Raw genomic sequence first — 378,142 nt, 5'->3', positions numbered from 1 at the left:
CGCGCACGGCGGCTGCGTAGGTCAACCCCCGCTGCTGGCACTCGCGGGTGTCGAACGGCGGCTTGGCGATGTTGAACTCGAGGAACTTCATCTCGACGAAACCGTTGTGCGAAACAATCGGGAACGCCGACAGGAAGGCCGCCTGCAAGCCCTCGGGCTTGCGCTTGGCGGGGGGCACGTCCTTCTGCAGGAAGGCCACGTAGCTGTCCTTCTGCATCGTCAGCAGATAGGGGACGTTGAGAACGCTCTCGCGCTTGCCGAAGCTCTTGCGGATCCGCTTGCGCTCGGTGTAGCTGTAGGGGGTTGCTTGCGCCATAAACACTCCGTGTCGAGTGCGCCCCCGGCCGTGGGACGCACCGCGTCGGCGACTGGCTGGCTCACGCACCCGGGACGGGCGGCTGCCTAGCTTGGTGGTTGGCCACTACCAACCGCTGGCGGACAACCCTGGCCTTGCACCAGAGTCCGACCAAACTGGTTCTCTGCAGTCGGATCAGAGAACACGTGAAAGAACCGCGCATCATACCGCGCACGGTTCTTTCAGCTGTTCTCCACGGGATAAACCCGCAAAGACGAAAAAGGGGAAGCCCGAGGGCTACCCCTTTGATGAACCTCGACCGAAGTACGAGATTCGGTCGGCGAGCGGCGTCGCGAGCGGGTCGAGGTCGGGTCTGAGACGCGGAACCGCACTTCCGTGCGGTGAGCATCGAAGGCCCGAGATCGGCCCGCGCAGTCGCCGAGCGCCGATCGAATTACTTGAGCTCGGCCTTGGCGCCGGCTTCGACCAGCTTCTTGACGGCGGCTTCGGCGTCGGCCTTGGAGATGCCTTCCTTGACGTTCTTCGGCGCGCCGTCGACCAGGTCCTTGGCTTCCTTCAGGCCCAGGCCCGTGATTTCGCGGACGGCCTTGATGACGCCGACCTTCTGGGCGCCGGCGTCGGTCAGGACGACGTTGAACTCGGTCTTCTCTTCAGCAGCAGCAGCGCCGCCGCCAGCAGCGCCACCCGCGGCCGGGGCTGCCATCGAAGCGGCGGACACGCCGAACTTCTCTTCGATCGCCTTGACCAGGTCGTTCAGTTCCAGGACGGTCATGCTGTCCAGGGCGGTCAGGAAAGCGTCTTTATCGAATGCCATGATGTGTTCCTAAATAACAGATGGTTTGCGTGTGAACGCGAGATTTGTCGTCGATCAGGCCGCAGCCGGGGCTTCGGCAGCGCTTTCCGCGCCACCACCACGTTGCTGAGCCAGGGCTGCCAGCACGGCCGCGGTGCGTTGCACCGGCGACAGCAGCAGGCCGGCGATTTGCGACAGCAGCACTTCCTTGCTCGGGACGGCCGCCAGCGCCTTCACGCCGTTGACGTCCAGAGCCTTGCCGCCGTAGGCACCGCCCTTGATGACGAGCTTGTCGTTGGTCTTGGCAAAGTCGGCGATGACTTTGGCAGCCGCGACAGCATCTTCCGAAAAGCCGTAGATCAGCGGGCCGACCATGCTCTCCGCAGCCGCCTCGAACGGCGTGCCGGCGACGGCGCGACGGGCCAGGGTGTTCTTCAGCACGTGAAGATAGACACCCTTGGCACGCGCGTCGACGCGCAGCTTGTTCAAGGCTTCCACGGTGAGGCCACGGTACTCGGCCAGCGCCAGCGTCTGCGACTTGGCGGCTTGCGCCGCCACGTCCGACACAACGGCTGCCTTCTCGTTGCGATTGAGACTCAAGGTCTACTCCTCACATTTGCTCCCTCGGCCTTGCGGCCTCGAGAGCGCCAGGGATTCAGCGACCATCTGATAAGAAACACGTCAGGAACGGACTTCTTTCAGCGGGACCGCCATCTGCGTTGGTTCCCGGCTTGCGCCGCGATTTAAGGGGCCTCCACCAACGGTCTTGGATGACGCGCCGCACCGGCGAACCGGCACGGCGCCCCACCAATCTTGTCGCCCGGGGCCAGACTCGCCCCGGGCAGATTCATGACCCACCAGGCCGTGACGGCCTGGCCGCCGGTCAGGCGGTGGCGGGCTGGGCGTTGATCGACGCGATTTCGACGCGGGCGCCGACGCCCATCGTCGAGGACACGGCCACCTTGCGCAGGTAGACGCCCTTGCTCGACGCCGGCTTGGCCTTGTTCAGGGCCTCGATCAGCGCGCGCAGATTGCCTTCCAGCTTGTCGGTGTCGAACGAGCGACGGCCAAGCGTGCCGTGGATGATGCCGGCCTTGTCCACGCGGAACTGGACCTGGCCCGCCTTGGCGTTCTTGACGGCGGTGGCGACGTCGGGCGTGACGGTGCCGACCTTCGGGTTCGGCATCAGGCCGCGCGGGCCCAGGATCTGGCCCAGCGTACCGACGACGCGCATCGTGTCGGGCGAGGCGATGACCACGTCGAAGGGCATGTCGCCCGCCTTCACGCGCTCGGCCAGGTCTTCCATGCCGACCACGTCGGCGCCGGCGGCCTTGGCTTCCTCGGCCTTCGCGCCCTGGGCGAACACGGCGACGCGCTTGGTCTTGCCGGTGCCATTGGGCATCACGACGGCGCCGCGGACGACCTGGTCCGACTTCTTCGCGTCGATGCCGAGCTGCACGGCCACGTCGATGGACTCATCGAACTTGGCCGAGGCCAGGCTCTTCACCAGGTCCAGGGCCTCGGTCAGCGCGTACAGCTTGGTCGTTTCGACCTTGCCGGCCAGCGCCTTCTGCTTCTTGGTGAGCTTGGCCATGTCAGACACCCTCCACGATGATGCCCATCGAGCGGGCGGAGCCGGCGATGGTCTTGACGGCGGCGTCCATGCCGGCGGCCGTCAGGTCCTTGGTCTTGATCTGGGCGATTTCTTCCAGCTGGGCGCGGGTCAGCTTGCCGACCTTGTCCAGGTGCGGACGCGGCGAGCCCTTCTCGATCTTGGCGGCCTTCTTCAGCAGCACGGTCGCCGGGGGCGACTTGATGACGAAGGTGAAGCTCTTGTCCGCGAAGGCGGTGATGACCACCGGCAGCTTCATGCCCGGCTCGAAGCCGGCGCCGGACGTCTGGGCGTTGAACGCCTTGCAGAACTCCATGATGTTCAGGCCGCGCTGACCCAGCGCGGGACCCACCGGCGGCGAAGGATTTGCCTTGCCGGCCGGAATTTGCAGCTTGATGAAGCCGACAATTTTCTTGGCCATGTTTTCTCCAATCCAGCGAACCCGCGGCCTGCGGAATCGCCTGAGTGCTAGCGCATCGGACTCGGGCCTCTTTCGGGAAGAAGCCCTTACCTTTGCTCCTCTTGTCCGCCTCTCGTTGCAGACTGGTCACGGGCCGGCGTCAGGGTCGCCGGCCGAACCCGCGATTCTAGCGCGTCAGACCTTCTCGACCTGCGCGAAGTCCAGCTCGACCGGCGTGGCGCGGCCGAAGATCGTGACCGACACCCGCACCTTGGACTTGTCGTAGTTGACTTCCTCGACCGAGCCGTTGAAGTCGGTGAACGGGCCTTCCTTGACGCGCACCACCTCGCCGACCATCCACTCGACCTTGGGCCGCGGCTTCTCGATGCCTTCCTGCATCTGGTTGACGATCTTGTCGACCTCGGCCTGCGAGATCGGCGCGGGGCGGTTGCGCGCGCCGCCGATGAAGCCCGTCACCTTGGACGTGTGCTTCACCAGGTGCCAGGACTCGTCGTCCATGACCATCTCGACCAGCACATAGCCCGGGTAGATGCGGCGCTCGGTGACGGTCTTCTTGCCATTCTTCAGCTCGACCACTTCTTCGGTCGGCACCAGGATGCGGCCGAACTTGTCCTGCATGCCGGCGCGGTCGATGCGCTCGCGCAGGTTGCGCTCGACGGCCTTCTCCATGCCCGAATAGGCATGGACGATGTACCAGCGCTTGGGCAGGCCGGCCGGCGCCTCGGTCGTGACGACTTGTTCTTCAGACATTGGGATTCCTTGCCTTCTCGGTCAGCGCTTCCAGCCCAGGATCAGGTCGTACAGCACCCATTCCAGCGTCTTGTCGGTCAGCCACAGGAACAGCGCCATGACGACGACGAAGGCGAACACATAGCCCGTCATCTGGATCGCTTCCTTGCGGGTCGGCCAGACGACCTTCTTCACCTCGCGCACCGAATCGCGGCCGTAGGCGATCAGCGACTTGCCGTGCTCGGACGTGAAGAACGCCGCCGCGCCGGCGGCCAGCAGCACGATGAGCGAGGCCCACTGCACCAGCGCGCCCTGTTTGGACAAGCCGTAGTAAGCCACCAGCGCGCCGACCAGCAGCAGCACCGCAGCGACCAGCTTGGCCTTGTCGGCGCTGCTGGTCACGGTTTCGACTTGGGGAGGATTCGCCATCAGTACTTGTCTTTCACGCACCGCGCAGGCCCGAAACCTTGCGATGCTTCAACGCCGCCACGGCTCGTAGCCATCAGCAGCAAGGCCCGCCGAGATCACTCTCGCGGGCCGATGCTTGTTGAGCCGGGAAACCAACCGCCGTGATCAGTGGCGGGTGGCAGGGGCAGAGGGTCTCGAACCCCCAACCTTCGGTTTTGGAGACCGACGCTCTGCCAATTGAGCTATGCCCCTGCGGCCTAAAACTTATTCCAGGATCGTGGCGACGACGCCGGAGCCGACGGTGCGGCCGCCTTCACGGATGGCGAAGCGCAGGCCTTGCTCCATCGCGATCGGCGCGATCAGCTTCACGGTGATGCCGACGTTGTCGCCGGGCATGACCATTTCCTTGTCCTTGGGCAGCTCCACCGCGCCGGTCACGTCCGTCGTGCGGAAGTAGAACTGCGGACGGTAGTTGTTGAAGAACGGCGTGTGGCGGCCGCCTTCTTCCTTGCTCAGCACGTAGATTTCGGCCGTGAAGTGCGTGTGCGGCTTGATCGTGCCCGGCTTGGCCAGCACTTGGCCGCGTTCCACGTCTTCGCGCTTGGTGCCGCGCAGCAGGATGCCGACGTTGTCGCCCGCCTGGCCTTGGTCCAGCAGCTTGCGGAACATTTCCACGCCCGTGACCGTGGTCTTCTGCACTTCGCGGATGCCGACGATTTCGATTTCTTCGCCGACCTTGATGATGCCGCGCTCGACGCGGCCGGTCACCACGGTGCCGCGGCCGGAGATGGAGAACACGTCTTCCACCGGCAGCAGGAAGGCGCCGTCAACGGCACGGTCCGGCGTCGGGATGTAGGTGTCCAGCGCTTCGGCCAGGCGCATGATGGCTTGTTCGCCCAGGTCGCCGGCGTCGCCTTCCAGGGCCAGCTTGGCCGAGCCCTTGATGATCGGGGTGTCGTCGCCGGGGAAGTCGTACTTGCTCAGCAGTTCGCGCACTTCCATTTCGACGAGCTCCAGCAGCTCGGCGTCGTCCACCATGTCGCACTTGTTCAGGAAGACGATGATGTACTTCACGCCGACCTGGCGGGCCAGCAGGATGTGTTCGCGGGTCTGGGGCATCGGGCCGTCAGCGGCCGAGCACACCAGGATGGCGCCGTCCATCTGGGCGGCACCGGTGATCATGTTCTTCACGTAGTCGGCGTGGCCCGGGCAGTCCACGTGCGCGTAGTGGCGGTTGGCCGTTTCGTACTCGACGTGCGCGGTGTTGATCGTGATGCCGCGTGCCTTTTCTTCCGGCGCCGCGTCGATCTGGTCGTAGGCCTTGGCCTCCCCGCCGAACTTCTTCGACAGCACCGTCGCAATCGCCGCCGTCAGCGTCGTCTTCCCGTGGTCCACGTGACCAATCGTGCCCACGTTCACGTGCGGCTTGGTCCGTTCAAACTTGCCTTTTGCCATCTTGCGCTCCTGAGGCGAACCCGTTGAGAACGAGTAGAAGAAAAAGAAAGGGTGGTGCCCATGACGCGGATCGAACGCGTGACCTCTCCCTTACCAAGGGAGTGCTCTACCACTGAGCCACATGGGCATCGGCACGGGTTTGGCGCCAGGGACGCTGGCCGGCAAACCGGTGTCGACGCTGGCCGACCAAGCCGCTCGCAGGTGGAGCGGGAAACGGGAATCGAACCCGTGTCATTAGCTTGGAAGGCTAAGGTTCTACCATTGAACTACTCCCGCCCTGGGAGCCCTTGCCATCAGGGACATCCTCGGCACGCGCCGGCAGGCACATGCTTTGGTGGAGGAGGCTGGATTCGAACCAGCGTACGCAATGCGGGCAGATTTACAGTCTGCTGCCTTTAACCACTCGGCCACCCCTCCTGAGGCAAGCCCGCAACTATAGCACAGGGTTGACGAGGTGCAACAGGAGCCTTGCAAGATCGCGTGCGCAGCCGGCGATGCCGGACGACGGCCAGGCACCACCCCCTCCCGCGCACCAACATCAGGCCGCCGCATCGCCAGCCGCAACGCGACGGCGACGCCCATGGCGATACGCACCGCCAACCCCCACCCGACATCCAGCCGGCCGGCAAGAACATCCACCACGCCAGCCAGCCCGTAGCTGGTGCGCAACATGCATTCAATACCAATTTAATACCACAAATCCACCCCATCACCGCCGACCCCGACGCGCCCCCAGAGGGAAGGCCGCCACAACCGTGCATCCTCCGCGCGCCCCTCGGGTAAGTCCCCGGTTCAGACTGGTAGCAAAGTGGCGTTATCCATTGCTACATTGGCGTCACACTGGTTGCACTGGTCTCGATGCCGACAGGCGGAGGGCCAACCGGACTCAAGGTGGTATGCAACCGGAAAAAGCCGCCACCGTCCGCCCGATTTCATTGGCCACAACGAGGAAACAGTTCATGAAGGTCAAGCAGACCCCTATCGCGACCGCTGCGTCGCTGGCATTGCTGGGCATGTCGTTCGCCGCCCAGGCGCAGCAGGCCGAGGCGCCTGCCGCCGCAGCTTCGGCCCCGGCACAGCTGGAGCAGGTCGTCATCACCGGCATCCGCGCCTCGCTGCAATCCGCTGCGACGATCAAGAAGAATGCCACCGCCGTGGTGGATGCCGTGTCCGCCGAGGACGTGGGCAAACTGCCCGACTCCGACGTCGGCCAGGCGCTGGGCCGCATTCCCGGCGTGTCCGTCGGCCGCGCATTCGGCCAGGGCTCGTCCGTCTCCATCCGCGGCTCCGACCCGCAGATGACCTACACCACGCTGAACGGCCAGACCGTCGCGTCCACCGGCTGGTACGACCAGATGGACATCGACCGTTCGTTCAACTACTCGCTGTTGCCGCCCGAGCTGATCGGCGGCATGGAGGTCTACAAATCCTCGCAGGCCAATCTGACCGAGGGCGGCATCGGCGGCACCGTGATCGTCAAGACCCGCAAGCCGCTGGATCTGGACCCCAACACCGTCTTCCTGAGCACGCACTACAGCCACAGCACCATCAGCGACCCCGAGAAGGAAGTGTCCGGCCTCTACAGCTGGCGCACCGCCAATCGCCGCTTCGGCGTGCTGGTGGCCGCCGGCCTGTCCAAGGGCAGCTACATCCGGAACGGCGTGGAAGCCGACAGCCGCTGGAACAGCGATGTGGCCCCCACCGCCTTCGTACAGGATCGCAAGCGCACCTCCTTCAACGTCGCGCTCCAAGCCCGCCCTGTCGACGGTCTGGAATTGGGCCTGAACGTGCTGAGCATGAAGCTTGATGCCGACAGCTCCAACGCCAGCGACTATCTGATGCACGACCAGAACTGCGACAAGCGCAATCCGGAAGTGAAGTCGGACTCGTTCAACCCCAACGGCATGTGCCTGCACAGCACCACGACGGCCACCAACCCGCTGGCCCACAAGTTCTTCCAAGTCTGGGCGCGCGGCGCCAGCATGGACTCGAACAGCGTGGTGGCTGACGCCCACTACCGCATCGGCGATGCCAAGTTCGACCTCGTGCTCGGCGCTACCGCAGCCGAAGGCGGCACGTCGATCACGGCCAACTATCAGACCGCCGCATTCGACGGCGCAACGGGTCCATTCAAGCGTCCGAACTGGCAAGGCACGATCGATGCCACCGGCAAACAGATCGGCATCAACCCAACCTCCGACCAGTCCTGGGGACTGAGCGCCCTGCCGACACAGATGTCTCCCGAGACCTGGGCCACTTCGGCTGGCCCGAACAAGGACAAGGAGAAGTTCGGCCAGTTCGACGCGACCTTCAATCTGGACTGGGGCGTCATCAACGCCTTCAAGACCGGCATCCGCCTGGCCGACCACACATTCGAGAAGCGCAGCTTCCGCCCGATCTGGAACAGCACCATCGCTGCGACCGACACCGCCTCGCTGTTCGACGGCTCGGTGGACGTGGCCGGTTGGTCCGTTCCGCGCGCCAACATCGGCGCCATGCTGGCAGGCACCCACAAGAACATCTCCGGCTGGGTCGAGGACCGATCCGGCTACAGCGAGCTGAACGAGAAAAACCGCTCGGTCTACGGCATGTTCGAGTTCGATGCAGAGGGCGTGCGCGGCAACTTCGGCCTGCGCTACATCTCGACCCGAGTCAGCAGCACGGGCTACAAGTTCGACGGCACGACACCGGCCGACCAGTACAGCGGCAACCAGAATTGGGCCAAAACCACGGCAACCACCGACGCGAAGTACAACGACGTTCTGCCCAGCCTGAACATCGCCTTCGACCTGCGCCGTGACCTCGTACTGCGCGCCACGGCGTCCCAGGCCATCACGCGGCCGAACTTCGCCAACATGTTCGGCGTGACGGTGTCCGGCTACAACGACGACCGGCCGAACAACGAAACCTGGACCATCGGCAACGTCGCCCTCAAGCCCATGAAGTCCAGCCAAGCCGACATCGGCCTGGAGTACTACTACGGCAAGGGCAACCTGCTGTCGGCCACCTACTTCGTGAAGGACATCTCGAACTTCATCGTCTCCAACGTTCTGCAGAACCAGAAGGTCGGCCTGATCGATCCGGTCACCCAAGTGGACAACTGGACGGTGGAGAGCTTCCAAAACGCCGGCGGCGGCCGTATCCGAGGCCTGGAACTGCAAGCCAACCACTCGTTCAACAACGGTTTCGGTGCCATCGGCAACTACACCTACACCGAAGGCACGGCGCCGGGCACCAGCTATCTGGATAGCCTGAACGTCTTCACCCAGGCGTCCAAGCACAACCTGAACCTGGTGGGCTACTACGAAACCGAGAACTACTTCGGCCGCCTGGCCTACAACTGGCGCTCCAAGTACATGATCCGCGAAGGCGCCAAGTGGTATGGCAACCGCATGCACGATGCCTACGGCACGCTGGACCTGAGCCTGGGCTGGAACATCAACAAGTGGCTGAAGCTGAGCCTGGACGCGGTCAACCTGACCAAGGAAGACGACGTCCAGTACGGTGCCGCAGCCGCAAACAACGCCGCTGTCAAGGATCCGCTGCGCGCCGGCTTCCCGGCCTGGTCTTTCAAGGGCGAAACGACCTACAAGCTGGGCCTGACGGCCAAGTTCTGATCGGCGACCGCCCCGCCGCCCCGCCCCGGGGCGGCTCGCTCCCCGCACACCCCGGCAGCTTCGGTTGCCGGGGTGTTTTTCATGCGGCGCGCCCATGTCTGGAATGCGCCAAACTTCGCGCATCGCTTGACGACACGGAAGCCGCCATGCTCACACTCACCTGCAGCGACGCACGTGCCCGCCTTGCCGAACTCATGCGACTGGTGAACGACGGCCACGCGCCCGTACGGATCACGCCCCGGCGCGGCAAGCCGGTGGTCATGCTCTCGCTGGATGAGTTCAACGCCTTGCAAGAAACCAGCTACCTGATGCGCAGCCCCGCGAACGCAGCACGCCTCGCGGAATCGGTGCGCCAGCTCCGCAGTGGCGGCGACTAGAAATCGTAGAAGGTATTGACCGTCAGCCGCCCCCGTCCGGGGTCAGCACTCAATCCGTGCTGCGGGTTGACGATGGCCGAATGCAGCAGGCTGCCGCGATAGGCCACGAGGCGGTTGAAGCGCGCCGGCATCATGCCGAGGAACTCGAAATGCTCGTCCGAGTCGCCGAAATAGCGCGGCGGCGCCGGGCGGCGCTCGACCTCGCCGTAGATCAGCTCGCCATAGCGCTCGCGGTTCTCGGCCGTGATCTGCTGCAGGCCGCTGGCCCGGTGGCGGTAGAAGGCCGTGCCGCCATGCCGCTCGTCGCAGAGATAGAGCAGCACCGCCATGTAGTGCGGCGTGCTGGCGTCGAAATGCGGCACGCGCTGCAGGGGCCCCAGTTCGTGCGGCGCCACCGTCGTCAGAGAGAAGGCGCAGGGCGTCTTCTTCACCGGCAGATGCTCGGGCACGCCGAAGTTGAGCTTGATGAGCGGGTCCAGCAGTTCCGTCAGGCGCTCCGAATAGGCCCGCGGTGCCGGTGCGCGCACGCCGGGGTAGCCCCGGCGCTCGTCCGCGCCGGGGCAGGGCTCGAAGCGGGCCTGGCGCGCCGCTTCGACCAGGGCCTGCGGGTCTTCCAGGAAATCGTCGATGAAGACGACCGGGTGCTCGCCCACCCGCACGGAGCGGATGTCCGGCGGCATGCGGATCGAGAACGGCTCGCTCACGGCTGTGTCCCCATCACGCGGCGCCCACGCTCTCAGATCTTCCAGTACAGCCCGCGCCGGTCCAGCGCCCAGACGATGGCGGCCCAGGCCGCCACGAAGGCGAGCGCGAAGGCGAGCGACTGCGCATGCGGCCCGAGCGCCGCGCCCACCGGGCCGAACATGGTGGCGTAGAGCGGCGCCATCCAGCCGCTGGCCGCCAGCAGGACCGCGCACAGCCAGGCCCCGGCATAGGCGCCGATCGCGTTCAGCCCGAAGGCCCGCCCCCAGGGGCGGTGGCCGCGCACATCCACCCAGACGCGCGCGGCGGCCAGCGCCACGGCGGCCAGGCCGCCGGTCCACAGCACGAAGCTGGGCGTCCACAGCTGCTTGTTCCACGGCAGCCAGGTGGACCACCAGGCGCCCACCAGCGCCGCCGCGATGCCGGTCAGCAGTACGGCGCGCGGCGCCTCGCGCCGCAGCAGGCCGCCGCACAGCAGGCCGAACACCGTGGTCGCCAGCGCGCCCAGCGTGGACAGCAGGCCCTCGGGGTCGAAGGCGATGCCGGTCTGCGCGTTCCACTCGTAGGCGAAGCGGCCCAGCAGCGCCGTGTCCAGGCGCTGCTGCAGGCTACCCAGCTTCTCCAGCGGCGCCCCGCTGCCCTGCAGCAGCGCGCCGTAGCCGGCCAGCAGCACGACCAGCAGCAGCCACTGCCCGCGCGCGCGCCACTGCACGGCCACCAGCCCGGCGGCGATGAAGCACAGCCCGATGCGCTGCAGCACGCCGGGCATGCGGAACTCGGGCTTGTCCAGCAGCCACCAGGCCAGCGCATGCAGCAGCAGGCCCAGCGCCAGGATGCGCAGGCCGCGCCGCACGACGGCGGCGCGCAGCGGCCCCGGCGCGGCGCCGGCCTGCACGCGCGGCCCGATGGCCAGCGCCGTGGACACACCGACGATGAACAGGAAGAACGGGAAGATCAGGTCCGTCGGCGTGCAGCCGTGCCAGGCGGCATGCTGCAGCGGCGCGTAGACATGGCCCCAGTCGCCGGGGTTGTTGACCAGCAGCATGGCCGCCACGGCCAGGCCGCGCAGCGCGTCCACGGAGGCGATGCGGCGGGTCGTGTTCACGGGGTGGTGTTCATGGCGTCCAGGATCTCGCCATTGTCCTGGCCCAGCTCCCAGGCGAACACCCCGGCCAGCCCCTGGCGCCGGGCGAAGGCGACCTTGGCGCGCACCGCGCGCGGGTCGTCGTAGCCGACGAACACGCCGCCGCCCACCAGCGCCCAGGACTGCGTGGCCCGGTCGAACCTGGGCTTCAGGCCGCGCGCCTTCAGAGCGGCCAGGTCCTTGAACGCGACGGAGCCGTCGGCATTCGGCCACGGGCCGGCAAAGCTGCCGTCCGCCTTGACGCCGCTGAAGCCCCGGCCGTACATCGCCACGCCGGCCACCATCTTGGCCGCCGGCACGCCCTCGGCCTTCAGGGTGGCCACGGCCCGCTCCAGGCTCTCGCCGCCGGCCCGGGCGCTGCGCAGCGCGGTGTGGTGCGCGGCCCGGGTGCTCCAGGGGCCGGCGAAGTCGTAGGTCATCATGAACACCAGGTCCAGCGAGCGGGCCGCGCGGCCCATGGGCATGCGCGCGAGCTGCTCCCGGGTGGTGTTGATGGCCACGGTCAGCGCGTAGCGCCGGCCGGTCTCGCGGCCCAGCGCGTCCAGGCCGGTGCGCAGGTCCTGCAGCAGCTGCGCGAAGTGCTCGCCGTCGGCCGGGCCGCCCAGCTGCACGCCGTTGACGGCGCCGTTGTTGCCGGGGTGCTCCCAGTCGATGTCCAGGCCGTCGAAGCCGGGGTGGGCGCGCAGCCAGTCCAGCGCCGACTGCACGAACGCGGTGCGCCCCTCGGGCGTCGCGGCGAGGTGGAAGAACGGGTCCGAGCCACCCCAGCCGCCCACCGAGGCGAGCACCTGCACCCGCGGGTCGCGCTGCTTCAGGCGCTGGAAGGCGGCCGAGAAGACGGCCTGGTCCGCATGCGGCGCGATGCCGAAGGCGGGCTGGCCGGCGCAGGCCTCGGCCTCCTGCGGGCGCTGGCCTTCGCCGCAGACCAACAGGAAGGCGTACAGGATGTGCGACACGCGGCCCGGCGGGAGCTGCTCGACGGCCTGCACGCCGCGCTCGGCCAGCACGTAGGTGCCGACGACGGGGGTGCGGGCCTGCGCCAGCGAGGCCGCCAGCGCCAGCGCGAGGAACAGGAAGCGCCAGGTCATAGGTTGCAGTCGCTGGTCAGGCCGGCGTCGGGCACGGTGTCGCGGCGGGCCACGCCCTGGCGCTGCAGTTCGGCGGCGCGCGCCTGCATGGCCGCCGGGCTGAGCACCTGGCCCTGGGCGTGCAGCACCCAGTCGACCTCGAACTCGTGCGCGCGCGCCGCGCCGGGCGTCGCGCCGCCGGACAACCAGTGGCTGAAGCTGATCGCCATGGGCTTCACCGGCACGTTGCGGCCGGCGGCCTCGTTGAGCAGCTTGTCGTTGGCGTAGTGGCGCACGCGGCCGGCCTCGACCTGCACGGTCAGGAGTTGCCAGCCGTCATGCGAGCCCTTGTGCTGGCCCGAGCTGTTGAACGGCAGAAAGGGATTCACGCGCACGGTGTGCCAGGCCACGCCGTACAGCCGCGTGTCCGGCGCGCCCCAGCCGCCGTGCGGGAGGTATTCGAAATCGACCTCGCTGAACTCGGGGTCGAAGTCGTAGCGCAGCGGGCCGGCGAGGTAGAAGGCCTGCACGACGGTGTCGCGCGTGGCGGTGTCGCGCAGCCGCACGCGCGCCGTCGTCGTGCCCCACAGGAACTTGCGCGCCGCGCACAGCTGCGGCTGCGCGGTGCCGGCGGCGGTGCCATCCGTGTCCAGCCGCAGCTTCAGCTGGCCGTCGGCGACGGACACCTGGCCGGGCGCGAAGCGCGTGCCCGGCAGGCCGGGGTGGCCGCCGCCGTCGCGCAGCACCCAGCCGCTGGCGCGCAGCGCGGCGGTGTCGGGCTGGGAGAAGTCGTCGAAGAACTCGCCGGCCGCGGCGTTGGCCGCGAGGGCGGGCGCCGCGGCCAGGGCCAGGGCTGGCAGGGAGAAGAAGGCGTGCTTCATGCGGGGAGGGGCTCCGGCGTCGGGTTGGGGCGCGGCATGGGCACCCACAGCAGCAGCAGCAGCGCGGGCACGCCGCAGACCAGCGTCCACAGGAAGAAGTGCTGGTAGCCCATGGCCACCTGGATGTCGCCGCTGAGGGTCTTGCTGAGGATGAAGCCCAGCTGCATGACGCCCGAGCCGAGCGCGTAGTGGGCCGTCTGGTAGCGGCCCGGGGCCACCACCTGCATGATGTACAGGATCATGCCGACGAAGCCGAAGCCGTAGCCGAACATCTCCACGCCCACGGCCGCGCCGATGGTCCAGATGGATGTGGGCATCGCCAGGCTCAGGCCCCAGAACACCGCGTTGGGCACGGCCATCATCAGCACCAGCACCGGCATCGCGCGCTTCAGGCCCAGCCAGGAGGTGAAGTAGCCGCCCAGGATGGAGCCGACCAGGAAGGCCGCCGTGCCCACCGTGCCGTACACGCCGCCCACCTGCTCGCTGGTCAGGCCCAGGCCGCCGGCGCCGCGCGGCTCGATCAGGAACAGCGGGCCGATGGTCTGCACCTGGCCCTCGGCGAGGCGGAAGATGACGATGAACAGCACCATCTTCCAGATGCCGGGCTTCTTCAGGAAGTCGGCGACGATCTCGCCCAGCTTCACCGGCTCGCCGGACAGGCGCTGCGGGTTGGGCAGCGCCCGGGCATTCCACGCGGCCAGCAGCGCCAGCAGGCCGGCCAGCAGCGCGAAGATCAGGCTCCAGGCGTTGAACACGCCCATGCGCGTCTCCAGCCGCCCGGCCAGCACCATCAGGCCGCCCAGCGTCAGGAACTTGGACGCATTGAAGAACGCGCCCTGCCAGCCCGCGTAGGCGGCCTGGCGCTTGGCGTCCAGCGAGCCCATGTAGAGGCCGTCGCAGGCGATGTCGTGCGTGGCCGAGGCATAGGCCAGGAAGAACAGCACCGCGATGCTGAGCGCGAAGAAGTTGCTGGCCTGCAGCGCCAGCGCCAGCAGGCCGAGGCCCACGGCGCCGCTGAACTGCATCGCGACGACGACCCGCTTCTTGCTGCGCGCCAGCTCCACCAGCGGGCTCCACAGCGGCTTGAAGGCCCAGGCCAGGCCGATCAGGCCGGTCCAGCGCGCGATCTGGTCGTTGGCCACGCCCATCTGCTTGAACATCAGCCCGGCGATCAGCATGACGACGAAGAACTGCAGCCCCTGCACGAAGTAGAGGCTGGGGATCCAGCGCATCGGGCTGGCGGCGGCCGGCTTGGCGGCGGCGTCCATCAGCGCAGCCCCTCGGGCGCGCGGCCGGCCGCCGGCACGCGGCCTTCCAGCCAGGCCTTGACGCCCGCCAGCGCGCCGGGCGCGAAGCCCCAGCTCAGCAGCGTCGGGCCGGCCACGTCCAGTGCCTGGTAGGGGTTCCACAGCGACAGGTGCAGGTCCGGCCGCCAGCCGGCGGCGGCCTGACCGTAGCGGGCGCGGCGGGTGGAGACCAGCACGTTGGCGCGGCCGTCGCGGGGCAGCGCGGCCCAGTCCAGCTGGGCGATGTCGTCCACCATCTGGATCTGCGCGTCGGTGAAGGCCTCGAACAGCGCCACCGCCTGGCGGCCGGTGGGGCCGGCCTCGGAGACCATGTCGGTCGGCACGTCGCCCTGCACGATGACGCGGATCGGCGCGCCCAGCGCGGGCGGCCGTGCGCCGCGCAGCGCGGTCAGACCGGCGGCCCAGGCCTCGGCCATCAGCGCATGGTCGGCCGCGCGGGCGGCGGCATCGTCCACGGCGCGGGCCGGGTAAGCGGCGGCGAGCCGGTCCAGGCGCGCGTTCGCCACCTCGCCCTGCGCCGGCGCCAGCCGGCCGCTGGCGAAGGCCTCGCGCAGCGCGTTGATGGCGACCAGCTGCTCGGCCTGGGAGCCCTGGGCCAGCACCATGTCGGCGCCGGCCTCGATGGCCATCACGGCGGAGCGCGCGTAGCCGAAGCGCTCGGCCACGGCCTTCATCATCAGCGCGTCGGTGATGACGACGCCGTCATAGCCCCAGTCCTGGCGCAGGATGCCGCCGATGAGCTGCGGCGACAGCGTGGCCGGGCGGTCGGGGTCGATCTGCGGGTAGACGATGTGGGCCGTCATCATGGCCGGCGCCTGGGCCGCCAGCGCCTTGAACGGCGCCAGCTCCAGCGCGTCCAGCTCGGCGCGGCTCTTGTCGACGGTGGGCAGCGCGTGGTGCGAGTCCACGTGCGTGTCGCCGTGGCCGGGGAAGTGCTTCACGCAGCAGGCCACGCCCTCGCGCAGCGAGCCGCGCATCCACGCGGCGGCGAGGCGGGCCACCTCGGCCGGGTCGTTCGAGAAGCTGCGCTCGCCGATGACCGGGTTGGCCGGGTTGTTGTTGACGTCCAGCACCGGCGCGAAGTTCCAGTTGATGCCCAGCGAGCGCAGCCCGCGCGCGACGGCCGCGCCGACGGCCTCGGCGCGCGCCGCGTCGCCGCTGGCACCCAGCGCCATCGCCGACGGCGGCTGCGGCAGGAAGGTGGCGCGCACGACGGCGCCGCCCTCCTGGTCGATGCCGATCAGCGCCTCGGGGCCGAGCACGTCGATCAGGTCGCGCATCAGCGCGCGCACCTCGTCCTCGCTGCCGAGGTTCTTGCGGAACAGGCAGACCGAGCGGATCTTGTGCTCGCGCAGGAAGGCGGCGGTCTCGGCGTCGAGCGACCGGCCCGGAATGTCGACCATCACGAGACGGCCTGGATCGAAGGTGCTCATGGCGGTCCTCTAGTGGGTCTTGGTGACCTTGGCCAGGTTGGGCGGGACGTCGGGGTCGAAGCCGCGCGCCCGCGCCAGCGCCTCCACCATCGGGTAGAAGCTCTGCACCAGCGCGATGGGATCCAGGTCCTCGCTGCCCGTGGTGGCCAGCGGCAGCAGCTCGATGCCCGCCGCCACCCGGGTGCCGATCGGCGCGGCCAGCAGCACGCGGCCGCCGCGGCCGGCCATCTCCTCGGCGATGGCCAGCAGGCCGGCCTGGGCCGGGCCGCGCGGCGCGAAGACGAGCAGCGGGTAGCCGTCGCGCACCAGCGCCATCGGGCCGTGCTTGACCTCGGCGCCCGAGAACGCCTCGGCCTGGATGCCGCAGGTTTCCTTGAGCTTGAGCGCGGCCTCCATCGCCACGGCCAGGCCGGTGCCGCGGCCCAGCACGAACAGCCGGTCCGCGCCCTGCAGCGCCGGCAGCGCGGCACTCCAGTCCAGCCGGGCGGCCTGCGCCAGCGCCGCGGGCAGCAGGTCCAGCGCGGCGCGCAGCGCGTCGTCCTGCTGCCAGGCGGCCACCACGCGGGCGCCGGCCACCAGCTGGGCGATGTAGCTCTTGGTGGCGGCCACGCTCTTCTCGGGGCCGGCGTGCAGCTCGAACACATGCTCGGCCGCGGCCGCCAGCGGCGAGCCGGCGGCGTTGACGAAGGCCACCGTGCGGGCGCCGCCCGCGCGGAAGAAGGCCGTCGGCGCGATCAGGTCGGGGCTCTGGCCCGACTGCGAGAACGCCAGCGACAGCAGGCCCTCGCAGTGCAGCCGGCTCTGGTACAGCGTCACCAGCGACATCGGCAGCGACGTGACCAGCCGGCCCAGCCGCGCCATGACGAGGTAGGCCAGGTAGTGGGCCGCGTGGTCGGAGCTGCCGCGCGCGATGGTCAGCACGCCGCTGGGCGGCTGCGCCTGCAGCGCCTGGCCCAGCCGGGCGTAACTGAGCGGGTCGGCCGCCAGCTGGCGGGCCACCACGTCCGGCGCGCTCAGCGCCTCCTCAAGCATCAGCGAGGTCATCGATCTCTTCACCTTCCACAAACACGCGCTGCACGCTCAGCGCCGCATCCATCACCACCACATCGGCCCAGGCGCCGGGCGCCAGGCGGCCGCGGTCCGGCAGGCCGAGGTAGTCCGCCGCCGTCGTCGCCACGCGCCGCACGGCGTCCTCCAGCGGCAGCGCCAGTCGCTGCACCAAGTTGCGCAGCGCCTGGTCCATCGTCAGCGCGCTGCCGGCCAGCGTGCCGTCGGCCAGGCGCACGCCGCCCAGGCATTTCTGCACCGTGTGCTCGCCGAGGCGGTACTCGCCATCGGGCATGCCGGCGGCGGCGGTCGAATCGGTCACGCAGAACAGGCCCGGGATGCAGCGCAGCGCGGCGCGGATGGCGCCGGGGTGGACGTGCAGCAGGTCGGGGATCAGCTCGGCGTGCTCGCCGTGCGCCAGCGCCGCGCCGACCATGCCGGGCTCGCGGTGGTGCAGGCCGCTCATGGCGTTGAAGAGATGGGTGAAGCCGGCCGCGCCGGCATTCAGCGCGGCCAGGCCGTCCTCGTAGCTGCCGCTGCTGTGGCCGATCTGCACGCGGATGCCGGCGTCGCGCAGCGGGCCGATCAGCGCCAGGTGGCCGGCCATCTCGGGCGCGATCGTCAGCACGCGGATCGGCGCGATGGCGTTCAGGCGCTGCACCTCGGCCAGCGTCGCGGGGATCGCGTGCGCGGGCTGCGCGCCCAGGCGGCCGGGGCTGATGTAGGGGCCTTCCAGGTGCACGCCCAGCACGCGGGCCGACTGCGGCGCGCGCTCGCGGCAGACCGGCCCCAGCGCCCGCAGCGCGGCCTCGATGTCGGCGATGGGCGCCGTCATCGTCGTGGCCAGCATGCCGGTCGTGCCGTGGCGGGCGTGGCGGCGCGCGATGGTGGCGATGGCATCGCCGCCCTCCATCGTGTCGCGGCCGCCGCCGCCGTGGACGTGGGTGTCGATGAAGCCGGGCAGCAGCACCGGCCGGCCGCCCTCGCCCGCGCGCGCCGCGTCGACGGGCGCGCCGGCCACGGCCGCGATGCGGCCCTGCGCCAGGTCCAGGTGGCCGCGCAGCACGCCCTGCGGCGTGACGATGTCGCCTTCGATCCGCATCAGTCGCGCCTCATTTCGGCGACGAAGTCGTAGTAGTCGCTGCGGCAGTAGGAGTGCGTCAGCTCCACCGCCTGCCCCGAGGCGAGGTAGCCCACCCGGGTGATGAACAGCACGGCCGCGCCCAGCGGCACTTCCAGCAGGCCGGCGAGCTTGGCGTCGGCGTTCAGCGCGCGGATGTGCTGCAGCGCGCGCACCGGCGCGCGGTCGCCGAGGTGGGTGTACAGCGACGCCTCGACCTTCTGCGGGTCCGGCAGCACGCTCTGCGGCAGCACGCTGACCTCGTAGGCCATCACCACCGCGTCCGCCATCCGCAGCCGCTCCAGCCGCGCGACGCGCTCGCCGCTCTTGAGCTCCAGCGACAGCTGCTCGTCCGGCGCCGCGGGCGTGAAGCCGCGCACCAGCCAGCGCGAGCTGGGGATGAAGCCACGCTGGTGCAGCTCCTCGGAGAAGCTGGTCAGGCGCGTCAGCGGCTGCTCCAGCTTGGGCGCGATGTAGTTGCCCGAGCCGCGCTTGCGGATGATCAGGCCCTGCTCCACCAGCCGGTCGATGGCCTTGCGCGCGGTCACGCGCGACAGCGCCAGTTGCTCGGCCAGCACGCGCTCGCTGGGCAGCGCCTCGTCGGCGTGGAACACACCGTCGCGGATCGCCTGCGCCAGGCTCTGCGCCAGCTGCATGTACAGCGGCGACGCGGCGTTGGGGTCGGGCCTGAAGTCGAAAACGGCGCTCATGCGGGCCTCGCCTGCTGCTGGATCAGCCACAGCGCGCCGGACGCGGCGTCGCCCCGGGGCTCGACGCGGCGGGCCTGCAGCGCCGGGCCGAAGCGCGGCGCCAGGCGCAGCGCGACGCTGCCGGCCAGCGCCAGCGGCAGGCTCGGGTGGACGGCCGCGGCCAGCGCCTCCAGCGCGCGCGCGGCCTCGCCCAGCAGCGCGGCGGCGGCGGGGTCGGCGGCCTCGTGCTCGAACACCAGCGGCGCCAGGCCGGCATAGCCGCCCTGCCCCGCCGCCGCGCAAAAGCCCAGCATCGCCTCGCGCGACGCGCCGGCCTTCGCCCACACGGCCTGCACCAGCGGGCCGGCGGCGGCGCGGCCGTCGTAGGCCGCCTGCGCCAGCTTCATCGCCTGCTGGCCCAGCCAGGCGCCGCTGCCCTCGTCGCCGATCTGCCAGCCCCAGCCGCCCACCATGCGCCGGCTGCCGTCCGGCAGCAGCGCCTCGGCGACCGAGCCGGTGCCGGAGATCATCAGCGCGCCCGGCTCGCCGGCATGGGCGCCGAGCAGCGCGGCCATGCCGTCCGTCACCAGCGTGAAGCGCGCGACGCCCGGGTCGGCCGCGACGAAGGCCTGCAGCTGCGCCGGCACGCCGGTGCCCGACAGGCCCAGGCCCAGCGCGCAATCCGCCAGCGCCAGCCCGTCCACGCCGGCCCGCGCGACGGCCTCGGCCACATGCCGCCAGGCCTGCGCCGCGCCCTGCCCCAGCGCCGACGCGCCGGCCTCGCCCCGGCCCAGCACGCGACCCTGCCCATCGGCCACGACGGCGCGCGTGCCGGTGCCGCCGCCGTCGATGCCCACCCACCAACGCGCGGGTCGGCCGGAGTCACGGGAGGTCAGCAGGTCGGGAGCGAGGGAGAGCGGCATGATCGACGGCAGGAAGTCGATACCACTCTAATACCAACAAGGTGGACCGTCAATTGGTTTTAAACTGGTCTATGGCCGCTCCCGCGGACCGCGGGCGGCGCTGCCGCCAGGGGCGTCGCCGGCGTGAAATCTGCAGCGCGGCGCAGCGCCGGGTTCGACAAGAATACCAGTGAGAAACCAACCCGTTCCCGCCGTGCCCACGCCCCCTCCAGCCGCCTGCGCGGCACTGCCCGGCCTGCTCGCCCGCATGGCCCGCGTCGCGCACCGCCACCCGCTGCACGCCGACCGGCTGCTGGCCACGCTGAGCGCCAACGCCTTCGCGGCCGGCGACACCGCGGCCGGCGTGGACGCGCTGTACGCCCGCTTCGGCCTGCTGGAGCCGCGCGGCCGCGCGCTGGAGCTGCTGCCGGCGCTGGAGCAGGCCGGCGCGCTCGCGGCGGCCGGCCACTTTCCCGCCGAGGCCGCGCGGGTCTGCGAGGCGCTGGGCCGCATCGCCTACCAGCAGGGCGAGTACCAGCTCGCCAGCGAGCAGTGGAGCCGCGCGCTGGACCTCGCGGAAGTCAGCGGCCACCTGCCCACCGGCGTGGCCGCGCGCATCGGCCTGGGCCAGCTCCACTACGCGCAGGCCGACTGGGCGCGCGGCCTGCGCCAGATGCGCAACGCCGCCGAGCACCTCGGCGGCCTGGACGACAGCCACCTGGCCGCCAAGCTGGCGCTGAACATCGGCGTCGGCAGCTTCGAGACCGGCGACCTGCCCGCCGCCGAGCGCCACTTCAGCCACGGCCTGGCCGCCGCGCGGCGCGGCGGGCACCGCGTGTTCGAGGCCGAGGCGCACTGGCACCTGGCGCGCGCCGCGCTGGCCCGCCAGCGCATGGACTGGGCCGTGGCCGACTGCCGCCTGGCGCTCGACATCGCCGCCCGCCACGGCTACCCCTGGCTGGAGGCCGCCGCCAGCCGCACCTGGACCGAGATCGCGCTGGCCCGCGGCGACAACGCCGCCGCCGTGCGCTCCACCCGCCACGCGCTGGCGCTGGCCCAGCGCATCCAGACCCGCGCCCAGGCGCGCCAGGCGCACCTGCAGCTGGCGCAGCTGCTGCAGGCCGGGGGCGACGCCGCCGGCGCGCTGGAGCACCTGTGGCAGCACCTGGCGCTGCAGTCCGAGATCGAGCGGCTGTCCCTGCCCGCCCGCGCGACGCTGGGGGCGCCGTCCGCCGACGAAGCCGGCGCGCCGGTGACGCCCGAGGAGCTGCTGCTGCACCTGTGCGGCCAGCGCCGCCGCCTGGCCGCCGCGCCGCCGGCCGACGCGCGGGCCGAGCTGGACGCGGCCAGCGCGCGCATCCTGGGCCTGGCCAGCGTCATCCGCTGGCCGCTCGGCCCCGACGGCCTGGACGCGCAGGCACAGCCCCGCTACCTCGACCTGCTGACCCGCCACGCCGCGCCGCTGGCCCTGCCCGACGCCGCGCTGCACCCCTGCCACGCCGAACTGGCCGGCCTGCGCGGCGCGGCGCAGGCGCGCATCGAGGTGCCGCTGTACCACGGCACCGAGCTGGCCGGCGCGCTGTGGCTGGTGGACGCCCGCGCGACGCGCGCCTGGACCCGACAGGAGCTGCTGCTGGCCAGCCAGCTGGGGCTGCTGTTCGAGGCGCAGCGCTAGCCGCGCAGGCGGCGGCGCGGCGTGAAGTTTGGCCGCCCGCCGCGGTGGCGCACCGCCTAGACTCGCCAGCCATGTCCAACCCCGACCTGCAGCGCCTGTCCGCCGCGCTCGAATACGTCGACCTCGCCGCCGGCCTGTACCTGGCGGGCGGCGCCGACCAGGCGGCCCGGCTGCTCGCGGCCGCCGCCGAGCAGCAGCTCGGCGACCTGGTGCGGCTGATCGACGCCCCCAGCGCCACCGTGGACGCGCGCGAGCTGCTGGCCCGCGTGGCGCGGGCGCACCGGCCCGCCGTCGTCGCGCCGCGCGAGGCGCCCGGGCCGGACTGGCGCGAGCCCGCCCAGGCCGACGCCACGCGCGAGGAAACCGTCGCCTACCTGCGCGCCGCCTGGTTCATGCTGGAGGCCATGGGCCTGGCCTCGCTGGCGCCCGAGCGGCTGCAGCAGGCGGTGGAGCACAGCACCGTGTTCGGCGACGCCCTGGAGCCCTTCCTCTAGCCCCTTCGAGTCCCTTCGAGCCCCGCACCGGGAGAACGACATCCACACCGAACGCCGCCAATTCGCCCGCGTCGCCTTCGCCGCCGGCGCCGAGCTGGTCACGACGCAGGCGCACCTGCACTGCCAGGTCATCGACATCTCGCTGAAGGGCGTGCTGCTGCAGCTGCCCGAGGGCGCCGCGCCGCAGCCGGGCATGCCCTGCCTGGTCAAGCTGCCACTGGGCGGCGCCGCGAGCGGCGGCGGCGGCGAGCCCGCCATCGCCATGGCCGGCGAGCTGGCCCATGTGGCGGGCCGCCATGCCGGCGTGCAGTGCCGCAGCATCGACATCGAGTCCATCACCCACCTGCGCCGCCTCATCGAGGTCAACCTCGGCGACGCGGCCGCTGCCCAGCGCGAGCTCCAGGCGCTGATCGCCGCCAGCGCCGCGCCGTAGCGGGCCCCGCCGCAGGGGGCGCCTGTGTCGGCCGCGACACAAACTGCCCATCGCGCCGATACATCCCGCCGTTGCAATGCCGCCATCCGCCACCCCAAGGAGCCGCACATGCAACACGACGACCCCCACGACCACGGACTGGCCCACGACCTGGGCCGCCTGCGGCAGCAGACCCTCGAACGCCGCGGCGCGCTGCGCTGGCTGCTGGGCGCCGGCGCCGGCATGGTGGCCGGCGGCAGCGCGCTGACGCTGATGGGCTGCGGCGGGGGCGGCAGCGACGGCAGCAGCACCGCCGCCGCTTCCACCACCGGCACGACGGGCAGCACGGGCAGCAGCACGTCCGGCTGCTCCGTCATCCCCAACGAGACCGAAGGCCCCTACCCCGGCGACGGCTCCAACAGCGCCAACGGCAGCATCGCCAACGCGCTGGCGCTGACCGGCATCGTGCGCAGCGACATCCGCGCCAGCATCGCCGGCGCCAGCGGCGTGGCCACGGGCGTGCCGCTGCAGGTCATCATCGAGCTCGTGAACACCAACGCCTCCTGCGCCGACCTGTCCGGCTACGCCATCTACCTGTGGCACTGCGACGCGCTGGGCCGCTACTCCATGTACTCCAGCGGCGTGACCGCCGAGAACTACCTGCGCGGCGTGCAGGCCACCGGCAGCGACGGCCTGGCCAGCTTCCAGACCATCTACCCCGGCTGCTACGCCGGCCGCGTGCCGCACCTGCACTTCGAGATCTACCGCAGCACCACCACGGCCACCAACTGGAACAACAAGCTGCGCACCTCGCAGCTGTGCTTCCCGGCGGAGGTCAACACGGCCGTCTACGCCACCAGCGGCTACGGCCAGAGCGCGGCCAACAACGCCGCCATCAGCCTGAGCCGCGACGGCATCTTCAGCGACGGCTACGCCACGCAGATGGCCACCGTCACCGGCTCGGCCAGCGCCGGCTACGTGGCCACCTTGCGGGTGGGCATCTCCGCATGACGGGCCGCTGCCTGGTCGTCGACGACGACGCCGAGATCCGCGCCAGCCTGACGGCCTATCTGGAAGGCTTCGGCTGGCGGGTCGACGCGGCGGCGGACGGCCCGGCGATGCGCCGGCACCTGGCCGCCGCGCGGCCCGACGCGATCGTGCTGGACCTGATGCTGCCCGGCGAGGACGGCCTGGCGCTGCTGCGCTGGCTGGGCACGCAGGCCGACGCGCCGCCCGTGCTGATGCTGACCGCGCGCGGCGACACCATGAGCCGCATCGTCGGCCTGGAGCTGGGCGCCGACGACTACCTCGCCAAGCCCTTCGAGCCGCGCGAGCTGGTGGCGCGGCTGCAGGCGCTGGTGCGCCGCGCGCAACGCGGCCAGGCCGCGGCGCTGGACGACGACGCGCGGCTGCTGCGCTTCGGCCGCTGGCGCTTCGACCGCATGGCGCGCCAGCTGCTGAACGCCGACGACGTGGGCATCGCGCTGTCCAGCGCCGAGTTCCGGCTGCTGGCCGCCTTCGTGCAGCGCCCCGGGCGGGTGCTGACGCGCGAGCAGCTCATCGAGCTGACCCGCGCGCCCGGCGTGGAGGTGAACGACCGCAGCATCGACCTGGCCGTCTCGCGCCTGCGCGCCAAGCTGGGCGACACCGCGCGCGAGCCCGCGCTGATCCGCACCGTGCGCGGCGAGGGCTATCTGTTCGACGCGGAGGTGAGCCCGTGCTGAGCCGCATCAAATCGTGGGACAGCCTGGGGCTGCGCCTGTTCCTGCTGATGTGGGCCGCGCTGGCGCTGAGCCACCTCGCCGCGTGGGGCCTGGTGTCGCAGACCCTGCGCGCCGCCGACGCCCTCCATGCCGCCCCGCCCGGCCCGCCGCCACCGCAGGCCGGGGGGCCGCGCCCGCCGGGCGACCCAGGCGACCCGGACCGCCCGCCACCACCGCCACGCGAGGCCGCCGGCCCCCCGGGCGGCGGCGCGGCGCCCAGCCTCGTGCCCACCTTCCCGTCGCTGCCGCCCGACCTGCCGCTGGGCCCCAGCCTGGTGGACTACGGCGTGCGCCTGATCGTCATCGCACTGGCCGCATGGTGGGGCTCGCGCTGGCTGGCGCGGCCGGTGCGCCGGCTCGTGCGCGCCGCGCAGCAGCTCACGCCCGCGCTCGCGCAGGGCCGGCCCGCGCCCGCGCTGCACGAGGACGACGGCACCCGCGAGGTGCGCGACGCCGCCGCCGTGTTCAACCGCATGGCCGCCGAGCTGAGCGGCCAGTTCGAGGAGCGCGGGCTGATGATGGCCGCCCTCTCGCACGACCTGCGCACGCCGCTGACGCGCATGCGGCTGCGGCTGGAAACCGGCGAGGTGGAAGCCCGGGTGCGCGAGCGCTGCATCGACGACCTGCGCGAGATGGACCGGCTGGTCGGCAGCGTCATCGACGTCTTCCGCCCCGCCGACGCGGCCACCCGGCAGCGGGTGGACCTGGCGGCGCTGGCGCAGTCCGCCGTGGACGACCTCGCCGAGGCCGGCGCCGACGTCCGCTTCGACGGCGCGCCGGCCGTCGTCGACGCCGACCCGCTGGCGCTGCGCCGCGTCATCGACAACCTCGTCGGCAACGCGCTGCGCTACGCCGGCAGCGCGCGCGTGAGCGTCGGGCACGCGGCCGACGCGGCGCGGCTGGTGGTGGACGACGACGGCCCCGGCATCCCCGAGGCCGAGCTGGCACGCGTGCGCCAGCCCTTCCGCCGCGTCGAGGGCTCGCGCAACCGCGCGACCGGCGGCACCGGCCTGGGCCTGTACATCGCGCAGCAACTCGCGCAGCGCCAGGGTGCCGAGCTGCGGCTGGGCAACCGCCCCGAGGGCGGGCTGCGCGCCGAGATCGTGTTCTGACTGCGCCGGACGCGCCGGCCCCGCCGCCCATGGCCGCGCAAACACCCAGGCGGGCCGCCGGAGGGCGCTGGTAGGCTCGCGCATCCCCCACGCCCCGGCCTTCCATGAGCTTCCTGGCTATCGACATCGGCAACACCCGGCTGAAATGGGCCACCTACCCGGAAGGCGCCGCGCCCGGCTGCGAGCCGCTGCAGCATGGCGCCGTGTTCCTGGAGAACATCGACCGCCTGGCCGACGAGGACTGGCAGGGCCTGCCCGCGCCCACGCGCATCCTGGGCAGCAACGTGGCGGGCGACGCGGTGCGCCGCCGCGTCGAGGAGCAGATGGAGCAGTGGGACCTGGAGCCGCGCTGGGTGGTGCCGTCGGCCGAGGCGGCCGGCGTGAAGAACGGCTACGACCACCCCAGCCGCCTGGGCGCCGACCGCTGGGTGGCCGTGATCGGCGCGCGGGCGCACGCGCTGCGGCGCGGCTTCGCCGGCCCGCTGCTGACGGTGATGGTGGGCACGGCCGTCACGGTGGACGCACTGGCCAGCGACGGCCACTTCCTCGGCGGCCTCATCCTGCCGGGCCACGGCATCATGCTGCGCGCGCTGGAAGGCGGCACCGCCGGCCTGCGCGTGCCCACCGGCGAGGTGCGCGACTTCCCCACCAACACCAGCGACGCGCTGACCACCGGCGGCACCTTCGCCATCACCGGCGCCATCGAGCACATGCACCGCCTGCTGCACGCCCGCGAAGGCCGCGAGCCGCTGGTGCTGATGACCGGCGGCGCCGGCTGGAAGGTCGCCCCGGCGCTGGACGCGCCGCATGAGCTGGTGGAGGGCTTGATTTTTGATGGGTTGCTGGCGCTGCGCGCCAGCCGCTGAGTGCCCTCGGCGCCATTGAGGATGCCGGCCCGGCGGGCGGCCGCCATCGACGCGGCCGCACCGCGCTGGACCCGCCCGTCACCCGGACCGCTGCACCGGGCTGGGGCGTGACGCCGCACTGCCACGGGCTATCTCGCGCAGAAACAAAAAGCTACATTCGCCGCAGCGACCGTCCCATGGACGGACCGGCCGCGTCCGCTCCGTTCCGGCACACATGACAGAACAGGGAGTCGTCATGCCCAAGGACCTCGACTGGTTGCAGAAGCTCTTCTCCGCAAAGAGCGCAACGCCGGTGATACGCGGCCTCAACCTGGCCCTGAAGCTGGCCGATCCGGCCAAGCTGCCGTTGATGCTGTGGGACGTCGTCGCCGCCCAGCCCAAGATCGACCTGGCGATGCGGGAGTTGTCCTTCCTGCACTTCGCGCGCTTCGTGCCGTCGTGGGACGGCACGGCGTTGATGGTGATCACGGAGTTCGACGGCCCGCTGGAAGACTACGTGCTGGACTTCGCCATCGCCATCGGCGACGTGTTCGACACCTTGCTGCGCTATGTGGAAAACCCGCCGCCGCTGCCGGTTCGCGAGCATCCCAGCGACTTCCTGAAGTTCGTGCGGCTTTGGAACCGCGTGCCCTACGGCCCGCGCCGCTCCAACGGCAGTCCGTCGCTGCTGCCCGGGCAGTTCGACTTCCCCATTTACCAGGCCTATCCGGACAAGACCGTCCTCGACATCCACCCGCACCACGACCCCGACCGGCTGCTGCCGCCGGTGGTGGACGGGCCGGCCGCCGTCGTGGACCTGGCCGACGTGCAGGGCAACATCCTCAAGGGCTATGGCGCCCCGCATGCACGGCATTTCTTCCTGCGCGTGCGCGACGGTGCGGCGGCACGGCCCTGGCTGGCGCACGAGTTCGCCGCGCCAGACAGCGGCTATCCGTGGAACGGCTTGAGCAGCGCCGCGCCCTGGCCGTACAAGCCGACGTCCGCGGGCTCCCGGGAGGTGGAGGTGCTCAAGCCCTTGCTGGCCGCCAACATCGGCTTCACCTGGCTGGGTTTGCAGGCACTGATGCCCTGGCGCCAGGATGACCTGGACAAGTTCCCGACCGCCTTCCGACAGGGGGCCGCGCTGCGCGCCGCGGACAACGGGGACCAGGGCGACAGTGCCCCCAAGCACTGGCGCTTCGGCAACGACAAGGTGGTGGAGCAGCAGGTCCACATGGTCATTTCGCTGTACGGTTTTGCCGGCCAGGACCATGTCCTGGACCAGGCCTGCCTGCGGCTGCGCAACGACTGCGAGAGCAACGGCCTGGAGGTGCTGCACGAAGAGGCCGCCAACCAGCCTCCCGACAACGCCAACCGGGAGCCGTTCGGCTACCGGGACTCGATCACCCAGCCCCGCGTCAGCGGCCTGGCCGCCATGAACGACAAGCCCGACATGCAGCCCTCGGCCAGTCCCGGCGAGTTCCTGCTGGGCAAGGACTACGCCAGTATCTATGGCGGCTCGTCGCTGCGTGGCCTGGCCGAAGACCTGGCCCAGAACGGCAGCTTCGGCGTGCTGCGGCTCATCGAGCAGCATGTGGACGCGTTCCAGCAAACCATTGCCTGGACCGCCGCAGCCACTGGCCAAAAACCCGACCTCATCATGGCCAAGCTGATGGGGAGGTGGCCGAACGGCCGGCCGCTGGCGCTGGACGACGATGTCCCCGAAGCACTGAAGGACATCGAGGACGACACCAACGCCTTCGACTACGCCCCGAGTTGGGAGCACCCGCCCCCCAACCCCGCAGCGCCTGACGACAGCAGCGGCAAGCGCTGCCCGCTGGGGGCCCACATCCGGCGCGTGAACCCGCGTTCGTCGCGCGTCGCCGGGCTGCGGCATTCCCGCCGCCTGCTGCGGCGCGGCATGCGGGCCGAATGGGACGAGAAACGCGACGACGAGGCGGATGGGGAGCCCCGCCACAAGCAAGGCCTGATGGGGCTGTTTTTCTGCGCCAACCTGGAGCGGCAGTTCGAGTTCATCCAACGCCACTGGATCCAGGGCAGCGCAGACAACCGGCTGCGCGGCACGCAAGACCCGATCGCGGGCATACGGTCAACGCCCACGCGCTTCGATCTCGGCCCCGGCGTGAACAACGTCCGTATCGACGTGCCGCCCCTGGTGACGACACGCGGCTGCCTTTACCTGTTCTACCCGGGACTGCGCATGCTGGGCAGCCTGGTTCCCGGCCCCGCCAAGGCCAGGCCGTCCCAGCGCCACGAGGCCCGCCGGCCGCTGCGCGACAAGCTGGCGCGCACGCCGCAGAAGCTGCTGCTGGTGGCACTGAACAAGCTGGTCGACGCGGCCGGCGACAACGGCCTGATGGACAAATGGCGTCCCAAGCTGGAAGAGTGGGTGCCGCAGCTGCTGCCCAGGCGCTTCGAAGGCCCCGTCAAGTACGCTGCCGGGATGCGCGCCGGCCAGTCGCCAAAGGAAGACTGGCCCACCAAGGCCGGCAGTTCCCGCTTCATCGCCGAACCGCAGAAGTGGCTGCGGCCGTCGGCCGGCAAGCCGCTGCCGAAGCTCCTCTGGGTGTCGGGGCATCGCGCCTACTGGGCCATCGACCGCGGTCTGGTCCGCGCGATCCTGGCGTGCCCGCAGGACTACCGCCAGGCACCGTCCACGGCGCTGCTGCGCGGCATCATCCGGCAGGATGGCGATCGCCACGGGCGGGTGCGCCGCGTCGTCGGCGACGCCTTCGAGATCGCGACCGCGCCCCTGGCCACCTACCTCGACGACGCGATCGCCGACGTGCTGCCACGGTTGTGGCAACTGGACCAGTTCGACTTCGTGCGCGAGGTGGCACAGCCTGTGCCAAGGCGCGTGTTCTGGCGCTTCTTCGGCCTGCCGGCCGACGAAGTGGCGACCTGCGACGCGCTGGCGCAGACCATGATGCGCTACTACAACCTGCCCGGAGACGCCTGGGACGCCGGGCGCAAGACTTATGCCGACGCGACAGTGCGGCTGGCCGGCCACCTGGGCCGCGCATTGGCCCGGGCCTGGATCGCGGAACTGACGCCCGGCGACTGTTCGCCCCATGCCGGCACGCTGATCGGTGAGCTTGCGCGCCAGACCCAGGTCGACCTCAGCGAGCTGCCGGTCGGCAACCTCGTGCCGCCGCCGCTGTACCGCATGCACTTCCCCCGCCACGAGGAACGGCCGCTGGCGGCCATGGAAACCGTGGCCATCCTGGTGCAGATGGTGCTGGCGGGCTACATGTCCACGCAGTTCCTGCTGGGCTCGGCCATGCTCAACTTCCTGCGTCCCGACGAACGGTCCGGGACGGGCGCGACGCCCTGGGTGCAGTTGGCTGCGCTGCCTGGCGGGGAACGCGGCGCCGCGCTGGCGCTGGCGCTGGACGAGGCGCGCCGTTTCGACCCGCCGGTGGCCATCGTCGAGCGCTACACCGCGCACCGGATGCCGAACCTCGAAGGCTTCGACCTGCCCAGGGACGCGCCCATCCACGCCGTCATCGCGGCCGCCAACCGGCAGGGCAAGACGCTGGACCGGTTCCTCTGGGATCGCCCGGAGACCCGTAACTTCTCACTGGGCCACGGGCTGCACGAATGCATCGGCGGGGCGCTGCAGCAACAGATCGCGCACCGGGTGTTCGATCAGCTGCTGGACGAGTTCCCGGCGCTGGCGCTGTGCCGGCCAGACGCGGTGCCGGCATGGATACAGAACATCTACTTCCGCGGCCTGACCACGCTGCCGGTCACGCGCGACTGGACATGAGCGCCGCGCCGGGCCGCCCCAAGCAAGCCCGCCCCCGCGGGGCGAGACAGGCCGCAGGCCGAAGGGCGCCCCCGTGAGCGCAACCCCGTTGCAGCTTCCCGCCGTGGCGGCCTTGAGCTTCGGTCATTTCGAGGTGCGGCCCGCGCTGCGGCAACTCTGGGTCAATGGCACCGCGGCGAACGTGGGCGGCCGCGCCTTCGACCTGCTGATGCTGCTGCTGGAACACCGCGACCGCGTGCTCAGCAAGGAAGAAATCCTGGACCGCGTCTGGCCCGGGCTGGTGGTCGAGGAGAACAACCTCAGCGTGCAGATCTCGACGCTGCGCCGCCTGCTGGGCGCCGACACCATCGCCACCGTGACCGGGCGGGGCTACCAGTTCACCGCCGCGCCCCAGGCCGGGAGCCCCAGCTCGCCGCCCCGGCCGCACGCGGGCAACCTGCCGGTACGCCTGCCGCCGCTGCTGGGCCGCGATGCCGACCTGGCCGAATTGCTGGCGGCCTACGACGACGCTGCCTGCGTGACGGTCTGCGGGCTGGCCGGGGTCGGCAAGACGGCGCTGGCCGATACGGCCGCGCTGCGATTGGCCGCCATGGGGCGCTACGCGCAAGGCGCCTGGCGCATCGACCTGACCGACGTGCGTGACCCGGCCTTGCTGCCGCAGGCCGTCTGCCAGGCGCTGGGCCTGGAACCGGGCGCCGGCAGCCCCAGCATGCCGGCCTGCATCGCCGCGCTGCAGCACCGGGAGCTGCTGCTGGTGCTGGACAACTGCGAACACATCATCGACGCAGCGGCCGATCTCGTCGAAGGCCTGCTGGGCAAGGCCCCGCAACTGCACGTGCTGGCCACCAGCCAGGAGCCGCTGCGCGTGGCTGGCGAGCGGGTGCTGCGGCTGAACCCGCTCGCCGTTCCCGTCTCGGCCGATGCCGACGGCGCCACCGGCTACGGCGCCGTCCGCCTGCTGCTGGAGCGGGTGCGCGGCGCGATGGGCGGCCGCTTCGAGCCCACGGCCGAGGAATTCACCGACCTGATCGAGATCTGCCGCCAACTGGACGGCATCCCGCTGGCGCTGGAGTTCGCCGCCACGCGCGTGCCGCTGCTGGGTACGACCGGCGTGCGCAGCCGCCTGAACGACCGGCTGCGCCTGCTGGCCGGTGGCCAGCGCAGCGCGCCGCCACGCCACCGCAGCCTGCAGGCCGCACTGGAATGGAGCCATCAGCTGCTGAGCCCGCGCACGCGGGAGGTCTTGCACCAACTGGCCGTGTTTCCCAGCGGCTTCAGCCTGGCGGGCGCCCGGCTGCTGCTCGGGGACGGCACCGAATCCGACCTCATCGAGCACCTCGACATCCTCGTGGACCGCTCACTGGTCGGCCTGCAGCCCGGCAGGCGGCCGCGCTACCGCATGCTCGAAACGACGCGCGCCTTCGCGCTGGACTGCTTGAAGCAGTCCGGCGCCGACCTCGATGCCCACGAGCGGCTGGTCCGCGCGATGAGCTGCGTCTGCCTGCTCGCCGCGAAAGGACGCGACAACGACTGGCTGCGGCAGGAGATGCCCAACGCGCGCGCGGCGCTGGCGTGGGCGCTGCCTCGCCCGACGCTGGCCGAGGAGGCCGTCGTGATCTCGACCTACACCTCGGTGGCGCTGGGCGCAACCGGCGCCATCGGCGAGGCGCTGGACAACCTGCTCCGCGTGCAGGGCCTGGTGACCGATGCCCGCCCCGGGCCGCTGCGGGCGCGCTACTGGCATTGGCTGGGCCGGCTGGGCGTGGAAGGGCGGCTGCCGGGTGCGCAATGCATCGCCGCGCTGGAGCGCGCCGACGCGCTGTTCGAGACATCGGAGGAGCCCCGCCATCGCCACGGGTGCCAGCGCCACCTCGCCGAAGCGCATCTGCGTGCCGGCCGGCTCGAACAGGCCGAACGCCACCTGCAAGCCGCGCGCGAGTTCGAGGCGCACGAGCAGCGCCCCGCGGACCGCGTGCGCCGGCTGCGCGTGGAGGTGTTGCTGGCGGACGCCAGAAACGAGCACGCCACCGCGCTGCGCCACGCGCAATCGGCGCTGACGCTGGCCGAAGCCCACGGCATCGACCGCTACCGCCTGCTGCTGCTGGCCGACATGGCCTGGACCCATCTGCAGATGGGCCACGCCGATGCCGCTGCGGCTGCCTTCCAGGACTTGCTGGCGCACCTGGGCCAGCACCTGCGGCATGGCCAGGCACGCGCCCGCGCGATGTCGGGGCTGACGGCAGCGCTGGTGGCCGCCGGCCGCATCGACGAAGCCATGCGGGGCGCGATGCGCACCGCGCACGCCTTGCAGCTGGAGAACCTGCTGCGCTCGCGCTGCGAGATCTTCGCCTGGCTGGCCGCGGCGGCCGGCGCCGCCACCGCCGCCGCCCAGTTGCTGGGCGCCAGCGACGACTTCACGCGGCGCACCGGCATCGAGCCCGACCCCATCTCCCAGCTGGCCCGTGCGCAAGCCGGAGGCTTGATCGACAGCACACTGTCTGAAGAAGACCGCAACTACTGGCAGGCCCAGGGCGGCAGCGCCGATTCCACCGAATTGATGCACCTGCTCGAACGGACCTTCGCCGCCCGGCCCACCGCCCCCACACCGGAGTCCGACGCATGAGGCCCACCCTGTTCAGCCTGGCCACCCAGGCGCTGCTGAAGCCGGCGTCCGCCATCTCCCGGGACGCCGCCGCCCAACTGGGGCGCCTGCTGCCACGCCTGGCCGTGTCGCTGGAGCCGGCCAAGGGCGACCACACCAAATCGCCCGACCACCTGGAGTTGCCCACCGAACTGCTGCAGGCGCTGGCCCACGAATACGGCCAGGAGGGCGCAGCCGCGCTGCTGGCCAGGCTGGGCCTGACCGAGGCCCGCAAACTGGATTGGCAACAGGTGCTGCGGCGCGAACTGCGCGCGCCCGACGGCAGCCTCGGCAAGCTCTGGAAGCGGCTGGGCGGCGTCCATCCGCAGGACAAGGAAGACGATGCATCGCAGCAATGGCATCTGGACATGTGCCATGCGCGCTGCAGCACCCCACCGGGTCAGGCCGACTGGCGCGAACGGGGAATCAGGCTGGGCCTGATCGACACCGGCTACACCGAACACCCCGCGCTGGGCCTGCCCGGCGACGACAGTTGGGTGGACGTCCACGCCGCGCGCAGCTTCGATGGGCTGTCCAGCCAGCCCGGCCGCGACCGCATGCGCGGCGCCTACGCCGGCCACGGCACGTCCAGCGCCAGCGTCATCGCCGGCTGCGACCCCGCCGCAAAGTTCTACGGCGTGGCCCCTTGGGTGCCGCTGGTGCCGGTTCGCGTGGGCCAAGGCATCCTGCTGGACCAGCGGAGCTATGAGTTCGAGGCGGCGACGCGCTACCTGGTCGACACAGCCAAGGTGCAGGTCATCAACGTCAGCCTGGGCACCTTCCTGGCGCAGAGCGCGCCAGAGCCGATCTGGCGCGCGGTCAACCACTGCTACGAGCACGGCGTGATCCTCATCGCCGCAGCCGGCAACGTGCCGGCGCGCGGCTGGCCGGCCTACCCGGCCGCGCTACCGCGCGCCATCGCGGTGGCGGGCGTCGAACGCTCGGGGCGCCCCTGGATCATGAGCTCGTCCGGCGAATGGGTGGACTTCAGCGCACCGGCCGCCGGTGTCCGGCGCGCGTTCGCCACGCCATCGCCGCGCCCGGCCTACACGGCGGCTTTCGGCGGCACCACCTGCGCGGCCGCCATGACCTCGGGCGCTGCGGCACGCTGGCTGTACCGCCACCACGAGGCGCTGAAAAAGTACCGCGCCCCCTGGCAGCGCATCGAGGGCTTTCGCGAGGCCGCGCGACAGTCGGCCGCGCTCAACCGGCCCGACAACTGGAATCCCGACCTCGGCTATGGCGTCGGCATCCTGGACGTCGAGGGCCTGCTGGACACCCCGCCCCCTGCTGCATCGACGCTACAGCCTGGCTGAACGTGAAATTCATCAGGTTTTAGGAGGCTAAAGGACGTTTGCGCCGCCCCTCGGAACACTGGGCCGACCAGAACAGGGGATAGCGATGAATGCATTTGCCGAAGCCTTTGCCACCGAACGCGCGGCCAGCCTGCCGGCCTCCTGGGGCGACACCCAACACAACCGCTGGTTCATCGTGGACCAGCTGCCCCAGGCCATCATGCTGGTGCATGAGGACCGCAGCATGCTGAGCGCCAACCCGATGGCGCGCCGCCTCATCGACGGTGGCGCCATCCGCATCAACGACGGCCGCCTGACCGCGCTGGGCCAGTTGGGTTCGCTGCCGCTGGCCCGCCTGCTGGCCCAGGCGGCCGCAGGCGCAGCGCTGGACTGTGCGGTCTGGTTCGAGCGCTGCCTGTCGACCGGCCTGCTGCACCTGTCGCGCTCGCGGCACAGCCAGGCGGGCCTGTCGCTGCCGCCACCCGGCAGCCCGGTCCTGCTGGTCGTGCAGATCGACCAGCCCGCACTGGCCCAAAGCGCCCGCATCGACGCCATCGCACAGAAATACCAGCTCAGCGCCACCGAGCGGCACGTCTTGATGCTGTTGGCCGACGGCATGACCGTGGAGGGCAGTGCCAGGCACCTGGCGGTGCAACTGAGCACCGTGCGCAGCCACGTCCGCGCGCTGCTCGGCAAGACGCAGGCGCCGTCCCTGATGCAGTTGCTGCGCTGGACCGGCAGCGCGCAGGCGCTGCCGCACTGATCAGCGCGTCACAGGATGAAGCGGCTCAGATCCTCGTTCGCCGCCAGCGCCGCCAGCTTGGCGTCCACCGCCGCCGCGTCCAGCGACAGCGTCTGGCCACTGCGGTTGGGCGCGTCGAAGCTGATCTCGTCCAGCAACCGCTCCATCACCGTGGCCAGGCGGCGGGCGCCGATGTTCTCGGTGCGCTCGTTCACCTCGTAGGCGATCTGCGCCAGGCGGCGGATGGCCTCGGGCTGCAGATCCAGCGCGACGCCTTCGGTCGCCAGCAGCGCCTGGTATTGCTTGACGAGGCTGGCGTGCGTGCTGGTCAGGATGGCCTCGAAGTCGGCCACCGACAGCGAGTCCAGCTCGACGCGGATCGGCAGGCGGCCCTGCAGCTCCGGGATCAGGTCGCTGGGCTTGCTGAGGTGGAAGGCGCCGCTGGCGATGAAGAGGATGTGGTCGGTCTTCACAAGGCCGTACTTGGTCGACACCGTCGTGCCTTCCACGAGCGGCAGCAGGTCGCGCTGCACGCCCTGGCGGGACACCTCGGCGCCGCCCTGCTCCTGGCGCGAGGCGACCTTGTCGATCTCGTCGATGAAGACGATGCCCATCTCCTGCGCGGCGGTGAGCGCGGTGGCGCGGATTTCCTCTTCGTTGACGAGCTTGGCCGCCTCCTCGTCCACGAGCAGCCTGAAGGCCTCGCCGATCTTGAGCTTGCGGGTCTTCTTCTGGCCGCCGCCGAACTGGCTGAACATGCCCTTGAGCTGCTCGGCCATGTCCTCCATGCCGGGCTGGTTGCCGAAGGGCGTCAGCACCTCCAGGCTGGGCCGGGGGGCGGCAAGGTCGAGCTCGATGTCCTTGGTCGCAAGCTGGCCCTCGCGCAGCTTCTTGCGGAAGCTCTGGCGCGTCGCGTTGTCGGGCTCGCTGCCGGGCAGCAGCGCGTCCAGGATGCGCTCCTCGGCGGCGTCTTCCGCGCGCGTCTGGCAGCGCTTCATCGCGGCCTCGCGCTCCTGCTTGACGGCCACTTCGACGAGGTCGCGGATGATGGAGTCCACGTCCTTGCCGACGTAGCCGACCTCGGTGAACTTGGTCGCCTCGACCTTGATGAAGGGCGCGCCGGCCAGCCGGGCGAGCCGCCGCGCGATCTCGGTCTTGCCGACGCCGGTGGGGCCGATCATCAGGATGTTCTTGGGCGTGATCTCGGCGCGCAGCTTCTCGTCCACCTGCTGGCGGCGCCAGCGGTTGCGCATCGCGATCGCGACGGCGCGCTTCGCGGCCTGCTGGCCGACGATGTGGCGGTCCAGCTCGGAGACGATTTCCTGGGGCGTCATCGAGCTCATTCAAGGACCTCCAAGCTGTGGTTCTGGTTGGTGTAGATGCAGATCTCGCCGGCGATCTCCAGCGAGCGCTTGACGATGTCGGCGGCGGGGAGGTCCGTGTGGTTCAGCAACGCCTTGGCCGCGGCCTGCGCGTAGGCGCCGCCGGAGCCGATGGCGACGATGCCCTGCTCGGGCTCCAGCACGTCGCCGTTGCCGGTGATGATGAGCGAGGCGCTGCGGTCGGCCACGGCGAGCATGGCTTCGAGGCGGCGCAGCACGCGGTCGGTGCGCCAGTCGCGCGTCAGCTCCACCGCGGCGCGCACCAGGTGGCCCTGGTGCTTCTCGAGCTTGGCTTCGAAGCGCTCGAACAGCGTGAAGGCGTCGGCCGTGGCGCCCGCGAAGCCGGCGAGCACCTGGTCGCGGTAGAGCTTGCGCACCTTGCGCGCGCTGGCCTTGACGACGGTGTGGCCCAGCGTGACCTGGCCGTCGCCGCCGATGGCGACCTGGACGCCCGCGGGCGTCTGGCGGCGCACCGAGACGATGGTGGTGCCGTGGTAGACGGCGGAAGGGGAATCAGAAGACATAGCCGTTCCAGGTGGGGGTTCGCCCCCGGTTCGCAAGTGGGCGAGCGTACGCGCAGGACCGGCGACGCCCCGGCCAGGGGCGGGTCAGTTGATCCTGACCTTCACCTTCGCGTGTTCGTTGATGCCCATCGCACCGAAGAACAGCGCGACGAGGCGGTGGGCGTCGATGAAGACCACCGTGCGGTTCTCGCTGCGGCGCTGCAGCACCCAGTTCAGCAGGTCGCCGGCGGCCATGAAGTCCAGCCGGATCAGCTTGGCGCAGGAGATGTGGATGAGGCTGGCCTCGCCCACCTCGCCGCCCATCGCGCGCAGGGTGTCGGAGATGTCGCCGCTGAGCTGGCCCATCAGCTCCAGCTGGGCCGCGACGCTGGCGGCGTCGCCGACGACGGCGCTGTCGAGGAAGGAAGACTGGGCCTCGCCCGGCTGCGTGCTGGTGGACGGGTTGGTGGTGGCGCCGTCGCCGCCGATGCGCACCCGGCACTTGGCGCGCTCCCACGAGGGCGGCGAGACCTCGTAGGTGACGCAGTAGTCGATGGCGGCCTCGTCGAACTGGTCCGGCCGGTTGGCCAGGCGCAGCGCCTCCAGGCGCAGCATCCACAGCGCCGGGTCGGTGTCGCGCACGCCGACGGGCGCCAGCTCCTTCAGCCGGCCGATCAGGCGGTCGCCGCCCAGCCAGCGCTGGTCCACCTGCTGCTGCGCCCACTGGCGCATCAGCTGGCGCAGCTGGAGGGCGGCGTCGCCGTCGATGTCGTCCACCGCGCTCCAGTCGAACACCCAGGGCATGGGCAGCGTCTCGCTGCGCTTTTGCAGCGTGGCCACGTGCTCGGCGGTCAGCATGGCCGGCGCCGCCCAGCTGACCTGGCCGGCCTTGCCCATCGGCGAGCGGCGGGCCTGGCGGGCCGACTCGGCCACCAGCTTGGGCATGGAGAACCACTGCGGCGCGGACAGGCCGAACTGCTGCGCGTACTCCACCGCCAGCGCCTCGAACTTGCCCTGCGCGCCGGTGGCGCGGTGGTGGTCGAACAGCACCAGCCAGGTCTCGCCGTGCAGGTTGCGGCTGCCGCCCGGGTGCACCAGCTCGGTCAGCGCGCGCTCGCTGTGCTCGTAGTCGGCGTTGGCGAAGGCGATGACGGCCTCGTCCAGCTCGGGGTCGTGGACGACCTCCTGCACCTCGACCGGCGCGGACGACTCGGCCAGCGTGAACGACAGCGGCATGTCCAGCGGCGGCAGCTCGGGCAGGCGGCTGGCCGGCGCCTCGGACAGCGGCGGGATGGCCGCGCCCATCGTCACGGCGGCCGGCGGCGGCGGGGCCGACAGGCGCTGCACCTCCTGCGGGCTGGAGAACTCGGCGACGCGGCCCGGCGCCTCCAGCGGCGGCGCCGCGGCGGTGGAGGTCAGCGCCACGGGCCGCGTGCTGGTGTCGAAGAAGCCCGTGCGGTGCTTGGGCACGGCCTGCGTGGTGGCGAAGTTCTCGCCCACCATCTGCTGCTCGATCTCGTCGATCTTGGCCTTCACGCCGAGGTCGATCTTGGAGTTGGGCTCGCTGAGGCGCTCGTCGTCGCCCAGCCGGGACGGGTGCGAGGCCAGCGCCGCGAGCTGCTCGGGCGTCAGGCCCTCGCGGCGGATGCGGCGCAGCATGTCGAGCTCGCGCTTGCGCACGAAGTCGTTGCGGCGCTTGCGCTCGACCATCGCGCGCAGCTCGGCCTTGGCGAGGTCGCCCTCGGGGTCGTCCTGGCGCGAGTTGATCTCCGACCAGTCCGTGGTCGGGTTGGCCACGAAGCGCGCGACCTTGCGGAAGAAGCTGTCGCCTTCCTTGGGATCCGCAGGCTTGGAGTCGGACATGGCTCTACCTCTTATTTCGGGCCGAGCGCCGGGCCGCTCCCAAGCCGGCCCGCCAGGCGATGTGCGAGCGGGGCACGCCCCGCTCGCATCGCCGTCCCCTCGGGGGACCGACTGGACTTGCCGGCGTTCAGCCGGAGCAAGGTCAGGCGAGGGGTGCTATCCATCAGTCCCCGAACATCTTCTGCTTGAGCTCGCGGCGCTGCTGCGCCTCGAGCGACAGCGTGGCGGTCGGCCGCGCGATCAGGCGGCCGAGGCCGATGGGCTCGCCGGTCTCGTCGCAGTAGCCGTAGTCGCCCGTGTCCAGGCGGGCGATGGACTGCACGATCTTCTTCAGCAGCTTGCGCTCGCGGTCGCGGGTGCGCAGCTCCAGCGCATGCTCTTCCTCGATGGTGGCGCGGTCGGCCGGGTCGGGGACGATGGTGGTGTCCTCGCGCAGGTGCTCGGTGGTCTCGCCGGCGTTGGACAGCACCTCGTTCTTCAGGCCTTCGAGCTTGGCGCGGAAGAACTCGATCTGCTTGGCGTTCATGTACTCCGCGTCCGGCATGGCCAGCACTTCGGCGTCGGTCAGCTCGGCGCCCGACTTGCTCTTCCACGCATTGGCCAGCTTGGGGTCGCCCTTGGCGGCCACGCGCTTGACCTCGTCCGGCTCCTGCACGGCGCCGCGCGCGGGCGGCTTGGGCGGCGCGAAGCGGTCGGCGAAGCGGTTGGCCGGCGCGGGAACGTCGAGCGTCGTGACATCGGCGCCAGCGTCGGTCTTCTTGGCGCCCTTGGCGGGTGCGGGCTTGGGGGCCGGGGTCTTGCTCACTGTCTTCTCCTCGCTCTGGGCGTACATCGGCGCGGTGTCAGACCTCGATCCTCACTGCTTCTCAGCCGGCAGCCCATTTTTGAGCGCGGCGGATTGTAGCCATGAGGACCGCGGGGACATCACGGGCGCGGCCACGGCGCCGCGGGGCGCCGGAAACGTCACGCCAGGCAGCCTTCCAGGCCCTGCAGCAGCACGTCCTTGGGCAGGTCGATGCCGATGAACACCATCTTGCTCTGCTTCTTCTCGCCGGGCATCCAGCGCGGCCCGAGGTCGGAGCCCATCATCTGGTGCACGCCCTGGAAGATGACCTTCTTCTCCGTGCCCTTCATGTACAGCACGCCCTTGTAGCGCAGCATCTTGGGGCCGTAGACCTGCACGATGGCGCCCAGGAAGTCTTCCAGCTTGGCGGGGTTGAAGGGCTTGTCGGCGCGGAAGACGAAGCTCTTCACGTCGTCGTCGTGGGCATGGTGGTGCGGGTGGTCGCAGTGCTCGCCATGCGCGTGGTCATGGTCGTGGTGGTGATGATGGTGGTCGTGCTCGTCCGCCTTCAGGAAGTCGGGGTCGATCTCCAGCTTGGCGTTCAGGTTGAAGCCGCGCAGGTCGAACACCTTGCTCAGCGCCACCTCGCCGAAGTGCGCCGTCTGGATGGGCGCGCGCGGGTTCATGTGCTTGATGCGGTGGATCAGCGCGTCCACGGCGGCCGGCTCGACCAGGTCGGCCTTGCTGATGAAGATCTGGTCGGCGAAGCCCACCTGCATGCGCGCTTCCTGGCGGGTGTCGAGCTGCTCGCCGGCGTGCTTGGCGTCCACCAGCGTCAGCACCGAGTCCAGCAGGTAGGCCTCGGCGATCTCGTCGTCCATGAAGAAGGTCTGCGCGACCGGGCCGGGGTCGGCCAGGCCGGTGGTCTCGATGACGACGCGCTCGAAGTCCAGCTCGCCCTTGCGGCGCTTGGCGGCCAGGTCGGACAGCGTCGTGCGCAGGTCCTCGCGGATGGTGCAGCAGACGCAGCCGTTGCTCATCTGGATGATCTGCTCGTGGGTGTCCGACACGAGGATGTCGGTGTCGATGTTCTCCTCGCCGAACTCGTTCTCGATGACGGCGATCTTCTGGCCGTGGGCCTCGGTCAGCACGCGCTTGAGCAGCGTGGTCTTGCCCGAGCCGAGGAAGCCGGTGAGGATGGTCGCAGGGATGAGGCCGTTGGCGGAGGTGGACATGGCGGGGGCGTTTCCGAAAGAAGGCAGCGGAGATGGGGCCGGCGCGCGCGGGCGCAAGGCCCCGGCAGATCAATCGGCTATTCTGTCCCTTGTCGTCATCCCCTGTACCGCCCCTTGAGCGATCCGCAATCCGGCCGGCCCCCAGCGCGCGGGGCCGCCAAACCACCGCCCGAGGCCCGAGGCCTGCTGGAGCGCATGCTGGAGTTCCTGCACCCCGGCCCCGACTCCAAGACCGAGCTGATCGAAACCCTGGCCGACGCCGAGCAGCGCGAGCTGATCGAGCCCGAGTCGCGCCAGATGCTGGAAGGCGTGCTGCGCATGGCCGAGCTGTCGGCCGGCGACGCGATGGTGGCCGCGCCGCGCATGGGGCTGCTGGACATCGACGCGCCCTACGACGAGCTGCTCGGCCTGGTCATCGACAGCGGCCACTCGCGCTTCCCCGTCTACGAAGGCGGGCGCGACAACATCATCGGCATCCTGCTCGCCAAGGACCTGCTGAAGATGCAGCGCGCCCCCGAGCTGAACCTGCGCGCGCTGCTGCGCCCGGCCGTGTTCGTGCCGGAAAGCAAGGGCCTGAACGAGCTGCTGCGCGACTTCCGCTCCAACCGCAACCACCTGGCCATCGTCATCGACGAGTTCGGCAACACGGCCGGCCTCATCACCATCGAGGACGTGCTGGAGGAGATCGTCGGCGAGATCGAGGACGAGTTCGACGAGAAGGACGGCGAGACGGGCCTGTACACGCTGGCCGACGGCAGCCAGCGCGTGGCGGGCGACGCGAGCATCGCCGCCGTCAACGGCGCCTTCGGCCTGGCGCTGCCGGACGAGGACTTCGACACCATCGGCGGCTTCGTGGCCCACGAGCACGGCCGCGTGCCGCGGCGCGGCGAGGTGGTGCGCATCGCCAACCTCGACTTCACCGTCATGCTGACCCGCGGCGGCGCGGTGCGCTGGTTCAAGGTCACCCGCGCACCGGACGGCGAGACCGCCGCGTGAACGGCGCGCGGGGCGCGGCCGTCGCGCTGGCCGCGGGCGTGCTGCACACGGCCGCGTTCGCGCCGACGCAGGCCTGGTACCTGCAGATCCTGGCGCTGGCGCTGCTGTTCGCCGCCGCCGAGCGCGCCGCCCCCCGGGCCGCCGCGCTGCAGGGCGCGCTGTTCGGCACCGGCTGGCTGGCCTCCGGCCTGTGGTGGCTGCACATCAGCATGCACCAGTTCGGCGGCATCCCGTGGCTGGCCGCGGCGCTGGCCGTGGCGCTGCTGGCGGCCTTCCTCGGCGGCTACTACGCGCTGGCGCTGGGGCTGGCCGCGCGCTGCGTCGCCCCCGGCCGCTGGCGGCTGCTGGCGCTGGCGCCGGCCTGGCTGCTGGCCGAGCTGGCCCGGGCGACCTGGTTCAGCGGCTTCCCGTGGATCGCCTCGGGCTATGCGCACACCGCCGGCCCGCTGGCCGGCTGGGCGCCCTGGGTGGGCGTCTACGGCATCTCGGCGCTGGCGGCGCTGGCGGCGGCGGGCCTGGTGCTGCTGAAGGCGCGCGCCTGGCGCTGGGCCGCGCCGGCGCTGCTGCTGCCGCTCGCGGGCGGGCTGCTGCCGCAGGACTTCACCGCCGCCACCGGCCGGCTGGCCGTGTCCCTGGTGCAGCCCAGCATCCCGCAGGACCAGAAGTTCGACCCCGTCCGCTTCGCGGCCAACCTGGAGACGCTGGCCGGGCTGATCGACACGGCGCGCGGCCGGGTCGTCATCACGCCGGAGTCCGTCATCCCGCTGCCGCTGGCCGAGCTGGACGCCGGGACGCTGCATCGCCTCGCGCGCCCGGCCCGGCCGGTGCTGCTCGGCAGCTTCCTGGGCGACGCGGAGCGCGGCTACGTCAACTCCGTCGTCGCGCTGGGCGGCGACTACCACTACGGCAAGCGCCACCTGCTGCCCTTCGGCGAGTTCATCCCGCCGGGCTTCGGCTGGTTCGTGCGCGCGATGGCCATCCCGCTGGACGACCAGGCCCGCGGCGACCACCAGCACCCCTGGGCCGTGGCCGGCCAGCGGCTGCGGCCGCTGATCTGCTACGAGGACCTGTTCGGCGAGGACCTGGTGCGCAGCGCCGTGGACGGCGCCGACGCGGCGACGGTGTTCGTCAACGTCAGCAACCTGGCCTGGTTCGGCACCGCGATGGTCCAGGACCAGCACCTGCAGTTCTCGCAGATGCGCGCGCTGGAGTTCCAGCGGCCCGTCGTGCGCGCCACCAACACCGGCGCGACGGCCGTCGTCGACCACCACGGCCGGGTCGCGGCGCGGCTGCCGGCGCTGGTGCGCGGCGTGCTGGAGGCCGAGGTCGAGGGCCGCAGCGGCGCCACGCCCTACGCCCGCTGGCTGGCCGCGCTGGGCCTGTGGCCGCTGTGGGCGCTGGCGCTGCTGGCGCTGGCCGGGCTGAGGAAGGCGGCCCAATAGAATCGGCCACCCCCTTTTCCGCTGATCCCATGCTGACCTTCCAGCAAATCATCCTGACGCTTCAGGACTATTGGTCCCGCCAGGGCTGCGCCCTGCTCCAGCCCTACGACATGGAGGTCGGCGCCGGCACCAGCCACACGGCCACCTTCCTGCGCGCGCTCGGCCCCGAGCCCTGGAAGGCCGCCTATGTGCAGCCCAGCCGCCGCCCCAAGGACGGCCGCTACGGCGACAACCCGAACCGCTTGCAGCACTACTACCAGTACCAGGTCGTGCTCAAGCCCGCGCCGGCCAACATCCTGGAGCTGTACCTCGGCTCGCTGGAGGCGCTCGGCTTCGACCTGAAGAAGAACGACGTGCGCTTCGTCGAGGACGACTGGGAGAACCCGACGCTGGGCTGCTGGGGCCTGGGCTGGGAGGTCTGGCTGAACGGCATGGAGGTCACGCAGTTCACCTACTTCCAGCAGGTCGGCGGCATCGACTGCAAGCCCGTCACTGGCGAGATCACCTACGGCCTGGAGCGGCTGGCCATGTACCTGCAGGGCAAGGAGTCGGTCTACGACCTCGTCTACACCGAGGGTCTGACCTACGGCGACGTGTTCCACCAGAACGAGGTCGAGCAGAGCACCTACAACTTCGAGCACAGCGACGTGGACTTCCTGCTGTCGGCCTTCGCCGCGCACGAGAAGACCAGCCAGGCCCTGATGGCCGAGAAGCTCGCGCTGCCCGCCTACGAGCAGCTGCTGAAGGCCGGCCACAGCTTCAACCTGCTGGACGCGCGCGGCGCGATCAGCGTGACCGAGCGCGCCGCCTACATCGGCCGCATCCGCAACCTGGCGCGCGCGGTCGCGCAAAGCTACGTGGACAGCCGCGCGCGGCTGGGCTTCCCGATGGCGCCGAAGGCCTGGGCGGACGAAGTCATCGCGCAGATCGAACTGAAGAACAAGAAGGCGGCCGCGTGATGACCAACCTGCTCGTTGAACTGTTTGTCGAAGAGCTGCCGCCGAAGGCGCTGAAGAAGCTGGGCGAGTCCTTCGCCACCGTGCTGGCCGACAGCCTGAAGGCCCAGGGCCTGGCGGCATCCGATGCCGCCGTCACGCCCTTCGCGTCGCCGCGCCGGCTGGGCGTGCACGTCGCCGGCGTCGCCGCCAAGGCCGCGGACAGGCCGGTGCAGCAGAAGCTGATGCCCGTCGCCGTCGCGCTGACGGCCGACGGCCAGCCCACGCCCGCGCTGCTGAAGAAGCTGGCGGCCGTCGGCGCCGGCCCCGAGGTCGTGCCGCAGCTCAAGCGCCAGCCGGACGGCAAGGCCGAGGCGCTGTTCTGGGACAGCCTGCAGCCCGGCGCCACGCTGGCCCAGGGCCTGCAGAAGGCGCTGGACGAGACGCTGGCCCGGCTGCCCATCCCCAAGGTCATGACCTACCAGCTCGCCGACGGCTGGACCGACGTGAAGTTCGTGCGCCCCGCGCACGGCCTGGTCGCGCTGCACGGCGCCGAGGTCGTGCCGGTCCGGGCCCTGGGCCTGGCCGCCGGCCGCACGACGCAGGGCCACCGCTTCGAGGCCGCGCAGGCCGTCGTCAGCCTCGAGTCCGCCGACCGCTATGCCGCGCAGCTGCGCGAGCAGGGCGCCGTCATCGCCAGCTTCGCCGAGCGCCGCGCCGAGATCGCGCGCCAGCTCCAGGGCGCGGCCGACGCGCTCAGCCTGACGCCGATCGACGACGACGCGCTGCTGGACGAGGTGACCGCCCTCGTCGAGCGTCCCAACGTGCTGACCTGCGCCTTCGAGCCCGAGTTCCTGGCCGTGCCGCAGGAGTGCCTCATCCTGACGATGAAGGCCAACCAGAAGTACTTCCCGCTGCTGGATGCGCAGGGCCGGCTGACCCGCCATTTCCTGGTCGTCAGCAACATCGCGCCCGCCGACGCCAGCGCGGTGACCGGCGGCAACGAGCGCGTCGTGCGCCCGCGCCTGGCCGACGCCAAGTTCTTCTTCGACCAGGACCGCAAGAAGACCCTGGCCGACCGCCTGCCCGGCCTGGCCAAGGTCGTCTACCACGGCAAGCTGGGCAGCCAGGGCGAGCGCGCCGGGCGCGTGGGCGCCATCGCCCACGCCATCGTCAACCAGCTCAGCATGGCCACCCTGCCCTACACGGTGGAGGCCGACGACGAGTTCAAGGTGCTGGACAGCAAGGTCAGGCAGGCCGCGCAGTTGGCCAAGTGCGACCTGCTGACCGACATGGTCGGCGAGTTCCCCGAGCTGCAGGGCATCATGGGCGGCTACTACGCCCGCCACGAAGGCCTGCGCGACGGCGTCGCCATCGCCATCGAGGACCACTACAAGCCCCGCTTCGCCGGCGACGCGCTGCCGCGCAACCACACCGGCACGGTGGTCGCGCTGGCCGACAAGCTGGAGACGCTGGTGGGCCTGTTCGGCGTCAAGCAGCTGCCCACCGGCGACAAGGACCCGTTCGCGCTGCGCCGCCATGCGCTGGGCGTGATCCGCATCCTGGTCGAGAAGAACCTGCCGCTGGCGCTGCCGGCCCTCATCGACGCGGCCGTGCCGGCCTTCGGCGAGTTGATCGAGGACCCGCGCGAGGCGCTGCTGTCCTTCTTCGCCGACCGCCTGGCCGTCGGCCTGCGCGACCAGGGCTACAGCGCGCAGGAGGTGGACGCCGTGCTGGCGCTGCGCCCCGCGCGCCTGGGCGACGTGCCGCGCCGGCTCGAAGCCGTGCGCGCCTTCGCCGCGCTGCCCGAGGCCGCCTCGCTGGCGGCCGCCAACAAGCGCGTCGCCAACATCCTGAAGAAGGTCGAGGGCGAACGCCCCACCGACGTGAAGCCCGAACTGCTGCAGGACGCCGCCGAGCAGGCGCTGGCCGCGGCCATCGCCGACGTGCAGCCCGCCGCCGACCGGCTGTTCGAGCAGCGCGACTACACCGGCTCGCTGCAGGCCCTGGCCGCGCTCAAGGGCCCGGTCGACGTGTTCTTCAACGACGTGATGGTCAACGCCGACGACCCCGCGCTGCGCGCCAACCGGCTGGCGCTGCTGGGCCGGCTGCACGCGGCGATGAACCGCGTCGCCGACCTGTCGCGCCTGGCCGCCTGACCATGCCCCGCCCCGCCGACCACGCCCACGGCATGAAGCTCGTCATCCTCGGACGCGACGGCACGCTCAACCGCTACCGCGACGACCACGTCAAGGCCCCCGAGGAGCTGGACCCGCTGCCCGGCGCGATGGAGGCCGTCGCGCGGCTCAACCACGCCGGCTGGCACACGGTGCTGGCGACCAACCAGGCCGGCATCGGCCGCGGCCTGCTGGACATGGCCTCGCTGAACGCGGTGCACCTGCGGCTCAACCAGCTGCTGGCCGAGAAGGGCGGGCGGCTGGACGCCGCCTTCTTCTGCCCGCACACGCCCGAGGAAGGCTGCGCCTGCCGCAAGCCGCTGCCGGGGCTGATCCGCGACATCGGCCAGCGCTTCGACGTCGAGCTGGCCAGCGTGCACATGGTGGGCGCCTCGCTGACCGACCTGCAGACCGCGCGCGCCGCCGGCTGCGTGCCACACGTCGTGCTGAGCGGGCCGCTGGGCGCGCTGGCCGAGGACGAGTTGCGCCCGCTGCTGGCGGGCCGGCCCGCGGCCCAGGTCCACGCCGACCTGGCGGCCTGCGCCGAGGCCATCATCCAGGAGGAACGCCGCCGCCTCGCCGAAGCGCGCGGCCAGACCTTCGCCCCCGACACCCAGGCCGGAGACCTGAATTGACCCCACCCCGTACCGGCTGCGCCCTGCCCAGGCCGCAGGCCCCGTCCTTCGGCAGCGCGCCTGCCATCGATCGGGAGCCCTGATGTCCACGGTGTTGAGCGCCATCCGCTCGCTGATCTTCGTCCTCGTCCTCGTCGTCACGGTCATCCCGTGGGCGCTGGCCGTGCTGCTGCTGTCCGTCTTCCGCCGCGGCGACCCGATCTACTGGGCCTGCGCCGGCTGGCTCAAGGTCGCCATCTGGAGCGCGCGCTGGATCTGCGGCGTGCGCTGGCGCCTGCACGGCATGGAGCACCTGCCGCCGGCCGAGGACCGCCGCGCCGGCGTCGTGCTGCTGTCCAAGCACCAGAGCACCTGGGAAACCTTCGCCTACCCGGCGCTGTTCAGCCACCCGCTGGCCTATGTGTTCAAGCGCGAGCTGCTGTACGTGCCCTTCTTCGGCTGGGCGATGGCGCGCATGGACATGATCCACATCGACCGCAGCCGCCGCACCGAGGCCTGGAACCGGGTGCTGGCCCAGGGCCGGCGCCTGGGCGCGCAGGGCAACTGGGTCATCATGTTCCCGGAAGGCACGCGCATCGCGCGCGGCCAGGTGGGCGATTACAAGAGCGGCGGCACGCGGCTCGCCATCGAGGCCGGCCTGCCCGTCGTGCCCATCGCCGCGACGGCCGCGCGCTGCTGGCCGCGCAAGAGCTTCCTGCTGCGCCCCGGCGTCGTGGACATCTCCATCGGCCGGCCGATCCGCCCCGAGGGCCGCGAGCCGGTGGAGATGATGCGCGAGGTCAAGGACTGGATCGAGGCCGAGATGCGCCGCCTCGATCCCGAGGCATATGGCCCTCCCGAGGGGGGCACTGCCGGCAGCCTGGCCCAGTCACCCGGCCGAGCCCCCAACGACAAGCACTGAACATGCCGCCCAAGCGCCCGGCCCCGCTCCTGCAGGACAGCCAGCTGTCGCTGTTCGACGCGGCGGCGGAGATCGCGCCCGCCGAGCCCGGCGCGGCGCGCACGCGGCGCGAGTTGTGGCTGGGCCAGCACCGCGTCGGCTACGAGCTCAAGCACGCGCGGCGGCGCTCCATCGGCTTCGTCGTCGGGCCGCAGGGCCTGCGCGTCAGCGCGCCGCGCTGGGTGCCGCTGGCCGAGATCGAGCGCGCGCTGCACCACAAGGGCGACTGGATCCTGCGCAAGCTCGTCGAGCAGCGCGAGCGCCAGCAGCGCGTCCAGGCCGCGCGCATCGAATGGCTGGACGGCGGCCGCCTGCCCTACCTGGGCGAGCCGCTGACGCTGGTGCTGGCGCCGGCCGGGCGCGAGCTGGTGTGGGACGCCGCCGCGCGCGAGCTGCGCCTGCCGCTGCCGGCCGGCGCGTCGGCCGAGCAGATCCGCGACCTCGCCCAGTCCTGGCTGCAGGCCCGCGCGCGCGAGGACTTCCTGCCGCGCTGCCACGCCTTCGCCGCGCGGCTGGGCGTGACGATGAAGAGCCTGCGCCTGTCGTCCGCGCAGACGCGCTGGGGCAGCGCCAGCGCCGACGGCTCCATCCGCCTGAACTGGCGCCTGATCCACTTCGCGCCGGCCATCATCGACTACGTGGTCGCCCACGAGCTGGCCCACCTGCGCGAGATGAACCACAGCCCGGCGTTCTGGGACACGGTGCGCTCCGTGCTGCCCGACTTCGAGCGCTCCCGCGAGGCGCTGCGCGAGGAGTCCATCGTCGCGCAGTGAAGGTGAATATTCACCTGCCAAACTCGTCCGCCGCGGCGCCGGATTCGGCAACACTTCCGGCTCGCTGTCAGCACGGGTACCGCCCGCCGGCCCACGCCACAGGGGAGGACAGGTACCGGGCAGAGATGCCGCCGCCGGAAACGTTCCGGCGGCGGCATTTCACTTTCCGGGCCGGTCCTCAGCGCGGCGAGAAGCGGTAGACGCCGTCGGCGCCCAGCTCGCGCCGGAGTTCGCCCTTCAGCCACAGCGCGTTCAGGTGCGCGATGGCCTCGCCCATCGCGAAGGTGGTCTGGTGCAGGTCCAGCTTGCGCTTGAACAGCACGCCCAGCAGGCCGGCGGCGTGCGTGGGCTCGGCGCGGCAGGCGGCGGCGACTTCGGCCAGGCGCTCGTCGTGGTGCTCGCGCAGTTGGTCGATGCGCGCATGCAGGCCGCGGAAGGGCTTGCCGTGCGACGGCAGCACCAGCGTGTCGGCGGGCAGCGCGAGGTGGCGCGCCAGCGAGTCCAGGTACAGCGTCAGCGGGTCGGCCTCGGGCTCCACGTCCACGACCGACACATTGGTCGAGATGCGCGGCAGCACCATGTCGCCGGAGATCAGCAGCCCGGCCGCCTCGCAGAACAGGCTGATGTGCTCCGGCGCATGGCCATGGCCGGCGATGCAGCGCCAGGCGCGCCCGCCGATGTCGATCGCCATGCCGTCCATCAGCCGCCGGAAGCTGGACGGCACGGCCGGCACCATGCGCGGGTAGTAGTCGGCGCGGTCGCGGATCTTGGCCAGCGCGTCGGGGTCGGTCAGCCCGTGGCTGCCGAAGAAGGCCGCGGCCGCCGCGCCGCCCATGCCCACCGTGGAGCCGCTGGCCAGCCGGGCGAGGTTGAAGTCGGTGGCGCTCATCCACAGCCGGCAGCCCCATTTCTCGGTCAGCCAGTGGCCCAGGCCGAGGTGGTCGGGGTGGAAGTGCGTGACGATCACGCGCAGCACCGGCAGGCCGTCCAGCCGCTCGGCGAAGACCCGCTCCCAGTTGGCGCGCGTGTCGTCGCTGGTGATGCCGCAGTCGACGATGGTCCAGCCCTCGCGGCCGTCCAGCCGGTCACGCAGCAGCCACAGGTTGATGTGGTCCAGCGCGAACGGCAGGCCCATGCGCACCCAGCGCACGCCGGGCGCCAGGTCCAGCGCCTCGCCGGGGCCGGGCAGGGTGTCGCCCAGCACGTAGTCGAGTTCGGATTCGCGGGTGTTGGCCATGGGCGGTCTAGACTGACGTTAACGTCAAGTCAGTTTAGCCATGCCGCCCCGCCGCCCTGTCTCCCCCGCGACCGAAGCGACCTACACCATCACCCAGCTCGCCGCCGAGTTCGACATCACGCCGCGCGCGATCCGTTTCTACGAGGAGGCCGGCCTGCTGGAGCCCGGCCGCCGGGGCCGCAACCGCGTCTACACGCCGCGCGACCGCACCCGGCTCAAGCTGACGCTGCGCGGCAAGCGCCTGGGGCTGCCGCTGCAGGAGATCAAGCAGCTCGTCGACATGTACGACAGCCAGGCCAGCGCCGCGCCGCAGCTGCGCGCCTTCCTCGCCATCCTGGCCCGGCACCGCGAGCAGCTGGAGCAGCAGCGCCGCGACATCGAGGTCACGCTCGCGGAGATCCAGCAGCACGAAAAACGCTGCCGCGCGCTGCTGGGCCGGGGCTGAGAAGCCGGGAATCCGTGCAGGATTTCTCCAAGGCGCCACCCGGGATGTCTCCCAGGTTGACGCCCTCGCGGCGCCAACGGATGCTCCGCGCCGCCGCCAGACGTCGGCGGCCTACCAGGGAGTTCTCATGTCCAAACACTTGTTCGCCCGCGTCGCTGCGGGCTTCGCGCTTTGTGCGGCCGCGCTGTCGGCCTCGGCGGCCGGGGGCTACTCGGGCCTGGTCGTGTTCGGCGACAGCCTGTCGGACAGCGGCAACAACGCCACGCTGCTGGCGGTCGCCCATGGCGGCGCGGCGCCCGCGGTGGACCTGCTCGGCAACGGCCACTTCAGCAAGCTGACCTCCGCCGCCGGCACCTACTCCGACGGCAAGGTGTGGACGCAGTACCTGGCCGAGTCGCTGCACCTGCCGCTGCTGCCCTCGGTGCTGGGCGGCAACAACTACGCCTTCGGCGGCGCGCAGACCGGCGTGGACGGCACCGAGACGGCCGACGGCTTCCCCTACAGCATGACGACGCAGCTGGCGCACTACCTCGGCACCGCGCCCGCGACGCTGGACGCCGGCAGCCTCTACATCGTCGCCGGCGGCGGCAACAACGTGCGCGCACTGCTGGAGACGCTGGCGGCCGACCCGGCAGCCAACGCCACCGACGCCCAGGCAGCGTTCGCGGCCACGGTGGCCGGCTACGCCACGGACATGGCCGGCATCGTCGGCGGCCTGCGCTCGCGCGGCGCCCAGCATGTGCTGGTGATGAACACGCCCGACTTCGGCCTCACGCCGCTGGCCCGCGCCACCGGCAGCACCGGCGCCGCCACGCAGCTGTCGTGGGCGATGAACCAGGCGCTGGACGCCGCGCTGGCCGGCAGCGGCACCCCGGTGTTCGACATGTTCAGCTTCCTGCAGGCCGCGGTGCAGTCGCCCGCCTTCAGCAACACCACCGACGCCTGCGGCGCCGCCGCCAACCACTGCGACACGGCGACCGCGCTGTTCTGGGACGGCATCCACCCGACCACCTTTGCCCACCAGCAGCTCGCCGCCGCCGTGCTCGCCACCCCGGTGCCCGAGCCCCGGTCCGCGGTGCTGCTCGCGCTGGGCCTGGCCGCCCTCGCGCTGGGCCGGCGGCGCCAGGCGGCCCGCCAGCCGCGCTGACGCACCGGCGCTTCCCTGGGCTGCAGCGGCAAACTATCGGCCGACGCCGACCCGGCGCGCTTCGGGTCGCGGACGGCCGCCCCTGGACCCGGCGCCGACCGTCAGGCGCCCGCCGGCCCGTCCATCAGCACCCGCCACGACCACACCGGCCAGTCGCTGCGCGGCTGCCCGGCGTCGCCGCCATAGACGACGCCACCGCGCTCCAGCGCCGGGCCGTATCGGGCGGCGAAGCGGCGCAGGCCCTGGAAGTAGTCCGGGTTCACCGTCGCGCCGGACTTGATCTCCAGTGCCCGCACCTGCGTGCCGGTCGGCAGCAGCAGGTCCACCTCGTTGCCGGTGGCGTCGCGGTAGAAATGCACCGGCGAGGCGTCGCCGCGGTTGAGCCGGTCCTTGATCGCCTCCATGACGATGAAGTTCTCGAACAGCGCCCCGCGCAGCGGGTCGCGCGCCACCTGGGCCGGCTCACGCAGGCCCAACAGCCAGCAGGCTAGGCCCACGTCCACGAAATACAGCTTGGGCGACTTGACGAGCCGCTTGGTGGTGTTGACGAACCAGGGCTGCACCAGTTGCACGACATAGCTGGTCTGCAGCAGGCCCAGCCAGGCCTGCGCGGTGGACTGCGCCACGCCGGCATCGTTGGCCAGGCTGGTGAGGTTGAGCAGTTGGCCCGTGCGCCCCGCGCACAGCCGCACGAAGCGCTCGAAGCGCTGCAGGTCGTGCACGGCGGTCAGTTGGCGCAGGTCGCGCTCGACGTAGGTGGCGAAGTAGTCGCCCAGCGCGGTGCCCGGGTCCAGGCCGCGGTCGTGGATGCGCGGGTAGAAGCCGGCATGCAGCCAGTCCGCCAGCGGCAGCGCGCGCCGCGCGGGCGCCGCGCAGGCCACCTCGGCCGCCGTGAACGGCAGCAGGCGCAGCACGCCGGTGCGTCCGGCCAGCGACTGCGTGACGCCCTGCATCAGCTCGAACTGCTGGCTGCCGGTCAGGATGAAGCGGCCCGGCGCCGGGTTGGCATCCACGACGCCCTGCAGGTAGGACGTGAGCTGCGGTGCGCGCTGGATCTCGTCGAGGATGGCGCCGCCGGGCAGCGCCGCCAGGAAGCCGCGCGGGTCCGCCAGCGCGAACTCGCGCTGGTCCGGGTCTTCCAGCGTCAGATAGGGCTTGGCCGGAAAGAGCGCGCGCGCCAGCGTCGTCTTGCCGCTCTGCCGCGGCCCCACCAGCGTGACCACCGGGTACTGCCGCGCGAGGCGCTCGAACAGGGGCTGGATGCTGCGGGGGACCATGGACACAGCATATTCGATACACCATGCAAATCCACGAAAATTTCGTGGATTTGCATGGTGCGCCTCAGGCCGCGCCCGGGATGAGCCCGACCTCCTGCATCACGCGCCGCTCGTCGTCATGGGAGATCCAGAACGCGGCCCGGGGGGCCGGTGCCGGGGTCGTGGAGGAAATAGGTGATGAAGAACTTGAAGTCCAGCGGCCGGCCGGGCGGCTTCTCGAAAGTCAGGTGCCAGTGGACCTTGACCATCGTGTACCGGTCGTCGAGCGGCGTCGCCTGCAGCTGCAGGATCCTGGCGCGCCGGAATCCGATGCGCTGGAAGAACGCCTTGCGCTGGATGAAGGCCTCCCGCAGCGCAGCGTCGTTGCGGCCGCACGAGACGCCGCCGGGCTCGCCGGCCATGAACTCCGCCGTGTACAGCGACGTCATGAGGTCGGGGTCGAAGGTGTTGGCCCCTTCCTCGTAGCGGGCGAAGAAGTCTTCGATCTCTCCCATGGCTGTGCCGCGCCTGTCGAGGCTCACGGCCGGCCGGCGCCGGCCGCGCCGAGGGGGCCGAAGACGAGCACCGAGATCATCCTCAGCAGGGCCTCAATCGCCGCGCACGGCCCCCAGGTAGGTTTCGATGACGCGCGGGTCGGCCGCCAGTTGGTCCGCCGGGCCGCTGAGGCCGAACTCGCCCGTCTCCAGCACGTGCCCGTGGTCGGCCACGCGCAGCGCGGCGCGGGCGTTCTGCTCGACGAGCAGGATGCTGACGCCGCTGGCGCGCAGGCCGTCGACGATGGTGAAGATCTCGCGCACGATCAGCGGCGCCAGGCCCAGGCTGGGCTCGTCGAGCATCAGCAGCTTGGGCTGGCCCATCAGCGCCCGGCCCAGCGCCAGCATCTGGCGTTCGCCGCCGGACAGCGTGCCGGCCGCCTGCGCGCGGCGCTCCTTCAGGCGCGGGAAGCGCGCGTAGACGCTCTCCAGCCCGTCGCGCCAGCGCCGGTCGCCGAGCTTCTTGGGCCGCCAGCCGCCCAGCAGCAGGTTGTCCTCCACCGTCATCGTGCCGAACAGCTCGCGCTTCTCGGGCACCAGCGCCAGGCCGGCGAGCACCCGCTCCTCGAGCGTCAGCGGGGCGATGTCCTCCCCGGCGAAGCGCAGCGTGGCGCCACGCGACGGGATCAGCCCCATCAGCGCGCCGAGCAGCGTGCTCTTGCCGGCGCCGTTGGGGCCGATGACGGTGACGACGCTCTTCTCGGCCGCCGTGAAGCTCAGGCCGTGCAGCACTTCGGCGCGGCCGTAGCCGGCATGCAGGTCTTGCACCTCCAGCAGCGCGCTCATTCTTCGGCTCCCAGGTAGGCGGCGCGCACGGCCGGGCTGGCCTGCACGTCGGCGGGCGTGCCTTCCATCAGGTGGCGGCCGAATTCCATGACGACGATGCGGTCGGTCAGCTTCATGACGAAGTCCATGTCGTGCTCCACGAGCAGCAGCGACAGGCCCTCGGCCTTGAGCTGCCGCAGCACCTCGGCGAGCGCCTGCTTTTCCTTGTGGCGCAGGCCGGCGGCGGGCTCGTCCAGCAGCAGCAGCGACGGGTCGCTGGCCAGCGCGCGGGCGATCTCGACGAGGCGCTGCGGGCCCAGCGCGAGGTTGCCGGCCAGCTCGTGCGCCTGGTCGGCCAGGCCGATGCGCCGGAGCTGGCGCAGCGCCTCGGCGCGGGCCTGGGCCTCCTCGGCCGCGTTCAGGCCCAGCATCGCGCGGGCGGTGCCGGTGCGGGTGCGCAGGTAGGTGCCCAGCGCGACGTTCTCCAGCACCGTCATGTCGGGCACCAGCTTCACGTGCTGGAAGGTGCGCGACAGGCCGGCGCGCGCGATCTCGCGGCTGGGCCGGCCGTCCACGCGCTGCCCCAGCAGCTCGACCTCGCCGGAGGTCAGCGGCAGCACGCCGGAGACGAGGTTGAAGGTGGTGCTCTTGCCGGCGCCGTTGGGGCCGATCAGGCCGACGATGTCGCCGGCGCGGATGTTGAAGCTGATGTCGTTGACGGCGGTGAGCCCGCCGAAGGTCTTGCGGATGGCGCGCACGCCCAGCAGCGGCGCGCCGGGCTGCGGATGGCTGCGCGCGCTCAGGCGCGGGGCGCCCTCGTCCACCGCCTTGGCGCGGCGCTCGGGCAGCCAGCGCGACAGCGCGCGCGAGACCGGCGGCCACAACCCCTCCGGCGCGAAGCGCAGCACCAGCACCAGCACGATGCCGAACACGATGATCTCGTAGTTGCCCGAGCCGCCGAACAGCGCCGGCAGCACGACCTTGAGCTGGTCCTCGGCGAGCTTGACCAGCGCCGCGCCGGTGAACGCGCCGCCCACGGTGCCGATGCCGCCCACCACGGCCATGAACAGGTACTCGATGCCGAACTTGATGCCGAACGGCGACGGGTTCACGCTGCGCTGCATGTGCGCGTACAGCCAGCCGGACACGGCCGCCAGCAGCGCGGCGATGATGAACATCGTCAGCTTGTAGCGGAAGGTGGACGCGCCCATGGCCTCGGGCATCGTCGCGCCGCCGCCGCGGTTGGTGTTGAGCGCGCGCATGATGCGGCCCGGCCGCGAGTCCAGCAGCCTCGTGACGCCCACGGCCGCCAGCAGCGCGGCGACCCAGATCAGCCAGTACATGCGGCGCTCGCTCTGGAAGCTGAAGCCGCCGAGCTGCACCGCCGGCAGGCCCAGCAGGCCGTCGTACTTGCCCAGCGGCTCCAGGTTGCCGATCAGGTAGTACAGCGCCAGGCACCAGCAGATGGTGGCCAGCGGCAGGTAGTGGCCGGACATGCGCAGCGTCAGCAAGCCGATGAGCAGCGCCAGCACCAGCGTGGCGGCCAGCCCCGCCACCAGCCCCAGCCACGGCGACAGGCCCAGCACCACGGTCAGGTAGCCGGTGGCATAGGCGCCCACGCCGGCGAACGCCGCCTGGCCGAACGACGTGAGGCCGCCGACGCCGGTCAGCAGCACCAGGCCGAGCACGACCAGCGAGAACAGGCCGATGTAGTTGAGCTGCGTGACCCAGAAGTCCGGCACCGGCAGCAGCGGCAAGGCGAGGAGCGCGACCGCCGCGGCGATCGACAGGTGTGTGCGGTTCATGTCAGTGCTCCTCGTGGTGCGGGTCCACGAAGGACCGCCAGAGGAGGATGGGCAGGATCACCGTGAACACGATGACCTCCTTGAAGGCGCTCGCGTAGAACGAGCCGAAGCTCTCGATCAGCCCCACGCCGATGGCCCCGGCGAGCGCCATCGGGAAGCTCGCCAGCCCGCCGAACACCGCCGCGACGAAGCCCTTCAGGCCGATCAGGAAGCCGGTGTCGTAGTAGATCGTGGTGGACGGCGAGATCAGCAGCCCCGACAGCGCACCGATGAAGGCCGCCATCGTGAAACTCAGGCTGCCGGCCGCGTCGCCCGAGATGCCCATCAGCCGCGCGCCGGTGCGGTTCACCGACGTGGCGCGCAGCGCCTTGCCCATCAGCGTGCGCTCGAAGAACACGAACATCGCCAGCAGCAGCACGAGGGAGGCGCCGAAGATGATCAGCGTCTGGCCGGTGAAGCTCAGCGGCCCGGCATCGAAGCGCGCGTCCCAGAAGGCCGGCGTGCGGTAGCCCTCGGCGCCGAAGAACACCAGGCCGATGCCGGTCAGCGCGAAATGCACGCCCACCGACACGATCAGCAGCGTCAGCACGCTCGCCGCCGACAGCGCCCGGTAGGCCAGCCGGTACAGCAGCGGCCCCATCGCGGTGACGACGGCCAGCGTCAGCAGCACCTGCACGATCAGCGCCGGCTGCCGGGGCGCCAGCGCATGCACCAGCGCGGCGATGGCCGCCGGCACCACCAGCGCGCCCAGCAGGCGGCGCGCGATGCGCCCCGCCGCCCAGCGCTCGCGCAGCGCCTGCACCAGGTCCAGCGCCGCGCCGGCCACCGCCAGCAGCAGCAGCAGCCACACGGTGCCCGGCACCTTGCCCATCTGCAGCGACGCCAGCGTCAGCGCGCCGAAGGCGACGAACTCGCCCTGCGGGATGAAGATGATGCGGGTGACCGAGAACACCAGCACCAGGGCCAGCGCGACGAGGGCATAGATGGCCCCGTTGGTCAGGCCGTCGAGGCCGAGGATGGCGGCAATCGTGAGGTCCATGGCGGCTCAGAAAAAACGAGCGGCCATGGTATCGGCCGTTTGCCGACCGCGCGGTCGGGAAATCACCGGGATGCACCGCCGCCCGCACGGTCCGCCGCCGCAGCAGCACTAGGGTTAACCCTTGACAACTTGGTGTTAACCCTTAGAATGCAGCTGTTTCAATCGAGAGCAAAGGAAAAAGAAATGGAACTGCTGATCATCACGCTGACGGTCTCGGTCGTGGCCATCGTGGCCCAGCTGGGCGACGTGGCCACCGCCCGCTTCGGCGCCGCCGCCTGAGGCCCACACCCCCGCGCCGCCCGTCGGCGCACGGCGACCGAGGCCCCGTCCCGGCGCCTCTGCAAGAACCCCGCAGACGCGGGGTTTTTTCTTGCCCGGCGACGTCCCGCGATCGCGGCGCGCAGCGCACGGCCTCGAGCCGGGCACCCCGTCACTCGACCGCCGCGGACTCGTTCTCCGTGCGCCGCTCCGGCTCCGTCGTGCGGAGGATTTCGTTCAGCACGGCCGTGGCGTAGTTCCCGGCGGGCAACGAGAAGGCCAGCACCAGTTGATCGGCTTGCGGCCATTGCCACGCCATGTCCACCGGGTTCGCCACCAGCGCACGGCGCTCCTGGTCCAGGCCGGCGTGCTCCATGCCGTCGCACAAGGTGGGGTGCCGTTCGGCCACGCCCATTTCCAGCGCCTGCGCCTGGCCGGTGGTGCTCACGCGGCCCCGGCCCCAGAGCGGCCCGGTGGGCCGGCCCGCGTCGTCCAGCACGTCGCCGGGCAGGGCCTGGCCCCAGAGCCCCTGCCGGATGCGCAGCGCCAGCACCTCATTGAAGACGAAGGAGCGCACCGCCGACAGGTACAGTCCCTTCTTCTTCGGGTTGCGCACGCGGATCTCGCGCGCCAGCATGGCCCGGCCCTGCTCGACGTTGCCGCCCTCGAAGCCGAAGCGCTGGGCGCCGAAGTAGTTGGGCACGCCCTGCGACGCCACGGCCTTCAGGTTGGCTTCGATGGCATCGCGGTCGCCGGCCACGCCGCGCAGCACGATGCGGAAGTGGTTGCCCAGCAGGTCGCCAGGGCGCAGCTTCTTCACGTGGCGGGCCTGGCCCAGCACCTTGAACTCCGGGTGCTGAAGCTGGGTCAGGTCGGGCGTCCCGCCTTGCTCTCTCCCATTCGGCAGGTAGATGCTGAACCACTGGCGGGTGATGGCATAGCGGTCCTTGAGGCCGGCATAGCCCACGTCCCGCTCCTGCACGCCGGCCGCCTCGGCCAGCCGCTGGGCGACGAAGGCGGTGTTGGCGCCGTTCTTCTCGACGTCCAGCCAGAGGTGCTCGCCCTCGCCGGCAGGCGGCTGCAGCGGCAGCTCGGTGACGACGAAATCCTCGTTCAGGCCTTTCAGGGTGGCGCGGGCGCCGCTGGCCGGATAGGCATTGGGCCAGGGCGGCAAGGTCGTGTATCGGGCGTCGGTCATCTTCGTGGGCGTCGGAGGGCGTCAAGGCGCGTCAAAGGGCGGCACCGGGCCGCCGCCGTCACTCGACCGTGACCGACTTCGCCAGGTTCCTGGGCTTGTCCACGTCCGTGCCGCGGGCGCAGGCCGTGTGGTAGGCCAGCAGCTGCAGCGGCACCACGTGCAGGATGGGCGACAGCGCGCCGTAGTGCTCCGGCATGCGGATGACGTGCAGGCCGGCCTCGCTTTCGATGGCGGTGTCGCCGTCGGCGAACACGTAGAGCTGGCCGCCGCGCGCGCGCACCTCCTGCATGTTGCTCTTGAGCTTTTCCAGCAGCGCGTCGTTGGGCGCCACGGTCACCACCGGCATCTCGGCCGTCACCAGCGCCAGCGGGCCGTGCTTCAGCTCGCCGGCCGGGTAGGCCTCGGCGTGGATGTAGCTGATCTCCTTGAGCTTGAGCGCCCCCTCGAGCGCGATCGGGTAGTGCAGGCCGCGGCCGAGGAACAGCGCGTTTTCCTTGCGCGCGAACTCCTCGCTCCAGGCGATGACCTGCGGCTCCAGCGCCAGCACGGCCTGCACGGCCACGGGCAGGTGGCGCAGCGCCTTCAGGTGCGCGGCCTCGGCGGCCTCGCCGAGCTGGCCGCGCGTCTGCGCCAGCGCCAGCGTCAGCAGGAACAGGCCGACGAGCTGCGTCGTGAAGGCCTTGGTGGAGGCGACGCCGATTTCCGCCCCGGCGCGCGTGATGTAGGCCAGCCCGCACTCGCGCACCATGGCGCTGGTGGTCACGTTGCAGATGGTCAGCGTGTGCGCCATGCCCTGCGCGCGCGCGTGCTTCAGCGCGGCGAGGGTGTCGGCCGTCTCGCCGCTCTGGCTGATGGTGACGACCAGCGTGCGCGGGTTGGGCACGCTGTCGCGGTAGCGGTACTCGCTGGCGATCTCGACGCTGGTGGGGATGCGCGCGATGCTCTCCAGCCAGTACTTGGCCGTGGAGCCGGAGTAGTAGCTGGTGCCGCAGGCGAGGATGAGGACGTTGTCCACCTCCTTGAAGACGCGGTAGGCGCCATCGCCGAACAGCTCGGGGCTGATCGCGGTGATGGCCTCCAGCGTGTTGGCGATGGCCGTGGGCTGCTCGAAGATTTCCTTCTGCATGTAGTGCCGGTACGGGCCCAGCTCGGCGGCGCCGCTGTGCGCATGCACGGTCTTGACCTCGCGCTGCACGCTGGCGAAGCGGCCGGTCGCGGCGTCCTGGTGGCTGATCCAGTGGCGGCCGGGCTGCAGGTCCACCACGTCGCCCTCCTCCAGGTAGACGATCTGGTCGGTCACGCCGGCCAGCGCCATCGCGTCGGAGGCGACGAAGTGCTCGCTGCCGCCCTCGCCCACGCCCAGCACCAGCGGCGAGCCCTCGCGGGCGGCGACCACGCGGTGCGGCTCGTCGCGGCAGAACACCGCCACCGCGTAGGCGCCCTTCAGCCGCGGCAGCACCTGCTGCACGGCGTCCAGCAGGTCGCCGTCGTAGAGGTGGTCCACGAGGTGGGCGATGACCTCGGTGTCGGTCTGGCTGGAGAACGCGTAGCCGCGCGCCTTCAGCTCGGCGCGCAGCTCGTCGTGGTTCTCGATGATGCCGTTGTGCACCAGCGCGATGCGGCCGACGGCGTCCGCGCCGGCACCGGGGCCGGCCGAGAAGTGCGGGTGGGCGTTGTGCACGGCCGGCGCGCCATGCGTGGCCCAGCGGGTGTGGGCGATGCCGGTGCCGGCGGCGATGCCGTCCTCGTCCGCCTGGACCTGCAGCTCGGCCACGCGCGACGTGGAGCGGGCACGCCTGAGGCCGCCGTCCTGGTGCACGGCCACGCCGCAGGAGTCGTAGCCGCGGTATTCGAGGCGCTTCAGGCCCTCGACGAGGATGGGAACGATGTTGCGCTGACTGACCGCGCCGACGATGCCGCACATGGGTGGTTTTCTCCGTTCGATGACTGGCCGGCATGCTAGGGAGATCACCACGGCGGATGCGTGCAAAATTCCTCGAATCAAGATCGAATATTTCTCATTGGCAGAGATTTGAAATATTCCACCGATTCCAATGCATTCATGAACGGATTGGACGCCATCGACCTGCGCCTGCTGGACGCCCTGCAGGCCGACGCCTCGCTCAGCAACCAAGCCCTGGCGGCGCATGTGGCGGTGTCGCCGGCCACCTGCCTGCGCCGGGTCAAGCGGCTGGTGGACGCCGGCATCGTCGAGCGCCGCGTGGCCCTGCTGTCGCCCGACCGGCTGGGCGCCGGCCTGTCCGCGCTGCTGGAGATCACGCTGGACCGCCAGGGCGCCGAGCACCTGGACGCCTTCGAGGCCCGCGCGGTGCGGGAGGCCGCCGTGCAGCAGTGCTGGCGGGTGTCGCCGGGGCCGGACTTCGTGCTCGTCGTGCAGCTGCGCGACATGCCGGCCTACCACGCCTTCACGCAGCGCCTGCTGACGCAGGACGCCAACGTGCGCAACGTCAAGGCCTTCTTCAGCGTCAAGCGCGCGAAGTTCGACACCCGCATCGCGCTGCCCGCCGCGCCGGGCGCCTAGCTAGGAGGCCGGGCGGCAGGCGTCCATCAGCCGCGTCAGCCCCAGCAGCGCGTCCAGCATCGGCGTCGCCACGCCCAGCTGCTGCGCGAGCTCGCGCGGCGCGGCCAGCAGCGCCTCGGTCTCCAGGGGGCGGCCGGCCTCCACGTCCTGCAGCATCGAGGTCTTGAACGCGCCCAGCGAGCGCGTGATCGCATGCCGGTCCTGCGGCGTCTGCGCGACCGGGCAGCCCACGCGCTCGCCGATCAGCGCGGCCTCGGCCATGATGGCCGTCGTGAACTCGCGCACCAGGTCGTCGGCCAGGATGCGGTCGGTCGTCGCGCGGGTCAGCGCCGAGATGGGGTTGGTGGTCATGTTGCCCCACAGCTTGTAGAACACCTCGCGCTGGATGTTCTCCACCGCCCGCGCCGCGAAGCCGGCGCGCGCCAGCAGCGCGGCCAGCTCGTCCGCCGCGCGGCTCAAGCCGCCCACGGCCTCGCCGATCAGCAGCCCGTTGCCCAGCACATGCCGGATGTGCCCGGGCGACTCGGCCAGGCAGCTGGCATGCACCACACAGCCGATGACGCGCCCGGGCGGCAGCAGCGCCGCGATGCGGCCGCCGGGGTCCACGCCCGCCAGCACCAGGCCCGGCACCGGCAGGCCGGCGGTGAACCACCACGGCAGGCCGTTCAGCGCGGTCAGCACCCGCGTCCGCGGCCCCATCAGCCGCGCCACCTGCGCGGCCACGCCGGCGACGGCCGGCCCCTTGACGGCGAGGATCACCAGGTCCTGCGCGCCCAGCGCGGCCGGGTCGTCGCTGGCCCGCAGCGGCGCGCACCAACTGGCGCCGCCGCTGTCCAGCCGCAGGCCGCGCTCGCGCACCGCCGCCAGCGTGGCGCCGCGCGCCAGCGCGCTGACCTGCACGCCGTCCACCCGCTGCAGGTGCGCGGCCAGCCAGCCGCCGATGGCCCCCAGGCCGACGATGCAGACCTTCATCATGGCGGCCAGTCTCGCATGGGCCCCCGCCGCCAGCGCAGCGCGGGGGCGCCGACAATCGCGGCATGAAATACCTGCACACCATGGTCCGCGTCGAGGACGTCGCCGCCTCGCTGCGCTTCTACTGCGACGCCCTCGGCCTGCGCGAAGTCCGGCGCCACGAGAGCGAGGCCGGCCGCTTCACGCTGATCTACCTGGCCGCGCCCGGCGACGACGACGCCCAGGTCGAGCTCACCTACAACTGGCCCGACGCCGACGGCCGCGGCGAGCACTACACCGGCGGCCGCAACTTCGGCCACCTGGCCTACGCGGTGGACGACATCTACGCCGCCTGCCAGCGCCTGGCCGACCACGGCGTCACGATCAACCGCCCGCCGCGCGACGGCCGCATGGCCTTCGTGCGCTCGCCGGACGGCATCTCGGTGGAACTGCTGCAAGACGGCCTCGCGCTGGCGCCGGCCGAGCCCTGGGCGTCGCTGCCCAACATCGGCAGCTGGTGAGCCGGCGGGGCGGCCTACAGCCTGTGCGACCGGTCGCCGCGCGCGAACCCCAGCGCCTCGAAGGCGCCGCCCTCCGGCGCGAAGCCGATCACCTTGAACAGCTCGCCCATCTCGTGCTCGGCCAGCAGCCGGTGCGCCATCGCGCGCCCGGCGAGGGACGCATCCTCCAGCAGCCCGGCGATGCCGCAGTTCAGCAGGAAGTGGGCCTGGCTGGTGTAGCCCAGCACGGTGAAGCCGGCGTCCTGCCCGGCCAGCGCGATGCCGGTGAAGTTGACGTGCGCGGTGATGTCCTTGTCGCCCACCGCCGCCAGCGGGTCGGGGTCGGCGCGGTGGCCCTGGTGGCACATCAGCGTGCCGCCGTGGCGCTGCGGCAGGTAGTACTCGGCCTCGGGGAAGCCGTAGTCGATGAAGAACGCCGCGCCGCGCCGCAGCGTGCGCGCCAGCGTGGCGACGAAGGCCTCCGCCTGCGGGTGGATCTCGGTGACGGTGCCGGGCACGAAGCCCGCCGCCAGCGGCGGGCGCAACGGGCTGTCGCGGTCCACGAACGCGAAGCCCCCGCCCGCCGACACGATGCCGCGCTCGCGCCACACCTGGCCGTCGAAGGCGAGCAACTGCACCGGCATCGCGTCCAGCACCTCGTTGCCGACCACCACCGCCTCCAGCGCGTCGGGCAGCGCGTCCAGCCATTCGACGCGGCCGGCCCACGGCGCCAGCCGCTCGCGCTGGCGCCCGCGCAGCTCGGCGGACAGCTCGACGATGCGGTAGCGCGCCGGCCCGCTGCCCAGCGCGTCCAGCTCGGCGATCAGCTGCGCGGCCAGCGCGCCGGAGCCGGCGCCGAACTCGACGACGTCGCGGCAGCCGCTGGCGGCCATCGCCTGCGCCAGCTGCCGCGCCAGCGCGCGGCCGAACAGCGGCGACATCTCCGGCGCGGTGACGAAGTCCGAACCCTCGTCCGGCATCCGGCCGAACTTGCGCCGCCCGCCCGCGTAGTAGCCCAGGCCGGGCGCGTACAGCGCCAGGTTCATGAAGCGGTCGAACGGCAGCCAGCCGCCGTGCGCGGCGATCTCGGCGTGGATCAGCGCCGCCAGGCTCATCGCGCGCCCACCCAGGCCTCGAACTCGGCCGAGGCCATCGGCAGCCCCACGCGCTCGCCCTGCATCTGCTGGCAGCCCCAGCCGGCCAGCAGCTGCCACTGCGCGGCACTGCGCACGCCCTCGGCGGCGACGGTCAGGCCCAGGCCCACGGCCATCTGCACGATGGCGCGCGTGATGGCCTGCGCGCCCGGGTCGCCGGGCAGCCGGGCGACGAAGCTCTGGTCGATCTTGAGCTTGTCCAGCGGCAGCTCGGTCAGGTGGGCCAGCGAGGTGTAGCCGGTGCCGAAGTCGTCCACCGACACCGTCAGCCCCAGCGCGCGCAGGGCGGCCAGCGTGGCCGGCGCATGCTCGATGTCTTCGATCAGCATGCGCTCGGTCAGCTCCAGCTCCAGCCAGCGGCCCTGGGCGCCGGCCTCCAGCAGCACGCGCTGGACGGCGGCGGCGAAATCGTCGAGGTTGAACTGCATGCGCGACAGGTTGACGGCGATGCGCACCGGGTCGTCGCCCGCGGCGAAGCCCTTCAGGCCCTGCTCGCGCCAGCGGCGCGCCGTGGCGGCGGCCTCGCGCAGCACCCACTCGCCCAGCGACAGCATCAGCCGGTGGCGCTCGGCGACGAAGATGAAGGCGTCCGGCCCCAGCAGCCCGCGCTGCGGGTGGCGCCAGCGCAGCAGCGCCTCGGCGCCGCAGAGCCGGCCGGTCGCCGCGTCCACCTGGGGCTGGAAGAACAGCTCGAACTCGTTGCGCGTCAGGCCCTGGGCCAGCTCGGCCTCCAGCACCAGGTCGGCATAGGCGGTCTCGGCCAGCGCGGGCTCGAAGAACTGGAAGGTCGCGCGGCCGCGCGCCTTGGCGCTGTACATGGCCGTGTCGGCATGCTGGATCAGCTCGTCGGCCTGGCGGCCGTGCTCGGGGAACACGGCCACGCCGATCGACGGCGTGACGCACAGCGCGCGGCCGCCGGGCTTCACCGGCACCTCGACGACGGACAGCAGCGCCTCCAGCACGACCACCACGTCCGCGTAGCCGGTCACGTCGGTCAGCAGCACGACGAACTCGTCGCCGCCGAAGCGGCCCACGAGGTCGCTGTCGCGCAGCGACCCCACCAGCCGCTCGGCGACGGTGGTGAGCACGCGGTCGCCGGCCAGGTGGCCCAGCGAGTCGTTGACGCGCTTGAAGTTGTCCAGGTCCACGAACAGCAGCGCCAGCATCTCGCCCTGGCTCTCGGCGCGCTTGAGCAGCGCGGCCATGCGCTCCATGAAGGCGGCGCGGTTGAGCAGGCCGGTCAGCGCGTCGTGGTGGGCCAGGTGCTGGATGCGCGCCTCGCTGGCGAGGCGGTCGCGGATGTCGCGCACCACGGCCATGCGCAGCGTCTCGCCGTCGCGCACCAGCGTGCGCATGATCAGCTCCACCGGCAGGCGCGAGCCGTCGCGGTGCAGGATGGCGGTCTCGTAGTGCAGCTCCTGGCGCTGCTGCATCACCTCGCGCACCTTGGGCAGCTCGTCCTCCGCGACGTAGGACAGCACGTGGCGGCCGACCAGCGCCTCGGCCGGCCAGCCCGTCAGCTCGCACAGCGGCGGGTTCACGTCGGTGATGTAGCCGTCGCGGTGGAACAGGATGCCCTCCACCGTGGCCTGCATGAACTTGTCCAGCCGCGCCTCGGACTCGCGCAGCTTCTGCTCGATGCGGCGGTGGCGCGTGATGTCGTACACCAGCACCCAGCTGCCCAGCAGCGCGCCGCCCTCGTCGTCATCGTCGAACTGCGGGATCAGGTCGATCTCCAGGCAGACCGCCTGGCCGCCGGGCTGCGGCAGCTCGCGCTCGTACACCACCGGCCGGCGCTCGCGCACCACCTGGTCCACCCTCGACCGCACCCACGCATAGGCCTCGGCGCCGACGATCTCGCTGTAATGCTTGCCGACGATGCTGTCCTGCGTCTGCCCGAAGGCCTCGGCATAGCCGCGGTTGGCGAACAGGCAGCAGTGGTCGGCCGCGCCGTACAGCGCGATCCACGCCGGCAGGTGGTCGGCCAGCATGCGGAAGCGCAGCGCATCCAGCGTCTGGCGCTCGGGGTCGGCGGGCGGGCGGGCGGGGCTCACGGCGCGGCCACCGTGCGGCGGGCCAGGCACAGGTCGTCCCACGCGCCGGCCTTGTCGGCCGGGGAGCGCAGCAGGTAGGCCGGCGCATAGGTCGCCACCACCGGCAGGCCACGCCAGCTGTGCACGCGGCCGCGCAGCCGGCCCAGCGGATCGGCCAGGCCGGTGAGCCGGCGCGCGGCCAGCGGGCCGATGGCCAGCAGCAGGCGCGGCTGCAGCAGCTCTGCCAGCCGCGCCAGCACCGCCTCGCCGGCCTCCGCCTCGGCCGGCTGCGGCGGCCGGCCGCGCGGCGCCCGGCCCGGCACCAGCGGCGCGAGGAAAGCGGTGGCGCCCTCCCCGTCCAGGCGCTGGCCGGCGGCGCGCAGCATGCGCTCCAGCAGCCGCCCGGCGTCGCCGGCCAGCAGTTCGCCCGCGCCCTCGTCGGCCTCGGCCGGCGCGTCGGCCACCACCAGCCAGTCCGCCCGCGGCAGCGCGCCCCGGCCGAACAGGTGGATGCGGTGCTCGCACGCGCCGCCGCAGGCCTGGCCGGCGAGCACCGCCTCGCGCAGCGCGGCGAGGTCCAGCGCGGCCAGGTCCGATGGCGGCGCGGCGGGGCCGGGCACCGGCCCGCGCACGGGTGCCGGCGCCGGCGCGGCCGGGCGCGCGGCGGGCGGCGGCGGCGCGACGGCGACGTCTTCGCGCGGGCGGTCCCGGTCCTCCTGCACGGCCTCGGCAGCCTCCACGGCCGCCGGCGGCAGCCGGTAGCCCATCTCCGCGAGCATCGCCCGCTGGCGCCCGTCCCAGCTCATGGCCGCACCGCCAGGCTCATCAGCACCGCGTCCTCGCGCGGCCCCTGGCGCACCGGGTAGTAGGCGCGGCGCCGGCCGACCTCGGCGAAGCCGTAGCGGCGGTACACGTCGCGGGCGCGCTGGTTGCTCACGCGCACCTCCAGCCACAGCTGCGCCAGCCCGCGCTGCCGGCACGCGGCCACCAGCCGCTCCAGCATCGCCACGGCCAGGCCGCGGCCCTGCCAGGGCGGCGCGACGGTGATGTTGAGCAGGTGCATCTCGTCCACGCCCGGCATGGCCACCCAGTAGCCCAGCAGCGCCGCGCGCGGCCCGCGCAGCACCTCGGCCGGGTAGCCGGCGGCCAGCGAATCGACGAAGTTGCCATGCGTCCACGGCACCGGGTAGGCCTGCCGCTCGGCGGCCATCACCTCGGTCAGGTCCGCCACCCGCATGCCGGACGCCTCGAAGGGCGGCAAGCCGGACTCCAGCAGGGCGCTCATGGAAGCAGCCCCGCCATGCCACGCATGGCACTTGCGGGCCAAGCGCCGGGCCGCTCCCAAGCCGGCCCGCGCCGGCGATGTGCGAGCGGCTCGATGCCGCGAGCATCGCCGTCCCCGAGGGGGCTGAGCCCGGACACGCCGCGCCCGGTGGGCGCGGCATGCCTGGCGAAGGGCTGCGGCGCAAGCCGCAGCGCGGCCTGCAAGGCCGGCCAAGGTACTCCTTGGACGAGGGGCTTCATCGCCGTTGCTCTCGCTCGGCGGTGGTCAGCGCCACCTTGTCGCGCACGTAGACCGGCAGGGCCTCGGCGGCGTCGCGCGCCTCGCCGCGCTGCCAGGCGGCCAGCGCCAGCGCGCCCAGCGCGGCGGCGCGCGAGCGGGCCTGCGGCCAGGCACGCGGCACCGGGCCCAGCGCGGCGGCGTATTCGGCCAGCGCGGTGCCGGCCACGGCGGCCGGCTCGCCCCAATGCGCGGCCAGCGCCTCGGGCCGGTACAGGGCCGGCGGCTCGGCGACCTGCCAGGCACCACCCGCCCAGCGGTAGCGGGCCGCGTAGATCTCGCCGATGCGGGCGTCCATCGCCACCCAGACGTCGTCGCCCGCGCCTTGCGCACGGGCGTCCTCGGCCACCAGCATCAGGCTGTCGATGGCGAGCACCGGCTTGCCGAGCCCGAAGGCCAGGCCCTGGGCCACCGCGCAGGCGGTGCGCAGGCCGGTGAAGGCGCCGGGGCCCTGGCCGAAGGCGATGCCGTCCAGCGCCTGCAGGGCCAGCCCGGCGCGGGCCAGCAGGGCCCGGGCCTCCGGCAGCAGGCGCGCCGAGGCCTGGGCGCCGCCCGCAGCCTCGAACAGCTGGGTCTGCCCGGGCGCCACGAGGGCCAGGGACATCGTGTCGGTGGCGCTGTCGAGGGCGAGCAAAACGGGCATCGGGGCAGTTTACCGTCGGGGCCCGCGCCGACGGGGCCGCCTCACTCGCGGTAATAGACCATCTGGTGCGTGCTCGCGAGCAGCTGGCCGTCGTCGCTCCAGACCTCGGCGCTCTGGTCGAAATAGCCGCGGCGGAAGTTCAGCCCCCGGGCGCAGCCGAGCAGGTGGCGCTCGCCCTGCGCGGCCAGCAGCGCGGCGTCGGCGTGGAAGAAGCAGGTCAGCGACACGGTGCCGATCGGCGCCGGCTGGCCGCGGCGCACGAAGATGCGCGGGAAGAAGCAGTCGCAGATCGCGGCCAGCGACGCGAAGTCCAGCGGCCGCGGCGGCTCGTCGCGCACCCAGAGCCGGCTGCGCGAATGCGGCTGCAGGCGGCCGTCCAGGCGCGGCGCCTCGCCGGGAGCGAAGCGCATGTCGTAGCGCTGCGTCCAGGGCGGCGCGCCCCCGCCGGACAGGCGCGCGAGGCCGGCGGCGGCCGGCATGTCGGCCGGGAACTCGGCCTCGGGCGCGGACCAGGTGTCGCGCCGCGCGGCGAACACGGCCGTGCCGGTGGCCGCCGCCTCGCCGCCCTGCGTCAGCGTCAGCTGCCAATGCTGCGTGGAGCGGTTGGTGCGCACCGGCCGCGCCTCCACCTCGAAGCCGCCGTCGGCCAGCGGCGCGGCGAAGTTGACGGTCAGCGCGATCGGGTCGCCCAGGCGCTGCGGGTGCTGCAGCGCGGCGTTCAGCAGCACGGCGGCGGTGACGCCGCCGTAGGGGCCCACCATGTTGGCGTAGGCCGGGTGCGTGGCCCCGGCGAAGCGGTGGTCGCCCTGGGGCGCGAGGCGGAGGGCGGCGTCGAAGTCGTGCGGCATGGGCGCGGATTCTGGGCAGCGGCGCGCGCGGGCGCTGTCACCGGCAGGACGCGCTCATTCCTCCCAGCGGAAGCGCCACACCGCGAGCGCCGCGAAGGCCGCGCTGAAGCCCAGCATCACCGCGCAGGGCGGCAGCGCCGCGGCGAAGCCCTGGCCGCGCCAGGTCATCGCGTCCAGCGCGTCCACCGCCCAGCGCGTCGGCACGGCCAGCGACACGGCCTGCAGCCAGGCCGGGAAGACGAAGGCCGGCACCCAGGCGCCGCCCAGCATCACCATCAGCAGCGTGGCCAGGATGGCCAGGCCGCGCGTGGCCTCCGGCGTGCGGCCCAGCGCCGCCACCAGCAGGCCGAAGCTGGCCGTCAGCAGCGAGAAGCACAACAGCACCAGCGCGAAGCCCGCCACGCTGCCCAGCACCCGCACGCCGAAGGCCGCGATGGCCACCGCGTAGATGACGGCGAAGACGATCAGCGAGATCAGCGTGCCGGCGGCGATGCGGCTGCCCAGCAGCTGCGCGCGCGACAGCGGCGCCGCGCGCAGCCGCTGCCACAGGCCCAGGCGGCGCATCAGCAGCAGGCCGACGGCCAGGTCCACGCCGGCCATCAGGATGAACTGCACGCCCATGCCGGCGAACGCGTGCGCATAGCTGTTGTAGGCCACCGGCGCGGCGTTGGCGGCGGCCGGCACCGCCTCGACCTCGCGGGTCGCGTAGGGCAGCGACAGCCCCGCCGCGCCGGGGGCCGACGCGCCCGGCATGCCATGCTGCACGCGGGCGATGGCGTCGAACATCTTCACGAGCTCGTCGCGCTGCGGCCCGGGCAGGCCGGCGCCGTCGCGCACCTGGCGCGCCATGTCGTCCAGCCCGGCCGGGCTGAAGGTGGCGCGGCTGACCTCCTGCATCAGCGTCTGCGCGAGCAGGCCGCGCACGACGGCGAGCACGGCGGGCTGGGAGGGGTCGTGGTACAGCACGATCTCGGGCTTGGGGCCGCCGAACATCGCGCGGCCCGCCTGCGCGCCCAGCCCCGGCGGCAGCACGGCCACCGCGCTCAGCCTGCCGGCGCGCACCTGGGCGAGCGCGGCGGCTTCGTCGGCGACGCTGGCCTTGAGCGCCGGCTCGGCCTGCAGCGCGGCGACGACGCGGCGGGCCAGCGGGCTGCCGTCCCGGTCCACCACGCCGACGGCGATGCCCGCGGGCGCGCTGCCGCCGCCGAACAGGCTGCCGAAGAAGGCGGCGATCAGGATGGGCGCGACGATGCCGAGCAGCACCGCGCGGCGGTTGGAGAAGTGCAGCAGCAACTCCGCACGGACGAGGGCGAGCACGGCTTGCATGGGTCAGTCCCGCAGTTGGCGGCCGGTGAGGGCCAGGAACACGTCTTCGAGCGTCGCGCGCGCCGACGCGATGCCGCGCACCTGCACGCCGCGCTGCGCCAGCGCGGCCAGCAGCGCGGCGGCGTCGCGGCCCAGGTCGGCCACCTGCGCCTCCAGCCGCTGGCCGCTGCGCCGCACGCCGGGCAGGCCCTGCAGCGCGGCGTCGTCGGGCTCGCCGTCGATGTCGACGTGCAGCGTCTGCGCGGCCGGCAGCCGCGCGAACAGCTGCGCCTGCGTGCCCTCGGCCACGACGCGGCCATGGTCGATGATGACGATGCGGTCGGCCAGGCGCTCGGCCTCCTCCATGTAGTGCGTGGTGTAGACCAGCGCCTTGCCGGCGCGCTTGAGCGCCTCCAGGTTGTCGAAGATGGCGTTGCGGCTCTGCGGGTCCACGCCGGCCGTGGGCTCGTCGAGCACCAGCACCTCGGGGTCGTGGACCAGCGCGCAGGCGATGTTCAGGCGCCGCTTCATGCCGCCGGAGAAGGTCGCGGGCCGGTCCTTCGCGCGGTCGGCCAGGCCCACCAGCGCCAGCACCTCGTCGGCGCGGCGCTGCAGCGGGCCGGGCGCCAGGCCGTACAGCGCGCCGAACAGCGCCACGTTCATGCGCGCGGGCAGCGCCTCGTAGAGCGCGAGGTCCTGCGGCACCAGGCCGATGCGGCGCTTGTAGGCGGCCTCGTGCCCGGCCAGCGTCAGGCCGGACAGCGTGACCGTGCCGGCGTCGGGCGCGGCCAGCCCGCACAGCATGGCCGCCGTGGTGGACTTGCCGGCGCCGTTCGGCCCCAGCAGGCCCAGCACCTCGCCAGGCCGCAGCGACAGGCTCACGTCGTGCACGGCCACCCGGCTGCCGTAGGCCTTGCGCAGCCCGCGGGCCGCCAGCAGTTCGTCCATGCCATGCCTCCTGTATCGGACGGCGCCGATGCTAGACGCGCAGCCCGCCGCCGCCGAGCGCGCGGCGACGGACGGCACGCGGCAAGCGCGGACGGACGGCGCGCGGCGCCATACTCGCGGCCATGAAGACACGCATCGGCATCATCGGCACGGGCTGGGTCGGCACCAGCGTCGCGTTCTCCACGCTGCTGGCCGGGCACGCGGGCGAGCTGTGGCTGCACGACCAGCGCGGCGACGTCGCCGAGGGCGAGGCGATGGACCTGGCCGACGGCGCGGCCTTCTACGCGCGCTGCGCGGTGCGCGCGGTGCCGCTGGAGTGCATGCGCGAGGCCGACATCGTCGTGCTGGCCGCGGGCCGCAACGGCCGCCCGGGCGAGAGCCGGCTGGACCTGCTGCGCGACAACGCCCGCCTGGCCGCCGGCCTGGGCCGCGCGCTGGCGGGCTTCGGCGGCATCGTGCTGGTGGTGACCAACCCGGTGGACGTGCTGACCCGCGTCGTCGCCGAGGCCAGCGGCCTGCCGCCGGAGCGCGTCATCGGCACCGGCACGCTGCTGGACACCGCGCGGCTGCGCGAGCGGCTGGCGGCGCGGCTGGGCGTGGCCACGCCGTCGCTGCATGCGCTGGTCGTCGGCGAGCATGGCGACTCGTCGGTGCCGCTGTGGTCCGGCGCGCGCGTGGGCGGCATGGCCTTGCGCGACTGGCCGGGCTGGCGGCCCGACGAGGAGGCCGCGCTGGCGCAGCAGGTGCGCCGCGCGGCCTACGAGGTCATCCAGCGCAAGGGCGCCACCAACCACGCCATCGGCCTGGTGACGGCGGAGCTGATCGGCTGCATCGCCCGCGACGAGCACCGGCTGCTGCCGGTCAGCCGCGTGCAGGCCGGCGCCTGCGGGCTGGACGGCGTGGCGCTGTCGCTGCCGGCGCTGGTGGGCGCGGGCGGCGCCGTGCGGGTGCTGGAGCCGGGCATGGACGCCGCCGAGCGCGACGCGCTGGCGGCCTCGGCCGCGGTGCTGCAGCGCGCGTATGAGTCGCTGACCTGATCGTCAGCCGGCCAGCGCGCGGCCGATCAGGATCTTCTGCACGTCGCTGGTGCCCTCGTAGATCTGCGTGACGCGCACGTCGCGGCAGATGCGCTCGACGGGGAAGTCGCCGAGGTAGCCGTAGCCGCCGTGGATCTGCAGCGCGTCCGAGCACACGCGCTCGGCCATCTCGCTGGCGAACAGCTTGGCCATCGCGGCCTCCTTCAGGCAGGGCCGGCCGGCGTCCTTCAGGCTCGCCGCATGCCAGATGAGCTGGCGCGCGGCCTCGATGCGGGTGGCCATGTCGGCCAGCCGGAACTGCACCGCCTGGTGCCCGAAGATGGGCTGGCCGAAGGTGACGCGCTCCTTGCTGTAGCGCAGCGCCGCCTCGAACGCCGCGCGCGCCATGCCCACGCTCTGCGCCGCGATGCCGATGCGCCCGCCCTCCAGGCCCGACAGCGCGATCCGCAGGCCCTGGCCCTCGTCGCCCAGCCGGTTGGCGGCCGGCACGCGGCAGCCGTCGAACACGATCTGCGCCGTGTCGCTGCTGTGCTGGCCCATCTTGTCCTCGACGCGCGCGACGACGTAGCCGGGCGTGCGGGTCGGCACCAGGAAGGCGCTGATGCCCTTCTTGCCGGCGGCCTTGTCCGTCACGGCCATGACGATGGCCACGTCGCCGTGCTTGCCGCTGGTGATGAACTGCTTGACGCCGTCGAGCACGTAGGCGTCGCCGTCGCGCACCGCCGTCGTGCGCAGGCCGCCGGCCTCGGAGCCGACGTGCGGCTCGGTCAGGCAGAACGCGCCCAGCATGTCGCCGCGCGCCAGCGGCTTCAGGAAGCGCTCCTTCTGGTCGTCGTTGCCGAAGGCCATCAGGATGGCGCAGACGGGGCAGTTGTTGACGCTGACCACCGTGCTGGTGCCGCCGTCGCCGGCCGCGATCTCTTCGAGGATGACGGCCAGGGCCAGGTAGTCCAGCCCGGCGCCGCCCCACTCGGCGGGCACGGCCACGCCGTAGCAGCCGAGCGCGGCCAGGCCCTTCAGCGGCCCGGCGGGAAAGTGGTGGGCCTTGTCCCACGCGGCGGCGTGGGGCGCGATCTCGGCCTGCACGAAGACGCGGATGGCGTCCTGCACGGCCAGGTGGTCTTCGGGCAGCAGCATGGCAGGCTCGACCTCGGGAATCGCGGGGCCGGCCGTCAGCCGCGCCCGGCCTTGACCAGCAGCGTGCCCCGCCCGACGACGCAGGGGTGGGCGCCGCGCACGGTGACGCGGCCGTCCACGTGGGCCAGCCAGCCGCCCAGCGTCGCGTTCCATTCCACGCTGGCCACGCGCCAGTGCAGCACCAGTTCCTGTTCGGCGAACACCGGCGCCTTGAACGCGAAGTTGAAGTTCAGGCACAGCAGCTCGCGCAGCAGGCCGTCGTCGCTGCGCGAGAAGTGGCTGGCCACCAGGCCGATCATCTGCGCCGTGGTCTGCTGGCCGCTGGCGATGATCTCGCCGTGGCGGGCGCGCTGGGCGGCCTGCACGTCGTGGTGCAGCGGGTTGCTGTCGCCGGTCAGCCGGGCGAAGGTGGCGATGTCGTCGCGCGTGAAGCGTACATGGCGCTCGCAGGTTTCACCCACGCGGATCAGCGCGGCGGGCTCGGGGGTCTGGGGGGCGGTGGGGGAGTTCATGGCGGGGGGCTGGGGATTTGCGGGGGGCAGGGGTTCGAAACAGGCGGCGGGCGCGTCACCACGCCAGCCGCCGCCCGTCGTGGCTGAAGAAGCTGCCGCTGTCCGCCGGCTGGACGGCGGCGAGCACCGTGCGCATGCCGGCGATGCTGGTGGCGGCGTCGAGGTCGGCGTCGGCGCCGCCCATGTCGGTGCGCACCCAGCCGGGGTGGAGGCTGACGACGATGGCCCGGCCGGCGAGCGCCAGCGAGGCGTCCTTCATCACCGAGTTCACCGCCGCCTTGGACGCGCGGTACAGCCAGCCGCTGCTGCTGGTGCGCGCGCCGATGGCGCCCATGGTCGACGAGACGATGGCCAGCCGCGCGCCCGGCGCCAGCGCGTCGGCCACCTGCGGCAGCACGCGCATCGGGCCGAGCACATTGGTGCGCATGACGGCATCGAAGTCGTCCTGGGTGGGCGCCTGCAGCGCGTCGGCGCGCGGGCCGAACACGCCGGCGTTCAGGACGACCACGTCGAAGCGCTCGCCGTCGATCTGCCAGGCCAGGCCCGACACGCTGGCGGCGTCGGCCACGTCCAGCTGCAGCGGCCTGGCGCCGAGCCCGCCCAGCGCGGCCAGGCCCGGCTCGCTGCGCGCCGTCGCGGTGACGCGGGCCCCGGCGGCGCGGTACTGGCGGACGAATTCGAGGCCCAGGCCGCGCGAGGCGCCGACGATGAGGACGTTCACGTCAGGCGCTCAGACGAGTTCCAGCGCCAGCGCCGTGGCCTCGCCGCCACCGATGCACAGCGCGGCGAGCCCCTTCTTCAGCCCGCGCTTCCTCAATGCGCCCAGCAGCGTGACGATGATGCGCGCGCCGCTGGCGCCGATCGGGTGGCCCAGCGCGACGGCGCCGCCGTGCACGTTGACGATGTCGTGCGGCAGCTTGAACTCGGCCATCGCGGCCAGCGTGACGGCGGCGAAGGCCTCGTTCACTTCCCACAGGTCCACGTCGCCGGCCTGCCAGCCGGCGCGGGCCAGCGCCTTCTGGATGGCGCCGACCGGCGCGGTGGTGAACCACTCGGGCGCCTGCGCATGCACCGCATGGCTGACGATGCGGGCCACCGGCGCGAGGCCGCGCGCCCGGGCCGTGCTCTCGCGCATCAGCAGCAGCGCGGCGGCGCCGTCGGAGATGCTGGACGAGGTGGCGGCGGTGATCGCGCCGTCCTTCTTGAACGCGGGCTTGAGCGCGGGGATCTTGTCGAGCTTGGCCTTGAAGGGCTGCTCGTCGCACTTGACGACGGTGTCGCCCTTGGGCGAACTGAGCGTGACGGGCGCCATCTCCCAGTCGAAGCTGCCGTCCTCGTTGGCGGCCTTGGCGCGCTGCGTGGAGGCGATCGCGTACTGGTCCATCGCCTCGCGGCTGAAGCCGTACTTGGCCACGCAGCCCTCGGCGAACACGCCCATGGCCTTGCCGCGCTCGTAGGCGTCCTCCAGGCCGTCCAGCGCCATGTGGTCGTAGACGGCGCTGGCGCCGTACTTGATGCCCTTGCGCGCGAACATCAGGTGCGGCGCGTTGGTCATGCTCTCCATGCCGCCGGCCACCAGCACGTCGGCGCTGCCGGCGGCCAGCATGTCGTGGGCGAACATCACGGTGCGCATGCCGGAGCCGCACATCTTGCTCAGCGTGACGGCGCCGGCCGAGTCCGGCAGGCCGGCGCGGCGCACGGCCTGGCGCGCGGGCGCCTGGCCCTGGCCGGCCATCAGGCAGCAGCCCATCAGCACCTCGTCGACGGCGTCGCCCGGCACGCCCGCGCGCTCGACGGCGGCGCGGATCGCGACGGCGCCCAGCTCCCAGCCGGACAGGCCGGAGAAATCACCCAGCAGGCCGCCGATGGGCGTGCGGGCGGCCGAGACGATGACGATGGGGTCGGACATGGCGGTTCTCCGTGCGTGGCTGAAGGGGGATGGGAGGGAAGGCGCCATTGTGGCGCGGGCCCTGCGCGGCCTTCAGCGGTAGAAGGCCTCGACCTGGCCCTTGAGCTTGATCGTCAGCGGCCGGCCCTTGCGGTCCAGCGTCTTGCCGGCGGGCACCTTGATCCAGCCCTCGCTGACGCAGTATTCCTCCACGTCGAAGCGCTCCTTGCCGTTGAAGCGGATGCCGATGTCGTGCTCGAACACGGCGGCGGCGTGGTGGGGGCTGCGCGGGTCGACGCTGAGGTGGTCGGGCAGTGCGGGGCGGGTGTCGGGCATGGCGCGGGCAAAGGGTTTGCGGCCCGCGATTGTCGCCGCCAGGCCGGGTTTTCCCGGCGTGCCCTGCGGCACCCCCGCCCCGGGCGCGCGACACTGCAGGCCGTTCCCGCACAGGAGACCCCATGTTGAACACCACCCGCCGCGCGGCGCTGGGCGCCCTCGGTGCCGCCGCATTCGCGCTCGCCGCCGGCCCCGCCGGGGCCGCCCCCGCGCAGCAGCCCGACCACTGGCAGATCCCCGTCCACACGAAGACGCTGGCCAACGGCCTGACCGTCGTCATCTCGCCCGACGCCAGCAGCCCCACCGTGGGCGTCAGCGTGGTCTACAAGGTCGGCATGCGGCTGGAGCCGAAGAACCGCACCGGCTTCGCCCACCTGTTCGAGCACCTGATGTTCCAGGGCACGCCCACCGCGCCCAAGGGTGTGTTCGACCAGGTCATCACCTCCGGCGGCGGCAACAACAACGGCTCGACCCGGCCCGACTTCACGAACTACATCGAGACGGCGCCGTCCTCCGCGCTGGCGTCCATGCTGTGGCTGGAGGCCGACCGCATGAAGACGCTGGACTTCAACCCGACGACGCTGAAGAACCAGCAGGACGTGGTGAAGGAGGAGATCCGCGTCAACGTGCAGAACCAGCCCTATGGCGGCTTCATGTGGCTGGACATCTCGGGCCTGGCCTTCGACAAGTGGGAGAACGCCCACGACGGCTACGGCAGCTTCGTCGACCTGGAGAACGCCAACCTGGACGACGTGCGCGCCTTCCACCGCGACTTCTACGGCCCCAACAACGCGGTGCTGGCGATTGCCGGCGACGTGACGCCGGCCCAGGGCTTCGCGCTGGCCGAGAAGTACTTCGGCAAGATCGCCGCGCGCCCCACGCCCAAGCCCAGCGACTTCCGCGAGGGCCTGAACACCAAGGAGCGCCGCCTGACCCAGCCCGACAAGCTGGCCCAGGTGCCCGCCATCGCCGCCGCCTGGAAGCTGCCCGAGCGCGGCAGCCGCGACCAGGCGCCGTTCGCCGTGCTGGGCCAGTTGCTGGCCGGCGGCGACGCCTCGCGGCTGTACCAGGGCCTGGTCAAGGGCCGCGAGCTGGCGCTGAACGTCAGCTCGCTGTACGGCCTGACCGGCCTGTGGGAATACGACGGCCCCAGCCTGTTCACCGTGTTCGCGCTCTACAAGCCCGACACCACCGCCGACGCGCTGCTGGCCGGCATGGACGAGGAGATCGCCCGCATCGTCAAGGACGGCGTGGACGACGCCACGCTGCGCCACCTGAAGACCGCGCTGCTGGCCGAGTGGTACGACGACGCGGAGATGTTCCTGCGCCGCGCCGACCGCCTGGCCAAGCTGCAGGCGCTGTGGGGCGACGCCGGCGTCATCAACCAGGTGCCGGGCTGGATCGAGGCCGTCACCGCCGCCGACGTGCAGCGCGTGGCCGCCACCTACCTGGCCGCCGCCAACCGCTCCGTCATCGACCGCAAGCCCGCCGCCCTGCTGGCCGCGCCCGCCGCCAAGCCGGCCTCGCAACCCTGACGCCGGAGCCGACGCCATGAAAAACACCGCCGCCATCCCGTCCTTCCGTCTCGGCGCCCTCGCCGCCGCGCTGGCCCTGGCCGGCGCCGCGCAGGCCGCCACCGTCGCCCTGCCCGCCGAGCTGCCGCCGTTCGGCCAGGACAAGCCGCTGGCCGTGCCCAAGATCACCCAGCAGACGCTGCCCAACGGCCTGCAGGTCTGGGTGGTGCCGCGCCAGGGCATCCCGCGCGTGGACTTCGTGCTCGCCGTGCGCGGCGCCGGCTACGGCGCCGACGCGCCGGACGCCCCCGGCCGCGCCAAGCTGCTGGCCGGCCTGCTGACCGAGGGCACCGCCACGCGCAGTTCCCGGCAGATCGCCGAGGCCGCGCAGGCCATGGGCGGCGCGCTGGGCGCGGCGGCCGGCAACGACGGCATCAGCCTGTTCGGCAACGCGCTGGCCTCGCACGCCGCCGGCATGGCCGCGCTGCTGGCCGACGTGGCCCGCCACCCGGCCTTCCCCGGCGGCGAGGTGCAGCTCGCCCGCACCAACGCGCTGCAAGGCCTGAAGGCCGCCGGCACGCAGCCGGGCTTCCGCGCCGCCCGCGCGCTGGACGGCGCCATCTACGGCGGCCACGCCTACGGCCGCACGCAGGAGACCGAGGCCGCCATCCAGGCCGTCACCGCGCCGGGCCTGCGCGCCGAGCACGCACGCCGCTTCCGCCCCGACCGCGCGCTGCTCGTCATCACCGGCCGCATCGGCGCCGAGCAGGCGCTGAAGCTGGCCCGCAGCGCCTTCGGCGACTGGCGGGCCGGCGGCGACCCGCTGCCCGACCTGCCCGCCCCGGCCGCCGCCAGGCCCGTGCAGCGCCTGCTGCTGGAGCGCCCCGGCAGCGTGCAGGCCACGCTGCGCCTGGGCAGCCCCGGCATGGCCGCCAGCGACGGCGAGCAGGTCGCGCTGCGCCTGGCCAGCACCGTCATCGGCCAGGGCTTCTCCAGCCGCCTGAACCAGAACCTGCGCGAGGACAAGGGCTACACCTACGGCGCCCGCGCCGGCGGCCAGTCCTGGCGCGTCGGCGGCGCCATCACCGGCGGCGCCGACGTGCGCAACGAGGTGGCCGGCGCGGCGATGGCGGAATACGTCAAGGAATACCGCCGCCTGGGCGCCGAGCCCGTGCCCGAGGCCGAGCTGGCGATGAGCAAGCGCTACATGGCCGGCAGCTACCTCGTCAGCACCCAGCTGCAGGGCTCGCTGGCGCGCCAGTTGGCCGGCAACTGGCTGGTGGGCCTGCCGGCCGACTTCCTCGGCAAGTTCGTGCCGGCGCTGCAGCGGGTCAGCGCCGCCGAGGTGCAGGCCGTGGGCAGGAAGTACTTCAACCCCGACGAGCAAAGCTGGGTGGTCGTGGGCGACCCGGCCCAGATCGCCGGGCAGCTGAAGGCCTTCGGCGAGTTCACGACGGTCAAGCCCTGAGCGCCAAGCGGCGGCGGGTTGCCGCGGCCGCCGCTCAGCGCGTGCGCTGCGGCGCGCTCCGGCCGCGCAGCTGTGCGCCGGCCCGGGCGCTGCCGCGCGTCGCCGGCTTGTCGGCGGCCGGCCTGGCGGGCCGGACCAGGCCGGTCGCCCGCGATACCGCCAGGCTCTCGAACTCGTCCGCGTAGTGCTTGCGCATGCGCACGATCTCGCGCTGGTACCTGCGCCCCAGCTGCTGCTTCTTCGCATCCGACAGCAGCCGGCCCGCGACCTGGAAGAACTTCGATTCCTCTTCCTTCAGGTGGTGGCGCACCTTGAAGCTGAGCGTCTTCGCGGTGGCGATCCAGCCGTCCTGCTGCTTGTTGCGCACCGACAGCTCGTCCAGCAGCTCGTCCACCTCGTGGTGCTCGTGCAGCGCATGCCGCGAGGCGTCCAGCCCGCCGTCCTCCATCAGCAGCGGCACGTACAGGTGGCGCTCCTCGGCCGCGGCGTGGGCCATCAGCTCGACCTTCAGCTGCAGGAACAGCAGCTGGCGGGCGGCCATGTCGCCTCGGGAGGCGGTGAGCTTGCGGCAGAGGTCGCGCTGCAAGTCGTGGCTTTCACGGATGGCATCGAAGATCATGGTCGTCTCCTGACGGCGGGCCGGTGGCGGGCATTCTGCGAAGCCGGCGGCGCCCGGGTCTGTCGGACAAGGCCGCGTCGGCGCCCGCCGCCGCTCAGGACTCGTGCAGCCGCGCCTTCAGCGCCCGCACCCGCTCGGCGCAGGTCTGCATGCCGGCCGGCGGCGCGAAGCCGAAGGCCACCAGCGCGGCCGCCGGGGCCGGCGCCGGCACGCGGCAGGAGGCGTGGACCTCGCGCACGCCGGTCGCGCGCAGCAGCTCCCGCACGTTGTCGGCGTGGATGCCGCTGCCGGCCAGCACGACGATCCGGCCCCGGCTCTGCGCGACCAGCGCGGCCAGCCGGGCGCTGCCGGCGCCGGCTGCCGGCGCGCCGCCGGAGGTGAGGATGCGGTGGAAGCCCAGCGCGACCGCCGCCTCCAGCGCGGCCGCCGGGTCGCGCACCAGGTCGAAGGCGCGGTGCAGCGTCAGCTGCAGCCCGTCGGCGCGCCGCGCCAGGCGGCCCAGCATCGCCAGGTCGAGATCGCCGTCGGGCGTCAGCGCGCCGAGGGCCACACCCGCCAGCCCGGCATCGGCGGCGCGCTCGATGTCGCCCAGCATGACCCGCTCCTCGCCGGCCGAGTACACGAAGCCGCCGCCGCGCGGGCGGATCAGCGCGATGGCCGGCAGCGGCCGCCGCGCGGCCTCGGCCATCAGGCCGGCGGACGGCGTGAGGCCGCCCAGCCCCAGGCTGCTGCACAGCTCGATGCGGTCCGCGCCGCCAGCCTGCGCCGCGTCCAGGCCCGCCACGTCGTCGACGCAGACCTCCAGCAGCCTCATGCCGGGCCCGCCGCGAAAGCATGGGCGGCGCCCACCAGGCCGGCCTGCTCGCCCAGCAGGCCCGGCACGACCAGCGGGCCGTCGCTGGCGCGCAGGATCTGCCGGCGCACCGCCGCGTCCAGCGCCGCGACGAGCTCGGGGCAACGTCCCAGGCCGCCGCAGACGGGCACGGCGCTGGCGCCGGTCAGGTTGACGACCAGCGCCAGCGGGCCGGACACCAGCGCCAGGTAGGCGCGCACCGTGGCGCCGGCGCGCGGCTCGCCCGCGCGCCAGGCGTCCAGGATGGCGCGGCTGGCCGGCGCGGCCGGCAGCGCCGGATGCAGAAAAGCGTGCAGCCGCTCCAGCCCGCGCGCGCCGCCCACCGTGTCCAGGCAGCCGGCCTGGCCGCAGCCGCACGGGAAGCGGGGCAGCCGGACGGGCGGGCCGTCGCCGGTGTCGAGCAGCGCCTCGTTGACGATGGGCCCATGCCCCCATTCGCCCGCGAGGCCGCCCGCGCCACGCACCAGCCGGCCGTCGACGACCAGCCCGCCGCCGACGCCGGTGCCGAGCACCGCGCAGAACACCACGCCGTGGCCGGCGCCCGCGCCGGCATGGGCCTCGGCCAGCGCCGCGCAGTGGGCATCGTTGGTCACGGCGACCGGCATCGCCAGCCGCTCGGCCAGCGTCCGGGCCAGCGGCCGCGACGCCAGGCACGGCAGGTTGGCGGCGGCGACGTGTCCGGTCTGCGGCGACACGACGCCCGCGATGGCGATGGACAGCGCCGCCGCCCCGGGGCCGGCCCGGCGCACGGCGCCCTCCAGCGCGGCGCAGAACGCCGCCCAGTCGCCGGCCGGCGTCGGCAGGCTGGCGAGCAGCTCGCAGCCCTGTCCGGCGCGCCAGCGCGCCAGGCGGATGTAGGAGCCGCCGATGTCGGCCACCAGCAGCTCGCCGGGCGGCTGTTGCGGGAGCGGGGAGCGCTCGGGAGTCGTCATGCCGGGTCTTCCTGTGGCGGCGGCGGCGCCGCGCGAAGCGCGCAGTCTGCGGCGGCCCGCATGCCCGGCGCAAGCGCGGCATGGCGCCCGCAGGCAGCGTTTACTAAAGCAACACTAAACAGCATCACAACGATCAAAGTTTGTTGGAGCGGCGCCCGTTCATTTGTATAAATTTTCCTGGGTGAGATGCGAATCTCATCACCGGCGGATGACGTATTTCCTTGTTTAGTAATCCAAGGGTTACCCCCAGGTTACAAGGCCAACGACGACGCCGGATCGAGGTCGCCGCCCGCACTGGGTCCGCGCATGGAGCATCGATCAAACAAGCCCACCGATAGGGCAGCCTAGGAGACAACACATGACAGCCGCCGTCAGCCACCGTCCCGTTTCCCGCCTCCGTCCCCGCTTCCGGGCCACCCCCATCGCCTCGGCCGTCGGGCTGGGCCTGCTGGCGCTGGCCGGCGGCGCCCAGGCGCAGGCCCAGGCCGAGCAGCAGGCCAACCCGGCCCAGCTCGACGCGGTCGTCGTGACCGGCTACCGCTCGTCCATCGAGAAAAGCCTGTCGCAGAAGCGCAATGCCGACGCCATCGTCGACGTGATCACCGCCGAGGACGTCGGCAAGTTCCCCGACAAGAACGTGGCCGACGCGCTGCAGCGCGTGCCCGGCGTCATCATCGACCGCAGCGGCGGCGAGGGGAAGAACGTCAGCGTGCGCGGCCTCGCGGCGGAGCTGACGCTGACGCAGCTGAACGGCAACTACGTGGCCACCGCCGAGTCCAACGGCGACCCGACGCGCTCGTTCAACTACATGCTGATGCCGTCGAACATGCTGTCCAGCGCGGAGCTGTTCAAGACGCCCGAGGCGCGCCTCGACGAGGGCGGCGTCGGCGGCACCGTGATCCTGCGCACGCGCCGGCCGCTGGACGTGAAGTCCGGCACCGGCTTCGTCTCCGTCGAGGGCACCTCGGCCGACACGACCGGCAAGACCGACGGCCAGTTCTCGGGCCAGTACGCCTGGCACGACGAAAGCAAGCGCCTGGGCGTGCTGGTCGGCTACACGCAGCAGAAGCGCACGACGCGCACCATGGGCGCCAGCACCGAGAACTGGCAGTGGTACGCCGACGACTACGCGACGCACCCGGCGGTCGACGTGAACGGCCGGCCCTCGGGCCTGACCTCGCGCTGGTGGGGCCAGTCCGGCTTCAACGACCAGAACGGCAAGTACTACACCAACTTCATGATGCCGACCTCGGTCAACCTCGAGGTCAAGAACGAGGCCCGCGAGCGCAAGGGCGGCCAGCTGACCGTGCAGTTCAAGCCGGTGGACCAGCTGACGCTGACCGGCAACTACTTCCGCTTCGACCTGTCGCAGAACTCGCAGACCAACATGCTGAAGGTGCCGGAGTGGGGCATCGCCCGCTACAAGCCCGACGGCAATTGGGCTAGCGGCCGCATGCTCGACGGCCTGAGCTTCGACCCGAGCGGCACCATCGTCACCGGCGCGAACTACAGCATCCACCCGGGCAAGACCTACTACTGCAGCGAGGCCCAGGCCGCGGCGGCCGGCCTCCAGCCCGGCGGCTGGGGCCCGGACGACTGCACGATTCCCACGCCGCAGATCACCGGCAGCTACAACCGCGAGCGGTCGCGGTCGCAGACGGCCGACTTCGAGGCCGACTGGCGCGGCGAGACGCTGGACGTCAGCGTCAAGGCCGGGCGCACCTGGGCCAAGGGCGGCCCGGAGCTGCAGTTCACGATGCCGATCAAGCCGCGCATGCAGAACACGGACGGCAGCTGGGCGCTGGGCAACACCGCCAGTTCCTGGAGCACCGCCGGCACGCCGACGATGACCTTCTCGCCAGAGCTGATGGCCAACCTGGCCAAAGGCATCGGCGAGATCGACCTGGGCTCCACGTCGTCGTCCTGGACCAAGAACGGCACGCACCAGAACTACGCCCAGGCCGACTTCACCTGGCACGTGGACGGCAGCTGGCTGGACTCGGTGCTGTTCGGCGTGAAGCTGCGCGACGGCGGCACGAGCCGCAGCACCGGCAACAACTACTGGGTGTGCCAGGGCGCCGACCCGTCCGACTACAGCAAGCGCTACCAGGCCGAGTGCAACGATGCCAACCGCGGCAAGCTGCAGACGGGCTTCCTGTACGGCAATTCGCTGGACCACCTGGCCGGCGGCTTCAACGCCAGCGCCTTCCCGGCCATCGACTACCCGGCCTACATCGCCTACCTGAACCAGACCTACGGCGCGATGCAGACCCGCAACGAGGACAACTTCGTCTATCACGTGGACGAGAAGATCCGCGCGGCCTATGTGCAGGCCAACATCCGCACCGACCGGCTGCGCGGCAACGTGGGCCTGCGCTTCGTGCGCACCAAGCAGCACGCCGATTCGACGGACCAGATCACGACCTACAACGACTACTACTACAACGCCCCCGGCGCCGCCCCCCAGCCCTGCCTGAAGAATGACCCGGTGCCCGCGGGCGCGCCGACCGGCACCAACTGCGGCAGCGAGGGCTACTGGCGGCTTCCGGACCAGGTGGGGCGCCCCGAATCGTTCGCGGTCAGCGCGCTGGACCGCAGCTACACCGACGTGCTGCCGAGCATCAACCTCGCCTACGACCTGAGCAAGAACGTCGTGCTGCGCGCGGCGGCCTCCAAGGTGGTGGCGCGCCCGGGCTACAACGACATCGCCGCGCCCGGCGGCCTGCAGTACTACAGCCAGGAGTACGTCGAAGACCGGCGCCTGACCGGCGGCGGCGACCAGCAGGGCTGGTTCGGCAGCGGCAGCAACAAGAGCCTGCAGCCCTACAAGGCCACGCAGTACGACCTCGGCGTGGAGTGGTACTTCCACCGCGGCTCGGTGCTGGGCGTCAACCTCTTCCGCAAGAACGTCAGCAACTTCACGGTGCCGGTGCAACTGGATCTGCCCATGACGGTCGCCGGCAACCTGGTGACGGTGCAGAACTACAAGACCAGTGCCGGCGGCCGCAACGGCGTGTCGCAGGGCATCGAGCTGTCGGCGCAGCACACGCTGGATTTCGGCCTCGGCTTCCAGTTCAACTACACCTACAACAAGACCAACCAGGCGGCCATCACGCTGGAGGACGGCACGGCGCTGGGTACTTCGCCGCTGGTGGGCAGCGCGAAGAACCAGGCCAACCTCACGGTGTTCTACGAGACCGACCAGTACCTGCTGCGCGCGTCCTACAACCGCCGCGGCGTGGTGGTGAACGGCCTGGTCAACGGCGTGAACGCCTACCAGGAGCCCTACAGCCAGATCGACGTGAACGCGGCCTACAACTTCAGCAAGCAGCTGAGCGTGACCGCCTCGGTGCTGAACCTGACCAAGCAGGAATCACGCTCGCACCTGGGCAATGACACCAAGGACCGCTTCTATGCCAGCGGCTACGCCGGCCGCATCGCCTACATCGGGCTGAACTACAAGTTCTGACCCGGCACCGCCCCCGCCCCGGCCGCCGCGGCCGGGGCTTCTCCTTTTTTCCAGCGGCGCCAGGCTGCCCTCCGGCCGGCCACCGCTTTCTCGGGATGTCGCCATGAACACGCACGACCGGATCGGCAGCATCACGATCGTCGGCGGCGGCAGCGCGGGCTGGATGGCCGCGGCCGCGCTGGCCACCTACCTGGGCCGCGGCGCCACGGTGCGCCTGGTGGAGTCCGAGGAGATCGGCATCGTCGGCGTGGGCGAGGCCAGCGTGCCGCACATCCGCGCGTTCAACGGCCAGACGCTGGGCATCGACGAGGCCGAGTTCGTCCAGCGCACCCGGGCCACGGCCAAGCTGGGCATCCAGTTCAACGACTGGGGCCGCATCGGCGACAGCTACCTCCACGGTTTCGGCACCCTCGGCCGCTCGCTCGGGCCGCTGCCCTTCCACCAGCTGTGGCTGAAGCTGTTCCTGGCCGGCCGCGCGGCACCCATCGGCGCGTACTCGCCGCAGACGGTGATGGCGCCGCAGGGCCGGTTCGCGCCCGGCGACCCGCAGGCGCCGCCGCACTCGCCGCTGGCCGACATCGCCTACGCCTACCACTTCGACGCCGGCCTGTACGCGCGCTTCCTGCGCGAGCTGGGCGAGCGCCGCGGCGTGCAGCGCATCGAGGGCAAGGTGGTGCGCGTGAACCAGCGCGCGGACGACGGCTTCATCGAGTCGCTGCTGCTGGAGAGCGGCGAGACCGTCGGCGGCGAGCTGTTCATCGACTGCTCGGGCTTCCGCGGCCTGCTGATCGAGCAGACGCTGCGGACCGGCTACGTGGACTGGACGCACTGGCTGCCCTGCGACCGCGCGGTGGCCGTGCCGAGCGCGGGCGCCGGGCCGCTGACGCCCTACACGCGCGCCACCGCGCGCGCGGCGGGCTGGCAGTGGCGCATCCCGCTGCAGCACCGCGTCGGCAACGGCTATGTGTACGCCAGCCGGCACCTCGGCGACGACGAGGCCGCCGCCACGCTGCTGGCCCAGCTCGACGGCCCCGCGCTCGCCGAGCCGCGCCTGCTGCGCTTCACCACCGGCATGCGCCGCCGCTTCTGGCACAAGAACGTCGTCGCGCTGGGGCTGGCCAGCGGCTTCCTGGAGCCGCTGGAATCCACCAGCATCTACCTGGCGCAGTCCGGCATCACGCGGCTGCTGGACCTGTTCCCGCGGCGCGACTTCAACCCGCGGCTGGTGGAGCGCTTCAACCGCGAGTCCGCGTTCGAGTACGAGCGCGTGCGCGACTTCCTGATCCTGCACTACCACGCCACCGAGCGCGACGACACGCCGTTCTGGCGCGGCTGCCGCACGATGGACATCCCCGACAGCCTGCAGGAGGCGCTCGACCTGTTCCGCAGCGACGGCCGCTACTTCCGCCACGGCGAGGATTTCTTCGCGCTGCCGAGCTGGGTGCAGGTGATGCTGGGCCAGCGCATCCTGCCGCGCGGCTACCACCCGATGGTGGACGAGATGCCCGAGGCCCGGCTGGCCGAACACGTGGAAGGCGTGCGCACGACGCTGGCGCAGGCCGTCGCGACGATGCCGACGCACGGCGACTGGATAGACCGTCACTGGAAGGCCCCCGCACCATGAGCACGCAACCCTTTTTCCGGCGCCTGGCGGCCTGGCTGCCCGGCCTGCTGTTCGCCGCCGCGTCGTCGGCGCTGGCCGCGCCGGCGGACCGCCTGGTCATCGGCCAGGGCTGGAGCTTCCGGCTGGCGCCCGGCAGCACGCAGGCCGCCGCCCACCCCGAGGCGCTGCCCTGGCACGCCGCCACCGTGCCGGGCACGGTGCACACCGACCTGCTGGCGCAGCGCCTGATCCCCGACCCCTACGTCGGTGCGCCCGAGGCCGGCCTGCAGTGGATCGGCCTGGCGGACTGGGAGTACCGCACCCGCTTCGACGTGCCGCGCGCCGCGCTGGCCCGCGCGCGCAGCGAGCTGGTGTTCGAAGGCCTGGACACCTTCGCCGAGGTCTACCTGAACGGCGAGCGCGTCCTCGACGCGGACAACGCCTTCCGCACCTGGCGCGTGCCGGTGCACGGCCGGCTGCGCGCGGCGGGCAACGAGCTGCGCATCGTGCTGCGCTCGCCGATCGCCCGGCTGCTGCCGGCCGTGCAGGCCATGCCGCACCGCATCGCCGGCAACTACCCGTCGCCCTACGGCGACGAGCCGCGGGACGCGATGACCGGCAACTTCGTGCGCAAGCCCGGCTACCACTACGGCTGGGACTGGGGCCCGCGCTACGTGACCGCCGGCATCGGCCGGCCGGTGCTGCTGCAGAGCTGGGACACGCTGCGCATCGCCGACCTGCAGCTGCGCCAGGACCACGTGGACACGGCCCGCGCCGACGTGGTCGCGGTGGCGGCCATCGATGCGCTGCGCGACGGCGCCGTGCCGCTGCGCCTGTGGCAGACCGCGCCCGACGGCCGGCGCACGCTGGCCGCGCAGCGGCGCGTCGCGCTGCACGCGGGCGCCAACCGCGTCGAGCTGCCGCTGCGCATCGACGCGCCGCAGCGCTGGTTCCCGGCCGGCTACGGCGACCAGCCGCTGTACCGCTTCGAGCTGGAGGCCGGCGAGGCCCGGGCCAGCGCCCGCACCGGGCTGCGCCGCATCGAGCTGCGCCGCGACGCCGACGCCACCGGCCGCAGCTTCCACTTCGCCGTCAACGGCATCCCGGTGTTCGCCAAGGGCGCCAACACCATCCCGTTCGACATGTTCCAGCCGCGCGTGACGCGCGAGCAGCTGCGCCGCGTGCTGCAGTCCGCGCGCGACGCGAACATGAACTTCCTGCGCAGCTGGGGCGGCGGCTACTACGAGAGCGACGACTTCTTCGACCTGGCCGACGAACTCGGCCTGCTGGTCTGGCAGGACTTCATGTTCGGCGGCGGCATGCAGCCGGCCTGGGACGACGCCTTCCGCGCCAGCGTCGTCGCCGAGGCGCGCGACCAGGTGCGCCGGCTGCGCAACCACCCCAGCATCGCCCTCTGGGGCGGCAACAACGAGGAAGAGATCGCCTGGAAATACTGGGGCCACGGCAAGGCGCTGAAGGAGGCCGACCCCGCGTTCGCCGAGCGCGTCTGGCAGGGGTATGTGCAGCTGTTCGACCACGACCTGCGCCAGGTGGTCCGCGAGGAGGGCGGCGGCATCGCCTACTGGCCCAGTTCGCCCAGCGACGACATGGCCGAGGCCGCCAATATCGCCAGCAGCGGCGACATGCACTACTGGGAGGTCTGGGGCAACCCGGCGCACCCGCCCAGCCAATACCTGGAGGTCACGCCGCGCTTCATGTCCGAATACGGGCTGCAGGCCTGGCCGGTGCGGCGCAGCATCGACGCCTTCGCGCCGCGCGGCGAGCAGGCCGTGGACGCGCCGGTGATCCGCGCGCACCAGAAGTTCCTGGCCGGCGAGGGCAACGAGCGCCTGCTGCACTACATCCGCATGGAGTTCGGCGAACCGGCGGATTTCGACGACTTTGTCTACCTGAGCCAGGCGATGCAGGCCGAGGGCATCGGCCTGGCCGCGCGCCACCACCGCGCGAGCCGGCCGCACACCATGGGCTCGCTGTACTGGCAGCTCAACGACGTGTGGCCCGGCGCGTCCTGGTCCAGCATCGACTGGTTCGGCCGCTGGAAGGCGCTGCACTTCCACGCCCGGCGCTTCTTCGCGCCGGTGGCGCTGGCCGCGCTGCGCGGCGCCGACGGCCGCACCGCCGTCAGCCTGCTGAACGACCGCACCCGGCGCGTACGCGGCGAGCTGCGGCTGCGCCTGATGACACTGGACGGCCGGGTGCTGCGCGACGAGCGCCGGCCGGTCGAGGCCGCGCCGCTGTCCGCCGCCGCGCTGGCCAGCTACCGCGACGCCGAGCTGCTCGGCGGCGCCGACGCGCGGGCCACGGTCGCGGTGTTCGAGCTGCAGGCCGACGGCGAGCCGGCGTCCCGCGAGGTGGTGTACTTCGCCCCCGCCCGCGAGCTGGCCTGGCGCCCGGCCGGCCTGCGCGCCGAGCTGCGCCGGGACGGCAGCGGCCATGTGCTCGACCTGAGCGCCGCCACGCTGGCGCGCGCCGTGTGGATCGACTTCGGCGACCTGGACGCCGAACCCGCCGACAACGCGCTGACGCTGCTGCCCGGCGAACGCATCACGCTGCGCGTGTCGTCGTCCGCCGGCAGCGCCGCGCTGCGGGCCGCGCTGCGCGTCCGCGCGCTGGCCGACACGCCGCGCGCCCTGCCTTCCCCACCCTCTCCGACCCCGAACCCGTCCGCCCCGTGACGCCGATGCCGACGCCGATGCCCATGCCCTTCCGCCTCCCCACCCGGCCCCGGCGCGCGCTCGCTGCCGCCCTGCTGCTCGCCGGCACGGCCGCCGGCGCCGCCGCGCCGCACCCGCACTTCTTCTCGTCGTTCGAACCCGGCGAGCCGCTGCCGGCCACGCCCACGGCCGAAGGCCTGCGCGTGGCGCCGGGCGACGGCCCGCAGCACCCCTACGCCGCCAAGGCCCGGGCCGGCTACAGCGGCGCCCGCGCGCTGCACTACCAGGCCGACGGCGGCGGCGGCCGGCTGCGGCTGTTCCCGGTCGACCTCGTGATCGGCGACGACACGGCGCTGTCGTGGAAGGTGCTGCCGGAGATCGTCGACGGCGACGCGGCCGCGTCCACCGGCGTCTCGCTGGACCTGGTGCTGGACGGCGGGCAGCGCCTGTCCGACACCGCGCTGCGCGACCAGCACGGCGCGCAGCCGGGCGCGGCCGCGCAGGCGCGCTCGAACACGCTCTACCCGCAGCAGTGGGCGCACAAGCTGGTGCGGCTGGGCGCGCTGAAGGGGCGGCGCATCGTCGCCGTCGAGCTGGAGGTGCGGCCCGGCGCCGGCGGCCGCGCCAGCGGCTGGCTGGACGACGTGGCCATCGCCGAGCAGCCGGCCGGGCGCGCCGGGCGGCCGTCCGACCGCGTGCTGACGACGCGCGGCACGCAGTCCAGCGCCGCGTTCTCGCGCGGCAACAACATCCCCGCCACCGCGATGCCGCACGGCTTCAACTTCTGGACGCCGGTCACGAACGCGGGCACGCTGGGCTGGCTGTACAGCTGGAGCGAGCGCAACGGCGCGGACAACCGCCCGCGGCTGCAGGCGCTGTCGCTCAGCCACCAGGCCAGCCCGTGGATGGGCGACCGCCAGACCTTCCAGGTGATGCCCTCCGCCGCCGCCGGCCGCCCCGACGCGGACCGCGAGCGCCGCGCGCTGCCGTTCTCGCACGAGCACGAGCTGGCCCGGCCGCACACCTACCGCGTGGACTTCGACAACGGCATCCGCGCCGAGATCGCGCCCAGCGAGCGCGCGGCGCTGTTCCGCTTCCGCTTCCCGCGCGACGGCGACGCCAACCTGCTGTTCGACAACGTCGACGCCCGCGGCGGCCTGACGCTGGACGCCGCCACGCAGACGCTGCACGGCTACACCGACACGCGCAGCGGCCTGTCCAACGGCGCGACGCGCATGTTCGTGTTCGCGCGCTTCGACCAGCGCTGGATCGACGTCGGCCGCCTCGACACCGGCCGGCCCACCGGCTACGTCAAGTTCGCGCCCGGCGACGGCGGCGAGGTGCGCATGCGCATCGCCACCTCGCTGATCTCGGTCGAGCAGGCGCGCCGCAACCTCGAGCAGGAGATCGGCAACGACGGCTTCGACACCGTGCGCGAGCGCGCGCAGGCCGCGTGGGACGCGCTGCTGGGCCGCGTGCAGGTGCAGGGCGCCAGCGACGACCAGCTCGCCACCGTGTACGGCAACCTGTACCGGCTGTTCCTGTACCCCAACGTCGCGCACGAGAACGTCGGCAGCGCCGCGCGCCCCGACTGGCGGCACGCGGACCAGAGCAGCTGGTCCGACCGGCGCACCGGCGGCGACGCGCTGCACACGGCGGCGCCGGTGCTGCCCGGCAAGGTCTACGTCAACAACGGCTTCTGGGACACCTTCCGCACCACCTGGCCGGCCTACTCGCTGCTGGCGCCGCAGCGCGGCGGCGAGATGATCGACGGCTTCCTGCAGCAGTACCGCGACGGCGGCTGGGTGTCGCGCTGGTCGTCGCCGGGCTATGCGGACCTGATGGTCGGCACCAGCTCCGACGTGGCCTTCGCCGACGCCTGGCTGAAGGGCGTGCGCGGCTTCGACGCCCGCCTGGCCTACGAGGCCGCGCTGCGCAACGCCACGGCCGCCGCGCCGGTGCCCAACGTCGGCCGCAAGGGGCTGGCGCAGTCCCAGTACCGCGGCTACGTGGACCTCTCGGTCCACGAAGGCCTGTCCTGGACGCTGGAGGGCGCGCTGAACGACTTCGGCCTGGCGCAGTTCGCCACCGCGCTGGCCGGCGCCGAGCGCGACCCGGCGCGCGCACAACGCTACCGCGAGGAGGCCGGCTACTTCCGCGCCCGGGCGGCGGGCTACGCCCACCTGTTCGACCCCGCCACCGGCTTCTTCCGCGGCCGCGACGCCCAGGGCCAATGGCGGCAGCCGGCCGCCAGCTTCGAGCCGCGCGTCTGGGGCGGCGACTACACCGAGGCCAACGCGTGGAACTTCGCCTTCACCGTGCCGCACGACGCCGCCGGCCTGGCGACGCTGCTCGGCGGGCGCGAGGCGCTGGCGAAGCGGCTGGACGAGTTCTTCGCCACCGCCGAGACCGGCGAGGCCCGCTACGCCGGCAGCTACGGCAAGGTCATCCACGAAATGATCGAGGCGCGGGACGTGCGGCTCGGCATGTATGCGCACAGCAACCAGCCCGCGCACCACATCCCGTGGATGTACGTCGCCGCCGGCCAGCCGTGGAAGGCGCAGCGCATCACCCGCGAGGTGCTGCGGCGGCTCTACATCGGCAGCGAGATCGGCCAGGGCTACCCGGGCGACGAGGACAACGGCGAGATGTCCGCCTGGTATCTGTTCGGCATGCTGGGCCTGTACCCGCTGCGCATGGGCGCGGCGGAGTACGTGATCGGCTCGCCCGCCTTCGAGCGCGCCGACCTGCGCCTGGAGAACGGCCGCACGCTGAGCGTCATCGCCCACGGCAACGGCGACGCCAACGTCTACGTGCAGTCGCTCACGCTCAACGGCAAGCCCTGGCCGCGCGCGTGGCTGCGGCACGAGGACATCGCCGGCGGCGGCACGCTGGAGTTCGTCATGGGGCCCGAGCCGTCCGCCTGGGGCAGCGGCGCGGACGCGCTGCCCGGGTCGCTGACCGCGCCGGGCGCCTGGCCCGAGGGCCTGGACGACGCCACGCCGCGCGCGGCGGCGGTCACGCACGACGGCGGCCGCCCGGCGGGCGCGCTGGTGGACGACGACGCGACCACCACGCTGCCGCTGCGCGCGCGGGCCAGCGTCGAGCTCGCCTTCGCCGCGCCCACGGCGGCCAGCCACTACACCCTCACCGGCGGCGCCGTGCCGCCGCGCCCGCTGGGCTGGACGCTGGAAGCCCGCGACGGCCGCGGCCGCTGGACCGTGCTGGACCGGCGCCGCCACGAGCGCTTCGACTGGCCCGCGCAGCTGCGCCCCTTCCGCATCGCCAGCCCCGGCGCCTACCGCGAGTACCGGCTGCGCTTCGACGGCGGCGCGGCCTTCGAGCTGGCCGAGCTGGAGCTGCTGGCGCCCGGCCCCGCGGGCCAGGCGACCCGGCCCGCCGGCGAGCGGCCCCAGTTGTTTAGTAAATCCAGCTAAAGACCGCCCGCCCAGCCCATTCCGATTGACGCTGAAAAACCCGGAGGCTATAAAAATGCCCAGTAACCATCGGGTGGCGCTCGCACCGATCCCTGCCCGGACGCCTCGTCGATGCGTTTAATAAAACAGACAACGGAGACCCATCCTTGATGTCCTTGATGCCGTCGCGCGCATGCCGCGCCGGGCCCAGCGCCGGGGAGGATGGCCGTGGGCCAGGTCACCATCCGTGACATCGCCGACGCGACCGGCCTGTCGGTCGGCACCGTGTCGCGCGCGCTGAAGAACCAGGCGGGCATGACCGAGGCGACGCGCACCAAGGTGCGCGAGGCGGCGCTGCGCATGGGCTACGACTTCTCGCAGCTGAAGAAGGGCCGCATCCGGCGCATCGCCTTCCTGCTGCACAGCCAGCACAACACGCTGGCCTCCAGCCCCTTCTTCTCGCCGGTGCTGCACGGCGCGGAGGCGGCCTGCCGGCGCGAGGGCATCGCGCTGTCCTTCATCGTCGTGGGCCCCGCGGAGCCGGTGATGGAGCAGATCCGGCTGCACCAGCCCGACGCCATCCTGTGCGCCGGCTTCTTCGAGCCGGAAGTGCTGGCCGCGCTGAAGCAGACCGGCAAGCCCATGGTGCTGGTGGACATGCAGCGCCGCGGCTTCACCTCGGTCAACCCGGACAACGCGCTGGGCGGCTACCTCGCCACCCGGCACCTGCTGCGCAGCGGCCGGCGCCGCATCGCCATGCTGTCGGGCTCGCTCGCGCACTTCAGCATCCAGCAGCGCAACCGGGGCTTCCGCCGCGCGCTGTTCGAGGCCAAGGTGCATGCCGACCCGGAGCTGGAGGTCATCGTGCCGCAACTGGGCGATGGCGACGACGGCGTCGCCGAGGCCATGCGCAGCCTGCTGAGCCTGCCGCGGCGGCCGGACGCCGTGTTTTGCTACAACGACAGCACCGCGCTGGTGGCGATGAAGCACTGCCTCGGCGCCGGCCTGAAGATCCCCTTCGACATCGCCGTCGTCGGCTTCGACGACATCAGCGCCGCGGCCGCCGCGATCCCGCCGCTGAGCACGGTCCACGTCGACAAGGAGCAGCTCGGCGCCACCGGCGTGGACCTGCTGCTGCACCACAAGCCCGAAGAACCCGCCGCCGAGATGACGCTGCCGGTCGAAATGATCGTGCGCGAAAGCAGCTGCGACGAGTAGCGCCCCTCTCCCGCCCACCCCTGAACGCCCCGCCATGCCCCAGCTCCAGCCCCCCCTCCCCGACTTCCGCGCCCGGGCCGTGCTGCTCGACCACGCGCGGCACACCATGGGCTTCTACCACCCGCGCTGCATCGACCCCAGCGGCGGCATGTACCACTTCTTCAAGGACGACGGCAGCGTCTACGACCCGCGCCAGCGCCACCTGGTCAGCAGCACGCGCTTCGTGTTCACCTACGCGATGGCCTACCGCCACTTCGGCGACCCGGCCTACCTGGACGGCCTGCGCCACGCGCTGCGCTTCGTGCGCGACGCGCACCGCGACACGGCGCACGGCGGCTACCTCTGGCTGCTGGACTGGCACCCGGGCGAGCACGCCGTGCTGGACGGCACCAAGCACGCCTACGGCCACGCCTTCGTGCTGCTGGCCTGTGCGCATGCCGTGATGGCCGGCGCGGACGAGGCCCGCCCCTGGCTGGCCGAGGTCTACGACGAGCTGGAACACCGCTTCTGGGATGCGCAGGCCGGCCTGTACGCCGACGAGGCCAGCCGCGACTGGCAAACGCTGTCCGGCTACCGCGGCCAGAACGCCAACATGCACGCCTGCGAGGCGCTGCTGGCCGCCGCCCAGGCCACCGGCGAGGCGCGCTACCTGGAGCGCGCCTACACCGTGGCCTACAACATCACGCAGCGCCAGGCCCAGCGCTGCGGCGGCCTGATCTGGGAGCACTACGACGCGCAGTGGCAGCCCGACTGGCGCTTCAACATCGACGACCCGGCCAACCTGTTCCGCCCCTGGGGCTACCAGCCCGGCCACTTCACCGAATGGGCCAAGCTGCTGCTGCTGCTGGAGGCGCGCGGCGGCGCGCTCGGCAAGGACCTGGGCTGGGCGCTGCCCACCGCCGAGCGGCTGTTCCGGACCGCGATGGACAAGGGCTGGGACGCCGCGCACGGCGGCCTGGCCTACTCGCTCGCGCCGGACCTCAGCGTCTGCGACGCGGACAAATACTTCTGGGTGCAGGCCGAGAGCGCCGCCGCCGCCGCGCTGCTGGCCACGCGCACCGGCGACGCGGGCTACTGGGACGACTACCAGCGCCTGTGGGCCTACAGCTGGACGCACTTCGTCGACCACCAGCACGGCGCCTGGTACCGCATCCTCGACGGCCAGAACCGCAAGCTCAGCGACGAGAAGAGCCCCGCCGGCAAGGTGGACTACCACACCATGGGCGCCTGCTACGACATCGCGGCCGCGCTGAAGGACGGCGGCCATGCATGACGCGCCGCTGATGCTGTGCGCCGGCGAGGCGCTGACCGACCTGATCGACCAGGGCGACGAGCGCTGGGTCAGCCGCGTCGGCGGCTCGGTGTGGAACGTCGCGCGGGCGCTGGCCGCGCTGGGCGAGCCCACGGCCTTCGCCGGCGCCGTCAGCCGCGACCGCTTCGGCGACGCGCTGTGGGACGCCAGCGAGGCCGGCGGCCTGGACATGCGGCTGATGCAGCGCATGTACCGCTCGCCGCTGCTGGCGGTCGTCGAGCGCGGCGAGCCGCCGCGCTACTTCTTCATCGGCGACGACAGCGCCGACCTGCACTTCGACGTCGAGGCCCTGCCCGGCGGCTGGTCGCGCGCGCTGCGCTGGGCGCATTTCGGCGGCATCAGCCTGGCGCGCGAGCCGCTGGCCGGCCGGCTGGTGGCGCTGGCCGAGCAGCTGAAGGCGCAGGGCGTGGCCATCAGCTACGACCCGAACTACCGCAACCTGATGGACGAGCGCTACACGCCCACGCTGCAGCGCATGGCCGCGCTGGCCGACGTGATCAAGGTGTCCGACGACGACCTGCGCGGCCTGTTCCCGGGCCTGGCGGTCGACGAGGCGCTGCGCCGGCTGCGCGCGCTGAACCCGCAGGCGCTGTGCCTGCTGACGCGCGCGGAGGCGGGCGCCAGCCTGTTCTGCGGCGGCGAGCGCTGCGACGCGCGCGCGCCGCAGGTCGACGTGGTGGACACCGTGGGTGCCGGCGACGCCAGCGCCGCCGGCCTGCTGCACAGCCTGCACCGCCACCCCGGCCGCCCGCTGCAGGCCCACCTGCACGCGGCGCTGGCGGCCGGCTCGGCGGCCTGCACCCAGGCCGGCGCGACGCCGCCCGGCCCCGACATCACGAACCGCCTGTTCGACAGGCTGCAAGCCGGCCCGGCCGCGTGACCACGCACCCGCCGCCCCCTACCAGGAGACGCTCCCGATGCCCACCCTCACCTCCCGCGCCTGCCGGGCCGGCCTGCTGGCGCTGTGCCTGGCCGCCGCGCTGCCGCTGCGCGCGCAGCCGGCCGACCCGATGCCGGTCAACACCTTCATCGGCACCCAGGACGAAGGCAACACCTTTCCCGGCGCCTCGGCGCCGTTCGGCATGATCCAGGTCAGCCCCACCGGCGATCACTACACCGGCTGGCGCTACGGCGACCCGCGCATCCGCGGCTTCGGCCACTCCTACGTGTCGGGCGCCGGCTGCTGGGAGCAGGGCGGGCAGCTCCAGGTGCTGCCGGTCACCGGCCGCATCGGCCCCGGCGGCGACTTCGACACGGCCAAGGCCGAGAGCTTCGACTACAAGCGCTACGCCGCCGAGTACCGCCACGAGGGCGAGGTCGGCCAGGCCGGCTACTACAAGGTGCAGCTGACCAGCTACGGCGGCATCACCGCCGAGGCCACCGCGCTGACCCGCGCCGCCGCCGAGCGCTACACCTTCGCGGCCGGCACGCCGGCCGGCCACCTGCTGCTCAACCTCGGCCAGGCCAACCAGCGCCATTCGGTCGTCGGCAGCGAGGTGCGCGTGGTGGACGGGCGCAGCGTCGAGGGCAGGATCGTCACCAAGAGCTTCTGCGGCGGCGCGCAGTACACGACCTGGTTCCGCATGGTCTTCGACCGCGCCTTCACGGCCCACGGCATCTGGGACGAGCACGGCGGCAAGCCCGGCGCCAAGGGCCCCAGCCAGCAGGGCGAGGCGCGGCCGCACGGCGTGTGGCTGACTTTCGACCTGAAGGACGGCCCGGCCGTGACGGCGGTCAGCGCGATCTCGCACGTGGACGCGCAGGGCGCGCGCAACAACCTGCAGGCCGAGGGCCTGGCCGGCGGCCGGCCGCTGGCCTTCGACGCGATGCGCGAGCAGGCCCAGGCCGCCTGGCGGCGCGAGCTGGGCAGCGTGCGCATCGAGGGCGGCAGCAGCGACGACCGCACGGTGTTCTACACCGCGCTCTACCACGCGCTGCTGCACCCGATGACCGGCAGCGATGCCGACGGCCGCTACCGCGGCTACGACGACGGGATCCACACCGCCAAGGGCTGGACCTACTACGAGTACTTCTCGCTGTGGGACACCTACCGCACGCAGAACCAGCTGCTGGCGCTGCTGCGCCCGGAGCGCTCGCGCGACATCGCGAACTCGGTGCTGAAGATCCGCGAGCACAGCGGCTGGCTGCCGCGCTGGGGCTACGCCAACTTCGAGACCAACATCATGACGGGCGACCCGGCGACGCCCTTCCTCGTCGACCTGTGGCGCTTCGGCGCGCTCAAGGGCCGCGAGCGCGAGGCCTACGCGGCGCTGCGCGACAACGCCTTCGGCGTGCCGCCACAGCGCATCCGCGCCCAGGGCCGCTCCGGCAACCCCAGCTACCTGGCCCAGGGCTTCGTGCAGTTCGACCGCGGCTTCGTCGCCAAGGGCATGGACACCGACCCACACCACGGCGCGTCCGCCACGCTGGAATACGCGCTGGCCGACAGCGCGCTGGCCGTGATGGCCCGGGCGCTCGGCCACGCGAAGGACGCGCAGCTGCTCGACCAGCGCGCGCTGAACTGGCGCAAGCTCTGGGACGCGAACGCCGTGGACGCCGGTACCGGCCTGCGCGGCTTCCCGCGCCCCCGGCTGCTGGACGGCAGCTGGTTCGCCGACCTGGACGGCCGCTACGACCCGCGCGCGGAACGCGGCTTCCACGAGGGCACGGCCTGGCAGTACCAGTGGATGCCCCGCCACGACATCCCCGGCCTGATCGCGGCCATGGGCGGGCCGGCCCAGGCCGCGCAGCGGCTGGACCACTTCTTCGACTACCCCGCGCTGCAGGCCGACCCGGCCGGCGCCGTGCGCAAGTCCTGGGTGGTGGGCCCGTACAGCTACTACAGCCAGTTCCGCTACAACCCCAACAACGAGCCCGACCTGCACGCGCCGTGGACCTACACGCTGATCGGCCAGCCCTGGAAGACCACCACCGTGCTGCGCGCGGCGGAAACGCTGTTCGGCAACGCGCCCAACGGCGTCACCGGCAACGACGACCTGGGCACCATGTCCGCCTGGTATTTGTTCAGCGCGCTGGGCCTGTACCCGGACACGCCGGGCAGCGGCCGCTTCCTGCTGCATGCGCCGCGCTTCGCGCGCGCCGAGATCGACCTGGGCACCGGCCGCACGCTGCGCATCGAGGCGCCCGGCGCCGCGCCCGGCGAGCGCCGCTTCGTGCAGTCGGTGACGCTCGCCGGCAAGCCGGTCGGCCAGGTCTGGCTGAGCTGGGAGCAGCTGCAGGCCGCCGGCACGCTGGGCTTCACGCTCGCGGCCCAGCCCGACACCCACGGCTGGGGCACGCACCCGCGCGACCTGCCGCAGCCCCCGGCCGGCCTCGTGCCGTAGCCTCCCGCCACGAGAAGCGCCCCTGCCGGGCGCAACAGACATTCAACAGGAGACGACATGGCCAACATGGCACACAACACGGCGGCGGCCGTGCCGCAGGACGGCGCCGGCGCGCAGGCGGGCGGCGGCGGCAACACCGGCCCGCTCGTCATCGTCACGCTGCTCTTCTTCATGTGGGGGCTGATCACGTCGCTGAACGACGTACTCATCCCGCACCTGAAGGCGATCTACACGCTGAGCTACGTGCAGGCCATGATGGTGCAGTTCTGCTTCTTCGGCGCTTACTTCGTCGTGTCGCTGCCGGCGGGCGCGCTGATCCGCCGCATCGGCTACCAGAAGGGCGCCGTGGCCGGCCTGCTGGTGGCGGCCGGCGGCTGCGCGCTGTTCTACCCGGCGGCCTCCTCCGGCTACGGGCTGTTCCTGTTCGCGTTCTTCGTGCTGGCCTCGGGCATCACCATCCTGCAGGTGGCGGCCAACCCCTACGTGACCGTGCTCGGCCCGGCCCGCACCGCCTCCAGCCGGCTGACGCTGACGCAGGCCTTCAACTCGCTGGGCACCACCATCGGCCCGGCGATCGGCGGCGTGCTGATCCTGTCGTCCGCCGGGGCGGCTGTGGCCGGCGCGGCGGCCGAGGCGGCCAGCGTGCGCGGCCCCTACCTGGCGCTGGCCGCCGCGCTGGCGGTGCTGGCCGTGCTGTTCCTGGCCGCCCGGCTGCCGCAGATCGCCGATGGCGACGACGTGCCGCTGCCCGGCGAGGCCCACGGCTCGGCCTGGGCGCACCGCCACCTGGTGCTGGGCGCCATCGGCATCTTCCTGTACGTGGGCGCCGAGGTCAGCATCGGCAGCTTCCTGATCAACTTCCTCGGCGAGCCGCGCATCGCCGGCCTGTCGCACGCCGACGCGGCGCACTACGTCAGCATCTACTGGGGCTGCGCGATGGTGGGCCGCTTCATCGGCTTCGCGGTGATGCGCGTCGTGAGCCCGGGCAAGGCGCTGGCCTTCAATGCGCTGGCCGCCATCGCGCTGGTGCTGGTGGCCGTGTTCGGCAGCGGCAGCGCGGCGGTGTGGGCCATCCTCGCGGTGGGCCTGTGCAACTCCATCATGTTCCCCACGATCTTCAGCATGGCGCTGCACGGCCTGGGCCGCTACACGGGCCAGGGCTCGGGCATCCTGTGCATGGCCATCGTCGGCGGCGCGATCGTGCCGTTCGCGCAGGGCGCGCTGGCGGACGGCTTCGGCGTGCAGGCGTCCTTCCTGCTGCCGGCCGCCTGCTATGCCTTCATCCTGTACTTCGGCGCCAAGTACGCCCGCATGTACGCGGCGCAGTAACGACCGCCGGCCGGCCCCGGCTCAGGCCGGGTGCCGGGCCTTCACCAGCGCCAGCGCGCGGCGGTAGGCCGGATCCACGTCGGCCGCGCAGGCCGCCGTCAGCGCCAGGTCCTCCAGCAGGCCGTTGTGCAGGCCGTAGACCCAGCCGTGCACCACCACGTCCTGGCCGCGCGCCCAGGCGTCCTGCACGACGGTGGTGTGGCAGGCGTTGCGCGCCTGCTCCAGCACGTTCAGCTCGCACAGCGCGTTGACGCGGTGCGGCTCGGGCAGGCTGTCCAGCCAGGCCTGGTGCATGTGGCGCACGTCCTGCACGTGGCGCAGCCAGTTGTCCACCAGGCCGACGCGCAAGTCCTTCAGCGCCGCGATGACGCCGCCGCAGTTGCTGTGGCCGACGACGATGACGTGGCGCACCTTCAGCTGGTCCACCGCGAACTGCATGACGGACAGGCAGTTCAGGTCCGAGTGGACGACCACGTTGGCCACGTTGCGGTGCACGAACAGCTCGCCCGGCAGCAAATCCACCAGCTCGTTGGCCGGCACGCGGCTGTCGGCGCAGCCGATCCACAGGTATTGCGGCGTCTGCTGCTTGAGCAGTCGCGAGAAGAAGCCGGGCTCCCGCGCCTCGGTGTCGGCGGCCCAGCGCTTGTTGTTGGCGAGCAGGTCCGGCAGGGTGTCGTGGGGAGGCGTCGTCATGCGGGCATTGTCGCGGGAGCGGCCCAGGAACGGAGCAGTTCCAGCGACACGCCCATGCCGCCGCAGACCTCGACGAGAACCCGGCTGAAACCGGCGGCGTGGCGGTCCACGGCCGCCAGCGCCGCGCCGCAGGCGGGCTCGACGAGCACGCGCTGCGCGTCCGCGAAGCGCAGGCAGGCGGCGGTGGCCTCGGCGTCGCCGACCTGCACGGCCAGCGTCGGGTGTGAGCCCGCGCGCTCGAAGGCCTCGGCCGCCACGCGGCGCGCGCCCAGCGAGGTGGCGATGGACGTGATGGCCGGCAGCGCGACCCATTCGCCCGCGCTCAGGCTGGCCTGCAGGCTGGCGGCGCCATGGGTTTCGACGGCGATGACGGGCACCTGGTGCAGGCCGTGGCGGCGCAGCCCTTCGACGATGCCGCAGAACAGCCCGCCGCCGCCCACCGCCGTGACGACGGCATCGAACGCGACGCCGGCCGCGACGACCTCGTCGATCAGCGTCGAGTGCCCGGCCCACAGCAGCGGGTGGTCGAACGGATGGACATAGGCGGCGCCGCGCCCGGCGGCGAGCGCCACGGCGAACCCGTGCGCCTCGTCCCACACCGCGCCGTGGCGCAGCACCTCGGCGCCGCGCGCGGCCAGCCGCTCGGCCACGGCCGCGCTGCTGCTCATCGGCAGCACGATGGTGGCGGGCAGGCCGAGCGCCGCCGCGGCATGCACGGCCGCGAAGCCCGCGTTGCCGCCGGACGCGCAGACGATGGCCCGCGCCCCGTCCGCCGCCGCCTGCTGCACCAGCCGCCCCACGCCGCGCAGCTTGAAGCTGCCACTGGGCTGCAGCGCGTCCATCTTCAGCCAGACCTCGGGGTGGCCGAACAGCCCCGGCGGCGCACGCAGCAGCGGCGTGTCGACGTGCAGCGGCCTCACATCGTCTCCGCGAACAGCTCCCGCCCGATCAGCATGCGGCGGATCTCGCTGGTGCCGGCGCCGATCTCGTAGAGCTTGGCGTCGCGCCACAGCCGGCCCAGCGGGTAGTCGTTGATGTAGCCGTTGCCGCCGAAGATCTGCACGCCCTCGCCGGCCATCCAGGTGGCCTTCTCGGCCGTCCACAGGATGACGCTGGCGCAGTCCTTGCGCACCTGGCGCACGTGCTCCGCACCCAGCAGGTCGAGGTTCTTGGCCACCGTGTAGGCGAAGCTGCGCGCGGCCTGCAGCACGGTGTACATGTCGGCCACCTTGCCCTGGATGAGCTGGAACTCGCCGATGCTCTGGCCGAACTGGCGGCGGTCGTGGATGTAGGGGACCACGTTGTCCATCACCGCCTGCATGATCCCCAGCGGCCCGCCGGTCAGCACCGCGCGCTCGTAGTCCAGCCCGCTCATCAGCACCTTGGCGCCGTTGTTGACGCCGCCCAGCACGTTCTCGGCCGGCACCTCGACGTCCTGGAACACCAGCTCGCCCGTGTGCGAGCCGCGCATGCCGAGCTTGTCGAGCTTCTGCGCGATGCTGAAGCCGGGCATCTCCTTCTCGATCAGGAAGGCCGTCACGCCGCGTGCGCCCAGCTCGGGCTCGGTCTTGGCGTAGACGACCAGCGTGTCGGCGTCGGGGCCGTTGGTGATCCACATCTTCGTGCCGTTGAGCACGTAGCAGCCGCCCTTCTCTTCGGCACGCAGCTTCATGCTGATGACGTCGGAGCCCGCGCCCGGCTCGCTCATCGCCAGCGCGCCGACGTGCTCGCCGCTGATGAGCTTGGGCAGGTACTTGGCGCGCTGCGCGTCGTTGCCGTTGCGCTTGATCTGGTTCACGCACAGGTTGCTGTGCGCACCGTAGCTGAGGCCGACCGAGGCGCTGGCGCGGCTGATCTCCTCCATGGCCACCATGTGCGCCAGATAGCCCATGTTGGCGCCGCCGTAGGCCTCCGGCACGGTGATGCCCAGCACGCCCAGCTCGCCCATCTTGCGCCACAGGTCCATCGGGAACTGGTCGCTGCGGTCGATCTCGGCGGCGCGCGGGGCGATCTCGGCATCGGCAAAGGCGCGCACCGCGTCGCGCAGCGCGTCGATGTCGTCGCCGAGCTGGAAGTTCAGGCCGGGCAGGTTCATGCGGAGTCTCCTGGGTGGGCCCGGCCGCGATCCGCTCGCGCGGGCCTGCAGGGCGGGTCGATTGACGTGAACGTCAACTGTAGCAACCTCCGGGCACCGATTGACGTTCACGTCAACCACGGCGCGTCACCCACTCGCGTCGGCGGGCTGCGGCAGCAGGCGGCGCACCAGCGGGTGGGCGATCTTCTTGTCGGTGCCCACGGCGTAGAAGGACTCCTCCACGCCGGTGCAATCGCCCACGTGCACGAGGCCGTCGCGCTGCATGAGCTTGTCGCCCATCAGCGCGGCCGCCGGGAACACGCCCATGCCCGCCGCGCCGAAGGTGGCCAGCAGCGCGCTGTCCTCGAACTCGCCGGCCACGCGGGCGCGCACGCCGTGGCGCTCCAGCCAGTGGTCCAGCCGCCCGCGCACGGCGGCGTGCGACGTGGGCAGCAGCAGCGGCACGCCGGCCAGCGAGGCGGGGAAGTCGCGCTGGGCCTCGGCGGCCCAGCGCGGCGCGGCGAACCAGGCCATGGGCGAGCTGCCCAGCGCATGGCTGTAGACGCGCAGGCTGGGGTTGGGCGGCGCCGGGCGGTCGGCCAGCACCACGTCCAGCCGGTGCAGCGCCAGGTCGCCGAGCAGGTCGTCGAACTCGTCCTCATGGCACAGCAGGCGCAGGTGCGGCGTGTCGATGATGGGCTGCAGCAGCCGCTGCACGACGAGCTTGGGCAGCCCGTCGGAAATGCCCACCGCCAGCCGCACTGCGGGCGCCGTGGCCGCGTCGCGCACCCGCCCGGGCAGCTCCTCGCCGAGCGTGAAGATCTGCTCCGCCATCTCCAGCGCGGCCTGGCCGGCCTCGGTCAGCGCCAGGCCCCGGCCGGCCGGCTTCAGCAGCGCCGCGCCCAGCGACTGCTCCAGCTCGCGCACCTGGGTGGAGACGGTCTGCACCGACAGCCCCAGCCGCTCGGCCGCGCGCGTGAGCCCGCCCTCCTTGGCCACCGCCCAGAAGTAGTACAGATGCCGGTAGCTGAAGCTCATACTCATGGTCAGGATGCAAGTTATGCGGAAGTATCTTTCCGTGATTCTCTGCTTTTTTATGCAGGGACACCCGCCTAGCCTGCCGGCCTTTCGATCCCCTTCAGGAGAAGCCGCCATGTCCAACGATCCCCGCACCCTGGCGATCGCCACCCCCTACGACGGCGCGGCGCGCGGCGCCGCGCACCGCGTGCTGCGCAACACCTACGCGCTGCTATCGCTGACGCTGCTGTTCAGCGCCGCCGTCGCGGCCGCGGCCGTCGCGTTCCAGCTGCCGGCGCCGGGCCTGGTGCTGACGCTGCTGGCCTACTTCGGCCTGCTGTTCGGCATCCACAAGCTGAAGAACCGAGGCGCCGCCGTCGGCCTGGTGTTCGCGCTGACCGGCTTCATGGGCTGGACGCTGGGCCCGCTGCTCACCCGCACGCTGTCGCTGCCGGCCGGCGGCCAGGCGGTGGCGCTGGCGCTGGGCGCCACCGGCGCCGTGTTCCTGGCGCTGTCGGCCTACGCCACCACCACCCGGCGCGACCTGTCGTGGCTGGGCGGCTTCCTGTTCGCGGGCATGGTGGTCGCGCTGCTGGCGGGGCTGGCCGCGATGTTCTTCCAGATCCCGGCGCTGGCGCTGACGGTCTCCGCCGTCGTCGCGCTGCTGTCGGCCGGCCTGATCCTGTACGAAACGCAGCAGATCGTGAACGGCGGCGAGACCAACTACGTGCTGGCCACGGTCAGCCTGTTCGTGTCCGTGTTCAACCTGTTCACCAGCCTGCTGCACCTGTTCGGCTACGGCGGGTCGGGCGACTGACGCCGGCGGCCGCTGCGCCGCCTGCAAGCTTTCATCATTGCAAATTGAGCCTCGAAAGCTCAAAATGCAACGATGATCATCCGCCACGCCCAGGCCCGCCTGGTCCAGCGCATGAGCCGCTCGCCGGCCGTGCTGCTGCTGGGGCCGCGCCAGGTGGGCAAGAGCACGCTGGCCCGGGCGGTGGCCGCCGGCCAGCCCGGCGCCGTGGTGCTGGATCTGGAGCGCGCCTCCGACCGCGCCCAGCTGGCCGAGCCCGAGCTGTTCTTCGCCCGCCACCGCGAACACCTGGTGGTGCTGGACGAGGTGCAGCTGATGCCCGGCCTGTTCAGCGCGCTGCGTCCCGAGATCGACGCGCAGCGCCGGCCCGGGCGCTTTCTGCTGCTGGGCTCCGCCTCCGGCGAGCTGCTGCGCCAGAAGAGCGAGAGCCTGGCCGGCCGCATCAGTTACCTGGAACTGCCGCCGGTGCTGGCGCTGGAGCAGCCCGACGACCTCGCCGCGCTGCAGCGGCTGTGGCTGCGCGGCGGCTTCCCGCTGAGCCTGCTGGCGCCCGACGAGGCGGCGTCGTTCGAGTGGCGGCGCGACTTCATCGAGAGCTTCCTGCTGCGCGACCTGGCGCAGATGGGCGTGCGCGTGGCCGCCGAGAGCCTGCACCGCTTCTGGCGCATGCAGGCGCATCTGCAGGGCCAGCGCTTCAACGCCTCGGCGCTGGGCATGTCGCTCGGCGGCCTGGCCCACACCACCGTGGCGCGCTACCTGGACACGCTGGTCGACGCGCTGATGCTGCGCCGGCTGGAGCCGGTGCTGCCCAAGCTCGGCAAGCGCCTGGTCAAGTCGCCCAAGGTCTATGTGCGCGACAGCGGGCTGGTGCATGCGCTGCTCGGCATCGCCGACCTGGACGCGCTGCAGGGCCACCCCATCGTCGGCGCGTCGTGGGAGGGCTTCGTCATCGAGCAGATTGCCGCCGCGCTCCCGCCCGGCGCGCAGATCGGCTACTACCGCACCGCCGCCGGCACCGAGATGGACGTGGTGGTCAGCCACGGCCAGCGCACGCTGGGCTTCGAGGTCAAGTTCTCCACCGCGCCCACCGTCACCAAGGGCTTCTGGACCGCCATCGACGACCTGAAGCTGGACGCCGCCTTCGTCGTCGCCCCCATCGCCCGGGCCTTCCCGCTCAGGGGCGGCGTGGAGGTGATCGGCGTGCACGGCCTGCCGGCGGCGCTGGGCCGGCCGTGAGCCGCGGCGCGGCGGCGGGTCAGCGCGCCAGCAGGATGCTCTGCATCCTCGCCTTCACGCGCTGCACCATGGGCGAAGCGGCGGTGACGCTGGCGTCGTAGGGGTGCAGCCGCTGGCCGCCCAGCGCGGCCATGATCTTGCGCACGTACTGCCGCGTCTCGGCATAGGGCGGCACGCCCAGGTAGCGGTCCACCGCGCCCTCGCCGGCGTTGTAGCCGGCCAGCGCCAGCATCACGTCGCCCTCGAAGTAGGCCAGCAGCCAGCGCAGGTAGGCCATGCCGGCGCGGATGTTCTGCGACGGGTCGCGCAGCCGCGTGACGCGGAAGCGCGCCGCCGTGTCGGGCATCAGCTGCATCAGGCCCTGCGCCTTCTTGGGCGACTCGGCCAGCGGGTCGAAGTTGGACTCCTGCGCCATCACGGCCAGCACCAGCGCGGGCGAGAGCTGGAACTCCGGCGCCACCAGCTTCACGTAGTTGGCGATGGCCGGCGGCGCCTGCGGCGGCAGCGGCAGCGTGGCCCACAGCGCGCCGGGCTTGCCGGCGCCGCGCTGCGGCACCGGCGGGGCGGCGGCCACCGGCGGGTCGGTGTCGGGCGGACGCAGGCAGGGCGGCGGGTCGCCCAGCGGCGTGCCGCCCAGGCGGGCCAGCATGTTCTGCGCCTGCGCCATGCCCTGCTCGGCGGCGGCGGCGAACAGGTGGGCGGCCTCGGCGTCGTTGCGCTGGATGCCGCGCGCGTTGGTCAGCATCCAGCCCAGGCTGTACTGGGCCTCGGCGTCGCCGTAGCGGGCGGCGCGGCAGTACAGCTTCGCGGCGGCCACCTCGTCGCGCGCGATGCCGTCGCCGTACTCCAGCGCCTTGGCCTCCTGCCGCCAGCGCTCCACCTGGGCCGGCACCACCGGGCCGCGCTCGCCGGGCGGCATCGCCGGGCGGGGCAGCTGCTCCAGCGTCAGCACCGGCGCGGACGCGGGCAATTGCGCCAGCGCCGCCAGCGGCATGAACAACAGCGGAAGAAACCAGGCTTTCACGGCCCGGGAGTCTAGAGCCGCTCGCCGGTCGCCTCGTCGAACACCAGCAGGTCGGCCGCCGGCAGCTGCAGGTCGAGCACCTGGCCGGGCCGCAGGTCGGGCCAGCCCGCGCAGCGCCAGTGCAGCCGGTGCTCGCCCAGCTGCAGCTGCACCAGGCTGTCCACGCCGGTGGGCTCCACCAGCAGCACCGGCGCGCGCAGCGTCAGCGCCGGGCCGCCGGCCTCGGTGCGCAGCGACTCGGCCCGCCAGCCCAGCAGCAGCGGCCGGCCCAGCAGGCGCGCGGGGTCGGGCAGCACCGCGCGCCAGCGCACCGGCCCGGCGCCGCGCAGCAGCAGCGTGAACTCGCCCTCGGGCTCCAGCCGCGCGGGCAGCAGGTTCATCGCCGGGCTGGACAGGAACTGCGCGACGAACAGGTTGGCCGGCCGCTGGTAGACCTGCTGCGGCGTGCCCAGCTGCTGCAGCCGGCCCGCCTTCAGCACGGCGATGCGCTGGCCCAGCGTCATCGCCTCGGTCTGGTCGTGCGTCACGTAGACGGCGCTGCGGCCCACGCGCTGGTGCAGCAGCTTGATCTCGCTGCGCATCTCGGCGCGCAGCTGCGCGTCGAGGTTGGACAGCGGCTCGTCGAACAGGAACAGCCGCGGCTGGCGCGCCAGCGCCCGGCCCATGGCCACGCGCTGGCGCTGGCCGCCGGACAGCTGCGCCGGTCGCCGGTCCAGCAGGCCCTGCAGCTGCAGCAACCGCGCCACCTCCAGCACGCGCGCGTCGCGCCTCGCGCGCGGCCAGCCCTGCATCTCCAGGCCGAAGCCGATGTTCTCGGCCACGCTCATGTGCGGGTACAGCGCGTAGTTCTGGAACACCATGGCGATGTCGCGCTCGCGCGGGCTCAGGCGCTCGATGCGGCGGCCGTCCAGGTGGATCTCGCCCGCCTCGTGCGGCTGCAGCCCGGCGATGACGCCCAGCAGCGACGACTTGCCGCAGCCCGACGGGCCCACCAGGATCAGCATCTCGCCCGGGTCCAACGCAACGCTCACGTCGTCCAGGATGGTGAGCGCGCCCACGCGCCGCGTCAGCCCGCGCACCTGCAGGCCGGTGGCTTCATCAGTCATCGTCATCCTTTCACCGCGCCGGCCACCAGCCCGCGCGTGAAGTGCCGCCCGGCCAGCAGGTACACCGCCAGCGTGGGCGCGGCCGCCAGCAGCGCCGCCGCCATCTCCAGCGGGTAGGCGCGGGCGCCGGTCTCGGTCTGCGCGCTCAGCTGCGCCAGCGCGGCGGTGATGGGCCGCGCGCCCTCCGGCCCGAACACCAGGCCGAACAGGTACTCGTTCCAGATCGTCGTGAACTGCAGGATCAGCACGACCACGAAGATCGGCCGCGACAGCGGCAGCACCACCCGCCACAGCAGCCGCCAGAAGCCCGCGCCGTCCAGCCGCGCGGCCTGCAGCAGCTCGTCCGGGAAGGCCAGGAAATGGTTGCGGAAGAACAGCGCCAGCGGCACGCTGTAGATCACGTGGATGGCGATCAGCAGGCCCAGCGAGCGCTCCAGCCCGAGCTTGGCCATCGTGATCGCCAGCGGCAGCAGGTAGACCTTGATCGGCAGGAAGAACGCCAGCACCAGCAGCAGCCCCACCCAGCGCTCGCCCTTGAAGCGGTATTTGCACAGCACGAAGCCGTTCAGCGCCGCCAGCAGCGCCGACAGCCCCACCGCCGGCACCGCCAGCATCAGGCTGACGGCGAAGCTGCCCGAGAGCTGTGCCCAGGCCTGCCGCCACGCCGCCAGGCCCGGCTCGCGCGGCAGCGCCAGGAAGCCCTGCTGCGCCTCGCCCGGGCTCTTGAAGCTGTTCATCAGCATCAGCGCCAGCGGCAGCGCGATCAGCAGCGCGGCGGCGACGGCCAGCGCGTGGTGCAGCGCGCGCTTCATGCCGCCGCCCTGCGCGAACGCAGCACCGCATAAGGCAGCGCGATGGACAGCACCATCATCACCAGCACCATCGCGCTGGCCGCGCCCAGGCCCAGCCGGCTGCGCTCGAAGGCCATCTGGAACATGTAGAACGCCGGCAGCTCGCTGGCCTGGCCCGGGCCGCCCTCGGTGAGCACGACGACCAGGTCGAAGGTCTTGATCGCCGCCGGCAGCAGCACCAGCAGCGCCGAGAACAGGCTGGGCCCGAGCTGCGGCAGGATGACGCGCCGCAGCAGCCGCCAGCCGGTCGCGCCGTCCAGCCGCGCGGCCTGCAGCATGGACTCGTCGATGCCGCGCAGCCCCGCCAGGAACACCGCCATCACGAAGCCGCTGATCTGCCACACGGCCGCCACCACCAGCGCGTAGACGGCCATCTCCTCCTGCGCCAGCCAGTCCCAGCGGAAGCCCGTCCAGCCTAAAGCGCGCACGCCTTCCGCGAGGCCCTGCTCCGGGTCCATCAGCCAGCGCCAGGCGCTGCCGGTGACCACCATGGACAGCGCCATCGGGTGCAGGTAGATCCAGCGCAGCGCGCCCTCGCCGCGCAGCTTCTGGTCCAGCAGCAGCGCCAGGCCCAGGCCGATCAACAGCGGCAGCACGACGAAGCCGGCGCCGAAGCGCAGCAAATTCCACAGCGCGGCCTGCCAGCGCGGGTCCGCCAGCAGGCGCTCGTACTGCGCCAGGCCGACGAACTCCTGGCTGGGCATCAGGTTGGAGCGCGTCAGCGACAGCCAGCCCGTCCACAGCAGGAAGCCGTAGAAGAACACCGCGCCGACCAGCAGCAGCGGCACGAGACAGGCCAGGGCCGTGCGGCGCTCGGCCATGTCAGCGCCGCCCGGCCGCCCGCAGGCGCTGACGCGAGCCCTCGGCGGGCCGCGGACGATGTGAGTGGCGAGGCTTCATCGCGTCAATCCGCCTGCCGCAGCGCCAGCGCCAGGCGCTTCTGCGCCTGCTGCACCGTCATGCGCTCGCTGGCCCAATAGGCCGACAGCACGTCGCGCAGGCCGCCGTAGGCGCTCTCGCCCAGGCGGGCGCTGAGCGCCAGCGTCAGCTCGCCGCGCGCCTCGCCGGCGCGGAAGTCCGCGGCCGAGCGCCGCGCGCAGGCGTTGAAGCCGCCCAGGTCCGCGTCGCCCCGCACCGGGATGCCGCCCTTCAGCCGCGCGAGCTGCGCCGAGACCTGCGGCTGCAGCAGCGCGCCGGCCAGCCGCTGCTGCGCACCCAGGCGCGCGGGCTGGGCGAAGAACACGATGCGGTCGAACTCGAAGTAGTGCAGGCCGCCGTTGCCGGGCGCGGCGCTGCAGTCGTAGTCCACGCCCGGCTGCCAGCCGGCCTTCTGGAACTCGCCGTTGGCCCAGTCGCCGGTGAACTGGAACACGGCCTTGCCCTGCAGCAGCAGCGCGGTCGCGCCGGCCCAGTCGCGGCTGACCTGGCCGGCGTCCGTGTAGGCCTTCAGCGCGCGGAACTCGCGCAGCAGCGCGGCCATGCGCTCGCCGGCCAGAAGCGCCGGGTCGGCCTGCACCAGCGCGCGCTCGAAGAAGTCGCGCCCTGCGCGGCCCAGCACCACGGCGACGAACAGGCTGAGCTTCTGCCCCGCCGAGCTGCCGAGGGCCAGCGGCAGCAGGCCCGCGGCGCGCAGCTGCGCGGCGGCGCGGTGGAAGGCGTCCCAGTCCTGCGGCACGGCCAGGCCGTGGGCGCGCAGCAGGCGCTGGTTGCTCCACAGCGTGTTGAGGCGGTGCACGTTCAGCGGCACGGCGGCGGGGCGGCCGGCATCGCGCAGCTCGGCGGCGATGGCCCGCGGCAGCGCGGCGAGCTGCGCGTCGACGGCGGCGCCCAGGTCCGCCAGCGGCACGGCCTCGGACCAGATGCGCAGCGGCTTGTCCGTCTGCGCCAGCTCGGGCGGGTGGCCGGACAGGAAGCGCGCCTTCAGCAGCGTGCTGGCGTTGGACGCGCCGGCCACGGCCGTGACCTTCAGGTCCACGCCGGCCCGCCGGGCGGCCGCCGACAGCTCGGCCACCATCGCGGCCTCGCTGCCGGAGGTCCAGCTGTGCAGCAGTTCCAGGTCGGCGGCCCGGGCGGGGCCGGCCAGCAGCGCGGCGATGACGAGCAGCCGCCTCATGCCAGCGCGTCCAGGCGGTGCTGCAGCGGCTGGACGAGGGCGGGCAGCATCTCGTCCACCAGCGCGGCGGCCTCGTGCAGGCGCCGCTGCGCATCGGCGGGGCGCTCGCCGGCCCACAGCGCCTGGCCCAGCGCGAACAGCCCGTCCAGCACCGCCAGCAGCGGCAGCGCGGGCGCGAGGCGGGGCGACGCGGCCAGCAGCGCCCGCCACGCGGGCAGCTGGGCGCGGGCCTCGGCCAGCGCGGCGCGCCATGCGGGCGCGTCCTCCTGCTGCAGCGCGGCCATCAGCGGGCTCTCGGCGGGCAGCGCGTCGGCCAGGCGGTCCAGCGGCTCGCCCTGGTGGTAGCGGCCGGCGCGCTTCTTCGCATGCTGGCGCGCATAGCCGGCGCCGGGCTCCAGCCACAGCGCCAGCGCGCGCAGCCGCTGGCGCTCGGCCGGGTCCGGGCACAGCGCCTCGAACAGCGACGCGGCGGGGTCGGCGGCGATGCGGCCGGTGGCCACCAGCCAGCGCTGCGCGGCGGCCAGGCGCCGGGCCAGCTGCCGCTCGTCGGCCGGGTCGCTCCACAGCCGCTCGGCCACGGCCAGCAGGCGCGGCCAGCAGCGCAGCGCGAGCTGCGGCGCCTCCACCAGCTCGGCCCACAGCGCGGCCTCGCCGCCCAGCACCGGCACCGCGGCGGCGGGCGCGTCGGCGGGCCAGGCGGGCGCTTCGGGCGCCTCGGCCAGCGGGCGGAAGGCGCAGCGCTGGCGCAGCGCGCCCAGGCGCAGCCAGCCCGTGGCCTCGCCGTCGCGCGGCGCCCAGAGCTCCAGCTCGCCGAGGTCGCTGTCCACGCGCCAGCGGCCCGGGGCCACGGGCCGGGGCGCCAGCCATTCGTCCAGCGTGCCGCTGCTGCGCAGGTGCAGGCGGGCGCCTTCGCGGCCCCCCTCGTGCGGCCACAGCCGGCCCGCCACCGCCCAGGTGCCGACCTCGGCCGCCAGCGCCCAGCCGGTGGCGCCCGCGGCGGGCGCGGCGGGGCGCGCGGGCAGCCGCAGCGGCCGGCGCCAGTGGTAGGCGGCGGGGTGGATCTGGTCCAGGTAGAAGCCGGCGCTGCGCAGCCGCCCGGCCAGGCCCGGCGGGGCCAGGCGCAGGGCCTCGTCGCCGCGCCAGCACTGCAGCACGCTGCCCGGCGGCAGCGCGGTGGACTCGCCCATCTCGTCCCACGCGACGAGCCGCCGGCCGTGGCGCTGCAGCAGCGCGCCGACGCGGGCGAGGTAGCGCGCCTGCAGCTCGGCCAGCGTGCTGCCCTGGCGCGCGGCCAGCGCCGTCCATGCGGCCGGCGCCATCTCGTCGCCGCCCAGGTGCAGCCAGGGGTCGGGGAAGACGTCGGCCCACTCGCCGAGCAGGCCGTCGAGGAAGCCGTACAGCGCGTCGCCGCCGGGGTCCACCGCCGCGCCGAACACGCCGAAGCCGGGCTGCGGCGCGGTCGGCGCGGGCGGGCACAGCAACTCGGGGCAGGCCAGGCCCAGCGCCCAGCAGTGGCCGGGCAGGTCCAGCTCGGGCACGACGCGGATGCCGCGCGCCGCGGCCTCGGCCACCAGCGCGCGGGCCTGCGCCAGCGTGTAGAAAAAGCCGCCGCTCGCCCGCCCGTGCAGCGCCGTGCAGCGCCGCGATTCGAGCCGCCAGGCCTGGTCGTCCGTCAGGTGCCAGTGCAGCACGTTCAGCCGCGCGGCGGCCATGCCGTCCAGCAGGCGCAGCAGCGCGTCGAACGGCAGCGGCCGACGCGCCACGTCCACCAGCAGGCCGCGCCAGGGGTGGCGGGGCGCGTCGTCGACCTGCAGCGCCGGCAGCTCGCGCAGGCCGGCCTCGCGCGCCGCCTGCCACAGTTGCGACAGCGCATGCAGGCCATGGCCCACGCCGGCCGGCGTGGCGGCCTGCAGATGCACGGCATCGGCGCCCAGCCGCAGGCGGAAGGACTCGTCGTCACCCAGCCGCGGCGGCCGCGGCGCCAACGCCGGCAGCAGCAGCCGCGCCGCGCCGGGCGACTCGTCGGCCGGCAGCAGCGCCCGCAGCCCCGGCGGCAGGCCCTGCAGGCCGCGCAGCCCGGCCGCCGCCGGCCCGGCGCCGGGCAGCAGGGTCAGGCCTTGCGGCTGGAACAGCAGCGCGGCGGTGATCGACGACGGATCGGGCATGCGGCGATCTTGGCCCGGCTCGGCTAGGGGCCGCCTCAAGCCCATCTGAAGGTTGTCTCAAGATCCGGCCCCTACCTTGGCACACGTTCCCACTAATGAGGATGCCCGCCAACCATCCCTTCACCTACGCTGCGCTCCGCCTCAACCACCAGCCGAACGGAGGACGCATGATGGGTTTTCGCCAAATCCTGGCCTCGGCGGCGTTGCTGCTGGCATGCGCCGCGCAGGCCGGCACCGTCAGCCTGGTGCCCTCGACCACCACGCTGACCGCCGGGCAGTCGCTGTCGGTGGACATCATGCTCGACGACCTCGCGCCGGGGCAGTCCATCGCGGCGTTCGACATCGACCTGGTTTTCAACGCCGCCGTGCTGGCGGTGAACGGCGTGAGCTTCGGCAGCGCGCTGGGCGTGGACGGCATCGACCAGTTCACCGACGCCGTGCTGAGCACCGGGCGTATCGACCTCGCGGCCGTGTCCCTGCTGGTCGACACCGAGCTGCTGGCCGCACAGGGCGGCGCCTTCGCGCTGGCAACGCTGAGCTTCCTGACGCTGGACGCGGGCCTGGCCAACCTGCAGTTGGACACGGCCACCTGGCCGGGCCCGATGTTCGGCGACGCCTTCGGCGATGCGGTCACGGTGGCGGTGGGCGCGCAACCCGCCATCCGCGTGACGGCGGCCACCCACGGCATTCCCGAGCCCGGCTCACTGGCGTTGGCCGCGCTCGCGCTGGGCCTGCTCGCCGTACCGCGCCGGCGCTGAAACTTCGGCCAGCGCAGGCGCCACATTGGCCCGGGCCATGTCACCACGCCTGCTGACGGTGGCCCCCATCGCCCTGCTGGCCGCAGCGGTGCTCGCGGCGCGCCTGTCGGGCAACGACAAGGCACCGCTGCTGGTGCTGTCGGCCCTGGCGCTGCTGGCCCTGCTGCTGCTGGCGGGCACCGCCATGGCATGGCTGGGCCGCAGCGCGGCGGCCAAGGCCCTGGCGCAGGGCGCGGCGCTGGCGCTGGCCTATGCAGGGCTGGTACTCGTGCTCGCACGATGGCGGTGGATAGACCCCTTGAACTGGTTGGGACTGCGCTGAGCCTGCGGCCCTCCCGCCCTGCTGCACCGGACAGGCAATCCACGAAAGGCAAGCCATGCACCCACTCGCCCGCGGCACCGTCCGCTCGCTGCTCGCCCTCGCTGCGGCCGCCGCCCTGCAGCCGGCTGCGGCGTTCAAGCCCACCGCCGAGTTCGGCCACGTAGGCATCGTGCGCGACGCACTCGCGCGCATCTCGGTGCCATCCACCGACGGCGTGAGCACCTGGCGCTTCTCGGAGCGCGCCATCCTGCAAGTCCGCGACGCCACCGCCGGCGTGGACGAGATCGTGTCGGACCGCGGCGAGCTGACCGTCCCGACGGCGCACTGCGACGACGAATTGCTACCGGAATGCACTCGACGCATCATCGAGATCAAGACCCGCGTGATCGCCCTGCTCAGCCGCGAAACGCCGGACGGCGACGGCGCCCGGCGCGAGATCGGGCGCGCGCTGCACACGCTGCAGGACTTCTTCTCCCACAGCAACTGGATCAACATCTCCGGCGGCGACCCGGGCCTGGGCATCAACGTGCTACCGCGCCTGGCCGCCAACCAGGACACCTGCGAGCGCGGCCTCTCATCGCTGGGCTCCGGCACGCTGGCGGGCCTGGGCCTCAGCACCACGACCACCGGCTACTTCAGCCTGGTGCTCGCACCGCCCGATGGCAAATGCAACCACGGCCTCGGGCTGGACCCGGGCATCCATAAGGACGAACCCGGCCGGACCGGCCATGCGGCGGCGCGCGCGGCGGCGGTCAACGCCACCGAGGGCCTGATCCGGCAGGTGCTCGCGGCGCCGGGCGTCGCCGGCAACGAGCGCGCGATACGCGCCTTCCTGGACGTGCGCGGCGCGGTGGGCTTCATCGTCGACACCACCGGCAGCATGGGCAGCGTGATCGCCGGCGTGAAGTCCTCCATCGGGCGCATCGTCACCGCCGTGGCTGGCGGCGCCAACCCGCCAGACCGCTACGTGCTGGTGGACTTCAACGACCCGAGCGTGAGTAGCGCCACCGTCACCGCCAACGCGCCCACGCTGCTGAGCGCGGCCAACGCGCTGTTCGCCTCGGGCGGCGATGACTGCCCAGAGCTGGCCATGACCGGCGCGCTGCGCGCCGTGAACGCCTCACCCGACGCCTCACAGCTCTACCTGTTCACCGACGCCAGCGCCAAGGATTCGGGGCTGGCTGGCAACGTCATCACCCAGGCGCGGGCCAAACAGATCACCATCAGCTTCCTGACCTTCGGCTCCTGCTCGCCCATCGACCCCGCCTACTACGCCATCGCCGGCGAGACCGGCGGCCAGGTCTACGAGCTGGCCCGCACCACCGCCGAGACCGAGAAGATCTTCGGGCTGGTGAACCCCTACGTCGCCGGCAACCCCAAGCCCGTCTTCATCGGCCGCGGACCGATAGGCGGTAGCCGCAGCATCGAGTTCCCCATCGACCCCGCCGCCACCAGCCTGCAAGTCTCGGCCGCCGTCGGCGCCGGCTCGACGGCGCGGCTGCTCAACCCCGCAGGCCGCGAGGTCGCCGCTGGCCAGCCGGGCGTCACCATCACGCCCGTCGCCGGTGGCACGCTGTTCGCGGTGACCGCGCCCGCGCCTGGCACCTGGCGCGTGGTGCTGGCGGGCACCGGCAGCTTCGACCTGTCCGTCACTGCAGACAGCCCCATCGAACTGAACCGCTTCCAGTTCGTCGAGAGCCGCGGCCGCGAGGGCCACGCCGGCCTGTTCCCGATCAAGTCGCAGCCGCTGGCCGGCGCCGTGCAGCAGTCGCGCGCGACGCTGCTGGGCCCCGTGGCCAGCGCGAACTTCCGCCTGGTGTCGGAGGCAGGCAGCCTCATCGCCGAGCTGCCCACCACGCAGGGCGGCGAGCTGAACGCCGATGAATGGGCCGCCAGCTTCCTGCTGCCCGCCCAGCAGTTCCGCGTGCAGGTGGCCGGCCTCGACGGCGGCGGCAAGGCCTATCTGCGCACCTATCCCCAACTGTTCCTCGGGCGCACGGTGAAGGTGGAGGCGCTGGGTGGCGGCTTCGGCAACTTCGCGCCGGGCCGGAACACCGTGGTGCGCTTCCAGGTCACCAACCTGGGTGCCACCGACACCTTCACGGCCACCGTGGCCGACGAACGCGGCTTCGTGCGCGCGGCCACGCCCGCCATCGCCACGCTGGCGCCCAACCAGTCGCGCGTCATCGACGTGCCCGTCGTCATCCCGGCCAGCGCCGCCGTGGGCACCACCAACAACATCTCGCTCAGCGTGAAGGGCGCGTCCAGCGCCAACGGCTCGGTGTTCACACAGATCGTGCGCGCCGCCAGCATCCCCGGCGACGTGGACAACGACGGCGACGTGGACCGCGATGACGTGGCCATCATCTTCGCGTCGCGCAACCAGCCGGCATCGGGGCCGGCCGACCCGCGCGATCTCGACGGCGACGGCCGCATCACCGTGCTCGACGGCCGCAAGTCCACGCTGCTGTGCACGCGGCCATCGTGCCGGCGGGACTGACCGGGGCGCTACGCCACCCAGGTCGACCTTGCAGACGTCGGCCAGCGTCGCGCCCGCCAGCGCCAGCGCGGCCTCCAGGTTGGTGAACACCTGGCGCGTCTGCGCCTCGATGCCGCCGTCGACGATCTGGCCCTGCGCGTCCACCGGCACCTGGCCGGACACGTAGACGAAATCGCCCGCGCGCACGGCGGGCGGCAGGGGGCGAGGCTGACGGTCGCTGGACGTGGGCCCAGTGCCGCGGCCGGTCAGCGGCGCTGCAGCGTCAGCCCGACCAGGCGCGACACCACGGCGGCCAGGTACATCACGCCGACGAACATCTCCAGGCTGGCCAGCCCGCGCGCCAGCGGCCGCAGCGGGATCACGTCGCCGATGCCGGTGCTGGACAGCAGCGCGAAGCTCAGGAACATCAGCTCCGTCCAGCTGCGCGGCTGCCCGGGGTCCACGGCCGCCGCGAAGCTGCCGGGCTGCACGGCCTGCAGCACGACGAAGCCGTGCGCGAAGCCCCAGGCCAGCAGCGTGAAGGTGGCGCCGGCGGCGAACAGCTCGTCGGTGGTGGCGCGCATGTCGCCCATCATGTAGGCCACCAGGCTGCCGGCCGCGTAGAAATAGAACAGCGCCTCCAGCGCCGCCGACCAGGGCAGCAGCCCGCGCAGGTCCAGCAGGGCCTGCAGCAGCAGCAGGACGATGGCCGGCAGCGCCAGGCCCACGCTCAGCCAGGTGAGCCCCGGCGTGCGCCGCACCATGCGTGTCGTCACCACCAGCACCGCGATGCCGAAGGCGCTCAGCGCCAGCGGCCCGGCGCGCGTCGACTCCAGCAGCGGATAGAGCAGCAGGCCGGCGAGCTGCACCACCAGCAGGATGGCCGACGGATGGCGCCGCGTGAGCGCGAGGAACACCAGATGGCGGGGAACGGGCATGGCGGGATTGTGCGGGCCGCCACCCCGCCGCCGCCCAGAGCTTGAGAGCCTTTCGGCCGTGGCCGAAAAGCTCTCAAGCTCTCAGGCCAGCGGCCGGTAGGCCACGACGTCGATCTCCACCTTGGCCGGGATCATCAGCCGCGACTCGACCGTCGAGCGCGCCGGCTTGCCGCCGGGGAAATAGCCCATGTAGACGCGGTTGAACGCACCGAAGTCGCGCGCGTCCTCCAGCCACACGCCGACCTTGCAGACGTCCGCCAGCGTCGCGCCGGCCAGCGCCAGCGCGGCCTCCAGGTTGGCGAACACCTGGCGCGTCTGCGCCTCGATGCCGCCGCCGACGATGTGGCCCTGCGCGTCCACCGGCACCTGGCCGGACACGTAGACGAAATCGCCCGCGCGCACGGCGGGCGACAGGGGGCGGGGCTGGCGGTCGCTGGCCGTGGGCTCGGCGCCGAGGAACTGGAGGGGCGTGGTCATGGCGCGGCAGTCTGGTGCGCCGCACCCACCCGCGCAAGCCCGGCCTTTAGACGCCCTTCAGACTCCCCGGCGATGATCGCGCCATGACCTCCGACGACACCCCCCGCGACGGCTGGCTGGGCCCGTGGCTGAAGGGCTTTCCGGCGCTCGAGTCCCCGCTGCCGCTGGCCGACGTGGCGCGGCGCGGCTGGCGGCTGGGCGAGCTGCCCACGCCGCTGGCCGTCGTGCGCCAGGCGGCGCTGGCGCACAACATCGCCTGGATGCAGGACTTCGCCGCCCAGCGTGGCGTGCAGCTCGCGCCGCACGGCAAGACGACGATGAGCCCGCAGCTGTTCCGCCGCCAGCTGGACGCCGGCGCCTGGGGGCTGACCTTCGCCAACGTGCACCAGCTGCGCCTGGGCCTGGCCGCCGGCGCGCGGCGCGCGCTGATCGCCAACCAGCTCGTCGGCGCGGCGGACCTGGCCGAGCTGCTCGACCTGCGCCGCCGCCACCCGGGGCTGGAGCTGGCCTTCTTCGTCGATTCGCCCGCGCAGCTGGACCTGATCGCGTCGCACTGGGCCGCGCTCGGCGCGGGCGAGGCGCGGCTGGACGTGCTGATCGAGCTGGGCACCACGCGCTGCGGCCTGCGCGAGCACGGCCCGGCGCTGGCGCTGGCCCGCGCGCTGAAACGCCACCCGGCGCTGCGGCTGCGCGGCGTGGGCTTCTACGAGGGCCTGCAGGTGCGGGGCGAGACCGCGCCCGACACGGCGCTGATGCAGCAGTGGCAGGCGCGCGTGGAGGCGCTGCTCGCCGCCATCGAGACCGAGGACCTGCTGGACGACGACGCGCGGCCGCTGTGGCTGAGCGGCGGCGGCTCGGCGCTGTTCGACCTGGTGGCGCCGGTGCTGGCCGGCCCGCCCGGGCCGGCGTCGCGGCTGGGCCTGCTGCGCTCGGGCTGCTATGTGTGCCACGACCATGCGCACTACGGCCGCTACCTGCGGGCGATGGACGAGCGCCTGGGCACGCCGCTGGGCGCGCCCAGCCTGCGGCCGGCGCTGGAGGTGTGGACCCAGGTGCTGTCCTGCCCCGAGCCGGGGCTGGCGCTGCTGAACGCGGGGCGGCGCGACGTGTCGTTCGACCAGACGATGCCGGTGCCCGTGTGGCACCTGCGCGGCGGCGCGCGCGTGGCGGCGCCGGCGGGCTGGCAGGTGACGGGCCTGAACGACCAGCACGCCTACCTGCGCTGGGACCCGGCCGCGGGCGGCGGCCCGGCCGTGGGCGAGCGCGTGGCGCTGGGGCCGTCGCACCCCTGCACCACGTTCGACAAATGGGCCTGGCTGGCCGTGGCGGACGAGGACGACCGCGTGGTGGACGCGCTGACGACGCACTTCGGCTGATGCTGCTGCACGACGCGCTGATCGTGGACGGCAGCGGCGCGCCCGCGTGGCGCGGCGACGTGCTGCTGGACGGCGGCCGCATCGCCGCGCTGGGCGCCGCGCTGCCGGTGGCCGCCGACGTGCCGCGCCGCGACTGCGCCGGCCTGGCGCTGGCGCCGGGCTTCATCGACGCGCACAGCCACGACGACGCCGCGCTGATCGCCACGCCCGCCATGCACCCCAAGCTCAGCCAGGGCGTGACCACGGTGGTCACCGGCAACTGCGGCATCTCGCTGGCGCCGCTGGCCACGCCGGACCCGCCGCCGCCGCTGAACCTGCTGGCGCGCGAGCAGTTCCGCCACGCCTCCTTCGCCGCCTGGCGCGACGCGGTGGACGCCGCGCGGCCGGCCGTCAACGCGGTGGGCCTGGTGGGCCACACGGCGCTGCGGCTGCGCTGCATGGCCGACCCCGGCCGCCCCGCCACGGCCGCCGAGCGCGAGGCCATGGCCGCGCTGCTGGACGAGGCCATGCGCGACGGCGCGGCCGGCCTGTCCTCCGGCACCTTCTACGCGCCGGCCGCGGCGGCGGACGGCGCCGAGCTGCTGGCGCTGGCCCGCGTGGCCGCGCGGCACGGCGGCGTCTACGCGGTACACCTGCGCGACGAGATGGCCGGCGTGCTGGACGCCATCCAGGAGGCCGCCGACTGCGCGCACGCCGCCGGGCTGCCGCTGGTCATCTCCCACCACAAATGCGCCGGCCGCGCGCAGTGGGGCCGCAGCCTGCAGACGCTGGCGCTGATCGAGCGGCTGGCCGAACGCCAGGCGCTGGGGCTGGACGTCTACCCCTACCTCGCCGGCTCCACGGTGCTGCGCGAGGACCTGGCGGACGGCCTCACGCCGATCCGCCTGACCTGGAGCGAGGCCCACCCCGAGCTGGCCGGCCGCTGGCTGGCCGACATCGCGCGCGACTGGGGCTGCCGCGAGCCCGAGGCCGTGGTGCGGCTGCAGCCGGGCGGCGCCTGCTACTTCCAGATGTGCGAGGCCGACGTGGACCGCATCCTGACGCACCCGCTGGCCATGATCGGCTCCGACGGGCTGCCGCACGACCGCTTCCCGCACCCGCGGCTGTGGGGCGCGTTCCCGCGCGTGTGGGCGCACTACGGCCGCGAGCGCGGGCTGCTGACGCTGGAGCAGGCCGTGCACAAGATGACCGGGCTGACGGCGCAGCGTTTCGGCCTGCGCGACCGCGGCCTGCTGCGCGCGGGCGCGGCGGCGGACCTGGTGCTGTTCGACCCCGCCCGCCTGGCCGACCGCAGCGACTACGGCGACCCCTGCGTCCCCGCCGACGGCCTCGCGGCCGTGTGGGTGAACGGCGCGCTGGCGCTGGACGGCCGCACCCCCCAGGCCCGCGCGGGCCGCGTGCTGGCGCGCACTACGCCAGCGGCAGGCTGACGCACACCGTCAGGCCGCGGCCGCCCGGGCCGTCCCGCAGCTTCACGGTGGCGCCGTGCTGCGCGGCGGCGCGCTCGACGATGGTCAGCCCCAGGCCGCTGCCGGGGCCGTGCTGGTCGCCCTGCAGGCGCACGAAGCGCTCGAACACGCGCTCGCGCAGCTCGGGCGGGATGCCGGGGCCGGCATCGCTGACGGTGAGCGTCACGGCCCCGGCCGCCTCGGCGAGCGTGACGGTGACGTGGCCGCCCGCAGGCGAGTACTTGATGGCGTTGTCGACGAGGTTGTCCACCAGGCTGCACAGGGACTCGCGGTTCAGCCACATCAGCCGCTGCTCGGGCGCCACCAGCTCCAGCTCCACGCGGCGGCGCAGCGCCAGGTCCACCGCCAGCGCGATGCGCTCGCGCACCAGCTCGGCCAGGTCCAGCCGCACCTTGCTGAGGTCCAGCGTGTCCGCGCCCGAGCGGGCCAGCGCCAGCAGCTGGTGGACGGTGTGCGTGGCGCGCTGCACGCCCAGGCGCAGGCGTTCGCGCGCCTCGTCGCGGGCGCGGCCGTCGGGCTGGTCCAGCCCTTCGGCGCCGAGCTGGATGACGGCCAGCGGCGTCTTCAGCTCGTGCGCCGCGTCGGCCAGGAACTCGTGCTCGCGGTCCAGCCGCTGCTGCAGCCGCGCCATCAGCGAGTTGACGGCGTTGACCAGCGGCGCCAGCTCCACGTAGCGCGTGGCGGGCAGCGGCGTGAGGTCCTGCGCGGAGCGCGCGGAGATCTGGTCGCCGATGCGCTTGAGCGGCGCGAAGCCGAGGCGGAAGAGCAGCCACAGCGGCAGCGCCAGCAGCGGCAGGCCGTACAGCAGCGGACGTGCGTAGTAGCTCAGGCCGGCGAGGCTGAAGTGCCAGTCGCCGGGGCGCTCCTGCCAGCGGCGCACCACCAGGCCGCGGGCGTCGTCGCGCACCTCGGTGTAGAGCCAGCGCTCGTCCTGGCCCGGCTCGCTCTCCTGCGGCAGCACGCGGCTGCGGCCGCTCAGGTCGGGCAGGAACTCGGCGACCACCTCGCCGTGCGAGAGCACCTGCAGCACCCGGAACGGCGTGCGGTGGCCCTTGAGCTGCCATTCGCGCTCGCGCATGCCCTCCAGCGCCAGCAGCGCCGGCCGCAGCGCGGCGGCGTCCGCCTGCGTGCCCCGCGCGCGCTCCAGCACCAGCTCGGCCCACAGGATGTTCTCGGCCTGGCCGTTCCTCACCTGCAGCACGCGGATGTCGATGAGTTCGCGCGCGACCAGCACCAGCCAGATCAGGAAGAGCACGCAGAACACGGCGCCCAGGCTGCGCCGGAACAGAGAGCGCTGCGGGACCTCAGCGGCGGTCATCGGCACGCACCGGCGCTCAGCCGCGCTCGACCAGGTAGCCCACGCCGCGCACCGTGCGGATGTAGCCCTCGCCGATCTTGCGGCGCAGGTTGGAGATGTGGACGTCCAGGCTGCGCCCGTCCATCTGGCAGGGCGCGCGGTTCTCCAGCTGGCGGCGCGTGACGACGCGGTCGGGCAGCTTGATGAGCGTCAGCAGCAGGCTGAATTCGGTGCGCGACAGCGGCACGCGCTCCTGCCCGCGCCGCACCTCCATGCGGGGTTCGTCCAGCACCAGGTCGCGCAGCTGCCATTCGGCGGGCTGGTCGGCTGCGTCGTCGCCCTGGGTACGCCGCACGACGGCGCGCAGCCGCGCCAGCAGCTCGGAGCCGGCGAAGGGCTTGACGAGGTAGTCGTCCGCGCCGCCGTCCAGGCCGTCCAGGCGGTCCTCGATGGCGTCGCGCGCGGTGATGACGAGGATCGGCAGCTTGCGGTGGCTGCGGCGCAGGCTGCGCAGCAGCTCCATGCCGTCGCCGTCGGGCAGGCCCAGGTCCATGACGACCGCGTCGAACCCGCCCTCGGCGATCCACAGCCGCACGTCGGCGATGCGGCGCAGCCACATCACGTCATGGTCGGCGTTCTGCAGCAGGGCCTGCAGTGAGCGGCCCAGTTCCAGATCGTCTTCGAGCAGGCAGATTCGCATGCCGGCACTGTAGTGAGATTCGCGTTAAGGCGGCCTTAACACACCGTTGAAGCAGCGCATAGGCACCCGGCCGGACAGTCCAGCCATCCGCTGACACCCGCCCCGCCCATGCTCCGTGCCCTCGCGCTCCTGCCGTTGCTGCTGCCGCTGGCCGCCACCGCCGGCTCGCCCTTCCTGCCCAGCCGCGCACAGTTCGACGCGCTCTTCCCGGAGCGCATCGCGTTCTACACCTACGAGGGCTTCGTCGAGGCGGTGCGCCAGACGCCCGGCTTCGCCGACGCCGACAGCGACACCGAGCGCCGCCAGGAGATGGCGGCCTTCCTGGGCCAGATCGCGCACGAGTCCGACCAACTGCGCGCCCAGCGCGAGTACCGCCGCGAGAACTGGGGCAACTACTGCCGCGACGATGCCCGCCTGTCCTGCGCGCCCGGCCAGCAGTACTACGGGCGCGGCCCGATTCAACTGAGCTGGAACTACCAGTACAAGGCGGCCGGAGACTTCCTTGGCATCGACCTGTGGGCCGACCCCGACCGCGTGGCGCGCGACTCCACCGTGGCCTGGCGCACGGCGCTGTGGTACTGGATGACGCAGCCCGGCGAGTCCAGGGCGCCCGCACACGCGGCGCTGCGCGGCGGCCAGGGCTTCGCGGCCACCACCCGCGCCATCAACGGCCCGCTGGAATGCGACAAGCCGGGGGACGCCGAGGCCCTGCGCAAGAACAAGCGCCGTATCGATTTCTACAAGCACGCCAGCCAGATGTTTGGCGTCCCCCTGTTGCACCCGCTGGGGTGCTGATCACCCGGAGATCAACCATGCGAGAGAAGAAGACGATGCACAGCCAGTCCGCCATCGCAGCCGCCGTGCTGCTGAGCCTGAGCCTGCCGGCCCAGGCGCAGGAGGCGCCCAAGAAGGCCGACCCGGCCGCCAACACGCTGGAAACGGTCGTCGTCACCGGCATCCGCGCCAGCATCCAGAAGGCGCTGGAGACCAAGCGCAACGCCGACTCCATCGTGGACGTCATCACCGCCGAGGACGTGGGCAAGTTCCCCGCGACCAACGTGGCGGAGGCGATCACCGTGGTCCCCGGCGTGACCATCGACAAGGCCTTCGGCCAGGGCGAGAAGGTCTCCATCCTGGGCACCGACCCGGCGCTCAACCGCACCCTGCTGAACGGCCAGACCGTGGCCTCGGCCGACTGGTTCATCACCGACCAGCCGGGCCGCACCTTCAACTACTCGCTGCTGGCGCCGCAGCTCGTCAGCAAGGTCGAGGTGTACAAGTCGCCGGAAGCCTGGATGGACGAAGGCTCCATCGGCGGCACCGTGAACATCTCGACGCGCAAGCCGCTGGACCTGAAGGGCCTGACGGTGAACCTCGCGGGCGCCTACCTCTACAACGACCGCATCGGCGGCGGCAAGCCCTCGCTGTCCGGCCTGCTCGGCTGGAAGAACGACAGCGGCACCTTCGGCGTGCTGCTGTCCGCGCAGCGCTCCGAGGAGCAGATCCGCCGCGATGGCGTCGAGAGCTACGGCACGGTGCGCGGCAGCAACTACATCAATGGCGGCGGCGGCTCGAACTCGATCACCAGCACCACGACCAACTGGGCCACCGACCCGCCGACCGAAATGCCGCCGAGCTGCGTGGGCGCCTGCGCCACCACCCTGCTGGCCAACCCGAACGCCGTGACGCCGAACTCCATCAGCGCCCACTACTTCGAACAGCAGCGCACGCGCGACACGCTGTCGCTGGGCCTGCAGTTCAAGCCGCACAAGAACCTGGACATCGAGTACAACCATCTCAACGTCAAGGCCAAGTTCGACAACATCAGCCACTCGATGTTTGCCTTCAACGGCAACGAGTACAACGGCCTGGGCCACATGACCGACCTGACCGTGGACGGCGGCGTCATCACCAAGGCCTCGTTCCGCAATGCGCTGACGGTCTACGACCTCATCAACCGCCTGGCGACCGTGGACACCAAGTCCGACGACCTCAAGCTGAGCTGGAAGGACACCCGCTGGTTCGCGTCGGCCCACCTCGGCCATTCCAAGGCCACCGGCGGCACCGGCCGCCAGGTGTTCGGCGAGTTCCTCAACAAGGCCCACTACAGCTACGACCTGACCGGCAAGACGCCGAAGCTGAACTTCCACGGCTACCAGACCGGCGAGGTCGAAGACATCGCCCGGCACTTCCCGCCGGCCCGCGACGGCAGCCCGTTCCAGGACCCGGCGGCCTTCAACATCACCGGCGGCGGCCCGGATCCGTGGCACACCAACGCGCCCACCGCCACCAACTGGCGCCCGGGCTGGGGCGGCAACATCGTCACCAAGCCGACCCGGGACGAGGAGAAGTACTTCCAGGCCGACGGCGGCCTCAAGTTCGACGGCTCGCCGATCTACCAGGTCCGCTTCGGCATCAAGCACCGCGCGCATGAAACCGAGCAGTCCATGGCCGGCGTGTCGCTGAATGCGATCAAGGGCTATGGCGACGTCAGCGCCAGCCAGTTCGCGCCCAAGTCGCTGCCGGGCAACTACCTCTCCGGCTTCGGCGACGTGGGCGACCTCAGCAACCGCTTCATGATCGACGGCTGGAAGCTGGCCGACTACATCCTCGACGGCAAGTGGATGGCCCCGTGGCAGACCATGCCGGCCCCGAGCACCTTCACCGATGCCTCCTACGCCGCCAACACCTGGACGGTGAAGGAGAAGATCGACGCCGCCTACGTGCAGGCCGACTACGCCGCCGACCGCCTGCGCGGCAACTTCGGCCTGCGCGCGGTACGCACCGAATCGGAAAGCACCAGCTGGCAGTGCATCGGCCACGTCAACTGCACCTCGACCTACCTGCCCAACAACGGCGTCCACAAATACGTCCAGGCCACCACGAAGAAGAAGTACACCGAGGTGCTGCCGAACGTGAACCTCGTCTACGAGCCCAACGACGAATGGGTGCTGCGCGCCTCGGCGGCGAAGGTGATCTCGCGCCCGAACTACGGCGACATGTCCACCTACCTGTGGCTGAGCGACGTGACCCGCACCGGCGGCGGCGGCAACCCGGACCTGGAGCCGTACAAGTCCACCAACCTGGACATCTCGGCCGAGTGGTACTTCGCCAAGAACGCCATCCTCGCCGGCACGGTGTTCCACAAGAAGGTGGACGACTACATCCTGGTCAGCACGCAGAAGGAACAGCACTTCAACCAGAACCGGGGCGAGGTCACCGAGTACGACATCGCGCGCCCGAACAATGCCGGCAGCGGCACCATCAAGGGCTTCTCGCTGGCCTACCAGGGCAACCTGGGCTACGGCTTCGGCGTGCTGACGAACTACACCTTCGCCGACGCCAAGGGCCAGAACGGGTCGCGCCTGCCGTTCAACTCCAAGCACCAGCTGAGCGTGAGCCCCTTCTTCGAGAACGACCTCGTGAGCGCCCGCGTCACCTACTCGCAACGCTCCAAGTACTACACCCAGGCCGACCGCGGCAACTTCCTGGTGACCGACGGCCACAAGTCGCTGGACGCCAGCATCGGCTTCAAGATCAGCCAGCAGCTGAGCCTGTCACTGGACGGCATGAACCTGACCGACAGCGAGTACCGCTCCTACGCCGAGGTGCCGGGCGTGGCCGACACCGAGAAGCTGGTGCGCGGCCTCTACCGCACCGGCCGGCGCTACATGGCCTCGCTGCGCTTCACGTACTGAGGCGCCGCCCCGGCAGGCCCGGCGGCGATCTGCGATCCTCGTTGTGGCAGTCCCTGCTGCCTCACGTTGGGCGGCCCGGCATCCGGGCCGCCCTTTTTTGTTGTGCAATGCCGCCGATGACGATACGCCGCCGCTGCCTGCTGACCCTGCCCGCCGCCCTGACCATGACCGCCTTTGCCGCCCCGCCGCCGCCCCGCCCCCGCGTCCTGCACGTCGGCAGCTACGCCCCGCCGGGCCGGGGCATCTACAGCTTCGCCATCGGCCCCGGGGGCGCGCTGGCGCCGCTCGCCGTCACGCCCAACGCGAACAGCCCGAGCTGGCTGCTGGCGCACGGCGGCCGCGTCTACGCGGCCGAGGAGGCCGCGGACCACGTCGCCGTCTACGCGCCCGACGCCGCCGGCCGGCTGCAGCTGCTGCAGCGCCAGCCCAGCGGCGGCCAGGGCCCGGCGCACATGGCCGTGGGCGCCGGGCGCCTGTGGGTGGCGCACTACGGCGACGCCCGCTTCGCCGCGCTGCCGCTGCAGCCGGACGGCCGGCTCGGCGCCGCCGCGAGCTGGCGCAGCTGCGACGGCGACTGCCTTCCCGGCCCCAGCCAGGCGCTGAAGGCGCCGCCCGGCAGCCAGGCCAACAGCGGCCACGAGGCGCCGCATGCGCACGCCATCCAGGTCAGCGCCGACGGCCGCTGGATCGTCGGCACCGACCTGGGCCGCGACAAGCTGCTGGCGTGGCCGCTGGCGGCCGACGCGCCGCGGGGGCCCGCGCATGAGCTGGCCCTCAGCCCGGGCTCCGGCCCGCGCCACTTCGTCTTCCACCCGCAGGACGCGGGGCTGGTCTACGTGCTGCAGGAGGAGTCGTCCACGCTGTCCACCGTCGCGCTGACGGCCAGCGGCCCGGAGCTGCTGGACGAGATCAGCGTGCTGCCCGCGGGCTTCGCCGGCACCAGCTACGCCTCCGACCTGCTGCTGGCGCCGGGCGGCCGGCACCTGTACGCGCTGGGCCGGCTGCACGACAGCATCGGCGTGCTGTCGCTGGACAGGCCCCGGGCCCCGCGCCTGCTGGACCACCACTGGGTGCATGGCAACTACCCGCGCAGCGCCTGCATCGCGGACGGCTGGATGTACGTGTGCAACCAGCGCAGCGACCAGCTCAGCCACTTCGACCTGAGCCGGCCGGAGGCGCCGCGGTTCGACGGGCGGCAGACGGGGGTGCCGGGGCCGGCGGGGGCTTGCGTGGTGTAGGGGTTTTGCGGCTGCAAGTTGCGGTTGCGGTTGCGGTTGGGGCTGCTTTTGCGGGGAGCCTTTCGACCCGGTGCACCGCGCCGGGACCCCGCCCCGGCGGGCGGGTAACTTTCTTCTGTCGGCGCCAGAAGAAAGTCACCAAAGAAGAGGCGCCAACCGCACGCCAGCACCCTGGCGCAAGCGCCACGCACGAAAACCAGCGCCCGACGAGCGCCCCGAGGCGACCCGCTGCGCTCTCGCCGCTGTCCCTGTGAAGAGCACCACAACTCGGACCTTCACGCCGGTCAACGCCGGCTGCACGCCGGGCTCACCGGGCAAGGCACCAGCCGCGCCGACGCGTCGCCCCAGCGACGCTTGCATTTCGACTCGTGAGTTCGGCGTGCAGCCGACGTTGGCCGGGCCGATGGTGGCAGGCTCGGGCTCGTCATAGGGACAGCGGCGAGAGCGCAGCGGGTCGCTTCTTGCCTGGATCAGAGCGCGTGTTTTCGAAGAGGCTCACGGCGGGCTTCCACTCGCGTGCGGTTCAGCGCCTCTTCTTTGGTGACTTTCTTCTGGCGCCGACAGAAGAAAGTTACCCGCCCGCCGGGGCGGATTCCCGGCGCGGTGCACCGGGTCGACAGGCTCCCCGCAAAAGCAGCCCCAACCGCAGCCCGACAAGGCAAGACTCGACGCATGGCCCTGCCCGACGTTGGGATTCGCAGAGAGAACCCCATCAACCTACCCACTCGACATCAACGCGATATGCGGGCGCCCCTCAATTCCGCATCATCTGTTCGACATGTTTTCGGATGCTTTCGTCGATCACGGTGACGAGTGCAACATTCTGCTTTGCCTCAACCTCCGCAAAATGTCTGCTGAAAACCCGTTTTCCGTCCAATTCCGTCTCGATGTAGACGATGTGGCAGACCCGGTCGTTTGGATTTTCCTCGCTGGTGTATATGGCACGCATCCACTCCTGCTCGCCAGTCGCCGCATCGAAGGCGCTGCGATCGCTCGCAGAGATGGAGTCGGCCTGGCCTTTCGCTTGCATCGCATCCGCGAGCAACGCGCCCACGAGTCCACCGACCGCACCTGCAGCAACGCCTTTGCCCATGACCTCCATGTTCATGTAGACAACGAAGTGATGGACTTTTACTTCCGCGGACCGACGATCTGCGGGCAAAGCTTCAAAAATCCGATGTTGCAGCAGTCGCATTGGCGCAGGTTGAACGTCCGTCGGCGCGATCCGGAACTTGCCATAGGCTTTGTTAGTTACTAGGTAGCTGAAGCCTTCCTGAACGCTTTCCTTGCCTGGCCGTAGATCGGTCAGCCGGAAGGCTTCAGAGGCTGCTAGGTTGGACACCGCAATTGGCGGCGTGGGCGTCGCGCACCCTACGAGCAAGGCAGCGCTCAGAAGCACTGATAGAACCTGTCGATTCATTTTTCTCCTTCCTATTTCATTCCGCGAAATTTTCGCAACGTTACGCGGGCGAGTCATACGCACGAGTACAGACAACGTCATAGAAGCTGAGCTTGTTCCTGCGCAACCCCGCGCAGCGCGTCATCCAGCACCTCCACCCAATGCCGCACCGGCGTCGCCGTGCCGCTCTGCAGGTGCTGGATGCAGCCGACGTTGGCCGAGACGATCTGCTCGGCCTGCAGCGGCGCCAGCGCGGCGAGCTTGCGGTCGCGCAGTTGCCGGGACAGCTCCGGCTGCAGCACCGAGTAGGTGCCGGCCGAACCGCAGCACAGGTGGCTGTCGGCCGGCGCACAGTCGATGCGGAAGCCCAGCTCCCGCAGCGCCGCCTCGACGCCGCCGCGCAGCTTCTGGCCATGCTGCAGCGTGCAGGGCGGGTGGTAGCCCAGCGCGCCGGGCCGGGCCTTCAGGCGGGCCTTCAGCGCCGGCACCAGTTCGGGCAGCAGCTCGCTCAGGTCCCGGGTCGCCGCGCTGATGCGGGCGGCCTTGTCGGCGTAGGCCGGGTCGTGCGCCAGCGCGTGGGCGTAGTCCTTCACCGCCACGCCGCAGCCGGACGCGTTCATCACCAGCGCCTCCACGCGCTCGCCGGGGCCGGCCACCAGCGGCCACCAGGCGTCGATGTTGCGGCGCATGTCGGCCAGCGCGCCGTCGTGGTCGCCCAGGTGCTCGCGGATGGCGCCGCAGCAGCCGGCGCCGTCGGCCACCACGGCCTGGATGCCGGCGGCGTCCAGCACGCGGGCGGTGGCGCTGTTGATGTTGGGCGCCATCGCCGGCTGCACGCAGCCCAGCAGCAGGCCCACCTTGCGGCCGAGCTGGCGCGTCGGCCAGTCGTGCGCCGTGGCCGGCGGCCTGGGCGGCACCTTGTCCTTCAGCGCCGCCGGCACCAGCGGGCGCAGCGCCTGGCCCAGCGCCAGCGCCGGCTTGAACAGCGGCGAGGTCAGCCCCTCCTTCAGCAGCCAGCGCACGCGCCGCTCGCCGCCGGGGCGCGGCACCTGCGCGTCCACCACGCGGCGGCCGATGTCCACGAGCCGGCCGTAGGCGACGCCGGACGGGCAGGTCGTCTCGCAGTTGCGGCAGGTCAGGCAGCGGTCCAGGTAGGCCTGCGTCTCGCGCGTGGGCGCCACGCCTTCCAGCACCTGCTTGATCAGGTAGATGCGGCCGCGCGGGCCGTCCAGCTCGTCGCCCAGCAGCTGGTAGGTCGGGCAGGTGGCGGTGCAGAAGCCGCAGTGCACGCAGCGGCGCAGGATGGCCTCGGCCTCGGCGCCCTCGGGGGTGCCGGCGAATTCGGGGGCGAGCGTCGTTTGCATCAGAGACGGGGGTAGAGCCGGCCGGGGTTGAACACGCCGTGCGGATCGAAGGCCGCCTTCAGGCGCTTGTGGATGGCGGCCAGCGGGGCGCTCAGCGGCGTGAAGACGCCGCAGCGCTTGTCCAGCGCGCGGTACAGCGTCGCATGCCCGCCCGCCGCCGCGGCGGCCTCGCGCAGCGCGGCCGGCTCCAGCGGCGTGACCACCCAGCGCTGCGCGCCGCCCCATTCGATGAGCTGCTCGCCGTGCAGCTTCAGGGCCGGCGCGACGCTGGGCAGGCCCAGGCGCCACAGCCGCGCGCCGCCGTCCACCGCGCGCGCGGCGCCGGCGAAGAACTCGTCCGTCTGGTCGCGCAGGCCGGTCCAGAACGGCGCGGCCAGCTCGGCGGGGATGGGGTCGCCGCCCAGCTTGCGCGCGGCGGCCTCCACAGCCGCGGCCGCGCCGGCCAGGCGCAGCAGCAGCGCGCCGTCCCACCAGGCGCTGGCCTCGATGGGCAGCGGCTCGCCGCCCCAGCGGTTCACGGCCATCAGCGCGGTGGCGGCGTCGAACTCGAAGCGCAGCGTCGCCGTGGCGGCCGGCAGCGGCAGCACCTTCAGCGTCACCTCGGTGATCAGGCCGAGCTGGCCCAGCGAGCCGGCCAGCACGCGGCTGACGTCGAAGCCGGCGACGTTCTTCATCACCGTGCCGCCGAAGCTCAGCAGTTCGCCCGCGCCGTTGATGAGCACCGCGCCGAGCAGGTGGTCGCGCACCGAGCCCAGCGCCGCGCGGCTGGGGCCGGACAGGCCGGCCGCCACCATGCCGCCCACGGTGCCCCGGCCGCCGAAGCGCGGCGGCTCGAACGCGAAGCGCTGCTGGTGCCGGGCGAGCAGCGCCTCGACGTCGGCCAGCGGCGTGCCCGCCAAGGCGCTGACGTACAGCTCGCTGGGCTCGTAGGCGGTGACGCCGTTCAGCGCCAGCGTGGACAGCGGCTCGCCGGCCGGCGGCTCGCCGTAGAAATCCTTGCTGCCGTGGCCGGTGATGCGCAGCGGCCGGCCGGCCCGCGAGGCCTCGCGGATGCGCGCTTGCAGGTCGTCGAAGGTCAAAACCGCTCCAGCTCGGGGAAGGCCAGCAGCCCGCGCTTCACGTGCATGCGGCCGTACTCGGCGCAGCGCGCCAGCGTCGGGATCTGCTTGCCGGGGTTCAGCGTGCCGGCGGGGTCGAACGCGGCCTTCAGCGCCAGCATCTGCGCGCGCTCCTCGGGGCTGAACTGCACGCACATCGAGTTCAGCTTCTCGACGCCCACGCCGTGCTCGCCGGTGACCGTGCCGCCCAGCGCGACGCTGCGCTCCAGGATCTCGGCGCCGAACTGCTCGCAGCGGTGCAGCTGGTCGGGGTCGTTGGCGTCGAACAGGATGAGCGGGTGCAGGTTGCCGTCGCCCGCATGGAAGACGTTGGCGCAGCGCAGGCCGTACTTCTTCTCCATCTGCTGGATGTCCAGCAGCAGCGTGGCCAGGTGCTTGCGCGGGATCGTCGAGTCCATGCACATGTAGTCGGGGCTGATGCGGCCGGACGCCGGGAAGGCGTTCTTGCGGCCGCTCCAGAAGCGCAGCCGCTGCGCCTCGTCCTCGCTGGCCTGCACCGCCGTCGCGCCGCTGGCGCGCAGCACCGCCTCCATGCGGGCGATCTCCTCGGCCACCTCCTCGGGCGTGCCGTCGCTCTCGCACAGCAGGATGGCCTCGGCGTCCAGGTCGTAGCCGGCGTGCACGAAGTCCTCCACCGCCGCCGTCATCGGCTTGTCCATCATCTCCAGGCCGGCCGGGATGATGCCGGCGGCGATGATGGCGGCCACCGCGTCGCCCGCGCGGCGCACGTCGTCGAAGCTGGCCATCAGGCAGCGCGCCAGGCCCGGCCGCGGCACCAGCCGGACGGTGACCTCGGTGACCACGGCCAGCATGCCCTCGCTGCCGATCACCAGCGCCAGCAGGTCCAGCCCCGGCGCGTCCAGCGCCTCGCCGCCGAACTCGACGGCCTCGCCCTCGGCCGTGAAGCCGCGCACCCGCAGCACGTTGTGCAGCGTCAGGCCGTACTTCAGGCAGTGCACGCCGCCCGAGTTCTCGGCGACGTTGCCGCCGATGGTGCAGGCGATCTGGCTGCTGGGGTCGGGCGCGTAGTACAGGCCGTGGGCGGCCGCGGCCTCGCTGATGGCGAGGTTGCGCACGCCGCACTGCACGCGCGCGGTGCGGGCCAGCGGGTCGATCCGGACGATGCGGTTGAACCTGGCCAGCGCCAGCGTGACGCCGGCCGCGTGCGGCATCGCGCCACCGGACAGGCCGGTGCCCGCGCCGCGCGCGACGACCGGCACGCCCAGCGCGTGGCAGGCCTGCAGCACTGCGGCCACCTGCGCCTCGGTCTCGGGCAGCGCCACCGCCAGCGGCCGCTGGCGGTAAGCGGTCAGGCCGTCGCACTCGTAGGGCGTGGTCTGCTCGGCCTGGTGCAGCAGCGCATGGGCCGGCAGCAGCGGCGCCAGCGCGGCGACGACGGCGGCGCGGCGGGCCGCCAGGTCCGGGGGCGCGCTCAAGCCTTGCGCGGCGCGCGCGGCCGGCTGGTCTTGGCGGCGGGCCCGGGCTTGGCCGCCAGGCCCTTGGCGACCGCGCCGGGCACGCCGGCCGCGCGCTTCAGGGTGTCGCTGGCGGCGTCGAAGCTCTGCTTGACCAGCGTGCCGGCGAGGTTCTTGGCGGCGTCCGTCGCGGTGTCCTTCATCGCCGACGCGGCGAGCTGCGTGAACTGCTGGCTCAGCGCCGTCCACCACTGCGCCGGGTCCACCGCCGCGGCGGCCGGCTGGGCCGCGGCCCGGGCGCCCCGGGTTGTCTTGCGGGCGACCTTGGCCGCCGTCTTCACGGCCGTCTTGGCCGCGGCCTGGGCCAGCGGCGCGGCGATCTCGGCCGGCATGGCCGGCCAGGCCGGCACGTCGGCGCCCGTGGGCAGCTTCAGGCTGTCGCGCAGCTGGGCCAGCGGCACGTTCATGGTCTTCAGCGTGGACAGCGTCATGCGCTGCACCTCCAGCGCCTGGATGGTGGCGGCCAGCATGCGCGCGTTCTGCTCCAGCCAGAACTGCACGGTGCGCAGCTCCTCGATGCGCTTCTCCAGCTCCTCGGGGTTCAGCGTGGGGGCCACCCACTGGCCGATGCCCGGCAGCGCGGAGCCCGCGTTCTTCACGAGGCCCTGCAGGAACTCGAAACCGGGCACGAACTTGGCAAAGCTGTTGTCGGTCATGGTGTCTCCTCGACGGGGATGGATGCTAGCGCGGGCCGCACGGGCTCGACGTCGAAACCGCGCTGCGCCAGCAGGCGCGGCAGCGCCTGGGGGCCGGCCATGTGCAGCGCGCCCACGGCCACCAGCAGCCGCTGGCCGGCGCCGTGCAGCGCGGCGATGCGGTCGGCCAGCGGGGCGTTGCGGTCGTCGTTGACGCGCCGCAGCCAGGCGCGCTCGGCCGGCGTGTCGGCGCAGGCGCACCAGCGCGGGTAGTCGGCCAGCGCCTGCAGGTCGCCGCGCGACCAGGCCTCGGCCAGCCGGCGCAGCGGCGCGCGCCACTGGCCGCGCTGCAGCTGCCGCAGCGCGCCGCCGACCAGCGCGTCGAGCGCCTGCGGCTCGGGCGCCAGCGCGTCCAGCTGCTCCGCGACGCGCTCCAGCGACCGCACGGGCCGGCCCTGCGACCGGGCCAGCGCCAGCAGCATCAGGTCCTGGCCGAAGGCGGCGTCGAAGCCGTCGCGCCGGGCCTCCGCCAGCATCAGCGTGCTGAGCTGCAGCATCGCCGGCAGCGGCGCCAGCGCCGCGGGCGGCAGGCAGGCCGCGCGGGCCTGGGCCTCGACGCGCCGTGCCAGCGCCGGCGCCAGCGGCGCGGCCGGGCCGGCGGCCGCCAGCGCGGCGCCCACGTCGGCCGGGTCCAGCTCCACGGCCAGCACCTCGGTCTCGCGCCAGGCCCGGCGCAGCGCCGGGCCGGGGTAGGCCCAGGCCGCCTGGCCGACGTGCAGGCTGCCGAACAGGTAGCTGCTGTGGCCGCCGCGGCGCAGGCGCCACAGCAGGCCGCGGTCGGGCGCCTGGGCCGCCCAGGCCGCCGCCTGCTCCGGCGTGGGCGCCGCCGGCGGCGGCGGGCAGGCCGCGCGCGCGCCGCCGGCGCACAGCGCGAGCGCCAGGGCCAGCACGGCGGGCAGCCGCCGGGTCGGCGGCATGGGGAGCGGCGGGGAGGCGTCCTGTCGGGGCACGGCGGTCGGCGGGGGCGGCGGAGGGCTCCGACGATAACCGCGCGGCCCCAGAATCGCCGCCATGACTTCCCTGCGCCTGTGCCGGCGGATCGCCGTCCTGCTCTCGGCCGCGCTGCTGGCCGGCCTGGCGGGCTGCGCCAGCCTGTCGCTGGCCTACCGGCAGCTGCCGCTGCTGGCCGGCTTCTGGGCCGACGCCTGGCTGGACCTGGACCGCCCCCAGCGCGCCCGGCTGAGGGAGCAGCTGCAGGCCTGGCAGGCCTGGCACCGCCGCGAGGAGCTGCCGCAGTGGCTCGCGCTGCTGCAGCAGGCGCACGCCGCGCTGGATGGCGGCGTCACGCCGGACGAGCTGCTGGCGCTGGAGCAGGGCGCCCGCGCCAGCGCCGAGCGCTGCCTGCGGCAGGCCGCGCCGCTGGCCGCCCCGCTGCTGGCGGACCTGCGGCCCGGGCAGTGGCGGCACCTGCAGCGCCGCATGGACGAGAAGGCCGCCGACTGGCACGACCGGCAGGCCGGCCGCGACGGCCCGGCCGAGCGCGGCAAGCGCCATGCCGCCAGCCTCGAACGCTGGTTGGGCGACCTGGACCGCGGCACCCGCCGCCAGGCCCGCGCGGACGCCGAGGGCTGGCGCTTCGACCTGCCGGCCATGGCCCAGGCCCGCGCCGCCCGCCAGGCCCGCACGCTGGAGGCGCTGCGCGCCTGGTCGCGCCAGGACCTGGCCGGCGGCACCGCGCTGCTGATGCAGAACCTGCAGCCCCAGCCCGCCGAGCAGGCCTACCGCGACGAGGTGCTGGCCAGCCTGCTGAGGCTGCTCAACGGCCTGGACGCCGGCCAGCGCGAGCAGGTGCGCCGGCACTGGGCGGGCTGGCGCGCGGAGCTGCACCGGCTGCACGCCCCCTGATTCAGCGCCGGAGCGCCGCCACCGGCGACAGCCGCGCGGCGCGCCGGGCCGGCCCCCAGACGGCCAGCTGGCCCAGCAGCCACAGCGACAGCGCGCCGGCCGGCAGGTAGGCCCAGGGCAGCGGCGGCAGCGCGTAGCTCTGCATCAGCAGCCGGCCCAGGGCCCAGGCGCCGGCCAGGCCGAGGGCGATGCCGGCACTGGTCAGCAGCAGGTTCTCCAGCTGGAAGTAGCGCAGGATCTGGCCCGCCGTGGCGCCGAGCGCGCGGCGCGTGCCGATCATCCGGGTGCGCTGCTGCACCCAGAAGCTGGCCAGGCCGACGATGCCCATGGCCGTGACCAGCAGCAGCGCGACGCAGACGCCGCCCATCAGCCAGGCCATCGCGCGGTCCTGGGCGTAGAAGGCGGCGCGCATCTCGGGCAGCGGGCGCGCCTGCGTGACGATGCGCCCCCGGTCGCCCTGTTCCAGCGCCGCGGCGGCGGCCTTGATCTGCGCGTCCAGCCGGCCGCGCTCGGCGCGGATGACATAGAAGCCGCCGCCGCGCAGCGGCAGCACCATCGCGGCGCCGTCGCCGCGCGCCCGGTGCATCTGCGTGTTCGTCAACGTCCGCACGACGCCGATGACGGTGGTCGGCGCACTGCCGAAGATGTAGACCGTCTTGCCGACCGCGGCCTGGCCGGGGAAGAGCCGGTCGGCCAGCACCTGGTTGACGATGACCTGCGGGATCCGAGGCTCGGCGGCGCTGAAGGCCTGGTGGCTGTCGAGCACCTCGTCGGCGGTGAAGTTGCGGCCCTGCACCAGCTGGAGGCCGAAAGTCGCCAGCATGTGCTCGTCCCCGCCGTACTGCGAGGCGCCGATGCGCAGCCCCTTGCCGTCGGGACTCAGCGAGACGGTGCTGTTGCTGCTGTTGCTGCCGTAGGCGATCTGGTTGGCCACCGTCGCCGCCTTCAGGCCCGGCAGCGCGCGCAGCCGCGCCAGGTCTTCGGCGACGGTGCCCGTGGCGCGCTCGGGCGGCGGCGGCCGGCTGCTGCGCAGGTTCAGCACCGCGATCTCGGACTCGGCCAGGCCGCTGTCGGCGTTCAGCGCCGCGACGCGGGTCTGGATGAGGTGCAGCGCGTTGGTGACGATGGCGCAGGTCAGCGCCACCTCCAGCACGATGAGGCCGGCGGCGATGCGGTGGCGGCGCAGCGTGGAGAGGATGGGCAGGAGGTCGCGGAACATCACTGGGCTTTCAGTTGCACGGCGGGGGTGACGAGCGCCGCGCGCCAGGCCGGCAGCAGGCCGGCGAGCAGGCTGGCGAGCAGGGACAGGCCCAGCGTCAGCGCCAGCATCGGCGCGTCCAGCTCGGCCAGCGGCGCGTACCCGTTGGGACTCTGGCGCACCAGCCACAGGCCGCCCAGCGCCAGCAGCAGGCCCAGCAGCGCGCCGGCCCCGCCCAGCACGCCGGCCTCGACGAGGAACTGCCGGAAGATGTCGCCGCGCGTCGCGCCCAAAGCGCGGCGCACGCCGATCTCGCCGCTGCGGTGCAGCGTCTTGGCCAGCAGCAGCCCCACCATGTTGACGATGCACACGGCCAGGAAGCCGAAGGCCAGCCAGGTCTGCAGCCGCACGTCCGCCGGCAGCACCTTGCGCGCGTCCAGCCAGTCCATCACGGCGCGCAGCCTCACGTTGACGGGGCGCTCGTAGCGGCCGGCCTTGCGCTGCGCCTCGGCGTAGGCGACGAGGTAGTCGCGGTAGGCGGCGGCGTCTCGCGGGCTGGCGAGCTCCACCCAGTACTGGATCCATGCGCAGCTGGCGTTCAGGTCCTGCGGGGTGCCGCCGTTGGCGCCGCGGCCCCAGCAGTCCATGTTGCCCCAGTGGCCCATGCGCAAGGCCATCGCCGTGGAGAACGGCAGGTAGAAGTCCTCGGTCTCGGTGTAGCTGCCCAACGTCAGGTCCCAGAAGTGCGGCTGCACCTTCCAGGGCTTGAGCACGCCGACGATGCGCAGCGGCTGGCCGCGCACGATGACTTCCCGTCCCACGCTGTCGGCGCCGTCGAACAGCTTGTCGTTCAGCGCCGCGGAGATGACGGCCACGCGCGCCTCGGCCTCGTCGTCGGCCGCGCTCCAGCCGCCGCCGTGCTGCCAGGGCGCGTCGAACATGGCGAAGAAGTCGGCCGAGGTGTAGCGCGTGGACGAGAACACGGGCTTGACCTCCCCGTCCGGCCGCGACACGGCGGTGTTGAAGCCGCTGGACATGGCCTGGCGCAGCCCCTTGCGGTCGCGCAGCAGCGCGGTGGCGTCGAAGCGGGTCAGGTCGAAGGTGGGCTCGGCGCCGGGTTTCCAGTCGGCCAGGTCGGCCGCGTCGAGCTGTACGTTGAACAGCCGCGCGCTCTTGTGCGGGATCGGGTCGCCCGACAGCACGTGGTAGACGGTCAGCGTGGTCATGCAGGCGCCGATGCCCAGGCCGAGCGCCAGCACCATCAGCGCCGACAGGCCGCGGGCGGCGCGGATGCTGCGCCAGGCGAGGTCCAGGTAGTGCAGAAACATCAGCGGGGCTCCAGCAAGGCGTTGACGGTGGCGAGCTCGGCGTCGCCGAGGCTGCCGGCGGCCTGGTGCAGCGCCAGCAGCGCCAGCACGTGGCGGTGGCGGGCCTGGGTCTGCGCGTTCTGCGCGCCGGCCAGCATCTGGATGGCGAGCAGCAGGTCGGTGGTGGTGCGGGTGCCCAGCGCGAGGCCGGTGCGCGTGGCGGCCAGCGCGCGCTCGGCCGCGTCCACCGCCGCCTGGGTGGACTGCAGCTGCGCCGCGCCCTGCCCCACCGCCAGGTGCAGCGCGCGCACGTCGCGCAGCACGGCGCGGCGGCCGGCCTCGAGCTGCTCGCGCGCGGCGTCGCGCTGGAAGCCGGCACGGTCGGCCGCGGCCGCGGTGGCGCCGCCGGCGAACAGCGGCACGGTCAGGCGCAGCGCCACCTGCGTGGGCGTGCGCGCAGCGTCCAGCGGCGGCACGCCGTCGCCGCGCAGGCGCTGCGTGTCCACGCCCACGCGCAGCGTCGGCAGGTGGCCGGCGCGGGCGGCGGCGATGCGCTGCTCGCTGGCCTGCAGGTCCAGCTCGCGCGCGCGCAGTTCGGGGTTGCCGCGCAGCGCGCGCTCGCCCCACGCGTCGGCGTCGTCGGGCAGCGGCTGGGCGGCGAACTGCGGGCGCAGCGGCGCCAGCGCGGGCGCCGGCGCGCCGGTCAGCTGCGCCAGCGCCTCGCGGGCGTCGGCCAGCGCCAGCTCGGCGGCCAGCGTGCCGGCGCGCGAGTTCTCGCGGTAGGCGCGCGACTGGTCGGCCTCGACCTGCGCCGACAGGCCGGCCTGGAAGCGCGCCTCGGCCTCGCCGACCTGGCGGGCGAAGGCCTCCTCATTGGCGCGCGCGGTGGCGAGCTGCGCCTCGGCCGACAGCAGGCCGAAATAGGCCTCGGCCACGCGCTGGCGCGCCGCCTGCCCGGCCGCCGCCAGCCGCGCGGCCTGGGCCGAGGCGTCGCTGCGGCTGGCGTCCCAGGCGCGCAGCGCGGCCAGGTCGACGAGCGCCTGGCTGGCGCTGCTGGTGGTGGTGTTCCAGCGCGTGCCGCCGCTCTCGTGCAGCTCGCTGCGCTGCAGCTGCCACTGCGGCAGCAGCGCGGCGCGCGCCTCGCGGGCGGCGGCGTCCTGCGCGCCGGCCAGCGCGGCGGCCTGGCGCAGCGCCGGGTCGGCCGCGCGGGCCTGGGCCCAGACCTGCAGCAGGTCGTCGGCGCGGGCCGCCGCCGCGCCGCACAGCGCGGCGGCCAGCAGGAGCCGGGCGGGCCTCACGCGCCCAGCTCCGCGCTGATGTCGACGACCTGGCCGTCGATGACGTACACGTTGCGCTGCGCCCGCGCGGCGAGCTGCGGGTCGTGCGTGACCATGACGATGGTCGCGCCGTCGCGGTGCAGTTCCTCCAGCAGCTCCATGACGCTGCGGGCCATCGCGCTGTCGAGGTTGCCGGTGGGCTCGTCGGCCAGCAGCAGGCGCGGCTGGCCGGCCAGCGCGCGGGCGATGGCCACGCGCTGCTGCTGGCCGCCGGACAGCTCCGCCGGGTAGTGCTTGCCGCGCGCGGACAGGCCCACGCGGGCCAGCGCGTCGGCCGCGCGCTTGCGGCGCTCGGCGCCGGCGAGGCCGCGGTAGCGCAGCGGCACCTCGATGTTGTCGAGCACGTTCAGGTCGGGGATCAGGTTGAAGGCCTGGAAGATGAAGCCGATCTTCTGGTTGCGCACCGCCGAGCGCGCGGCGTCGCCCATGCGGCTCACGTCGATGCCGTCGAGCCGGTAGCTGCCGGCGCTGAAGGCCTCCAGCAGGCCGGCGATGGTCAGGAAGGTCGTCTTGCCCGAGCCCGAGGGGCCGGTCACGGCGACGAACTCGCCCTCGCGGACGCTGAGGTTGAAGTCGCGCAGCGCATAGGTCTCGACCATTTCGGTGCGGTAGACCTTCTGCAGTTTTTCCATCTGGAGCATGGTGTTTTCCTTGGCTCAATCCGCGATCAGGACGCGCTCGGCGCCGTTGAAGTTCTCGGTGCCCGAGATGACGACGCGGTCCCCCGCCTTCAGCCCCGACAGCACCTCCACCCGGTCCAGCGCGCGCGCGCCCAGCCGGATGGCCACCTTCTCGGCCACGCCGCCGCGCACCACGTAGGCCTGGCTGCCGCCGCCCTCGTCCACGAAGCCGCCGCGCGCGACGCCCAGCACCCGTTCGCGCCGGTCCAGCAGCACGCGCACCGACAGGCGCTGGTTCTGGCGCAGCTGCTCCGGCTGCCGGCCGGCGAAGCGCAGCCGCGCCGCCACCTCGCCGTTGACGACCTCGGGCGACACCGAGCTGATCCGGCCCGCCCAGCGCTGGCCGTTGCCGCCGATCTCGCCCGGCATGCCCGGCTGCAGCTCGCGGGCGAAGCTCTCGGCCACCTGCATCTGCACCTCCAGCGCGGACAGGTCGACCACCGACAGCAGCTTGGCGTCGCGCGCGACGTTCGTGCGGTCGGCGACGAAGAGCTGGCCCACTTGCCCGTCCACCGGCGAGCGCACGGCCAGCTCGTCCACCTGGCGCTCCAGGTCGGCCACCAGCAGCTGCTGGCGGGCCAGCGCGCTCTGCTTGGCCGCCACGTCCAGCCGCAGGCTGTCGGTCTTGAGGCCGCGCAGCTCGCCCGCCTGCGCCAGCGCGAGGCGGGCCTTGGCCAGCGCGTCCTGCGCGCGCTCGACCTGCATGCGCGCGGTGGCGCCGGCCTCGAAGGCCTGGGCCTGGCGGGCCAGGTCGTTCTGCGCGGTCTGCTGGTCGATGCGGGCGTTCTCGTAGGCGCTGTGCAGCGCGGCCGCCTGCTGGCGCGCCTCCACCTCGGCGCGCGCCAGCTCGGCGCGCAGCGCATCGACCTGGCTGCGCTCCTGCGCGAGCCGGTTGGCCAGCTCGGGCGAGTCCACCCGCGCCAGCACCTGGCCGCGCCGGACGGGGTCGCCCGCCTGCACCGCCAGCGTGGCGGTGCCGGCGCCGGGGGCGTACAGCGTGGGGCTCTGCGCGGCGACGACGCGGCCCTCGCCCGCCACGTCGCGCGTCAGCGGCGCGACGTCCACGGTGGCGAAGCTCAGCCGCGCCGCGCTGACGGCGGCGCCGGCCGACAGCCACTGCCGCACGCCGCCACCGGCCAGCAGCACGGCGCCGGCCACGGCCGCGGCCGCCCCCGCGATCAGCAGCGGCCGCCGCCGGGAGGAAGGAGCGAGCGGGCGGTCCTGCTCGGAGGTGTCACGGAAACCGGTGTTCATGCACCGCTTTTCGCAAGCGGTGTGCCAGCGACGGCGGCCTTATGAATCAACCACTTGGCGCGGCGGACGGTGTCCGCGGACAGGGGCCGGACAGTCCGGACGGCGGCGGGCCGGGGCCGCTCAATCGTCCAGCGCCGCCAGGAACTGCCGCAGCTCCGGCGTCCGCGGCGCGCCGAACAGGTCGGCCGGCGGGCCCATCTCGTGGACGCGGCCCTGGTGCATGAAGATGACGCGGTCGGCCACCTTGCGGGCGAAGCCCATCTCGTGCGTGACCATCAGCAGCGTCATGCCCTCGTCCGCCAGCGCCTCGACGACGCGCAGCACCTCGCCCACCAGCTCCGGGTCCAGCGCCGACGTGATCTCGTCGCACAGCAGCACGGCCGGCTCCATCGCCAGCGCGCGGGCGATGGCCACGCGCTGCTGCTGGCCGCCGGAGAGCTGGTCGGGCATGGCGTTGAACTTCTCGGCCAGGCCCACGCGGCGCAGCAGCCGGGTGGCCTGCTCGGCGGCCTCGTTGGGGCTGCGCCGCTTCACCAGCGTGGGCGCCAGCATCACGTTGCGGCCCACGCTCAGGTGCGGGAACAGGTTGAAGCCCTGGAAGATCATGCCCACCTGCTGGCGCAGCGCGCGCATGGCCAGCGCGCTGTCGTGCAACAGCGGCTTGCCGTTGACGGTGAGCGCGCCGTCCTGGAAGCGCTCCAGCCCGTTCACGCAGCGCAGCAGCGTGCTCTTGCCCGAGCCGCTCTTGCCGATGATGGCGATGACCTCGCCGCGCATGACGTCCAGGTCGATGCCCTTGAGCACCTCGTTCGTGCCGTAGGACTTGCGCAGCGCGGTGATGCGCACGATGGGCGCGCCGGGCGCCACCGGGGGCGGCGAGAGAGAGTCAAGCGGAGCGGTCATGGCGCCGGCCTTCCAGGTGTTGAGCGAACAGGCTGACGGGGAAGCACAGCGCGAAATAGAACAGCGCCACGCAGCCGAAGACGAGGAAGGGCTTGAAGCTGGCGTTGGCGATCATGCTGCCGGCCTTGGTCAGCTCGACGAAGCCGATCACCGACGCCAGCGCCGTGCCCTTGATGACCTGCACCAGGAAGCCCACCGTCGGCGCGATGGCCAGCTTCAGCGCCTGCGGCAGGATGACGTGGCGCAGCTGCTCGCCGAAGCTCAGCGCCAGGCTGCGCGCCGCCTCCCACTGGCCGCGCGGCACCGCGTCCACGCAGCCGCGCCAGATCTCGACGAGGTAGGCGCTGGTGTAGAGCGTCAGCGCCAGCGCCGCGGCCGTCCAGGCCGACACCTCCACGCCCAGCAGCGCCAGGCCGAAGTAGGCCAGGAACAGCTGCATCAGCAGCGGCGTGCCCTGGAACAGCTGCACATACAGCGCGACGGCGCGCTGCGCGGGCCGGCCCAGGCCCAGCCGCAGCGTCAGCAGCAGCCCGCCGACGAGGCCGCCGCCGACGAAGGCGATCAGCGACAGCGCCACCGTCCAGCGCAGCGCCAGCAGCAGGTTGCGCAGGATGTCCCACAGCGTGAACTCAACCATGGCCGCTCCCCCGGCCGAAGACGAAGCGCGGCCCCGCCCACGTCAGCAGCCGGCGCGCCAGCACGGCCAGCACCAGGTACAGCCCCGTGGCGACGATGAATGCCTCGAAGGCGCGGAAGTTGCGGCCCTGGATGAGGTTGGCCGCGTAGCTCAGCTCCTCGGTCGAGATCTGCCCGCAGACGGCCGAGCCCAGCATGACGATGATGATCTGGCTCGTCAGCGCCGGCCACACGCGCTGGAAGGCCGGCGGCAGCACGACGCGCAGGAAGGTCTGCACGGGGCTGAGCGCCAGGCTCTGCGCCGCCTCCCACTGGCCGCGCGGCGTGGCCTGGATGCCGGCGCGCAGGATCTCGGTACCGTAGGCGCCGAGGTTGAGCGTCATCGCGATCAGCGAGGCCGCCTCGGGCGACAGCTTCACGCCCAGCGCCGGCAGGCCGAAGAAGATGAAGAACAGCTGCACGATGAAGGGCGTGTTGCGCAGCAGCTCCACGTACCCGCCCAGCAGCCGCCGCAGCCACGCCGGCCCGCAGGCGCGCGACCACGCGCCCAGCGTGGCGATGGCCAGGCCCAGCGGCGTGGCGACGAGCGTGAGCCCCAGCGTCCACGCCAGCCCCGTCAGCAGCAGCGGCCATTCGGCCAGCACGGCCATGAAATCGAATTGGGTCATGTCGTCACCGGGGTTCGCGGCCGGGATGCGCCTTCAGCCGCGCCGCCGGCAGGGGGCGGGTTCACGACGGCAGCTCGCCCGCGCCGCGGCCCAGCCACTTCTTCGACAGCGCCTCCAGCTCGCCCGCCGCCTTGGCCGCGGCGATGATCTCGTTGACCTTGGCCAGCAGCGCGTCCTCGCCCTTGGCCACGCCGACGAAGCAGGGGCTGTCCTTCAGCAGCAGCTTGAACTCCGTGCCCAGGCCCGGGTTGCGCTGCATCAGGTTGCCGGCCACCGAGGCGCTGGTGGCCAGCAGCTGCGTCTGGCCGGCGGCGAAGGCGGCGATGGTGGCGTTGTTGTCCTCGAAGCGCTTGAACTCCAGCGTCGGCGGCGCGACCTTGGCCAGCTCCTGGTCCTCCATCGCGCCGCGCGTCACGGCCACGCTCTTGCCGGCCAGGTCGGCCCAGCGCTTGACCGGCAGGCTCCTGGCCGCGAACACCGCCTGGTAGAACGGCGCGTAGGCGGCGCTGAAGTTGATGACCTTCTCGCGCTCCGGGTTCTTGCCCAGCGTGGAGATGACGAGGTCGGCCTTCTTCGTCTGCAGGTAGGGGATGCGGTTGGCGCTGGTCACCGGCACCAGCTCGGCCTTCACGCCCAGCCGGGCGGCGATCAGCTGGGCCACGGCCACGTCCAGGCCCTGCGGCGCCATGTCGGGGCCGACGAAGCCATAGGGCGGGTAATCGGTCGGGATGGCGATCCGGACGGTCTTGCGCTTGGCGATGGTGTCCAGCGCGGTCTGCGCCTGGGCGGTGGCGGCGAGCAGCGCGAGGCCGGCGGCCAGCAGCAGGCGTCGGGAAGCGGACGGGGTCATGGGGCGGGTCTCCTGAGGGTTCGGCGCAGCCCGCACTCCGCAGCTTCCGTGCCAGCGCCGCCCCGCCCGGCAGACGCACCGCCCTGGGCCGCCGCCGCGGCCGCCGCGGGCCGGCAGGCACCAGCACAGTGCCGCACGTGACAGCAGGCGCCCCAGCACGCGGCGCAGAATCGCCGCACCCGCCACCGGAGCCGCCATGAACGCACGCGCCACCTTCACCCGCATGGACGCAAGCACCCGCGACGACTGGGCCGCCATCGTCCCGGAGGCGATGCAGATGGCCCGCACGCTGCCCGACCGCGTGCTCGGCCACCTGCGGCTGCTGGACGGCGACTTCGGCGGCTTCCCAGTGGACCGCCTCACCCACTGCCTGCAGACCGCCACGCTCGCCCACCGCGACGGGCGCGACGAGGAATACGTCTGCTGCGCGCTGCTGCACGACATCGGCGACACGCTGGGCAGCTTCAACCACCCCGACATCGCCGCCGCCATCCTCAAGCCCTTCGTGACGGAGGCCAACCTGTGGATGGTGCAGCAGCACGGCATCTTCCAGGGGCACAACTTCTTCCACCACATCGGGCTGGACCGCGACCTGCGCGAGCAGTTCCGCGGCCACCCGCACTTCGAGCGCACGGCCGAGTTCGTCGAGCGCTACGACAACCCCGCGTTCGACCCCGCCGCCGAGACGCTGCCGCTGGACTTCTTCGCGCCGATGCTGCGCCGGCTGATGGCCGCGCCGCGCCAGTCCGTCTACAAGGCGGCGATCGCGCCGGCCGGCTGAACGGCGGGCGGCCGCCGCCCCTTAAGCTCGCCCCCCATGCGACTGCCGCCCCACCGCCCATGCGCCTGCTGCTCGTCGAAGACGACCCCATGATCGGCGACAGCCTGCGCGAAGCGCTGCGCCGCCAGGGCTTCGCGGCCGACTGGCTGCGCGACGGCCAGGCCGCCGACGCGGTGCTGGCCAGCGGCGAGCGCTTCGACGCCGTGCTGCTGGACCTGGGCCTGCCCCGGCGCGGCGGCCTGGACGTGCTGAAGAGCCTGCGCGCCCGCGGCGACGCCACGCCGGTGCTGGTGATGACCGCGCGCGACGCGCTGGCCGACAAGGTGGCCGGGCTGGACGCGGGCGCCGACGACTACCTCGTCAAGCCCTTCGAGCTGGACGAGCTGCTGGCCCGGCTGCGCGCCGTCGCGCGCCGCCACGGCGGCCGCGCCGACACCGCGCTGCAGGTGGCCGACCTGCGGCTGGACCCCGCCACGCGCGAGGTCACCCGCGCCGGCCGGCCGGTGCTGCTGTCGGCCCGCGAGTTCGCGCTGCTGCAGGCGCTGCTGGAGCGGCCCGGCGCCATCGTCTCGCGCGCGCAGCTGGAGGACCGGCTCTACGGCTGGGGCGAGGAGCTGGAGAGCAACGCGATCAGCGTCTACATGCACCAGCTGCGCAAGAAGCTGGGCGCGGACCTGCTGCACACGGTGCGCGGCCTGGGCTACTACGCCGGGCCGGAGAAATGAGGCCCCTCGTCAGCCCAGGCGCCGCTGGACGCGGGCCTGCCCTGCCGGTCCCCCGGGGGGACGGCGATGCTCGCGGGGCTTGCCCCGCTCGCACATCGTCTGCGGGCCGGCTTGGGAGCGGCCCGGCGCTCGGCCCGCACGCGCCGCACCATGGCTAGGCGGGCGCTCTCCACGTTGCGCGGGCGGCTGTTCGCGCTGCTCGCGGCGCTGGGCGGCGTGACGGCGCTGGCCGTGGGCGGCGCCACCTACTACAGCGTGCGCGCCGAGGCCGACGTGCTGTTCGACTACCAGCTGCGCCAGACCGCGCTGTCGCTGCGCGACCAGGGCCGCGTCGCGCCCAACGAGGCCGCCGCGCTGGCGGACCCGGGGTTCGACTACGTCGTGCAGATCTGGTCCGTGCAGGGGCTGGAGCTGTACACCAGCCGGCCGCAGGGCATGACCGAGCCGCTGCCGCCGCGCGCGGTGCTGGGCTTCTCGCACCTGCGCCTGGGCGGGCAGGACTGGCGCGTGTTCAGCGCCGCCACGCCGCAGCGCGTGGTGCAGGTGGCACAGCCGCTGGCCGTGCGGCAGAAGCTCGCCGCGCTGGCGGCGCTGCGCAGCGTGGTGCCGGTGGCGGTGGCGCTGCCGCTGGTGGCCGCGGCGCTGTGGTGGCTGCTCGGCGTGTCGCTGGCGCCGCTGGCGCGCGTGACGCAGGCGGCCCGGGCGCGCGGCGCCGGCGCGCGGGACGCGCTGCCCACCGCCGGGCTGCCCGGCGAGGTGGCGCCGCTGGTGGACGCCTTCAACGGCCTGCTGGCACGGCTGGACGAGGCCCTGGACGCGCAGCGCAGCTTCGTCGCCGACGCCGCCCACGAGCTGCGCACCCCGCTCACCGCGCTGAAGCTGCAGCTGGGCCTGCTGCACGGCGCCACGCCGGGCGCGCAGCAGGACGAGGCCGTCGCCCGCCTGCGCGGCGGCATCGACCGCGCGGCCCACCTCGTCGAGCAGCTGCTGGCGCTGGCCCGCGCCGAGCCCGGCGCCGCCGCGGCCGCGCAGCCGCTGGACCTGGCCGAGCTGGCCCGCCAGGCGGTGGCCGACGTGCAGCCCCTGGCCGACCAGGCCGGCGTCGCGCTGGCGCTGGACGCCCCCGGCCCGCTGCCGCTCAGCGGCGATGCGCAGGCGCTGCGCGGCGCGCTGCGCAACCTGGTCGACAACGCGGTCAAGTACGGCGCGCGCACGGTGCAGGTCAGCGCGCTGCGCGACGGCGGCGCGCCGCTGCTGCGCGTGGACGACGACGGCCCGGGCATCCCGCCCGGCCAGCGCGAGCGCGCGTTCGACCGCTTCCAGCGCGGCGAGGACGCCGGCGTGTCCGGCAGCGGCCTGGGCCTGGCCATCGTGCAGGCGGCCGCGCGCCAGCAGGGCGCGGCGGTACGGCTGGCGACGGCGCCGCTCGGCGGCCTGCGCGCCGAGATCGCCTGGCCGGCCGGCGCGGCGGCCTAACTTTCGCCTCACCTTCGCCTCATCGGCCCCTCACCCGCGCTGCCTAGAGTGGCCCGCACCGGCTGCGCCGCAGCCCGCATGAGGAGCCTTCGATGACCCAGACCGCCAAGATCACCCTGACTGCCGCCGCCGCCGCGCTGCTGGCCGCGGGCGTGACCGTCACCACCACCGCCATCGGCTGGCCGGCGCCCGGCTGGCTGCAGGACAAGGCCGGCACCGGCGCCACCCCGGCGGCCTCATCCACGCCGCCCACCGCGCCCGCTGCGGCGCTGCCCCCCGCGCAACTGCCCAACTACCGCGCCATCGTGCAGGCGCAGGGGCCCGCCGTCGTCGGCATCACGGTGGCCGGGCTGCACCAGGTAGACGGCCCCGCCGCCCTGCAGCCGGGCCAGGACGCCGGGGACGACCCCTTCTTCCGCTTCTTCCGCGGCATCCCCGGGCTGCGCCTGCCGCAGCAGATCAACCCCGGCGCCCAGCCCTTCCGCGGCCAGGGCTCGGGCTTCATCATCAGCGCCGACGGGCTGGTGCTGACCAACGCCCACGTGGTGCGCGAGGCCAAGCAGGTCACCGTCAAGCTCAGCGACCGCCGCGAGTTCGCCGCCCAGGTGCTGGGCAGCGACCCGGCCACCGACATCGCCGTGCTGAAGGTGGACGCCAAGGGCCTGCCCGCCGTGCAGCTGGGCGACGCGCGGCAGGTGCAGGTGGGCGACTGGGTGCTCGCCATCGGCGCGCCCTACGGCTTCGAGCAGACGGCCACGCAGGGCATCGTCAGCGCCAAGGGCCGCTCGCTGCCGGGCGACAGCGTGGTGCCCTTCATCCAGACCGACGCGGCCGTGAACCCCGGCAACTCCGGCGGCCCGCTGTTCGACGCCTCGGGCCGCGTCGTCGGCGTGAACGCGCAGATCTACTCGCAGAGCGGCGGCTTCCAGGGCCTGGCCTTCGCGATCCCGGTGGACGTGGCGCTGCGCGTGAAGGACCAGATCGTCGCGCACGGCAAGGTCGAGCACGCGCGGCTGGGCGTCACGCTGCAGGACCTGTCCGCGCCGCTGGCCGCGTCCTTCGGGCTGGACGCGCCGGACGGCGCGCTGGTGTCCAGCGTGCAGCCCGGCAGCGCCGCGGCCAAGGCCGGGCTGAAGGCGGGCGACGTCATCACCGCGCTGGACGGCGAGCCGGTGCGCGTGGCGGGCGACGTGTCCAGCCGCGTGGGCCTGGCGCGGCCGGGCGACAAGATCAAGCTGGCGCTGTGGCGCGACAAGGCGCACCACAGCGAGACCGTCAGCCTGGGCCGCGCCGACAAGGACGCCCCGCAGGCCAGCGCCGCGCCCGAGGGCGGCCAGCTGGGCCTGGCGCTGCGGCCGCTGGAGCGCCAGGAGCTGCGCGGCGCCGGCCTGGACCACGGCCTGCTCGTCGAAGGCGTGGCCGGCCCGGCCCAGCTGGCCGGCGTGCAGCCCGGCGACGTGCTGCTGGCGCTGAACGGCAAGCCGGTGCAGAGCGTGGACGAGGTGCGCGCCGCGATGAAGGGCAAGCCGAACTCGGTGGCATTGCTCGTGGCCCGCGACGGGCAGCAGATCTTCGTGCCCGTGCGGCTGGGCTGATCGCGGCCCCGGCCGCGCGAAACGGCGGGCTGCGCAGCCCGCTCGCTGCGCTAGGCTGCGCACCGTCGCAACAAGCCCTGCCCGCGAACCCATGGCCGCCACCCACCGGACGCTGATCCTCCTTGCCGCCGGCGCCGTGGCGGGCGGATGGTTTTTCATGTCGCAGGAGCCGTCGCAAGGGGCGGCGCAGGCGCCAGCAGCGGCGGCGGCCTGGGAGGCCGTGCAGTAGCTGCGCGGCTGCACGGCCACCGACGCACGGCGCACCAGCTTCGAGACGCTGCGCGGCCAGGGCGTGTCGCCCGACATGATGACCCAGCTGATGGTGGAGGCCGATGCCGAGGCCCGCCGCTGCCAGACCGTCACGGCCCGGCACCGCGCGCTGCTGCCCGAACTGGCCGCACGCGCCATGCGGGCCGGCGTGCCCGAGGCGGCCTCGCACCGGCGCAGCGCCAGGAAGTCGCCGACGAGATGCGCCGCGATGCCCAGGCCGGCCATGCGCAGAGCCTGCTCGGCGCGCTGATCGCCCACGAGGACTGGGGGCTGAGCGACGCCGAGAAGCTGGCCTGCCTCGGCGCCTACGTCAGCCTGCCCGGCCACCCCGAGGCCCAGCCCATGGCCAAGGCCCTGGTGGACCAGGGCACCATCCGCTTCAAGACCCCGCCCACGCCCGGGCAGTTGGAGGCGGCGAAGCCGGCCATGCTGAAGATTCTGGAACGGGTGCAGGGGGCCAGGCCGTGACCGCCGCCCCCACATCGAAGCTTCAGGGCATCCCGTTGCCCACGTAGTCCACAAACCCGGGCCGCGTGCTCAGCCGTTGCAGCCAGGCCTCCACGGCCGGCAGCTCGGCACGCGCGATGGGCGCGTTCTTCCAGCGCTGGGCGGACAGGCCCAGCACGACGTCGGCGAGGGTGAAGTCCGGCCCCGTGACGAAGGCGCCGGTCGCGGCGAGCTGCTGGTCCAGCATGCCCATGTGGCGGTTCCAGCTGTCGACGCTGGCTTGAACGGCCTCCGGCGTGGCGGGCTGGCCGCGCACCAGCGCCATGAAGGCGGTGCGCCAGGCGTTGTTCAGCTCGCCGGCCTGCCAGTCCATCCATTGCTCGACGCGTGCACGCGCCCGCGCCTCGGTGGGCAGCAGCGTGGCCGCGCCTGCCTGGGTGGCGAGGTAGCGGCAGATGCTGTTGCTCTCCCACAGCGTGAAGTCGCCATCGACGAGCACAGGGATCAGCCCGTTGGGATTCATCGCCAGATAGCCGGGCTCCTGCGGCGACCGGAAGCCGGCGCCCCAGTCCTCGCGTTCCAGCGCGAGGTCGAGCTGCGCGGCGGTCCACATGACCTTGCGCACGTTGATGGAGGTGAGGCGGCCGAGGAGCTTCATGGCGGTGGAGGCGGCAGTTGGCGGGCGGCCTCGCGGCCGGCGGGGGTGAGGTGGGCGGTCCAGCGGCCGGCATCGTCGCAGGCCAGCCGCACCCAGCCGGGGCCGCGCGTGCCGGCGATGGCGGCATCGCCCAGCGCCGTGCCCTCGCGCAGCAGCACGCTGACGCGCTCGTCCAGCCGCTTGGCCAGGCGCGCCAGGGCCACGCCCTCGCCGTCGTCCAGCGCCAACAGCAGGCGCAGCAGCCTGTCCTCAGCCATGCCGGCTCAGCATGACGGGGATGGACTTGGACGTTGGCGTGCGCGCGACGAGGGAGAAGCTCTCCAGCGGCACGAGCGGGTTGGTCTCGGGGTAGTAGCTCGCCAGGCAGCCGCGCGGGATGTCGTAGGCCACCAGCAGGAAGCGCTCGGCGCGGCGCTGCTGCACCTCGGCACTGTCCTCGGCGACGTAGAGACTGGTGATGTCCACCCAGTCGCCGGCCTGCATGCCGATGTCCTTGAGGTCGTCGGCATGGATGAAGACGACGCGGCGGTGGCCGTAGACGCCGCGGTAGCGGTCGTCCAGACCGTAGATGGTGGTGTTGTACTGGTCGTGCGAGCGCAGCGTCGTCAGCGTGAAGACGCGGGTGTCGCGCTGGCGCTCGGCGATGCGCTGCACGGCCAGGTCGGTCGGCATCGCATGCGTGCTGAACTGCGCCTTGCCGCTGGCCGTGGCCCAGACGCGCTCGCTCGCCGTGTTGCGCAGGCGGAAGCCGCCGGGCTGCTTGATCTTCTCGTTGAAGCCGGCGAAGTCGGGCAGCACGGCTTCGATCTTGTCGCGGATGCGGGCGTAGTCGCCAGCCAGCGCCAGCCACGGTGTACGGCTGTGCTTCAGCGTGGCGGCGGCCAGGCGCGCGACGAGCATGGGCTCGGACAGCAGATGCTCGGACGCCGGCGCATTCATACCGGAGGACAGGTGCACCATGCTCATCGAGTCTTCCACCGTGACGCCCTGCGGCCCCGTGGCCTGCACGTCGATCTCGGTGCGGCCCAGCACCGGCAGCACCAGCGCCTTCTTGCCATGCACGACGTGGCTGCGGTTGAACTTGGTGGTGATGTGCACGGTCAGCTCGCAGCGGCGCAGCGCGCGCCAGGTGGCGGCCGTGTCGGGCGTCGCCGCGGCGAAGTTGCCGCCCATCGCGATGAAGACCTTGCCGCGGCCGTCCAGCATGGCCTGGATGGCGCCCACCGTGTCGTGGCCCTGCGCGCGCGGCGGCTCGAAGCCGAAGACCTCGCCGAGCTTGTCGAGGAAGGCCGGCGCGGGCTTCTCGTGGATGCCCATGGTGCGGTCGCCCTGCACATTGCTGTGGCCGCGCACCGGGCAGGCGCCGGCGCCGGGCCGCCCGAGGTTGCCGCGCAGCAGCAGCAGGTTGACGATCATCTGGATGGTCGCCACCGAGTGCCGGTGCTGCGTGATGCCCATGCCCCAGCAGGCGATCGCGCGCTCGCTGGCCGCGTAGAGGTCGGCGGCCTGCTCGATCTGCTCGCGCGCGAGGCCGCTGGCCTGCACCAGCGGTGCCCAGGGCTGCGCGCGCAGGTCGGCCGCGAAGGCGTCGAAGCCCTGCGTGTGCCGGGCGATGAAGCCGCGGTCCAGCGCGCCGCGCTCGACCAGGCGCTTGCACATGCCCTTGAGCAGCGCGAAGTCGCCGCCGACCTGGAGCTGGAAGTAGTGGCTGCTGATCGGCGCGTCGCCCCGCGCCGCCATCTCCAGCGCGTCCTGCGGGTCGGCGAAGCGCTCCAGGCCGCGCTCACGCAGCGGGTTGAAGCTGAGGATGCGGGCGCCGCGCTTGCGGGCCGCGCGCAGCTCGCCCAGCATGCGCGGGTGGTTGGTGCCCGGGTTCTGGCCGAACACGAGGATGCAGTCGGCCTGCCCGAAGTCCGCCAGCGTCACCGTGCCCTTGCCCACGCCCAGCGTCGGCTTCATGGCCGCGCCGCTGGGCTCGTGGCACATGTTGGAGCAGTCGGGGAAGTTGTTGGTGCCGTACTCGCGCACGAACAGCTGGTACAGGAAGGCGGCCTCGTTGCTGGTGCGGCCGGAGGTGTAGAACAGCGCCTGGTTCGGGTCCGGCAGCGCCTGCAGCTCGCGGGCGATCAGCGCGAACGCGGCGTCCCAGGAGGTGCGGACGTAGCGGTCCTGCCGGGCGTCGTAGGCCAGCGGCTCGGTCAGGCGGCCGGTGGCCTCCAGCGCGTGGTCGGAGGCCTCGGCCCATTCGGCGAGCGTCTTCGCGCCGATCAGCTCCGGCGTCGCCCGCCGCGCGGTCGCCTCGGCGGCCACGGCCTTGGCGCCGTTCTCGCAGAACTCGAAGGTGGAACGGTGGTCGCGGTCCGGCCAGGCGCAGCCGGGACAGTCGAAGCCGTCGGCCTGGTTGGCGTGCAGCAGCGTCCTGGCGCCCTTCACGGCGACGCCCTGCCCGCGCAGGTGCTGCGCCACGCTCTTCAGCGCGCCCCAGCCGCCGGCCGGGCCGTCGTAGCGCGTGATCTTCTGTTCGCTCATGCCGCCAGCCTACTATCCTCCGCCGCCATGCGACGTGTCCTGATCATCGACGACCACCCCGGCGTGGGCCAGGCGCTGGAACTGCTGCTGTCCCTGCACGACATCGAGGCCTGCGTGGCCGCCAGCCCGGCCGAGGGCCTGGCGCTGCTGGAGCAGCGGCCGTTCGGCCTGGTCATCCAGGACATGAACTTCAGCGCCGACACCACCTCGGGCGAGGAGGGCGAGGCGCTGTTCCGCGCCATCCGCGCCGGCCGGCCGGACCTGCCGGTCATCCTGCTGACCGCCTGGACGCGGCTGGACACCGCCGTCGCGCTGGTCAAGGCCGGCGCCGCCGACTACCTCGCCAAGCCCTGGGACGACGCCAAGCTGCTGGCCACCGTGGAGAACCTGCTGGAGCTGGGCGAGGCCAACCGCGAGATCGCGGCGCTGCGCGAGGCCCGGGCCGCGCGGCGCCAGGCGCTGGCGCGGCGCCACGACCTCGCCGGCCTCGTGTTCGCCTCGGACGCGATGGCCGGCCTGCTGGAGCTGGCCGGCCAGGTCGCCGCGGCGCCGGTGCCGGTGCTGATCACCGGGCCCAACGGCGCGGGCAAGGAGCGCATCGCCGCGTTCGTCCATGCCAACTCCGCCGCCCGGGACGGCCCCTTCGTCGCGCTGAACTGCGGCGCGCTGCCGGCCGACCTGATCGAGGCCGAGCTGTTCGGCAGCGACAGCGGCGCCTACACCGGCGCGGCCAAGGCGCGCGTGGGCCGCTTCGAGGCGGCGGACGGCGGCACGCTGTTCCTCGACGAGATCGGCAACCTGCCGCTGGCCGGCCAGGTCAAGCTGCTGCGCGTGCTGGAGACGGGGCAGTTCGAGCGCCTGGGCTCCAGCAGGACGCGCCAGACCCGCGTGCGCGTGCTCAGCGCCACCAACGCCGACCTGCGCGCGATGGTGCGGGCCGGCGGCTTCCGCGAGGACCTGTTCTACCGGCTGAACCTGATCGAGCTGAGGCTGCCCGCGCTGGCCGAGCGCCGCGACGACGTGCTGCCGCTGGCCGAGCACTTCCTGGCCGGCCGCGCGCGCCTCGGCGAGGCCGCGCGCGACGCGCTGCTGGCGCACCGCTGGCCGGGCAATGTGCGCGAGCTGAAGAACGCCGTCGAGCGCGCCGCGCTGCTGGGCGCCGGCGGCGAGATCACGCCCGCGCTGCTGGGCCTGGAGGACGCCCAGGGCGGCGGCGGCGCCTGGCGCAACCTCGACGAGCCCAGCCGCGAGGCCGTGGCCGCCGCGCTGGCGGCCGCAGGCGGCATCGTCAGCCGCGCGGCGGCGCAGCTGGGCCTGTCGCGCCAGGCGCTGTACCGGCGGCTGGAGCGCTACGGGATCGCGCCTTGACCCGGCGGCTGCCGCTGCACGCGCGGGCGCTGCTGTCGCTGGCGGCGGCGGCCGGCCTGCCGCCGCTGTGCTTCGCCGGCGCGCGGCGCCTGGGCCTGGGCGACGCCCCGGCGCTGGCCGCCGCCGCCGCGCTGACGCTGCCGCTGCTGGCCTGGCTGGCCGCGCGCTGGCTCGCGCCGCTGCGGCGCCTGACGCGCGCGCTGGAGGGCGCCGTGCTGGGCTACCGCGACGGCGACTTCAGCCTCAGCCTCGCGGCCGACGGCCCGCGCGAGCTGGCCACGCTGACGCGGCTGCACGCCGAGCTGGGCCAGGCGCTGCGCGAGCAGCGCCAGCACCTGGCCCAGCGCGAGCTGCTGCTGGACACGGTGGTGCAGAACACACCGGTCGCGCTGGTGCTGACCGGGCCGGGCGGCAAGGTCGCCATCGCCAACCTCGCGGCACGGCAGCTGCTGGGCGACGGGCGCCACCTCGCGGGGCTGGACTTCGCCGCCGTCATCGCGCCGCTGCCCGAGCCGCTGCGCGAGGCGCTGGCGGACGACGCCGACCGGCTGTTCAGCGTCACGCTGGCGGACGGCAGCGAGGAGACCTTCCACCACGGCACCCACGCCTTCCGGCTGCAGGGCCAGCCGCACCGGCTGCGGCTGCTGCGGCGCATGACGCGCGAGCTCTCGCGCGCCGAGGTGGCGGCGTGGAAGCGCGTCATCCGCGTGCTCAGCCACGAGATGAACAACTCGCTGGCGCCGATCTCGTCGCTCGCGCACAGCGGCGCGGAGCTGGCGCGGCGCGGCGACACCGAGCGGCTGCCGCAGGTGCTGGCCGGCATCGCCGCGCGCGCCGCCCACCTGCACGGCTTCCTGAGTGGCTACGCGCGCTTCGCCAAGCTGCCGGCGCCGCGCCACGAGGCGGTGGCCTGGGCGCCCTTCCTGGGCCGCCTCGCGGCGCTGGGCGAGTTCCGCCTGGACGGCGAGCCGCCCGCCGCGCCAGGCTGGTTCGACGCCGCGCAGGTCGAGCAGGCGCTGCTGAACCTGATCAAGAACGCGCACGAGTCCGGCAGCGCCCCCGGCGACGTGGCGCTGCGGCTCGGCGCGGCGCGCGGCGAGCTGCGCATCGAGGTGCTGGACCGCGGCCCCGGCATGAGCGAGGCGGTGCTGGCGCAGGCGCTGCTGCCGTTCTATTCCACCAAGCGGGCCGAACCCGGCGCGCCCGGCGGCACCGGCCTCGGCCTGGCGCTGGCGCGCGAGATCGCCGAGGCGCACGACGGCCGCATCGCGCTCGGCAACCGCGACGGCGGCGGCCTGCGCGTCGTCCTCAGCCTGCCGCTGGGGCCGTCAGCAGCGCCGCCAGCGCGCTGAACGTGACGAAGGCCAGCGCCGTGGACGCCAGGATGATGTGGGCGATGCGGCCGCTGTCCGCGCCGTAGCGGTCGGCCAGCAGCGACACATTGCTGGCGCTGGGCAGCGCGGCCACCAGCGTCAGCGCCACCAGCTGCGCGCGCCCGAGCGGGCCGCCCAGCCCCTGCACCGCCGCGCCCAGCGCCAGCACCAGCGCCGGGTGCAGCAGCAGCTTGATGGCCGCCACCGGCAGGTACTGCGACGGCGGCGTCGCGCGGCCCGCGGCGCGGCCGGCCCGCCCGGCGCGGCAGAGCACCGCGCCGATCGCGAACAGCGCCACCGGCGAGGCCGCGTCGCCCAGCATCGCCACCGCCCGGCCCAGCGGCGCCGGCAGCGCCAGGCCGCAGGCGCCGAACGCGGCGCCCAGCGCGATGGCCCAGGGCAGCGGGTTCGCCAGCGCCGCCTTCAGCGCCTGCGCGAACGCCTGCCGCTCGCCGCGGCCGCCGCCGCCCGCATGCGCCAGCGCGATGCACAGCGAGCTGGTGATGAACAGGTCCGCCAGCAGCGTGCTCACCACCGCCCCCGCCGCCGCCGGCCCGAGCAGCGCCACGATCAGCGGCACGCCCATGAAGCCGCTGTTCGGGAAGGCCGCCACCAGCGCGCCGAAGGCGGCGTCCTTGCGGCCCACGCCGGAGCGCGTGGCCGCCAGCGTGACGCCCACGACCAGCAGCGCGGCCGCCACGTAGACGCCCAGCAGCGCCGGGTTCAGCAGCTGCAGCAGCGGCGTGTCGCGCCCGAAGCGGAACAGCAGGCAGGGCAGCGCGAAGAACAGCACGAACCCGTTCAGGCCCGGGATCGCGCCGTCCGGCAGCCAGCCGCGCGCGATGGCCAGCCAGCCGCACAGCACCAGCGCGAAGAAGGGGAAGGTGGTGGCGAGGACGGCGAGCATGGCGGCGCCGCAGTATCGCCAGGGCCGTGAGCGAATCCGCGCCACCCCCGCTTGAGTGGCGCCCGCCGGTGGCCGCCCCCTGGGGTCACCCCTAATATGCGCGCCATGCGCATGCCCAACCTCACCCTGCCACCGCCCGCCGCCGCCGCCGCGCTGGACGAAGGCCAGGCGCTGGGCGTGTGGCGGCTGCTGAAGCCGCTGCCCGACGGCGAGCAGGCGCACGCCGGCCAGTGGTACAGCGCCCACCATGCGCTGGCCACCGGGCAGCGGGCCGCCGTGCTGGTGCTGGACCGCAACGACCTGGGCGCCGGCGTGATGCTGCGCTACGCCGACCAGGCCGGCGACCTCGCCCGCCTGCAGCACCCGCACATCGCCGTGCCCAGCGACAGCGGCGTGACGCCCGACGCCCACCCTTACCTGATCCTCGAAGGCGAGCATGGCGCGCCGCTGCTGCCGCAGCTGTCCGGGCTGGACCTGCGCGCACGCGTCGAGCTGCTGGTGCAGCTGTGCGAGGCGCTGCGCTCGGCGCACCAGCAGGGCTGGCTGCTGGCCGAGCTGGACCCGGCCATGGTCTGGCTGGGCCCCGAGGGCGGCGTGCGGCTGATGGGCCTGGGCCTGGCGCGCATCCCCGACCCCACCGACCCCTTCGACCGCGGCCTGAGCCTGAGCGCCGCGCCCGCCTTCGTCGCCCCCGAGCGCCGCCACGGCGAACCGCCCAGCCTGGCCAGCGAGGTCTACGGCCTGGGCGTGTTCGCGCGCGGCCTGCTGTGCGGCTGGGAGGACACCCCCCGGGGCCTGGCGCCGCGCCGCGGCAGCGCCGCCGAGGCTTGGCCCGACCTCGGCGACGCGCAGCGCCCGCCGCTCGACGCGCTGCTGCGTTCCGCGACGGCCGAGTCGCCCGAGCTGCGCACCCGCGGCGCCGAGGAACTGGCCGACGAGCTGCGCCAGTGGCTGGCGCTGGCGCCCGGGCGCGACGCCGGGGCCGGGCTCCCGCCGCCCCGGCCGCTCGCCTGGTGGCGCCGCTGGCTGGGCCGGGGCGCCACGGCCGGCTGACGGGAGCCCCTCGGCCAAGGCATGCCTTGGCCGGTCCCCCGGGGGGACGGCGATGCTGGCCGGTTCGACCGGCCAGCACATCGCCAGGACGGGCCGGCTTGGGGCGGCCCGGCGCTCGGCCCGCGGGCCAGGCCCCGCGGACGGGGTTTCCGGGATGTGCCGCCGCGCCCGCTCGGCAACAATGGGCGCCCGACCGGAGATCCCATGGCCCGCCCGCCGATTGCGCTGCCCCCTGCGCCTCACCCCGCCCCTCGCCCCGCCTCGCTGACGGCCGCCACGCGGCGCCCGCGCTGATGGCCGCCGCAGGCACCACCCCATCGGCGCCGGCCGGCCTGCTGGGCCTGGGCACCCTGCAGCTCCACCGGCCCGCGACGGCGCGGCAGGGGCTGGCGCTCGCGGCCAGCCTGGGGCTGGGCCTGGTCGGCGCCGAGCTGGCCTGGCACCACCCGCTGTCCGGCCCGCTGGCGCTGGCCGCCTGGGCGCTGATGGCGCTGCTGGGCGCGGTGTTCTGGGTCAAGACGCCGGTCCTGGTGCTCGCGCCGCTGCCGCTGCTGGGGCTGGCGCCGTGGAGCGGCTGGATCAGCTTCGAGGAGCTGGACCTGCTGGTCACCGCCTGCGGCTGCGGCGGCTACCTGGCCTATGCGCTGCAGCTCAACGCGCGCGACCGCGCGCCGGCCTGGCGCCATGGGCTGGTCTATTCGCCCGCCGTGGTGCTGCTGCTGGCGGCGCTGGCGCTGTCGGCGCTGTGGAGCGTCAAGCGCGGCTTCGCGGACGCCGGCGGCTTCCAGTTCGGCTGGTTCCACGGCTACCACGAGGCGATGAACGCGGTGCGCAACGCCAAGGCGCTGTTCCTGGTGCTGGCGCTGCTGCCGCTGTGGATCGCCGCGGCCGCCGCCCGGCCGCGCGGCTTCTCGCGCGGGCTGCTGCTGGGCCTGGTGGCCGCGCTGGCCGGCGGCAGCGCCGCCGCGCTGTGGGACCGGGCGGGCTTCGCGGCGCTGCTGGACTTCTCCACCGACTACCGCACCACCGCCCTGTTCTGGGAGATGCACGTGGGCGGCAACGCGCTGGACGGCTTCCTGGTGCTGACGCTGCCGTTCGCGCTGCTGGCGCTGCTGCGCACGCGCTCGCCGTGGCGCTTCGCCGTCGGCCTGGTGCTGGCGCTGCTGGCGGCCTACGCGGTGCTGACGACGTTCTCGCGCGGCGTCTACCTCGCGCTGCCGCTGGCGCTGGTGCCGCTGGTGCTGCTGGCCGACGCGCAGCGCCGCCGCGCCGCGGCGCCGGGGCGGCCGCTGGACCCGGCGCTGGGCGCCGTCGACGAGCCGCTGTCGCCGCTGGGCAAGCTGGGCGCGCTGGCGATGGCCGGCGCTTTCGCGCTGGCGGGCGCGCTGGTGTTCGGCGGCGGCGGCCACCGGGGGCTGCTGGCGCTGCTGTGCGTGATGGTCGTGCTGCTGACGATGCCGGCCAGCCTGTGGCTGCCGGGCCTCGGGCAGCGCGTCATGGCGCTGCTGATGGGCGGCGTGCTGGCGCTGCTGCTGGGGGCGGCGAGCTGGGCGCTGGCCACTGCGGTGCCGAGGGCCGCCTACGGGCTGCTCGCGGTGGCGCTGCTGTGCTGCGTGGCGCTGCGCGTGCGGGACGTGCCGGGCCAGGCGCGGCCGGTCTATGTGCTGCTGGTCACCACCGCGTGGTTCTGGCTGCTGGGCACGATGGTGATCGTGGCCGACGACTGGGGCGGCACGGTGGGCCGCTGGTCGTCGCTGGCCGCCGGCCTGGCGCTGGCCGGCCTGTGGGCCGCGCTGCTGCTGGAGCCGCGCCTGTGGCCGCTGGGCGGCAGCGCGGGCCCGGCCGCCTGGCGCAAGCGCGCGCTGCTGGTCGCGGGGCTGCTGCTGGTGATGGCCATCGTCGCCGCGCTGGGCGGCGGCGCCTACCTGCGCGACCGCGTCGCCACCTGGAAGGAGGACGGCCACACCCGCCTGGTGCACTGGCGCGAGAGCCTGGGCCTGCTGCACGGCGGCCGGCAGTGGCTGCTGGGCAAGGGCAGCGGGCGCTTCGTGGCGAGCAATTTCTACGACGGCCCCGAGCAGTCCCGCATCGGCGACTACCGGCTGCGCACCGACGAGGGCGAGGCCTACCTGGCGCTGACGGGCGGCCGGCATGCGCTGCGCGACGGCGAGCGCTTCCGCGTCAGCCAGCGCATCGCGGCCCCAGCGCCGGGGCCGCTGACCGTCACGCTGACCAGCCGCACGGCCGTCGAGGCGGACTTCCTGCTGGAGGTCTGTGAGCGGCACCTGCTGCACGCCGACCGCTGCAGCAGCGTGCGGCCGCACCTGGCGCCGCAGCGCGCGGCGGGCGCCGACGACAGCGCCGAGGACGGCGCCCCGCCGCCGGACGGCCCGGGCGCCTGGCAGACCGCGCAGTTCCAGCTCGGCCCGGTGCCGGCGCTGGGCGGCCCCGCCGGGTCGTCGCGCTTCGTCACCTTCTCGATGGCGCTGGACACCAGCGGCGCGCGCGTGGACATCAGCCGCATCGCGCTGCGCGACGGCCAGGGCCGCCAGCTGCTGGTCAACGGCGACTTCAACCGCGAGATGGCGCACTGGTTCTTCTCCAGCGACCGCCTCCACCTGCCCTGGCACATCAAGAACGCGGCGCTGCACGTGCTGTTCGAGCAGGGCCTGCTGGGCCTGGCGCTGCTGGGCACGGCCTACGGGCTGGCGCTGGTGCGGCTGGCCTTCGGCCGCGGCCGCGACCACCCGCTGGCGCCGGCCTTCGTCGCCGCGCTGATCGGCTTCGGCGCCGTCGGCGCGTTCGACAGCCTGCTGGACGCGCCGCGCATCGGCTTCATCTTCTTCACGCTGCTGCTGCTGGGGCTGGGCCTGCGCGCACTACCGGGAGAAGGCGTCGCGCGGGTGGCATGACCCGGGCCCCTCGTCCCAGGCCTGCCTGGGCCGGCCTTGCAGGCCGCGCTGCGGCATGTGCCGCAGCCCTTCGGCAGGCACATGCCGTCCACAGGACGCCATGTGTCCAGCCTCAGCCCCCGAGGGGACGGCGATGCCTGCCGGATCGACCGGCAGGCACATCGCCAGTGCGGGCCGGCTTGGGAGCGGCCCTGCGCTCGGCCCGCGCTGTTCCAATCGTCAGTTGATGTCTCCCCTCCCCTCCCCACCCGCCGGCCTGAACCCGGCCCAGCTCGAAGCCGTCCACCACCTCGGCGGCCCCTGCCTCGTCATCGCCGGGGCGGGCTCGGGCAAGACGCGCGTCATCACCACCAAGATCGCGCGGCTGCTGGAGGCCGGCTACCGGCCCGGGCAGATCGCCGCGATCACGTTCACGAACAAGGCCGCGCAGGAGATGCGCGAGCGGGCGCAGCAGCTGGTGGGCAAGAAGGCGGCCCGCGAGCTGGCGATCTCCACCTTCCACTCGCTGGGCGTGCGGCTGCTGCGCGAGGAAGGCCCGCGGCTGGGGCTGAAACAGCAGTTCTCCATCCTCGACAGCGACGACGTACTCAACGTGCTGAAGGACGCCGGCGGCACGACCGACGCGAACCAGGCGCGGCGCTGGCAGTGGACGATCTCGCTGTGGAAGAACCAGGGTCTCGACCCGGCGCAGGCCGCGCAAGCCGCGCAGGACGACGACGAGCGCGCGGCCGCCGCCGTCATGGGGCGCTACCAGGAGCGGCTCGCGGCCTACCAGGCGGTGGACTTCGACGACCTCATCACGCTGCCGCTGAAGCTGCTGACGACCGACGCCGAGGCGCGCGCGAAGTGGCAGGCCAAGCTGCGCTACGTGCTGGTGGACGAGTACCAGGACACCAACGCCGTGCAGTACGAGCTGCTGAAGGCGCTGGTCGGCGAGCGCGGCATGTTCACCGCCGTCGGCGACGACGACCAGAGCATCTACGGCTGGCGCGGCGCCACCATCGAGAACCTGAAGCGGCTGCCGCAGGACTTCCCCGCGCTCAAGGTCATCCCGCTGGAGCAGAACTACCGCTCCACCGGCGCCATCCTGCGCGCGGCCAACCACGTGATCGCCGGCAACCCCAAGCTGTTCGAGAAGAAGCTGTGGAGCGAGTTCGGCGACGGCGAGCCCATCGCGCTGCTGGAGGCCGACGGCGAGGAGCACGAGGCCGAGCGCGCGGTCGCGCGCATCCAGCAATTGCGCGCGGACGGCAAGGGCCCGGCCTTCAAGGACTTCGCGATCCTCTACCGCGCCAACCACCAGGCGCGCGTGTTCGAGCAGGCGCTGCGGCGCGCGCAGATCCCCTACAAGGTGTCGGGCGGACAGAGCTTCTTCGACAAGGCCGAGATCAAGGACCTGTGCGCCTGGCTGCGGCTGCTGGTGAACCCCGACGACGACCCCGCCTTCCTGCGCGCGGTGACGACTCCGAAGCGCGGCATCGGCCACGCGACGCTGGGCGCGCTGGGCACGTTCTCGGCGCAGTGGAAGTGCAGCATGTTCGAGGCGCTGTTCTCCGAGAGCCTGGCCACCGCCGTCAGCGCGCGCGCGCTGGCGCAGCTGCACGAGTTCGGCCGCCACGTGAACGAGCTGCAGGACCAGGCCCGGCGCACCGAGGGCCACACCGCCGCGCATGCGCTGCTGACGGCCTGGCTGAAGGACATCGGCTACGAGGCCCACCTGCTCGACAACGAGGAAAACGAGAAGGTCGCGCAGGCGCGCTGGGGCAATGTGCTGGACTTCATCGACTGGATCGCCAAGCGCTGCGGCGGCCAGCACAGCGAGGAAGGCGGCGTCAGCTTCACCGAGCCCAAGCAGAGCGTGCTGGACGTGGCGCAGACCATCTCCGTCATCCTGTCGCTGGCCGAGCGCGGCGACGAGCAAGACCAGGTCACGCTGACCACACTGCACGCGTCCAAGGGCCTGGAGTGGCCACACGTGGTGCTGGCCGGCGTCAACGAGGGCCTGCTGCCCTTCAAGCGCGAGGACGCCGAGCTGACGCCCGAGGCGCTGCAGGAAGAGCGCCGGCTGATGTACGTGGGCATCACCCGCGCGCGCACCACGCTGGCCGTCTCCACGCTGCGCCGCCGCAAGAAGGGGCGCGACACCGTCGTCGGCATCCCCAGCCGCTTCCTCGCCGAGATGAAGCTGCACGAGGGCGGCGCCCGCGAAGACCCGCGCGAGAAGCTCCGCCGCATGCGGGCCGAGCTGGCCGCCCAGGTGGCGGACCGGGCCGCGCGCGGCGACCCCTCGTCGGCCTGAGCCGACTCGCCCATTCGCGGGGGTGCCCCCCCGGGCACGTGAAGTCTTCACAGCTTTGACGCGCTAGGCTGAGAACAATGCGAATCCAGTTCCTTTTCCTCCCTTCCCGGTGAGCCGCATCATGAAAGCCCTGGTCCTTGCTGTTGCCTTCGTTGTCCTGAGTTCTTCCGCCCTGGCCGGTGCCAGCCGCGAGGCCGGCGGCAAAGACGACGCGCAAGCCGCCACCGTGATGACCGACGCCCGCCAACTGGGCGCCGCCCAGCTCGCCACGCTGAACGCCGCCGGCAACTGGGCGCCGGCCGCCCCGGAGGCGGACGCCGGCTTCGACACGCTGGCCGCGCAGCTGGACCCCGGCACGCTGCTGGCCGCGCTGGGCGTGCTGGCGCTGGCGGTGAGCCGCCCGCTGACCCGCCTGCTGCGCCGCCAGGAACGGCAGCGCCGCGCCGCCGCCCTGGCCAGCGCGCTGGCGCACACGCCGGGCCGCTGACGCGGCAGCGCCCCCTCGCTTGAGGGGGCTCTCCCTAGGATGACGGAAAACCCGCGCACGGGCTCTTGTAGCCTGCGCCCGGATTTTTCAACCCTCCCACGGAGCCCTGCCCCCATGAAACGCACCGCCGCCCTGCTCACCCTGATCGCCGCCAGTACCGGCGCCCTGGCCTCGACCAACCTGCTGGTCAACGGCAGCTTCGAAGACAACGTCGTCGCGAGTGGCGAATTCCTCCACGTGCCGTCGATCAACGGTTGGTCCCTGCTGGCCGCCCCCAAGGACGTCGGCTTCGAGCTCCGCAACAACCTCGCCGGCAAGGCCCAGCACGGCCACAACTTCATCGAGCTGGACTCCTACGGCAACACCACCATCGGCCAGACCGTGGACGGCCTGACGGACGGCCAGACCTACAACCTGAGCTTCTGGTACTCGCCGCGCCAGGACGTGCCCGCCAACAGCAACGGCATCGACGTGTTCTGGAACGGCACCCAGCTCGGCAGCACGATCACCGCCAAGGGCGCCGACAACGGCAACCGCTGGACGCAATACAGCTTCACGGTGACCGCCGGCGCCGGCGCCAACCTGCTCAGCTTCGCGGCCGTCGGCAAGAGCGACATGCTGGGCGGCGGCCTGGACAACGTCAGCCTGACCAGCCCGGTACCCGAACCCAGCGGCATGGCCCTGAGCCTCGCCGGCCTGGGCAGCCTGTGGCTGCTGCGCCGCCGCCGGGCCCGCTGAGCCCCGGTCAGATGGCCAGTGGATCCACGTCCACGGCCCAGCGCAGAACGGCCCGGAACTCGGGCCGTTCCCGTTTCAGCGCGATCAGCGCCGGCACCCAGGCCCGCAGGAACGCCTGCAGCCGGGCCCGCTGCCCCGCCTCGACCAGCATCTGCATGCGCTCCACGTCGGCCACGCGCGCCACCGCGTGCGGCACGGGCGGGTAGACCAGCACCTGCGCGTCCTGCAGCAGCGCGGCCGCGGCGTCCAGGAAGGCCTTCGCCGCCTCCGCCGTGCGCGCCTCGGCGCGCAGCAGCGCCAGGTGCGAGAACGGCGGCAGGCCGGCCGAGCGGCGCTCGGCGAGCTGGTCGGCCGCGAAGCGCTCGTAGTCGTGCCGCGCCAGCGCCTGGTAGAGCGCATGGTCGCGGTGCCAGGTCTGCACCCACATCTCGCTCCCGCCCTCGCCCGCCGCGTCGCGCCCGGCGCGGCCGCCGGCCTGCATCAGCAGCGCGAACAGCCGCTCCGGCGCGCGGAAGTCGCTGCTGAACAGCGCGCCGTCCGGGTTCACGGCGGCGACGAAGCGGATGCGCCGGAAGTCGTGCCCCTTGGTCACCATCTGCGTGCCGACGAGGATGTCCACCTCGCCGTCGTGCACGGCCTGCAGCTGCGCCTCCAGCTCGCCCTTGCGGCGCGTGGAGTCGGCGTCGATGCGCAGCACGCGCGCGCCGGGCAGCGCCTCGGCGAGCTGCTCCTCCAGCCGCTCGGTGCCGCGGCCGATGGGCGCGATGTCGTGGTTGCCGCAGTTCGGGCACGCACGCGGCACGCGCTCGGTGAAGCCGCAGTGGTGGCAGCGCAGCGTGCGGTCGCGCTTGTGGAACACGCGCCAGGCGCTGCAGTGCGGGCAGTCGCTCTTCCACTGGCATTCGCCGCAGTGCAGCACCGGCGCGTAGCCGCGCCGGTTCAGGAACACCAGGCTCTGCTCGCCGCGGTCCAGCCGCTCGCGCAGCGCGGCCAGCAGCGGCGCGGTCAGCGCGGTGGTGACGCCGGGCGCGGCCGGCAGCGCCTTCATGTCGAACAGCCTGACCTTGGGCAGCGCGCCGCCGCCGATGCGGCTGGCCAGCGTCAGCCGCTCGTAGCGGCCGCTCTCGGCGTGCTGCCAGCTCTCCAGCGAGGGCGTGGCCGAGCCCAGCACCACCGGCACCTTCAGGTCGTGCGCGCGCCAGACGGCCAGGTCGCGCGCCGAGTAGCGGGCGCCGTCCTGCTGCTTGTAGGAGGGGTCGTGCTCCTCGTCGACGACGATCAGCCCCAGCGCGGGCAGCGACGCGAACACCGCCAGCCGCGTGCCCAGCACCAGCCGCGCGTGGCCGAGGTGGGCGGCCAGCCAGTTCTGCAGCCGCTGCGCGGGCGTCAGCGCGCTGTGCAGCGACACGATGGCCAGCGGCTGCGGCAGCAGCGCGGCGAAGCGCTCGGTGAACCGGGCCTCCAGCTGCGGCGTCAGGTTGATCTCGGGCACCAGCACCAGCACCTGCCGGCCGGCCGCCAGCGCGGCCTCGGCAGCGCGCAGATAGACCTCGGTCTTGCCGCTGCCGGTGACGCCGAACAGCAGCAACGGCCGCCCGCCCCCGCCGCCGACCTGCGCCTCGATGCGCGCCACCGCGGCCGCCTGCTCCGGCGCCAGCGCGGGCCGGGCGGGCTCGGCCGCCGGTGCCGGGGCCGGCTTGCGCGCGAGCTTGCGCAGCCGCGCCGCGAGCTGCCCGGGCGACAGCTCGCGCAGCTGCGGCGGCAGCACGGCGCTGGCCAGCTCGCCCACGCTGCGCTGGTAGTAGCCGGCCGCGAAATCGAGCAGCCGGCACCAGTCGGCGCCCAGCGGCGGCAGCGCGTCGAACACCGCGGCCACCGGCTTGAGTGCCAGGCCGGGTGCCGGCGCGGCCAGGCCGGGCCAGACCACGCCCAGCAACTCCCGCTTGCCCAGCGGCACCCGCACCAGCGTGCCGGAGGTGAGCGCCTGCTCACTCGCATAGTCAAGCGGGCCGCTGAGGCCGCTGTGCTGCGGCGCGTCGACGGCGACGCGCACCAGTTCGCCAGGGGGCGCGTCAGCCATGGCCCGCTCCGCGCGCCTTGTGAAGCGGAGACTCAAGAACCGACGCCAAGTCCATGATTCGCAAGGGTTCTCGGGTTGCCCACATTTTCTGTGGATAAGTTTGTGAGCAATTGCCGCAGCCGGCGCCACGGCCATGCTGCACCGCACCGGAGCGCGTCAGCGCGGTGCGCCGCAGCGCGCGGCGCGGGATGTTGTGAATCAATCACTTAGCACAGGCACGGGAAAACGCTAGCTTGCGCAACGCCCGGTTCTGGACGGACCGCACGCATCCCGAATTTTGGGGATAAGTCGCGGCGCAAAAGCCGGCAGGGCCCGGGGAATCAGCCCGCCGCGCGCTGCTGGCGCGAGTGGCGGTGCACCTCGTCCACCAGCGCGGTGACGCTCTCCGGCGGCGTGAACTGGCTGATGCCGTGGCCCAGGTTGAAGATGTGGCCCGGGCCGGGGCCGAAGCCGTCCAGCACGCGGCGCACCTCGGCGCGGATGGCCTCGGGCGGCGCGAACAGCACGTTCGGGTCGAGGTTGCCCTGCAGCGCCACGCGCTGGCCCACGCGGGCGCGGGCGACGGCGAGGTTCACCGTCCAGTCCAGGCCCACCACGTCGGCGCCGGCCTCGGCGATCTCGTCCAGCCACAGGCCGCCACCCTTGGTGAACAGGATGCGCGGGATGCGCACGCCGCCGTGCTCGGTCTTCACGGCCGCCAGCACCTGGCGCGAGTAGGCCAGGCTGAACCGCTGGAAGGCGCCGTCGGCCAGCACGCCGCCCCAGGAGTCGAACAGCATCACCGCCTGCGCGCCGGCCTCGATCTGCGCGTTCAGGTAGGCCGCGACCGCACGCGCGTTCACGTCCAGGATGCGGTGCATCAGGTCCGGGCGGGCATACATCAGGCTCTTGACGAGGCGGTAATCGTCCGAGCCGCCGCCCTCGACCATGTAGCAGGCCAGCGTCCACGGGCTGCCGGAGAAGCCGATCAGCGGCACGCGGCCATCGAGCGCGCGGCGGATCGACGTGACCGCGTCGAACACATAGCGCAGCTTGTCCAGGTCCGGCACGGCCAGCGCCGCGACGGCGGCCTCGTCGCGCACGGCGTGAGCGAACTTCGGGCCCTCGCCCTGCTGGAAGCTCAGGCCCAGGCCCATCGCGTCGGGCACGGTCAGGATGTCGCTGAACAGGATGGCCGCGTCCAGCGGGTAGCGCGCCAGCGGCTGCAGCGTCACCTCGGTGGCGTAGTCCTTGTTCGTCGCCAGGCCCATGAAGCTGCCGGCCCGGGCGCGCGTGGCGCGGTACTCGGGCAGGTAGCGGCCGGCCTGGCGCATCAGCCAGACGGGCGTGTGGTCGGTCGGCTGGCGCAGGCAGGCGCGCAGGAAGGTGTCGTTTTGCAGCGGGGCGAACATGGCCGGAATTATCCCTGCGGGCCCGGCGGCACCTGCCCTACCATGCAGCCCCCAACCACCGCCGCCCGAGACGCCGATGATCAACAGAACCCTCGTTGCCGTTGCCGCCGCCGCCAGCCTGTCGGGCTGCGGCTACAACCAGTTCCAGACGCTGGACGAACAGGTCAACGCCGCCTGGAGCGAGGTGCTCAGCCAGTACCAGCGCCGCGCCGACCTGATCCCCAACATCGTCAACACCGTCAAGGGCGAGGCGAACTTCGAGCAGGAGACGCTGACCCGCGTCGTCGAGGCGCGCGCCCGCGCCACCAGCGTGCAGGCCACGCCCGAACTCGCCAACGACCCCGAGGCGCTGAAGAAGTTCCAGGCCGCGCAGGGCGAACTGGGCAGCGCGCTGTCCCGGCTGCTGGTGGTCACCGAGAACTACCCGACGCTCAAGGCCAACCAGGGCTTCCAGGACCTGCGCGTGCAGCTCGAAGGCACCGAGAACCGCATCACCGTCGCGCGCAACCGCTACATCCAGTCGGTGGCCGCGTACAACGTCCACGCGCGCAGCTTCCCGAACAACCTGACGGCGATGGTGTTCGGCTACCACGTCAAGCCCAACTTCACGGTGCAGAACGAGGCCGCCATCACGACCGCGCCGACGGTCAACTTCGACACCGCCGGCCGCCCCGCCGCGCCCGCCGCCTCGAAGTGACGCCGCGATGCGCTGGCTGACCGCCTGGCTGCTGCTGCTGGCTGCGGCGCTCGCGCACGCGCAGGGCGTGCAGCCGGTGCCGCCGCTGGCCGCCCGCGTGACCGACCAGACCGCCACGCTCGACGCCGCGCAGCGCCAGGCGCTGGAAGACCGGCTGGCCGCCTACGAGCAGGCCTCCGGCCCGCAGATCGCGGTGCTGATCGTCGCCACGACCGCGCCCGAAGACATCGCCGCCTACGCGCAGCGCGTGGCCGACCAGTGGAAGATCGGCCGCCGCAGCGTCGGCGACGGGCTGCTCATCGTCGTCGCCAAGGACGACCGCCGGATGCGCATCGAGGTGGCCAAGGCGCTCGAAGGCGCCGTGCCCGACCTGGCCGCGCGGCAGATCATCGACACGGCCATGGCGCCCGCCTTCCGCAGCGGCGACTATGCCGGCGGCCTGCAGGCCGCCATCACGCGGCTGCAGGCGCGCATCGCCGGCGAGGGCCTGCCCGCGCCGCCGCCACGGGGCAGCGCCGCCGCGGGCGACGAGCTCGGCCTCCAGGACCTGGGCCTGCTGTTCTTCATCGGCGTGCCGCTCATCGGCACGGTGCTCACCGCCGTGCTCGGCCGCAAGCTCGGCAGCCTGGCCACGGCGGGCGCCACCGGCGCGGCCGGCTGGGCCTTCGGCGGCAGCCTGGCCCTGGCCGGCATCGCCGCCGTCGCGGCGCTGGTGCTGGTCGGGCTGCTGGGCATCGGCGCGGCCCGGCCCGCGCCGGGCGGCCTGCGCCGCGGCCGGGGCGGGTCGGCCGTCCCGCCCATCATCTGGGGCGGCGGGGGCTTTGGCGGCGGGGGCGGCGGCTTCGGGGGTGGCGGCGGCGGGGGCTTCTCCTCCGGCGGCGGCGGCGACTTCGGCGGCGGCGGCGCGTCGGGAGGCTGGTGATGGCCCGGATGTCATTCAAACGCCTGCTGCGCCACCGGCTGTGGGACGAGGCCGACGCGCGGCGCGCCCTGCCCGCCGACGCGCTGGCGCGGCTGGGCCAGCGCGTGGCCGCCAGCGAGGCCCGCCACACCGGCGAGATCCGCGTCTGCGTCGAGGCCGGCCTGCCGCTGAGCTACCTGTGGCGCGACGCCCCGGCGCGCGAGCGGGCGGTGACGATGTTCGCCAAGCTGCGCGTCTGGGACACGGAGCACAACAACGGCGTGCTGCTCTACCTGCTGCTGGCCGAGCACCGCATCGAGATCGTCGCGGACCGGGCGCTCGCGCGCTGCGTGCCGGCCGGCCACTGGCAGCAGCTGGTCGACGCGATGGGCGAGGCCTTCCGCGCCGGCCGCTTCGAGCAGGGCCTGGCCGACGCCATCGCCGCGGTGGACGCGCTGCTGGCGGCGCATTTCCCGCGCGACGCGGGCGCCGCCGCGCCGCGGCCCAATGCGCTGCCGGACGAGCCGGTCGTCATCGGCTGACGGCGGCGCCCGCGCAGCAATCAGGCAAGTTCCAGCGACTGCCGCCCCACCCAGGCCTCGCCCGCCTGCAGTTCGACCGGCCGGCCGATGCAGGCCGCCTCCACGCACAGCATCTCCGACCAGCCGTCCGGCGGCATGTCCGCCAGCCGGGCGCAGCGCTCGGGGCCGGGGTTCCAGACCACCGTGTCGTCGAAGCCCTGCTGGCGCACGATCAGCTGGCGGCGGTCCTCGGCCACCAGCAGCGGCCGCTCCTTGACGCCGAAGTAGATGCGGTCCAGGTCCAGCACGCCGTTCTCGCCGGTCAGCAGCAGGTCCATGCGCTGCAGCGCATCGGCCTGCTTGACGCTGTCGAAATAGCGCAGGCCGCTGAGGCCCTGCACGCTGACCGCGTCCAGGTCCGCCACGCGCAGATAGGTGTGCAGCGCGGCGGTGAACTGCAGCGGCGCATCGCCCAGGTTCTCGCAGGCCAGCTCGATGTCCAGCGTGCGGCCGCCCACGCGCACGCTCAGCTCCAGCTCGAAGGCATGCGGCCAGGCCGCCCGCGTCGCCTCGCCGTCGCGCAGCCGCAGCACGGCCAGCGCGTCGTCCCGGCCCTGCTCCTGGCTGGCCAGCTCCCACGGCAGCGTGCGCGCGAAGCCATGCTTGGCCAGCGGGCCGCGCTCGGCGAACTGCGGGAAGCACACCGGCACGCCGCCGCGGATGGCCTTGCCGGCCAGGTACTCGCTGCGCGGCGACAGGTACAGCTGCTCCGGCGCCCCGGCGGGCCGCCACGACAGCAGGTGGCCGCCGTGCCGCGACAGCGTGGCAGTGGCGCCGTCGGGCGCGGTCAGCTCGACGGCATCGAGGCCATGGGGTTGGGTCAGAGTGATGGGCGCGGACATGACAGCAGTCTCGGTTCGGAAATGACAGAGGCCCATTGCCGGGCAACGGCAATGGGCCTCAGGGACTTGGAGACGATTTTAGCGTCGCGCCCGCCATCGCTCAGGGCACCATGCAGGTGGGGCGGCCTGGTCGTGGACTGCAGCCAGGCAGCGGCTCGGGCGGCACCTGCCGCGGCGGCGTGGGCGCCGCCCAAGGCGTCAGCTGAGCATCATTGCAACGGAAATTGGCGCTGTCGGGGAAGGGCACGGCTGCGCATGGCCGGTACGGGTAGGTGTCAGGCAACACCGGCGCCAAACCGATCTCATACGGCGTCTCCACGCCAGGCGACAACGGGCCTTTGAACAGCTTGCGGAAGAGGGCCTCGCGCACGCCCTCCTTCCACGGCACGAAGCCATTTTTCGTCGCGTAGCCCTTCTTGAAGTCATAGCCGGGCACCACCTCCGGCGGCACCGGCAAATCAACGCTGCGCGCCACGGCGCCCATCACGCTTGGTCGCAGTGGCGCTTCTTCCATCCATTGGTGGTTGCCATCAAGGCTGGCGAACGCGTAGGCCACGACGTTATCGGTGCTGCCGAACGGATCGGTCGTCACGCCGGCCAACTGCGCCAACTGCTGCAGGCCGGCCTTGTCCAGCAACGCCAGTTTGGCCAGTTGCACCGAGTCGAACACGACGCCGAACTTCTCGGCGTTGAAGATGCCGACATACGTAAGCGCTCAATAAACCACGCCCTTGCCTCGCCCGAGGTTGTCGAGCAGGGCGGAGTCAGGCTTTGCTGAGGTCGATGGCCCAGGGCAGCAGAGCGGCGTAGTCGTCGGCGGTCTTGGCGTTGGGCAGCGCGGTGAAGAGCGCGCGCAAGTAGCGGTAGCCGTCGATGCCGTTGACGCGGCAGGTCTGCAGCAGCGAGTACAGGTTGGCGCTGGCGTTGGCACCGGCCACGGTGTCGGCGAAGAGCCAGTTCCTGCGCCCAATGCAGAACGGCCTGATGGCGTTCTCCTGCACGTTGTTGTCGATGCTGTACCTGCCGTCCTCGACGTAGCGCTTGAGCTTGCTCCACTGCGACGACAGGTAGTGCAGCGCTTGCCCCAGCAGGCTCTTGGGCAGCACGCCGTGCAGGTGGGCCAGCAGCAGTGCCTCGATGTCGGCCAGCACGGGCACGCTCTCCTGCTGACGCCGGCGGCCAAGCTCAGTGGTGTCGACGCCGTCGCGCTTGGCCTGCGCCTCGACGTGGTACAGCTGGCCAATGAGCGCAATGAAGCGTGCAGCCAGTTGGTTGGGCGTGCGTTGGTCCTTGGGCAAGCCCTGCAGCGCTTCCATGAAGTAGCGTCGGCAATGCGTCCAGCAGGCCAGGTGCACGAGCTGGTGCGCCTGCGCTACTTTGTCGTAGGGCTCATAGCCATCGGTCATCAGCACCGCGTCGGGACGGATGCCTGCGTACAGCTCCATCGCCGTCTTGGTGGAGCGACTGGGCGAGTAAGCGAAGAGCCGGATGGGTGGCCCGGTCCCGTCCCTGCCGCTGCCGTCGGTCATCTGCGCCCAGATGAAGCTCTTGGACTGGGCACTGCGCCCCGGCTCCTTGAGCACCTGCAAATCGGTCTCGTCGCCGAAGATCAGCGGCGAGTCCAACAGCAGGTCGCGCAGCAGGTTGACGACCGGCTGCACGGCCAGGCCGGTGCGCACGGTGCTGCCAGCCAGCGTGTTGCGCGAGATGTCGGTGCCGCCGAAGCGGCCTAGCAGCACCGCCTGGCGGTACAGCGGCAGCCCGTCCAGGTACTTGGACGTGGCGATCCACGCGAGAGCGCTCTCGGTGAACAAGCCTCTGGGGATGATCTGCGCCGGGCGCGCGGCCAGCCGCATGCCGCCGTCACAGCAAGGGCACGCGTACTTCACGCGCTCGTGCCGGATGACGCGCACCTGCTGAGGAATGATGTCCAGTTGCTCGCTGGCCTCCACGCCGATCTCGCGCAGCCCGGCGCCGTCGTGCGGGCACACACGCTCGGCTTCGGGAAGTTCGTGGCGAATCACCTCGCGCGGCAGCGCCGGATCCAGCGGCTTGCGACCGCGCTTGGCGCGCTGGTGGCCGGGGACGTCGACCTTGTCGTCGGTCTCTTCGCGCGCGGGCTCGGCCTGCGCGCCGAGGTTCTCGGCCTCGTTGAAGAACATGTCCTTCTGCAGGCCGGCGACCTCGCTGCTCGCGGCGAACAGCTGTCGCTTGAACTTGTTGAGCTGCTCCTTGAGCAGGTCGCGCTCGGTGCGTGTCACGCGCAGCTCGCCGGCCAACGACTCATTGCGCTTGAGCGCGTCGGCCAGTGCTTGCTGCAAGGCGATGACTTCGTCGGGCGTGGGCATGTGGACCATCGGGAGCCAGTGTCTGGACTCCAGGGTCACTGCACCATGCGGATCTGCAGCAATGGCGCGCGAGCGCGCCAGGGTGTCTCAGCCAGCGTGCACGTACATGCGCTGGGGATGGCGCTGGACAACGCCGATGTCGATGCCCTCCAGCAACCAGTGCAGCTGCTCCACCGTCAGCGTCGGTACGACCGCTTCGTCAGGCCAGATGAACCGGTCCTCCTCCAGGCGCTTGAGCAGAAGCCAGAAGCCGTTGCGGTCCCAGCCGAGGATCTTGACCCGGTTGCGACGCCGGTTACTGAAGACGTACACGCAAGCCGCAAACGGGTCCAGGCCAAGGGCCTGCTGCACGAGTGTGGCCAGGCCGTTGATGCTCAGTCGGAAGTCCACCGGTGCGCGGTGCAGGTAGACCTTCAGATGGTCGTCGAAGCGGAACACGCCAGCCTCCCCAGCGCCTGAATCACGTCCTCGACCTGGCGCGTCCCGACGCCGCGCAGCTCGACCGTCACGCCGTTGGGCAGCCTGGCCTGCAACGTCATCTCGTGCGCGTCGCGGGCTTGGGGGACGAGCGGCTCGGCGGGCGTCCTGAACACCGGTACCGCCACGAAGGGTGATGTCGGCGCCGAAGTCACGATCGCTGGGCGCTTGCGCCGCTCGCCGTGATCGCGTATCCATTGCGAGACCTGGTTGGCGTTGATGCCGACCTCGCGCGCCAGGCGCGACACCGACACGCCGGGCCGCAAGCACAGCTCCACAAACTCGGCCTTGGCCGCCTTGTCGTAAACACAGCGTCCGCCGGGCCTCTGGCGCAGCACAAGGCGGCGCTTCAGCTCTTCCAGATCTCCCGACATACGTTCCCACTTCTGTAGTTAAGTGGGAACGCAGACTGTCAGCTTGCCTGCGGCTTCTCAAGGTCGCTGTTTATTGAGCGCTTACCGACATACATCGCCCCCATCTCGCGGACTACACGGGTCGAGGCGTCAGAGATCATCACCAGCCCCTTCGGCGCACCGGGCTCCGGCTTGGTGAAGTAGTAGTTCAGTCGGCTCGCATCAATGTCCTCGTCCAGCACGCGCACGATGTCCTGAACTTTCTGGGGCAGCAGATTGACCAGCGCACCGGCGATCCTCTGCTTGATTTTGGCGGTGACCTGCGCTTCGATGCGGGCCTTAGAGCGGCTAACACAACCCTGTCATCGTCAGGCGGTTGAAGTGCGTTTGACGGTACATGGGTCGAACCAAGAACAAGGAAATCAGCGCGGCGCTGTTCAAGAAGATTGAGCCACTGCTGCCGGTATTCGTGCCCTCGGTCAAGGGCGGTCGTCCACGGGTGAGCGACGAGATGGCTCTGAACGGCATCCTGTTCGTGCTGCGCACCGGCATCCCCTGGGAAGAGTTGCCCCAGGAACTGGGCTTCGGCAGTGGCATGACCTGCTGGCGGCGACTGCGCCAATGGCAGGATGCCGGTGTGTGGCACCAATTGCATATGCTGTTGTTGGCCGAACTGCGTAGCGCCGGGCGGCTGGACTTCAGCCGAGCCAGCCTGGACGGGGCCAGCGTGCCCAGCCCCCGGGGGGCTCGCACACTGGCCCCAACCCCACGGACAGAGGAAAACTCGGCAGCAAACGTCACATCATCACGGACCGCCAGGGCATCCCGCTGATGTTCTGCGTGACCGGAGCCAACCGCCACGACTCGGTGGTCTTCGAGCAGTTGATCGATGCCTTGCCCGATGTGCGAGGAAAGCGTGGAAAGCCGCGCCGCTGGCCCGACAAGCTGCACGCGGACAAGGGCTACGACTTTGCACGCTGTCGGGAGCACCTCAAGCGCCGAGGCATCCAGGATCGGATCGCCCGCAGGGGTATCGAGCGCAACGACCGACTCGGGTGCCATCGCTGGGTCGTCGAACGCACGCATGCTTGGCTGGCCGCCTTCGGCAAGCTGCGCGTGCGTTTCGAGCGAAGCGTTCATACCCATGTGGCCTTGCTATCCCTGGCGTGCAGCGTCATCTGCGTGCGAGCATTGATTCAGTTTTGTTAGCCGCTCTAAAGCGCTGCAAGCTGCACCGTGGTGGGCAACCCGATGGAAGCCGCCACCGCGTTGGTCGGCAGGTTGGCCAATCGATCCAATGAGCGCACGATCTGCGTGGCCGAGTCGCGCACACCACAGTTCGACACCACGGCAGACATGCCTACCAAGCTGGGGTAGGAGCAATCGAGCCAGCGCTGCAGCGGCGTGAATGCGCTGGCGGCCGGGTCCATCGTGTTGATCATGGCCTGGCTGGCGGCCTTCACGTAGTCGGCTACAGCCTGGTCGGTATCGGCACGCCAGTTGCGCAGGATGGCCTGGATGGGCGAAGACCCCTGACTGGGTATCTGGGTGAAGTCGATCATCGCGTTGGCCAACGCCACTGCCGATTCACGCGCCCTGCTCAGTTCGGTGTAGGCCGCCAACAATTCGTCATTGACCTTCTTGCGGTTGTCTAGCAGTCGCACGGTGGCCTGGTTGCGCAGCGTCAGGATCGTCGTCAGGTCTTTGCAGGTCCGCTCGAAGGTCGCCTTGCAAACAGGGTCAACGATGCGCTTGGTCTTGGGCCAGCAACCGTACCAGCGGCAACTGATGCCGTCCGGCACATCGATGCCGGGGCACACCTTGTCGACTTGGTCGCAGGTCTTCTCGACCAGCAGCGCCTCCAAGTCGTTCTGCGCGCTGATGAGACCGGCCTCCAGACTGAGCGCGCGGTCGGCGGCCGCCTTGGCGCCTTGCGCCATGCGCAGGTCCAGCGTATTGAGGGCGTTGTGCAGCGAGCTCAGCTCGGCCTGGGTCACATTGATACTGCGGTTCAGCTTGTCATTGACTTTGGCGATCATGTCGACCGCCTGCGCGGCCTGAGCTGTGCTCAGGTTGTAGCCAAACTGAGTTGAGATGAACTTCGCGACGGCGATATCGATGTCACGCCAGACACCGTCTTCGGCGATGGCATCGATCGCGGTGCGGTACTCCTTGAACGCCACCAGGTGCGCCGCATACGGCGCCTTCAGGTACTGCGCCTGGGCCTGTGACGAGTAAATGAGCTGGTCGCGCAGGAAGTTCGCGACGCCATCGCTGGGGCGAACGACAGTCCATGGGCTACCCAGCGGCGCACCGGCCGAACTGGTCAACGGCGGCGTGTACTTGGCGATGAAGCCTTCCAGAGCGACATGGCGCTCTTCGACCAGCGTTTCATCAGCCAGGGAGAAGATGTCGCCCGCGTACTGGTTCACATACGTATGCGCGAACACGTCTGCCGACGCATGCCCCAAGTAACCATAGGCAAACGCCTTGGCTTGCGGATTGTTGGTCGAGTTCTGCAGCAGGTGCTGCATCCAGTCACTGGCCTTCCAAGCATCAGCTTGGCCCGGGTGCAGCAGCATCTGACCAACCACCACGTCCGGCATGGCGTCCGGGCCGATGTTGCCCAGCAGGTAGTCGTTCTTGTTCTGCAGGATGGCCAGGCGGATGTCGTCGCGCACTGGCAACTGCACGATCTGGCCGTTCAGCCGAATGGTGATCTTGCCGTTAGTGGCTTCCAGGTCATTGATGACCTGCTGGCCAATCCAGATATGCGTGTTCAACTTGAAGGCGTGGCCGCTCAAAGGAAGCAGCAACGCCAGACCTATCGCGAGCAGCTTGCTCGTCAAGCACCGTGTGAATGTGATGCGCATGGGACTCCCGGGGGCGGCCAGAGCCCTCTGCTCCGCGCCGTGGCATGTCGAACGGCCGCGGATGCTACAGGCACCGCCATGCGCCTCACGGACGTCCGTGTCCCTTGAACTGGTTGAGTAGCAACCCGCACTGCGGCCAGGGGAGCGGGCAAAAAATGCGGCCCGAAGGCCGCGCTTTGTTATTCAGTCAGGGCCTGACGTAATTTGGCGAGCGCGGGCCAAACAGGATGCCGTTCGGCAGCCCGGCCGCAAGCAGCCTCTGGCTGGCAATACCGGCCATCGGATGGCTGCGATCGGTGGAAGACGCGATGATCTGCTCAACCACCGCCTTCACCAACATGCCGAGGAGCCCGCCCTGGCTGCCATTGCCCTGCTCAGCGCTGGAGGCCGTGGCACTGCCGTCCCACAGCAATTGGCCGCTACGCAAATCCACCAGCTTGGCTTCCAGCGTCACTGCGGTTTCGCTATTGAGCACCTTGTAGACCGAGCCATAACGCGTCACCTTTACGTACAAACCGGCGTCGGCACCGAAGATCTCACGCAGCTTCGCCGACGGAATTTGCTGCGCGTCTTCGGGCGTGTGCATCCCGTTGCTCTTCAACGTCTCGTCCACCAGCGACACCGGCAGCACGTAGTAGCCGGACTCGGCAAGCGGCTGCGTCAACTGCGCCATCACGCTGGGCGTGGCCTGCACTTCCGGCGTGCCGTTGATGGGCGGCAACACGAGGATGGAGGCCGGGCGGGCCTGCTTGTAGGCCGTGTAGTCATAGGGCTTGGGCGGCGTGGCACAAGCTTGCAGCAGCAGCAGTGCGGCACTGCCGAAGATCAGCCCGGCGCAGCGCCGAGCACGCTGGATCAGCGAGTTCATGGTCAGGGTCTCCCTCAAGTCTTGGATGGACTGGCCGAAGGCGCGGGCGCCGGCGCGCTGCCGGCGGCACCAGTGCCCGCGCCCTGCTTCGCGGTCCGCAACAGGAAGTCCACGTAGGCTGCGGCCTCAGGGAACTGCGCGCGTTCGGCTTCCAGGTGGCGATGCGCCGCCACATCGTCGCCGCTCTTGGCATACAGCAGCGCCAAGTGGGCGCGCAGGCCGGGCGGGTTGAGCTCTCCGGCAGCCTTGTTTTTGTCGACTTGCGCCTCCAGCGCGGCGATCTGCGCGCCCGGTTCGCCCCCGTTGGTCTTCAGGTACTGGTAGACGGCCTCCTGGTAGCCCGCCCATTGGTATAGCGGCTTGGGAGCGGTCTGGGCGCAGCCGGCGAGTACCACCAAGGCGCAAAGCGCCAAGCTTGTCTTCGTCATCGATGCGGCTCCTCAGCGCGAAGGCTTCCAGGCGCCGCTGTCGACGCCGGCCGTCAACGCATTGACGGCTTCGCGGATGGCCAGGTCCAGCACCTTGCCATTCAGCGTGGCGTCATAGCTGGCGGTACTGCCGAAGCCCAGCACCTCGCGCTCGGACAGGCTGTACTCACCCGCGCCCTGCACGGAATAGACGACCTCGGACGTGGCCGGGTTGACGATGTTCAGCGTGACCTTGGCATAGGCCACCTGCGATTTGCCACGCCCCAGCAAGCCGAAGAGCTGCTTGTCGCCGACATCCTTGCGGCCGAATTCGCTGACCGCACCGGTGACGAGATAGTCGGCCCCCTTGATGGTCTGCGCGCTGCCCTTGAACTGCGCTTCCTGCTTGGCCTCTTCGAGGTTGTCTCGGTCCAGCACGCTGAAACGGTTGGTCTGCTGCAGGTGCGAGACGAGGATCGTGCGGCTTTGCGCGCCCAGGCGGTCGATGCCGTCCGAGAAGATGCCGCGCTGGTAGTTGCTGCGGTTGTCGAACTTGCCGACCGCGATGGGCGCACGAACGCCTTGGTAGGCCGGGGCCGTCGCAGCAGCGACCTTGGGCACCTCGAGCGTGCGGGACTGTTCGGTCGTCGCGCAGCCGCCCAGCGTGGCGGCCAGCGCCGCAGCGGCCAGCGTGCCGCCCGCATTCTTCAGAACTTCCATGGATCCTCCCTAGGACAAAAGGTGCCGGGAGCATAGCCGCCAGAACGGCCCGCGCCTCGGAAGTCCGTCACGCACAGCACCAGGCGGGCTAAAAACAAAGGCGACGGGATCGCTCCCATCGCCTTGTTCGGCGCCGCCACGAACGGCGGAGGTCATGCAGCGCCGCCGGCCGGGCGGCGCGGGCTCAGCGCTTCGCGCGGAACTTGCGCAGCGCGGCGATCTGCGCGGCCATCGCGGCGAACTCGCTTTGCGCGGCGGCGAAGTCGATGTCGCTCTTGGCGTTGCGCTTCGCTTCCTCGGCCTGCTTCATCGCCTCGGCGGCCTTGGCTTCGTCGAGGTCCTTGCCGCGGATGGCGGTGTCGGCCAGCACGGTGACGCGGTGCGGCTGCACTTCGAGGATGCCGCCGGCGACGAAGACGAACTCTTCGCTGCCGTCGGCGCCTTCGATGCGCACGGCGCCCGGCTTGATGCGGGTGATCAGCGGCGTGTGCTGCGGCAGGATGCCGAGCTCGCCGGACTCGCCCGGCAGGGCGACGAACTTGGCCTCGCCGGAGAAGATCTGCTCTTCGGCGGAGACCACGTCGACGTGGAGGGTTACCATGTCAATCTTCCTTAGCGAATGTTGAAGAAGGTTCAGTAAGCAAGCAGTCGGGCGTCAGGCTAGGCGCCGCGCGGAGCTGGACTCGCGTCCAGCGAGCACGGCAACGACGCATGGCGCCTGACTGCGACGTCTTACTGAATCTTCTTCGCCTTCTCGAACGCTTCGTCGATGGTGCCGACCATGTAGAAGGCCTGCTCCGGCAGGTGGTCGCACTCGCCGGCCACGATCATCTTGAAGCCGCGGATGGTTTCCTTCAGCGGCACGTACTTGCCGGGCGAGCCGGTGAAGACTTCGGCGACGTGGAAGGGCTGCGACAGGAAGCGCTGGATCTTGCGCGCGCGGGCCACGGCCAGCTTGTCTTCCGGGCTCAGTTCGTCCATGCCCAGGATGGCGATGATGTCGCGCAGTTCCTTGTAGCGCTGCAGCACGGCCTGCACGGCGCGGGTGGTCGTGTAGTGCTCTTCGCCGACGACGTTGGGGTCGATCTGGCGGCTGGTGGAGTCCAGCGGGTCCACGGCGGGGTAGATGCCCAGCGAGGCGATGTCACGCGACAGCACGACGGTGGCGTCCAGGTGGGCGAAGGTCGTCGCGGGCGAGGGGTCGGTCAGGTCGTCCGCAGGGACGTAGACGGCCTGGATGGACGTGATCGAGCCGACCTTGGTGGACGTGATGCGCTCCTGCAGGCGGCCCATTTCCTCGGCCAGCGTCGGCTGGTAGCCCACGGCGGAAGGCATACGGCCCAGCAGCGCGGACACTTCGGTGCCGGCCAGCGTGTAGCGGTAGATGTTGTCCACGAAGAACAGCACGTCCTTGCCTTCATCGCGGAAGGACTCGGCGATGGTCAGGCCGGTCAGCGCGACGCGCAGGCGGTTGCCCGGGGGCTCGTTCATCTGGCCGTAGACCATGGCGACCTTGGAGTCCTCCAGCTTGTCCTGGACCACGACGTTGGAGTCCGACATCTCGTGATAGAAGTCGTTGCCCTCGCGGGTGCGCTCACCGACGCCGGCGAACACCGACAGGCCGCTGTGCGCCTTGGCGATGTTGTTGATGAGCTCCATCATGTTCACGGTCTTGCCGACGCCGGCGCCGCCGAACAGACCCACCTTGCCGCCCTTGGCGAACGGGCAGATCAGGTCGATCACCTTGATGCCGGTTTCGAGCAGGTCCTGCGACGGGCTCAGCTCGTCGTAGGCAGGTGCGGCGCGGTGGATGGAGGCGGTCAGCTCGGAGGAGACCGGGCCGCGCTCGTCGATGGGGTTGCCCAGCACGTCCATGATGCGGCCGAGCGTGGCCTTGCCGACCGGCACCTTGATGGTGTCGCCGGTGTTGTAGACCTGGGTGCCGCGGCGCAGGCCGTCGGACGAGCCCAGCGCGATGGTGCGGACCACGCCGTCGCCCAGCTGCTGCTGCACTTCCAGCGTCAGCGCCGAGCCTTCCATCTTCAGGGCGTCGTACACCTTGGGCATCTGGTCGCGCGGGAATTCCACGTCCACGACGGCGCCGATGCACTGAACGATCTTGCCGAGGGCTTGAGTGTTAGCCATTTCTTCGTTCCTTCAATTCAAATCTTTGCGTGCCTGAACCCGATCAACCCACAGCGGCGGCGCCGCTGACGATTTCGGAGAGTTCCTTCGTGATCGCGGCCTGGCGGGTCTTGTTGTAGACCAGCTTGAGCTCGCCGATCAGCGTGCCGGCGTTGTCGGTCGCGGCCTTCATGGCCACCATGCGGGCGGACTGCTCGCTGGCCATGTTCTCGGCGACGGCCTGGTAGACCAGCGCTTCCGTGTAGCGCAGCAGCAGCTCGTCGATGACGGTGGCGGCGTCGGGCTCGTAAAGGTAGTCCCACGAGTGGCCGGACTTGGCCGTCGTCGCCAGCTCGTCGGCCTTCAGCGGCAGCAGCTGGTGGACCTTCACCTCCTGCTTCATCGTGTTGATGAACTGCGTGTAGCAGAGGTAGACGGCGGACAGGCGGCCCTCGGCGTAGGCGTCGAGCAGCACCTTGACGGGGCCGATCAGGGCCTCGATGTGCGGCTGGTCGCCCAGCTGCGTGGCGTGGGCCACGACCTTGGCGCCGATGCGGTTCATGAAGCCCAGGCCCTTGCCGCCGATGGCGACGACCTCGGCCGACTGGCCGGCGCCTTCCAGCTCCTTGAGTTTGGCCGTGGCCGCGCGCAGCAGGTTGGTGTTGAGGCCGCCGCACAGGCCCTTGTCGGTCGTCACCACCACCATGCCGACCGCCTTGGCGCCCTCGTTCTGCACGAGGAAGGGGTGGCGGTATTCCGGGTTGGCCGTGGCCAGTTCGGCGGCGATGTTGCCGATCTTCTCGGCATAGGGCCGGGCCGACCGCATCCGCTCCTGCGCCTTGCGCATCTTGGACGCGGCGACCATCTCCATCGCCTTGGTGATCTTCTTGGTGTTCTCGACCGACTTGATCTTGCCGCGGATTTCTTTGCTTGAAGCCATGCGAACTCCTGGTCAGTGCGGTGACGGGCTGCCCGCCACCGCGGTCCTTGGCATCAGGCGAACGACTTCTTGAAGGAAGTGATCGCGGCGTTCAGTGCGGCCTCGGCGTCCTTGTCCATCGCCTTCTGCGTGTCCAGCGTGTCCAGCAGCGCGGCGTGGCTGGTCTTCAGGAACTGGTGCAAGCCGTGTTCGAAGGCGAGCACCTTGTTCACCGGGATGTCGTCCAGGAAGCCCTTGTTGGCGGCGTACAGCGACGCGCCCATCAGCGAGATCGGCAGCGGCGAGTACTGGGCCTGCTTCAGCAGTTCCGTCACGCGGGCGCCGCGGTCGAGCTGCTTCTTGGTGGCGGCATCGAGGTCGGAGGCGAACTGCGCGAACGCGGCCAGCTCGCGGTACTGCGCCAGGTCGGTACGGATGCCGCCGGACAGGCCCTTGATGAGCTTGGTCTGGGCCGACGAGCCGACGCGCGACACCGAGATACCGGCGTTGATGGCGGGGCGGATGCCGGCGTTGAACAGGTTGGTTTCCAGGAAGATCTGGCCGTCGGTGATCGAGATCACGTTGGTCGGCACGAAGGCGGACACGTCGCCGGCCTGGGTCTCGATGATCGGCAGCGCGGTCAGCGAGCCGGTCTTGCCCTTGACCTCACCCTTGGTGAAGGCTTCGACGTAGTCGGCGTTCACGCGCGCGGCGCGCTCCAGCAGGCGGCTGTGGAGGTAGAACACGTCGCCGGGGAAGGCTTCGCGGCCCGGCGGGCGGCGCAGCAGCAGCGAGACCTGGCGGTAGGCGACGGCCTGCTTGGACAGGTCGTCGTAGACGATCAGCGCATCCTGGCCGCGGTCGCGGAAGTACTCGCCCATCGTGCAGCCGGAGTAGGCCGACACGTACTGCATCGCGGCGGACTCGGAGGCCGAGGCGGCGACGACGATGGTGTATTCCATCGCGCCGGCCTGCTCCAGCGAGCGCACCACGTTCTTGATCGACGACGCCTTCTGGCCGATGGCGACGTAGACGCAGGTCATGTTCTGACCCTTCTGGTTGATGATCGCGTCGATGGCCACGGCGGTCTTGCCGGTCTGGCGGTCGCCGATGATCAGCTCGCGCTGGCCGCGGCCGATCGGCACCATCGAGTCGATGGACTTCAGGCCGGTCTGCACCGGCTGGTCCACGCTCTTGCGCGCGATCACGCCCGGGGCGACCTTCTCGATGACGTCGGTCATCTTGGCGTTGATCGGGCCCTTGCCGTCGATGGGCTGGCCCAGCGCGTTGACGACGCGGCCGATCAGCTCGGGGCCGACCGGCACTTCCAGGATGCGGCCCGTGCACTTGACCGTGTCGCCTTCCGAGACGTGCTCGTAGGCGCCCAGGATCACGGCGCCGACGGAGTCGCGCTCCAGGTTCAGCGCCAGGCCGAAGGTGGGCGTGCCGTCGGCGGTGGACGGGAATTCGAGCATTTCGCCCTGCATCACGTCCGACAGGCCGTGGACGCGGACGATGCCGTCCGAGACCGACACGACGGTGCCCTGGTTGCGGATGTCCGCGCTCGGGGCCAGGCCCTCGATGCGGCTCTTGATCAGTTCGGAAATTTCTGCAGGGTTCAGTTGCATGTCGGTCTCCACCCCGGCCGGGGCCGGGGGGTTGGTGTGTTAGGCAATCAGCGCGGTCTTCATGCGCTCCAGGCGGGCGCGCACCGAGGTGTCGAGCACCTCGTCGCCCACGGTGGCGCGCACGCCGCCGATCAGCGACGGGTCCACGCGCACTTCGACGTTGAGCTTGCGGCCGAAGCGCTTTTGCAGCACCTCGGTCAGCTCGCCGAGCTGGCCGGCCTCCAGCGGGAAGGCGCTCTCGACCACCGCCTCGGCGACGCCCAGGGCGCCCGCGGCCAGCGTGTGGAACTGGGCGACTGCCGCCGGCAGCGCATCGAGCCGGCGGTTCTCGACCACCGTCTGCAGGAAGTTGCGCACGCCCGGCAGCAGGGCCTGGCCCAGCTCCTTCTCGGCGACCCCGGCAGCCACGCCGACGACCTGCTCGGCCGTGACCTTGGGATCGTCGGCGAACTGGCGCAGCGCGGCGTCACCCGCCACGGCGGCCAGGACGTCGAGCTGGCCGCGCCAGGCGGTCAGGTCGGCGTTGCGGGCGACCTGGAACAGCGCCTCCGCGTAGGGGCGGGCGATGGTGGCGAGTTCGGCCATGTCAGAGCTCCTGCTTCAGCCGCGTCAGCAGCTCGGCGTGGACGCCGGCGTTGACTTCCTTGTGCAGGATGGCTTCGGCGCCCTTCACGGCCAGCACGGCGACCTGCTCGCGCAGCGCCTCGCGGGCACGCACGAGCTGCTGGTCGGCGTCGGCCTTGGCCTGGGCGACGATCTTGGCCGCCTCGTCCTCGGCACGCTTCTTCGCCTCCTCGACGATGGCCGCGGCGCGCTTTTCGGCGTCGCCCAGCAGCCGGGTCGATTCGGTGCGCGTCTGCGCCAGCTGGGTCTCCACGGCCTTGTTGGCCGAGGCGAGTTCGCTCTTGGCACGGTCGGCCGCGGCCAGGCCGTCGGCGATCTTGGCCGCGCGCTCGTCGAGCGCCTTGGCGATGACCGGCCAGATGAACTGGGCGGTCACCCACGCCAGGATCGCAAACGGGATCCACTGGATCCACAGTGTTGCGTTGATGTTCACGGCTTATCTCCTTTCAAGCCTGAAAGGCAGGCGTGATCAGCGCGCGACGGAAGCCAGGAAGGTGGCGGCGAACGGGTTGGCGAACGCGAACAGCAGGGCGATGGCGACGCCGATCAGGAAGGCCGCGTCGATCAGGCCGGCCAAGATGAACATCTTGGTTTGCAGCTGGTTCATCAGCTCGGGCTGACGGGCCGAGGACTCCAGGAACTTGCCGCCCATCAGCGCGATGCCGATGGAAGCGCCGACGGCGCCGAGGCCCACGATGATGCCGCAAGCCAGAGCAACCAGACCGAGGATGTCGTTCATTTGATATCTCCTAGAGAGTGTGGGAAGGAACAGGAAAAAGGGAAAAGCGGGAAGCAGCGATCAGTGATGGTCGTGCGCCTGGCCGATGTAGATCAGCGTCAGCATCATGAAGATGAATGCCTGCAGCGTGATCACGAGGATGTGGAACAGCGTCCACACGGTGCCGGCCACGACGTGGCCGAACGCCAGACCCAGGCCCGTGGCGTTCATCGCCCAGGCACCGCCCATCAGGGCGATCAGCATGAACACGAGTTCGCCGGCGAACATGTTGCCGAACAGCCGCATGCCGTGGGACACGGTCTTGGCCAGGAACTCGATCATCTGCATCAGGAAATTGAACGGCCACAGCGCCCAGTGGTTGCCGAACGGCGCGGCGATCAGCTCATGACCCCAGCCGCCCAGGCCCTTGATCTTGATGTTGTAGTACAGGCACAGCAGCAGCACGAAGGTGGACATGCCCAGCGTCGTGGACAGGTCGGCCGTGGGCACGACGCGCAGGTAGTCCTTGAAGCCCAGCGCCGGGCCGGCCGAATGCCACAGCTGCGGCAGCGCGTCCACCGGGATCATGTCCATGAAGTTCATCAGGAAGATCCAGACGAACACCATCAGCGCCAGCGGGCCGACGAACTGGCGGCTCTTGGCGTCGTGGATGACGCCCTTGGCCTGGTTGTCGACCATCTCGAACAGGATCTCGACGGCGGCCTGGAAGCGGCCCGGCACGCCCGACGTGGCGCGGCGCACGCCCAGCCACAGCAGGAACACGCCCAGCAGGCCCAGCCCGGAGGCGAACACCAGCGAGTCGAGGTTGTAGAGGCTGAAGTCGACGATGCTGGTCTGCTTCACGCTCTCGAACGAGAAGTTCTTCTGCAGATGCTGCAGGTGGTGATTGATGTATTCACCGGCGCTGGGCGCGTGCTGTTCGCTGCTCATCGTCTGTTGGACTCAATTCGTTCGTTGACCGGACCTTGCGGACACCCACAAGGCCACCACATGTACCTTCAGGCACGCCACCAGCGCCACCAGCAAAGCCGGCCAGCTCAGGTCCCGCACCTGCCACGCCGCCGCCACCAGGATGGCGACCGCGCAGCCCACCTTGACCAGTTCCCAGATCAGGAACGACAGGAACGCGGCCTGGGCATGGACGGCGGGGCGGCGCAGGCCCCAGGCCATCAAGGCATGGGGCAACACCACCGCAGCCGCACCCCAGAGCGTGGCGCGCACCTGCTGCGCCGGCGCGGTGCCGAACAGCCACCACGCCAACGCCAACAAGCCACCGACCACCGCCTGGGCGGCCACCACCGCCCAGGGCGACAGGGGCCGGTCGCGCGCCACCAGGGCTTGCACCTGCTGGGCGGTCCAGGGCGGCACGGGCACGGAGTCGGGCGCGTCGTCGTCCCAGTCGTCAACAGGGGTGCTGGCAGGACGAACCTTGTGGGCAACAGTCATGTCGGCGTTGACGGGGACGGGTCGGCGCCGGCCCGGATGCCGGCCGGCAAAACCACGGGAGTATATGTTGAAACCCGTTGTTTCCCAATCGCCATCCCGCCTTCAGGGTGACGGGCCCGCAGCCCGCGGGAGGCGCTACAGCGCGCAGCGCTGCGCCGGCAGGCCCGGCACCTCGACGCGCAGCGCCAGCACCGCGCCGGCCCAGGGCTCGCGGGCGAGTTCGTCCGCCGGGCGGTTCTCGCGCGCGGTGGTGATGAACAGCGTGCGGCCGTCGGCACCGCCGAAGCAGGGCATGGTCGGGCAGCGCACGGGCAGCGGCAGCTCGCCGAGCAGTTCGCCCTCGGGCGAGAAGCGCAGCAGCCGCGCGCCCTCGAACATCGCCACCCAGTAGGCGCCGGACACGTCCACCGCCGCGCCGTCGGGCCGGCCGCCGTAGGCCGACAGCGGCTGGCCCGCGCCGCGCACCGGGAAGGCCGCGAACGGCTCGGCCGCGCCGAGCGTGCCGGCCTGCAGGTCGAAGGCGTGGCGCCAGATGGCGTGGGCCTTGGTGTCGCTGCGGTACAGCCAGCGGCCGTCCGGGCTCCAGGCCAGGCCGTTGGCGGTGACGATGCCATCGACCAGCGACCGCGCGCCGCCGGCGTCCAGCCGCCACAGCGCCGCCTCCGGCGCGCGGGCATCGCTGATGGCGCCCACCCACAGGCGGCCGGCGGCATCGGGCTTGCCGTCGTTGAAGCGCTGGCGTGCGGGGTCGTAGGGCGGCGGGCACAGGCGCTCGACGGCGCCGCTGCCGGTGTCCAGCGCCCACAGGCCGTCGCGGCGCGCGACGACCAGGCCGCCGCCGGCCCGCGCGGCGATGCAGCCGGGCTCGGCATCCTGCGGGAACACCTCGGGCGCGTCGGCGCCGTCGCGCCAGCGCAGCACCTGACGGGCGGCGATGTCCACGCTGTAGAGCCGCTGCTCGTCGGGGTGCCAGAGCGGCGACTCGCCGAGCAGGCAGCGGTGGGCGTTGAGGGGCCGGAGGTCGTGTGCGAGTGCCATGCCGGCACTCTAGGCCGTTATCCGAAGTAACTGGGCCGGAAGGCGCCCAGGTCGGCCTTCAGGTAGTGCGCGCCGGGGATGGGGTTGAAGTAGAACGGCGGCACCTCGGCGAAGCCCAGGCTTTCGTACAGGCCGCGGGCGGCCTCCATGTCGTCCAGCGTGTCGAGCAGCATGGACGAGTAGCCGGCCTCGGTGGCGCGGTCCATCAGCGCCTGCGCCAGCAGCCGGCCCAGGCCGAAGCGGCGGAAGGCGGGGCGCACGTAGAGGCGCTTCATCTCGCAGGCGTTGGGGTAGTCGGCGTCGGGCAGCGGCCGGAAGGCGCCGCTGCCGGCGACCGCGCCGTCCACGACGGCCAGCAGCATCAGGCCGCCGGGCGGCGCGTAGTCGCCGGGCAGCGCGGCCAGCTCCTGCTCGAAGCCCTGGAAGCCGAGGTCGATGTCCAGGCTGTTGGCGTAGTCACGCAGGATCAGCCGGACTTCCTGCCAGTCCTCGGCGGACTCGGGCGTGATCAGCTGGATGTCGGGGCCTGACATAGGCGGGGCAGTTTAGCGACGCGGCTCAGCCGGCACATCCCGGGGCCGCGCGGCGGATCCTGGCTGACCGGCCCTCATCAGCCAACCGCTTCCAACACGACCTCGCCGCGCGGCGTCGCCAGCCGTGCCTTCAGGCCGTCGCGCGCCTCGAAGCCCAACAGTTGCACGCCGGACTCGGGCATGCCGTCGGTCGGATGCGCCTCGCCCCACTCGATCAGCACCGGCAGGGCCTCGCGGCACAGGCGGCGGCCGTCTTCGCGCAAGGCGATGCGCCAGCGCAGGTTGCCGCGCGAGGCCTCGACCGCCTCGCCGGCGTCGTGGCCCTCGCCCCGCCAGCGGGCGAGGGCCGCATCCAGGTCCGGCACGCGGGCCACCCAGTGGATCAGCCCCGGCCCTCGGGCCAGGCGCTCGCGCAAGGCCGGCTGGTCAAGGTCGAACCAGCGCGCGCGGCCGGGCAGCGGCGCGTCGGGGTCGATGGCGATGATTTCCAGATAGACCCGCGGATGGTGGGGGCCGCTGATGTCGAGCAGGCGGTTGTGCGTGCCCATCAGCCCATGCTTGCCGCCGGGACCGGGTGTCGCGCCGAGCACGCGCTCACACCAGGCGACGCCCTCCGCCAGCGTCGCCGCGCCGACGACGAGGTGGTCCAGCGCCCTGCTCACAGCCTCACCTGGCCATGGATCAGCGGCGCGACGTCGCCGCCGATCCACGTCGCTTCGGCATCGCGCACCACATGGACGCGGCCGGCGCGGCCGAGCGCCGCGCCCTGGGCGGCCACATAGCGGTCGCCCGCCAACCCCCGGCCCTGCAGCCACAGCGCCAGGCCGGCGTTCAGGCTGCCGGTGACCGGGTCTTCCGGCACGCCCAGGCCGGGCACGAAGGCTCGCACCTCGAACTGGCAGTCGCTGCCTTCTGGATGGGCGCCGACGACGCCCAGCTTGAGCCCGCGCATCGCGGCGAAGTCGGGCTGCAGCGCCAGCACGCTGGCCGCGTCGGGCAGGCGCGCGGCCAGCCAGCCGGGGCCGTTGTCGACCCAGGCCAGATCGAGCAACGCCTCGGGCGCGATGCGCAGCGCGGCCAGCACCTGCGCGCGTTCGGCGTCGCCGGCCGCGCCGCTGCGCTGGAGCGGCGGCGCGGCGAAGGCCAGCCGCGCGCCGTCGCGCTTGACGCGCACGAGGCCGATGGCGCATTGCTGCACGAGCTCGCCGGGCCGCTTCGCGTCGCCACCGCTGGCGAGGAAGGCGTGGGCGCTGCCCAGCGTCGGGTGGCCCGCGAACGGCAGCTCGCCGCCGGGCGTGAAGATGCGCACGCGGTAGTCGGCGGCGGGGTCGGTCGGCGGCAGCAAAAAGGTGGTTTCGGACAGGTTGGTCCAGCGCGCGAACGCGGCCATGTCGGCGTCGGACAGGCCGGCGGCGTCGATGACGACGGCCAGCGGATTGCCCTTCAGCGGCTCGGCGGTGAAGACATCGACCTGGACGAAGCGGCGGAGTTCAGTCATGTTTCAGGTAGGGCCCGGGCTTGACGATTGCCATGCCGCGAGGCCACGGCGGCCGCCGCATCGATGTCGTCGAAGCCGAGGCGGTAGCCGTCGCGGGCCATCAATGCCCGCCGCCGAGGTAGGCGGCCTGCACGGCGGGGTCGCTGCGCAGCTTCTCGGCCGGGCCGTGCACGGCGATGCGGCCGTTCTCCAGCACGTAGCCGTAGTCGGCCACCTTCAGCGCGGCGGCGGCGAACTGCTCGACCAGCAGCATCGTCACGCCGTTGGACTTGAGCCGCTCGATGATGCGGAACACCTCGTCGACGAGGATGGGCGCCAGGCCCATGGACGGCTCATCCAGCAGCACGACCTCGGGGTTGAGCATGGTCGCGCGCGCCATCGCCAGCATCTGCTGCTCGCCGCCGGACAGCGTGCCGGCCAGCTGCAGCCGGCGCTCCTTCAGGCGCGGGAACAGCTCCATCGCGCGCTCCAGGTCGGCCGCCACGTCGCCCTTGGGCCGGGCACCGGTGTAGCGCGGGAAGGCGCCGAGGCGCAGGTTGTCGGTGACGGTCATCGTCGCGAACACGCGCCGGCCCTCGGGCGAGTGCGCGAGGCCCTGGCGGGCGATGTGGTAGCTCTCCAGGCCGTCGATGCGCTTGCCGTTCAGCGTGATCTCGCCGCCGGTGGGCGCGATCATGCCGCTGACGGCGCGCATGGTCGTCGTCTTGCCGGCGCCGTTGGAGCCGATCAGCGTGACGACCTGGCCCTGGGGGACGTCCAGCGAGATGCCGTGCAGCACCTGGACCTTGCCGTAGCCGGCGCTGAGGTTCTTGATGGTCAACATGGGAATGGTCCTCAGCTCGCTTGGCCGCCCAGGTAGGCCTCGATGACCTTCTCGTTGGCCTGCACCTCGGCCGGCAGGCCTTCCGCGATCTTCTGGCCGAAGTCCAGCACGGAGACGCGGTCGCACAGGCTCATGACGACGTCCATGTGGTGCTCGATGAGGATGACGGTGACGCCGGCATCGCGGATCTTGCGGATGATCTCCAGCAGCTCCTTGATGTCGGGCGCGGTCAGGCCGGCGGCGGGTTCGTCGAGCAGCAGCAGCTGCGGGTCCAGCGCCAGCGCGCGGGCGATCTCCAGCAGGCGCTGCTTGCCGTAGGGCAGGTTGCGGGCCTCCTCGGACGCGAGCGCGTCCAGGCCGACGAACTCCAGCAGCGCATGCGCGCGGGCGCGCTGCGCGCGGTCCTCGCGCAGGTAGCGCGGCAGGTGCAGCGCGATGTCGACGAGGTTGCTCTTGAAGCTGTGGTGCAGGCCCACCAGCACGTTCTGCAGCGCCGTCATCTCGCCGAACAGCTGCACGTTCTGGAAGGTCCGGGCGATGCCGGACAGCGCGATGTCGGCCGAGGTGCGGCCGGTGACGGGCGCGCCCGCGAACAGCACGCTGCCGGCCGTCGGCTGGTAGATGCCGGTCAGCACGTTCATCATCGTGCTCTTGCCCGAGCCGTTCGGGCCGATCAGGCCGTGGATGCTGCCGCGCCGCACGACCAGGTCCACGTTGTTCAGCGCCTTCAGGCCGCCGAACTGCATCAACACGCCGCCGGCCTTCAGCAGCTCCGGCTCGCCCTGCGCGCTGGCGCGGGTGAGCGCGGCGGCGGGGCCGGCGCTGGTGTCGCGCTCGTGCCGGGCCCTGATGTTGAGCGCGCTGCGCACGAAGCCGACGATGCCGTCCTGCAGGTAGTACACGACGAACAGCGTGATGAGGCCGAAGATGGACAGCCGCCAGTCGGTCATCGACTCCATCTTGAACGAGACGGCCGCCAGCGCGGCGCTGCCGACGACGGGGATGAGCGCGGCCTGCTTGCCCAGCCGGCCGCGTTTCAGGCCCACGGCCACCGAGGCGGCGACGATGACGGCCAGCACGACCGCGCCGATGCGGAAGACTTCCAGGTCGTCCAGCAGCTTGGGCAGCATGACGATGATGGCCGCGCCCAGCAGCGCGCCGGTGCGGGTCTTGCGGCCGCCCATGATGATGGCCAGCAGGAACATCACGGTCAGCTCGAAGTTGTAGGTGTTCGGGCTGATGTACTGCTCGGAGTAGGCGTACAGCGCGCCCGCCAGGCCGGCCAGCGCCGCCGAGATGACGAAGGCGTAGACCTTGTAGCGGTAGACCGACACGCCCATGCAGTCCGACGCGACCGGGCTGCCGCGCAGCGCCTCGAACGCGCGGCCGAGCTGCGAGTGCAGCACGCGGTGCACGAACACCAGCGACGCGATCAGGCAGGCCATCACCAGCCAGTAGAACTCGGTCTCGTCGAGCGAGTGGCCGAACAGCGTGGGCTTGGTCAGCGTGATGCCCATCGGGCCTTCCGTGAGGAAGGTCATCTCGTTGATGAGGATCTGGATGATGGTGCCGAAGGCCAGCGTCACCATGGCCAGGTAGGGCCCCGTCACGCGCAGCGCCGGCAGCGCCAGCATCGCGCCGAACACCGCGGCCACGGCGATCGCGGCCGGCAGCGTCAGGTAGACCGGCGCATCCAGCTTCAGGATGAGCACGCCGGCCGTGTAGGCGCCGATGCCGAACAGGCCGGCGTGGCCCAGCGAGACCTGGCCGGTGTAGCCCACGACGATGTCCAGGCCGAACAGCACGATCGCGTAGATCATGATGGTCTCGACCAGGTGGATGTAGTACGGGTTGCCGGAGGCGAGCGGGAAGCCGGCGAGCGCGGCGATGGCGGCGGCGCCCAGGATGAGTTTCTTGAGGTTCACGTTTCTAGCCAGTTGAGGACAGAGCTACTCGCTTCGCTCGATCGGTCCGTCCCGCAAGTTCATCGGACTCGTCAGACCTTCTTGATCGCGGTCTTGCCGAACAGGCCCGCGGGCTTCACCGCCAGCACGATCAGCAGCAGCACCAGGCCGGGCACGTCCTTGTAGCCGGTGGAGAGGTAGAAGCCGGTGGTCGTCTCGGCCACGCCGAGGATGATGCCGCCGACGATGATGCCCATGCCGCTGGTCAGCCCGCCGATGATGGCCACGGCGAAGGCCTTCAGGCCCAGCACCGCGCCCATGGTCGCGCCGGTCAGCGTCAGCGGCGCGATCAGCACGCCGGCGAACGACGCGGTCAGCGACGACAGCGCGTAGGAGAACGTGATGACCAGGCCGGTGTTGATGCCCATCAGCTTGGCGGCGTCGCGGTCGTTGAAGGTGGCGACCACGGCCTTGCCGTAGATGCTCTTGCGGTTGAACACCTCGACCGCCAGCATCATGCCGACGGCGCCGACGATGACCAGCAGCTCCATCGGCAGCACGTTGGCGCCGAGCACCTTCATCGGCGCCTCGGGCAGCGGCGACGGGAACTTCAGGTCGTCGCGGCCCCAGACGTTCTCGGCCACGTTCTTGAAGATGATGCCCAGCGCGATGGTGGACATGATCCAGCCGAACTCGCTCTTCATCTTGATCGCGGGCCGCACGCCGATGCGCTCGACGACGGCGCCCTGCAGCGCGCCGAACAGGCAGACGAGCGGGATCATCAGCCAGTAGTTCACGCCCAGGCCCACCAGCGTCAGCCCGACCAGCGCGCCGAGCATCAGCGCATCGCCCTGGCCGAAGTTGAGGGTGTCGCTGGTGGCGAAGGTGAGCTGGTAGCCGAACGCGATGACGGCGTAAATCATGCCCAGCGCGATGCCGCTGAACACGAGCTGGGTCAGGATCTGCATATGGTTCCGTCAGAAGTTGAAGGCGTGGCGCATTCCCCAGCGGCTGCCGTGGAACTGGCTTTGCCAGGCCACAGGCAGCGCCCCCTCGAGGGGGCCGGCGAAGCCGGTAGGGGGGGAGCTTTTACTGCCGCTTCTTCTGTTCCATCGCGCCCTTGGCGTTCACGTCCTTGAGCTGCACATGGGATGCCTTCTTGAAGTCGTCCTGGTAGGCATACACGACGCGCTGGCCCTTGACCTCGCCCATCACCGGGATGTTGGCCGTGATGGCCTCGTGGTCGGCCTTGGAGAAGGGCTTGTTGTAGGTCGTCACCACGCCTTCCACCGGCGTCTTCAGGTCTTCCAGCGCGGCCCGGATCTTCGGGCCCTCGGTGGAGCCGGCCTGCTTGATGGCGGCGGCCAGCAGGTAGACGGAGTCGTAGCCCTGGGCCGCGCTCACCGGCGAGTCGATGCGCGAGTTCTTCGGGTTGAAGGTCTTCAGGTAGTTGATGATGAAAGCCTGGCGCTTCGGCGTCGTGGGCTCCTGGATGAAGGTCTGCGGCATCCGCGCGCCCTCGCCGCCGGGGCCGGCGTTGTCGATGTAGTTGGCCATCGACAGCGTCCAGGAGCCGATCATCGGCACCTTCCAGCCCAGCTTGGTCATGCCGTTGGCGATCTGGGCCAGCTCGGGGCCGATGCCGTAGGTCAGGATGGCCTCGGCGCCGGCCTCCTTGGCCTTCAGCAGCTGGGCCGTCATGTCGACGTCCTTGATGTTGAACTTCTCGACGGCCACCGGCTTGATGCCCTTGAGCTGCAGCGCGGCCTCCAGGTCGGCGCGGCCGAGCTGGCCGTAGTTCGTCGAGTCGGCCAGGATGGCGACCTTCTTGAAGCCGCGCTTGGTGACCGCCTCCTCGACGATCATCGGCGCCTGGATGGAATCGTGCGCCGCGTTGCGGAAGACGTAGTTCTCCGGCGCGTTCTTGAACTGCAGCGTGATGGCCGAGCCGGTCGCCACGTTGTTCATGACCGGGATCTTGGCGTCCTGGTAGAAGCGCTGCGACGCCAGCGCCACGCCGGTGTTGATGTAGCCGACGGTGGCGGCGACCTTTTCCTTGTTGATGAGCTCCTGGGCGATCTGCACGCCGCGCTCGTTCTTGGCCTCGTCGTCACGCTCGACGAGCTGCAGCTTGCGCCCCAGCACGCCGCCGGCCTTGTTGATTTCCTCGGCCGCCAGGCGCACGCCGTCGCGCATGCTGACGCCCATCGACGAGGAGCCGCCCGTGAAGGGCCCCGCCACGCCGATCTTGATCGGTTCCGCCGCGTGGGCGCCCATCGCAAAAACCGCTGCGGCCACGGCTGTCCATACCTGCTTCATCGTTGCCTCGTCTCCATCAGTCCATCGAATCCCCCGACTGCTTGGGCCAGGGACGAGCCCCGGACCATGCCAGAGCGGCGACGAATTGGGGATATGGAAATCAAGGGCTCGATAGCCGACCCCGGTTCAGGCCGGCGTCAGCTCCACGGGTTACGGCGCATGCTCGTCCGCCGTCTCCAGCGCCTCGCGCAGCAGCCGGCCCAGCGTCGCGACGCCCTCGCGGATGAGGTCCGGCGTCAGCGTCACGAACGACAGCCGCAGCGTGCGCGCATCGGGCTGCTGCGCATAAAACGCGGCGCCCGGCACGTAGGCGATGCCGGCGTCCACCGCGCGCGGCAGCAGCGCCATCGCGTCCAGCCCGGCGGGCAGGCGCACCCAGAAGAACATGCCGCCCAGCGGCGACCGCCATTCGCAGCCCGCCGGCAGGTGCTCGCGCAGCGCGGCGGCCATCGCGTCACGGTTGGCCTTGTACAGCGCGCGGATGGTCGGCACGTGCCGGTCCAGGAAGCCGTCGCGGATCACCTCGTACACGACGCGCTGGTTGAAGCCCGGCGTGTGCAGGTCCGCCGCCTGCTTGGCCTGCAGCAGCTTGGGGTAGAGCGCCGGCGGCGCGACCAGGTAGCCGAGCCGGAAACCCGGCGTCAGCACCTTGGAGAACGAGCCCAGGTACAGCGAGCCCTCCGGCCACAGGCTGGACAGCGCGGCCGGCGGCGGCTCGTCGAACCACAGGTCGCCGTAGGGGTTGTCCTCCAGCAGCGGCACGCCAGCCTGGCGCGAGGCCTCCACCACCGCCGCGCGGCGCTGCGCGCTCATGACACGGCCGGTGGGGTTTTGGTAGTTGGGCAACAGATAGCTGAAGCGCGTGCCCGGCGCGTCGTGCGGCAGCGCGCGGATCGCCTCGGGGCGCGGGCCTTCGTCGTCGCTGGCCAGGCTGGCGAACAGCGGCTCGAACGGCGTGAACGCCTGCAGCGCGCCAAGGTAGGTGGGCGTCTCCACGGCCACCGGCGCACCGGCGTCGCAGAGGATCTTGCCCACCAGGTCCAGCCCCTGCTGCGAGCCGCTGGTGATCAGCACCTGGTCGGGCGACACGGCCATGCCCAGCGTCGCCACGCGCGCCGCCACCCACTCGCGCAGCGGGCCGAAGCCCTCGCTGGCGGCGTACTGGAGCGACTCGCGCGGGTTGTTCGTCAGCACGCGGTCGCAGGCGGCCTTCAGCGCGTCCACCGGGAAGGTGTCCGCGCTCGGCAGGCCGCCGGCCATGGACAGCAAGCCCGGCTTCTCGGTGACCTTGAGGATCTCGCGGATGATGGACGGGTTCATCCGCGCGGCACGGCGCGCTTGGGTCCAGACGGTGGTCATGGGATGGCTTGCATGGATGTCAGGAAAGGGCGGTCAGCCTAGCACCCGCGGCCGGCGCCCCGCGCCAGCCGCGTGCAGGCCGGGCCTCGGCGCGGCGCGGCGCCGGCTGCAGCAGCTGGAACGCCGCCCGCGGCCAGGCCTCGACGACGGCCTCGCGGCCCGGCGGCAGCGTCAGCCCCTCGCCGGCCCGCAGCCAGTGGTCGCCCGCGTCGCCGCGCACGGTCACCCACAGCAGGCCCTGGGTCACGGCCAGCCGGCGCGGCCCGCGCGCGGCGGCCAGCGTCAGCGCCTGGCCGGGGCCGAGACAGGTGGTGAATCGGTCGGTCATGACGGCTCCCGCGAATACACCGGCTGCCGCCGGCCCAGCCACACCACGGCCAGCACCGCGGCGGCGAACACGACGGTCATCGCGTCCAGCCGCTCGCCCAGCAGCGGCACCGCGAACAGCATGGACATAAAGGGCTGCAGCACCTGCACCTGGCTCACGCGCAGCGTGCCACCCAGCGCCAGGCCGCGGTACCAGGCGAAGAAGCCGATCCACATCGAGAACAGCGACACATAGGCAAAGCCGACCCAGGCCGACGCCGCGACCGGCGCCGTGGGCCGCGCCATCAGCGCCAGCGGCACCGTGGCGGGCAGGCTCAGCACCAGCACCCAGCAGATCACCTGCTCCGCCGCCATCGCGCCCGACAGCCGCGCGCCGCCGACATAGCCCGCCGACGCGCAGACCACCGCGCCCAGCAGCAGGCCGTCGGCCCGCGCCAGCCCGCCCGCGCCGCGCCAGGCGGCGAAGCCCACCACCAGCACCAGCCCCGCCAGCGCACAGGCCCAGAAACCGGCGCTCGGCCGCTGCCGCAGCGCCAGCGCGGCGATGACGGCCGTGGCCAGCGGCAGCACGCCGGACACGACCGCCGCATGCACCGCGTCCACATGCCGCACCGCGTAGCCGGACAGCAGCGGCCAGCCGAACACCACGCCGCCGGCCGTCAGCGCCAGCAGCGGCCACTCGCCGCCGCGCGGCCGCCGCGCGCCCGTGGCGGCCAGGTAGAGCACCGACAGCAACCCCGCCACGGCCGCCCGGCCGAAGGCGACGAAGGCCGGGTCCAGCTGCGGCGCCGCGGCGCTGCCGCCGGCCAGCCGCGTCATCGGCAGGCTGAGCGCGAACATCACCACCCCGGCCAGCCCGAGCAGCAGGCCGCGCGCGGTGTCGGCGGCCGGCCCCGCCGGGCGCGGGGCGGGCGGCATGGCGGCGCGGGCGGCGGAGGCGGCAGTCCTGGTCATGGCGTCAGTCTAGGCAGCACCACCGATACAGAACCAGTACAGTCGGCCGCACACATCGACGATCTGTACCGCCATGCCCACCAGCACACACCCGCCGCTGCAGCGCGGCGCCAGCCAGCCGCTGGCCGGCCAGCTGGCCGAACGCTTCGCCCAGCGCATCCGCGAGCGGCTGCTGCCGCCCGGCGCCCGCCTGCCCTCGGTGCGCGACTGCGCGCGCCAGCACGGCGTCAGCCCGCACACCGTCGTCGCCGCCTACGACCAGCTGCAGGCCGCCGGACTGCTGGAGGCGCGGCGCCAGCGCGGCTTCTTCGTGCGCGAGAGCCGGCCCGCCCCGGCCCGCGGCGCCCGCCCGGCGGCCGCGCCGCCGCGCCAGGCGCCGGTGGACGCCACCGCGCTGATCCGCGGCATGTTCGAGGCCGATGCCGCCCGCTCGCCCGGCCTGGGCACGCTGCCGGCGGACTGGCTGGACGGCGCGCTGCTGCGCTCCGCGCTGCGCCGGCTGCACCAGGCCGACGCGCAGCCGCTGCAGCTGGGCTACGGCGACCCCAGCGGCGACGCGCGGCTGCGCGACGCGCTCTCGCACCGGCTGGCGGACCTGGGCATCCACGCCGGCCCCGCGCAGATCCTGACCACCCACGGCGCCACGCACGCGATCGACCTGCTGATCCGCACCCAGCTGCAGCCCGGCGACGCGGTGCTGGTGGACGACCCGGGCTGGGCCGTCATCTTCGCGCGGCTGACGCGGGCCGGCATCCGCCTGCTGCCGGTGCCGCGCACAGGGCGCGGGCCGGACCTGGAGGTGCTGGCCGCGCTGGCCGCGCAGCACGCGCCGCGCGCCTACCTGACCGTGTCCGTGCTGCACAACCCCACCGGCCACAGCCTGGGTCTGGCCGACGCGCACCGCCTGCTGCGGCTGGCCGACGCGCACGACTTCCACATCATCGAAGACGACAGCTACGGCTTCCTCGCGCCCGAGCACCAGCCGCGCCTGGCCGCGCTGGACGGGCTGCGCCGCGTGACCTACGTGTCGGGCTTCTCCAAGGTGCTGACGCCGGCCTGGCGCGTGGGCTACCTGGCCGCCGCGCCCGAGCGGCTGGCCGCGCTGACCGACACCAAGCTGCTGGACGGCCTGACCAGTTCGCCGGTGCTGGAGCGCGCCGTGGCGCTGTGCCTGGAGCGCGGCGGGCTGCGCCGCCACGCGCAGCGGCTGCGCGAGCGCCTGGCCGCGGCGCGCCAGCGCGTGGCCGCGCTCGCGGCGCGGCAGGGCTTCGCATGGGCCGCGCCGCCGGACGGCCTGTTCGGCTGGCTGGACGTGGGCGCCGACACCGAGCGCATCGCCCAGCCGCTGCTGGACGCCGGCTGGCTGACCGCGCCGGGCGCGCTGTTCAGCGCCACGCGGGCGCCGGGTTCGCTGATGCGCATCAACATGGCCACCGCGCAGGACCCGGCGTTCTGGCGCGCGCTGCGCGCGGCGGTGCCAGGCTAGACCACCGCCACCAGCAACATCAACAGCGGATACGGCAGCGCCACCGTCGGGCGCAGCGCGCTTTTCAGGTATTGCGCGGCCAGGCCGGCGCCGCGTGGGCGGTGGGCCAGCCAGTCGCTGTGCAATTGCATCGGCGGCAGGCCGGTGCCGGCCTTCAGCGCGGGCTCGATGGCCAGCAGGCGCTCGCCCAGCCGGCCCTGGAAGGTCTTGAGCACGGCCTCCTGCAGCCACAGCAGGGCCAGCAGCGCCAGCGCGAGGCCGCGGTCCGGCACCAGGGCGCAGGCGGCGCACGCGGCCAGCTTCACGGCCAGCGCCAGCGCCTCGTAGCGTTCGTGCTGGGCCTGCAGCGCCAGCCATTCGTGGTGCAAGGCGTTCATTTGGCCTCCAGCGCTTCCCAGCGCTCCATCAGCGCCAGCAGCTCGGCGTCGATGTCGGCGGCGCGCTCGGTGACCTCGGCGATGCGCCGGGCGCCCTGGGTGTACAGCTCGCTGCCGGCGATCAGCGCGTTCAGCTGCGTCTGCTCGGCCTCCAGCGCGGCGATCTGCCTGGGGATCTCGTCGAGCTCGCGCTGCTCCTTGTAGCTGAGCTTGCGCTTGGTGGCGACGACCGGGGCCGGTTCGGGCACGGGCGGCGGCGCGGCGGCGGCGGCAGGCGCGGCCTTGGCCTGCAGCGCGGCGGCCCGGCGGGACTGGGTCAGCCAGTCCTGCACGCTGCCCTCGTACTCGCGCCAGCGCGCGTCGCCCTCGAAGACGAGGGTGGAGGTGACGACGTTGTCCAGGAAGCGCCGGTCGTGGCTGACGAGGAAGACGGTGCCGTCGTACTCGGCCAGCAGCTCCTCCAGCAGCTCCAGCGTCTCGATGTCGAGGTCGTTGGTGGGTTCGTCCAGCACCAGCACGTTGGCCGGCCGCGCGAACAGCCGCGCCAGCAACAGGCGGTTGCGCTCGCCGCCGCTCAAGGTGCGCACCGGCGAGTTGGCACGCGCGGGCGAGAACAGGAAGTCGCCGAGGTAGCTCTTCACGTGCTTCTTCTGCGTGCCGATCTCGATCCACTCGGAGCCGGGGCTGATGGTGTCGGCCAGCGTCGCATCGAGGTTGAGCGTGTCGCGCATCTGGTCGAAATAGGCCACCGTCAGCCGCGAGCCCAGGCGCACGCTGCCGCTGTCGGGCGGCAGCTCGCCGAGGATCATCTTCAGCAGCGTGGTCTTGCCGGCACCGTTGGGGCCGATCAGGCCGACCTTGTCGCCGCGCAGGATGGTGGCGGAGAAGCCGCGCACGATGTCGCGCTCGCCGAAGCGCTTCGCCACGTCCTCCAGCTCCGCGACGATCTTGCCGCTGGCGCTGCCGGTGTCGATGTCCAGCCGCACCTTGCCCTGCACGTCGCGCCGCGCGGCGTGCTGCGCGCGCATCTCGTGCAGGCGCTGCACGCGCGCGACGGAGCGGGTGCGCCGCGCCTCAACGCCCTTGCGGATCCACACCTCCTCCTGCGCCAGCAGCTTGTCGAAGCGCGCATTGGCCAGCGCCTCGTTCTCCAGCTCGTAAGCCTTGGCGGCCTGGAAGGCGGCGAAGTTGCCGGGGTAGCCGCGCAGCTGGCCGCGGTCCAGCTCGACGATGCGGTTGGCGACGTTGTCCAGGAACTGCCGGTCGTGCGTGATCAGCAGCAGCGAGCCCTTGAAGTCGTTCAGCAGGCCCTCCAGCCAGGTGATGGCGTCCAGGTCCAGGTGGTTGGTGGGCTCGTCCAGCAGCAGCACGTCGGGCTGGGCCACCAGCGCGCGGCCCAGCGCCACGCGCTTCTTCAGGCCGCCGGAGAGGCTGCCGACCAGCCGCGAGCCGTCCAGGCCCAGGCGGTGCAGCGTCTCGTCCACGCGCTGCTCCCAGTTCCAGGCGCCGAGGTGCTCGATGCGCTCCTGCACCCAGGCCAGGTCGTCGACCTCGTCGTGGCGCTCATAGCGCTCGCGCAGCGCCCGAGCCTCGGCCACGCCTTCGCTGACGACGTCGAAGATGGTCGCGTCGCCGCGCAGCGCGGGCTCCTGCGGCACATACACATTGGTCAGGCCCTGCTGTTGCTGCAGCAGGCCGTCGTCGAGCTTCTCGAGGCCGGCCAGGATCTTCAGCAGCGAGGACTTGCCGGTGCCGTTGCGGCCGATCAGGCCGACGCGCTCGCCGGTCTCCAGCGCGAAGTTCGCGCCGTCCAGCAGCGCGACGTGCCCGAAGGCGAGATGGGCGTTGGTGAGGGAAAGGACTGCCATGGCCGGATTGTCCTTGACGCCCCGCGCCGGCCGCGCGCGAGACCTGCGTATGCTGCCCCGGTTCGCCGCACACATGAGAGAAAGGAAGGAACGCCATGCCGCTGATCCTGCTGGGCCAGCTGGCGCTGGTCGTGGCCCTGGTCGTGCTGGCCGGCTGGTGGCTGCGGCGCTCGCGCACGCCGCCGGCGCGGCCGGCCCACCCGCCGCCGGCCCTGCGCCAGACGCCCGCCGCGCCCAGGCCACGGCCTGCTCCGGCGCCCGCCCCGGCCGAGGCCGGCGCCCCGCTGCCCGTGCCCGCCGCGCTGGCGCTGCACGTGGCCGAGCTGCTGGACCCACTGCTGAGCGAATCGCTGATGGCCACGCTGAAGCGCCTGCCGCGGCCGCCGCGGGCCGTGCACGAGCTGATGTCGCCCGGCTTCCTGCAGACCGCCACGTCGGCGCAGTTGGCCGGCATCGTCATGAGCGAGCCCGCGGTGGCGGCGCGCGTCGTCGCCACGGCCAATGCGCCGCTGTACGGCCTGCAGCAACCGGTCACCAGCGTGGGCCAGGCCACCACCTTCCTCGGCCTGGCCAGCGTGCGTCAGATGTGCCTGCAGCACCTGCTGGCGGCCTGCCTGCAGCCGCGCGACGCGGCGCAGCGGCAGGAGTTCGACCTGCTCTGGCGCGCCAGCAGCATCGCCGGCGAGCTGTGCCGGCAGCTCGCGCCGCGCCTGGGCGTCGCCGAGCCCGGGCAACTGGCGACGCTGCTGGTGCTGTCCTTCCTCGGCCGCCAGGCCGGCGTGGCGCTGCTGGAGGACGCGGCCCCGCTGGCGGCGCTGGACGCCCACCAGCGCGCGCTGCACGAGCAGCGGGCGCTGGGCCTGGCCTCGCACGAGCTGGGCCACCTGCTGATGCGCGCCTGGGAGCTGCCGCGCGACCTCGCCGACGAGGCCCGCACGCTGTCCTCGCTGCGCTTCGACCCCGGCCTGGTGCTGCCGCCCGGCCGCGAGGCGGCGCTGGCGCTGGGCGCGCTGTGCGCGCTGCTGGGCGAGCGCGTCGCGCGCGGCCAGGCCGGCGCGGGCTACGACCTCGCCCAGGACGCCGGCCCCGACCTGGCCGCGCTGCGCCCGCGCCTGGCGCGGCCGCCGCTGGACCGGCTGGCGCAGGAGCTGCGCTCGCCGCCGCTGCTGCGGCTGCTCAGCCTCGCGGCGGATCGGCGCTGAGCAGCTGCGCCGCGTGGTGGCGCAGGTGGTCGTCCACGAAGGTGGCGATGAAGTGGTAGCCGTGGTCGTAGCCGGCGTGCCGGCGCAGCGACAGCGGCTGGCCGGCGGCGGCGCAGGCGGCCTCGAAGGCCTCGGGGTGCAGCTGCTCGGCCAGGAAGCGGTCGGCCAGGCCCTGGTCGATCAGGATGCCGCCGGGATAGGGCGGCGTGCGCTGCTGCTTCATCAGTTCGCTGGCGTCGTGGGCGGCCCAGGCGGCCCGGTCCTCGCCCAGGTAGCCGGCGAAGGCCTTGCGGCCCCAGGGGCAGTGCATGGGCGCCGCGATGGGCGCGAAGGCCGACAGCGACCGGAAACGCCCCGGGTGGCGCAGCGCCAGCGTCAGCGCGCCGTGGCCGCCCATCGAGTGGCCGGACAGGCCGACGCGGGCCAGGCCGGTCTCGCGCTGCACCAGCGGGATCAGCTCGTCCAGCAGGTAGCTCTCCATGCGCCAGTGCCGGGCCCAGGGCTCGCGCGTGGCGTCCAGGTAGAAGCCGGCGCCGACGCCGAAGTCCCAGGCCTCGGCCTCGCCGGGCACCCCGGCGCCACGCGGGCTGGTGTCGGGCATCAGCAGCGCCAGGCCCAGCTCGGCGGCGAGCCGCTGCGCGCCGGCCTTGACGGTGAAGGTCTCTTCCGTGCAGGTCAGCCCGGCGAGCCAGACCAGCAGCGCCCGGGGCTCGGGTGGCAGGTAGAGGGCGAAGCGCATCGGCAGGCCGAGCTGCGCCGACGCATGGCGGTGGAAGCGCTGGCTGCCGCCGAAGCAGCGGTGTTCCGACAACAGCTCCATCGCGCCCGCCCTCACTTCGCCATGTGCTGGTCGACCGCGTCCAGCACCGCCTCGGGCTCTTCGGCCTCGGCGGAGGTCTCGTTGTCGAGCACCGCGCGCATGCGGTCGGCGTCGAGGTCGCCGGTCCACTTGCCCACCACCACGGTCGCCACGCCGTTGCCGATCAGGTTGGTCAGCGCGCGCGCCTCGGACATGAAGCGGTCGATGCCCAGGATCAGCGCCAGCCCCGCCACCGGCACGCCGCCCACGGCCGACAGCGTGGCCGCCAGCACGATGAAGCCGCTGCCGGTCACGCCCGCGGCGCCCTTGCTGGTGAGCAGCAGCACGCCGAGCAGCGTGAGCTGCTGCGTCAGCGTCATCGGCGTGTCGGTGGCCTGCGCGATGAACACCGCGGCCATGGTCAGGTAGATGGAGGTGCCGTCGAGGTTGAAGGAGTAGCCGGTCGGGATGACCAGGCCCACCGTGGACTTGCGCACGCCCAGGTTCTCCAGCTTGGCCATCATGCGCGGCAGCACCGATTCGCTGGACGAGGTGCCCAGCACGATGAACAGCTCCTCCTTGATGTACTTGATGAACTTCCAGACCGAGAAGCCGTGCAGCCGGGCGACCACGCCGAGCACGACGAAGATGAAGATCAGGCAGGTGGCGTAGAACGCGCCCATCAGCTTGGCCAGCGACAGCAGCGAGCCCACGCCGTACTTGCCGATGGTGAAGGCCATCGCGCCGAACGCGCCGATGGGGGCCAGCTTCATGATCATGCCGACGATGGCGAACAGCACGTGCGAGGTCTTCTCGATGCCGTCGAACACCAGCGTGCCGCGGCCGCCGAAGCGGTGCAGCGCGAAGCCGAACAGCACCGCGAACAGCAGCACCTGCAGCATCTCGCCCTTGGCGAAGGCGTCCACCACGGTGGTGGGGATGATGGCCAGCAGGAAGTCCACCGTGCCCTGCAGCTTGCCCGGGCCGGTGTAGGCGGCGATGCCCTTGGTGTCCAGCGTGGCCGGGTCCACGTGCATGCCCTCGCCCGGGCGCAGCACGTTGACGACGATGAGGCCAACGATGAGCGCGATGGTCGAGACGATCTCGAAGTACAGCAGCGCGTAGCCGCCGGTCTTGCCGACGCGCTTCATGTCCTCCATGCCGGCGATGCCGACGACGACGGTGCAGAAGATGATCGGCGCGATGATCATCTTGATGAGCTTGATGAAGCCGTCGCCCAGCGGCTTCAGCGCCTCGCCCGCATGCGGCCAGAAATGCCCCACGGCCACGCCGATGACGATGGCCGTGATGACCTGGAAGTACAGCGACTTGTAAAACGGCTGCCGGGCGGCCAGGGTGGTCTGCATGCGCATCTCCGAATTCATTCTGGGGGCGCAAGATTAGAACCGGTTCACGGAGCGCCGGTGACGCCCGCGCGACGGCGTGTCGCCGCCGCCACGCGGGCGGCGGGCTCAGAACTCGACGACCGAGCGGATGCTCTCGCCGCGGCGCATCAGCTCGAAGCCCTCGTTGATCTGCTCCAGCCGGAGCTTGTGCGTGATCAACTCGTCGATGCGCACCTTGCCCTCCATGTACCAGTCGACGATGCGGGGCACGTCGGTGCGGCCGCGCGCGCCGCCGAAGGCCGATCCCTCCCACTTGCGGCCCGTCACCAGCTGGAAGGGCCGCGTGCCGATCTCCGCGCCCGCAGGCGCCACGCCGATGATGACGCTGCGCCCCCAGCCCTTGTGCGTGCACTCCAGCGCCTGGCGCATCAGCTGCACGTTGCCGACGCACTCGAACGAGTAGTCCGCGCCGCCGTCGGTCATCTGCACCAGGTGGTCCACGACGTTGTCGTGCTCCTTGGGATTGACGAAATCCGTCATGCCGAACTGCCGTGCCATCGCCTCGCGCGCCGGGTTGATGTCCACGCCGATGATGCGGCCCGCGCCCACCATCCGCGCGCCCTGGATGACGTTCAGGCCGATGCCGCCCAGCCCGAACACGACGACCGTGGCGCCCGCCTCCACCCGGGCCGTGAACAGCACGGCGCCGACGCCGGTGGTCACGCCGCAGCCGATGTAGCAGACCTTGTCGAACGGCGCGTCGGGCCGGATCTTGGCCAGCGCGATGCCCGGCACGACGATGTGGTTGGCGAAGGTGCTGGTGCCCATGTAGTGGAAGATCGGCTCGCCGTTCAGCGAGAAGCGCGAGCTGCCGTCGGGCATCAGGCCGCGGCCCTGCGTGGCGCGGATGGCCTGGCACAGGTTGGTCTTGCGGCTCAGGCAGAACTTGCACTCGCGGCACTCGGGCGTGTAGAGCGGGATGACGTGGTCGCCTTTCTTCAGCCACGGCACCTTGCTCTCCAGCACGACGCCCGCGCCCTCGTGGCCCAGCACGGCGGGGAACAGGCCCTCCGGGTCGGCGCCGGACAGCGTGTACTCGTCGGTGTGGCAGATGCCGGTGGCCTTCATCTCCACCAGCACCTCGCCGTCGCGCGGCCCATGCAGGTCCAGGGTTTCGATGGTCAGCGGCGCGCCGGCCTTCCAGGCGACGGCGGCACGGGTCTGGATGCTCATGGGGGGTCTCCTCGGGGTTGAAGTCGGTCCAGCGCGGCGACCAGTTCGCGCGCCTCGATGCGGCACAGCCGCAGCCGCCGCAGCAGCCACGGCGTCAGGTCCTGCTGGCCCAGGTGCTGGGGCCAGCTGCCGGCATCGCCATCGGGGATGTCGGCGGGGTCGGTGCCCTTCGCGGCGGCGCCGGGCTCGCCCTTCAGCACGCCGACGCAGGCCTGGCGCGCCAGCGGCAGCGCGGTGCCGGCCCGGGCGGCATCCAGCCGGCCGGTGCGGCGCTGCACCTGGTGCTGCACGGCGCCCAGCAGCGCCATCAGCCGGTAGCCGTGGCTCAGCGCGGCCTCGATCTCGGCGTCCGGCAGGCGCACGCTGCGCGGCTCCACGCGCGTGCGCTGCGCGGCCGCGGCCAGGCCGGCCAGCGCCGCGTAGGCCTGCTGGCGGGACAGGCGCTGCGCCAGCAGTTCCTCCGGGCCCGGCTGCCAGCGCAGCATGTTGGCCGCGTGCCGCGCCAGCGCGCCGCGCAGCTGCCCGGCCAGGCGCGGCAGCGCGGCGCGCTCCCACGACGGCAGCACGAAGCTGAACAGCCAGGCCAGGCCGGCGCCGATCAGCGTGTCGGCCAGCCGCTCGCCGATGGCGGGGTCGCTGCCCGGCGCCAGCATCAGCGGCTGCAGCAGCGCCATCAGCGTGGCGGCGGTGGCGGCGACGCGGTAGCGGCGGTTCACGTAGGCATGGGCCACGCCCACCGCGGCGACGAAGCACAGGCTCAACAGCGGCACCCATTCCACATGCGCCAGCAGCATCACCAGCAGGCAGCCCTGCATGGTGCCGATGATGCGTTCGTTGCGGCGCGCCAGCGTCTGCTCCAGGTTGCCGCGCAGCACCACGGCGACGCTGAGCAGCAGCCAGAACGGGTGCGCCGCCCACGGCAGCGCGGCGCCCAGCGCATAGGCCAGCGACAGCGCGACGGCCGAGCGCAGCGCATGCCGCATGACGCTGGACTGCAGCGTCAGGTGGGCCTTCAGCGCCGCCAGCGGCCAGCCCTCGGGCGACTGGAACGGCGCCAGCCGCTCGGGCGTCCAGGGGCTGTCGGCGGGGTCGTCGCCGCCGGCCTGGCGCGCCACCATGGCGGCCACGTCGTCCAGCATGTGGCCCACGCGCGACTCCAGCGCGGCCACGAGGTGGATGCGCGAGTCGCCGGCCGGCGCGCTGACGTCGGCCAGCCGCGCGGCCAGCTGCTGGCGCCAGCGCTCGGCCGACATCTCGGGCGGCGGCGCGCCGTGGGCGATGGCGTCCGCCAGCGCGGCCAGCACGTCGGCGAGCTGGCGCAGCGTGTCGGCCAGCGTGGCGCGCCACTGGCGGCCGGGGAAGTCCTGGCCCAGCAGCTCGGTGTCCAGCCGGCTGGCCAGCAGCAGGTCGCGCAGCTCGACGAGGCCGAGCACCAGGTCGGTCTGCCGGCGGCTGCGCGGCGAGCGGCGGGCGGCGAAGACCTGGTCGCGCGCGGCCTGCAGCGCGTCGGCCAGCAGCACGTCGTCGGCGATGGAGACGCGGATGCCGGCCTCCGCGCCGCTGACGGCCCCGGCGATGCGCTGCGCGCGCGAGCGCAGCCGCTGCTCGGTGGCGCGCACCGCGCCGGCCAGCGCCAGCTGGCGCAGCCGGTGGCGCAGCACCCCGGCCGCCAGCCGCGCCCAGCCGGCGTACACGCAGCCGCCCAGGCCCACCCACAGCGCATGCTCCAGCGGCGACGCGGCGCCGGCCGTGCGGTCCCAGGCCATCGCGAACACCAGGGCCAGCACCGGCGCGAACGACAGCGGCCCGGCGCGCAGGCCCCAGGCCAGCGTCATCAGCGACAGGAAGCTGACCACGGCCACGACCGCCACGGTCAGCCCGTGCGACCCATCCGCCCAGCCCACCAGCGCCGTCACCAGCGCCGCCGCGAACGCGGCCGGCAGCACGCGCGGCAGCACCCGCTGCGGCGGGTTGGGCACGTCGGGCAGGCTGGCGCAGACGGCGCCGCCCACCGCGGCCAGGCCGGCGGTGTCGCCGAACAGCGCGCCCACCAGCAGGTGCGTGGCGGCGACGCCCAGCGCCACCGAGATCCCGTTCAGCCGGGCGGCGTCCAGGCGCCGCAAGGCCTTCACCGCACGAGCAGCGCCAGCACGCGGCGCTCGCTTTCGGGCAGCTCGTGCGCCGAGACCCAGGCGGACTTGTCGGCCCGGTAGACGTAGCGCGGCGGCGCCTGCGCGGCCAGGCGCTGGCGCAGCGGCGCGAGCGCGTCCCGCGCGGCCTCGCCCCGGCCCTGCGCCTGCAGCGCGGCGGCGCGCACGATGGCGGCCAGGTCGCTCCACGGGCCCAGCGCCAGCGCCTCGTCGGCGCTGCGCTGCGCGGCGGCGGCGTCGCCGTCGGCGAGCGCGAGCCAGCCCTGCAGCGCCAGCAGGTCGGGGTGGCGCGGGTCCAGCAGCAGCGCTTCCCGGAGCTGCGCGCGGGCCGGCCCGGTGCGGCCGGCGCGCAGCAGGTCCAGCGCGTAGTCGCGGCGCAGCGGCACGAGGCCGGTGCGCAGGCGCAGCACGGCGTCGTACTGCGCGAAGGCCTCGTCCCAGCGGCCGTCCAGCGCCAGCGTGGCGGCCCGGCCCCACAGCGCCTCGGGCTGGTCGCCCTGGTAGGCCAGCACGGCCTGGTAGGCGGCCAGCGCCTCGGGCACGCGGCCCAGGCGGCGGCGGTGGTCGGCCAGCGCGAGGTCGACGCGGAAGCGGTCCTCGCCGGCCAGCGCGTCGGCGCCGCGCGCGAGGCCGGCGGCCACCTCGTCCAGCGGCGCCCCGCCATGCCACAGCGCATCGGCCGCCGCCACGCGCAGCGCGCCGCTGCCCGGGTGGCGCGCGAGCGCGGCCGCGGCCAGCTCGCGCGCCGCCGCGCCGTCGCCCGCCAGCGCCAGCGCGTGCAGCCGGGCGGCGAGCGCGCTTTCGTCGCCCGGGGCCAGCGCCAGCGCACGCTCGAACAGCGGCGCGGCGTCGGCCAGCCGGCCGTCGTCCAGCTTCTGGTTGCCCGCGTTGACCAGGGCCACGGGCAGGCTGGCGCGGGTGTCGCGCTGCGCGAAGCGGCGCTGAACCAGCGCGCGCAGCGCCGGGTCCATTCGCACCAGCCGCTCGCGCACGATCTCGCGGCCGTCGTAGGCATCGCGCCGGGGCGACATCTCGGCGTTGGCGCCTTCGGCGAAGTACTCCCACACCGAGCCGCCCGCGTAGCGGGACAGGAAGGCGTCGCGGCTGCGCGCGTCGCGCGCCTTGGCCTGCTGGTACAGCGCCTCGATCTCGCGCGCCTGGTCGGCCGTCAGCACGCCGTGGACCTGGTGCGTCAGCTCGTGCAGCACGGTGTTGTAGCGGTCGAAGATGCTGCGCTCCACGTCCTCGATGCCGGTGACGGTGAAGTGGCCGCCCATGCCGCGCACGTCGTCCCACAGGCGCGAGTCGTAGTCGATGCGCGCGTCCTTCAGCGCCTGGGCCTGGGGCGTCTCGGACAGGCGCATCCACATCGGCTTGATGAAGTGCGTGGCGCCGCCGGCCACCAGCACCGGGATGAAGGCCTTCCACGGCGCGACGGACAGTGCGACGCGCTTCTGGATGCGCGGCGACAGCGCCTGCCAGTTCAGCACATAGCGCTCGATGCCGGGCACGGCGGGCTGCGGCGTGGCGGCGAAGCGGCGCTCGTAGGCGGCGCGGTGCACGTCGATGCGCAGGCGCTGCGACTCCAGCGCCCGCGCCGCGATGGCGTGCGCGCGGCCGAGCTGCGGGCAGCGCTGCAGCACGGCCAGGCTGATCTGCACGGCGGCGTCGAAGTCGCCCTGCTCGAAGGCGTCGGACGCGCGCCTCACGTCGGCCAGCAGCGGCGCGAAGGCCTCGCCCAGCCGCGCGGCGAGCTGGGTGTAGTTCTCGCGGGTGTAGCCGTTGCCGAGCAGGTAGTGCGCGGCCTCGTGGTGGGGGTTGAGCGCGACGGCGGCCTCGGCGGCGGCGATGGCGTCCTCGGTGCGGGACAGGCGGATCAGCGTCTCGGCCAGCGCGGCCAGGCCGTCGGCGCTGCGCTCGGCGGCCAGGCTGCGCTCCAGCTGCCGCAGCGAGGCGTCGAACTCGCGCAGCTGGTAGTGGCGCTGGCCCAGGCCGCGCCAGGCCTGCGCCTGCTCGGCCGGCCCGGTGGCGCGGCGCAGCGCGCGCTCGAAGCAGTGCTGCGCGCGGTCGAAGTCGCGCCGCTCCAGCGCCAGGCGGCCGGCGGCCAGCAGGTCCACGGCCTCGGCGTCCGCGTCGGCCAGCACGCCGCGCGTGCGGCGGTCGATGGCGGCGCCGTCGTCGCGGGCGAACAGCCACTGGTAAATGGCGGCGCGTCCGGCCGCGTCGGGGCGGGGCTCGCGCAGCAGCGCGTCCAGGCCGGGGCGCGCGTCGGCGTAGCGCTGCGCGGTCAGCGGCGCCTGCAGCCGCGCGGCGTCGGGGGCCGCGTGGGCGGCGTTCAGGTGGAGGCAAACAGCGAGGCCAAGGGCCAGTCGACGCCAGGACATGCGGGCAGCTCTTCCTTCGGTGGAGGCGGCATGCTAATCGCGCCGCCCCCGGGGGATGGCGTCAGCTGGCGAGCATTTCCGCGGCGATCAGCCGCACCGGCGCGCTGCCGTAGCCGAGGAAGCGCTCGTGGAAGGCCTTGAGCTGGAAGCCCGGGCGCGCCTGCAGCCGCTCGCGCAGCGCGACGATCTCGCTGTAGCCGCTGAAGTAGCTGGTCAGCTGCACCGAGGTGAGCTGCACGCGGCGCCACTTCTCGACCGCCTCGCGCTCGGTCTGGAAGGCCTGGCGGGTCAGCAGGTCCAGCGCCGCGTCGCGCTCCATGCCCAGCACGTGGACGCTGTAGTCGAGGATGGCGTTGGTGACCGAGCGCAGGTGCCACTTACCCCACATCAGCGTCATTTCCGCCGCCTCGCCGGCCTGGGCGCCGTAGCCGCTCTCCAGCATCACGCGCTCGCCGTAGACGGCCCAGCCTTCGATCATCGAGCCGCTGCCGAACAGCGCCCGCACCTTGCCGGGCGCCTGGTTGGCGTAGACCAGCTGGGTGTAGTGGCCGGGAATGGCCTCGTGGATGTTCAGGATCTGCAGGATCCAGTGGTTGTACTCGCGCAGCGTGCTCTCGGCGTCGGCGGGCGAGAGATCGTCCAGCGGCGTGACGTTGTAGTAGGTGCGGTCCTGCGGGCGGTAGGGCCCCGGCGCCTCGATGCTGGCGCCGGCCACGCCGCGCTGGTAGACGGGCGTCTCGCGCACCACCAGCGGCTTGGCCGGGTCCAGCGTCAGCAGGTCGTGCTCGCGGATCCAGGCCTCCAGCTGCGGGATCTGCGCGCGGATCTCGTCGACGAAGCGCTCGCGCGCCACGTGCCGCTCGCTGAGCCGGGCGATGACGCGGCCGATCAGCGCGAAGCGGTCGGCCGGCTCCGGCTCGTCGCCGATCACCCGGGGCCACAGCGCCCGGGCCTGCGCCTGCATGGCGGCGAGCACCTCCTCGCGGCGCGCCAGCGCCAGCTCGTAGGTCTCGCGCGCGCTGCGCGCGGACTGGATGTCGTGCCGGAACTTGGCGTCGTACAGCGCCGCGCCCAGCCGCCAGGGCCGCCGCGCGGCGGGCAGCAGCCGCTTCAGCTGGGCCTCGTAGCCGGCCACGGCCTGCCGGGCCCGGGCCAGGTCGGGCTGCATCAGCGAGCCCATGCCCACCTGCTGCGCGTTGGACTCCAGGTCGTCCAGCACCGCCAGCACGCCCGGCAGCTGCTGCAGCGCCAGCTCGGTGTGCTCGCGCGTGACGGCCGCGAGGCTGGCGCGCGCGGCGGCGTAGTAGGCCGGCAGCTGCCGGATGCGCTGGTGCAGCGCCGCCACGCGCTGCTGCACGGGCGCCCAGTCGGTGTTGAGCGCCAGGTCGATGGGGCCGGCCGGGTTGTGCTCGGCCGGGTTCCAGGCCCATTCGCGCAGCGTCTCCAGGCGCCACAGCTCGCCGTCGATCCGGGCGAGCAGCATCGCGCGGTCCATGCGCTGCGCGGCGCCCAGCGCGCCGTCGTCCAGCGCGGCGAAGCGCGCCCGCCAGCCGGCCAGGAAGGCGCGCATGGCGGCGCGCTGCGCGGCGCCGGGCAGGCGGATGCGGGCCGCGAACTCGAAGCGGCCGGCGGCCACGGCGGCGTCCGGGTCCTGCCGCCACAGCGCTTCGAGGAAGGACTCGGCCAGCGCGTCGAACGCCGAGGGCGCGTTGGCGGCCCGGGCCAGGCCCGGCAGCGCGGCGCCGAGCGCGGCGCCGTGGAGGATGAAATCGCGGCGCTTCATGCCAGGGCTCCTTCCAAGGCGTCGAGGTACATGCCGGCCACGTCGAAGCCGGTCTGATCGGTGATTTCCTGGAAACAGGTCGGGCTGGTCACGTTGATCTCGGTGACGTGCTCGCCGATCACGTCCAGGCCCACCAGCAGCAGGCCGCGCGCGGCGAGCACGGCGCCGATGGCCTCGGCGATCTCGCGGTCGCGCGCGGTCAGCGGCCGGGCCACGCCCTTGCCGCCGGCCGCCAGGTTGCCGCGCACCTCGCCACCCTGCGGGATGCGCGCCAGGCAGTGCGGCACCGGCCGGCCGCCGATGATCAGGATGCGCTTGTCGCCCTCGCGGATGGCCGGCAGGAAGCGCTGCACCATCACCGTCTGCGTGCCGTCCCGGTTCAGCGTCTCGATGATGGCGCCGAGGTTCAGGCCGTCGTCCTTGACGCGGAAGATGCCCATGCCGCCCATGCCGTCCAGCGGCTTCAGGATGATGTCGCGCTGCTCGGCGTGGAAGGCGCGGATCTCGGCCGGTTCGCGCGTGACCAGCGTGGGCGCGATGTAGCCGGGGAACTCCATGATCGCCAGCTTCTCGGGGTGCTCGCGCAGCGCCTGCGGACGGTTGAAGACGCACGCGCCCTCGCGCTCGGCCTGGCTCAGCAGATGGGTGGCGTAGAAGAACTCGCTGTCGAACGGCGGGTCCTTGCGCATCAGCACGGCGCCGACGTCGGCGAGCGCGACGTCGGCGGTGGCGTCCAGCGTGAACCAGTCGTGGCCGTCCTGCTGGCTCAGGCCGGTCAGCGTGAGCTGGCGCGCGCCGCGCGCCGTGACGCGGCCGCCGCGCTGCCAGACGAGCTGGCCGGGTTCGCAGTGCAGCAGCGCGTGGCCGCGCCGGGCGGCCTCGCGCATCATCGCGAAGGTGGAGTCCTTGTAGGTCTTGAAGGTGGCCAGCGGGTCGGCGACGAAGAGCAGCTTCATGGTGAGGGGTGTGCGATGGGGCGCCGGTCAGTGTTGCACAGGGGCGCGGCGCCAGCCGGCCACGAGGGTCGCCACGCCGCCGGCCACGACGCCCCAGAACGCCGCGCCGATGCCCAGCACGCTGATGCCGGACAGGCAGACGAGGAAGGTCAGCAGAGCCGCATCGCGGTGGGCCTCGTCCTTCAGCGCGGCGGCCAGCGCGCTGGCGATGGTGCCCAGCAGCGCCAGGCCGGCGATGGCCAGGATCAGCTCGCGCGGGAAGGCGCCCAGCAGCATCGCCACCGCGCCGCCGGCCAGCCCCATCAGCACGTAGAACAGCCCGGCCGCGGCGGACGCGGTGTAGCGGCGCGCCGCGTCCTCGTGCGCCTCGCGGCCCATGCAGATGGCGGCCGTGATCGCGGCGAGGTTGAACGCATAGCCGCCGAGCGGCGCCAGCAGCGTGGTGGCCGCGCCGGTGACGGCGATGGAGGCCGACACCGGCGTCGCATAGCCGTTGGCGCGCTGCGCCGCGACGCCGGGCAGGTTCTGCGACGCCATCGTGACGATGAACAGCGGCAGCGCGACGCCGACGGCGGCATGCCAGCTGAACACCGGCGCCGTCCAGACCGGCAGCGCCAGCATCCGCGCGGGGTCCAGGCCCGTGAAGTCCAGCCGCCCCTCGCCGAGCGCCCAGGCGATGCCGACGAGCAGCACGCCGGGCACCGCATAGCGCGGCCACAGCCGCCGGCCCGGCAGGTAGGCCGCGGCCATGGCCAGCACCAGCGCGGGCGCGGTCTTCACGCTGGCCACCGCGTCCAGCCCGAACCGGGCCAGCACGCCGGCCAGCAGCGCCGACGCGATCGCCACCGGGATGCGGTCCATCAGCTTCTCGAACCAGCCGCTGGCGCCGGCCCACGCGATCAGCAGGCCGCAGACGATGAAGGCGCCGACGGCCTCGGGCATGTCCAGCCCCGACGTGGACGCCAGCAGCGCCGCGCCCGGGGTGGACCAGGCGGTCAGCACCGGCTGGCGCGTCCACAGGCTCAGGCCCAGGCTGGTCAGGCCCATGCCCAGCCCCAGCGCCCACAGCCACGAGGCCGTCTGCGCGGGCGTCGCGCCCAGCGCGACGGTGGCCTGGAAGATGATCGCGACGGAACTGGTGTAGCCGACCAGCACCGCGACGAAGCCGGCGACGAGGGTGGACGGGGAGAGATCCTTCAGCAATGCGCGCATGGCGGCCAGCATAGCGAGGCCCCGCGCGCCGCCGGGCCGGCAAAAAGCCGCCGCCGCGCAAGGCCTCCCGGGGCGCGTCCGGCACGGGGCCGGACCGCCCGGCATCATGGGGGGCGTTCAACCCTCTCCACTCACCCATGAGCACGCTGATCGACAAGCTGCGCTGGCGCTACGCCACCAAGAAGATGAACCCCGCCCTCGCGGTGCCGCAGGACGCGCTGGACCGCATCCTGGAGGCCGTGCGCCTGACCGCCAGTTCCAGCGGCCTGCAGCCCTACGAGGTGCTGGTCGTCAAGGACCCGGCGCTGCGCGCCCGCATCCGCGAACACGCCTGGGACCAGGCGCAGGTCACCGAGGCCTCGCACCTGCTGGTGTTCGCGGCCTGGGACAACTACACCGCCGAGCGCATCAACCAGGCGTTCGACCTGGTCAACGAGCAGCGCGGCTTCAGGAACGAAGGCTGGGAGGCCTACCGCCAGAAGCTGCTGGCCCTGTACCCGCCGCGCAGCGCCGAGGAGAACCACCAGCATGCCGCCCGCCAGGCCTACATCGGCCTGGGCACGGCGCTGATCGCCGCGGCCGAGGAGCAGGTGGACGCCACGCCGATGGAAGGCTTCGACCCCGCCCGGGTCGACGAGATCCTGGGCCTGAAGGCGCGCGGCCTGCGCTCGGTGCTGCTGGTGCCGCTGGGCTACCGGCAGGCCGACGGCGACTGGCTGGTGAACCTGAAGAAGGTGCGCCGCCCGACCGAGCAGTTCGTCTCCACGGTCTGACCTTCGCCCCCCGCTGCAAAACGGCCCCGCGCGGGGCCGTTTTGCGTCGGCGGATCAGATCTCCACCTTGCTGCCCAGCTCGACGATGCGGTTGGTCGGCAGGTGCAGGAAGTCCGCCGCCGCGGCCGCGTTGCGGTGCATGCTGGCGAACAGCTTCTCGCGCCACAGCGCCATGCCCGAGCCGATGGTGGGGATGACGATGTCGCGGCTCAGGAAGTAGCTGGTCTCCATGTCCTCCAGCTGCACGCCGCGCTGCTTCAGCAGCTCCAGCGCCTCGGGCACGTCGGGTTCGTTCTTGAAGCCGAAGTGCAGCACCACCTGCCAGCAGTTGTTGCCCAGCGCCTCGACCTCGCAGCGCTTGTCGAAGCCGATCCAGGGCACCTCGTGGTGCTTGACGGTGACGAAGATGTTCTGCTCGTGCAGCACCTTGTTGTGCTTGAGGTTGTGCAGCAGCGCGTTGGGCGTGGCGCCCTTCTCCGCCGCCAGGAACACCGCCGTCCCGGACACGCGCGTCGGCGGGTTGATGAACACGGCCTCCAGGAAGGCCGGCAGCTCGATGGCGTCCTCGCGCAGCTTGTCGGAGAGCTGCTTGCGGCCCTGCTTCCAGGTCAGCATCAGCATGAACATCGCGACGCCGATCAGCAGCGGGAACCAGCCGCCGTGGGTCAGCTTCAGCAGGTTGGAGCCGAGGAAGGTGAGGTCGATGGCGAAGAACACCCCGGTCGCGGCCAGGCACAGCAGCAGCGGGTAGCGCCAGCCGTAGCGGATGACGAAGAAGGTCATCACCGTCGTGATCGTCATGTCGATGGTGACGGCCACGCCGTAGGCGCCGGCCAGCTTGCTGGACGAGCCGAAGAAGCCCACCGCCAGCACCACCAGCGCGAACAGCGCCCAGTTGACGAAGGGCACGTAGATCTGGCCGATGTCGGTCACGCTGGTGTGGACGATGCGCAGCCGCGGCAGGATGCCGAGCTGGGTGGCCTGCTTGGTGACGGAGAAGGCGGCCGTCAGCAGCGCCTGCGAGGCGACCGTTGCCGCGGCCATGGCCAGCAGGAACAGCGGGATCTCGGCCCAGGCCGGCGCGAGCAGGTAGAAGGGGTTCTCGGCCGCCGCCGGGTCGTCGAGCATCATCGCGCCCTGCCCGAAGTAGTTCAGCACCAGCGCCGGCATGACGACGCCGTACCAGGCCATGCGGACGGGCTTCTTGCCGAAGTGGCCGAGGTCGGCGTAGAGCGACTCGCTGCCGGTCACGACCAGCACGATGGCGCCCAGCGCGACGAAGGCGACCCAGCGGTACTCCAGGCAGAAGTGCAGTGCATACAGCGGGTTGACGGCGGCCAGCACATGCGGGTTCTCGGCGATGTGCGGCACGCCGAGCGCGGCCAGCGTCAGGAACCAGGCCAGCATGACCGGGCCGAAAGCCTTGCCGATGCCGCCGGTGCCGAAGCGCTGCACCGCGAACAGCCCGGTGATGACCAGCAGCGCCACCGGCACGACCGCGGCGTGGTACTGCGGCGCGTAGACCTCGATGCCCTCCATCGCGCTGAGCACCGTCATGGCCGGCGTGATGACGGCGTCGCCGAAAAAGATGCCGGTGCCGAACAGGCCGAGCAGCATCAGCCCGCGGCGCAGCGTCGGCTTGTCGTTCACCGCGTTGACGGCCAGCGCCAGCATCGCGATCAGGCCGCCCTCGCCGTTGTTGTCGGCGCGCAGGATGAGCAGCACGTACTTGAACGAGACGACGAGGGTCACCGTCCAGAAGATCAGCGACAGCACGCCGAGGATGTTGTCCGGCGTGGGGGCGACGTGGCCGTCGCGGAAGACCTCCTTGAGCGCATACAGCGGGCTGGTGCCGATGTCGCCGTAGACGACGCCCAGGGCGCCGAGGGTCAGGCCCGCCAGTGCCGAGGGACTGCGGGCTGCGGAGCTTGAACTCACGGGAGGATGGGCCGCCGCCAGCGAGGCGGCCAGGAGACGAAAGCGCGCATTCTCGCCAAGTCCGGCCGATTTGTGCAGCGCAGCAAAACCGGGGCTTGACGCGGCGGCAGCGGCGGCGTATTGGCCGCCACCGCCGCCGCCGGCGGCGTCACCAGATGCGGATGCGCTCGTCCGAGGGCTTGAACATCTTGTCGCCGGCCCGGGTCTTGAAGGCGTCGTGGAAGCCGTCGTGGTTGACGGCCGCGCCGTTGGCGCGGAACTCCGGCGGCGAGTGCGGGTCCATCGTCAGCAGCTGCAGGCGGCGCTCCTCGCGCGCCTTCTCGCGCCAGGCCTGCGACCAGCCCATGAAGAAGCGCTGCTCGCCGGTGTAGCCGTCGATGACGGGCGCGGGCTTGCCGCCCAGCGACAGCCGGTAGGCCTTGTAGGCGATCTGCAGGCCGGACAGGTCGGCGATGTTCTCGCCCAGCGTCAGCTTGCCGTTCAGCGGCTTGCCGGGGATGGGCTCGTAGCCCTCGTACTGCGCGACCAGCCTGGCGGCGATGGCGTCGAAGGCCTTGCGGTCGGCCTCGGTCCACCAGTTGCGCAGCTTGCCGTCGCCGTCGAACTGGCTGCCCTGGTCGTCGAAGCCGTGGCTGATCTCGTGGCCGATGACGGCGCCGATGGCGCCGTAGTTGACCGCGTCGTCCGCCTTGGTGTTATAGAAGGGCGGCTGCAGGATGGCGGCCGGGAAGACGATCTCGTTGAGCGTCGGGTTGTAGTAGGCGTTGACGGTCTGCGGCGTCATCAGCCACTCGCGGCGGTCCACCGGCCGGCCGGCCTTGGCCGCCTGGCGCTGCCACTCGAAGGCGACGGCGCGCAGGCGGTTGCCGAGCGCGTCGCCGGCCTTGACGTCGAGCCGGCCGTAGTCGCGCCACTGGTCGGGGTAGCCGATCTTGACCATGTACTTGGACAGCTTGTCCTGCGCCTGCGCCTGGGTGGCGGGCGTCATCCAGCTCAGGCCGTCGATGGAGGTCTTGTAGGCGGCCAGCAGGTTGTGGACGAGCTGCAGCATGCGGGCCTTGTCGGCGGCCGGGAAGTGGCGCTTCACGTACACCTCGCCGACGGCCTCGCCGAGCGCGCCGTTGACGCTGGCGACGGCCTGCTGCCAGCGCGGCATCTCGGCCTTGGCGCCGGTCAGCGCGGTGCCGCGGAAGGCGAAGCTGGCGTCGCGGAAGGCCCGCGGCAGCGTCGCGGCGTTGGCGTCCAGCGCGTGCAGCGTCAGGTAGAGCTTGAGGTCGTCCAGCGGCGCGCTGCCGAGGATCCGGGCCGCGCCGGTCAGGAAGCTGGGCTGCGAGGCGTTGAGCTTGCCGGCTTGGGCCAGCGAGGCGGCGGCGAAGAAGCCGGGCCAGTCGAAGCCCGGCGCCGCGCTCGCCAGCTCGGCGGGCGTCATCAGGTTGTAGGTCTTGACCGGGTCGCGGTTGGCGACCTTGTCCCACTGCACCTCGGCGAGCTGCTGCTCCAGCGCCAGCACGCGCTGGGCGGCCGCGGCGGGCTCGGCGATGCCGGCCTCGCGGGCCAGCGTCTCCAGGTAGACCGCGTAGGCGGCGCGGGCCTTGGCGAGGCGCTCGTCGTCCTGCTTCAGGTAGTAGTCGCGGTCAGGCAGGCCGATGCCGGCCTGCCAGGTCATCAGCAGGTTGGTGCCCGGATCCTTGGCGTCGGCGTCGACGGCCAGCGCCACCGGCATGTTGAGCTGGTCCATGTGGGCGCCCATCCACGCGGCGAGCTGCTCGCGGGTCCGGAGGGCGGCGATGCCGTCCAGCAGCGGCTTGATCGGCGCGAGGCCGGCCTTGTCGATGGCGGCCGTGTCCATGTAGGCGGCGTAGAAGCCGCCGACCTTCTGCTCGACGGAGCCGGGCCTGGCCTTCCGCTTGGCCAGCTCCTCGATGATCGTGCGCACGCGCTGGTCGGACAGGTCGCGCAGCTGGATGAAGGTGCCGTAGGAGGCCTTGTCGCCGGGGATCTCGGTGGTGGCGAGCCAGTGGCCGTTGGCGGCGCGGAACAGGTCGTCCTGCGGGCGCACGGCCTTGTCGAAGCCGGCCAGGTCGAGGCCGGAGTTCGGGGCGGCGGCGACGGCGCCGCCCAGTTGCATCGCCAGCAGGGCGATGGCGGTGAGTTTCAGTGCTGGTTTCATGCTCGGCGGAAATGAGCCGGCTCGTGACCGGCGGGGCCGCTAGCCTAGGCCAAAAACCGGCCCCGCCCTCGTGCCGGAAGCAATGGCAATGGGGACGGCGAACCCGGGCCGAGCGCCGGGCGCGCCTGAGCCGGCCCGTGGGCGATGTGCGAGCGGGGCAAGCCCCGCGAGCATCGCCGTCCCCCGGGGGACCGCCCGGGCCGGCCCGCGTTCAGCGGTGCCGACCCGGGCGAGGGGCCTCATACCTCCGCCTGCGGGTCGGTCGCCTCCAGCTCGTAGCTGGCGGCCAGCATCGCCAGCCGGCCGATGACGCCATACATGTAGAAGCGGTTCGGCGCGCTGGCGCCGGGCTTCTCGCCGGGGCGCGGCAGGTGCGGCGACTCGGCGAAGGCCAGCGGCACGTAGCTGGCCCCGGGGGCCTTGAGATTCTCGTCGATGCCGCGGCCCGCGTGCACGCGGTAGTAGCCGCCGACGACGTAGCGGTCCATCGTGTAGACCACCGGCTCGGCCACCGCCTGGTGCACGCGCTCGTGGGTGGGTACGCCTTCCTGCACCAGCGCCTCCTCGCCCAGGTTCTCGGGCAGCTGCGCGGCCAGCGCCTCGATGTCCTTGGCGTCGCGCACCGTCATCACGCCGCGGCCGTAGCTGCCCACGTCGCTCTTGACGATGACGAAGGGCTTCTCGTTGATGCCGTACTCCTTGTACTTGCGGCGCACCTTGGCCAGCTGCGCGTCGGCCGCCGCCTGCAGCGCCGCCAGGCCCTGCGGCCCGCGCAGGTCCACGCTGGCGGACATGGGCGTGATCAGCCAGGGGTCCATGCCCAGCAGCTTGGCGAAGCGCTTGGCCACCTCCTCGTAGGTGCGGAAGTGGCGGCTCTTGCGCCGCACCGTCCAGCCCGCGTGCAGCGGCGGCAGCAGGTACTGCTCGTGCAGGCCCATCAGCTGCGGCGGCGTGCCGGCGGCGAGGTCGTTGTTGAGCAGGATGGTGCAGGGGTCGAAGCCCTTGAGCGTCAGCCGGCCGCGCCGGCGCACCAGCGGCTCGACGGTCAGGCTGGCGCCGTTGGCCATGGGCAGCTCGGTGGGCGCGGTGACGGCCGTGTCCAGCGTGCCGAAGCGCACGTTCAGGCCGGCCTGCGTGAAGATGCGCGCCAGCGTGGCGAGGTTGTCCAGGTAGAAGCTGCAGCGCGCGCCGGTCTCGGGGATGACGAGCAGATTGCGCGCCTCGGGACAGAATCTTCTCGATCGCCGCCATCGCCGCCTGCACCGCCTGCGGCAGCATCTGCGGCGTGAGGTGGTTGAAGCCGCCGGGGAAGAGGTTGGTGTCCACCGGCGCGAGCTTGAAGCCGGCGTTGCGCAGGTCCACCGACGCATAGAAGGTCGGCGTGTGCTCCATCCATTCCAGCCGGAACCAGCGCTCGGTGGCCGGCATGGATTCCAGGATGCGGGCCTCCAGCTCGTTGATGGGGCCGTTCAGGGCGGTGATGAGATGCGGAACCATGGCCGCATGATCTCAGAACCCGTTCCCGCGCGCCCTGCGCCGGCGCATCACAGCACGCCGTCGGCGCACAGCGTGCGGCCGCGGCCGGCGTGCTTGGCGCGGTAGAGCTGGGCGTCGGCGCGCTGGATGGCGGCCGCCAGCGTTTCGCCGGGCTGCACGCGCACCGCGCCGGCGCTGAAATCGACCGCGAACCCCAGGCTGGCTTCGCAGCGGCGGCGCAGCGCCTGGTGCAGCCGCGCGTCCAGCCGGCCGAAGGCCTCGGGCTCGCAATGGCGCAGCAGCAGGCAGAACTCCTCGCCGCCGTAGCGGCCCACCAAGTCGCTGGCGCGCAGTTCGCCGCGCAGCACCTCGCCGGTGAGCCTCAGCACCTCGTCGCCGACCGGGTGGCCGCGCTCGTCGTTGATGCGCTTGAAGTGGTCCAGGTCCAGCATCAGCATCAGGGTGCGCTCGTGGCTCGCGCCCAGCGCCCGGCCGGCGCGGTTCACCCACTCGCGGCGGTTCAGCAGCCCGGTCAGCATGTCCAGCGACGCCAGGCGCACCAGCGCCTGCTCGGCCTCGTCGCGGTGCGCCAGCAGGAAGCCCATGGTGCCCAGCACCAGGCTGGCGTTGAGCAGCATCAGGTGGCTGAGGTTCAGCGGGTGCGGCGCGATGAAGCGCGGGTAGACCTCGGGCCAACCCAGCACCAGCACGGCCCGGCCCAGCGTCAGCACGCCGTTGCCCAGCGCGGCCAGCCCGCACAGCCAGCGCCAGCGCACGCGGCCGGCGCCGCGCAGCAGCAGCCAGGTGCCCCAGAGCATCTGCGAGCCGATGATGAGGTTGGTCAGGCCGATGGCGGCGCTGCGCTCCTGGAACAGGGCCGCATGCCCCACGCCCAGCACCAGCGGCGGCAGCAGCAGGCCCAGCCGCGGCACCGCGACGCTGAGGAAGCGGCTGGCCGTCAGCACCATGGCCGCCGCCGAGAAGCTCAGCGTCACCACGCCCAGCGTGGCCAGCAGCCGCGGGCCGCCCTGCGTGCCCGAGATCAGCAGCCCGACGCCCAGCGCCTGCCCCAGCAGCATGAACTGCCAGGCCTGCAGGCCGCTGCGCACGCGCATGCCCACGCTGATGGCCAGCGCCAGGCTCATCAGCAGCGCGTTGACCAGCACCGCGGCGAGCAGGGTGACGACGTCCATGGCGGGCCAGCATAGCGGCCGGCGGGCCGGAAACGGACATGCCGCCCCGAGGGGCGGCATGTCACGGCGTTAGCCGTGATTTACTTGTGGTAGGCCGTCTCGCCGTGCGAGGAGATGTCCAGGCCCTCGCGCTCTTCCTCTTCGGTGACGCGCAGGCCCAGCGTCAGGTCCACCAGCTTGTAGGCGATCAGCGAGACGATGCCCGACCAGACGATGGTCAGCAGCACGCTCTTGATCTGGACGACCAGCTGCGCGCCCATCGCGTACTCGGGCGCCTGGGTGCCGCCCAGCGACGGGGCCGCGAACACCGCCGTCAGGATGGCGCCGACGATGCCGCCCACGCCGTGCACGCCGAACACGTCGAACGCATCGTCCGCGCCCAGCATCTTCTTCAGGCCGCCCACGCCCCACAGGCAGACCAGGCCGGCGATGAGGCCCAGCACGATGGAGCCCATCGGGCCGATGAAGCCGGCGGCCGGCGTCACCGCGACCAGGCCCGCCACCGCGCCGGACGCCGCGCCCAGCATCGAGGCCTTGCCCTTGTGCAGCGCCTCGCCGGCGATCCAGGACAGCGTGGCCGCGCCGGTGGCGAAGATGGTGTTCACGAAGGCCAGGCCGGCCACGCCGTTGGCGGCGCCCGCCGAACCGGCGTTGAAGCCGAACCAGCCCACCCACAGCAGCGAGGCGCCGACCATGGTCAGCGTCAGGCTGTGCGGCGTCATCGCCTCCTTGCCGAAGCCGATGCGCTTGCCCACCAGATAGGCGCCCACCAGGCCGGCGATGCCGGCGTTGATGTGGACGACGGTGCCGCCCGCGAAGTCCAGCGCGCCGTCCTTGCCCAGCAGGCCGCCGCCCCAGACCATGTGCGCCATCGGCACGTAGGCGAAGGTGAACCACAGCACGCAGAAGGCCAGCACGGCCGAGAACTTGATGCGCTCGGCGAAGGCGCCGACGATCAGCGCGCAGGTGATGGCCGCGAAGGTGGACTGGAAGGCCACGAACACGAACTCGGGGATGGTCGGCAGCGCGCCGGACAGCGTGTCCGCGGCGATGCCCTTCAGGAACACCTTGTCCAGCCCCGCGACGATGCTGCCCTCGCCGCCGAACGCCAGGCTGTAGCCGTAGATGGCCCACAGCAGCGTGATCAGCGAGAAGATGACGAACACCTGCATCAGCACGGACAGCATGTTCTTGCTGCGCGCCAGGCCGCCGTAGAACAGCGCCAGGCCGGGGATGGTCATCAGGATGACCAGCATCGTCGAGGTCAGCATCCAGGCGGTGTCGCCGGTGTCGAGCTTGGGCGCCGCGGCCGGGGCGGCCTCGGCTGGGGCGGAGGCCGCCTCGGCGGGTGCCGCGATGGCGGCGGGCGCGGAGGCCGCGTCGTCCTGGGCCCAGGCGGCGGGCGCGAACAGGCCGGCGGCAAGGGCGAGGCCGGCAAGGAGCTTCTTCATATGAGGTTTCTCCAACAGGGTTGTCGTGGACGCGTCAGAGCGCGTCGTTGCCGGTTTCGCCGGTGCGGATGCGGACGACCTGGTCCAGCGGCGACACGAAAATCTTGCCGTCGCCGATCTTGCCGGTGCGCGCCGAGGCCTCGATGGCCTCGATGACGCGCTCGACGACGTCCTCGTTCACGGCCGCCTCGACCTTGACCTTGGGCAGGAAGTCCACCACGTACTCCGCGCCGCGGTACAGCTCGGTGTGGCCCTTCTGGCGGCCGAAGCCCTTGACCTCGGTGACCGTCAGCCCCTGCACGCCGATGGCGCTCAGGGCCTCGCGCACCTCGTCGAGCTTGAACGGCTTGATGACGGCGGTGATCAGTTTCATGTCGCGCTCTCCAAAGTTGCTCAGAAGGTCTTCTTCAGGCCGACGACGAAGCTCGTCTTGCCCATGAACTTGCCGTTGACCGGGCTGGCGTAGAAGCCCTTGTCGGCATCGGTGCCGATCACGGAGCCGCTCAGCACCAGGCCGGAGAAGTCCTTGGCCAGCGTGATCGAGTAGTCGGTGTACGAGGCGGCCGCGGTGCGCTTGACCGTCTGGTGGCCCACGTGCGGCACCAGGCTCAGGCCGTCGCCCAGGTCGAAGGTGGCGGACAGGTCGAGATAGCCCGAGCCCTTGCTGTCGGCGACGCCGAACAGGTTGGTCGTGCTGTGCGAGTACTTGGCCGTGACCGGGCCGTAGCTCAGCGCGCCGTAGAGCTCCAGCGTGTTCGGGCTGACGGCCAGCTTGTGGCCGGGATAGGTGTACTGCAGCAGGCCGACGTCCAGCGTCAGGCCCGGGGCCACCTCGGCCTTGTAGCCGCCATACACGTCCACCTCCACGCCGGCATCGCCGCCGCCGTCCTTGATCCACTTGACCGTGGAGGCCCAGGTGCCGACGTAGAAGCCGTTCGACGCCGCGTAGTCGATGCCGCCCTGCAGGGCCGGCTTCAGGCGCGTCTGGCCGATGCCGCGGTAGCGGTACTCGCTGACGGCGCCGACGTTGAAGGACAGCGAATCGGCGGGCGCCGGCTCATCGGCGGCAAGGGCCGGCAGCGCCGCTGCGGACAGCGCCAAGGCGAGCAGCGAAGGGAACGACTTCATGCGGGGCTCCTGATTCAAGGTGGGGAATGCGGTCGGGCAGCTATTTGCAGCTTCCGTGCCAAGCCCCGCACCGGCCGCGCCTGCCCGACTCCGGGCGTCCACGCCCCGAAGCCAGGCAAGCGCACCAAGCTGGACGCCTCCGCACGCCGCGACGGCACCGCGGCGGTGCATGCCCCGGTGAAGCCCGGGGGCCGGCCCGCGCCGCGCCGGGGCTAGACTGGCCCCGCCGCTTCCGCCGCCTGCCGATGAGCCTCGCCACCGTCCACAGCCGCGCCCTCGACGGCCTCGCCGCCGCGCCGGTCACGGTGGAGGTGCACCTGGCCAACGGCCTGCCCTCGTTCACCGTCGTCGGCCTGGCCGACACCGAGGTCAAGGAGGCCCGCGAGCGCGTGCGCGCGGCGCTGGCCAACAGCGGCCTGGGCTTCCCGGCCAACAAGCGCATCACCGTCAACCTCGCGCCGGCCGACCTGCCCAAGGAAGGCGGCCGCTTCGACCTGCCGATGGCGCTGGGCCTGCTGGCCGCCAACGGCCAGCTCGACGCCGCCCGGCTGGCTCGCTTCGAATGCGCCGGCGAGCTGTCGCTGGCCGGCGAGCTGCGCCCGGTGCGCGGCGCGCTGGCCATGGCGCTGGCGCTGCGCCAGGCCGGCGCCGGCCGCGAGCTGCTGCTGCCCGAGGCCAGCGCCGCCGAGGCCGCGCTGGTCCGGGGCCTCGCGGTGCGCCAGGCCCGGCACCTGCTCGACGTGGTCGCCGCGCTGCAGCCCGATGGCGATCCGCTGCCCCAGGCCGCCGCCCTGCCCCGCGAGCCGCCGCAGGGCCTGCCGGACCTGGCCGACATCAAGGGCCAGGCCGGACCGAAGCGGGCGCTGGAGATCGCCGCGGCCGGCGGCCATTCGCTGCTGATGGCCGGGCCGCCCGGCACCGGCAAGTCCATGCTCGCGCAGCGCCTGGCCGGCCTGCTGCCGCCGCTGGACGACGAGGCCGCGCTGGCCTCGGCCGCCGTGCTCAGCCTGGTCGGCCAGTTCGACGTCGCGCGCTGGGGGCAGCGGCCGTTCCGCGCGCCGCACCACTCGGCGTCCAGCGTCGCGCTGGTCGGCGGCGGCTCGCCGCCCCGGCCGGGCGAGATTTCGCTGGCCCAGCACGGCGTGCTGTTCCTCGACGAGCTGCCCGAGTTCCCGCGCGCCGCGCTGGAGGCGCTGCGCGAGCCGCTGGAGACCGGCCGCATCCTCATTTCGCGCGCCGCGCGGCAGGCCGAGTTCCCGGCCCGCTTCCAGCTCGTCGCGGCGATGAACCCCTGCCCCTGCGGCCACCTGGGCAACCCGCTGCGCGCCTGCCGCTGCTCGCCCGACCAGGTGGCGCGCTACCAGGGCCGGCTCAGCGGCCCCTTCCTGGACCGGCTGGACCTGCTGATCGAGGTGCCCGTCATCCCGCCGCGCGAGCTGCAGGACCTGGCGCCGGGCGAGCCCAGCGCCGTGGTCGCCGAGCGGGTGGCCGCCGCGCGGGAGCGCGCGCTGCGGCGCCAGGGCGTGGCCAACGCCCAGTTGCCGGCGCAGGACCTGGCCGGGCACGCCGCGCTGGCGCCGGCCGCGAAGGCGCTGCTGGAGCGTTCGGCGGAAAAGCTGGGCTGGTCGGCGCGCGGCTTCCACCGCGTGCTGCGCGTGGCCCGCACCGTGGCCGACTTGGCAGGCGCCGACGCCATCGGCCCGGCCCAGGTGGCCGAGGCCATCCAGATGCGGCGCGGGTTGCCTGGCGCCGCCGCCGGCTGAGGCCGTCGGGCGCTCAGTCGCGCACGAAACCGTTCTCGGTCAGCCGCACCTCGTCGCCCACGCGCAGGCCGGGGTCGGCGCTGCGCTCGAAGCGGCGCGTGCGGCCGTCGCGCTCCTGCACCTGGACGACCCAGACGGTGTGGCTCTTCTGGTTCTTCTCGATCTCGTGGCCCGCATAGCCGCCGCCGACGGCGCCGGCCACGGTGGCGAGCTTGCGGCCATTGCCGCCGCCCACCATGTTGCCCAGCAGGCCGCCCACGACCGCGCCGCCCACGGCGCCCACGCCGCTGGCCTTGCCGCGGCGGGTTTCGGTGTAAACGCTGGTCACGCGCGCACAGCCCTGGCACAGCGCGGCCTGGGCCTGCTGCGGGGCCGGCTGGGCGTGCTTGGCGGCGGGTGCCGGGCGGGTCTCGCGCAGCGGCGTGTCGGCGGCCAGGCGTTGCGGCGCGGGCGCCGCGGCCGTCACGGGCTCCGGCGCTGTCAGGCCCTGTGAACCCTGGGAGCGGCCCATCGCGTAGGCGCCTCCGAGCAGCGCCGCGACAACGGCGACGCCGGCAACGATCTGCGTGGATTTGACGGGAGCGGCGGTGGACATGACGGGATTCCGATGTGGTGGTGACGTTGGGGGCGAAGCTTGCCCGCGCCGGGGCGGGCCGCCCGTAGGACGGCGCCGCCCCCCGGGCGCATCAAAGGTAAGCAGATGCTGCGTTCAGCCTAAATCCGGCAGTTGGGCATGCCCGAGGGGCTGGCGAGGCGGGTCGTTGGCAAGGCGCGACACTGAGCCCGGACACAAACAGTCCTGAGGACTGTTTGTGCCTGGCGAAGGACTTGGCCTCTGGCCAAGGCACGCTGCGGGCTCATGCCCGCGAGGAGGAGCAACGCCGCCAGCGGCCCGCAGCGCCAGACCAGCGGGCATGCAGCGGTGGCCACCGACGTGGTGATCTCCGCATCGGCGACAAGGTGTTGAAACACCAGGACTTTCGATGAATGGCAAGCGGCCAACTGCCGGGTTTAGGCTCAACCCAAGAGAGGCGCCAGCGCGCGGCGCGCCTCGGCGTCGCCGAGGCCGCAGCGGGCGGCCCAGTCGGCGAGCTGGTCGTCGCCGATGCGGCCGACGTTGAAGTAGGCCGCGTCCGGGTGGGCCAGGTAGAAGCCGCTGACGCTGGCGGCCGGCGTCATCGCCATGCTGTCGGTCAGGCCCATGCCGATCTCCTCGGGGGCGAGCACCTTGAACAGGTCGCGCTTGGCGAGGTGGTCCGGGCAGCCTGGGTAGCCGGGCGCGGGGCGGATGCCGGTGTACTTCTCGGCGACGAGTTCGGCGTTGCTCAGCGCCTCGGCCGGCGCATAGCCCCAGAACTCGCGGCGCACGCGCTCGTGCAGCCACTCGGCGGCCGCCTCGGCGAGGCGGTCGGCCAGGGCCTTGAGCATGATGGCGGAGTAGTCGTCATGCACGGCCAGGAACTCGGCTTCCTTGCGGTCCACGCCCAGCCCGGCGGTGACGGCGAACAGGCCGACGTGGTCGCCGCGTTCCGCGACGAAGTCGGCCAGGCAGCGGTTGGGCCGCTTCACCCCCTCGACGACCGGGCGCTCGCTCTGCATGCGCAGCCCGTGCCAGGTCATCGGCGGCTCGCTGCGGATCTCGATGTCGTCGTGGTTCACGCGCGCGGCCGGGTACAGGCCGAACACCGCATGCGCCTGCAGCCAGCGGCCGTCGATGAGCTTCTTCAGCATCGCCTGCGCGTCGGCGAACACCTTGCGCGCCTCCTCGCCGACGATCTCGTCGTCCAGGATGGCCGGGTAGGGGCCGGCCAGGTCCCAGGTCTGGAAGAACGGGCCCCAGTCGATGTAGCGGGCCAGCTCGGCCAGGTCCAGGTTCTTCAGCACGCGCCGGCCGGTGAACTTGGGCGCCGGGGCCACGCGGCCCAGGTCCAGCGGCGCGGCATTGGCGCGGGCCTGGGCCAGCGTGACCAGCGGCGTCTGCTTCTTGCTGGCGTGCAGTTGGCGGGTCTTCTCGATGTCGGCGCGCAGCTCGGCGATGTAGGCGGCGGCGCGCTCGTCGCTCAGCAGTTCGGAGCAGACGCCGACGGCGCGCGACGCGTCGGGCACGTAGACGACCGGCCCCTCGTAGTGCGGCGAGATCTTGACGGCGGTGTGCACGCGGCTGGTCGTCGCGCCGCCGATCAGCAGCGGCATGCGGCGCTGCGCGAAGTAGTCGTCGCGCTGCATCTCGGCGGCGACGTGCTGCATCTCCTCGAGGCTGGGCGTGATGAGGCCCGACAGGCCGATGATGTCCGCGCCCTCTTCCTTGGCCTTACGCAGGATGTCCTGGGCCGGCACCATGACGCCCATGTTGACGACCTCGTAGTTGTTGCATTGCAGGACGACGGTGACGATGTTCTTGCCGATGTCGTGCACGTCGCCCTTGACGGTCGCGATGACGATCTTGCCCTTGGGCTTGACGTCGCCGCCGGCCGCCGCGAGCTGGCGCTTTTCCTCCTCGATGTAGGGCACGAGGTGGGCGACGGCGCTCTTCATCACGCGGGCGCTCTTGACCACCTGCGGCAAGAACATCTTGCCCTGGCCGAACAGGTCGCCGACGACGTTCATGCCGGCCATCAGCGGCCCTTCGATGACGTGCAGCGGCCGGCCGCCGCCGGCCCGGATGGCCTGCCAGGCTTCCTCGGTGTCCTCGACGATGAAGTCCGTGATGCCGTGGACCAGCGCGTGCGACAGCCGCGCGTTCACGTCGCCCGCGCGCCAGGCCAGGCGGGCGGAGTCGTCCTTGCCGGCGCTCTTGGCGCGGTCGGCGATCTCGATCAGGCGCTCGCCCGCGTCCTTGCGGCGGTTCAGCACCACGTCCTCGACGCGTTCGCGCAGCTCGGCATCGAGGTCGTCGTAGACGCCGACCATGCCGGCGTTGACGATGCCCATGTCCATGCCGGCCTGGATCGCGTGGTACAGGAACACCGTGTGGATGGCCTCGCGCACCGGCTCGTTGCCGCGGAAGCTGAAGCTCACATTGCTGACGCCGCCCGAGACCTTGGCGCCCGGCAGGTGCTGCTTGATCCAGCGCGTCGCCTCGATGAAGTCCACCGCGTAGTTGTCGTGCTCCTCGATGCCGGTGGCGATGGCGAAGATGTTGGGGTCGAAGATGATGTCCTCGGGCGGGAAATCCACCTCGTCCACGAGGATGCGGTAGGCGCGCGCGCAGATCTCGGTCTTGCGCGCGAAGCTGTCGGCCTGGCCCTGCTCGTCGAAGGCCATGACGACGGCCGCCGCGCCGTAGCGCCTGACGAGCTTCGCCTGGCGCTTGAACTCGGCCTCGCCCTCCTTCAGCGAGATCGAGTTGACGATGCCCTTGCCCTGGATGCACTTCAGGCCGGCCTCGATGACCGCCCACTTGGACGAGTCGATCATGATGGGCACGCGCGCGATCTCGGGCTCGCCGGCGATCAGGTTCAGGAAGCGCACCATCGCCGCCTGGCTGTCCAGCATGGCCTCGTCCATGTTGATGTCGATGACCTGCGCGCCGTTCTCCACCTGCTGGCGCGCGACGGCCAGCGCGTCCTCGAACTGGCCGGCCAGGATCATGCGCGCGAAGGCCTTGGAGCCGGTGACGTTGGTGCGCTCGCCGATGTTGACGAACAGCGTGCCCGCGCCAATGGCGACGGGCTCCAGGCCGGAGAGCTTGAGGGGGGGCGGCGGCAGGGTCATCGAAGTCGGTCCACGCGAGGGGGAGGTTCGATGAGCGCCGTTGGGAACGATCCGAGCCTGGGGGTTCAGCGCTCTGAAGCCCTCGCAGCGCTCCTCGGATGAGGGGCGGATTCTACGCAAGGCCCTCCCGCCGGGGCTTGCGCGGCCCGGCGGCACCGCGTATTCTGTGCATAAACACTATGCACAGTAGCCTTCTCATCGCCCAGGCCGACGCGCGGCCGCTGTATCTGCAGATCACCGAGCAGATCCGCCAGCGCGTGGCCGCGGGGGACTGGCCGCCGGGGCGGGAGCTGCCGTCGATCCGCGCGCTGGCGGCGGAGCTGCGGGTCAGCGTCATCACGGTGAAGCGGGCCTATCTGGACCTGGAGGCCGAGGGCGTCATCGTCACGCGGCAGGGCCGGGGCTCCTTCGTCGCCGACGCGCGCAACCTGGCCCAGGCCCTGCAGCGCGCGGAACTGGACGCCCACCTCGCCGCCGCCGGCCGCATCGCGGCGACGCTGGGCATGGGCGAGCGCGAACTGATGGGCCGGCTGCGCCAGGCGCTGCACCCCGAGGAACCCGAGGCATGAGCACTATCCCCCAGGCATTCGAGATGAAGGGCGTCGGCAAGTCCTTCCCCTTCTTCGCGCTGCGCGACGTGTCGCTGGCGCTGGCGCCGGGCCAGATCATGGGCCTGGTCGGGCCCAACGGCGCGGGCAAGAGCACCACCATCCGGCTGCTGATGGGGCTGCTGGCGGCGGATGTGGGCGAGATCCGGCTGCTGGGCCGCGAGATGCCGCGCGAGCAGGCGGCGGCCAAGGCGGACGTGGGCTTCGTCAGCGACGACATGCGGTTGTTCCAGCACGCGACGCTGGACTGGCACATGGGCTTCGTCGCGTCCATCTACCCCGGCTGGGACGCCGCCTACGCGGCCACGCTGCTGAAGCGCTTCGGCCTGCGCGCGGCGCAGCCGGTGAAGAGTCTCTCCAGCGGCGAGCAGGCCAAGGCCCTGCTGCTGCTGGCGCTGGCGCGCCGCCCGCGCCTGCTGGTGCTGGACGAGCCGACCTCGGGCCTGGACCCGGTCGCCCGCCACGAGCTGCTGGGCGAGCTGATGGACGTGCTGCGCGACGACCGCCGCGCCATCCTGTTCTCGTCGCACAACACGCTGGACGTGGAGCGCATCTCCGACCGCATCGCCTTCATCGACCGGGGCCGCGTCGTCGCGGCCAGCGACAAGGAGGACTTCCTCGAACGCTGGCGCCGCCTGCAGCTGCGCCTGCCCGCCGACCGGCCGGCCTGGGCGCTGCCCGAGATCGTCCGCTGCGAGCGCGACGGCGGCCTCGTGACGCTGACGGTGGACGGCTTCAGCGACGCGCTGCTCGCCCGGCTGGGCGCGCCCGTCGAGGCCGTGCAGCGCATGAGCCTGGAGGAGATCTTCGTCGCCACCGTGATGCACAGCCGCGAGGTCCAACCGACATGAACGGCATGAACGCCATGAACGCCACCACGCGCCGCCTCGTCGCCAAGGAGCTGCACCAGCACCGGGGGCTGATGGCCACCGCCGCCGCCGCGGGGCTGGCCGGCCTGCCCGTCGCGGCCAGCGGCGAGATGGGCTTCAACATCGGCTTCCTCGTCTGGCTGACGGCCGCCATCGCGCTGGGCGTGCTGCTGGCGATGTTCGGCGTCGCCAACGAGCGCAAGGAGCGCGCCCAGCGCTTCGTGATGAGCCTGCCGCTGACGCCGGCCGACTACGTGCGCGCCAAGCTGCTCGGGCTGCTGCTGTGCTTCCTGCCGCCCTGGGCCGCGTTGAGCGCGGGCGCGCTGGGCCTGGTCGCCGCGCTGCCGGGCATCCCGGACGGCCTGCTGCCCTTCGGCGTGCTGCTGTGCGCCTACCTGCTGCTGAACTTCTGCATCGTGCTGTGCGCGGTGCTGCACGCGCAGTCCGAGGCGGCGATGGTCGGCGTGATCGTGCTGACCAACATGGGCGTGACGCTGTTCATGATGGGCATCGGCCGCGTGCCCGAACTCGGCGCCCACATGCTGAAGCCCGAGCCCGTCTGGAACGGCGCGTTCTGGCTGGTTCTGGCGCTCGAACTGGGCGCGACGGCGATCGCGCTGCTCCTGCCCCTGTTCGTCGCCGCGCGGCGGCGCGACTTCCTCTAGAAGGACATCCATGACTCCCAAAACCAACGGCGAGAGGCTGCACGCCCTCGACGCCGTGCGGAGCTTCGCCCTGCTGCTGGGCGTGGCCTTCCACGCGACGCTGTCCTTCATCCCAGGCATGCCGCCGGGCCTGTGGGCGATGAACGACGTGTCGCCCAGCCCGCTGCTCGCCGACGCCGGCTTCGTCGCGCACAGCTTCCGCATGACGCTGTTCTTCTTCATCTCCGGCTTCTTCGCGCGGCTGCTGCACCCGCGGCTCGGCACGCGGGGCTTCTGCGCCGACCGCGCCCGGCGCATCGCCGTGCCGCTGGTGGTGGGCTGGATGCTGCTGTTCCCGGCCATCGCCTTCGTCTGGCATCTCGGCGCGCAGAAGCTCTTCCACGGCGCGCCGCCGGCCATGCCCGAGATGCCGGCGGCGCCCGGCGCCTTCCCGCTGGCGCATCTGTGGTTCCTGTACCAACTGCTGTGGCTGTATGCCGGCGCGCTGCTGCTGCGCAGCGCGGTCGCGCGGCTCGACCGGCGCCAGGTTCTGCGCGGCGGCGTGGACCGCGCGGTCGCCGCCGCGCTGCGCTGGCCGGCCGGCGCGCTGCTGCTGGGCCTGCCGCTGGCGGGCGTGCTGCTGCAACTGCCCGCATGGATGCCCTGGGCCGGCATCCCGACGCCCGACCAGTCGCTGCTGCCGCAAGCGCCGGCCACCGTGGGCTACGGCACGGCCTTCGCGTTCGGCTGGCTGGCGCAGCGCGCGCCCGGCGCGCTGGCCGCGCTGCGCGCGCGCTGGCTGGCGCATCTGGCGCTGGCCGTCGCGTCGTCGGCCGTGTGCCTCTACATCCTCAAGACCCTGCCGCCGTTCGGCATGCCGGCACAGCCCAAGCTGGTATTCACGCTGGCCTTCGTCGCGTCCGCCTGGGCCTGGAGCTTCGCGGTCACCGGCCTGGCGCTGCGCTTCCTGTCCGGCCACCACCCGGCGCTGCGCTACCTGGCCGATGCGTCCTACTGGATCTACCTCGCTCACCTGCCGCTGGTCGCCGCGCTGCAGGTCTGGGTCGGCGACTGGCCGCTGCCCTGGGGCCTGAAATTCCCCTTCATCGTCGCCGCGAGCCTGGCGCTGCTGCTGGTGAGCTACCGCGTCCTCGTGCGCCCGACGCTGATCGGCCGCGTGCTCAACGGCCGGGCCCCTCCGCGCCGCGCCGTGCCGGAGCTGCCGCCGCCCGAGGATGACGGCGAGGTGGTCGCGCAACTGTGCGGCGTGTCCAAGCGCTATGGCGCACTCGACGCGCTGAGCGGCGTGAACCTGGACCTGAAGCGCGGCGAGCTGCTGGCGCTGCTGGGGCCCAACGGCGCGGGCAAGTCCACGGCCATCTCGCTGTGGCTGGGCCTGAACGAGGCCGACGCCGGCCTCGTGCGCCTGCTCGGCGGCGCGCCGCAGGACCTCGCGCGGCGGCGCGGGCTGGGCGTCATGATGCAGGACGTCGAACTGCCGAAGGACCTGAAGGTGCACGAGCTGGTCGCGCTGTCGGCCAGCTATTACGCGCGGCCGATGACGGTGCGGGAAGCGCTGGCGCGCGCCGGCATCGAGGCGCTGGCCGCGCGGCCCTATGGCCAGCTCTCGGGCGGGCAGAAGCGCCAGGTGCAGTTCGCGCTCGCGGTCTGCGGCCGGCCGCGCGTGCTGTTCCTCGACGAGCCCAGCGTCGGCCTCGACCTGCAGGCCCGCGAGGCGCTGTGGGCCAGCATCCGCGCGCTGCTGCGCGAGGGCTGCTCCATCCTGCTGACGACGCACTACCTCGAAGAGGCCGAGGCGCTGGCCAGCCGCGTCGCCGTGCTGGCCCGGGGCCGCGTCGTCGCGACGGGCAGCGTGGACGAGATGCGCGCGCTGGTGTCGCGCCGCCACATCCGCTGCGAGACGGCGCTGCCCGCCGCCGAGGTTCGCCGCTGGCCGGGCGTCGTGGACGTGGCCGGCGACGACGCGCGGCTGGCCATCGTCACGACCGACGCCGCATCCGAATCCGTCGTGCGCCGCCTGCTCGCCGCCGACCCCGCGCTCGCGCGGCTGGAAGTGCAGCAGGCCGGCCTCAACGACGCCTTCAACGCCTTGACCCGGGAAGCCGCATGAACACGTATCTCCTCGAAATCCGCCTCGAACTGCTGCGCCTGCTGCGCACGCCGGCCTTCGCGCTGCCAATGTTCCTGCTGCCGGTCGGCACCTATCTGCTGTTCGCCTTCGCGGTGGCCGGCGAGATGGTCGCCAGGGATCCGGACGCGGGCCGCTTCATGTTCGGCGGCTTCTCGGTGATGGCCGTGACGATGGCCGCGCTGTTCGCCACCTGCCCCAACCTGGCGCTGGAGCGCGAGCAGGGCCTGCTGACGCTCAAGCGCGCCCAGCCGGCGCCGCCCGGCGCCTGGCTCGCGGCCAAGATGGTCGCGGGCGTGGTGTGCGGCACGCTCGCCTACCTGCCCATCCTCGTGCTGGCCGCCGCCACCGGCCAGGCGCGGCTGGACGGCGCGCAGCTCGCGGCGATGAGCGCCGTGCTCGTCGCCGGCACCGTGCCCTTCTGCGCGCTGGGCCTGATGCTGGGCGCGCTGACCAGCGGCTCGGCCGCGCCGGCCTATGCCAACCTGGCCTATCTGCCGGGGCTGTACCTGTCGGGCGTGTTCTTCCCGCTGCCGGCGTCCATGCACTTCCAGACGGTGTTCTGGCCGCACTTCCACCTGGACCAGCTCGCCTTCGCGGCGGGCGGCGTCGCCAAGTTCCGCTGGATCGCGCCGGAGATGGCGGTGGCCGTGCTGCTCGGCTTCACGCTGCTGTGCAGCGGTGTGGCGCTGCACCGGCTGAAACGCACGATCTAAACGGCGAGGCTGCGCCAGATCAGGTTCACGATCAGCCCGCGCGCACGCTCGAAGTCCGCGTCGTCCAGCGCCGGCTTGCCCATGTAGAGCGAGAACTGCGCGCCCAGGTCGGCATAGGCCTGCGTGGACGACCAGATCAGGAACATCAGGTGCATGAAGTCCAGCCGGCGGATGCGGCCCTCGTCGGCCCAGCGCTCGAAGCGCGCCACGTCGGCGTGCAGCAGCGGCATCACCTGCGCCTTCAGCACGTCGGCATAGCGCGGCGCGCCGGCCATCATCTCGCGCGTGAACACCGCGTTGCCGCTGGGCCGCTCGCGGCTGAAGCGCAGCTTGTCGGCCACATAGGCCTGGATGGCGGCGCGCGGCTCGCCGGCCTGGGTGATGGCGTTCATGTTCGCCAGCCACTCGTCCATCACGCTGTCCAGCACGGCGCGGTAGAGCTCCTCCTTGCTGGGCCAGTGGTAGAGCAGGTTCTGGCGCGACAGCTCCAGCGCGGCGGCGATGCTGTCCAGGCTGACGCCCTCGAAGCCGAAGCGGGCGAACTGGCGCTCGGCCTCGGCCAGGATGGCCTCCTGCTTGCGCAAGGTGGCGGCGCGCGGCGTGCGCGGGACGGAAGCGGTCACGGTCATGCACCGGATTCTGGCGTCGCGCACCGCCGGGGTGCCGCAGCGTGCGGCCGCGCGGCAAAATTTTGCCGGGCGGCAAGCGCCCCTTGCGCATCGGCGAAGCGCCGCGTGCCCCGTGCCGGCGGCAATCCGCGCGCGCGGAGGGCGCGGTCCCTGGCACCATCGGCGCTGCGGCGGCGACCGGCGCCGCCTCCCCCCCGATGAATGCCCGCTGCGGCTGAAGGAATTGCAATGAGTCACTACGAAGTGGGCCACTGGATCAACGGCGCGCTGAGCCGCGGCGCGGGCGACCGCCACCAGGACATCCACAACCCCGCCACCGGCGCCGTGCAGGGCCGGCTGCTGCTGGGCGGCGCGGCCGAGCTGGACGCCGCGGTCGCCAGCGCCGCGCCGGCCGCCAGGGCCTGGGCGCAGACGCCGCCGCTGGCCCGCTCGCGCGTGCTGTTCAAGTTCCTCACCCTGCTGCAGGAGCGCCGCGAGCTGCTGGCCGAGGCCCTGGTGCGCGAACACGGCAAGACGCTGCCCGACGCGCTGGGCGAGGTGGCGCGCGGCATCGAGGTCGTCGAGTTCGCCACCGCGATGCCGCAGCTGCTCAAGGGCGAGTACACCGGGCAGATCGCGCGCGGCATGGACGCCTGGAGCATGCGCCAGCCGCTGGGCGTGGTGGCCGGCATCACGCCGTTCAACTTCCCCGCCATGGTGCCGATGTGGATGTACCCCATCGCGCTGGGCTGCGGCAACGCCTTCATCCTCAAGCCCAGCGAGCGCGACCCCAGCGCCAGCCTGCTGATGGCCCGCTGGCTGCAGGAGGCCGGCCTGCCGGACGGGCTGTTCAGCGTCGTCCAGGGCGACAAGGACCTGGTCGACGCCATCCTGGCCCACCCCGGCATCGCGGCGGTCAGCTTCGTCGGCTCCACGCCGGTGGCCGAGCACATCTACCAGGTCGGCTCGGCCCACGGCAAGCGGGTGCAGGCGCTGGGCGGCGCGAAGAACCACATGGTCGTCATGCCCGACGCCGACCTCGACGGCGCCGTGGACGCGCTGATGGGCGCCGCCTACGGCTCGGCCGGCGAGCGCTGCATGGCGATTTCCGTCGCCGTCGCCGTGGGCGATGTCGGCGACCGGCTGGTCGCCGCGCTGGCGCCCAAGGTGCGCGCGCTGAAGATCGGCGAGGGCCACCAGGCCGGCGCCGAGATGGGGCCGCTGATCACGCGCGCCGCGCAGCAGCGCGTCGAGCGGCTGATCGGCGAAGGCGTCGCGGCGGGCGCCACCGCGGTGGTGGACGGCCGCGGCTACCGGGTGCCGGGGCACGAGGACGGCTTCTTCGTCGGCGGCACGCTGCTGGACGGCGTCGCCCCCGGCATGAGCTGCTACACGGAAGAGATCTTCGGCCCGGTGCTGTGCGTGGTGCGCGTGCCGGACCTGGCCGCCGCCATCGCGCTGATCGAGGCCAACGAGTACGCCAACGGCGTGGCCGTCTTCACCCGCGACGGCCACGTGGCGCGCGAGTTCGTGCACCACATCCAGGTCGGCATGGTCGGCGTGAACGTGCCGCTGCCGGTGCCCATGGCGTTCAACAGCTTCGGCGGCTGGAAGCGCAGCCTGTTCGGCGACCACCACGCCTACGGCCCCGAAGCGGTGCGCTTCTACACCAAGCACAAGGCCGTCATGCAGCGCTGGCCGGATTCGGCGCCCAAGGGGGCGGAGTTCGCGTTTCCGCAGAACGGCTGAGCCGCATCGTGAAAGAACTCCGCAAGCAGCAGTCGCACGGCAAGATCGGCGAGGCGGCCGTGTCCGCCAAGTGCTGGATGCACGGCATTCCGGCCTACAACACGGCCGGCCTGCGCGCCAACTTCGCAGGCAGCGACCTGCTCATCGACACCAGCGACCCGAGGCGCAAGCTGCTCATCCAGGTCAAGACCGGCTACTCGCCTGGCCCGGACTGGGTCTACATGACGCAATGCTCGGGCGAAGGTGAGCTCTCGACGCCGAAATTCGTGGCCGACTTCGTCGTCTTCGTGAACCTGGACAAAAGGGCCGGCATCCAGCACGGCCACGATGGCACGCTGGACTTCTGCCATCTGCACTACTTCGTGCTGCCACGGGACCAGGCCAATGCGCTCTACCTCGCCGCGCTGAAGCGCGAGCACGCCCGCCCTCTCATCAAGACAGGCGGTGTTCGCAAGCTCGGCAATCTGGCGGTGAACGTCGCCACCACCGACATGGCGCCCTATGCCGACGCATGGGCACTGATCCGCCTGGCGGGCAGTGCGCCAACGGTCGAAGGCGCAGGCATGGGCGTCGCGCCGTCGCGTGGCGAACCACGTCAGCTGAACGGCTTCGATCCAGCCTCATTGCTGGCGGCAATGCGCCAGCAATGAGGCTTCAACCCTCCAGCTTGCTCAAATCCCGCACCGCGCCCTTGTCCGCCGAGGTCGCCAGCAGCGCGTAGGCCTTCAGCGCCGCCGACACCTTGCGCGGGCGGGCCTGGACGGGCTTCCAGCCCTTGGCGTCCTGCTCGGCACGGCGCTTCGCCAGTTCCTCGTCGCTCAGCAGCACGTCGATGCTGCGGTTCGGGATGTCGATGCGGATGCGGTCGCCGTTGCGCACCAGGCCGATCGCGCCGCCCGCCGCCGCCTCGGGCGAGCAGTGGCCGATGGACAGGCCCGAGGTGCCGCCCGAGAAGCGCCCGTCCGTCAGCAGCGCGCAGGCCTTGCCCAGGCCCTTGCTCTTGATGTAGCTGGTCGGGTAGAGCATCTCCTGCATGCCGGGGCCGCCCTTGGGGCCTTCGTAGCGCACCACCACCACGTCGCCGGCCTTGACCTGGTCGTCGAGGATGTTGGCGACGGCTTCGTCCTGGCTTTCCACCACATGCGCCGGGCCTTCGAAGACGAGCAGCGCGTCATCCACGCCGGCGGTCTTCACGACGCAGCCGTCCAGCGCGATGTTGCCGCGCAGCACGGCCAGGCCGCCTTCCTTGCTGAAGGCATGGTCGTAGGCGCGGATGCAGCCTTCGGCACGGTCCACGTCCAGGCTGGGCCAGCGGCTGTCCTGGCTGAAGGCGGTCTGCGTCGGGATGCCGGCCGGGCCGGCCTTGTAGAAGGTTTGCACCGCGTCGCTGGGCGCGCGGGCGATGTCCCACTGGTCCAGCGCGTCCTTCATCGTCGGCGCATGCACGGTGGGCACGTCGGTGTGCAGCTTGCCGGCGCGGTCCAGCTCGCCCAGGATGGCCATGATGCCGCCCGCGCGGTGCACGTCCTCGATGTGGTACTTGTTGGTGTTGGGCGCCACCTTGCACAACTGCGGCACGTCGCGCGACAGGCGGTCGATGTCCGTCATGTCGAACTCGATGCCGGCCTCCTGCGCCGCGGCCAGGATGTGCAGGATGGTGTTGGTGGAGCCGCCCATCGCGATGTCCAGCGTCATCGCGTTCTCGAAGGCCTTCTTGCCGATGGCGCGCGGCAGCACGCGCTCGTCGCCCTGCTCGTAGTAGCGGCGGCACAGTTCCACGGCCGTGCGGCCGGCGCGCTTGAACAGCGCCTCGCGGTCCACGTGCGTGGCGACCACCGTGCCGTTGCCGGGCAGCGAAAGGCCCAGCGCCTCGGTCAGGCAGTTCATCGAGTTGGCGGTGAACATGCCGGAGCAACTGCCGCAGGTCGGGCAGGCGGAGCGCTCGACCTCGGCGAGGTCGGCATCGCTGACCTTGGCGTCGGCGGCCATCACCATCGCGTCGATCAGGTCCAGCTTCTTGATCTCGATCTTGGCCGTGCCCGGCACCGCCAGGCGCACCTTGCCGGCCTCCATCGGGCCGCCGGAGACGAACACGACGGGGATGTTGAGCCGCATCGCGGCCATCAGCATGCCGGGGGTGATCTTGTCGCAGTTGGAGATGCACACCAGCGCGTCGGCGCAGTGGGCGTTGACCATGTACTCGACCGAGTCGGCAATGATGTCGCGGCTGGGCAGCGAGTACAGCATGCCGTCGTGGCCCATCGCGATGCCGTCGTCCACGGCGATGGTGTTGAACTCCTTGGCCACGCCGCCCACGGCCTCGATCTCGCGGGCCACCAGCTGGCCCAGGTCCTTCAGGTGCACGTGGCCGGGCACGAACTGGGTGAAGGAGTTGGCGATGGCGATGATGGGCTTGGCGAAGTCCTCGTCCTTCATGCCGGTGGCGCGCCACAGCGAGCGGGCGCCGGCCATGTTGCGGCCGGCGGTGGAGGTCTTGGAACGGTAGGTGGGCATGGCGGGCGGACGGGTCGATGCGGGATCAGGAGCCGCGATTGTCCCGCCGCGCCGGCCGCCGGTGAATGCCGCAGGCGCGCCGAAAGCTCGGTTGCCCCTTGCCGAACGCTCCGGGCGCCCGGGAACGGGCCTACAGTCCACGCCGCCTGCCACGCCGTGGAGCCCCCTTGATCCGACGCCTGCTGACCGCCGCCCTGCTGCTTGCGCAGTTCACCAGCCACGCCGGCTCGCTGGCGCCCGCCTGCGACGCCAGCGCCCGGGACCGCGCGGTGCGCGAGCAGGGCTTCGTCGAGATCAATGGCCAGCCGCAGTGGCTGACCGTCACCGGCCAGGACTGCCGCAACCCCGTGCTGCTGTTCGTGCACGGCGGCCCGGGCAACCCGAACACGCCGTTCGCCGATGCGCTGTTCGGCGCGTGGGCGAAAGACTTCACCCTCGTGCAGTGGGACCAGCGCGGCGCCGGCCGCAGCTACGGCCGCAACCTGCCGGTGCGCGAGCTGGCGCCGGCCGAGTTCGACGGCACGCCGCTGACGCTGGACCTGCTGGCCGCCGACGGCATCGCCGTGGCCGAGCACCTGCGGCGCCGCCTGGGCCACGCCAAGCTCATCCTGACCGGCGGCTCCTGGGGCGCGGCGCTGGCCGTGGAGATGGCGCACCTGCGGCCCGGGCTGTTCCACGCCTACGTGGGCGTGGCCCAGCTCGTCGGCCCGGCCGACCTGGCCGCCAGCCACGCGCTGGCGCTGCAGCGCGCCCGCGAACTGGGCGACCAGCCGGCCCTCGACACGCTGCAGGCCCTGGGCGCGCCGCCCTGGACCGACCCGCGCAGCTTCGGCAAGCTGCGCCGCATCCTGCGCGGCTACGAGGCCAGGCGCACCGCGCCCGGCCCCGCCTGGACGCCCGCCGCCGACCACGCCGGCCCGCAGGACGCTGCCGCGTATGAAGCCGGCGAGGCCTTCTCCTTCCTGAAGTTCGTCGGCCTCCAGGGCGACGGCATGCTGTGGCAGCTGGACCTGCCGGGCCGGCGCACGAAGCTCGCGCTGCCGGTCTTCCTCGTGCAGGGCGAGGAAGACCTGCTGACCCCGGCGGCCGTGACGCAGGCCTGGTTCGACCGCCTCACGGCACCGGCCAAAAAGCTCGTCATCGTGCACCGCGCCGGCCACGATCCCAACGGGCCGCTGCTGGATGCGCAGTGGCGCGTGCTGAAGGACGCGGTGCTGCCGCTGGCGCGCTGACCGCGACGGAATCGCGAGTGGCCAGCCACCGTTTCCAGGTTCAACGGTTCGACTGGTCCAGCTTGTCCAGCAGGGCCAGCGCACGCTCCGGCCTCCCCCGCGCCGCGCGGGTTTCGAACCGCACACGGGCGTCGTAGTTCGCCAGGGCCACGGTCGCCAGTTCATCCACCAGCTTGTTCACGCTGATGGCATTGGCCCGTGCCAAGGCTTTCAGGCGTTCATGCTTGTCGTCGGTCAGACGGATGGTCAATGTGGACATGGGAACACCTCCAGACATTGCTCGGGCGTCAACACCTTGAGCCCAGGAAACTTCAACTCGCCACGCGACAGGTCGCGCAGGTTGCGCGTGACGATGGCGTCGGCCTGCCCGGCCACGGCCAGCTCGATCAGGTGGTTGTCGGCCTCGTCAGGCAGGTTGGGCCGCCAGGCATAGAACACCTCGACCCAGCGGCAGCGGTGCAAGAAGCCATCCAGCACCTCGTCGCGCTCTGCCGCGGTCAGCGCCGAGCGGGCGAACAACGCCTCACGGCCCATGACGTCTTCGTACTCGGACAGCAGGGCCGGCCCCAGCACCGCCTGATAGTGGCCGCGCAGGCAACCCCTCAACACGGCCCGTGCGGAGGCCCCGCCCGGCAGCAGCACGGCCACCAGCACATTGGTATCCAGCACGATGACGGGCATGCCGGGAAGATAGCATATACGCTATCAAAGTCACCTACCCCAGGCTCGCCAGCCGCCGCGCCGCCTCGGCCAGCGTCTCGTCGCGCTTCGCGAAGCAGAAGCGCACGTGGCCGCGCTCCTGTGGCCGCTGGTAGAAGACCGACAGCGGGATGGCCGCGACGCCGATCTCGGTCGTCAACCAGCGGGCGAAGTCCAGCTCGTCCAGGTCGGACACCGCGCGGTAGTCCACCGTCTGGAAGTAGGTGCCCTCGCAGGGCAGCAGCTTCAGCCTTGTTCCCGCCAGCGCCGCGCGGAAGGCGTCGCGCTTGGCCTGGTAGAAGGCGGCCAGGCCCTGCCAGGGCGCCGGGTCTTGCAGATACGCGGCCAGCGCATGCTGCGTCGGCGTGTGCACCGTGAACACCGTGTACTGGTGCAACCGCCGGAAGGCCGCGCTCAGCGCCGGCGGCGCGGCGACGTAGCCGACCTTCCAGCCGGTGACGTGGAAAGTCTTGCCGAAGCTGCCGACGACGAAGCTGCGCCCGCGCAGCCCGGGGAAGCGCGCCGCGCTCTGGTGCGGGGTGCCGTCGTAGGCCATGTGCTCGTAGACCTCGTCGCTGACGACGAAGAGGTCGTGCGCCTCGGCCAGCCGCTCCAGCTCGCGCAGGTCCTCGGCGGTGGCGACGCGGCCGCTGGGGTTGTGCGGCGTGTTCAGCACCAGCGCGCGCGTGCGCGGCGTGACGGCGGCGCGCACGGCCGCCCAGTCCAGCCGATAGTCCGCCGTCATCGGCACGCCCACGGGCACGGCGCCGGCCAGGCGGATGGCGGGGTCGTAGCTGTCGTAGGCGGGCTCGATGACGATGACCTCGTCGCCCGCTCCGACGCAGCATTGCAGCGCCGTGAACAGCGCCTGCGTGCCGCCGGCCGTGACGGTGACGTCGCGCTCCGCGTCGTAGTCCGCGCCGTGGCGCGCGTTGAGCTGGGCCGCGATGGCCTGGCGCAGCGCCGGCACGCCGGCCATCGGCGGGTACTGGTTGTGGCCGGCCGCCATCGCGTCGGTGACGGCCTGCAGCAGCGCCGGGTCGGCGCCGAAGTCCGGGAAGCCCTGGCCGAGGTTGACGGCGCCATGCTCGGCGGCCAGCGCCGACATGACGGTGAAGATGGTGGTGCCGGTGTGGGGCAGTTTGGGCGGCAGGACGGGCATGGTGCCCGCATTGTGCAAGGCTCAGAGCGCGCCCAGCCCCTCGCCGCGCAGGCCCACGAGCAGCGTCTGCCCGTCCGGCGCCACGCGGAATTCGCCGAAGCGCGCGGCCGACCAGCGCCGCGCCTCGCCCTCCTTGAAGAACCAGGCGTCGGTCACCACCGTCCAGCGGCCGTCCCTGGGCGTCAGCTCGATGCGCAGCTCGCCCGCCGCCAGCGGCCTGCCGTCGTGCAGCCGCACGAACTGCGCCACGCGCTGCGCGTCCAGCGCCATCACGGCCTGCGGCCGGGCGGCCCGCAGGCCGGCGGCCGGCGCCGGCAGGCCGGGCGGCAGCGCGAAGTTCAGCCGCATGAAGTCGCCCTGCACCAGCGAGCGCGGGTCGGCCGGCGCCAGCCGCAGGAACACCGGCTGGCCCTGCGCGATCAGCGCCTCCTTGCGCGCGATCGCCACGTTGACCACGGCCAGCACCGCCGCCAGGCTCGCCGCCGCGCCCGCGCGCGCCCAGCGGGCGCCGCCGCCCGGCGCGGCGGTGGCGGTGGCCGTGGCAGCCGTGCGGGGCCGCAGCGTCCACGCCAGCGCGCCCAGCAGCGCCCCGGCCAGCGCCAGCACCCCGGCCTTGGTGGCCAGCGGCCAGGCGAGCTGGTAGTAGAAGGCGCTGGTGATCCACGCCGCCGCCAGCACCGCGGCCGCCGCCAGCGGCCAGCGCGCCTGGCGCGCGCTCACCGCCAGCATCAGCAGCACCGCGCCCAGCGCCGGCATGCAGGCCGCGAGCCCGGCCAGCACGGCGGCCACGCCCGCCCAGCCCGGCCGGCGCAGCGACGGCCAGGCCCGGCCCAGCCCGGCCGCCGCCAGCAGCGCCAGCAGCACCGACACCCCGCCCGGCCAGCCGCTGCGGCCGGCGTCCGCCGCGAGCACGGCCGCCCCGTCGCCGCCCAGCCCGGCCCCCACCAGCATGGCCATGCCCGACGACAGCGCCAGCCCCAGCAGCGTCATCGCCGCCCAGCCCGGCAGCAACGGGGCCAGCGCCGCGGGCAGCCCGTGGCGCCGCTCCCGCAGCGCCGCCAGCACCCACAGCACGGCGTCGCCGTGCCAGCCCAGACCGGTCCAGTGCGCGACATGCCAGGACGGGCGCCAGAACACCAGCGCCGCGAAGCCGGCCGCCGCCGCGCCCAGGCAGGCCTTCAGCCCCGGCGCGCGCACGGCCAGGCCGACGCCCAGCGACAGCAGCGCCAGCGCGGCCAGCGCCGGCCGCTGCGGCAGGTCCCGGAACAGCCCGAAGGCCAGGCTCGCCCCGCCCGCCAGCAGCACGGGCACGGCCAGCTGCTCGGCGAACAGCGGCAGCGCGCGCGAGCGCAGTGCGACGACGGCCGCGGCCAGCAGCAGCGCGCCCGCGAGGTAGGTGCCGCCGCCGTGCCGGAACACCGGGCCGAAGGCCAGCGCCACCACGGCCAGCAGCGGCACGGCGGCCAGCCAGGCGCCGAGCGCGGTGAGCAGCACCACGGGCCCGGGCCGCGGCGCGTCCGGCGCGGCGGGCGTCATGCCCGGGCCTCCGCCCGCCGCGCCAGCCGCAGCACGGCGCCGACCGTGGCGGCCAGCAGGCCGGCCGCCGCCAGCCCCAGCAACAGGAAACGGGCGATGGGCTCGCCGCCCGGCACCTCGTCGAACAGCAGCCGCGCCAGCGCGCCCACCAGCACGACGTTCAGGGCCAGCGCGGCGGCGCTGAGGCCGAAGAGGTCGAACCCCGCCGGCCGGCCCAGCGCCCAGGCCGCGCCGGCCAGCGCCAGCAGCGCGAGCAGGGTGGGCGCCAGCGGGTCGTCGCCGAACAAGGCGGCCAGCGCCGTGGCCATGACCAGCAGCACGGCCAGGCCGGCCGCAGTGCGCCGCGCCCAGGGCCCCGCGCCGACGCGCCGGCCGGCTGCGCCCGCCGCGGCCAGCGCCAGGCCCAGCGCCAGCGCCCAGCCGGCGAGGTGCACGGGCAGGTCCCCGGCCTCGGCCCGCCAGCGGTGGCCGGCATGCGCGGCCATCCACAGCGAGACGGCCGCCAGCGCCACCAGCATCCAGACGCCCCACAGCGCATCGGCCCGCGCGCCCAGCGCCAGCGGCAGGGCCAGCGCGGCCCACAGCGCGAACAGCTGCCAGGCGTCCGCGCCGGTCTGGTAGGTCTGGCCGAGGAAGGCCAGCAGCCCGCCGGTGGCGAGCAGACACCACAGGCCCAGCGGCAGGGCCAGCCGCGGGCGGGCGACGAGGGCCAGCGCGCCCAGCGCGACGGCGGCCTGCAGCAGCGCGAACCGCGCCGCGCGCGGCAGGTCCGCCCACTGGGCCGCGACCGCGAACACCAGGCCCAGCCCGCACAGCAGGCCGGCCAGCGCCATCAGCGCCAGCGGCAGGCGCCGCAGCAGCGCCGCGGGCTCGCGCTCGCGGCCGTCGCCCGGCGCCAGGTCAGGCGGCATCCAGCAGCTGGCTCAGGAACTTCTCGCCGCTGGCGCGCGGCCGGTAGGCGGACACGGCCCGGGCGATGGCGGCGATGTGCTCCGGCGTCGTGCCGCAGCAGCCGCCGGCGATGTTCAGGAAGCCGGCCTGCGCGAACTCGCCCACCAGGCGGGCGGTGACTTCGGGCGTCTCGTCGAAGCCGGTGTCGCTCATCGGGTTGGGCAGGCCGGCGTTGGGGTAGCAGCTGACGGCCACCTCGCCCGCCACCTTGCACAGCTCCTCGATGTAGGGCCGCATCAGCGTGGCGCCCAGCGCGCAGTTCAGGCCGACGGCGATGGGCCGCGCATGGCGCACCGAGTGCCAGAAGGCGGTGACGGTCTGGCCGGACAGGATGCGGCCGGAGGCGTCGGTCACCGTGCCGGAGATGATGACGGGCAGGCGCTCGCCGGTGGCCTCCATCAGCTCGTCGAGCGCGAAGATGGCGGCCTTGGCGTTGAGGGTGTCGAAGATGGTCTCGACGAGGAAGACGTCGGCGCCGCCGTCCAGCAGGCCCTGGCCCTGCTCGTAGTAGGCGGCGCGCAGCGTGTCGAAGTCGATGTTGCGGGCGCCGGGGTCGTTCACGTCGGGGCTGATGGACGCGGTGCGGGGCGTCGGGCCGAGCGCCCCGGCGACGTAGCGGGGCCGGTCCGGCGTCGAATACTTGTCGCAGGCGGCGCGGGCGATCTGCGCGGCGACGAGGTTCATCTCGTAGGCCAGTTCGGGCAGGTCGTAGTCCTCCTGCGCGACGGAGGTGGCGCCGAAGGTGTTGGTCTCGACCAGGTCGGCGCCGGCGGCGAGGTATTGCTCGTGGATCTCGCGGATCACGTCGGGCCGCGTGAACAGCAGCAGCTCGTTGTTGCCCTTCAGGTCCTTGCCGTGGTCCTTGAAGCGCTCGCCGCGGTAGTCGGCCTCGCCGAGCCTGTAGCGCTGGATCATGGTGCCCATCGCGCCGTCCAGGATGGCGATGCGGTTCTGCAGCAGGGCCGGCAGGCCCCGGGCGCGGGTGTAGGCGATCGGCTTCATGGCGCGATTTTCGCAGCCCGGGCGATGGCCTCGCCGAGCTGGGCGCAGGTGGCCCGGCCGCCCAGGTCGGGCGTCCGGGGCGCGGCCGGGTCGGCCAGCACGGCCTCGATGGCGGCCATGACGGCGTCGTGCGCGGCGCGGTGGCCCAGGAAGTCCAGCATCATCGCGCCGGCCCAGATCTGGCCGATCGGGTTGGCGATGCCCCGGCCCGCGATGTCCGGCGCCGAACCGTGCACCGGCTCGAACAGGCTGGGCCATGCGCGCGTCGGGTTCAGGTTGGCCGAGGGCGCGATGGCGATGGTGCCGGTGCAGGCGGGGCCGAGGTCGGACAGGATGTCGCCGAACAGGTTGCTGGCCACCACCACGTCGAAGTGCTGCGGCCGCTGCACGAAGTGGGCGCACAGGATGTCGATGTGGAACTTGTCGACCGCCACGCCGGGGAACTGCGCGGCCATGGCCTCGACGCGCTCGTCCCAGTAGGGCATGGTGATGGCGATGCCGTTGCTCTTGGTCGCCGACGTGAGCTTGGCGCGCGGGCGCCGGGCGGCCAGCTCGAACGCGAAGCGCAGCACGCGGTCCACGCCGACGCGGCTCATCACGGTTTCCTGCAGGACGATCTCGCGCTCGCTGCCGGCGTACATGCGGCCGCCCACGCTGGAGTACTCGCCCTCGGTGTTCTCGCGGACGATCCACATGTCGATGTCGCCGGGCTGCAGCGGCCGGCCCTGCCGGTCCACCAGCGGCGAGCGCACGCCGGGCAGTAGCCGCGCGGGGCGCAGGTTCACGTACTGGTCGAACTCGCGCCGGAACTGCAGCAGCGAGCCCCACAGGCTGACGTGGTCCGGCACCGTGGCCGGCCAGCCGACGGCGCCGAAGTAGATGGCGTCGTGGCCGCCGATCCGCGCCTTCCAGTCGTCCGGCAGCATCCGGCCGTGCTGCTCGAAGTAGCGGCAGTGCGCGAAGTCGAACGCGTCGAACCGCAGGTCCAGCCCGAAGCGTTCGGCCACGGCGCGCAGCACGCGCAGGCCCTCGGGCATCACCTCGGTGCCGATGCCGTCGCCGGCGATGACTGCGATCTTCTGGGTCATGGGTCGTCCTGGTTGAAAAACACCGCCGCGTCGGCCAGCACGGCGGCGGGCGCCTCCTCGGCGAGGTAGTGGCCGCCGTCCAGCGCCTGGCCGCTGACGTCGTCGGCCACGGCCTGCCACAGCTTCAGCGGCTCGAAGCAGCGGCCCACCACGCCCCGGGCGCCCCACAGCACGCGCAGCGGCTGGCTGACGCGCCGGCCGGCGTCGCGGTCGGCGCGGTCGTGCTCGAGGTCGATGCCGGCACCGGCGCGGTAGTCGGCGCACACGGCCGCCGCCGTGCCGGGCCGCACGAAGCAGCGCTCGTACTCGGCCCAGGCCCGCCGGTCGAAGCCGCCGCCGCGCTGGCCCATGCCCTCGCGCAGGTAGGCGAGCGGGTCGGCCTCGATGAGGCGCTCGGGCTGCGGCGCCGGCCGGATCAGGAAGAACCAGTGCCAGTAGGCGCGGGCGAAGGCCTCGGTCGTGCCCTCGTACATCGCCAGCGTGGGCGCGATGTCCAGCAGCATCAGCCGGGTGACGGCCTGCGGGTGGTCCAGCGCCAGCCGGTGCGCGACCCGCGCGCCGCGGTCGTGGGCCAGCACGGCGAAGCGCTCATGGCCCAGCGAGCGCATCAGCGCGACCGCGTCCAGCGCCATCTCGCGCTTGGCGTAGGCGGCGCTGCCGGCCCCGGCGGGCGGGCGGTCGCTGTCGCCGTAGCCGCGCAGGTCCATCAGCACGACGCGCCGCGTCAGCGCCATGACCGGCGCCACCCGGTGCCACATCGCCATGGTCTGCGGATGGCCGTGCAGCAGCAGCAGCGGCGGCCGGCCGTCGCCCGGCGGGCCGCCCTTGCGGGCGAACAGCGTGACGCCGTCGCGCCGGACGGTGATGGGTTGGAAGCCGGTCCACATGGCGGCCATTCTGGCCGCCGCCGGCCGTCCGCCGGGGTATAAGCTGCCGTTATGCCCTGTGCCGGTGCCCGCGCTTGCCGCCGCCCGGGGCGCTCCGACAATCGCCGCTGGTCCAGCCCGCCGTCCGCCGCCATGAAGCTCGCCCCCGCCCTGCTGTCCGCCGCCCTCGCGCTGCTCGCGCCCGCCGCCGCGCTGGCCCAGGGCAAGCCGCTGGTCTACTGCGCCGACGCCAGCCCCGAGGGCTTCGACCCCGGCATGTGGGACAGCGCCAGCACCAACACCGTCAGCGCGCAGATGTTCGACGGGCTGCTGGACTTCAAGCGCCCCACCACCGAGCTGGCGCCCAAGCTGGCGACGAGCTGGGAGATCGCGCCGGACGCCCGCAGCATCACCTTCCGGCTGCGCCCCGGCGTGAAGTTCCACAGCACGCCCTGGTTCCAGCCCACGCGTGACTTCGACGCGGACGACGTGGTGTTCACGTTCACGCGCTTCATCGACCCGAACCACCCGTTCAACAAGGCCTTCCCGGCCAGCTTCATCTACCCGCAGAACCTGGGCCTGGCCAAGCTGATCGCCGGCATCGACAAGCTGGACGCGCACACGGTGCGCTTCCGCCTGACGCAGCCCAACGTCACCTTCGTCGCCAACTTCGCGTTCGCATGGGCCGGCATCCAGTCCGCCGAGTACGCGGCGCAGCTGCTGAAGGCCGGCAAGGCCAGCCAGATCAACGTGCTGCCGGTAGGCACCGGGCCGTTCCAGTTCAAGCGCTACGCCAAGGACGACGTGCTGCGCATGACCGCCAACCCCAGCTACTGGGGCGGCCGGCAGCCGACCGAGAAGCTGATCTTCAGCATCAGCCGCGAGCCCAATGTGCGGGTGCAGAAGATCGCGGTCGGCGAATGCCATGTCGCGGCGGCGCTGCGCGACGTGGACGTCGGCTCGCTGGCCGGCAACCCCAAGGTCCGCATCGAGAAGATCCAGGCGCTGAACATCTCCTACCTGAGCTTCAACATGAAGAAGCCACCCACCGACCGGCGCGAGGTGCGCGAGGCGCTGGACATCGCCGTCGACCGCAACGCCATCTTCAAGGCGCTGTTCCCGCGCGGCGACGCGATGCAGGCCGTCAGCGCCTTCCCGCCCGCCGTCTTCGGCTACAACAAGCGGCTGAAGAACGAGTTCGACCCGGCCCGCGCCCGCGCGCTGCTGGCCAAGGCAGGCTACCCGAACGGCTTCGAGATCGACCTCTGGGCGCTGCCCGTGCAGCGCCCCACCAACCCCAACGGCCAGCTGATGGCCCAGCTCATCCAGCAGGACTGGGCCAGGATCGGCGTCAAGGCCACCATCAAGACCTATGAGTGGGGCGAGTACCTGAAGCGCGCCAACAACGGCGAGCACAGCGTCTACATGAGCGGCTGGAGCGGCGAGACCGGCGACGCCGACGACTTCCTGACCCCCAACCTCAGCTGCGCGGCCAACAAGACCGGCATCAAGTTCTGCAACGCCGAGTTCGAGAAGCTCATCGACGAGGCCCGCGCCGCGACCGACCCGGCCAGGCGCATCGCGCTGTACGAACGCGCGCAGGAGATCTTCAAGCACGAGCGGCCGTGGATCACGATGGCGCACTCCACCGTCTACATCCCCACCCGCACGGACGTGGTGGGCTTCAAGATGGCGCCCAACGGCTCGGTGGACTTCGAAGGCGTCTACAGGAAATGATCGTCAAGGCCGTCGTGAATTCCTGGGCCGAGCACCGGGCCGTCCCAAGCCGGCCCTCACGGCCGTCGGCCGGGCTCCTCGGGGGGCGGACCAGCGTACTCGCTGGGCCGGGGGCACCATGAGACTGCGCCACATCGAGGTCTTCCACGCCATCATGCAGGCCGGCACCATCAGCGGCGCCGCGCAGCTGCTGCACATCTCGCAGCCGGCCGTCACCAAGGTGCTGCAGCACTGCGAGCTGCAGCTCGGCATGGCGCTGTTCGACCGCGTGCGCGGCAAGCTCTACCCGACGCCCGAGGCGCAGCGCCTGTTCGTCGAGATCGACAAGCTCAACCGCGACCTCGTCGGCATCCGCCGCCTGGCCGCCAACCTGAAGAGCGGCGAGAGCGAGCAGGTGCGACTGGTGGCCACGCCCGCGCTGGCGCTGTCCATCGTGCCGGCGGCGATGACGCCGTGGTGCAAGGCCTTCCCCAACGCCAGCTGCTCGCTGGCCACGCACCACACGCGCGAAATCGTCTCGGCGCTGCTGCTGGGCGAGGCCGACCTGGCGCTGTCGCTGCAGGACCCGCGCCACCCCGGCATCAAGGCCGAGACCCTGGCCAGCGGCCCCATGGTGGCGCTGTGCCCGCTGGGCGGCCCCGAGGCCGAGGGCGACGGCCCGCTGGGCCTGGCCGACATCCGCACCGAGATCGTCGGCCTGCACAGCGACGACCCGCTCGCCGGCCTGCTGCACCACGCCGGCGAGGCGCTGGGCCAGCCGCTGTCCAGCCGCATCACCGTGCAGACCTACCAGCTCGCCCGCGCGCTGGTGGAGGCCGGCGTGGGCATGACGCTGGTGGACCCCTTCACCGCCGCCAGCGCCGACCCCGCCAAGGTGCGGGTGCGGGCGCTGAACCCCGCGGTGCCGGTCAACCTCTACCTGCTCAGCGCCGCCAGCGCGCCGCTGGGCCAGGCCTCGCGCCGCCTGGTCAAGTTCATCAGCGCCGCCGCGTCGGCCCACCTCGCGGGGTTGCCGTGATCCGCATCGAGGACATCGCCGCGCACCCGGACTTCCGGCCCCTGGCCGGCCTGCGCCACGGCATCGCCGTGGACCTGCGCTACGCCACGCCCGACAACTTCGTCGGCCACGCCGTCTACGACGGCATCGACTGCGCCTGGCTGCGCCGCGAGGCCGCCGACGCGCTGGAGCGCGCCGCCGCCTGGCTGCACCGGCGCCGCCCCGGCTACCGGCTGCTGGTGCTGGACGCGCTGCGCCCGCAGCGCGTCCAGCAGCGCCTGTGGGACGCGCTGCAGGGCACCTCGCTGACGATGTACCTCGCGCCGCCGGAGCGCGGCTCCATCCACAGCTTCGGCATGGCCGTGGACCTGACCCTGCTGGACCCGCAGGGCCGCGAGGTGGACATGGGCTCCGGCTTCGACGAGATGACGCTGGCCTCCCACCCCGACCACGAGGCCGAGCACCTGGCGCTGGGCGCGCTGACGGCGCCGCACCTCATCGAACGCGGCTGGCTGCGCGCGGCCATGCGCGAGGCCGGCTTCCACGGCATCAGCACCGAGTGGTGGCACTTCGACTTCGGCGACCGCGTGGCGGTCCGGCGGGACCTGCCGCGGGTGCTGTGAGCCATGGACGAGGGCATCCTCACCCTGACCGAAGGCAGCGGCAATGTCTTCATCGACCTCGGCTTCGACCCCGCAGAAGCCGAGGCGATGAAGCGGCGAGCCGAAGTGATGATCCGCACGATCCACCAGCTCAAGGAGCGGGGCCGGGCGCCGGCCCAAGCCATGCGAAGCGCGGCCGCGCCACGCCGTCGATGACGACCTGCTCGACGAACATCGGATAAGGCCGCACCCACCAGCCGCCGTCGCCCGCCAGCGGCCGGTAGACCACCAGCGCCTCCAGCGTCTCGCTGTGGCGGGCGACGGCGAGCACCTCGTACTTGCCGCCCTTGTAGTGGCGGTAGCGGCCGGCGCGGAGCGTGGGCAGGACCGGCAATGCGGTCAGGTTGTCGTTCATGCACGGATTGGAATGCATGCGCCCGCCGGCCTGCGGAAAATCGGCGCCTTCCGCCACCGAGCCGCCTGCCATGCCCGCCTCCCGACGCCGACTGCTGCAACTCGCCGCCACCGCCCTGCCGGCCGCGGCGGCCCAGGCCACCCCGTCGGCCGCCACCGCGCCGCTGCGCGCGCCGCGCCTGCGCCCGGGCGACACCCTCGGCCTGGTCAGCCCGGCCAACGCCACCTTCGAGCGCGAGCCGCTGCGGATGGCCATCGAATCGCTGCAGGCGCTGGGCTTCAAGGTCAAGCCGGGCGCGTTCGTCGCCGCGCGCCGCGGCCCGTTCGCCGGCACCGACGAGCAGCGCGCCGCCGACCTGAACGCGATGTTCGCCGACGACTCGGTGGCCGGCATCCTCGCGATGACCGGCGGCTCCGGCTGCAACCGCATCGTCGACAAGCTGGACTACGACCTCATCCGCCGCACGCCGAAGTTCTTCGGCGGCTTCAGCGACCTGACCAGCCTGGTCAACGCCATCCACCGCCGCACCGGGCTCGTGACCTTCCACAGCCCGGTGGCCGCGTCGGAATGGAACGACTACTCGGTGCAGGGCTTCAAGGCCGTCGTGATGAACGCCGAGGCCGCCGTGCTGCGCAACCCGGCCGTCAGGCCGGCCGACGACCTGGTCGCCCGCGAGGAGCGCATCGCCACGATCCGCCCGGGCCGGGCGCAGGGGCGGCTGGTCGGAGGCAACCTGACGGTGCTGGCCTCGCTGGCCGGCACGCCCTACTTCCCGGACTGCCGCGGCGCGCTGCTGTTCCTGGAGGACGTCAACGAGTACATCTACCGCATCGACCGCTGCCTCTCCACGCTGCGCCTGGCCGGCGCGCTGGACCAGCTCGCCGGCGTGGTGCTGGGCCGCTTCACGAAATGCGAGCCCGGCGAGGGCTACGGCAGCCTGACGCTGGACGAGGTGTTCGACGACTACTTCCTGCCGCTGGGCGTGCCCGTGTTCCGCGGTGCGGCCATCGGCCACATCCGGCGCAAGATGACGGTGCCGGTGGGCGCGCTGGCGGAGATGGACGCGCAGACCGGGACGATCCGGCTGCTGGCGCCCGCGGTGACCTGATTCAGGCGCGGCGCAGCTCTTCCCGGATGGCCTTGCGCACGACGCCTTCCAGCGTCTCGGCCTGGATCGCCTGCTTCAACGCCTCGTTGATCAGGGTCTGGTAGCCGCGCGCGCCCGCCTTGGCCTTGAAGTGCTCGACGACGGCACCGTCCAGGAAAAGATTCACGCGCTGCTTGTTGGGCAGCACCGCACCGCCCGCGCCGCGCTTGCGCAGCACCAGCTGGCCGGCCGCAAGGTCTGCCTTGCGCAGCGGCGCATCGCCGGGTTCAGTGGAGGTGGTCGCGGTAGAGGGCTTGCTCATGTCGGTCTGCCTTGCGCATCGAGATGATGCGGATGTGATCCTCGGTCTCGGCGGTGACAACCACGACCAGCATGCCCGCCAACGGCCCGAGCGTGACGAAACGCTCTTCGCCGTAATCGAAGCGGCGGTCTTCGAAAGTCACCGTCTGCCCGGACTCGATCACCTGTGGCGCCTCGGCCAGATCCAGGCCGTGCTTCGTCAGGTTGGTCGCCCGCTTGCCCGGGTCGAAGCTGTAGCGCATGGCCGCAGTGTGTGCATATTCATGCACATCGTCAAGCCGGCTACCGCTGCGCCGCCACCCAGTTCACCAGCGCATCCAGCACCGGCCGCCCCTTGCGCGCGGCCTCGGGGTGGTTGAGCAGCGCGACGAACACCCAGGGCCGGCCGGCCGCGTCCGGCACGAAGCCGGCCAGGCCCACCGCGTCGCGCAGCGTGCCGGTCTTGAGCCGCGCCCGGCCGGCCGCGGGGCCGTCCTTCAGGCGGCGCGACAGCGTGCCGTCCAGGCCCGCCATCGGCAGCGCGGCCAGCAGCTCCGGCGCCTGCGCGCCCGCCTGGCCGGCGCGCAGCAGCGCGGCCAGCTGCGCCGGGCTGATGCGCTCGCGGCGCGACAGGCCCGAGCCGTTGTCCAGCACCAGGCCGCGGTCGTCCAGGCCATGCGCGGCGAACCACGCGCGCACCACGCGCTCCGACGCGGCCAGCGTGGCCTCGCCCGGCTGCGCGGCCTGCGCGCCCAGCTGCAGGTAGATGAGGCGGGACAGCGCGTTGTCGCTGCTCTTCATCACGCCGCGCAGCACCTCGGCCAGCGGCCGGCCCCGGTGCGCGGCCAGCACCACGGCCCCGGCGGGCGCGGCGGCTTCCGCGTCGCCCGCCGCCATCGTGCCGCCCAGCTCGGCCCACAGCTGGCGCACCATGCGCGCGGCCAGCCACTGCCGGTCCACCAGCTGCAGCGCGGCGCGCTGGCGGCAGCCGGCGGGGAAGGCACCCTGCAGCTTCAGCACCAGGCCGCCGTCTCCGGCGGGCTCGCGCAGCGCGGGCCGCCAGTCCTCGTCCCAGTCCTTGCAGGCGCGGGGGGAGACGGCCATCGCGCCCGCGTCCAGCGCCAGGCCGGGCAGCGCGGGCAGGCTGCGCGCCGTGAGGCCGGCGGGCGTGGACTGCAGCTCGATGTCGAGCAGGCTGCCGTTGAGGTGCAGCGCGTCGGGGATGACGTTGTAGCCAAACTCGGGCGCCTCGTCGAAGGGCGGCAGCCCCAGGTCGATGCGCGCGGGGTGGAACAGCGTGCGGTCGATGACCAGGCCGCCGCGCACCTCGCGCACGCCGCTTTCACGCAGCTGGCGCAGCAGCCACCATAGCGCCGGCCAGTCGAGGTCGGGGTCGGCGCCGCCGCGCAGGATCAGCGGGCCGTCGATCACGCCGCCGACCGGGGCCGACGCCGCCAGCAGCTCCGTGCGGCCGCGATGGTTGATGCCGAGCCGCTCCAGCGCCACGGTGGCCGTGACCAGCTTCATCGTCGAGGCCGGCGCCATCGCGTCGCCCGCCCGGCGTGCCAGCGCGGGGCGCGAGCCGTCCAGCGGCTGCAGCACGAAGCCCAGGCTCTCGTCCGGCAGGCCGGCGGCGGCGAGCGCGGCCTGAACGGCCTGGCCCGCATCCGGCCCGGTGCGGGTCGCGCAGCCGGCCAGCGCCAGCGCGGCGGCCAGCAGCAGCGGCGCGGCGCGCCTCACAGCGCCCCCACGCGGCGGGCCACCCACCGGGCCAGCGCCACGTCCTCCAGGCCGATGCCCACGCTCTTGTAGACGACGACGTCCTGCGCCGCGCGCGGCCGCGGGCGGACGATCAGCTCGCCCAGCTCCACCAGCCGTTCCGGCGCGATGACGCCGGGCGCGGCCAGCACGATGTCGCCGGCTTCCTGCTGCGCGGCGGCCCGCCATTCCACGGCCACCAGCGCCGCGCGGCCCAGCAGCGCGTCGTCCAGCTCGCGCGCCGCCTTCGTGCTCGAACCCACGGCGGCCACGAAGGCGCCGGGCTTGACGAGCGCGCCGTCGAACAGCGGCGTGGCCGAGCGCGTGGCGGTGGCGATCACGTCGGCCTGCGCCGCCGCCGTGGCCGCATCGACCGCCTGCACCGGCAGGCCCAGCGAGGCCTGCAGCCCGGCCGCGAACGCCTCGGCGCCGGAGCGGGCGCAGACGAGCACGCGCTCGAAGCGGCGCACGCGCGCCAGCTCCTCGGCATGCGCGCGGCCCTGGATGCCGGCGCCGAACACGGCCAGCGTCTTCGCGTCCGGCGGCGCCAGCAGCTCGCAGGCCACGGCGGTGGCGGCGGCGGTGCGCAGCCGCGTGAACTCGTTGGCCTCCAGCGTCGCCAGCGCCTCGCCGGTGGCGGCCGAGAACAGGCTGACGAGGAAGTTGTACCTGCCGTTGCGCGCCGAGTAGACCTTGGTGCCGAGCACGGCGGGCAGGTCGCCATCGGCGTCGAGGATCGCGCCCATCGCGCTGATCGCCAGCGCCGCGCCGTCCTGCGTGGCGGTGGCGCGGTGGCGGGCCAGCACCTGGGCCTGGCCGCGGCCGTGCTGGGCGAAGGCGGCGCGCAGCGCGGCGACGGCGGCGTCCGGGTCGAGCTGGGCCGCGACGTCGGCCTCGGTGATCAGTCGCATCGGCAACTCCTGAAACGGGATGGCGCCGCACTGTAGAGGGCCGCCGCGCACCGCGGACGCGCTTTCGCGCGCCCATGCATTCCCGCAGGTTATGCGGCGCTGACAAGCATTCATCGGGAAACGCGCAACACCTCGGGTGCGGCCCCCTGGGCGGCTTCGTGGGCGGGCGCCAACATCGGCGCCAATCCCACCACATGCAGGAGTCGTTGTGATGAAGCTGAATCGCCTGGTTGCCCAACTCGCCGTCCTCGGCCTCGCGGCTCACGCCAGCGCCGCATTCGCCCAGGAAGACGGCAAGCGGCTGGAGCGCGTCGAGGTGACGGGCTCCAGCATCAAGCGCATCCGCGACGAGGGCGCGCTGCCCGTGCAGGTCATCAGCCGCCGCGACATGGACCGAGCCGGCATCGCCTCGACCGAGCAGCTGATCATGGACCTCAACATCAACGGCAACGGCCTGGACAACCTGGCCGGCAATGCCGACGTGGTGGACGGCGCCTCGCGCGGCAACAACGGCGCCTCCAGCGCCAACCTGCGCGGCCAGGGCAGCAACGCCACGCTGATCCTGCTGAACGGCCGCCGCGTCGCCGCCCACGGCCTGAACGGCGGCACGGTGGACCTGAACCAGATCCCGTTCGCCGCCATCGAGCGCGTGGAAGTCCTGAAGGACGGCGCGTCCGCCATCTACGGCACCGACGCGATCGGCGGCGTCATCAACTTCATCCTGCGCCAGAACTACAGCGGCGTGACCATCAACGCGCTGGCCGACGTGCCGGGCCAGAAGGGTGGCGAAATCTACGGCGCGTCGGTGACGGCCGGCTTCGGCAACCTGGAAACCCAGGGCTTCAACTTCCTGGCCTCGCTGTCGGTGCGCGACAACAAGGTGCTGCGCGGCGACCAGCGCAGCTTCGTCAACACCTACCAACCCGACCGCGGCCTGGCGCCGGACACGCGCGGTACGCCGATCGCCACGGTGTTCGCCACGGCCGGCACGCGCGAGAACGCGCTGACGGTGACCATGCCCAACGGCACGCGCAACAACACCGCCGGCCCGGTGGACTTCGCCAACCCGGCGCTGCGCGTGAACGGCATCAACGTGCTGGATCTGCCCGGCGGCGCCGGCTGCGAGTCGGTGGACGGCACGAGCCCGTACCAGGAAATGCTGTGGGCCACCGCGTCCTCGAAGTACGGCTGCGCCTGGGACACCGGCCGCGCCGCCGTCATCCAGCAGCCCATCAAGAACACCAACCTGGTCAGCCGCATGACCTTCAAGCTGGGCAACCACCAGGTGTTCGGCGAAGCCGTGCTGGGCCGCGCCGAGTCCACCAAGAGCTTCTCGGCCAACCAGATCACCAGCGGCACCGGCACCGCCAACACCACGCTGCCCAACGGCACCACCGTGCCCAGCCCCTTCCGCGACCTGCGCTACCCCAGCACCGGCGCCAGCTACGACGAGATCTTCGACGCGCTCGCCAGCGCCTTCCCCGAGCTGGCCGGCAACCGCGGCCTGGGCATGGCGTTCCGCTGGCGCTGCATGCCCTGCGGCAACCGCTCGATCGACACCACCGCCGACACGGCCCGCTACCTGATCGGCGCCGATGGCCCCCTGCCCTTCCTGACCGACTGGGACTACCGCGTCGGCTTCTCGCGCGCCGAGAGCAAGGGCACGTCCACCGTGGGCACCGGCTACCACTACTGGAAGCCGTTCGCCAACCTCATCAACACCGGCGTGCTGAACCCGTTCTCGCTGACGCAGACGCCCGAGGCGATGTCCGCGCTGGATGCCATCTCGGCCGAGGGCGTGACGCTGTACGGCGGCAAGTTCACGATGCAGCAGGCGGACGCCACCGTGTCCGGCCCGCTGTTCAAGCTGCCGGCCGGCCAGGTGATGGCCGCCTTCGGCGTGGACTCGCGCACCGAGAAGTACAGGTTCGACGGCGACCAGCGCCCTGACGCGAACACGGTCGACGCGATGATCTTCAACGTGCCGTTCGACAACGCGCTGGCCACGGCCGGCACGCTCAAGCGCACCATCAAGGCCGTGTTCGCGGAAGTGGCCGTGCCGATCATGAAGAACCTGGAGCTCACCGGCGCCATCCGCCGCGACGAGTACACCGGCTTCGGCGCCAGCACCAACCCCAAGGTCTCGCTGCGCTACAACCCCGTCGAGCAGGTGCTGATCCGCGGCGCGTACAGCACCGGCTTCCGCGTGCCGACGTTCAAGCAGATGTTCGACCCGGTGACGGAGGGCCAGTTCGTCGGCAACGACTTCACCGACCCGGCCACCTGCCCCACCCGCACCGTGTCCTCGGCGCCGGGCTGCGAGAGCGTGCGCGACTTCGTCACCCGCTTCGGCGGCAAGTCCACGCTCGGCCCGGAAGAAGCCAAGATGTACAGCGCCGGCATCGTCTTCCAGCCGCACAGGGATCTGGTGGCCAACCTGGACTGGTGGTCGGTCGAGCGCACCGGCACCATCCAGTCCTTCGGCCTGACCACGCTGGCCGAGAACTACCAGTACTTCCAGGACAACTTCATCCGCGACTCGGCCGGCCGCATCACCGCCGTCGACACCCGCTGGGTGAATGCCGGCGAGACCATCACCAAGGGCCTGGAGTTCGGCCTGAAGGGGGGCTTCAACGCGGCCGGTGCCGCCTGGACGGCCGGGTTCGACCTGTCCTACCTGCTGGACAAGAAGTCGCGCCTGGTGCCCAGCGCGCAGATGGGCGCCAGCGAAGTGGGCCGCTTCACCCGCTCGGGCGACCTGGGCATCCGCTGGAAGCACACCGCCACGCTGACCCGCACCCAAGGCAACTGGGCCGCCACGGTGCAGAACGTCTACCGCTCCGGCTACCAGGACTTCGTGCTGCCCGGCGTGGCCAACGGCAGCATCAAGCCCGCAAACTGGAACCCGCGCGTGTCGGCGTACTCGGTGATCAACACCAGCCTGTCCTACACCGGCTTCAAGAACATGACCATCACCGCCGGCATCAAGAACCTGCTCAACGAAGACCCGCCGTTCAGCGTCACCTACGACACCAACACCGGCGCCGGCTCCAGCTGGGAGCCCCGCGTGGCCGACCCGCGCGGACGCGCCTACACGCTGCGCGTCGAGTACCGCATGTTCTGAAACCGGACTCCCTGCCGGCCCACCCCTGGGGTCGCCGGCCTTTGCAGCCCCGCCCGTCCGGCGGGGCTATTTTTTTGTTGCCGGCCAGGCGGCAGGCGAGTCAGGCCGTCCCGGCCGGCGAGGCCATCACCGACACCAGCGGGAAATCCGCCGGCTTGCGGATGGACGCGACCGACAGGTCGATGTCGAGCAGCGGCCAGTACAGGTGATCCGGCGTCGGGCGTTCCACGGCGACGAGTTGCCCGATCGCTGCCGACTTGAACCACGGGAACTCGCTGAAAGGCACGGCCAGTTCTTCGTCATCCAGCAGCAGCCAGAAGCCGTGCGTCGAAACGTGGGTCACCTCAACGGCCGAAGTGGCGATGCCAGGCATCTTCGATCTCCTGGATATGGGCTTGGACGACGGCGTGGGCCTGACGAATCTCGACCGGCGAGAAACCGACGTTCACGGCCAAGTGTACCGACGGGGTCAGCCAGAACTTGGCTTCTCCATGCGGATGCGAGACATGGACATGGATACGGGGCTCTTCCCGGGAGAAGAAGAACAATCTGAACTGCCCGTCTCGAACGATGGTCGGCGCCATGCCTTCAATGTACGCCCGCCGACTCAGCCGTTCGCCTTCAACCACCCATGCACCGCCCCGCCCAGCGCGGGCAGCTGCCAGCTGGTGGCGGCCTCGGGATGCGGCGCGTAGCGCCTGCCGATGCTGGTGGTCACGGCGATCAGGTAGTGCAGCGGGCCGTCGTGGACGATGCCGGCATCGCTGGCGTAGTTCTCCGTGTTGCCGGTCTTGTGCGCGAAGCGCGCGGGCGGCGTCGGGATGCCCGGCACCCAGCCCGGCAGCGCGCGCAGCGACTCGCTGCTGAGGTTGTGGTGCAGGCGCTGCTCGTCCAGCGCGCGGCGGATGACGGCGCGGCTGCCCGGGCTGAGCAGCGCGGCCGGCGGCTGGCCGGCGCCGGCCGCGGGCGGCGGCGCGTCGGCGTCCAGCCGCCACATGAGGCGCAGCGCGTCCCACGCGGTCATCTGGATCTGGCCCACGCCGGAGCCGGCCGCGTTGCCCCAGCCGCCGTCCGGCCGGGTGTTGGCGAGGGCCAGGCCCGGCAGGCCCTGGGCCGCGAACAACTCGCGCAGCTCGTTGCGCACCTCGCGGCCGCCCTCCCGGCGGAGGGCGCCGCGCTCGTGCAGGTGGGCCACCAGCGCCGAGGTGGCCTCGTTGCTGCTGACGGTGATCATGTCGTAGAGCCAGTCCGCCACCGGGCGGGTCTGGCCACCCCAGGCCAGCGGCAGGGCCCAGCCGCTGCGGCCGTCGTCCACCAGCCGGCCCACGCCCACGGCCACCATCATCTTCAGCAGCGAGGCCGGGTAGGGCGCGACGAAGCGCGGCCCCCGGCCGAACCACGCGGGGAAGGCGATGCGCGACCAGTCCGCGCCGGGTAGCCAGGCGTGGGAGTCGCCGTTGGCGTCGCGCACGTCGGCGGCGAAGGCGATGTTGTCGACGGCGCCGAGCCCGTCGGCGAAGCGCGCCACCAGGCCCTGCGGGTGCTCGCGCGAGAACAGCACGTTGGCGCCCACCGGCGCCGCGCCGCCGCGCGGGAACACGAGGACGGCCAGGTCCACGCTCGGGTGCCAGCCCAGCGGCGCGCCGCCCTGCAGCGGGTCCGGCAGCGCCTCGAAGCACCGGGCCAGCACGGCGGCGCGCAGGGCCTGGGCGAGCGCGTCGGGCGTCACAGCCACAGTCACAGGCTCAGGCCGTCCAGCGGCAAGGGGCTGGCGCGGCCGGACACCAGTTCGGCCACGATGTCGGCGGTGGCGAACGAGAAGGTGAAGCCCAGCGCGCCATGGCCCACGTTCAGCCACAGCCCCGGCACGCCGCAGGCGCCGAGGATGGGCGCGCCGCCGGGCGTGGCCGGGCGCAGGCCCGCCCAGGGCGTGGCGCGGTCGTAGTCCGCCGCGTGCGGGAAGGTGGCGCGCACGCTGCGCTGCAGCGAGGCCAGCCGGCCGGTGTCCAGGCGGGTGTCGTCGCCCACCAGGTCCACCATCGCGGCCACGCGCAGTTCGTTGCCGATCCGGGCGTAGAGGATCTTCTTCTCGAAGTCGGTCACGCTGACCTCGGGCGGCCGGTGGCCGCCGGCGATGGGCGCGGTGAGGCTGTAGCCCTTCAGCGGGTACAGCGGCAGCGCCACGCCGACGCCCGCCGCCAGCGCACGGCTGTGCAGGCCGGCGGCGAGCACGACGGCATCGGCCGGCACCTCGCCCGCCGGAGTGCGCACGCCCGCCACCGCGCCGCCCGGGCCGGCGAGGAAGCCGTCGGCCTGGGCGTCCAGCCGGCCGGTGAAGCGGGGGTGGGCCTGCAGCCGCGCGAACAGCGCCTGGCAGAAGGCGTGGCAGTCGGCCACCGCCTCGCCGGGCGTGAAGATGCCGCCGGCCAGCGCGGCCTCGGTGTCGGCGAGCGCGGGCTCCAGGGCCACGCAGTCGCGCGGCGACAGCGCCTGCTCGACGCCGCCGTCCTGCGCACGGACGCGCGCGGCCACGCGGGCGAACTCGGCCGGCTGGCGGTAGACGACCAGCTTGCCCGGCGCGCGCAGCGCGATGCTGTCGCCCAGCGCGGCCTCGGCCTGCAGCCGCGCGAACGCGGCCTGGCTGTAGGCGCCCAGCGCCAGCAGCCGTTCGGTGGCGCGCCGGTTGACCGGGCCGCGGCAGTTGCGCAGGAAGGCGATCAGCCAGGACCACTGCGCCCAGCGCGCCTCGGGCTTGAAGCGCAGCGGGCCGTCCGGGTCGAGCAGCCAGCGCAGCGCCTTCTGCGGCACGCCGGCATCGGCCAGCGGCGACACGTAGCGGTAGCTGAGCTGCCCGCCGTTGGCCCGGCTCGCGCCCTGGGCCACGGCGCCGCCGCGCTCGACCAGCGTCACCGCATGGCCGCGCTCCAGCAGCGCCCAGGCGGTGGTGAGGCCCACCACGCCGCCGCCGATCACCACGCAATGCTTCATCCTGTCCCTGGCTCTTGTTGCTGCCGGGCAGGGTAAAGAGGCGCGTCAGCCGCTGCCAATGAAAGCGGCGGCGGCTGCCATAACCATGGGTTCAGGCGAGCACGGCCGCCATCGCCTCGGCGGTGGCCTCGACGTTGCGCGTGTTCAGCCCGGCCACGCACATGCGGCCGGAGCGCAGGATGTAGACGCCGAAGTCGGTCTTCAGCCGCTCGGCCTGCTCCGGCGTCAGGCCGGTGTAGCTGAACATGCCGCGCTGCGTCAGGAAGTAGCCGAAGTCGCGGCCCGGCAGCTTGGCCGCGAGCACGTCGTGCAACTGCCGGCGCATCGCCTGGATGCGGCCGCGCATGCCGGCCACCTCGGCCTCCCACATCGCGCGCAGCGCCGGGTCGGTCAGCACCTTGGCGACGACCTGGCCGCCGTGCAGCGGCGGGTTGGAGTAGTTGCGGCGGATCATGAACTTCAGCTGGCCCAGCACCAGCGCGGCCTGCGCGGCGTCGGGGCAGACCACGCTGAGCGCGCCGCAGCGCTCGCCGTACAGGCTCATGCTCTTGGAGAAGCTGTTGGCGATCAGGAAGGGCAGGCCCTCGTCGGCCAGCAGGCGCGGTGCGAAGGCGTCTTCCTCCAGGCCGTCGCCATAGCCCTGGTAGGCCAGGTCCAGGAAGGGCAGCAGGCCGCGCTCGCGGATGACGGGCACGAGCGCGCGCCACTGGTCCTGCGTCAGGTCCACGCCGGTCGGGTTGTGGCAGCAGGCGTGCAGCACGACGATGCTGCGCGCGGGCAGCTGCCTGAAGTGCGCCAGCAGCTCGTCGAAGCGCAGGCCGCCGGTGGCCGGGTCGTAGTACGGGTAGTTCTCGCACACATGGCCGGAGCCCTCGAACACCGCGCGGTGGTTGTCCCAGGTCGGGTCGGAGAGGTGGATCCTGCTGTCGGGGAAGTAGCGCTTCAGGAAGTCCGCGCCAACCTTGAGGCCGCCGCTGGAGCCGACGCCCTGGATGGTGGCGATGCGGCCGGCCGCGAGGGCCGGGTGGGCGGCCCCGAACAGCAGCGCCTGCACGGCGCCGCGGAAGTTGGCCGCGCCCTCCATCGGCAGGTAGGGCCGCGCGCCGGCCGCCTCGACGACGGCCAGCTCGGCCGCGCGCACCGAGGGCAGCATCGGGATGCGGCCGTCGTCGTCGAAATAGATGCCGATGGACAGGTTGATCTTGCCGGCGCGCGGGTCTTTCTGGAACGCCTCGTTGAGGCTCAGGATGGGGTCGCCGGCGTAGGCATCGACGTGCTGGAACATGGGGCTGGGCTCCTTGGAAGAGCCGGGATTATCCGAGCCAGGCGACCCAGCGGCCGTGCCCGTCAGCAGCCCCTCAATCGACGGTGTACACCGGCGGGCCTTCGAAGTCGGCCTTGCCGACGCGCGCCCCGCAAGCCCGCAGCAGGGCATGGATCATGGCCAGATGGAAGTAGGCGTTCGGGGTCACGTAGCGATCGACGAAGGCCGACGCCAGGAATCGACGCCGATGTCCCACCCGCTCGACAACGATGGGATCGCCGTTGCGCAAGTGGCGCTCGGCGGGCGTGGCGATGGCGAGGGCCAGAGCACCGCCTGCCTCGCTCAACCCGCCTTCAACGCCGCCTCGATGTCACCGCGCAGCTTCTCCGGCGCGTCGTTGGGCGCGTAGCGCTTGAGCACCTGGCCGTCGCGGCCGACGAGGAACTTCGTGAAGTTCCACTTGATCGCCTCGGTGCCAAGGAAGCCGGGCTTCTCGCGCTTCAGGAACTGCCACAGCGGGTGGGCCTCGGCGCCGTTGACCTTGACCTTCTCCATCATCGGGAAGCTGACGCCGTAGTTCATCTCGCAGAAGGACGCGATCTGGTCGTTGCTGCCCGGGTCCTGGCCGCCGAACTCGTTGCTCGGGAAGCCGATGACGACGAGGCCGCGCGGGCCGTAGTCCTGCCACAGCTGCTCCAGGCCCTTGAACTGCGGCGTGAAGCCGCATTCGCTGGCGGTGTTGACGATGAGCAGCACCTTGCCCCGCTGGGTGGCGAGGTCGGCGGGCTCGCCGTGGATGGCGGTGGCGTGGAAGTCGAAGACGCTGTCGCTCATGGGCTTCTCCCTAGAAAAGCGGCGCCGAAGCGGGCGCCGGGTGCTTGAGGGTTTGTAGCATGGCGCCGGCCGCGCGGCTGGCCTTCCAATCGCGCGGACTTCACACGCCGCCCCTCTGACCCACCCACGTTCATGGACCATCTGGCTTGCTTCACCCCGGCCGACCTGGGCCGCGCAACCCCGCCCGAGCTCGGCGCCTTCCGCTGGAAGCTGCTGGCCCAGGGCGATTCGTGGTTCTCGAACGCGCGCGCCAAGCTCAACGCCCACGCGAACCTGCTGCAGGAGCTGGTCTTCAAGGGCCGCGCCGCGGCGGTGAACTGCGCCGGCACGGGCAATGCGCTCTCGCACTTGGTGGACCTGGCATCCAGCCCCGACTTCGTGCAGCTGCTCGCCGGCCCCGGCGCCCCGGCCTGGGACGGCGTGCTGCTGTCCATGGGCGGCAACGACCTGATCGCCGCCGCGCGCACCCCGGCGCTGGACGGCGCCGGCCAGCCCATCCCGCTGGAGCTGCGCCTGCTGCGCCGCCAGACGGAATGGGGGCCGCCGTCGGCCGGCGTGGCGCGCTATTTCTCCGAGCCCGGCTGGGCCACGTATGCCGGCTACCTGCGCACCAACGTCAAGCACCTGCTGTCGCTGCGCGACCAGGGACCGTCGGCGGGCAAGCCGGTGTTCATGCACTGCTACGCCGTGCCCATGCCGCGCCCGGCCGGCGCCGAGAGCAACGACGACCTGGGCGCCGCCAGCGGCCCCTGGCTGTACCCGGCGATGAAGGCCTACGGCGTGCCCGCCGCCGACTGGGCGGCCGTGAGCCGGCTGATGGTGTTCCACCTCGCGCAGCTGCTCAAGGACATGGCGGCGGACAAGGAGGGCTTCCCCGGCCTGTTCGTGTTCGACTCCACCGCCGTGCCGCTGGCGCTGGCCGCGCCGGGCTCCACCGGCATCAGCGGCGACTGGCACAACGAGATCCACCTGAACCACAGCGGCTGCTTCAAGATCGCCCGCGCGTGGAGCGAGGCCATCGAGATGGTGCTGGAGGGCCGGCACCTGATCCAGCCGGCGCCCGGCCGCAAGGGCCGGAAGAGCTAGCCCACCCCCTCAAGGGGGCACTCCCGGCGGACCGGCGGAGCCGGATCCGTGGGAGTCACTGGGGAACGGGCGATGCCCGGCCTCTTCTCTTATCTGTCGACGGGCTTCAGGTCGTCCGAGCGGGCCACGTCCAGCAGGTGCTCGACCTCTTCCCGGTGCTCGCGCAGGTTGCGCTGGTGCCAGCGCTTGATCCACCACATCGTGCCGGCCACGACGACGCCGAAGATGGTGATCGCGCCGAAGGCCGACAGGCCGAAGCGCGTCATCGCCGTGTAGAACGCGCCCAGGCCCAGGATGCAGGCCTGCTCGTTGAAGTTCTGCACCGCGATGCTGCGGCCGGCGCCCATCAGGTTGTGGCCGCGGTGCTGCAGCAGCGCGTTCATCGGCACCACCAGGTAGCCGCCGATGCCGCCCAGCAGCACCAGGAAGGGCGCGGCGATCCAGACGTTGTGGATGAAGTTCATCGCGATCACCAGCAGGCCCATCGCGATGCCCAGCGGGATGACCGAGGTGGCGCGGTCCAGCCGGCAGTACACCGACGCCACCACCGCCCCCACCGCCGTGCCGATGGCGACCACGCCCACCAGCGACGACGCCTGCTGCGTGCCGTAGCCCAGCGCCGCGGCGGCCCAGGCCAGCACGATGTAGCGCAGGTTGCCGCTGACGCCCCAGAACAGCGTGGTGGTGGACAGCGAGATCTGGCCCAGCTTGTCCTGCCACAGCCGGCTGTTGCAGGTCGAGAAGTCGCGCACCAGGCCGACCAGGCCGTGCGCCAGCGGCTGCAGCGGCGCCTCGGTGCGCGGGATGCGCAGGTTGAACAGCGCCGCGACGACGTACAGCCCCACCAGGCTGGCGATGGCCGCCTCGGGCGCGGTGTCGATGCCGGTGTCGATCAGTGGCAGGTCCACCGCCAGCAGCAGCGTGGAGAGGCGGTCGCCGATCAGCTGGCCGCCCAGCAGCACGCCGAGGATGATGGACGCGATGGTCAGGCCCTCGATCCAACCGTTGGCCTTGACGAGCTGCGACGGCGGCAGCAGCTCGGTCAGGATGCCGTACTTGGCCGGCGAGTAGGCCGCCGCCCCCAGGCCGACGATGGCGTAGGCCGCCAGCGGGTGGGTGCCGAACAGCATCATCAGGCAGCCCACGACCTTGATGCTGTTCGAGAAGAACATCACCCGGCCCTTGGGCACCGCGTCGGCGAAGGCGCCGACGAAGGGCGCGAGCACGACGTAGAAGAGCGCGAACATCGGCACCAGGGCCGCGCCCTGCCAGTCGGCCGAGCCGGAGGTGCGCAGCAGCTCCACCGCGGCGACGAACAGCGCGTTATCAGCCAGCGAGCTGAAGAACTGCGCCGACATGATGGTGTAGAAGCCGCGTTTCATCGACCGGAGTGCGATCCTGACAGGGGAGCCAAAAGCAAAAAAGCCGACGAGCGAGCGGGCGGCGGCGGTTTATAGCACGCGCCCCCGGCCGGCCCCGGGGCGCCGTCCTGCCCGCAAAATACGGCGCATGCCCCGCCCGATCGAAGCCCTCGTCCACACCGGCGCCCTCGCGCACAACCTCGCCCGCGCCCGCGCCCAGGCCCCCAACGCCCGCGTCTGGGCGGTCGTCAAGGCCAATGCCTACGGCCACGGCATCGAGCGCGCCTACCCGGGCCTGCGCGCGGCCGACGGCTTCGCCTGCATCGACCTGGCCGAGGCCGAGCGGCTGCGCGCGCTGGACTGGCGCGGCCCCGTCCTGCTGCTGGAAGGCGTGTTCGAGCCGCGCGACCTGGAGCTGTGCTCGCGCCTCAAGCTCTGGCACGCGGTGCACTGCGAGCAGCAGATCGACTGGCTGGCCATGCACAAGACGCACGAGCCGCACCGCGTGTTCCTGAAGCTGAACTCGGGCATGAACCGCCTCGGCTTCGCGCCGGCCGCCTTCCGCGCCGCCTACGCGCGGCTGCAGGCGCTGCCGCAGGTGGACGAGATCGCGCTGATGACGCATTTCTCCGACGCCGACGCGCTGCGCCAGGGCGCCGACGGCATCGCCCACCAGCTGGCCGCCTTCGGGGCCGCGACCGACGGCCTGGCCGGCGAGCGCTCCATCGCCAACAGCGCCGCGACGCTGCGCCATGCCGGCCGCACCGCGCTGGACTGGGTGCGCGCCGGCATCCTGTGCTACGGCGGCGTGCCGGATTTCCCCGAGCACGACGCCGCCCACTGGGGCCTGCGCCCGGCGATGACGCTGCGCTCCAAGATCATCGGCGTGCAGCAACTGCAGCCCGGCGACACGGTGGGCTACGGCAGCGCCTACACCGCCGAGCGCGCCACGCGGGTGGGCATCGTCGCCTGCGGCTACGCCGACGGCTACCCGCGCCACGCGCCCACCGGCACGCCGGTGCTGGTGGACGGCGCCCGGACGCGCACGCTGGGCCGGGTCAGCATGGACATGCTGGCCGTGGACCTGAGCGCCCTGCCCGGCAGCGGCTTTGGCAGCGAGGTGACGCTGTGGGGCGAAGGCCCCGCCGTGGGCGGCCAGGCCACCCGCCTCCCCATCGACGCGGTGGCCTGCGCCGCCGGCACCATCGGCTACGAGCTGATGTGCGCCGTGGCGCCGCGGGTGCCCGTCACCCATACTTGAGCCCTTTCCACACCTTTCCTCCCAGGAGAAACCACCATGATGCAACTGCTCGGTACCCTCATCGTCGGCCTGATCGTCGGCGCGCTCGCCCGCTTCGTGATGCCCGGCGAACAGAAGATGGGCTGGATCCTGACCAGCCTGCTGGGCATCGCCGGCAGCTTCGTCGCCGGCTTCGTGGGCCAGCAGTTCGGCTGGTACCACGTCGGCGAAGGCGCCGGCTGGATCGCCTCGGTGCTGGGCGCCGTGGTGCTGCTGTTCATCGTCGGCAAGCTGCGCGGCATCGGCGGCAGCTCCAGCTGAGCATGGCGCTGCGCTGGCAGCCGCCGGCGGCGGAGCTGGACTTCAGCGCCATCCGCGCCAGCGGCCCCGGCGGCCAGAACGTCAACAAGGTCAGCAGCGCGGCCCACCTGCGCTTCGACATCCGCGCCTCCAGCCTGCCCGAGGCCGTGAAGGCGCGGCTGCTGGCCTGGCCCGACCAGCGCATCAGCGCCGACGGCGTCGTCGTCATCAAGGCGCAGGACTCGCGGAGCCTGGACCGCAACCGCGCGGACGCGGTGGCCCGGCTCCTCGAACTCGTGCAGGCCGCTGCCCACGTGCCCAAGGCGCGGCGCGCGACGAAGCCGACCTACGGCTCGCAGCAGCGCCGGCTGGAAGGCAAGGCCAAACGCAGCGGCATCAAGGCGGCGCGGCGCGCGCCCTGCGACTGAACAGCAGCGGCAACGCCAGCAGATAGACCACGGCCGCCACCCCCCACACCGCACCCGGCCAGGCGTGCTGCGTCGCCGCGAAGCCCGCCGTGGCGGCCAGCGGCCCGGCGATGCCGATCAGGCTGTTCAGGCTCGCCAACGTGCCCTGCAGCTCGCCCTGGTGCCGCTCGTCCACCTGCCGCGCCAGCAGCGCCTGCAGGGCCGGCAGCGCCAACCCGCCGGCCGCGAACAGCGGCAGCAGCGCGAACGGCATCCAGCCCGCCACGGCCACGCCCATGCCGGCGAAGCCCAGGCCGTCCGCCGCCATGCCCGCCAGCAGCGCGCGACGCTCGCCCAGGCGCGCCACCATCGGCCCGGTGACGAAGGCCTGCGAGGCCGCGTGCAGCGCGCCATAGCAGGCCAGCGACAGGCCGGCCACCCAGGCGCTCCAGCCGAAGCGCTCCTGGCCGTAGAGGACCCACAGCGAGCCCGGCACCTGCGACACCAAGGCGACGACCGCGAACACGCCCACCAGCGGCAGCAGCGGCGGCCGGCCGCTCAGGCGGTGCAGCGCCGAGAAGGCGTTCAGCTTGGCCCAGGCCAGCCGCGCCGTGCGGTGCCGGTTGGACTCGGGCAGCGCCACCCAGGCCAGCGCCAGGTTCAGCGCATTCATGACGGCCGCCGCGACGAAGGGCGCGCGCAGCGACCATTCGCCCAGCACGCCGCCGATCAGCGGCCCGGCGACGAAGCCCAGGCCCAGCGCCGCGCCCATCTGGCCGTAGCGCTTGGCGCGCTCGGGCTCGGGCGTCACGTCGGTGATGTAGGCCGTGCCGACGGCCATGCTCGCGCCGGTGATGCCCGACAGCACGCGGCCGACGTAGAGCCAGGCCAGGCTGGGCGCGAGCGCCATCAGCACATAGTCCGCCGCCGCGCCGGCCAGCGACGCCAGCAGCACCGGCCGGCGGCCGAAGCGGTCGCTGAGTGCCCCCAGCACCGGCGCGAACAGGAACTGCATCGCCGCATAGACGGCCAGCAGCGCACCGTAGTGCCGGCTGGTGGCGTCGGCACCGGCCAGCTCGCGCAGCAGGCCCGGCAGGATGGGCAGCACCAGGCTCATGCCCACGGCGTCCAGCAGCAGCGTCATCAGGATGACGGTCAGCGCCCGGTTCGGCTTGTTCTCTATCATTGCTAGAGATTGTGCCCGACACTCCCTATCACCGATCAAGTCATGGCTTCATCCGACCGCGCCCCCCGGCTCAACCGCGACGACGTGCTGCGCGCCGCGCTGGCGCTGCTGAACGAGGTCGGCATCGACGCGCTCAGCACGCGCAAGCTGGCCGAGCGGCTGGGCGTGCAGTCGCCCACGCTGTACTGGCACTTCAAGAACAAGGCGGCGCTGCTGGACGCGATGTCGGCCGCCGTGATGCTGGAAAGCCGCGCGCGGGACACGCCCGCACCGGGCGAGCGCTGGCAGGATTGGCTGCTGGCCGACGGCCTGAGCTTCCGCAGCGCGCTGCTGGCCTGCCGCGACGGCGCCCGGCTGCACGCCGGCACCCGGCCGGGCGAGGCGCAACGCGCGTCCATCGAAGCCCGGCTGGGGCGGCTGTGCGCCGCCGGCTTCGCGCCCGGGCCGGCCACGCTGCTGCTGATGTCGGTGGGCCGCTTCGTCGTCGGCTGGGTGCTGGAGGAGCAGGCCTCCCGGCAGCCCGGCGCGCCGCCCTCCGCCACCCTCGCCGGGCCGGACGCCGCCCACCACCCGCTGCTGGCCGCCGGCTGGGCGGCCACGGTGGGCGGCGATGCCGACGCGGTGTTCGAGCGCGCGCTGCGGCAGCTGCTGGACGGCGCCGAGGCGCAACTCAATGCCGCGCGCGCGTCGCGGCCAGCAGGCTGACCAGGCACAGCCCCATGCCCGCCAGCGCCAGCGGCGTCGCCCGCCAGCCCTCCAGCGCGGCCGACACCATCAGCGCGATGACCGGCACCATCACCCCTACCAGCGCCGCCTGCGCCGGCCCCCGGCGCTCCGCCAGCCGGTAGTACAGCGTGAACGCGACGACGGAGCCGAACACCGCCAGGTACAGCAGGCTGGCCAGGTAGCGGGGCGACCCGTCGAACGCCAGGCCGCGGCCGCTCGCCAGCGACAGGCCCAGCAGGAACACCGCGCCATAGCCCATGCCCCACGCCAGCACCGGCAGCAGCGGCAGGCCGCGGCGCTGCAGCGCCAGCGTGAAGAAGCCGCCCACGCACGCCGCCACCACGGCGGCCAGGCTCAGGCCCAGCCCCAGCAGCGCCCCCGGCCGCGCGCCGCTGGCGGCGATCTCGGGCCAGAAGATCAGCGCCACGCCCAGCACCGCGCCGCTGGACGCCGCCAGGAAGCGCCGGCTGACTGGCAGCCGCCACAGCACCCAGGCGGCCAGGGCGTTCATGAACACCAGCAGGCAGAACAGCACCGCCACCAGGCCGCTGGGCACGTGGCGCTCGGCCTCGTACACCGCCCAGTAGTTGCCGGCGTACTGGATCACGCCGGTGGCCAGCGCATAGGCGTGCGCATAGCGCGGCAGCCTCAGCGGCAGGCCCTGCCAGCGCGCCAGGCCGGCCAGCAGCAGCGCCGCGATCAGGAAGCGCCAGCCCACCGACGCCAGCACCGGCACCGGGGACGCGAGCTGGTACAGGATGACGTGCCAGGTGCTGGCCCAGATCAGCACCGGGGCCAGGAACAGGACCCAGGTGGGCAGCCCCCGGGACGGGCGCTCGCCGCCCGCCATCAGGCGGCGCGCTTGAACGTGGCCAGCAGCGCGCCGGCCGCGACGAACAGCGTGCCGAACGCGCGGTTCAGCGCCCTGATGTGGCGCTCGTGCTTCAGCGCCGCCAGCACGCGCGCGGCCAGCGCCGTGTAGCCGGCCATGACCACCAGGTCCGTGAACGCCAGCGTGCCGCCGATGGCGAGGTACTGCGGCGCCAGCGGCGCGCGCAGGTCCAGGAACTGCGGCACCACGGCCAGCAGGAAGACCGTGCCCTTGGGGTTCACCGCGTTGATGCCCCAGCCGCGCAGCACCAGTTGCCGGCGCGTGACCTGCGCGGCGCCGCCGCCGTCCGCCGCTGCCAGCGGCCGGGCCGGCGCGCGCCACTGCTGCACGCCCAGGTAGACCAGGTAGGCCACGCCCACCCACTTGACGATGGCGAAGCCCAGCGACGAGGTGGCGATCAGCGCGCCCAGGCCGGCGCCGACCAGCGCCACCTGCGTGACGATGCCCAGCACGAGGCCGAAGGTCATGCAGTAGCCGCGCCGGAAGCCGTGCGACAGCCCCGCGCCCATCGCCGCCACGGCGCCCGCGCCGGGCGACAGGCTGATGGCCCAGGAGGCCGCGAAATAGGCCAACCACACCGAGAACTCCATCACTGGCTCCGTCGAGAACACGCTGGGCGGGGAGTGTCCCATGCGGTCCGACAATGGCCGCATGGCCACCAGCAAAAGCATCTACACCTGCGCCGAATGCGGCGGCACCAGCCCCAGGTGGCTGGGCAAGTGCCCGCACTGCGGCGCCTGGAACACGCTGACCGAGACCGCCGCCGAGCCCGCGGGCGGCGGCAGGAACCGCTACCAGGCGCTGGCCAAGAGCCAACCGGTGGCGACGCTCTCCGAGATCGAGGCCAGCGACTTCGAGCGCACGCCCACCGGCCAGGAGGAGCTGGACCGGGTGCTCGGCGGCGGCATCGTCGCCGGCGGCGTGGTGCTGATCGGCGGCGACCCGGGCATCGGCAAATCGACGCTGCTGCTGCAGGCGGTGGAGTCGCTGTCGCAGACCGTGAAAGTGCTCTACGTGACCGGCGAGGAAAGCGGCGCGCAGGTGGCGATGCGCTCGCGGCGCCTCGGCCTGGCCGGCGACAAGGTGCGCGTGCTGGCCGAGATCAACCTCGAAAAAATCCTCGCCACCCTCGACGCGGAGCAGCCCGGCTTCTGCGTCATCGACTCCATCCAGACGCTGTACTCCGAGCAGCTGTCGTCGGCGCCCGGCTCGGTGGCCCAGGTGCGCGAATGCGCCGCGCAGCTCACGCGCACGGCCAAGGCGCGCGGCTGTGCGATGGTGCTGGTCGGCCACGTCACCAAGGAAGGCGCGCTGGCCGGCCCGCGCGTGCTGGAGCACATCGTCGACACGGTGCTGTATTTCGAGGGCGACACGCACAGCAGCTTCCGCCTGGTGCGCGCGATCAAGAACCGCTTCGGCGCGGTCAACGAGATCGGCGTGTTCGCGATGACGGAGAAGGGCCTGAAGGGCGTGGCCAACCCGAGCGCGATCTTCCTGTCCACGCACGCCGAGCCGGTGCCGGGCTCGTGCGTGCTCGTCACGCTGGAGGGCACGCGGCCGCTGCTGGTGGAGCTGCAGGCGCTGGTGGACAGCGGCGGCGTGAGCCCGCGGCGGCTTTCCGTCGGCCTGGACCGCGACCGGCTGGCCATGCTGCTGGCCGTGCTGCACCGGCATGCGGGCGTGGCGACGGGCGACCAGGACGTGTTCGTCAACGCGGTGGGCGGCGTGCGCATCAGCGAGCCGGCGGCCGATTTGGCGGTGCTGCTGGCGATCCAGAGCTCGCTGCGCGGCCGGGCCTTGCCCCGCGGCTTCATCGCCTTCGGCGAGATCGGCCTGGCCGGCGAGGTGCGCCCCGCGCCGCGCGGCCAGGAGCGGCTGAAGGAGGCGGCCAAGCTGGGCTTCAGCGTCGCCGTCGTGCCCAAGGCGAATGCGCCGAAGAAACCGATCGAGGGGCTGACCATCCACGCGATCGAGCGCGTGGAGCAGGCCATCGAGGTGCTGCGCGGGCTGGCCTGACGCGCCGCGCCAACTCTGCTTACGATGGCGCCTCGCATTGGAGGAGCCCCGCCATGTCCGATCCCGCCGACCTCAGGCAGCACGCCCGCACCGACTTCCTCGCCGCCCAGCACGATGCCGACTCCCTGCCCGGCTGGGTGTTCAAGCCGGTGCGCTTCAGCCGCGGCCCGGCCGGCCTGGTGCTGAACATGAGCGACGGCGGCCTGCAGGTGCTGACCAGCGCCGCCGAGCCGCTGGCGGACGGCAAGTACGAGGTCGTGCTGCTGCTGGGCCACTCGGACGCGCAGGCGGACGACGAGCAGGTGTCGTGGTTCAACGGCCTGGTCGAGCGCAAGTGGTCGCGCCCGGTGCCGCGCATGGGCATCCTGCACGGCCTGTGCTTCACCGCGCGCAACTCCACGGCCGAGCAGTTCCTGGCCGGCCACCGGGCCGCGCTGGAGGCCGGCCACTGGGTGCGCTGCGTGCTGCTGCAGGCGCCGGACTGAGCCGGCCATGGCAGGATGCGCGCCCATGAGCGCCCTGCCCGAACCTCCGTACGACGCCGTCACCGTCACCAGCCGGCGCACGCCGTCCCGGCGCCCCGGGGAGGCCGCATGAACGCCTGGCTGGGCGCGCTGCTGGCCGCGGCGGCGCTGGTGGCCGGCGGCGCCTTCTTCGGCTGGAAGGGGGTGGTGTTCGCGACGACCGGCATCGTCTTCTGGCTGCTGCTGCAGATGAGCCGGCTGCTGCGGCTGATGCAGAAGGCCGGCGCGGCGCCCATGGGCTCGGTGCAAAGCGCCGCCATGCTGAACAGCCGGCTGCACGCGGGCATGAAGCTGGTGGAGCTGATCACGCTGACCGGCAGCCTCGGCCACAAGCAGGCCGAGGACACCTACCTGTGGCGCGACCCCGGCGGCGACGCGGTGGAGGTGGTGCTACGCAAAGGCAGGCTCGCCGAATGGCGCCTGCAGCGGGCGGCCGGCGACGGGCCGGCTCCGTAAAATCGCCGCTTCACCTTTTCAGCCCTGGAGTACCCGATGGTTCCCGCCCCCCTGCACGACCGCGACGGCAAGATCTGGATGGACGGCGAGCTCGTCGACTGGCGCGACGCCAAGGTCCACGTGCTGACCCACACGCTGCACTACGGCTGCGGCGCCTTCGAGGGCGTGCGCGCCTACGACACGGCCGGCGGCACCGCCATCTTCCGGCTGCAGGAGCACACGCAGCGCCTGTTCAACAGCGCCAAGATCCTGCGCATGAAGATCCCCTTCTCGATGGAGCAGGTGAACGACGCGCAGCGCGAGGTGCTCCGGGCCAACGGCCTGAAGAGCGCCTACCTGCGCCCGCTGGCGTGGCTGGGCTCCGAGAAGCTGGGCGTCAGCCCCAAGGGCAACCGCGTCCACCTGATGGTGGCGGCCTGGCACTGGGGCGCCTACCTGGGCGAGGAGGGGCTCAAGCGCGGCATCCGCGTCAAGACCAGCTCGTACACGCGCCACCACGTCAACATCACGATGACGCAGGCCAAAACGGTGTCCAACTACACCAACTCCATCCTCGCCAACATGGAGGCGACGGACGACGGCTACGACGAGGCGCTGCTGCTGGACGCTGCCGGCTTCGTCTCCGAGGGCGCGGGCGAGAACCTGTTCGTCGTCAAGAACGGCGTGGTCTACACGCCCGACCTGTCGGCCGGCGCGCTCAACGGCATCACGCGCAACACCATCTTCGCGATCTGCCAGGACCTGGGCCTGAAGCTGGTGGAGAAGCGCATCACCCGCGACGAGGTCTACATCTGCGACGAGGCCTTCTTCACCGGCACCGCCGCCGAGGTGACGCCCATCCGCGAGCTGGACCGCATCGAGATCGGCGCGGGCTCGCGCGGCCCCGTCACGGAAAAAATCCAGTCGGCCTTCTTCGACATCGTCAATGGCCGCAACCCCAAGTACGCCGAGTGGCTGACGTCAGTTTGACCCCTCGCCCAGTCTCGCGTCGCTGCACGCGCGCGAGTCTGGCCGGTCCCCCGGGGGGACGGCGACGCGTTCGGCATTGGGCCGAACGCACGTCGCCAGCACGGGCCGGCTTGGGAGCGGCCCGGCGCTCGGCCCGCAAAATTCGCGCCGCGAAACGGACCATTGAGAGAACGCCATGAGCACCACCATCCAAGCCCCCGCCACCGTCGAAGTCACCGCCCAGGACTGCAACGACAACGGCACCGTCTTCTGCCCCAACCCCCGCATGGCGCTGTGGAGCAACCACCCCAAGGTCTTCATCGACCTGAGCCACGACGGCCAGGGCCGGTGCCCCTACTGCGGCACGGCCTACAGGCTCAAGGCCGGCGAGGTCGTCGGCGGCCACCACTGACCCGCGCGGCCGACATGCCCCGCTCCCCCGCCCAGCAGGCCGCGCTGCTGGCCTCGCCCGACGACACCGAGGCCCAGTTCTACGAGGCCCTGCAGCACGCCGACCTGGACCGCCTGATGGCGCTGTGGGCCGACGAGGACGAGGTCGCCTGCGTCCACCCCGGCGGCCCGCGCATCGTCGGGCTGCCGGCCATCCGCGCCGCCTTCGAGGCCGTGTTCCAGCACGGCGCGGTCCACCTCCACCCGGAGCGCGTGCGCCGGCTGCACAGCGGCGACTGCGCCATCCACCACGTGCTGGAGCGGGTGCAGCTGCACGACGGCGGCAAGACCTCCTGGGTCATCGCCACCAACGTCTACCTGAAGACCGCGCTCGGCTGGCGCCTGGTGCTGCACCACGCCAGCCCCGGCAGCGCGGGCGACGTGCAGGAGCTCGTCGCGGACGCCGGCACGCTGCACTAGGAGCCCGGCGCATGCAGTACCGCGCCCCCCGCTGGCTGCCCGGCGGCCACGCCCAGACCATCTGGCCCGCGCTCTTCAGCCGCCGCCACGACGGCCCCGCCCCGGCCTGGACGCGCGAGCGCTGGGACACGCCGGACGGCGACTTCATCGACGTGGACTTCCTCGCCGGCGCACCGGCCGGCGCGCCGCTGCTGGTGCTCTTCCACGGGCTCGAAGGCGACCGCCACAGCCACTCCAGCATCGCCTTCGCCAGCGTCGCCCGCGCGCGCGGCTGGGCGATGGCGCTGCCGCACTTCCGCGGCTGCTCGGGCGAGCTCAACCGCGCGCCGCGCGCCTACCACTCGGGCGACTTCGAGGAGGTCGGCTGGATCCTGCAGCGCCTGCGCGAGCGCCACGGCGACCGGCTGCTCGCGGCCGGCGTGTCGCTGGGCGGCAATGCGCTGCTGCGCTGGGCCGAGGAAGCCGGCGCGCAGGCCGCGCCCGTGGCGCGCGCCGTGTGCGCCATCTGCTCGCCCATCGACCTCGCCGCCGCCGGCGCCGCCATCGACCGCGGCTTCAACAAGCAGGTCTACGCGCGCCGCTTCCTGCGCACCATGATCCCGAAGGCGCTGCGCAAACTGCAGCAGCATCCCGGCCTGTTCGACGGCGAGCGCCTGAGGCGCGCGTCCACCATCCACGAGTTCGACCACTTCTTCACCGCGCCGCTGCACGGCTTCAAGAGCGCCGACGACTACTGGGCCCGCGCCGCCGCCAAGCCCCACCTGCACCGCATCCGCATCCCGGCGCTGGTGCTGAACGCGCGCAACGACCCCTTCGTGCCCGGCCACAGCCTGCCGCACGCCGCCGAGGTGGGCGCGCACGTGACGCTGTGGCAGCCCGGCCATGGCGGCCACGTCGGCTTCGCCACCGGCGGCCTGCCCGGCCACCTGCTGACCATGCCCGAGCAGGTCTGCGACTGGCTCGGGCAACGGCGCTGACCCGGAAGGAGGCCGATGGACCCGATCGTCGAAGCCGCGCTGAAGAAATGGCCCCACGTGCCGCACTGCTACGGCTGGCTGGCGCTGGACGCGCGCGGCGACTGGTACATGCGCGACGAGCGCATCCAGCGCGCCGGCCCCTTCCCCGCCGTCAAGGGCAGCCGCATCGAGCACGACAAGCTGCTGGCCTTCATCGGTCGCAACTACGACGTGGACGCGCGCGGCGCCTGGTTCTTCCAGAACGGCCCGCAGCGCGTCTACGTCGAGCTGGAGGCCACGCCGTGGATCTGGCGGCTGCAGCCCGACGGCCGCGTGCTGAGCCACACCGGCCTCGAAGCCCAGGTCGCATCGACCTGGCTGGACGAAGCCGGCCGCCTCTACCTGCTCACCGACCTGGGCCCGGGCCTGGTGCACACGCTGGACATGGCGCTGGCCGCCGACGCGGTGGAGGCCGGCCGCTGGACCCCGCAGGACTGCCTCGCCGCCGAGCTGCCCACGCGCCACGGCTTCCAGCGCCGCCCGCAGCCCTGACCGGGACGGCCCCGGCGGCCGCAAAAAAGCCCGCACGCGGCGGGCCTGGCGGACAGCGCGGGGCGCCGGGCTCAGTTCGCGGCCGACGCGGCCGGGGCCGGCGCCTTGGGCTCGTCGAACTTGGCGCCGCCCTGGTTGGCCATGTAGACCACGGCGCGCTGGATCTCGAAGTCCGAGAAATCGCCGCCGCCCTGCGGGCCCATGCTGCCCTTGCCCCCGAGCGCGGAATGCAGCAGCGCCTCGACGCCGCTCTTGATGCGCGGCCCCCAGGCCGCCGCGTCGCCCAGCTTGGGCGCGCCCGCGGCGCCGGTGGCATGGCAGGCCGAGCACTGCGCCTGGAACACCTGCTCGCCGGTCTTCAGCGCGGTGGCGTCGTTCACGTCCTTCACCTCCACGCGGCCCACCGGCGCGATGCGCTCGGCCACCGCCAGGCCCTCCAGCGCGCCGGTGCCGGCGGCCGGCTTCACGGCGGTGCTCACGTAGTTGGCCAGCATGATGATGACGATCACCGGCACCACGAACGACAGGAACACCGCCCAGGCCAGTTGCTTGGGCGTCTTGATCGGGCCGGTGTGGGCGTCGTCGTCGTGGGGATGCTCGTGGCTGGTGGCGCTCATGGATTCCTCTTGGCAACCTTGTCGGTCTTCTCGGGCTCTCTGGGGCATGCGCGCCCTGGCGCACACCACGAAAAAACCGCTGAATTATGGCACCCGTCCCGCCGCCTCCCGGCAGGTGGAACCCCGCTGTTAGAATCTGCGGCTTCGCGCCCGTAGCTCAATGGATAGAGTACTGCCCTCCGAAGGCAGGGGTTGCTGGTTCGATCCCAGCCGGGCGCGCCAACCGGCGCTGGCCGCAAGTCCTTGCCCCACGAGGAACTCGTGGGAGCCCAGGCCCTGGGACCGAAGTTCGTCCCTCCCCCCCAAGAAGCCCTCTCGTCAGAAGCTGTGCCTGACGCCCAGCATCACGCCCGATTGCGCCGCGCCGGCGGCGGGGTTGCTGCCCGGCGCTCCCGCGCTGACGGACAGCGCGAGGCTGCCGTCGTTGGCGATGTGTCCGGCCGTCGCATACACCTGGCTGCGCTTGGACAGCAGGTAGGACAGGCGCAGCGCGCCCAGCGTGGCCTTGTTCCCGCTGCCCTTGAACGACAGGCGGAACAGCTCCGCATCCAGGGTCAGGGCGCCGGTCAGCGACTGCGTCACGCCGAGGTACCAGAGGTCGCTGCGAGAGGTCGCCGCGCTGCCTTCGTTGCGGCGGCGGATCACGCCGCCCGCCAGCGTGGTCGAGCTGACCTTGTAATAGCCATTGGCCGAGACGCGCCGGTCGCTCAATGCGGAAGCCGTGAGCCCGCCGAAGGCGCCGGGGCCGCCGCGCAGCTCGTCCACCGCGATCGCCAGCCCCCACGTCGCCGCGTCGTACTTGAGCAGCGCCGACCATTCGCGGCAGGCGCGCGCATCGGACGCGCGTTCGCCGGCGCAGTTCGTCCCCGCGGGGCTGGGGCCGGCGTTGACGGCATCCCGGCCCAGGCTGAACGTGGCGCCGACGGTCAGGCCGCTGAAGGTGCCGCGGTAGGCGATCGAGTTGTCGGCGCGGGCGTTCGGGATGTAGCTGTCCAGCGACGAGGAGCTGTAGATGCCCGGCCCGAGGATGTCGGCGTTGAGCAGCGACCAGAACAGCATCGTGTACTGGCGGCCAAAGCTCAGCGTTCCCCAGCGCTTGCTGCTCAGGCCGACGTGGGCCATGCGCCCGAAGGCCCGGCCGCCCTGGCCGAGCACGCCGCCATCCGCGAGCAGGCCCTGCTCGAGCACGAACACCGCGCTGAGGCCGTCGCCAAGGTCTTCGCTGCCGCGAAAGCCCAGCCGTGAGGGCATGGCGCCGGTCTGCCCCGGCATGCGCTTGAGGCCCGCCCCGGCGGCGCCGACATGGCTGACGTACTCGACGCCGGTGTCGAGCAGGCCGTAGATCGAGACGCTCTGCGCCCGTGCATTCGAGTTCGCGAGCGCGAGCAGCGCCGTGGCCATCAGTGCAGCCTTCATGGGTCTTGTCTCCTGTGTTGTTGGAAGGGATTCAGCGGTGTGCCGGGCGGTCCGGCTATCGGGCGGCCAGCAGCGCGCCGGCGCCGGGCGATACCGGTTCGAGCCCGAGGTGGTCGAGCATCCGGCGCACGGTGCAGGCCGCGGTCGACACCGTGCGGATGCCGAGCATGTCCTCGATGCGCTGGATCGCCGGCAGCGAGGGCATCTGCACGCAGGCCGAGGCGACCACGACGTCGGCGCCCGCGGTGTCGAGCCGCTTGACGTCATGGAGCAGCTGCATCGGGTCCCGCCGGCCGACCTCGAGGTTGTCGGGGATCTCGAAGCAGATCGAGTCGATGACCTCGATGCCCTCGTGCTCGATGTATTTGACGACCAGGTCGGTCAGCGGCCGCATGTACGGCGCCATCAGCGAGATGCGCTTCGCGCCGAGCGTCTTGAGCCCGTCGACCAGCGCGCCGGCCGAGGTCATGACCGGCGCAAGCGACTGGTTGGCACGCGCGACGGCGGTCAGCTCGCGCTCGGTCTCGCGGTGGTAGCCCACGCCCATCGCCATGATCGCGACCAGGCAGGCCGTGCTCATCACGTCCACGCGGGCATCGGCCAGCTCCGCGGCGCAGCGCAGGCTCTCCTTGTTCATGGCTTCGAGCTCCTCCTTCGTCACCTTGTGCATGCGCATGCGGCTCGAATGGAAGGTGAAACGTTCGGGCCGGATCGCCTCGCGGGCGCGGAACATCGCGGGCACCTCGGTCTCCATCGTCGTGTTGGAACTGGGCACGATCTGCCCGATGCGGAAGGTTCTGGTCATGGGAGCCTCGATCAAGTGAAGTGGCGTTCGGAGGGGGCGTGGCTGGCGGCCGGCCGCGCGGCGGCGGCCGAGGCGGGCAAGGCCCCCGAGCGCCAGAACAGCAGCACGGCGACGAGGGCCAGCGCGGCCGGGACCGCCGCGGCGAGGAACAGGTTCGCCGTGGTCCAGTTCAGGCGCATCAGCTCGCCGCCGATCACCGGTCCGAAGATCGAACCGAGGCGGCCGATGCCGAGCGCCCAGCCCATGCCGGTCGAGCGCACGGACGTCGGGTAGTAGACGGCGGCCAGTGCATTCAGCGCCGTCTGGCCGCCGAGCACGCAGAAGCCCGCGGCGACGATCGCCAGGCAGGCGAGCAGCATCGAGCCGGCCACCTGCCCGATCAGCGCGATGGCCACGGCCGCGGTGACGAAGGTGACCGCGAGCGTCGGGCCGAAGCCGCGCCGGTCGACGAACCAGCCGAGCAGCAGGTTGCCGACGATGCCGCCGACCCAGAAGATCGTGCCGGCGAGGACCGCCTGCGAGCCGCCGTGCCCGGCTTCGGACATGATCACCGGCAGCCAGTTCGCCAGGAAGTAGGCGGCCAGCAGGTTCATGAAATTGACCGTCCACAACAGCACGGTGCCGGTGCCCATCGCATCGCGGAACAGATGCATGAAGGGCACGCCCTGCTTCTTCTTCTCGGGGACGACGAAGACCGTGTCGGCCGTGATCCGCAGCGAGGGGTCGATGCGTTCGAGCCAGCGCTTCACGGTACCGAGGCGGCGGCCCTGCAAAGCGAGGAACTGCAGCGATTCGGGCATGACCCCCAGCATCACCAGGCCGACGACCAGGGGCGCCACCGCGCCGGCGATGAAGACCGAGGACCAGCCGAAGGCCGGCAGCAGCGCGGCCGCGATCGCACCGCCGACGGCGCCGCCGACGATGAAGCCCGACGACGTGATCATCATCAGCGTCACGCGGATGCGCGCCGGGCTGAACTCGCCCGCCAGCGCCACGGCGTTCGGGATGATCGCGCCCATCGCCAGGCCGGTGGCGAAGCGCAGCAGCAGCAGTTCGCGCACCGAACTCGCCTGCGCGGTGGCGAACATCGCGGCGGACAGGAACAGCATCGCGCCCACGAGTACCGGCCTGCGGCCGATCCGGTCGGCGACCGGCCCGAGGCACAGCGCGCCCAGGGCCATGCCGACGAGGCCGGCGCCGAACACCGCGCCGAGATCGGCCTTGGCGATGCCCCATTGCTTGATAACGGCCGGTGCCACGTAGCCCATCGCCTGCACGTCGAAGCCGTCGATGACCAGGCACAGCGCACAGAGCATCAGGACGAGCATCTGCGACCGGCCCAGGCGGCTGCGGTCGATCACGTCGGAAACGTTGAGGGTGCTCACGTGGATCTCCTTAACGGTCCGTGGCCCGCAGCGCATCGAAGGCGGCGGTGAAGTGGGGGTCGCGCTTGCGCAGGTCGTCGTGGCTGACCTGGCCGGTGCGCCGCATGTAGTCATAGGCGAAGCTGACGGGGTCGAGGTGCAGCTTGCCCGCCACGTTCTCGTACCAGTCCAGGCTCCTGGCGGCCGACTGCTGGAACGAGGAGGACGCGGGGCGGCGCTCGGCCTCGAAGGCGGCGAAGGCGGCCTGCACGTCGCCCGGATGCGCCGCCAGCCCGCGCTGCAGCGCGATCGCGTCCTGCATCGCCATGCGCGTGCCCGAGCCGAGCGAGAAGTGCACGGTGCGCAGCGCGTCGCCGAGCAGCACGATGTTGCCGTGCGTCCAGCGCTCGTTCTTGACGATGTTGGCTTCGAACCAGAGCGAGCGGTTGCTCAGCAGCTCGTTGCTGCCGAGTTCGGCGCCGAACACCTGGGCGCAATAGCGCCGGCTCTCGTCCTCGCTCGCGCGGTCCAGGCCGGCACGCCGCCAGGTGTCCGGGTCGACCTCGACCAGGAAGGTCGACAGCGTCGGGCTGTACTGGTAGCTGTGGGCGATGAAGACCCCGTGCTCACTCTCGCGGAAGATCAGCGAGACCGGATGGAAGCGCTGGCGGGTGCCGTACCAGGCGAACTTGTTGCGCCGCTTCTCGAAGCTCGGCCGGAAGTGCTCGGCATACTGCCCACGCACCGCGCTGTTGCCGCCGTCGGCGGCGACCAGCAGGTCGCAGTCGGCGGCCAGCGCGCCCACGTCCTCGACGCGGCGGCCGTATTCGATGCGGATGCCTTCGCGTTCGCAGGCCCGCTGCAGCGTGTCCAGCATGTCGATGCGCGAGGTGCGCGAGAAATGGTTGCCGTGCACCTGCACGTGGTGGCCGCGGTGCACGATCTCCATGTAGTCGCAGCGCTCGTGGTGCGCGGTGAACTCGGCGAAGAACTCGGGGTCGGCGTCCTTCAGGAAGGCCAGGCCCACGTCCGAGAACACGACGCCCCAGCCGTAGGTGGCCCCTTGCGGGTTCTGCTCGATGACACGGATGTCGTGCGAGCGCTCGTGCTTCTTGGCGAGCAGGGCGAAGTAGAGGCCGGCCGGGCCGGCGCCGATGATGGTGATCTTCATGCGTCAATCTCCTGAATGGACGCCGCGCAGGCGTCCCGGTAGCGCTCCAGCGCAGCACGGAAGGGGGCGGGGATCTCGATCGAGCGGCGCTCGTCGCGCGCCACGCAGACGGGGGTCAGCCTGGCGATGAACACGACATCGCCTTCCAGCGTCCGGCCGGTGATCTCGAGCGTGTAGGTGCGGGTCGAGATCTCCGCCACGCGCACGGTCATGTCGAAGTCCTCGTCGGGCCACAGCGAGCGGCGGAAGTCGAAGGACAGCGCGCGGCTCGGCGTCCCGAAGCCCTGCTCCCGCTTCGCGCGCTGCGGCGTCGTCTCGAACAGCGCGCCGTAGAACAGCTCGGCCGACGACAGCACGTACTCCGAGAACGTCACCGTGTAGACGACGCCCGCGGGGTCGCACTCGCCCCACTTGACGCGGCGCCGCACGACCAGCGGCACGGTGGACAGCACTTGCTCGGTGGCGATCATGGCCGGCCCCCTTCGGCGGCCAGGAGGTCGGCAATCAGCTTCTTCAGCGCCGGCTTGTCGACCTTGCCGACACGGGTCACCGGGTAGGCCTCCAGGACCTCGACGCGCTCCGGGCACTTGTACTTGGCCAGCCCCTGCGCGACGAGGAAGGCCGCCAGCTCCTTCACCGTCGGCGCCGCCATGCCCGGCCGCGGCACGAGGAAGATGCAGCCCTTCTCGCCGTAGATCGGGTCGGGCATCGCCACCAGCTTGGCGTCGGCCACGGCCGGATGCCTGGCGACGAAGCCCTCGACCTCCTCGCAGCCGATCTTCTCGCCGCCGCGGTTGACGTTGTCGCGCAGCCGGCCTTCGAAGGCGTAGTACGTCTGCCCGTCCACGACATGCGCGGTCATCATGTCGCCGGTGCGGTAGAAGCCATCGGACGTGAAGGCTGCGGCGCTCGCCTCGGGGTTGTCGAAGAAGCCCGTGAGGCTCGACGGGCCGCGGAAGCACATCTCGCCCGCCTGGCCCGGCGCGACGGGCGCTTCGGAGTCGGGATCGAGCAGCCGCACCTCGTCGTCGGCATTGCCCGACGCGCCCTGCGTGTGGTGGCGCGCGGCGGGCGGCGCATCTGCCGGCGAGCCGAGCAGCAGCCCTTCGGTGATGCCGTAGAGGTTCGAGCACGGCACGCCCAGGTGCGCCTCCAGCGTGTCGGCGCGGCTCATCGTCGCGAACAGGCGCAGCGAGGAGAGGTCGTGGCGCGCGACCTCGGTGTAGGCGAGCAGCTGTGGCGCGATCGGGCCGATCGACAGCGCGTGGGTGACGCGGTGCGTGGCGATCAGCTCCAGCATGCGCGCGATGTCGACCCTGGGCATCAGCACCGTGGTGACGCCGAACGCGGCCGCCGGCACGAGCGCGTAGAGCTGGCCGGCGTTGTGCAGCAGCGGCAGCGACCAGATCACGCGGCAGTCGGCATCGATGCGATAGCACCGCATCCAGCCGGCCGCATGGCCGAGGTACTCCGCGTGGAAGCGCGGGATGATCTTCGGCACGCCGGTCGTACCGCCGGAGAGCTGGAAGCTGAGCACGTCCTGCGGCCCCAGCGGCAGCCCGGCCAGGCGGCGCCGCGCCGCGTCCAGCGGCATGCCGTCGATCAGGGCCTCGGCCGAGGTCAGCCCGGGGCGCGCGCCGCGCACGACGACGAGATGCTGCAGCGACGGATGGCGCGCAACCATGGACTGCGCGAAGCCGACCAGGTCGACGCTCGAGCCGAAATCGGCCTGCACGAAATAGCCGCGCGCGCCCGACTGCTGCGTCAGTTGCCCGATCTCGATCTCGCGGTGCTGCGGCAGCGAGCACACCGGCACGATGCCGGCCTTGTAGCAGGCCAGCAGCACGACCGCGGTCTCGACGCTGGTGCCGAGCTGGAATATCGCGCGGTCGCCGGTGGCCAGGCCCATCGCCAGCAGCGCGGCGGCGAGGCGGTCGGTCGCCTCATCGAGTTCGCGGAAGTCGATCGTGCGCTCGTCGCTGATGAAGGCCGGCTGGTCCGGGCATTCGGACGCGACCTGGCGCAGCGCGTCGCCGACCGTGCGGCCGATCCACGCGCCGGTGGCCAGGGCGGCGGCTGCGCGTTCGGGCGACGGGTAGGTGACGCCGGCGATCCGGCTCAATATGGGGTCCATCGTTGTCTCCTTGGGTCTTGTTGGGTGTCGTTGGGTCTTGCGGGTGCGGCCGGCCTACGGCTCGATGCGGACGCGGTCCCGATCGAACCGCGTGATGCGGCCGCGCAGGCCGCCGGTGAAGAGGCCGTACCAGACCGCCGGCTTCAGGCCCAGCGCCTTGCGTTCGAACTCAATCGGCCCGTCGGCCTCGATCACGTCGTAGCCCTCGGCCGCCCTGATGCGGCAATCGCTGCGCGCGGCCGCGTCGCGCACGATCGACGCGAACTCGTTCACCTGGGGCACGTAGAGGCGCACACCCGCGGCGCCGGGAAGGCGCGCGTCGAGCAGCGCGGCCTTGCGCGCCCAGACCTCGTCGATCGCGGTGATGCGGCGGCCGGCCGCGGCGGCGGCGGCCTCGGCCTCGACGGCCGCCTGCAGCGTCAGCGCGCCATCGTCGGCATCGACCGCGCCCAGCGGACGCAGCTTGCGCGTGAACTCGATGAAGTAGCCGTTCGGATCGCGCACGTAGATCGACTCGATCACCTCGTGGCGCGTCTCCACCGACACCTTCAGGCCCTGCGCCTCGAGGCGCCGCTTCCAGGCCTGCAGTGCCTCGGCGCTATCGACCAGCCAGGCGGTGTGCGTGGCGTCGGTGACGTGGTCGTCGGGCAGCGGCGGCGCCTGGTCGCGCCCGGCCATCGCGGCCGGCGCGTCGCTGCCCAGGTAGTAGAAGAAGGCGATCGTGCTGCCGTTGCCGCTGTCGAAGAAGAAGTGCAGGAAGTCGGGATGGGTGGCCGGCCCCCAGCCGCGCGCGGAGATCACGTGGACCAGCGGCAGGCCGAGCTTGTCGCGGTAGAACTCGATCGTCTCACGCAGCTTCCAGGTCGGGCGCGCGGTGTGGTCGACGCCGTTGAGGCGCAAGGCGGGCTGGGCAAGGGATGGCATGGTCGGGCTCCGGTTCGAAACGTTGGGCAAAGCAGCGGCATCACCGGTGACGGACCGGCGTTGCAGCAGCGGGAAAAGATCAGTTAGGCGGGAAAGGTGTCGCGCAGCCAGGCCGCCAGCAGGCGCCCCGCGTCGAGACGGCCGGGCGCTTCGCCGGCAGACAGGGCGCGACCGTGGTGGTCGCCGCGCACGCGGTGGTGCGTCTTGTGCGTGGACCCGATCGACTCGACGATGCGGGCCACGTCGAGCGGGAAGCAGGCCTGATCACCCGTGTATTCGACGACCAGCACCGGCTGCGTCAGCGCGGGGGCCGTCCGGGCCAGGCTCGCGTTCGACGACAGGGCCGACCAGGTCGAGAGCCAGCTCTCCGGCGTGCATTGGCGCGCGAAGCCGACGGCCCCGAAGTTCGACGCGAAGGGGTCGCCCCCCCAGAGCGAGCCGAACTTGCGATCCGACGGGTCCAGCGACAGGTCGAAGCAGCGCAGGTCGGCATCGGTGCGCCACACATTGATGATCGGCGTGTGGGCCGCGAGGCGCCGGTCCTCGGCCGTGGCGTCGGCGCCGGCGTCCTTGACGCGCTGGCGGGCCGCCAGGCGCCGCCCGATCAGCTCGCGCGTCGCCGCGTCGATGCGCGCCACGCGCTCGCGCTGCGCCGCGCGGTAGCGCTCGACGAAGGCCGCCGGGTAGCGCGTGCCCTTCGGCCCCGCATAGCCGTTGGCCGGATCCAGCGGATCGAGCGAGGGATCGACCGACAGCGGGTCGGCTTCGTCCGTGACGGACGGGTCGATGCAGTTGAGCAGCAAGGCGCCCTGGCCCGGATGCGGCCCGACGAAGACCAGACCATCGACAGCGGGCATGTCGAGTTCGGCGAGCCGGGTCGGCTTGCCCGCGGGCGTGCGGGCGATCCGCTGCGCGCCCGGCAGCGCCGACTGCTGCGCGTAGAAGGCATACAGCCCGGCGCCTCCCGAATTGCCCAGCAGCACGATGCGCCGGAAGCCGCGCGACTTCAGGTAGGACAGGCCGGCTGCCACGTCGTGCAGGGCGAACTCGTGCTCCAGGCGCAGGTCGTTGCCGACCGAACGCGGCGACTGCGACCAGGCCGCATAGCCCGCCCCGACGATGTCGGGGATCAGGTAGTGGCAGGCCATGAACTCGCGCGGGTGCATGACGCACACCACCGTGTCGCCGGGCGTCGCGCCCTGGTAGAGCGAGCCGCCGGTGGCCGCGCCGTCGGCCGTGCGCAGCGTGACGTTGGTGGTGACCGTGCCTGGGGGCACGTCGCGCGGATTCCAGTCGGTGTTCAGGAAGCCGGCGGTCGCCTGGGTCGAGGACGGGGACGATGCACTCATCTGTCGTTACGCCGGACGCCGGCGCCTCTCATTGACGTGGATCAATGATAGGAACTGTCGACAGTATCGTCAAATATTTGACGTTAGTGTAAATACCGATGTGCCAGGCGGCCCCTTCAGCGGCGGTTCGCGCGCCTCGCCTCCGCCTCGAAGACCTCCAGCGCCTCACGCATCTGGCCCACCGCATCCTCGATGCCCACGGCCTGCGCGCGCCGCGCCTTGTCGGGGCGGAGCAGGCGCAGGCCGAAGTCGGCGATCGTGCCGGCGACCACGTCCGCCGGGGTTTCGCCGCGCGAGTCGAACCACCACGCACTCCAGTTGCACATGCCGATGATCGAGAACGCCGCGATGCGCGCGTCCGTCCCGCGGCGGAACTGGCCGCCGTCGATGCCGCGCTGGATCACGCGCATGAAGTGGTTCAGCAAGGCGCGGCGCGCGCCCTGGGCCGCCGTGCGGTGCGGTTCCGGCAGGCTGCTCTCGCTGCGCTCGACGACGCGGAACTGCACCGGATGCGACAGGATCAGGCCGGCATGCTGCTCGATCAACAGCCGCAGCGCCTCGTCGGCGGGCAGTTCGTCGCGGCCCGAGACCGACTGCGCCAGCGCGCTCGCCTTCTCGGTGACCTCCTCGGTCAGGACCTCCAGCATCGCCTCCTTGCTCGGGAAGTAGTAGTACAGCGCGGTGCGGGTCGTGCCGACGGCGTCGGCGATGTCGTTGATGTTGGTGCCGGCGAATCCCTTCTCGATGAAGAGCAGGGAGGCGGCATCCAGGATGGCCTGCCGCTGCGCGTCGCTGCGCGTCGGTCGCGGCCTTTTGGGGGTGGGTGTGGTTGGCATGGTTCGGTCGCCTCGAAGGCCGGGGCTTTCAGCGGCGATCGTCAACGGATCGGCGCATCCTATGCCGGCGCGGCGGCCCCGAGGGCCACGTGGCGGGCCAAGGCCTCGGCCAGCGCGTCGAACACGACGCGGCACGGCGCGCTGTGGCGCAGGTCTTCGTGCATGGCCACCCAGGTGTCCAGCGGCCAGCCGAATGCGCCGGCCAGCACGCGCTCCAGCCGCGGCTCGCGCCACGCCAGCGCCACCTGGCAGAAGCCGATGCCGGCACCCGCGCGCATCAGCGCGAGCTGCGCCAGGTCGGAATCGCAGCGCAGCGCGAGGCCGTCCCGGCCGATGCCGCCCAGCCGCTTCGCGCCGGCGCGGATGAAGGGCGTCAGCGTGTCGAAGCCGATCAGCGCGTGCCGGCGCAGGTCGGCCGGCGTCGCGGGGCGGCCGCAGCGGTCCAGGTAGTCGGGCCGCGCATGCAGGCCCAGGTCGACGCGGCCGATGCGCCGCGCGATGAGCTGGCTCTGCCCGGGCGGCGTCATGCGCACGGCGATGTCCGCCTCGCGGCGCAGCAGGTCCTGCAGCTGGTTGCTGAGCGACAGCTCCAGCACCAGCCCCGGATGCTGCGCGCGCAGCCGCGCGAACACGTCGGCCAGCACCTCCACGCCGATGACCTCGCTGGCCGTCACCCGCACCGTGCCGCACACCCCGTCGCCACGCGCGGTGGCCGCCCGCTGCAGCGCGGCGGCGGCGGCCTCCATCTGCTCGGCGTGGCCGCGCAGCGCCAGCGCCGCCTCGGTGGGCAGCAGGCCGGTGGGCGCGCGCGTGAACAGCGCCTGGTCCAGCAAGGCCTCCAGCGCGGCCACGTGCCGGCCGGCGGTGGGCTGCGTCAGCCCCAGCGCCCGGGCCGCGCCGGACAGCGAGCCCTCGCGCAACACCCCCAGAAAGGTGTGCAGCAGATCCCAGGGCAGCGTCGAGGCCATGCGCCAATGTATGGCCGCCCAGCCATCTTCAGCAATTCCCAGGCAGCCCAACGGTTTCCAGAATGCCCGCCATCGACACGGATTCGGGAGCCCGGCATGCCCGGCAAGGACGACACGGCGCTGGTGCTCGGCGCGAGCGGCGGCATCGGCGGCGAGGTGGCGCGGCAGCTGCGCGACGCCGGCTGGCGGGTGGTGGCGCTGAAGCGCGGCCTGGCGGCGCGGCGACGCGCTGCCCGCGTTCGCCGCCTTCCACATGGCCGGCCACTGGGACGCCACCGGCGGCGAGATGGCCGAGGCCATCCGGCGCGTGGTGGTGCGGCACGGCGGCCGGCCGCCGCGCCTGCGCGCCTTCCCGTGGCGGCTGCTGGCGCTGGCGTCGCCATTCGTCGCCACGCTCCGGGAGATGCGCGAACTGCGCGGCCTGTGGCGCCAGCCGGTGCGCCTGGACAACACCCGCCTCGTCGCCGCGCTGGGCCGCGAGCCGCACACGCCGCTGGACGAGGCCGTGCAGGCGACGCTGCGCGGCCTGGGCTGCCTGCCCGGCCCACCCCGGCCGCGATAATCGGCCCAGCCCACTCGCCCCGACACCCCATGACCTATTGCGTCGCCATGCGCCTGCGCGCCGGCCTGCTGTTCGCGTCCGACACCCGCACCAACGCGGGCGTGGACCACATCGCCAGCTTCCGCAAGATGTACCAGTTCCAGATCCCGCACCAGCGCGAGATCGTCGTGCTGACCGCGGGCAACCTGGCCACCACGCAGTCCGTCATCTCGCTGCTGAACCAGCGCCTGCACGGCGAGGGCGAGCACCTGCTGAACGTGCCGTCGCTGTACGACGCCGCCGTGCTGCTGGGCCGCACGCTCCGGGAGGTCGTCACGCGCGACGACAGCCCCCACGGCGCCGGCGTGGACTTCGGCGCCAACATGCTCATCGGCGGCCAGATCAAGGGCGAGGGCCCGCGGCTGTTCCACGTCTATCCGCAGGGCAACTTCATCGAGGCCACCGAGGACACGCCCTATTTCCAGATCGGCGAGAGCAAGTACGGCAAGCCCATCATCGACCGCGTCATCCGCTACGACACGACCGCGCTGGACGAAGCGGCCAAGTGCACGCTGGTCAGCTTCGACTCGACCATCCAGTCCAACCTGTCCGTGGGCCTGCCCATCGACATGCTGATGCTGCGCGCCAACCAGTTCGACATGGCGATGAAGCCGCCGCACCGCATCGGCCGCGACGACCCCTATTTCCTCGCGCTGCGCAACGGCTGGAGCGCGGGGCTGCGCAAGGTCTTCGACGAGCTGCCCAACGAGCCCTGGTTCGACGCGTGAGTGTGGCCCCCCGTCCGACCCCCCGAGGGCGGCGCTCGGCCCGAAATACCTGGAAATCCGAATGATCCTGGAACCCTGGGCGCACGCGTCGCCCGTCACGGGCACGATGCTGCGCGGCTGGTGCACGCCGCCCACCGGGCGGCCGCTGCTGCACGTGCTGCACGGCAACGGCTTCTGCGGCCGCGTCTACGAGCCGATGCTGCAGGCGCTGGCCGCCGACTTCGACCTCTGGCTGTGCGACCTGCCCGGCCACGGCGACAGCGACGCGATGGCGCGCTTCCCCGGCTGGAACCTGTTCGCGCAGGCGGCGCTGGAGTCGGCCCGCACCGCCACGGCCCGCTACGGCGCCGTGCCGCGCGTGGCGCTGGGCCACAGCCTGGGCGGCGTGCTGACGGCGCTGATGCTGGGCGAGCCCGGCCAGCCCTTCCAGCGCGCCGTGCTGCTGGACCCGGTGCTGTTCCCGCCCGCGATGCTGCTGGCCATGCGGCTGGGGCTGGCGCGCTTCAACCCGCTGGCGCGCGCGTCGCGCCGCCGCCGTCGCCAGTGGCCGGACCGCGCCGCCGCCGCCCGGGCCCTGCACGGCCGCGGCACCTACAAGGGCTGGACGGACGAGGCGCTGCAGGCCTTCGCCGCGCATGCGCTGCGCGACGACGGGGCCGGCGGCGTGACGCTGAAGTGCGCGCCCGAGCTAGAGGCGGCCATCTTCGCGTCCGGCCCGCGCGGGCTGTGGCCGGCCGTGAAGCGCGTGGCCGCGCCGACGCTGATCGCCCACGGCCGCGACACCATGCCCTTCGTGCTGGCCGGCGCGCGGCACGCCCGGGCGCTGAACCCGCGCGCCATCGCCACGCAGGCGGTGGACGGCGGGCACTGCTTCATGCAGCAGCACCCGGCCGACGCCGCGGCGCTGGCGCGGCGGCACCTACTGGGCTGACGGCCCCAGCACGCGCATCGAGTAGTCCACCGCGCGCACGTCCTTGGTCAGCCGGCCGATGGAAATGCGGTCCACGCCGGTGGCGGCGATCCAGCGCAGCTGCTCCAGCGCCACGCCGCCGGACACCTCCAGCAGCGCCCGGCCGGCATTGACGGCCACCGCCTCCCGCATCAGCGGCTCGGTGAAGTTGTCCAGCAGCACGCTGACGGCGCCCGCGTCCAGCGCCTCGCGCAGCTGCGCGAGGGTCTCCACCTCGACCTGGATGTCCACACCCGCGTCCAGCGCCTGCGCGGCGCGCAGGGCCGCGCCCACGCCGCCGGCCGCCGCGATGTGGTTCTCCTTGATGAGGATGCCCGCGTACAGCGCCAGCCGCTGGTTCTGCCCGCCGCCCACGCGCACCGCGTACTTCTGCGCCAGGCGCAGGCCGGGCAGGGTCTTGCGCGTGTCCAGGATGGCGCAGCCCCGGGGGTTGGGGCTGGCGCCGGCCACCGCGTCCACGTGCGCGCGCGTGGCCGTCGCCGTGCCGGACAGCAGCTGCAGGAAGTTCAGCGCCGGCCGCTCGGCCGACAGCAGCCGGCGGCCGTCGGCCTCGATGCGGCAGACCACACTGTCCGCCGCCATCGCCGCGCCTTCGTCGACCAGCCACTCGATGCGCGCCGTGGCGTCCAGCGCGGCGAACACGCCGTCGAACCAGTCGCGGCCGCACAGCACCGCCGGCTCGCGCACCCGCACCTGCGCCGCCACGCGGCGGCCGGCGGGCACCAGCTGCGCCGTCCAGTCGCAGCGGCCGATGTCCTCGGTCAGCGCGTCGCGGATGTTGCGCGCGCGGGCCTGCGCCAGCGTCTCTTCGTCGTAGCTCATTCGGCCGGCCCCACGGTCAGCGAGATCTCGCCCAGGCCCTCGATGCGGCCGGTGAGCACGTCGCCCGCCGCCACCGCGCCCACGCCGGCCGGCGTGCCGGTGTAGATCAGGTCGCCCGGGTGCAGCCGGTACAGCTGCGACAGGTTGGACACGATCTCGGCCTGCGACCAGATCATGTCGGCCAGGTCGCCGCGCTGCTTCTGCACGCCGTTCACGGCCAGCGTGATGGCGCCCCGCGCCAGCGGCCCCACCTCGCTGGCGCGCACGATCTCGCCGAGGATGGCCGACTGGTCGAAGCCCTTGGCCGTGTCCCAGGGCCGGCCGGCCGCCTTGGCCTCGGCCTGCAGGTCGCGGCGCGTCATGTCCAGGCCCGGCGCATAGCCCCAGATCGCGGCCGCGGCCGCCTCGGGCGTCGCCTTGAACACCGGCGCGCCCAGCGCGATCACCAGTTCCATCTCGTGGTGGTAGTCCCGGGTGGCCGCCGGATAGGGCACGGTCGCGCCCGAGGGCGTCAGCGCGGTGGCCGGCTTGGTGAAATAGAACGGCGGCTCGCGCGTCGGGTCGGAGCCCATCTCGCGGGCATGATCGGCATAGTTGCGGCCGACGCAGAAGATGCGGCGCACCGCGTAGCGCGCGTCCGTGCCCCGCACGGGCGCGCTGGGAATCTCGGCCGGAGGAAAGACGAAGTTGCTCATGGCATGGCATCGACGAGGAAGGCAGGCTGCGCAGCATACTGGCCCGGCCTGGCTGCTGCTGGCGCTGGCGCTGCTGGCGGGCTGCGCGACGCGCCCCGGCGGCGGCGGGCGGGACGGCCCCGAGGCCCGCCCGCCACCCCACCTGGCCCAGGTGCCCGACGCCGTGCCGCGGCTGGACCCCATCCGCATCGGCGGCCCCAACAAGCCCTACGAGGTGCTGGGCGAGCGCTACGAGCCGCTGAAGGGCGACGTCGCCTACGCCCAGCGCGGCCTGGCGTCCTGGTACGGCACGAAATTCCACGGCCGGCCCACGGCCAGCGGCGAGGTCTACAACATGTACGCCATGACCGCCGCGCACGCCACGCTGCCCATCCCCAGCTACGCCCGCGTGCGCAACCCGGTCAACGGCCGCGAGGTCATCGTGCGCATCAACGACCGCGGCCCCTTCCACAAGGGCCGCATCATCGACCTCAGCTACACCGCTGCGCTCAAGCTCGGCCTGCTGCACGGCGTGGGCCCGGTGGAGGTGCGGCGCATCACGCACGCCGAGATCCGCGCCGGCCTCTGGCCCGGGCCGGGCCGCGCCCCGGCCGGCGACCCGCCGCCCGTGTTCGCGCCCGACACCGCCCCCGGCGCGCCGGGGCGCGAGACCACGCAGCCGGCCGCGGCCGCCGGGGGCCGCGCGTACTGGCTGCAGTTCGGCGCCTTCGCGCGGCTGGACGGCGCCGAGGCGCTGCGCCGGCGCGTGGCCGAGGCCGACCTCGGGCTGCTGCCGCTGCTGGCCGTCGTCCGCGAGGCCGGCCTGTACCGGCTGCGCGCCGGCCCCTTCCCGAGCGGCGACGAGGCCCGCGCCCAGGCCGAGCGGCTGCGCGGCGACCACGGGCTGGCCGCCAGCGTGGTCGAGAAGCGCTGAGCCTGAATCCGGCAGTTGGGCATGCCCAGGGTCACCACAGCTTGCAGTGCCGCCCCGCCGGCTTCACGAGCTTGGCGCCGGGCTTGCACGCGAAGGCCTGCTCGAACGCCGGCATGTTGGCGACCACGCCGTTGATGCGCCAGCGGGCCGGCGAATGCGGGTCCACCTTGGCCTGCACGCGCAGCGCCTCGGGGCGGGCGTCGGCGCAGTCCCATTGCGCGAAGCCGACGAAGAAGCGCTGCTCGGGCGTCAGGCCGTCGCGGCTCTCGCCGGGCCGGCCTTGCGCATGCGCCTTCCAGGCCTCCCAGGCGAGCACCAGGCCGCCGAGGTCGGCCAGGTCCTCGCCCAGCGTCAGCCGGGAATTGATCTTGATGTCGTCCACCACGGTGTAGCCGGCGTACTGGTCGGCCACGCACGAGGCGCGCCGCTCGAACTCGCGGGCGTCCCGCTTCGTCCACCAATTCTTCAGGTTGCCCTGGGCGTCGAACTGCCGGCCTTCGTCGTCGAAGCCGTGCGTCAGCTCATGGCCGATGGTGCCGCCGGTGTTGCCGTAGTTGGGCGCGTCGTCCAGGCGCGGGTCGTACAGCGGCGGCTGCAGCACGCCGGCGGGGAAGTTGATGTCGTTCATCTGCGCGTCGTAGTAGGCGTTCACCGTCTGCGGCGTCATGCTCCACTCGCCGCGGTCCAGCGGCTGGCCGATCTTGGCGAGCTGGCGCCGCGCCTCGAACACGTTGCCGCGCACGACGTTGCCGAGGAAGTCGCCGCGCCGCACGTCCAGCCCGGCGTAGTCGCGCCAGCGCTCCGGGTAGCCCACCTTGTTGACGATGGCCCGGAGCTTCTCGTGCGCGCGGGCCCGGGTCGCGGGGCTCATCCAGGCGAGGCCGTCGATGCTGCGCGCCATCGCGGCCTCGATCTCGCCGGTCATCCGCACGGTGGCGGCCTTCAGCTCGGGCGTGAAGTTGCGCGCCACGTACTCCTGGCCGAGCGCCTCGCCGAGCTGCGCGTCCACCAGCGCCACGCAGCGCTTCCAGCGCGTCTTCAGCTGCGGCGTGCCGGCCAGGGTCCGGCCGTAGAAGTCGAAATTGGCCTGCACGAAGCCGCCGTCCAGCGCGTCGCCGAGGCTGCTGGCGAGCTGCCAGCGCAAATAGGCCCGCACGTCGGCCACGCTCATCGCCTTCAGGCGCCGGTCCAGCGCCTTGAAGAAGGCCGGCTCGGTCACGTTGATGCGGTCGGCCGCGCCCGCTGCCGCGCCCAGGGCCGTGCGGTAGGCCGCCCAGTCGAAGCCCGGCGTGAGCGCCTGCAGCCCGCGCGCATCGACGACGTGGAATGTCTTGTACGGGTCGCGCTTGTCGACCTTGGACAGCGAGGCCCGCGCCAGCGCCGTCTCCGTGGCCAACACCGCGCGGGCGCCGGCCCGGGCGGCGGCCGGCGTGTCGCCCAGCAGCGCGAAGGTGCGCGCCACGTGGGCCTCGTAGGCCGTGCGCACGCCGAGCGTCCGGGCGTCGCGCTTCAGGTAGTAGTCGCGGTCCGGCAGGCCCAGGCCGCCGGCGGAGGCGAAGGCGATCTGGCGCGTCGCGTCGGCGAAGTCCTGCCCCGCGCCGAAGCCGAAGAACAGCCGGTCGTTGTGCGCCGCCGGGTGCAGCGCGGCCAGCAGCGCGGGCAGGTCCCGCTTGTCCTTCAGCGCGGCGATGCGGTCCAGCCAGGGCTGCAGCGGCTGCAGGCCGGCGGCCTGCACCGCGGCCTCGTCCATGCACGCGGCGAAGTAGTCGCCCAGCCGGGCCTGGTTGGCGCCGCGGCCCTCGGGCTGCGCGGCCAGCTTGTCCAGCACGCCCCACAGGTAGCGCTGGTTCTCGTTGGCCATCTTGGCGTAGACGGACCAGCGGGACTGGTCCGCCGGGATGGGGTTGTGGCGGCTCCACGACCCGCAGGCGAAGCGGTAGAGGTCGTCGCAGGGGTCGGCGCTGCGGTCCATGGCCGCCACGTCGAGGCTGGGCGTGTAGGGCAGCGCGTCCAGCGGGGCCTCGTCGGCCGCCTGGGCGGCGAGCGCGGCGAACAGGGTGCAGAGCAGCAGGCGTTTCATCGGGATGCGGGCGGGAGGGGGTGGATCGTGTGCCGCCGACGGCGGCGCGTCAGGCGCCCCGGGCCGGCGCGGCGCAGCCCTGAGCCTGGGCCATGCCGCGCAGGAAGCCGCGCCGCACGCCGCCGGCCGTGATGGCCGCGCCGACCTGGCGGGCATAGCGCTCCGCGCCGCTAAGCTTGCGCACCCAGCCGCGGAACGGGATGACGCCCTCCGCCGAGCGCTGCAGCGCGCCGGTGGCGGCGTCCTCGCCGCGCTCCAGCAGGCCGGTGTGGCCGGGGGCGGCTGGGGCGTCGAGGTCGGGGCCCAGCACCTCGTCGAGCTCGCGGATGCCGCGCGCCAGGCCCGGGCAGCTGGCGTCGGCCGGCGCCGCATACGGTGCGGCGGCCGCGGCCTTCAGCACCGGCGGGATGTCCGCGCGCACGACGTTGAGGTCGGACAGCGGCGTGGTCGCGGCCGCGGCGACCTGGTCCTGGCTGGAACTGGCGCAGGCGGTCAGCGCGAGCGCGGCGATGAGCGGGGTGAGGGTGTGGATTCGCATGGCCCGCGCATCATCCCAGGTCCGGCGGCCCCTGCGGGACGCCACGGGCCGCCGGAACCCGTGCATCGCGGGCGCTTGTCTACACTGGCCGCATGAGTTCCTCCCCGTTGGCCGCCGAGCGCGCCATCCGCATCGGCCGGCAGGCCCTGGACGTCGAGGCGCGCGCGCTGTCCAGCCTCGCGCCGCGCCTGGGCGAGGCCTTCGCCCGCGCCGTGGCGGCCGTGCTGGCCTGCCGCGGCCGCGTGGCCGTCATGGGCATGGGCAAGAGCGGCCACGTCGGCCGCAAGATCGCCGCCACGCTGGCCTCCACCGGCACGCCCGCGCTGTTCGTCCACCCGGCCGAGGCCGCGCACGGCGACCTGGGCATGGTCACCGGCGGCGACGTGGTGCTGGCGCTGTCCAACTCCGGCGAGAGCGACGAGCTCAACGCCATCCTGCCCGTGCTCAAGCGCCTGGGCGTGCCGGTCATCGCGATGACCGGCCGCGCCGCGTCCAGCCTGGCCGCCCATGCCGACGTGGTGCTGGACAGCGCCGTCGCCGAGGAGGCCTGCCCGCTGCAGCTCGCCCCCACCGCCAGCACCACCGCGCAGATGGCGCTGGGCGACGCGCTGGCCGTCGCGCTGCTGGACGCGCGCGGCTTCAAGGCCGAGGACTTCGCCCGCTCCCACCCCGGCGGCGCGCTGGGCCGCAAGCTGCTGACGCATGTGCGCGACCTGATGCGCCACGGCGACGCGCTGCCCCGCGTCGCCGCCGGTACGCCGTTCACCGCGCTGATGCGCGAGATGAGCGAGAAGGCGCTGGGCATGGCGGTCGTCGTCGACGGCGAGGACCGCGTGCGGGGCATCTTCACGGACGGCGACCTGCGCCGCCTCGTCGAGCAGGGCCGCGACCTGCGCGCGCTGACCGCCGCCGAGGTCGCCCACCCGCGGCCGCGCACCGTCGGCGCCGACGCGCTGGCCGTGGACGCCGCCGACCTGATGGAGGCCGCGCGCATCACCGTCGTGCTGGTGGTGGACGAGGGGCAGAAGCTGCTCGGCGCCGTCAGCATCAACGATCTGATGCGGGCCAAGGTGATCTGATGGCGGCGCTGAGCTTCCCGCCCGAGCTGCTGGTCCGGGCCCAGGGCACGGGCTTGGCCGTCAAGCTGGCGCTGTTCGACGTGGACGGCGTGCTGACCGACGGCCGCATCTACATCGGCGAGCGCGGCGAGGAGTTCAAGGCCTTCTCGACGCTGGACGGCCACGGCCTGAAGTCGCTGCAGCAGGCCGGCATCACGCCGGTCGTCATCACCGGCCGCGACAGCCCCGCCGTGCGCCGCCGCGTCGCCGACCTGGGCCTGGCGCACGCGCTCTACGGCGTCGGCGACAAGCTGGCCGCCGCCGAGCCGCTGCTCGCTCGGCTCGGCGCGGGCTGGGGCGAGGTCGCCGCCATCGGCGACGACTGGCCCGACCTGCCGCTGCTGGCCCGCGCCGGCTTTGCGGCCGCGCCGCCCGGCGCCCATGCCGAGGTGCGGGCCATCGTCCACCACGTCACCCGCGCGGCCGCCGGGTTCGGCGCGGCGCGCGAGTTCTGCGACCTGCTGCTGATGGCCGCCGGCCACTACGACCGCCTGCTGCGCACCCACCACCAGACGCTGGACGGGGGCGCCGCCGCATGACCCCCGCCGCGCTGCCCGCGCCGCCGCCGCGCCGCGCGCCGCCCCGGCCGCTGCTGTGGCGCGTGCAAAGCCTGCTGTCCAACTACCTGCCGCTGCTGCTGATGGCGCTGCTGGCCGGCGGCACCTGGTGGCTGGTCAAGCACACGCCGCTGCTCGGCGAGCCGGGCGCGTCCGCGCCGGCGCGCCACGTGCCCGACTACCGCATGGCCCGCTTCGAGATCCAGCGCATCGGCGCCGACGGCCGGCTGAACGTGCGCATCGCCGGCGCGGAGCTGCGCCACTACCCGGACACCGACACCGTCGAGATCGACCAGGTGCGCATGCGCGCGATCGCGCCGGACGGCAGCCTGGCCATCGCCGAGGCCCGCCGCGCGCTGAGCAACGGCGACGGCAGCGACCTGCAGCTGATGGGCGGCGTGCACCTGCGCCGCCTGCCGCCCGGCGCGGGCGAGGACGCGCCGCCCCAGCTGGAGATGCGCGGCGAGTTCCTGCAGGCGCTGGCCAACGCCGAGATCCTGCGCTCCCACCTGCCCGTCACCGTGCGCCAGGGCGGCACCACGCTGGACGCGCAGAACTTCGAGTACCGGCACCTGACCGGCCAAGTCCGCTTCACCGGCAAGGCGCAGGGGCGGATCCTGTCGAAGGCACGCCAGTGAGCGAGCTGGTCTTCATTACCGGCGCCTCCAGCGGCATCGGCCAGGCGCTGGCGCTGCGCTTCTACCGCGACGGCGCCCGCCTGGCGCTGGTGGCGCGCCGCACCGAAGAGGTGGTGCGCTGGGCCGCCGCACAAGGGCTGGACGCCGCGCGCTGGCAGGTCTACGGCGCCGACGTGTCCGACTGCGACGCCATGGCCCGCGTCGGCCGCGAGTGCATCGCCGGCCAGGGCCTGCCCGACATCGTCATCGCCAACGCCGGCATCAGCATCGGCATGGACACCACGCAGTTCGCCGACCTGGACGTCATGCGCCGCGTGTTCGCCACCAACAACCTCGGCCTGGCCGCCACCTTCCACCCCTTCGTCGCGGCGATGAACGCGCGCGGCAGCGGCACGCTGGTCGGCATCGCCAGCGTCGCGGCCATCCGCGGCCTGCCCGGGCACGGCGCCTACAGCGCCAGCAAGGCCGCCGTCGTCGCCTACTGCGAGAGCCTGCGCGGCGAATGCCGGCCGTTCGGGGTGCGCGTGGTCACGCTGCTGCCCGGCTACATCGACACGCCGCTGACGCGCGGCAACCGCTACCGCATGCCCTTCCTGATGCCGGTGGACGCCTTCGCCGACCAGGCCGCGCGCGCCATCCGCGCGCAGGCCAGCTACCGCGTCATCCCATGGCAGATGGGCGTGCTGGCCAAGATCCTGCGGCTGCTGCCCAACGCGCTGTACGACCGCGCGCTGGCCGGCCGCGGCCGCAAGCGGCGCGCGGGCGAGTGACCCTGGACCGGCTGGCTGACCGGAAACGAAACAAGGCGCCCGAAGGCGCCTTGTTTGACTGGTGCGTGGAACGCGGGCGATCAGTAACCGCCGCCGCCGTAGCCGCCACCGCCGGAGCGGCCACCGCCACCACCGTAGCCGCCGCCACCCGAGCGGCCACCGCCGCCGTAGCCGCCGCCGCCACCACCGTAGCCGCCGCCGCCCGAGCGGCCACCGCCGCCGTAGCCACCGCCGCCACCACCGTAGCCGCCGCCACCCGAACGGCCACCGCCGCCGTAGCCACCGCCGCCACCACCGTAGCCGCCGCCGCCCGAACGGCCACCGCCGCCGAAGCCGCCCGGACGCTCTTCACGAGGACGGGCCTCGTTGACGACGATGGCGCGGCCTTCCAGGGCCTGGCCGTTCATGCCGTTGATGGCGGCTTGCGCCTCGGCGTCCGAACCCATCTCGACGAAACCGAAACCCTTGGAACGGCCGGTCTCGCGGTCCATCATGACCTTCGCGGAGGTCACGGTGCCGAATTGACCGAACGCTTCTTGCAACGACTCGTCACGCACGCTGTAGGCCAGGTTGCCCACATAAAGCTTGTTTCCCATGGGGAAGCCCTTCTCTCTGCTCAAAACCAAAAAACCATGTGGAGCTTCAACCCATCGTGAACCATTCAAGCGAAGGTGCGGCGTCCAGACACAGGCGCTTGATTATGTCGGCGGGGTCCGGGGATTGCGGGGCGCCGCCCCGGCAAGTGTTGTTTTTCAGAGCTAGCACAAACCCTCGCGCGGCGGCGGCGTCATGCGGCCGTCATCGCTACCATCGCCGGCCCATGACGACGCCCCTGATCCCCGCCCTCGCCCGCGTGCTCGCCAGCATCGACGCGCCCCGCAACCTGCGCGCCCTGCATGCGCTGCTGACGGCCTTCTGCGTCGCCGGGCTGCTGCTGGCCATGGCGCGCTCGGCGCTGGGGCGCGAGCAGGAGCTGCTCAGCGCGCTGTGGCTGGGCCTGGCGCTGGCCGTCGCTTTTTTCGGGGTCAACGCGACCGGGCTGATGGTGATGGACCAGGCGCGCGGCCTGCCGGTGCGCGACCCGCGCGATGCGCTGTCCGACGCGCTGCGCGGCGCGCACCGCGTGCTGCTGGCGCTGCTGGCCTGCGTCGCGGCGGCCGGCGCGGCCGCGCTGGTGCTGGCCGGGCTGTTCTGGGCCACGCGGCTGCCGGGGGTGGGCGCGCCGCTGCTGGCGCTGGTGCTGCCGGCCGGCGTGCTGGTGCTGGGCGGCATGGCGTTCGCGCTGGTAATCCTGGTCGGGCCGCTGGCCGGGCCGGCGGTGTGGGCCGGGCAGCGCAGCGCGGGCGTGCTGCGCTTCCTGCGCGGCCGGCTGCGCCACGGCCTGCCGGAGACGGGGCTGCTGATGGCCGCCGTCTACCTGCTGGTCGCGCTGGCGACGGCGGCGGTGAGCTTCGTCGTCGTCACCGGCAGCCGGCTGGTGGCGGGGCTGGCCATCGTCGGCGCGGGCGTGGAACTGCCGGCGCAGCAACTGCTGGCCGGCGTGATGGGCCTGGGGCCGCGCGCGCTGAGCGCCAGCGGCGTGCCGCTGGAGGGCGGCGCGCTGGGCCTGGCGGCGCTGACCGGCGGCGGCGTGGTGTTCGCGCTGGCGCTGGTGCTGCCGACGCTGGTCTGGCTGCGCGGCTGCTGCGCGGTGTACCTGGCGCTGACGGAAGGCGAATGAGGCCGGGGCCGGCCCGCGCACGCACGCACAATCCGCCGCCATGGACATCTACAAGCCCCTCGTCGCGCTGCTGGCCATGGTGAATCCGGTCGGCGTGGTGCCCTTCTTCATCCACTTCACGTCGTCGTTCTCGCGCCAGCAGCGGCAGCGCACCATCCTGGTCAGCGCCTGCACGGCCGGCATCGTCATCGCGGTGTCGGCGCTGTTCGGGCTGAAGATCATCGAGTTCTTCGGCATCTCGCTGGCCAGCTTCCAGGTGGGCGGTGGCTGCCTGCTACTGATCAGCTCGCTGCAGATGCTCAACGCGCAGCCGGCCGAGGCGCGCAGGGAGGAGGTCTCGGAGGGCAACACCCGCGCCGATGCCGGCGCCAGCATCGCCGTCGTGCCGCTGGCCATCCCGCTGCTGACGGGGCCGGCCACCATCTCCACCATGGTCATCTATGCCGACAAGACCCGCGTCTGGTGGGAACTGGCCGTGCTGTGCGGCTACGGCGTCGTCGTCGCGACGGTGACCTTCATCGTCTTCTCGGCGTCCGGCAAGATCGCCAAGGTGCTGGGGCAGACGGGTATCAACATCATGACGCGGCTGATGGGCCTGATCCTCGCGGCGCTGGCGGTGGAGTTGCTCAGCGACGGCCTCATCAAGCTGTTCCCGGTGCTGGCCGCGCACTCGGTGAGCTGAGCCCGATGGCCCTGCCGCAGCTGCCGCGCTGAATTACGCTTGGGCCCCGCACCTCCCTCGACCGACCGCCCCCGTCAGCGCCCATGCCCCAACCAGGTTTCGACTACATCATCGTCGGCGCCGGCACCGCCGGCTGCCTGCTGGCCAACCGGCTCAGCGCCGACCCGGGCAAGCGCGTGCTGCTGCTCGAGGCCGGCGGCAAGGACGACTACCACTGGATCCACATCCCCGTCGGCTACCTCTACTGCATCGGCAACCCGCGCACCGACTGGTGCTTCAGCACCGAGGCGGAAGCGGGGCTGAACGGCCGCCGGCTGCGCTACCCGCGCGGCAAGGTGCTGGGCGGCTGCTCCAGCATCAACGGCATGATCTACATGCGCGGCCAGAGCCGCGACTACGAGCACTGGGCCGACCTGACCGGCGACGACGCCTGGCGCTGGGAGCAGGTGCTGCCCGCCTTCCGCCGCCACGAGAACCACTGGCGACTGGACGAGCCCCAGGCCGCGCCCGAGGGCTTCGACGCGCTGCACGGCCCGGTCGCCGGCCAGAAGGGCGAATGGCGCGTGGAGCAGCAGCGCCTGCGCTGGCCCATCCTCGACGCCTTCTCCGCCGCCTGCAGCCAGGCCGGCATCCCCGCCACCAGCGACTTCAACGCCGGCAGCAACGAGGGCGTGGGCTATTTCGAGGTCAACCAGCGCAAGGGCCTGCGCTGGAACGCGGCCAAGGCCTTCCTGCGCCCGACCTGCCTGGGCCGGCCCAACTTCGAGCTGTGGACCGGCGCGCAGGTGCGCCGGCTGCGGCTGCTGCAGGACGGCAGCGGCACGGCCGGCCTGCGCTGCAGCGGCGTGGAGGTGCAGACGCCGCACGGCATCGAGCAGCCGTGGCTGAATGCGGGCGGCGAGGTCATCCTCGCGGCCGGCGCCATCGGCTCGCCGCAGCTCCTGCAGCTGTCGGGCCTGGGCCCGGGCGCGCTGCTGCAAGGCCTGGGCATCACGACCGAGCGGGACCTGCCCGGCGTGGGCGCCAACCTGCAGGACCACCTGCAGATCCGCGCCGTCTACCGGGTGCAGGGCGCCCGGACGCTGAACACGCGCGCCGCGTCGCTGCTGGGCAAGGCCATGATCGGCCTCGAATACGCGCTGCGCCGCAGCGGCCCGATGAGCATGGCGCCCAGCCAGCTCGGCGCCTTCACGCGCAGCAGCACCGGCAAGGCCTGGCCCGACCTGCAGTACCACGTGCAGCCGCTGTCGCTGGATGCCTTCGGCGAGCCGCTGCACCGCTTCGACGCCTTCACCGCCAGCGTCTGCAACCTGAACCCGAGCAGCCGCGGCACGGTGCACGTGACCTCGCCCGACCCGGCGATGGCGCCGGCCATCCGGCCCAACTACCTCTCCACCGACGAGGACCGCCAGGTCGCCGCCGACAGCCTGAAGCTGACCCGCCGCATCGTCGCGCAGCCGGCGCTGGCCGCGTTCAAGCCCGAGGAATACAAGCCCGGGCCGCAGTACCAGACCGACGAGGAACTGGCCCGCCTGGCCGGCGACATCGCCACGACCATCTTCCACCCGGTGGGCACCTGCCGGATGGGCCGCACGGACGACGAGCATGCGGTCGTCGATCCCCGGCTGCGCGTGCGCGGCGTGGCCGGCCTGCGCGTGGCGGACGCGAGCGTGATGCCGACGATCACCAGCGGCAACACCAACGCGCCGACGCTGATGATCGCGGAGAAGCTGGCGGGGTGGCTGCGGGGCGGTGGCTGAGGCGGGAACTCGCGCTTCGGATGGCCGCCAGCACCGGTCAGTGATAGTCGTCTTCGAGCTGGTGGCGCACGGCCAGCACGGTGACCTCCGAGGCGCTCTCGATCTCGAACAGCGCCACATAGCCGCTGTGGCCGAAAGGAATGAGCAGTTCGCGCAGGAAGGGGTCGGCACCCGCCTTGCGGTAGATGAAGGGGCTGCGGCCCAGGCCGTCGATGGCGTGGGCGATGGTGGCCAGCGCTTCGTCCGCCAGATCGAGGTCTTCGACCGCAACCGCCCGGTCCAGCAGATGTTCGTAGAGGCGGCGCAGATCGTCCCGCGCGGCTTCCGTGAAGCGAACCGCGCAGCTCACCGGCGAACCTTGCCCGCGCCCTTCCCCGCCAAAGCCGCGCGGCGCTGCGCCAGCTTGCCGGCCAGTTCCCCGAGCACGGCATCCGCCGCGATGTAGACGCCCGTCCGCTTCGCATCCTCACGAGAGGCCAGGCCGCGCGCGATGAACTCGGCGCGGGCACGCCGCCGCTCGATGCTCTCGCGAACCGCCCCCTCGATGAAGCTGGACAGGGTTTCCCCGTCGCCGAGCACGCGCTCGGCCGCATCACGCAGTTCGGGCTCGACGCGCAGGGAAGGCAAGGTGGCGGTTTTCATGGCGGCAGGCCGGTGCGTTGCAATTGCGATCCATTCTACGCAGCCAGCACCCGCCCAACCGCCGCCAGCAACCCCTGCCACTGCGCCGCCGTATCGACCGGCAGCCGCTGGAAGCCGCGCCCGCCGGCGAGCTTGGCGTCGGCGAACAGGCCGTGCAGCGCGCGCAGCTGGCGCAGCAGCGGCTCCAGCGTGGCGAGCGTCGAGGGCGTGGCGTGTTTCATCGCGGCGCGCAGCATAGGGCCGCACGACAATCCCGCCATGCCCCTGCCCTCGCCCCGCGTGCTGGCCGTCATCCCGCCGATGACGCAGCTGAACACGCCCTACCCGTCCACCGCCTACCTGACCGGCTTTTTGCGCTCGCGCGGCATGGACGCGCGCCAGGTGGACCTCGCGCTGGCGCTGGTGCTGGCGCTGTTCTCGCCCGCCGGCCTGGCCCAACTGCGCGACGCCGTGCAGGCGCTGCCGCCCGAGCGGCAGACGCCGCAGACGGCGTGGTTCGACGGCGAGTTCCGGTCGATCGCCGCCGCCACGCCGCGCGTCATCGCCTTCCTGCAGAGCCGCGACCCGACGCTGGCGCACCGCATCAACACGCGCGCCTTCCTGCCCGAGGGCGCGCGCTTCGCGTCGCTGGACCATTACGTCGGCGAGGACGGCGAAGACCCGCTGGCCTGGGCCTTCGGCGCGCTGGGCCTGCAGGACCGCGCCCGGCACCTGGCGACGCTGTTCCTGAACGACCTCGCCGACGTGCTGCGCGACGCGGTGGACGCGCGCTTCGAGTTCGTGCGCTATGCCGAGTCGCTGGCCGCCGCGCAGGCGCATTTCGACCCGCTGGCCGACGCGCTCGCCGCGCCGCCGCACCTGATCGACCGCACGCTGCACGCGCTGACGCTCGCCGCGCTGGACGAGCACGCGCCCGACGTGGTGCTGCTGTCCGTGCCCTTCCCCGGCTCGGTCTACGCGGCGCTGCGCATCGCGCAAAGCGTCAAGGCCGCGCGGCCCGGGGTGGTGTGCGTGCTCGGCGGCGGCTACGTGAACACCGAGCTGCGCGAGCTGGCCGAGCCGCGGCTGTTCGACTTCGTCGACTACGTGACGCTGGACGCCGGCGAGCGGCCGCTGCTGGCGCTGCTGGAGCACGTCGCCGGCCGGCGCTCGAAGGCCCGCCTCGTGCGCACCTTCTGGCGCGACGGCGGCGAGGAAATCGCCGCCGGGCCGCCCCAAGGCGATTTCGCCCCCCTCGGGGGGACGGGCGAGGCACAGCCTCGCACGCGGGGGCCAACAGTTCGGTACACCCACTTCGCCGAGCCCGACGTGCCCTTCGCCGACGTCGGCACGCCGACCTGGGACGGCCTGCCGCTGGACCGCTACCTGTCGCTGCTGGACATGCTCAACCCGATGAACCGGCTCTGGAGCGACGGCCGCTGGAACAAGCTGACCGTGGCCCACGGCTGCTACTGGAAGAAGTGCAGCTTCTGCGACGTGAGCCTGGACTACATCTCGCGCTACGAGGCCGCGTCGGCCGAGGTGCTGGTGGACCGCATCGAGGCCATCATCGCGGAGACCGGGCAGACCGGCTTCCACTTCGTCGACGAGGCCGCGCCGCCCAAGGCGCTGAAGGCGCTGGCCGAGGAGCTGCTGCGGCGCGGCGTGGCGATCAGCTGGTGGGGCAACGTCCGCTTCGAGAAGACCTTCACGCCCGAGCTGTGCCGGCTGCTGGCCGACAGCGGCTGCATCGCCATCTCGGGCGGGCTGGAGGTCGCGTCGGACCGGCTGCTGAAGCTGATGCAGAAGGGCGTCAGCGTCGAGCAGGTGGCGCGCGTCACCAAGGCCTTCGCCGACGCGGGCGTGCTGGTGCACGCCTACCTGATGTACGGCTTCCCGACGCAGACCACGCAGGACACCGTGGACGCGCTGGAGTACGTGCGCCAGCTGTTCGAGCACGGCTGCATCCACAGCGGCTTCTTCCACCGCTTCGCCTGCACGGTGCATTCGCCGGTGGGCATGAACCCGGCGGACTACGGCGTCACGCTGCAGCCGCTGCCGGCCGACGGCCGCTTCGCCCGCAACGACATCGCCTTCATCGACCCCACGCCCACCGACCACGACGGCCTGGGCCAGGGGCTGCGGAAGGGCCTGTACAACTTCATGCACGGCATCGGCGTGGACAGCGACATCCGCAGCTGGTTCCCGGTGCGCGTGCCGAAGACGACGGTGCCGCGGCGCTTCGTCGAGCGCGCGCTCGCGGCGGCGCGCTGACGCCGCGCCGGGCTCTCAAGCTCTCAGCGGCCGTCCGCCGCGCGGATCTCCGGCGTGCGGCCGATGGCCTCCAGCTGCGGCCGGACCTTGGCCTGGTCGCCCACGGCCACGACGATGAGCCGGGCCGGGTCCAGGTGCTCCCTGGCCGCCTTCAGCACGGCGGCCGGCGTGACGGCGGCGTACTGCCTCGGCAAATCGGTGATCGCGCTCGGCGGCTGGCCGGCCGACCAGTTGCCCGCGTAGCCGGCGACGACGGCGGCGTTGGTGTCGAACAGCCCCGGCAGCGACAGCAGCTGCGCGTTGCGCACCCGGTTCAGCTCGGCCGCGCCCAGCGGCCGGGCCCGGATGCCCTCGATCTCCCGCCACATGTCGGCCAGCGCCGCGCCCGTCGCGTCGGTGCGCACGCTGCCGCGGATGCCGAACTGGCCGCGCTCGCGGCCCATGCCGAAGCCGGAGTACACGCCGTAGGTGTAGCCCTTGACCTCGCGCAGCTGGTGGTTGATGCGCGACGTGAACAGGCCGCCGAGCGCCGCGTTCATGACCTTCAGGGGCGCCGCGTCCGGCACGCCCGCGAACGGGCCCGGCGCGACGACGGCCAGCGCGGTCTGCGGCGCGCCGGGCTTGTCGACGAGCACGGTGCGCGCGGCGACCGGCCGGGCCGGCGGCAGCGGCGCGGCGGCGGCGGCCGGGCCCTCGCCCTGCCAGGCGCCGAACAGCGGCTCGACCAGCGCGCGCAGCTCGGCCTCGGTCAGGTCGCCGGCCACGACGAGCGCCGCTCGCTCGGGCCGGTAGTGCGCGCGCCAGAAGCCGCGCAGCGCGGCGGCGTCCACCGCCTGCAGGCTGGCCTCGGTGCCGAGCGCGTTCTCGGCCAGCGGGTGGCCGGGGCCGTAGACCACGCGGTTGCCCACGGCGCTGGCCAGCAGCGGCGCCTGCTCGCGCTGCTGCGCCAGCGCGGCCAGGCGCTGGGCCTTGACGCGCTCGATCTCGGGCGCGGCGAAGGCCGGGCGCAGCGCCAGGTCGGCGAGCAGCGCGAAGCCGTCGCGCGCGGCGGCCTTGCGGCCGGAGAAATCGACGCGCGCCTCCTCGGGGCCGGCCTGCGCCGACAGCGTGGCGCCGAGCGCCGCAGCGGCCTCGGCAACCTGCTGCGCGCTGCGCGTGGCCGTGCCCTCGGGCAGCATCGCGGCGACGAAGCCGGCCAGGCCCGGCCGGTCCGCCGGGTTGGCGCCCTGGCCCGCGCGCACCACCAGGCTGGCGCTGACCAGCGGCAGGCCCGGCTTGGGCACATGGATGACGGTCAGCCCGTTGGCCAGCGTGAAGCGCTGCGCCGCCGGCAGCGACAAGGCCTGGGCCCGGGCGGCGCCGGGCGGCTTGTTGCGCCAGGCCTCGGGCGCGTTCAGCGCCTCGCGCTCGCCGTGGGCGGCCTGGGCGGGCGCGGGCGGCGTCGGCACCTCGGGCGGCAGCATTTGCTCGCCAGGCCGGGCCTGCACGACGACGCGGCGGTCCTTCTGCAGCCAGCGGGCCACCGCGGCGCTGACGTCCGCGGGCGCCAGCGCCGCGTAGCGGGCCAGGTCCTGGCCGACGAAGCCGGGGTCGCCGGCCATCTGGTTGTAGTGGTTGACGAGGTCGGCCAGCGACGTCACCTTCTCCAGGCGCTGCAGCAGCTGCGTCTCCAGGGTGGCGCGCGCCTGCGCGAGCTCGGCGGCCGTCGGCGGCTCGGCCGCGAGGCGGGCGAGTTCGGCGTCGACCCGCTGCTCGATCTCGTCCAGCGACGCGCCCGGGCGGGCCACCACCTCGATGTCGAACACCGAGCCGAGCGACTGCGAGCCCTGCCCGACGCTGACGCTCTGCGCGAGCTGCTTGTCGCGCACCAGCAGGCCGTACAGCCGGCTCGCCTGGCCGCCGCCCAGCACGTGGGCGGCGACGTCCAGCTCGGCGTCGCCGGGCTTGAACATCGCCGGCGTGTGCCAGGCGAGGTTGAGGCGGCTCAGCTCGATGCGGTCGGTCACGACCAGGCGGCGCTCCCTCGTGATCTCGGGCGCGGCCACGTTCACCTCGGGCGGCTTGGGGCCGGCCTTGAGCGTGCCGAAGTATTTCCTCACCAGCGCCTTGGCGCGCACCGGGTCGAAGTCGCCGGCCAGCACCAGCGTCGCGTTGTTGGGGCGGTAGTAGGTGCGGGCGAAGTCCTTCACGTCCTTCAGCCGGATGGACTGGATGTCGGCGTGCGAGCCGATGACCACCGCGCGGTAGGGGTGGCCCTCGGGGTAGAGCGCCTGGTACATCGCCTCCTCGACGAGGCCGTAGGGGCGGTTCTCGACGCTCTGGCGGCGCTCGTTGCGCACCACGTCCTGCTGGTTGGCCAGCGCCACGGAGTCCACCTCGTCGATCATCCAGCCCAGCATGTCCGCCTTCAGCCACAGGCCGAGTTCGAGCTGGTTGGACGGCAGCGTGAAGAAGTAGTTGGTGCGATCGAAATTGGTCGAGCCGTTGCTGTCGGTGCCGCCGGCGGCGTCGATGTAGCGGTCGAACTCGCCGCGCGGCACGTGGCGGCTGCCGGCGAACATCAGGTGCTCGAACAGGTGGGCGAAGCCCGTCTGCCCCGGGGCCTCGTTGCGCGGGCCGGCGTGTACCCACAGGTTGAAGGCCACCAGCGGCAGCCGGTGGTCCTGCACCAGGATGACCTCGAAGCCGTTGGGCAGCGTGAACTTCTCGTGGCGGATGGCGATCCGTCCGGCCTCGGCGCTGACGGCGCCCGGCGGCTGCGGCGGCGCGGCGCCCGCGGGCAGGGCGGCGGACAGCGCGCCGGCCAGGGCCAGCAGCGCGACGAGGCGGCGGGGAGCGGGAGCGTTCATGCGGTGGGGTCCTCGAAAGGCGAAGGAGACGGACAAAGGGGGGAGGGGAACGGGGCGGCGGCCCGGTCAGGCCAGCGGCAGGCGCAGTTCGAACGCGAAGCTGCTGCCCTGGCCGGCCACGCTCTGCACGGCGATGTGGCCGCCCATCAGCTGCACCAGCTGCTGGCTGATGGACAGGCCCAGCCCCGTGCCGCCGAGGTGGCGCGAGGCCTCCGACACCTGCTCGAAGGCCTGGAACAACCGCGACTGCTGGGCCGCCGTCATGCCGATGCCGCTGTCCGCGACGGCGAAGCGCAGCCACGCATGGCCGCCCTGCGGCGGGCTGGCCAGCGTGGCCGCCAGGCACACCGTGCCGGCGTCGGTGAACTTCACCGCGTTGGACAGCAGGTTCAGCAGCACCTGGCGCAGCCGCTGGCCGTCCACCAGCACATGCGCCGGCAGCTGCGCGTCCACCTCGCTGACGAAGCGCAGGCCCTTCTGCTCGGCGCGCAGCCGCACGCTGTCGCAGGCCATGTCCAGCAGCGCGCGCAGGTCCACGCGGCCGGGCTTGAGCGACACCTTGCCGGCCTCGATGCTGGCCATGTCCAGCACGTCGTTGATCAGCTCCAGCAGGTGCAGCCCCGAGTCGCGCATCAGCTGCAGCCGCGCCTGCTGCGCCGCCGGCATGGCGGCGTCCATCTGCATCAGCTGCGTGAAGCCGAGGATGGCGTTCAGCGGCGTGCGGAACTCGTGGCTCATCGTCGCCAGGAAGCGGCCCTTGGCGAAGTTGGCGGCCTCGGCGCGGGTCTTGGCCTCCCGCAGCTCGCCGGTGCGCTCGGCGACCAGGTCTTCCAGGTGGTCGCGGTGGCGCGTCAGCTCGGCCTCGGCCTCGCGGCGCAGCGAGATGTCGCTGACCATGCCCTCGATGCGCCGCTGCCCGCCCTCGCCGGCCACCCAGTGCGCGTTCAGCTCCACCCACAGCGGCTGGCCGCCGCGGCCGCGCAGCAGCAGCGGGGCCTGCTGGATCTTGCCCTGCCCGTTCATCACCGCCGTCACGCGGCGCATGTCCTCGCGGGACAGGCCGGTGACCCGGCGCAGCCGCCGGCCCAGCGCCTGCTGCGGCGCCAGGCCCAGCATCTGCATGAAGGCCTGGTTCATGTCCAGCACGCGGCCGTTGGCGTCGGCCTGGAAGATGCCCTCGGTCGCGTTCTCGAACAGGCTGCGGTAGCGCGCCTCGCTGGCGCGCAAGTCCTCGGAGCTGAGCCGCACCTGGTCGGCGGCGCCGCGCAGCTTCAGGCTCATCGCGTTGAAGCGCATGGTCAGCGCGCCGATCTCGTCCGCGCGCGCCACCGCCGCCTGCGCGCCCAGGTCGCCCTGGGCCACGCGCTGCGCCAGCGCGCCCAGCCGCGCGACGGGCCGGCACACCAGCCAGTGCACGAGCAGCGAGCCCGCCAGCGCCACCGCCACCACCACGCCGGCCAGCAGCTCGAACACGAACCGCCGCGTGCGGCTGATCTGCTGGTCCACCAGGTCGCGCGTGACCACCAGCACCGCCGACGCCACCGGCGTGCCCGCCACGTCGGCCGAGGGCTGGTAATTGATGGCGAACTCCCGGCGCAGCGGGCCGTTCGCGGCCTGGGCGCGCTCGCGCCGGGCCAGGCCGCCGCGCAGGCCCAGGCCCTTGAGCTCGATGGCGTGGACCTCGGGGTCGGCCATCACCGCGTCGAGCAGGTTCTCGATGGCGACGTGGTCCAGGTTCCAGATCGGGCCGGCGAAACCGCGCGCGATCAGGCCGGCCATGCGCGCCTCGCGTTCGCGCAGGCCGGCCATCAGGCCCGCCTCCTCGCGGGCCGTCCAGTACCAGCCCACGGCCAGCACGATGAGGCTGGCCACCAGCGCGATGCCGGCGGTCAGCCGCGTCTGCAGCCCCATGCTCATCGGCCCCGGCGTCATCGCGCGCTCGGGCCGGCTCAGGCCTTGGCGGCCTTCTTGGCGGCCGCCTTCCTGGCCGGCGCCGCCTTGGCCGCCGGCTTGCCCGCCCGGGGCTCGAACTCGAAGACCACCTTGCCCTCCTTCCTGTCATAGGCCAGGAAGGCCTTGAACTTGCGCCGCGTCTTGTTGGACACGAAGTTCTCCAGCAGGTCGGTCTTGCCGCCGGCCAGCAGCTTGTGGACCTGGGCCGGCTCGATGGGCTGGGTCAGGATGACCTTGCCGGTCTTGAAGTCGCAGGTCACCTTCTCGCCCACCGCGTGCTGGCAGACGTAGTTGCTGCCGTGCTCGTAGACGTGGCCCTGGCACTTGGGGCAGGCGCCCAGGCTCTGCTGGCCCGAGAAGTCCACCGGCGCGCCGTCGTTCTCGGCCTTCCTGGCGTCCTCGCCGAAGTCGAACTCCAGCTTCCAGTTGGCGATCTCGTCGTCGTAGACCAGCGCCAGCTCGGCCGTGAACGGCCAGCCGGCCTTGGAGCGGAAGCCCTCCAGCGGGCCGATCTTCTTGTCCCGCAGGAACTGCTCCACCTCGGCCAGCTCGAAGCTGCGGCCGCCCGGGATCTTGCCGATCGAGAAGCCGCAGCCCTCCCCGCCGTCCCGGCCCGTGCAGGTGAAGCGGCGGTAGTTCTCCTTGACGACGCCGCCGCACTTGGGGCACGGGGTCTTCAGCGTCGCGTAGTCGCCGGGGATGGTGTCGCGGTCATAGCCCTTGGCCTTGGCGACCATCTTGCCGGTCATCGCCGCGATCTCGGCCATGAAGGTCTCGCGGCTCAGCTTGCCCTTCTCCATCGCGGCCAGCTTGCTCTCCCAGTCGCCGGTCAGCTCGGGCCGGGTCAGGTCCTCCACCTCCAGGCCGCGCAGCAGCGTCATCAGCTGGAAGGCCTTGGCCGTCGGGATCAGCTCGCGGCCCTCGCGCAGCATGTATTTCTCGGTGATCAGCCCTTCGATGGTCGCGGCGCGCGTGGCCGGCGTGCCCAGGCCCTTCTCGGCCATGGCCTCGCGCAGCTCGTCGTCGTCGATCAGCTTGCCGGCGCCCTCCATCGCGGAGAGCAGCGTCGCTTCCGTGTAGCGCGCGGGCGGCTTGGTCTGCAGCGCCTTGACGTCCACGCTCTCGGTGCGCACGACCTCGCCCGGCTGCACCGGCACCAGGTTGGCGTCCTCGTCGTCCACGTCCTTGCCGTAGACGGCCAGCCAGCCCGGCTTGACCAGCACCTTGCCGTTGGTCTGGAAGTGGTGCTTGTCCACTTTAGAAATGCGCGTCGTGACCAGGAACTCGGCCGGCGGGAAGAACACCGCCAGGAAGCGCTTGACCACCATGTCGTAGAGCTTGGCCTCCACCTCGGTCAGCGCCTTGGGCGCCTGCAGCGTCGGGATGATCGCGAAGTGGTCCGACACCTTGGCGTTGTCGAACACCTTCTTGGTCGGCTTGATGTAGCCCTCCTTCAGCGAGGTGGCGGCGTGCCGCGACAGCGCGGCCAGCGGGCCGGGCAGGTCCTCGGTGGCCAGCATCTTGGCCGTGTCCTTGGCGACGGCCAGGTAGTCCTCGGGCAGGAAGCGCGAGTCCGTCCGCGGGTAGGTCAGCACCTTGTGCTTCTCGTACAGCGCCTGCGCGATGGACAGCGTCGTCTTGGCCGAGAAGCCGAAGCGCGAGTTGGCCTCGCGCTGCAGCGTCGTCAGGTCGTAGAGCGCGCCGCAGCTGGTCGTGCTGGGCTTGCTCTCCTCGCTGACCGTCGCCGGCTTGCCGAGCACGGCCTTGGCAATTTCATCCGCTTCGGCCTGCGTCCACAGGCGGTCCGCGCGCCGCTCGGCGTCGTCGTTCTTCTTCCACGCGGGGTCGAACCACTTGCCCTCGTACTGGCCGGCCTGCGCGTCGAAGTTCGCGCGCAGCTCCCAGTAGTCGCGCGCGACGTGCTTGCGGATCTTCTCCTCGCGCTCGACGACGATGGACAGCGTCGGCGTCTGCACCCGGCCGACCGTGGTCAGGAAGAAGCCGCCGTCGCGCGAGTTGAAGGCCGTCATCGCCCGCGTGCCGTTGATGCCGACCAGCCAGTCCGCCTCCGAGCGGCAGCGCGCCGCGTCGGCCAGCGGCTGCATCTGCGCGTCGCTGCGCAGCTTCTCGAAGCCCTCGCGGATCGCGGCCGGCGTCATCGACTGCAGCCACAGCCGCTGCACCGGCTTCGTCCACGGCCCCTTGGCCGGCCGCGCGTACTGCTCGATCAGCCGGAAGATCAGCTCGCCCTCGCGGCCCGCGTCGCAGGCGTTGATCAGCGCCGTCACGTCCTTGCGGCGGATCAGCTTGGTCAGCGCGTTGAGCCGGCCCTTGTTCTTGTCGATGGGGTTGAGGTCGAAGTGCGGCGGGATCACCGGCAGGTTGGCGAAGCTCCACTTGCCGCGCTTCACGTCGAACTCTTCCGGCGCGGCGATCTCGACCAGGTGGCCGACCGCGGAGCTGACGACGTAGCGCTCGTTCTCGAAGTGGTCGTCGTGCTTGTCGAACTTGCCCGCCACCGGCGTCAGCGCGCGGACGATGTCCTGCGCCACGCTGGGCTTCTCGGCAATGATCAGGGTCTTGCTCATCGGTCGTTCATCGGTTGTCAGTTCATCTCCCGGGCCGAGCGCCGGGCCGCCCCAAGCCGGCCCGTCTGGCGATGTGCTTGGCGGTCAATCCGCCAAGCATCACCGTCCCCTCGGGGGACCGGCCAAGGTACTCCTTGGACGAGGGGCCTCATTCTTAGCTGCCTACAATCCGGGCCTCGCGCGCATGCCCACGCACGCGCGCACCCATGAATTCACCGTACCACAGCGTTTTGAAGCCCAGCAAAACCTCGCGCCGCAAGATCGAAGTCCGCGATTCCGGCGTGCATGGCCGGGGCGTCTACGCCGTGGCGCCGATCGCGGCGGGCGCGCGCATCCTCGAATACACCGGCGAGCGCATCAGCTGGGACGAGGCGCTGCGCCGCCACCCGCACGACCCCGCCCAGCCCCACCACACCTTCTACTTCCACCTCGACGGCGGCCTCGTCATCGACGCGCTGCACGGCGGCAACGACGCGCGCTGGATCAACCACGCCTGCGCGCCCAACTGCGAGGCCGAGGAGCGGGACGGCCGCGTCTACATCCGCGCGCTGCGCGACCTGGCGCCCGGCGAGGAGCTGTTCTACGACTACGGCCTGGTGCTGGACGGGCGCCACACGGCCCGGGTCAAGCGGCAGTTCGCCTGCTGGTGCGGCGCGGCCACCTGCCGCGGCACCCTGCTCGCGCCCAAGACCCGCCGGCCGGGCCGCTGACGATGGAGCGCCGCCACCTCGCCGAGTGCGGGTCCACCAACACCGAGGCGCTGCAGCACCTGCGCGACGGCGGCGGCCCGCTGCTGATCTCGGCCGAGCGCCAGACCGCCGGGCGCGGCCGGCGCGGCCGGCCCTGGCAGGCCGAGCCCGGCGCGGCGCTGACCTTCTCCATCGCCTGCCCGCTGCCGGCCGCGCTGGACCTCTCCGGCCTGTCGCTGGCCATCGGCTGCACCGTGGCCGACGTGCTGGACCCGGGCGGCGAGCGCATCCGGCTCAAGTGGCCCAACGACGTCTTCCTCGACGGCGCCAAGCTCTGCGGCATCCTCGTCGAGACCCTGCCGCTGCCGGCGGAGCGCCGCGGCGTCGTGATCGGCATCGGCATCAACCTGAAGCCGCTGCCGGCCGGCGCCGACCGCAGCGCCTTCGCCACCGGCCACGCGGCGCTGCAGACGCTGACGCCGCAGGCCACCGCCGCCACGGTGCTGGACGCCCTGGCCCCGGCGCTGCGCGCCCTGCTGGCCGACTTCGAGACCCTGGGCTTCGCGCCCTGGCAGGCCGCCTTCGCGCGGCGCGACCTGATGGCCGGCCGCCCGGTGCGCGCGGGCGATCAGCCCGGCATCGCGCGCGGCGTCGGCCCACAGGGCGAACTGCTGCTGGAAACCGCCGCGGGCCTGCTGCCCATCAGCGGCGGCGACATCAGCCTGAGATGGGAGACCTCACCGTGATGCGCGTGCTCGTCCTCGTGCTGCTGGCGGCCAACGCCCTGTTCTTCACCTGGTCGCGCGGCTGGCTGGACACGGTCACCGGCCTGCCCGCCGAAAGCGGCCGCGAGCCGCAGCGCCTGGCCGCGCAGCAGCATCCCGAGCGCATCCAGCCGCTGGCCGCCAGCGCCGTGGCCGCGCTGGCGCAGCGCAGCTGCCTGGCGCTGGGCCCGCTGGAGGGCGATGCCGCGCTCGCCGCCGCGCAGGCCGCGCTGCACGCCCTGGGCGCCGAGGCCCAGGTGCGCAGCAGCGAGCAGCCCGGCGTGTGGGTGGTGGCCACCATCCGGCTCGCCGACGCCGAGTTCCGCGCCCGCAAGGAAGCCACCTACAAGCAGCTCAAGCTGCCCTTCGAACCGCTGCACGGCCTGCCCGCCGAACAGCCCGCCTTCGTGCTGAGCCGCCACGCCAGCCCGGCCGACGCGGCCGCGCAGGCCGCCGCGTTCGACAAGCGCGGGCTCAAGGGCCTGCGCGTGCTGGAGCTGGCGCCCGCGCAGGCCCGGCACACGCTGGTCGTCCAGGCCGACGGCCTGCTCGCCGGCCAGCTGCGGGCCAGCCGCAACGCGGCGCTGGCCCCGGGCTTCAAGGCCTGCGGCGCGGCGCCGGCCGCGGCGGCGTCGGCCGCCTCAGGCTGAGCGCGGCCAGCAGCAGCGCCGCCAGCCAGGCAGCGCTCATCGCGCCGCCGCCCCCGCCGCCACTCCCGGTGGCGGCCGCCGCCGAGGCCGCCGCGGCCTGCGCATTGAGCACCTGCGCCGCCTTGACCGCCTCGAACGCATCCACCATGCCGGCGCCGCAGGTGTCCGTCGTGCAATAGCACTCCAGCTGCTCCGCCGTGCCGGGCGCCTGGCATTGCGGCGGGTTGCCGTCGCCGCCGGTGGTCGGGAAGGGGCGCGCGGTGGCCTTCAGGATCCGCGCCGCCTCGGCCGCCGTCAGGCCGGGCCGGACCGAGGCCATCAGCCCGACGATGCCGCTGACGATGGGCGCCGAGAAGCTGGTGCCCACGGAGGAATGGCTGTCGGTGTAGCTGGCGTCGCCCGCCACCGGCGCGGTCGTGCCGCGGTTGGTGGTGCTGACCATCGGGTACAGGCAGGGCTGGCCGGCGCCGATGTTGATGCAGTTGCCGCCGGGCGCGGCGATGCTCACCTCGGGGCCGACGCTGGAGAAGCCCACCTTGGTGCCGACGTGGCGCAGCGCCGCCACGGTGATGACGCCCGGGCAGTTGCCCGGCAGGCCCACGGCCTGGCCGGCCGAGTTGCCGGCCGCGACGACGATGGTGGCCCCGGCCGCGGTGACCTGGGCGATGGTGTCGCGGTACAGCGCGCCGGTGCCCGAGGTGCCGCAGCTGCCGCTGCCGCCCAGGCTGAGGTTGAGCACCTTGGCCTTCACGGGGTTCGCCGGCAGGCCCGGCACCGCCAGGCCGGCGGCCCAGCGCATGCCGGCCATGATGTCGCTGTCGTAGCCGCCGCATTTGCCCAGCACGCGGATGGGCATCAGCTTCAGCCCCCAGCCCACGCCGGCCATGCCGAGGCCGTTGTTGCTGGCCGCGCCGATCAGGCCGGCCACGCGGGTGCCGTGCCAGGAGCTGTTGGCGATGTCGCTGCTGTCGCAGCCGCTGCCCAGCCGGCCGCTGTCCACGTCGGCCTGGCTGACCCAGTCGCCCGGGTCGGACGGGTCGGCGTCATGGCCATCGCCGTCGTTGGCGATGGCCGTGGACAGCGCGCCCGGGCTGCCGAGGCCGATCATGTCGTAGCCGGCGACGAACTTGCCGGCCAGGTCCGGGTGGTCCTGCCGCACGCCGGTGTCCAGCACCGCGACCACCACGCTGGCCGCGCCGGTGCTGAGGTCCCAGGCGGCCGGCGCGTTGATGCCGGAGACGACCTGCGGGTGGCTCGGCGCGCCCGGCGCCTTCAGGTACCACTGGTCGATGACACGCTGCTGGACGCCGCCCGCCGTGGTCTCGGCCGGCACCGTGGCGTCGCCGAACAGCGGGTCGTTGGGCAGCGTGGCCAGGTGCTTGCGGCGACCATCCTCCGCCACCAGCTCGACCTCGGGGTCGGCCGCCAGCCGCCGGGCCAGCTGCGCGCCGGTGATGCCGTGCGCGGCCACCACGTGGGTGCGCTCGTCCAGGCTGATGCCGGCACGCAGCGCCTGGCCCGTGCGCATGCCCAGCGCGGTCGCGCGGGTCTGGGCGATCTCGCGCGCCTCGGCCCGCGTCGCGCGCGAGGCCAGCGCCTTGGCCCGCACGCTGTCCGCCTGCGGCTTGAAGCGCACGATGAGCCGGGCCTCGGCGTCCGCCTGCGCCCCGGCGGGCGCGGCCGGCAGCAGCGCGGCGAGGACGAACGGCAGGGTGCGCGACAGCTTCATGGCGGCGGGGCGGAAAAAAAGGCCGGCCAGTTTAGGCGGCCGGCTGCTGCCGCTGCGCGTCGGCCTTGCGGTCGGCGGCCACGCGGGCGGCGTGCGGGCGCTCGCCGATGAGCTTGGCGTAGGGCTTCCAGTCCACGCCGCCGGCGGCCAGCAGGTCGTCGCCGTAGACCGCCTTGGTGGCCATCGCCACCAGCGGCAGGCTGGCCCAGGCGGCGCAGTCCGCCATCGTGAAACGGTCGCCGGCCAGGTAGGGGCCGAAGCGGGCCAGGCGCTTGAAAGCCTGGATGTTGGCCGGCAGCACGCGGGCCACGCGCTTCTTCGTGCCGTCGCTGACCTGGCCGCCGAAGAAGGCCTCGGCGTACAGCTCGCGCGCCACCAGCTCCAGGTGCAGCTCCACGAAGGCGATCAGCTCGCGCACCTTGGCGGCCTGGAAGGGGTCGGCCGGCAGCAGCGCGGGCGTGCCGGGGTAGGCGGCCTCCAGGTAGTCGGTGATGACCTGGCTCTCGCACAGCGGACCGTGCGGCGTCTTGATGAAGGGCACCTTGCCCAGCGGCGTGCAGCTCAGCACGGCCTCGTCGTGCGAATGGGTGCGCACGTATTCCTCGGTGAAGGGGATGCCCTTTTCCAGCAAGGCCAGCTTGACCTTGTTGTAGTAGTTGGACATCGGGATGCCGCAGAGGGTGATCATGGGAGCGTCTCCAGGGTGGAAAAAGGGACGGGGCTCAGCGGTTGACGAGCACGATGCCGGCGGCCAGCGCGGCCAGCGCCATCACCAGCCGCGCGCTGATGCCCTCGCCGAGCAGCAGCGCGCCGGCCAGCAGCCCGAACAGCGGCGTGCTGAGCGTGAACACGGCCAGCCGGGTCGCCGCGTAGTGGCGCACCAGCCAGAACCAGATCAGGTAGCTGACGAACGAGACGACGACGGCCTGGAAGCCGAACAGCCCCAGCAGCCGCGGCGACCACTGCGCCGGCAGCGGCTCGCCCGCGAACGCGGCCGCCGCGCACAGCGCCAGCGCCGACACGGCGAGCTGGTAGAGCAGCGTCTTCTCGGCCGGCGCGGCGGCCAGCCGGGTCGCCCGGATGGCCAGCGTCGTGCCGCCCCACAGCACCGCGGCGGCCACGCCCAGCGCGTCGCCCCACCACTGGCGCGGGCTGTGCGGCGCCGAGAAGCCCTCCGCGAACGCGAACGCCACCGCGCCGAAGGCCAGCACCAGGCCGGCCCACTGCCGGCCCGACAGCCGCTCGCCGCGCGCGATGAAGGGCATGCCCAGCGCGACGACGAAGGGCGACAGGTAGATGAACACCACCATGCGCGAGGCGCTGGTGTACTGCAGCCCGACGAAGATGCAGGCGAACTCGGCCGCGAACAGCGCGCCGGCCAGCAGCCCGCCGCCCAGGCTGCCGTCGCGGCCGAACAGCCGCACGCCGCGCCCCGCGGACCACAGCCAGACCAGCACGCCGGCCACGACCGAGCGCAGCCCCGCCTGCCACAGCGGCCCGATCTCCGTCAGCGCCGCCTTGGCGGCGACCTGGTTGATGCCCCACAGCAGGCAGCACAGCAGCAGCAGCGCGACGGCGCGCGGATCGAGGTGCGACTGGCGCATGGCTAGCGGCGGACGTAGCGCGTGGCCGTCAGCCGCTCCGACACGGCGCAGCTCTTGTTGTCCACATAGCCCCAGCCACGCATCGCGGCGCGCACCTCGCCGTCGGACGGGAAGGCCCCCGGCCCCTTCGGGTGCACCACCCAGACGGTCTTGCAGATCATCGCCGCGTGGAACTCGGCCATGCGCTCCAGCTCGCCGGGCTTGCTGATCACGGCCACCAGCATGCGCGCGGCCTTCACGTTGCCGGTCAGGCCCTGCGCCAGCGCCTCGGCCAGCGCCGGGTCCAGCGGGCCGACGGTCGGGCCGATCAGCAGCGCCGGGTTCTCGGCGCTGACGCCCAGCTTGGCGGCCAGCGTCGGCGGCGGCGCCTGCAGCTTGGCCAGCCACTTGCCGGCCTCCTTCTCGCCCAGCGCCAGCGCGACGGCCTCGCCGTCCGCGTCGAACAGCAGCTCGCCGCCGACCACGCGCAGGCCCTGCAGCGCGGCGATGGCCCATTTGCGCCGGATCGCGCCGCGCAGCACGATGGTGGTGGATTCGAGCAGCGCGGTGAGTTCCGCGGTCTCGCCGCCCACGCGGGCGGTGCAGCTGGCTTCACGTCCCATGCGGGTTCCTTGTTGGTTGGCCGGCGCGCATTGTCAGCCGCCAGGCGATGGCGCCGGCGATGGCGCCGCTGAGGTGGGCGAACGGCGCCACCGCGAAGTCGAAGCCGGCGGTGGCACGCAGCGCCGGGCCGAACGGCTGCTCCAGCGCCAGCTTGGCGGCCAGGCCGGCGGCGACGGCCGCGCCGATCCAGCGCTCGCGGCCGCGCCGCGCCAGCAGCGCCAGCGCGGCGATGGCGGCCAGCGCATGCAGCGCGCCGGACAGGCCGGCGTAACGCGGCAGGTCGGGCCGCAGCAGCAGGCCCAGCTGCGCCAGCGGCAGCGCGACCAGGCCGGCGGCGGCCTCGCGGCGGCCCAGCGCGGCGCGCCAGCCCAGCAGCGCGACGACGGCGCAGCCGGCGAGGTTGGCGGCCAGGTGGGTCGGCGTCCAGTGCACGAAGGCCGCCGTCGCGGCGCGCCAGGGCTGCGCCGCGGCCAGGCCGGCCTGCCAGTCCAGCGCCGCGCGCGGCAGCGGCCAGGCCAGCAGCGACAGCGCGGCCAGCGCCGCGCACAGCGTCAACCAAACACGGCCCGCCACAGTGCCCGCACCGCGTCCCGATGCGCCGCCAGCGGCGCGGCGGCCTCGGCGTCCAGCGCCGTCGATTGCTCGTCCAGCCGCGCGCGGTGCTGCACCCGGCGCAGCTCGCGGTAGGCGTCCGCCGCCGCCGCGCCCACGCCGGCCGGCAGCAGACCCAGCGTCTCGGCCAGGCGCAGCAGCGCGATGTTGCCGAGGTCGTCCTGCAGCGCCGGGTGCGCGGCCGCATGGGCCAGCACCAGGTACTGCACCGCGAACTCGGCGTCCATCATGCCGCCCTCGCTGTGCTTGACGTCGAACAGCCCGGCCCGCACCGGCCGCGCGGCGCGCACCTTCTCGCGCATGGCCTGCACCTCGCGCCGCAGTGCGTCGGCGTCGCGCGGCGCGGTCAGCACCTGGCGGCGCACCGCCTCGCAGCGCGGCGCCAGCCGGGCGTCGCCGGCGCAGAAGCGCGCCCGCGTGATGGCCTGGTGCTCCCAGGTCCATGCGGTGTTGCTGCCGCGGCCGGTCTGGTAGGCCTCGAACTGGTCCAGCGACGTGACCAGCAGCCCCGAGTTGCCGTTGGGCCGCAGCGCGGTGTCGATGTCGAACAGCTCGCCGGCCGCCGTGCGCAGCGTCAGCCAGGTGATCAGCCGGCGCACGAAGGCGCCGTAGATCTCGGTGGCGTTCTCGTCGTCGTCGTCGAAGACGAACACCACGTCCAGGTCGCCGCCGTAGCCCAGCTCCTTGCCGCCCAGCTTGCCGTAGGCGATGACGGCCAGGCGCGGGTCGGGCCGGTGCGCCTTGCCGAAGCGGCGCCAGGCCCAGCCGATGGCCAGCTGCAGCACCGCGTCGGCCAGCAGCGACAGGTCGTCGGCCACCTGCTCGACGCTGATGCGGCCCTCCACGTCGCGCACCAGCGTGCGGAACACCTCGGCATGGTGGGCGCGGCGCAGCGTGTCCAGCAGCGACTCCTCGTCCGCCTGGCCGCTGCGCGCCCAGCCCTGCTCGCGCTCGCCGAGGTCGGCCAGGAAGGCGTCGCGGTCGAAGCGGGCCGTCAGCAGCAGCGGGTCGGCCAGCTCGTCGATGACGCCGGGGTGCTGCATCAGGTAGCGCATCGGCCAGCGCGCCAGGCCCAGCAGCCGCAGCAGCCGCTGCTGCACCGCCGGGCGCTCGACCAGCAGCGCCAGGTAGCTCTCGCGGCGCAGCAGCGGGCCCACCCAGTCGACGAAGCGCAGCGCGGCGTCCAGCGTGCACTCCCCGGCCGCCACGGCCTGCGCGGCGCGCTGGAACAGCCGGGCCAGCCGCTGGCGCGATTCCTCGCGCAGCCCCTGCACGCGCGGGCCGTCGGCCAGCGCCCGCACGGCCGCGGCCAGCGGCTCGGGCAGGCCGTGCAGGAAGTCCTCGCCGTCCACCGCTGGCGCCGGGCCGCCGCACTGGCCGCCCTTGCAGCCGCCGGCCGGCCTGTCGCCGCCCTCGTGCAGCAGCGCGTCGAACTCGGTGGCCACCAGCTCGCGCACGTCGCACAGCCGGCCGAACAGCGCGCAGGCGTCCGGCAGCGGCAGCGACGCGGCGATCCAGGCCAGGTCGGCGTCGGCCTGCGGCAGGCAGTGGGTCTGCTGGTCGTCCAGGAACTGGATGCGGTGCTCGACCCGGCGCAGGAACACATAGGCCTCGCCCAGGCGCTGCGCGGTCTCGGCCTTCATCAGCCCGCGCGCGGCCAGCTGGGCCAGCGCCTTGACGGTGGAGCGGGTGCGGATCTCCGGGAACTGGCCGCCGCGCACCACCTGCAGCAGCTGCACGATGAACTCGATCTCGCGGATGCCGCCGCGCGAGAGCTTCACGTCGTTGGCCCGCTCGGGCCGGCCGGCGGCGCGCGCCTTGGCCTCGCTGCGCACCTTGCCGTGCAGCTGGCGCAGGCCCTCGAACACGCCGTAGTCCAGGTAGCGGCGGTAGACGAAGGGCGTGACGAGGTCGCGCAGCGCCAGCGTGCGCGGGTCGCCCGGCGCGCCCGGGCCGGCCAGCGGCGCGACGACGCGGCTCTTCAGCCACGCGAAGCGCTCCCACTCGCGGCCCTGCACGAGGAAGTACTCCTCCAGCATCGCCAGGCTGACCACCGGCGGGCCGCTCTTGCCGTTGGGGCGCAGCGCCAGGTCGACGCGGAACACCTGGCCGTCGTCGGTCACGTCGCCGATCAGCGCGTACAGGCGCTTGGCCACGTTGGCGAAATACTCGTGCGCCGACACCGGCCGCGCGCCGTGCGTGGCGCCGTCGTCCTCGTAGACGTAGATCAGATCGATGTCGGACGACACGTTCAGCTCGCGCGCCCCCAGCTTGCCCATGCCCAGCACCCAGAAGGCGATGTCGCCGCCGTCGGCGGTGCGCGGCGCGCCGTGGATCCCGTCCAGCTCGGCGCGCGCGGCGGCCAGCGCACGGTCCAGCGTGACCTCGGCCAGGTGGGTCATCGCCAGCGTCACGTCGGCCACGCCGGCGTGCTGCTCGATGTCCAGCACCGCCAGCCGCTCCAGCACCAGGTGGCGGGCCACGCGCAGGCTGCTGGCCAGCGGCCGGCCGGCCGCCAGCGTGTCGATCAACGCCGCGATCTCGGCCCGCCCGGGCAGGCCCGGCGGCAGCAGCGGCAGCTCGGCCGCATAGCGGCGGCGCACCCGCTGCACGAAGCGGCTGTGGTCAGCGCAGACGGTCACTCACAATCCCTTTCTGCTAGATTGCCTGCCGGCCGATTCCCCGTGCCCAAGACAGAACGTGTCTGACTTCCTCTCGGCCGCCCTCCATCACTGCTCCCGCGCCGCCGGCCGGCCCCTGCGCCTGTGCTGGGTGGCGCTGCGCTGGGCCTTGCTGCTGCTGGCGCTGCTGTGGGCGGTGGGGGCGGCGGCCTGGGGCGTGTTGCACTGGGTCATTCTCCCGCACGCCGACGACTGGCGCCCCTGGCTGGAGCGGGAAGCCTCAAAGACCCTGGGGGTGGAGCTGCGCATCGGCCGGCTCCGCGTCGAGTCCGGCGGCTGGATGCCGCGCATGGAGCTGGGCGACGTGCAGGTGCTGGACGCCGCCGGCCGCCCGGGCCTGCGGCTGCCGCGCGTGGCGGCGGTGCTGTCGGCGCAGTCGCTGGTCGTGCTGCAGCCGCGCTTCTCGCAGCTGCTGGTGGACAAGCCCGAGCTGACCATCCGCCGCGACGCCCAGGGCCGGCTGTTCGTCGGCGGGCTGGGGCTGGACGGCGCCGAGCGCATCGACACCGGCGCCACCGAGGCGGCGCTGGACTGGCTGTTCAGCCAGCCGGAGCTGGCCATCGTCGGCGGCCGCGTGCGCTGGGTGGACGAGACGCGCGCCGACGCGCGGCCGCTGGCGCTGTCCGACCTCCACTTCGTCATGCGCAACGGCCTGCGCCGCCACGCGCTGCGGCTGGACGCCACGCCCCCCGCCGACTGGGGCCGGCGCTTCACGCTGCGCGGCCGGTTCACGCAGCGCCTGCTCAAGCGGCCCGGCGAGTTCCGGCACTGGAGCGGCCAGCTCTACGCCGAGCTGCCGCGCGCCGACCTGCGCCAGCTGCGCCGCCACGTGGACCTGCCCTTCCAGCTCAGCGAGGGCGACGGCGCCGTGCGCGCCTGGGGCCAGTTCAAGGACGGCCGGCCCGTCGGCGCGACGCTGGACCTGGCGCTGCGCGCCGTGCGGCTGAAGCTGCTGGCCACCGGCCCGGCGCTGGACCTGGACCGCATCGAGGGCCGGCTGGAGCTGGCCCGCAGCCGCGACGCGCTGAGCCTGCGCGCGCAGCAGCTGGGCTTCGTCAGCGGCGACGGCGTGGCCTGGCCGCGCTCGGACTGGGGCGTCGCGCTGCAGCTCGGGCCGCAGGACCAGGTGCTGGGCGGCGAGGTGGACGCGCAGCGGCTGGACTTCGCGCTGATGGCGCAGATCGCCCGGCGCCTGCCGCTGGGCGAGCGCGCGCACGCGCTGCTGGCCGAGCTGCAGCCCCAGGGCGTGCTGACCGCGCTGTCCGCCCGCTGGCAGGGCCCGCTGGACGCGCCGCGCAGCTACCGCGTGAAGGCGCAGGTGGACGGCCTGGCCGTCGCGGCCGGCACCGCCGCGCCGGACGGCCACGCCGGCCGCCCCGGGCTGCGCGGCGCCGCGCTGGCGCTGGACGCCAGCGAGCGCGGCGGCCAGGCGCGGCTGACGGTGCGCGACGGCGCGCTGGCGCTGCCCGGGCTGTTCGAGGACCCGGTGCTGCCGGTCACGCGGCTGTCCACGCAGCTCAGCTGGCAGCTGCCCCCGGCGGCCCCGGACGCCCGGACGCCCGGCGAGGTGACGCTGCGGCTGCGCGAGGTGCGGCTGCAGTCGCCCGACCTGAACGGCGAGTTCGAGGCCACGTGGCGGCGAGCGGCCGGCGCCACCGGGCCGGGCTTCCTGGACCTCGCCGGCCGCGCCGGCCGCGTGGACGCGACGCGCGTGGCCCGCTACGTGCCGCAGCACCTGACGGACACGCGCCGCTACCTGGCCGGCGCGCTGCTGGCCGGCGAGGCGCGCAACACCACGGTGCGCCTGCGCGGCGAGCTGGCCGAGTTCCCGTTCGACCAGCCGCGCGCCAGCGGCATCTTCCGCGTCGCCACGCAGGCGCGCGGCGTCCGGCTGGCCTATGTGCCGCCCGGCGACGCCGGCACGGCCTGGCCGGCGCTGGAGGGCGTGGACGCCGACGTGGTGTTCGACAGGGCCGCGCTGCAGATCCGCGACGGCCGCGCCCGCGTGCTGGGCTACGAGCTGGCCGGCGTGGCCGGCGGCATCCGCGACCTGCACCACGAGCGCGTGCTGGCGCTGGAGGGCGGCGGCCGCGGCGGCGGCGCGGAGCTGCTGGCCTTCGTGCGCGCCTCGCCGCTGGACGAGTGGCTGGGCCACGCGCTGCGGCCGGCCGCCGCGCAGGGCGGCGTGGCGCTGAAGCTGGGCCTGACCATCCCGCTGGACGACCCGGCGCGGACCGCCGTCAAGGGCCAGCTGCAGTTCGGCGGCGTGGACCTGCGGCTGCGCCCCGAGCTGCCGCCGCTGGGCGGCGTGCGCGGCCGCGTCGACTTCGACGGCCACGGCCTGCAGCTGGCCGGCGTGACGGCCCGGCTGCTGGGCGGCGAGGCGGCGCTCGACGGCGGCACCCAGCCCGGCGGCGGCCTGCGCTTCACCGTGCAGGGCCAGGCCACCGCCGAGGGCCTGCGCCACGCCGCCGAGCTGGGCGCCGCCGCGCGCTACGCGCAGGCCGCCAGCGGCCAGGCCGCCTACCGCTTCCAGATCGCCGTCCCCAGGACCGGCGCCGCCGAGCTGAGCCTGTTCAGCACGCTGCAGGGCCTGGCGCTGGACCTGCCCGCGCCGGCCCGCAAGGAGGCCGACGCCGCGCTGCCGCTGCGGCTGCTGGTGTCGCCCACCGGCGCGGAGCGCGACGAGCTGCGGCTGGAACTGGGCGCCCCGGGCGCGGCGCTGCTGCAGGCGCAGCTGCAGCGCGACGTGTCTGGCGGCGCGGCGCGGGTGCTGCGCGGCGCCGTCGCGGTGCAGGACCGGCTGCCCGCGCTGCCCGCCAGCGGCGTGCTGCTGCAAGTCGACACGGCCAGCCTGGACCTGGACGCCTGGCGGCAGCGGCTGGCCGCGCTGGCCGGCGACACCGGCGCGGAGGGCGGGGCCGGCGACGCCGCCGGCCTGCTGCCCAGCCGGATCGCGCTGCGCAGCCAGGCGCTGACGCTGCACGGGCGGCAGTTGGGCGCGGTGGCGGCCACCGCGGCGCGCGACGGCGCGCACTGGCGCATCGACGTGGACGCCGCGCAGGCCGCCGGCCGCATCGACCTCCAGGGCGTGCGCGACGGCCGCGTGGACGCCGTGCAGGCGCGGCTGACGCGGCTGGCGCTGCCGCGCGCGCAGGCCGACCCGGTCGGCGAGCTCATGGCCCCGGCGGGCGCGGACGGCGGCGGCGCGCCGCTGCCGTCGCTGGACATCGAGGTGGACGACTTCGAGCTGGCCGGCCGGCGCCTGGGCCGGCTGCTGGTGCGCGCGCAGGCGCCGGCTGCCGCGCGCGACTGGACGCTGCAGGCCCTGCAGCTCCACGCGCCCGAGGCCACGCTCAACGCCAGCGGCCGCTGGGGCGGCGCCGCCGGCCGGCGCCGCACGCAGCTGGACTGGACGCTGGACGTCGCCGACGCCGGCCGGCTGCTGGAGCGGCTGGGCCAGGGCCAGGTGCTGCGCGGCGGCAAGGGGCGCCTGGCCGGCCAGGTCGGCTGGGACGGCTCGCCGCTGGCGCCGCACTACCCCAGCATGGCCGGCGCGCTGCACATGCAGCTGGACACCGGCACCTTCCTGAAGGTGGAGCCCGGCGTCGGGCGGCTGCTGGGCGTGCTGAGCCTGCAGTCGCTGCCGCGCCGGCTGCTGCTGGACTTCCGCGACGTGTTCGCCGAGGGCTTCACCTTCGACGGCGTGACCGGCGACGTGGCCATCGCCGCCGGCGTGGCGCGCAGCGACAACATCCGCATCCGCGGCCTGCAGGCCGCCGTGCTGGTCGAGGGCAGCACCGACCTGGCCGCCGAGACGCAGCAGCTGCGCGTGGTCGTCGTGCCGGAGGTGTCGGCCGGCGGCGCGTCGCTGGCCTACGCCGCCATCAACCCCGCCGTCGCGCTGGGCGCCTTCCTCGCGCAGCTCATCCTGAGCCGCCCGGTGGCCGCCGCCAACACGCGCGAGTTCCGCATCACCGGCACCTGGGAGGATCCCAGGGTCGAGAAGGTGGAGAAGGCCGTCGCCCCGGCCAGCGCCGCCCAACCCGGAGAATCGCTCCCATGAAGATCGCTGCCTGCCAGATGGTGTCCGGCCCCGACCTGGCCGCCAACCTCGCCACCGCCCGCCGCCTGCTCGAATCCGCCGCCGCCCAGGGCGCCCGGCTCGCGGCGCTGCCGGAGTATTTCTGCCTGATGGGCCACCAGGACAGCGACAAGCTGGCCCACGCCGAGACGCCCGGCGACGGCCCCGTCCAGGCCATGCTGGCGCGCGCGGCGCGCGAGCTGGGGTTGTGGGTCATCGGCGGCACGCTGCCGATGCAGGCGGCCGCGCCGGAGCGGGTGCGCAATACCACGCTGGTGTTCTCGCCCGCCGGCGAGGTGGCGGCGCGCTACGACAAGATCCACCTGTTCGCCTACGACAACGGCCGCGAGAGCTACGACGAGGCGCGCGTGCTGGAGCCGGGCAGCCGGCCGGTGGCCTTCGAGGCCGAGAGCCAGGGCGAACGGCTGCGGGTGGGCCTGTCGGTCTGCTACGACCTGCGCTTCCCCGAGCTGTACCGCGCCTACAACCCCTGCGACCTGGTCGCCGTGCCGGCCGCCTTCACCCACACCACCGGCGAGAAGCACTGGGAGCTGCTGCTGCGCGCCCGCGCCGTGGAGAACCAGTGCTACGTCGTCGCGCCCGCCCAGGGCGGCCGGCACGAGAACGGCCGCCGCACCTGGGGCCACAGCATGGTCGTGGACCCCTGGGGCGAGGTGCTGGGCGTGCTGCCCGAAGGCGAGGGCGTGGTGCTGGCCGACGTGGACGCCGCCCGGCTGGCCCAGGTGCGCCAGCAGCTGCCGGCCCTCGGCCACCGCAAGCTGTGAGCGCCCCCCGCCCCGCCCGCGCCACCGCGTGGCTGGTCGGCGCGCTGGTCGCGCTGGCACTGTTCGGCAACTACTACGTCTACGACGCCATCGGCCCGGTGGCCGACCTGCTGCAACGGCAGCGCGGCTTCAGCGACAGCCAGGTCGGTCTGCTGAACGCCATCTACAGCCTGCCCAACGTCGTGCTCATCCTGGTGGGCGGCGTGCTGGTGGACCGCTTCGGCGCCGCGCGCATGACGCTGTGGACCGCCGCCGTCTGCCTGGCCGGCGCGGCGCTGACGGCGCTCAGCCCCGGCTTCGCCGGTATGGCCGCGGGGCGGCTGCTGTTCGGCATCGGTGCGGAGACCTTCGGCATCGCCACGCTGGCGGCCATCGCCGACTACTTCGGCGGCCGCAGCCTCGCGTTCGCGATGGGCCTGGCGCTGGCCGTCGGCCGGCTGGGCTCGTTCGGCGCCGACATGTCGCCCACCTGGTTCGCCGCGGCCTATGCGCAGGGCTGGCAGCCGCCGCTGCTGATCGCCACGGCGCTGGCGGCGCTGTCCTTCGCCGCCGCGCTGGCCTACTGGTGGGTGGACCGCGCGCCGCGCCGCGCCGGGCTGCTGCCCACGGGCCGGGGCGCCGAGGCCTTCGCCTGGCGCGACCTGCTGCACTTCGGCCGCGCCTACTGGTACCTGCTGGCGCTGTGCGTGCTGTGGTACTCGGTGATGCTGGCCTTCCGCAGCACCTTCGCCATCAAGTACTTCCAGCACGTGCACGGGCTGGACCTGGCCGCCGCCGGGCAGATGAACAGCCATGTGTTCCTGGCCGCCGTGTTCGCCACGCCGGCCTTCGGCTGGCTGTGCGACCGCGCCGGCCGCTACGCGCCGTTCCTGGCGCTCGGCGCGCTGGCGCTGCCAGCGGCGCTGGCCGTGATGGCGCTGACGCCGTGGCCGCTGTGGGTGTCGACGCTGCTGATCGGCGTCAGCTTCTCGCTGGTGCCCGCGGTCATGTGGCCGCTGGCCAGCCGGCTGGTCGCGCCCGGCCGCTTCGGCACCGCCATCGGCCTGATGTGGGTGGCGCAGAACGCCGGCATCAGCGGCGCCAACCTGGCCGCCGGCTGGCTGAACGACCGCGCCGGCGCCAGCGCCGCCAACCCGGCGGGCTACGACGCGATGATGGTGTTCTTCGGCGCCGCCAGCCTGCTGGGCTGCGCCTGCGCGCTGGCGCTTTGGGCCACGGCCGGCCGGCGCCGGCACGAGCTCAGATCTCCAGCCTGACGAGGTCGCGCAGCATCAGCCCGATGCCGGCGCGCAGCGCGCGCTCGTTGGCCAGGCGCAGCCGCTCGGACGGCGACAGCACGGCCTCGCCCAGGCCCGCGCTGCCGGCGCTGGCGACGCGGCGCAGGTAGAGCACCCGGCCGCTGGCCAGGTCGGTCAGCGTGTAGCGCACGGCGGCGGTGACCGTCACCTCGGCCACCGGCAGCGGCGGCTGCTCCAGCGCCAGCAGTTCGGCCCGCAGCTCGAAGCGCGGCGCCGGCTCGGGCGTGGCGGGGCGCAGGTCCACGGCGTGCAGCGAGTCCTCCAGCGCCTGCTGCAGCGCGGCCGTGCTGACGCGCGAGCCCCACCAGCGGTCGGTCTCGGCGCCGCCCTGCACCGGGGCCAGGCCGACCCGGCCCTTCAGCGCCGCAGGCAGCCAGCCGCGCAGCTGCAGCGCGTCGCCCGGCGCGACGGCCATGGAGCGCGTCTGGCTGGGCGCGCCGCAGCCGGCCAGCGCCAGCACGGCGGCAAGGAGGAAGGCGGAGCGCGGCGGCATGCGGGCCATGCTAGGCCCGGCCGCCGCGGCGGTGGCGGCGAATAGCGCGGCGGCAGCGCGGCTTTTCAGGCCACCGCGCGGTAGGCCAGCACCTTCAGCCCCCGGTCCGCCGACACGTCCGCGAACGCCGCCGGGTTCGCCACCCGCCCGGTGCAGGCCAGCGCCGGCGCGTGTTCCGCCATCACGTCGCGCAGGAAGGCCTCGCCCAGCTCCGGCGCATTCAGGCACAGCAGCGCCTGCCCGCCGGGCGCCAGCAGCGCGGGCAGGCGCCGCGCGAGCCGCGCATAGTCCTTGCTGGCGACGAAGCTGCCCTTCTGGAAGCTCGGCGGGTCGCAGACGACCAGGTCGTAGGGGCCGCCGCGGGTCAGCTTGCCCCAGGAGTTGAAGAGGTCGTGCGCCAGGAACTTCGCGCCGGCGGCCACGCCGTTGAGCTCGTGGTTGCGGCGGCCGATGGCCAGCGCGCCCGAGGCCATGTCCACGTTCACCACCTCGGCCGCGCCGGCCTGCAGCGCCACCACCGAGAACGCGCAGGTGTAGGCGAACAGGTTCAGCACCCGGGCGCCGGGCGCCACCTGCGCGCGCACCCAGCGCCGGCCCTCGGCCATGTCCAGGAACAGGCCGTGGTTCTGCCCGCGCAGCAGGTGGACGAGGTAGCGCGTGCCGGCCTCCGTGACGACGTGCGGCTCGGGCACGGCGCCGGCCATCAGCCGCGTCACGGCGGCCTCGCCGCGGCACTGGTAGACCCAGTTCAGCGGCGCGCCCGCGGGCGCGACCTCGCGCCAGCGCGCGGCGAGCGCGTCGCCGACCGCCGCCAGCGCGGCATCGGCCAGCGGCTGGAAGCTGGTCAGCAGCAACACCGGCGGCCAGGCGTCCAGCGCCAGGTGCTCACAGCCGGGGAAGCGGCCGCCGCGGCCGTGGAAGAGGCGGCCGGCGTCGGCCGGGAAGGGCATCGCGGCGATGGCGTCGAGCAGGGCTTGCATGGCGGCCATTGTCCCGGCGCCAGAATCGCCGCCATGAACTTCCAGCCCATCCTCGACGAGATCAACGCCGAGCTGCGCCCGCTGCTCGCCGCGCCCGGCGGCCAGGTGGCCCGCTACATCCCGGCGCTGGCGCGCATGTCGCCCGCGCAGTTCGGCATCGCGCTGCGCACCGGCGCGGGCGAGACGGCCGCGGCCGGCGACAGCGCGGTGCCGTTCTCCATCCAGAGCATGTCCAAGGTGTTCTCGCTGACGCTGGCGATCCGCGCGCTGGACGAGGCGCTGTGGGAGCGCATCGGCCGCGAGCCGTCCGGCGGGCCGTTCAACTCGCTGGTGCAGCTGGAGACGGAGCGCGGCATCCCGCGCAACCCCTTCATCAATGCCGGCGCCATCGCGGTGGCGGACCGCCTCGTGTCGCTGGGCGACGCCAAGGCCGAACTGCTGGCGATGCTCGGGCGGCTGTGCGGCGAGCCCGTGCACATCGACGCCGAGGTGGCGCGCTCCGAGGCCGACACGGGCTTCCGCAACGCCGCGCTGGCCCATTTCATGAAGAGCTTCGGCACGCTGGACAACGACGTGGCGACGGTGCTGGACGTGTACTTCAACCAGTGCGCGATCGCGATGAGCTGCGAGCAGGTCGCCTGCGCGGCCGGCTACCTGTGCCGCGACGGCCGCCACCCGCTGGCCGGCACGCCGGTGCTGAGCGAGGCGCAGGCGCGGCGCGTCAACGCGCTGATGCTGACCTGCGGCACCTACGACGCGGCCGGCGAGTTCGCGTTCCGCATCGGCCTGCCGTGCAAGAGCGGCGTGGGCGGCGGCATCGTCGCCGTGGTGCCGGACCGGCTCACGCTGTGCGTCTGGTCGCCCGCGCTGGACGCCACCGGCAACTCGCTGCTGGGCCGCCGGGCGCTGGAGCTGTTCGTCGCGAAGACGGGGCTGTCGGTGTTCTGACGCGCCTCAGCGCGCGTACTTGACCGAGCAGCCATACGGCCGCGTGCTGGCCTTCTCGACCGGGCGGCCCGCGGCCACGGCGGCCAGCGCTTGCGTCACGTAGGGCTCGGCGCGGGCGATGTCGTCCGCCTGGGCCGTGGCGATGCTGTCGATGCCGCCCTTGTAGGCCAGCCGGCCGTCCGGCCGGATCACGTACAGGTGCGGCGTGGTCTGCGCGCCGTAGGCGCGGCCGAGTGCGCCCTGCGGGTCCAGCAGCGTGGCGGCGGGCGCGGCGCCGCGCTCGGCGTTGAGCCGGCGGGCCGTCGCGCCGTCCACGAAGCCCTGCTGGCCCGGGGCCGACGAGATCACCTGCAGCCAGACCACGCCCTGCGCCGCGGCGGCCTGCTGCTGCTTCTGCATGTTGCCGCTGCCGTAGTGCTTCCTGACGTAGGGGCAGTCGTGGTTGGTCCACTCCAGCACGACGGTCCGGCCCCGGTAGTCGGCCAGGCTGACGCTCTGGCCGTCGGCCGTCGTGGCCGTGAAGGCGGGCGCGGGCGCGTCCACGGCGGCGCCGGCGAGCGCCAGCGACGGCGCGATCAGGGTGGCGAGCAGGCTGCGGCGAAGCCAGGTCATGTCGGACTCCCGGGAACGGTGGCAGAAACGGTGGCAGAAACGGCCTCGACGACGAGGCCGGGCGTCAGGATCTGCGGCAGCACCTGCGCCTCGGCGGCGCCGGGCGCGTAGTAGAGGTACAGCGGCACGCCGGAGCGGCCATGGGCCTTCAGCACGGCGGTGATCGCCGGGTCTTCGCGCGTCCAGTCGCCCTTCAGGTAGGCCACGCCGTGGCGGGCGAAGGCGTCCTTCACCTCGGGGCGGGACAGCGCCACCCGCTCGTTGACCAGGCAGGAGATGCACCACGCCGCCGTCATGTTGACGAACACCGGCTGCTGCTGCGCGCGCAACTCGGCCAGGCGCTCGGCGCTGTAGGCCTCGCCGGTGGCGGCGCTGGCGGCCGCGGCGCCGGCCGGCTTGATCCCGGCCGACGCGCCCAGCGCCAGCGCCACGCAGGCGGCCAGCGCCAGCCCGCCCGCCGCGCCGGGCGCGACGCGGCGCCACCACAGGCCGAACGCGATCAGCACCAGCCCGCCCAGCGCCAGCGCCACGCCGTCCGGCCCGGCCTGCTGCGCCAGCACCCACAGCAGCCAGACCACGGCCGCGTACATCGGGAAGGCGAGGAACTGCTTGAACCGGTCCATCCACGCGCCGGGGCTCGGCAGCCAGCGCTGCGCGGCCGGCCAGAAGGCCAGCACCAGGAAGGGCAGCGCCAGGCCCAGGCCCAGCGCCAGGAACACGGCCAGCATCACCGCGGCCGGCTGCGCGAGCGCGAACGCCAGCGCCGCGCCCATGAACGGCGCCGTGCAGGGCGTGGCCACCACGGCCGCCAGCACGCCGGTGAAGAAGCTGCCCGCCAGCCCCTGCTTCGCGGCCAGGCCGGAGCCGATGCCGGCGAAGCGGCCGCCGACGTCGAAGAAGCCCGACAGGTTCAGGCCCACCGCGAACAGCAGGTAGGCCACCACGCCCACGAACACCGGCGAGTGGAACTGGAAGCCCCAGCCCACCTGCTGGCCGCCGGCCCGCAGCGCGACCAGCACGGCCGCCAGCAGCGCGAAGCTGGCCAGCACGCCGGCCGTGTAGGCCAGGCCCTCGGCCTTGTGGTCGCCCTGGTTCACCAGCGCCAGCGCCTTGATGGACAGCACCGGGAACACGCAGGGCATGAGGTTCAGGATCAGGCCGCCCAGCAGCGCCAGCGCCAGCGCGGGCAGCAGGCCCAGGCTACCCGCCTCGGGCGCGGCGCCGGCCGTGTCGGCGGCCGGCGCGGCCAGGTCCGCCGGGCCGGGGCCCTGGCCGGCGCCCTCGGGCATGGGGACGCTGACCGTCCAGGCCTGCGGGCCGGCGTCCGTCATCAGCGTCAGCACGCCGGACAGCGGCTGGCCGGGCTTGACCGGGTCCTCGCCGGCGGCCAGGTCCAGCGTCCAGCCGTCGCCGCCGGCCCGCAGCGGCTGCGGCGCGCTGTGGGTAATGGCGCCCCAGGTGTCGGCGAAGAAATAGGCCCGGCTCACGCCGGCCGTCGGGCCGGCCAGCTGCACGCCCTGCGGCGCGGCCCGGGCCCGCAGCGCGAACGGCGCCGGCTTGGGGAGGGCGCCGCGCCATTCCTCGATCTGCGCGGCGTCCGGGCCGGGCGGCGCGGCGGTGGCGACCACGGGCAGGTCCAGGCCCAGGCTGACCTGCTCGGGGATGCAGACGTCCTTGCACACCAGCCAGCGCACCTCGGCCACCGGCCGGAAGCGGCCGCCCGGCCGGGCATCGGCCGGCACGGCCAGCTCCACCAGCAGCGCGGCCTGGCCTTCATAGCCGTAGTTGACCAGCGGGCCGATGGGCTGCACGGCGGGCGTGGGCCACTGGATGGGGCCGGCCTCGGCGCCGCTCCAGTCCAGCGTGGTGGCCTGGCCGGAATCGCCGGGGTTGAGCCAATAGGTGTGCCAGTGCGGCTTGATGTCCTGCGCCAGCGCCACCGTGAAGCGCTGGCCCGGCGCGACGGCGGCCTGGCTGGACACGAGGCGTGCCGACACATGGTCCGTGGCGGCTTCGGGAGGCGCGGCCAGGGCCAGCAGCGGGGCGGCCAGCAGGGCCGCGAGACAGAAACGCATGAAGGGACGCGGGAGCACAGGCATGGCGAAATCCTAGGCGAAACCCGCAAGCCCCCGCCGTGGGCGCCCGTTCATGGCGCCGGTGGACGGATCCTCAGCGCGGCGCGGCGTCCGCGTCCGCCGGTGGCGGCGCCTCGCCGTCGGGCCGGCGGTGCGAGCGCGTGGTGGGCAGGCCCAGCTGCCGACGCCTGGCCAGCCGGCCCGCCAGCCAGGTGCCGCCGAGCACGGCGAAGATGTTCAGCACGCCGAACAGCGGCGCGGCGCTGGAGGACAGCAGCACGGTCTGCAGCGGCGCCGAATAGGCCCGCGGCTCCAGCGCGAAGCTGAAGGCGCCGAAGATCAGCCAGCCCGCCCAGGCCATGCCGACGCCGGACATCATCCAGGCCACGTAGGGCCGGTGGCGGCGCCGGGCCGGGCGCAGCGTGGCGTAGCTCCACAGCAGCGACACGGCGAACAGCGCCACGGCGATCGCCACGGCCTCTCCCAGCATCACGGGAAGGCTGTTGCGGCCGCCCAGCTGGAGGTAGACCGAGCGCGGCAGGCCGGTGCTGGCGTACTGCATCGCGGCGCCGATGCAGAAGGAGAACAGCAGGGCGCCCGAGATGAAGGCGATGGAGCGGCGGGCAGCTTTCATGGGGGGCGATTCTCGGTGCAGCCGCGCGCCGGGGCCGTCACCGGGCGGCGGCGGCCGGGCGAAGTCCACGGACGCCGCCAAAAAACGACGCCCGCCGGCCGGCGGGAAGCCGGGCGGCGGGCGGCGGGCGGGTGGACGGAGCCTGGGCGGGGCGGGCTCAGCGCTTGCGGTCCAGGCGCAGCGCGCGGGCCAGGCCGCGGCGCTCGCCGCTGTACAGCGCAGTGTCGAAGGCCTCGTGCTTGCGGCCCTTGTCGGCGCCGCCTTCCTGCAGCAGTTCGGGCACCGGCAGGCGGCGCGGCGTGGGTTCGGTACGGGGCTGGAGTTTCATCATGGCTGTCTGGCCGGGGCTCGCCGGCCGTCTCGCGTGGGAAGCGGCGCGATTGCGAGGCACAACGCGGGCCGCGCCGGGCGGGTTGACAAGGCGGAAACACTTCCTTGCACCTGCGATGTGCCGACAATCGCGGCTTCGCCATCCCCGCACCCCGCCCCCATGACCGTCAAGCTGAAGAAAACCGTCCCGGCCAAGGCCACGCCCATCACCGTCGTGGACCGCGCCGCCTTCCAGGCGCTGGCCACCGGCCTGCCCGCCGCCACGCGGCAGTGGCTGGCCACCGTCGGCTTCACCGGCGCGCCCGACAGCCATGCGCTGGTGCCGGGCGCCGACGGCCGGCTGGCGCAGGTGTTCGCCGGCGTGGCGCATGCGGCCCACCCGTTCGCGCTGAGCGCGCTGCCGCTGGCGCTGCCGGCCGGCGACTACCGGCTGGACGGCGCCGGCCTGGCGCTGCTGCCGGAGTCGGCCGCGCTGTCCTGGGAGCTGGGCGGCTACCGCTTCGACCTCTACCAGCCCGCCCGGCGCGAACCCGCCACGCTGTGGCTACCCACTGGCGCCGACGCCGAGCGCGGCCTGGCGCTGGCCGCCGCGATCAGCGCCACGCGCGACCTCGTCAACACGCCGGCCGAGCACATGGGCCCGGCCGAGCTGGCCGCCGCGGCCAAGGCGCTGGCGGCGCAGTACGGCGCCAAGTTCAGCGAGATCGTCGGCGACGCGCTGCTGAAGAAGAACTTCCCCAGCATCCACGCGGTGGGCCGCGCGAGCACGCGCGCGCCGCGGCTGATCGAGCTGACCTGGGGCCACCCCAAGCACCCGCGGCTGGCGCTGGTCGGCAAGGGCGTGTGCTTCGACAGCGGCGGCCTGAACATCAAGGGCGGCGAGGGCATGCGGCAGATGAAGAAGGACATGGGCGGCGCCGCCAACGCGCTGGGCCTGGCCACGCTGATCATGGCGCTGCAGCTGCCGGTGCGGCTGCAGCTGCTGATCCCGGCGGTGGAGAACGCGATCGCCGGCAACGCCTACCGGCCGGGCGACGTCATCAAGACGCGCAAGGGCCTGCACGTCGAGATCGGCAACACCGACGCCGAGGGCCGCGTGGTGCTGAGCGACGCGCTGGCCTACGCCGCCGAGGGCGAGCCCGACCTCGTCATCGACCTGGCCACGCTGACCGGCGCGGCCCGCGTGGCGCTGGGCGCGCAGCTGCCGGCGCTGTTCGCCAAGCACATGGACACCGCGCGCGACCTGGTGGACCTGGGCCTGAAGCTGGACGACCCGCTGTGGCACATGCCGCTGTGGGCGCCGTACCACGCGGGCATCGAGAGCAGCATCGGCGACATCGTCAACACCGGCAAGAGCGCGCTGGCCGGCGCCATCAACGCGGCGCTGTTCCTGGAGGACTTCCTGCCCGCCCAGCAGGACTGGCTGCACGTGGACCTGTTCGCGTGGAACGACACCGCCCGCCCGGGCCGCCCGGTGGGCGGCGAGGCGCAGACGATCCGGACGCTGCTGGCCTACCTGGAAGGCCGCTACCGGCGCGGCTGAGCGGGGCGCGGGCGCGGCGGGCGGCGGTCGTCGCGGCGCGCCTCGCGCGGCGGGGCCGGCGGCGCCTCGGCGCGCTCCTTGCGCGCAAGCTCCAGCAGCCCCGGCAGTTCCTCGGGCACGACGCCCTTGAGCACGCAGAAATTGGCCTCGGTCAGCGTCGTGCGCTCGAAGTCCCACAGCAGCTGCCCGCGGTTGCGGCGCTGCTGCTGCTCCAGCTGCTCGCGCTCCTGCTTCAGCCCGCGGCGGCGCGTCAGCTCGTCCTTCGCGGCGGCGAGGTGCTCCTCGCTCAGCTCGCCGGCGGGCTGGCCGTCCAGGTCGAAGCGGGTCTTGGCCTGGGTCAGCGCGACCAGGTAGCCGGTCGAGCCCGTGTGGCGGCGCAGGAAGGCGCTGAGCTGCGCCTTGCTGAACCGGCCCGGCGCGCGCTCCTGGATGTCGGCCTGGATGCGCAGCTTGACGGGCTTGGGGCGGCCGGTGAACAGCGCCGGGAACAGCGCCTTCAGCTCGGCGGCGACATCGCGCGCGGCCTCGGTGGCCTCGGCCACCTCGGGCGAGCAGGCCTTCTCGACGGCAGCGGCGACGGGCGCGGCGGGTTCAGCCGCCTCGGCGGCGGGCACGGTGGATTCGGGGAGGTCGGAACTCATAAGGGGCGGGATTGTCCGTCAAGCCCCCCGGAAGCCGTGCCAGGGTTCAGCCCAGGCCGCCGAACACCTTTTTCAGGATCGCGCTGCCGGTGCCCACCGGATCCCGGCGGATCTTCCTCTCCTCCTCGCCGATGATCCGGTACAGCCCGTCCAGCGCCCGCGCGGTGACGTACTGCTGGATGCTGGCGTCCTCGCCCTTCACGAGGCCGAAGCCGGAGGCCTTCTTCGCCACGGCGTTGTACTTGTCGGCCAGCGACACCTTCTCGGTCGCCTGCGTGACGATGGGCAGGAACTGCCGGCCCAGCGGCTCGCGCGTCTTGCCGGCGAAGAACTGCGTCACCGACTCGTCACCGCCGCGCAGGATCTGCAGCCCGTCCTCCACGCTCATGTCCTTGACCGCCTTGACCAGCAGCGGCTTGGCGACCGGCACGGCGGCCTCGGCGGCGCGGTTCATCGCGGTGACCAGCTCGTCCAGCCGCGCGCCCTGGCCGGTGGCCTTCAGCAGCCGGGCGGCGTCCTTCAGGTAGCCGGGCAGCTCGATCTTCACGAGCGGGTTGCCGAGGAAGCCGTCCGGCCGGCCCAGCAGCGCGACGGCCGCGTTGGCGCCGCGCTCCAGCGCGGTGCGGATGCCGGCGTTGGCGTCGCCCTCGGTCAGCGACAGCGCCCGGGCCGGATGCCAGGGCGCCCACAGCAGGGCGGGTGTGGCGGCGATGATGAAACGGCGTCGCATGGGAGGCTCCTGGAAGTCTGCGGCGCATCTTAGAGTTCGCCGCATGGACGCCCATTTCCTCACCCCGCTGTTCACGCCCCACTCCATCGTCGTCTTCGCCGGCCCGCCGGACGACCCCGGGCGGCAGACCGCCCAGGCGCGCGCGCTGTGCGCGGCGCTGGCGGCGGCGCCGGGGCAGACCCCGCCACAGTTCCTGCACGGCGAGACCACCGGCACGCTGGGCGAGCTGGCGCGCTCGCGGGCGGACCTGGCCGTCATCGCGCTGCCGCCCGACGAGATCGCCGCCGCGCTGGAGCTGGCCGGCCGCATCGCCTGCCGCACCGCGCTCATCATCAGCAACGGCATCGAACCGGACCAGGCCGCGCAGTTCAAGCGCATCGCCCGCCGCGAGGGCCTGCACCTGCTGGGCCCCAACTGCCTGGGCCTGCAGCGCCCGCCGCTGCGGCTCAACGCCAGCGTCGCCGGGCCGCTGGCGGCCGAGGGCTCGCTGGCGCTGGTGTCGCAGTCCGGCGCGCTGACCTCGGCCATGCTGGACTGGGCGCAGCAGAACCAGGTCGGCTTCAGCCAGGTCGTGTCGCTGGGGCCGAACGCGGCCGTCGACCTGGCGCAGGTGCTGGACTTCCTCGCCGCGGACGCGCGCACGCAGAGCATCGTCGTCTACCTCGAGGGCATCTCCAACGCGCGCCGCTTCATGAGCGCGCTGCGCTCGGCCGCGCACGCCAAGCCGGTGGTCGTGCTGAAGGCCGGCCGGCGCCGCGCCGGCAACGAGGCGGCGCTGACGCACAGCCGCGCCATCGTCGGCAGCGACGACGTGTTCGACGCCGCGCTGCGCCGCGCCGGCGCGGTGCGGGTGCGCAGCTTCGTCGAGCTGTTCTCGGCCGCCAAATGCCTGGCCGCGCGCTACCGGCCGGTGGGCCAGCGGCTGGCCATCGTCACCAACGGCGGCGGCCCCGGCATCCTGGCGGCGGACTGGGTGGACGAGATCGGCCTGCAGCTCGGCCGGCTCTCGCCCGACGTGGCCGCCGCGCTGAAGCCGCAGCTGCCGCCGCTGGCCTCGCTGGTGGACCTGGTGGACCTGTCCGCCGCCGCCACGCCCGGCCACTACCGCGCCGCGCTGCAGGCCGCCGCCGCCGACCCGGCGGTGGACGGCGTGCTGGCGATCTACACGCCGCAGCTCGAATGCGACGCCACCGAGGTGGCCCGCGCGGTCGTCGCCGCCAAGGCCGACTCCGCCAAGCCGCTGTTGGGCTGCTGGATGGGCGACGCCTCGGTGCGCGACGCGCGCCGCGTGCTCAACGACGCGGCCATCGCCAACTTCCGCACGCCCGAGGCCGCCGTCGGCGCCTTCGGCAACATCGCCGCCTTCCACGCCAACCAGCGCCTGCTGATGCAGACGCCGCCGCCGCTGTCCAGCCTGGCCCAGCCCGACCTGGAGGCCGCGCGGCTGCTGATCGAGAGCGTGCTGGCCGAACGCCGCCGCACGCTGACCGAGATGGAGAGCAAGGCGCTGCTGGCGGCCTTCCACATCCCGGTCACGCAGACGGTGCTGGCGCGCAGCGCCAACGAGGCCATGATGCTGGCCACGCAGATGGGTTTCCCCGTCGCGCTGAAGATCGACTCGCCCGACATCACGCACAAGAGCGACGTGCAGGGCGTGGTGCTGAACATCCAGAGCGGCTCGGCCGCGCGCGACGCCTACAGCGACATGATGGCCCGCGTGCAGAAGCTGCAGCCCCGGGCGCGCCTGAACGGCGTGACGGTGCAGAAGATGGCGCGCCGCGGGGGCGGGCGCGGCGGGCGCGAGGTCTGCGTCGGGCTGGTGACGGACGAGGCCTTCGGCCCGGTCATCGTGTTCGGCGCGGGCGGCACGATGATCGAGCTGATCGCCGACCGCGCGATGGAGCTGCCGCCGCTGAACCAGTTCCTCGCGCGCCGCCTGGTCGAGCGCGCCCGCGTGGCCGAGACGCTGGCCGAGGGCTGGCAGGGCGGCGCGCCGGCCGACCTGGACGCGCTGGAGCATGTGCTGCTGCGCGTCAGCGAGATGGTCTGCGAGTTCCCGCAGCTGCGCGAGATGGACATCAACCCGCTGATCGTCGACGAGAACGGCGCCGTGGCCGTGGACGCGCGCATCGTGCTGCAGCCCGGGCCGGTCAGCGGCACGACGCGCGCCTTCGACTACCCGCACCTGGCCATCCTGCCCTACCCGGCGCGCTTCGAGCAGGTCTGGCCGCTGGCCGGCGGCGGCGAGGTGACCGTGCGCCCGGTGCGCCCGGACGACGCGCAGATGCTGCAGGAGCTGGTGCGTGGCCTCAAGCCCGAGAGCCGCTACTTCCGCTTCGCCAGCGCCATCACCGAGCTGCCGCCCAGCCTGCTGGCGCGGCTGACGCTGATCGACTACGACCGCGAGATGGCGCTGGTGGCCGTGTCCTCGACCGAGGCCGGCGAGCGCATCGTCGGCGTGTCGCGCATCATCACCAACGCCGACCAGACCAGCTGCGAGTTCAGCCTGCTGGTGGCCGACGACTTCGGCGGCAAGGGCCTGGGCACGCGGCTGATGGAGGGCATCACCGACGCGGCGCGCGAGAAGGGCCTGTCCGACATCGAGGGCCTGGTGCTGTCCAACAACAGCGACATGCTGAAGCTGATGCGCGGCCTCGGGTTCACGGTCAAGCCCTTCCCGGAGGATCCGGATTTCAGGCTGGTCACGCGCAGCTTGCAGGGCTAGCGTTTCTCGGCTTCCGCTTGTTTCCGCAAGCGCTGCGCCGCCGCGTCGGCATAGGCCGCGCAGCTCGTCGGCCGGGGGTGGGGCCGGGCCGCGTCGGCGTAGTTCCAGCCGCTGGCGCCCGGGTGCGGCGTCAGCAGCAGGTCGCAGGGCAGGCCGCGCACGGTCTCGATGCTGCGCGCGAAGTCGCGCCGGATCTGCGGGTAGGCGGGGTTCCCGGCCAGCCGGTAGCCCGGCGCGCTCAGGCTGTCCACATAGGCGATGCGCACCGGCCGGCCGTCGCGGGTGTCGGTCCAGGTCCAGCTCAGGCTGCCCGGCGTGTGGCCGGGCGTGAACCAGGCGGTGAAGGCCATGCCACCGAGTTGCACGACCTCGCCGTCCTGCACGAGGCGGTCGGCCGCGACGGGCGGGAAGGCGATCGCGTCGCCGAAATGGAGGTCGTGGCTGCCGCCGCGCGCGAGCAGCGCCGCGGACTCGGCGTTGCTGACCAGCGCCGCACCGGTCGCGCGCTTGACGGCGGCCAGCGGGCCGGCGTGGTCGGCGTGCGCGTGGCTGTGCAGGATCAGGCGCAGCTCGCCCGGCGCGACGCCGAGCCTGGCCATGTTGCGCAGCAGCGCGTCGGCCATCTGCGGCATGCCGCCGTCGATCAGCACCGCGCCCTGCGGCGTCTTGACGAGCAGCGCGGTGATGTCGCGCGCGCCGATCTGCCAGACGTGGTCGCTGATGCGCAGCGGCTCGACGGGCGTGCGCCAGGCGGCGTCCACCTCGTAGGCCTGGAGCTGCGGCAGGGGTTGGGCGGCGGCGAGGGCGGGCAGCGCGAGCGCGAGGGCGGCGTAGGCGCTCATGTCAGAGCCTCCCCAAGCGCTCGGTCAGCAGCGCGAAGAAGCCGTCCGCGTCCAGGTGCCGCAGCACCTGCGCATTGGCCGGCAGGCCGGTGGCGCCCCACCAGTCGATGACGCTCATGCCGCGCGTCAGCGGGCTCTGCACTTCGATGCGGACGTTGCAGTCGCGGCCCTGGAACAGTTCCGGCGCGAGCAGCCAGGCGATCACGCAGGGGTCGTGCAGCGGCGCGCCGTCCTGGCCGTATTTCTGCTCGTCATAGCGCTCGTAGAAATCCATCCACGCGGCCACCGCGTCGCCGGCGCGGCTGCCGAGCGCGCGGATCGCGGCGATGCGGTCGGCGCGGGTCAGCGCCTGGTGCGTGACGTCCAGCGGCGCCATCGTGATCGGCACGCCGCTCGTGAAGACCTCGTGCGCGGCCTGCGGATCGACGTAGAGGTTGAACTCGGCGGCCGGCGTCACGTTGCCGCCCTCGAAGAAGCCGCCGCCCATCAGCACGATGCGGCGGATGCGCGCCGCCACGTCGGGTGCGCGGCGCAGCGCCAGCGCGATGTTGGTCAGCGGCCCCAGCGGGCACAGCGTCACCGTGCCGGGCGCACGCTCGCGCAGCACCTGGACGATGAAGTCCGCCGCGTGGCGCGGGTCCACGGGCAGCGTCGGCGCGGGCAGGTCCACGCCGTCCAGGCCGGTGTCGCCATGCACGTGCTCGGCGGTGACCAGCGGCACGTCCAGCGGCCGGTCGGCGCCCGCGCAGACCGGCAGGTCGCGCCGGCCGGCCAGTTCCAGCACCTTGCGGGCGTTCAGCGTCGTCAGCGCCAGCGGCACGTTGCCGGCGACCGTCGTCACGCCGAGCAGTTCCAGCTCGGGCGAGGCGGCGGCCAGCAGCAGCGCGATGGCGTCGTCCTGGCCGGGGTCGGTGTCGATCAGCAGCGGGATGCGGGTCATGCGGCGGCAACGTCGAGGTCGATGGCGCCGAACAGGCTGTGCTGGCCGTCGGCGGTCTTGAGATCCAGGCGCAGGCTGTCGCCGGGCGCCAGCGGCAGGTCCAGCGCGCCGAGCGCGCAGCCCGCCACCTGCCCGGCCCGCAGCGCGCGCAGCCGGGCCACGCGCGCCAGCGCCTCGCCCGGCGCGGCGGCCACGTCGCGCGGCGCCAGCCGGGCGCCGTTGTGCAGCGCGACGAGCCGGCCGTGCAGCCGGCCGGCCCGCCAGGCCTCGCCGAGTTCGTCCGGCGTGACGGCCAGCGGCGCGGCATGGCTGGCGACGAGTTCGCCGTCCACGCGCCAGTCCACGGCCAGCGTCAGCAGCCGCAGCGCGTCCAGCGCGACGGCGGCATCGCCGGCGGCGGCCAGGTCGCCGCCGAGGGCCGCCAGCGCCGGCTCCGCCGTGGCCGGCGCGCGCAGCGGCTGCTGCGGCGGCGAGAACTGGCCGGCCTCGCGGCGCACGCCGCCGTCGGCGCCCACCACCGCCCAGCCGTAGGCGCGCGGCAGCGGCGCCAGGCATTTCTCCGGCTCGAACGGGAAGGCGTGGCGCAGCTTGCCGTGGTTGAGCTGCACGGCCAGGTCCTCGAGCTGCGGCGCGAGGAAGCCCCAGTCGTCGAGCACCTGCTGCAGCCGGGTGGCGATGCCGGTGGCGTGGTGGGCGTGGGTGAGGTCGCGCGAGACGACGACGAGGTGGCCGTCGCGCGAGCCGTCGGCGTAGCTGGCGAGTTTCATGGGGCGGGCGATCCGGGCGGTGGCAGCATTGTGCGATGCCCGCCCCGCCACCCTCCCGCCTGCCCCGCGCCGCCGCCGCCGCGCTGGCGGCCAGCGCGCTCGGCCACGCCGTGCTGCTGGGCGGCGGGCACGCGGACGGGGACGCCGCCGCCCGGCCGGCGCGGGCCGTCAGCGTCACGCTGCGGCCGGCCACGGCGCCGGTGGCGCTGCCCGAGCCGGCGCCTGCGGCGCCCGCAGCCCGGCGCGCCCCGTCCCCGCGGCCGGCGCCCGCACCGGCCACCGCCGAGCCCCCCGACGCGCGCGCCGAGTCGCCGCCCGCCGCGCCGCTGCTGCGCCTGGCCGGGCCGGCGGCCTGGCGCTACCACCTGCGCTGGGCCGGCCAGGACGGCGAGGCGCTGCTGCACTGGCAGCCGCAGCCCGACGGCCGCTACAGCCTGCGGCTGACCCGGCGCATCGGCGAGCGCACCCTGCCCGCGCAGCAGAGCCTGGGCCGCACCGGCAGCGCAGGCCTGGCGCCGGAGCGCTTCGCGGTGCAGAACGGCGGCCGGGACCGCCAGGCCGTGAACTTCGACGCCGAGGGCCGGCGCCTGAGCTTCTCGGCCAGCCCGGCGCAGCTGGACCTGCCCGACGGCGCGCAGGACCGGCTGTCCTGGTGGCTGCAGATCGCCGCGCTGGTGCAGGCCGCACAGCCGGAGGGCGCCCGGCCCGGCGGGCGCTGGCGCGTCTGGGTGGCCGGCGTGCGCGGCGACCTGCGCGAATGGACCTTCGAGGCCGTGGACCCGGCGCCCGAGGACGCCGGCACGCTGCACCTGCGCCGCCAGACGCTGGGGCCGCAGGATCCCGGCATCGACCTCTGGCTGGACCCGGCGCGGGGCTACTGGCCGGTCCGGCTGCGCCAGGGCGACCCCGAATCGAGGGGGTTCGAAATCCGCCTGGCCGACGTGAACTCCTGACACTTCCAGCACGCGGCCGGCGAACGCGATGCCCCGATCAGCGCCGGCTTCTGCCAGTATTTGTCCCGGCGGGCTTGAAAGCCCGCCCCCCAACCGCAGTTGAAGCCCCGAGGAGAACGCCATGCACATGCTCTACAACTCCGACAGCTTCATCGTCGTCCAGTTCGTCGTGCCGTCCGACCCGCCCCCGGTCGCGCCCGCCGGCCCGCAGCTGGCCCGCGGCGGCTTCGAGATCGTCGACAAGTTCGCGCGCAAGGAAATCTTCATCGAGGGCGCGCTCGCCGAGTCCTTCCAGCAGGGCGTGCAGGCGCTCATCGAGGACGGCCAGCCGTCGGTGGACGAGTTCGACGCCTTCATCGAGCGCTATGCGGTCATGGGCCAGCAGCCGGTCGTCATGCACTGAGCCCCTGTTGCCCCCCGTTGGCGCCGCAAATGCGCAATGGGTAACGCATCGGCCGCGGTGAAGAGGCCGACGAGACCGCCCAACCCTGATACAAGACGGGACCGCGCCGGCCGCTGCAGGCTGCGCAAGGAGTCCTTTCGATGGTGAAGCGAGCCGCCGCAGAGACCGCCTCACGCGCCAGTGCGCGCATGCTGCCGTCGCCCGGTCTGGACGGCGCGCCGGTGCTGGACCGGATGTGTTCGCAGTTCGTGCTGACGCTGACCGTGCGCCACGCCGGCCGCTTCAACCTGCGGCGCGACTTCAACGGCCTGCTCTCCTTCACCGGCCGCCACCTGGTGTGGCCGGTGCGCGTGCTGCAGCGGCTGCGCGCCTACCTCGCGCAGCGCTGCGCCGGCAACGAGCTGTGGCGCGGCCACGAGGCGCTGTCGGACGAGGCCTTCCTGGCCCGCTTCGGCCAGTGGAGCGGCCCGTTCGCCGAGGGCACGCTGTTCTTCTACCTGGACGAATACGTCAAGGACGCGCCCAAGGACATGCTGGCGCTGCTGGCCGCCACCTGCGAGCACCTGGACCGGCAGCTGAAGCGCGAGTCCACGCTGATCGAGAAGAACATCGACGCGCTGGGCCAGTTGCTGCAGCTGAACCCGGCCGAGCGCGCCATCCTGCTGTACGGCACGCTGGCGCGCTACCAGCGCGAGCTGCGCGGCGCGCTGGTCGAGTTCAAGGTCAACACCGCGCAGGAGGCCTTCGCGGCGATCGCGGCCGTGGCCGGCGTGGACGAGCGCGAGGTCGCCGAGGCGCTGCGCGCCGGCTCGCGGCTGGAGCGCATCGGCATGGTCGAGAACCTGATCTCCGAGCACAACATCACCGACCTGGCCGACCTGATGAAGGTCAGCGACCAGCTGCCGCCGGTGCTGATGCGCGAGTACCAGGGCCCGCACGACCTGATGGCCGTGTTCACGCGGCCGGCCGCGAAGAGCACGCTCGCGGCCGGCGACTTCCAGTTCGTCAGCGAGGACCTGGCGCTGCTCCAGGGCCTGCTGCGCCAGGCCGTGGCCACGCATGCGACCGGCGTCAACGTGCTGCTCTACGGCCCGCCCGGCACCGGCAAGACGGAGCTCGCCAAGGTGGCGGCGGCCGCCGCCGGCCTCGACCTCTACGAAGTGGAATACGCCGACCGCGACGGCAACTCGCTGTCGGGCCGCGACCGCTACCGCTCGCTGCAGATCAGCCAGGTCTTTTTGAAGGCCAGCGCCAACGTCGCGCTGCTGTTCGACGAGGTGGAGGACGTGTTCCCGCCGCTGTCCAGCGACACCGCCTCGCTGCTGAGCCGGCTGGACGCCAGCGGCGAGGCCGGCGTCGGCAACTCGGTCAGCGGCAAGGCCTGGGTGAACCAGATCCTCGAAACCAACCCGGTGCCGGTGATCTGGGTGACCAACCGCATCGAGCAGATCGACCCGGCGTTCCGCCGCCGCTTCCAGTACCACCTGGAGCTGAAGTCGCCGCCACCGGGCGCGCGCCGCGGGCTGGTCGCGCGGGCGCTGGGCGAGGTGGCGGTCAGCGAGGCCTTCGTCGGCAAGCTGGCCGAGCGGCCGGGGCTGACGCCCGCGCAGATCCGCACCGCCGTGCGCTTCGCCCAGCTGGCCGGCGCGGCCGGGGACGCCGAGCGGCTCATCGAGCGCCAGCTCTCCAACGCCGACAAGGCGCTGGGCCGCGACGGCACCGGCAGCATCGCCCGCCCCTGCGTGACCCGCTATGCGCTGGAGCTGCTGAACTGCGAGAGCCGCTTCGAGATCCCGCGCATCGTCGAGGCGCTGCGCCGCCGGGGGCGCGGGCAGCTGTGCTTCTACGGCCCGCCCGGCAGCGGCAAGACCGCGCTGGCCGAGCACATCGCGCAGGCGCTGGACCGGCCGCTGATGGTCAGGCGCGCCAGCGACCTGTCCAGCAAGTTCGTCGGCGAGACCGAGCAGAACATGGCGCGCATGTTCGAGGCCGCGCAGGCCGAGGGCGCCGTGCTGCTGCTGGACGAGGCCGACAGCTTCTTGCGCAGCCGCAAGCACGCGGAGCGCAACTACGAGGTGTCGGAGGTCAACGAGATGCTGGCCGGCATGGAGCGCTTCAACGGCCTGTTCATCTGCACGACCAATCTGTTCGACGACCTGGACGAGGCGGCGCTGCGGCGCTTCGCGTTCAAGATCCGCTTCAAGGCGCTGAAACCCGAGCAGCGGCTGGCGATGTTCGAGCGCGAGGCCGGCGCGGCGCCGACCGACGAGCAGCGCGCGCGGCTCGCGGCGATGGACTGCCTGACGCACGGCGACTTCGCGGCCGTGCGCCAGCAGGTCGAGATCCTCGGCGAGGCGTTCACGCCGGACGAGTTCCTGGCCCAGCTGGACGCCGAGCACCGCGCCAAGCCCGAGGTGCGCGAGCGGCGCGGGATGGGCTTCAGAGCCGCTTGAAGTAGTAGCTCGTCGAGCACGGCGCGCCGTCCGGCATCAGCGCATAGGCCGGGATGTCGCCCGCCCGCTGCCAGCCCAGCCGCTCGTAGACGCGCGACGCGTCGCTGCCGGTGACGGTGTCCAGCACCAGCGTCGTCCGGCCCAGCTCGCGCGCCTTCGCCTCCAGCGCCCGCAGCAGCCGCTCGGCCGAGGCCCCCAGTTCCAGCAGCGCCTGCTGGGCCATCGGCAGGTGGTTGCTCATGCGGCCGCCGCAGGTGGCGGCCCAGGCGGCGCCGGCATCGAGCAGGGCGTGCAGATGGGTGGGCATGGCGGGCGTGTTCATCGTCAAGGCGGACCTCCTCGTGGCAACATGGCCGCCATGCTCGAAGCTGAAGTGAACTTGAAGTCAAGCGCCGCGCCGCTGACCATCGGCCAGCTGGCCCGGCGTGCGGGCGTGGCGACGAGTGCCTTGCGGTTTTACGAAGCGCAAGGATTGCTGGCCGGCAGCCGCAGCGCGGGCGGGCACCGCCAGTACCCGCGGCATGTGCTGCGCCGTGTGGCCTTCATCCGCGCGGCACAGACGGTGGGCCTGACCTTGCCGCAGATCAGCGCCGCGCTGGCGTCGTTGCCCGACGGCCGAACCCCCACCAAAGCCGACTGGGCGCGGCTCTCCGCCGGCTGGGCGCCGCTGCTGGACGCGCGCATCGCCGCGCTGCAGGCCTTGCGGCAGAAGCTGACGGGCTGCATCGGCTGCGGTTGCCTGTCGCTGAAGGCCTGCGCGCTCTACAACCCGGCCGACAAGGCCGGGGACGAGGGCGCTGGCGCCCGGCTTCTGCGCACCGAAACCGAACGTTGATCCTTATGCGACGACCGCCTATCGGTTCCAGGCGAAAATCCAGCGGTTGACCCCGCCCAGAACACCGCCCATGAGTGCCTTCCACGAAGAGACCGTCCTGACCGTCCACCACTGGACCGACCGCCTGTTCAGCTTCACCACCACGCGCGACCAGGCGCTGCGCTTCTCCAACGGCCACTTCACGATGATCGGCCTCAAGGGCGACAACGGCAAACCGCTGCTGCGCGCCTACAGCATCGTCAGCGCCAACTACGAGGAGAACCTGGAGTTCCTCAGCATCAAGGTGCCGGACGGCCCGCTGACCTCGCGGCTGCAGCACATCAAGCCGGGCGACAAGATCATCGTCGGCCGCAAGCCCACCGGCACGCTGCTGATCGACTACCTGCTGCCGGGCAAGACCCTCTACCTGCTGGGCAGCGGCACGGGCCTGGCGCCGTTCATCAGCATCGTGCGCGACCCCGAGACCTACGAGCGCTTCGAGAAGGTCGTCATCGTGCACGGCGTGCGCCAGGTGGCCGAACTGGCTTACCACGACCACCTCACCGTGGACCTGCCGCACCACGAGTTCCTCGGCGAGTTCGCCAGCGAGCAGCTGCTGTACTACCCGACCGTCACGCGCGAGCCCTACAAGAACACCGGCCGCATCACCGACCTGATCCAGACCGGCAAGCTGCAGGCCGACCTGGGCCTGCCGCCGCTGGACCCGGAAACCGACCGCATCATGCTGTGCGGCAGCCCGGCGCTGCTGAAGGACATGCAGGAGATGCTGGAGATCCGCGGCTTCAAGGAAGGCAGCACGACGACGCCGGGCGACTATGTGATCGAGCGGGCTTTCGTCGAGAAATAGAGCCCCTCGCCTGGGCTTGCTCCCGCTGAACGCGGGCCAGCCCAGTCGGTCCCCCGAGGGGACGGCGATGCTCGCGGGGCTTGCCCCGCTCGCACATCGCCCACGGGCCGGCTTGGGGCGGCCCGGCGCTCGGCCCGTGCGCTGAGTGAGACACCTCTCGCTGGGCTTGCTCCCGTTGAACGCGGGCCAGCCCGCTGCCCTTCGGCAGGCACGGCGAGCCCACTGGGCTCACCGTGTCCGGCCTCAGCCCCCGAGGGGACGGCGATGCTCGCGGGGCCTGCCCCGCTCGCACATCGCCCACGGGCCGGCTTGGGGCGGCCCGGCGCTCGGCCCGTGCGCGGGGTGAGACACCCCTCGCTGGGCTCGGCCCGCCACGAACCGCTGCGGCTACTCGGCGGTCACGCCTTGGCCCCGGCCCTGCGGCCCGCGCGCATAGCGCCGCGCCAGCGGCGCGCACACCATCAGCTGCAGCTGGTGGAACACCATCAGCGGCAGCACCAGCAGGCCCACGGCCTGGCCGGCGAACAGGATCTGCGCCATCGGCACGCCGCTGGCCAGCGTCTTCTTGGAGCCGCAGAAGACGGTGGCGATCTCGTCCTCGCGCGGGAAGCCCAGGCGCCGGCTCAGCACCGTCAGCAGCGGCATGACGAGGGCCAGCAGCAGCGCGCAGATGAAGAGCAGCGCCAGCAGCGTGGCCGGCGGCAGGTGGCGGTACAGGCCCTGCACCGTGGCGGCGCTGAACGCGGCGTAGACGACGAGCAGGATGGTGCCCTGGTCGCTGGCGCGCACCCAGGCCTTGTGCGCGGCCACCCACGGCCCGGTCCAGCGCTGCAGCGCCTGGCCGGCGGCGAAGGGCAGCAGCAGCGTGGTGACGATGCCCTCGAAGGTGTGCCAGGACAGCTGCATGCCGCCCGCGCCGGCGGTGGCGCCCACCCACTTCGCCATCGCGGCCATCAGCAGCGGCGTGACCGCCATGCCGAGGATGTTGGACGCGGACGCGCTGCACATCGCCGCCGCCACGTTGCCGCGCGCCAGCGACGTGAAGGCGATGGACGACTGCACGGTGGACGGCAGCGCGCAGATGAACAGCACGCCCAGGTAGAGCGTCGGCCCGACCAGCGGCTCCAGCCAGGGCCGTAGCGCCAGGCCCAGCAGCGGGAACAGCAGGAAGGTCGAGCCGAACACCAGCGCATGCAGCCGCCAGTGCAGCAGCCCCTCCCACACCGCGCGGCGCGACAGCTTGCTGCCCTGCAGGAAGAACAGCAGCGCCACGGCCGCGTGCGTCAGCCCGTCCAGCACCGGCACGCCCCGGCCATGCACCGGCAGCAGCATCGCCAGCCCGACGGCGGCAAGCAGCAGCAGCGTGAAGGTATCGGGCAGCCAGCGCAGCCAGGTGGGTCGCGTCATGGCGGCTACATGCCCTTGAACAGGTGGGTGTAGCTGCGGCTGACTTCGAGCTTCTCGGCCAGGCCCCTGACGCCGACGAGCTGGCGGCCGCGGAAGTCGCGCGTGATGCCGTCGATCGCGCGCGCGTTGACCAGCGTGGAGCGGTGGATCTGCCAGAACAGCTGCGGGTCCAGCTCGTCCACCAGCTCCTTGATGGGCTTGCGGATCAGCGCCTCCACCTTGGCGGTCTGCACGCGGGTGTATTTCTCGTCGCTGATGAAGAACAGCACGTCCTCCACCGGGATCATCTGGATGGCCTGGCCCACCGAGGCCTGGATCCACTGCAGGTAGTTCGGCTTGGCCGCCGGGTTCATCTGCGACGCCAGCTTGTGCAGCAGCTGCTGCAGCGGGGCCGACGAGGTGTCCACCGCCTCGGCGCCGGTGCGCTGCGCGAGCCGCTTCTTGATGCGCGCCACCGTCAGCTGCAGGCGCTCCCGCTCGGCGGGCTTGAGCACGTAGTCGGCCACGCCCTGCTCGAAGGCCTCGACCGCGTACTGGTCGTAGGCGGTGATGAAGACGATCTCGGGCACCAGCCAGTCGTCGTCCTGCGGCAGCTGGGCGATCTGGCGCGCGGCGTCCACGCCGGTCAGGCCGGGCATGCGGATGTCCAGGAACACGAGGTCGGGCCGGTGGGCCTGCGTCAGTTCCACGGCCTCCAGGCCGTTCCTGGCCTCGGCCACGATGTCCAGTTCGGGCCAGACCTCGGCCAGCCGGCTGCGCAGCTGCTCGCGCATCAGCCGTTCGTCGTCGGCCAGCACGGCGCGGATGGGTGGGGTGCTCATGGCCGGCGATGCTACCGGCTCAGGCGGCCCCGGCGCGGCTGGGCGCGCGGCGGCGGTTGCGCAGCACGACGAACAGCAGCAGGCCCAGCAGGATCAGCGGCGAGCCCAGCACGGCGCCCGCGCCCAGCAGCGCGGCGAGCACCGCGGCCACCACGCCGCCGACGATGAGCAGCGGCAGCGCCACGCCCAGCAGCAGCACCAGCGGCACGACGAGCGCGCAGACGGCGCCGGCCACCAGCAGGCCGATGCCGGCGCCCAGCCAGTCGCCCAGGTCGCTGCCGCCGAAGAAGAACTCGCCGTCGTCCAGCGTGATGTGCAGGTCCGGGCCGTGGTGGCTCAGCAGCGCCCAGCCGCCCAGCAGGGCCGCCAGCGCCATCAGCGCGGTGCCGATGAACAGGATCTTGAACAGGGTCTTCATGCCGGGGCTCCTTCGTGGTCGTTGCGGCTGCGGTAGGGGACGGTGATCGTGACGACCGTGCCGCCGGGCGGGTTTTCGGTCACGGTGACGGCGGCGCGGCTGCCGTACAGCAGCTGCAGCCGCTCGCGGATGTTGGCCAGGCCCACGCCGGTGCCGCTGGTGGCGGCGCGGCCGAAGCCCAGGCCGGTGTCGGCCACCGAGACGGCCAGCTTGCCGTGCACGATCTCGGCCTTGACCCGGAGCAGGCCGCCCTCGGCCTTGGGCTCCAGGCCGTGCTTGATGGCGTTCTCCACCAGGCCCTGGATCATCATGGGCGGGAACTCGGCGGACAGCAGGCCCTCGGACACGTCGATCTCGGTCTGCAGCCGTTCCTCCATGCGCACCTTCAGGATCTCCAGGTAGGGGCGGATGACGGCCAGCTCACGGCCCAGGTCGCGCGCGCCGCCGCTGGCGTTGGCCTCGCGCATCGTCGGCATGGAGGCCCGCAGCAGCGCGATCAGGTTCTTCTGCATCTGGCTGGCGCGCGGCGGGTCGGTCTCGATCAGGTGGTCGATGCTGGCCAGCGTGTTGAACAGGAAATGCGGCTCCACCTGCGCCTGCATCGCCGCCATGCGCGCCTCGACGACCTGGCGCTTCAGGCTCTCGGCCTCGGCCGTCTCGGCGGCCTGCGCGGCCTTCACCTCGGCCTGCATGCGGCCCTTGTACACGGCCTTGATGACCGCCGACGCGAGCACCCACAGCAGGGCCAGGTCCTGCAGCGAATCGCCCAGCCGCTCCACGGTGACGCGGCGGCCGCCCCCGGCGGCGGCGGCTTCCTCGACCGCGTCCTGCAGCGCCTGCTGGGCGTCGGCGGCGGCCTGCTGCGCCTCCTTGACCGCCTCGTTCTGCTGCCTGAGCTGGCCGAGCTGCGCCCGGGCCTGCTCGACGGCGGCGCGGAGGTCTTCGGGGCGGGCGCTCTTGGGAAAGTCGATCGCGATGGCCGGCGCGCTGGCGTTCCCGGCGTCCGGCGCGGCCGCACTGGCCTCGGTGGCCGGCGCGCTGGCGGCGGAGGCCGCGCCGGTGGGCTGGATGCGCACGCCGCGCTCGTCCACCTTGATCTCGTACTTCCTGCCGGCGTCCTCGACGGCCCGGCGCGCCCGCTCGACGGCCTTCTCGGCCTCGGCCTTCAGCCGGGCGCGGCGGTGCGCGGCGGCGTGGTCGGGCTCCTGGACGACCTCGTTGATGCGCCAGGTGAACGGCGGCACCTGCTGCAGCACCTGCACGCCGACCAGCAGCGCCAGCGCCAGCAGCGCGAAGCGCTTCCAGCTGATGCTGACCAGCCAGCCCGCGTAGGCATGGAAATGGCGCACCGCCGCGGCGGAAATCCGCTGCCCGCGCTCGATCCAGCGCTGCTGCTGGGGGCTGGGGGTGAAGGAGGTCGTCATGGCGGCGGATCGTCGTTGGCAGCCACTGTACGCAGGCCCGCGGCGCGCCGTGCCGCCGAGGCGACGCACCGGCTGCGGCAGAGGATGAACTGCAGCGGCGCGCGACAGGGCGGGAAGCCCGGAGAGCCAGCCGGAGAGCCGGAAACGGCGAGGCCCGCCGGAGCGGGCCTCGGGAGGCAGCGGCGCGGCCGCCTTACTGCTTGACGGCCTCGACCTGGATCAGCAGGCGCACGGTGTCGGGGATGCCGGGCAGGCCGTAGGTCATGCCCCATTGGCTGCGCTGGAGGGTGGCCTCGAAGTCGCCGCCGCAGATCTCGCGCTTCAGGCGCGGGTTCTCGTAGCAGTTGAAGCTGGTGGCCGTCAGCGTGACGGGGTTGGTCCTGTCGCGCAGGGTCAGCATGCCGCTGACGCTGGTGACCTTGTCGCCGTCGAAGGTGAACTTGTCGCCGACGAACTTGGCCGTCGGGAACTGCTCGGCGGCGAAGAAGTCGTTGCCCTTCAGGTGGCCGTCGAACGGGCCGATGCCGGTGGAGATGGAGGCCATGTCCAGCGTCAGCTCGACCTTGCCGGTCTTGGCGGCCTTGTCCAGCGTGACGGTGCCTTCCTTCTTGTCCCAGCGGCCGCGGTTGGTGCTGGTGCCGAAGTGCTTGGCCTCGAAATAGACCTGGGTGTGGGTCGGCTCGATGGCGTAGGTGGCGCTCTGGGCCTGGGCGGCGCCGGCGGCGGCGGCCAGCAGGGCGGTGAGCAGCAGGGCTTGGTTCATCGTCGGGGTCTCCGGGAGTTGGGGGGAAGGGAACAGCTTACAGGCCGGTGAAGGCCAGCTTGAATCGGACGGTCACGTCGTTGGCGACCATGGAGGTGTCGGCCCAGTCGCCGTCGCCGATCTTGAAGTCCAGCCGCTTGATGGCCACGCTGCCCGAGGCCACGCCCTGGCTGAGCGTGATGGGCACCACCACGTCGCGGGTGGCGCCCTTCAGGGTCAGCTTGCCGGCCACGTCGTAGCGGCCGGCGCCGGCCGGCTTGATGCTGGTGGACACGAAGGTGGCCTTGCCGTTGCGCCGGGTGTCGAACCAGGGCGCCTTGGCGACCTCGGCGTCGAAGCTCGCGTCGCCCAGCGACACGCTGCCCAGGTCCACCGTGAAGGCGATCCGGCCGGCCTCGGGCTTCTTGGCATCGAAGTCCAGCTGGGCGTCGAACTTGCGGAACTTGCCGTCCACCGGCACGCCCATCTGCTTGAACGTGAAGGCGAGGTCGCTCTTCTCGGGCTGCAGCGTGGCGGCCTGGGCGGCCAGCGCGCCGGTGGCGAGCAGCAGGGTGGTGAGCAGGCGTTTCATGGGCATTCCTTGGGGGTCAGGCGCGGCCCAGCCCCATGCGGGCGAGCAGGCCGTCGCGGTCGATGAAATGGTGCTTCAGCGCGGCGCCCACATGGGCCAGCACCAGCAGCGCCAGGCCGTAGGCGAAGGCCATGTGCAGCGTCTTGAAGCTCTCGGCCAGCGCCTTGTCGCGCGGCACGAAGTCGGGCAGCGGCAGCACGCCGAACCACACGACGGGGAAGCCGGCGGCCGAGCTGTACGCCCAGCCGGCCAGCGGCACGGCGAAGAACAGCAGGTAGAGCAGGCCGTGCATGGCGTGCGCGGCGCGGGCCTGCCAGGCGGGCATGGGCAGGTCGGCCGGCGGCCGGTGCGTGAGGCGCCACAGCAGCCGCAGCGCGGACAGCGCCAGGAGGGTCACGCCGGCCCATTTGTGCCAGTTGTAGAGCTTGAGCCGCGCCGGCGAGAACGGCAGGCCGGTCATGTACAGGCCGACGCCGAACGCGCCGACGATGCCCAGCGCCAGCAGCCAGTGCAACGCGATGGCGACGGGGGTGTAGCGGGCGGCGGGTTGCGTCATGGGTTCGCAGTGTGGACCGGCGGCGGCCGGCTTCGGTTCACCGGCCTTGTTGCCAATGTTCGACGATTTTGAACACGGCCGCCGCCCCGCGGTCAACCCGCGTCAGCGCGGCGCCGGCGCGCGCCCCACCAGGAACACGCCGGCCAGCACCAGCGCCGTGCCGGCCAGGATCCAGCCGTTCATCGGCTCGCCGAGCAGCGCCGCGCCCATCAGCAGCGTGCTCATCGGCCCCACCATGCCGACCTGGGCCGACAGCGGCGCGCCGATGCGCGCGATCGCCAGCATCACCATCAGCACCGGCGCCACCGTGCAGGCAGTGGCGTTCAGCAGCGACAGCCACAGCACCGGCTCCGGCACCCGGGCCGCCGCCAGCGGGCGCAGCAGCGCGAACTGCGCGATGCACAGCACGCAGGCCACGCTGCTGGCCAGGCCCGTCAGCCGCAGCGCGCCGAGGCGCTGCACCACCTTGCCGCTGAGCGCGAGGTAGACCGCATAGCTGACCGCGCTGCCGAACACCAGCGCCGCGCCGAGCGCCGTGCCCGCGCCGTCGAAGCGCAGCTCGTGCGCGAACACCGCCGCCACGCCGGCATAGCTGATCGCCAGCGCCACGGCCTGCCGCGCCCGCAGCCGGTGGTGGAAGAACACGACCGACAGCAGCAGCACCAGCGTCGGGTTGAGGTAGAGGATCAACCGCTCCAGGCTGGCCGAGATGTGGGCCAGGCCGGCGAAGTCGAGGTAGCTGGCGAGGTAGTAGCCGGTGAAGCCCAGCACCGCGATGTCGCGCGCGTCCCGCCGGGTGAGCGCCGGCCGCCCGCGCCCGGCCCACCAGGCCATGGCGAGGAAGCAGGGCAGCGCCAGCAGCATGCGCCACATCAGCAGCGTGACCGCGTCCACGCCGTAGCGGTAGGCCAGCTTGACGATGATGGCCTTGCCGGAGAAGCCGATGGCGCCCAGCGCGGCGAGCGCGAGGCCGGCCCACGGGAGGCGCGGCGCGGAGGAGGCGGGATCAGCCATGCCGCGCATCGTGCCAGCGGCCACGCGCCGCGGGCTTCCTGCGTCGTGGATGGGCGCTTCGCGCTAGATGGCCAGCAGGTCTAGTCCGGCGAAGCGGTGAACAAATCGGGAACCGCCTGACCGCGCAGTGCCTCAGCACCTGAATGGTTGGCGTAGGTGGGCCAATCCGGGAAATAGTCATCCGACTGATTGCCCCACACATCCCAACCCGGGCGGGCGCCGCGAGCGAACAGTTCCAAGAACGGCCCCGGGCTGCAAGCCTCGACGATGGGATAGAACTCATCGGGCTTGCGCGAATGCTCCCGTTTCTGCGTCGCCAGCAGGTTCACCTGGCTGCGCCCCGGCGCCAGGGTTCGCGCGTTCTTGCCCTTGACGCCAAAGAGCACCAGTTCGGTGACGTTGCGGAAATAGAACCCCACACCGCGCCCATCGGAGCCCCCGTCCTTGCGCACCTTGTGCCAGACCAAATTGCTCTTGTACTGAAAACCCCAGGCTTCGAGCACGCGCAGCCCCTCGGGCAATAGCGCGTTTGGCACCCAGAGATAGAGATGTGCCGTGTCCTGCGTGAGCTGACTCACAGGCAGCCCCATGATCTCGGCCAATTCCATCGTGCCGTAACGGGACAGCCGCCGGTGTTCGGGCGCAACCTTGCCGGTGCGGTTCTGGAACTGCCACGGGGGGTCGGCCAGGATGGTCGCGAAGCGCTTGCCGCCGTGCCGGTCGAGCAAATCCTTCGCTGCGGCGTTCTCTGGCAGTGCGGGTTGTGCGTTCATGGTCGAGGCATCCAATCGGTAATCAGCTTCGGCGTGATGCCGAACACCAGGATCGGGCAGCCGCCATGCCGCCCGGCGTTCAGCCGGTACAGCAGCTTGCCCATCCACGTGGTGCTGGCGCCGTACTTTGCCCTCACGGAGCCCTTGGCGACGCTGCCGTCCTTGTTGAGCTGGGGAACGGCCTGGAACACCGGGTTGAGGCTGGCGCTGCGCGTCACCATCACACCCGCGCTGATCAGGCCGCACTCATGGAAAGTGCGCAGCGCGTACAGGTCGCGGTCGAAGGTCTGATCCTTGGAGTTCCACTCCAGATCGAAGGCGACGCGCCCCTTCACGTAGTCGATCTTGTGGCCGTCGATGAAGTTCTCGATCACGCGCGGCGCCTGCTCGCCGCGCTTGACCTTGGTGGCTTTGCCGTTGACCTGGAAATGCTCCTCGTACTCCTCCAGGCGCACCAGCAGATCGCCCTGCACCCGCGTCTCCACCCAGCCAGCGGGGCGCAGCGTGCGGGAGAACTTCTTGGGCATGTCGGACTCATTGCCGCCCGGCATGCCGATATCCGTCGTGGTGATCCTGAAGTCGAGCAGGGCGCGCTCGATCTGCCGCAGTTCCTCGGGGAACGAATTGGCGAGGATCGCCGCCGCATGCCGGTAGCTGAACACCTCGTACAGCGCACGCACCTCGGCGCCGATGTAGCGCTCGATGTCGCTGGCGGGGTCGGCGTTCGGCCCCGGCTGCAAAGCCACGTCGGCCAGGTCGGCCGACTCGTCGGCGGGGTCTTGGGATGAGGGGCTCATGGTGGGGGCGGGTCGGGCACAAAGGCTGCGGCCCGTCACGTTGCACGACGTGACGGGCCGCAGCGCCAATTGTCCTTCAACCGGGGTGGGGGCGTCTCAGACCTTGGCCAGCAGCGCCTCCCACTTCGCCCGCGCCGCCTTCTCGTGGCGGGCCTTCACGTGGCCGTAGCCGCGGATGCCCTCCGGCACGCGGGCCAGCTCGACGGCGGCGGGCAGCGTCCCGGCCGTCAGCCCGGCCAGCGCGCGCTCGATGCCGGCGCGGTAGTCGGCGATCCAGCGGCGTTCCATGCGGCGTTCCTCGGTGCGGCCGAACGGGTCGAAGGCGGTGCCGCGCAGGCCCTTCAGCTTGGCCAGCAGGCCGAAGGCCGGGCGCACCCAGCCGCCGAACGGGCGCTTGACCAGTTCGCCCTTGTCGTTCTTCTTCGCGAACAGCGGCGGCGCGAGGTGGTGGACGAGCTTGTAGTCGCCCTCGAACATGCCGGCGACCTTGGCCGTGAACGCGGGGTCGGTGTGCAGGCGCGCGACCTCGTACTCGTCCTTGTAGGCCATCAGCTTGAACAGGTAGCGGGCGACGGCCTCGGTCAGCGGGGTCGCGCCGCCCAGCTTGGCCTCGGCCGCGCGCACCTTCTCGACGAAGGCTTTGTACTCGGCCGCATAGGCGGCGTTCTGGTAGCCGGTCAGGAAGTCCACGCGCTTGGCGATGATCTCGTCCACGCCCGGGCGCTTGACGAGCTGGATGACGGCCTGGGCCGCATACAGCGACTGCACGGCCTTCAGGTCGTGCGCGCAGCGGCGGCCCCACTCGAAGGCGGCCTTGTTGTTGTCGATCTGCACGCCGTTCAGCTCGATGGCGCGCATCAGCGCGTCATAGCTCAATGGGATGCGGCCCTGCTGCCAGGCGTAGCCCAGCATCAGCGGGTTGGTGTAGAGCGAGTCGCCCACCAGCTTGACGGCCACCTCCTCGGCGTCGAAGGAGCCCAGGTGCGACGCGCCCACCGCCTTGCCCAGCGCCTGCTCGCAGGCCGCGCCGGGGAAGCGCCAGTCGGCGTCGTTGACCAGCGTGGCCGTCGGCGAGCCGTGCGTGTTCAGCGCGACGTAGGTGCGGCCCTCGCGCATGACGGCCAGCGTCGCCTTGTTGGCGGCGACGATGGCGTCGCAGGCGATGACGAGGTCCGCCTCGGCGGTGCCGACCTTGGTGCAGTGGATGGCCTCCGGGCGGTTGGCGATCTGGATGTGGCTCCAGGTCGCGCCGCCCTTCTGCGCCAGGCCGGCGGCGTCCTGCGTGATGACGCCCTTGCCCTCCAGGTGCGCCGCCATGCCGAGCAACTGGCCGATGGTGATGACGCCCGTGCCGCCGACACCGGCGACGACGATGCCCCAGGCCGATTCCGCGTCCGGGACGACGGGCAGGGGCAGCGCCGGGAGGCCGGCGTCGAAGGGGCTCTTGCGGCTGTCCTTCTTGGGCTTGCGCAGCTCGCCGCCCTCGACGGTGACGAAGCTCGGGCAGAAGCCCTTCACGCAGGAGTAGTCCTTGTTGCAGCTGTTCTGGTTGATCTGGCGCTTGCGGCCGAAATCGGTCTCCAGCGGCTCGACCGACAGGCAGTTGGACTGCACGGAGCAGTCGCCGCAGCCCTCGCAGACCAGTTCGTTGATGACGACGCGCTTGGCCGGGTCCGCCATCTTGCCGCGCTTGCGGCGGCGGCGCTTCTCGGTGGCGCAGGTCTGGTCGTAGATGATGGCCGTCGTGCCCTCGATCTCGCGGAACTGGCGCTGGAGGGCGTCCAGCTCGTCGCGGTGGTGCACGGTGACGCCGGGGGCCAGCGCCACGCCTTCGTACTTGGCCGGGTCGTCGGTGGCGATGACGAGCTTCTTCACGCCCTCCGAGATCACGCTGTTCATGATCTGGAGGACGGTGTGGCCCTCGGGCCGCTCGCCGACGGTCTGGCCGCCGGTCATCGCCACCGCGTCGTTGTAGAGGATCTTGTAGGTGATGTTGACGCCCGCCGCGATGCTCTGGCGGATGGCGAGGCTGCCGCTGTGGAAATAGGTGCCGTCGCCGAGGTTGCTGAAGATGTGCTTTTCGTCCGTGAACGGCGCCTGGCCGGCCCAGGGCACGCCCTCGCCGCCCATCTGCGTGAAGGTGGCAGTGTTGCGGCCAGGCATCCAGGTGACCATGTAGTGGCAGCCGATGCCGCCGACCGCGCGGCTGCCGTCGGGCACGCGCGTGGAGGTGTTGTGCGGGCAGCCGGAGCAGAACCAGGGCGTGCGGTCGGCGCCGCCGGCGGTCTTTTCCTCGGCCTTCAGCGAGGCCTCCTTGGCGTCGATGACGGCCAGGCGCGCATCCAGCCGGGCGGCGATGTCGGCGTCCACGCCCAGCTTCTTCAGGCGCTTGGCGATCGCGCGGGCGATCAGGGCCGGCGTCAGGTCGGCCTGCGGGCGCAGCAACCAGTGCTCGCTGGGGTTGGGCACGCTCCACTCGCCGCCCTCGCCGTCGCCCGCGTCGAACTTGCCGAGCACGTTGGGGCGCACGTCGGCGCGCCAGTTGTAGAGCTCTTCCTTGACCTGGTACTCGATGATCTGTCGCTTCTCCTCGACGACCAGGATCTCCTGCAGCCCCCGGGCGAACTCGCGCGTGATCTGCGCCTCCAGCGGCCAGACGACGTTGACCTTGTGCAGCCGGATGCCGATGCGGCGGCAGGTCGCGTCGTCCAGGCCGAGGTCGTGCAGCGCCTGGCGGGTGTCGTTGAAGGCCTTGCCGCTGGTGATGAGGCCGAAGCGGTCGTTCGGCCCCTCGATGACGTTGTGGTTCAGCCGGTTCGCGCGGATGTAGGCCAGCGCGGCATACCACTTGAAGTTCATCATCCGCGCTTCCTGCTCCAGCGGCGGGTCGGGCCAGCGGATGTGCAGGCCGCCCTCGGGCATCTGGAAGTCATCGGGCAGCACGATGTTGACGCGGTCCGGGTCCACGCTGATCGAGGCCGAGGACTCGACGATCTCCTGGATGGTCTTCATGCCCGCCCACAGCCCCGAGAAGCGGCTCATCGCGAAGGCGTGCAGGCCCATGTCGAGGATGTCCTGCACGCTGCTCGGGAAGAAGGTCGGGAAGCCGACCGCCTTGAACACATGGTCGCTCTGGTGCGCGGCGGTGCTGCTCTTGGCGATGTGGTCGTCGCCGGCGATGGCGATGACGCCACCGTGCCTGGACGTGCCGGCCATGTTGGCGTGCTTGAACACGTCGATGCAGCGGTCCACGCCCGGGCCCTTGCCGTACCAGAGGCCGAACACGCCGTCGAACTTCGCCTTCTCGGGGAACAGCGCCAGCTGCTGCGTGCCCCAGACGGCCGTCGCGCCGAGTTCCTCGTTGACGCCGGGCTGGAACACGACGTGCTGCTTGGCCAGGTGCTGCCTGGCCGCCCACAGCGCCTGGTCATAGGTGCCCAGCGGCGAGCCGCGGTAGCCGCTGATGAAGCCGGCCGTGTTCAGCCCGGCCAGCGCGTCGCGCGTGCGCTGCAGCATCGGCAGCCGCACCAGCGCCTGCACGCCGCTCATGAAGGCCCGGCCGGAGTCCAGGGCGTATTTGTCGTCGAGCGTGACCGTCCGGAGCGACTTCAGGATGTGTTCGGGCAGCGGGGCGTTCATGGGGCGGCTCCTGGGTTGGCTGGCGCGCCGGCCCTTGTGAGGCGGCGCGCGGGCTGCGGGCCAGTGTGGTGCAACTCGGCCCGGCCGGCCAGTGTAGGAAAAGCCGGGCGCGGGGTGCTTTCTCATTGGCGCCCGTTCCGGCCCATCGTGGCAACACCCTTTCTCCAATATGCTCAGCAAGAAATTTTCATATCGAGAATAGACGGATCAGGGCAAACCATGAGCACGACCGAGGACGCGCCCGACGCGCTGGACCGCTACCACATCGCCATCCTGGCCGAGCTGCAGCGCGACGCGCGCCTGTCCAACGCCGAGCTGGCCCAGCGCATCGGCCTGTCGGCCGCGCCCACGTGGCGGCGCGTGAAGTGGCTGGAGGCGCAGGGCTACATCACCGGCTACCGCGCCGAGATCGACCGGCGGCGCATCGGCCTGGGCGTGCTGGCCTTCGTGCGGCTGGACGCCGAGCGCAGCGCCGGCGCCGCCACCAAGCCGCTGGAGGACGCCATCCGCCGGCTGCCCGAGGTGATCGCCTGCCACTACATCTCCGGCACCGGCACCTTCGAGCTGCAGGTCATGGCGACCGACCTGGACGCCTTCTCGCGCTTCTCCATCGACACGCTGCTGAACCTGCCCAACGTCAAGGACATCCACACCCGCTTCTCGCTGGGCGAGGTCAAGGCCGGCGGCGCGCTGCCGCTGGGGCACCTGGACGCCCGGCCGTGAGCGCCGCGCGCCCCCTTCCGCCTGCCGCAGGGGCACGGGTGAACGCGCCGCCGCTGGCATAGTCGGCTCCCCGCCCCACCGCCCCCCGCACGCCCGATGGCCCTGCCGCTGCGCCACCTGCTGCTCGCCCTCGCCGTCGTCGCGGTCTGGGGCAGCAACTTCGTCGTCATCAAGTACGCGCTGCACACGCTGCCGCCGATGACGCTGGCCGTGCTGCGCTTCAGCTTCGCGCTGCTGCCGGCCTGCCTCTTCCTGCGCCGCCCGCAGGTGGACTGGCGCAACCTCGCCGGCTACGGCGTGCTGATCGGCGTGGGCCAGTTCGGCCTGCTGTACCTGGCCATGCGCAGCCAGATCTCGCCGGGGCTGGCCTCGCTGGTGGTGCAGACGCAGGTGTTCTTCACGCTGCTGCTGGCCGTGCGGCTGCGCGGCGAGCGCGTGGCCGGCGCCACCTGGCTGGGCCTGGCGCTGGCGGCCGGCGGCGTGGCCGTCATCGTGGCGCACACCGACGGCACGACCACGCCGCTGGGCCTGGCCATGGTGCTGGCCGCCGCGTTCTCGTGGGCCTGCGCCAACCTGCTGACGCAGCGCGCCGGCCGCATCGACATGCTGGCCTACGTGGTCTGGAGCAGCGCCTTCGCCGTGCCGCCGCTGCTGGCGCTGGCGCTGCTGATCGACGGGCCGCCGCGCATCGCCGCCGGGCTGGCCGCGGCCGACGCCGGCACCTGGGCGGCGGTGCTGTGGCAGTCCTTCGCCAACACGCTGTTCGGCTACGGCGCCTGGAGCTGGCTGCTGGCCCGCCACCCGGCCGGGCGCATCGTGCCGATGGCGCTGCTGGTGCCGGTGTTCGGCATGGGCTCGGCCAGCCTGCTGCTGGGCGAGCCGCTGCCGCCGTGGAAGCTGGCGGCCGCGGCGCTGGTGCTGGCCGGTCTGGCGATCAACCTGTTCGGGCCCCGGCTTTTGCGGCGGCCGGCCCGGCCCGCGCCGCCCTAAGCTGCGGCGGCATGAAGCGCCGCCTCTGCCTGCTGCTGCCCAGCCTGTTCGCCCGGCCCGCCCGGGCCGCGCCGCCGGCGGTGACGCTGCTGGTGGAGCTGCGCTGGGTCGATGGCCGCTGGGCCCCGGCGGCGCAGGCCGGCGTCCGCGACGGCGCGCGGGTGGCCGGCACGGCCGGCGCCGTCTCGCCGCGCGGGCCGGGCACCGTCACGGCCACCGCGCCGCCCGCGCCCGCGCCCGGGCAGCGGCTGACGGTGCTGAACGGCCAGCGCGCCATGCTGCGGCTGGCGGCGGCCGCGCCGCCGCCGCAGCAGGTGGACGCGGTCGTCACGCTGGACCCGGCGGGCGCCGTGCGCCGCCTCCACGCCCGCCCGGCGCCGCACGCGGGCGCGGGTGCGCAGGCATTCACGGTCACGCCCACCTGGCCGGGCGGCCGGGCGCCGGTGCGGGTCGAGTTCCGGGTGGACGAGGACGGCCGCGTGCTGCAGGCCACCCGGCAGCTGGCGCTGGGGCGCTGGCAGGCCGTCGCGCACGTCGGCGGCGCTGCCGGCGGCCTGGGCGCCACGGCGCCGCCCGGCACGGTGAGCAGTCTTGACGCTGCCGGCGCGCCAGAGCGCGAATTGCAGCTGCGCGTCTCCGTCCTGCCCTGAAGCGCGTGTAACGTCGCCGCTTTGCGGCCCTCTCCCCTCGCCCACCCATGAAGCTCGCTCTGATCGCCCACGACGGCAAGAAGGACGCCATGATCGCCCTGGCCGGCGACTTCCTGCCGCTGCTGCGCCGCTGCACGCTGCTGGCCACGGGCACCACCGGCGCCCGGCTGGCCGAGGCGCACGGCCTGCCCATCGAGCGCATGCTCAGCGGCCCGCTGGGCGGCGACCTGCAGATCGGCGCGCGGCTGGCGACCGGCGGGCTGGACGGCGTGGTCTTCCTGCGCGACCCGATGACGCCGCAGCCCCACGAGCCCGACATCAACGCGCTGGTGCGCGCCTGCGACGTCCACGACGTGCCCTGCGCCACCAACGTGGCCACCGCGCGGCTGCTGCTGGCGCGCTGGAGCGCCGTGTGAGCGGCCGCGCGGCGCGGCGCCCGATGCGAAGGCCGTGGCCGTGACGCCTTCGGCCCGGCCGCTGAGCCGCCTGTCCCGGCGGCTGCGCATCCGCACCCGGCTGGGCCTGGCGTTCGCGCTGCTGCTGTTGCTGCTGCTGGCGCTGGCGGCGCTGTCCATGTACCGGCTCGCCGGGCTGTCCGAGGCGCTGAACCGCATCGTCGACGAGCAGGCCGTCGTCCGGCACTCGGTCAACGAGATCAACCGCAGCGCCGAGGCCGCGACCCGCAAGCTGCTGGTGCTGATGAGCCCCGACGCCGGGCTGCGCGTGGCCGCCTACGGCGACATCGCCGCCGCCAGCGAGCGGCTGGACGACGCCATGCGACGCCTGTCCCTGGTGCTGCCGCCGGGGCCGCGCAGCGAGCGCCTGGGCGACGTGCGCGAGCGCCTGGCCGCGTACCGCGCCAGCTACATCGCGGTGCGCGACCTGATCGAAGGCGACGAGTTCCAGGCCGCCCGCGCGCTGCTGGGCAGCGACACCGAGGCGGCGCTGTCGCAGCTCGTCGGCGCCATCCACCAGCTGGCCACCAGCGAGGACCGCGCCGGCACCGCGATGGCGCGCGAGCTGCGCGACCAGATCGACGCCGACCGGGCCGGCGTGCTGGCGCTGTGCCTGTCCGCGCTGGTCGGCGGCGTGCTGCTGGCGGTGGGCGTCACGCGCTCCATCACCGCGCCGCTGAAGCGCGCCGAGGCCGGCGCCGAGCGCATCGCCCAGGGCCAGTACGGCCACCGCATCGACGTGGACGCCGCCGACGAGGTGGGCCACATGGCCTCCGCGATGAACACCATGGCCGCCGCCGTGGGCGAGCGCGAGGCCGAGCTGCGCCAGCTCGCCGACGTGGACCTGCTGACCGGCCTGCCGCAGCGCGCCCGCTTCATCGCCGACGGCGACCGCCTGCTGGCCAACCTGCCCGAGCGCGAGCAGCTGGCCGTGCTGATCTGCATCGACGTGGACCGGCTGAAGGCCGTCAACGGCGTGCTGGGCTTCGAGGCCGGCGACGCGCTGCTGCAGGGCGCGGCCGCCAAGATCCGGACGCTGTTCGAGGGCGTGGCCGCCTACGGACGGCTGGCCGGCGGCACCTTCGCCGCGCTGGCGCCGGTGCTGCGGCTGGACCACGGCACCGTGCTCGCCGCGCAGCTGCGCGAGGAGGTGGAGCACAAGCTCTCCTGGCAGGGCCAGGCGCTGGACCTGTCCGTGTCGCTCGGCGTGGCCCACTGGCCCGAGCACGCGGCCAACACCGAGACCCTGCTGCGCCGCGCCGAGCAGGCGATGTTCGAGGCCAAGCGGCTGCGCCAGCCGGTGGCCGTCTACAGCGCCGACGCCGAGGCCGCGCGGGCGCTGCACCTGAGCCTGCTGTCCGACCTGGCCACCGCCGTCCAGCAGGACCAGCTGCGCCAGTTCCTGCAGCCCAAGCGCTGCCTGAGGACCGGCCGCATCACCGGCGCCGAGGCGCTGGTGCGCTGGCGGCACCCGCAGCGCGGCTGGCTGCCGCCGGCCGAGTTCATCCCCTTCGCCGAACGCAGCGGCCGCATCCGCCAGGTCACCGACTGGATGCTGGCCCGCGCCGTGCGCACGCTGGCCGACTGGGCCGCCGCCGGCCGCGAGCCGCTGTCCATCGCCGTCAACATCTCGACGCTGGACATCCAGGACCAGACCCTGCCCGCCCGCCTGGCCGCGCTGCTGGTCCAGTACCGCGTGGACCCCGGCCAGCTGCAGCTGGAGGTGACCGAGACCGGCCTGATGGCCAGCGGCACCGACCCCATCTCCGTGCTGCACGCGCTCAGGAGCTGGGGCGTCAGCCTGGCCATCGACGACTTCGGCACCGGCCAGTCCTCGCTCGCCTACCTGCAGCACCTGCCGGTGGACGAGCTGAAGATCGACCGCAGCTTCGTGCAGGACGTGGACGGCGACCCGCGCCGGCAGGCGCTGCTGAAGTCCATCGTCGGCGTGGGCCAGGGCCTGGGCCTGACCGTGACGGCCGAGGGCGTGGAGAACGAGCGCGAGCTGGCTGCCGTCCAGGCCTGCGGCTGCGACCTGGTGCAGGGCTACCTGGTGGCCAGGCCCATGGACCGGCCGGACTTTGAGGCCTGGCGGGCCGCAGGCTAAAATCCGCGCCTTTCGTCGCCGTAACGCCCCTGCTGTGGGCTTGTTTCACTGGAGCCACTCATGGGCAACAAGATCATCACCGAAGCGGACCGCCGCGCCACCCCCCGCCCCGTCGCCCCCAAGGGCGTGACCTTCACCGCCGGCAAGGGCCAGCTGCGCAGCCTGGAGCGCGGCTCGCACACCCGCTCCAAGAAGAACCCGGGCAAGCGCCCGCACTCGGGCTGATCGCCGGGCCGACCGCCTGGAGGTCCACCGCACACAGGCCCCGAGGGGCCTGTTTGTTTTTGTCGGCTCGACACTGACCAAAGAGGATGAGGCCCCCACGCCCGCATCCGCTGACCATGATCCGCATCAACGAACTCCGCCTGCCGCTGAACCACGCCGAGGACGCGCTGCGCCCGGCCGCGCTGGCCCGGCTGAAGCTGGCCGACGCCGAACTGGCCGGCCTCCACGTCGCCCGCCGCGGCTACGACGCGCGCAAGCGCAGCGACATCCAGCTCGTCTACACGCTGGACTGCACGCTGGCCGCCGGGGTGGACGAGGCCGCGGTGCTGGCCCGCTTCGCCGGCGACCACCAGGTCCGGCCCACGCCCGACACCGGCTACCGCTTCCTGGCCCAGGTCGGCGAGTACGCCGGGCCACGCCCGGTCGTCGTCGGCTTCGGGCCGTGCGGCCTGTTCGCCGCGCTGATCCTGGCGCAGATGGGCCTGCGGCCCATCGTGCTGGAACGCGGCAAGGCCGTGCGCGAGCGCACGCAGGACACCTGGGGCCTGTGGCGCGAGCGGAAGCTGGACCCCGAATCGAACGTGCAGTTCGGCGAGGGCGGCGCCGGCACCTTCTCGGACGGCAAGCTCTACAGCCAGATCTCCGACCCGCGCCACCTGACGCGCAAGGTGCTGGCCGAGTTCGTCAAGGCCGGCGCGCCGGAAGAGATCCTGTTCGTCAGCAAGCCGCACATCGGCACCTTCCGCCTCGTCAGCATGATCATCAAGATGCGCGCCGAGATCGAGGCGCTGGGCGGCGAGATCCGCTTCCAGCAGAAGATGACCGACCTGCTGATCGAGGACGGCGCGGTGCGCGGCGTGCAGCTGGCGTCCGGCGAGCAGATCGGCACGACCCACGTCGTCATCGCGCTCGGCCACAGTGCGCGCGACACGTTCACGATGCTGCACGCGCGCGGCGTGCAGATGGAAGCCAAGCCCTTCTCGATCGGCTACCGCATCGAGCACCCGCAGAGCCTGATCGACGCCGCGCGCTTCGGCCCCAGCGCCGGCCACCCCATCCTCGGCGCGGCCGACTACAAGCTCGTCCACCACGCGAAGAACGGCCGCTCGGTCTACAGCTTCTGCATGTGCCCCGGCGGCACCGTCGTCGCCGCGACCAGCGAGCCCGACCGCGTCGTCACCAACGGCATGAGCCAGTACTCGCGCGCCGAGCGCAACGCCAACGCCGGCATCGTCGTCGGCCTGACGCCCGAGGACTACCGGCAGGATGGCAAGCGCGACGGCAGCCCCGTGAATCCTCTCGACGGCATGGCCTTCCAGCGCCTCTGGGAAAGCCGCGCCTACGAGCTGGGCGGCGGCGGCTACCTGGCGCCGGGTTCGCTGGTGGGCGACTTCGTCAAGCGCCAGGTCAGCCGCGAGTTCGGCGACGTGGCGCCGAGCTACAAGCCCGGCGTCACGCTGACCGACCTGCAGCAAAAAGGCCGCGGCTCGCTGCCGGCCTACTGCCTGGACGCGATCCGCGAGGCCCTGCCCGCCTTCGCCCGCCAGATCCGCGGCTTCGACCGCCCGGACGCGGTGCTGACCGGCGTGGAGACGCGCACGTCCAGCCCGCTGCGCATCAACCGCGGGCGCGACTACCAGAGCGTCAACGTGCGCGGGCTGTTCCCGGCCGGCGAGGGCGCCGGCTACGCGGGCGGGATCATGTCGGCCGGCGTCGACGGCATCGAAGTGGCCGAGGCCCTGGCGGCCGACCTGCTGGGCATGCCGGACGCGCCGGTGCTGCAGGGCAAGGGCGCGAAGGCGGGCGGGCAGGTGTGAGCGCCGGGCCGCCCCGCCGCCCGCACCCGGCCCGCGCGACGCCGGCCTGACGCCCCCTCCAGATCGAAGGCGCCGCCACCGCCCGGCCGCCGCCTGCCCGCCTCCGCAGAAACCCAGGCTTGACAGGCCGGAGCACCGTCCTAGCATCAGATCCAAATTATTGGACTTTGTTCCAATATTTGGAACTCTTGAACGGGTGGATGCGATGAAGCGCAGGCTGACGGAAGACGATGTGCAGGCCGCCGTGTGGGGCGGCGCCATTCTGGGCGGCGGCGGCGGCGGCTTCGTCGCGGCCGGGGAACTCGCGGCGCGGCAGGCGCTGCAGGCCGGCAGCGTGGCGTTGTGGAGCGTGGACGAGTTCGACGCCGACGCGCTGACCGCCACGGTCGCCCTGGTCGGCGCGCCGGGGTCGCCGGACCCCAAGGTGCCGCCGGAGCACCGGATGCGGGCCATCGAGCTGCTGCAGCGGCAGCTGCCCGGCCGGCTCGCCGCGCTGCACACCAACGAGAACGGTGCCGAGACCACGGTCAACGGCTGGGGCCAGGCCGCGGCGCTGGGCCTCCCGATGCTGGATTTCGCGTGCAACGGCCGCGCCCATCCGTCCAGCGTGATGGGCGCGATGGGCCTGCACCGGGAGTCCGGCTACGTCGCGCTGCAGGCCTTCGCCGGCGGCGCGCCACAGCGCTACCTGGAGGGCGTCGCGCGCGGCGCGATGGACGGCGTGGCCAGCATCGCGCGGCATGCGTCGGTGCAGGCCGGCGGCGCGGTCGCGGTGGCCCGCAACCCGGTCACCATCGGCCACGCCGCGCGGCATGGCGCGCCCGGTGCGATCAGCTTCGCCATCGACCTGGGCCGGGCCTACCTCGACGGCGGCCTCGACGCCGCGGCGCGCTTCCTCGGCGGCAGCGTCCGCGCCGAGGGCACCGTGGCCAGCTACCGCTGCGAGCAGGTGGCGGGGCTGGACGTGGGCGTCGTCGTGCTCGACGACGACGCCCGGACGCGGCTGCCGCTGATCAACGAATACATGCTGCTGGAGCAGCACGGCGAGCGCATGGCCGCCTTCCCGGACCTGCTGACCACTTTCGATGCCGAGGGGCGGCCCGTCGTGTCCGCCGACGTGCGCGTGGGCGACCGCCTGCGCGTGCTGCATGCGCCGGCCGCCCGCCTGCCGCTGGCGGCCACGATGTTCATGGCGGAGCTGTACGCACCGCTCGAAGCCACGCTGGGCCAGCGCTTCGCCCCGGCCCCATCCATCCATCCCTGAAGCGACATGGAGTCATCATGAGCACGAGTTTTCGACGCCATTGCCTGGCCAGCGCGATCGCGCTGATGAGCGCGGGCGCCAGCGCCCAGGACACCGCCGCCGGCGCGCCGCCCCCGGCCACCGAGGCCCGCAGCAACAAGCTGGAGCAGGTCGTCGTGACCTCGCAGGGCCGCAAGGAGATGCTGCAGAGCGTGCCGGTCGCGGTGAAGGCCTTCAGCGCCCGGCAGATCGAGGACGCCGGCATCAAGAGCACGCAGGACTTCATGGACCTGACGCCCAACGTGTCCTTCGACCAGTCCTTCACCTACGGCAACTCCTTCGTCGTGATCCGCGGCGTCTCGGAGATCAACAACGCCGATTCGCCGGTGGCCGTGGTGGTGGACGGCGTGCCGCAGAACGACCAGAAGCAGCTCAAGATGAACCTGGTCGACGTGGCCCGCATCGAGGTGCTGAAGGGCCCGCAGGGCTCGCTGTACGGGCGCAACGCCGTCGGCGGCGCGATCGTGATCGACACCAAGCAGCCCGCCAACGAGCTGCAGGGCTTCGCCAAGCTGGACTACAGCACCGGCAACACGGTGGACCTGAACGGCGGCGTCAGCGGCGCGCTGGTGAAGGACAAGGTGCTGTTCCGCATCGTCGGCCAGAGCAAGACCTCCCACGGCCTCGTCACCAACAGCTACCGCAATGCCAAGGCCGACCCCATCGGCCACGACAACACATTGCGCGCCAAGCTCATGGTGCTGGCGTCCGAAGACGTGCAGCTGGACTTCCGCGCCAGCACCAACCGCTTCCAGGCCGGCGCCAGTTGGGACAACCTGATCCGCGACGGCAACCTGAACGCGCGCTACGCGCCGACCTCGAACGTGCTGGGCCAGTCCGTCGGCGGCACGGACGAGTTCACCTTCAAGGCCGATGTGGAGACCCGGCTGGGCACGCTGACCGCGATCACCAACCACACCCGGCTCACCGAGAAATTCGCCAGCGACGGCGACTTCTCCAACCCCGACGACCCGCTGGGCGGCATCGCCGGCCCCCTCAGCCGCGGCCAGGGCAAGGACCGGCGCATCCGCATGACCAGCCAGGAAATCCGCCTGACCTCGCCCGGCGACCGGCCGCTGCGCTGGATCGCCGGCCTGTACTACCTGGCCAAGGACCTGGACTGGACCGAGAAGTCCTACGCCGACACGACCGGCCTGCCCTGGCAGTACGAGAGCGTGCCCACCACGCGCCGCAACGACTTCAAGAACAAGGCTTCGGCCGTGTTCGGCCAGATCGAGTACGACCTCGACCCGCTCACCAAGCTGGCCGCCGGGCTGCGCTACGACCACGATGCCCGCCAGCGCATCGACCTGTTGAACGGCAACACCACGGTCGACGCCGGCTTCGACGCCTGGCAGCCCAAGCTGACGCTGACCCGCAAGCTCGGCGCCGAGGCCCTGGGCTACGCCACCTACAGCACCGGCTTCCGCTCGGGCGGCTTCAACACGACGGCGGCGGACAACCCGGTCTTCAAGGCCGAGAACCTGCGCAACCTCGAAGCGGGCTACAAGGGCAGCTTCCTGGACGGGCGGCTGAGCCTGAATGCCGCGGCTTTCTACTCGCACTCCACCGACTTCCAGTACTTCTACATCAAGGTGCTGCCCGGCCCGGTGTTGTCCGGCCGCATCGGCAACATCGACAAGGTGACGATCAAGGGCCTGGACCTGGACTTCCGCTACCTGGCCGCGCAGGGGCTGGAGTTCGACGGCGGCCTGGGCCTGGCCGGCAGCCGCATCAAGGCCAACGCGGCGGAACCCGCCACCGTGGGCAACCACACGCCCAAGAACTCGCCGTGGAAGGCCACCTTCGGCGCACAGTACAGCACCGCGCTGGGCCAGGGGCTGGCGGGGCAGGCGCGCCTGGACGTCGAGGTGCGCAGCCGCAAGTACTGGCACCCGGACAACGTGCTCGTCTCCGACGGCGTGACGCTGCTGAACGCACGGCTGGGCGTGCGCGACGCCCGGGACCGCTGGTCCGCCACGCTCTACGGCCGCAACCTCGGCAACCGCTTCTACTACGCCGACGTCAACGGCAAGACCTACAACGGCTGGGGCGCGCCCATCGACGCGATCGGCTCCCGGGGCACGCCGCGGGTGGTGGGCATCGAACTCAGTGTCAAGATGTGAAGGCCGGATGACGCCATGCCCCCGCTGCCCACCCCCCGCTTCGACGAGTTCCTGCGCCACGAGCCGCTGACCGCCCTGCTGTTCGCCTATGCCGAGGCGCGGCCGGGGCTGGTCAGCGTCCGTTCGATGGGGCGCAGCCACGAAGGCCGCGACATCTGGGTCGTCGTGCTGACCAACACCGCCACCGGCGCGGACGAGGACAAGCCCGCCTTCTGGGTGGACGGCAACATCCACGCCGCCGAGCTGACCGCCTCGACGGCCTGCCTGTACTACCTGCACCGGCTGGTCAGCGGCCACGGCAGCGACCCGCAGGTCACGCAGCTGCTGGACACGCGCGCCGTCTACCTGGTGCCGCGCCTCAACCCCGACGGCGCGGAGCTGGCGCTGGCCGACCGGCCGCGCCACATCCGGTCGAGCACGCGCGCCTACCCCTTCGACGAGGATCCGGTCGACGGCCTCAGCGTCGAGGACGTGGACGGCGACGGCCGCATCCTGCACATGCGCGTCCCCGACCCCCACGGCGGCTACAGGAAGCACCCGGCCGAGCCGCGCCTGCTGGTGGCGCGCCAGCCTGGCGAATTCGGCGGCGAGTACTACCGGCTCATGCCCGAGGGCTTCGTCAAGGACTACGACGGCCTGACCCTCACCGTCAACAAGGACAAGGAAGGCCTGGACCTCAACCGCAACTTCCCCGCCGGCTGGCGGCAGGACTACCAGCAGCCCGGCGCCGGCCCGTACCCGACCAGCGAGCCCGAGGTGCGCGCGATGGTGGACTTCGTCATCGCCCACCCCAACATCGGCGCCGCCATCAGCTTCCACACGCACAGCGGCGTGATCCTGCGGCCGCTCAGCGGCGGCAAGGACGAGGACATGGCCGCCGAGGACCTGTGGCGCTACCAGCGCTTCTCGGAACTCGGCAGCCAGGCCACCGGCTACCCGGCGCTGAGCATCTGGCACGACTTCAAGTACCACCCGAAGGAAACGCTCAGCGGCGGCCAGGACTGGCTCTACGAGCACCTCGGCGCGCTGTGCTGGGTCGTCGAGCTGTGGTCGCCCAACCGCGAGGCCGGCATCCAGGGGTACAAGTGGATGGACTGGTTCCGCGACCACCCGGTGGAAGACGACCTCAAGCTGCTCCGCTGGAGCGACGAGCAGTGCGGCGGCCAGGCCCACGTGGACTGGCGGCCCTTCCAGCATCCCCAGCTCGGCGCGGTGGAGATCGGCGGCTGGGACCGCATGAACTTCCGGCGCAACCCGCCGCCGCACCTGCGCGAGCCCGAGGTGGCGCGCTTTCCCGCCTGGCTGAACCAGGTCGCGCTGTCCCTGCCCCGGCTGGAGCTGCTGCGCGCCGAGGTGCAGGCGCTGGGTGCGGACACCTGGCGCGTCCGGCTGGCGGTGGCCAACGGCGGCTACCTGCCGACCTACGTGATGCAGCGCGCGCTGGAGCGCAAGATCGTGCGGGGCGTGGTCTTCCAAATCCACCTGCCGGCGGACGACCCGGCCGTCGGCCTGGTCAGCGGCAAGCCGCGCATGGAGGGGCCGCAGCTGGACGGCCACGCCCCCAGGCAGACCCAGCATGCCGCGGCCCCCGTGCGCGAGGTGACCGCCGACCGCGCCGTCGGCGAGTGGATCGTGCGCGCACCCCGGGGCACGCGCCTGGCGCTCAGCGCCCACGCGGCGCGCGCCGGCCGGGTGCGCACCGAGGTCGTGCTGGACTGATCCGCCATCCCTTGGAACCTGTTCTCAGCCCCCCATCTGCAGCCAGTACGGATCGCCGATGCGGCGACCGACCCCGCTGGCGGCATCGCGCACCCGCACGACGCAGCGCTCGAACAGCGCGTCGATGCCCTCCCCCGGCGGGATGGCCAGGCCGATGCCGTAGGCCTCGCCGGTGCTGGGGTCCCGCACCGACGACGCGATGCCGTAGACCTCGGCCAGCGACTCGCCGCGCGACTCGTTCCAGCCGTCGCGGCGCGTCTGCGCCAGGCGGTCGAGCAGTTCCCGCGGCGTCTTCGGCGCGCTGCCCGGCGGGCGGTCGAACTTGCGGCCGACCAGCGCCAGCACCTCCGCGTCGCTCAGGCGCGCGAGCAGCGCCCGGCCCATGGACGTGAAGGCGGCCGGGCCGCTGGTGCCCGGCGGCGTGTAGACCTGCAGCGGCTGGGCGCCCGCGCGCATCTGCACGACCAGGATCTCGGCCCCCCGCAGCACGCCGAGGTAGCCGGTGAAGCCGGTGGCCCCCACCAACTGCTCCAGCGCCTCTTCGAGCAGCGGCAGGACGCTGCCGCCGACGCGGAACTGATGGCCCGCCTCCACCACCAGCAGGCCGGGCCGGTAGGCCTTGGTCACCGCGTCGCGCTCCAGGAAACCATGCGCGGCCATCTGGCTCAGCGTGCGCGATGCCGAGCTCTTCGGGTAGCCGAGCGCGGTCACCAGATCGGTCACCGTGATGTCGCGGCGCAGACGCACGATCAGCTTCAGCACGTCCATGGCGTTCGCAAGGGTGCTCAAGAGGCGGCTCCTTCGGGCTTTTGCGGGGCTGGGATCATAGGAGTCCCGCCCTGCGGCGGCGTCAGGCGCTCGCGGGCTGCGGCGCGAACGGCTTGCCCAGCATGGCTTCGAGATGCGCGTACAGCTCGGGCATGAACATCGTCGCGGCCAGCGGCAGCCGCGCGGCCGGCGCGCGCAGCACGCGCAGGCGGTCGCCCACCTTCACGTCGGCCGAGGCCACCGGCAGGCCGTCGGCGCCGAAGGTGGTCAGCAGGTCCGGGAAGGCGGCCACGCGCTCGCCGCGCTGCTCCAGCAGCATGTACTCGTTGATCAGCAGCAGCTCGGTCCGCGCCGCGTCGTCCAGCAGCACCCGGCCATGGTCCAGGCCGGCCCGCTGCTCGCAGCGGCAGTCCCGCACCGTCCCCTCGGCCACCACGCTGGCGCCCAGCATCCGCATCGCGGCCTCGAGGCCGCCGTCCAGGAAGGCCCGGCCGAGGTCGATGGCCAGGCTGACCGCGCCGGGCGACCCGTGCCGCGCGGCGTAATCCAGGGGCACCGGATTGCGCGCCACGGCCACCGCGCCGCCGGCCTGCACCGACGCATGGCGCACGATGCTGGAAATGCCGTCCAGGCTGCCGCGCACGACGCCCTCGACATACTGCGCCGGGCGCCCGCCGGCATAGGCGTGCAGGCCCACGTAGCCGGCCTCGCGGTGCAGCCCCATCGCGCCCATCACGCTGGACGGGTGGGCGCGGCAGTTGCAGGCCAGGTCGATCACCGGCCGCCCGGTGGCGGCCGACTGCATCCAGCCGTTCAGCGTCGCCTCGGCGCCGTTCTCGCAGGCGTAGAAGCCCGCCAGCGCCGCCGGGAGCTGCTGCTGCAGCAGTTCCAGGCTGCGCAGCAGGTAGGCCGGCACCAACAGCGGGTTGCGCGCGCCGGGCGCCCCGACCAGCGCGACGGTGGCCGTCGGCGCGTCGGGCGGCAGCTCGTCCAGGCTCCACAGCTCGGGCGTGCCCATCTCCATGGCCAGCCGCGCGGCCTGCTCGCCCGGCGCCACGAAGCCGCCGCCGCCGCCGCCCAGGATGGCCCCGCCCCACACCGCGGCGATCGCGTCGTCAGTCGTCAGTTTGCGTTTCACTTGGAACCCCGCTGGTGGATGCTCATGCTGGAGCCGTGGAAGAAGCTGTAGAGCGCGTCGCCGGCGATGACGCCGCCGGCGAACACCTCGATGCGCGCGCTGGCCCCGGCGCCCAGCCAGGCCCGGGCCGCCAGCCGCGCGACCAGGCCCAGGGCCACCATCCAGCCGGCCCAGACGCCGCCGATCAGCAGCCCGGTGGCCAGCAGCACGCCCAGCTGGCGGCGCGAGCCGCCCAGCGCCTGCAGCAGCGCGCCGGGCACGGCCCACAGCGCCAGCGTGCGCGCCGTCTCGGAGGAAATGCCGGCCTTGATGGCCGCCACGTAGGCCGCGTTGATCGGCGCGAACTGATGCGCGGCGAACAAGGCCGGATAGGACAGCGCCACCACGGCGATGGCCACGCCGAAGCCCAGCAGCGCCGCGATGGCCTGCTGGGCGCGGCCGTCGCGTTCGAAGGCCGGGTCGGCCCCCTCGCCGCGCAGCAGGTAGCCGGTCTTCAGGTCGTAGCCCATGTCGGCGAAGGCCGGGCCGGTGGCGGCCGTGAAGCCCGCCAGCACCACCAGCGCCGACGCGGGCAGGCCCAGCAGGATGCCGAGCAGCAGCGTGATCAGCGCCACCGCGAACGCCGGGAACCAGCCCGCGTGCATGGCCGAGATGCCGACGATGATCTCGTGCACGAAGGCCGAGAACGCGGCATAGACGACGAACAGCGCCAGCATGCCCGGCGCCATGTCCTGGTGGAGGCCGGTGCCCAGCGCCAGCAGCAGCGTCAGGCCGCCGTAGGCGAGCGCGCCCCGGCGCAGCGTCCGGCCGGCGCGCTGCCCCGGGGCGCCGGCCGTGCGCGCGGACGCGGGGCCGGCCGGCTGCGGGGCGCGGGATGGACTCAGCACCAGCCGAGAAACCTGCACCAGCGCCATCAGGCCGGCGCCGATCATCACGCCGTGCGGGATGTACAGCGCCGCGATGTCCACCTGGAACCAGGCCTGTGAATAGGCCCGCACCAGCAGCCCGACCGCGAAGGCGACCATCGCCGCCAGCCCGCCCAGCAGCGCGATGCCCAGCGCCGACATCGGGACCGCCAGCGCCGCGCCGGCCGCGCCCACGGCCAGGCCGCCGAGCAGCAGCCGCGCCTGCCGGCCGCCGGCGTCCCCCGCCTTGATGGCCTCGGCGGTGGCGATGCCCAGCGGCCACGGGTTGCGCGCCGGGAACACCGGGGTGTCGAAGAGGCGGTAGAGCATCCACGCGTCCAGCAGCATCGCCAGGCTCACGCCCACCAGCATCGGCAGCACCAGGTCCGGCAGGCCGAACAGGTAGGGAATGCCGATGGGCAGGAACAGGCTGTTGGCCGCACCGAAGGTGGCCGAGGAGATGCTGGTCTGCGCCAGGTTCTGCGCATGCGGCGAGCGGAAGCCCGCAAACTGCGCGAGCGGGATGCGCGCCAGCGCCATGGCCGCCACCGCGCCGATGATGGAGGTGGCCGGCGTCATGCCCACGGCCGCCATGATCTGCATGCCGACGATGGCGCCGAACACGCTCAGGCCCAGCGTCAGCAGCAGGTTGGCCGGCGCCAGCGCGCGCGGGTGCCGGCCGCCGGGAGGCCTGGCGCCGGGCTCCGAATCCGAAGGCTTGGGTTGATCCACGGGAATCCTTGGATGTTCCAATATGTGGAACATTGTTCAATTATTCGGATCAATCCTAGGCGAATGGGCGGGCTTGTCAACCCGGCCGAAACCCGGCCCGGGCGCGGGCGGCGCCGTCAGCCAGCGGGGAAGCGCGCCCGCCACAACGCCGCCAGCCGCGGGTCGTCGTCCACCCGCCGCACGGCCGGCGTCATGCGCGGCGCGGCCTCGTAGAAGCGTTCGCGCCACGGCCCGAAGCGGGAGACGACGGCGACGTAGAGGTCCAGCACCGTCAGCTCGTCGCCCAGCAGGTGGCGGCCGGGGTCGAGCTGGGCGTCCATGTGGGCCCAGCAGAAGGCGATGCGTTCGTGCACGGCGTCCACCACCGCGCCCCGCAGGCTCTCGGGCGCGCCGATGCGCGCCACGTCGGGCTTGATCCAGTGCAGCGCGTAGATGGCCGACGACACGTGGAGCATCCAGCGCAGGAAGGACCGGCGCAGCGGCGCATCCACGGCGGGCGCCAGCCGCGCCTCGGGATGCTGGTCGGCGAGGTGGATCAGGATGGCCGCGCTCTCGGTCATGACCTCGCCATCGGGCCACACCAGCGTCGGCACCTGGCGCATCGCATTGGCCGGCGCGACGCGCTCGCGCGCCGCCGCGTCGGCCCAGGTCGCACCCTCGACGAGTTCATAGGGCAAGCCCAGCAGCGTCAGCGCGGCCTCCACCGCCACCGAGCCGGACGCGGCGGCGCCGTAGAGGGTCAGGCCGCCCGCGTCGCCGCAGGCGCCGTCAGACATCGGCGGGCAGGGCATCCAGTTGCGCCAGCAAGGCCGGCAGCGCCGCCTGCACGGTGTTCCAGACCACGTCCAGATTGATGTCGAAGTAGCCGTGGGCCATGCGGTTGCGCATACCGCGCATCTCGCGCCAGGGCAGTTGCGGATGGCGCTGCGCGAAGTCGGCGTGATGCTCCAGCACGCGGGACGCGGCCTCGCCCATCACGATGAGGTTCATCTCGACCGCCTGTTGCGTCCGCAGGTCGCGCTCGAAGCCCTCACGCGTCATGCCGGCCACGAAGTCGCGCGCCCGCTGCGCCGCCTGCCGGATGTGCTGCAAATAGTCCGGCAGGCGGGCCGATTTCATACTGGCTGCGCTTCCGCGAGCACGATGGCGCGCACGCGCTGCGGCAGGTCCCCCGGCGTCACCAGATCGACGCGCACGCCGAGCAGGTCTTCCAGCGTCTGCTGCAGGCCGCCCAGGTCGAACAGGGTCGCGTCGGGCAGGGCATCCACCAGCAGGTCCAGGTCGCTGCCCTCCGTGTCGGTGCCGCGCAGCACCGAGCCGAACACGCGCGGGTTGGCGGCGCGGAAGCGCCCCGCCGCCTCGCGCACGGCGGCACGCTGGCGAGCGAGGGCGGCGGAGGGGCGCATGGCGGCGAGTTTAGGGCGCCATCATCCCGATCAACTCCTTCACGAACGCCAGCGCGGCCTCCGGCGCCTCGAAGTGCATCTCGTTGTTCAGCTCCACGACCCCGCCGTCCGGCCCCTTGTGGACGACCGACCAGCCGCCCGCGCCGCCGTCGACGGCGAGCACGCCGAACTGGCCCGGCGCCAGGTCGCGGGCGCTGCCGCCGGTGACGACGATGTCGCGGCCGAGGTGGGAGTGGTAGCGTTTCATGGATCCATTTTCGAGGAGAGCGCGATGAAGGCAGTCTGGAACGGCGTGACCATCGCCGAGAGCGACGACACGGTGGTCGTCGAAGGCAACCATTACTTCCCCGCCGAGTCGCTGAACCGGCAGTACACGACCTTCAGCAACCACGTCAGCCGCTGCGCGTGGAAGGGCGAGGCGAAGTACCTGAGCCTGCTGGTGGACGGCGAGATGAACCCGGACGCGGCCTGGACCTACGCCGACCCGCTGCCCGCCGCCGCCGAGATCAAGGGCCGCTATGCGTTCTGGAAGGGCGTCAAGGTCACGGAATGAGGCCGGCGGGCAGCAGCGCCCACAGCCGC

General features: G+C 72.6%; 347 protein-coding genes, 5 tRNA genes, 4 pseudogenes and 1 riboswitch (1 of these 357 only partly in view). Of the genes and pseudogenes, 133 read left to right on the top strand and 223 right to left on the bottom strand.

From position 1 onward, the window contains the following. The 12 genes from QM788_RS09090 to QM788_RS09035 all read right to left on the bottom strand — a co-directional run. Positions 1 to 316, bottom strand: a 316-nt coding sequence (locus QM788_RS09090) for a hypothetical protein (protein ID WP_415661160.1), incomplete at its 3' end; no start/stop codon positions are given. A gap of 433 nt (positions 317 to 749) precedes the next feature. Next, on the bottom strand, positions 750 to 1,130 hold the full coding sequence (rplL, locus tag QM788_RS09085; protein ID WP_415659296.1) for a 50S ribosomal protein L7/L12: 381 nt from the start codon (positions 1,128 to 1,130) through the stop codon (positions 750 to 752). 54 nt (positions 1,131 to 1,184) lie between these two features. Then, the gene (rplJ, locus tag QM788_RS09080) at positions 1,185 to 1,709 is read right to left on the bottom strand and encodes a 50S ribosomal protein L10 (protein WP_415661159.1); all 525 of its coding nucleotides are present in this window, start codon (positions 1,707 to 1,709) and stop codon (positions 1,185 to 1,187) included. A gap of 283 nt (positions 1,710 to 1,992) precedes the next feature. Beyond that, positions 1,993 to 2,703, bottom strand: coding sequence for a 50S ribosomal protein L1 (gene rplA / locus QM788_RS09075; RefSeq protein ID WP_415661158.1), 711 nt, complete (start codon positions 2,701 to 2,703; stop codon positions 1,993 to 1,995). Position 2,704: 1 nt separating this feature from the next. Further along, entirely contained in the window at positions 2,705 to 3,142 is a 438-nt protein-coding gene (rplK, locus tag QM788_RS09070) for a 50S ribosomal protein L11 (protein ID WP_415661157.1), read from the bottom strand. A gap of 174 nt (positions 3,143 to 3,316) precedes the next feature. Further along, positions 3,317 to 3,892, bottom strand: a complete 576-nt coding sequence (nusG, locus tag QM788_RS09065) for a transcription termination/antitermination protein NusG (protein ID WP_415661156.1) — start codon at positions 3,890 to 3,892, stop codon at positions 3,317 to 3,319. 21 nt (positions 3,893 to 3,913) lie between these two features. After that, complete coding sequence (gene secE / locus QM788_RS09060; RefSeq protein ID WP_415661155.1) at positions 3,914 to 4,300, bottom strand: preprotein translocase subunit SecE; 387 nt, start codon at positions 4,298 to 4,300, stop codon at positions 3,914 to 3,916. 155 nt (positions 4,301 to 4,455) lie between these two features. Next, positions 4,456 to 4,531, bottom strand: a tRNA-Trp gene (locus tag QM788_RS09055). Positions 4,532 to 4,543: 12 nt separating this feature from the next. Further along, complete coding sequence (gene tuf / locus QM788_RS09050) at positions 4,544 to 5,734, bottom strand: elongation factor Tu (protein ID WP_415661154.1); 1,191 nt, start codon at positions 5,732 to 5,734, stop codon at positions 4,544 to 4,546. A gap of 52 nt (positions 5,735 to 5,786) precedes the next feature. Continuing rightward, a tRNA-Thr gene (locus QM788_RS09045) sits at positions 5,787 to 5,861 on the bottom strand. A gap of 75 nt (positions 5,862 to 5,936) precedes the next feature. Further along, positions 5,937 to 6,010, bottom strand: a tRNA-Gly gene (locus tag QM788_RS09040). A 56-nt stretch (positions 6,011 to 6,066) separates the two neighbouring features. Beyond that, a tRNA-Tyr gene (locus QM788_RS09035) sits at positions 6,067 to 6,151 on the bottom strand. A gap of 542 nt (positions 6,152 to 6,693) precedes the next feature. On the opposite strand from QM788_RS09035, the gene QM788_RS09030 reads away from it, so the two are divergent. Together QM788_RS09030 and QM788_RS09025 are read left to right on the top strand one after the other, a co-directional pair. Then, positions 6,694 to 9,351, top strand: a complete 2,658-nt coding sequence (locus tag QM788_RS09030) for a TonB-dependent receptor (protein ID WP_415661153.1) — start codon at positions 6,694 to 6,696, stop codon at positions 9,349 to 9,351. 146 nt (positions 9,352 to 9,497) lie between these two features. Next, positions 9,498 to 9,728, top strand: coding sequence for a type II toxin-antitoxin system Phd/YefM family antitoxin (locus tag QM788_RS09025; RefSeq protein ID WP_415661152.1), 231 nt, complete (start codon positions 9,498 to 9,500; stop codon positions 9,726 to 9,728). Here the strand turns inward: QM788_RS09025 and QM788_RS09020 are convergent. The 10 genes from QM788_RS09020 to QM788_RS08975 are packed head-to-tail and all read right to left on the bottom strand — an operon-like array spanning position 9,725 to position 20,041. Beyond that, the gene (locus QM788_RS09020; RefSeq protein WP_415661151.1) at positions 9,725 to 10,432 is read right to left on the bottom strand and encodes a DUF6445 family protein; all 708 of its coding nucleotides are present in this window, start codon (positions 10,430 to 10,432) and stop codon (positions 9,725 to 9,727) included. The two genes, QM788_RS09025 and QM788_RS09020, sit on opposite strands and share 4 nt — an antisense overlap. Positions 10,433 to 10,464: 32 nt before the next feature. After that, on the bottom strand, positions 10,465 to 11,535 hold the full coding sequence (locus QM788_RS09015) for an acyltransferase family protein (RefSeq protein ID WP_415661150.1): 1,071 nt from the start codon (positions 11,533 to 11,535) through the stop codon (positions 10,465 to 10,467). Further along, the gene (locus tag QM788_RS09010; protein ID WP_415661149.1) at positions 11,532 to 12,662 is read right to left on the bottom strand and encodes a glycoside hydrolase family 18 protein; all 1,131 of its coding nucleotides are present in this window, start codon (positions 12,660 to 12,662) and stop codon (positions 11,532 to 11,534) included. The genes QM788_RS09015 and QM788_RS09010 overlap by 4 nt, the downstream gene beginning before the upstream one ends. Next, a complete protein-coding gene (locus tag QM788_RS09005; protein WP_415661148.1) occupies positions 12,659 to 13,522 on the bottom strand; it encodes a glycoside hydrolase family 16 protein in 864 nt (287 codons plus the stop codon). The genes QM788_RS09010 and QM788_RS09005 overlap by 4 nt, the downstream gene beginning before the upstream one ends. Beyond that, on the bottom strand, positions 13,519 to 14,790 hold the full coding sequence (locus QM788_RS09000) for an MFS transporter (RefSeq protein ID WP_415661147.1): 1,272 nt from the start codon (positions 14,788 to 14,790) through the stop codon (positions 13,519 to 13,521). Before QM788_RS09000 ends, QM788_RS09005 begins: the two co-directional genes overlap by 4 nt. Beyond that, positions 14,790 to 16,262 (bottom strand): beta-N-acetylhexosaminidase, encoded by a 1,473-nt coding sequence (nagZ, locus tag QM788_RS08995; RefSeq protein ID WP_415661146.1) that lies wholly within the window; start codon positions 16,260 to 16,262, stop codon positions 14,790 to 14,792. Before nagZ ends, QM788_RS09000 begins: the two co-directional genes overlap by 1 nt. Before the next feature lie 9 nt (positions 16,263 to 16,271). Further along, positions 16,272 to 17,306, bottom strand: a complete 1,035-nt coding sequence (locus tag QM788_RS08990; protein ID WP_415661145.1) for an SIS domain-containing protein — start codon at positions 17,304 to 17,306, stop codon at positions 16,272 to 16,274. Then, positions 17,287 to 18,411, bottom strand: a complete 1,125-nt coding sequence (gene nagA / locus QM788_RS08985; protein ID WP_415661144.1) for an N-acetylglucosamine-6-phosphate deacetylase — start codon at positions 18,409 to 18,411, stop codon at positions 17,287 to 17,289. Before nagA ends, QM788_RS08990 begins: the two co-directional genes overlap by 20 nt. Next, positions 18,411 to 19,139, bottom strand: coding sequence for a GntR family transcriptional regulator (locus tag QM788_RS08980; protein ID WP_415661143.1), 729 nt, complete (start codon positions 19,137 to 19,139; stop codon positions 18,411 to 18,413). The genes nagA and QM788_RS08980 overlap by 1 nt, the downstream gene beginning before the upstream one ends. Further along, positions 19,136 to 20,041: a BadF/BadG/BcrA/BcrD ATPase family protein gene (locus QM788_RS08975; RefSeq protein ID WP_415661142.1), complete on the bottom strand. Its 906-nt coding sequence runs from the start codon at positions 20,039 to 20,041 to the stop codon at positions 19,136 to 19,138. The genes QM788_RS08980 and QM788_RS08975 overlap by 4 nt, the downstream gene beginning before the upstream one ends. Positions 20,042 to 20,234: 193 nt before the next feature. Between QM788_RS08975 and QM788_RS08970 the strand changes: the two genes are divergently transcribed. From QM788_RS08970 to QM788_RS08920, 11 genes are all read left to right on the top strand, one after another. Then, on the top strand, positions 20,235 to 21,695 hold the full coding sequence (locus tag QM788_RS08970; protein WP_415661141.1) for a hypothetical protein: 1,461 nt from the start codon (positions 20,235 to 20,237) through the stop codon (positions 21,693 to 21,695). Between the two features lie 71 nt (positions 21,696 to 21,766). Further along, positions 21,767 to 22,189, top strand: coding sequence for a hypothetical protein (locus tag QM788_RS08965; protein WP_415661140.1), 423 nt, complete (start codon positions 21,767 to 21,769; stop codon positions 22,187 to 22,189). Positions 22,190 to 22,229: 40 nt separating this feature from the next. Then, positions 22,230 to 22,622: a PilZ domain-containing protein gene (locus QM788_RS08960; RefSeq protein WP_415661175.1), complete on the top strand. Its 393-nt coding sequence runs from the start codon at positions 22,230 to 22,232 to the stop codon at positions 22,620 to 22,622. Between the two features lie 108 nt (positions 22,623 to 22,730). Then, on the top strand, positions 22,731 to 23,612 hold the full coding sequence (locus tag QM788_RS08955; protein ID WP_415661139.1) for an intradiol ring-cleavage dioxygenase: 882 nt from the start codon (positions 22,731 to 22,733) through the stop codon (positions 23,610 to 23,612). Beyond that, a complete protein-coding gene (locus QM788_RS08950; protein WP_415661138.1) occupies positions 23,609 to 24,325 on the top strand; it encodes a response regulator in 717 nt (238 codons plus the stop codon). The genes QM788_RS08955 and QM788_RS08950 overlap by 4 nt, the downstream gene beginning before the upstream one ends. After that, positions 24,319 to 25,476: an ATP-binding protein gene (locus QM788_RS08945; protein ID WP_415661137.1), complete on the top strand. Its 1,158-nt coding sequence runs from the start codon at positions 24,319 to 24,321 to the stop codon at positions 25,474 to 25,476. Before QM788_RS08950 ends, QM788_RS08945 begins: the two co-directional genes overlap by 7 nt. 104 nt (positions 25,477 to 25,580) lie before the next feature. Further along, positions 25,581 to 26,342 carry a type III pantothenate kinase gene (locus QM788_RS08940; RefSeq protein WP_415661136.1) on the top strand — a complete coding sequence of 254 codons (762 nt, stop codon included), beginning with the start codon at positions 25,581 to 25,583 and terminating at the stop codon, positions 26,340 to 26,342. A gap of 235 nt (positions 26,343 to 26,577) precedes the next feature. Next, on the top strand, positions 26,578 to 30,111 hold the full coding sequence (locus QM788_RS08935; RefSeq protein WP_415661135.1) for a hypothetical protein: 3,534 nt from the start codon (positions 26,578 to 26,580) through the stop codon (positions 30,109 to 30,111). A 73-nt stretch (positions 30,112 to 30,184) separates the two neighbouring features. Further along, positions 30,185 to 32,734 carry an ATP-binding protein gene (locus QM788_RS08930; RefSeq protein WP_415661134.1) on the top strand — a complete coding sequence of 850 codons (2,550 nt, stop codon included), beginning with the start codon at positions 30,185 to 30,187 and terminating at the stop codon, positions 32,732 to 32,734. Further along, positions 32,731 to 34,068 (top strand): S8/S53 family peptidase, encoded by a 1,338-nt coding sequence (locus QM788_RS08925; RefSeq protein WP_415661133.1) that lies wholly within the window; start codon positions 32,731 to 32,733, stop codon positions 34,066 to 34,068. Before QM788_RS08930 ends, QM788_RS08925 begins: the two co-directional genes overlap by 4 nt. A gap of 85 nt (positions 34,069 to 34,153) precedes the next feature. Beyond that, on the top strand, positions 34,154 to 34,810 hold the full coding sequence (locus QM788_RS08920; RefSeq protein WP_415661132.1) for a helix-turn-helix transcriptional regulator: 657 nt from the start codon (positions 34,154 to 34,156) through the stop codon (positions 34,808 to 34,810). Between the two features lie 8 nt (positions 34,811 to 34,818). On the opposite strand, the gene hslU is transcribed toward QM788_RS08920, so the two are convergent. The 5 genes from hslU to QM788_RS08895 all read right to left on the bottom strand — a co-directional run bounded on the left by hslU (position 34,819) and on the right by QM788_RS08895 (position 40,556). Beyond that, positions 34,819 to 36,132: an ATP-dependent protease ATPase subunit HslU gene (gene hslU, locus QM788_RS08915; protein WP_415661131.1), complete on the bottom strand. Its 1,314-nt coding sequence runs from the start codon at positions 36,130 to 36,132 to the stop codon at positions 34,819 to 34,821. Continuing rightward, positions 36,129 to 36,695, bottom strand: a complete 567-nt coding sequence (hslV, locus tag QM788_RS08910; protein WP_415661130.1) for an ATP-dependent protease subunit HslV — start codon at positions 36,693 to 36,695, stop codon at positions 36,129 to 36,131. Before hslV ends, hslU begins: the two co-directional genes overlap by 4 nt. Positions 36,696 to 36,779: 84 nt before the next feature. Further along, positions 36,780 to 38,537, bottom strand: a complete 1,758-nt coding sequence (locus tag QM788_RS08905) for a hypothetical protein (RefSeq protein ID WP_415661129.1) — start codon at positions 38,535 to 38,537, stop codon at positions 36,780 to 36,782. Between the two features lie 163 nt (positions 38,538 to 38,700). Beyond that, positions 38,701 to 39,342 (bottom strand): RNA polymerase-binding protein DksA, encoded by a 642-nt coding sequence (gene dksA / locus QM788_RS08900; RefSeq protein WP_415661128.1) that lies wholly within the window; start codon positions 39,340 to 39,342, stop codon positions 38,701 to 38,703. A 158-nt stretch (positions 39,343 to 39,500) separates the two neighbouring features. Further along, the gene (locus QM788_RS08895) at positions 39,501 to 40,556 is read right to left on the bottom strand and encodes a CobW family GTP-binding protein (RefSeq protein ID WP_415661127.1); all 1,056 of its coding nucleotides are present in this window, start codon (positions 40,554 to 40,556) and stop codon (positions 39,501 to 39,503) included. Between the two features lie 114 nt (positions 40,557 to 40,670). Between QM788_RS08895 and QM788_RS08890 the strand changes: the two genes are divergently transcribed. The 7 genes from QM788_RS08890 (at position 40,671) to QM788_RS08860 (ending at position 48,454) form a co-directional block, all read left to right on the top strand. After that, positions 40,671 to 41,552 carry an HlyC/CorC family transporter gene (locus tag QM788_RS08890; protein ID WP_415661126.1) on the top strand — a complete coding sequence of 294 codons (882 nt, stop codon included), beginning with the start codon at positions 40,671 to 40,673 and terminating at the stop codon, positions 41,550 to 41,552. After that, complete coding sequence (gene lnt / locus QM788_RS08885; RefSeq protein ID WP_415661125.1) at positions 41,549 to 42,994, top strand: apolipoprotein N-acyltransferase; 1,446 nt, start codon at positions 41,549 to 41,551, stop codon at positions 42,992 to 42,994. The genes QM788_RS08890 and lnt overlap by 4 nt, the downstream gene beginning before the upstream one ends. Positions 42,995 to 43,023: 29 nt before the next feature. Then, complete coding sequence (glyQ, locus tag QM788_RS08880) at positions 43,024 to 43,953, top strand: glycine--tRNA ligase subunit alpha (protein WP_415661124.1); 930 nt, start codon at positions 43,024 to 43,026, stop codon at positions 43,951 to 43,953. Next, entirely contained in the window at positions 43,953 to 46,088 is a 2,136-nt protein-coding gene (glyS, locus tag QM788_RS08875; protein WP_415661123.1) for a glycine--tRNA ligase subunit beta, read from the top strand. Before glyQ ends, glyS begins: the two co-directional genes overlap by 1 nt. A 2-nt stretch (positions 46,089 to 46,090) precedes the next feature. Next, the gene (gene gmhB / locus QM788_RS08870; RefSeq protein ID WP_415661122.1) at positions 46,091 to 46,741 is read left to right on the top strand and encodes a D-glycero-beta-D-manno-heptose 1,7-bisphosphate 7-phosphatase; all 651 of its coding nucleotides are present in this window, start codon (positions 46,091 to 46,093) and stop codon (positions 46,739 to 46,741) included. 82 nt (positions 46,742 to 46,823) lie between these two features. After that, complete coding sequence (locus tag QM788_RS08865) at positions 46,824 to 47,642, top strand: lysophospholipid acyltransferase family protein (protein WP_415661121.1); 819 nt, start codon at positions 46,824 to 46,826, stop codon at positions 47,640 to 47,642. A 2-nt stretch (positions 47,643 to 47,644) separates the two neighbouring features. After that, positions 47,645 to 48,454 carry a M48 family metallopeptidase gene (locus QM788_RS08860; protein ID WP_415661120.1) on the top strand — a complete coding sequence of 270 codons (810 nt, stop codon included), beginning with the start codon at positions 47,645 to 47,647 and terminating at the stop codon, positions 48,452 to 48,454. A 178-nt stretch (positions 48,455 to 48,632) separates the two neighbouring features. On the opposite strand, the gene QM788_RS08855 is transcribed toward QM788_RS08860, so the two are convergent. Further along, positions 48,633 to 49,691, bottom strand: coding sequence for an MBL fold metallo-hydrolase (locus QM788_RS08855; RefSeq protein ID WP_415661119.1), 1,059 nt, complete (start codon positions 49,689 to 49,691; stop codon positions 48,633 to 48,635). Positions 49,692 to 49,731: 40 nt separating this feature from the next. On the opposite strand from QM788_RS08855, the gene QM788_RS08850 reads away from it, so the two are divergent. Together QM788_RS08850 and QM788_RS08845 are read left to right on the top strand one after the other, a co-directional pair. Then, entirely contained in the window at positions 49,732 to 50,136 is a 405-nt protein-coding gene (locus tag QM788_RS08850) for a MerR family transcriptional regulator (RefSeq protein ID WP_415661118.1), read from the top strand. Between the two features lie 127 nt (positions 50,137 to 50,263). Continuing rightward, the gene (locus QM788_RS08845) at positions 50,264 to 51,283 is read left to right on the top strand and encodes an SGNH/GDSL hydrolase family protein (RefSeq protein ID WP_415661117.1); all 1,020 of its coding nucleotides are present in this window, start codon (positions 50,264 to 50,266) and stop codon (positions 51,281 to 51,283) included. A 101-nt stretch (positions 51,284 to 51,384) separates the two neighbouring features. Here the strand turns inward: QM788_RS08845 and QM788_RS08840 are convergent, their stop codons facing one another. From QM788_RS08840 to glmS, 7 genes are all read right to left on the bottom strand, one after another. Next, entirely contained in the window at positions 51,385 to 52,560 is a 1,176-nt protein-coding gene (locus QM788_RS08840; protein WP_415661174.1) for an ATP-binding protein, read from the bottom strand. Between the two features lie 116 nt (positions 52,561 to 52,676). Beyond that, positions 52,677 to 53,054, bottom strand: a complete 378-nt coding sequence (locus QM788_RS08835; protein WP_415661116.1) for a hypothetical protein — start codon at positions 53,052 to 53,054, stop codon at positions 52,677 to 52,679. Positions 53,055 to 53,147: 93 nt separating this feature from the next. After that, positions 53,148 to 53,879, bottom strand: a complete 732-nt coding sequence (locus QM788_RS08830; RefSeq protein WP_415661115.1) for an ABC transporter ATP-binding protein — start codon at positions 53,877 to 53,879, stop codon at positions 53,148 to 53,150. Continuing rightward, positions 53,876 to 55,663 carry an ABC transporter permease subunit gene (locus tag QM788_RS08825; RefSeq protein ID WP_415661114.1) on the bottom strand — a complete coding sequence of 596 codons (1,788 nt, stop codon included), beginning with the start codon at positions 55,661 to 55,663 and terminating at the stop codon, positions 53,876 to 53,878. The genes QM788_RS08830 and QM788_RS08825 overlap by 4 nt, the downstream gene beginning before the upstream one ends. Position 55,664: 1 nt before the next feature. Next, positions 55,665 to 56,702, bottom strand: coding sequence for a branched-chain amino acid ABC transporter permease (locus QM788_RS08820; protein ID WP_415661113.1), 1,038 nt, complete (start codon positions 56,700 to 56,702; stop codon positions 55,665 to 55,667). A gap of 430 nt (positions 56,703 to 57,132) precedes the next feature. Further along, complete coding sequence (truD, locus tag QM788_RS08815) at positions 57,133 to 58,158, bottom strand: tRNA pseudouridine(13) synthase TruD (RefSeq protein WP_415661112.1); 1,026 nt, start codon at positions 58,156 to 58,158, stop codon at positions 57,133 to 57,135. A gap of 58 nt (positions 58,159 to 58,216) precedes the next feature. Beyond that, positions 58,217 to 60,082, bottom strand: a complete 1,866-nt coding sequence (glmS, locus tag QM788_RS08810; RefSeq protein WP_415661111.1) for a glutamine--fructose-6-phosphate transaminase (isomerizing) — start codon at positions 60,080 to 60,082, stop codon at positions 58,217 to 58,219. Between the two features lie 138 nt (positions 60,083 to 60,220). On the opposite strand from glmS, the gene QM788_RS08805 reads away from it, so the two are divergent. Next, positions 60,221 to 60,700 (top strand): Lrp/AsnC family transcriptional regulator, encoded by a 480-nt coding sequence (locus tag QM788_RS08805; RefSeq protein WP_415661110.1) that lies wholly within the window; start codon positions 60,221 to 60,223, stop codon positions 60,698 to 60,700. Here QM788_RS08805 and QM788_RS08800 read toward each other — a convergent pair whose 3' ends face one another. After that, positions 60,701 to 61,672 carry a 2-dehydropantoate 2-reductase gene (locus QM788_RS08800; protein WP_415661173.1) on the bottom strand — a complete coding sequence of 324 codons (972 nt, stop codon included), beginning with the start codon at positions 61,670 to 61,672 and terminating at the stop codon, positions 60,701 to 60,703. A 65-nt stretch (positions 61,673 to 61,737) separates the two neighbouring features. On the opposite strand from QM788_RS08800, the gene QM788_RS08795 reads away from it, so the two are divergent. Further along, positions 61,738 to 62,172 (top strand): lactoylglutathione lyase, encoded by a 435-nt coding sequence (locus QM788_RS08795; protein ID WP_415661109.1) that lies wholly within the window; start codon positions 61,738 to 61,740, stop codon positions 62,170 to 62,172. 14 nt (positions 62,173 to 62,186) lie between these two features. On the opposite strand, the gene QM788_RS08790 is transcribed toward QM788_RS08795, so the two are convergent. From QM788_RS08790 to QM788_RS08755, 8 genes are all read right to left on the bottom strand, one after another. Then, on the bottom strand, positions 62,187 to 63,266 hold the full coding sequence (locus tag QM788_RS08790; RefSeq protein ID WP_415661108.1) for a class I SAM-dependent methyltransferase: 1,080 nt from the start codon (positions 63,264 to 63,266) through the stop codon (positions 62,187 to 62,189). Next, complete coding sequence (locus QM788_RS08785) at positions 63,263 to 65,359, bottom strand: putative bifunctional diguanylate cyclase/phosphodiesterase (RefSeq protein WP_415661107.1); 2,097 nt, start codon at positions 65,357 to 65,359, stop codon at positions 63,263 to 63,265. The genes QM788_RS08790 and QM788_RS08785 overlap by 4 nt, the downstream gene beginning before the upstream one ends. Further along, the gene (locus QM788_RS08780) at positions 65,356 to 66,144 is read right to left on the bottom strand and encodes a uracil-DNA glycosylase (protein WP_415661106.1); all 789 of its coding nucleotides are present in this window, start codon (positions 66,142 to 66,144) and stop codon (positions 65,356 to 65,358) included. Before QM788_RS08780 ends, QM788_RS08785 begins: the two co-directional genes overlap by 4 nt. Further along, positions 66,141 to 66,623: a ribosomal protein S18-alanine N-acetyltransferase gene (gene rimI / locus QM788_RS08775; RefSeq protein ID WP_415661105.1), complete on the bottom strand. Its 483-nt coding sequence runs from the start codon at positions 66,621 to 66,623 to the stop codon at positions 66,141 to 66,143. The genes QM788_RS08780 and rimI overlap by 4 nt, the downstream gene beginning before the upstream one ends. Before the next feature lie 235 nt (positions 66,624 to 66,858). Continuing rightward, entirely contained in the window at positions 66,859 to 67,542 is a 684-nt protein-coding gene (gene tsaB, locus QM788_RS08770; RefSeq protein WP_415661104.1) for a tRNA (adenosine(37)-N6)-threonylcarbamoyltransferase complex dimerization subunit type 1 TsaB, read from the bottom strand. Positions 67,543 to 67,583: 41 nt separating this feature from the next. Beyond that, a complete protein-coding gene (locus QM788_RS08765) occupies positions 67,584 to 68,390 on the bottom strand; it encodes an acyl-CoA thioesterase (protein ID WP_415661103.1) in 807 nt (268 codons plus the stop codon). A gap of 54 nt (positions 68,391 to 68,444) precedes the next feature. Further along, a complete protein-coding gene (locus tag QM788_RS08760) occupies positions 68,445 to 69,716 on the bottom strand; it encodes an ABC transporter permease (RefSeq protein ID WP_415661102.1) in 1,272 nt (423 codons plus the stop codon). Between the two features lie 3 nt (positions 69,717 to 69,719). Beyond that, a complete protein-coding gene (locus QM788_RS08755) occupies positions 69,720 to 70,643 on the bottom strand; it encodes an ABC transporter ATP-binding protein (protein WP_415661101.1) in 924 nt (307 codons plus the stop codon). Positions 70,644 to 70,765: 122 nt separating this feature from the next. Between QM788_RS08755 and QM788_RS08750 the strand changes: the two genes are divergently transcribed. Then, the gene (locus QM788_RS08750) at positions 70,766 to 71,680 is read left to right on the top strand and encodes a lactate/malate family dehydrogenase (protein ID WP_415661100.1); all 915 of its coding nucleotides are present in this window, start codon (positions 70,766 to 70,768) and stop codon (positions 71,678 to 71,680) included. 3 nt (positions 71,681 to 71,683) lie between these two features. On the opposite strand, the gene QM788_RS08745 is transcribed toward QM788_RS08750, so the two are convergent. The 5 genes from QM788_RS08745 to QM788_RS08725 all read right to left on the bottom strand — a co-directional run bounded on the left by QM788_RS08745 (position 71,684) and on the right by QM788_RS08725 (position 75,553). After that, complete coding sequence (locus QM788_RS08745; RefSeq protein ID WP_415661099.1) at positions 71,684 to 72,817, bottom strand: acyl-CoA dehydrogenase family protein; 1,134 nt, start codon at positions 72,815 to 72,817, stop codon at positions 71,684 to 71,686. A gap of 35 nt (positions 72,818 to 72,852) precedes the next feature. Further along, positions 72,853 to 73,329, bottom strand: coding sequence for a MaoC family dehydratase (locus tag QM788_RS08740; RefSeq protein ID WP_415661098.1), 477 nt, complete (start codon positions 73,327 to 73,329; stop codon positions 72,853 to 72,855). A 55-nt stretch (positions 73,330 to 73,384) separates the two neighbouring features. Beyond that, positions 73,385 to 74,050 (bottom strand): SDR family oxidoreductase, encoded by a 666-nt coding sequence (locus QM788_RS08735; protein ID WP_415661097.1) that lies wholly within the window; start codon positions 74,048 to 74,050, stop codon positions 73,385 to 73,387. Between the two features lie 9 nt (positions 74,051 to 74,059). Beyond that, positions 74,060 to 75,238 carry an acetyl-CoA C-acyltransferase gene (locus QM788_RS08730; protein ID WP_415661096.1) on the bottom strand — a complete coding sequence of 393 codons (1,179 nt, stop codon included), beginning with the start codon at positions 75,236 to 75,238 and terminating at the stop codon, positions 74,060 to 74,062. Between the two features lie 72 nt (positions 75,239 to 75,310). Beyond that, the gene (locus QM788_RS08725) at positions 75,311 to 75,553 is read right to left on the bottom strand and encodes a DUF3297 family protein (RefSeq protein WP_415661095.1); all 243 of its coding nucleotides are present in this window, start codon (positions 75,551 to 75,553) and stop codon (positions 75,311 to 75,313) included. 122 nt (positions 75,554 to 75,675) lie between these two features. Between QM788_RS08725 and QM788_RS08720 the strand changes: the two genes are divergently transcribed. Together QM788_RS08720 and QM788_RS08715 are read left to right on the top strand one after the other, a co-directional pair. Continuing rightward, complete coding sequence (locus tag QM788_RS08720) at positions 75,676 to 77,088, top strand: M16 family metallopeptidase (RefSeq protein WP_415661094.1); 1,413 nt, start codon at positions 75,676 to 75,678, stop codon at positions 77,086 to 77,088. A 16-nt stretch (positions 77,089 to 77,104) separates the two neighbouring features. Continuing rightward, positions 77,105 to 78,535, top strand: a complete 1,431-nt coding sequence (locus QM788_RS08715) for a M16 family metallopeptidase (RefSeq protein WP_415661093.1) — start codon at positions 77,105 to 77,107, stop codon at positions 78,533 to 78,535. A gap of 34 nt (positions 78,536 to 78,569) precedes the next feature. On the opposite strand, the gene QM788_RS08710 is transcribed toward QM788_RS08715, so the two are convergent. The 3 genes from QM788_RS08710 to QM788_RS08700 all read right to left on the bottom strand — a co-directional run bounded on the left by QM788_RS08710 (position 78,570) and on the right by QM788_RS08700 (position 80,939). Beyond that, positions 78,570 to 79,154 (bottom strand): hemerythrin domain-containing protein, encoded by a 585-nt coding sequence (locus QM788_RS08710; RefSeq protein WP_415661092.1) that lies wholly within the window; start codon positions 79,152 to 79,154, stop codon positions 78,570 to 78,572. A gap of 94 nt (positions 79,155 to 79,248) precedes the next feature. Next, the gene (locus QM788_RS08705) at positions 79,249 to 79,968 is read right to left on the bottom strand and encodes a copper homeostasis protein CutC (RefSeq protein ID WP_415661091.1); all 720 of its coding nucleotides are present in this window, start codon (positions 79,966 to 79,968) and stop codon (positions 79,249 to 79,251) included. Further along, positions 79,965 to 80,939 carry an ROK family protein gene (locus QM788_RS08700; RefSeq protein WP_415661090.1) on the bottom strand — a complete coding sequence of 325 codons (975 nt, stop codon included), beginning with the start codon at positions 80,937 to 80,939 and terminating at the stop codon, positions 79,965 to 79,967. The genes QM788_RS08705 and QM788_RS08700 overlap by 4 nt, the downstream gene beginning before the upstream one ends. 358 nt (positions 80,940 to 81,297) lie before the next feature. On the opposite strand from QM788_RS08700, the gene QM788_RS08695 reads away from it, so the two are divergent. The 9 genes from QM788_RS08695 (at position 81,298) to QM788_RS08655 (ending at position 99,305) form a co-directional block, all read left to right on the top strand. Beyond that, entirely contained in the window at positions 81,298 to 84,408 is a 3,111-nt protein-coding gene (locus QM788_RS08695; protein WP_415661089.1) for a TonB-dependent receptor, read from the top strand. Between the two features lie 103 nt (positions 84,409 to 84,511). Beyond that, the gene (locus QM788_RS08690; RefSeq protein WP_415661088.1) at positions 84,512 to 86,032 is read left to right on the top strand and encodes a tryptophan halogenase family protein; all 1,521 of its coding nucleotides are present in this window, start codon (positions 84,512 to 84,514) and stop codon (positions 86,030 to 86,032) included. Then, the gene (locus tag QM788_RS08685) at positions 86,029 to 88,707 is read left to right on the top strand and encodes a beta-mannosidase (protein WP_415661087.1); all 2,679 of its coding nucleotides are present in this window, start codon (positions 86,029 to 86,031) and stop codon (positions 88,705 to 88,707) included. The genes QM788_RS08690 and QM788_RS08685 overlap by 4 nt, the downstream gene beginning before the upstream one ends. Before the next feature lie 23 nt (positions 88,708 to 88,730). Then, positions 88,731 to 92,123, top strand: a complete 3,393-nt coding sequence (locus tag QM788_RS08680; protein ID WP_415661086.1) for a GH92 family glycosyl hydrolase — start codon at positions 88,731 to 88,733, stop codon at positions 92,121 to 92,123. A 201-nt stretch (positions 92,124 to 92,324) separates the two neighbouring features. Beyond that, a complete protein-coding gene (locus QM788_RS08675) occupies positions 92,325 to 93,320 on the top strand; it encodes a LacI family DNA-binding transcriptional regulator (protein WP_415661085.1) in 996 nt (331 codons plus the stop codon). A gap of 34 nt (positions 93,321 to 93,354) precedes the next feature. Further along, positions 93,355 to 94,593, top strand: a complete 1,239-nt coding sequence (locus QM788_RS08670) for an AGE family epimerase/isomerase (protein WP_415661084.1) — start codon at positions 93,355 to 93,357, stop codon at positions 94,591 to 94,593. Continuing rightward, on the top strand, positions 94,586 to 95,512 hold the full coding sequence (locus QM788_RS08665) for a carbohydrate kinase family protein (protein ID WP_415661083.1): 927 nt from the start codon (positions 94,586 to 94,588) through the stop codon (positions 95,510 to 95,512). The genes QM788_RS08670 and QM788_RS08665 overlap by 8 nt, the downstream gene beginning before the upstream one ends. A gap of 37 nt (positions 95,513 to 95,549) precedes the next feature. Beyond that, positions 95,550 to 97,976: a GH92 family glycosyl hydrolase gene (locus QM788_RS08660; protein ID WP_415661082.1), complete on the top strand. Its 2,427-nt coding sequence runs from the start codon at positions 95,550 to 95,552 to the stop codon at positions 97,974 to 97,976. 57 nt (positions 97,977 to 98,033) lie between these two features. Continuing rightward, positions 98,034 to 99,305, top strand: a complete 1,272-nt coding sequence (locus QM788_RS08655) for a sugar MFS transporter (protein ID WP_415661081.1) — start codon at positions 98,034 to 98,036, stop codon at positions 99,303 to 99,305. A gap of 21 nt (positions 99,306 to 99,326) precedes the next feature. On the opposite strand, the gene can is transcribed toward QM788_RS08655, so the two are convergent. From can to QM788_RS08635, 4 genes are all read right to left on the bottom strand, one after another. Then, complete coding sequence (gene can / locus QM788_RS08650) at positions 99,327 to 99,998, bottom strand: carbonate dehydratase (RefSeq protein ID WP_415661080.1); 672 nt, start codon at positions 99,996 to 99,998, stop codon at positions 99,327 to 99,329. Then, positions 99,995 to 100,918 carry a pyridoxal-phosphate dependent enzyme gene (locus QM788_RS08645; protein ID WP_415661079.1) on the bottom strand — a complete coding sequence of 308 codons (924 nt, stop codon included), beginning with the start codon at positions 100,916 to 100,918 and terminating at the stop codon, positions 99,995 to 99,997. Before QM788_RS08645 ends, can begins: the two co-directional genes overlap by 4 nt. After that, complete coding sequence (locus tag QM788_RS08640) at positions 100,915 to 102,093, bottom strand: isovaleryl-CoA dehydrogenase (protein WP_415661078.1); 1,179 nt, start codon at positions 102,091 to 102,093, stop codon at positions 100,915 to 100,917. The genes QM788_RS08645 and QM788_RS08640 overlap by 4 nt, the downstream gene beginning before the upstream one ends. A 126-nt stretch (positions 102,094 to 102,219) precedes the next feature. Then, positions 102,220 to 103,116: a LysR family transcriptional regulator gene (locus QM788_RS08635; protein ID WP_415661077.1), complete on the bottom strand. Its 897-nt coding sequence runs from the start codon at positions 103,114 to 103,116 to the stop codon at positions 102,220 to 102,222. A 109-nt stretch (positions 103,117 to 103,225) separates the two neighbouring features. Between QM788_RS08635 and QM788_RS08630 the strand changes: the two genes are divergently transcribed. After that, positions 103,226 to 103,906: a Bax inhibitor-1/YccA family protein gene (locus QM788_RS08630; protein WP_415661076.1), complete on the top strand. Its 681-nt coding sequence runs from the start codon at positions 103,226 to 103,228 to the stop codon at positions 103,904 to 103,906. A gap of 72 nt (positions 103,907 to 103,978) precedes the next feature. Continuing rightward, the gene (locus QM788_RS08625; protein WP_415661075.1) at positions 103,979 to 105,139 is read left to right on the top strand and encodes an ATP-binding protein; all 1,161 of its coding nucleotides are present in this window, start codon (positions 103,979 to 103,981) and stop codon (positions 105,137 to 105,139) included. A gap of 19 nt (positions 105,140 to 105,158) precedes the next feature. Here the strand turns inward: QM788_RS08625 and QM788_RS08620 are convergent, their stop codons facing one another. The 6 genes from QM788_RS08620 to QM788_RS08595 form a co-directional block, all read right to left on the bottom strand. Beyond that, positions 105,159 to 106,163, bottom strand: coding sequence for a transglycosylase SLT domain-containing protein (locus QM788_RS08620; RefSeq protein WP_415661074.1), 1,005 nt, complete (start codon positions 106,161 to 106,163; stop codon positions 105,159 to 105,161). Positions 106,164 to 106,174: 11 nt separating this feature from the next. After that, a complete protein-coding gene (locus QM788_RS08615) occupies positions 106,175 to 107,269 on the bottom strand; it encodes an ABC transporter ATP-binding protein (protein WP_415661073.1) in 1,095 nt (364 codons plus the stop codon). Positions 107,270 to 107,271: 2 nt separating this feature from the next. Then, entirely contained in the window at positions 107,272 to 108,081 is an 810-nt protein-coding gene (locus QM788_RS08610) for a carbohydrate ABC transporter permease (RefSeq protein WP_415661072.1), read from the bottom strand. Continuing rightward, on the bottom strand, positions 108,078 to 108,941 hold the full coding sequence (locus QM788_RS08605; protein WP_415661071.1) for a carbohydrate ABC transporter permease: 864 nt from the start codon (positions 108,939 to 108,941) through the stop codon (positions 108,078 to 108,080). Before QM788_RS08605 ends, QM788_RS08610 begins: the two co-directional genes overlap by 4 nt. Positions 108,942 to 109,024: 83 nt before the next feature. Then, complete coding sequence (locus QM788_RS08600; protein WP_415661070.1) at positions 109,025 to 110,233, bottom strand: ABC transporter substrate-binding protein; 1,209 nt, start codon at positions 110,231 to 110,233, stop codon at positions 109,025 to 109,027. Beyond that, positions 110,230 to 112,398, bottom strand: a complete 2,169-nt coding sequence (locus tag QM788_RS08595; protein ID WP_415661069.1) for a family 20 glycosylhydrolase — start codon at positions 112,396 to 112,398, stop codon at positions 110,230 to 110,232. Before QM788_RS08595 ends, QM788_RS08600 begins: the two co-directional genes overlap by 4 nt. 170 nt (positions 112,399 to 112,568) lie before the next feature. Here QM788_RS08595 and QM788_RS08590 point away from each other — a divergent pair, with 170 nt between their 5' ends. The 3 genes from QM788_RS08590 to QM788_RS08580 are packed head-to-tail and all read left to right on the top strand — an operon-like array spanning position 112,569 to position 115,978. Next, the gene (locus tag QM788_RS08590) at positions 112,569 to 113,156 is read left to right on the top strand and encodes a cohesin domain-containing protein (protein WP_415661068.1); all 588 of its coding nucleotides are present in this window, start codon (positions 112,569 to 112,571) and stop codon (positions 113,154 to 113,156) included. A 58-nt stretch (positions 113,157 to 113,214) separates the two neighbouring features. Beyond that, entirely contained in the window at positions 113,215 to 113,478 is a 264-nt protein-coding gene (locus QM788_RS08585) for a hypothetical protein (RefSeq protein ID WP_415661067.1), read from the top strand. 55 nt (positions 113,479 to 113,533) lie between these two features. Continuing rightward, entirely contained in the window at positions 113,534 to 115,978 is a 2,445-nt protein-coding gene (locus QM788_RS08580) for a hypothetical protein (protein ID WP_415661066.1), read from the top strand. Between the two features lie 27 nt (positions 115,979 to 116,005). Here the strand turns inward: QM788_RS08580 and QM788_RS08575 are convergent. The 3 genes and pseudogenes from QM788_RS08575 to QM788_RS08565 form a co-directional block, all read right to left on the bottom strand. Further along, a pseudogene (locus QM788_RS08575) lies at positions 116,006 to 116,227 on the bottom strand (RidA family protein); the annotation flags it as partial. Next, the gene (locus QM788_RS08570; RefSeq protein WP_415661065.1) at positions 116,224 to 116,895 is read right to left on the bottom strand and encodes an ion channel; all 672 of its coding nucleotides are present in this window, start codon (positions 116,893 to 116,895) and stop codon (positions 116,224 to 116,226) included. The gene QM788_RS08570 and the pseudogene QM788_RS08575, both read right to left, overlap by 4 nt. An 81-nt stretch (positions 116,896 to 116,976) precedes the next feature. Beyond that, entirely contained in the window at positions 116,977 to 117,372 is a 396-nt protein-coding gene (locus QM788_RS08565) for a RidA family protein (protein ID WP_415661064.1), read from the bottom strand. An 83-nt stretch (positions 117,373 to 117,455) separates the two neighbouring features. On the opposite strand from QM788_RS08565, the gene QM788_RS08560 reads away from it, so the two are divergent. Then, positions 117,456 to 118,748 carry an alanine racemase gene (locus tag QM788_RS08560; protein ID WP_415661063.1) on the top strand — a complete coding sequence of 431 codons (1,293 nt, stop codon included), beginning with the start codon at positions 117,456 to 117,458 and terminating at the stop codon, positions 118,746 to 118,748. Further along, entirely contained in the window at positions 118,748 to 120,178 is a 1,431-nt protein-coding gene (locus QM788_RS08555; RefSeq protein WP_415661062.1) for an N-acyl-D-amino-acid deacylase family protein, read from the top strand. The genes QM788_RS08560 and QM788_RS08555 overlap by 1 nt, the downstream gene beginning before the upstream one ends. Here the strand turns inward: QM788_RS08555 and QM788_RS08550 are convergent. Further along, positions 120,159 to 121,535, bottom strand: a complete 1,377-nt coding sequence (locus QM788_RS08550) for a sensor histidine kinase (RefSeq protein WP_415661061.1) — start codon at positions 121,533 to 121,535, stop codon at positions 120,159 to 120,161. The two genes, QM788_RS08555 and QM788_RS08550, sit on opposite strands and share 20 nt — an antisense overlap. A 16-nt stretch (positions 121,536 to 121,551) precedes the next feature. Further along, positions 121,552 to 122,214, bottom strand: coding sequence for a response regulator transcription factor (locus QM788_RS08545; RefSeq protein WP_415661060.1), 663 nt, complete (start codon positions 122,212 to 122,214; stop codon positions 121,552 to 121,554). A 108-nt stretch (positions 122,215 to 122,322) separates the two neighbouring features. Here QM788_RS08545 and QM788_RS08540 point away from each other — a divergent pair, with 108 nt between their 5' ends. The 3 genes from QM788_RS08540 (at position 122,323) to QM788_RS08530 (ending at position 127,150) form a co-directional block, all read left to right on the top strand. Then, entirely contained in the window at positions 122,323 to 123,009 is a 687-nt protein-coding gene (locus QM788_RS08540; RefSeq protein ID WP_415661059.1) for a chitinase, read from the top strand. Between the two features lie 17 nt (positions 123,010 to 123,026). Further along, a complete protein-coding gene (locus tag QM788_RS08535) occupies positions 123,027 to 125,912 on the top strand; it encodes a TonB-dependent receptor (RefSeq protein WP_415661058.1) in 2,886 nt (961 codons plus the stop codon). Positions 125,913 to 126,076: 164 nt separating this feature from the next. Beyond that, complete coding sequence (locus QM788_RS08530; RefSeq protein ID WP_415661057.1) at positions 126,077 to 127,150, top strand: lactonase family protein; 1,074 nt, start codon at positions 126,077 to 126,079, stop codon at positions 127,148 to 127,150. Between the two features lie 754 nt (positions 127,151 to 127,904). Here the strand turns inward: QM788_RS08530 and QM788_RS08525 are convergent. The 6 genes from QM788_RS08525 to QM788_RS08500 all read right to left on the bottom strand — a co-directional run bounded on the left by QM788_RS08525 (position 127,905) and on the right by QM788_RS08500 (position 134,118). Continuing rightward, positions 127,905 to 128,570 (bottom strand): hypothetical protein, encoded by a 666-nt coding sequence (locus QM788_RS08525; protein ID WP_415661056.1) that lies wholly within the window; start codon positions 128,568 to 128,570, stop codon positions 127,905 to 127,907. A 77-nt stretch (positions 128,571 to 128,647) separates the two neighbouring features. After that, positions 128,648 to 129,913 (bottom strand): glycolate oxidase subunit GlcF, encoded by a 1,266-nt coding sequence (gene glcF / locus QM788_RS08520; protein WP_415661055.1) that lies wholly within the window; start codon positions 129,911 to 129,913, stop codon positions 128,648 to 128,650. Further along, positions 129,913 to 130,992: a glycolate oxidase subunit GlcE gene (gene glcE / locus QM788_RS08515; RefSeq protein WP_415661054.1), complete on the bottom strand. Its 1,080-nt coding sequence runs from the start codon at positions 130,990 to 130,992 to the stop codon at positions 129,913 to 129,915. Before glcE ends, glcF begins: the two co-directional genes overlap by 1 nt. Then, the gene (locus QM788_RS08510; protein WP_415661053.1) at positions 130,989 to 132,467 is read right to left on the bottom strand and encodes an FAD-linked oxidase C-terminal domain-containing protein; all 1,479 of its coding nucleotides are present in this window, start codon (positions 132,465 to 132,467) and stop codon (positions 130,989 to 130,991) included. Before QM788_RS08510 ends, glcE begins: the two co-directional genes overlap by 4 nt. Next, the gene (locus QM788_RS08505; RefSeq protein ID WP_415661052.1) at positions 132,464 to 133,162 is read right to left on the bottom strand and encodes a PhaM family polyhydroxyalkanoate granule multifunctional regulatory protein; all 699 of its coding nucleotides are present in this window, start codon (positions 133,160 to 133,162) and stop codon (positions 132,464 to 132,466) included. The genes QM788_RS08510 and QM788_RS08505 overlap by 4 nt, the downstream gene beginning before the upstream one ends. Further along, positions 133,159 to 134,118 carry a TraB/GumN family protein gene (locus tag QM788_RS08500; protein ID WP_415661051.1) on the bottom strand — a complete coding sequence of 320 codons (960 nt, stop codon included), beginning with the start codon at positions 134,116 to 134,118 and terminating at the stop codon, positions 133,159 to 133,161. The genes QM788_RS08505 and QM788_RS08500 overlap by 4 nt, the downstream gene beginning before the upstream one ends. Before the next feature lie 94 nt (positions 134,119 to 134,212). On the opposite strand from QM788_RS08500, the gene QM788_RS08495 reads away from it, so the two are divergent. Then, a complete protein-coding gene (locus QM788_RS08495) occupies positions 134,213 to 135,046 on the top strand; it encodes a DUF6279 family lipoprotein (RefSeq protein ID WP_415661050.1) in 834 nt (277 codons plus the stop codon). A 1-nt stretch (position 135,047) separates the two neighbouring features. Here QM788_RS08495 and QM788_RS08490 read toward each other — a convergent pair whose 3' ends face one another. The 9 genes from QM788_RS08490 to QM788_RS08450 form a co-directional block, all read right to left on the bottom strand. Further along, positions 135,048 to 136,265 carry an ABC transporter permease gene (locus QM788_RS08490; RefSeq protein WP_415661049.1) on the bottom strand — a complete coding sequence of 406 codons (1,218 nt, stop codon included), beginning with the start codon at positions 136,263 to 136,265 and terminating at the stop codon, positions 135,048 to 135,050. Continuing rightward, entirely contained in the window at positions 136,265 to 137,572 is a 1,308-nt protein-coding gene (locus tag QM788_RS08485; protein ID WP_415661048.1) for an ABC transporter permease, read from the bottom strand. The genes QM788_RS08490 and QM788_RS08485 overlap by 1 nt, the downstream gene beginning before the upstream one ends. Further along, positions 137,572 to 138,849 (bottom strand): TolC family outer membrane protein, encoded by a 1,278-nt coding sequence (locus tag QM788_RS08480; RefSeq protein ID WP_415661047.1) that lies wholly within the window; start codon positions 138,847 to 138,849, stop codon positions 137,572 to 137,574. Before QM788_RS08480 ends, QM788_RS08485 begins: the two co-directional genes overlap by 1 nt. Continuing rightward, positions 138,846 to 139,529, bottom strand: a complete 684-nt coding sequence (locus QM788_RS08475; RefSeq protein ID WP_415661046.1) for an ABC transporter ATP-binding protein — start codon at positions 139,527 to 139,529, stop codon at positions 138,846 to 138,848. The genes QM788_RS08480 and QM788_RS08475 overlap by 4 nt, the downstream gene beginning before the upstream one ends. Positions 139,530 to 139,544: 15 nt before the next feature. Continuing rightward, positions 139,545 to 140,822 (bottom strand): efflux RND transporter periplasmic adaptor subunit, encoded by a 1,278-nt coding sequence (locus QM788_RS08470; RefSeq protein ID WP_415661045.1) that lies wholly within the window; start codon positions 140,820 to 140,822, stop codon positions 139,545 to 139,547. A 120-nt stretch (positions 140,823 to 140,942) separates the two neighbouring features. After that, the gene (locus tag QM788_RS08465; protein WP_415661044.1) at positions 140,943 to 141,725 is read right to left on the bottom strand and encodes an amino acid ABC transporter ATP-binding protein; all 783 of its coding nucleotides are present in this window, start codon (positions 141,723 to 141,725) and stop codon (positions 140,943 to 140,945) included. Then, entirely contained in the window at positions 141,709 to 142,362 is a 654-nt protein-coding gene (locus QM788_RS08460; protein WP_415661043.1) for an amino acid ABC transporter permease, read from the bottom strand. Before QM788_RS08460 ends, QM788_RS08465 begins: the two co-directional genes overlap by 17 nt. Continuing rightward, positions 142,355 to 143,029 carry an amino acid ABC transporter permease gene (locus QM788_RS08455; RefSeq protein ID WP_415661042.1) on the bottom strand — a complete coding sequence of 225 codons (675 nt, stop codon included), beginning with the start codon at positions 143,027 to 143,029 and terminating at the stop codon, positions 142,355 to 142,357. Before QM788_RS08455 ends, QM788_RS08460 begins: the two co-directional genes overlap by 8 nt. A gap of 61 nt (positions 143,030 to 143,090) precedes the next feature. Beyond that, a complete protein-coding gene (locus QM788_RS08450) occupies positions 143,091 to 143,879 on the bottom strand; it encodes a transporter substrate-binding domain-containing protein (RefSeq protein WP_415661041.1) in 789 nt (262 codons plus the stop codon). Positions 143,880 to 144,075: 196 nt separating this feature from the next. On the opposite strand from QM788_RS08450, the gene QM788_RS08445 reads away from it, so the two are divergent. The 7 genes from QM788_RS08445 to QM788_RS08415 all read left to right on the top strand — a co-directional run bounded on the left by QM788_RS08445 (position 144,076) and on the right by QM788_RS08415 (position 149,194). Next, positions 144,076 to 144,660: an HD domain-containing protein gene (locus QM788_RS08445; protein ID WP_415661040.1), complete on the top strand. Its 585-nt coding sequence runs from the start codon at positions 144,076 to 144,078 to the stop codon at positions 144,658 to 144,660. Positions 144,661 to 144,719: 59 nt separating this feature from the next. Continuing rightward, the gene (locus tag QM788_RS08440; protein WP_415661039.1) at positions 144,720 to 145,385 is read left to right on the top strand and encodes a response regulator; all 666 of its coding nucleotides are present in this window, start codon (positions 144,720 to 144,722) and stop codon (positions 145,383 to 145,385) included. Between the two features lie 150 nt (positions 145,386 to 145,535). Further along, entirely contained in the window at positions 145,536 to 146,861 is a 1,326-nt protein-coding gene (locus QM788_RS08435; RefSeq protein WP_415661038.1) for an ATP-binding protein, read from the top strand. A gap of 92 nt (positions 146,862 to 146,953) precedes the next feature. Next, positions 146,954 to 148,456 carry a Do family serine endopeptidase gene (locus QM788_RS08430; RefSeq protein ID WP_415661037.1) on the top strand — a complete coding sequence of 501 codons (1,503 nt, stop codon included), beginning with the start codon at positions 146,954 to 146,956 and terminating at the stop codon, positions 148,454 to 148,456. A gap of 91 nt (positions 148,457 to 148,547) precedes the next feature. Next, on the top strand, positions 148,548 to 148,685 hold the full coding sequence (locus QM788_RS08425; protein ID WP_415661036.1) for a hypothetical protein: 138 nt from the start codon (positions 148,548 to 148,550) through the stop codon (positions 148,683 to 148,685). Positions 148,686 to 148,760: 75 nt separating this feature from the next. Continuing rightward, positions 148,761 to 148,976 (top strand): hypothetical protein, encoded by a 216-nt coding sequence (locus QM788_RS08420; protein ID WP_415661035.1) that lies wholly within the window; start codon positions 148,761 to 148,763, stop codon positions 148,974 to 148,976. Next, positions 148,925 to 149,194 carry a hypothetical protein gene (locus tag QM788_RS08415; RefSeq protein ID WP_415661034.1) on the top strand — a complete coding sequence of 90 codons (270 nt, stop codon included), beginning with the start codon at positions 148,925 to 148,927 and terminating at the stop codon, positions 149,192 to 149,194. The genes QM788_RS08420 and QM788_RS08415 overlap by 52 nt, the downstream gene beginning before the upstream one ends. Before the next feature lie 22 nt (positions 149,195 to 149,216). Here the strand turns inward: QM788_RS08415 and QM788_RS08410 are convergent, their stop codons facing one another. The 3 genes from QM788_RS08410 to QM788_RS08400 are packed head-to-tail and all read right to left on the bottom strand — an operon-like array spanning position 149,217 to position 152,360. Then, positions 149,217 to 149,831: a glutathione S-transferase family protein gene (locus QM788_RS08410; RefSeq protein ID WP_415661033.1), complete on the bottom strand. Its 615-nt coding sequence runs from the start codon at positions 149,829 to 149,831 to the stop codon at positions 149,217 to 149,219. Next, positions 149,828 to 150,088, bottom strand: a complete 261-nt coding sequence (locus QM788_RS08405; RefSeq protein ID WP_415661032.1) for a hypothetical protein — start codon at positions 150,086 to 150,088, stop codon at positions 149,828 to 149,830. The genes QM788_RS08410 and QM788_RS08405 overlap by 4 nt, the downstream gene beginning before the upstream one ends. After that, on the bottom strand, positions 150,081 to 152,360 hold the full coding sequence (locus tag QM788_RS08400; protein WP_415661031.1) for an FdhF/YdeP family oxidoreductase: 2,280 nt from the start codon (positions 152,358 to 152,360) through the stop codon (positions 150,081 to 150,083). Before QM788_RS08400 ends, QM788_RS08405 begins: the two co-directional genes overlap by 8 nt. Positions 152,361 to 152,387: 27 nt before the next feature. Here QM788_RS08400 and QM788_RS08395 point away from each other — a divergent pair, with 27 nt between their 5' ends. Beyond that, positions 152,388 to 153,728, top strand: a complete 1,341-nt coding sequence (locus QM788_RS08395; RefSeq protein ID WP_415661030.1) for a sigma-54-dependent transcriptional regulator — start codon at positions 152,388 to 152,390, stop codon at positions 153,726 to 153,728. After that, positions 153,725 to 155,080, top strand: a complete 1,356-nt coding sequence (locus tag QM788_RS08390) for a sensor histidine kinase (protein WP_415661029.1) — start codon at positions 153,725 to 153,727, stop codon at positions 155,078 to 155,080. Before QM788_RS08395 ends, QM788_RS08390 begins: the two co-directional genes overlap by 4 nt. Here the strand turns inward: QM788_RS08390 and QM788_RS08385 are convergent. After that, positions 155,037 to 156,008, bottom strand: coding sequence for an AEC family transporter (locus QM788_RS08385; protein ID WP_415661028.1), 972 nt, complete (start codon positions 156,006 to 156,008; stop codon positions 155,037 to 155,039). The two genes, QM788_RS08390 and QM788_RS08385, sit on opposite strands and share 44 nt — an antisense overlap. Positions 156,009 to 156,113: 105 nt before the next feature. Between QM788_RS08385 and QM788_RS08380 the strand changes: the two genes are divergently transcribed. The 5 genes from QM788_RS08380 to QM788_RS08360 all read left to right on the top strand — a co-directional run bounded on the left by QM788_RS08380 (position 156,114) and on the right by QM788_RS08360 (position 163,497). Beyond that, positions 156,114 to 157,061, top strand: coding sequence for a hypothetical protein (locus QM788_RS08380; RefSeq protein ID WP_415661027.1), 948 nt, complete (start codon positions 156,114 to 156,116; stop codon positions 157,059 to 157,061). 293 nt (positions 157,062 to 157,354) lie between these two features. Beyond that, positions 157,355 to 159,973: a hypothetical protein gene (locus QM788_RS08375; protein ID WP_415661026.1), complete on the top strand. Its 2,619-nt coding sequence runs from the start codon at positions 157,355 to 157,357 to the stop codon at positions 159,971 to 159,973. A gap of 226 nt (positions 159,974 to 160,199) precedes the next feature. Next, positions 160,200 to 162,272 (top strand): ATP-dependent helicase, encoded by a 2,073-nt coding sequence (locus QM788_RS08370; protein ID WP_415661025.1) that lies wholly within the window; start codon positions 160,200 to 160,202, stop codon positions 162,270 to 162,272. Positions 162,273 to 162,393: 121 nt separating this feature from the next. Further along, positions 162,394 to 162,759 (top strand): hypothetical protein, encoded by a 366-nt coding sequence (locus QM788_RS08365; RefSeq protein WP_415661024.1) that lies wholly within the window; start codon positions 162,394 to 162,396, stop codon positions 162,757 to 162,759. 114 nt (positions 162,760 to 162,873) lie between these two features. Continuing rightward, the gene (locus QM788_RS08360) at positions 162,874 to 163,497 is read left to right on the top strand and encodes a PEP-CTERM sorting domain-containing protein (RefSeq protein ID WP_415661023.1); all 624 of its coding nucleotides are present in this window, start codon (positions 162,874 to 162,876) and stop codon (positions 163,495 to 163,497) included. 7 nt (positions 163,498 to 163,504) lie between these two features. Here the strand turns inward: QM788_RS08360 and QM788_RS08355 are convergent, their stop codons facing one another. Together QM788_RS08355 and hemE are read right to left on the bottom strand one after the other, a co-directional pair. After that, complete coding sequence (locus tag QM788_RS08355; RefSeq protein WP_415661022.1) at positions 163,505 to 165,577, bottom strand: primosomal protein N'; 2,073 nt, start codon at positions 165,575 to 165,577, stop codon at positions 163,505 to 163,507. Positions 165,578 to 165,897: 320 nt separating this feature from the next. Next, positions 165,898 to 166,968: a uroporphyrinogen decarboxylase gene (gene hemE / locus QM788_RS08350; RefSeq protein WP_415661021.1), complete on the bottom strand. Its 1,071-nt coding sequence runs from the start codon at positions 166,966 to 166,968 to the stop codon at positions 165,898 to 165,900. 76 nt (positions 166,969 to 167,044) lie between these two features. Here hemE and QM788_RS08345 point away from each other — a divergent pair, with 76 nt between their 5' ends. From QM788_RS08345 to QM788_RS08335, 3 genes are read left to right on the top strand one after another with little or no spacing between them, the layout of a single operon-like run. Further along, positions 167,045 to 167,665, top strand: a complete 621-nt coding sequence (locus tag QM788_RS08345; protein ID WP_415661020.1) for a LemA family protein — start codon at positions 167,045 to 167,047, stop codon at positions 167,663 to 167,665. A gap of 7 nt (positions 167,666 to 167,672) precedes the next feature. After that, complete coding sequence (locus tag QM788_RS08340; protein ID WP_415661019.1) at positions 167,673 to 168,587, top strand: TPM domain-containing protein; 915 nt, start codon at positions 167,673 to 167,675, stop codon at positions 168,585 to 168,587. Next, on the top strand, positions 168,587 to 169,108 hold the full coding sequence (locus QM788_RS08335) for a TPM domain-containing protein (protein WP_415661018.1): 522 nt from the start codon (positions 168,587 to 168,589) through the stop codon (positions 169,106 to 169,108). Before QM788_RS08340 ends, QM788_RS08335 begins: the two co-directional genes overlap by 1 nt. Before the next feature lie 20 nt (positions 169,109 to 169,128). Here QM788_RS08335 and QM788_RS08330 read toward each other — a convergent pair whose 3' ends face one another. The 6 genes from QM788_RS08330 to QM788_RS08305 all read right to left on the bottom strand — a co-directional run bounded on the left by QM788_RS08330 (position 169,129) and on the right by QM788_RS08305 (position 173,409). Further along, complete coding sequence (locus QM788_RS08330) at positions 169,129 to 169,989, bottom strand: D-hexose-6-phosphate mutarotase (RefSeq protein ID WP_415661017.1); 861 nt, start codon at positions 169,987 to 169,989, stop codon at positions 169,129 to 169,131. A gap of 100 nt (positions 169,990 to 170,089) precedes the next feature. Further along, positions 170,090 to 170,659, bottom strand: coding sequence for a hypothetical protein (locus QM788_RS08325; protein WP_415661016.1), 570 nt, complete (start codon positions 170,657 to 170,659; stop codon positions 170,090 to 170,092). A 94-nt stretch (positions 170,660 to 170,753) separates the two neighbouring features. Continuing rightward, positions 170,754 to 172,337, bottom strand: coding sequence for an IS66 family transposase (tnpC, locus tag QM788_RS08320; RefSeq protein ID WP_415659924.1), 1,584 nt, complete (start codon positions 172,335 to 172,337; stop codon positions 170,754 to 170,756). Positions 172,338 to 172,424: 87 nt separating this feature from the next. Further along, a complete protein-coding gene (gene tnpB, locus QM788_RS08315) occupies positions 172,425 to 172,775 on the bottom strand; it encodes an IS66 family insertion sequence element accessory protein TnpB (RefSeq protein WP_415659925.1) in 351 nt (116 codons plus the stop codon). Next, positions 172,751 to 173,188, bottom strand: coding sequence for an IS66-like element accessory protein TnpA (gene tnpA, locus QM788_RS08310; RefSeq protein WP_415659926.1), 438 nt, complete (start codon positions 173,186 to 173,188; stop codon positions 172,751 to 172,753). The genes tnpB and tnpA overlap by 25 nt, the downstream gene beginning before the upstream one ends. 38 nt (positions 173,189 to 173,226) lie before the next feature. After that, positions 173,227 to 173,409, bottom strand: a complete 183-nt coding sequence (locus tag QM788_RS08305) for a hypothetical protein (protein WP_415661015.1) — start codon at positions 173,407 to 173,409, stop codon at positions 173,227 to 173,229. Between the two features lie 155 nt (positions 173,410 to 173,564). Between QM788_RS08305 and QM788_RS08300 the strand changes: the two genes are divergently transcribed. Then, positions 173,565 to 174,376 (top strand): IS5 family transposase gene (locus QM788_RS08300; RefSeq protein WP_415659607.1). Its coding sequence is split into 2 segments (ribosomal slippage): positions 173,565 to 173,895 and positions 173,895 to 174,376, totalling 813 coding nucleotides; the frame shifts between segments, so codons are not numbered across the junction. Between the two features lie 5 nt (positions 174,377 to 174,381). On the opposite strand, the gene QM788_RS08295 is transcribed toward QM788_RS08300, so the two are convergent. The 24 genes from QM788_RS08295 to QM788_RS08180 all read right to left on the bottom strand — a co-directional run bounded on the left by QM788_RS08295 (position 174,382) and on the right by QM788_RS08180 (position 196,234). Continuing rightward, positions 174,382 to 176,016 carry a zinc dependent phospholipase C family protein gene (locus tag QM788_RS08295; RefSeq protein ID WP_415661014.1) on the bottom strand — a complete coding sequence of 545 codons (1,635 nt, stop codon included), beginning with the start codon at positions 176,014 to 176,016 and terminating at the stop codon, positions 174,382 to 174,384. 211 nt (positions 176,017 to 176,227) lie between these two features. Continuing rightward, on the bottom strand, positions 176,228 to 176,908 hold the full coding sequence (locus QM788_RS08290; protein WP_415661013.1) for a DUF799 domain-containing protein: 681 nt from the start codon (positions 176,906 to 176,908) through the stop codon (positions 176,228 to 176,230). 14 nt (positions 176,909 to 176,922) lie between these two features. Further along, entirely contained in the window at positions 176,923 to 177,336 is a 414-nt protein-coding gene (locus QM788_RS08285) for a DUF4810 domain-containing protein (RefSeq protein ID WP_415661012.1), read from the bottom strand. 12 nt (positions 177,337 to 177,348) lie between these two features. Further along, on the bottom strand, positions 177,349 to 178,035 hold the full coding sequence (locus QM788_RS08280) for a CsgG/HfaB family protein (RefSeq protein WP_415661011.1): 687 nt from the start codon (positions 178,033 to 178,035) through the stop codon (positions 177,349 to 177,351). A 184-nt stretch (positions 178,036 to 178,219) separates the two neighbouring features. Further along, a complete protein-coding gene (locus tag QM788_RS08275) occupies positions 178,220 to 178,636 on the bottom strand; it encodes a F0F1 ATP synthase subunit epsilon (RefSeq protein ID WP_415661010.1) in 417 nt (138 codons plus the stop codon). 131 nt (positions 178,637 to 178,767) lie between these two features. Beyond that, positions 178,768 to 180,180, bottom strand: a complete 1,413-nt coding sequence (gene atpD, locus QM788_RS08270) for a F0F1 ATP synthase subunit beta (protein ID WP_415661009.1) — start codon at positions 180,178 to 180,180, stop codon at positions 178,768 to 178,770. 43 nt (positions 180,181 to 180,223) lie between these two features. Next, complete coding sequence (gene atpG, locus QM788_RS08265; protein WP_415661008.1) at positions 180,224 to 181,099, bottom strand: F0F1 ATP synthase subunit gamma; 876 nt, start codon at positions 181,097 to 181,099, stop codon at positions 180,224 to 180,226. Between the two features lie 53 nt (positions 181,100 to 181,152). Beyond that, positions 181,153 to 182,706 carry a F0F1 ATP synthase subunit alpha gene (atpA, locus tag QM788_RS08260; protein WP_415661007.1) on the bottom strand — a complete coding sequence of 518 codons (1,554 nt, stop codon included), beginning with the start codon at positions 182,704 to 182,706 and terminating at the stop codon, positions 181,153 to 181,155. 39 nt (positions 182,707 to 182,745) lie between these two features. Next, positions 182,746 to 183,291: a F0F1 ATP synthase subunit delta gene (locus tag QM788_RS08255; protein WP_415661006.1), complete on the bottom strand. Its 546-nt coding sequence runs from the start codon at positions 183,289 to 183,291 to the stop codon at positions 182,746 to 182,748. Between the two features lies 1 nt (position 183,292). Further along, entirely contained in the window at positions 183,293 to 183,763 is a 471-nt protein-coding gene (locus QM788_RS08250; protein WP_415661005.1) for a F0F1 ATP synthase subunit B, read from the bottom strand. Between the two features lie 36 nt (positions 183,764 to 183,799). Further along, on the bottom strand, positions 183,800 to 184,069 hold the full coding sequence (gene atpE / locus QM788_RS08245) for a F0F1 ATP synthase subunit C (protein WP_415661004.1): 270 nt from the start codon (positions 184,067 to 184,069) through the stop codon (positions 183,800 to 183,802). 60 nt (positions 184,070 to 184,129) lie between these two features. Beyond that, positions 184,130 to 184,999: a F0F1 ATP synthase subunit A gene (gene atpB / locus QM788_RS08240; protein WP_415661003.1), complete on the bottom strand. Its 870-nt coding sequence runs from the start codon at positions 184,997 to 184,999 to the stop codon at positions 184,130 to 184,132. 12 nt (positions 185,000 to 185,011) lie between these two features. Beyond that, a complete protein-coding gene (locus QM788_RS08235; RefSeq protein ID WP_415661002.1) occupies positions 185,012 to 185,515 on the bottom strand; it encodes an ATP synthase subunit I in 504 nt (167 codons plus the stop codon). Positions 185,516 to 185,650: 135 nt separating this feature from the next. Continuing rightward, positions 185,651 to 186,553: an SMP-30/gluconolactonase/LRE family protein gene (locus QM788_RS08230; RefSeq protein WP_415661001.1), complete on the bottom strand. Its 903-nt coding sequence runs from the start codon at positions 186,551 to 186,553 to the stop codon at positions 185,651 to 185,653. 17 nt (positions 186,554 to 186,570) lie between these two features. Next, complete coding sequence (locus tag QM788_RS08225) at positions 186,571 to 187,086, bottom strand: GNAT family N-acetyltransferase (RefSeq protein WP_415661000.1); 516 nt, start codon at positions 187,084 to 187,086, stop codon at positions 186,571 to 186,573. A gap of 77 nt (positions 187,087 to 187,163) precedes the next feature. Continuing rightward, complete coding sequence (locus QM788_RS08220; RefSeq protein ID WP_415660999.1) at positions 187,164 to 187,748, bottom strand: VOC family protein; 585 nt, start codon at positions 187,746 to 187,748, stop codon at positions 187,164 to 187,166. Next, complete coding sequence (locus tag QM788_RS08215; protein ID WP_415660998.1) at positions 187,745 to 188,584, bottom strand: PhzF family phenazine biosynthesis protein; 840 nt, start codon at positions 188,582 to 188,584, stop codon at positions 187,745 to 187,747. Before QM788_RS08215 ends, QM788_RS08220 begins: the two co-directional genes overlap by 4 nt. A 100-nt stretch (positions 188,585 to 188,684) precedes the next feature. After that, positions 188,685 to 189,407, bottom strand: a complete 723-nt coding sequence (locus QM788_RS08210; protein WP_415660997.1) for an ABC transporter ATP-binding protein — start codon at positions 189,405 to 189,407, stop codon at positions 188,685 to 188,687. Between the two features lie 11 nt (positions 189,408 to 189,418). Then, the gene (locus QM788_RS08205; protein ID WP_415660996.1) at positions 189,419 to 191,332 is read right to left on the bottom strand and encodes an ABC transporter permease subunit; all 1,914 of its coding nucleotides are present in this window, start codon (positions 191,330 to 191,332) and stop codon (positions 189,419 to 189,421) included. Between the two features lie 71 nt (positions 191,333 to 191,403). Then, the gene (locus QM788_RS08200) at positions 191,404 to 192,279 is read right to left on the bottom strand and encodes a branched-chain amino acid ABC transporter permease (RefSeq protein WP_415660995.1); all 876 of its coding nucleotides are present in this window, start codon (positions 192,277 to 192,279) and stop codon (positions 191,404 to 191,406) included. Positions 192,280 to 192,400: 121 nt separating this feature from the next. Beyond that, positions 192,401 to 193,630, bottom strand: a complete 1,230-nt coding sequence (locus QM788_RS08195) for an ABC transporter substrate-binding protein (protein ID WP_415660994.1) — start codon at positions 193,628 to 193,630, stop codon at positions 192,401 to 192,403. A gap of 150 nt (positions 193,631 to 193,780) precedes the next feature. Beyond that, a complete protein-coding gene (locus QM788_RS08190) occupies positions 193,781 to 194,989 on the bottom strand; it encodes a PLP-dependent aminotransferase family protein (protein WP_415660993.1) in 1,209 nt (402 codons plus the stop codon). 19 nt (positions 194,990 to 195,008) lie between these two features. Next, positions 195,009 to 195,317 (bottom strand): DUF2917 domain-containing protein, encoded by a 309-nt coding sequence (locus QM788_RS08185; protein WP_415660992.1) that lies wholly within the window; start codon positions 195,315 to 195,317, stop codon positions 195,009 to 195,011. Further along, positions 195,314 to 196,234 carry a DMT family transporter gene (locus QM788_RS08180; RefSeq protein WP_415661172.1) on the bottom strand — a complete coding sequence of 307 codons (921 nt, stop codon included), beginning with the start codon at positions 196,232 to 196,234 and terminating at the stop codon, positions 195,314 to 195,316. Before QM788_RS08180 ends, QM788_RS08185 begins: the two co-directional genes overlap by 4 nt. Positions 196,235 to 196,343: 109 nt before the next feature. Here QM788_RS08180 and QM788_RS08175 point away from each other — a divergent pair, with 109 nt between their 5' ends. Then, the gene (locus tag QM788_RS08175; protein WP_415660991.1) at positions 196,344 to 197,756 is read left to right on the top strand and encodes a PLP-dependent aminotransferase family protein; all 1,413 of its coding nucleotides are present in this window, start codon (positions 196,344 to 196,346) and stop codon (positions 197,754 to 197,756) included. Here QM788_RS08175 and QM788_RS08170 read toward each other — a convergent pair. Both QM788_RS08170 and QM788_RS08165 read right to left on the bottom strand, forming a co-directional pair. Then, positions 197,753 to 198,133, bottom strand: a complete 381-nt coding sequence (locus tag QM788_RS08170) for a hypothetical protein (protein WP_415660990.1) — start codon at positions 198,131 to 198,133, stop codon at positions 197,753 to 197,755. The two genes, QM788_RS08175 and QM788_RS08170, sit on opposite strands and share 4 nt — an antisense overlap. After that, complete coding sequence (locus QM788_RS08165) at positions 198,130 to 200,001, bottom strand: ATP-binding cassette domain-containing protein (protein ID WP_415660989.1); 1,872 nt, start codon at positions 199,999 to 200,001, stop codon at positions 198,130 to 198,132. The genes QM788_RS08170 and QM788_RS08165 overlap by 4 nt, the downstream gene beginning before the upstream one ends. A 95-nt stretch (positions 200,002 to 200,096) precedes the next feature. On the opposite strand from QM788_RS08165, the gene QM788_RS08160 reads away from it, so the two are divergent. Then, complete coding sequence (locus QM788_RS08160) at positions 200,097 to 201,203, top strand: HDOD domain-containing protein (protein ID WP_415660988.1); 1,107 nt, start codon at positions 200,097 to 200,099, stop codon at positions 201,201 to 201,203. Here the strand turns inward: QM788_RS08160 and fghA are convergent. The 8 genes from fghA to QM788_RS08120 all read right to left on the bottom strand — a co-directional run bounded on the left by fghA (position 201,178) and on the right by QM788_RS08120 (position 213,066). Then, positions 201,178 to 202,023, bottom strand: a complete 846-nt coding sequence (fghA, locus tag QM788_RS08155) for an S-formylglutathione hydrolase (protein ID WP_415660987.1) — start codon at positions 202,021 to 202,023, stop codon at positions 201,178 to 201,180. The two genes, QM788_RS08160 and fghA, sit on opposite strands and share 26 nt — an antisense overlap. Before the next feature lie 11 nt (positions 202,024 to 202,034). Further along, the gene (locus QM788_RS08150; RefSeq protein ID WP_415660986.1) at positions 202,035 to 203,369 is read right to left on the bottom strand and encodes a dicarboxylate/amino acid:cation symporter; all 1,335 of its coding nucleotides are present in this window, start codon (positions 203,367 to 203,369) and stop codon (positions 202,035 to 202,037) included. Positions 203,370 to 203,474: 105 nt separating this feature from the next. Further along, positions 203,475 to 204,575: an S-(hydroxymethyl)glutathione dehydrogenase/class III alcohol dehydrogenase gene (locus tag QM788_RS08145; protein WP_415661171.1), complete on the bottom strand. Its 1,101-nt coding sequence runs from the start codon at positions 204,573 to 204,575 to the stop codon at positions 203,475 to 203,477. A 2-nt stretch (positions 204,576 to 204,577) separates the two neighbouring features. After that, complete coding sequence (locus QM788_RS08140; protein ID WP_415660985.1) at positions 204,578 to 206,713, bottom strand: FUSC family protein; 2,136 nt, start codon at positions 206,711 to 206,713, stop codon at positions 204,578 to 204,580. Then, on the bottom strand, positions 206,710 to 209,115 hold the full coding sequence (locus QM788_RS08135; protein ID WP_415660984.1) for a tetratricopeptide repeat protein: 2,406 nt from the start codon (positions 209,113 to 209,115) through the stop codon (positions 206,710 to 206,712). Before QM788_RS08135 ends, QM788_RS08140 begins: the two co-directional genes overlap by 4 nt. Before the next feature lie 61 nt (positions 209,116 to 209,176). After that, positions 209,177 to 210,898: a DUF885 domain-containing protein gene (locus tag QM788_RS08130; RefSeq protein WP_415660983.1), complete on the bottom strand. Its 1,722-nt coding sequence runs from the start codon at positions 210,896 to 210,898 to the stop codon at positions 209,177 to 209,179. Continuing rightward, complete coding sequence (gene gshB / locus QM788_RS08125; protein WP_415660982.1) at positions 210,895 to 211,854, bottom strand: glutathione synthase; 960 nt, start codon at positions 211,852 to 211,854, stop codon at positions 210,895 to 210,897. Before gshB ends, QM788_RS08130 begins: the two co-directional genes overlap by 4 nt. A 27-nt stretch (positions 211,855 to 211,881) precedes the next feature. Next, complete coding sequence (locus QM788_RS08120) at positions 211,882 to 213,066, bottom strand: benzoate/H(+) symporter BenE family transporter (RefSeq protein ID WP_415660981.1); 1,185 nt, start codon at positions 213,064 to 213,066, stop codon at positions 211,882 to 211,884. A gap of 137 nt (positions 213,067 to 213,203) precedes the next feature. Between QM788_RS08120 and QM788_RS08115 the strand changes: the two genes are divergently transcribed. Beyond that, positions 213,204 to 213,839 (top strand): NAD(P)H-dependent oxidoreductase, encoded by a 636-nt coding sequence (locus QM788_RS08115; protein WP_415660980.1) that lies wholly within the window; start codon positions 213,204 to 213,206, stop codon positions 213,837 to 213,839. A gap of 54 nt (positions 213,840 to 213,893) precedes the next feature. On the opposite strand, the gene QM788_RS08110 is transcribed toward QM788_RS08115, so the two are convergent. From QM788_RS08110 to QM788_RS08075, 8 genes and pseudogenes are all read right to left on the bottom strand, one after another. After that, positions 213,894 to 215,777, bottom strand: coding sequence for a potassium transporter Kup (locus QM788_RS08110; protein WP_415660979.1), 1,884 nt, complete (start codon positions 215,775 to 215,777; stop codon positions 213,894 to 213,896). A gap of 148 nt (positions 215,778 to 215,925) precedes the next feature. Then, complete coding sequence (locus QM788_RS08105; RefSeq protein ID WP_415660978.1) at positions 215,926 to 217,947, bottom strand: M13 family metallopeptidase; 2,022 nt, start codon at positions 217,945 to 217,947, stop codon at positions 215,926 to 215,928. 239 nt (positions 217,948 to 218,186) lie between these two features. Further along, positions 218,187 to 219,317 carry a glutamate--cysteine ligase gene (gshA, locus tag QM788_RS08100; protein WP_415660977.1) on the bottom strand — a complete coding sequence of 377 codons (1,131 nt, stop codon included), beginning with the start codon at positions 219,315 to 219,317 and terminating at the stop codon, positions 218,187 to 218,189. Next, a pseudogene (locus tag QM788_RS08095) lies at positions 219,244 to 219,444 on the bottom strand (glutamate--cysteine ligase); the annotation flags it as partial. The gene gshA and the pseudogene QM788_RS08095, both read right to left, overlap by 74 nt. 47 nt (positions 219,445 to 219,491) lie before the next feature. Next, the gene (locus tag QM788_RS08090; protein WP_415660976.1) at positions 219,492 to 220,616 is read right to left on the bottom strand and encodes a GGDEF domain-containing protein; all 1,125 of its coding nucleotides are present in this window, start codon (positions 220,614 to 220,616) and stop codon (positions 219,492 to 219,494) included. 80 nt (positions 220,617 to 220,696) lie between these two features. After that, the gene (locus QM788_RS08085; RefSeq protein WP_415660975.1) at positions 220,697 to 222,067 is read right to left on the bottom strand and encodes an ammonium transporter; all 1,371 of its coding nucleotides are present in this window, start codon (positions 222,065 to 222,067) and stop codon (positions 220,697 to 220,699) included. 34 nt (positions 222,068 to 222,101) lie between these two features. Continuing rightward, a complete protein-coding gene (gene glnK, locus QM788_RS08080; RefSeq protein ID WP_415660974.1) occupies positions 222,102 to 222,440 on the bottom strand; it encodes a P-II family nitrogen regulator in 339 nt (112 codons plus the stop codon). Positions 222,441 to 222,460: 20 nt separating this feature from the next. Continuing rightward, positions 222,461 to 223,195: a TorF family putative porin gene (locus tag QM788_RS08075; protein ID WP_415660973.1), complete on the bottom strand. Its 735-nt coding sequence runs from the start codon at positions 223,193 to 223,195 to the stop codon at positions 222,461 to 222,463. A 245-nt stretch (positions 223,196 to 223,440) separates the two neighbouring features. On the opposite strand from QM788_RS08075, the gene QM788_RS08070 reads away from it, so the two are divergent. Continuing rightward, positions 223,441 to 224,958 (top strand): YifB family Mg chelatase-like AAA ATPase, encoded by a 1,518-nt coding sequence (locus QM788_RS08070; RefSeq protein WP_415660972.1) that lies wholly within the window; start codon positions 223,441 to 223,443, stop codon positions 224,956 to 224,958. A 13-nt stretch (positions 224,959 to 224,971) separates the two neighbouring features. Here the strand turns inward: QM788_RS08070 and QM788_RS08065 are convergent, their stop codons facing one another. Together QM788_RS08065 and metH are read right to left on the bottom strand one after the other, a co-directional pair. Continuing rightward, positions 224,972 to 225,553: a glycine zipper 2TM domain-containing protein gene (locus QM788_RS08065; protein WP_415660971.1), complete on the bottom strand. Its 582-nt coding sequence runs from the start codon at positions 225,551 to 225,553 to the stop codon at positions 224,972 to 224,974. Positions 225,554 to 225,975: 422 nt separating this feature from the next. Beyond that, the gene (gene metH, locus QM788_RS08060; RefSeq protein ID WP_415660970.1) at positions 225,976 to 228,672 is read right to left on the bottom strand and encodes a methionine synthase; all 2,697 of its coding nucleotides are present in this window, start codon (positions 228,670 to 228,672) and stop codon (positions 225,976 to 225,978) included. Between the two features lie 25 nt (positions 228,673 to 228,697). Continuing rightward, positions 228,698 to 228,774: riboswitch (S-adenosyl-L-homocysteine riboswitch) on the bottom strand. Between the two features lie 77 nt (positions 228,775 to 228,851). On the opposite strand from metH, the gene QM788_RS08055 reads away from it, so the two are divergent. The 5 genes from QM788_RS08055 to QM788_RS08035 are packed head-to-tail and all read left to right on the top strand — an operon-like array spanning position 228,852 to position 233,658. Next, positions 228,852 to 229,241 (top strand): GntR family transcriptional regulator, encoded by a 390-nt coding sequence (locus QM788_RS08055; RefSeq protein WP_415660969.1) that lies wholly within the window; start codon positions 228,852 to 228,854, stop codon positions 229,239 to 229,241. Next, positions 229,238 to 230,131 carry an ATP-binding cassette domain-containing protein gene (locus QM788_RS08050; RefSeq protein WP_415660968.1) on the top strand — a complete coding sequence of 298 codons (894 nt, stop codon included), beginning with the start codon at positions 229,238 to 229,240 and terminating at the stop codon, positions 230,129 to 230,131. Before QM788_RS08055 ends, QM788_RS08050 begins: the two co-directional genes overlap by 4 nt. A gap of 5 nt (positions 230,132 to 230,136) precedes the next feature. After that, positions 230,137 to 230,814: an ABC transporter permease gene (locus tag QM788_RS08045; RefSeq protein ID WP_415660967.1), complete on the top strand. Its 678-nt coding sequence runs from the start codon at positions 230,137 to 230,139 to the stop codon at positions 230,812 to 230,814. A 10-nt stretch (positions 230,815 to 230,824) separates the two neighbouring features. Further along, on the top strand, positions 230,825 to 232,924 hold the full coding sequence (locus QM788_RS08040) for an acyltransferase family protein (RefSeq protein WP_415660966.1): 2,100 nt from the start codon (positions 230,825 to 230,827) through the stop codon (positions 232,922 to 232,924). Beyond that, positions 232,921 to 233,658 carry an ABC transporter permease gene (locus tag QM788_RS08035; protein WP_415660965.1) on the top strand — a complete coding sequence of 246 codons (738 nt, stop codon included), beginning with the start codon at positions 232,921 to 232,923 and terminating at the stop codon, positions 233,656 to 233,658. The genes QM788_RS08040 and QM788_RS08035 overlap by 4 nt, the downstream gene beginning before the upstream one ends. Here the strand turns inward: QM788_RS08035 and QM788_RS08030 are convergent. Next, positions 233,655 to 234,287: a TetR/AcrR family transcriptional regulator gene (locus tag QM788_RS08030; protein WP_415660964.1), complete on the bottom strand. Its 633-nt coding sequence runs from the start codon at positions 234,285 to 234,287 to the stop codon at positions 233,655 to 233,657. The two genes, QM788_RS08035 and QM788_RS08030, sit on opposite strands and share 4 nt — an antisense overlap. A gap of 228 nt (positions 234,288 to 234,515) precedes the next feature. Here QM788_RS08030 and QM788_RS08025 point away from each other — a divergent pair, with 228 nt between their 5' ends. Both QM788_RS08025 and QM788_RS08020 read left to right on the top strand, forming a co-directional pair. Beyond that, positions 234,516 to 236,015 (top strand): CoA-acylating methylmalonate-semialdehyde dehydrogenase, encoded by a 1,500-nt coding sequence (locus QM788_RS08025; RefSeq protein WP_415660963.1) that lies wholly within the window; start codon positions 234,516 to 234,518, stop codon positions 236,013 to 236,015. Positions 236,016 to 236,023: 8 nt separating this feature from the next. Beyond that, the gene (locus QM788_RS08020; RefSeq protein WP_415660962.1) at positions 236,024 to 236,665 is read left to right on the top strand and encodes a hypothetical protein; all 642 of its coding nucleotides are present in this window, start codon (positions 236,024 to 236,026) and stop codon (positions 236,663 to 236,665) included. A gap of 4 nt (positions 236,666 to 236,669) precedes the next feature. On the opposite strand, the gene ilvD is transcribed toward QM788_RS08020, so the two are convergent. After that, positions 236,670 to 238,529 (bottom strand): dihydroxy-acid dehydratase, encoded by a 1,860-nt coding sequence (ilvD, locus tag QM788_RS08015; protein ID WP_415660961.1) that lies wholly within the window; start codon positions 238,527 to 238,529, stop codon positions 236,670 to 236,672. A 167-nt stretch (positions 238,530 to 238,696) separates the two neighbouring features. On the opposite strand from ilvD, the gene QM788_RS08010 reads away from it, so the two are divergent. Next, complete coding sequence (locus tag QM788_RS08010) at positions 238,697 to 239,761, top strand: alpha/beta fold hydrolase (protein WP_415660960.1); 1,065 nt, start codon at positions 238,697 to 238,699, stop codon at positions 239,759 to 239,761. Positions 239,762 to 239,801: 40 nt separating this feature from the next. On the opposite strand, the gene QM788_RS08005 is transcribed toward QM788_RS08010, so the two are convergent. The 8 genes from QM788_RS08005 to QM788_RS07970 are packed head-to-tail and all read right to left on the bottom strand — an operon-like array spanning position 239,802 to position 247,095. Then, positions 239,802 to 240,020, bottom strand: a complete 219-nt coding sequence (locus QM788_RS08005; RefSeq protein WP_415660959.1) for a toxin-antitoxin system HicB family antitoxin — start codon at positions 240,018 to 240,020, stop codon at positions 239,802 to 239,804. Continuing rightward, complete coding sequence (locus QM788_RS08000) at positions 240,008 to 240,442, bottom strand: putative toxin-antitoxin system toxin component, PIN family (protein ID WP_415660958.1); 435 nt, start codon at positions 240,440 to 240,442, stop codon at positions 240,008 to 240,010. The genes QM788_RS08005 and QM788_RS08000 overlap by 13 nt, the downstream gene beginning before the upstream one ends. Positions 240,443 to 240,476: 34 nt before the next feature. Next, on the bottom strand, positions 240,477 to 241,622 hold the full coding sequence (locus QM788_RS07995) for a methionine aminotransferase (protein ID WP_415660957.1): 1,146 nt from the start codon (positions 241,620 to 241,622) through the stop codon (positions 240,477 to 240,479). Positions 241,623 to 241,643: 21 nt separating this feature from the next. Further along, on the bottom strand, positions 241,644 to 243,158 hold the full coding sequence (locus QM788_RS07990) for a GDYXXLXY domain-containing protein (protein WP_415660956.1): 1,515 nt from the start codon (positions 243,156 to 243,158) through the stop codon (positions 241,644 to 241,646). After that, positions 243,155 to 244,069, bottom strand: a complete 915-nt coding sequence (locus QM788_RS07985) for a DUF2157 domain-containing protein (protein WP_415660955.1) — start codon at positions 244,067 to 244,069, stop codon at positions 243,155 to 243,157. The genes QM788_RS07990 and QM788_RS07985 overlap by 4 nt, the downstream gene beginning before the upstream one ends. Further along, entirely contained in the window at positions 244,059 to 245,111 is a 1,053-nt protein-coding gene (locus tag QM788_RS07980; protein ID WP_415660954.1) for a homocysteine S-methyltransferase family protein, read from the bottom strand. Before QM788_RS07980 ends, QM788_RS07985 begins: the two co-directional genes overlap by 11 nt. Next, positions 245,108 to 246,199 (bottom strand): tartrate dehydrogenase, encoded by a 1,092-nt coding sequence (locus tag QM788_RS07975; RefSeq protein WP_415660953.1) that lies wholly within the window; start codon positions 246,197 to 246,199, stop codon positions 245,108 to 245,110. Before QM788_RS07975 ends, QM788_RS07980 begins: the two co-directional genes overlap by 4 nt. Continuing rightward, a complete protein-coding gene (locus tag QM788_RS07970; protein WP_415660952.1) occupies positions 246,196 to 247,095 on the bottom strand; it encodes an alpha/beta fold hydrolase in 900 nt (299 codons plus the stop codon). Before QM788_RS07970 ends, QM788_RS07975 begins: the two co-directional genes overlap by 4 nt. 123 nt (positions 247,096 to 247,218) lie before the next feature. Here QM788_RS07970 and QM788_RS07965 point away from each other — a divergent pair, with 123 nt between their 5' ends. From QM788_RS07965 to QM788_RS07955, 3 genes are all read left to right on the top strand, one after another. After that, complete coding sequence (locus QM788_RS07965) at positions 247,219 to 248,802, top strand: ABC transporter substrate-binding protein (protein WP_415660951.1); 1,584 nt, start codon at positions 247,219 to 247,221, stop codon at positions 248,800 to 248,802. Positions 248,803 to 248,920: 118 nt separating this feature from the next. Beyond that, positions 248,921 to 249,820, top strand: coding sequence for a LysR family transcriptional regulator (locus tag QM788_RS07960; RefSeq protein ID WP_415660950.1), 900 nt, complete (start codon positions 248,921 to 248,923; stop codon positions 249,818 to 249,820). Next, positions 249,817 to 250,422 (top strand): M15 family metallopeptidase, encoded by a 606-nt coding sequence (locus QM788_RS07955; RefSeq protein ID WP_415660949.1) that lies wholly within the window; start codon positions 249,817 to 249,819, stop codon positions 250,420 to 250,422. The genes QM788_RS07960 and QM788_RS07955 overlap by 4 nt, the downstream gene beginning before the upstream one ends. Before the next feature lie 130 nt (positions 250,423 to 250,552). On the opposite strand, the gene QM788_RS07950 is transcribed toward QM788_RS07955, so the two are convergent. Further along, positions 250,553 to 250,816 (bottom strand): DUF1653 domain-containing protein, encoded by a 264-nt coding sequence (locus QM788_RS07950; protein WP_415660948.1) that lies wholly within the window; start codon positions 250,814 to 250,816, stop codon positions 250,553 to 250,555. A gap of 70 nt (positions 250,817 to 250,886) precedes the next feature. On the opposite strand from QM788_RS07950, the gene QM788_RS07945 reads away from it, so the two are divergent. Beyond that, positions 250,887 to 251,924: a S66 peptidase family protein gene (locus tag QM788_RS07945; protein ID WP_415660947.1), complete on the top strand. Its 1,038-nt coding sequence runs from the start codon at positions 250,887 to 250,889 to the stop codon at positions 251,922 to 251,924. A 1-nt stretch (position 251,925) separates the two neighbouring features. Here QM788_RS07945 and QM788_RS07940 read toward each other — a convergent pair whose 3' ends face one another. From QM788_RS07940 to QM788_RS07925, 4 genes are read right to left on the bottom strand one after another with little or no spacing between them, the layout of a single operon-like run. After that, positions 251,926 to 252,225 (bottom strand): BrnA antitoxin family protein, encoded by a 300-nt coding sequence (locus tag QM788_RS07940; RefSeq protein ID WP_415660946.1) that lies wholly within the window; start codon positions 252,223 to 252,225, stop codon positions 251,926 to 251,928. Beyond that, complete coding sequence (locus tag QM788_RS07935) at positions 252,191 to 252,466, bottom strand: BrnT family toxin (protein ID WP_415660945.1); 276 nt, start codon at positions 252,464 to 252,466, stop codon at positions 252,191 to 252,193. The genes QM788_RS07940 and QM788_RS07935 overlap by 35 nt, the downstream gene beginning before the upstream one ends. A 40-nt stretch (positions 252,467 to 252,506) precedes the next feature. Next, positions 252,507 to 253,943 carry a D-alanyl-D-alanine carboxypeptidase/D-alanyl-D-alanine-endopeptidase gene (dacB, locus tag QM788_RS07930; protein WP_415660944.1) on the bottom strand — a complete coding sequence of 479 codons (1,437 nt, stop codon included), beginning with the start codon at positions 253,941 to 253,943 and terminating at the stop codon, positions 252,507 to 252,509. Then, entirely contained in the window at positions 253,940 to 254,872 is a 933-nt protein-coding gene (locus tag QM788_RS07925) for an ornithine cyclodeaminase family protein (protein ID WP_415660943.1), read from the bottom strand. The genes dacB and QM788_RS07925 overlap by 4 nt, the downstream gene beginning before the upstream one ends. 211 nt (positions 254,873 to 255,083) lie before the next feature. Between QM788_RS07925 and QM788_RS07920 the strand changes: the two genes are divergently transcribed. Beyond that, complete coding sequence (locus QM788_RS07920; protein ID WP_415660942.1) at positions 255,084 to 257,996, top strand: TonB-dependent receptor plug domain-containing protein; 2,913 nt, start codon at positions 255,084 to 255,086, stop codon at positions 257,994 to 257,996. A 100-nt stretch (positions 257,997 to 258,096) separates the two neighbouring features. Here QM788_RS07920 and QM788_RS07915 read toward each other — a convergent pair whose 3' ends face one another. The 7 genes from QM788_RS07915 to QM788_RS07885 form a co-directional block, all read right to left on the bottom strand. Beyond that, positions 258,097 to 258,369 carry a DUF2442 domain-containing protein gene (locus tag QM788_RS07915; protein ID WP_415660941.1) on the bottom strand — a complete coding sequence of 91 codons (273 nt, stop codon included), beginning with the start codon at positions 258,367 to 258,369 and terminating at the stop codon, positions 258,097 to 258,099. Then, a complete protein-coding gene (locus QM788_RS07910; RefSeq protein ID WP_415660940.1) occupies positions 258,341 to 258,580 on the bottom strand; it encodes a DUF4160 domain-containing protein in 240 nt (79 codons plus the stop codon). Before QM788_RS07910 ends, QM788_RS07915 begins: the two co-directional genes overlap by 29 nt. A 23-nt stretch (positions 258,581 to 258,603) precedes the next feature. Next, a complete protein-coding gene (locus tag QM788_RS07905) occupies positions 258,604 to 259,725 on the bottom strand; it encodes a serine hydrolase (RefSeq protein WP_415660939.1) in 1,122 nt (373 codons plus the stop codon). 8 nt (positions 259,726 to 259,733) lie between these two features. Next, on the bottom strand, positions 259,734 to 260,984 hold the full coding sequence (locus tag QM788_RS07900) for a D-amino acid dehydrogenase (protein WP_415660938.1): 1,251 nt from the start codon (positions 260,982 to 260,984) through the stop codon (positions 259,734 to 259,736). A 91-nt stretch (positions 260,985 to 261,075) separates the two neighbouring features. Further along, positions 261,076 to 262,269 carry an aromatic amino acid transaminase gene (locus QM788_RS07895; protein ID WP_415660937.1) on the bottom strand — a complete coding sequence of 398 codons (1,194 nt, stop codon included), beginning with the start codon at positions 262,267 to 262,269 and terminating at the stop codon, positions 261,076 to 261,078. A gap of 73 nt (positions 262,270 to 262,342) precedes the next feature. Beyond that, positions 262,343 to 262,594: a DUF1993 family protein gene (locus QM788_RS07890; RefSeq protein WP_415660936.1), complete on the bottom strand. Its 252-nt coding sequence runs from the start codon at positions 262,592 to 262,594 to the stop codon at positions 262,343 to 262,345. Beyond that, the gene (locus tag QM788_RS07885) at positions 262,591 to 263,082 is read right to left on the bottom strand and encodes a glutathione peroxidase (RefSeq protein ID WP_415660935.1); all 492 of its coding nucleotides are present in this window, start codon (positions 263,080 to 263,082) and stop codon (positions 262,591 to 262,593) included. Before QM788_RS07885 ends, QM788_RS07890 begins: the two co-directional genes overlap by 4 nt. 132 nt (positions 263,083 to 263,214) lie before the next feature. Here QM788_RS07885 and QM788_RS07880 point away from each other — a divergent pair, with 132 nt between their 5' ends. Further along, a complete protein-coding gene (locus QM788_RS07880) occupies positions 263,215 to 264,168 on the top strand; it encodes a hypothetical protein (protein ID WP_415660934.1) in 954 nt (317 codons plus the stop codon). An 89-nt stretch (positions 264,169 to 264,257) separates the two neighbouring features. Here QM788_RS07880 and lplT read toward each other — a convergent pair whose 3' ends face one another. Then, on the bottom strand, positions 264,258 to 265,550 hold the full coding sequence (gene lplT, locus QM788_RS07875) for a lysophospholipid transporter LplT (RefSeq protein ID WP_415660933.1): 1,293 nt from the start codon (positions 265,548 to 265,550) through the stop codon (positions 264,258 to 264,260). 127 nt (positions 265,551 to 265,677) lie between these two features. Here lplT and alr point away from each other — a divergent pair, with 127 nt between their 5' ends. The 3 genes from alr to arfB are packed head-to-tail and all read left to right on the top strand — an operon-like array spanning position 265,678 to position 267,497. Continuing rightward, positions 265,678 to 266,790: an alanine racemase gene (gene alr, locus QM788_RS07870; protein ID WP_415660932.1), complete on the top strand. Its 1,113-nt coding sequence runs from the start codon at positions 265,678 to 265,680 to the stop codon at positions 266,788 to 266,790. Between the two features lie 36 nt (positions 266,791 to 266,826). After that, positions 266,827 to 267,090, top strand: coding sequence for a GlsB/YeaQ/YmgE family stress response membrane protein (locus QM788_RS07865; RefSeq protein ID WP_415660931.1), 264 nt, complete (start codon positions 266,827 to 266,829; stop codon positions 267,088 to 267,090). 2 nt (positions 267,091 to 267,092) lie between these two features. Next, complete coding sequence (arfB, locus tag QM788_RS07860; protein WP_415660930.1) at positions 267,093 to 267,497, top strand: alternative ribosome rescue aminoacyl-tRNA hydrolase ArfB; 405 nt, start codon at positions 267,093 to 267,095, stop codon at positions 267,495 to 267,497. Here arfB and tet read toward each other — a convergent pair. Next, on the bottom strand, positions 267,466 to 268,662 hold the full coding sequence (tet, locus tag QM788_RS07855) for a Tet(A)/Tet(B)/Tet(C) family tetracycline efflux MFS transporter (RefSeq protein ID WP_415660929.1): 1,197 nt from the start codon (positions 268,660 to 268,662) through the stop codon (positions 267,466 to 267,468). The genes arfB and tet overlap by 32 nt on opposite strands. Before the next feature lie 42 nt (positions 268,663 to 268,704). Here tet and QM788_RS07850 point away from each other — a divergent pair, with 42 nt between their 5' ends. Beyond that, positions 268,705 to 269,367 (top strand): TetR/AcrR family transcriptional regulator C-terminal domain-containing protein, encoded by a 663-nt coding sequence (locus QM788_RS07850; RefSeq protein WP_415660928.1) that lies wholly within the window; start codon positions 268,705 to 268,707, stop codon positions 269,365 to 269,367. Here the strand turns inward: QM788_RS07850 and QM788_RS07845 are convergent. Continuing rightward, positions 269,333 to 270,238, bottom strand: coding sequence for a DMT family transporter (locus QM788_RS07845; protein ID WP_415660927.1), 906 nt, complete (start codon positions 270,236 to 270,238; stop codon positions 269,333 to 269,335). The genes QM788_RS07850 and QM788_RS07845 overlap by 35 nt on opposite strands. After that, positions 270,238 to 270,870, bottom strand: a complete 633-nt coding sequence (locus QM788_RS07840) for a LysE family transporter (protein WP_415661170.1) — start codon at positions 270,868 to 270,870, stop codon at positions 270,238 to 270,240. Before QM788_RS07840 ends, QM788_RS07845 begins: the two co-directional genes overlap by 1 nt. A gap of 61 nt (positions 270,871 to 270,931) precedes the next feature. On the opposite strand from QM788_RS07840, the gene radA reads away from it, so the two are divergent. The 8 genes from radA (at position 270,932) to QM788_RS07800 (ending at position 276,602) form a co-directional block, all read left to right on the top strand. Beyond that, the gene (radA, locus tag QM788_RS07835; RefSeq protein ID WP_415660926.1) at positions 270,932 to 272,296 is read left to right on the top strand and encodes a DNA repair protein RadA; all 1,365 of its coding nucleotides are present in this window, start codon (positions 270,932 to 270,934) and stop codon (positions 272,294 to 272,296) included. A 53-nt stretch (positions 272,297 to 272,349) separates the two neighbouring features. Further along, complete coding sequence (locus tag QM788_RS07830; protein ID WP_415660925.1) at positions 272,350 to 272,781, top strand: hypothetical protein; 432 nt, start codon at positions 272,350 to 272,352, stop codon at positions 272,779 to 272,781. Between the two features lie 108 nt (positions 272,782 to 272,889). Beyond that, a complete protein-coding gene (locus QM788_RS07825) occupies positions 272,890 to 273,276 on the top strand; it encodes a hypothetical protein (RefSeq protein WP_415660924.1) in 387 nt (128 codons plus the stop codon). A 36-nt stretch (positions 273,277 to 273,312) separates the two neighbouring features. Next, positions 273,313 to 274,245: a branched-chain amino acid transaminase gene (locus QM788_RS07820; protein ID WP_415660923.1), complete on the top strand. Its 933-nt coding sequence runs from the start codon at positions 273,313 to 273,315 to the stop codon at positions 274,243 to 274,245. A 175-nt stretch (positions 274,246 to 274,420) separates the two neighbouring features. Beyond that, positions 274,421 to 274,636, top strand: coding sequence for a zinc-finger domain-containing protein (locus tag QM788_RS07815; protein WP_415660922.1), 216 nt, complete (start codon positions 274,421 to 274,423; stop codon positions 274,634 to 274,636). A gap of 14 nt (positions 274,637 to 274,650) precedes the next feature. Beyond that, entirely contained in the window at positions 274,651 to 275,094 is a 444-nt protein-coding gene (locus tag QM788_RS07810) for a YybH family protein (RefSeq protein WP_415660921.1), read from the top strand. Between the two features lie 11 nt (positions 275,095 to 275,105). Further along, a complete protein-coding gene (locus QM788_RS07805) occupies positions 275,106 to 276,071 on the top strand; it encodes a YheT family hydrolase (protein WP_415660920.1) in 966 nt (321 codons plus the stop codon). Between the two features lie 15 nt (positions 276,072 to 276,086). Then, a complete protein-coding gene (locus tag QM788_RS07800) occupies positions 276,087 to 276,602 on the top strand; it encodes a DUF2946 family protein (RefSeq protein WP_415660919.1) in 516 nt (171 codons plus the stop codon). Positions 276,603 to 276,673: 71 nt separating this feature from the next. Here the strand turns inward: QM788_RS07800 and QM788_RS07795 are convergent, their stop codons facing one another. Beyond that, positions 276,674 to 277,219, bottom strand: coding sequence for a c-type cytochrome (locus QM788_RS07795; RefSeq protein WP_415660918.1), 546 nt, complete (start codon positions 277,217 to 277,219; stop codon positions 276,674 to 276,676). A gap of 146 nt (positions 277,220 to 277,365) precedes the next feature. Here QM788_RS07795 and QM788_RS07790 point away from each other — a divergent pair. Then, positions 277,366 to 277,441: transfer RNA gene (locus tag QM788_RS07790), tRNA-Arg, on the top strand. A 96-nt stretch (positions 277,442 to 277,537) separates the two neighbouring features. On the opposite strand, the gene QM788_RS07785 is transcribed toward QM788_RS07790, so the two are convergent. The 10 genes from QM788_RS07785 to QM788_RS07740 form a co-directional block, all read right to left on the bottom strand. Then, on the bottom strand, positions 277,538 to 278,635 hold the full coding sequence (locus QM788_RS07785) for a porin (RefSeq protein ID WP_415660917.1): 1,098 nt from the start codon (positions 278,633 to 278,635) through the stop codon (positions 277,538 to 277,540). Positions 278,636 to 278,690: 55 nt separating this feature from the next. Then, positions 278,691 to 279,440 carry an Asp/Glu racemase gene (locus QM788_RS07780; protein WP_415660916.1) on the bottom strand — a complete coding sequence of 250 codons (750 nt, stop codon included), beginning with the start codon at positions 279,438 to 279,440 and terminating at the stop codon, positions 278,691 to 278,693. Positions 279,441 to 279,451: 11 nt separating this feature from the next. Further along, the gene (locus tag QM788_RS07775; RefSeq protein WP_415660915.1) at positions 279,452 to 280,861 is read right to left on the bottom strand and encodes an MFS transporter; all 1,410 of its coding nucleotides are present in this window, start codon (positions 280,859 to 280,861) and stop codon (positions 279,452 to 279,454) included. Then, positions 280,836 to 281,975: an FAD-dependent monooxygenase gene (locus QM788_RS07770; RefSeq protein ID WP_415660914.1), complete on the bottom strand. Its 1,140-nt coding sequence runs from the start codon at positions 281,973 to 281,975 to the stop codon at positions 280,836 to 280,838. Before QM788_RS07770 ends, QM788_RS07775 begins: the two co-directional genes overlap by 26 nt. Further along, a complete protein-coding gene (locus tag QM788_RS07765; RefSeq protein ID WP_415660913.1) occupies positions 281,972 to 282,445 on the bottom strand; it encodes an acyl-CoA thioesterase in 474 nt (157 codons plus the stop codon). Before QM788_RS07765 ends, QM788_RS07770 begins: the two co-directional genes overlap by 4 nt. Continuing rightward, positions 282,442 to 284,109, bottom strand: a complete 1,668-nt coding sequence (locus QM788_RS07760) for an AMP-binding protein (protein ID WP_415660912.1) — start codon at positions 284,107 to 284,109, stop codon at positions 282,442 to 282,444. Before QM788_RS07760 ends, QM788_RS07765 begins: the two co-directional genes overlap by 4 nt. A gap of 54 nt (positions 284,110 to 284,163) precedes the next feature. Further along, entirely contained in the window at positions 284,164 to 285,033 is an 870-nt protein-coding gene (locus QM788_RS07755) for a VOC family protein (RefSeq protein WP_415660911.1), read from the bottom strand. A gap of 83 nt (positions 285,034 to 285,116) precedes the next feature. Beyond that, complete coding sequence (locus QM788_RS07750; RefSeq protein WP_415660910.1) at positions 285,117 to 286,382, bottom strand: alpha/beta hydrolase; 1,266 nt, start codon at positions 286,380 to 286,382, stop codon at positions 285,117 to 285,119. Between the two features lie 116 nt (positions 286,383 to 286,498). Next, on the bottom strand, positions 286,499 to 287,218 hold the full coding sequence (locus tag QM788_RS07745) for a TetR/AcrR family transcriptional regulator (RefSeq protein ID WP_415660909.1): 720 nt from the start codon (positions 287,216 to 287,218) through the stop codon (positions 286,499 to 286,501). Between the two features lie 59 nt (positions 287,219 to 287,277). Continuing rightward, positions 287,278 to 288,186, bottom strand: coding sequence for a LysR family transcriptional regulator (locus QM788_RS07740; RefSeq protein WP_415660908.1), 909 nt, complete (start codon positions 288,184 to 288,186; stop codon positions 287,278 to 287,280). Between the two features lie 217 nt (positions 288,187 to 288,403). Here QM788_RS07740 and QM788_RS07735 point away from each other — a divergent pair. The 3 genes and pseudogenes from QM788_RS07735 to QM788_RS07725 all read left to right on the top strand — a co-directional run. Then, positions 288,404 to 288,748 (top strand): annotated as a pseudogene (locus tag QM788_RS07735) (hypothetical protein); the annotation flags it as partial. A 29-nt stretch (positions 288,749 to 288,777) separates the two neighbouring features. After that, positions 288,778 to 289,515: a peptidase gene (locus QM788_RS07730; RefSeq protein ID WP_415660907.1), complete on the top strand. Its 738-nt coding sequence runs from the start codon at positions 288,778 to 288,780 to the stop codon at positions 289,513 to 289,515. A gap of 61 nt (positions 289,516 to 289,576) precedes the next feature. Further along, on the top strand, positions 289,577 to 290,446 hold the full coding sequence (locus QM788_RS07725; RefSeq protein WP_415660906.1) for an alpha/beta fold hydrolase: 870 nt from the start codon (positions 289,577 to 289,579) through the stop codon (positions 290,444 to 290,446). Here QM788_RS07725 and nadC read toward each other — a convergent pair. After that, positions 290,435 to 291,307, bottom strand: a complete 873-nt coding sequence (gene nadC, locus QM788_RS07720; RefSeq protein ID WP_415660905.1) for a carboxylating nicotinate-nucleotide diphosphorylase — start codon at positions 291,305 to 291,307, stop codon at positions 290,435 to 290,437. The genes QM788_RS07725 and nadC overlap by 12 nt on opposite strands. Then, positions 291,304 to 292,002, bottom strand: coding sequence for a fumarylacetoacetate hydrolase family protein (locus QM788_RS07715; RefSeq protein WP_415660904.1), 699 nt, complete (start codon positions 292,000 to 292,002; stop codon positions 291,304 to 291,306). Before QM788_RS07715 ends, nadC begins: the two co-directional genes overlap by 4 nt. Between QM788_RS07715 and QM788_RS07710 the strand changes: the two genes are divergently transcribed. After that, positions 292,001 to 292,915 (top strand): septal ring lytic transglycosylase RlpA family protein, encoded by a 915-nt coding sequence (locus QM788_RS07710; RefSeq protein WP_415660903.1) that lies wholly within the window; start codon positions 292,001 to 292,003, stop codon positions 292,913 to 292,915. The two genes, QM788_RS07715 and QM788_RS07710, sit on opposite strands and share 2 nt — an antisense overlap. A gap of 31 nt (positions 292,916 to 292,946) precedes the next feature. Here the strand turns inward: QM788_RS07710 and QM788_RS07705 are convergent, their stop codons facing one another. Together QM788_RS07705 and QM788_RS07700 are read right to left on the bottom strand one after the other, a co-directional pair. Next, entirely contained in the window at positions 292,947 to 294,995 is a 2,049-nt protein-coding gene (locus tag QM788_RS07705) for a M13 family metallopeptidase (protein ID WP_415660902.1), read from the bottom strand. A 49-nt stretch (positions 294,996 to 295,044) separates the two neighbouring features. Continuing rightward, positions 295,045 to 295,533 carry a hypothetical protein gene (locus QM788_RS07700; RefSeq protein ID WP_415660901.1) on the bottom strand — a complete coding sequence of 163 codons (489 nt, stop codon included), beginning with the start codon at positions 295,531 to 295,533 and terminating at the stop codon, positions 295,045 to 295,047. A 92-nt stretch (positions 295,534 to 295,625) separates the two neighbouring features. Between QM788_RS07700 and QM788_RS07695 the strand changes: the two genes are divergently transcribed. From QM788_RS07695 to QM788_RS07680, 4 genes are read left to right on the top strand one after another with little or no spacing between them, the layout of a single operon-like run. Further along, a complete protein-coding gene (locus QM788_RS07695) occupies positions 295,626 to 296,612 on the top strand; it encodes a KpsF/GutQ family sugar-phosphate isomerase (protein ID WP_415660900.1) in 987 nt (328 codons plus the stop codon). After that, positions 296,612 to 297,190, top strand: a complete 579-nt coding sequence (locus QM788_RS07690; RefSeq protein ID WP_415660899.1) for a KdsC family phosphatase — start codon at positions 296,612 to 296,614, stop codon at positions 297,188 to 297,190. Before QM788_RS07695 ends, QM788_RS07690 begins: the two co-directional genes overlap by 1 nt. Next, positions 297,187 to 297,846 (top strand): LPS export ABC transporter periplasmic protein LptC, encoded by a 660-nt coding sequence (gene lptC, locus QM788_RS07685; RefSeq protein ID WP_415660898.1) that lies wholly within the window; start codon positions 297,187 to 297,189, stop codon positions 297,844 to 297,846. Before QM788_RS07690 ends, lptC begins: the two co-directional genes overlap by 4 nt. Continuing rightward, positions 297,843 to 298,616 carry an SDR family oxidoreductase gene (locus tag QM788_RS07680; RefSeq protein WP_415660897.1) on the top strand — a complete coding sequence of 258 codons (774 nt, stop codon included), beginning with the start codon at positions 297,843 to 297,845 and terminating at the stop codon, positions 298,614 to 298,616. The genes lptC and QM788_RS07680 overlap by 4 nt, the downstream gene beginning before the upstream one ends. 80 nt (positions 298,617 to 298,696) lie before the next feature. Here QM788_RS07680 and QM788_RS07675 read toward each other — a convergent pair whose 3' ends face one another. After that, positions 298,697 to 299,212 carry an RNA recognition motif domain-containing protein gene (locus QM788_RS07675; RefSeq protein WP_415660896.1) on the bottom strand — a complete coding sequence of 172 codons (516 nt, stop codon included), beginning with the start codon at positions 299,210 to 299,212 and terminating at the stop codon, positions 298,697 to 298,699. Between the two features lie 224 nt (positions 299,213 to 299,436). Here QM788_RS07675 and QM788_RS07670 point away from each other — a divergent pair, with 224 nt between their 5' ends. The 3 genes from QM788_RS07670 to QM788_RS07660 all read left to right on the top strand — a co-directional run bounded on the left by QM788_RS07670 (position 299,437) and on the right by QM788_RS07660 (position 302,778). Next, entirely contained in the window at positions 299,437 to 300,336 is a 900-nt protein-coding gene (locus QM788_RS07670) for a hypothetical protein (protein ID WP_415660895.1), read from the top strand. A gap of 40 nt (positions 300,337 to 300,376) precedes the next feature. Beyond that, positions 300,377 to 301,018, top strand: a complete 642-nt coding sequence (locus QM788_RS07665) for a MarC family protein (RefSeq protein WP_415660894.1) — start codon at positions 300,377 to 300,379, stop codon at positions 301,016 to 301,018. 83 nt (positions 301,019 to 301,101) lie between these two features. Then, positions 301,102 to 302,778, top strand: coding sequence for a GMC family oxidoreductase (locus QM788_RS07660; protein ID WP_415660893.1), 1,677 nt, complete (start codon positions 301,102 to 301,104; stop codon positions 302,776 to 302,778). Positions 302,779 to 302,815: 37 nt separating this feature from the next. On the opposite strand, the gene QM788_RS07655 is transcribed toward QM788_RS07660, so the two are convergent. Genes QM788_RS07655 through QM788_RS07645 form a run of 3 tightly spaced genes read right to left on the bottom strand, consistent with a single transcriptional unit; the run spans position 302,816 to position 303,641 of the window. Continuing rightward, entirely contained in the window at positions 302,816 to 303,127 is a 312-nt protein-coding gene (locus tag QM788_RS07655; RefSeq protein WP_415660892.1) for a type II toxin-antitoxin system RelE/ParE family toxin, read from the bottom strand. Further along, a complete protein-coding gene (locus QM788_RS07650; protein WP_415660891.1) occupies positions 303,124 to 303,420 on the bottom strand; it encodes a YlcI/YnfO family protein in 297 nt (98 codons plus the stop codon). The genes QM788_RS07655 and QM788_RS07650 overlap by 4 nt, the downstream gene beginning before the upstream one ends. 35 nt (positions 303,421 to 303,455) lie before the next feature. Continuing rightward, positions 303,456 to 303,641, bottom strand: a complete 186-nt coding sequence (locus QM788_RS07645) for a hypothetical protein (RefSeq protein WP_415660890.1) — start codon at positions 303,639 to 303,641, stop codon at positions 303,456 to 303,458. Positions 303,642 to 303,678: 37 nt separating this feature from the next. On the opposite strand from QM788_RS07645, the gene QM788_RS07640 reads away from it, so the two are divergent. Next, positions 303,679 to 305,673, top strand: a complete 1,995-nt coding sequence (locus QM788_RS07640) for a B12-binding domain-containing radical SAM protein (RefSeq protein WP_415660889.1) — start codon at positions 303,679 to 303,681, stop codon at positions 305,671 to 305,673. 23 nt (positions 305,674 to 305,696) lie between these two features. On the opposite strand, the gene QM788_RS07635 is transcribed toward QM788_RS07640, so the two are convergent. From QM788_RS07635 to QM788_RS07625, 3 genes are all read right to left on the bottom strand, one after another. Continuing rightward, positions 305,697 to 308,522 carry a M16 family metallopeptidase gene (locus QM788_RS07635; RefSeq protein WP_415660888.1) on the bottom strand — a complete coding sequence of 942 codons (2,826 nt, stop codon included), beginning with the start codon at positions 308,520 to 308,522 and terminating at the stop codon, positions 305,697 to 305,699. Between the two features lie 66 nt (positions 308,523 to 308,588). Continuing rightward, a complete protein-coding gene (locus QM788_RS07630) occupies positions 308,589 to 310,454 on the bottom strand; it encodes an ATP-binding protein (protein ID WP_415660887.1) in 1,866 nt (621 codons plus the stop codon). A gap of 17 nt (positions 310,455 to 310,471) precedes the next feature. Then, positions 310,472 to 313,063 carry a DNA topoisomerase III gene (locus tag QM788_RS07625; RefSeq protein ID WP_415660886.1) on the bottom strand — a complete coding sequence of 864 codons (2,592 nt, stop codon included), beginning with the start codon at positions 313,061 to 313,063 and terminating at the stop codon, positions 310,472 to 310,474. Between the two features lie 206 nt (positions 313,064 to 313,269). On the opposite strand from QM788_RS07625, the gene QM788_RS07620 reads away from it, so the two are divergent. From QM788_RS07620 to QM788_RS07610, 3 genes are read left to right on the top strand one after another with little or no spacing between them, the layout of a single operon-like run. Continuing rightward, positions 313,270 to 313,773 carry an SET domain-containing protein gene (locus QM788_RS07620; RefSeq protein WP_415660885.1) on the top strand — a complete coding sequence of 168 codons (504 nt, stop codon included), beginning with the start codon at positions 313,270 to 313,272 and terminating at the stop codon, positions 313,771 to 313,773. Between the two features lie 2 nt (positions 313,774 to 313,775). Then, the gene (locus tag QM788_RS07615) at positions 313,776 to 314,498 is read left to right on the top strand and encodes a biotin--[acetyl-CoA-carboxylase] ligase (protein ID WP_415660884.1); all 723 of its coding nucleotides are present in this window, start codon (positions 313,776 to 313,778) and stop codon (positions 314,496 to 314,498) included. Then, positions 314,480 to 315,166 carry a hypothetical protein gene (locus tag QM788_RS07610; protein WP_415660883.1) on the top strand — a complete coding sequence of 229 codons (687 nt, stop codon included), beginning with the start codon at positions 314,480 to 314,482 and terminating at the stop codon, positions 315,164 to 315,166. The genes QM788_RS07615 and QM788_RS07610 overlap by 19 nt, the downstream gene beginning before the upstream one ends. Here QM788_RS07610 and QM788_RS07605 read toward each other — a convergent pair. The 6 genes from QM788_RS07605 to glnE are packed head-to-tail and all read right to left on the bottom strand — an operon-like array spanning position 315,114 to position 322,356. After that, positions 315,114 to 316,895 carry a S8 family peptidase gene (locus tag QM788_RS07605; protein WP_415660882.1) on the bottom strand — a complete coding sequence of 594 codons (1,782 nt, stop codon included), beginning with the start codon at positions 316,893 to 316,895 and terminating at the stop codon, positions 315,114 to 315,116. The two genes, QM788_RS07610 and QM788_RS07605, sit on opposite strands and share 53 nt — an antisense overlap. Positions 316,896 to 316,926: 31 nt before the next feature. Next, positions 316,927 to 317,583, bottom strand: a complete 657-nt coding sequence (locus QM788_RS07600) for a glutathione S-transferase (protein ID WP_415660881.1) — start codon at positions 317,581 to 317,583, stop codon at positions 316,927 to 316,929. A gap of 34 nt (positions 317,584 to 317,617) precedes the next feature. Next, positions 317,618 to 318,499, bottom strand: a complete 882-nt coding sequence (locus tag QM788_RS07595) for a DMT family transporter (RefSeq protein ID WP_415660880.1) — start codon at positions 318,497 to 318,499, stop codon at positions 317,618 to 317,620. A 2-nt stretch (positions 318,500 to 318,501) separates the two neighbouring features. Beyond that, on the bottom strand, positions 318,502 to 319,101 hold the full coding sequence (locus tag QM788_RS07590; RefSeq protein ID WP_415660879.1) for a hypothetical protein: 600 nt from the start codon (positions 319,099 to 319,101) through the stop codon (positions 318,502 to 318,504). After that, on the bottom strand, positions 319,091 to 319,657 hold the full coding sequence (gene rrtA / locus QM788_RS07585) for a rhombosortase (RefSeq protein ID WP_415660878.1): 567 nt from the start codon (positions 319,655 to 319,657) through the stop codon (positions 319,091 to 319,093). Before rrtA ends, QM788_RS07590 begins: the two co-directional genes overlap by 11 nt. Then, positions 319,654 to 322,356 (bottom strand): bifunctional [glutamate--ammonia ligase]-adenylyl-L-tyrosine phosphorylase/[glutamate--ammonia-ligase] adenylyltransferase, encoded by a 2,703-nt coding sequence (gene glnE / locus QM788_RS07580; protein ID WP_415660877.1) that lies wholly within the window; start codon positions 322,354 to 322,356, stop codon positions 319,654 to 319,656. Before glnE ends, rrtA begins: the two co-directional genes overlap by 4 nt. 58 nt (positions 322,357 to 322,414) lie before the next feature. Between glnE and QM788_RS07575 the strand changes: the two genes are divergently transcribed. Genes QM788_RS07575 through QM788_RS07565 form a run of 3 tightly spaced genes read left to right on the top strand, consistent with a single transcriptional unit; the run spans position 322,415 to position 328,520 of the window. Further along, complete coding sequence (locus QM788_RS07575) at positions 322,415 to 326,461, top strand: YhdP family protein (RefSeq protein WP_415660876.1); 4,047 nt, start codon at positions 322,415 to 322,417, stop codon at positions 326,459 to 326,461. Then, complete coding sequence (locus QM788_RS07570) at positions 326,458 to 327,264, top strand: carbon-nitrogen hydrolase family protein (RefSeq protein WP_415660875.1); 807 nt, start codon at positions 326,458 to 326,460, stop codon at positions 327,262 to 327,264. Before QM788_RS07575 ends, QM788_RS07570 begins: the two co-directional genes overlap by 4 nt. Continuing rightward, entirely contained in the window at positions 327,261 to 328,520 is a 1,260-nt protein-coding gene (locus QM788_RS07565; RefSeq protein ID WP_415660874.1) for an MFS transporter, read from the top strand. Before QM788_RS07570 ends, QM788_RS07565 begins: the two co-directional genes overlap by 4 nt. Here the strand turns inward: QM788_RS07565 and QM788_RS07560 are convergent. Both QM788_RS07560 and QM788_RS07555 read right to left on the bottom strand, forming a co-directional pair. Next, complete coding sequence (locus QM788_RS07560) at positions 328,504 to 329,055, bottom strand: hypothetical protein (protein ID WP_415660873.1); 552 nt, start codon at positions 329,053 to 329,055, stop codon at positions 328,504 to 328,506. The genes QM788_RS07565 and QM788_RS07560 overlap by 17 nt on opposite strands. Before the next feature lie 65 nt (positions 329,056 to 329,120). After that, positions 329,121 to 330,035 (bottom strand): class I SAM-dependent methyltransferase, encoded by a 915-nt coding sequence (locus tag QM788_RS07555; RefSeq protein WP_415660872.1) that lies wholly within the window; start codon positions 330,033 to 330,035, stop codon positions 329,121 to 329,123. A gap of 33 nt (positions 330,036 to 330,068) precedes the next feature. Between QM788_RS07555 and QM788_RS07550 the strand changes: the two genes are divergently transcribed. Continuing rightward, entirely contained in the window at positions 330,069 to 330,983 is a 915-nt protein-coding gene (locus QM788_RS07550) for a glutaminase (protein ID WP_415660871.1), read from the top strand. A gap of 6 nt (positions 330,984 to 330,989) precedes the next feature. Here QM788_RS07550 and QM788_RS07545 read toward each other — a convergent pair whose 3' ends face one another. The 4 genes from QM788_RS07545 to QM788_RS07530 form a co-directional block, all read right to left on the bottom strand. Next, the gene (locus QM788_RS07545) at positions 330,990 to 331,595 is read right to left on the bottom strand and encodes a redoxin domain-containing protein (protein WP_415660870.1); all 606 of its coding nucleotides are present in this window, start codon (positions 331,593 to 331,595) and stop codon (positions 330,990 to 330,992) included. Next, entirely contained in the window at positions 331,592 to 333,694 is a 2,103-nt protein-coding gene (locus QM788_RS07540; protein ID WP_415660869.1) for a protein-disulfide reductase DsbD family protein, read from the bottom strand. Before QM788_RS07540 ends, QM788_RS07545 begins: the two co-directional genes overlap by 4 nt. A 70-nt stretch (positions 333,695 to 333,764) precedes the next feature. Beyond that, positions 333,765 to 334,304, bottom strand: coding sequence for a hypothetical protein (locus tag QM788_RS07535; RefSeq protein ID WP_415660868.1), 540 nt, complete (start codon positions 334,302 to 334,304; stop codon positions 333,765 to 333,767). A gap of 157 nt (positions 334,305 to 334,461) precedes the next feature. Next, on the bottom strand, positions 334,462 to 334,635 hold the full coding sequence (locus tag QM788_RS07530) for a hypothetical protein (protein WP_415660867.1): 174 nt from the start codon (positions 334,633 to 334,635) through the stop codon (positions 334,462 to 334,464). 159 nt (positions 334,636 to 334,794) lie between these two features. On the opposite strand from QM788_RS07530, the gene QM788_RS07525 reads away from it, so the two are divergent. Continuing rightward, positions 334,795 to 336,177: a leucyl aminopeptidase family protein gene (locus QM788_RS07525; RefSeq protein WP_415660866.1), complete on the top strand. Its 1,383-nt coding sequence runs from the start codon at positions 334,795 to 334,797 to the stop codon at positions 336,175 to 336,177. On the opposite strand, the gene QM788_RS07520 is transcribed toward QM788_RS07525, so the two are convergent. Together QM788_RS07520 and QM788_RS07515 are read right to left on the bottom strand one after the other, a co-directional pair. Then, positions 336,162 to 336,818 (bottom strand): ProQ/FINO family protein, encoded by a 657-nt coding sequence (locus QM788_RS07520; protein WP_415660865.1) that lies wholly within the window; start codon positions 336,816 to 336,818, stop codon positions 336,162 to 336,164. The genes QM788_RS07525 and QM788_RS07520 overlap by 16 nt on opposite strands. A gap of 46 nt (positions 336,819 to 336,864) precedes the next feature. After that, complete coding sequence (locus QM788_RS07515; protein ID WP_415660864.1) at positions 336,865 to 337,548, bottom strand: DUF4197 domain-containing protein; 684 nt, start codon at positions 337,546 to 337,548, stop codon at positions 336,865 to 336,867. Between the two features lie 43 nt (positions 337,549 to 337,591). Between QM788_RS07515 and QM788_RS07510 the strand changes: the two genes are divergently transcribed. Continuing rightward, positions 337,592 to 340,273 (top strand): GNAT family N-acetyltransferase, encoded by a 2,682-nt coding sequence (locus tag QM788_RS07510; protein ID WP_415660863.1) that lies wholly within the window; start codon positions 337,592 to 337,594, stop codon positions 340,271 to 340,273. Here the strand turns inward: QM788_RS07510 and bla are convergent. The 3 genes from bla to QM788_RS07495 are packed head-to-tail and all read right to left on the bottom strand — an operon-like array spanning position 340,270 to position 342,822. Further along, entirely contained in the window at positions 340,270 to 341,115 is an 846-nt protein-coding gene (gene bla / locus QM788_RS07505; RefSeq protein WP_415660862.1) for a subclass B3 metallo-beta-lactamase, read from the bottom strand. The two genes, QM788_RS07510 and bla, sit on opposite strands and share 4 nt — an antisense overlap. Position 341,116: 1 nt before the next feature. Further along, on the bottom strand, positions 341,117 to 342,055 hold the full coding sequence (locus QM788_RS07500) for a nucleoside hydrolase (RefSeq protein ID WP_415660861.1): 939 nt from the start codon (positions 342,053 to 342,055) through the stop codon (positions 341,117 to 341,119). Beyond that, the gene (locus QM788_RS07495; RefSeq protein WP_415660860.1) at positions 342,052 to 342,822 is read right to left on the bottom strand and encodes a fumarylacetoacetate hydrolase; all 771 of its coding nucleotides are present in this window, start codon (positions 342,820 to 342,822) and stop codon (positions 342,052 to 342,054) included. Before QM788_RS07495 ends, QM788_RS07500 begins: the two co-directional genes overlap by 4 nt. A gap of 35 nt (positions 342,823 to 342,857) precedes the next feature. On the opposite strand from QM788_RS07495, the gene QM788_RS07490 reads away from it, so the two are divergent. The 3 genes from QM788_RS07490 (at position 342,858) to QM788_RS07480 (ending at position 346,631) form a co-directional block, all read left to right on the top strand. Next, positions 342,858 to 343,775, top strand: a complete 918-nt coding sequence (locus QM788_RS07490) for a hypothetical protein (protein ID WP_415660859.1) — start codon at positions 342,858 to 342,860, stop codon at positions 343,773 to 343,775. 121 nt (positions 343,776 to 343,896) lie between these two features. Next, entirely contained in the window at positions 343,897 to 344,178 is a 282-nt protein-coding gene (locus QM788_RS07485; protein WP_415660858.1) for a DUF3567 domain-containing protein, read from the top strand. Positions 344,179 to 344,318: 140 nt separating this feature from the next. Next, entirely contained in the window at positions 344,319 to 346,631 is a 2,313-nt protein-coding gene (locus QM788_RS07480; RefSeq protein WP_415660857.1) for an ATP-binding protein, read from the top strand. Here QM788_RS07480 and QM788_RS07475 read toward each other — a convergent pair. Next, positions 346,618 to 346,818, bottom strand: a pseudogene (locus QM788_RS07475) (GNAT family N-acetyltransferase); the annotation flags it as partial. The gene QM788_RS07480 and the pseudogene QM788_RS07475 overlap by 14 nt on opposite strands. 162 nt (positions 346,819 to 346,980) lie before the next feature. Between QM788_RS07475 and soxR the strand changes: the two are divergent. Both soxR and QM788_RS07465 read left to right on the top strand, forming a co-directional pair. Continuing rightward, positions 346,981 to 347,466 (top strand): redox-sensitive transcriptional activator SoxR, encoded by a 486-nt coding sequence (gene soxR, locus QM788_RS07470; RefSeq protein WP_415660856.1) that lies wholly within the window; start codon positions 346,981 to 346,983, stop codon positions 347,464 to 347,466. A gap of 70 nt (positions 347,467 to 347,536) precedes the next feature. Continuing rightward, positions 347,537 to 348,313 (top strand): ferredoxin--NADP reductase, encoded by a 777-nt coding sequence (locus tag QM788_RS07465; RefSeq protein ID WP_415660855.1) that lies wholly within the window; start codon positions 347,537 to 347,539, stop codon positions 348,311 to 348,313. A 387-nt stretch (positions 348,314 to 348,700) separates the two neighbouring features. On the opposite strand, the gene QM788_RS07460 is transcribed toward QM788_RS07465, so the two are convergent. The 11 genes from QM788_RS07460 to QM788_RS07410 form a co-directional block, all read right to left on the bottom strand. After that, positions 348,701 to 349,720 carry a bile acid:sodium symporter family protein gene (locus tag QM788_RS07460; protein ID WP_415660854.1) on the bottom strand — a complete coding sequence of 340 codons (1,020 nt, stop codon included), beginning with the start codon at positions 349,718 to 349,720 and terminating at the stop codon, positions 348,701 to 348,703. Positions 349,721 to 349,725: 5 nt separating this feature from the next. Beyond that, entirely contained in the window at positions 349,726 to 350,541 is an 816-nt protein-coding gene (locus QM788_RS07455; RefSeq protein WP_415660853.1) for a LytR/AlgR family response regulator transcription factor, read from the bottom strand. Positions 350,542 to 350,560: 19 nt separating this feature from the next. After that, the gene (locus QM788_RS07450; RefSeq protein ID WP_415660852.1) at positions 350,561 to 350,959 is read right to left on the bottom strand and encodes a hypothetical protein; all 399 of its coding nucleotides are present in this window, start codon (positions 350,957 to 350,959) and stop codon (positions 350,561 to 350,563) included. Further along, positions 350,956 to 352,383: a sensor histidine kinase gene (locus tag QM788_RS07445; RefSeq protein WP_415660851.1), complete on the bottom strand. Its 1,428-nt coding sequence runs from the start codon at positions 352,381 to 352,383 to the stop codon at positions 350,956 to 350,958. Before QM788_RS07445 ends, QM788_RS07450 begins: the two co-directional genes overlap by 4 nt. A 193-nt stretch (positions 352,384 to 352,576) precedes the next feature. Further along, positions 352,577 to 353,146, bottom strand: a complete 570-nt coding sequence (locus QM788_RS07440) for a YceI family protein (protein ID WP_415660850.1) — start codon at positions 353,144 to 353,146, stop codon at positions 352,577 to 352,579. A gap of 37 nt (positions 353,147 to 353,183) precedes the next feature. Continuing rightward, a complete protein-coding gene (locus QM788_RS07435; protein WP_415660849.1) occupies positions 353,184 to 353,717 on the bottom strand; it encodes a YceI family protein in 534 nt (177 codons plus the stop codon). Positions 353,718 to 353,733: 16 nt separating this feature from the next. Next, positions 353,734 to 354,273 (bottom strand): cytochrome b, encoded by a 540-nt coding sequence (locus QM788_RS07430; protein WP_415660848.1) that lies wholly within the window; start codon positions 354,271 to 354,273, stop codon positions 353,734 to 353,736. 102 nt (positions 354,274 to 354,375) lie between these two features. Beyond that, complete coding sequence (locus tag QM788_RS07425; RefSeq protein ID WP_415660847.1) at positions 354,376 to 355,287, bottom strand: DMT family transporter; 912 nt, start codon at positions 355,285 to 355,287, stop codon at positions 354,376 to 354,378. An 80-nt stretch (positions 355,288 to 355,367) separates the two neighbouring features. Continuing rightward, positions 355,368 to 356,060 (bottom strand): MT-A70 family methyltransferase, encoded by a 693-nt coding sequence (locus QM788_RS07420; RefSeq protein WP_415660846.1) that lies wholly within the window; start codon positions 356,058 to 356,060, stop codon positions 355,368 to 355,370. Then, positions 356,057 to 356,857: a BglII/BstYI family type II restriction endonuclease gene (locus tag QM788_RS07415; protein WP_415660845.1), complete on the bottom strand. Its 801-nt coding sequence runs from the start codon at positions 356,855 to 356,857 to the stop codon at positions 356,057 to 356,059. Before QM788_RS07415 ends, QM788_RS07420 begins: the two co-directional genes overlap by 4 nt. Before the next feature lie 96 nt (positions 356,858 to 356,953). Next, on the bottom strand, positions 356,954 to 360,496 hold the full coding sequence (locus QM788_RS07410; RefSeq protein WP_415660844.1) for an indolepyruvate ferredoxin oxidoreductase family protein: 3,543 nt from the start codon (positions 360,494 to 360,496) through the stop codon (positions 356,954 to 356,956). Between the two features lie 219 nt (positions 360,497 to 360,715). Between QM788_RS07410 and QM788_RS07405 the strand changes: the two genes are divergently transcribed. The 10 genes from QM788_RS07405 to QM788_RS07360 all read left to right on the top strand — a co-directional run bounded on the left by QM788_RS07405 (position 360,716) and on the right by QM788_RS07360 (position 372,611). Beyond that, positions 360,716 to 361,219: an Lrp/AsnC family transcriptional regulator gene (locus QM788_RS07405; protein WP_415660843.1), complete on the top strand. Its 504-nt coding sequence runs from the start codon at positions 360,716 to 360,718 to the stop codon at positions 361,217 to 361,219. Positions 361,220 to 361,315: 96 nt separating this feature from the next. Beyond that, positions 361,316 to 362,209, top strand: coding sequence for an EamA family transporter (locus QM788_RS07400; RefSeq protein WP_415660842.1), 894 nt, complete (start codon positions 361,316 to 361,318; stop codon positions 362,207 to 362,209). An 11-nt stretch (positions 362,210 to 362,220) separates the two neighbouring features. Continuing rightward, positions 362,221 to 362,859 carry a hypothetical protein gene (locus QM788_RS07395; protein ID WP_415660841.1) on the top strand — a complete coding sequence of 213 codons (639 nt, stop codon included), beginning with the start codon at positions 362,221 to 362,223 and terminating at the stop codon, positions 362,857 to 362,859. A 47-nt stretch (positions 362,860 to 362,906) separates the two neighbouring features. Next, complete coding sequence (locus tag QM788_RS07390) at positions 362,907 to 363,275, top strand: methylglyoxal synthase (RefSeq protein ID WP_415660840.1); 369 nt, start codon at positions 362,907 to 362,909, stop codon at positions 363,273 to 363,275. A gap of 40 nt (positions 363,276 to 363,315) precedes the next feature. Further along, complete coding sequence (locus tag QM788_RS07385) at positions 363,316 to 365,421, top strand: putative bifunctional diguanylate cyclase/phosphodiesterase (RefSeq protein ID WP_415660839.1); 2,106 nt, start codon at positions 363,316 to 363,318, stop codon at positions 365,419 to 365,421. A gap of 60 nt (positions 365,422 to 365,481) precedes the next feature. Next, positions 365,482 to 365,646: a hypothetical protein gene (locus tag QM788_RS07380; RefSeq protein WP_415660838.1), complete on the top strand. Its 165-nt coding sequence runs from the start codon at positions 365,482 to 365,484 to the stop codon at positions 365,644 to 365,646. Between the two features lie 116 nt (positions 365,647 to 365,762). Next, entirely contained in the window at positions 365,763 to 367,463 is a 1,701-nt protein-coding gene (locus QM788_RS07375; RefSeq protein ID WP_415660837.1) for an NAD(P)/FAD-dependent oxidoreductase, read from the top strand. 205 nt (positions 367,464 to 367,668) lie between these two features. Continuing rightward, positions 367,669 to 368,727, top strand: coding sequence for a DUF917 family protein (locus tag QM788_RS07370; protein ID WP_415660836.1), 1,059 nt, complete (start codon positions 367,669 to 367,671; stop codon positions 368,725 to 368,727). A 17-nt stretch (positions 368,728 to 368,744) separates the two neighbouring features. Beyond that, positions 368,745 to 370,892, top strand: a complete 2,148-nt coding sequence (locus QM788_RS07365; RefSeq protein ID WP_415660835.1) for a TonB-dependent receptor — start codon at positions 368,745 to 368,747, stop codon at positions 370,890 to 370,892. A 15-nt stretch (positions 370,893 to 370,907) separates the two neighbouring features. Then, the gene (locus QM788_RS07360) at positions 370,908 to 372,611 is read left to right on the top strand and encodes a M14 family metallopeptidase (RefSeq protein WP_415660834.1); all 1,704 of its coding nucleotides are present in this window, start codon (positions 370,908 to 370,910) and stop codon (positions 372,609 to 372,611) included. 24 nt (positions 372,612 to 372,635) lie between these two features. On the opposite strand, the gene QM788_RS07355 is transcribed toward QM788_RS07360, so the two are convergent. The 7 genes from QM788_RS07355 to QM788_RS07325 form a co-directional block, all read right to left on the bottom strand. Continuing rightward, entirely contained in the window at positions 372,636 to 373,400 is a 765-nt protein-coding gene (locus QM788_RS07355) for an IclR family transcriptional regulator (RefSeq protein ID WP_415660833.1), read from the bottom strand. Between the two features lie 61 nt (positions 373,401 to 373,461). Further along, complete coding sequence (locus QM788_RS07350; RefSeq protein ID WP_415660832.1) at positions 373,462 to 374,517, bottom strand: DUF917 family protein; 1,056 nt, start codon at positions 374,515 to 374,517, stop codon at positions 373,462 to 373,464. After that, positions 374,514 to 376,154, bottom strand: coding sequence for an OPT/YSL family transporter (locus tag QM788_RS07345; protein ID WP_415660831.1), 1,641 nt, complete (start codon positions 376,152 to 376,154; stop codon positions 374,514 to 374,516). The genes QM788_RS07350 and QM788_RS07345 overlap by 4 nt, the downstream gene beginning before the upstream one ends. A 116-nt stretch (positions 376,155 to 376,270) precedes the next feature. After that, positions 376,271 to 376,930, bottom strand: a complete 660-nt coding sequence (locus QM788_RS07340; RefSeq protein ID WP_415660830.1) for a glutathione S-transferase family protein — start codon at positions 376,928 to 376,930, stop codon at positions 376,271 to 376,273. After that, complete coding sequence (locus tag QM788_RS07335; RefSeq protein ID WP_415660829.1) at positions 376,923 to 377,273, bottom strand: DUF86 domain-containing protein; 351 nt, start codon at positions 377,271 to 377,273, stop codon at positions 376,923 to 376,925. The genes QM788_RS07340 and QM788_RS07335 overlap by 8 nt, the downstream gene beginning before the upstream one ends. After that, positions 377,270 to 377,560 (bottom strand): nucleotidyltransferase family protein, encoded by a 291-nt coding sequence (locus QM788_RS07330; RefSeq protein ID WP_415660828.1) that lies wholly within the window; start codon positions 377,558 to 377,560, stop codon positions 377,270 to 377,272. Before QM788_RS07330 ends, QM788_RS07335 begins: the two co-directional genes overlap by 4 nt. A 10-nt stretch (positions 377,561 to 377,570) precedes the next feature. Then, a complete protein-coding gene (locus tag QM788_RS07325) occupies positions 377,571 to 377,807 on the bottom strand; it encodes a hypothetical protein (RefSeq protein ID WP_415660827.1) in 237 nt (78 codons plus the stop codon). Between the two features lie 24 nt (positions 377,808 to 377,831). Here QM788_RS07325 and QM788_RS07320 point away from each other — a divergent pair, with 24 nt between their 5' ends. Continuing rightward, a complete protein-coding gene (locus QM788_RS07320; RefSeq protein ID WP_415660826.1) occupies positions 377,832 to 378,113 on the top strand; it encodes a DUF427 domain-containing protein in 282 nt (93 codons plus the stop codon). On the opposite strand, the gene QM788_RS07315 is transcribed toward QM788_RS07320, so the two are convergent. After that, positions 378,103 to 378,142, bottom strand: partial view of an MltA domain-containing protein gene (locus tag QM788_RS07315; protein ID WP_415660825.1) — the final stretch only. Its footprint extends 941 nt past the window's final position; 40 of the gene's 981 nt are visible here — the last part of the coding sequence; its start codon lies off the right edge, out of view; its stop codon occupies positions 378,103 to 378,105. The two genes, QM788_RS07320 and QM788_RS07315, sit on opposite strands and share 11 nt — an antisense overlap.

The organism is Roseateles sp. (genome assembly GCF_047654785.1).
In the GTDB taxonomy this organism is placed as follows: Bacteria; Pseudomonadota; Gammaproteobacteria; order Burkholderiales; family Burkholderiaceae_C; genus Pelomonas.
The sequence above is the reverse complement of the archived record's forward strand: the minus strand, read 5'-3'. Positions and strand labels throughout refer to the sequence as shown.

What these genes read in the sequence shown, in the direction of transcription:
- rplL (WP_415659296.1), bottom strand. Translation starts at nt 1,130, where the DNA reads ATGGCATTCGATAAAGACGCTTTCCTGACCGCCCTGGACAGCATGACC.
- rplA (WP_415661158.1), bottom strand. Translation starts at nt 2,703, where the DNA reads ATGGCCAAGCTCACCAAGAAGCAGAAGGCGCTGGCCGGCAAGGTCGAA.
- rplK (WP_415661157.1), bottom strand. Translation starts at nt 3,142, where the DNA reads ATGGCCAAGAAAATTGTCGGCTTCATCAAGCTGCAAATTCCGGCCGGC.
- nusG (WP_415661156.1), bottom strand. Translation starts at nt 3,892, where the DNA reads ATGTCTGAAGAACAAGTCGTCACGACCGAGGCGCCGGCCGGCCTGCCC.
- secE (WP_415661155.1), bottom strand. Translation starts at nt 4,300, where the DNA reads ATGGCGAATCCTCCCCAAGTCGAAACCGTGACCAGCAGCGCCGACAAG.
- tuf (WP_415661154.1), bottom strand. Translation starts at nt 5,734, where the DNA reads ATGGCAAAAGGCAAGTTTGAACGGACCAAGCCGCACGTGAACGTGGGC.
- QM788_RS09030 (WP_415661153.1), top strand. Translation starts at nt 6,694, where the DNA reads ATGAAGGTCAAGCAGACCCCTATCGCGACCGCTGCGTCGCTGGCATTG.
- QM788_RS09025 (WP_415661152.1), top strand. Translation starts at nt 9,498, where the DNA reads ATGCTCACACTCACCTGCAGCGACGCACGTGCCCGCCTTGCCGAACTC.
- QM788_RS09010 (WP_415661149.1), bottom strand. Translation starts at nt 12,662, where the DNA reads ATGACCTGGCGCTTCCTGTTCCTCGCGCTGGCGCTGGCGGCCTCGCTG.
- QM788_RS09005 (WP_415661148.1), bottom strand. Translation starts at nt 13,522, where the DNA reads ATGAAGCACGCCTTCTTCTCCCTGCCAGCCCTGGCCCTGGCCGCGGCG.
- QM788_RS09000 (WP_415661147.1), bottom strand. Translation starts at nt 14,790, where the DNA reads ATGGACGCCGCCGCCAAGCCGGCCGCCGCCAGCCCGATGCGCTGGATC.
- nagZ (WP_415661146.1), bottom strand. Translation starts at nt 16,262, where the DNA reads ATGAGCACCTTCGATCCAGGCCGTCTCGTGATGGTCGACATTCCGGGC.
- QM788_RS08990 (WP_415661145.1), bottom strand. Translation starts at nt 17,306, where the DNA reads ATGACCTCGCTGATGCTTGAGGAGGCGCTGAGCGCGCCGGACGTGGTG.
- nagA (WP_415661144.1), bottom strand. Translation starts at nt 18,411, where the DNA reads ATGCGGATCGAAGGCGACATCGTCACGCCGCAGGGCGTGCTGCGCGGC.
- QM788_RS08980 (WP_415661143.1), bottom strand. Translation starts at nt 19,139, where the DNA reads ATGAGCGCCGTTTTCGACTTCAGGCCCGACCCCAACGCCGCGTCGCCG.
- QM788_RS08975 (WP_415661142.1), bottom strand. Translation starts at nt 20,041, where the DNA reads ATGCCGCTCTCCCTCGCTCCCGACCTGCTGACCTCCCGTGACTCCGGC.
- QM788_RS08965 (WP_415661140.1), top strand. Translation starts at nt 21,767, where the DNA reads ATGTCCAACCCCGACCTGCAGCGCCTGTCCGCCGCGCTCGAATACGTC.
- QM788_RS08955 (WP_415661139.1), top strand. Translation starts at nt 22,731, where the DNA reads ATGCAACACGACGACCCCCACGACCACGGACTGGCCCACGACCTGGGC.
- QM788_RS08950 (WP_415661138.1), top strand. Translation starts at nt 23,609, where the DNA reads ATGACGGGCCGCTGCCTGGTCGTCGACGACGACGCCGAGATCCGCGCC.
- QM788_RS08940 (WP_415661136.1), top strand. Translation starts at nt 25,581, where the DNA reads ATGAGCTTCCTGGCTATCGACATCGGCAACACCCGGCTGAAATGGGCC.
- QM788_RS08935 (WP_415661135.1), top strand. Translation starts at nt 26,578, where the DNA reads ATGCCCAAGGACCTCGACTGGTTGCAGAAGCTCTTCTCCGCAAAGAGC.
- QM788_RS08925 (WP_415661133.1), top strand. Translation starts at nt 32,731, where the DNA reads ATGAGGCCCACCCTGTTCAGCCTGGCCACCCAGGCGCTGCTGAAGCCG.
- QM788_RS08920 (WP_415661132.1), top strand. Translation starts at nt 34,154, where the DNA reads ATGAATGCATTTGCCGAAGCCTTTGCCACCGAACGCGCGGCCAGCCTG.
- hslU (WP_415661131.1), bottom strand. Translation starts at nt 36,132, where the DNA reads ATGAGCTCGATGACGCCCCAGGAAATCGTCTCCGAGCTGGACCGCCAC.
- hslV (WP_415661130.1), bottom strand. Translation starts at nt 36,695, where the DNA reads ATGTCTTCTGATTCCCCTTCCGCCGTCTACCACGGCACCACCATCGTC.
- QM788_RS08905 (WP_415661129.1), bottom strand. Translation starts at nt 38,537, where the DNA reads ATGTCCGACTCCAAGCCTGCGGATCCCAAGGAAGGCGACAGCTTCTTC.
- QM788_RS08895 (WP_415661127.1), bottom strand. Translation starts at nt 40,556, where the DNA reads ATGTCCACCTCCGCCAACGGCCTCATCCCTGCGACCATCCTCACCGGC.
- glyQ (WP_415661124.1), top strand. Translation starts at nt 43,024, where the DNA reads ATGCTGACCTTCCAGCAAATCATCCTGACGCTTCAGGACTATTGGTCC.
- glyS (WP_415661123.1), top strand. Translation starts at nt 43,953, where the DNA reads ATGACCAACCTGCTCGTTGAACTGTTTGTCGAAGAGCTGCCGCCGAAG.
- gmhB (WP_415661122.1), top strand. Translation starts at nt 46,091, where the DNA reads ATGCCCCGCCCCGCCGACCACGCCCACGGCATGAAGCTCGTCATCCTC.
- QM788_RS08865 (WP_415661121.1), top strand. Translation starts at nt 46,824, where the DNA reads ATGTCCACGGTGTTGAGCGCCATCCGCTCGCTGATCTTCGTCCTCGTC.
- QM788_RS08860 (WP_415661120.1), top strand. Translation starts at nt 47,645, where the DNA reads ATGCCGCCCAAGCGCCCGGCCCCGCTCCTGCAGGACAGCCAGCTGTCG.
- QM788_RS08855 (WP_415661119.1), bottom strand. Translation starts at nt 49,691, where the DNA reads ATGGCCAACACCCGCGAATCCGAACTCGACTACGTGCTGGGCGACACC.
- QM788_RS08850 (WP_415661118.1), top strand. Translation starts at nt 49,732, where the DNA reads ATGCCGCCCCGCCGCCCTGTCTCCCCCGCGACCGAAGCGACCTACACC.
- QM788_RS08845 (WP_415661117.1), top strand. Translation starts at nt 50,264, where the DNA reads ATGTCCAAACACTTGTTCGCCCGCGTCGCTGCGGGCTTCGCGCTTTGT.
- QM788_RS08840 (WP_415661174.1), bottom strand. Translation starts at nt 52,560, where the DNA reads ATGGTCCCCCGCAGCATCCAGCCCCTGTTCGAGCGCCTCGCGCGGCAG.
- QM788_RS08835 (WP_415661116.1), bottom strand. Translation starts at nt 53,054, where the DNA reads ATGGGAGAGATCGAAGACTTCTTCGCCCGCTACGAGGAAGGGGCCAAC.
- QM788_RS08830 (WP_415661115.1), bottom strand. Translation starts at nt 53,879, where the DNA reads ATGAGCGCGCTGCTGGAGGTGCAAGACCTGCATGCCGGCTACGGCCGC.
- QM788_RS08825 (WP_415661114.1), bottom strand. Translation starts at nt 55,663, where the DNA reads ATGAACCGCACACACCTGTCGATCGCCGCGGCGGTCGCGCTCCTCGCC.
- QM788_RS08820 (WP_415661113.1), bottom strand. Translation starts at nt 56,702, where the DNA reads ATGGACCTCACGATTGCCGCCATCCTCGGCCTCGACGGCCTGACCAAC.
- truD (WP_415661112.1), bottom strand. Translation starts at nt 58,158, where the DNA reads ATGACCGACGCCCGATACACGACCTTGCCGCCCTGGCCCAATGCCTAT.
- glmS (WP_415661111.1), bottom strand. Translation starts at nt 60,082, where the DNA reads ATGTGCGGCATCGTCGGCGCGGTCAGTCAGCGCAACATCGTTCCCATC.
- QM788_RS08805 (WP_415661110.1), top strand. Translation starts at nt 60,221, where the DNA reads ATGAACGGATTGGACGCCATCGACCTGCGCCTGCTGGACGCCCTGCAG.
- QM788_RS08800 (WP_415661173.1), bottom strand. Translation starts at nt 61,672, where the DNA reads ATGAAGGTCTGCATCGTCGGCCTGGGGGCCATCGGCGGCTGGCTGGCC.
- QM788_RS08795 (WP_415661109.1), top strand. Translation starts at nt 61,738, where the DNA reads ATGAAATACCTGCACACCATGGTCCGCGTCGAGGACGTCGCCGCCTCG.
- QM788_RS08790 (WP_415661108.1), bottom strand. Translation starts at nt 63,266, where the DNA reads ATGAGCCTGGCGGCGCTGATCCACGCCGAGATCGCCGCGCACGGCGGC.
- QM788_RS08780 (WP_415661106.1), bottom strand. Translation starts at nt 66,144, where the DNA reads ATGAGCTGGGACGGGCGCCAGCGGGCGATGCTCGCGGAGATGGGCTAC.
- rimI (WP_415661105.1), bottom strand. Translation starts at nt 66,623, where the DNA reads ATGAGCGCCCTGCTGGAGTCCGGCTTGCCGCCCTTCGAGGCGTCCGGC.
- tsaB (WP_415661104.1), bottom strand. Translation starts at nt 67,542, where the DNA reads ATGCCCGTTTTGCTCGCCCTCGACAGCGCCACCGACACGATGTCCCTG.
- QM788_RS08765 (WP_415661103.1), bottom strand. Translation starts at nt 68,390, where the DNA reads ATGCCGCACGACTTCGACGCCGCCCTCCGCCTCGCGCCCCAGGGCGAC.
- QM788_RS08760 (WP_415661102.1), bottom strand. Translation starts at nt 69,716, where the DNA reads ATGCAAGCCGTGCTCGCCCTCGTCCGTGCGGAGTTGCTGCTGCACTTC.
- QM788_RS08755 (WP_415661101.1), bottom strand. Translation starts at nt 70,643, where the DNA reads ATGGACGAACTGCTGGCGGCCCGCGGGCTGCGCAAGGCCTACGGCAGC.
- QM788_RS08750 (WP_415661100.1), top strand. Translation starts at nt 70,766, where the DNA reads ATGAAGACACGCATCGGCATCATCGGCACGGGCTGGGTCGGCACCAGC.
- QM788_RS08745 (WP_415661099.1), bottom strand. Translation starts at nt 72,817, where the DNA reads ATGCTGCTGCCCGAAGACCACCTGGCCGTGCAGGACGCCATCCGCGTC.
- QM788_RS08740 (WP_415661098.1), bottom strand. Translation starts at nt 73,329, where the DNA reads ATGAACTCCCCCACCGCCCCCCAGACCCCCGAGCCCGCCGCGCTGATC.
- QM788_RS08730 (WP_415661096.1), bottom strand. Translation starts at nt 75,238, where the DNA reads ATGTCCGACCCCATCGTCATCGTCTCGGCCGCCCGCACGCCCATCGGC.
- QM788_RS08725 (WP_415661095.1), bottom strand. Translation starts at nt 75,553, where the DNA reads ATGCCCGACACCCGCCCCGCACTGCCCGACCACCTCAGCGTCGACCCG.
- QM788_RS08720 (WP_415661094.1), top strand. Translation starts at nt 75,676, where the DNA reads ATGTTGAACACCACCCGCCGCGCGGCGCTGGGCGCCCTCGGTGCCGCC.
- QM788_RS08715 (WP_415661093.1), top strand. Translation starts at nt 77,105, where the DNA reads ATGAAAAACACCGCCGCCATCCCGTCCTTCCGTCTCGGCGCCCTCGCC.
- QM788_RS08710 (WP_415661092.1), bottom strand. Translation starts at nt 79,154, where the DNA reads ATGATCTTCGATGCCATCCGTGAAAGCCACGACTTGCAGCGCGACCTC.
- QM788_RS08705 (WP_415661091.1), bottom strand. Translation starts at nt 79,968, where the DNA reads ATGAGGCTGCTGGAGGTCTGCGTCGACGACGTGGCGGGCCTGGACGCG.
- QM788_RS08700 (WP_415661090.1), bottom strand. Translation starts at nt 80,939, where the DNA reads ATGACGACTCCCGAGCGCTCCCCGCTCCCGCAACAGCCGCCCGGCGAG.
- QM788_RS08695 (WP_415661089.1), top strand. Translation starts at nt 81,298, where the DNA reads ATGACAGCCGCCGTCAGCCACCGTCCCGTTTCCCGCCTCCGTCCCCGC.
- QM788_RS08690 (WP_415661088.1), top strand. Translation starts at nt 84,512, where the DNA reads ATGAACACGCACGACCGGATCGGCAGCATCACGATCGTCGGCGGCGGC.
- QM788_RS08685 (WP_415661087.1), top strand. Translation starts at nt 86,029, where the DNA reads ATGAGCACGCAACCCTTTTTCCGGCGCCTGGCGGCCTGGCTGCCCGGC.
- QM788_RS08680 (WP_415661086.1), top strand. Translation starts at nt 88,731, where the DNA reads ATGCCCTTCCGCCTCCCCACCCGGCCCCGGCGCGCGCTCGCTGCCGCC.
- QM788_RS08675 (WP_415661085.1), top strand. Translation starts at nt 92,325, where the DNA reads ATGGCCGTGGGCCAGGTCACCATCCGTGACATCGCCGACGCGACCGGC.
- QM788_RS08670 (WP_415661084.1), top strand. Translation starts at nt 93,355, where the DNA reads ATGCCCCAGCTCCAGCCCCCCCTCCCCGACTTCCGCGCCCGGGCCGTG.
- QM788_RS08665 (WP_415661083.1), top strand. Translation starts at nt 94,586, where the DNA reads ATGCATGACGCGCCGCTGATGCTGTGCGCCGGCGAGGCGCTGACCGAC.
- QM788_RS08660 (WP_415661082.1), top strand. Translation starts at nt 95,550, where the DNA reads ATGCCCACCCTCACCTCCCGCGCCTGCCGGGCCGGCCTGCTGGCGCTG.
- QM788_RS08655 (WP_415661081.1), top strand. Translation starts at nt 98,034, where the DNA reads ATGGCCAACATGGCACACAACACGGCGGCGGCCGTGCCGCAGGACGGC.
- can (WP_415661080.1), bottom strand. Translation starts at nt 99,998, where the DNA reads ATGACGACGCCTCCCCACGACACCCTGCCGGACCTGCTCGCCAACAAC.
- QM788_RS08640 (WP_415661078.1), bottom strand. Translation starts at nt 102,093, where the DNA reads ATGAACCTGCCCGGCCTGAACTTCCAGCTCGGCGACGACATCGACGCG.
- QM788_RS08635 (WP_415661077.1), bottom strand. Translation starts at nt 103,116, where the DNA reads ATGAGTATGAGCTTCAGCTACCGGCATCTGTACTACTTCTGGGCGGTG.
- QM788_RS08630 (WP_415661076.1), top strand. Translation starts at nt 103,226, where the DNA reads ATGTCCAACGATCCCCGCACCCTGGCGATCGCCACCCCCTACGACGGC.
- QM788_RS08625 (WP_415661075.1), top strand. Translation starts at nt 103,979, where the DNA reads ATGATCATCCGCCACGCCCAGGCCCGCCTGGTCCAGCGCATGAGCCGC.
- QM788_RS08615 (WP_415661073.1), bottom strand. Translation starts at nt 107,269, where the DNA reads ATGACTGATGAAGCCACCGGCCTGCAGGTGCGCGGGCTGACGCGGCGC.
- QM788_RS08610 (WP_415661072.1), bottom strand. Translation starts at nt 108,081, where the DNA reads ATGAAGCGCGCGCTGCACCACGCGCTGGCCGTCGCCGCCGCGCTGCTG.
- QM788_RS08605 (WP_415661071.1), bottom strand. Translation starts at nt 108,941, where the DNA reads ATGGCCGAGCGCCGCACGGCCCTGGCCTGTCTCGTGCCGCTGCTGCTG.
- QM788_RS08600 (WP_415661070.1), bottom strand. Translation starts at nt 110,233, where the DNA reads ATGAGGCGGCTGCTCGTCATCGCCGCGCTGCTGGCCGGCCCCGCCCGG.
- QM788_RS08595 (WP_415661069.1), bottom strand. Translation starts at nt 112,398, where the DNA reads ATGCCCGATCCGTCGTCGATCACCGCCGCGCTGCTGTTCCAGCCGCAA.
- QM788_RS08590 (WP_415661068.1), top strand. Translation starts at nt 112,569, where the DNA reads ATGGGTTTTCGCCAAATCCTGGCCTCGGCGGCGTTGCTGCTGGCATGC.
- QM788_RS08580 (WP_415661066.1), top strand. Translation starts at nt 113,534, where the DNA reads ATGCACCCACTCGCCCGCGGCACCGTCCGCTCGCTGCTCGCCCTCGCT.
- QM788_RS08570 (WP_415661065.1), bottom strand. Translation starts at nt 116,895, where the DNA reads ATGCCCGTTCCCCGCCATCTGGTGTTCCTCGCGCTCACGCGGCGCCAT.
- QM788_RS08565 (WP_415661064.1), bottom strand. Translation starts at nt 117,372, where the DNA reads ATGACCACGCCCCTCCAGTTCCTCGGCGCCGAGCCCACGGCCAGCGAC.
- QM788_RS08560 (WP_415661063.1), top strand. Translation starts at nt 117,456, where the DNA reads ATGACCTCCGACGACACCCCCCGCGACGGCTGGCTGGGCCCGTGGCTG.
- QM788_RS08555 (WP_415661062.1), top strand. Translation starts at nt 118,748, where the DNA reads ATGCTGCTGCACGACGCGCTGATCGTGGACGGCAGCGGCGCGCCCGCG.
- QM788_RS08550 (WP_415661061.1), bottom strand. Translation starts at nt 121,535, where the DNA reads ATGACCGCCGCTGAGGTCCCGCAGCGCTCTCTGTTCCGGCGCAGCCTG.
- QM788_RS08545 (WP_415661060.1), bottom strand. Translation starts at nt 122,214, where the DNA reads ATGCGAATCTGCCTGCTCGAAGACGATCTGGAACTGGGCCGCTCACTG.
- QM788_RS08540 (WP_415661059.1), top strand. Translation starts at nt 122,323, where the DNA reads ATGCTCCGTGCCCTCGCGCTCCTGCCGTTGCTGCTGCCGCTGGCCGCC.
- QM788_RS08535 (WP_415661058.1), top strand. Translation starts at nt 123,027, where the DNA reads ATGCGAGAGAAGAAGACGATGCACAGCCAGTCCGCCATCGCAGCCGCC.
- QM788_RS08530 (WP_415661057.1), top strand. Translation starts at nt 126,077, where the DNA reads ATGACCGCCTTTGCCGCCCCGCCGCCGCCCCGCCCCCGCGTCCTGCAC.
- QM788_RS08525 (WP_415661056.1), bottom strand. Translation starts at nt 128,570, where the DNA reads ATGAATCGACAGGTTCTATCAGTGCTTCTGAGCGCTGCCTTGCTCGTA.
- glcF (WP_415661055.1), bottom strand. Translation starts at nt 129,913, where the DNA reads ATGCAAACGACGCTCGCCCCCGAATTCGCCGGCACCCCCGAGGGCGCC.
- QM788_RS08505 (WP_415661052.1), bottom strand. Translation starts at nt 133,162, where the DNA reads ATGACCGACAACAGCTTTGCCAAGTTCGTGCCCGGTTTCGAGTTCCTG.
- QM788_RS08500 (WP_415661051.1), bottom strand. Translation starts at nt 134,118, where the DNA reads ATGCCGCCGACCCGGCGGCTGCCCGCCGTGCTGGCCCTGGCGCTCGCG.
- QM788_RS08495 (WP_415661050.1), top strand. Translation starts at nt 134,213, where the DNA reads ATGACTTCCCTGCGCCTGTGCCGGCGGATCGCCGTCCTGCTCTCGGCC.
- QM788_RS08490 (WP_415661049.1), bottom strand. Translation starts at nt 136,265, where the DNA reads ATGTTCCGCGACCTCCTGCCCATCCTCTCCACGCTGCGCCGCCACCGC.
- QM788_RS08485 (WP_415661048.1), bottom strand. Translation starts at nt 137,572, where the DNA reads ATGTTTCTGCACTACCTGGACCTCGCCTGGCGCAGCATCCGCGCCGCC.
- QM788_RS08475 (WP_415661046.1), bottom strand. Translation starts at nt 139,529, where the DNA reads ATGCTCCAGATGGAAAAACTGCAGAAGGTCTACCGCACCGAAATGGTC.
- QM788_RS08470 (WP_415661045.1), bottom strand. Translation starts at nt 140,822, where the DNA reads ATGAACACCGGTTTCCGTGACACCTCCGAGCAGGACCGCCCGCTCGCT.
- QM788_RS08465 (WP_415661044.1), bottom strand. Translation starts at nt 141,725, where the DNA reads ATGACCGCTCCGCTTGACTCTCTCTCGCCGCCCCCGGTGGCGCCCGGC.
- QM788_RS08460 (WP_415661043.1), bottom strand. Translation starts at nt 142,362, where the DNA reads ATGGTTGAGTTCACGCTGTGGGACATCCTGCGCAACCTGCTGCTGGCG.
- QM788_RS08455 (WP_415661042.1), bottom strand. Translation starts at nt 143,029, where the DNA reads ATGACCCAATTCGATTTCATGGCCGTGCTGGCCGAATGGCCGCTGCTG.
- QM788_RS08450 (WP_415661041.1), bottom strand. Translation starts at nt 143,879, where the DNA reads ATGACCCCGTCCGCTTCCCGACGCCTGCTGCTGGCCGCCGGCCTCGCG.
- QM788_RS08445 (WP_415661040.1), top strand. Translation starts at nt 144,076, where the DNA reads ATGAACGCACGCGCCACCTTCACCCGCATGGACGCAAGCACCCGCGAC.
- QM788_RS08440 (WP_415661039.1), top strand. Translation starts at nt 144,720, where the DNA reads ATGCGCCTGCTGCTCGTCGAAGACGACCCCATGATCGGCGACAGCCTG.
- QM788_RS08435 (WP_415661038.1), top strand. Translation starts at nt 145,536, where the DNA reads ATGGCTAGGCGGGCGCTCTCCACGTTGCGCGGGCGGCTGTTCGCGCTG.
- QM788_RS08430 (WP_415661037.1), top strand. Translation starts at nt 146,954, where the DNA reads ATGACCCAGACCGCCAAGATCACCCTGACTGCCGCCGCCGCCGCGCTG.
- QM788_RS08425 (WP_415661036.1), top strand. Translation starts at nt 148,548, where the DNA reads ATGGCCGCCACCCACCGGACGCTGATCCTCCTTGCCGCCGGCGCCGTG.
- QM788_RS08420 (WP_415661035.1), top strand. Translation starts at nt 148,761, where the DNA reads ATGATGACCCAGCTGATGGTGGAGGCCGATGCCGAGGCCCGCCGCTGC.
- QM788_RS08415 (WP_415661034.1), top strand. Translation starts at nt 148,925, where the DNA reads ATGCGCCGCGATGCCCAGGCCGGCCATGCGCAGAGCCTGCTCGGCGCG.
- QM788_RS08410 (WP_415661033.1), bottom strand. Translation starts at nt 149,831, where the DNA reads ATGAAGCTCCTCGGCCGCCTCACCTCCATCAACGTGCGCAAGGTCATG.
- QM788_RS08405 (WP_415661032.1), bottom strand. Translation starts at nt 150,088, where the DNA reads ATGGCTGAGGACAGGCTGCTGCGCCTGCTGTTGGCGCTGGACGACGGC.
- QM788_RS08400 (WP_415661031.1), bottom strand. Translation starts at nt 152,360, where the DNA reads ATGAGCGAACAGAAGATCACGCGCTACGACGGCCCGGCCGGCGGCTGG.
- QM788_RS08395 (WP_415661030.1), top strand. Translation starts at nt 152,388, where the DNA reads ATGCGACGTGTCCTGATCATCGACGACCACCCCGGCGTGGGCCAGGCG.
- QM788_RS08385 (WP_415661028.1), bottom strand. Translation starts at nt 156,008, where the DNA reads ATGCTCGCCGTCCTCGCCACCACCTTCCCCTTCTTCGCGCTGGTGCTG.
- QM788_RS08380 (WP_415661027.1), top strand. Translation starts at nt 156,114, where the DNA reads ATGCGCATGCCCAACCTCACCCTGCCACCGCCCGCCGCCGCCGCCGCG.
- QM788_RS08375 (WP_415661026.1), top strand. Translation starts at nt 157,355, where the DNA reads ATGGCCGCCGCAGGCACCACCCCATCGGCGCCGGCCGGCCTGCTGGGC.
- QM788_RS08370 (WP_415661025.1), top strand. Translation starts at nt 160,200, where the DNA reads ATGTCTCCCCTCCCCTCCCCACCCGCCGGCCTGAACCCGGCCCAGCTC.
- QM788_RS08365 (WP_415661024.1), top strand. Translation starts at nt 162,394, where the DNA reads ATGAAAGCCCTGGTCCTTGCTGTTGCCTTCGTTGTCCTGAGTTCTTCC.
- QM788_RS08360 (WP_415661023.1), top strand. Translation starts at nt 162,874, where the DNA reads ATGAAACGCACCGCCGCCCTGCTCACCCTGATCGCCGCCAGTACCGGC.
- QM788_RS08355 (WP_415661022.1), bottom strand. Translation starts at nt 165,577, where the DNA reads ATGGCTGACGCGCCCCCTGGCGAACTGGTGCGCGTCGCCGTCGACGCG.
- hemE (WP_415661021.1), bottom strand. Translation starts at nt 166,968, where the DNA reads ATGTTCGCCCCGCTGCAAAACGACACCTTCCTGCGCGCCTGCCTGCGC.
- QM788_RS08345 (WP_415661020.1), top strand. Translation starts at nt 167,045, where the DNA reads ATGATCAACAGAACCCTCGTTGCCGTTGCCGCCGCCGCCAGCCTGTCG.
- QM788_RS08340 (WP_415661019.1), top strand. Translation starts at nt 167,673, where the DNA reads ATGCGCTGGCTGACCGCCTGGCTGCTGCTGCTGGCTGCGGCGCTCGCG.
- QM788_RS08335 (WP_415661018.1), top strand. Translation starts at nt 168,587, where the DNA reads ATGGCCCGGATGTCATTCAAACGCCTGCTGCGCCACCGGCTGTGGGAC.
- QM788_RS08330 (WP_415661017.1), bottom strand. Translation starts at nt 169,989, where the DNA reads ATGTCCGCGCCCATCACTCTGACCCAACCCCATGGCCTCGATGCCGTC.
- tnpC (WP_415659924.1), bottom strand. Translation starts at nt 172,337, where the DNA reads ATGCCCACGCCCGACGAAGTCATCGCCTTGCAGCAAGCACTGGCCGAC.
- tnpA (WP_415659926.1), bottom strand. Translation starts at nt 173,188, where the DNA reads ATGTCGGGAGATCTGGAAGAGCTGAAGCGCCGCCTTGTGCTGCGCCAG.
- QM788_RS08290 (WP_415661013.1), bottom strand. Translation starts at nt 176,908, where the DNA reads ATGAACTCGCTGATCCAGCGTGCTCGGCGCTGCGCCGGGCTGATCTTC.
- QM788_RS08285 (WP_415661012.1), bottom strand. Translation starts at nt 177,336, where the DNA reads ATGACGAAGACAAGCTTGGCGCTTTGCGCCTTGGTGGTACTCGCCGGC.
- QM788_RS08280 (WP_415661011.1), bottom strand. Translation starts at nt 178,035, where the DNA reads ATGGAAGTTCTGAAGAATGCGGGCGGCACGCTGGCCGCTGCGGCGCTG.
- QM788_RS08275 (WP_415661010.1), bottom strand. Translation starts at nt 178,636, where the DNA reads ATGGTAACCCTCCACGTCGACGTGGTCTCCGCCGAAGAGCAGATCTTC.
- atpD (WP_415661009.1), bottom strand. Translation starts at nt 180,180, where the DNA reads ATGGCTAACACTCAAGCCCTCGGCAAGATCGTTCAGTGCATCGGCGCC.
- atpG (WP_415661008.1), bottom strand. Translation starts at nt 181,099, where the DNA reads ATGGCTTCAAGCAAAGAAATCCGCGGCAAGATCAAGTCGGTCGAGAAC.
- atpA (WP_415661007.1), bottom strand. Translation starts at nt 182,706, where the DNA reads ATGCAACTGAACCCTGCAGAAATTTCCGAACTGATCAAGAGCCGCATC.
- QM788_RS08255 (WP_415661006.1), bottom strand. Translation starts at nt 183,291, where the DNA reads ATGGCCGAACTCGCCACCATCGCCCGCCCCTACGCGGAGGCGCTGTTC.
- atpE (WP_415661004.1), bottom strand. Translation starts at nt 184,069, where the DNA reads ATGAACGACATCCTCGGTCTGGTTGCTCTGGCTTGCGGCATCATCGTG.
- atpB (WP_415661003.1), bottom strand. Translation starts at nt 184,999, where the DNA reads ATGAGCAGCGAACAGCACGCGCCCAGCGCCGGTGAATACATCAATCAC.
- QM788_RS08235 (WP_415661002.1), bottom strand. Translation starts at nt 185,515, where the DNA reads ATGACTGTTGCCCACAAGGTTCGTCCTGCCAGCACCCCTGTTGACGAC.
- QM788_RS08230 (WP_415661001.1), bottom strand. Translation starts at nt 186,553, where the DNA reads ATGGCACTCGCACACGACCTCCGGCCCCTCAACGCCCACCGCTGCCTG.
- QM788_RS08225 (WP_415661000.1), bottom strand. Translation starts at nt 187,086, where the DNA reads ATGTCAGGCCCCGACATCCAGCTGATCACGCCCGAGTCCGCCGAGGAC.
- QM788_RS08215 (WP_415660998.1), bottom strand. Translation starts at nt 188,584, where the DNA reads ATGACTGAACTCCGCCGCTTCGTCCAGGTCGATGTCTTCACCGCCGAG.
- QM788_RS08210 (WP_415660997.1), bottom strand. Translation starts at nt 189,407, where the DNA reads ATGTTGACCATCAAGAACCTCAGCGCCGGCTACGGCAAGGTCCAGGTG.
- QM788_RS08200 (WP_415660995.1), bottom strand. Translation starts at nt 192,279, where the DNA reads ATGCAGATCCTGACCCAGCTCGTGTTCAGCGGCATCGCGCTGGGCATG.
- QM788_RS08195 (WP_415660994.1), bottom strand. Translation starts at nt 193,630, where the DNA reads ATGAAGCAGGTATGGACAGCCGTGGCCGCAGCGGTTTTTGCGATGGGC.
- QM788_RS08190 (WP_415660993.1), bottom strand. Translation starts at nt 194,989, where the DNA reads ATGACCACCGTCTGGACCCAAGCGCGCCGTGCCGCGCGGATGAACCCG.
- QM788_RS08185 (WP_415660992.1), bottom strand. Translation starts at nt 195,317, where the DNA reads ATGACCGACCGATTCACCACCTGTCTCGGCCCCGGCCAGGCGCTGACG.
- QM788_RS08180 (WP_415661172.1), bottom strand. Translation starts at nt 196,234, where the DNA reads ATGCCGCCCGCCCCGCGCCCGGCGGGGCCGGCCGCCGACACCGCGCGC.
- QM788_RS08175 (WP_415660991.1), top strand. Translation starts at nt 196,344, where the DNA reads ATGCCCACCAGCACACACCCGCCGCTGCAGCGCGGCGCCAGCCAGCCG.
- QM788_RS08170 (WP_415660990.1), bottom strand. Translation starts at nt 198,133, where the DNA reads ATGAACGCCTTGCACCACGAATGGCTGGCGCTGCAGGCCCAGCACGAA.
- QM788_RS08165 (WP_415660989.1), bottom strand. Translation starts at nt 200,001, where the DNA reads ATGGCAGTCCTTTCCCTCACCAACGCCCATCTCGCCTTCGGGCACGTC.
- QM788_RS08160 (WP_415660988.1), top strand. Translation starts at nt 200,097, where the DNA reads ATGCCGCTGATCCTGCTGGGCCAGCTGGCGCTGGTCGTGGCCCTGGTC.
- fghA (WP_415660987.1), bottom strand. Translation starts at nt 202,023, where the DNA reads ATGGAGCTGTTGTCGGAACACCGCTGCTTCGGCGGCAGCCAGCGCTTC.
- QM788_RS08150 (WP_415660986.1), bottom strand. Translation starts at nt 203,369, where the DNA reads ATGCAGACCACCCTGGCCGCCCGGCAGCCGTTTTACAAGTCGCTGTAC.
- QM788_RS08135 (WP_415660984.1), bottom strand. Translation starts at nt 209,115, where the DNA reads ATGTCCTGGCGTCGACTGGCCCTTGGCCTCGCTGTTTGCCTCCACCTG.
- QM788_RS08130 (WP_415660983.1), bottom strand. Translation starts at nt 210,898, where the DNA reads ATGAAGCGCCGCGATTTCATCCTCCACGGCGCCGCGCTCGGCGCCGCG.
- gshB (WP_415660982.1), bottom strand. Translation starts at nt 211,854, where the DNA reads ATGAAGCTGCTCTTCGTCGCCGACCCGCTGGCCACCTTCAAGACCTAC.
- QM788_RS08120 (WP_415660981.1), bottom strand. Translation starts at nt 213,066, where the DNA reads ATGCGCGCATTGCTGAAGGATCTCTCCCCGTCCACCCTCGTCGCCGGC.
- QM788_RS08115 (WP_415660980.1), top strand. Translation starts at nt 213,204, where the DNA reads ATGAGCACGCTGATCGACAAGCTGCGCTGGCGCTACGCCACCAAGAAG.
- QM788_RS08105 (WP_415660978.1), bottom strand. Translation starts at nt 217,947, where the DNA reads ATGAAACCAGCACTGAAACTCACCGCCATCGCCCTGCTGGCGATGCAA.
- gshA (WP_415660977.1), bottom strand. Translation starts at nt 219,317, where the DNA reads ATGCGTCGGTGGACCTGCGCAACGCCGGCTTCAAGCTCGCGCCGGTGG.
- QM788_RS08090 (WP_415660976.1), bottom strand. Translation starts at nt 220,616, where the DNA reads ATGGACGTCGTCACCCTGCTCGCCGCGGTGCTGGTCAACGCGCTGCTG.
- QM788_RS08085 (WP_415660975.1), bottom strand. Translation starts at nt 222,067, where the DNA reads ATGAAGAAGCTCCTTGCCGGCCTCGCCCTTGCCGCCGGCCTGTTCGCG.
- glnK (WP_415660974.1), bottom strand. Translation starts at nt 222,440, where the DNA reads ATGAAACTGATCACCGCCGTCATCAAGCCGTTCAAGCTCGACGAGGTG.
- QM788_RS08075 (WP_415660973.1), bottom strand. Translation starts at nt 223,195, where the DNA reads ATGAAGTCGTTCCCTTCGCTGCTCGCCTTGGCGCTGTCCGCAGCGGCG.
- QM788_RS08070 (WP_415660972.1), top strand. Translation starts at nt 223,441, where the DNA reads ATGAGCCTCGCCACCGTCCACAGCCGCGCCCTCGACGGCCTCGCCGCC.
- QM788_RS08065 (WP_415660971.1), bottom strand. Translation starts at nt 225,553, where the DNA reads ATGTCCACCGCCGCTCCCGTCAAATCCACGCAGATCGTTGCCGGCGTC.
- metH (WP_415660970.1), bottom strand. Translation starts at nt 228,672, where the DNA reads ATGACCCTGCCGCCGCCCCCCCTCAAGCTCTCCGGCCTGGAGCCCGTC.
- QM788_RS08055 (WP_415660969.1), top strand. Translation starts at nt 228,852, where the DNA reads ATGCACAGTAGCCTTCTCATCGCCCAGGCCGACGCGCGGCCGCTGTAT.
- QM788_RS08050 (WP_415660968.1), top strand. Translation starts at nt 229,238, where the DNA reads ATGAGCACTATCCCCCAGGCATTCGAGATGAAGGGCGTCGGCAAGTCC.
- QM788_RS08045 (WP_415660967.1), top strand. Translation starts at nt 230,137, where the DNA reads ATGAACGCCATGAACGCCACCACGCGCCGCCTCGTCGCCAAGGAGCTG.
- QM788_RS08040 (WP_415660966.1), top strand. Translation starts at nt 230,825, where the DNA reads ATGACTCCCAAAACCAACGGCGAGAGGCTGCACGCCCTCGACGCCGTG.
- QM788_RS08035 (WP_415660965.1), top strand. Translation starts at nt 232,921, where the DNA reads ATGAACACGTATCTCCTCGAAATCCGCCTCGAACTGCTGCGCCTGCTG.
- QM788_RS08030 (WP_415660964.1), bottom strand. Translation starts at nt 234,287, where the DNA reads ATGACCGTGACCGCTTCCGTCCCGCGCACGCCGCGCGCCGCCACCTTG.
- QM788_RS08025 (WP_415660963.1), top strand. Translation starts at nt 234,516, where the DNA reads ATGAGTCACTACGAAGTGGGCCACTGGATCAACGGCGCGCTGAGCCGC.
- ilvD (WP_415660961.1), bottom strand. Translation starts at nt 238,529, where the DNA reads ATGCCCACCTACCGTTCCAAGACCTCCACCGCCGGCCGCAACATGGCC.
- QM788_RS08005 (WP_415660959.1), bottom strand. Translation starts at nt 240,020, where the DNA reads ATGTCCACATTGACCATCCGTCTGACCGACGACAAGCATGAACGCCTG.
- QM788_RS08000 (WP_415660958.1), bottom strand. Translation starts at nt 240,442, where the DNA reads ATGCCCGTCATCGTGCTGGATACCAATGTGCTGGTGGCCGTGCTGCTG.
- QM788_RS07995 (WP_415660957.1), bottom strand. Translation starts at nt 241,622, where the DNA reads ATGCCCGTCCTGCCGCCCAAACTGCCCCACACCGGCACCACCATCTTC.
- QM788_RS07990 (WP_415660956.1), bottom strand. Translation starts at nt 243,158, where the DNA reads ATGACGCCCGCCGCGCCGGACGCGCCGCGGCCCGGGCCCGTGGTGCTG.
- QM788_RS07985 (WP_415660955.1), bottom strand. Translation starts at nt 244,069, where the DNA reads ATGCCGCCTGACCTGGCGCCGGGCGACGGCCGCGAGCGCGAGCCCGCG.
- QM788_RS07980 (WP_415660954.1), bottom strand. Translation starts at nt 245,111, where the DNA reads ATGAAGCCGATCGCCTACACCCGCGCCCGGGGCCTGCCGGCCCTGCTG.
- QM788_RS07975 (WP_415660953.1), bottom strand. Translation starts at nt 246,199, where the DNA reads ATGACCCAGAAGATCGCAGTCATCGCCGGCGACGGCATCGGCACCGAG.
- QM788_RS07970 (WP_415660952.1), bottom strand. Translation starts at nt 247,095, where the DNA reads ATGGCCGCCATGTGGACCGGCTTCCAACCCATCACCGTCCGGCGCGAC.
- QM788_RS07965 (WP_415660951.1), top strand. Translation starts at nt 247,219, where the DNA reads ATGAAGCTCGCCCCCGCCCTGCTGTCCGCCGCCCTCGCGCTGCTCGCG.
- QM788_RS07960 (WP_415660950.1), top strand. Translation starts at nt 248,921, where the DNA reads ATGAGACTGCGCCACATCGAGGTCTTCCACGCCATCATGCAGGCCGGC.
- QM788_RS07950 (WP_415660948.1), bottom strand. Translation starts at nt 250,816, where the DNA reads ATGAACGACAACCTGACCGCATTGCCGGTCCTGCCCACGCTCCGCGCC.
- QM788_RS07945 (WP_415660947.1), top strand. Translation starts at nt 250,887, where the DNA reads ATGCCCGCCTCCCGACGCCGACTGCTGCAACTCGCCGCCACCGCCCTG.
- QM788_RS07940 (WP_415660946.1), bottom strand. Translation starts at nt 252,225, where the DNA reads ATGAGCAAGCCCTCTACCGCGACCACCTCCACTGAACCCGGCGATGCG.
- QM788_RS07935 (WP_415660945.1), bottom strand. Translation starts at nt 252,466, where the DNA reads ATGCGCTACAGCTTCGACCCGGGCAAGCGGGCGACCAACCTGACGAAG.
- QM788_RS07925 (WP_415660943.1), bottom strand. Translation starts at nt 254,872, where the DNA reads ATGCGACTGATCACCGAGGCCGACGTCGCGGCCCAGCTCGACCCGGAC.
- QM788_RS07920 (WP_415660942.1), top strand. Translation starts at nt 255,084, where the DNA reads ATGAAGCTGAATCGCCTGGTTGCCCAACTCGCCGTCCTCGGCCTCGCG.
- QM788_RS07915 (WP_415660941.1), bottom strand. Translation starts at nt 258,369, where the DNA reads ATGCCTGGCATCGCCACTTCGGCCGTTGAGGTGACCCACGTTTCGACG.
- QM788_RS07910 (WP_415660940.1), bottom strand. Translation starts at nt 258,580, where the DNA reads ATGGCGCCGACCATCGTTCGAGACGGGCAGTTCAGATTGTTCTTCTTC.
- QM788_RS07900 (WP_415660938.1), bottom strand. Translation starts at nt 260,984, where the DNA reads ATGAAGCATTGCGTGGTGATCGGCGGCGGCGTGGTGGGCCTCACCACC.
- QM788_RS07895 (WP_415660937.1), bottom strand. Translation starts at nt 262,269, where the DNA reads ATGTTCCAGCACGTCGATGCCTACGCCGGCGACCCCATCCTGAGCCTC.
- QM788_RS07885 (WP_415660935.1), bottom strand. Translation starts at nt 263,082, where the DNA reads ATGAGCGACAGCGTCTTCGACTTCCACGCCACCGCCATCCACGGCGAG.
- QM788_RS07880 (WP_415660934.1), top strand. Translation starts at nt 263,215, where the DNA reads ATGGACCATCTGGCTTGCTTCACCCCGGCCGACCTGGGCCGCGCAACC.
- lplT (WP_415660933.1), bottom strand. Translation starts at nt 265,550, where the DNA reads ATGAAACGCGGCTTCTACACCATCATGTCGGCGCAGTTCTTCAGCTCG.
- alr (WP_415660932.1), top strand. Translation starts at nt 265,678, where the DNA reads ATGCCCCGCCCGATCGAAGCCCTCGTCCACACCGGCGCCCTCGCGCAC.
- QM788_RS07865 (WP_415660931.1), top strand. Translation starts at nt 266,827, where the DNA reads ATGATGCAACTGCTCGGTACCCTCATCGTCGGCCTGATCGTCGGCGCG.
- arfB (WP_415660930.1), top strand. Translation starts at nt 267,093, where the DNA reads ATGGCGCTGCGCTGGCAGCCGCCGGCGGCGGAGCTGGACTTCAGCGCC.
- tet (WP_415660929.1), bottom strand. Translation starts at nt 268,662, where the DNA reads ATGATAGAGAACAAGCCGAACCGGGCGCTGACCGTCATCCTGATGACG.
- QM788_RS07850 (WP_415660928.1), top strand. Translation starts at nt 268,705, where the DNA reads ATGGCTTCATCCGACCGCGCCCCCCGGCTCAACCGCGACGACGTGCTG.
- QM788_RS07845 (WP_415660927.1), bottom strand. Translation starts at nt 270,238, where the DNA reads ATGGCGGGCGGCGAGCGCCCGTCCCGGGGGCTGCCCACCTGGGTCCTG.
- QM788_RS07840 (WP_415661170.1), bottom strand. Translation starts at nt 270,870, where the DNA reads ATGGAGTTCTCGGTGTGGTTGGCCTATTTCGCGGCCTCCTGGGCCATC.
- radA (WP_415660926.1), top strand. Translation starts at nt 270,932, where the DNA reads ATGGCCACCAGCAAAAGCATCTACACCTGCGCCGAATGCGGCGGCACC.
- QM788_RS07830 (WP_415660925.1), top strand. Translation starts at nt 272,350, where the DNA reads ATGTCCGATCCCGCCGACCTCAGGCAGCACGCCCGCACCGACTTCCTC.
- QM788_RS07825 (WP_415660924.1), top strand. Translation starts at nt 272,890, where the DNA reads ATGAACGCCTGGCTGGGCGCGCTGCTGGCCGCGGCGGCGCTGGTGGCC.
- QM788_RS07820 (WP_415660923.1), top strand. Translation starts at nt 273,313, where the DNA reads ATGGTTCCCGCCCCCCTGCACGACCGCGACGGCAAGATCTGGATGGAC.
- QM788_RS07815 (WP_415660922.1), top strand. Translation starts at nt 274,421, where the DNA reads ATGAGCACCACCATCCAAGCCCCCGCCACCGTCGAAGTCACCGCCCAG.
- QM788_RS07810 (WP_415660921.1), top strand. Translation starts at nt 274,651, where the DNA reads ATGCCCCGCTCCCCCGCCCAGCAGGCCGCGCTGCTGGCCTCGCCCGAC.
- QM788_RS07805 (WP_415660920.1), top strand. Translation starts at nt 275,106, where the DNA reads ATGCAGTACCGCGCCCCCCGCTGGCTGCCCGGCGGCCACGCCCAGACC.
- QM788_RS07800 (WP_415660919.1), top strand. Translation starts at nt 276,087, where the DNA reads ATGGACCCGATCGTCGAAGCCGCGCTGAAGAAATGGCCCCACGTGCCG.
- QM788_RS07795 (WP_415660918.1), bottom strand. Translation starts at nt 277,219, where the DNA reads ATGAGCGCCACCAGCCACGAGCATCCCCACGACGACGACGCCCACACC.
- QM788_RS07785 (WP_415660917.1), bottom strand. Translation starts at nt 278,635, where the DNA reads ATGAAGGCTGCACTGATGGCCACGGCGCTGCTCGCGCTCGCGAACTCG.
- QM788_RS07780 (WP_415660916.1), bottom strand. Translation starts at nt 279,440, where the DNA reads ATGACCAGAACCTTCCGCATCGGGCAGATCGTGCCCAGTTCCAACACG.
- QM788_RS07775 (WP_415660915.1), bottom strand. Translation starts at nt 280,861, where the DNA reads ATGCGCTGCGGGCCACGGACCGTTAAGGAGATCCACGTGAGCACCCTC.
- QM788_RS07770 (WP_415660914.1), bottom strand. Translation starts at nt 281,975, where the DNA reads ATGAAGATCACCATCATCGGCGCCGGCCCGGCCGGCCTCTACTTCGCC.
- QM788_RS07765 (WP_415660913.1), bottom strand. Translation starts at nt 282,445, where the DNA reads ATGATCGCCACCGAGCAAGTGCTGTCCACCGTGCCGCTGGTCGTGCGG.
- QM788_RS07760 (WP_415660912.1), bottom strand. Translation starts at nt 284,109, where the DNA reads ATGGACCCCATATTGAGCCGGATCGCCGGCGTCACCTACCCGTCGCCC.
- QM788_RS07755 (WP_415660911.1), bottom strand. Translation starts at nt 285,033, where the DNA reads ATGCCATCCCTTGCCCAGCCCGCCTTGCGCCTCAACGGCGTCGACCAC.
- QM788_RS07750 (WP_415660910.1), bottom strand. Translation starts at nt 286,382, where the DNA reads ATGAGTGCATCGTCCCCGTCCTCGACCCAGGCGACCGCCGGCTTCCTG.
- QM788_RS07745 (WP_415660909.1), bottom strand. Translation starts at nt 287,218, where the DNA reads ATGCCAACCACACCCACCCCCAAAAGGCCGCGACCGACGCGCAGCGAC.
- QM788_RS07740 (WP_415660908.1), bottom strand. Translation starts at nt 288,186, where the DNA reads ATGGCCTCGACGCTGCCCTGGGATCTGCTGCACACCTTTCTGGGGGTG.
- QM788_RS07730 (WP_415660907.1), top strand. Translation starts at nt 288,778, where the DNA reads ATGACCTATTGCGTCGCCATGCGCCTGCGCGCCGGCCTGCTGTTCGCG.
- QM788_RS07725 (WP_415660906.1), top strand. Translation starts at nt 289,577, where the DNA reads ATGATCCTGGAACCCTGGGCGCACGCGTCGCCCGTCACGGGCACGATG.
- nadC (WP_415660905.1), bottom strand. Translation starts at nt 291,307, where the DNA reads ATGAGCTACGACGAAGAGACGCTGGCGCAGGCCCGCGCGCGCAACATC.
- QM788_RS07710 (WP_415660903.1), top strand. Translation starts at nt 292,001, where the DNA reads ATGGCATGGCATCGACGAGGAAGGCAGGCTGCGCAGCATACTGGCCCG.
- QM788_RS07715 (WP_415660904.1), bottom strand. Translation starts at nt 292,002, where the DNA reads ATGAGCAACTTCGTCTTTCCTCCGGCCGAGATTCCCAGCGCGCCCGTG.
- QM788_RS07705 (WP_415660902.1), bottom strand. Translation starts at nt 294,995, where the DNA reads ATGAAACGCCTGCTGCTCTGCACCCTGTTCGCCGCGCTCGCCGCCCAG.
- QM788_RS07700 (WP_415660901.1), bottom strand. Translation starts at nt 295,533, where the DNA reads ATGCGAATCCACACCCTCACCCCGCTCATCGCCGCGCTCGCGCTGACC.
- QM788_RS07695 (WP_415660900.1), top strand. Translation starts at nt 295,626, where the DNA reads ATGAGTTCCTCCCCGTTGGCCGCCGAGCGCGCCATCCGCATCGGCCGG.
- QM788_RS07690 (WP_415660899.1), top strand. Translation starts at nt 296,612, where the DNA reads ATGGCGGCGCTGAGCTTCCCGCCCGAGCTGCTGGTCCGGGCCCAGGGC.
- lptC (WP_415660898.1), top strand. Translation starts at nt 297,187, where the DNA reads ATGACCCCCGCCGCGCTGCCCGCGCCGCCGCCGCGCCGCGCGCCGCCC.
- QM788_RS07675 (WP_415660896.1), bottom strand. Translation starts at nt 299,212, where the DNA reads ATGGGAAACAAGCTTTATGTGGGCAACCTGGCCTACAGCGTGCGTGAC.
- QM788_RS07670 (WP_415660895.1), top strand. Translation starts at nt 299,437, where the DNA reads ATGACGACGCCCCTGATCCCCGCCCTCGCCCGCGTGCTCGCCAGCATC.
- QM788_RS07665 (WP_415660894.1), top strand. Translation starts at nt 300,377, where the DNA reads ATGGACATCTACAAGCCCCTCGTCGCGCTGCTGGCCATGGTGAATCCG.
- QM788_RS07660 (WP_415660893.1), top strand. Translation starts at nt 301,102, where the DNA reads ATGCCCCAACCAGGTTTCGACTACATCATCGTCGGCGCCGGCACCGCC.
- QM788_RS07650 (WP_415660891.1), bottom strand. Translation starts at nt 303,420, where the DNA reads ATGAAAACCGCCACCTTGCCTTCCCTGCGCGTCGAGCCCGAACTGCGT.
- QM788_RS07645 (WP_415660890.1), bottom strand. Translation starts at nt 303,641, where the DNA reads ATGAAACACGCCACGCCCTCGACGCTCGCCACGCTGGAGCCGCTGCTG.
- QM788_RS07640 (WP_415660889.1), top strand. Translation starts at nt 303,679, where the DNA reads ATGCCCCTGCCCTCGCCCCGCGTGCTGGCCGTCATCCCGCCGATGACG.
- QM788_RS07635 (WP_415660888.1), bottom strand. Translation starts at nt 308,522, where the DNA reads ATGAACGCTCCCGCTCCCCGCCGCCTCGTCGCGCTGCTGGCCCTGGCC.
- QM788_RS07630 (WP_415660887.1), bottom strand. Translation starts at nt 310,454, where the DNA reads ATGACGCCGGGGCCGATGAGCATGGGGCTGCAGACGCGGCTGACCGCC.
- QM788_RS07625 (WP_415660886.1), bottom strand. Translation starts at nt 313,063, where the DNA reads ATGAGCAAGACCCTGATCATTGCCGAGAAGCCCAGCGTGGCGCAGGAC.
- QM788_RS07620 (WP_415660885.1), top strand. Translation starts at nt 313,270, where the DNA reads ATGAATTCACCGTACCACAGCGTTTTGAAGCCCAGCAAAACCTCGCGC.
- QM788_RS07615 (WP_415660884.1), top strand. Translation starts at nt 313,776, where the DNA reads ATGGAGCGCCGCCACCTCGCCGAGTGCGGGTCCACCAACACCGAGGCG.
- QM788_RS07610 (WP_415660883.1), top strand. Translation starts at nt 314,480, where the DNA reads ATGGGAGACCTCACCGTGATGCGCGTGCTCGTCCTCGTGCTGCTGGCG.
- QM788_RS07605 (WP_415660882.1), bottom strand. Translation starts at nt 316,895, where the DNA reads ATGAAGCTGTCGCGCACCCTGCCGTTCGTCCTCGCCGCGCTGCTGCCG.
- QM788_RS07600 (WP_415660881.1), bottom strand. Translation starts at nt 317,583, where the DNA reads ATGATCACCCTCTGCGGCATCCCGATGTCCAACTACTACAACAAGGTC.
- QM788_RS07595 (WP_415660880.1), bottom strand. Translation starts at nt 318,499, where the DNA reads ATGCGCCAGTCGCACCTCGATCCGCGCGCCGTCGCGCTGCTGCTGCTG.
- QM788_RS07590 (WP_415660879.1), bottom strand. Translation starts at nt 319,101, where the DNA reads ATGGGACGTGAAGCCAGCTGCACCGCCCGCGTGGGCGGCGAGACCGCG.
- QM788_RS07570 (WP_415660875.1), top strand. Translation starts at nt 326,458, where the DNA reads ATGAAGATCGCTGCCTGCCAGATGGTGTCCGGCCCCGACCTGGCCGCC.
- QM788_RS07560 (WP_415660873.1), bottom strand. Translation starts at nt 329,055, where the DNA reads ATGCCGCCGCGCTCCGCCTTCCTCCTTGCCGCCGTGCTGGCGCTGGCC.
- QM788_RS07555 (WP_415660872.1), bottom strand. Translation starts at nt 330,035, where the DNA reads ATGCAAGCCCTGCTCGACGCCATCGCCGCGATGCCCTTCCCGGCCGAC.
- QM788_RS07550 (WP_415660871.1), top strand. Translation starts at nt 330,069, where the DNA reads ATGAACTTCCAGCCCATCCTCGACGAGATCAACGCCGAGCTGCGCCCG.
- QM788_RS07545 (WP_415660870.1), bottom strand. Translation starts at nt 331,595, where the DNA reads ATGACCTGGCTTCGCCGCAGCCTGCTCGCCACCCTGATCGCGCCGTCG.
- QM788_RS07540 (WP_415660869.1), bottom strand. Translation starts at nt 333,694, where the DNA reads ATGCCTGTGCTCCCGCGTCCCTTCATGCGTTTCTGTCTCGCGGCCCTG.
- QM788_RS07535 (WP_415660868.1), bottom strand. Translation starts at nt 334,304, where the DNA reads ATGAAAGCTGCCCGCCGCTCCATCGCCTTCATCTCGGGCGCCCTGCTG.
- QM788_RS07530 (WP_415660867.1), bottom strand. Translation starts at nt 334,635, where the DNA reads ATGATGAAACTCCAGCCCCGTACCGAACCCACGCCGCGCCGCCTGCCG.
- QM788_RS07525 (WP_415660866.1), top strand. Translation starts at nt 334,795, where the DNA reads ATGACCGTCAAGCTGAAGAAAACCGTCCCGGCCAAGGCCACGCCCATC.
- QM788_RS07520 (WP_415660865.1), bottom strand. Translation starts at nt 336,818, where the DNA reads ATGAGTTCCGACCTCCCCGAATCCACCGTGCCCGCCGCCGAGGCGGCT.
- QM788_RS07515 (WP_415660864.1), bottom strand. Translation starts at nt 337,548, where the DNA reads ATGCGACGCCGTTTCATCATCGCCGCCACACCCGCCCTGCTGTGGGCG.
- QM788_RS07510 (WP_415660863.1), top strand. Translation starts at nt 337,592, where the DNA reads ATGGACGCCCATTTCCTCACCCCGCTGTTCACGCCCCACTCCATCGTC.
- bla (WP_415660862.1), bottom strand. Translation starts at nt 341,115, where the DNA reads ATGAGCGCCTACGCCGCCCTCGCGCTCGCGCTGCCCGCCCTCGCCGCC.
- QM788_RS07500 (WP_415660861.1), bottom strand. Translation starts at nt 342,055, where the DNA reads ATGACCCGCATCCCGCTGCTGATCGACACCGACCCCGGCCAGGACGAC.
- QM788_RS07495 (WP_415660860.1), bottom strand. Translation starts at nt 342,822, where the DNA reads ATGAAACTCGCCAGCTACGCCGACGGCTCGCGCGACGGCCACCTCGTC.
- QM788_RS07490 (WP_415660859.1), top strand. Translation starts at nt 342,858, where the DNA reads ATGCCCGCCCCGCCACCCTCCCGCCTGCCCCGCGCCGCCGCCGCCGCG.
- QM788_RS07485 (WP_415660858.1), top strand. Translation starts at nt 343,897, where the DNA reads ATGCACATGCTCTACAACTCCGACAGCTTCATCGTCGTCCAGTTCGTC.
- QM788_RS07480 (WP_415660857.1), top strand. Translation starts at nt 344,319, where the DNA reads ATGGTGAAGCGAGCCGCCGCAGAGACCGCCTCACGCGCCAGTGCGCGC.
- soxR (WP_415660856.1), top strand. Translation starts at nt 346,981, where the DNA reads ATGGCCGCCATGCTCGAAGCTGAAGTGAACTTGAAGTCAAGCGCCGCG.
- QM788_RS07465 (WP_415660855.1), top strand. Translation starts at nt 347,537, where the DNA reads ATGAGTGCCTTCCACGAAGAGACCGTCCTGACCGTCCACCACTGGACC.
- QM788_RS07460 (WP_415660854.1), bottom strand. Translation starts at nt 349,720, where the DNA reads ATGACGCGACCCACCTGGCTGCGCTGGCTGCCCGATACCTTCACGCTG.
- QM788_RS07455 (WP_415660853.1), bottom strand. Translation starts at nt 350,541, where the DNA reads ATGAGCACCCCACCCATCCGCGCCGTGCTGGCCGACGACGAACGGCTG.
- QM788_RS07450 (WP_415660852.1), bottom strand. Translation starts at nt 350,959, where the DNA reads ATGAAGACCCTGTTCAAGATCCTGTTCATCGGCACCGCGCTGATGGCG.
- QM788_RS07445 (WP_415660851.1), bottom strand. Translation starts at nt 352,383, where the DNA reads ATGACGACCTCCTTCACCCCCAGCCCCCAGCAGCAGCGCTGGATCGAG.
- QM788_RS07440 (WP_415660850.1), bottom strand. Translation starts at nt 353,146, where the DNA reads ATGAACCAAGCCCTGCTGCTCACCGCCCTGCTGGCCGCCGCCGCCGGC.
- QM788_RS07435 (WP_415660849.1), bottom strand. Translation starts at nt 353,717, where the DNA reads ATGAAACGCCTGCTCACCACCCTGCTGCTCGCCACCGGCGCGCTGGCC.
- QM788_RS07430 (WP_415660848.1), bottom strand. Translation starts at nt 354,273, where the DNA reads ATGACGCAACCCGCCGCCCGCTACACCCCCGTCGCCATCGCGTTGCAC.
- QM788_RS07425 (WP_415660847.1), bottom strand. Translation starts at nt 355,287, where the DNA reads ATGGCTGATCCCGCCTCCTCCGCGCCGCGCCTCCCGTGGGCCGGCCTC.
- QM788_RS07420 (WP_415660846.1), bottom strand. Translation starts at nt 356,060, where the DNA reads ATGAACGCACAACCCGCACTGCCAGAGAACGCCGCAGCGAAGGATTTG.
- QM788_RS07415 (WP_415660845.1), bottom strand. Translation starts at nt 356,857, where the DNA reads ATGAGCCCCTCATCCCAAGACCCCGCCGACGAGTCGGCCGACCTGGCC.
- QM788_RS07410 (WP_415660844.1), bottom strand. Translation starts at nt 360,496, where the DNA reads ATGAACGCCCCGCTGCCCGAACACATCCTGAAGTCGCTCCGGACGGTC.
- QM788_RS07405 (WP_415660843.1), top strand. Translation starts at nt 360,716, where the DNA reads ATGAGCACGACCGAGGACGCGCCCGACGCGCTGGACCGCTACCACATC.
- QM788_RS07400 (WP_415660842.1), top strand. Translation starts at nt 361,316, where the DNA reads ATGGCCCTGCCGCTGCGCCACCTGCTGCTCGCCCTCGCCGTCGTCGCG.
- QM788_RS07395 (WP_415660841.1), top strand. Translation starts at nt 362,221, where the DNA reads ATGAAGCGCCGCCTCTGCCTGCTGCTGCCCAGCCTGTTCGCCCGGCCC.
- QM788_RS07390 (WP_415660840.1), top strand. Translation starts at nt 362,907, where the DNA reads ATGAAGCTCGCTCTGATCGCCCACGACGGCAAGAAGGACGCCATGATC.
- QM788_RS07380 (WP_415660838.1), top strand. Translation starts at nt 365,482, where the DNA reads ATGGGCAACAAGATCATCACCGAAGCGGACCGCCGCGCCACCCCCCGC.
- QM788_RS07375 (WP_415660837.1), top strand. Translation starts at nt 365,763, where the DNA reads ATGATCCGCATCAACGAACTCCGCCTGCCGCTGAACCACGCCGAGGAC.
- QM788_RS07370 (WP_415660836.1), top strand. Translation starts at nt 367,669, where the DNA reads ATGAAGCGCAGGCTGACGGAAGACGATGTGCAGGCCGCCGTGTGGGGC.
- QM788_RS07365 (WP_415660835.1), top strand. Translation starts at nt 368,745, where the DNA reads ATGAGCACGAGTTTTCGACGCCATTGCCTGGCCAGCGCGATCGCGCTG.
- QM788_RS07360 (WP_415660834.1), top strand. Translation starts at nt 370,908, where the DNA reads ATGCCCCCGCTGCCCACCCCCCGCTTCGACGAGTTCCTGCGCCACGAG.
- QM788_RS07340 (WP_415660830.1), bottom strand. Translation starts at nt 376,930, where the DNA reads ATGTCTGACGGCGCCTGCGGCGACGCGGGCGGCCTGACCCTCTACGGC.
- QM788_RS07335 (WP_415660829.1), bottom strand. Translation starts at nt 377,273, where the DNA reads ATGAAATCGGCCCGCCTGCCGGACTATTTGCAGCACATCCGGCAGGCG.
- QM788_RS07330 (WP_415660828.1), bottom strand. Translation starts at nt 377,560, where the DNA reads ATGCGCCCCTCCGCCGCCCTCGCTCGCCAGCGTGCCGCCGTGCGCGAG.
- QM788_RS07325 (WP_415660827.1), bottom strand. Translation starts at nt 377,807, where the DNA reads ATGAAACGCTACCACTCCCACCTCGGCCGCGACATCGTCGTCACCGGC.
- QM788_RS07320 (WP_415660826.1), top strand. Translation starts at nt 377,832, where the DNA reads ATGAAGGCAGTCTGGAACGGCGTGACCATCGCCGAGAGCGACGACACG.